This window comes from Clostridium chrysemydis (assembly GCF_015234215.1).
GTDB lineage: Bacteria > Bacillota > Clostridia > Clostridiales > Clostridiaceae > Clostridium > Clostridium chrysemydis.
This window is the reverse complement of sequence record NZ_JADEKP010000001.1, coordinates 807401-1268773: the sequence shown is the minus strand read 5'-3', so window position 1 is coordinate 1268773 and position 461373 is coordinate 807401. Positions and strand designations below refer to the sequence as shown.

The 461373-nt window shown below is 28.9% G+C and carries 473 protein-coding genes, 2 tRNA genes, 6 pseudogenes, 4 riboswitches and 4 other annotated features (2 of these 489 only partly in view); of the genes and pseudogenes, 199 read left to right on the top strand and 282 right to left on the bottom strand.

Annotated features, from left to right (window positions below; translation table 11 throughout):
- Both INR60_RS06370 and INR60_RS06365 read left to right on the top strand, forming a co-directional pair.
- Positions 1-914: the 3' portion of an ABC transporter substrate-binding protein gene (locus INR60_RS06370; RefSeq protein WP_194190640.1), read on the top strand. 388 nt of this gene lie to the left of the window's left edge; the window shows 914 of its 1302 coding nt (coding positions 389-1302); its start codon lies off the left edge, out of view; the stop codon is at positions 912-914.
- 84 nt (positions 915-998) lie between these two features.
- Complete coding sequence (locus INR60_RS06365; protein WP_194190639.1) at positions 999-1880, top strand: hypothetical protein; 882 nt, start codon at positions 999-1001, stop codon at positions 1878-1880.
- Positions 1881-2175: 295 nt separating this feature from the next.
- Here INR60_RS06365 and INR60_RS06360 read toward each other — a convergent pair whose 3' ends face one another.
- Positions 2176-2991, bottom strand: a complete 816-nt coding sequence (locus INR60_RS06360) for an IS1/IS1595 family N-terminal zinc-binding domain-containing protein (protein ID WP_194190638.1) — start codon at positions 2989-2991, stop codon at positions 2176-2178.
- A 254-nt stretch (positions 2992-3245) separates the two neighbouring features.
- On the opposite strand from INR60_RS06360, the gene INR60_RS06355 reads away from it, so the two are divergent.
- The 4 genes from INR60_RS06355 to INR60_RS06340 all read left to right on the top strand — a co-directional run bounded on the left by INR60_RS06355 (position 3246) and on the right by INR60_RS06340 (position 6886).
- Complete coding sequence (locus tag INR60_RS06355; protein WP_194190637.1) at positions 3246-3734, top strand: DUF4358 domain-containing protein; 489 nt, start codon at positions 3246-3248, stop codon at positions 3732-3734.
- A 39-nt stretch (positions 3735-3773) separates the two neighbouring features.
- On the top strand, positions 3774-5138 hold the full coding sequence (locus tag INR60_RS06350) for an MBOAT family O-acyltransferase (protein WP_194190636.1): 1365 nt from the start codon (positions 3774-3776) through the stop codon (positions 5136-5138).
- Between the two features lie 8 nt (positions 5139-5146).
- Positions 5147-6244, top strand: coding sequence for a DHHW family protein (locus INR60_RS06345; protein WP_194190635.1), 1098 nt, complete (start codon positions 5147-5149; stop codon positions 6242-6244).
- A 90-nt stretch (positions 6245-6334) separates the two neighbouring features.
- A complete protein-coding gene (locus INR60_RS06340; protein ID WP_194190634.1) occupies positions 6335-6886 on the top strand; it encodes an ECF transporter S component in 552 nt (183 codons plus the stop codon).
- Positions 6887-7014: 128 nt separating this feature from the next.
- Here the strand turns inward: INR60_RS06340 and INR60_RS06335 are convergent, their stop codons facing one another.
- Positions 7015-8130 carry a DEAD/DEAH box helicase gene (locus INR60_RS06335; protein WP_194190633.1) on the bottom strand — a complete coding sequence of 372 codons (1116 nt, stop codon included), beginning with the start codon at positions 8128-8130 and terminating at the stop codon, positions 7015-7017.
- A 146-nt stretch (positions 8131-8276) separates the two neighbouring features.
- Between INR60_RS06335 and INR60_RS06330 the strand changes: the two genes are divergently transcribed.
- From INR60_RS06330 to INR60_RS06305, 6 genes are all read left to right on the top strand, one after another.
- A complete protein-coding gene (locus INR60_RS06330; protein WP_194190632.1) occupies positions 8277-9272 on the top strand; it encodes a hypothetical protein in 996 nt (331 codons plus the stop codon).
- Positions 9273-9369: 97 nt separating this feature from the next.
- Positions 9370-9471, top strand: a riboswitch (purine riboswitch).
- Between the two features lie 115 nt (positions 9472-9586).
- Positions 9587-10993 carry a uracil-xanthine permease family protein gene (locus INR60_RS06325; RefSeq protein WP_194190631.1) on the top strand — a complete coding sequence of 469 codons (1407 nt, stop codon included), beginning with the start codon at positions 9587-9589 and terminating at the stop codon, positions 10991-10993.
- A gap of 166 nt (positions 10994-11159) precedes the next feature.
- Entirely contained in the window at positions 11160-11912 is a 753-nt protein-coding gene (locus INR60_RS06320) for a potassium channel family protein (RefSeq protein WP_194190630.1), read from the top strand.
- A gap of 92 nt (positions 11913-12004) precedes the next feature.
- Positions 12005-12571 carry a sigma-70 family RNA polymerase sigma factor gene (locus INR60_RS06315; protein ID WP_194190629.1) on the top strand — a complete coding sequence of 189 codons (567 nt, stop codon included), beginning with the start codon at positions 12005-12007 and terminating at the stop codon, positions 12569-12571.
- A gap of 185 nt (positions 12572-12756) precedes the next feature.
- Positions 12757-12932, top strand: a riboswitch (Lysine riboswitch).
- A 69-nt stretch (positions 12933-13001) separates the two neighbouring features.
- Positions 13002-14342 carry an APC family permease gene (locus INR60_RS06310; protein ID WP_194190628.1) on the top strand — a complete coding sequence of 447 codons (1341 nt, stop codon included), beginning with the start codon at positions 13002-13004 and terminating at the stop codon, positions 14340-14342.
- 232 nt (positions 14343-14574) lie between these two features.
- On the top strand, positions 14575-15573 hold the full coding sequence (locus INR60_RS06305; RefSeq protein WP_194190627.1) for a glycosyltransferase family 2 protein: 999 nt from the start codon (positions 14575-14577) through the stop codon (positions 15571-15573).
- Positions 15574-15619: 46 nt separating this feature from the next.
- On the opposite strand, the gene INR60_RS06300 is transcribed toward INR60_RS06305, so the two are convergent.
- Positions 15620-16084 carry a threonine/serine exporter family protein gene (locus tag INR60_RS06300; RefSeq protein ID WP_194190626.1) on the bottom strand — a complete coding sequence of 155 codons (465 nt, stop codon included), beginning with the start codon at positions 16082-16084 and terminating at the stop codon, positions 15620-15622.
- Positions 16084-16851 (bottom strand): threonine/serine exporter family protein, encoded by a 768-nt coding sequence (locus tag INR60_RS06295; RefSeq protein ID WP_194190625.1) that lies wholly within the window; start codon positions 16849-16851, stop codon positions 16084-16086. The genes INR60_RS06300 and INR60_RS06295 overlap by 1 nt, the downstream gene beginning before the upstream one ends.
- Positions 16852-17048: 197 nt before the next feature.
- On the opposite strand from INR60_RS06295, the gene glyA reads away from it, so the two are divergent.
- Entirely contained in the window at positions 17049-18284 is a 1236-nt protein-coding gene (gene glyA, locus INR60_RS06290) for a serine hydroxymethyltransferase (RefSeq protein WP_194190624.1), read from the top strand.
- 306 nt (positions 18285-18590) lie between these two features.
- Here the strand turns inward: glyA and INR60_RS06285 are convergent, their stop codons facing one another.
- Positions 18591-19406 carry an IS1/IS1595 family N-terminal zinc-binding domain-containing protein gene (locus tag INR60_RS06285; RefSeq protein ID WP_194190623.1) on the bottom strand — a complete coding sequence of 272 codons (816 nt, stop codon included), beginning with the start codon at positions 19404-19406 and terminating at the stop codon, positions 18591-18593.
- Between the two features lie 265 nt (positions 19407-19671).
- Here INR60_RS06285 and INR60_RS06280 point away from each other — a divergent pair, with 265 nt between their 5' ends.
- The 3 genes from INR60_RS06280 to ymfI are packed head-to-tail and all read left to right on the top strand — an operon-like array spanning position 19672 to position 22284.
- A complete protein-coding gene (locus tag INR60_RS06280; protein ID WP_194190622.1) occupies positions 19672-20580 on the top strand; it encodes a metallophosphoesterase in 909 nt (302 codons plus the stop codon).
- A gap of 12 nt (positions 20581-20592) precedes the next feature.
- Positions 20593-21543 carry a dipeptidase gene (locus tag INR60_RS06275; RefSeq protein ID WP_194190621.1) on the top strand — a complete coding sequence of 317 codons (951 nt, stop codon included), beginning with the start codon at positions 20593-20595 and terminating at the stop codon, positions 21541-21543.
- A 3-nt stretch (positions 21544-21546) separates the two neighbouring features.
- Positions 21547-22284, top strand: a complete 738-nt coding sequence (gene ymfI, locus INR60_RS06270) for an elongation factor P 5-aminopentanone reductase (protein ID WP_194190620.1) — start codon at positions 21547-21549, stop codon at positions 22282-22284.
- Positions 22285-22317: 33 nt separating this feature from the next.
- Here the strand turns inward: ymfI and INR60_RS06265 are convergent, their stop codons facing one another.
- Both INR60_RS06265 and INR60_RS06260 read right to left on the bottom strand, forming a co-directional pair.
- Positions 22318-23826 (bottom strand): HAMP domain-containing sensor histidine kinase, encoded by a 1509-nt coding sequence (locus INR60_RS06265; protein ID WP_194190619.1) that lies wholly within the window; start codon positions 23824-23826, stop codon positions 22318-22320.
- Entirely contained in the window at positions 23826-24497 is a 672-nt protein-coding gene (locus tag INR60_RS06260; protein ID WP_194190618.1) for a response regulator transcription factor, read from the bottom strand. Before INR60_RS06260 ends, INR60_RS06265 begins: the two co-directional genes overlap by 1 nt.
- Before the next feature lie 160 nt (positions 24498-24657).
- On the opposite strand from INR60_RS06260, the gene INR60_RS06255 reads away from it, so the two are divergent.
- Genes INR60_RS06255 through INR60_RS06245 form a run of 3 tightly spaced genes read left to right on the top strand, consistent with a single transcriptional unit; the run spans position 24658 to position 27626 of the window.
- Positions 24658-25917, top strand: coding sequence for a M16 family metallopeptidase (locus INR60_RS06255; protein ID WP_194190617.1), 1260 nt, complete (start codon positions 24658-24660; stop codon positions 25915-25917).
- Positions 25910-26548 (top strand): recombination regulator RecX, encoded by a 639-nt coding sequence (gene recX, locus INR60_RS06250; protein WP_194190616.1) that lies wholly within the window; start codon positions 25910-25912, stop codon positions 26546-26548. Before INR60_RS06255 ends, recX begins: the two co-directional genes overlap by 8 nt.
- Positions 26549-26573: 25 nt before the next feature.
- Entirely contained in the window at positions 26574-27626 is a 1053-nt protein-coding gene (locus INR60_RS06245; RefSeq protein WP_194190615.1) for a transglutaminase-like domain-containing protein, read from the top strand.
- Positions 27627-27697: 71 nt separating this feature from the next.
- On the opposite strand, the gene INR60_RS06240 is transcribed toward INR60_RS06245, so the two are convergent.
- Positions 27698-28048 carry a tetratricopeptide repeat protein gene (locus INR60_RS06240; RefSeq protein ID WP_194190614.1) on the bottom strand — a complete coding sequence of 117 codons (351 nt, stop codon included), beginning with the start codon at positions 28046-28048 and terminating at the stop codon, positions 27698-27700.
- Positions 28049-28266: 218 nt separating this feature from the next.
- On the opposite strand from INR60_RS06240, the gene INR60_RS06235 reads away from it, so the two are divergent.
- From INR60_RS06235 to INR60_RS06225, 3 genes are all read left to right on the top strand, one after another.
- Positions 28267-32568, top strand: coding sequence for a 2-hydroxyacyl-CoA dehydratase (locus INR60_RS06235; protein WP_194190613.1), 4302 nt, complete (start codon positions 28267-28269; stop codon positions 32566-32568).
- Positions 32569-32631: 63 nt separating this feature from the next.
- Positions 32632-32855: a binding site (T-box leader), on the top strand.
- A 56-nt stretch (positions 32856-32911) separates the two neighbouring features.
- Positions 32912-35557 carry a valine--tRNA ligase gene (locus INR60_RS06230; protein WP_194190612.1) on the top strand — a complete coding sequence of 882 codons (2646 nt, stop codon included), beginning with the start codon at positions 32912-32914 and terminating at the stop codon, positions 35555-35557.
- A gap of 139 nt (positions 35558-35696) precedes the next feature.
- Entirely contained in the window at positions 35697-36338 is a 642-nt protein-coding gene (locus INR60_RS06225) for a GTP pyrophosphokinase (protein WP_238480395.1), read from the top strand.
- Between the two features lie 23 nt (positions 36339-36361).
- Here the strand turns inward: INR60_RS06225 and INR60_RS06220 are convergent.
- A pseudogene (locus INR60_RS06220) lies at positions 36362-37612 on the bottom strand (FprA family A-type flavoprotein); the annotation flags it as partial.
- Between the two features lie 230 nt (positions 37613-37842).
- On the opposite strand from INR60_RS06220, the gene INR60_RS06215 reads away from it, so the two are divergent.
- Together INR60_RS06215 and INR60_RS06210 are read left to right on the top strand one after the other, a co-directional pair.
- Positions 37843-39141 (top strand): bifunctional folylpolyglutamate synthase/dihydrofolate synthase, encoded by a 1299-nt coding sequence (locus tag INR60_RS06215; RefSeq protein ID WP_194190610.1) that lies wholly within the window; start codon positions 37843-37845, stop codon positions 39139-39141.
- A 3-nt stretch (positions 39142-39144) separates the two neighbouring features.
- Positions 39145-40092 (top strand): ribonuclease Z, encoded by a 948-nt coding sequence (locus INR60_RS06210; protein WP_194190609.1) that lies wholly within the window; start codon positions 39145-39147, stop codon positions 40090-40092.
- Positions 40093-40117: 25 nt separating this feature from the next.
- Here INR60_RS06210 and INR60_RS06205 read toward each other — a convergent pair whose 3' ends face one another.
- Positions 40118-40372 (bottom strand): TIGR03905 family TSCPD domain-containing protein, encoded by a 255-nt coding sequence (locus INR60_RS06205; protein ID WP_194190975.1) that lies wholly within the window; start codon positions 40370-40372, stop codon positions 40118-40120.
- A 162-nt stretch (positions 40373-40534) separates the two neighbouring features.
- On the opposite strand from INR60_RS06205, the gene INR60_RS06200 reads away from it, so the two are divergent.
- Positions 40535-41413 (top strand): YncE family protein, encoded by an 879-nt coding sequence (locus tag INR60_RS06200; RefSeq protein WP_194190608.1) that lies wholly within the window; start codon positions 40535-40537, stop codon positions 41411-41413.
- On the opposite strand, the gene INR60_RS06195 is transcribed toward INR60_RS06200, so the two are convergent.
- Complete coding sequence (locus INR60_RS06195) at positions 41397-41933, bottom strand: DUF4364 family protein (RefSeq protein ID WP_194190607.1); 537 nt, start codon at positions 41931-41933, stop codon at positions 41397-41399. The genes INR60_RS06200 and INR60_RS06195 overlap by 17 nt on opposite strands.
- A gap of 131 nt (positions 41934-42064) precedes the next feature.
- Here INR60_RS06195 and INR60_RS06190 point away from each other — a divergent pair, with 131 nt between their 5' ends.
- Together INR60_RS06190 and INR60_RS06185 are read left to right on the top strand one after the other, a co-directional pair.
- Positions 42065-42826 (top strand): polysaccharide deacetylase family protein, encoded by a 762-nt coding sequence (locus tag INR60_RS06190; protein WP_194190606.1) that lies wholly within the window; start codon positions 42065-42067, stop codon positions 42824-42826.
- A 108-nt stretch (positions 42827-42934) separates the two neighbouring features.
- Positions 42935-43585 carry a single-stranded DNA-binding protein gene (locus INR60_RS06185; RefSeq protein ID WP_194190605.1) on the top strand — a complete coding sequence of 217 codons (651 nt, stop codon included), beginning with the start codon at positions 42935-42937 and terminating at the stop codon, positions 43583-43585.
- A gap of 70 nt (positions 43586-43655) precedes the next feature.
- On the opposite strand, the gene dapD is transcribed toward INR60_RS06185, so the two are convergent.
- The gene (dapD, locus tag INR60_RS06180) at positions 43656-44366 is read right to left on the bottom strand and encodes a 2,3,4,5-tetrahydropyridine-2,6-dicarboxylate N-acetyltransferase (protein WP_194190604.1); all 711 of its coding nucleotides are present in this window, start codon (positions 44364-44366) and stop codon (positions 43656-43658) included.
- A 189-nt stretch (positions 44367-44555) separates the two neighbouring features.
- Here dapD and INR60_RS06175 point away from each other — a divergent pair, with 189 nt between their 5' ends.
- The 6 genes from INR60_RS06175 (at position 44556) to INR60_RS06150 (ending at position 51841) form a co-directional block, all read left to right on the top strand.
- Positions 44556-45695 (top strand): pyridoxal phosphate-dependent aminotransferase, encoded by a 1140-nt coding sequence (locus INR60_RS06175; RefSeq protein ID WP_194190603.1) that lies wholly within the window; start codon positions 44556-44558, stop codon positions 45693-45695.
- 540 nt (positions 45696-46235) lie between these two features.
- Positions 46236-47162: an ABC transporter permease gene (locus tag INR60_RS06170; protein ID WP_194190602.1), complete on the top strand. Its 927-nt coding sequence runs from the start codon at positions 46236-46238 to the stop codon at positions 47160-47162.
- Between the two features lie 13 nt (positions 47163-47175).
- Positions 47176-48117, top strand: coding sequence for an ABC transporter permease (locus tag INR60_RS06165; RefSeq protein WP_194190601.1), 942 nt, complete (start codon positions 47176-47178; stop codon positions 48115-48117).
- Between the two features lie 12 nt (positions 48118-48129).
- The gene (locus tag INR60_RS06160) at positions 48130-49137 is read left to right on the top strand and encodes an ABC transporter ATP-binding protein (RefSeq protein WP_194190600.1); all 1008 of its coding nucleotides are present in this window, start codon (positions 48130-48132) and stop codon (positions 49135-49137) included.
- Positions 49137-50111 carry an ABC transporter ATP-binding protein gene (locus INR60_RS06155; protein ID WP_194190599.1) on the top strand — a complete coding sequence of 325 codons (975 nt, stop codon included), beginning with the start codon at positions 49137-49139 and terminating at the stop codon, positions 50109-50111. The genes INR60_RS06160 and INR60_RS06155 overlap by 1 nt, the downstream gene beginning before the upstream one ends.
- A gap of 59 nt (positions 50112-50170) precedes the next feature.
- Positions 50171-51841, top strand: coding sequence for a peptide ABC transporter substrate-binding protein (locus INR60_RS06150; protein ID WP_194190598.1), 1671 nt, complete (start codon positions 50171-50173; stop codon positions 51839-51841).
- Between the two features lie 95 nt (positions 51842-51936).
- On the opposite strand, the gene dapB is transcribed toward INR60_RS06150, so the two are convergent.
- From dapB to INR60_RS06135, 3 genes are read right to left on the bottom strand one after another with little or no spacing between them, the layout of a single operon-like run.
- On the bottom strand, positions 51937-52689 hold the full coding sequence (dapB, locus tag INR60_RS06145) for a 4-hydroxy-tetrahydrodipicolinate reductase (RefSeq protein ID WP_194190597.1): 753 nt from the start codon (positions 52687-52689) through the stop codon (positions 51937-51939).
- A 12-nt stretch (positions 52690-52701) separates the two neighbouring features.
- Positions 52702-53580 (bottom strand): 4-hydroxy-tetrahydrodipicolinate synthase, encoded by an 879-nt coding sequence (dapA, locus tag INR60_RS06140; protein WP_194190596.1) that lies wholly within the window; start codon positions 53578-53580, stop codon positions 52702-52704.
- 22 nt (positions 53581-53602) lie between these two features.
- Entirely contained in the window at positions 53603-54589 is a 987-nt protein-coding gene (locus tag INR60_RS06135) for an aspartate-semialdehyde dehydrogenase (protein WP_194190595.1), read from the bottom strand.
- A gap of 275 nt (positions 54590-54864) precedes the next feature.
- Here INR60_RS06135 and INR60_RS06130 point away from each other — a divergent pair, with 275 nt between their 5' ends.
- From INR60_RS06130 to hslO, 3 genes are read left to right on the top strand one after another with little or no spacing between them, the layout of a single operon-like run.
- The gene (locus INR60_RS06130) at positions 54865-55152 is read left to right on the top strand and encodes an alpha/beta-type small acid-soluble spore protein (protein WP_194190594.1); all 288 of its coding nucleotides are present in this window, start codon (positions 54865-54867) and stop codon (positions 55150-55152) included.
- A 43-nt stretch (positions 55153-55195) separates the two neighbouring features.
- Positions 55196-55945, top strand: a complete 750-nt coding sequence (locus INR60_RS06125; protein WP_194190593.1) for a class I SAM-dependent DNA methyltransferase — start codon at positions 55196-55198, stop codon at positions 55943-55945.
- 2 nt (positions 55946-55947) lie between these two features.
- Entirely contained in the window at positions 55948-56835 is an 888-nt protein-coding gene (gene hslO / locus INR60_RS06120; RefSeq protein WP_194190592.1) for an Hsp33 family molecular chaperone HslO, read from the top strand.
- 114 nt (positions 56836-56949) lie between these two features.
- Here hslO and INR60_RS06115 read toward each other — a convergent pair.
- A tRNA-Cys gene (locus INR60_RS06115) sits at positions 56950-57021 on the bottom strand.
- Positions 57022-57110: 89 nt separating this feature from the next.
- On the opposite strand from INR60_RS06115, the gene INR60_RS06110 reads away from it, so the two are divergent.
- A complete protein-coding gene (locus tag INR60_RS06110) occupies positions 57111-57758 on the top strand; it encodes an HDIG domain-containing metalloprotein (protein ID WP_194190591.1) in 648 nt (215 codons plus the stop codon).
- Positions 57759-57823: 65 nt separating this feature from the next.
- Here INR60_RS06110 and INR60_RS06105 read toward each other — a convergent pair whose 3' ends face one another.
- On the bottom strand, positions 57824-58516 hold the full coding sequence (locus tag INR60_RS06105) for a DUF6873 family GME fold protein (protein WP_194190590.1): 693 nt from the start codon (positions 58514-58516) through the stop codon (positions 57824-57826).
- Between the two features lie 145 nt (positions 58517-58661).
- On the opposite strand from INR60_RS06105, the gene ytxC reads away from it, so the two are divergent.
- From ytxC to licT, 17 genes are all read left to right on the top strand, one after another.
- Positions 58662-59534, top strand: coding sequence for a putative sporulation protein YtxC (gene ytxC, locus INR60_RS06100; protein ID WP_194190589.1), 873 nt, complete (start codon positions 58662-58664; stop codon positions 59532-59534).
- A gap of 39 nt (positions 59535-59573) precedes the next feature.
- Positions 59574-59702: a sequence feature (ribosomal protein L20 leader region), on the top strand.
- A 15-nt stretch (positions 59703-59717) separates the two neighbouring features.
- A complete protein-coding gene (infC, locus tag INR60_RS06095; RefSeq protein WP_238480394.1) occupies positions 59718-60257 on the top strand; it encodes a translation initiation factor IF-3 in 540 nt (179 codons plus the stop codon).
- 20 nt (positions 60258-60277) lie between these two features.
- Positions 60278-60475 (top strand): 50S ribosomal protein L35, encoded by a 198-nt coding sequence (rpmI, locus tag INR60_RS06090; protein ID WP_194190588.1) that lies wholly within the window; start codon positions 60278-60280, stop codon positions 60473-60475.
- Between the two features lie 26 nt (positions 60476-60501).
- Positions 60502-60858: a 50S ribosomal protein L20 gene (gene rplT / locus INR60_RS06085; RefSeq protein WP_194190587.1), complete on the top strand. Its 357-nt coding sequence runs from the start codon at positions 60502-60504 to the stop codon at positions 60856-60858.
- A 196-nt stretch (positions 60859-61054) separates the two neighbouring features.
- Positions 61055-62401, top strand: a complete 1347-nt coding sequence (locus INR60_RS06080) for a TrkH family potassium uptake protein (protein ID WP_194190586.1) — start codon at positions 61055-61057, stop codon at positions 62399-62401.
- Positions 62402-62412: 11 nt separating this feature from the next.
- Positions 62413-63081 carry a potassium channel family protein gene (locus INR60_RS06075; protein ID WP_194190585.1) on the top strand — a complete coding sequence of 223 codons (669 nt, stop codon included), beginning with the start codon at positions 62413-62415 and terminating at the stop codon, positions 63079-63081.
- A gap of 17 nt (positions 63082-63098) precedes the next feature.
- Positions 63099-63872 (top strand): TrmH family RNA methyltransferase, encoded by a 774-nt coding sequence (locus tag INR60_RS06070; RefSeq protein WP_194190584.1) that lies wholly within the window; start codon positions 63099-63101, stop codon positions 63870-63872.
- A gap of 59 nt (positions 63873-63931) precedes the next feature.
- Positions 63932-64158, top strand: a binding site (T-box leader).
- Between the two features lie 60 nt (positions 64159-64218).
- Positions 64219-65238, top strand: a complete 1020-nt coding sequence (gene pheS / locus INR60_RS06065; RefSeq protein WP_194190583.1) for a phenylalanine--tRNA ligase subunit alpha — start codon at positions 64219-64221, stop codon at positions 65236-65238.
- A gap of 31 nt (positions 65239-65269) precedes the next feature.
- Positions 65270-67654 (top strand): phenylalanine--tRNA ligase subunit beta, encoded by a 2385-nt coding sequence (gene pheT / locus INR60_RS06060; protein ID WP_194190582.1) that lies wholly within the window; start codon positions 65270-65272, stop codon positions 67652-67654.
- A gap of 175 nt (positions 67655-67829) precedes the next feature.
- Positions 67830-69758, top strand: coding sequence for a cell division protein ZapA (gene zapA / locus INR60_RS06055; protein ID WP_194190581.1), 1929 nt, complete (start codon positions 67830-67832; stop codon positions 69756-69758).
- A 113-nt stretch (positions 69759-69871) separates the two neighbouring features.
- On the top strand, positions 69872-72217 hold the full coding sequence (locus INR60_RS06050; protein WP_194190580.1) for a U32 family peptidase: 2346 nt from the start codon (positions 69872-69874) through the stop codon (positions 72215-72217).
- Between the two features lie 3 nt (positions 72218-72220).
- Positions 72221-74581 carry an endonuclease MutS2 gene (locus tag INR60_RS06045; RefSeq protein ID WP_194190579.1) on the top strand — a complete coding sequence of 787 codons (2361 nt, stop codon included), beginning with the start codon at positions 72221-72223 and terminating at the stop codon, positions 74579-74581.
- A 176-nt stretch (positions 74582-74757) separates the two neighbouring features.
- Positions 74758-75708: a carbohydrate kinase family protein gene (locus tag INR60_RS06040; protein WP_194190578.1), complete on the top strand. Its 951-nt coding sequence runs from the start codon at positions 74758-74760 to the stop codon at positions 75706-75708.
- A 174-nt stretch (positions 75709-75882) separates the two neighbouring features.
- Positions 75883-76545, top strand: a complete 663-nt coding sequence (locus tag INR60_RS06035; RefSeq protein WP_194190577.1) for a cytochrome c biogenesis CcdA family protein — start codon at positions 75883-75885, stop codon at positions 76543-76545.
- Between the two features lie 15 nt (positions 76546-76560).
- Positions 76561-77142 (top strand): TlpA disulfide reductase family protein, encoded by a 582-nt coding sequence (locus INR60_RS06030; RefSeq protein WP_194190576.1) that lies wholly within the window; start codon positions 76561-76563, stop codon positions 77140-77142.
- Between the two features lie 12 nt (positions 77143-77154).
- Positions 77155-77583: a 2-thiouracil desulfurase family protein gene (locus INR60_RS06025; RefSeq protein ID WP_194190575.1), complete on the top strand. Its 429-nt coding sequence runs from the start codon at positions 77155-77157 to the stop codon at positions 77581-77583.
- A 133-nt stretch (positions 77584-77716) separates the two neighbouring features.
- On the top strand, positions 77717-78568 hold the full coding sequence (gene licT / locus INR60_RS06020) for a BglG family transcription antiterminator LicT (protein ID WP_194190574.1): 852 nt from the start codon (positions 77717-77719) through the stop codon (positions 78566-78568).
- Between the two features lie 36 nt (positions 78569-78604).
- Here the strand turns inward: licT and INR60_RS06015 are convergent, their stop codons facing one another.
- A complete protein-coding gene (locus INR60_RS06015) occupies positions 78605-79609 on the bottom strand; it encodes a tyrosine-protein phosphatase (protein ID WP_194190573.1) in 1005 nt (334 codons plus the stop codon).
- Between the two features lie 144 nt (positions 79610-79753).
- Here INR60_RS06015 and INR60_RS06010 point away from each other — a divergent pair, with 144 nt between their 5' ends.
- The 5 genes from INR60_RS06010 to INR60_RS05990 all read left to right on the top strand — a co-directional run bounded on the left by INR60_RS06010 (position 79754) and on the right by INR60_RS05990 (position 84879).
- Positions 79754-80356, top strand: coding sequence for a 50S ribosomal protein L25 (locus INR60_RS06010; protein ID WP_194190572.1), 603 nt, complete (start codon positions 79754-79756; stop codon positions 80354-80356).
- A gap of 317 nt (positions 80357-80673) precedes the next feature.
- The gene (locus INR60_RS06005) at positions 80674-82401 is read left to right on the top strand and encodes a phospho-sugar mutase (RefSeq protein ID WP_194190571.1); all 1728 of its coding nucleotides are present in this window, start codon (positions 80674-80676) and stop codon (positions 82399-82401) included.
- Between the two features lie 69 nt (positions 82402-82470).
- On the top strand, positions 82471-83574 hold the full coding sequence (locus INR60_RS06000) for a tetratricopeptide repeat protein (protein WP_194190570.1): 1104 nt from the start codon (positions 82471-82473) through the stop codon (positions 83572-83574).
- Between the two features lie 54 nt (positions 83575-83628).
- Positions 83629-84171, top strand: coding sequence for a nitroreductase family protein (locus INR60_RS05995; RefSeq protein ID WP_194190569.1), 543 nt, complete (start codon positions 83629-83631; stop codon positions 84169-84171).
- A 69-nt stretch (positions 84172-84240) separates the two neighbouring features.
- Positions 84241-84879: a cyclodeaminase/cyclohydrolase family protein gene (locus tag INR60_RS05990; RefSeq protein WP_194190568.1), complete on the top strand. Its 639-nt coding sequence runs from the start codon at positions 84241-84243 to the stop codon at positions 84877-84879.
- A 24-nt stretch (positions 84880-84903) separates the two neighbouring features.
- Here INR60_RS05990 and pdaA read toward each other — a convergent pair whose 3' ends face one another.
- The gene (gene pdaA, locus INR60_RS05985) at positions 84904-85740 is read right to left on the bottom strand and encodes a delta-lactam-biosynthetic de-N-acetylase (RefSeq protein WP_194190567.1); all 837 of its coding nucleotides are present in this window, start codon (positions 85738-85740) and stop codon (positions 84904-84906) included.
- Positions 85741-85920: 180 nt separating this feature from the next.
- On the opposite strand from pdaA, the gene ychF reads away from it, so the two are divergent.
- Positions 85921-87018, top strand: a complete 1098-nt coding sequence (ychF, locus tag INR60_RS05980; RefSeq protein ID WP_194190566.1) for a redox-regulated ATPase YchF — start codon at positions 85921-85923, stop codon at positions 87016-87018.
- Between the two features lie 91 nt (positions 87019-87109).
- Here ychF and INR60_RS05975 read toward each other — a convergent pair.
- Positions 87110-87206, bottom strand: a tRNA-Sec gene (locus INR60_RS05975).
- A 181-nt stretch (positions 87207-87387) separates the two neighbouring features.
- Between INR60_RS05975 and mraZ the strand changes: the two genes are divergently transcribed.
- The 20 genes from mraZ (at position 87388) to INR60_RS05875 (ending at position 105199) form a co-directional block, all read left to right on the top strand.
- Positions 87388-87816 carry a division/cell wall cluster transcriptional repressor MraZ gene (gene mraZ, locus INR60_RS05970; protein WP_194190565.1) on the top strand — a complete coding sequence of 143 codons (429 nt, stop codon included), beginning with the start codon at positions 87388-87390 and terminating at the stop codon, positions 87814-87816.
- 12 nt (positions 87817-87828) lie between these two features.
- Positions 87829-88761 carry a 16S rRNA (cytosine(1402)-N(4))-methyltransferase RsmH gene (rsmH, locus tag INR60_RS05965; protein ID WP_194190564.1) on the top strand — a complete coding sequence of 311 codons (933 nt, stop codon included), beginning with the start codon at positions 87829-87831 and terminating at the stop codon, positions 88759-88761.
- Between the two features lie 31 nt (positions 88762-88792).
- Entirely contained in the window at positions 88793-89227 is a 435-nt protein-coding gene (locus tag INR60_RS05960) for an FtsB/FtsL family cell division protein (RefSeq protein ID WP_194190563.1), read from the top strand.
- Positions 89228-89300: 73 nt separating this feature from the next.
- Positions 89301-91487 (top strand): stage V sporulation protein D, encoded by a 2187-nt coding sequence (locus tag INR60_RS05955; protein WP_420797476.1) that lies wholly within the window; start codon positions 89301-89303, stop codon positions 91485-91487.
- Positions 91488-91586: 99 nt separating this feature from the next.
- Entirely contained in the window at positions 91587-93047 is a 1461-nt protein-coding gene (locus INR60_RS05950) for a UDP-N-acetylmuramoyl-L-alanyl-D-glutamate--2,6-diaminopimelate ligase (RefSeq protein WP_194190562.1), read from the top strand.
- Position 93048: 1 nt separating this feature from the next.
- Entirely contained in the window at positions 93049-94407 is a 1359-nt protein-coding gene (locus INR60_RS05945; protein ID WP_194190561.1) for a UDP-N-acetylmuramoyl-tripeptide--D-alanyl-D-alanine ligase, read from the top strand.
- Between the two features lie 45 nt (positions 94408-94452).
- Complete coding sequence (mraY, locus tag INR60_RS05940) at positions 94453-95427, top strand: phospho-N-acetylmuramoyl-pentapeptide-transferase (protein WP_194190560.1); 975 nt, start codon at positions 94453-94455, stop codon at positions 95425-95427.
- A 24-nt stretch (positions 95428-95451) separates the two neighbouring features.
- The gene (spoVE, locus tag INR60_RS05935; protein WP_194190559.1) at positions 95452-96588 is read left to right on the top strand and encodes a stage V sporulation protein E; all 1137 of its coding nucleotides are present in this window, start codon (positions 95452-95454) and stop codon (positions 96586-96588) included.
- 296 nt (positions 96589-96884) lie between these two features.
- Positions 96885-97661, top strand: coding sequence for a cell division protein FtsQ/DivIB (locus tag INR60_RS05930; RefSeq protein WP_194190558.1), 777 nt, complete (start codon positions 96885-96887; stop codon positions 97659-97661).
- Between the two features lie 31 nt (positions 97662-97692).
- Positions 97693-98421 carry a DUF881 domain-containing protein gene (locus INR60_RS05925; RefSeq protein ID WP_194190557.1) on the top strand — a complete coding sequence of 243 codons (729 nt, stop codon included), beginning with the start codon at positions 97693-97695 and terminating at the stop codon, positions 98419-98421.
- Positions 98422-98423: 2 nt separating this feature from the next.
- Positions 98424-98768, top strand: a complete 345-nt coding sequence (locus INR60_RS05920) for a DUF1290 domain-containing protein (protein ID WP_194190556.1) — start codon at positions 98424-98426, stop codon at positions 98766-98768.
- 8 nt (positions 98769-98776) lie between these two features.
- Positions 98777-99505, top strand: a complete 729-nt coding sequence (locus INR60_RS05915) for a DUF881 domain-containing protein (RefSeq protein WP_194190555.1) — start codon at positions 98777-98779, stop codon at positions 99503-99505.
- 97 nt (positions 99506-99602) lie between these two features.
- Positions 99603-100265, top strand: coding sequence for a YggS family pyridoxal phosphate-dependent enzyme (locus tag INR60_RS05910; RefSeq protein ID WP_194190554.1), 663 nt, complete (start codon positions 99603-99605; stop codon positions 100263-100265).
- A gap of 12 nt (positions 100266-100277) precedes the next feature.
- On the top strand, positions 100278-100751 hold the full coding sequence (locus INR60_RS05905) for a cell division protein SepF (protein ID WP_194190553.1): 474 nt from the start codon (positions 100278-100280) through the stop codon (positions 100749-100751).
- Between the two features lie 15 nt (positions 100752-100766).
- Positions 100767-101024, top strand: coding sequence for a YggT family protein (locus tag INR60_RS05900; RefSeq protein ID WP_194190552.1), 258 nt, complete (start codon positions 100767-100769; stop codon positions 101022-101024).
- Positions 101025-101789, top strand: coding sequence for a YlmH family RNA-binding protein (locus INR60_RS05895; RefSeq protein ID WP_194190551.1), 765 nt, complete (start codon positions 101025-101027; stop codon positions 101787-101789).
- Positions 101790-101805: 16 nt separating this feature from the next.
- Positions 101806-102411 carry a DivIVA domain-containing protein gene (locus INR60_RS05890; RefSeq protein WP_194190550.1) on the top strand — a complete coding sequence of 202 codons (606 nt, stop codon included), beginning with the start codon at positions 101806-101808 and terminating at the stop codon, positions 102409-102411.
- A gap of 130 nt (positions 102412-102541) precedes the next feature.
- Positions 102542-103459, top strand: coding sequence for an RluA family pseudouridine synthase (locus INR60_RS05885; RefSeq protein ID WP_194190549.1), 918 nt, complete (start codon positions 102542-102544; stop codon positions 103457-103459).
- Between the two features lie 12 nt (positions 103460-103471).
- Positions 103472-104014 (top strand): bifunctional pyr operon transcriptional regulator/uracil phosphoribosyltransferase PyrR, encoded by a 543-nt coding sequence (pyrR, locus tag INR60_RS05880; protein WP_194190548.1) that lies wholly within the window; start codon positions 103472-103474, stop codon positions 104012-104014.
- Positions 104015-104035: 21 nt separating this feature from the next.
- On the top strand, positions 104036-105199 hold the full coding sequence (locus INR60_RS05875) for a THUMP domain-containing class I SAM-dependent RNA methyltransferase (RefSeq protein ID WP_194190547.1): 1164 nt from the start codon (positions 104036-104038) through the stop codon (positions 105197-105199).
- Positions 105200-105237: 38 nt separating this feature from the next.
- Here INR60_RS05875 and INR60_RS05870 read toward each other — a convergent pair whose 3' ends face one another.
- A complete protein-coding gene (locus INR60_RS05870; protein ID WP_194190546.1) occupies positions 105238-106965 on the bottom strand; it encodes an Rqc2 family fibronectin-binding protein in 1728 nt (575 codons plus the stop codon).
- Positions 106966-107056: 91 nt separating this feature from the next.
- Here INR60_RS05870 and dapF point away from each other — a divergent pair, with 91 nt between their 5' ends.
- From dapF to INR60_RS05840, 6 genes are all read left to right on the top strand, one after another.
- Positions 107057-107872, top strand: a complete 816-nt coding sequence (gene dapF, locus INR60_RS05865; protein WP_194190545.1) for a diaminopimelate epimerase — start codon at positions 107057-107059, stop codon at positions 107870-107872.
- A 4-nt stretch (positions 107873-107876) separates the two neighbouring features.
- Positions 107877-108896: a hypothetical protein gene (locus INR60_RS05860; RefSeq protein ID WP_194190544.1), complete on the top strand. Its 1020-nt coding sequence runs from the start codon at positions 107877-107879 to the stop codon at positions 108894-108896.
- Positions 108897-109005: 109 nt separating this feature from the next.
- Entirely contained in the window at positions 109006-109413 is a 408-nt protein-coding gene (locus tag INR60_RS05855; RefSeq protein WP_194190543.1) for a PBECR3 domain-containing polyvalent protein, read from the top strand.
- Positions 109414-109607: 194 nt separating this feature from the next.
- Complete coding sequence (locus tag INR60_RS05850; protein WP_194190542.1) at positions 109608-110600, top strand: asparaginase; 993 nt, start codon at positions 109608-109610, stop codon at positions 110598-110600.
- Positions 110601-110706: 106 nt separating this feature from the next.
- Positions 110707-110806: riboswitch (purine riboswitch) on the top strand.
- Positions 110807-110879: 73 nt separating this feature from the next.
- Positions 110880-112244 carry an NCS2 family permease gene (locus tag INR60_RS05845; protein ID WP_194190541.1) on the top strand — a complete coding sequence of 455 codons (1365 nt, stop codon included), beginning with the start codon at positions 110880-110882 and terminating at the stop codon, positions 112242-112244.
- A gap of 105 nt (positions 112245-112349) precedes the next feature.
- The gene (locus INR60_RS05840) at positions 112350-112730 is read left to right on the top strand and encodes an SdpI family protein (protein WP_194190540.1); all 381 of its coding nucleotides are present in this window, start codon (positions 112350-112352) and stop codon (positions 112728-112730) included.
- A gap of 3 nt (positions 112731-112733) precedes the next feature.
- Here INR60_RS05840 and INR60_RS05835 read toward each other — a convergent pair whose 3' ends face one another.
- Complete coding sequence (locus INR60_RS05835; RefSeq protein WP_194190539.1) at positions 112734-113468, bottom strand: GNAT family N-acetyltransferase; 735 nt, start codon at positions 113466-113468, stop codon at positions 112734-112736.
- 163 nt (positions 113469-113631) lie between these two features.
- Between INR60_RS05835 and INR60_RS05830 the strand changes: the two genes are divergently transcribed.
- The 18 genes from INR60_RS05830 to INR60_RS05745 all read left to right on the top strand — a co-directional run bounded on the left by INR60_RS05830 (position 113632) and on the right by INR60_RS05745 (position 130895).
- Complete coding sequence (locus tag INR60_RS05830) at positions 113632-114057, top strand: hypothetical protein (RefSeq protein ID WP_194190538.1); 426 nt, start codon at positions 113632-113634, stop codon at positions 114055-114057.
- A gap of 111 nt (positions 114058-114168) precedes the next feature.
- Positions 114169-115557, top strand: a complete 1389-nt coding sequence (gene pepV / locus INR60_RS05825) for a dipeptidase PepV (protein WP_194190972.1) — start codon at positions 114169-114171, stop codon at positions 115555-115557.
- 182 nt (positions 115558-115739) lie between these two features.
- Positions 115740-116621, top strand: a complete 882-nt coding sequence (locus INR60_RS05820; RefSeq protein ID WP_194190537.1) for a YicC/YloC family endoribonuclease — start codon at positions 115740-115742, stop codon at positions 116619-116621.
- Between the two features lie 12 nt (positions 116622-116633).
- Positions 116634-116903, top strand: coding sequence for an extracellular matrix/biofilm regulator RemA (gene remA / locus INR60_RS05815; RefSeq protein ID WP_024614595.1), 270 nt, complete (start codon positions 116634-116636; stop codon positions 116901-116903).
- Positions 116903-117532: a guanylate kinase gene (gene gmk, locus INR60_RS05810; protein WP_194190536.1), complete on the top strand. Its 630-nt coding sequence runs from the start codon at positions 116903-116905 to the stop codon at positions 117530-117532. The genes remA and gmk overlap by 1 nt, the downstream gene beginning before the upstream one ends.
- On the top strand, positions 117513-117740 hold the full coding sequence (rpoZ, locus tag INR60_RS05805) for a DNA-directed RNA polymerase subunit omega (RefSeq protein ID WP_194190535.1): 228 nt from the start codon (positions 117513-117515) through the stop codon (positions 117738-117740). Before gmk ends, rpoZ begins: the two co-directional genes overlap by 20 nt.
- A 7-nt stretch (positions 117741-117747) precedes the next feature.
- On the top strand, positions 117748-118938 hold the full coding sequence (gene coaBC, locus INR60_RS05800) for a bifunctional phosphopantothenoylcysteine decarboxylase/phosphopantothenate--cysteine ligase CoaBC (RefSeq protein ID WP_194190534.1): 1191 nt from the start codon (positions 117748-117750) through the stop codon (positions 118936-118938).
- Between the two features lie 35 nt (positions 118939-118973).
- On the top strand, positions 118974-121169 hold the full coding sequence (gene priA, locus INR60_RS05795; RefSeq protein ID WP_194190533.1) for a primosomal protein N': 2196 nt from the start codon (positions 118974-118976) through the stop codon (positions 121167-121169).
- Between the two features lie 11 nt (positions 121170-121180).
- Positions 121181-121624, top strand: a complete 444-nt coding sequence (def, locus tag INR60_RS05790) for a peptide deformylase (RefSeq protein WP_194190532.1) — start codon at positions 121181-121183, stop codon at positions 121622-121624.
- 21 nt (positions 121625-121645) lie between these two features.
- The gene (gene fmt / locus INR60_RS05785; RefSeq protein WP_194190531.1) at positions 121646-122572 is read left to right on the top strand and encodes a methionyl-tRNA formyltransferase; all 927 of its coding nucleotides are present in this window, start codon (positions 121646-121648) and stop codon (positions 122570-122572) included.
- 42 nt (positions 122573-122614) lie between these two features.
- Positions 122615-123301 carry a zinc metallopeptidase gene (locus INR60_RS05780; RefSeq protein ID WP_194190530.1) on the top strand — a complete coding sequence of 229 codons (687 nt, stop codon included), beginning with the start codon at positions 122615-122617 and terminating at the stop codon, positions 123299-123301.
- A 35-nt stretch (positions 123302-123336) separates the two neighbouring features.
- Positions 123337-124659, top strand: coding sequence for a 16S rRNA (cytosine(967)-C(5))-methyltransferase RsmB (gene rsmB, locus INR60_RS05775; RefSeq protein WP_194190529.1), 1323 nt, complete (start codon positions 123337-123339; stop codon positions 124657-124659).
- Positions 124660-124667: 8 nt separating this feature from the next.
- The gene (rlmN, locus tag INR60_RS05770) at positions 124668-125699 is read left to right on the top strand and encodes a dual-specificity RNA methyltransferase RlmN (RefSeq protein WP_194190528.1); all 1032 of its coding nucleotides are present in this window, start codon (positions 124668-124670) and stop codon (positions 125697-125699) included.
- A 17-nt stretch (positions 125700-125716) separates the two neighbouring features.
- On the top strand, positions 125717-126436 hold the full coding sequence (locus INR60_RS05765; RefSeq protein ID WP_194190527.1) for a Stp1/IreP family PP2C-type Ser/Thr phosphatase: 720 nt from the start codon (positions 125717-125719) through the stop codon (positions 126434-126436).
- Positions 126433-128493 (top strand): Stk1 family PASTA domain-containing Ser/Thr kinase, encoded by a 2061-nt coding sequence (gene pknB, locus INR60_RS05760; protein WP_194190526.1) that lies wholly within the window; start codon positions 126433-126435, stop codon positions 128491-128493. The genes INR60_RS05765 and pknB overlap by 4 nt, the downstream gene beginning before the upstream one ends.
- A 251-nt stretch (positions 128494-128744) precedes the next feature.
- Positions 128745-129608, top strand: coding sequence for a ribosome small subunit-dependent GTPase A (gene rsgA / locus INR60_RS05755; protein WP_194190525.1), 864 nt, complete (start codon positions 128745-128747; stop codon positions 129606-129608).
- Positions 129608-130258 (top strand): ribulose-phosphate 3-epimerase, encoded by a 651-nt coding sequence (gene rpe / locus INR60_RS05750; RefSeq protein WP_194190524.1) that lies wholly within the window; start codon positions 129608-129610, stop codon positions 130256-130258. The genes rsgA and rpe overlap by 1 nt, the downstream gene beginning before the upstream one ends.
- 1 nt (position 130259) lies before the next feature.
- Entirely contained in the window at positions 130260-130895 is a 636-nt protein-coding gene (locus INR60_RS05745) for a thiamine diphosphokinase (protein ID WP_194190523.1), read from the top strand.
- A gap of 219 nt (positions 130896-131114) precedes the next feature.
- Here the strand turns inward: INR60_RS05745 and rpmB are convergent, their stop codons facing one another.
- On the bottom strand, positions 131115-131306 hold the full coding sequence (gene rpmB / locus INR60_RS05740; protein ID WP_002597481.1) for a 50S ribosomal protein L28: 192 nt from the start codon (positions 131304-131306) through the stop codon (positions 131115-131117).
- Between the two features lie 195 nt (positions 131307-131501).
- On the opposite strand from rpmB, the gene INR60_RS05735 reads away from it, so the two are divergent.
- The 6 genes from INR60_RS05735 to INR60_RS05710 all read left to right on the top strand — a co-directional run bounded on the left by INR60_RS05735 (position 131502) and on the right by INR60_RS05710 (position 137276).
- A complete protein-coding gene (locus INR60_RS05735) occupies positions 131502-131852 on the top strand; it encodes an Asp23/Gls24 family envelope stress response protein (protein ID WP_194190522.1) in 351 nt (116 codons plus the stop codon).
- Between the two features lie 10 nt (positions 131853-131862).
- On the top strand, positions 131863-133500 hold the full coding sequence (gene fakA / locus INR60_RS05730; RefSeq protein WP_194190521.1) for a fatty acid kinase ATP-binding subunit FakA: 1638 nt from the start codon (positions 131863-131865) through the stop codon (positions 133498-133500).
- A 70-nt stretch (positions 133501-133570) separates the two neighbouring features.
- Entirely contained in the window at positions 133571-135601 is a 2031-nt protein-coding gene (recG, locus tag INR60_RS05725) for an ATP-dependent DNA helicase RecG (protein WP_194190520.1), read from the top strand.
- An 81-nt stretch (positions 135602-135682) separates the two neighbouring features.
- The gene (rsmD, locus tag INR60_RS05720; protein WP_194190519.1) at positions 135683-136243 is read left to right on the top strand and encodes a 16S rRNA (guanine(966)-N(2))-methyltransferase RsmD; all 561 of its coding nucleotides are present in this window, start codon (positions 135683-135685) and stop codon (positions 136241-136243) included.
- A 1-nt stretch (position 136244) separates the two neighbouring features.
- Positions 136245-136724, top strand: coding sequence for a pantetheine-phosphate adenylyltransferase (coaD, locus tag INR60_RS05715; protein ID WP_194190518.1), 480 nt, complete (start codon positions 136245-136247; stop codon positions 136722-136724).
- 12 nt (positions 136725-136736) lie between these two features.
- Positions 136737-137276, top strand: coding sequence for an ATPase (locus INR60_RS05710; RefSeq protein ID WP_194190517.1), 540 nt, complete (start codon positions 136737-136739; stop codon positions 137274-137276).
- Here the strand turns inward: INR60_RS05710 and spoVV are convergent.
- Both spoVV and INR60_RS05700 read right to left on the bottom strand, forming a co-directional pair.
- Complete coding sequence (spoVV, locus tag INR60_RS05705; RefSeq protein ID WP_194190516.1) at positions 137259-138428, bottom strand: dipicolinic acid transporter SpoVV; 1170 nt, start codon at positions 138426-138428, stop codon at positions 137259-137261. The genes INR60_RS05710 and spoVV overlap by 18 nt on opposite strands.
- 44 nt (positions 138429-138472) lie before the next feature.
- Positions 138473-139678 carry a nucleotidyltransferase gene (locus tag INR60_RS05700; protein ID WP_194190515.1) on the bottom strand — a complete coding sequence of 402 codons (1206 nt, stop codon included), beginning with the start codon at positions 139676-139678 and terminating at the stop codon, positions 138473-138475.
- A gap of 213 nt (positions 139679-139891) precedes the next feature.
- On the opposite strand from INR60_RS05700, the gene pta reads away from it, so the two are divergent.
- The 19 genes from pta to rnhB all read left to right on the top strand — a co-directional run bounded on the left by pta (position 139892) and on the right by rnhB (position 156966).
- Entirely contained in the window at positions 139892-140893 is a 1002-nt protein-coding gene (gene pta / locus INR60_RS05695; protein WP_194190971.1) for a phosphate acetyltransferase, read from the top strand.
- Between the two features lie 38 nt (positions 140894-140931).
- Positions 140932-142125: an acetate/propionate family kinase gene (locus INR60_RS05690; protein WP_194190514.1), complete on the top strand. Its 1194-nt coding sequence runs from the start codon at positions 140932-140934 to the stop codon at positions 142123-142125.
- A gap of 178 nt (positions 142126-142303) precedes the next feature.
- Positions 142304-142813 carry a YceD family protein gene (locus INR60_RS05685; RefSeq protein ID WP_194190513.1) on the top strand — a complete coding sequence of 170 codons (510 nt, stop codon included), beginning with the start codon at positions 142304-142306 and terminating at the stop codon, positions 142811-142813.
- Positions 142814-142815: 2 nt separating this feature from the next.
- The gene (rpmF, locus tag INR60_RS05680) at positions 142816-142998 is read left to right on the top strand and encodes a 50S ribosomal protein L32 (protein WP_194190512.1); all 183 of its coding nucleotides are present in this window, start codon (positions 142816-142818) and stop codon (positions 142996-142998) included.
- 64 nt (positions 142999-143062) lie between these two features.
- Positions 143063-144073, top strand: a complete 1011-nt coding sequence (gene plsX, locus INR60_RS05675) for a phosphate acyltransferase PlsX (protein ID WP_194190511.1) — start codon at positions 143063-143065, stop codon at positions 144071-144073.
- A gap of 78 nt (positions 144074-144151) precedes the next feature.
- Positions 144152-144382, top strand: a complete 231-nt coding sequence (gene acpP, locus INR60_RS05670; RefSeq protein WP_194190510.1) for an acyl carrier protein — start codon at positions 144152-144154, stop codon at positions 144380-144382.
- Between the two features lie 108 nt (positions 144383-144490).
- Positions 144491-145189 carry a ribonuclease III gene (gene rnc, locus INR60_RS05665; protein WP_194190509.1) on the top strand — a complete coding sequence of 233 codons (699 nt, stop codon included), beginning with the start codon at positions 144491-144493 and terminating at the stop codon, positions 145187-145189.
- Positions 145182-146213 carry an elongator complex protein 3 gene (locus tag INR60_RS05660; RefSeq protein ID WP_194190508.1) on the top strand — a complete coding sequence of 344 codons (1032 nt, stop codon included), beginning with the start codon at positions 145182-145184 and terminating at the stop codon, positions 146211-146213. Before rnc ends, INR60_RS05660 begins: the two co-directional genes overlap by 8 nt.
- Before the next feature lie 187 nt (positions 146214-146400).
- Positions 146401-149955, top strand: coding sequence for a chromosome segregation protein SMC (gene smc, locus INR60_RS05655; RefSeq protein WP_194190507.1), 3555 nt, complete (start codon positions 146401-146403; stop codon positions 149953-149955).
- Between the two features lie 16 nt (positions 149956-149971).
- Complete coding sequence (ftsY, locus tag INR60_RS05650; RefSeq protein ID WP_194190506.1) at positions 149972-150886, top strand: signal recognition particle-docking protein FtsY; 915 nt, start codon at positions 149972-149974, stop codon at positions 150884-150886.
- A gap of 93 nt (positions 150887-150979) precedes the next feature.
- Positions 150980-151309 carry a putative DNA-binding protein gene (locus tag INR60_RS05645; RefSeq protein ID WP_194190505.1) on the top strand — a complete coding sequence of 110 codons (330 nt, stop codon included), beginning with the start codon at positions 150980-150982 and terminating at the stop codon, positions 151307-151309.
- Positions 151310-151326: 17 nt separating this feature from the next.
- Entirely contained in the window at positions 151327-152685 is a 1359-nt protein-coding gene (gene ffh / locus INR60_RS05640) for a signal recognition particle protein (protein ID WP_194190504.1), read from the top strand.
- 35 nt (positions 152686-152720) lie between these two features.
- Positions 152721-152966, top strand: coding sequence for a 30S ribosomal protein S16 (rpsP, locus tag INR60_RS05635; protein ID WP_194190503.1), 246 nt, complete (start codon positions 152721-152723; stop codon positions 152964-152966).
- Positions 152967-153015: 49 nt separating this feature from the next.
- Positions 153016-153243, top strand: coding sequence for a KH domain-containing protein (locus tag INR60_RS05630; RefSeq protein ID WP_194190502.1), 228 nt, complete (start codon positions 153016-153018; stop codon positions 153241-153243).
- Positions 153244-153416: 173 nt separating this feature from the next.
- Entirely contained in the window at positions 153417-153914 is a 498-nt protein-coding gene (rimM, locus tag INR60_RS05625) for a ribosome maturation factor RimM (RefSeq protein WP_194190501.1), read from the top strand.
- The gene (trmD, locus tag INR60_RS05620; RefSeq protein WP_194190500.1) at positions 153904-154620 is read left to right on the top strand and encodes a tRNA (guanosine(37)-N1)-methyltransferase TrmD; all 717 of its coding nucleotides are present in this window, start codon (positions 153904-153906) and stop codon (positions 154618-154620) included. The genes rimM and trmD overlap by 11 nt, the downstream gene beginning before the upstream one ends.
- Positions 154621-154735: 115 nt before the next feature.
- Positions 154736-155086, top strand: coding sequence for a 50S ribosomal protein L19 (gene rplS, locus INR60_RS05615; RefSeq protein ID WP_194190499.1), 351 nt, complete (start codon positions 154736-154738; stop codon positions 155084-155086).
- Positions 155087-155297: 211 nt separating this feature from the next.
- Positions 155298-156146, top strand: coding sequence for a ribosome biogenesis GTPase YlqF (gene ylqF / locus INR60_RS05610; RefSeq protein WP_194190498.1), 849 nt, complete (start codon positions 155298-155300; stop codon positions 156144-156146).
- 1 nt (position 156147) lies between these two features.
- The gene (gene rnhB / locus INR60_RS05605; protein ID WP_194190497.1) at positions 156148-156966 is read left to right on the top strand and encodes a ribonuclease HII; all 819 of its coding nucleotides are present in this window, start codon (positions 156148-156150) and stop codon (positions 156964-156966) included.
- 176 nt (positions 156967-157142) lie between these two features.
- On the opposite strand, the gene INR60_RS05600 is transcribed toward rnhB, so the two are convergent.
- Positions 157143-157508, bottom strand: coding sequence for a YraN family protein (locus tag INR60_RS05600; RefSeq protein ID WP_194190496.1), 366 nt, complete (start codon positions 157506-157508; stop codon positions 157143-157145).
- A gap of 104 nt (positions 157509-157612) precedes the next feature.
- Here INR60_RS05600 and INR60_RS05595 point away from each other — a divergent pair, with 104 nt between their 5' ends.
- From INR60_RS05595 to INR60_RS05395, 41 genes are all read left to right on the top strand, one after another.
- Positions 157613-159133 carry a YifB family Mg chelatase-like AAA ATPase gene (locus INR60_RS05595; RefSeq protein WP_194190495.1) on the top strand — a complete coding sequence of 507 codons (1521 nt, stop codon included), beginning with the start codon at positions 157613-157615 and terminating at the stop codon, positions 159131-159133.
- Positions 159134-159147: 14 nt separating this feature from the next.
- Positions 159148-160203, top strand: a complete 1056-nt coding sequence (gene dprA, locus INR60_RS05590) for a DNA-processing protein DprA (protein WP_194190494.1) — start codon at positions 159148-159150, stop codon at positions 160201-160203.
- A gap of 52 nt (positions 160204-160255) precedes the next feature.
- The gene (gene topA / locus INR60_RS05585) at positions 160256-162346 is read left to right on the top strand and encodes a type I DNA topoisomerase (protein ID WP_194190493.1); all 2091 of its coding nucleotides are present in this window, start codon (positions 160256-160258) and stop codon (positions 162344-162346) included.
- Positions 162347-162507: 161 nt separating this feature from the next.
- Positions 162508-163284, top strand: a complete 777-nt coding sequence (gene codY / locus INR60_RS05580; RefSeq protein WP_194190492.1) for a GTP-sensing pleiotropic transcriptional regulator CodY — start codon at positions 162508-162510, stop codon at positions 163282-163284.
- A gap of 429 nt (positions 163285-163713) precedes the next feature.
- Complete coding sequence (gene rpsB, locus INR60_RS05575; RefSeq protein ID WP_194190491.1) at positions 163714-164415, top strand: 30S ribosomal protein S2; 702 nt, start codon at positions 163714-163716, stop codon at positions 164413-164415.
- 94 nt (positions 164416-164509) lie between these two features.
- Complete coding sequence (gene tsf / locus INR60_RS05570) at positions 164510-165418, top strand: translation elongation factor Ts (RefSeq protein WP_194190490.1); 909 nt, start codon at positions 164510-164512, stop codon at positions 165416-165418.
- A gap of 74 nt (positions 165419-165492) precedes the next feature.
- The gene (gene pyrH / locus INR60_RS05565; RefSeq protein ID WP_194190489.1) at positions 165493-166203 is read left to right on the top strand and encodes a UMP kinase; all 711 of its coding nucleotides are present in this window, start codon (positions 165493-165495) and stop codon (positions 166201-166203) included.
- 15 nt (positions 166204-166218) lie between these two features.
- Positions 166219-166776, top strand: a complete 558-nt coding sequence (gene frr, locus INR60_RS05560; protein ID WP_194190488.1) for a ribosome recycling factor — start codon at positions 166219-166221, stop codon at positions 166774-166776.
- Positions 166777-166841: 65 nt separating this feature from the next.
- A complete protein-coding gene (gene uppS / locus INR60_RS05555; protein WP_194190487.1) occupies positions 166842-167603 on the top strand; it encodes an undecaprenyl pyrophosphate synthase in 762 nt (253 codons plus the stop codon).
- 15 nt (positions 167604-167618) lie between these two features.
- A complete protein-coding gene (locus INR60_RS05550; RefSeq protein ID WP_194190486.1) occupies positions 167619-168416 on the top strand; it encodes a phosphatidate cytidylyltransferase in 798 nt (265 codons plus the stop codon).
- Between the two features lie 92 nt (positions 168417-168508).
- Entirely contained in the window at positions 168509-169471 is a 963-nt protein-coding gene (locus INR60_RS05545) for an AI-2E family transporter (protein ID WP_194190485.1), read from the top strand.
- Between the two features lie 22 nt (positions 169472-169493).
- Positions 169494-170651 carry a 1-deoxy-D-xylulose-5-phosphate reductoisomerase gene (locus INR60_RS05540; RefSeq protein WP_194190484.1) on the top strand — a complete coding sequence of 386 codons (1158 nt, stop codon included), beginning with the start codon at positions 169494-169496 and terminating at the stop codon, positions 170649-170651.
- A 10-nt stretch (positions 170652-170661) separates the two neighbouring features.
- Positions 170662-171714: a M50 family metallopeptidase gene (locus INR60_RS05535; protein ID WP_194190483.1), complete on the top strand. Its 1053-nt coding sequence runs from the start codon at positions 170662-170664 to the stop codon at positions 171712-171714.
- A gap of 9 nt (positions 171715-171723) precedes the next feature.
- On the top strand, positions 171724-172773 hold the full coding sequence (gene ispG, locus INR60_RS05530; protein ID WP_194190482.1) for a flavodoxin-dependent (E)-4-hydroxy-3-methylbut-2-enyl-diphosphate synthase: 1050 nt from the start codon (positions 171724-171726) through the stop codon (positions 172771-172773).
- A 61-nt stretch (positions 172774-172834) separates the two neighbouring features.
- Positions 172835-177169 carry a PolC-type DNA polymerase III gene (locus tag INR60_RS05525; protein ID WP_194190481.1) on the top strand — a complete coding sequence of 1445 codons (4335 nt, stop codon included), beginning with the start codon at positions 172835-172837 and terminating at the stop codon, positions 177167-177169.
- A 233-nt stretch (positions 177170-177402) separates the two neighbouring features.
- Positions 177403-177861: a ribosome maturation factor RimP gene (gene rimP, locus INR60_RS05520; RefSeq protein WP_194190480.1), complete on the top strand. Its 459-nt coding sequence runs from the start codon at positions 177403-177405 to the stop codon at positions 177859-177861.
- Between the two features lie 15 nt (positions 177862-177876).
- On the top strand, positions 177877-179022 hold the full coding sequence (nusA, locus tag INR60_RS05515; protein ID WP_194190479.1) for a transcription termination factor NusA: 1146 nt from the start codon (positions 177877-177879) through the stop codon (positions 179020-179022).
- Between the two features lie 11 nt (positions 179023-179033).
- Entirely contained in the window at positions 179034-179300 is a 267-nt protein-coding gene (gene rnpM, locus INR60_RS05510) for an RNase P modulator RnpM (RefSeq protein ID WP_194190478.1), read from the top strand.
- Positions 179293-179610 carry a ribosomal L7Ae/L30e/S12e/Gadd45 family protein gene (locus tag INR60_RS05505; RefSeq protein WP_194190477.1) on the top strand — a complete coding sequence of 106 codons (318 nt, stop codon included), beginning with the start codon at positions 179293-179295 and terminating at the stop codon, positions 179608-179610. The genes rnpM and INR60_RS05505 overlap by 8 nt, the downstream gene beginning before the upstream one ends.
- Positions 179611-179624: 14 nt before the next feature.
- Entirely contained in the window at positions 179625-181679 is a 2055-nt protein-coding gene (infB, locus tag INR60_RS05500) for a translation initiation factor IF-2 (protein ID WP_194190476.1), read from the top strand.
- A gap of 15 nt (positions 181680-181694) precedes the next feature.
- Positions 181695-182042: a 30S ribosome-binding factor RbfA gene (gene rbfA, locus INR60_RS05495; protein ID WP_194190475.1), complete on the top strand. Its 348-nt coding sequence runs from the start codon at positions 181695-181697 to the stop codon at positions 182040-182042.
- A gap of 3 nt (positions 182043-182045) precedes the next feature.
- The gene (locus tag INR60_RS05490) at positions 182046-183011 is read left to right on the top strand and encodes a DHH family phosphoesterase (RefSeq protein ID WP_194190474.1); all 966 of its coding nucleotides are present in this window, start codon (positions 182046-182048) and stop codon (positions 183009-183011) included.
- Positions 183012-183013: 2 nt separating this feature from the next.
- The gene (gene truB, locus INR60_RS05485) at positions 183014-183889 is read left to right on the top strand and encodes a tRNA pseudouridine(55) synthase TruB (protein ID WP_194190473.1); all 876 of its coding nucleotides are present in this window, start codon (positions 183014-183016) and stop codon (positions 183887-183889) included.
- Between the two features lie 12 nt (positions 183890-183901).
- Complete coding sequence (locus tag INR60_RS05480; RefSeq protein WP_194190472.1) at positions 183902-184831, top strand: bifunctional riboflavin kinase/FAD synthetase; 930 nt, start codon at positions 183902-183904, stop codon at positions 184829-184831.
- Between the two features lie 118 nt (positions 184832-184949).
- Complete coding sequence (gene rpsO / locus INR60_RS05475; protein ID WP_194190471.1) at positions 184950-185213, top strand: 30S ribosomal protein S15; 264 nt, start codon at positions 184950-184952, stop codon at positions 185211-185213.
- Between the two features lie 81 nt (positions 185214-185294).
- The gene (locus INR60_RS05470) at positions 185295-187397 is read left to right on the top strand and encodes a polyribonucleotide nucleotidyltransferase (RefSeq protein WP_194190470.1); all 2103 of its coding nucleotides are present in this window, start codon (positions 185295-185297) and stop codon (positions 187395-187397) included.
- A 48-nt stretch (positions 187398-187445) separates the two neighbouring features.
- Positions 187446-188738 (top strand): M16 family metallopeptidase, encoded by a 1293-nt coding sequence (locus INR60_RS05465; protein ID WP_194190469.1) that lies wholly within the window; start codon positions 187446-187448, stop codon positions 188736-188738.
- Between the two features lie 81 nt (positions 188739-188819).
- Positions 188820-189110: a YlmC/YmxH family sporulation protein gene (locus INR60_RS05460; RefSeq protein WP_194190468.1), complete on the top strand. Its 291-nt coding sequence runs from the start codon at positions 188820-188822 to the stop codon at positions 189108-189110.
- A 16-nt stretch (positions 189111-189126) separates the two neighbouring features.
- The gene (gene dapG, locus INR60_RS05455) at positions 189127-190326 is read left to right on the top strand and encodes an aspartate kinase (protein ID WP_194190467.1); all 1200 of its coding nucleotides are present in this window, start codon (positions 189127-189129) and stop codon (positions 190324-190326) included.
- A gap of 66 nt (positions 190327-190392) precedes the next feature.
- Entirely contained in the window at positions 190393-191088 is a 696-nt protein-coding gene (locus tag INR60_RS05450; protein ID WP_194190466.1) for a ClpP family protease, read from the top strand.
- A 103-nt stretch (positions 191089-191191) separates the two neighbouring features.
- Complete coding sequence (locus INR60_RS05445; protein WP_194190465.1) at positions 191192-193561, top strand: FtsK/SpoIIIE family DNA translocase; 2370 nt, start codon at positions 191192-191194, stop codon at positions 193559-193561.
- Positions 193562-193646: 85 nt separating this feature from the next.
- Positions 193647-194984 carry a 30S ribosomal protein S12 methylthiotransferase RimO gene (gene rimO / locus INR60_RS05440; RefSeq protein WP_194190464.1) on the top strand — a complete coding sequence of 446 codons (1338 nt, stop codon included), beginning with the start codon at positions 193647-193649 and terminating at the stop codon, positions 194982-194984.
- Entirely contained in the window at positions 194968-195558 is a 591-nt protein-coding gene (gene pgsA / locus INR60_RS05435; RefSeq protein ID WP_194190463.1) for a CDP-diacylglycerol--glycerol-3-phosphate 3-phosphatidyltransferase, read from the top strand. The genes rimO and pgsA overlap by 17 nt, the downstream gene beginning before the upstream one ends.
- Before the next feature lie 147 nt (positions 195559-195705).
- Positions 195706-196746, top strand: coding sequence for a recombinase RecA (gene recA / locus INR60_RS05430; protein ID WP_194190462.1), 1041 nt, complete (start codon positions 195706-195708; stop codon positions 196744-196746).
- A 296-nt stretch (positions 196747-197042) separates the two neighbouring features.
- Positions 197043-198569, top strand: coding sequence for a ribonuclease Y (gene rny, locus INR60_RS05425; protein WP_207729541.1), 1527 nt, complete (start codon positions 197043-197045; stop codon positions 198567-198569).
- Between the two features lie 148 nt (positions 198570-198717).
- On the top strand, positions 198718-198978 hold the full coding sequence (locus INR60_RS05420) for a stage V sporulation protein S (RefSeq protein ID WP_194190460.1): 261 nt from the start codon (positions 198718-198720) through the stop codon (positions 198976-198978).
- A 153-nt stretch (positions 198979-199131) separates the two neighbouring features.
- Complete coding sequence (locus INR60_RS05415) at positions 199132-199392, top strand: HPr family phosphocarrier protein (RefSeq protein WP_194190459.1); 261 nt, start codon at positions 199132-199134, stop codon at positions 199390-199392.
- 201 nt (positions 199393-199593) lie between these two features.
- Positions 199594-201024, top strand: coding sequence for an adenylosuccinate lyase (gene purB / locus INR60_RS05410; RefSeq protein WP_194190458.1), 1431 nt, complete (start codon positions 199594-199596; stop codon positions 201022-201024).
- 105 nt (positions 201025-201129) lie between these two features.
- Positions 201130-202284 carry an MFS transporter gene (locus INR60_RS05405; protein WP_194190457.1) on the top strand — a complete coding sequence of 385 codons (1155 nt, stop codon included), beginning with the start codon at positions 201130-201132 and terminating at the stop codon, positions 202282-202284.
- A gap of 130 nt (positions 202285-202414) precedes the next feature.
- On the top strand, positions 202415-203920 hold the full coding sequence (locus INR60_RS05400; RefSeq protein WP_194190456.1) for a cobyric acid synthase: 1506 nt from the start codon (positions 202415-202417) through the stop codon (positions 203918-203920).
- A gap of 3 nt (positions 203921-203923) precedes the next feature.
- Positions 203924-204547 (top strand): M48 family metallopeptidase, encoded by a 624-nt coding sequence (locus INR60_RS05395; RefSeq protein ID WP_194190455.1) that lies wholly within the window; start codon positions 203924-203926, stop codon positions 204545-204547.
- 17 nt (positions 204548-204564) lie between these two features.
- Here the strand turns inward: INR60_RS05395 and INR60_RS05390 are convergent, their stop codons facing one another.
- Positions 204565-205584 (bottom strand): branched-chain amino acid aminotransferase, encoded by a 1020-nt coding sequence (locus tag INR60_RS05390; RefSeq protein ID WP_194190454.1) that lies wholly within the window; start codon positions 205582-205584, stop codon positions 204565-204567.
- A 105-nt stretch (positions 205585-205689) separates the two neighbouring features.
- The gene (locus INR60_RS05385) at positions 205690-206499 is read right to left on the bottom strand and encodes a mechanosensitive ion channel family protein (protein WP_194190453.1); all 810 of its coding nucleotides are present in this window, start codon (positions 206497-206499) and stop codon (positions 205690-205692) included.
- Between the two features lie 286 nt (positions 206500-206785).
- Here INR60_RS05385 and INR60_RS05380 point away from each other — a divergent pair, with 286 nt between their 5' ends.
- Genes INR60_RS05380 through INR60_RS05370 form a run of 3 tightly spaced genes read left to right on the top strand, consistent with a single transcriptional unit; the run spans position 206786 to position 209229 of the window.
- Positions 206786-207055: an ACT domain-containing protein gene (locus INR60_RS05380; RefSeq protein ID WP_194190452.1), complete on the top strand. Its 270-nt coding sequence runs from the start codon at positions 206786-206788 to the stop codon at positions 207053-207055.
- A gap of 9 nt (positions 207056-207064) precedes the next feature.
- The gene (locus tag INR60_RS05375; RefSeq protein ID WP_194190451.1) at positions 207065-208420 is read left to right on the top strand and encodes a PFL family protein; all 1356 of its coding nucleotides are present in this window, start codon (positions 207065-207067) and stop codon (positions 208418-208420) included.
- Between the two features lie 53 nt (positions 208421-208473).
- Positions 208474-209229, top strand: coding sequence for an exodeoxyribonuclease III (locus INR60_RS05370; RefSeq protein ID WP_194190450.1), 756 nt, complete (start codon positions 208474-208476; stop codon positions 209227-209229).
- Between the two features lie 14 nt (positions 209230-209243).
- On the opposite strand, the gene INR60_RS05365 is transcribed toward INR60_RS05370, so the two are convergent.
- Positions 209244-209525, bottom strand: a complete 282-nt coding sequence (locus INR60_RS05365) for a hypothetical protein (RefSeq protein ID WP_194190449.1) — start codon at positions 209523-209525, stop codon at positions 209244-209246.
- A gap of 187 nt (positions 209526-209712) precedes the next feature.
- Here INR60_RS05365 and INR60_RS05360 point away from each other — a divergent pair, with 187 nt between their 5' ends.
- Both INR60_RS05360 and INR60_RS05355 read left to right on the top strand, forming a co-directional pair.
- Positions 209713-210087 (top strand): hypothetical protein, encoded by a 375-nt coding sequence (locus tag INR60_RS05360; protein WP_194190448.1) that lies wholly within the window; start codon positions 209713-209715, stop codon positions 210085-210087.
- A gap of 66 nt (positions 210088-210153) precedes the next feature.
- Complete coding sequence (locus INR60_RS05355) at positions 210154-210558, top strand: hypothetical protein (RefSeq protein ID WP_194190447.1); 405 nt, start codon at positions 210154-210156, stop codon at positions 210556-210558.
- A 25-nt stretch (positions 210559-210583) separates the two neighbouring features.
- Here the strand turns inward: INR60_RS05355 and INR60_RS05350 are convergent, their stop codons facing one another.
- On the bottom strand, positions 210584-211417 hold the full coding sequence (locus tag INR60_RS05350) for an LD-carboxypeptidase (RefSeq protein ID WP_194190446.1): 834 nt from the start codon (positions 211415-211417) through the stop codon (positions 210584-210586).
- Between the two features lie 91 nt (positions 211418-211508).
- Here INR60_RS05350 and INR60_RS05345 point away from each other — a divergent pair, with 91 nt between their 5' ends.
- From INR60_RS05345 to INR60_RS05330, 4 genes are all read left to right on the top strand, one after another.
- Entirely contained in the window at positions 211509-213419 is a 1911-nt protein-coding gene (locus INR60_RS05345; RefSeq protein ID WP_194190445.1) for an ABC-F family ATP-binding cassette domain-containing protein, read from the top strand.
- 74 nt (positions 213420-213493) lie between these two features.
- A complete protein-coding gene (locus INR60_RS05340; RefSeq protein WP_194190444.1) occupies positions 213494-214825 on the top strand; it encodes a hypothetical protein in 1332 nt (443 codons plus the stop codon).
- A 17-nt stretch (positions 214826-214842) separates the two neighbouring features.
- Positions 214843-215028 carry a hypothetical protein gene (locus tag INR60_RS05335; RefSeq protein WP_194190443.1) on the top strand — a complete coding sequence of 62 codons (186 nt, stop codon included), beginning with the start codon at positions 214843-214845 and terminating at the stop codon, positions 215026-215028.
- Positions 215029-215457: 429 nt separating this feature from the next.
- The gene (locus tag INR60_RS05330) at positions 215458-216453 is read left to right on the top strand and encodes a tyrosine recombinase XerC (protein ID WP_194190442.1); all 996 of its coding nucleotides are present in this window, start codon (positions 215458-215460) and stop codon (positions 216451-216453) included.
- A 15-nt stretch (positions 216454-216468) separates the two neighbouring features.
- Here INR60_RS05330 and INR60_RS05325 read toward each other — a convergent pair whose 3' ends face one another.
- Together INR60_RS05325 and INR60_RS05320 are read right to left on the bottom strand one after the other, a co-directional pair.
- Complete coding sequence (locus INR60_RS05325; protein WP_194190441.1) at positions 216469-216993, bottom strand: hypothetical protein; 525 nt, start codon at positions 216991-216993, stop codon at positions 216469-216471.
- 75 nt (positions 216994-217068) lie between these two features.
- A complete protein-coding gene (locus tag INR60_RS05320; RefSeq protein WP_194190440.1) occupies positions 217069-217497 on the bottom strand; it encodes a hypothetical protein in 429 nt (142 codons plus the stop codon).
- A 145-nt stretch (positions 217498-217642) separates the two neighbouring features.
- Here INR60_RS05320 and lexA point away from each other — a divergent pair, with 145 nt between their 5' ends.
- Positions 217643-218248, top strand: a complete 606-nt coding sequence (lexA, locus tag INR60_RS05315) for a transcriptional repressor LexA (RefSeq protein WP_194190439.1) — start codon at positions 217643-217645, stop codon at positions 218246-218248.
- A gap of 19 nt (positions 218249-218267) precedes the next feature.
- On the opposite strand, the gene INR60_RS05310 is transcribed toward lexA, so the two are convergent.
- The 15 genes and pseudogenes from INR60_RS05310 to INR60_RS05240 all read right to left on the bottom strand — a co-directional run bounded on the left by INR60_RS05310 (position 218268) and on the right by INR60_RS05240 (position 237551).
- The gene (locus INR60_RS05310) at positions 218268-219560 is read right to left on the bottom strand and encodes a methionine gamma-lyase family protein (protein ID WP_194190438.1); all 1293 of its coding nucleotides are present in this window, start codon (positions 219558-219560) and stop codon (positions 218268-218270) included.
- 58 nt (positions 219561-219618) lie between these two features.
- Entirely contained in the window at positions 219619-219861 is a 243-nt protein-coding gene (hfq, locus tag INR60_RS05305; protein ID WP_194190437.1) for an RNA chaperone Hfq, read from the bottom strand.
- Between the two features lie 44 nt (positions 219862-219905).
- The gene (gene miaA, locus INR60_RS05300; protein ID WP_194190436.1) at positions 219906-220844 is read right to left on the bottom strand and encodes a tRNA (adenosine(37)-N6)-dimethylallyltransferase MiaA; all 939 of its coding nucleotides are present in this window, start codon (positions 220842-220844) and stop codon (positions 219906-219908) included.
- A gap of 1 nt (position 220845) precedes the next feature.
- Positions 220846-222747, bottom strand: a complete 1902-nt coding sequence (gene mutL / locus INR60_RS05295) for a DNA mismatch repair endonuclease MutL (protein ID WP_194190435.1) — start codon at positions 222745-222747, stop codon at positions 220846-220848.
- A 9-nt stretch (positions 222748-222756) separates the two neighbouring features.
- Positions 222757-225369, bottom strand: coding sequence for a DNA mismatch repair protein MutS (mutS, locus tag INR60_RS05290; RefSeq protein WP_194190434.1), 2613 nt, complete (start codon positions 225367-225369; stop codon positions 222757-222759).
- 96 nt (positions 225370-225465) lie between these two features.
- Positions 225466-228678 carry a DEAD/DEAH box helicase gene (locus INR60_RS05285; protein ID WP_194190433.1) on the bottom strand — a complete coding sequence of 1071 codons (3213 nt, stop codon included), beginning with the start codon at positions 228676-228678 and terminating at the stop codon, positions 225466-225468.
- 83 nt (positions 228679-228761) lie between these two features.
- Positions 228762-230099, bottom strand: a complete 1338-nt coding sequence (miaB, locus tag INR60_RS05280; RefSeq protein WP_194190432.1) for a tRNA (N6-isopentenyl adenosine(37)-C2)-methylthiotransferase MiaB — start codon at positions 230097-230099, stop codon at positions 228762-228764.
- 66 nt (positions 230100-230165) lie between these two features.
- Complete coding sequence (locus tag INR60_RS05275; RefSeq protein ID WP_194190431.1) at positions 230166-230873, bottom strand: GNAT family N-acetyltransferase; 708 nt, start codon at positions 230871-230873, stop codon at positions 230166-230168.
- A 194-nt stretch (positions 230874-231067) separates the two neighbouring features.
- Positions 231068-232962: pseudogene (locus INR60_RS05270) on the bottom strand (bifunctional 4-hydroxy-3-methylbut-2-enyl diphosphate reductase/30S ribosomal protein S1).
- A gap of 15 nt (positions 232963-232977) precedes the next feature.
- The gene (gene cmk / locus INR60_RS05265; protein ID WP_194190430.1) at positions 232978-233637 is read right to left on the bottom strand and encodes a (d)CMP kinase; all 660 of its coding nucleotides are present in this window, start codon (positions 233635-233637) and stop codon (positions 232978-232980) included.
- A gap of 75 nt (positions 233638-233712) precedes the next feature.
- Complete coding sequence (locus tag INR60_RS05260) at positions 233713-234924, bottom strand: BaiN/RdsA family NAD(P)/FAD-dependent oxidoreductase (RefSeq protein WP_194190429.1); 1212 nt, start codon at positions 234922-234924, stop codon at positions 233713-233715.
- Between the two features lie 52 nt (positions 234925-234976).
- Complete coding sequence (locus tag INR60_RS05255; protein ID WP_194190428.1) at positions 234977-235876, bottom strand: MurR/RpiR family transcriptional regulator; 900 nt, start codon at positions 235874-235876, stop codon at positions 234977-234979.
- A 100-nt stretch (positions 235877-235976) separates the two neighbouring features.
- Positions 235977-236537, bottom strand: a complete 561-nt coding sequence (mnmM, locus tag INR60_RS05250) for a tRNA 5-(aminomethyl)-2-thiouridylate-methyltransferase MnmM (protein WP_194190427.1) — start codon at positions 236535-236537, stop codon at positions 235977-235979.
- A gap of 14 nt (positions 236538-236551) precedes the next feature.
- On the bottom strand, positions 236552-237262 hold the full coding sequence (locus tag INR60_RS05245) for a pseudouridine synthase (RefSeq protein ID WP_194190426.1): 711 nt from the start codon (positions 237260-237262) through the stop codon (positions 236552-236554).
- Positions 237263-237359: 97 nt separating this feature from the next.
- Complete coding sequence (locus INR60_RS05240) at positions 237360-237551, bottom strand: hypothetical protein (protein ID WP_194190987.1); 192 nt, start codon at positions 237549-237551, stop codon at positions 237360-237362.
- Positions 237552-237637: 86 nt separating this feature from the next.
- Here INR60_RS05240 and INR60_RS05235 point away from each other — a divergent pair, with 86 nt between their 5' ends.
- Positions 237638-238027, top strand: coding sequence for a PadR family transcriptional regulator (locus INR60_RS05235; protein WP_194190425.1), 390 nt, complete (start codon positions 237638-237640; stop codon positions 238025-238027).
- A gap of 10 nt (positions 238028-238037) precedes the next feature.
- Here the strand turns inward: INR60_RS05235 and INR60_RS05230 are convergent, their stop codons facing one another.
- Complete coding sequence (locus tag INR60_RS05230; RefSeq protein WP_194190424.1) at positions 238038-238661, bottom strand: hypothetical protein; 624 nt, start codon at positions 238659-238661, stop codon at positions 238038-238040.
- A gap of 132 nt (positions 238662-238793) precedes the next feature.
- On the opposite strand from INR60_RS05230, the gene INR60_RS05225 reads away from it, so the two are divergent.
- Positions 238794-239219 carry a divergent PAP2 family protein gene (locus INR60_RS05225; RefSeq protein WP_194190423.1) on the top strand — a complete coding sequence of 142 codons (426 nt, stop codon included), beginning with the start codon at positions 238794-238796 and terminating at the stop codon, positions 239217-239219.
- A gap of 15 nt (positions 239220-239234) precedes the next feature.
- Here the strand turns inward: INR60_RS05225 and INR60_RS05220 are convergent, their stop codons facing one another.
- The 5 genes from INR60_RS05220 to INR60_RS05200 form a co-directional block, all read right to left on the bottom strand.
- Positions 239235-240269: a 3'-5' exonuclease gene (locus tag INR60_RS05220; RefSeq protein WP_194190422.1), complete on the bottom strand. Its 1035-nt coding sequence runs from the start codon at positions 240267-240269 to the stop codon at positions 239235-239237.
- Between the two features lie 70 nt (positions 240270-240339).
- Positions 240340-241269: a hypothetical protein gene (locus tag INR60_RS05215; RefSeq protein WP_194190421.1), complete on the bottom strand. Its 930-nt coding sequence runs from the start codon at positions 241267-241269 to the stop codon at positions 240340-240342.
- Between the two features lie 76 nt (positions 241270-241345).
- Positions 241346-242383 carry a DUF6398 domain-containing protein gene (locus INR60_RS05210; RefSeq protein WP_194190420.1) on the bottom strand — a complete coding sequence of 346 codons (1038 nt, stop codon included), beginning with the start codon at positions 242381-242383 and terminating at the stop codon, positions 241346-241348.
- A gap of 119 nt (positions 242384-242502) precedes the next feature.
- On the bottom strand, positions 242503-242640 hold the full coding sequence (locus INR60_RS05205; RefSeq protein ID WP_194190419.1) for a hypothetical protein: 138 nt from the start codon (positions 242638-242640) through the stop codon (positions 242503-242505).
- Positions 242641-242680: 40 nt separating this feature from the next.
- The gene (locus tag INR60_RS05200; protein WP_194190418.1) at positions 242681-243511 is read right to left on the bottom strand and encodes a pyridoxamine kinase; all 831 of its coding nucleotides are present in this window, start codon (positions 243509-243511) and stop codon (positions 242681-242683) included.
- A 128-nt stretch (positions 243512-243639) separates the two neighbouring features.
- Here INR60_RS05200 and INR60_RS05195 point away from each other — a divergent pair, with 128 nt between their 5' ends.
- On the top strand, positions 243640-243876 hold the full coding sequence (locus INR60_RS05195) for a hypothetical protein (RefSeq protein WP_194190417.1): 237 nt from the start codon (positions 243640-243642) through the stop codon (positions 243874-243876).
- Between the two features lie 29 nt (positions 243877-243905).
- On the opposite strand, the pseudogene INR60_RS05190 reads toward INR60_RS05195, so the two are convergent.
- From INR60_RS05190 to INR60_RS05180, 3 genes and pseudogenes are all read right to left on the bottom strand, one after another.
- Positions 243906-244409: pseudogene (locus INR60_RS05190) on the bottom strand (FAD-dependent oxidoreductase); the annotation flags it as partial.
- A 198-nt stretch (positions 244410-244607) separates the two neighbouring features.
- A complete protein-coding gene (locus INR60_RS05185) occupies positions 244608-245372 on the bottom strand; it encodes a hypothetical protein (RefSeq protein ID WP_194190415.1) in 765 nt (254 codons plus the stop codon).
- A gap of 236 nt (positions 245373-245608) precedes the next feature.
- On the bottom strand, positions 245609-245773 hold the full coding sequence (locus INR60_RS05180) for a hypothetical protein (RefSeq protein WP_194190414.1): 165 nt from the start codon (positions 245771-245773) through the stop codon (positions 245609-245611).
- A 235-nt stretch (positions 245774-246008) separates the two neighbouring features.
- Here INR60_RS05180 and INR60_RS05175 point away from each other — a divergent pair, with 235 nt between their 5' ends.
- Together INR60_RS05175 and INR60_RS05170 are read left to right on the top strand one after the other, a co-directional pair.
- Positions 246009-247646 (top strand): recombinase family protein, encoded by a 1638-nt coding sequence (locus INR60_RS05175; protein WP_194190413.1) that lies wholly within the window; start codon positions 246009-246011, stop codon positions 247644-247646.
- A gap of 154 nt (positions 247647-247800) precedes the next feature.
- Positions 247801-248112 (top strand): DUF5684 domain-containing protein, encoded by a 312-nt coding sequence (locus INR60_RS05170; protein ID WP_238480393.1) that lies wholly within the window; start codon positions 247801-247803, stop codon positions 248110-248112.
- Between the two features lie 50 nt (positions 248113-248162).
- On the opposite strand, the gene INR60_RS05165 is transcribed toward INR60_RS05170, so the two are convergent.
- From INR60_RS05165 to INR60_RS05145, 5 genes and pseudogenes are all read right to left on the bottom strand, one after another.
- Positions 248163-248948, bottom strand: a complete 786-nt coding sequence (locus INR60_RS05165; RefSeq protein WP_194190411.1) for a hypothetical protein — start codon at positions 248946-248948, stop codon at positions 248163-248165.
- Positions 248949-249068: 120 nt separating this feature from the next.
- Positions 249069-249854 (bottom strand): annotated as a pseudogene (locus INR60_RS05160) (FAD-dependent oxidoreductase); the annotation flags it as partial.
- Positions 249851-250834: a sulfide/dihydroorotate dehydrogenase-like FAD/NAD-binding protein gene (locus INR60_RS05155; RefSeq protein WP_194190409.1), complete on the bottom strand. Its 984-nt coding sequence runs from the start codon at positions 250832-250834 to the stop codon at positions 249851-249853. The pseudogene INR60_RS05160 and the gene INR60_RS05155, both read right to left, overlap by 4 nt.
- Positions 250835-250931: 97 nt before the next feature.
- Positions 250932-251750 carry an LssY C-terminal domain-containing protein gene (locus tag INR60_RS05150; RefSeq protein WP_194190408.1) on the bottom strand — a complete coding sequence of 273 codons (819 nt, stop codon included), beginning with the start codon at positions 251748-251750 and terminating at the stop codon, positions 250932-250934.
- A gap of 520 nt (positions 251751-252270) precedes the next feature.
- Positions 252271-253182 (bottom strand): D-alanyl-D-alanine carboxypeptidase family protein, encoded by a 912-nt coding sequence (locus INR60_RS05145; RefSeq protein ID WP_194190407.1) that lies wholly within the window; start codon positions 253180-253182, stop codon positions 252271-252273.
- Between the two features lie 121 nt (positions 253183-253303).
- Here INR60_RS05145 and INR60_RS17680 point away from each other — a divergent pair, with 121 nt between their 5' ends.
- Both INR60_RS17680 and ytfJ read left to right on the top strand, forming a co-directional pair.
- The gene (locus tag INR60_RS17680; RefSeq protein WP_194190406.1) at positions 253304-253840 is read left to right on the top strand and encodes a DUF2953 domain-containing protein; all 537 of its coding nucleotides are present in this window, start codon (positions 253304-253306) and stop codon (positions 253838-253840) included.
- Positions 253833-254273: a GerW family sporulation protein gene (ytfJ, locus tag INR60_RS05135; protein ID WP_194190405.1), complete on the top strand. Its 441-nt coding sequence runs from the start codon at positions 253833-253835 to the stop codon at positions 254271-254273. The genes INR60_RS17680 and ytfJ overlap by 8 nt, the downstream gene beginning before the upstream one ends.
- A 22-nt stretch (positions 254274-254295) precedes the next feature.
- Here ytfJ and scpB read toward each other — a convergent pair whose 3' ends face one another.
- The 48 genes and pseudogenes from scpB to INR60_RS04905 form a co-directional block, all read right to left on the bottom strand.
- Positions 254296-254886, bottom strand: coding sequence for an SMC-Scp complex subunit ScpB (gene scpB, locus INR60_RS05130; RefSeq protein ID WP_194190404.1), 591 nt, complete (start codon positions 254884-254886; stop codon positions 254296-254298).
- Positions 254879-255631 (bottom strand): segregation/condensation protein A, encoded by a 753-nt coding sequence (locus INR60_RS05125; protein ID WP_194190403.1) that lies wholly within the window; start codon positions 255629-255631, stop codon positions 254879-254881. Before INR60_RS05125 ends, scpB begins: the two co-directional genes overlap by 8 nt.
- Before the next feature lie 94 nt (positions 255632-255725).
- The gene (locus INR60_RS05120) at positions 255726-256892 is read right to left on the bottom strand and encodes a D-alanyl-D-alanine carboxypeptidase family protein (RefSeq protein ID WP_194190402.1); all 1167 of its coding nucleotides are present in this window, start codon (positions 256890-256892) and stop codon (positions 255726-255728) included.
- A 130-nt stretch (positions 256893-257022) separates the two neighbouring features.
- The gene (locus INR60_RS05115; protein ID WP_194190401.1) at positions 257023-257901 is read right to left on the bottom strand and encodes a tyrosine-type recombinase/integrase; all 879 of its coding nucleotides are present in this window, start codon (positions 257899-257901) and stop codon (positions 257023-257025) included.
- An 84-nt stretch (positions 257902-257985) separates the two neighbouring features.
- A complete protein-coding gene (gene spoIIM / locus INR60_RS05110) occupies positions 257986-258618 on the bottom strand; it encodes a stage II sporulation protein M (protein WP_194190400.1) in 633 nt (210 codons plus the stop codon).
- 122 nt (positions 258619-258740) lie between these two features.
- A complete protein-coding gene (locus INR60_RS05105; protein ID WP_194190399.1) occupies positions 258741-259826 on the bottom strand; it encodes a DUF1002 domain-containing protein in 1086 nt (361 codons plus the stop codon).
- An 89-nt stretch (positions 259827-259915) separates the two neighbouring features.
- Positions 259916-260434, bottom strand: a complete 519-nt coding sequence (locus INR60_RS05100; protein WP_194190398.1) for an NUDIX domain-containing protein — start codon at positions 260432-260434, stop codon at positions 259916-259918.
- A gap of 9 nt (positions 260435-260443) precedes the next feature.
- The gene (locus tag INR60_RS05095) at positions 260444-260815 is read right to left on the bottom strand and encodes a hypothetical protein (protein ID WP_194190397.1); all 372 of its coding nucleotides are present in this window, start codon (positions 260813-260815) and stop codon (positions 260444-260446) included.
- Positions 260816-261120: 305 nt separating this feature from the next.
- Positions 261121-261186: pseudogene (locus INR60_RS17300) on the bottom strand (sporulation initiation factor Spo0A C-terminal domain-containing protein); the annotation flags it as partial.
- Positions 261187-261325: 139 nt separating this feature from the next.
- The gene (locus INR60_RS05090; protein ID WP_194190396.1) at positions 261326-261754 is read right to left on the bottom strand and encodes a hypothetical protein; all 429 of its coding nucleotides are present in this window, start codon (positions 261752-261754) and stop codon (positions 261326-261328) included.
- A gap of 570 nt (positions 261755-262324) precedes the next feature.
- The gene (locus INR60_RS05085; protein ID WP_194190395.1) at positions 262325-262609 is read right to left on the bottom strand and encodes a hypothetical protein; all 285 of its coding nucleotides are present in this window, start codon (positions 262607-262609) and stop codon (positions 262325-262327) included.
- 21 nt (positions 262610-262630) lie between these two features.
- A complete protein-coding gene (locus INR60_RS05080; protein ID WP_194190394.1) occupies positions 262631-262789 on the bottom strand; it encodes a hypothetical protein in 159 nt (52 codons plus the stop codon).
- 121 nt (positions 262790-262910) lie between these two features.
- A complete protein-coding gene (locus tag INR60_RS05075) occupies positions 262911-263921 on the bottom strand; it encodes a tyrosine-type recombinase/integrase (RefSeq protein WP_194190393.1) in 1011 nt (336 codons plus the stop codon).
- Positions 263922-264007: 86 nt separating this feature from the next.
- A complete protein-coding gene (locus tag INR60_RS05070) occupies positions 264008-264196 on the bottom strand; it encodes a helix-turn-helix domain-containing protein (protein WP_194190392.1) in 189 nt (62 codons plus the stop codon).
- Positions 264197-264315: 119 nt separating this feature from the next.
- Positions 264316-265011 (bottom strand): N-acetylmuramoyl-L-alanine amidase family protein, encoded by a 696-nt coding sequence (locus INR60_RS05065; RefSeq protein ID WP_194190391.1) that lies wholly within the window; start codon positions 265009-265011, stop codon positions 264316-264318.
- Positions 265011-265196 carry a hypothetical protein gene (locus tag INR60_RS05060; protein WP_194190390.1) on the bottom strand — a complete coding sequence of 62 codons (186 nt, stop codon included), beginning with the start codon at positions 265194-265196 and terminating at the stop codon, positions 265011-265013. The genes INR60_RS05065 and INR60_RS05060 overlap by 1 nt, the downstream gene beginning before the upstream one ends.
- Positions 265197-265207: 11 nt before the next feature.
- Positions 265208-265456, bottom strand: coding sequence for a hypothetical protein (locus tag INR60_RS05055; protein ID WP_194190389.1), 249 nt, complete (start codon positions 265454-265456; stop codon positions 265208-265210).
- A gap of 623 nt (positions 265457-266079) precedes the next feature.
- Complete coding sequence (locus INR60_RS17505) at positions 266080-266211, bottom strand: hypothetical protein (RefSeq protein ID WP_274380429.1); 132 nt, start codon at positions 266209-266211, stop codon at positions 266080-266082.
- Between the two features lie 38 nt (positions 266212-266249).
- Positions 266250-266495, bottom strand: a complete 246-nt coding sequence (locus tag INR60_RS05050) for a hypothetical protein (protein WP_194190388.1) — start codon at positions 266493-266495, stop codon at positions 266250-266252.
- 125 nt (positions 266496-266620) lie between these two features.
- Entirely contained in the window at positions 266621-269101 is a 2481-nt protein-coding gene (locus tag INR60_RS05045; RefSeq protein ID WP_194190387.1) for a hypothetical protein, read from the bottom strand.
- Positions 269102-269146: 45 nt separating this feature from the next.
- Positions 269147-269362, bottom strand: coding sequence for a hypothetical protein (locus tag INR60_RS05040; RefSeq protein WP_194190386.1), 216 nt, complete (start codon positions 269360-269362; stop codon positions 269147-269149).
- 5 nt (positions 269363-269367) lie between these two features.
- A complete protein-coding gene (locus INR60_RS05035) occupies positions 269368-272166 on the bottom strand; it encodes a phage tail spike protein (protein ID WP_194190385.1) in 2799 nt (932 codons plus the stop codon).
- Positions 272163-272537 (bottom strand): hypothetical protein, encoded by a 375-nt coding sequence (locus INR60_RS05030; RefSeq protein ID WP_194190384.1) that lies wholly within the window; start codon positions 272535-272537, stop codon positions 272163-272165. The genes INR60_RS05035 and INR60_RS05030 overlap by 4 nt, the downstream gene beginning before the upstream one ends.
- Before the next feature lie 11 nt (positions 272538-272548).
- Positions 272549-274690: a phage tail protein gene (locus INR60_RS05025; RefSeq protein WP_194190383.1), complete on the bottom strand. Its 2142-nt coding sequence runs from the start codon at positions 274688-274690 to the stop codon at positions 272549-272551.
- Positions 274691-274963 carry a hypothetical protein gene (locus INR60_RS05020; RefSeq protein WP_194190382.1) on the bottom strand — a complete coding sequence of 91 codons (273 nt, stop codon included), beginning with the start codon at positions 274961-274963 and terminating at the stop codon, positions 274691-274693.
- 11 nt (positions 274964-274974) lie between these two features.
- Positions 274975-275298, bottom strand: a complete 324-nt coding sequence (locus tag INR60_RS05015) for a hypothetical protein (protein WP_194190381.1) — start codon at positions 275296-275298, stop codon at positions 274975-274977.
- 3 nt (positions 275299-275301) lie between these two features.
- On the bottom strand, positions 275302-275844 hold the full coding sequence (locus INR60_RS05010) for a hypothetical protein (RefSeq protein ID WP_194190380.1): 543 nt from the start codon (positions 275842-275844) through the stop codon (positions 275302-275304).
- A gap of 11 nt (positions 275845-275855) precedes the next feature.
- A complete protein-coding gene (locus INR60_RS05005; protein ID WP_194190379.1) occupies positions 275856-276281 on the bottom strand; it encodes an HK97-gp10 family putative phage morphogenesis protein in 426 nt (141 codons plus the stop codon).
- Positions 276281-276628, bottom strand: a complete 348-nt coding sequence (locus INR60_RS05000) for a hypothetical protein (protein WP_194190378.1) — start codon at positions 276626-276628, stop codon at positions 276281-276283. The genes INR60_RS05005 and INR60_RS05000 overlap by 1 nt, the downstream gene beginning before the upstream one ends.
- Before the next feature lie 80 nt (positions 276629-276708).
- The gene (locus INR60_RS04995; protein ID WP_194190377.1) at positions 276709-276999 is read right to left on the bottom strand and encodes a hypothetical protein; all 291 of its coding nucleotides are present in this window, start codon (positions 276997-276999) and stop codon (positions 276709-276711) included.
- On the bottom strand, positions 276999-277292 hold the full coding sequence (locus INR60_RS04990) for a phage head-tail connector protein (protein WP_194190376.1): 294 nt from the start codon (positions 277290-277292) through the stop codon (positions 276999-277001). Before INR60_RS04990 ends, INR60_RS04995 begins: the two co-directional genes overlap by 1 nt.
- Before the next feature lie 52 nt (positions 277293-277344).
- Positions 277345-278151, bottom strand: coding sequence for a N4-gp56 family major capsid protein (locus INR60_RS04985; protein WP_194190375.1), 807 nt, complete (start codon positions 278149-278151; stop codon positions 277345-277347).
- A 20-nt stretch (positions 278152-278171) separates the two neighbouring features.
- The gene (locus INR60_RS04980) at positions 278172-278753 is read right to left on the bottom strand and encodes a DUF4355 domain-containing protein (RefSeq protein ID WP_194190374.1); all 582 of its coding nucleotides are present in this window, start codon (positions 278751-278753) and stop codon (positions 278172-278174) included.
- A 113-nt stretch (positions 278754-278866) separates the two neighbouring features.
- Positions 278867-279628: a minor capsid protein gene (locus INR60_RS04975; RefSeq protein ID WP_194190373.1), complete on the bottom strand. Its 762-nt coding sequence runs from the start codon at positions 279626-279628 to the stop codon at positions 278867-278869.
- Positions 279618-280919 (bottom strand): phage portal protein, encoded by a 1302-nt coding sequence (locus tag INR60_RS04970; protein WP_338015006.1) that lies wholly within the window; start codon positions 280917-280919, stop codon positions 279618-279620. The genes INR60_RS04975 and INR60_RS04970 overlap by 11 nt, the downstream gene beginning before the upstream one ends.
- An 85-nt stretch (positions 280920-281004) precedes the next feature.
- Positions 281005-282453, bottom strand: a complete 1449-nt coding sequence (gene terL / locus INR60_RS04965) for a phage terminase large subunit (RefSeq protein WP_194190371.1) — start codon at positions 282451-282453, stop codon at positions 281005-281007.
- 50 nt (positions 282454-282503) lie between these two features.
- On the bottom strand, positions 282504-283115 hold the full coding sequence (locus INR60_RS04960; RefSeq protein ID WP_194190370.1) for a recombinase family protein: 612 nt from the start codon (positions 283113-283115) through the stop codon (positions 282504-282506).
- 298 nt (positions 283116-283413) lie between these two features.
- Entirely contained in the window at positions 283414-283884 is a 471-nt protein-coding gene (locus tag INR60_RS04955) for a terminase small subunit (protein WP_338015005.1), read from the bottom strand.
- 65 nt (positions 283885-283949) lie between these two features.
- A complete protein-coding gene (locus INR60_RS04950) occupies positions 283950-284267 on the bottom strand; it encodes a hypothetical protein (RefSeq protein WP_194190368.1) in 318 nt (105 codons plus the stop codon).
- Between the two features lie 76 nt (positions 284268-284343).
- The gene (locus INR60_RS04945; protein ID WP_194190367.1) at positions 284344-284823 is read right to left on the bottom strand and encodes a hypothetical protein; all 480 of its coding nucleotides are present in this window, start codon (positions 284821-284823) and stop codon (positions 284344-284346) included.
- 259 nt (positions 284824-285082) lie between these two features.
- A complete protein-coding gene (locus INR60_RS04940; protein ID WP_194190366.1) occupies positions 285083-285409 on the bottom strand; it encodes a hypothetical protein in 327 nt (108 codons plus the stop codon).
- Between the two features lie 3 nt (positions 285410-285412).
- Complete coding sequence (locus INR60_RS04935; RefSeq protein WP_194190365.1) at positions 285413-286060, bottom strand: GIY-YIG nuclease family protein; 648 nt, start codon at positions 286058-286060, stop codon at positions 285413-285415.
- A 560-nt stretch (positions 286061-286620) separates the two neighbouring features.
- Positions 286621-289284 carry a hypothetical protein gene (locus tag INR60_RS04930; protein ID WP_194190364.1) on the bottom strand — a complete coding sequence of 888 codons (2664 nt, stop codon included), beginning with the start codon at positions 289282-289284 and terminating at the stop codon, positions 286621-286623.
- 303 nt (positions 289285-289587) lie between these two features.
- Positions 289588-290691, bottom strand: coding sequence for a hypothetical protein (locus INR60_RS04925; protein WP_194190363.1), 1104 nt, complete (start codon positions 290689-290691; stop codon positions 289588-289590).
- A gap of 141 nt (positions 290692-290832) precedes the next feature.
- On the bottom strand, positions 290833-291357 hold the full coding sequence (locus INR60_RS04920; protein WP_194190362.1) for a hypothetical protein: 525 nt from the start codon (positions 291355-291357) through the stop codon (positions 290833-290835).
- Between the two features lie 400 nt (positions 291358-291757).
- A complete protein-coding gene (locus tag INR60_RS04915; protein ID WP_194190361.1) occupies positions 291758-292366 on the bottom strand; it encodes a hypothetical protein in 609 nt (202 codons plus the stop codon).
- A gap of 13 nt (positions 292367-292379) precedes the next feature.
- On the bottom strand, positions 292380-292670 hold the full coding sequence (locus tag INR60_RS04910; protein ID WP_194190360.1) for a hypothetical protein: 291 nt from the start codon (positions 292668-292670) through the stop codon (positions 292380-292382).
- Between the two features lie 24 nt (positions 292671-292694).
- Entirely contained in the window at positions 292695-292919 is a 225-nt protein-coding gene (locus tag INR60_RS04905; RefSeq protein ID WP_194190359.1) for a hypothetical protein, read from the bottom strand.
- 167 nt (positions 292920-293086) lie between these two features.
- Here INR60_RS04905 and INR60_RS04900 point away from each other — a divergent pair, with 167 nt between their 5' ends.
- Positions 293087-293236 (top strand): ribbon-helix-helix domain-containing protein, encoded by a 150-nt coding sequence (locus tag INR60_RS04900; protein WP_194190358.1) that lies wholly within the window; start codon positions 293087-293089, stop codon positions 293234-293236.
- A 203-nt stretch (positions 293237-293439) separates the two neighbouring features.
- Here the strand turns inward: INR60_RS04900 and INR60_RS04895 are convergent, their stop codons facing one another.
- From INR60_RS04895 to INR60_RS04855, 10 genes and pseudogenes are all read right to left on the bottom strand, one after another.
- Complete coding sequence (locus tag INR60_RS04895; RefSeq protein ID WP_194190357.1) at positions 293440-295767, bottom strand: type IV secretory system conjugative DNA transfer family protein; 2328 nt, start codon at positions 295765-295767, stop codon at positions 293440-293442.
- 10 nt (positions 295768-295777) lie between these two features.
- Positions 295778-295996 (bottom strand): hypothetical protein, encoded by a 219-nt coding sequence (locus tag INR60_RS04890; RefSeq protein WP_194190356.1) that lies wholly within the window; start codon positions 295994-295996, stop codon positions 295778-295780.
- 11 nt (positions 295997-296007) lie between these two features.
- The gene (locus INR60_RS04885) at positions 296008-296403 is read right to left on the bottom strand and encodes a hypothetical protein (RefSeq protein ID WP_194190355.1); all 396 of its coding nucleotides are present in this window, start codon (positions 296401-296403) and stop codon (positions 296008-296010) included.
- Positions 296404-296667: 264 nt separating this feature from the next.
- Positions 296668-296868 carry a hypothetical protein gene (locus INR60_RS04880; protein WP_194190354.1) on the bottom strand — a complete coding sequence of 67 codons (201 nt, stop codon included), beginning with the start codon at positions 296866-296868 and terminating at the stop codon, positions 296668-296670.
- Positions 296852-296989: a hypothetical protein gene (locus INR60_RS04875; RefSeq protein WP_194190353.1), complete on the bottom strand. Its 138-nt coding sequence runs from the start codon at positions 296987-296989 to the stop codon at positions 296852-296854. The genes INR60_RS04880 and INR60_RS04875 overlap by 17 nt, the downstream gene beginning before the upstream one ends.
- A 95-nt stretch (positions 296990-297084) precedes the next feature.
- On the bottom strand, positions 297085-297234 hold the full coding sequence (locus tag INR60_RS04870) for a hypothetical protein (protein WP_194190352.1): 150 nt from the start codon (positions 297232-297234) through the stop codon (positions 297085-297087).
- A 537-nt stretch (positions 297235-297771) separates the two neighbouring features.
- Entirely contained in the window at positions 297772-298200 is a 429-nt protein-coding gene (locus tag INR60_RS04865; protein WP_194190351.1) for a helix-turn-helix domain-containing protein, read from the bottom strand.
- Between the two features lie 3 nt (positions 298201-298203).
- Positions 298204-299214, bottom strand: coding sequence for a tyrosine-type recombinase/integrase (locus INR60_RS04860; RefSeq protein WP_194190350.1), 1011 nt, complete (start codon positions 299212-299214; stop codon positions 298204-298206).
- Positions 299215-299362: 148 nt separating this feature from the next.
- Positions 299363-299428 (bottom strand): annotated as a pseudogene (locus tag INR60_RS17295) (sporulation initiation factor Spo0A C-terminal domain-containing protein); the annotation flags it as partial.
- 211 nt (positions 299429-299639) lie between these two features.
- On the bottom strand, positions 299640-300068 hold the full coding sequence (locus INR60_RS04855) for a hypothetical protein (RefSeq protein ID WP_194190349.1): 429 nt from the start codon (positions 300066-300068) through the stop codon (positions 299640-299642).
- Positions 300069-300210: 142 nt separating this feature from the next.
- Between INR60_RS04855 and INR60_RS04850 the strand changes: the two genes are divergently transcribed.
- Positions 300211-300606: a hypothetical protein gene (locus INR60_RS04850; protein WP_194190348.1), complete on the top strand. Its 396-nt coding sequence runs from the start codon at positions 300211-300213 to the stop codon at positions 300604-300606.
- A 251-nt stretch (positions 300607-300857) separates the two neighbouring features.
- On the opposite strand, the gene INR60_RS04845 is transcribed toward INR60_RS04850, so the two are convergent.
- From INR60_RS04845 to INR60_RS04835, 3 genes are read right to left on the bottom strand one after another with little or no spacing between them, the layout of a single operon-like run.
- Positions 300858-301115 (bottom strand): hypothetical protein, encoded by a 258-nt coding sequence (locus INR60_RS04845; protein ID WP_194190347.1) that lies wholly within the window; start codon positions 301113-301115, stop codon positions 300858-300860.
- A 19-nt stretch (positions 301116-301134) separates the two neighbouring features.
- Positions 301135-301830, bottom strand: a complete 696-nt coding sequence (locus INR60_RS04840; protein WP_194190346.1) for an N-acetylmuramoyl-L-alanine amidase — start codon at positions 301828-301830, stop codon at positions 301135-301137.
- Entirely contained in the window at positions 301830-302120 is a 291-nt protein-coding gene (locus INR60_RS04835) for a hypothetical protein (RefSeq protein ID WP_194190345.1), read from the bottom strand. The genes INR60_RS04840 and INR60_RS04835 overlap by 1 nt, the downstream gene beginning before the upstream one ends.
- Positions 302121-302273: 153 nt before the next feature.
- Between INR60_RS04835 and INR60_RS04830 the strand changes: the two genes are divergently transcribed.
- The gene (locus INR60_RS04830) at positions 302274-302870 is read left to right on the top strand and encodes a hypothetical protein (RefSeq protein ID WP_194190344.1); all 597 of its coding nucleotides are present in this window, start codon (positions 302274-302276) and stop codon (positions 302868-302870) included.
- A gap of 57 nt (positions 302871-302927) precedes the next feature.
- Here the strand turns inward: INR60_RS04830 and INR60_RS04825 are convergent, their stop codons facing one another.
- From INR60_RS04825 to INR60_RS04785, 9 genes are all read right to left on the bottom strand, one after another.
- Positions 302928-303206 carry a hypothetical protein gene (locus INR60_RS04825; RefSeq protein ID WP_194190343.1) on the bottom strand — a complete coding sequence of 93 codons (279 nt, stop codon included), beginning with the start codon at positions 303204-303206 and terminating at the stop codon, positions 302928-302930.
- A 12-nt stretch (positions 303207-303218) separates the two neighbouring features.
- Positions 303219-305555: a putative phage tail protein gene (locus INR60_RS04820; protein ID WP_194190342.1), complete on the bottom strand. Its 2337-nt coding sequence runs from the start codon at positions 305553-305555 to the stop codon at positions 303219-303221.
- A 9-nt stretch (positions 305556-305564) separates the two neighbouring features.
- A complete protein-coding gene (locus tag INR60_RS04815; RefSeq protein ID WP_194190341.1) occupies positions 305565-306623 on the bottom strand; it encodes a baseplate J/gp47 family protein in 1059 nt (352 codons plus the stop codon).
- Between the two features lie 4 nt (positions 306624-306627).
- Complete coding sequence (locus INR60_RS04810) at positions 306628-307047, bottom strand: DUF2634 domain-containing protein (protein ID WP_194190340.1); 420 nt, start codon at positions 307045-307047, stop codon at positions 306628-306630.
- A gap of 12 nt (positions 307048-307059) precedes the next feature.
- Positions 307060-307578 carry a DUF2577 domain-containing protein gene (locus INR60_RS04805; protein WP_194190339.1) on the bottom strand — a complete coding sequence of 173 codons (519 nt, stop codon included), beginning with the start codon at positions 307576-307578 and terminating at the stop codon, positions 307060-307062.
- Positions 307535-308686 (bottom strand): XkdQ/YqbQ family protein, encoded by a 1152-nt coding sequence (locus INR60_RS04800; RefSeq protein WP_194190338.1) that lies wholly within the window; start codon positions 308684-308686, stop codon positions 307535-307537. The genes INR60_RS04805 and INR60_RS04800 overlap by 44 nt, the downstream gene beginning before the upstream one ends.
- A gap of 12 nt (positions 308687-308698) precedes the next feature.
- Entirely contained in the window at positions 308699-309352 is a 654-nt protein-coding gene (locus INR60_RS04795; RefSeq protein WP_194190337.1) for a LysM peptidoglycan-binding domain-containing protein, read from the bottom strand.
- 88 nt (positions 309353-309440) lie between these two features.
- Complete coding sequence (locus INR60_RS04790; protein ID WP_194190336.1) at positions 309441-311660, bottom strand: DEAD/DEAH box helicase family protein; 2220 nt, start codon at positions 311658-311660, stop codon at positions 309441-309443.
- Positions 311657-313492, bottom strand: coding sequence for a site-specific DNA-methyltransferase (locus INR60_RS04785; protein ID WP_194190335.1), 1836 nt, complete (start codon positions 313490-313492; stop codon positions 311657-311659). Before INR60_RS04785 ends, INR60_RS04790 begins: the two co-directional genes overlap by 4 nt.
- Before the next feature lie 116 nt (positions 313493-313608).
- On the opposite strand from INR60_RS04785, the gene INR60_RS04780 reads away from it, so the two are divergent.
- On the top strand, positions 313609-314397 hold the full coding sequence (locus tag INR60_RS04780; RefSeq protein ID WP_194190334.1) for an abortive infection family protein: 789 nt from the start codon (positions 313609-313611) through the stop codon (positions 314395-314397).
- Between the two features lie 50 nt (positions 314398-314447).
- Here the strand turns inward: INR60_RS04780 and INR60_RS04775 are convergent, their stop codons facing one another.
- The 28 genes from INR60_RS04775 to INR60_RS04640 form a co-directional block, all read right to left on the bottom strand.
- Positions 314448-317423, bottom strand: coding sequence for a phage tail protein (locus INR60_RS04775; protein ID WP_194190333.1), 2976 nt, complete (start codon positions 317421-317423; stop codon positions 314448-314450).
- Between the two features lie 193 nt (positions 317424-317616).
- Positions 317617-317787 (bottom strand): hypothetical protein, encoded by a 171-nt coding sequence (locus INR60_RS04770; RefSeq protein WP_194190332.1) that lies wholly within the window; start codon positions 317785-317787, stop codon positions 317617-317619.
- Between the two features lie 26 nt (positions 317788-317813).
- Positions 317814-318227, bottom strand: coding sequence for a phage tail assembly chaperone (locus INR60_RS04765; protein WP_194190331.1), 414 nt, complete (start codon positions 318225-318227; stop codon positions 317814-317816).
- A gap of 135 nt (positions 318228-318362) precedes the next feature.
- On the bottom strand, positions 318363-318797 hold the full coding sequence (locus tag INR60_RS04760; RefSeq protein WP_194190330.1) for a phage tail tube protein: 435 nt from the start codon (positions 318795-318797) through the stop codon (positions 318363-318365).
- Positions 318798-318886: 89 nt separating this feature from the next.
- Complete coding sequence (locus tag INR60_RS04755) at positions 318887-319930, bottom strand: phage tail sheath subtilisin-like domain-containing protein (protein WP_194190329.1); 1044 nt, start codon at positions 319928-319930, stop codon at positions 318887-318889.
- Positions 319931-319952: 22 nt separating this feature from the next.
- Entirely contained in the window at positions 319953-320408 is a 456-nt protein-coding gene (locus tag INR60_RS04750) for a phage tail terminator family protein (RefSeq protein ID WP_194190328.1), read from the bottom strand.
- A 15-nt stretch (positions 320409-320423) separates the two neighbouring features.
- Complete coding sequence (locus INR60_RS04745; RefSeq protein ID WP_238480392.1) at positions 320424-320756, bottom strand: HK97 gp10 family phage protein; 333 nt, start codon at positions 320754-320756, stop codon at positions 320424-320426.
- Positions 320757-320773: 17 nt separating this feature from the next.
- A complete protein-coding gene (locus tag INR60_RS04740) occupies positions 320774-321115 on the bottom strand; it encodes a hypothetical protein (RefSeq protein WP_194190326.1) in 342 nt (113 codons plus the stop codon).
- Positions 321115-321507 (bottom strand): phage head-tail connector protein, encoded by a 393-nt coding sequence (locus INR60_RS17735; protein WP_194190325.1) that lies wholly within the window; start codon positions 321505-321507, stop codon positions 321115-321117. The genes INR60_RS04740 and INR60_RS17735 overlap by 1 nt, the downstream gene beginning before the upstream one ends.
- Before the next feature lie 47 nt (positions 321508-321554).
- Positions 321555-322373, bottom strand: coding sequence for a N4-gp56 family major capsid protein (locus tag INR60_RS04730; RefSeq protein WP_194190324.1), 819 nt, complete (start codon positions 322371-322373; stop codon positions 321555-321557).
- Between the two features lie 27 nt (positions 322374-322400).
- Positions 322401-323024 (bottom strand): DUF4355 domain-containing protein, encoded by a 624-nt coding sequence (locus tag INR60_RS04725; protein ID WP_194190323.1) that lies wholly within the window; start codon positions 323022-323024, stop codon positions 322401-322403.
- Between the two features lie 178 nt (positions 323025-323202).
- Positions 323203-323346, bottom strand: a complete 144-nt coding sequence (locus INR60_RS17670) for a GIY-YIG nuclease family protein (protein WP_194190322.1) — start codon at positions 323344-323346, stop codon at positions 323203-323205.
- A gap of 210 nt (positions 323347-323556) precedes the next feature.
- Positions 323557-324861, bottom strand: a complete 1305-nt coding sequence (locus INR60_RS04715; RefSeq protein ID WP_194190321.1) for a phage portal protein — start codon at positions 324859-324861, stop codon at positions 323557-323559.
- 11 nt (positions 324862-324872) lie between these two features.
- Positions 324873-326090, bottom strand: coding sequence for a PBSX family phage terminase large subunit (locus INR60_RS04710; protein WP_194190320.1), 1218 nt, complete (start codon positions 326088-326090; stop codon positions 324873-324875).
- Entirely contained in the window at positions 326090-326674 is a 585-nt protein-coding gene (locus INR60_RS04705; protein WP_194190319.1) for a hypothetical protein, read from the bottom strand. The genes INR60_RS04710 and INR60_RS04705 overlap by 1 nt, the downstream gene beginning before the upstream one ends.
- 2 nt (positions 326675-326676) lie before the next feature.
- Positions 326677-326982 carry a hypothetical protein gene (locus INR60_RS04700; protein WP_194190318.1) on the bottom strand — a complete coding sequence of 102 codons (306 nt, stop codon included), beginning with the start codon at positions 326980-326982 and terminating at the stop codon, positions 326677-326679.
- A 70-nt stretch (positions 326983-327052) separates the two neighbouring features.
- On the bottom strand, positions 327053-330658 hold the full coding sequence (locus INR60_RS04695) for a hypothetical protein (protein ID WP_194190317.1): 3606 nt from the start codon (positions 330656-330658) through the stop codon (positions 327053-327055).
- 58 nt (positions 330659-330716) lie between these two features.
- Positions 330717-331076, bottom strand: a complete 360-nt coding sequence (locus INR60_RS04690) for a hypothetical protein (protein WP_194190316.1) — start codon at positions 331074-331076, stop codon at positions 330717-330719.
- A gap of 52 nt (positions 331077-331128) precedes the next feature.
- Positions 331129-331635, bottom strand: a complete 507-nt coding sequence (locus tag INR60_RS04685) for a sigma-70 family RNA polymerase sigma factor (protein WP_194190315.1) — start codon at positions 331633-331635, stop codon at positions 331129-331131.
- Between the two features lie 263 nt (positions 331636-331898).
- Complete coding sequence (locus tag INR60_RS04680; protein ID WP_194190314.1) at positions 331899-332042, bottom strand: hypothetical protein; 144 nt, start codon at positions 332040-332042, stop codon at positions 331899-331901.
- 1 nt (position 332043) lies between these two features.
- Positions 332044-332298 (bottom strand): hypothetical protein, encoded by a 255-nt coding sequence (locus tag INR60_RS04675; protein ID WP_194190313.1) that lies wholly within the window; start codon positions 332296-332298, stop codon positions 332044-332046.
- A 16-nt stretch (positions 332299-332314) separates the two neighbouring features.
- Positions 332315-332833, bottom strand: a complete 519-nt coding sequence (locus tag INR60_RS04670; RefSeq protein WP_194190312.1) for a hypothetical protein — start codon at positions 332831-332833, stop codon at positions 332315-332317.
- Between the two features lie 57 nt (positions 332834-332890).
- Complete coding sequence (locus INR60_RS04665; protein WP_194190311.1) at positions 332891-333310, bottom strand: hypothetical protein; 420 nt, start codon at positions 333308-333310, stop codon at positions 332891-332893.
- Between the two features lie 105 nt (positions 333311-333415).
- On the bottom strand, positions 333416-333598 hold the full coding sequence (locus INR60_RS04660; RefSeq protein WP_194190310.1) for a hypothetical protein: 183 nt from the start codon (positions 333596-333598) through the stop codon (positions 333416-333418).
- Positions 333599-333613: 15 nt separating this feature from the next.
- Positions 333614-334408: an NUMOD4 domain-containing protein gene (locus INR60_RS04655; RefSeq protein ID WP_194190309.1), complete on the bottom strand. Its 795-nt coding sequence runs from the start codon at positions 334406-334408 to the stop codon at positions 333614-333616.
- 103 nt (positions 334409-334511) lie between these two features.
- On the bottom strand, positions 334512-335396 hold the full coding sequence (locus INR60_RS04650) for a helix-turn-helix domain-containing protein (RefSeq protein WP_194190308.1): 885 nt from the start codon (positions 335394-335396) through the stop codon (positions 334512-334514).
- On the bottom strand, positions 335393-335770 hold the full coding sequence (locus tag INR60_RS04645) for a hypothetical protein (protein ID WP_194190307.1): 378 nt from the start codon (positions 335768-335770) through the stop codon (positions 335393-335395). The genes INR60_RS04650 and INR60_RS04645 overlap by 4 nt, the downstream gene beginning before the upstream one ends.
- Before the next feature lies 1 nt (position 335771).
- Positions 335772-335915, bottom strand: coding sequence for a plasmid mobilization protein (locus INR60_RS04640; protein ID WP_194190306.1), 144 nt, complete (start codon positions 335913-335915; stop codon positions 335772-335774).
- 528 nt (positions 335916-336443) lie between these two features.
- On the opposite strand from INR60_RS04640, the gene INR60_RS04635 reads away from it, so the two are divergent.
- The gene (locus INR60_RS04635) at positions 336444-336599 is read left to right on the top strand and encodes a DNA-binding protein (RefSeq protein ID WP_194190305.1); all 156 of its coding nucleotides are present in this window, start codon (positions 336444-336446) and stop codon (positions 336597-336599) included.
- A gap of 1025 nt (positions 336600-337624) precedes the next feature.
- On the opposite strand, the gene INR60_RS04630 is transcribed toward INR60_RS04635, so the two are convergent.
- The 34 genes from INR60_RS04630 to spoIVA form a co-directional block, all read right to left on the bottom strand.
- Positions 337625-338656 (bottom strand): tyrosine-type recombinase/integrase, encoded by a 1032-nt coding sequence (locus INR60_RS04630; protein ID WP_238480390.1) that lies wholly within the window; start codon positions 338654-338656, stop codon positions 337625-337627.
- 143 nt (positions 338657-338799) lie between these two features.
- Complete coding sequence (gene spo0A, locus INR60_RS04625; RefSeq protein ID WP_194190304.1) at positions 338800-339618, bottom strand: sporulation transcription factor Spo0A; 819 nt, start codon at positions 339616-339618, stop codon at positions 338800-338802.
- 318 nt (positions 339619-339936) lie between these two features.
- Positions 339937-341121 (bottom strand): SpoIVB peptidase, encoded by a 1185-nt coding sequence (spoIVB, locus tag INR60_RS04620; protein WP_194190303.1) that lies wholly within the window; start codon positions 341119-341121, stop codon positions 339937-339939.
- A gap of 147 nt (positions 341122-341268) precedes the next feature.
- A complete protein-coding gene (gene recN, locus INR60_RS04615) occupies positions 341269-342972 on the bottom strand; it encodes a DNA repair protein RecN (protein WP_194190302.1) in 1704 nt (567 codons plus the stop codon).
- Positions 342973-342984: 12 nt separating this feature from the next.
- A complete protein-coding gene (locus INR60_RS04610; RefSeq protein ID WP_194190301.1) occupies positions 342985-343437 on the bottom strand; it encodes an arginine repressor in 453 nt (150 codons plus the stop codon).
- Between the two features lie 13 nt (positions 343438-343450).
- Positions 343451-344275: an NAD(+)/NADH kinase gene (locus INR60_RS04605; protein WP_194190300.1), complete on the bottom strand. Its 825-nt coding sequence runs from the start codon at positions 344273-344275 to the stop codon at positions 343451-343453.
- Between the two features lie 11 nt (positions 344276-344286).
- Entirely contained in the window at positions 344287-345096 is an 810-nt protein-coding gene (locus INR60_RS04600) for a TlyA family RNA methyltransferase (protein ID WP_194190299.1), read from the bottom strand.
- An 11-nt stretch (positions 345097-345107) separates the two neighbouring features.
- On the bottom strand, positions 345108-346967 hold the full coding sequence (dxs, locus tag INR60_RS04595; protein WP_194190298.1) for a 1-deoxy-D-xylulose-5-phosphate synthase: 1860 nt from the start codon (positions 346965-346967) through the stop codon (positions 345108-345110).
- 15 nt (positions 346968-346982) lie between these two features.
- Positions 346983-347852, bottom strand: a complete 870-nt coding sequence (locus tag INR60_RS04590) for a farnesyl diphosphate synthase (RefSeq protein WP_194190969.1) — start codon at positions 347850-347852, stop codon at positions 346983-346985.
- Positions 347842-348063, bottom strand: coding sequence for an exodeoxyribonuclease VII small subunit (xseB, locus tag INR60_RS04585; protein ID WP_194190297.1), 222 nt, complete (start codon positions 348061-348063; stop codon positions 347842-347844). The genes INR60_RS04590 and xseB overlap by 11 nt, the downstream gene beginning before the upstream one ends.
- Before the next feature lie 7 nt (positions 348064-348070).
- Complete coding sequence (gene xseA, locus INR60_RS04580; RefSeq protein WP_194190296.1) at positions 348071-349267, bottom strand: exodeoxyribonuclease VII large subunit; 1197 nt, start codon at positions 349265-349267, stop codon at positions 348071-348073.
- Positions 349257-350105, bottom strand: coding sequence for a tetrahydrofolate dehydrogenase/cyclohydrolase catalytic domain-containing protein (locus INR60_RS04575; RefSeq protein ID WP_194190295.1), 849 nt, complete (start codon positions 350103-350105; stop codon positions 349257-349259). Before INR60_RS04575 ends, xseA begins: the two co-directional genes overlap by 11 nt.
- 14 nt (positions 350106-350119) lie before the next feature.
- Positions 350120-350521, bottom strand: coding sequence for a transcription antitermination factor NusB (gene nusB / locus INR60_RS04570; protein WP_194190294.1), 402 nt, complete (start codon positions 350519-350521; stop codon positions 350120-350122).
- Positions 350522-350601: 80 nt separating this feature from the next.
- Complete coding sequence (locus INR60_RS04565) at positions 350602-350985, bottom strand: Asp23/Gls24 family envelope stress response protein (protein ID WP_194190293.1); 384 nt, start codon at positions 350983-350985, stop codon at positions 350602-350604.
- Between the two features lie 83 nt (positions 350986-351068).
- Entirely contained in the window at positions 351069-351581 is a 513-nt protein-coding gene (locus tag INR60_RS04560) for a SpoIIIAH-like family protein (RefSeq protein ID WP_194190292.1), read from the bottom strand.
- 39 nt (positions 351582-351620) lie between these two features.
- A complete protein-coding gene (gene spoIIIAG / locus INR60_RS04555) occupies positions 351621-352211 on the bottom strand; it encodes a stage III sporulation protein AG (protein WP_338015002.1) in 591 nt (196 codons plus the stop codon).
- Positions 352211-352780, bottom strand: coding sequence for a stage III sporulation protein AF (spoIIIAF, locus tag INR60_RS04550; RefSeq protein WP_194190291.1), 570 nt, complete (start codon positions 352778-352780; stop codon positions 352211-352213). The genes spoIIIAG and spoIIIAF overlap by 1 nt, the downstream gene beginning before the upstream one ends.
- 1 nt (position 352781) lies before the next feature.
- A complete protein-coding gene (gene spoIIIAE / locus INR60_RS04545; protein ID WP_194190290.1) occupies positions 352782-353981 on the bottom strand; it encodes a stage III sporulation protein AE in 1200 nt (399 codons plus the stop codon).
- 8 nt (positions 353982-353989) lie between these two features.
- Positions 353990-354373, bottom strand: coding sequence for a stage III sporulation protein AD (spoIIIAD, locus tag INR60_RS04540; RefSeq protein ID WP_194190289.1), 384 nt, complete (start codon positions 354371-354373; stop codon positions 353990-353992).
- Between the two features lie 8 nt (positions 354374-354381).
- Positions 354382-354579, bottom strand: coding sequence for a stage III sporulation protein AC (gene spoIIIAC / locus INR60_RS04535; protein ID WP_194190288.1), 198 nt, complete (start codon positions 354577-354579; stop codon positions 354382-354384).
- An 8-nt stretch (positions 354580-354587) separates the two neighbouring features.
- Positions 354588-355106, bottom strand: a complete 519-nt coding sequence (spoIIIAB, locus tag INR60_RS04530) for a stage III sporulation protein SpoIIIAB (protein ID WP_194190287.1) — start codon at positions 355104-355106, stop codon at positions 354588-354590.
- A complete protein-coding gene (spoIIIAA, locus tag INR60_RS04525) occupies positions 355094-356011 on the bottom strand; it encodes a stage III sporulation protein AA (protein ID WP_194190286.1) in 918 nt (305 codons plus the stop codon). Before spoIIIAA ends, spoIIIAB begins: the two co-directional genes overlap by 13 nt.
- A gap of 121 nt (positions 356012-356132) precedes the next feature.
- Positions 356133-356495, bottom strand: coding sequence for a CD1247 N-terminal domain-containing protein (locus INR60_RS04520; protein WP_194190967.1), 363 nt, complete (start codon positions 356493-356495; stop codon positions 356133-356135).
- Positions 356496-356555: 60 nt separating this feature from the next.
- Positions 356556-357113: an elongation factor P gene (efp, locus tag INR60_RS04515; protein WP_194190285.1), complete on the bottom strand. Its 558-nt coding sequence runs from the start codon at positions 357111-357113 to the stop codon at positions 356556-356558.
- Positions 357114-357318: 205 nt separating this feature from the next.
- Positions 357319-357675 (bottom strand): hypothetical protein, encoded by a 357-nt coding sequence (locus tag INR60_RS04510; protein ID WP_194190284.1) that lies wholly within the window; start codon positions 357673-357675, stop codon positions 357319-357321.
- Entirely contained in the window at positions 357656-358036 is a 381-nt protein-coding gene (locus INR60_RS04505; RefSeq protein WP_194190283.1) for a hypothetical protein, read from the bottom strand. Before INR60_RS04505 ends, INR60_RS04510 begins: the two co-directional genes overlap by 20 nt.
- The gene (locus tag INR60_RS04500) at positions 358037-358522 is read right to left on the bottom strand and encodes a hypothetical protein (RefSeq protein ID WP_194190282.1); all 486 of its coding nucleotides are present in this window, start codon (positions 358520-358522) and stop codon (positions 358037-358039) included. It lies immediately after the preceding gene.
- Entirely contained in the window at positions 358503-358841 is a 339-nt protein-coding gene (locus INR60_RS04495) for a hypothetical protein (RefSeq protein WP_194190281.1), read from the bottom strand. The genes INR60_RS04500 and INR60_RS04495 overlap by 20 nt, the downstream gene beginning before the upstream one ends.
- 101 nt (positions 358842-358942) lie before the next feature.
- The gene (locus INR60_RS04490) at positions 358943-359419 is read right to left on the bottom strand and encodes a prepilin-type N-terminal cleavage/methylation domain-containing protein (protein ID WP_194190280.1); all 477 of its coding nucleotides are present in this window, start codon (positions 359417-359419) and stop codon (positions 358943-358945) included.
- The gene (locus tag INR60_RS04485) at positions 359382-359828 is read right to left on the bottom strand and encodes a type II secretion system protein (RefSeq protein ID WP_194190279.1); all 447 of its coding nucleotides are present in this window, start codon (positions 359826-359828) and stop codon (positions 359382-359384) included. Before INR60_RS04485 ends, INR60_RS04490 begins: the two co-directional genes overlap by 38 nt.
- Complete coding sequence (locus INR60_RS04480) at positions 359812-360240, bottom strand: type II secretion system protein (RefSeq protein ID WP_194190278.1); 429 nt, start codon at positions 360238-360240, stop codon at positions 359812-359814. Before INR60_RS04480 ends, INR60_RS04485 begins: the two co-directional genes overlap by 17 nt.
- A gap of 5 nt (positions 360241-360245) precedes the next feature.
- Positions 360246-361271 (bottom strand): type II secretion system F family protein, encoded by a 1026-nt coding sequence (locus tag INR60_RS04475; protein WP_194190277.1) that lies wholly within the window; start codon positions 361269-361271, stop codon positions 360246-360248.
- A complete protein-coding gene (locus tag INR60_RS04470) occupies positions 361268-362596 on the bottom strand; it encodes a GspE/PulE family protein (RefSeq protein ID WP_238480389.1) in 1329 nt (442 codons plus the stop codon). The genes INR60_RS04475 and INR60_RS04470 overlap by 4 nt, the downstream gene beginning before the upstream one ends.
- A gap of 90 nt (positions 362597-362686) precedes the next feature.
- Positions 362687-364165: a stage IV sporulation protein A gene (gene spoIVA / locus INR60_RS04465; protein WP_194190275.1), complete on the bottom strand. Its 1479-nt coding sequence runs from the start codon at positions 364163-364165 to the stop codon at positions 362687-362689.
- A gap of 150 nt (positions 364166-364315) precedes the next feature.
- Between spoIVA and INR60_RS04460 the strand changes: the two genes are divergently transcribed.
- The gene (locus tag INR60_RS04460) at positions 364316-364861 is read left to right on the top strand and encodes a hypothetical protein (protein ID WP_194190274.1); all 546 of its coding nucleotides are present in this window, start codon (positions 364316-364318) and stop codon (positions 364859-364861) included.
- Positions 364862-364893: 32 nt separating this feature from the next.
- On the opposite strand, the gene INR60_RS04455 is transcribed toward INR60_RS04460, so the two are convergent.
- The 24 genes from INR60_RS04455 to INR60_RS04340 form a co-directional block, all read right to left on the bottom strand.
- Entirely contained in the window at positions 364894-365886 is a 993-nt protein-coding gene (locus tag INR60_RS04455; protein ID WP_194190273.1) for an NAD(P)H-dependent glycerol-3-phosphate dehydrogenase, read from the bottom strand.
- Positions 365887-365888: 2 nt separating this feature from the next.
- Positions 365889-367205 (bottom strand): ribosome biogenesis GTPase Der, encoded by a 1317-nt coding sequence (gene der, locus INR60_RS04450; RefSeq protein ID WP_194190272.1) that lies wholly within the window; start codon positions 367203-367205, stop codon positions 365889-365891.
- A gap of 3 nt (positions 367206-367208) precedes the next feature.
- On the bottom strand, positions 367209-368540 hold the full coding sequence (locus INR60_RS04445) for a DUF512 domain-containing protein (protein WP_194190271.1): 1332 nt from the start codon (positions 368538-368540) through the stop codon (positions 367209-367211).
- Between the two features lie 155 nt (positions 368541-368695).
- A complete protein-coding gene (phoU, locus tag INR60_RS04440; RefSeq protein ID WP_194190270.1) occupies positions 368696-369349 on the bottom strand; it encodes a phosphate signaling complex protein PhoU in 654 nt (217 codons plus the stop codon).
- A gap of 13 nt (positions 369350-369362) precedes the next feature.
- Positions 369363-370112 (bottom strand): phosphate ABC transporter ATP-binding protein PstB, encoded by a 750-nt coding sequence (pstB, locus tag INR60_RS04435; RefSeq protein WP_194190269.1) that lies wholly within the window; start codon positions 370110-370112, stop codon positions 369363-369365.
- Between the two features lie 9 nt (positions 370113-370121).
- Positions 370122-371006, bottom strand: a complete 885-nt coding sequence (gene pstA, locus INR60_RS04430) for a phosphate ABC transporter permease PstA (protein ID WP_194190268.1) — start codon at positions 371004-371006, stop codon at positions 370122-370124.
- 1 nt (position 371007) lies between these two features.
- The gene (gene pstC / locus INR60_RS04425) at positions 371008-371895 is read right to left on the bottom strand and encodes a phosphate ABC transporter permease subunit PstC (RefSeq protein ID WP_194190267.1); all 888 of its coding nucleotides are present in this window, start codon (positions 371893-371895) and stop codon (positions 371008-371010) included.
- A gap of 14 nt (positions 371896-371909) precedes the next feature.
- Positions 371910-372794 carry a phosphate ABC transporter substrate-binding protein gene (locus tag INR60_RS04420; RefSeq protein WP_194190266.1) on the bottom strand — a complete coding sequence of 295 codons (885 nt, stop codon included), beginning with the start codon at positions 372792-372794 and terminating at the stop codon, positions 371910-371912.
- 173 nt (positions 372795-372967) lie between these two features.
- On the bottom strand, positions 372968-374629 hold the full coding sequence (locus INR60_RS04415; protein WP_194190265.1) for a HAMP domain-containing sensor histidine kinase: 1662 nt from the start codon (positions 374627-374629) through the stop codon (positions 372968-372970).
- 3 nt (positions 374630-374632) lie between these two features.
- Positions 374633-375328 (bottom strand): response regulator transcription factor, encoded by a 696-nt coding sequence (locus tag INR60_RS04410; protein ID WP_194190264.1) that lies wholly within the window; start codon positions 375326-375328, stop codon positions 374633-374635.
- 11 nt (positions 375329-375339) lie between these two features.
- On the bottom strand, positions 375340-376047 hold the full coding sequence (locus tag INR60_RS04405) for a purine nucleoside phosphorylase YfiH/LACC1 family protein (RefSeq protein ID WP_194190263.1): 708 nt from the start codon (positions 376045-376047) through the stop codon (positions 375340-375342).
- Between the two features lie 144 nt (positions 376048-376191).
- Complete coding sequence (gene nrdR / locus INR60_RS04400; protein WP_194190262.1) at positions 376192-376644, bottom strand: transcriptional regulator NrdR; 453 nt, start codon at positions 376642-376644, stop codon at positions 376192-376194.
- A gap of 80 nt (positions 376645-376724) precedes the next feature.
- Positions 376725-377000: a YlmC/YmxH family sporulation protein gene (locus tag INR60_RS04395; RefSeq protein WP_194190261.1), complete on the bottom strand. Its 276-nt coding sequence runs from the start codon at positions 376998-377000 to the stop codon at positions 376725-376727.
- Positions 377001-377073: 73 nt separating this feature from the next.
- The gene (sigG, locus tag INR60_RS04390; RefSeq protein ID WP_194190260.1) at positions 377074-377847 is read right to left on the bottom strand and encodes an RNA polymerase sporulation sigma factor SigG; all 774 of its coding nucleotides are present in this window, start codon (positions 377845-377847) and stop codon (positions 377074-377076) included.
- A 79-nt stretch (positions 377848-377926) separates the two neighbouring features.
- A complete protein-coding gene (gene sigE / locus INR60_RS04385) occupies positions 377927-378634 on the bottom strand; it encodes an RNA polymerase sporulation sigma factor SigE (RefSeq protein ID WP_194190259.1) in 708 nt (235 codons plus the stop codon).
- 8 nt (positions 378635-378642) lie between these two features.
- Entirely contained in the window at positions 378643-379443 is an 801-nt protein-coding gene (locus INR60_RS04380; RefSeq protein WP_194190258.1) for a sigma-E processing peptidase SpoIIGA, read from the bottom strand.
- A 219-nt stretch (positions 379444-379662) separates the two neighbouring features.
- Entirely contained in the window at positions 379663-382398 is a 2736-nt protein-coding gene (locus tag INR60_RS04375) for an SH3 domain-containing protein (protein ID WP_194190257.1), read from the bottom strand.
- 254 nt (positions 382399-382652) lie between these two features.
- Positions 382653-383792, bottom strand: a complete 1140-nt coding sequence (gene ftsZ / locus INR60_RS04370; protein ID WP_194190256.1) for a cell division protein FtsZ — start codon at positions 383790-383792, stop codon at positions 382653-382655.
- 13 nt (positions 383793-383805) lie between these two features.
- Positions 383806-385092: a cell division FtsA domain-containing protein gene (locus tag INR60_RS04365; RefSeq protein ID WP_194190255.1), complete on the bottom strand. Its 1287-nt coding sequence runs from the start codon at positions 385090-385092 to the stop codon at positions 383806-383808.
- 136 nt (positions 385093-385228) lie between these two features.
- A complete protein-coding gene (locus tag INR60_RS04360; RefSeq protein ID WP_194190254.1) occupies positions 385229-386284 on the bottom strand; it encodes a type IV pilus twitching motility protein PilT in 1056 nt (351 codons plus the stop codon).
- Positions 386285-386433: 149 nt separating this feature from the next.
- Entirely contained in the window at positions 386434-386850 is a 417-nt protein-coding gene (locus tag INR60_RS04355) for a universal stress protein (RefSeq protein ID WP_194190253.1), read from the bottom strand.
- Between the two features lie 219 nt (positions 386851-387069).
- Entirely contained in the window at positions 387070-387252 is a 183-nt protein-coding gene (locus tag INR60_RS04350) for a hypothetical protein (RefSeq protein ID WP_194190252.1), read from the bottom strand.
- A 53-nt stretch (positions 387253-387305) separates the two neighbouring features.
- Positions 387306-387479 carry a hypothetical protein gene (locus INR60_RS04345; protein WP_194190251.1) on the bottom strand — a complete coding sequence of 58 codons (174 nt, stop codon included), beginning with the start codon at positions 387477-387479 and terminating at the stop codon, positions 387306-387308.
- Positions 387480-387609: 130 nt separating this feature from the next.
- A complete protein-coding gene (locus INR60_RS04340) occupies positions 387610-388200 on the bottom strand; it encodes an HD domain-containing protein (RefSeq protein WP_194190250.1) in 591 nt (196 codons plus the stop codon).
- 224 nt (positions 388201-388424) lie between these two features.
- Here INR60_RS04340 and INR60_RS04335 point away from each other — a divergent pair, with 224 nt between their 5' ends.
- Positions 388425-388910 (top strand): hypothetical protein, encoded by a 486-nt coding sequence (locus tag INR60_RS04335; RefSeq protein WP_194190249.1) that lies wholly within the window; start codon positions 388425-388427, stop codon positions 388908-388910.
- A 55-nt stretch (positions 388911-388965) separates the two neighbouring features.
- On the opposite strand, the gene sigK is transcribed toward INR60_RS04335, so the two are convergent.
- From sigK to yaaA, 47 genes are all read right to left on the bottom strand, one after another.
- Entirely contained in the window at positions 388966-389667 is a 702-nt protein-coding gene (sigK, locus tag INR60_RS04330; protein ID WP_194190248.1) for an RNA polymerase sporulation sigma factor SigK, read from the bottom strand.
- Positions 389668-389751: 84 nt separating this feature from the next.
- On the bottom strand, positions 389752-390510 hold the full coding sequence (locus tag INR60_RS04325; RefSeq protein WP_194190247.1) for a hypothetical protein: 759 nt from the start codon (positions 390508-390510) through the stop codon (positions 389752-389754).
- A 108-nt stretch (positions 390511-390618) separates the two neighbouring features.
- Positions 390619-392043 (bottom strand): penicillin-binding transpeptidase domain-containing protein, encoded by a 1425-nt coding sequence (locus tag INR60_RS04320; RefSeq protein ID WP_238480412.1) that lies wholly within the window; start codon positions 392041-392043, stop codon positions 390619-390621.
- A gap of 212 nt (positions 392044-392255) precedes the next feature.
- A complete protein-coding gene (udk, locus tag INR60_RS04315) occupies positions 392256-392873 on the bottom strand; it encodes a uridine kinase (protein ID WP_194190245.1) in 618 nt (205 codons plus the stop codon).
- 12 nt (positions 392874-392885) lie between these two features.
- Positions 392886-394130, bottom strand: coding sequence for a peptidase U32 family protein (locus INR60_RS04310; RefSeq protein ID WP_194190244.1), 1245 nt, complete (start codon positions 394128-394130; stop codon positions 392886-392888).
- A gap of 3 nt (positions 394131-394133) precedes the next feature.
- Positions 394134-394778 carry an O-methyltransferase gene (locus INR60_RS04305; protein ID WP_194190243.1) on the bottom strand — a complete coding sequence of 215 codons (645 nt, stop codon included), beginning with the start codon at positions 394776-394778 and terminating at the stop codon, positions 394134-394136.
- A 15-nt stretch (positions 394779-394793) separates the two neighbouring features.
- Positions 394794-395810, bottom strand: a complete 1017-nt coding sequence (gene mltG / locus INR60_RS04300; RefSeq protein ID WP_194190242.1) for an endolytic transglycosylase MltG — start codon at positions 395808-395810, stop codon at positions 394794-394796.
- A 93-nt stretch (positions 395811-395903) separates the two neighbouring features.
- Positions 395904-397730, bottom strand: a complete 1827-nt coding sequence (gene typA, locus INR60_RS04295; RefSeq protein WP_194190241.1) for a translational GTPase TypA — start codon at positions 397728-397730, stop codon at positions 395904-395906.
- Between the two features lie 179 nt (positions 397731-397909).
- On the bottom strand, positions 397910-399577 hold the full coding sequence (locus tag INR60_RS04290; protein WP_194190240.1) for a ribonuclease J: 1668 nt from the start codon (positions 399575-399577) through the stop codon (positions 397910-397912).
- Between the two features lie 76 nt (positions 399578-399653).
- A complete protein-coding gene (locus INR60_RS04285) occupies positions 399654-400109 on the bottom strand; it encodes a Fur family transcriptional regulator (protein WP_194190239.1) in 456 nt (151 codons plus the stop codon).
- A gap of 40 nt (positions 400110-400149) precedes the next feature.
- Positions 400150-400413, bottom strand: coding sequence for a DUF1292 domain-containing protein (locus tag INR60_RS04280; RefSeq protein WP_194190238.1), 264 nt, complete (start codon positions 400411-400413; stop codon positions 400150-400152).
- Between the two features lie 84 nt (positions 400414-400497).
- Positions 400498-400914 carry a Holliday junction resolvase RuvX gene (gene ruvX / locus INR60_RS04275; protein WP_194190237.1) on the bottom strand — a complete coding sequence of 139 codons (417 nt, stop codon included), beginning with the start codon at positions 400912-400914 and terminating at the stop codon, positions 400498-400500.
- 43 nt (positions 400915-400957) lie between these two features.
- Positions 400958-401215, bottom strand: coding sequence for an IreB family regulatory phosphoprotein (locus INR60_RS04270; RefSeq protein ID WP_194190236.1), 258 nt, complete (start codon positions 401213-401215; stop codon positions 400958-400960).
- Between the two features lie 135 nt (positions 401216-401350).
- Positions 401351-403996, bottom strand: coding sequence for an alanine--tRNA ligase (gene alaS / locus INR60_RS04265; protein ID WP_194190235.1), 2646 nt, complete (start codon positions 403994-403996; stop codon positions 401351-401353).
- A 53-nt stretch (positions 403997-404049) separates the two neighbouring features.
- Positions 404050-404225 (bottom strand) — a binding site (T-box leader).
- A 64-nt stretch (positions 404226-404289) separates the two neighbouring features.
- Positions 404290-405330 carry an AI-2E family transporter gene (locus INR60_RS04260; protein WP_194190234.1) on the bottom strand — a complete coding sequence of 347 codons (1041 nt, stop codon included), beginning with the start codon at positions 405328-405330 and terminating at the stop codon, positions 404290-404292.
- Complete coding sequence (locus tag INR60_RS04255) at positions 405330-405806, bottom strand: PRC-barrel domain-containing protein (protein WP_274380439.1); 477 nt, start codon at positions 405804-405806, stop codon at positions 405330-405332. Before INR60_RS04255 ends, INR60_RS04260 begins: the two co-directional genes overlap by 1 nt.
- Before the next feature lie 96 nt (positions 405807-405902).
- Entirely contained in the window at positions 405903-406982 is a 1080-nt protein-coding gene (mnmA, locus tag INR60_RS04250) for a tRNA 2-thiouridine(34) synthase MnmA (protein WP_194190232.1), read from the bottom strand.
- Between the two features lie 9 nt (positions 406983-406991).
- Complete coding sequence (nifU, locus tag INR60_RS04245; protein WP_194190231.1) at positions 406992-407423, bottom strand: Fe-S cluster assembly scaffold protein NifU; 432 nt, start codon at positions 407421-407423, stop codon at positions 406992-406994.
- A gap of 2 nt (positions 407424-407425) precedes the next feature.
- Positions 407426-408607 carry a cysteine desulfurase NifS gene (gene nifS / locus INR60_RS04240; RefSeq protein ID WP_194190230.1) on the bottom strand — a complete coding sequence of 394 codons (1182 nt, stop codon included), beginning with the start codon at positions 408605-408607 and terminating at the stop codon, positions 407426-407428.
- Positions 408604-409062, bottom strand: a complete 459-nt coding sequence (locus INR60_RS04235; protein ID WP_194190229.1) for an RrF2 family transcriptional regulator — start codon at positions 409060-409062, stop codon at positions 408604-408606. Before INR60_RS04235 ends, nifS begins: the two co-directional genes overlap by 4 nt.
- An 83-nt stretch (positions 409063-409145) precedes the next feature.
- The gene (locus INR60_RS04230; protein ID WP_194190228.1) at positions 409146-410420 is read right to left on the bottom strand and encodes a replication-associated recombination protein A; all 1275 of its coding nucleotides are present in this window, start codon (positions 410418-410420) and stop codon (positions 409146-409148) included.
- Between the two features lie 193 nt (positions 410421-410613).
- On the bottom strand, positions 410614-410880 hold the full coding sequence (locus INR60_RS04225) for a hypothetical protein (protein ID WP_194190227.1): 267 nt from the start codon (positions 410878-410880) through the stop codon (positions 410614-410616).
- A gap of 81 nt (positions 410881-410961) precedes the next feature.
- Positions 410962-411372 (bottom strand): hypothetical protein, encoded by a 411-nt coding sequence (locus tag INR60_RS04220; protein ID WP_194190226.1) that lies wholly within the window; start codon positions 411370-411372, stop codon positions 410962-410964.
- A gap of 85 nt (positions 411373-411457) precedes the next feature.
- The gene (locus INR60_RS04215; RefSeq protein WP_194190225.1) at positions 411458-411904 is read right to left on the bottom strand and encodes a peroxiredoxin; all 447 of its coding nucleotides are present in this window, start codon (positions 411902-411904) and stop codon (positions 411458-411460) included.
- Between the two features lie 61 nt (positions 411905-411965).
- On the bottom strand, positions 411966-412760 hold the full coding sequence (locus INR60_RS04210; protein WP_194190224.1) for an ABC transporter ATP-binding protein: 795 nt from the start codon (positions 412758-412760) through the stop codon (positions 411966-411968).
- Entirely contained in the window at positions 412753-413610 is an 858-nt protein-coding gene (locus INR60_RS04205; RefSeq protein ID WP_194190223.1) for an ABC transporter permease subunit, read from the bottom strand. Before INR60_RS04205 ends, INR60_RS04210 begins: the two co-directional genes overlap by 8 nt.
- Entirely contained in the window at positions 413610-414596 is a 987-nt protein-coding gene (locus INR60_RS04200; RefSeq protein ID WP_194190222.1) for an ABC transporter substrate-binding protein, read from the bottom strand. Before INR60_RS04200 ends, INR60_RS04205 begins: the two co-directional genes overlap by 1 nt.
- A gap of 117 nt (positions 414597-414713) precedes the next feature.
- Entirely contained in the window at positions 414714-415127 is a 414-nt protein-coding gene (locus tag INR60_RS04195; RefSeq protein WP_194190221.1) for a HutP family protein, read from the bottom strand.
- Positions 415128-415139: 12 nt separating this feature from the next.
- Positions 415140-416123, bottom strand: coding sequence for a DUF4003 family protein (locus tag INR60_RS04190; RefSeq protein WP_194190220.1), 984 nt, complete (start codon positions 416121-416123; stop codon positions 415140-415142).
- A gap of 171 nt (positions 416124-416294) precedes the next feature.
- The gene (locus INR60_RS04185; protein ID WP_194190219.1) at positions 416295-417110 is read right to left on the bottom strand and encodes an acetyl-CoA carboxylase carboxyltransferase subunit alpha; all 816 of its coding nucleotides are present in this window, start codon (positions 417108-417110) and stop codon (positions 416295-416297) included.
- On the bottom strand, positions 417103-417972 hold the full coding sequence (gene accD, locus INR60_RS04180; protein WP_194190218.1) for an acetyl-CoA carboxylase, carboxyltransferase subunit beta: 870 nt from the start codon (positions 417970-417972) through the stop codon (positions 417103-417105). Before accD ends, INR60_RS04185 begins: the two co-directional genes overlap by 8 nt.
- Complete coding sequence (locus tag INR60_RS04175; protein ID WP_194190217.1) at positions 417965-419317, bottom strand: acetyl-CoA carboxylase biotin carboxylase subunit; 1353 nt, start codon at positions 419315-419317, stop codon at positions 417965-417967. The genes accD and INR60_RS04175 overlap by 8 nt, the downstream gene beginning before the upstream one ends.
- A 9-nt stretch (positions 419318-419326) precedes the next feature.
- On the bottom strand, positions 419327-419746 hold the full coding sequence (gene fabZ / locus INR60_RS04170; RefSeq protein WP_194190216.1) for a 3-hydroxyacyl-ACP dehydratase FabZ: 420 nt from the start codon (positions 419744-419746) through the stop codon (positions 419327-419329).
- 3 nt (positions 419747-419749) lie between these two features.
- A complete protein-coding gene (gene accB / locus INR60_RS04165; protein WP_194190215.1) occupies positions 419750-420223 on the bottom strand; it encodes an acetyl-CoA carboxylase biotin carboxyl carrier protein in 474 nt (157 codons plus the stop codon).
- 12 nt (positions 420224-420235) lie between these two features.
- Positions 420236-421477, bottom strand: a complete 1242-nt coding sequence (gene fabF, locus INR60_RS04160; protein ID WP_194190214.1) for a beta-ketoacyl-ACP synthase II — start codon at positions 421475-421477, stop codon at positions 420236-420238.
- 10 nt (positions 421478-421487) lie between these two features.
- A complete protein-coding gene (gene fabG, locus INR60_RS04155; RefSeq protein ID WP_194190213.1) occupies positions 421488-422228 on the bottom strand; it encodes a 3-oxoacyl-[acyl-carrier-protein] reductase in 741 nt (246 codons plus the stop codon).
- A gap of 16 nt (positions 422229-422244) precedes the next feature.
- Positions 422245-423183 carry an ACP S-malonyltransferase gene (fabD, locus tag INR60_RS04150; RefSeq protein WP_194190212.1) on the bottom strand — a complete coding sequence of 313 codons (939 nt, stop codon included), beginning with the start codon at positions 423181-423183 and terminating at the stop codon, positions 422245-422247.
- Complete coding sequence (fabK, locus tag INR60_RS04145; protein WP_194190211.1) at positions 423176-424114, bottom strand: enoyl-[acyl-carrier-protein] reductase FabK; 939 nt, start codon at positions 424112-424114, stop codon at positions 423176-423178. Before fabK ends, fabD begins: the two co-directional genes overlap by 8 nt.
- Positions 424115-424201: 87 nt before the next feature.
- On the bottom strand, positions 424202-424426 hold the full coding sequence (acpP, locus tag INR60_RS04140) for an acyl carrier protein (RefSeq protein WP_194190210.1): 225 nt from the start codon (positions 424424-424426) through the stop codon (positions 424202-424204).
- Positions 424427-424483: 57 nt separating this feature from the next.
- Positions 424484-425461, bottom strand: a complete 978-nt coding sequence (locus tag INR60_RS04135; RefSeq protein ID WP_194190209.1) for a beta-ketoacyl-ACP synthase III — start codon at positions 425459-425461, stop codon at positions 424484-424486.
- 11 nt (positions 425462-425472) lie between these two features.
- Positions 425473-425925, bottom strand: coding sequence for a MarR family winged helix-turn-helix transcriptional regulator (locus INR60_RS04130; RefSeq protein WP_194190208.1), 453 nt, complete (start codon positions 425923-425925; stop codon positions 425473-425475).
- A 373-nt stretch (positions 425926-426298) separates the two neighbouring features.
- Positions 426299-427693 carry an NCS2 family permease gene (locus INR60_RS04125; RefSeq protein ID WP_194190207.1) on the bottom strand — a complete coding sequence of 465 codons (1395 nt, stop codon included), beginning with the start codon at positions 427691-427693 and terminating at the stop codon, positions 426299-426301.
- Positions 427694-427766: 73 nt separating this feature from the next.
- Positions 427767-427868, bottom strand: a riboswitch (purine riboswitch).
- Positions 427869-427916: 48 nt separating this feature from the next.
- Positions 427917-428330, bottom strand: coding sequence for a DUF3592 domain-containing protein (locus tag INR60_RS04120; RefSeq protein ID WP_194190206.1), 414 nt, complete (start codon positions 428328-428330; stop codon positions 427917-427919).
- 95 nt (positions 428331-428425) lie between these two features.
- A complete protein-coding gene (locus INR60_RS04115; RefSeq protein WP_194190205.1) occupies positions 428426-428926 on the bottom strand; it encodes a flavin reductase family protein in 501 nt (166 codons plus the stop codon).
- Between the two features lies 1 nt (position 428927).
- Positions 428928-429806, bottom strand: a complete 879-nt coding sequence (locus INR60_RS04110; protein ID WP_194190204.1) for an NAD-dependent epimerase/dehydratase family protein — start codon at positions 429804-429806, stop codon at positions 428928-428930.
- A gap of 126 nt (positions 429807-429932) precedes the next feature.
- A complete protein-coding gene (locus INR60_RS04105; protein WP_194190203.1) occupies positions 429933-430145 on the bottom strand; it encodes a hypothetical protein in 213 nt (70 codons plus the stop codon).
- 211 nt (positions 430146-430356) lie between these two features.
- The gene (yaaA, locus tag INR60_RS04100; RefSeq protein WP_194190202.1) at positions 430357-431118 is read right to left on the bottom strand and encodes a peroxide stress protein YaaA; all 762 of its coding nucleotides are present in this window, start codon (positions 431116-431118) and stop codon (positions 430357-430359) included.
- A 133-nt stretch (positions 431119-431251) separates the two neighbouring features.
- Between yaaA and INR60_RS04095 the strand changes: the two genes are divergently transcribed.
- Positions 431252-432103: a patatin-like phospholipase family protein gene (locus INR60_RS04095; protein ID WP_194190201.1), complete on the top strand. Its 852-nt coding sequence runs from the start codon at positions 431252-431254 to the stop codon at positions 432101-432103.
- Between the two features lie 8 nt (positions 432104-432111).
- On the opposite strand, the gene INR60_RS04090 is transcribed toward INR60_RS04095, so the two are convergent.
- Together INR60_RS04090 and INR60_RS04085 are read right to left on the bottom strand one after the other, a co-directional pair.
- The gene (locus INR60_RS04090) at positions 432112-432870 is read right to left on the bottom strand and encodes an acyl-CoA dehydratase activase (RefSeq protein ID WP_194190200.1); all 759 of its coding nucleotides are present in this window, start codon (positions 432868-432870) and stop codon (positions 432112-432114) included.
- Positions 432871-432882: 12 nt separating this feature from the next.
- The gene (locus INR60_RS04085) at positions 432883-434031 is read right to left on the bottom strand and encodes a double-cubane-cluster-containing anaerobic reductase (RefSeq protein ID WP_194190199.1); all 1149 of its coding nucleotides are present in this window, start codon (positions 434029-434031) and stop codon (positions 432883-432885) included.
- A 214-nt stretch (positions 434032-434245) separates the two neighbouring features.
- On the opposite strand from INR60_RS04085, the gene INR60_RS04080 reads away from it, so the two are divergent.
- Positions 434246-436732, top strand: a complete 2487-nt coding sequence (locus tag INR60_RS04080; RefSeq protein ID WP_194190198.1) for a cation-translocating P-type ATPase — start codon at positions 434246-434248, stop codon at positions 436730-436732.
- 34 nt (positions 436733-436766) lie between these two features.
- Here the strand turns inward: INR60_RS04080 and INR60_RS04075 are convergent, their stop codons facing one another.
- From INR60_RS04075 to INR60_RS04010, 14 genes are all read right to left on the bottom strand, one after another.
- On the bottom strand, positions 436767-438944 hold the full coding sequence (locus INR60_RS04075) for a DNA topoisomerase III (protein WP_194190197.1): 2178 nt from the start codon (positions 438942-438944) through the stop codon (positions 436767-436769).
- A gap of 71 nt (positions 438945-439015) precedes the next feature.
- Positions 439016-439264: a DUF454 family protein gene (locus INR60_RS04070; protein WP_194190196.1), complete on the bottom strand. Its 249-nt coding sequence runs from the start codon at positions 439262-439264 to the stop codon at positions 439016-439018.
- 20 nt (positions 439265-439284) lie between these two features.
- On the bottom strand, positions 439285-440199 hold the full coding sequence (locus INR60_RS04065; RefSeq protein ID WP_194190195.1) for a tetratricopeptide repeat protein: 915 nt from the start codon (positions 440197-440199) through the stop codon (positions 439285-439287).
- Positions 440200-440212: 13 nt separating this feature from the next.
- Entirely contained in the window at positions 440213-441103 is an 891-nt protein-coding gene (locus INR60_RS04060; RefSeq protein ID WP_194190194.1) for a CehA/McbA family metallohydrolase domain-containing protein, read from the bottom strand.
- Positions 441104-441119: 16 nt separating this feature from the next.
- Positions 441120-441386 carry an ArsR/SmtB family transcription factor gene (locus tag INR60_RS04055; protein ID WP_194190193.1) on the bottom strand — a complete coding sequence of 89 codons (267 nt, stop codon included), beginning with the start codon at positions 441384-441386 and terminating at the stop codon, positions 441120-441122.
- Positions 441367-443706 (bottom strand): bifunctional glutamate--cysteine ligase GshA/glutathione synthetase GshB, encoded by a 2340-nt coding sequence (gene gshAB / locus INR60_RS04050; RefSeq protein ID WP_194190192.1) that lies wholly within the window; start codon positions 443704-443706, stop codon positions 441367-441369. Before gshAB ends, INR60_RS04055 begins: the two co-directional genes overlap by 20 nt.
- Position 443707: 1 nt before the next feature.
- Positions 443708-445051, bottom strand: coding sequence for an MATE family efflux transporter (locus INR60_RS04045; protein ID WP_194190191.1), 1344 nt, complete (start codon positions 445049-445051; stop codon positions 443708-443710).
- Between the two features lie 91 nt (positions 445052-445142).
- On the bottom strand, positions 445143-445682 hold the full coding sequence (rbr, locus tag INR60_RS04040; RefSeq protein WP_194190190.1) for a rubrerythrin: 540 nt from the start codon (positions 445680-445682) through the stop codon (positions 445143-445145).
- 99 nt (positions 445683-445781) lie between these two features.
- Entirely contained in the window at positions 445782-446438 is a 657-nt protein-coding gene (locus INR60_RS04035; protein ID WP_194190189.1) for a hypothetical protein, read from the bottom strand.
- A gap of 78 nt (positions 446439-446516) precedes the next feature.
- On the bottom strand, positions 446517-447008 hold the full coding sequence (gene tpx, locus INR60_RS04030) for a thiol peroxidase (protein WP_194190188.1): 492 nt from the start codon (positions 447006-447008) through the stop codon (positions 446517-446519).
- A 184-nt stretch (positions 447009-447192) separates the two neighbouring features.
- The gene (locus tag INR60_RS04025) at positions 447193-450408 is read right to left on the bottom strand and encodes a ligand-binding sensor domain-containing protein (RefSeq protein WP_194190187.1); all 3216 of its coding nucleotides are present in this window, start codon (positions 450406-450408) and stop codon (positions 447193-447195) included.
- Between the two features lie 150 nt (positions 450409-450558).
- Positions 450559-451608, bottom strand: a complete 1050-nt coding sequence (locus INR60_RS04020; protein WP_194190186.1) for a hypothetical protein — start codon at positions 451606-451608, stop codon at positions 450559-450561.
- A 187-nt stretch (positions 451609-451795) separates the two neighbouring features.
- Positions 451796-453403: a CTP synthase gene (gene pyrG / locus INR60_RS04015; RefSeq protein ID WP_194190185.1), complete on the bottom strand. Its 1608-nt coding sequence runs from the start codon at positions 453401-453403 to the stop codon at positions 451796-451798.
- A 197-nt stretch (positions 453404-453600) separates the two neighbouring features.
- Complete coding sequence (locus tag INR60_RS04010) at positions 453601-454425, bottom strand: MerR family transcriptional regulator (RefSeq protein ID WP_194190184.1); 825 nt, start codon at positions 454423-454425, stop codon at positions 453601-453603.
- 78 nt (positions 454426-454503) lie between these two features.
- Here INR60_RS04010 and INR60_RS04005 point away from each other — a divergent pair, with 78 nt between their 5' ends.
- Complete coding sequence (locus INR60_RS04005) at positions 454504-455835, top strand: MATE family efflux transporter (protein ID WP_194190183.1); 1332 nt, start codon at positions 454504-454506, stop codon at positions 455833-455835.
- A 41-nt stretch (positions 455836-455876) separates the two neighbouring features.
- On the opposite strand, the gene INR60_RS04000 is transcribed toward INR60_RS04005, so the two are convergent.
- Positions 455877-456917: an alpha-helical endospore appendage domain-containing protein gene (locus tag INR60_RS04000; RefSeq protein WP_194190182.1), complete on the bottom strand. Its 1041-nt coding sequence runs from the start codon at positions 456915-456917 to the stop codon at positions 455877-455879.
- Positions 456918-457020: 103 nt separating this feature from the next.
- Here INR60_RS04000 and INR60_RS03995 point away from each other — a divergent pair, with 103 nt between their 5' ends.
- Positions 457021-457632, top strand: coding sequence for a hypothetical protein (locus INR60_RS03995; protein ID WP_194190181.1), 612 nt, complete (start codon positions 457021-457023; stop codon positions 457630-457632).
- A 58-nt stretch (positions 457633-457690) separates the two neighbouring features.
- Here the strand turns inward: INR60_RS03995 and INR60_RS03990 are convergent, their stop codons facing one another.
- Entirely contained in the window at positions 457691-460615 is a 2925-nt protein-coding gene (locus INR60_RS03990; protein ID WP_194190180.1) for a hypothetical protein, read from the bottom strand.
- Between the two features lie 181 nt (positions 460616-460796).
- Between INR60_RS03990 and INR60_RS03985 the strand changes: the two genes are divergently transcribed.
- Positions 460797-461373: the 5' portion of a DNA-3-methyladenine glycosylase gene (locus tag INR60_RS03985; protein ID WP_194190179.1), read on the top strand. 47 nt of this gene lie beyond the right edge of the window; only the first 577 of its 624 coding nucleotides appear in the window; the start codon lies at positions 460797-460799; its stop codon lies beyond the right edge, outside the window.

The following is a 461373-nucleotide window of genomic DNA, read 5'->3' as shown; positions in this document are numbered from 1 at the left end:
GAGAGCTTTGGAATTTAGGTAAGTCCTTAGATAAAAAAGAACTTTTAGGAATTCCTTTTGCATCAGCCCCTATGGTTACTTACTATAGGGCAGATATTCTAGAAAAGTATGGGTTTCCGAGTGAACCAAAAGCGTTAAGTGAGTTTATGAAGAAACCTGATAATTGGCTTAAGATGGCTCGAAAGCTTAAAAAAGAAGGGATATATATTCTTCAGTGGATAGCAGAATCTACAAAACTTTATACAGCTAATATGCCGTATTATGATGAAAATTTAGTTTATCAAAGAAACACAAAACAATTTAAAGAAGGAATTGAAATAGCACAAGAGGTTCAAAAAGACAAGCTATTTGCATATACTGACATTTGGTCTGATTTAGGTAAGAAATATTTAAAAGAAGGAAAACTTGCAATGCTATATTTAGGTTCTTGGGGGGCAAATGAAATACAGGGGTTAGTTCCAGAACAAGAAGGCAAATGGAGAGCAACATCGCTTCCTTTTGGTAGATATGGGTGGAATAATTCAACTATTATTTCTATGAATAGTGCAAGTGAAAATAAAGATTTAGCAGCAAAATTTATAGAGTATTATGCTTTTGAGTATGTAGATACAAATGCGGTTTCCAGTGTTCCAGGGTATATGCCTTTAAGAGAGAAGAAGGAGTCTGTAAAAATAAATAATAAATTCCTTGGAAATCAAGACGAAAAGGGCCTTTACGAAAATCTTATGAATAATACAGAGGAATACCCAATTACTCCTTTTGATAGTAAAGCGTTCTTGCTTTGGGATACGGCTTTAAATAAAGGGCTTGAAGAAGGTTTAGATGCTGAGAAAATTATAGATAAAATTAAAAAAGAAGAAGAAGCAACTTTTAAAGAGGAAAAAGAAATAATTTTAGAATCTATGAAAGAGTAATGTAAAAGCTATACTAAAATTTTGTTTTGGTATAGCTTTATTTTTGTTATAATTAAGTAAAGTAATACAGGAGATAAGTGTTTTATGGGAAAATTAAGGGAAGATTATGATAATTATTTAGAAGGATTAGAAATTGAAAATCTTGTAGATGAAGCTATAGATTTTGAAGATTATAAGTATATGTATTCATTATATTTAAGGAAGTTAGGATTTTTTGAAGACTCTGAAGAGGGACTAGATTTAGCACTCTTAGAACTAGATAAATTAAGTAAGATTGATTTTATAGATGTTAGAGAACTTGGGATGGAAGTTTCTATAAGAGAAGGGTTCCACGGTAAATTAAAAGAGGAAATTTTAAATAGTACTGTGGAGTTTGAAAGATTTAATGCTATTTCAAGGGAAAATAGCAGAGAGTATATTGAAACTGATATTGGAATAGTAAATTTTGATTTACCTAAATTTTTAAGAGAAAATACATCCTTAAGAGTTAAAGACGGGTATAATATTGTAATTTATAGAATTAAAAATAATTTTGAAGATAAGTACAAGCTTATTGCTTTTAGGAATTTTGGGATGGATTACATTCTAAAAGATGACGTAGTTTTAGATACTTATTTTGAAGGTGTTGATTTATGTTTTCCTAAAGGATATGATAATTATTTAGAATTTTTAAAAGGTGATGGAAGTCTCTTTAGTTTTGTTGATGCTATAAGTTTGTTTAATGAAATTACTAATTTAAATGAAGAGGAAGAAGAAATTTTATATGGGGAAAATAGATATTTAAGTAATGCTTATATCCCAAATGAGCCGACTTTATATGAAGTAGGGGATAAGATTTATATTGATTACACTTCTATTCAAAAGGGCGATAGTGGAAACTATGATACGTTTATTAAAAATATAGTTTTATTTCAAAATAGGGAGTTTTCTTTAAAGAAATTTAGAAAAGAAATGGGTTCAATTTAAGGTAGCAAATGCTACCTTTTTTATTTTTAGAGGAAAAGTTATTTACAAAATAGTATTTGAAGACTAGTAATGAGTAGAGGTATATAATAAAAAATAAAAATGCAGATTTTCCTACAGAAATGTTACGAGATATTATTGGTACAAGGGATTTTCGCTATATCACTATAAATTTTTGATTTTTTGGACGAGTATAAATTCATAAGACAAGCTATTTAAAAAAGATAAAAGTAGACAAGTAAATTAACCAAGGACAAGCTATAAAAATATACCCATATTAAGACTGAAAATTATAAAATCAAATTACTTTTACACAAAAAATAGAGCTTATAAGATTAGATAAAATAATATGTTTTTCATAAGATCCCTCATAAATATAAACAAACCAATTTAAATAAACTTGAAGATACTTTGTTGCAACGCTTCTAAATTTTCTAAGCCATCTTCTTAAATTCAATATAAAATTAGAACAATTACTAAGTAAAATTTCACTTTCTTCTCTAGAGATTTCTAATTCTTTCTTTTTATGAAGGGTATAGTTTAACTTCTTTGATACAAGATAAGAAAATCTATCTTTTCCTGGTAAAAAGTAAGTGTTGAATACAGGATTAAACTCATTTAATAAATTCTCTATAGATTCTTTTGTAGGGCTCATAGAATCAAAGGATATCTTAGCTAACGAGTAATTATTTTTGTTAATAGTAGTAGCTACAAATATGTTTTTTCTTTTAGAAATAGTGCAAACCGGGGGAGTCTTTTGTCCTTTAAAGTTTTCTAAAAACTTAGTATGTCTCATAGCTGTAACAACATGTGCTCTTCTGGAATCTGTATAAGTTTCTATATGTTTTAGTATCTTGTGGCGCCACCTAAAAGATGTTTCTATGCAAATATTTAATCTATCTGCACAATCTCTTATAGTAGAGCCAGTTAGCATAAGACGAGTATATTTATCCCAAAGGTCAACGCCTTTTCTAGTGTTATGCCAGATGAGTCCAGTTCCTTCGTTAAAAGTTTTAAGACAATCCTTGCATTGAAACCTTTGGACATTCCTATATTTTCCGTATTTAATAAAGTGTTTTGAATCGCAATAGGGACAAGCTTGTGTATGTACCATAATCTCACCTCAAAAAAATTTGATTTTTTTAGTTATTTTGATTATGGACATAAAAAAGTGTCTTTATTCAGGTAAATAGATTAAAATACCAACAAAGAAGCAAAACAATGTTGTAGGGGAAATAAAAAATACTATAAAGGTAGAGATAAAAAGGTGCGTTTTAAAATATTTTACATAATGTTCAAAAATATATTGGAAGAAATAGGATGGTATTATATAATTAATTTATTAGAAGAAGGGGGAGTTATTATTATATGAAAAAAATTATATTATTTATTAGTTTGATATTTGTTTTTGGGTCTGTGCTTGTAGGGTGTAAAGAAGCTCAAAAGGACATAGATGTTGAAGCTACTGGAAATGAAATAGTTACAGCATTAGACGGTAAGACAAAAAAACTTCAAAAGTTTAATGAGGAAGAAGCAAAGGGAATACTTCCAGATTTAACTTTAGTTGAAGAATACAGCGTCTACGGATCTATGATGTCACCGCTTGAAACAGTTGGGATATTTAAAGTTAAAGATGGAAACTTAGACAAAGTTAAAGAAGAATTAGAAAAAACAAAAAAAGCTAAAAAGGAAGCAGCATTTTATCCAGCAGATAAGGATGCAGTTTCTAATGATGGTGCCTTAAAGGTTGTTTCAAATGGTAATTATGTTGGGATTTTTATCTTACCTGATTATGAAAATGCAACAGCTGATATTACAGATGAAGCTGTAACTATATTTAATAATAAATTTAAGTAATTTATGCGGGGTTAATCCCGCTTTTTTTAAGGGGTTAAAATGGTATTTAGTAGTTTAGTTTTTTTATTTAGATTCTTACCTTTGGCATTTATATTATATTTTATAACTCCAAGTAAGTATAAGAATTTCATATTGTTAATCCTTAGTTTGATTTTCTATTCTTTTGGCGAAGGTAGATATTTTTTTGTTATGCTATCATCAGTTTTTGTTGATTATTTTATGAGTCGACTTATAGATAAAAATAGGGATAATATAAAGAAAAAAAGACTTTTTTTAATAATATCTTTAGCATTTAATTTAGGATTACTATTTTATTTTAAATATTTTAATTTCTTCATTTCAAATATAAATAATGTATTTAATGTTAATATAACTGTACTAGAAAAGGTCTTACCTTTAGGGATAAGTTTTTATACGTTTCAGACTATGTCTTATACAATTGATGTATATAAGGGGAAGGTAAAAGTTCAAAAGAGTTTTATAGATTTTGCTACATTTGTTTGTATGTTTCCACAGCTTATAGCAGGACCTATAGTTAAATATAAAGATATATCTAAAGAATTAGGTGTAAGAAAGATATCTTTAAGTATGCTAAGCCTCGGGGTAGAATATTTTATATTAGGGCTTGCCTCTAAGGTTATTTTAGCAAACAATATTGGATTATTATTTAATGAAGTAAAAGAAATAGGGTTTGATAATGTCTCTACAATTTTAGCTTGGATTTCAATAATTAGCTTTGGTTTGCAGATATATTTTGATTTTCTAGGGTATTCCCTTATGGCTATAGGGCTTGGCAAAGCATTAGGATTTAATTTTCCAAAGAATTTTGATTATCCTTATATATCAAGAAGTATAAGTGAATTTTGGAGAAGGTGGCATATAACTCTTGGAAGTTGGTTTAGGGAGTATGTTTATATACCGCTTGGAGGAAATAGAACTAGGGTTTATTTGAATCTTTTTATAGTTTGGTTTTTAACAGGACTTTGGCATGGCGCAGAATATAACTTTATTTTGTGGGGGATATACTTTTTTGTATTTATATCTTTAGAGAAATTATTTCTTTTAAAGTTTTTAAATAAAAAGAAAGTATTTTCTCATATCTACACAATAATAATCCTTATAATAGGGTGGGCTATATTTTCTATGGATAATATAGAAGATTTAATATTATTATTTAAATCAATGTTTTCTTTAAGAATATCTTTTGATTTTTTATATTATTTATTAAATTATGGTGTAATACTTATTTTATGTCTTTTATTTTCTACAAAGGTTATAAGCAGAGTATATGAAAAGATAATTAGCAATACAATAAAGGAAATTCTTCTTTTAGTGCTTTTTATAATATCAGTAGCTTATATAGTAAGCAGCAGTTATAATCCATTTTTATATTTTAGATTTTAGGAGGAAAAATGAAGGGGAGATTATTTTACTTATTTAGTGGAACTATATTAGTAATAACATTGCTTGATATACTATCTAAAGATAAGGATATATCAGAAATAGAAAACAGAAAACTTCAAAATAAACCTAAATTTAAAACTGAGGATTATATAAATGGAAACTTTAAAGATAAATATAATAAATATTTAGACGATCAGTTTATTTTTAGAGATGAATTTATTACCTTAAAAGGAGTTAGTGAAAAACTTCTATTAAAAAAAGAAAATAACGGAGTTTACTTTGGAAAAGATGGGTATCTTTTAGAAAAAGTATTAGAAGTTTCCGATTTAAAGATAGAAAACAATATAAAATATATAAATAAATTTATAGAAAACAATAATTTAAAAACTTCAATTATGATAGTTCCAAACTCCTTTTATATTTTAAGAGATAAGCTTCCTATAAAAGCAAAGGAAATAGATAGTAAAGAAATAATAGAAAAAATCTATAAAGAGGTAGATAAGGCATCTTCTATAGATTTAATAAAACCTTTAGAAAATCAAAAGGATGATTATATTTTTTATAAAACTGACCACCACTGGACCACTTTAGGTGCTTTTATAGGATATAAAGAGTATTTAAACTCAATAGGAAAAGAAACTATAAATTTAGAAAACTTTAAAGAAGAGAAGGAATTTGATTTTTTAGGAAGTTACTTTTCTAAAAGTAAAAATATATTTATAGAGACTGATATAATTAGCTATTACGATTTTAATAACTTAGAAATTTTTATAGATGGAGTAAAAAAAGAATCATTAATAGATAAAGATTACTTTAAAGGAAGAGATAAATATTCTGCCTTTTTAAGTAGTAACAACAAATTAACTAAAATTATAAATAAAGATTTAAAAACAAATGAAAAGCTACTAGTAATAAAAGATTCTTACGGGAATTCTCTAGTTCCATTTTTAACTCAGAGTTTTAAAGAAGTCCATGTAGTTGATTTAAGATATTTTGATGAAAGTATAAAAACTTATATTAAAGAAAACAATATAAGTGAGTGTTTGATTGTTTATAATCTTGTTAATTTTACAAGAGATACAAGTGTTGTAAAATTAAGCTATTAAATGTACCGATACATTTTAAGTATCGGTATTTTTTTAGTATAATCACTTTAGAGAAAAAAGTTTCAGGACTTTAAGATAGAGGTGTAATTAATGGAAGTTACAAATAAACAAGATTTAAAAATCAGAAAATTAACTTTAACAGGACTTATGATAGCATTTACTTTTATAGCAGGAAGCATAATAAAGATACCAACACTAAACGGGATGATTCAACTTGGAGATTGTATGGTTCTCTTATCAGCAGTTTTACTTGGTAAAAAATATGGATTTTTTGCAGCTGCAACTGGAATGGCGTTAGTAGATATACTGGGAGGTTATGTGCTTTGGGCACCTTTTACTTTTATAATAAAAGGATTAGTTGCACTTACAGTTTCAATAATCATAAGTAAATCAAAAGAAAAAGGCTTTAAAACATTTTTATTTGCATTTATTTTAGGCGGAATAGTAAATGTAGTAGGGTATTTTATAGGAAACGCAATAATGGGCGGTATTATAGTTGGAGCTTCAAAGGGACTTTTAGGAAGTATGATTTACGCATTCTCACATCTTTTTGGAGATATAATTCAAACAGTTGCAGGAATTGTAATTGCTCTTCCTTTATCTAAGATGGTTTATAAATTTAAAACTAAAGTATTTAATTAGATACTAATTAAATAAAAAAAACTGCATCCTTTTTATAGGTGCAGTTTTTTCTGTTATAGATTTATTGATTAGTTACTTAAAAAACAAATGACTAATAAATTTTAAAAATAGTTTAAGAAATTAATCATTTACTTATCTATAGAAACAGTTCTAACTTTTATATCTTTATCTATAAACTCTTCTATGTCTTTTAACATTCTTTCGTTTTTAGGATCTATGAAAAGGCAAGTATAACCTTTTTCACCAGCTCTTCCTGTTCTACCTATTCTGTGAATATATCCTTCAACGCTTTCTGGTATATCGTAGTTGTAAATATTATCTACTCCAGAAATATCAAGGCCTCTTGAAGCTACGTCAGTTGCAATAAGGTATTGAACGTCTGCATCTCTAAAAGATTTAATAATTCTTTCACGTTTATTTTGAGGGATATCACTATGAAGCTTTTTACAGTTGAATTTTGCTTTTACCATAGCTTCTTCTAACATATCAACTCTTCTTTTAGTTCTACAGAAAATTATAGCCATAAAAGGATTATCTTCTTCTAATACTTTAAATAATGAAGCTTGCTTCCATCTATCAGTAGTTTTAACTACTTCTTGGTCTATATTAGTTAAAGTAACTTCTTCTTTTTTTATAGTTATAAGAGATGGGTTATTCATATATCTGTAAGCAAGTTTTTTTACTTTTGAATCCATAGTGGCTGAAAAACAAAGCATTTGATATTTTTTTGGCATCTCGCCCATTATGGAATCTACTTCATTTCTAAATCCCATAAATAAAAGTTGGTCAGCTTCGTCTAAAACAATAGTTTTGATTCCTTTTAAGCTTATAGATTCTCTCTTTAAGTGGTCTATAAGTCTTCCAGGGGTTGCTATAACTATGTGAATATTTTTCTTAAGTTTCTTTATTTGAGAACCTACATCTTTACCACCGTACATAGATAATACATTAGTGTTAAAAGCTTCTGAAAGTTTTTCAGCTTCTTCAGATATTTGAAGGGCTAATTCTCTAGTTGGAGAAATTATTAAAGCTTGAACAGAATTATTAGTAATATCTATATTTTGCATTATCGGAAGTAAAAAAGCTAAAGTTTTACCACTTCCAGTTTGAGATTCACAAATTGTATCTAGTCCATTAAGAATCTTTGGTATGCTTTCCTCTTGGATTGGAGTAGGCTTAGTAATACCATTTTGATTTAGTATTTTTATTAGTTTATCATTTATGTTTAAATCTTTAAAATTCATCTTAACTCCTTTTTCTAAACAAATTCATAAGATAAATTATACAATACTTACAAAGGGATAGAAACAAAAAAATTTACATAATTAAAAATAGGTACAGGTTTAAGTAGATTTTCATATAATATAGGAGGAAAAGTAGGTGAATATAGATGAAAAGAAAGGTTAGTATTATAGTAGCCTTAGGGGTAATCATGATGATCCTATTTAATTTTATTATATTCTTCTCTTTTAACTCCTTAGAAAATGAATTAAATAAAAATAAAAATACTAGATATGATATAGAAAATTTAGCTGAGTTTAGAAACGATGTTGTAGAGATGGCACAAATGCAAAAGCTTTGGGTTAGTACAAGTAACAACTATTATGAAGGAGAATTTCAAAAAAAAGTTCAAGAGGTAAATGAAGACCTAAAAACCCTTGAAAGGAGCAATCAAATACTAAAAGATGATAGCGAAACTCTTAGAGAGTATGTAGATGATTACGTGAAATTAGCTTATAAATTTAAACCAGTTAATAACGATAGTATAATTTCAAAGGAGATGGAGAGACAATTCTTAGAAGCAAATAAGATACAAATCGAAATTTTAAAGAAGTCTTCAAATTCAGTAGTTGATATAAATGATAATATAGAAGATACAAATAATAATATTTTAGATAAAAATAATATAGAAAAAAATATTCTTAGAGCTTTAGGAGCATTTGTCACATTTCTTTTTTCTTTGCCTATATATTTTCTAAAGAAATTAAATAAAGGGATTGAAAATTTATCATATAATGATAATATAGATCAAATAGTAAATATTTATGAGAAAAATCTAGAAGATATTAAAATAGATAAAGATGAAATAGATGATAGAAAGATTAAATGCAAAAAAATGCTGATATATTCAGAAGAGATATATGAAGAAGCAATAAGACAAGATGAAAGGTTAAATCAATGTTTTGAAACTTTATCTAAAATTGAAGTTATGATTCATTATCTAAAAGAAGAAATTAAAGTTATAGACGGTATAGAAGATGCAGATTCAAAAATAAGATATATTGAAGATATAGAAGAAGAGTTTGGAGAACTTAAGATATTATTTAAAACTCTTCCAAGTTACAATAGTATAATAATTAGTATGTCTAAAAAGAATAAAATTTAAAATGATTAAAATCCGAACAATAAAACAAAATAATGTAAAAAAATATGTGATATAACGAAAAAAATATCTTTAAATTTTTAAAAAGTGTGTTATAATTCATTTATATCATAAAACTGCTCGTATAAATTTAGGGATATGGCCTAAAAGTTTCTACCTACTGACCGTTAATCAGTGGACTACGAGGGACGTATTTAAAAGTCTTAGTATTTTTACTTTGAATTTAAGTATCCACCTCAAGAGAAAATCTTAAGGTGGATTTTTTTTTAACAAGCAGTTTATGAGAAAAACTTGTTAAAAGGATGTGTAATTAAAAAATGGACAACACGAATAATTCTAATGGAAGCTATAATTTAATGTATGGCATAAACGACAACCCTAAGTTAACTGAAAAAATAATCTTAGGATTTCAAAATATTTTTGCAGCTTTTGGGGGGATTATAGCAGTACCTTTAGTTGTATCTGGAGCCCTTGGGTTTGATGGTGCAACATCTACAGCGCTTTTAAGTGCTTCTATTTTAGCCTCAGGAATAGCTACAGTACTTCAAGCTAAGGGGGTAGGAAGAGTAGGTTCAAAACTTCCTTGCGTAATGGGGACAGACTTTACTTTTGTAGCACCTTCAATTGCAGTCGGTTCAGTTGCTGGTTTACCTGGAATAATAGGGGCGACTATATTAGGTTCTTTATTAGAATTTATTTTAAGTTTCTTTATAAGACCAATAATGAAGTTTTTTCCACCTTTAGTTATTGGAACTGTAGTCTGTTTAATCGGTCTTACTTTACTTCCTGTTTCTATGGACTGGGCAGCTGGAGGAGTTGGTTCTTCAGATTATGGAAGTTTAAGAAATGTTTCAATAGCTTTATTTGTAATGATTATAACTTTATTAATTAATAGATACGGAAAAGGTTTAGTTAGTAGCGCAGCTATTTTAATTGGAATGGGTATAGGGTATGTTTTATGTATAGGACTTGGAATGGTAGACTTTACTTTAGTTAAAGAATCAAGTTTCTTTGCTATTCCAAAGATCTTAGAATATGGAGTAAACTTTAACCCAGCATACGCTTTAGCATTTATCCCAGCGTATTTTGTAACTACAGTAGAAACAGTTGGATGTTTATCTACTATTTGTGAAGTATCAAAGGTTGATTCAAGCAAAGATAGATTATCAAGAGGAGTTTTAGCTGATGGTGTTGGAAGTATGGCAGCAGGTCTTGTTGGATCTTTCCCAAACACAACATTTAGCCAAAACGTAGGATTAATTCCTTTAACTAGAAATGCAAGTAGATCAGTAGCTACTATGGCAGGTATATTACTTATTCTTTTAGGATTTTCTCCTAAGTTTGCAGCATTTATAAACATAATGCCTCAGCCTGTATTAGGAGGAGTTGGAATAGTTATGTTTGGAACTATTGCGGCAGCTGGAATTAAAACTTTAAGTAAAGTAAATATAAATAATAGAAATTTATTAATTATTGCAACTTCTTTAGGGCTTGGTCTTGGAGTAACATTTAGACCAGAACTTATAAGTGGACTACCTGAAGGTTTAAAGATGGTATTTTCATCTGGAATAACAACAGGAACAATAACTGCACTTTTACTTAATATAATTTTAAAAGAAGAATCAGTAAAAGAAGAGGAATCAGAAATTGTAAAAGTAGAAGAAGAAGTTTTAAAGGAAAAGTCAAAGTCATTAGATATTAATGAAAGAGAAGTTACTGCATAAATTTTATAAAAACACCGTAAGCTAAAGTTAATAGCCTACGGTGTTTTTTATTTTAAGAGATATATTAATTTTAAGAGGTCTAATGGTTTAATCACTATATTATATGTATTAAATTATAAATGTGACTTACTAATAAATTAATTTAGGGTTAAAAATGGTGAATTAAATGCAAGGGTTTATAAAAAATAAGAATTTCGAAATAATCTACGATATATTCATAGGATTTTTATCCGTTATAGCAGTATTTGTTGTGTTTTTAAATTTTAATAAAAGTTTATCTGGCGCACAATCTATATTTTTAGAAAGGGCTGATAACATAATCTATATAATTTTTTTAATAGATGGTATTATTAAATGTTTTTTAGTTAAAGAGCCTTTAAAATTTATAAGAAAAAATAAAATAGATTATATAGCTTTAATTCCTTTTCAGTTTTTTATAAGTAGCAGTTTAGGAAGCATATTTAAACTTCTTAGAGTAGTAACCTATATACTTAGAATTTTAGATAATATGAAAGTATTTTTATTTTCTACAGGGTTTCTTCAATTAATAATTTTTACAGGGTTTATAACAGCTTTAGGTTCTTTTACTATATATTTCTTCGAAAAGGGTAAAGGAAATATAGAGTGCTATAGTGATGCTCTTTGGTTAAGTTTAGTTACCTTAACTACTGTAGGATATGGAGATGTAAGTCCAAGTACAGCAGAAGGAAAACTTATAGCTGTAATGTTAATGTTATCTGGAATTGGATTTTTGTCTATGTTAACTTCAACTATATCAACTTACATAATCGGTCTTAAGAAAAACCGATATAATTCTTTAAAAGAGGAAGATAAAAAAGTATATTTAGATATAACTGAATTAAGTGATGAAAAGCGAGAAACTTTAAAAAAGTTCTTTGAGTTTTTAAAAGAAGAATAAAAATACGAACATTTGTTCGTATTTTTTCTACTTTTAGCTAAGTTTTACATATATAATATATGTAGAGATTAGTTAAGGGGGGAATAAAAGATATGGAATTAATCTTAAAAGCAAAAAGAAACGATGAAATTTCAAAAAATATTATTATCGATAAATATAAACCACTTTTATATAAAAATTTAAATAAGTATAAGTATATAGTAGGGTATGATTTTGAAGATTTATATCAATATGGGGTATTAACTATTTTAAAAGCTATAAAAGAATTTGATGAAGAGAAAAGTAATTCTTTTGGGGCCTATTTAAAGTTTGCTTTAAATAATAACTTTGCCTACCTTTGTAGAAGGGAAAACGACGAAAATAAAAAAACAACTAGTTTAAATGTAACAAATGAAGAGGGGCTAGAGATAATAGATTTACTAGAAGATGATGAGACTATTGAAAAGATTTATATGGAAAATATGGAAGTTCAAAGAATACTAGACTCTATAGAGAAATTAGATCTAGAAGAAAAAGAACTTTGCAAGCATTTAATTAAAGATGAATCTAGAGGAAGTCTTAAGAATTTTTCTCATAATAAAAATATCCCGTATCATAAAATTTTATATAGAAAAAAGGTATTAAGTAATAAATTAAAAGCTATACTAAAAAATGTATAATATATAAAAGACTAGATTATTAAAAGTATATTATAAATAAACTGTAAACAGTTTCAATATATAAAATTATTATATGGATAATTGATAAATAGATAATTTATTAAAAAACAATTTTATAGACAAATAATAATACTATTTGACATTTTTCTGAGATTTGTTACAATTACGTAGTAGAATTAAATATTGGGTAAGATAGAGGTCGCAATAATGAAAAGTAGTATTAAGGAGTAAAGCAGCAGTGAATTAATATGAAAGGCATTGTTGCCGAAGTGTGTATATAAAGCTTTAAAAATATGCGCTGGTTTTGTATAAAATATATGCAAGACTGTCACAAAAAAATTTGTGGAGTGCTATCTTTGTTGTTTGTAATTCAAGCTCAAAGACTAGCCTTTGGGTTATTTTTTTACCCTAGACATCTTAGGAGGAAAAAATGGAAGAAAGAAATTTGAAAAAAGAAATTGGCCTGTTTATGGCTACCATGCTTGTTTGTGGTAACATGATAGGTTCTGGAGTATTTATGCTTCCAGCTACCTTAGCGCAATTATCAGGGCCAATGGCAACAATTATTGCTTGGGTTATAACATCATTAGGTTCAATCCTTATAGCGTTATCCTTTGCTAATTTAGGATCAAAGTTTACAGTTACTGGAGGTCCTTACCAATATACTAAACACGCTTTTGGAGAATTTGCAGGGTTTTTATGTGCATGGTTATACTGGAACGGTTCATGGATTGGAAATGCAGCTATTTTAGTAGCGCTTACAAGTTATAGTGCAGCTGTTATACCAGCTTTATCAAATCCACTATATTCAATTATCTTTTCAAGTGCAATGCTTTGGATTTTCACAATAATTAATATTGTTGGTGTTAAACAAGCAGGTAAACTTCAAACTATAGCAACTGTATTTAAAATTGCATTCTTTGCTATATTTGTAGTAGTAGCTTTATTACATTTTAATGTGGCTAACATAACACCTATGATACCGACTGGAAAAGGATTAAATACTATTCCTCTTGCAGCAACTTCAACTTTATGGGCTTTCGTAGGTCTAGAAAGTGCAAGTGTTACAGCAGGTGAAATTAAAAATCCAGAGAAAAACGTTAAAAAGAGTACTATTTACGGAATGATAATTGCAGCTTGTGTTTATATATTAATAAGTGTTGCAAGTATGGGCGCTATGCCAAATGCTGAACTTGCACAAAGTCAAGCACCGCTTACTGATATATTAACAAATATTTTAGGTTCATCAATCGGTAGACCAATAACAATTGCAGTTGTAATCTGTATTTTAGGTACAACTATAGGTTGGCTTTTATCAACTGCTCGTGTTGCTTTTGCAGCAGGAGAAGATGGAGTATTCCCAAAATTCTTTGGAAAACTTCACCCAGTTCATAAAACACCAGCTAACGCATTAATTGCAGGGTCAGTTTTAGTTAATATATTATTAGTTATGAATTTTCAAAAGAGTATGGTATCAGCATTTACATTTATAACATTACTTGCTACGTTATCATTCTTACCGATATATTTATTAACTTCTTGTGCTGAAATAATGCTAATGTTTAAAAAAGGTGAGAAGTTTAACTTTGGAATATTCGTAAAGAGAGCATTTATACCTTTATTAGCATTTATTTATTCTGTTTGGACTATTTATGGATCTGGTGCAGAAACAGTAATGTGGGGATTCATCCTTATGTTAATCGGCGTACCATTTTATATATTTAACTACCACAAGAATAAATTAGATACACAAAACACAGATATTATTTAAAAGATTAGCTACCTAATTTTGAATTAATCACTTAAGGGTTTTAAGGGAAATTCATTTAGGTAGCTTTTTTTGCGAACTAAACATATAAAAGATATATTTTAAACTCTATAAATTTTAGATAACATCTAAAATTTAACTTAAAGTTAGAAAATGTAATACTTTTATTTTAATTATTCTCTTTTAGCATAAATATATAATTACATCAATATACTTATGTTAAGGAGGGGAAGATATGGGTAAAATCAGTCTTTGTATAATAGCTAAGGATGAAGAAAAACTAATTTCTAATGCCATAAATAGTGCTAAAGATTATGTAGATGAAATTGTAGTTGTAGATACAGGTTCTAAAGATAGAACGATTGAAATAGCAAAAACATTTACAGATAATGTATTTAAAATGAATTTTGAAAATGACTTTTCAAAGATAAGAAACTTTGGAATATCAAAAGCAAACTCAGAGTGGGTGCTATTTTTAGATTGTGATGAGGAGTTAGATAAGTTTAGTTCGGAAAATTTAAAAAATGTAATAGAAGATGAATATGTAGCTGTAAGTTTTAGAGTAAGTGGGATTTTAGATAGAGTTAAGAGAAGCGCCGTTAATGATATTAGATTAATAAAAAAGGATAGAGGTATATTCTTTAGTGGGAAAATTGGGGAGAGTCCTTTAAAATCTATAATAAATACCTTTGGGCGAGAAAAAATAAATTATACAACATTAGAAATAAAGCATTTTGGTAATGATAAAAATATAGTTAATTTAGAAAGTAAAGTTTCTAGAAATTTAAAGATATTTAATTCAATTAATAATAAAGAAAGAGATGGAGAATACTATTTTAAGCTTGGAAACGAGTATGGAAGGCTTAATAACTTTAAAAAAGCCCTTGAGATGTATAACATATCTCTTTTAAAATGCGATTGTGGAGATTGGATTGAGGAACTACCAAGACTTATAATAAATAAAGTTAAAGCACTTCATATGCTTAAGTGTTTTGATGAAGAAGAAATGTTTATAAGTAAGTGGTTAAAGGTATATAAGGAATTTAAGGATTTATATTTTATGAAGACACTTCTTTATAGGGATAAGGGTGAGTTTAAAAAATCATATGATAGTCTCCTTTCTTATTTAGAAAAAAGAGAAAATATTATTTATCCATCAAGTGCATTTGATGAGTTTATAGATATAAAGAAATTTAAAGATGAATTATTTTATTTATCACAGATTATAAGTTAAATAAAGACACACATGTGAAAATAAATTATATTCACATGTGTGCTTTTTATTTTTTACCGTTTAATCTATCTTTTTTTAGAAGTCTCTTTGTTTTAGCTAAATAGTACTGCCTTGTTATTGTAGAAACGAACATAACACCAAGGGCTAAAGTACCAGCACTTGCTAGAGTGTTTAATCCAAGTTCAAGAGCTTTTGATACATCACCGCTTACAGCTGAATACATTGTGTAATACATCCCAGCACCTGGAACTAGTGGAAGTAGTGCACAAACAACCAAAGTTGTAACTGGTGTTTTAAGCTTTCTTGCAAGTACTTCTGAATAAATACTAAAGCATACAGAAGAAGCAAAAAGTGAAGCAACGTTTGAGAAGCCAAGTTTTAATCCAAGTGAATAGATAAACCAAGCTATTCCACCACCTATAGTTGTAAATATAAGGTTTCTACCTTGTATATTAAAAATAATTGCAAACCCGAAGGTTGCAACTAAAGAACATAAAGTTTCTGTAATCATTATAAGCTACCTCCAAAGTAATTTAACCATACACTAAGTACAGCACCAGTTCCACACGCTATAGAAACAGCAATTAAAAAAGCTTCAAAACCCTTAGTTATTCCAGATAAAAAGTCGCCTGCTATTGTGTCACGAATTGCATTTGTTATTGAAAGTCCAGGGACAAGAAGCATTATAGAACCTATTATAGTTTCGTCGACTCCTAGTATAACTCCAAATTTAAAGAATATTATAGCAAGTAATGATGCAATTGCAGCACAAATACTATTAATAAAAAATTCGTTTATTCCCATCTTGCTAAATGTGATTCCTAAATATTTTATAAGTCCTCCTATTAAAAAAGCTGAGATTATATCTCTAAAGTTTCCATTAAATAAAGTTGTAAATGCGCCTCCAGCTAAACCAGAGAAAAATATAGTAGTAGCCATAGAATATCTATTTGTACTTTCTATTTGTATTAACTCATCTTCAATTTCTTCAAAGGATAGTGGTTTAGTTGTGATTTTTCTTGAAAGGTTATTTATAAGTTCTATTTTATTTAAATTAGTTCCACGTACTTTAACTCTTTTAACTAGAGAATATGTTTTGTAATCTTTAGAAACAGACACTACAATACCAGTAGGTGTAACAAAGCTATCTGCATAATCAACTCCATAAGATAAGCAAATCCTATTTATAGTTTCTTCAACTCTATAAGTCTCTCCACCGCTACTTAACATTATGCTACCTGCTCTAGTTGCAAGATGAAGTAATCTATCTATATCCAAAGTAACCACCTCAATTCTAAAAAAATCTTATATAACATTATAACATATAGATTTGATACAAACATTAATTGAATGTGCGTGAGTGACGGAATTTATCTTTTTATAATAATTTATTTAATAATTTATAAAAAAATCATTGTAATTCTTAAGTGGGATAACTATAATTTGTTATAAATAATTAAAATAGGGGTGTTATTATGAATTTTGACAATTTAAAAAAGACAGACGTAAAAATATACGACCTTATTGAAGAGGAAGTAGAGAGACAAGAAGAGGGAATAGAACTTATAGCCTCAGAGAATTTTACAAGCGAAGCTGTAATGGAAGCTATGGGATCATACCTTACTAATAAGTATGCTGAAGGATATCCAGCTAAAAGATATTATGGTGGATGTTACGTAGTAGACAAAATAGAAGATATAGCAAGAGACAGAGCTTGTAAATTATTTAACGCAGAACATGCAAATGTACAACCTCACTCAGGTTCTCAAGCAAATATGGCAGTTTATTTCACGATTTTAGAGCCAGGTGATACTGTTTTAGGAATGGATTTAAGCCACGGAGGTCACTTAACTCACGGTTCAGGAGTTAATTTCTCAGGGAAATTATTTAACTTTGTTTCATATGGTGTAGATAAAGAAACAGAAGTAATTGATTATGAAAATGTAAGAAAAATCGCATTAGAATGCAAGCCTAAACTTATAGTTGCAGGTGCTAGTGCATATGCAAGAAAGTTAGATTTTAAAAGATTTAAAGAAATAGCAGATGAAGTAGGGGCATACCTTATGGTTGATATGGCACATATTGCAGGTCTTGTTGCAGCAGGAGTGCATGAATCACCAGTTCCTTATGCTGACTTTGTAACTTCAACTACTCATAAAACTTTAAGAGGCCCAAGAGGTGGATTAATTTTATGTAAAGAAAAATTTGCTAAAGATTTAGATAAAAATATTTTCCCAGGAATCCAAGGCGGACCTTTAATGCACGTTATTGCAGGGAAAGCAGTTTGTTTTAAAGAAGCTTTAGAGCCTGAATTTAAAACTTATATGGAAAACGTAATTTTAAACTGTAAGGTACTAGGAGAGGAATTAATAAAGCATGGATTTAAATTAGTTTCAAGCGGAACTGATAACCATTTAATATTAGTTGATTTAACTAACAAAGACATTACTGGTAAGGAAGCAGAACAACTTTTAGATAAAGTTGGTGTTACTTTAAATAAAAATAGTATTCCAGATGAGAAGAGGAGTCCATTTGTAACTTCAGGTGTTAGAATTGGGACAGCAGCTATAACAACTAAAGGGTACAATGCTGAAGATATGAAAGAAATCGCAAGCATTATAAATGATGTTATAGAAACTCGTGAAGAAAACTTAGACGCATTAAGAGAAAGAGTATTAAAACTAAGTTCAAAACATAGAATGTATAAGTAAGTTTTAGAGATTACCGTAAAAGGTAGTCTCTTTTTTATGTATAGCAAGAAATTTTAAATAATACAAAAGGAGAAATTAGTGAGTAGAGGTATATAATAAAAAATAAAAATGCAGATTTTCCTACAGAAATGTTACGAGATATTATTGGTACAAGGGATTTTCGCTATATTCTTATAAATTTATGAAATTTTGGACAAGTATAAATCAATAAGACAAGGTATCTAAAAAAGATAAAAGTAGACAAGTAAATTAACCAAGGACAAGCTATTAAAGTAGAGTTCTATTAGGACTAATTTATAATAAAAATTAAAGCACTTTCACACAAAAAATTGAGCTTATAAGATTAGATAAAATAGTATGTTTTTCATAGGATCCTTCGTAAATGTAAACAAACCAATTCAAATAAACTTGAAGATATTTTGTAGCGACGCTTCTAAATTTTCTAAGCCATCTTCTTAAATTCAATATAAAATTAGAACAATTACTAAGTAAAATTTCACTTTCTTCTCTAGAAATCTCTAATTCTTCCTTTTTATGAAGGGTATAGTTTAACTTCTTTGATACAAGGTAAGAAAACCTATCTTTTCCTGGTAAAAAATAAGTGTTGAATACAGGATTAAACTCATTTAATAAATTCTCTATAGATTCTTTTGTAGGGCTCATAGAATCAAAGGATATCTTAGCTAGAGAGTAATTATTTTTATTGATAGTAGTAGCTACAAAGATGTTTTTTCTTTTAGAAATAGTGCAAACCGGGGGAGTCTTTTGTCCTTTAAAGTTTTCTAAAAACTTAGTATGTCTCATAGCTGTAACTACATGAGTTCTTCTGGAATCTGTATAAGTTTCTATATGTTTTAGTATCTTGTGGCGCCATCTAAAAGATGTTTCTATACAAATATTTAGTCTATCTGCACAATCTCTAATAGTAGAACCAGATAGCATAAGACGAGTGTATTTATCCCAAAGTTCTACGCTCTTTCTAGTGTTATGCCAGATGAGTCCAGTTCCTTCGTTAAAAGTTTTAAGACAATCCTTACATTGATATCTTTGGACATTCCTATATTTCCCGTATTTAATAAAGTGTTTTGAATCGCAATAGGGACAAGCAGATGTATGTACCATAATCTCACCTCGAAAAATTTTGATTTTTTTAGTTATTTTGATTATGGACATAAAAAAGTGCCTTTATTCAGGTAAATAGATTAAAATACCAACAAAGAAGCAAAACAATGCTGTATGGGTGTTTAAGGTGTAGTATTGGAGGTAGTGATTTTAGGAATTTAAGGTTTATTAAATTCTTTTTAGTGTTTAGATTTTAAGAACGTATTAGCATTTTTATTATTTATTAATAAAATAATAAGGCGTAATAATTTAAAGGAATTATGATATGGGGAAAAGAAAACTAAAAAGATTATTTATTTTTTCAGATAGAATCAATATAAATTCAGAATCAAAAGTAGTTTTTATTAGTGATGTTCATAGGGGGAATGGAGGATACACAGACACACTTTTAAAAAATAAAAACATATACTTATCCGCACTTAGATATTACTTAAAAGAAGAATATACTTTAATTGAACTAGGAGATGGGGATGAACTTTGGAAAAATAAAGATGCAAGGCATATAGCATACGAATATAAGGATGTGTTTAGAATACTAAATAGGTTCAACACTAATAAAAGATTATTTATGATTTGGGGAAATCATGATAGTATAAAAGGAAAGAAAAGGTTTAAAGATATACAGAAAAAAAAGTTAAAACAATATGGTGAAAGCTATGGCATAGAATTTTTAGATTTAATTTCTAATATAGAATTTAAAGAGAGTTATGTTTTAAGTTATGAACCTCTAGAAAAAGAAATATTTGTGTTTCACGGTCATCAATTAGATTTCTTTAATTCAGAACTTTCTAGATTAAGCAAATTTTTAGTAAGATACTTTTGGAGATTTTTAGAGGGGATATTAGGTTTTAAAGAACCGACAAGCCCTGCTAACAATCATGTTAAATGCAATAATTTAGATAGGGAATACAAGAAATTTTCAAAAGAAAATAAAAAAATGATAATATGTGGACACACCCATGATGTAAGATTTCCATCTCCAGAAGAAGAACTTTATTTTAATGATGGTTCTTGCGTTAATAATTTTGGAATTACAACTATTGAAATTAATAGAGGAGTAATTGCATTAATTAAATGGAGTATAGAAATAGATGAAAACAATAGGCTTTATATAAAGAGAAGCGTTATAGAAGGGCCAGAGCCACTATCAAATTATTTTAAAGAATTAGAGTGAGGAAGAAGAAAAATGAAATTTATTGATATGCATTGCGATACAGGAAGTAGAATGCTTTATGAAAAGAAAGGACTTTTAAAAAGCGACTTAAAAGTTGATATAGAAAAACTTAAAAAGGGAGATTCATTAGCACAATATTTTGCTTTTTTTATAGATAAAAAAGAAGTTAAAAGCCCTTATGAAGAATTTATAAAGATGTATGATAATTTTATAAAGGAAATCTCTTTAAATAAAGAAAACATAAAATTAGTAAAGGATTATAAAGATATAAAGTCCTTAGATAAAACCATAGGCGCATTTTTAACAATTGAAGAAGGTGAAGTTTTAGAGGGGGATATTAAAAGGGTTAAAGAAATGAAAGAAAGAGGGATAGGTGCTATAACTCTTACTTGGAATTATGAAAATAGTATAGGTTATCCAAACTTTAAAGAGGAATTTATAAACAAAGGTTTAAAGGAAAGGGGAAAAGAAATAGTATTAGAGATGGAAAAACAAAATATAATTCCAGATGCATCTCACCTTTCAGATGGAGGTTTTTATGACCTTATAGATATATTAAAAAAACCTTTTATAGCAAGTCATTCAAATGCACGTTCTATTGTAAACCATAGAAGGAATATGACAGATGATATGATTAGAGCCTTAAGTAATAAAGGTGGGGTTATGGGTCTTAATTTTTGCAGTGCATTTTGTAAGCCAAATGGAGTAAACAGTATTAAGGAGATAACTACAATTGAAGAAATAATCAATCATGCAAAGTATATAAAGAATATTGGGGGAATTGAAGTTTTAGGTTTAGGTTCTGATTTTGATGGAATAGAAAACGAAGTTCAAATAAATGATATAAGCAAAATGGATAAATTATTTTATGAACTTAAAAAGGTTGGTTTTACAGAAAGTGAAATAGAGAAAGTATTTTATAAAAATATTTTAAGAGTAATGAAAGAGTACGGAGGAAGATAGGTTATGAGTTTAAGTGGAAAGGTTTGTATTGTAACTGGAGGCTCTAGAGGGATTGGAAGGGCTATCGCTTTGGAACTTGCAAAAGAAGGTGCTAGCGTTTTAATAAATTACTCAAAAGATGAAGAAGGAGCTATAAAAACTTTAGATTTAATTAAAGAATGCGGTGGAATTTCAAAGGCAATAAAAGAAGATATAGCATCTTTTGAAGGGTGTAAAAGGATAGTAGATTTTGCTATAGAGAATTTTGGAAGGCTTGATATACTTGTAAACAATGCAGGAAGAAGTTTTGTTGGATTATTTATGGATATGAATAAAGGAGATATAGATAACATTATAAATACAAACCTTTTAGGGGCTATGTATTTATCAAAGCATGCTATAGGACATATGTTAAATAACGGAGGAAGCATAATTAACATATCATCTATGTGGGGGGATGTTGGTGCTTCTTGCGAAACGGTATATTCATCATCTAAGGGCGGATTAAATTTATTTACTAAAGCTTTGGCAAAAGAGATGGCACCTTCAAAAATAAGGGTAAACGGGATATCTCCAGGTGTAATAGAAACAGATATGAATAGTTTTTTATCAAAAGAAGATAAAGAATCTTTAGAAGAAGAAATACCGATAGGAAGGTTTGGAATGCCAGAAGAGATTGCGAAAGCAGTAGTTTTTTTAGCTTCTAGCAAAGCATCTTATATTACAGGACAAATAATTAGAATAGATGGTGGAATGATTTAAAAAAGCTGCACAAGGATTTGTGCAGCTAATCTTTTATAAAATTACGTCTTCTTTTTTTAGAGTAAACGTAAATAAAACTCCATCTTCTGTGTTTTCGATAGAATAAGTAGAACCGTGTAAATCTAGTATAGTTTTAACTATAGCTAGGCCAAGTCCAATACTATTACTATTTCTAGAGTGAGAAGAATCAACTCGATAGAATTTTTGGAATAACTTTTGTATAGCGTCATCTGGAATAAAGCTTCCTGTATTTAAAACTTTAATTACATATAAGTCACTATCCTCTTCTATAGACACAAAAATTGAATTTTGAGAGGGCGTATATTTTATAGCATTTGTAATTATGTTAGTTAAAACTTGATCCATTTGAAATACATCAGCCAAAACATAAGAATATTCAGTTTTAGGGGTAAAAGAAATATTAAGTCCTTTTTCTTCGCATTCAATAGATAATGCATTTACAATCTTTTTAATAAGTCTATTAATATTAAAAACTTCAAAGTTTGGAGTAACTACGCCAGATTCAAGTTTTGATAATTCAAGCATACTAGATATAAGTTTACTCATTTTGTGAGATTCATCTATTATAATATCTAAATATCTTGAAGCTTCATCTCCTGTAACTATTCCGTCTTTTAAACCTTCTGCATATCCTTCAATAATTCCGACAGGAGTCTTAAGTTCGTGGCTAACACTTGCAATAAAGTCCTTCCTCATAGTTTCAAGATATCTTTCTCTTTCGATATCCTTTTCTAACTGGTGATTTTTATTTTTTAAATCTTCCATAGCATTACTTAAATTATGAGATAAGAAGTTTAAAGTTTTAGCAAGGTTACCTATTTCATCTTCTCTCTTAATTTCACATTCTTCAGAAAAATCAAGTTTTGATAATTTTAAAGCAACATTGTTTATTTTAACTAATGGTTTTGTTATAAGGTTTGTATATATTAAAGAAAGAAGTATTGCAATAAAGATAACTCCTATAAAAATATAAACATAAAATTCAGTAATAACACTGCTAGCTTCAACGATAGGCTGAAGAGGCGAGACTACAACAACTAAAGAGTCATTATCAGAATATAAAGATAAAGGAGAAACAATTCCTATATTTTTATTTTGATGGTGGTCTGTAAAAAATGTTGTAGATGCAGTTGTGTTATTTTGAAGAATTGAATTTAAGAAATTTTTATTAGAAATTATTTGTTTGCAAAAGTCTCTTAAAATTCTTTCATCATCAGATACAGTGTTTGCGTTGTCGGGAACGTATTTAAGTTCCCCGTTTAACGTAAAGATACCTATCTTTGCATTATTTTTAGTTTGAAAACTTTCAAGGTTGTCATAAATAGCATTTAAATCGTTTTTCGAATTCTTATATGAATTCATAAATCTAAATTTTTTAAGTTCTGTAACTAATAAATCAGTTTTCTTTTTTATATAAAAGTCTTCAAAAATAAATGTTTGAAATACAAGTGTTAATCCCATAAGCCCAAGTAGTAAGCATAATGTTATTATAAAGAGACGTTTTGATAAACTTTTTTTCATTATTTCACCTCGAATTTATATCCGCTTCCACGAACTGTAACTATATATGAGGCTTTATCTCCAAGTTTCTCTCTAAGCCTTTTTATATTTGTATCTACAGTTCTAATATCACCATAATAATCAATTCCCCAAACATTATCTAAAATAGTATCTCTTGAAAGTGCAATTCCTTCATTAGAAATAAGGTATTGCAAAAGATCGTATTCAGTAGGTGATAGGTTTAATACCTTTGAATCTACCTTAACTTCGTGTGATAAAGAATTTAAGACTAAACCATTAAAATCTTGAAGACTTGAGTCAAGTTCTGTTCTAGTACGCTTTAATAAAGCTTTGATTTTAGCAACTAGTATTTTAGGGCTAAAAGGTTTAGTCATATAGTCGTCTGCACCGAGTTCGTAGCCTTGAAGTTTATCATCTTCTTCGCTTTTTGCAGTTAATAAAATAACAGGAACAGTTGATACTTCACGTAATTTATCTAATACCTCAAATCCATTCATCTTAGGCATCATTATATCTAAGACTATAAGGTCAATTTTATACTTTGAAAATAATGCTAAAGCGTCCTCACCGTTTGTAGCTTCGTAAATATTAAATTCCTCTCTCGTTAGATAATCTCTAATTAGCATACGTATTCTAGTTTCATCTTCAACAATAAGAATAGATTTTTTCATAATTAAGAATCCTCCAAAAAATTTTGTCATATATAATAAGAATAACATAATCTATAGATATTTAAAATTAGTAATAAGAATCACCTAGTATTAAAATTTATTATGTATTATAATTTTAAAATAGGATAATTAGCGAATTAATTAATAATAGGAGATATGAATGATAAAATTAAATTTTGATATAAAAAAGCATAATTTAGAAAACGGTCTAAAAGTTTTAACTATAAAAAAAGACACACAAATAGCAGCCATAAACATCGGAGTAAATATTGGTGCGATGTATGAAGACATGGATGAAAAAGGGATAAGTCACTTTATAGAGCACATGCTTTTTAAAGGAACAGAAAAAAGAACTAACGAAGAATTAAATGATGAACTAGAAAGTTTAGGGGGAGAGTATAACGCGTATACTGACTACGATTCAACAGTATATACTATAAGCTGTCTTGAAGAAGAAATACAAAACGGTGTAAAGCTTCTTGGAGATATGATAGTTAATTCAAATTTCCCACAAGAAGAAATTGTAAAAGAAAGAAATGTAATTTTAGCTGAAATTAGGACTAGTAAAGATGATATAGAAGATTTAAGCTTTAAAAGAACGAATGAAGTTGCATTTAAGGAAAGTTATTTAAAATATGATGTTATAGGATTTGAAGAAAATGTCAATAATTTCACTAGAGATGATTTAGTAAAATTCTATAAAAAGTATTATGTACCAAACAACTCAGTTATAACTATAGTAACATCTTTAGAACACGAAGAAGCTTTAAAGCTTGTGGAAACTAGTTTTTGTAATTGGAATAAGGGTTCTATAGAGAAAAAAGATATTATAAAAGAAAAAAATATAAAAACGATAGAAACAACTTTTAAAAATGAAATAGAACAAAGCACTATAGTTTATCTTTATACTTTTAACGATTTAGATAAAGAAGATGAATTACCTTTAAGGATCTTAAATAATAGAATAGGTGAAAGTTCAAACTCATTACTTTTTAAAGAGATAAGAGAAAAGAGGGGGTTTGCATACGATATCTTCACTCATCTTGATATAACAAAGGACGCAAAGTCACTTTATATTTACACATCAGTTTCAGATGAAGATGTCTTAAACACTAAAAAAGCTATAGATAAAGTTTTAAAAGATGTTGTAAATAAAAAGGTTGTTTTTGGTGATAAGGATTTAAATATAATGAAAAAGGTTCATAAAACTGCAGTTATTGGAACTTTAGAAGATTCAGCGGACCTTTGTAACTACATCCTCCATCAAGAACTTGCAGGTGAAAATAATTTAGAGTTTGTCTCAGATATGAATAAGTTAAATACTATAAAACCAGAAAAACTTTATAGTGTAGCTAAAGAGGTATTAAAAGACCCAACTATTCATATTTTAAGAAGAACATCAGGTGAAGATGATGAATAAAATTACAAAGATAGAAGCTTGCAAGAGAAACAAAGAAAGGGTAAATATATATATAGATGAAGATTTTGCATTTGCAATGGAGGCAGAATTAGTTTATAAATATAACCTAAAGGTAGATAAAGAAATTGATGTAGCTAAATTATCAGTTATTGCAAAAGATGAGGAGTTTTCAAAGTGTAAAAATTCAGCACTTAAAACTATAGGAAGAAGCTATAAAACAGAAAGTGAAATTAAAAGGAAGCTTTTAGAAAAGGAATATAGTGAAGAGGTAGTTTTAAAAACTATTGATTTTTTAAAAGAGTATAACTTTATAGATGATTATACTTTTGTAAAAATGTATATAAAAGATAGAATAGTAAATCAAGGTAAAAATAAAATCAAATATTCTCTTGTAACAAAGGGAGTAGATAAAACTTTAATAGAAAACGCCTTTTTAGAATTAGACACTACAGAAGACGAAGAGGAAAAAGCTTTTATTTTAGGTAAGAAAAAGTATGATTCTTTATCTAAAAGAGAAAGTGATAAATTAAAATTAAAAAATAAAGTTATCAGATACCTTATAGGAAGAGGATATGATTATTCTATTTCAAAAGATGTATATAGCAGAATAACTTCTGATGACTTTTATTAAAAGGAAGTGAATTATTATTTCTAATATGTCGTATATTATATGCGGTGCTATTTTAATAATATCCGCATTAATAAGTATAAGAGAAGCTTTTAAAAGTTATGATTCAGACTATGTTATAAGTTCTTTATTAAAAAGTACGGCGTCACTTATTACTATTTTTATAGTATTTAATTTTTTTGATTACTTTAATAATGGATTTGAAGAAATTTTAGCAAACTTTAATATTTCATCAAGACTTATCTTAGCTTGTAAATTAATAATGTTTGTATTAGTTTATTCTTTAATACAACTTACAATTTATCTAGGATTAAAACTATTAAATAGTTTACTTGGAAACGACTGGAGAAGAATTTGCGAAAAAAACAAAGTTATTTTCACTCTTTCTTCAGGAATTATAGGACTTTTAAAAGGTACTATTACTCTTATAGTATTATTTTCTATTGTAGTATTTATAAATAAAAGCAACATCTTACCTAAAGAAGTAAATCTTTTTCAAGATGTGAAATTATATAGAACTATAGATAGAACTATCTCAAATGATAAAGTACACGGTATTAAGAAAAACTTAGTTAGAGAAATCTCTAAAGCTACAGTAACTTATTATAATGGTGTTACTTTAGAAGATGGAGTTAAAAGTAACAAAGAAATAAACGAAACTGCTAAAAATTTAGTGAGTGGGGCAAAAACAGATAGAGAAAAAGCAAAGATTTTATACGCTTTTGTAGGAAGTAACATAAAATATGATGATAGTAAAGCAGATACCCTTATGGGAAACTCATCTAGAGAAGTAAATAACAGTGGTGCAATAGAAGCTTTTAATACTAGAACTGGTGTATGTTTTGATTACGCTTGCCTTTATGTTGCTATGTGCAAAGCTGTTGGACTAAAGGTTGAACTTGTTATGGGGGATGCCTTTGATGGGAAAGAATACGTAAGTCACGCTTGGAATAGAGTTTACCTTAAAGATAAAGGCGTTTGGATAAATGTAGACCCTACATTCTATAATGCTGGAAATTATTTTGGAAATAAAGATTTTGATAAAGATCATATAAATTCTAAAATAGTTGGAGAATGGTAAAATTTAAATTAACTAGAGAGATTATTTTGTAGTTAGTCTTCATATTAAAAAAAGTTAGCAAATTAATTTTGCTAACTTTTTTTCTTTTCTAAGAGTATGTCTATAGCTTTTTTGCAATCAATATCAGAATTGTTTAAAGACCATGCTATATTAAAATAAACTAATGCTTTCTTTGAATCATTTTTCATAGCATAGCAATAACCCAAGTTAAAAAAGTATTTACTGTCAGATTGAATTTTTATAGCAAGTTTAAGCATAGAAATAGCTTTATCGTATTCTTTTAATTTAATAAAGCAGACTCCAGAGTTATAGTAAGAGCAAGCTTCGTTTTCCTTGTTTGAAATAGCTTTTTCGTAATAGTCTATAGCTTTTTCATACTCTTTAGAGTTATATAAATTATTAGCTTCATTAAAATAATTCACTTAAATTTAAACCTCCAAGATTTAATTAATAAATAACACTTAATATTTTAAGTATAAACAAATTTGTATATTATATACATAAATAGAATTAATTATGAAGAAATCTAAAATTAATTTTAAATCTACCTTAATTTTTTAAATAGATATTGAAGATTGAGTTAAGTGATATATAATATAGAATATATTAGTTTTAAATAATTTAAGTAGGTGTAATTAAAATGGAAAAATTTAAGATGGGGATTGATGTCGGGTCTACAACAGTTAAGATTGTAGTCTTAGATAGCAAAGATAAAGTATCTTTCAGTGACTACAGAAGGCACTATTCAGATATAAGAAATACGATTATCACCCTTATGAAAGAAGTATATGAAAAAATTGGTGATAAAGAAATTAGCGTCACTATAACAGGTTCAGGTGGGCTATCTATGTCTAGTTGGCTTGAAGTTAAATTTGTTCAAGAAGTTATAGCTTGTACAGAAACTATAGAAAAGTTAATACCAGAAACTGATGTAGCTATAGAACTTGGTGGAGAAGATGCTAAAATCACTTATCTAGATTCAGGTATAGAACAAAGAATGAATGGAACTTGTGCTGGTGGTACAGGAGCATTTATAGACCAAATGGCAGCATTACTTAATACTGATGCTAGTGGGCTTAATGATCTTGCAAAAAATCACACAATGATATATCCAATAGCATCAAGATGTGGAGTGTTTGCAAAAACTGACGTACAACCGCTTATTAACGAAGGTGCAAAAAAAGAGGATATAGCAGCTTCAGTACTTCAAGCAGTAGTTAACCAAACAATAGGTGGATTAGCCTGTGGTAAACCGATAAGAGGTAAAGTAGCTCTTTTAGGAGGTCCTTTATACTTCCTATCAGAACTTAGAGAAAGATTTATAGAAACTTTAAATTTAAAAGAAGAAGAAGTTATCTTCCCAGATAATTCACAGCTATTTGTAGCTATGGGGGCAGCTTATCTATCAAGTGAAGAAAAACCAATATTCTTTAGTTCACTTTTAGAAAAGGTTGATTCTATTAGCGATGCAAAAGATGATGATATAGGAAGATTAGAACCTTTATTTAAAGATTCAAAAGATTTTGATTCCTTTAAAGAAAGACACGATAAGGCAGCAGCTAAAAGAGCTGATGTTAAAAGTGAAACTGGGGCAGTTTTCCTTGGAATAGATGCAGGTTCTACTACAACTAAAGCTGTTCTTATAAACAAAGACTCAGAAATTATATATGATTTTTATGGAAGTAATGAAGGTAACCCTTTAAACAAAGTTGTAGATATTATGAAAGATATCTATAGTAATTTACCTAAAGACGCTTATATAGGAAAAGCTACAGTTACAGGCTATGGTGAATCTTTAATTAAAGCAGCCATTCACGTTGATTTAGGGGAAATTGAAACTATAGCACACTATAAAGCAGCAGAACATTTCTTGCCAGGGGTTGATTTTATATTGGATATCGGTGGACAAGATATGAAGTGCTTAAAAATAAAAAATGGAGTAATAGATAGTATATTACTTAATGAAGCATGTTCATCAGGTTGTGGTTCATTTATAGAGACCTTTGGTAATTCATTAGGAATGGAAGTTAAAGATTTTGCAAAAGCAGCATTAAAATCAAATGCACCAGTTGATTTAGGTTCAAGATGTACTGTATTTATGAACTCAAAAGTAAAGCAATCTCAAAAAGAAGGTGCAACAGTTGGAGATATTTCAGCTGGACTTTCATACTCAGTAATTAAAAATGCTTTATATAAAGTAATTAAACTTAGAGATGAAAAAGAGATTGGTGAAAAAGTAATAGTCCAAGGTGGAACTTTCTATAACGATGCAGTTTTAAGAAGTTTTGAAAAGGTTAGTGGAAGAGAAGCTATAAGACCAGATATAGCTGGACTTATGGGAGCTTTTGGAGCTGCGCTTATATCAAAAGAAAGATTTAAAGAGGGCGAAGAATCAAACACTCTTAAAAAAGATGAGATAGATAGCTTCAAAATGACATCAGAATTTAGAAGATGCGGACTTTGTGGAAACAACTGTCAGCTTACTATAAATAAATTCTCTACAGATGAAGAATATATCTCAGGAAATAGATGCGAAAGAGGACTTGGACTTTCAGTTAAGAAAAATGAAACTCCAAACCTTTATAAATATAAATTTAAAAGAACATTTGGTTATGTTCCACTAAAATTAGAAGAAGCTAAAAGAGGAAGAATCGGTATTCCTAGAGTATTAAATATGTATGAAAACTACCCATTCTGGTTTACTCTTTTAACTGACTTAGGATTTAGAGTAGAATTATCACCTGTTTCATCTAAAAAAATATATGAAAAAGGTATAGAAACTATTCCGTCAGAATCAGCTTGTTATCCAGCTAAATTAGTGCATGGACATATAACATCACTTATTGAAAAAGGAATAGATACAATTTTCTATCCTTGTATTCCATATGAGAAAAAAGAATTTGAAGATTCAAATAACCATTATAACTGTCCGATGGTAACATCATACCCAGAAGTTATAAAAAGAAATATGGATGAGATAGAAGAAAAGAATATAAAATATCTAGCACCATTTTTCTCTTTTGAAAATGATAGAGTTTTAATTAAGAGAATAGTTGAAGAATTTAAAGACTTTGGCGTTACTAAAAAAGAAGCGACTATTGCTGTAGAAAAAGCTTTCAAAGAAAGAGAAAAATATAAAGATGATTTAGAGAAAAAAGGTATGGAAGTTTTAAGATACCTTAAAGATACAGGTAAAAAAGGTGTAGTTTTAACAGGAAGACCATACCATATAGACCCAGAAATAAACCACGGCATTCCAGATGTTATAACATCATTTGGAATGGCAGTTCTTCCAGAAGATTGCGTAGCTAACCTTGGAAAACTTAACAACAAACTAAGAGTAGTTGACCAATGGACATATCACGCAAGGCTTTATAGAGCAGCTGCATTTGTTCGTGATTGTGATGAACTTGAAATGGTTCAGCTTAACTCATTTGGTTGTGGACTTGATGCTGTAACTACAGACCAAGTTAACGAGATTTTAAGTGAAAAAGGAAAAATATATACAGTTCTTAAAATAGATGAAGGTTCAAACCTTGGAGCTATTAAAATAAGAATAAGATCACTTAAAGCAGCTATAGAAGAAAGAGAAAGAAATGATTACAAGCCAGTATATGAAGATACTTCATATCACAACCCAACCTTTACAAAAGAGATGAGAAAAAATCATACTATTTTATCTCCTCAAATGTCACCTATACATTTTGATATAGTTGAAGATGCATTAAATGCTAGTGGATACAACGTAGTAGTTTTACCAGCTAGTGATAAAGATGCAGTTGAAGAGGGATTAAAATATGTTAATAATGATGCTTGTTATCCATCTATTATAGTTATAGGTCAAATAATTAGAGCATTAAAATCAGGAGAATATGATGTAAATAATACATCTGTTATAATATCTCAAACAGGTGGGGGATGTAGGGCTACAAACTATATAGGATTTTTAAAGCTTGCTCTTAAAAATGCCGGATTTAGTAATGTTCCTATAATTTCTTTAAATGCTGTAGGTCTTGAAAAGCAACCAGGATTTAAAATAACTCCAAAACTTATTAAAAGAGCTCTTATGGCTATGGTTTATGGAGATTTATTTATGAGGGTTTTATATAAAACTAGACCTTACGAAAAAGAAAAAGGTTCAGCTAATGCCCTTTATGAAAAATGGAGATTAAAAGCTAAAGAAAATGCTAAAAACGGAAGTAAGAGTGAGTTTAAAGCTAATGTCAGAGGAATTATAAAAGACTTTGATAACTTAGAAACTTTAGATATCAAAAAACCTATGATAGGTGTAGTTGGTGAAATATTAGTTAAATACCATCCTACTGCAAATAACGATATAGTTAATATAATCGAAAGTGAAGGAGCAGAAGCTGTAGTTCCAGATCTATTAGATTTCTTCTTCTATAGCGCATACGATAGCGAATTTAAATATAAAAAATTAGGTTTTAGTAGAGTTGAAAGAGATTTAAGTCTTCTTGCAATGAAATATATGGAAAGCTACAGAAAAACTATGAATGAAGAACTTGAAAATTCTAAGAGATTTGAAGCTCCTAAGAGGATTCAAGAACTTGGTCATTTAGCTAAGGATGTATTATCACTAGGTCACCAAACAGGTGAAGGATGGTTCTTAACAGGAGAAATGATAGAACTTATAAAAAGTGGTGCTGACAATATAGTTTGTATGCAACCTTTTGGATGTTTACCAAACCACGTAACAGGAAAAGGTATGATGAAGCCTCTTAAAAAGCTTTATCCAAAAGCAAATATAGTTGCAGTTGACTACGACCCAGGTGCATCAGAAGTTAACCAAATAAATAGAATTAAGCTTATGTTATCAGTAGCATTTAAAAAACTTAAAGAAGAAGAAAATAGTAATATAGAAGTTAAAGAAGCTGAGTTTGTAGATGAAGTTAATTTAAGAGAAGCTAGTATTACAAATTAATCTTCTTATATTGACAAAATAACCACTTTAATATAACATATATATACGTTAAATAATTTAATAACAAATGCTAAGAAAAAGAGGAGTAAATCTTTTATAATTTGTATTAAAAGAGAGAAGGGGATAGGTGAAAGCCCTTTATACAAGGAAGATTGAAGGTAGCTTTGGAGCAGCTTTAGTGAAATAGTAGTAGCTAAAGACGGTCTAAATTTTAGGTCGTTATATAATTTTGAGTGCTTATAGTTTATATAAGAATAAAGGTGGTACCACGAGCTTTCGTCCTTTTTAGGATGAAAGCTCTTTTTTTATATACAAAAATAGAAAAAATTTAGGAGGCGGTAAAATGTCAGATATTAAAAATATATCAACAACATACGACCCAAAAGAATTCGAAGATAGAATTTATAACAATTGGGAAGAAAAAAAATATTTCACACCAAAAGTAGATAAAACTAAAAAACCTTTTTCAATAGTTATGCCACCACCAAACATAACTGGAAAACTTCACTTAGGTCACGCACTTGATAATACACTTCAAGATATGCTTATAAGATTTAAGAGAATGCAAGGATTTGAAGCTCTTTGGGTTCCAGGTCAAGACCACGCATCTATTGCAACAGAAGTTAAAGTTGAAAACGAACTTCTAAAAGAAGGTCTTAAGAAAAAAGAAATGGGAAGAGAAGCCTTCTTAGGTAAAGTTTGGGAGTGGACTGACGAGTACAGAGAAAGAATAAGAACTCAACTTAAAAAAATGGGTTGCTCTGCTGACTTTACAAGAGAAGCATTCACTATGGATGAAAACTTAAATAAAGCGGTAAGACACGTATTCGTTAAGTTATATAACGAAGGATTAATCTATAAAGGTAACAGAATAACAAACTGGTGTCCAAAATGTCAAACAGCTCTTTCAGATGCTGAAATTGAATACGAAGAACAAGCAGGTCACTTCTGGCATATAAACTATCCTTTAAAAGATGGTTCAGGATTCTTAGAAATCGCAACTACAAGACCAGAAACATTACTTGGAGATACAGCAGTTGCAGTTAACCCAGAAGATCCAAGATTTAAAGATTTAATTGGGAAAACTTTAATTTTACCTTTAGTAAATAGAGAAATTCCAATAGTAGCTGACGATTATGTTTCAGTTGATTTTGGAACTGGTGCAGTTAAAATAACTCCAGCACATGACCCTAACGACTTTAAAGTAGGGGAAAGACATAACTTAGAGATAATAAGAGTTATGGATGATAAAGGTGTTATTAACGAAAAAGGTGGAAAATACCAAGGTTTAGATAGATATGAAGCTAGAAAAGCTATAGTTAAAGATTTAGAAGAGGCTGGACTTTTAGTTAAGATAAAAGACCATAGCCACAACGTAGGAACACACGACAGATGCGGAACTGTAGTAGAACCTATAGTTTCAACACAATGGTATGTAAAAATGGAAGGTTTAGCAAAACCTGCTATAGAAGTAGTTAAAAATAAAGAAACTAAATTCATACCAGAAAGATTTGATAAAACATACTTTAACTGGATGGAAAACATCCAAGACTGGTGTATTTCAAGACAATTATGGTGGGGACACAGAATACCTGTATGGTACTGCAAGGACTGTAACGAAGTAGTAGTTTCAGAAACTGATGTATGTGAATGTCCTAAGTGTAAGAGCACAAACTTAGATCAAGAAACTGACGTACTAGATACTTGGTTCTCATCAGCTCTTTGGCCTTTCTCAACACTAGGTTGGCCAAACAAAACAGAAGATTTAGAATACTTCTATCCAACTAACGTTTTAGTTACAGGATACGATATAATATTCTTCTGGGTTGCAAGAATGATATTTAGTGGAATTCATAACATGGGAGAAACTCCTTTTGAGAACGTACTTATCCACGGAATAATTAGAGATTCTGAAGGAAGAAAGATGAGTAAATCTTTAGGAAACGGTGTAGACCCACTTGAAGTTATAGACACTTATGGTGCTGACGCTTTAAGATTTATGTTAGTTACAGGAAACGCTCCTGGAAACGACATAAGATACTACCCAGAGAGAGTAGAATCAGCTAGAAACTTCGCAAACAAAATCTGGAACGCTTCAAGATTTGTTATGATGAATTTAGATAGAGACGTTATGGCTAAGTATAAAGAATGCAAAGAATATAGCTTAGCAGATAAATGGATATTATCTAAGATGAATACATTAGTAGAAGAAGTTACAGAAAATATGGATAAGTTTGAACTTGGAATAGCACTACAAAAAGTATATGACTTTATGTGGAACGAATTCTGTGACTGGTATATAGAATTAGTTAAACCAGTATTCTGGGGAGACGACGAAAAGGCTAAAGGAGTAGTATATAACGTACTATATACTGTACTTAATACAGGTCTTAAGCTTCTACACCCAGTAATGCCATTTATAACAGAAGAAATATTCACTCACTTAAACTTAGATGAAGAAACTATAACTTTATCAGCTTGGCCAGAAGCTAATTCAAATCTTCACGATGAAAAAGCTGAAGAAGATATGGAATACGTTATAGAAGCTATCAAAAACTTAAGAAACGTAAGAGCTGAGATGAATGTTGCACCATCTAGAAAAGCAAACATAATTTGCTACATTTCAGATGAAGCTAAAAATGCATTTAAAGAAGGTGCAGGTTATATGGAAAAATTAGCATCTGCACAAGAAGTAAGCTTTATAGAAGATAAAAAAGAAGTTCCAGAAAACGCTGTATCAGTAGTAGTTAAAGGTGGAGAATTATTTATGCCACTTTTAGACTTAGTTGATAAAGAAAAGGAACTTGATAGATTAGAAAAAGAACTTAAAAAATTAGAAGGCGAAATAGAAAGAATAGATAAAAAACTTAATAATGCTGGTTTCGTAGCTAAAGCACCAGAAGCTGTTGTTAATGGAGAAAAAGAAAAGCGTGCTAAATATTCTGAAATGCTTGAAGCAGTTAAAGTAAGAATTAACGCATTAGGTTAAAATATTATTACTATTTTAAATTTCTTATAATATAATTTTAAAAAGACATCCTATAAATTTTAGGGATGTCTTTTTATTGTCACAAAAAGAGTATATAGTAAAGGTATATAATTAACTTAGGGATAAGGGGAAAATAAAAATGGTAATGTTTGAAGAAATTTTAAAAAGTGAAGATGTTAAAGATTGGCAAAAAGAACTTATGAAATACGAATTTGCAGTCCAAGAAGTAAGCACTAAAATTAATATCTTAAATACAGAATTTAAAAACTTGCATGATTATAATCCAATAGAACACGTAAAAACTAGAATAAAAAAACCGAAAAGTATAATTCAAAAGCTAATAAATAAAGATATAGAACCTAATGCTAAAAATGCATCGATTTATTTAAAAGATATTGCAGGTATTAGAATTATCTGTTCTTTTGATAAGGATATTTATAGGGTATTTGAGCTTTTAACAGGTCAAAGCGATATAAAGGTACTAGAAGTTAAAGATTATATAAAGGCGCCTAAGGAAAACGGATATAGATCTCTTCATGCAATTATAAGTATACCTATATTTTTATCAACAGGAGTAGTAGAAGTTCCAGTTGAAATTCAAATAAGAACTATAGCTATGGATTTTTGGGCTAGTTTAGAACATAAAATATATTATAAATATAGAAATAAGACCTTCTTAAATATTTCAGATGAATTAAAAGAATGTGCTGAGATGATTGCACTTTTAGATAAAAAGATGTTTGATATAAAAGAAGAAATAGAAAAGATAGAAAAAAGTTGAGGAAAAATCCTCAACTTTTTTTATTTTACTTTGCAAGCACCGTGGTCTAAAGCTTTAATGTCCATTTCTCCAAACATAGCTTTAGCAAAATTATCTCCGTAGCATCTAGCTTCTTCTCTTTGCTCTTCTGATGCTCTGAATTTAACTTTTAAGCCAGGGGCTGCAAGTTTCATTTTTAATTCATCTAATCTATGTTCTATTCTAGGAACAGCTTCACCGCTCCAACCGTATGAACCAAAGGCTGCTGCGTATTTTCCACCGTGAATTATAGGGTTTAAGTTAGCTAATAAAATTCTAATTGGTGGAAGTAATTCATTAACTATAGTTGGTGAACCAAATAATATACCGTCTGATTCTTCTATATCTTTTAATACATCTGAAGTTTCAGCGTGAGTTAAATCATACATCTTAACTTCTACGCTATGACTTCTTTTGATTCCTTCAGCTATGCATTTAGCTAATTCTTCTGTGTATCCGTAAGCTGATACGTAAGAGATAGTAACTTTTTTATCTCCGTTTATAGAAGGTCTAGTAGGAGTTGACCACTCTCTATAAGTATTTACAACTTCCCAAGGGTTTTCACGAAGAACAGGTCCGTGGCCTGGGCAAATCATATCTATATCTAAATCTTTTATTTTTTCAATTCCTTTTAATACGAAGTTTTTATAAGGCCCAAAAATACAATCATAGTAGTATCTTAAAGCTTCTAAATAATGTTCTTTATTTGGAACTAAGTCATTAAAGACTTCTTCACAAGAGTAGTGACTTCCAAATGAATCGCAAGTGAATAAAACTTTTTCTTCAGGTACGTATGTGTACATTGAATCTGGCCAATGTAAAAATGGAGCTGAAATGAATTTTAAAGTTTTATTTCCAAGTGATAAAGTATCGCCATCTTTTGCAACGATGTGGTCAAAGTCTCTATTTAAGATTTCTTTTAAGAAATTAATAGCTTGCATTGAACCAACTACCTTAGCATTTGGAGCGATATCTAAGATTTTACCAACTGATCCTGCGTGGTCTGGTTCAGTATGGTCTACAACGATATAATCAATTTTAGAAATATCTATATCTAAAGTTTCTAAAGTTTTTAAATACTCATCAAAACATTTTTCTTTAACTGTTTCAAATAGAGCGATCTTTTCGCTTCCTTTAACAACATATGAATTGTAAGTAGTTCCGTATGGAGTATACATTATTATATCGAATACTCTAAGACCTGGATCTAAAGCACCTACCCAGTAGATGTCTTTTTTTATTTCTACGTTTCTCATAATTAAACACCTCTTATTATTAAATAATCAACTTCAATGGATATTTTCTATCCATTACTATAGTTATGATAACAAATTTCAACATCTAAGTAAATAATATTAATAAAAGTTTTCAATAAGTTATCATTGTAGTATAGTTTTATTATAAGCTTTTACAATAGAAATATTTATGATTATATTGTAAATAAATGCTAAAGAATAAATGAATATATAATATTGGGGGATTCAGAATGAATTATTTAGACGCGATGAATTACATAAAAAAGATTGGAAATTTTGGATCAAATTATGGACTTGAAAAAACGAAAAGATTATTAGAACATTTAGGTAGTCCTGAAAAAGATTTAAATATAGTACATATTGCAGGAACTAACGGAAAAGGTTCTACAACATCAATAACTACAAGCTTACTTATGGCAGAAGGTTTTAAAGTTGGGATGTACACATCTCCATTTTTAGAGGAATTTGAAGAAAGAATTCAGATAAACAAAAAAAACATTCCAAAAGAAGACTTAGCTAAGTATGTTTCTATAATAAAAGGGGCTGTAGAAAAGGTAATAGAAGAAGGGTATAATCACCCAACAGAATTTGAAATAATAACTTGCCTTATGTTTAAATATTTTAAAGATAATAATGTTGATTATGCAGTAGTTGAAGTTGGACTTGGTGGAAGATTAGATTCTACAAACGTTATAGTTCCAAAGGTCTCAGCATTAGCTTCAATTAGCTTAGATCACACAAACCTATTAGGGAATACTATTTCTGAAATAGCAAAGGAAAAGTGCGGGATTATAAAAGAAAATATTAGTGTGATTTCTTATCCTCAAAAGGAAGAAGCTAAAGAAGTTATAGAAAAGATAGCTAAAGAAAAGCATTCACCTTTAAAATTTATAGATAAAAATGATTCTGAATTTATAGAAGTTATAGATGAAGATAATATTTATCAAAAGGTTAAGTATAAAATAGATAAAAAAGAGTATATTGTAAATTTAAAATTACTTGGAGAACATCAAATAGTAAATGGATTATTAGCTTTAAATATAGTAAACGAATTAAGTAAACTAGATGGATTTAAATTAAATCATATTGAAGAAGGGTTTAAAAATGCAACTTGGAACGGAAGACTTGAAGTTTTAAGTAAGGAACCATTGATAATTATTGACGGTGCACACAACTTAGATGGTATAGAAGCACTTGTAAAAAATGTTAAGAAATACTTTAAATATGATAAACTATATTTATTATTAGGGATTTTAGCTGATAAAGATGTTAAACATATGCTAAAAAAAATAATACCTTTAAGTTATGAAGTAGTTTGTCTTACTCCTCATAGTGATAGAGCGAAACTTTCAGAAAAGTTAAAAGAAGAAGTGATGCCTTTAAATAACAGAACTGAAAGTTATGATAGTTATGAAGAAGGCTTTAAAGCTATAAAAGAAAAGGCTACTAAAAAAGATCTAATACTAGCAGCTGGGTCACTTTATATGATAGGAGAACTTAGAGGTATAATTAAAAAGGAGATGCAATAATTAATGCTTAATTTAACTTTTTTAGGTACAGGCGGGGGGATGCCTATGCCTTATAGACACCTTTCTTCATCTGTTATGAAATTTAGAGGAAGAAAAATTTTAGTAGACTGCGGAGAAGGCACTCAAATATGGTGTAGAGAGTATAACGTTGGCTTTAAGAGCTTTGATATTATACTTATAACTCACCTGCACGGAGACCATATAAATGGTTTAAATGGAATGCTATCTACTATAGGGAATTGTGGTAGAGAAGAAAAAATAATTATAATTGGACCATTTGGTTTAAAAAAAGCACTAGAGGGACTTTTAGTTACAGCAAGTCACCTTCCTTTTGAAATAGAAGTAATTGAAGTAAAGAAATCGAACTTACACTTTAAAATAAAAGATGACTCTTTAAAACCTTGTGATAAAAGACATAGTGAAATAGATATTAAAACTATTGAATTAGAACATTCAATCGAATGCATCGGTTATGACTTTGAATTTATTAGAAAAAGAAAATTTGATGTAGATAAGGCACTTAAAAACAAAGTTCCTAAAGCTTTATGGAGTAAACTTCAAAAAGAAGAGGACAATATTTCTTTTGATGGTGAAATTTTTACAAAAGAGATGGTACTAGGTGAAAAGAGAAAAGGTATTAAGGTTTCTTATATAACTGATACAAGGCCGATAGAGTCTATAAAAGACTTTATAGTAAATAGTGATCTATTTATCTGTGAAGGGACTTATGGAGACGATTTAGACATTAATAAAGCAATAATAAATAAACATATGACATTTAGAGAAGGAGCTGCTTTAGCAAGAGAGTCTAAAGTTAAAGAATTGATATTTACTCATTTTTCGCCAGCTTTATTGCACCCAGACCATTATTTAAAAAATGCAATAGAAGAGTTTAAGAATTCTAAGTTAGCTAAAGATGGTTTTGAAATTGAATTAAATTTTAATGATTAAAAAAGAAGGGTATGTCCCTTCTTTTTTAGCTTAAATGTTTTTCTTTAATTTCTTTTAAAGCTTTTGCAAGTTGGTCTGGGCATGAAGTTTCTTTAGTACCACATGTAATTCCGTCTAATCTTTTAATAGCTTCATCTATTTCCATACCTTTAACTAGTTCTGATATTCCATATAGATTTCCAGGACAACCTCTTACAAATTTAACTGATTTAATAACTTCACCTTCTACTTCAATTTGAATTTCAGTAGAACATACTCCTTTAGTTTTGTATGTAACGATAAAAATCACTCCTAACTTTTAAACATAGTTATTATTATACTTAGATTTTTACTTTTAGTGAAGAGGAAAATTTGATTTTAGAAAAATAGGTGTTCCAAGCTGTAGTTTTAAGTCATATTATATATAAATAATTCTTATTTCTATATTTTGGAGGTGCTTTTTTTGAGTTTTATTTATGTTTCTAACACTTTTGATAATAGTATAAGCAAAGTTAGATTAAAGGATTTTTATGTAGATGAGATTAAATTTAATGATGATTTAAAAGAAGGACCTTTTGAGATTGTTAGTTTTGATGAAAGAATAGTAATCACAAATACATATAGTGATTCTATTTCTATTTTAAATAAGGAATTAGAAGTTTTAAATAGGATTTATGTTGGAAAAGCACCAAAATCAATTTTAATAGATGATTACAATTCTTATATATCATGTTCAGAGAGTAATTCTTTAAGTAAGGTTAATTTAAAAAATGGAGAAATAGAATGTATTAGAGGAGGGTTTAATTATCCTTATAAATTAGAATTTTTAAAAGAAAGAGGCATTATTTTAGTTTGTAACCTTTTTAGCGAAAGAATAGATCTAATAGAAAAAGAAAGGTTAGAAAGAATAGGGAAGATAGAACTTTTAGGAAGTCCAACTTGCATAAAAATATCAAAAAGTAGAGATCATTTATTTGTAGCAGAAGAAAGTGTAGATTTATACGGTAAAAGCTATTTAAATATATACAACACAAAAAATTTTAATTTAGAAAAAAGTTATATTGTAGGAGCACTTCCGTCTGATATTTTTGAAACAGAGAATGAGATTTTAGTTAGTAATTTTGGGGATGGAACTATAAATATTATAAAAAAAGATAATTCAAATAAAAAAATAGAAGTTTCAGGTATGCCTATTTCAGTTATAAAATATTTAAATGATATTTTTATATTAGATTATGAGAGTGGGTTTATAAAAACTTTAGATGAGAATTACAAAAATAAAAAAAACATTGCAGTAGGAAAAGAGCCTAATGCAATGCTTTTAGTTAATTCATATCGTTAAATAAAAGATTCATTATTTCATTATAGATTTCAGAAGGATTTTCTTGCCACTTACTGCAAAGGTATGTGGCACCTTTTTTTGTTGGAACAGAAATTTTAAGATCCATTAAAGGCGTGTCGTCCTCTAAAGCTTTCAAACTAACTATGAAACTATCATTTTTACCTATCGTGTAATCACTATGTATTGTAAGTTCCTTTTTTATAAGATCTATGTGAGACTTAATATATTCTGATAACGTTGAAACTTTTGAAGGTGAAATTCTATCTTCGAAGAAAGATAGTACACTTTCGCCTTTAGGTGTAAGTTTAATAGCCTTTTTATTTGAAACTTCAGTATTTTCCACAAATTCTGATTCTAATAATTCATTAATATATTGTTGAAGCGTAAAGTAGTTTATGAAATTGTTTTCTAAAATTATTTCTGTTAGTTGAGTATTGGAAATAGGTTGTTTTAGTAGTTTTAAAATATATAAAACTATTAACTTATTTTCCGCAAGCTCCATTGAACTTTCTTCGTACATATAAAAAACCTCCATTTTATTTGAAAGTATACATTAATTATAACATAAAAATAAATATAGTGAAGATAATGTAATTAAATAAAATATTAACTAATATACTATAAAAGGTAAAAATAATGGAAAGGAGTCTTATGAAAAAAAAGAGAGACATAATTTTTGTTATAACGGCTTTAATTATTATTATATCTAGTGCCTTTTATTTAAACTATAATAGTGTAAAGCCTACATTTAAGGAAAGCCCTAAAAAAATGCCTATCCATAAGGTAGAAACAGAAAAAAAAGAGGTCTCTTTAACATTTGATATTAATTGGGCAGAAGAAGATTATATTTATGACATATTAAGTGTACTAGATAAATATAATGTAAAGGGAACATTTTTTATAATGGGCAAATGGGTAAATTATACTGAAGATAATTTTAAAAAGTTACAAGCTATAAAAGATAAAGATCATGAAATTGGAAATCACAGTTATGTACATCCAAACTTTACATCAATAAGTAAAGAGAGGATGATAAAAGAAGTTAAAGATACAGAAGATATACTAAAAAAGGCGATAGGAGTAAAAACTGAACTTTTTAGATTTCCAAGTGGTGCATTTAATGAGGAAAGTCTGAAGGTTTTAGAAGACCTAGGTTATAAAAATATACAATGGAATATCGACTCTGTAGATTGGAGAAACGATGGTGAAAGAGTAGAGTATGAAAGGGTTATGAATAAAATAGAAAATGGGTCTATTTTGCTTTTTCATAATAATGCAAAATATACTCCAAAAAACTTAGATAAAATTATTAATGAACTGTTAGAAAAAGGGTATGAATTTAAGAAAGTTTCAGAGATTTTAATAGACAAAAACTATAAAATTGATAACGTTGGCATACAACATAAAAATTAATAGGAAATCTATTGAAATTTGAGTAGTATATGTATTATAATGGAAATGGATATTTGTGGGGGAATTAAACACAAATTAGTTTATTACAAAGGGAGAGAGGGGTTACAAATGGAAAATTTAATGTTAAACAACAAAATATATCTTGAAGGAAAGGTCGTTTCAGGATTAGAATTCAGTCACGAAATGTATGGGGAGGGCTTCTACACTTTTAATTTAGAAGTTCAAAGATTAAGCGATTCAGTTGATATATTAAGTATCACTGTATCAGAGAGATTAATATCAAACAACGAGGTTGCAATTGGTAACGAAGTAATAATAGAAGGGCAACTAAGATCTTACAACAAATTTATAGATGGTTCAAACAAGTTAATCTTAACTGTTTTTGCAAGAAATATTGATCCATGTTTAGAAAGAAGTAAAAATCCTAATGAAATATTCTTAGATGGATATATCTGCAAGGAGCCAGTTTACAGAACTACACCTTTTGGAAGAGAAATTGCAGACGTTTTACTAGCTGTAAATAGAGCTTATAATAAGTCAGATTACATTCCAACTATAGCTTGGGGAAGAAACTCAAGATTCTGTCAAACTTTAGAAGTTGGAGATAATATAAGAGTATGGGGAAGACTTCAAAGTAGAGAATATCAAAAAAAGGTATCTGAAACAGAAGTAGTTAAAAAGATTGCTTACGAAGTTTCAATATCTAAAATGGAAAGAGTTAAAAAAGAAGACGAAATTGAAGAAGAAGGCGCTGTTTAAAAAGTCTTTATATAAAGTTTAAAAAAGGCCAAGCATTTTATTAAATGCTTGGCCTTTTTATATTTTGAAATTATTTTCTAAGATCATCCATTATTTGAGTTTTATCTTTTGTTTTATCATCAACTGACTTTATTATTTTGGCTGGTGAACCTGCAACAACAACTCCTGACGGAACATCTTCTGTTACTATTGAACCTGCGGCTACAACAGCTCCATCTCCAATTTTAACTCCTTCTAAGATAACAGCGTTTGCACCTATTAAAACATTATCTCCAATTTCACAAGGTGATTTTGAAGGTGGCTCTAAAACTCCAGCTACAACAGCTCCTGCTCCTAGGTGAACATTTTTACCAAGTTTTCCACGAGCACCTATAACAGCGTTCATATCTACCATAGTTCCTTCACCTATTTCAGCTCCTATGTTTATAACAGCTCCCATCATTATAACAGCATTTTTACCTATGCTAACTCTATCTCTAATGATAGCACCTGGCTCGATTCTAGCATCAACTTCTAAAATATCAAGCATTGGGATAGCTGAGTTTCTTCTATCATTTTCTAATCTGAAATGTTTGATTTTATCTTTATTATCTAAGATTACTTTAGATAAAGAATCTGACTCACCAAATAAAACGTAGAAGTTATTACCTCCAAACCATTCTATTCCATCTAAATTAACGTCTTCTAAATCTCCATTTATATAAACTTTAACTGGTGTTGACTTCTTAGATTCTTTAATAAATCTAGCGATTTCGTATGGATCTGTAAAATTGTATTCCATTTAATATCATCCTTTCTGTAAATAGTATATGTAAATTATAATAAAAAAAATGAAATTTTAAAAGGGGGACATAAAAATTTGCCGAAAGTAATCCTTTGCTGTAAAATTATTTTAATATAAAAAATAAGTGATGTTACTTTTTTTTAGTTAAAAAAATAAGTAAATACTTTAAATGTGGGAGGTTTTTTCTTGAATAATAATTTAAAAAATATAGAGGTTTCTGGTATAAGAAAGTTTTATAATAAGGTTTTAAAGATAGATGGTGCAATATCACTAACTTTAGGTCAGCCGGATTTTAAAACTCCAAAAGCTATAACAGATGGAATAAAAAAAGCTATAGATGATGGAAAAACAGTTTATACAGAAAATGCAGGGATAAAAGAATTAAGAGAAGAAATAAGCAATTATTTAAAATCATTAGATATTTCTTATAGTAAGGATGAGATTTGCATAACAGTTGGAGGAAGTGAAGGGATATATATAGTATTAAACACTTTATTAAACCCTAAAGATAAAATTTTAATTCCATCACCTGGATATCCAGCTTACGAAAGTATAGCAAAAATATTAGGAGCTGAAGTTCTAGAGTATGGATTTAAGTATGATTTTAGTTTAGACATAGAAGGTATTAGAAAATCTATTAAAGAAGAAGGGGTTAAAAATTTAATTTTATCCTTTCCGTCAAATCCTACAGGTGCAATTTTAAGCAAAGAAGATAGAGATAAGTTAATAGAACTTATAAAAGAAGAAGATTTAACTGTTGTAACTGATGAAATTTATGCATCTATAATATATGATGATTATTATTCAGTGGCCCAAGATGAGTCTTTAAAAAATAATATTATATATATTAGCGGGTTTTCAAAAATGTTTTCAGCTACAGGCCTTAGAATAGGATATGTTTGTGCAAGCGATGCTTTTATGAAAGAAATGATGAAAGTTCACCAATACTTCGTTTCTTGCGCACCATCTATAGTTCAATATGGAATGGTTGAAGGACTTAAAAAATCTAAAGAAGACTTAAATAATATGGTAACAGAATTTAAACGTAGACGTGATTATTCTTTTAAGAGGCTTAAAGATATGGGGCTTACTGTAGCAGAGCCAAAGGGAGCCTTTTATATTTTCCCATCTATAAAAAAATACAATCTATCATCAGAAGAGTTTTGTGAAAAACTGTTATTTGAAGAAAAGGTAGCATTAGTACCTGGAGATGCTTTTGGAAGTAAGGGAGAAGGGTATTTTAGAATTTCTTACTGTTATAGTGATGAGGAGTTAAAAAGTGCATTTGATATATTAGAAAAATTCATAGAAAAATTGAATAAATAATAGAAAAAGCCAATTTTTGATTTATCAAAAATTGGCTTTTTTTATTTGTATCAGAAGAAAGATGTGTTTTTTATGAACGAATAAAATGAATTTATTAAAAAATAAAATTTCATTTTTATATCTAAAAGTTTATATTAAAGCTATTTTAGACAAAAAAATTAACAGTAAAAGATTATAAAAATTCAAAATGTCTTTTTGGGGCAAACAAAAATGAATATTTGTATTAAAATATTACTAAAGTGTTAAGATGTTCATTTTTGATAAAAATATATTTTGAAGGTATAAAAATGCAATTAATTCAATTTACAAATACTTGAATATTTCAGTTAAAAGTAAGTGAAAATGCTATGTTAAACGATTACAAAGTAAAAAATATACAATTAGCAAATCGATAAAAATAAAATGATTTAATTGATAAAATATCAAAAATGACTCTTAGATTTTAACATATCAAATTGACAAAGGGTGTAGATATAATATAATTGTTAATAAATAAAGTTTGTGTATATATGAAGAGCAAAAAAGAATGGGGGTTTTAAAATGTTAAAATATATCTTTAAAAGAGTTTTAACAAGTATAGTTACAATTTTTGCAGTTGTATCTATTACATTCTTCTTAGTAAGACTTATGCCAGGTGGACCATTTGATGGTGAAAAGGTAACAGCTGAAATGAAGGCAGTATTAAATGAAAAATATGGACTGGACAAGCCAGTTGGAGAGCAATATAAAATTTATATGGGAAATCTTTTAAAAGGTGACCTTGGAGAATCAATGCAATTTAGAGGAAGAGAAGTTACTGATACTATAAAATACTCTTTCCCAAAATCTGCAAGACTTGGAATAGTAGCAATAGTATTTTCTTTAGTAACAGGAATCTTACTTGGAGTATTATCAGCACTTAAAGTTGATAAGTGGCCAGATAGGCTTTGTATGTTTATCTCAACACTTGGAATAACAGTTCCAAGCTTCGTAATAGCAGCGGTACTTATCTACTTCTTTACAGTTAAGTGGGGATTATTACCTGCAGTAGGACTTTCAAAACCTACAAGTTATATAATGCCTGTTTTAGCCTTAGCTGGAAGTTCGATGGCATTTATAACAAGACTTACAAGAAGTAAGCTTATAGATGTATTAAAACAAGATTATATAAGAACTGCAAAAGCAAAAGGATTAAGTTCAAAGGTAGTAGTGTTTAAACACGCTTTAAGAAACTCTCTTATACCAGTAGTTACTTACATGGGGCCGTTAGTAGCTGGTATATTAACAGGATCTTTCGTTGTTGAAAAAATATTCGTAATACCAGGTCTTGGTAATGAGTTCGTATCAACAATAACAAATAGAGACTATACAGCGCTACTTGGAGTAGTAGTATTCTTCTGTACACTTATAGTTGTTTGTAACTTAATAGTAGACATACTATACGTTGTAATAGATCCAAGAATTAAGCTAGAAGACGTAAAGGCATAAGGGGGTAAAGATTATGGAAAATATTAAATTCGATAAAAATATGTTTACTCCTGTATCTAAAGAAGAGAAGGCATTCGAGAATTTTGAAAGACCGAGTGTTGGATATTGGAAAGATGCCTGGAGAAGACTTAAATCAAATAAAGTAGCATTAATTTCTTTAATTATAATAATACTTCTTGTATTATCAGCAATAATAGTTCCTATGGTTTCAAAATATACATACGATGCTCAAAACTTAGCATTAAAAGATATGAAACCAAACGGACAGCATTTCTTTGGAACAGATAAACTTGGAAGAGATTTATTTGTAAGGGTAATGATGGGAGCTAGATATTCATTAATCATAGGTGCAGCAGCTGCAGTTATAAACCTTGTTATAGGAGTTTTATACGGTGGAGTGGCAGGGTTCTTTGGTGGAAGAGTAGATAACCTTATGATGAGAATAGTAGACTGCTTATACTCAATACCAACTACTATATATGTAGTAATCATAATGGCTGTATTTAAAGATTCAGCCTTTGATAAAACAGGAATACTTAGTATAATACTTGCACTTTCAATATCATACTGGGTTGGAATGGCAAGAATAGTTAGAGGAGATATCCTTCAATTAAAACAACAAGAGTTCGTTTTAGCTGCAAAAACTTTAGGGGCATCTAAAATGAGAATATTATTTAGACACTTAATTCCTAACTGTTTAGGATCAATTATAGTAACAATGACACTTTTAATACCACAAGCAATATTTACAGAGGCATTCTTAAGCTTTATAGGACTTGGATTAAATGCACCTCTTGCATCACTTGGAACATTATGTAACGATGCTATGGCTGCAATTTATACAAATCCATACCAATTATTTTTCCCAGCTGCAATGATTTGTTTAATAATATTATCATTTAACATGCTAGGTGATGGATTAACAGAAGCTTTAGACCCTAAGCACCAAAAGTAGGAGGAAGAATTTATGAGCAAATTATTAGAAGTAAAAAATTTAAGAACTTCCTTTAAGACGCATTTAGGAGAGGTACAAGCAGTAAGAGGTGTATCATTTCATGTTGATAAGGGAGAAGCTATAGGAGTAGTTGGAGAGTCAGGTTGCGGTAAATCTGTAACTATGATGTCTATTATGAGACTTTTAGCAGATAATAGTGTAATAGAAAGTGACGGAATCATCTTTGATGGAGAAGATATTAGTAACTATTCAGAAAAAGAAATGGAAAAAATAAGAGGAGATAAGATGGGGATGATTTTCCAAGATCCTATGACATCTTTAAATCCTTTATATAAAATAGGTGATCAATTAACAGAGCACTTAATAAAGCATAAAAAAATATCTAAAAAAGAAGCTTGGCAAAAAGGAATAGAAATGCTTGATTTAGTTGGAATTCCAAGCCCTGAAAAAAGAATGAAGCAATATCCTCATGAATTTTCAGGTGGTATGAGACAAAGGGCAATGATTGCAATAAGTCTTATATGTGAGCCAAACCTAATAATAGCAGATGAACCTACAACTGCTTTAGATGTTACAATTCAAGCTCAAATACTAGACCTTATGAAAGGTTTAAAAGAAAGGTTAAATACATCTATTATCCTTATAACTCACGATTTAGGAGTAGTTGCAGACCTTTGTTCTAGAATAAATGTAATGTATGGTGGGATAGTTGTTGAAACTGGTAGCGATGAAGATATCTTTTATAGAGGAAGACATCCTTATACTTGGGGACTTTTAAATAGTGTTCCAAACCCAATGAGCGAAATGAAAGAAAAGCTTGTTCCAATAGAAGGGCAGCCGCCAGATCTATTAAAACCACCAAATGGATGTCCATTTGCAGATAGATGCGAATATAATATGAAAGTTTGTTTAGAAAATCAACCTCCTTTATTTGAAGTAGGGGAGGGACATAAATGTGCATGTTGGTTATGCCACTCTGATGCACCAAAGGTTGAATCACCAATAGGGAGGGAAGAATAATGGAAAAAGAAATCATCTTAGAAATCAAAAATTTATGTAAATACTTCCCTGTAAACAAAGGTCTTTTTAAGAAGCCAAGTTTAGTTAAAGCGGTAGATAATGTTTCATTTAGTATAAAAAAAGGTGAAACTTTAGGATTAGTTGGGGAATCTGGTTGTGGTAAAACTACAACTGGAAGAACTATCCTTAAGTTATACGAACCTACATCAGGAAATATAATCTTTAAGGGAGAAGATATAACTAAAAAATCTGAAAAGGAAATGATTCCTTTAAGAAGAGAGATGCAAATGATCTTCCAAGATCCTTATGCATCATTAAATCCAAGAATGACAGTTGGCGATATAATTGGGGAAGCTATAGATATTCATGGATTATATAAAGGAAAAGAGAGAGAAGAAAGAATTAAATTTCTTTTAGATAAAGTTGGACTAAATGGAAGTCACATAAATAGATATGCTCACGAGTTCTCAGGAGGACAAAGACAAAGAATTGGAATAGCAAGAGCTTTAGCTGTTGAACCTGATTTTATAGTCTGCGATGAGCCAATTTCTGCACTTGATGTTTCAATCCAAGCACAAGTTATAAACATGCTTGAAGAACTTCAAGAAGAGTTTGGATTAACTTATCTATTTATAGCACATGACCTTTCAATGGTTAAACATATATCAACTCATATTGGAGTAATGTATCTAGGACAGTTAGTTGAAAAAGGATTAAGTGATGATGTTTATTTAAAACCTAAACATCCATACACACAGGCTCTTTTATCAGCAGTTCCTATACCAGATCCACAGATTGCAAAAAACAATAATAGAATTGTTTTAGAAGGTGATATACCATCACCTATAGATCCAGAACCTGGATGCAGATTTAAAGGTAGATGCCCAAAAGCTATGCCTATATGTCAAGAAAAGGATCCAGTATTAAAAGAAGTAGAAAATGGACACTTTGTATCATGTCATTTATTTGATTAAATTTTGGATAATAAGCTAAAAGTAAGCTATTATTATATAAATAAGAAGGGGGATAAAATATGAAAGTAAGTAAAATTAAAAAACTTTGTGCTGTAGCTTTAGCTGTAGCAATCTCAGCTTCTGTTTTCGTTGGATGTGGTTCTGATGATTCAGCAGGCGGGTCAAATCAAAAACTTCTATATAATGTTGGGGCAGTAGTAGAAACTATAGACCCTGCATTAAACACAGCTGTAGACGGGTCTACAATTATAGGGAATGCCTTTGAAGGGTTAGTTAGATTAGATGATAAAGACAAAGCTATCCCAGGAGTTGCAGAAAAATGGGAGATCTCAGAAGATGGAAAAACTTATACTTTCCACTTAAGAGAAAATGCTAAATGGTCTGATGGACAACCTGTAAAGGCTTCTGATTTCGAATATGCATGGAAGAGAGTATTAAATAAAGATACAGCTTCTGAATATGCTTATCAATTATTCTATTTAAAAAATGGGGAAGAATATTATAACGGAAAAGCTAAAGCTGATGACGTTGGAGTTAAAGCTAAAGATGATAAAACTTTAGTAGTTCAAATCAATACAAAAACTCCATACTTCTTAGAGCTTATGGCATTCCCAACTTACATGCCTGTAAGAAAGGATATAGTTGAAGCTAATGGAGACAAATGGACTCAAAAGCCAGAAACTTTTGTAACTAATGGACCATTCAAGTTAGAAGATTACCAAATGAAGGATTCATACAAATTCGTTAAAAATGATAACTATTGGAATAAAGATGCTATAAAACTTGAGGAGTTAACTTACAAAATGGCAACTGATTCAACTAGTTCATACGCTTCACTTGAGTCTGGAGACTTTGATATGGTTGGAGTAGTTCCATCTGAAAGAATGGAAGATGGAAAAGAAAAAGGATTAGTTCAAACTTTCCCAAATCTTGGAACATACTTCGTTTGCGTAAATGTTGGAAATAACACAGATAAATTACCAGCTGATGTTAAAAAGGCATTAAGCAATAAAGATGTAAGACATGCACTTGCTTTAGCTATCGATAGAGAAGCTATAGTTAAAGATGTAACTAAGGGTGGTCAAGTTCCTTCAGCAGATTTCGTACCTGCAGGAATCCAAGGACCAGATGGAAAAGATTTTAAAGAAAATAAATTCGATCCAACAAAATTTGAAGATAATGTAGCAGAAGCTAAGAAATTATTAGAAAAAGCTGGATATAAAGATGGTAAGGGATTACCTACATTTAAATTAATGTATAACTCAGAAGGTGATCACAAATCAGTTATGGAAGTTATTCAACAAAACTGGAAGAAAATCGGTGTAAATGTTGAATTAACTAACCAAGAGTGGGCAGTATTCTTAAATACTAGACAAAAAGGTGAATATGAAATCGCAAGACACGGTTGGTCAGCTGACTACGTAGACCCTATGACTTTCTTAGATATGTGGGTTAGCGGAGAAGATGGAAAACAAGCTACTTGGGGTAACAACGATGCTCACTTCTCAAACAAAAAATATGATGAATTAGTTAAAAAAGCTAAAACTGAATCAGATCCAGCTAAGAGATTTGAATATATGAGACAAGCTGATGATGTATTAATGGATGAAATGCCAATCATACCTTTATATGATTACACTAAAACTTATGGTATCCAACCATACGTTAAAGGCTTACACGTTTCACCACTTGGACAAATTTACTTTGATAAAGTAGAAATCCAAAAATAAGAAATTATTTATAAAAATTAGACTAAGTTCTTTTTAGAACTTAGTCTTTTATATTTAGAGCAAAAAAGAATGCTGAAAATTCAGCATTCTTTTTCTTATAAGCCTATAACATCATCCATATTATAAAGGCCAGGTTTATTAACTTTTGCCATAAACTCGCAAGCTTTTAAAGCGCCAGTTGCAAATACATCTCTTGAAATAGCTTTGTGTGAAAGTTCTATAACTTCACCTTTACCTGCAAATATAACGTCGTGGTCTCCAACGATTCCACCACCTCTAACTGCATGAATACCTATTTCAGATTTTTCACGTTTCTTTTGACCTTCTCTACCATATACATAGTGAGTTTCGTCTTTAAGTGAATCTTTTATAGTATCTGCTAAAAGGATAGCTGTACCACTTGGAGAATCTACTTTTTGGTTGTGGTGCTTTTCAATTATCTCTATATCATAATTTCCATAAAGAAGAGGAGACACCTTTTTAAGTAGTGAATTTATTAAGTTTATACCAAGTGACATATTAGCAGATTTAAATAAAGGAAGAGTTTTAGATTTTTCATCTATTAAATCTAAATCTTCTTTTGTAAAACCAGTTGAACAAATTACAAGTGGTTTATTTGTTTTTTCTGTTAAGTCTAATAATCCTTTTAATGCATCAGCTCTTGAAAAGTCTAATAATACATCGTATTCTATAGTAACTTCATTTGGAGATGCAAAAATCGGGTAATCAAAACTATTTTTTGATCTATCTATTCCACCTACTATTTCTAAATCGTCAAAATCATTAGATAGAGTAGATATCGCTGTTCCCATTTTTCCAGAACAACCGTTTAATAATACTTTAACCATTTTTTTATCTCCTTAAATTAAATTGTGATTTTTTAAATTTTTAATTAAAGTTTCTTTAAGAGTTTCATCCATCTCGTAAAGAGGCAATCTTAAAGGACCTACTTCTTTACCCATAAGGTTTAAAGCTGTTTTAACAGGGATTGGGTTTGTCTCTAAAAAAAGTGAGTTTGAAAGATTTAAAGTTTCTATTTGAATGTCTAATGCTTTTTTGCACTCGCCATTTAAATAAGCTTTTGTCATTTCATGAACTTCTTTTGGAACAACGTTTGCTAAAACAGATATTACACCTTTTCCACCTAAAGACATAACAGGAACTATCTGATCGTCATTTCCAGAATAGATATCTATTTTGTCTCCAAGTAATGCACGTATTTCTGCAATTTGGCTAAAGTTTCCGCTAGCTTCTTTTACTGCAACTATATTTTTAAGTTTTGATAATTCTAAAACCATGCTAGGCGAAATGTTCATATTAGTTCTACTTGGAACGTTATATAACATAATTGGAATATTAACAGCATCGTTTATAGCTTCAAAATGCTTAAATAAACCTTTAGTGTTTGTTTTATTGTAGTATGGTGTTATAACTAAAAGACAGTCTACTCCAACTGACTCTGCATACTTACTCATTTCAATTGAAGCGCTAGTGTTATTCGTACCAGTACCTGCAATAACTGGTATTCTTTTATTTATAACATCAACTGTAAATTTAATTACTTCTTTTTTTTCTTCTGTAGTCATTGTAGTAGCTTCACCTGTAGTACCGCATATAACTATAGCATCAGTTCCCATACTTACGTGCCACTCTAATAATTCTTTTAATTTTTCAAAGTTAACTCCGTTTTCGTTAAATGGAGTAACTAAAGCAACACCTGATCCTTCAAAAATAGCCATATAAAAATTCCTCCAAATTTAATTATTTTTTAATTAAGATTTCTGCTATTTGAACTGCGTTTAAAGCAGCACCTTTTCTTATGTTATCTGCACAGATCCAAAGATTTAAACCTTTATCTAAGCTAAAGTCTCTTCTTATTCTTCCAACAAAGATATTGTCTTCTCCAGAAGCTTTAAGAGGAGTTGGGTAGATTAGGTTATCTTTATCATCGTAAAGAGTAACACCTTCTGTGTTTTTTAATAACTCTAAAATATCATTTATTTCAAAATCATTTTTAAGTTCTAAGTTAACACTTTCACTGTGAGAGTTTAATACAGGAACTCTAGCTGTAGTTGCTGTAACTCTAAGGTCTTTTAAACCTAAGATTTTTCTAGTTTCTTCAATCATTTTCATTTCTTCTTTAGTGTATCCGTTATCTAAAAATACATCTATATGTGGTAATACATTACCTGCTATAGGGTATGGGAACTTTTTAGGTTCTTCTCCTTTAAGACCGTTTTCTAAATCAGAAATGGCAGCAGCGCCAGCACCAGATACTGCTTGATAAGTAGAGTATACAACTCTTTCTAAACCGTATTTATCTTCTATTGCTTTTAAAATTGGCATAGCTTGAATAGTAGAACAGTTTGGATTTGCAATAATTCCATTATGCCATTTTACGTCTTCTGGATTTACTTCTGGAACAACTAAAGGAACTTTAGGGTCCATTCTCCAAGCGCTACTATTATCTATAACAACAGCACCTATTTTAGAAAACTCTGGTGCAAATTTTAAACTAGTATCTCCACCTGCTGAAAATAAAGCGAAATCTAAATCCTTATTTTCTATATTTTCTACAGAAGTTTCTAAAATAGCGTACTTCTTACCTCTAAATTCTAATTCTTTACCTGCTGATTTTTTTGAAGCATAAAGGTAAAGGTTTTTAATAGGAAAATTTCTTTCATCTAAAATTTCTAAAATTTTTCTACCTACATTACCTGTCGCCCCAACTACTGCAACGTTATACAAAATAATCCCTCCTAATTTATGTAGATAAATTTTTTATCTACATTTATAAATATATATATTAACTATAAGATTTAACGGAGTAAATATCAATAGCTATGGTAAAAATAGTGAACTATTAAAAGAAAAAAATAAAATATTATAATTTATTATATAAAAAATACTTACTTTTTTTACAAAATGTTTTCTAAATTTAGATTTATATTTGTGAAAACTTTATTTTTTGAATAATAGGTGAATATATGGAAAAAATACATAAAGAAATGGAGTGATTATGTATGAGTAAAACACCTTTAAAAAAAATAATTAAATCAAAATTAAAATCCAATAAAGAATTAACAGAAGCAGAAAAGATGAGAGAAAAAATTAAATACGAAATTGCAGGAGAACTCGGTTTAAGTGATAAAGTAGACGAGGGAGGTTGGGGATCTTTAACGGCTGAAGAAACAGGAAGAATAGGTGGAATGATGACAAGTAGAAAGAAAAGATTAAATATTCCAACAAACGAGCAAATACTAGGTAGAGAACCCTTAAAAGAAGATAAGATTGACTTAAAAGAAAAATAATTATAATATAATAAATAGTATTTAAAGTGACTGGGGGAGTTTTATGGCTTACGGCGAATTTGCAAAGATTTATGATGAACTTATAAATGAAGATATAGATTACGATAAAATAGGTAATAGGATTTTAGATATCTCTAAAGATTTAAAAATTGATTTTGAGGATTATCTAGATTTAGCTTGTGGAACTGGAAATGTATCTTTAAGACTTTCTAAAGAGTTTAATAAATCATTTGCTGTAGACTTATCAGAAGATATGTTAAGAGAGGCTTTTGAAAAGTTTAAAGAAGCTAGAATTAGAAGTAGAATAGTTTGCCAAGATATGACTGAACTTTCTTTAAATCATAAATTTGATTTAATTACTTCAGTTTTAGATTCTACTAATTATATTTTAGAAGATGAAGATTTAGAGAATTATTTTAAAGGGGTATACAATCACCTTAAAAAAGATGGTATATTTATCTTTGATATAAATTCTTACTATAAATTATCTACTATTTTAGGTAATAATATTTATACATATAATTCAGAAGAAGTTTTTTATTCTTGGGAAAACTCCTTTGAAGATGAGATAGTCAATATGTTTTTAACTTTCTTTATTAAAGACGGTGAATTATATGAAAGATTTGAAGAAGAACATTTTGAAAGAGCATATAAAGAAGAATTTATAGAAAACTTAGTTGCCAGTTTAGGTTTTGAAATTTTAGGTAAATACGACGGGTATTCAAAAGAATCAGTAAAAGACCAGTCAGAAAGAATTTTATATGTCCTTAAAAAAGGAGATTTGGAGGGATAAAAATGAAAGATAAAATTATTAGAGGTACTGCAAAAGACGGAATGATAAGATTTATTGGAGGAATTACAACTAATCTTGTAAACGAAGGTGTAAAAATACACGAGTGTACTCCAACGTCAGCAGCTGCCCTTGGAAGAATGCTTACAGGTTGTGCTCTTATGGGAGTTCAATTAAAAGGAGAAAAAGAAGCTATAACTCTTAAAATAAATGGTGGAGGCCCTGCAGGAAGCGTTACTGTAACTGGACATGCTGACGGGTCAGTTAAAGGATTTATAGGAAATCCAAATGTAGATATTCCACTTAAGCCAAATGGTAAGTTAGATGTAAGTGGAGCCTTAGGTCTAAACGGGATGTTATATGTAATAAAAGATATGGGACTTAAAGATCCGTATGTTGGTCAAGTTCCTATATACACAGGAGAGATAGCAGAAGACTTAGCTTATTACTTTACAGTTTCAGAGCAAACTCCATCTGCTGTATCACTTGGAGTTTTAGTAGATACAGATTATTCAATAAAAGCTTCAGGTGGATTTATAATTCAAATGATGCCAGACTCAGATCCGCTTTTAGCAGATATAATAACTTATAGATTAGAAGAAATTCCACCTATAACTACATTAATAAGTGAAGGGAAAACAATCGAAGATATTATAGAATTAATATTTAGCGATATGGACCCTAAAATATCAAGTGAAATTGTAGAACCTATGTATAAATGTGATTGCTCTAGAGAAAGAGTTGAAAAGGCACTTTTAAGTATAGGGCAAAAGGATTTAAATGAAATCTATGATGAAAATAAAAGCGAAGAGATAGTTTGTCATTTCTGTGGAACTAAATACGAGTTTACACATGATGATATAGGTAAGCTTATAGAAGAATCTAACAAATAAAATATATAAAAGAAAAAAGTGAAGTGTAAAATTTTTACGCTTCACTTTTTTATGTTTAAGATAAGCAAAATTAATAAGGATAGGAAGGAGTTAGGCCTATCCTAATAAAAGAAGAGGCGCCACCCAGATTTGAACTGGGGAATAGAGGTTTTGCAGACCTTCGCCTTACCACTTGGCTATAGCGCCAAAATAAAAAATAATAAATTTCTTTATATAAGATTATACTAAAATATATGAGTTTATATTACTAATTGTTAATAAAAAAGGAGTTTTTTATGGAAAAGATTAAAAAAATTCAAAAGGCACTTTTAGAAAGTGAAAAACCTTCTCTTATTTTAAATAGAATGATAGAAAAAGAAGAACTTAAAGATTATCCTTTTAATATGTTAGACGACCTTAGATTTACTATGCAATCGCCAAAATACCATAGCGAAGGTGTAGTTTGGAATCATATGATGCTAGTTATAGATGAAGGGGCTAAACTTCGAGAGTTTGCTAACGATAAAAAAACATTTATGTTTGGTCTTCTACTTCACGATATAGGAAAATCAAAAACTACTAAGTTTTTTAAAGGTAGGTGGACATCATATGATCACGATAAAGTTGGTGCTATTATGGGAAAGGAATTTTTAGATAATTTTAGTACCTTTAATAAAGAAGAAAAAGAAAAGATAATTAAATCAATAAAGTTTCATATGCACCATATATACATAAAAAAGAATTTGCCTTTTGGTGATATTAAAGCCATGAAAAAAGAAAATGATTTAAATGATTTGCTTTTAACTTTTATTTCGGATAAGGCTGGAAGAGGGGGAATTACTAAAGAAGAGCGAAGAGAAATTTTAAATGAAGTAAATTCTCTATTTAATAAGTACAAAGAAGAAGGATTAGTTAGTGGAGAGTTATTTTCTAAAAAGCTATAAATTTTATAGCTTTTTAGATTTAATATTGAACAAAAAAATATATTTTTGCGTAAGATATATTGTGATTAGAGTATGAGTAAACTTCCTCTATCAGTAAGTTTTCCACCCTTTAATGACACTATCTTTATATTTAAAGGCTTTAAAAAATTTAATATCAAATCTTTATATTTATAAAAATTAATATCACCAAATAATAAAAGTGTATTTCTGTTTAACATCCCTCCGACTCCACCTATAAAACCGTACTCAAAGGGTTTAAGTTCTATATCTCCAGGTGGAAGAAGGAGAGAATTATAACCTTCCTTTAAAAGAGAATTATGAATTCCTTTATCAGTAGTTATAAAATTATTCTCATTAATAGGCAGACAAGAGCATCTTGTATAGCCTTGCTTTACATTAATAAGTTTTTTACCTTTAAAGTTTTTTAAGATGTTTTTATCAGTAAAATCTAAGTTATGCATAATAAAATCTTCAGTTATTAAGGCGTTTAAAGAAATATCATTAGGATAAGTTGATTCTAATGATGTATCTGATACTATATAATCTACACCGTTAAAATTCAATTCTTCTAAAAAGGATTTTGGTATATCTTTATGAAGAATTACTTTTTTATTTACTATAGATAATTGAATATCAGTGTGGCCGTCTATAGCCTCATATAATTTATCTGACTTTGGAATTTTAATTGGTTTAAGATTTAACTTTTTTAAATTTTCTATTTCTAAATCAGTTGTTCTATAATCAACAAAACATAGCATAAAGAAAAGCCCTCCTAAAATTTGCTTATATTTAATGTACTATTTTTATAAAATATATTCAATAATTTTGGGAGTAAAAGAAAACTATGGTTCGTATAGTACTAGTTATGTTAATACATACTATTACTAGAAGGGAGTGAAATCTATGCTTGTACTAGAACTTGCGTATATGGGAGAGTTAGACTTTATAAAAGAGTTACAAGATTTGAAAACCCTACTTAAAGAAAAAAATATAGTAATAGGATTAGTAGAAAGAATTGAGGGCGAATTTCATATTGTTAAAGTCATGACAGAAGAGGCAAGAGAAAAAGAGGAAGCTTTTGAAAAAATTAAATTATATGTAAGCCATATGTTATACAAATTTGTAATAAGAAACTACAAAGAAAAAGAATTATTTGAATTTTTGTGGGATACTTACTTTTTCCTAAAAGGAGAAGATGTTATTGAAGCGGAAAAAAGAATAATGGAAACTTTAAATAGCGAAAATAGTATAAAAGATGAAGAAGATATTTACTGCCAAAATAAAATAAATGGTATTGTAGAAAAGATAAAGAATTGTTTAGAAGAAGAAAATTATTTAAATATAAATGGTTTTATAACTTTTAGAATGAAAGCTTTAAGAGAAGATATAGAAAAAATTATAGATAAAACAGTTCAAAAATATATGGTAGAAAAAGAATATAATGAATTTATAAAGCTTTTAAAATATTTTGTAGACATACAAGAGAGCAAAATAGAAAAGATACACATCTATATTAATAACGATGGAAACTATATTTTAAGAGATAATGATGGGATAGACCTATTAAAAGAATTTTCAAAAGATCTAAATGGTTCTAAAATAGGGAACGATGTTAATGTAGAAGATGTGATTATAAGCGGTCTTATAACCAATGCACCAAAAGAAATTTTAATTTATCACAAAGAACTATGTACAAATAGAGAATTTCTTGATACAATAGAGAAGGTCTTTGTAGAGAGAGTCAAATTTTTAGAATTTTCTAGAGAAATTAACTAAAAAGTGTTGACAAGATAAAAAAGAATATGTATAATAAATTTTGTTAAGAAGAAACAGCCGTTTCTCACCAGCAACTCTAGTGTAAGATGTTCGCTTGGTTAATTATCGTAATTAATTATTTGTTTTCGATAAAATAAGGACGGCAATATGCCGTCCTTTTATTTATATATATATATTCTGTATATGGTTATAAAGACGGAGGTGGAAGCCATTAGTAAAAATTATATTGCTAACGAAGAAATTAGAGCAAAAGAATTAAGAGTAATAGCTGGAGACGGTGAGCAACTTGGAATTATTCCAACAAGAGAAGCTCTTGAAAAGGCTTATGAAGGGGATTTGGATTTAGTGTTAATATCACCAACTGCCAATCCACCAGTAGCTAAAATAATGGATTTAGGAAAGTTCATATACGAACAATCTAAAAAAGAAAAAGAAGCAAAGAAGAAGCAAAAAATCATTAGTATAAAAGAAGTAAGAGTTAGTCTTACAATAGAAGAAAATGATATTGCTATAAAAGCTAAAAAAGCAAGAAAGTTCCTATTAGATGGGGATAAAGTTAAAATCACAGTCAGATTCAGAGGAAGAGAAATGAGTTTAACTCATTTAGGTCAAAAAATCCTTGACAACTTTGTAGGAAAATTAGAAGACGTTTGTGTCATCGAAAAACCTGCTAAAAAAGAAGGAAGAAATATGACTATGGTTTTAGGCCCTAAAAAGGCATAAACTGAGAGGAGGATTTTATCATGCCAAAAATGAAAACACATAGAGGTGCAGCAAAAAGATTCAGAAAGACAGGTACAGGGAAACTTAAAAGAGCTAAAGCTTTCAGAAGCCACATCTTAACTAAGAAAAGCTCAAAAACTAAGAGAAAACTTAGAAAAGGTGGATACGTATCTACAACTCAAGAGAAAAACATGAAGAAATTATTACCATACCTATAATAGTAACGCAGGAGGTTTAGAAGAGAATGGCAAGAGTAAAGAGAGCAGTTAACGCTCGTAAGAATCATAGAAAAGTATTAAAACTTGCAAAAGGATACTACGGTGGAAAAAGCAAGTTATTCAAAACAGCTAACGAATCAGTAATCAGAGCATTAAGAAATGCTTACGTTGGAAGAAGATTAAAAAAGAGAGACTACAGAAGACTTTGGATAGCTAGAATAAACGCAGCTACAAGAATGAATGGTCTTTCATACTCAAGATTCATGAACGGAATCAAATTAGCTGGAATAGATATAAACAGAAAAATGTTATCAGAGATAGCTATCAACGATCCAAAAGCTTTCGCTGAATTAGTTGAAGTTGCTAAAAAGCACTTAGCTTAATATAGATTTGTAAAATGCGACGTTTAGTCGCATTTTCTTTATATATAGAAGTTTTTTATAATGATAAGTTTTATAAAACTTAACAAATATAAAACTTTAATTTAACAGAAGGAAAGTATAATGTATAAAGCTTATAATATGCATTAAAATAGTATATAATAAGATTAAATGTTTAGGAAACCTTTGAGGTGATTGAATGAAGACGAAAATTAATAAGAAGCTTGATTTAAACGCTGTTCAAGTTCTTGCACTTGGTTTCTTTATAGTTATTCTTATAGGTGGAATCCTTTTAAGTCTACCTATATCATCAAAAAGTGGTGAGTATACAAACTTTTTAGATGCTGTATTTACTTCAACATCAGCAGTTTGTGTTACTGGTCTAGTAACTTTAGATACAGGTACTTACTGGAATCAGTTTGGACAAATAGTTATAATGCTTTTAATTGAAATTGGGGGACTGGGTTTCATGTCTTTTGCTACTTTCATAGCATTATTACTAGGGAAAAAGATAACTTTAAAAGATAGATTAATTATGCAAGAAGCAATGAACACATTTAGTATTCAAGGACTTGTAAAGATGGTACGATACGTATTAGGATTTACATTTGCAGTTCAATTTTTTGGTGCATTACTTTTATCAACACAATTTATACCTGAATTTGGTCTATTAAAAGGGATTTATTATAGTATATTCCACTCTATTTCAGGTTTTTGTAATGCAGGTTTTGACCTTTTAGGAGGTTTTAGCAGTGTAACAGGGTATTATAATAATCCTGTAATTCTTATAACTTTAAGTTTACTTATAATAATCGGTGGATTAGGATTTACAGTTTGGCTTGAAGTTTATAATTACAGGGGACTTAAAAAATTATCAGTTCACTCAAAAATAGTACTGTTAATTTCAGCAGTTCTAATAGTTGGTGGTACAATTTTAATGTATTTATTTGAGATGAATAACGCTCAAACTATAGGTAATATGAACGTAGGAGATAAAGTGTTAAACTCTTATTTTGCAGCAGTGTCTCCAAGGACAGCTGGGTTTAACAGTGTATCTACAGATGGGATGACAACAGCAGGAAAGATGCTTACAGTATTACTTATGTTTATAGGTGGTTCACCAGGGTCAACTGCAGGAGGACTTAAAACTGCAACATTTGGTATAGTTATACTTACTGTTATTTCGGTAATAAGAGGAAGAGAAGATACAGAGGTTTTTGGTAGAAGATTTGCTAAAGACTTAGTCTACAAGGCATTTGCTGTATTTTTTATAGGGATGTCACTAGTTTTAATAGTAACGCTTATTTTATCAGTAACAGAACCAAATGAAAAATTTATAAACCTTTTATATGAGGCTACATCAGCCTTTGGTACGGTAGGATTAACAACTGGAGTAACTCAAAGATTAAGTAGTATAGGTAAAATAATCATAATGATTACTATGTACTTTGGTAGAGTCGGTCCTCTTACTGTAGCGCTAGCTTTCTTAAGAAAGAAAAAGAAAAGAACAATGAAATACCCAGAAGGTAAGATTTTAATTGGTTAGGGGATGATTTTATGGCAAAAAGACAATTTGTTGTAATAGGACTTGGAAGATTTGGTTCTTCAGTAGCAGAAACGCTATACGGTCTAGGAAATGATGTATTAGTAATTGATAAAGATGAAGATTTAATACAAGATATTTCAGATAAGGTAACTCATGCGGTGCAAATGGATGCAACTGATGAAAATGCTTTAAGATCTCTTGGTTTAAGAAACTTTGACGTAGCTGTTGTTACTATAGGTTCAAACATACAAGCAAGTGTTATGGTAACTTTACTTGTAAAAGAACTTGGAGTTAGATATATAATAGCTAAAGGTAATAGTGATTTACACGCGAAAGTATTATATAAAATAGGTGCAGATAGAGTAATCTTACCTGAAAAAGATATGGGGGTTAGAGTTGCCCATAACTTAGTTTCAGAAAGTATTTTAGACTTTATAGAGCTATCTCCTGACTATAGCATAATGGAAATTGAAAGTTTAGAAGAGTGGACTGGAAGTACTTTAGGTGAATTAAAACTTAGAAGTAAATACGGAATAAACGTTATGGCAATTAAAAGAGGGGATGAAATTAACCTTTCACCTTTAGCAGATGATGTAGTTGAAGCTAAAGATATCTTAATTGCAATAGGATCTGCTGAAGATTTAAGTAAGCTTGAAGGTATGATAGTTAAATTAAATTAGTTTTTGAGGTGCGAAATTTGATTTACATTGAAAGTAAAGATAACTCAATTTTTAAAGGAACTAGAAAATTAAAAGATAGAAAAAACAGAACTAAAGAACATAAATATATAATAGAAGGTTTTAGAATCGTAGAAGAAGCACTAAAAGCTGGTGCTTCTTTAGATTCAGTTTTTTTTAATAAACAAAGCGAAGAAAAAGCACTAAACCTTTTAGAAAATTATAATTTTTCAGGTAGAAGTTTTGGATTAACAGATGAATTGTTTAATGAAATTTCAGATACTACAAATAGTCAAGGGATTATAGCCGTAGTAAATATGGAAAAAGAAAAAACTAAAGACTTTAAAGAATTTTATATACTTTGTGATAAGGTTCAAGACCCAGGGAATTTAGGGACTATTATAAGAACAGCGCACGCAGCAGGTTGTGATGGGGTTATATTAACTAAAGGAACAGTGGATATATATAACGAGAAAGTTATAAGGTCAACTATGGGTTCAATTTTCTATCTTCCTATAATTTTTGATGATGATTTAAATATTTTAAAAGCTTTAAAAGAAGATGGATTTAAAATTCTAGCAACATCACTAGAAGGAAAATGTGATTTCTTTAAAGAAGATTTAAAAGGTAAGGTAGTTGTAACAGTTGGAAATGAAGGAAACGGAGTTTCAAAAGAAGTATACGACCTTTCAGATTCAAAAGTTAAAATACCGATGCCAGGAAATGCAGAATCATTAAATGTTGCAGTTGCAACTTCAATAGTTTTGTATGAAAGAGTAAGACAAAAGTCTTAATAGATTACCACTTGAAAAATAATATTTTAAAATGTATAATGAACATATAATTTTAAATAATAAATACTAAGATTGAGAAAAGTAGGTATTAGATACTTTAAAAGGGAATAGAAACCTTAGACTGAAAGTTTCTTAAAGATTTGAAAATGCTGAAGTTCACTCAGGAGTACTAAAGGTGAAATTAAAGTAGTCTTTAGCGGTTAAAGACCGTTATTCTTAATCGAGTTGGGTTGTAATTAATTTATAACCAATTAGGGTGGTAACGCGGATTATTTCCGTCCCTTTATTTTAAGGGACGGTTTTTTTATTGTTTAAAATACCGTATTTATCTGAAAGGAGAATAGATATGCAAGAAAAAATTGCAAAGCTTAGAGAAGAAGCGCTAAAAAAAATCGAAGAAGTTAAAACTTCAGGAAAACTAGAAGAAATAAGAGTAAACTACCTTGGTAAAAAAGGTGAACTTACTACTATATTAAGAGGTATGAAAGATTTATCAAACGAAGAAAGACCTCTAGTTGGTAAGTTAGTAAATGAAGTTAAAAGTGAAGTTGAATTAAGAATTGAGGAAATAAAATCTTCAATTAAAGAAAGAGAAAAATCAGAAAAACTTCAAAGTGAAGTTATTGATATAACTCTTCCTGGTAAGAAAAATAGAGTAGGTAAAAGACACCCTCTAGATTTAACTTTAGAAAGTATGAAAGATATCTTTGTTTCTATGGGATTCACAATTGAAGAAGGGCCAGAAATAGAATTAGATAGATATAACTTTGAAGCTTTAAATATACCAAAGGATCATCCAGCTAGAAGTGAGCAAGATACTTTTTATATAAACGATAATTTAGTTTTAAGAACTCAAACTTCACCAGTTCAAGTTAGGACTATGGAAAAACAAACTCCACCTATAAAAATGATCTCACCTGGTAAAGTTTATAGATCAGATGATGTTGATGCAACTCACTCTCCAATATTCTACCAAATGGAAGGGTTAGTTATAGATAAAGGAGTTACTTTTGCAGATTTAAAAGGAACTTTAGAATTATTTGCAAAGAAAATGTTTGGAGAAAAGGTTAAAACTAAATTTAGACCGCACCATTTCCCATTTACAGAACCTTCAGCAGAAATGGATGCAACTTGCTTTGTTTGTGGCGGAGAAGGTTGTAAAGTATGTAAAGGTAGCGGTTGGATAGAAATTTTAGGTTGCGGTATGGTTCATCCAGACGTTCTTAGAAACTGCAACATAGACCCAGAAGTCTACCAAGGATTCGCATTTGGATTTGGAGTAGATAGAATGGTTATGCTTAAATACGGTATAGATGATATAAGATTATTATACGAAAGTGATATGAGATTCTTAGATCAATTCTAATTAAAGCATTAAATATTTAGGAGGTATTAAGATGAAAGTCCCATTCAGTTGGTTAAAAGATTATGTTAAAATAGATGAAAAAATGACGGCTCAAGAAGTAGGAGACGCGCTAACTCTTTCAGGTTCAGCTTTAGAAGGAGTGTTAGTACAAGGAGACAATATAAGTAGAGTAGTTACTTGTTTAATTACTAAAATAGATAAACACCCAGATGCTGAAAAGTTAAGCATCTGTCAAGTTGATATCGGAAGCGAAGAAATTCAAATAGTTACAGCTGCAACTAATATGAAAGAAGGGGATAAAGTTCCTGTAGCCCTTCACAAATCAATTCTTGCAGACGGAACTGAAATTAAAAAAGGAAAGCTAAGAGGAGAAGTATCAAACGGTATGTTCTGTTCAGAAGCTGAACTTGGACTTAAAGGTGAAGACGAAGTAGATGGTCTAATGATATTAGATAGCGATGCACCTTTAGGAGTAGAAATGAAAGTTTATTTAGGTCTTAAAAAAGAAATTTTAGACTTTGATATAACTTCAAACAGACCAGACTGTTTAAGTATGGTTGGAATGGCAAGAGAAACTGCTGCAACTTTAAGAACAGAGTATAAAATGCCAAACATGAATTACGAAGTAAAATCATCAGAAAATATAGAAAACTCTTTAAAAGTAGAAGTTAAAGATTCTCTTTGCAGAAGATATATGGCAAGAGGAGTTAAAAACGTAAAAATAGCTCCATCACCAAAATGGATGCAAGAGAGACTTTTAGAAGCTGGAGTTAGACCTATAAACAATATAGTTGATATAACAAACTTTGTTATGCTTGAAATAGGAGAACCTATGCATGCATTTGATAAAAGAGAAATATCAACAAATACTATAGTTGTTGAAAGAGCTTTAGAAAAAGAAAAATTCACTACTTTAGATGAAGTAGAAAGAGAATTAGATTCATCTATTCTTTGCATAAAAGACGGAGATAAAACTGTAGCTTTAGCTGGAATTATGGGTGGATTAAACTCAGAAGTTAAAGATGATACTTCAGAAATTATATTTGAATGTGCAAACTTTGAAGGAACTAACATAAGAGTTAATTCTAAAAAATTAGGATTAAGAACAGAAAGTTCATCAAGATTTGAAAAAGATATAGATCCAAACCTTGCTAAGTTAGCTTTAGATAGAGCTTGTGCTTTAGTTTGTGAACTAAACGCAGGTGAAGTTATGGAAGGAACTATAGACGTTTATAATGAGGTTAAAGAAGAAGGAGCTATAACGGTTTCTAGCCTTTGGGTAAATAAATTCTTAGGAACTTCAATATCAATCGAAGAAATGAAAAGATGTTTAGATAGCGTAGACTTAAAAACAGAAATCAAAGGGGAAGACTTAGAAATAACGATCCCAACATTTAGAATTGATATAGCTATAAAAGAAGATATAGCAGAAGAAATCGCAAGAATTTATGGATACAACAACATAGAAGGAACTATTTTTAAAGTTCAAACTGAAAGAGAACCTAAATACAAAAATGAAGTGTTAGGGGAAGAAGTGATTAGATTAATGACATCTTCAGGATTAAACCAATCTATAAGTTACTCATTTATATCACCTAAAGCTTTCGATAAGATAAACCTTAAAGAAGATAGCACTTTAAGAAATGTAGTTAAAATCAAAAATCCATTAGGAGAAGATTATAGCGTAATGAGAACTACTACTATAGCTTCAATGATGGAATCATTAGATAGAAACTCTGCAAGAAGTAATAGTGAAGCTTTATTATTTGAAATAGGTAAAGTTTACACTCCTTCAGAAAATGAAGAAGATCTACCTGTAGAGAAAAACATTTTAACTATAGGAATGTATGGAGATGTTGATTTCTTAAACCTTAAAGGAATAGTTGAAAACTTAATTGAAGGTTTAGGAGTTAAGGGAGTTAAGTTCCAAAGAGAAAGCGAAAATCCTAGCTTCCACCCAGGAAAAACTGCAAAACTAATAGTTGGAAGAAAAACAGAAGCTGGAGTATTTGGGGAAGTTCATCCAAACCTTAACGAAAACTTTGGTATAGATAAACCTTGTTATATAGCAGAATTAGATTTAGACTCTATATATGATAACTCAGTTACTGAGAAAAAATATAAAGAACTTCCAAAGTTCCCAGCAGTAACTAGAGATATAGCACTTTTAGTAGAAGATTCAATTTTAGTTGGAGATATAGAAGATACTATAAGAAAAGCATCAGGAAACTTAGTTGAAAAAGTTGAACTTTTTGATATCTATAAGGGAGAACAAATCCCAGAAGGTAAAAAAAGTATAGCTTATGCAATAGCTTATAGAAATCCACAAAAAACTTTAACTGATAAAGAAGTAAATAAAGTTCACGATAAAATATTAAGAGCTTTAGAGCACAAATTAGGTGCAATTTTAAGATAAAAAAATAGAAATTTAAAAAGTCATGATGAAAATCATGGCTTTTTTTCTATTTTATTCAAAAATATGGTAAAATAGAAGGGGGAAATATTTAAATTTTACTTAACATAATTGTTAAATTGCAAAAATTTAAATATAATTAAAGTATAAGTATATAAAATTTTGAGGTGGCAAAAATATGAAGAAAATTACAGTTAATATAAATGGGGTAGATTATAACTTAAGAGGAGAGGGGAATGAAGATTATCTTCGTGAAATATCTTCTTATGTAGATGGGAAATTAAAAGAGATAGGTTCTAAAAACAATATGTTATCAGTTTCTCAAGCTGCAGTTTTAACAGCTGTAAATATTACAGATGAATTATATAAAACTGATGATGCGTTAAGGGAACTTGCAAAAAACAGAAATAATTTAGAAGAAGAGAAAAAAACTCTTTATAAAACTATAGATGGGTTAAAAGAAAATCTAGACGAAGTTAAAAAAGAAACTGAAAAAGAAAAGTTAGGATTTGAAAGTGTTATATCTGGACTTAAAAAAGATAGGGAGGAATTATTAAAAGAAAAAAATATTTTAATAAAAGATGCTGAAAATCTAAAGCTAAATTTATCTACTAAAAATAAAGAGGTAAACAACTTAAAAGACGAGATAAAAAAAGTTTTAAAAGATTTAAAAGATTTAAAAATAGAAAAAGATAATTTGCTTAAGGAAAATAATGAAAATAAGTTAGAAAAAAAATCTCTTAAAGATACTATTTTAAATTTAAATAAAGAAAATGAAAAGAAGGATAATATAATAAAGAGAATTTCAAAAGAAAAGGTAGATGAAGTAAATAAAATTACAAGAGAAAAAAATAATGAGATAACTTCATTAAAAAATGAAAAAAATAATTTAATAAATAAAATTAAAGAAGAAAATAAAATTACTATATCTAAATTGAAAGAAGAAAATGAAGATAAGATAAATAGCATTTTAGATATAAAAGAAAAAGAAATAAAAGATGTGAAAGAAGAAAGTGAAAAAAATATATTAAATATTAAAAAAGAAAAGATAGAAGAAGTTAAGTTATTAAAAGAAGAAAATGAAAATAAATTAAACCTTTTAAAATCTGAAAAAGACCATATTATTAAATCTCTAAATGAAAATATAAAAGATTTAGATACTAATTTAAATAAAGAACTAAGAAAAACAAAAGAAAAGTTTGAAAAGATAAATATAGAAAAAGAAAATATAGAAAAAGAAAATCTTACTATAAAAGAAGAATTAGAATTAAAAAAATTAAATCTTGATACTTTGAAATCAAAGTTCTTAAAAGAAGAGAAGGATAAAAACAATTTAAAATTAGAGAAGGATAAACTTTTAGAAAAGGTTAGAAAGTTAGAAAATGAAAAGAAATTCTTAGAAAATGAAGCGGTTACTCTAAGTGAAAAAGAGACAAGTCTTAGAGGCAAGGTAGAAGATTTAAATAAAATAATAGAAATAAAAGAAAAGGATTTAGAGGGAATTAAATTTAAAAATAATGTTTTAAACAAAGAGATTGAAGAAAATAAAAAAGAAAAGCAAGAACTTAAAGATAGTTTAGATAGGATTAAAAATAGCAAAGCTTCATTAGAGATGGAATTAGATATGCAAAGAAGCAAGAATCTAGAAATTAAAGAAGAGATAAATCATCTATCAGATCTTTTAGGTAAAAGTGAAGGTGAATTAGAAGAGGCTAGAAGTAGTCTTTCTAATAAAGAATTAATCATAGAAGAACTTGAAAAGAGATTTAATTCTTCAAGAGTTGAAATAGAAGAGTATAAGAAAAAGGAAAATGATTTATTAATAGAGATTAAAAATAAAGAAGAAAAAATAGAGAATTTAGACTTGGAGTTTAATTTAAAAGAAAAAGAGATTGAAACTTTAAATGATGAGATAAATAAAGCTAAGAATCAAAAAAGATTAATATTAGAGTCAGGAAAAGAAACTAGAGAAGAACTTATAAGTAAAAAATACAAATGTGCAGACCTTGAAAAAAAATTGCATGAAAAGACTTTAGAACTAGCAATAATAACTAAAAAATATGAAACGCTACGCATAAATTCAAAAGGAAATGTACTTTTAAAATAAGTAAATATTAAGCGCTTAGAGAAATTATTTAAGCGCTTTGTTTTTATGCCTTTAATATGCTAGAATAAACAGAAGATAAGTAAGTGTTTTTACATTTAGGAGAGATGATAATAATGAATAAAATAGAAGTATTAGCGCCAGCAGGTAGCTTAGAAAGTTTATATGCTGCTATAAATAACGGATGTGATGCAATATATTTAGGTGGAAATAAGTTTTCAGCTAGAGCATATGCATCAAACTTTGATAACGAACAAATGCAAAAGGCTGTAGATTATGCTCACAGCTATGGGGTAAGCGTATATGTTACCATGAATACCCTTTTAAAAGAGGATGAGTTAAAAAAAGCAATAAAATATGTAGGATATCTTTATGAGATAGGTGTAGATGCACTTATAATTCAAGATTTAGGTTTATATAGAGAAATAAGAGAAAATTATAAAGACTTTGAAATACATGCGTCAACTCAAATGACTATACATAACGGACTTGGAGCAATTTATTTTAAAGATAAAGGATTCCATAGAATAGTTTTATCAAGAGAACTTAGTTTTGATGAAATTAAATACATATCAGATGACTTAAAAATAGAGACAGAGATGTTTGTTCACGGAGCTCTTTGTATTTGTTATTCAGGGCAGTGTTTAATGAGTTCTATGATAGGTGGAAGAAGCGGAAATAGAGGAAGATGTGCTCAGCCTTGTAGAATGGAATATACTCTTAAAAACACAAAAGGCGATGAGAGACGAGGATATCTTTTATCACCTAAAGATATGTGCACTATAGAGGACGTTAAAGATATTATAGATACAGGCACATATAGTTTAAAGATTGAAGGAAGAATGAAAAGACCAGAGTACGTAGCTGGAGTAGTAAGAAATTATAGAAAAGCTGTAGATAAGGAATTAAATAAAGAACTATTTGACCTTAAAAAAGGAAAGGAAGAATTACTTCAATTATTTAATAGAGGAGGCTTTACTAAAGCTTTCCTAAAAAAAGATACTGGAAAAGATATGATGAGTTATAACTTCCCTAAAAATACTGGAATATATCTTGGAAAGGTGCTTCCTAGTTTAGAAGTTTTATTAGAAGGTGATATAAGCCTTGGAGACGGCGTAAGGCACGGAGACTCAGGCTTTGTGATAAATAAAATAATAAAAGGAAATGAGGAAGTTAAAAAGGCTTCTAAAGGTGATAAGGTTAAGCTATTCCCATTAGGCTATAAAAAGTCAGAAGATATTTATAAAATGGCTGATAAAGATTTAAATGAAGATTTAAAAAGCACGATTAAGCCTTATATAAAGAAAATTCCTTTAAACCTATTAGTTAAATTTAAACTAGGTGAAAGTGTAGAATTAACGACTAATTTTAAAGGCACAGAATATAAAGTTTCTGGAAGTGAAGTTTTAGAAGCTACAAATAAACCTTTAGATAAAGAAAGAATAATTAAAGCTTTAAGTAAATCAGGAGATTATCCTTATAAGTTTAATAATATAGAATTTAGCCATTTTACAGACGGATTTTTAAGAGTTGGTGAGTTTAACGAACTTAGAAGAGAGCTATTTGATAAAGTTATAAAAGAAACTCAAAAAAGCTACAGAAGAAGAAGACCAAATGAAGTAAATAAATTTGAATCTAAGATAAAAGAAACTAAACTTAAAGGGTTAGTTATACCTAAGGTAGTTTTAAAAGAGCAATATAACGAAATAAAAGATGAGTTTAAATATATCATAGTAGATGTATTTAGTAGAGATGAAGATGGAATTAAAATAAGAGACATAGAAGAAATGAAAAAGAATAACGAAATTATTTTAAAGATTCCAAACATCTTAAAAGGTGAAATAGATAAAGTTATAAAAGTTATAGATGATTTAAAAGAAGATATATTTGGAATTTTAACTTCAAATGTTGGAATAATAAATAAATATAAAAATGAATTAGAAATTATAGGTGATTACAAACTTAACATATTTAATAGTAAGGCCTTAGATTTTTATAGTGAAGATATTAACCTTTTAACTATAAGTCAAGAATTAAACAGAAAAGAAATGAAGTCAGTTTTAAAAGGATTTAAAGGAAATATATCAACGATACTTTACGGAAAAACTGAACTTATGATAAGTGAGTACTGCCCAATTGGAAGTACCTTTGGTGGGAAAACTACAAAAAAAGATTGCAGTAGACCTTGTGAAAAAGATAGGTTTAATCTTATAGATAGAGTAGGTGAAAGCTTACCTTTAATGACAGATATTTTTTGTAGAAGTTACATTTTAAATAGTCTAGGGACTAATTTAATTAATGATTTAGATGATTTAAAAGAGATAGGTATAGATACCTTTAGATTAGACTTTACAAATGAAACTAAAAAAGAAGTTAGAGAAATTATAGACGAGTTAAAAGGAAATAAAGAAGTAGATGATAAAAACTATACTAAAGGCCATTATAGAAGAGGTGTAGAATAGATAATGAATGAGAGAACATTTAGGGTTTTAGAATTCGAAAAAATTAAAGATAGTGTTAGGAATTACGCAAAAACATCAGGTGGTAAAAATCTTATAAACAAGATGAAGCCTAAAAAATCAAGATTTGAAGTTATTAACTCTTTAGAAGAAACTAAAGAAGCATTAGATATGATAAATATAAAAGGGGCCCCTCCTTTTAGAAATATGGAGGGCGTTAAAGAAGGACTTTTAAGAGCATCTAAAGGAGGGTCTTTAAATCCTTTAGAACTATTAAACATAGGAAATATGTTAAGATGTTCTAGGCTTTTTAAAGAATACACAAAAAGAGAAGAAGATGAAGTTGCATTTTTAAAAATTGAAGATTTAGTTTCTATATTAGGAGAAGTTAAATCTTTAGAAGATGATATTGAAAGGGCTATTATTTCAGAAGATGAAATATCAGATAGGGCTTCAAGTACTTTATATAATATTAGAAGAAACTTAAAAGAAAAAAATTCATCTGTAAGAGAAAAGATAAACTCGCTTGTAAAAAGTAATTCAAGTTATCTTCAAGATAACCTTTATACAATGAGAGGTGATAGATACGTACTTCCTGTAAGAATTGAATATAAATCACAAGTTCCAGGTATAGTTCACGATTCAAGTTCAACAGGCGCGACAGTTTATATAGAACCTACAAGCCTTGTTAATTTAAATAACGAAATAAAAGAACTTATGATTAAAGAAGCAAAAGAAATAGAAAGAATCTTAAGAGAACTTACAGATAAAGTACGTGATAATATAGACCTTTTAAAAAGCAATAACAAAATGCTTGGAGTTTTAGATTTTATTTTTGCAAAAGCTAATTACGCTTTAAAAATAGAAGGAACTATTCCTAAAGTATCAGAAGACGGAAGTTTTGATTTAATAAGTGCAAGACATCCTTTAATAGATATAGACAAAGTTATAGCATCTGATATTTATCTTGGAAAAGATTATAACGTTCTTATGATTACAGGACCTAATACTGGTGGTAAAACTGTTACTATAAAGACAGTTGGAAGTATTCATCTAATGGCTCTTAGCGGTCTTTTAATTCCAGCTATGGAAGGGTCTACTGTAGGGTTTTATTACGAAATCTTTGCAGATATAGGAGATGAACAAAGTATAGAGCAATCTCTATCAACTTTTTCAGGTCATATGACCAATATAGTAGATATTATGAAAGAGGCAACTAAGGAGTCTTTAGTAATTTTTGATGAATTAGGAGCAGGTACAGACCCTACGGAAGGGGCAGCACTTGCAGCTTCAATTATAGAAAATTTAAAAAGAAGAGGAACTAAAGTTATAGCAACTACTCACTATAGCGAACTTAAAAGCTATGCTTTAAGAACAGAAGATGTTGAAAATGCTTCAGTTGAGTTTGATATTAAAACTTTAAGACCAACATATAGACTTTTAATTGGAGTTCCAGGTAAATCTAATGCCTTTGAAATATCAAGAAGACTAGGTCTTTCAAATGATGTAATAAAAGAGGCAAAAGAATTTATAGATGAAGAAAATCTACAATTCGAAGATCTAATTAAAGACCTTCAAGAAAAGAGTATTATAGCTAAAAAAGAAGCAAGAGAAGCTCAAAATGAAAGAGCTACAGTATTAAAACTTAGAAGAGAATACGAAGAAAAACTAAAGAGATTAGATAATACTAAAGATAAAGCTTATATGGATGCTAGGCGTGAAGCTAAAGATATTATATCTAAAGCTAAAGAAGAGGCTGATGATATCTTAAAAGCAATGAGAGAACTTGAAAAGCTTGGAATTTCAGGTGGTGGAAGAAATAGACTTGAAGAAGAGAGAAAGAAGCTTAAAGATAGTTTAGAAGAAAAGGAAAGAGCTATTAATAAAAGCAAAGAAAATGACGGAGAAGCTATTAAAAATATTTCTCTTGGAATGGAAGCTTTCCTTCCTTCATTAAATCAAAATGTAATAGTTATATCACTTCCAGATAATAAGGGTGAAGTTCAAGTTGAAGCTGGTATTATGAAAATTAGTGTAAAAGCTAAAGATCTAAGAGTTTCAACAAACAACAAAAAAGCTAAAAAAGAAAAGAAAAAAAGAGAAGTTAAATTAAATTTAAGTTCTGTTGATTCTAGAGTAGATTTAAGAGGTATGGATGCATTAGACGCTTGTTATACTTGCGATAAGTATTTAGATGATGCTTATAGAGCTAATCTTTCAGAAGTTTCAATAGTACACGGTAAAGGTACTGGCGTTTTAAGAAAAGCTATAAACGATATGTTAAAAAGACACCCTCATGTAAAGAGTTATAGACTAGGTATTTACGGTGAAGGTGGAGACGGAGTAACTATAGTAACTTTAAAATAATGTTAAAATTGTAACTGGATTTTTAAATCCAGTTACACCAAAAAACTAAAAATGATTAACGATTACACTAGACTTTGCAAAAAAATATCGAAAAATGGGTTTATTTTTTTCCTTCATTAAATTATAATTATGTTATATTTTTTATCAATTTGGGAAATAGAAATAGGAGAGATAATATGACTAATAAAGATTCTTACGTACTATTAATGGGAGCATCAATAGTAGATATACTAGGATTTAGTAGAAGCACTTACAAAGGAAAAGACTCAAATCCTGGAAATATAAAAATATCATTAGGGGGCGTTTGTAGAAACATAGCGGAAAACCTTGCAAGGGTTGGTGTTAATACAAAATTCATCTCTATTATAGGAGATGACAAAAATGGAAGAAATATTCTTGAGCATTCAAAAATGATAGGGTATGATATGGAAGATTCTCTTATCCTAGAAGGTGGATGCACTCCAACTTATATGGCTATACTAGACCACACAGGTGAGATGGTTTCAGCAGTAGTAGATATGGAATGCTTAGACGAAATGGATAGAGATTTCGTAGATTCAAAAAAAGATGCTATAAAAAATGCAGAGTATACAATTTTAGATGCAGATGATGCAGAAATCCTAGAGTACATACTAAAAACTTATGAGGGACAGACTAAATTTATACTAGATCCTGTTTCAGCAGCTAAAGCTGAAAAGATAAAGCATTTAGCAAAATATTTCCACACAATTAAACCTAACAGAATAGAAGCAGAAATAATGTGTGGATTTAAAATAGAAACAGACGAAGATTTAAAGAAAGCTGGAGAATATTTCTTAAGCCTTGGAATTACTAATGTATTTATTAGTTTAGATGAAGAAGGCATATACTACACAAATGGAAAAGAATCAGGAAAGATAAAAGCAACAAACGCAGTAGTTAAAAATACTACAGGTGCTGGAGACTCTTTTGTAGCTGGAGTAGGATATGGATATATGTCAGGATTATCTATGGCAGATACAGTTAAATATGCTATAGCAATGTCAATTATAACTATTTCTCATGAAGATACAATAAATCCAAAGATGAGTGATGAATACGTAGAATTATATTTAGATAAAATAAACTGGGTTGAAAAAACTTATTAATTTATAAAAATAGATATCTTTAATGCTTTAAGCATTATTAGATATCTATTTTTTTTCTATATTTTAATAAAAGATTAATATCTTAATAAATACTTCATAAAGCTAATAGATAATAAAAAATAATTGTACTATAATCAAAATAAATTATTTTTTATAAAGGAGGTGTTTTAACTTTTGAATGAAATAAATATTTTTGTTGCATTTTTAGCAGGAATTGCTTCATTTATTTCACCTTGTGTATTACCTTTAATACCAGCTTACGTAAATATTCTATCAAATGGTGAAAAGGGCCGAGACGTTATATTAAAAAAATCATTAATATTTATTTTAGGGTTTACTTTAATATTTATAATTATGGGTGCATCTTTTAGTTTTTTAGGAAAGCTATTTAATGAAAACATAAGAATACTTAAAATAGTTTCGGGGGGGTTAATTATAATTTTTGGTTTACATACTTTAGATATAATTAAATTCAAAAGCTTCTATAAAGAGAAAAGGTTTATGCATAAAGTAAATGGTGCTAAGCCTTTTCTTATGGGGATGGCTTTTGCTACAGGGTGGACTCCTTGTATTGGTCCGATTCTTGGAAGTATTTTATTATATACATCAACTAGTGAAAGCGGTATAAATGGTATATTAATGCTTGCTTTTTACTCATTAGGTCTTGGAGTGCCATTTGTAATAACAGGAATGCTTATAGATAAGTTTAATTCATATAAAGGAAGATTATATTCTTTTATGAAATATATTAAAATTATATCTGGTGTTATAATGATTTTAGTTGGAGTGCTTATTATGACTAATAAATTAGTTATATTTATAGGCTTAATTTCTTAGGAGGACAGAAAAATTATGAAAAAGATAATAATTGCATTTATAATAATAGCTGTAGGTGCAGGAGCTTACGGAATGCTAAATAAGAGTAAAGAGGATAAAAATAAAGAAAAGACGCAAATTATAGATGAAAATAAGCCGCCTCTTGATATTCAAAGAAAACTTGAAGAAGAAAAAAACTATTTAGCTAAAGATTTTGAATTAAAAGATATTAATGGGAAAACAGTTTCATTAGAAAGTTTTAAGGGTAAAAATATTATGCTAAACTTTTGGGCATCTTGGTGTGTTCCTTGTAAATCTGAAATGCCAGATTTACAAAAGCTTCAAGACGAAAGTAAAAATGATAAAGATTTTGAAATAGTAACAATAAACGTTGGAGAAAGTAGTAAAAAGGCAAAGGAATTTTTAGAAAAAAATAATTTAAACCTTTATACACTACTTGATGATGAAGCTGAAGTTTCTATGAACTACGGTGCAAGTGTATTACCTACAACTTTCTTAATAGATGAAAAAGGGTATGTTAAGAAGATAGTTAAAGGTGCTATGAATTTTGAAACTATGAAAGACTATAAAGAAGGATTAATAAATGATATGTATTAGGGGAGTGATTTGATGATATTAATTAGTGCATGTCTTTGTGGGTGTAATTGTAAATACAATGGTAAAAACAATTTAAATGAAAAGTGTCTTAAGATATTAAAAGAAAAGAGAGGAATTCCAGTTTGCCCAGAGCAATTAGGGGGACTTAAGACTCCAAGAGTTCCATCTGAAATAAAAGAAGAAAAAGTTATAAATAAAGATTTAGAAGATGTTACAAAAAACTTTGTAAATGGGGCAAAAGAAGCCTTAAAACTTGCAAAACTAGTAGATTGCAAGATAGCTATTTTAAAAGATGGAAGTCCATCTTGTGGAAGTGATTACATATATGACGGTAGTTTTACAGGAAAAAAGATAAAAGGAAAGGGAATAACAGCTAATTTACTCGAAGAAAATGGAATAAAAGTAATATCAGAAAATGAACTAGATGTAAACTTTGTGTAAACTGCTTTATTGACAGATAATAAGTTGTATGGTAAATTTATTAACGAAATAACTAAAATATATTGTCTTAAATCTAAGTCATATTATTATAATTGATTTGGTTTTTATATTTTGTTTCGTGGAGTGGTAATAAGTGATTATTGAAAAGATATACAACAATAATGTAGTCTTAGCAATAGATGATAAGACTAGAAAAGAAGTGATTATAACAGGTTGTGGTATTGCTTTTAAAAAAAAGGTAGGTCAAGGAATTGATGAAGATAAAATAGAAAAAACTTACATCATTCAAAATCCTAATTTTCAAAATAAAGTGCAACAACTTGCAGCTGTTATAAAAGAAGAGGTATTTGAAGCTAGTTCTAAAATTATCGAATATACTGAAAAAGTTTTAGATTCAGAACTTGATGAACATATTTATATTGCATTAACGGACCATATATCTTTTGCTATTAAAAGATGCAGTGAAGGAATTACTATTAAAAACGAACTTCTTCACGAGATTAAAAGAGTTCATTTAAAAGAATATAAAATAGGTCTTTGGGCGCTTAAATATATCGAAAAAACTTTAGGTGTAAGATTAGAAGAAGACGAGGCTGGTTTTATTGCATTACATATAGTAAATGCAAACTTTAAAGAAGAAAGAAGAGAAACTATTTTAAGCACAAGAATTATAGATGGAATTCTTATGATAATTAAAGGCGAATTTAATATAGAGTTTAATAAAAACGATATGAATTACGATAGATTATTAACCCATCTAAGATATTTTTCGAAAAGAGTTATAGTAAATAAATATCTAAACAATGATTCTAAAGGGCTAATTGATATAATTATGATTAAATACCCTAAAGAATATGATTGTGCACTTAATATTAGAAAATATATAAAAGAAGAATTTAACTACGGAGTAAGTGATGATGAAATAATCTATTTAGTTCTTCATATTCATAGAGTAGTTACGGTTTCAGAATTACTTAAATTTTAAAAATAGCTTAAGGTTTTCCTTAAGCTATTTTTTATTTTATTCTAAATAAAGGTTTTTTATATTTTCTATATCTTCACTTGTTAGAGAAAACTCTTCTTTAAAGTAAGAGTCAAAAGAGCCATATTTTTTCATTATTATATCAAAGCTAGATTTAATAAATTCTTTCTTTACTCCGAGTAAGCCTTTTATTTCTTTCATTTGATCTTTAGTTAAATTTAAATTAAAACTTTTAGGGTCATACTTTTCTTCTAAAACTTTTAAGTGATTTTTAGTGCAATCATTAGTTAATAAGTAATCACTGATAACATCTTTCATATCTACCCCAAGTAAAAGAAGAATTAAAGCTGAACCAAAGCCTGTCCTATCTTTCCCAGCTGTGCAGTGTTGAAGAAGAGGAGTATTGTCTTTAAGTTTAATAGATTCTATAAGAGTTTTATAAGCCTTATTATTAAGGGGCATGCTTTTATAGCCATCTATCAAATAATCTACTACAGAATCTAATTTATTATTTTTAATGGCGTTTTTAATAGAAGTAAACATATCCAAATTATTATTTAAAGTTTGAATTCCAGATAGGTTATAATATTTAATTCCGCTAAGTAAAATATCTGGATTGGATTTAACTTCATCAGAAGATCTGTAATCAAATATAGTTTTAATATCTAAAGTTTTAAAATAATCTAAATCTTCTCCTTTTAAGTTATGTAAATCTTCTGATCTATAGAAAATACCATATTTTACTCTTCTACCGTCTTTTGTTTTATATCCGCCGATATCTCTAAAATTATAGAAATTTTTTAAAGGAAGAACCCTTTCTGCAATTTCAAATTGGGAAGAGGGGGTAGTTATTTTATAAAATGTTCTATTTTCAGGCTTAGGATCTTTAAACTCTACAAAATCCTTATTTACAAAATTAAAAAGCTTTTTATAAGTATCATCTTTAAAGTCTTTATAAAATATACTTCCTTTTGAGACTGTTTGGTTAAAATTAATCCTGACCATATTATTTTTTCTTGATAATTTACATTCAAAATTATTCAAATTTATCACCTCTTTAAATTTATTTTACAACTAAATTATTACAGATATGTGTAAAAAAAATAAAAATATGGGGTAATGTATAAAAAAGTTCAAAAGAGGAATAATTAAAAAAGAATTGTTTAAAGGATATAAGGAGGAATTGATTTGAGTAATTTAAAAGTTAAAGAAAGAGTACTAGGCAAAGGACACTCTGCAAGAAGACTAAGAAATAATGGGGTTGTGCCTGGCGTTATTTATGGAAAAGAGATAGGTAATATGCTTTTTGAAGTAGGAGAACTAGAAATTTCTAAAGAAATCTCAAACTGCGGGGAACATGGAGTTCTATCTTTAAATATAGATGGTAAAAACAAAAATGTTCATATTAAAGAGGTTCAAAGAGAACCTGTTAATCATAAAATAGTTCATATTGATTTAGAAGAAATAGAAAAAGGTGAGATGATAACAGCCGAAATTCCAATAAACTTTGAAGGTGAAGGATACCTTTCTAAAAATGGATCTGTACTTCAAAAAGAAAGGGCAGCTATTAAAATTGAGTGTGATCCTTTAAATATGCCAAAGTCAGTAACAGTTGATGTTTCTAAAGGGATTGGAGGTTCTGTATATAGAGCATACGATATAGAGTCTTCAAATGAACTTTCTATAGTTGATGACTTAGATTCTATAATAGCATCAGTTTCTTACGAACAAAAGTTAGATACTGAAGACTTTGAAGAAGCTAAAGAAGCTAAAAAAGAAGAAACAAATTAAAGCATTTAATAAAGAAATCTATAGATATAGGTTTCTTTTTTAACGTAGATTTAAGCCTGAAATTAAAACTAGAATAAGTTTTAAAAATGAATATTAAATTAAGGATATTTAACCCAAAAAGAAAATAATGTTTAACAGTAATTTTTTTATTTTACTTAAAGTACTAGGTTATGTTAATTAAGGTCTAAAAAAATAAAAGTTTAAGAATAAGTGACGAATGGCATTTTTTTATATAGAAATTTGAAAAGAGATAATGTTTGTAATTTCTGCCTTGTGATGTATAATATAACATGTACAGTATTAAAGGAGGTCAATTTATGAATTATAAGGATAAATATAATGAATGGCTAACATCAGAGATAATAAATGAGGAAACTAAAAACGAGTTAAGAGAAATTAAAGACGAAAAGGAAATTGAAGATAGATTCTACAAAGGCTTAGATTTCGGAACAGGTGGATTAAGAGGAATTATAGGTGCTGGAACTAATAGAATGAATATATATACAGTTTCAAAAGCAACTCAAGGTTTTGCAGATTACTTAAATCAAAACTTTGATAAACCATCTGTAGCAATCGGATATGATTCAAGAAATAAATCAGATGAGTTTGCATTAGCATCAGCATTGACGTTAGCAGCTAATGGAGTAAAGGTATACTTATTTGAAGGTTTAAGACCTACACCTATGGTATCTTTTGCAACAAGAGAACTTGATTGTAAAGGTGGAATAGTAATTACAGCTTCACATAATCCAAAGCAATATAACGGTTATAAAGTGTATGATGAGTTTGGTGGTCAAGTAACTGACGATAAAGCAGGAAAAGTTATTTCATGCGTAAACGATGTTACAGATTTTGGGGCTATAAAAACTATATCAGAAGAAGAAGCTAAAGAAAAAGGATTATTAGTTTATATTGGAGAAGATATAGACTTTAAATATATAGAAAAAGTTAAAGGTTTAACTATAAATGAATCTTTAGTAAAAGATAAAGCAAAAGACCTTAAAATAATATATACTCCAATTCATGGTTCTGGTAATATGCCAGTTAGAAGAGTATTAAAAGAATTAGGATATGAAAATGTTTCTGTAGTTAAAGAACAAGAAGCACCAAACGGGGAATTCCCAACGGCTCCATATCCAAACCCAGAAGACCCTAGAGTATTTAGCTTAGCTTTAGAAATGGCTAAAAAAGATGGTGCTGATGTAATATTTGGAACAGATCCAGATTGTGATAGAATCGGTGTTGTTGTTAAGGATTCTGATGGTGAATTTAAAGTATTAACAGGAAACCAAACAGGATTATTATTAACTGATTATATATTAAGTGCAGCTAAAGAAAATGGAAAGCTACCTAAAAATGGAGTAGTTATAAAAACTATAGTTACAACTGAAGGTGCAAGAGAGATAGCAAACCATTATGGAATAGAAATAATGGATGTATTAACTGGATTTAAATATATAGGTGAAAAGATTCATGAATTTAAAAATTCAGGAGATAAAACTTATCTATTCGGATTTGAAGAAAGTTATGGATATTTAGCTGGAGACTTTGTTCGTGATAAGGATGCTGTTATTGCAAGTATGTTAATTGCTGAAATGACACTTTATTATAAAAATAAAGGATTAAGCTTAGCAGAAGGCTTAAATGCTTTATATGAAAAGTTTGGATTCTATAAAGAAGATTTAGTTTCACTAGAATTAAAAGGTAAAGAAGGCCAAGAAAAAATAGCAAAATGCATAGATTCTTTAAGAAATGCAACTATTAAAGAAATTGATGGAATAAAAGTTAAAACTAAGCTTGATTACAAATTAAGCAAAGAAGAAAATATGTTAGATGAAACTGTTTCAGAAATAAAACTTCCAAAATCAAATGTATTAAAATTCATATTAGAAAATGGATCTTCATTTGTAGTAAGACCTTCAGGAACTGAGCCTAAAATGAAAGTATATCTTGCTATAAAAGGTGATAGCATAGAAGGTGCTAAAAAAGATTTAGCTAAATTTAAAGAAAATGTAATGAAATTAGTTGAAAGTATGTTAAACTAATATTATTCTTAATTATTGCTACCATAATTTATGGTAGCAATATTTTTATTTTAACAGGTGGTGAAATTTATGAATTACAAAACATTATTTAAAGAAAAACTTAGTAAGTTATTATTTTTAGAGGTTGATAAAGAAGGGTTTAAGAAAAATGTAGGAATCCCAGAATATATAACTTTTGAAAGCGAAACATTATACTTACCTATAAGTTCAGAATATATAACAAGTAATATAGGAGATCAGGTTAAAATTGATAACCTTCCTGTATATTATTTCATAGAAGGGATGTTAATCTCTTTAGGTGCTGACGAAAATATTAAGTTTAAAAATGACTACAAAAAGTTACTTATGCAGATTCCAGATGCTGAAGAATTAGCAAAATCTCTAGTTGCAACTAGAGTAAAAGAAGATAGATTAGAAGACGCATATCTTTTACTTAAAGGATTAGAAAGAGCTTTTGAAGATGATGAAGAATATATGAAAAAGCTTTTATTAATCGGAATATCATTAAGAGAAAAAGATAGTGGTTTTGAAGATCTTTTATTAGAAGATATAGATTTAGCTAAAAATTTATTTAACAAAATGAAAGAACCATACCTTTATAAAGGTGTGATTTTAAAAGATAAAGGTGACTTTGCAGCTTGCAAGGTTGAAATCGGAGAATATTTAAGAAGAGGAGGAGAGCAAACTCCTGAACTTGAACTTTTAATGAAAGATATAGAAAACGTAACAGCTTACGAAGAGGCAATAGAAGGTTTAGATAAAGATACTGAAAAATCTATAGGAACTTTACTTGGTCTTTTAGATAACTTTAAAGAAAACCCTTTAATTTATTATTATATAGCCATTGGTTATAGAAAGATTGGAAATAATGAAAAAGCAATAGAATATCTACTTGAAAGCTTAAATGTAGAAAGTGGAATATTAGAAGTAGTAAATGAAATAGGTATAAACTATGCATGTCTAGGTATGTATGAAGAGGCTATAAAATACTTTAAAAAAGCATTTGAAGCGTCTAAAGATGTTGAAATTTGCACAAATATCATAATGTGCTACTTAAATCTTGATGATTTAAATAATGCAAAGCTTCATTTAGAACTTGCTAAAAAATTAGATAAAGAAGATGAAATAGTTTTAAAGTTAGATAGAATTATAAAAAAAAGAGAAGATAAATAATTTCTTTTAAAAATACACATCCTAAATACTAGTAAAATAGTTAGGAGTGATATTATGGAATTTTTTGATGTAATCAAAAAAAGAAGAAGTATTTCAAAGTATAAAAGCGATGAAGTTTTAAAAGGCAGTATTGATAATATGATTCAAAGTGCAATGAGGGCTCCATCTTGGAAAAACAAAACTTCTTTTAAAATTATATTAGTAGATGATAAAAACACAAAAGAAAGCTTAGGAGATGCTATTATAAACAAAGACGGTAAGGCAAAAACTTCGGTTTTTGAAGCACCTTTAGTCGCTGTATTTATTGCAGAACCTAATCTTTCAGGTGAAGTTTTAGAAAAAGAATATTATTTAGTTGATTGCGGTATTGCTATGGAACATTTCGTATTAGCAGCTACAGCAGAAGGTTATGGCACTATGTGGATTGGGGCTTTAGATGAGGCTTTAGTTAAAAAGACTTTAGAAATTCCAGAAAAGTTTAAAGTAGTAGCTATGACACCAGTTGGTATTGCAGCAGAAGAAAAAGAACATAACAAAGAAAAAGACAAAAAAGACTATGTGTTTTTAAATAAGTTTAAAAATCCATATTTAAGCTAAAATTAAGGTACTACTTCTTGTAGTGCCTTAATTTTATGATATAATTAAAAAAAACTTCGGAGGTAAAATATGCTTTTTAAAGATTATAAGATACAAGAATTTATTGAGGACTTAAGCTCAGATTCACCATCACCAGGTGGGGGGAGTACAGCGGCTTTAGTTGCAGCACTTTCAGGTTGTTTAAATAGTATGGTATACTCACTAACAGTTGGAAAGAAAGCTTTCGATAATTTAGATTCTGATAAAAGAGAGTGCTTAATTAAATTTGCAGAAGAATGCAGTGAATTTACTAAATTAACTATAGTTATGATGGAAGAAGACAGAAAATGCTTTAATGAACTTATGGAGAGCTACAAGCTTCCTAAAGAAACAGAAGAAGAAAAAGATTACAGAAAAAAAGATATAAAAGAAAAGACAAATGGTGCTATGAAAGCTCCACTAAATCTTTTAAGAGCATGCATAAAATTTTATGATAATATACTTTTTGCAGCAAAGTATGGAAATAAGATGTTAGTGTCTGATGCTGGAGTAAGTGCAATTTTGTTACACGCAGCTATAGAAAGTGCAATAATTAATGTTAAAATTAATCTTAATTCACTAAAGGGTGAAGAATTTTATAAAGATATAGATGAAGAATTAGAAGATTCAAATATGAAGTCTTTAAGATTAAAAAGTGAAATATTAATGATAGTAGATGAAAATATGTAAAAAGACCAGTTTCCTGGTCTTTTTTTATTTGAATATTCTAAAAAAATCAAATGTGTTTTGAAGTTTATCATCGCCTGTAAGCACCATAGTTTGTGGCAATTCATCTAGTGATTTAAATGAATATCCATCATTTGTAAGGTCTTCTATTAAAGTGCTTAAAATCTCAGAGTTTGTTGTAGATACTGCATGTAAAAGCAGAATACAACCGTTATGCATAGAAGCCTTTATCTTTTTTAATGAAGCTTCTGGGTTTGGCTGAGCATCTACAAGCCAGTCTTTATAGGCAAAGCTCCAAAAGATTGTTTTATAACCTAGGTTTTTAGTTTTTATTAAAGAATTGAAAGAGTATTTTCCCATAGGAGGTCTAAAATATTTTGGCATCTCTTTTCCTGTTACTTCTTTAAATGCTATTTCGGTATCTAAAAACTCTTTATTAAAAGAAGCTTCATTTAAAATTCCAGCCATTGACTTGTGATTGACAGAATGATTGCAAACTAAATGTCCCTCATTTACCATTCTGTTTATTATGTCTTTATTTTGAAGGATATAACTTTTAACAACGAAAAAAGCAGCTTTTACTTTCTTTTCTTTTAAAGTATCTAATATCTTAACTGTATTTCCGTTTTCATACCCTAAGTCAAAAGTTAAAAATAAATCTTTTTTAAATGAATCTCCTATAAAGAAGCTTTTTGTATTTTTTAAGTTTTCTAAGACTCCTTTTTGTATTTCAGGAGTTTCTTTATTGCTTCTATTTACTATGTACCAGTTTAGTTCCTCATTTTCTGATATTGCATAAGAAATTGTTGAAACTATAAAAAAAGAAGCAATTAGACATAAGAGAAACTTTTTTATACTTTTCATTTTATTTCCTCCTTAAAATATGTATTTATTCATATATAAGTAGTATCAAACTAAAGAGAAATAATTAAACGTGGTAAATTTTTTATAAAGGAGAGAAAGATTACTTATATATTGTTGAAATAAAAAGGTGTCTAGAGTATAATTTATAGGTAGTTTAAGAAAAGAAAGGAATGTACATAGATGAAGTTAGGAATCGTTGGTTTACCTAATGTAGGTAAAAGTACTTTATTTAATGCAATAACTAAAGCTGGAGCAGAATCAGCTAACTATCCATTCTGTACTATAGAACCAAATGTTGGAGTTGTTAGTGTTCCAGATAAAAGACTAGATGTTTTAGAAAAAATGTACGGAACAAAGAAAAAAGTATATACTGCAATAGAGTTTTATGATATAGCTGGACTTGTAAAAGGAGCTTCAAAAGGAGAAGGTCTTGGAAATAAATTCTTATCACATATAAGAGAAGTTGAATCAATCGTTCACGTTGTTAGATGTTTCGATGATGGAAACGTAGTTCACGTTGAAGGTTCAGTAGATCCAATAAGAGATATTGAAACAATAAACTTAGAACTTATCTTTTCAGATTTAGACGTTTTAGAAAGAAGAATTGAAAAAAACGCAAAGCAAGCAAGATCAAACGATAAGAATGCTAAAGTTGAGCAAGAGATAATGTTAAAATTAAAAGCTCACTTAGAAGATAACAAACCTGCAAGAACTTTAGATTGCACAGAAGATGAAATGGAATTTGTTAAAAGCTTATTCTTAATCACTTCAAAGCCAGTTTTATATGCTTGTAATATATCAGAAGATGATATGATGAGTGGAAACCTTGAAAATGAATATGTTAAAAAAGTTCAAGAGTTTGCAAATTCTGAAAATTCAGGAACTGTAATAGTAAGTGCAAAACTTGAAGAAGAACTTTCAGGGCTTGAAGATGAAGAAAAAGAAGAAATGCTTAGCGAATACGGATTAACTGAATCAGGACTTGATCAATTAGTAAGAGCTAGTTATAAATTATTAGGACTTATTAGTTATTTAACAGCTGGTGTTCAAGAAGTAAGAGCTTGGACTATTAAAGAAGGAACTAAAGCACCTCAAGCTGCTGGGAAAATCCACTCAGATATAGAAAGAGGATTTATAAGAGCAGAAGTTGTAGGATACGATGATTTAATAGAAGCAGGTTCAGAAGCCTCTGCTAAAGAAAAAGGTGTATACAGACTTGAAGGTAAAGAATACGTAATGAAAGATGGAGACGTTGTTAACTTCAGATTTAACGTATAAAATAAAAAAGTGGGGAAAATCCCCACTTTTTATTTTTTTGTAATATTATAAGAAAAAAAGATGTGGAAGTTATGCCACATCTTTTTTAGTTTGGCGGGAATACGTAGGAATCGAACCTACCCGTGATGGTCTTAGCACCACAACACGGTTTTGAAGACCGGTAAGTCCACCAGAACTTATCTACTCCCATAACTTTATCTATTTTACAGAATGTTAATTTAAAAGTCAAATTAAATATTAAAAAATATAAAAAAAATAAAGGGAAATAAAAGTTTTTATAGAATATTAATAATTAGAAGTGGTTGAAAGTGGTTAGAAGTGGTTGAAAGTAGAGGGAAATACCTGTAAAGTATATAAAGGGGAAAAGTTATGTTCATAGGAGAATACAATCATGCGTTAGATAATAAAAACAGAATGATAGTACCTGCAAAGCTTCGAGATGGTTTAAATGGTAGATTTGTAATAACTAAAGGTCTCGATGGTTGTCTTTATGTATACCCTATGGAAGAGTGGCGAAAACTAGAAGAGAAGATGAAAACACTACCACTTACAAATAAAAACGCTAGAGCCTTTGTAAGATTCTTTTTTTCAGGAGCGGCTGAAATAGAATTAGATAAACAAGGAAGAGGTTTAATTCCACAAAATTTAAAGGAATATGCCGAAATCGGAAAAGAAATTGTAAGTATTGGAGTATTATCTAGGATAGAGATTTGGAGCAAACAAAAGTGGGATGATTACAATAACTCAGATGTTGATTTTGAATCTATAGCTGAGAATATGAGCGATTTAGGAATATAAAGGAGAAAAGATATGGAATTTAAACACGTGTCAGTACTTTTAAATGAATGTTTAGAAGGGCTAAATATAAAAGAAAATGGAATTTATGTAGATTGCACTTTAGGTGGTGCAGGACACTCATCTGAAATAATTAAAAGATTAGATAAATCAGGCCTTTTAATTGGAATAGACCAAGATACAGATGCATTAAATGCAGCAGGTCTTAGATTAAAAGATTATGATAATAAAAAGTTAGTTCATAGTAATTTTTATAATATAAAAAGTATATTAGATGAATTAGATATAGAAGGTGTAGACGGTATTTTAATGGACCTTGGAGTATCATCATATCAATTAGATAAAGGAGAGCGTGGATTTAGTTATATGCAAGATGCACCTTTAGATATGAGAATGAACAGGGAAAATGCACTGTCAGCTTATGATGTTGTAAATACATATTCAGAAGAAGAGATTTATAGAATAATAAGAGATTATGGGGAAGAAAAATTTGCAAAAAGAATAGCAAACTTCATAGTTACAAGAAGAGAAGAAAAACCTATAGAAACAACATTAGAATTAGTTGAAGTTATTAAAAATGCAATTCCAGCTAAAGCAAGACGTGAGGGTCCACACCCTGCAAAAAGAACTTTCCAAGCAATAAGAATAGAAGTTAATAGTGAATTAACTATTTTAAATAAGACTATTGAAGATGGTGTTAGCAAATTAAATAAAGGTGGTAGAATGGCTATAATTACATTCCACTCTTTAGAAGATAGGATTGTTAAATTAAAATTTAGAGAACTAGCTAATCCTTGTACTTGTCCTAAAGAGTTTCCTATTTGTAATTGTGGGAAAACACCAACAGTTAAGCTTTTAAAAAGAAAAGCTATAGAACCTTCAAAAGAAGAAGTAGAAGTAAACCCTAGAAGTAGAAGTGCAAAATTAAGGGTTATAGAAAAGATATAGATAGAAAAAAGTGTTATAAATTAAGAGGGATGTGAATAAAGTGATAGTAAAGGGTCAAGGTTATGTAAAAGGTAATACTGTCTTAAAGCCACAAAGACAAGTTAATGTTCCAAATGAGAGAAATAAAAGTAAAAATAATAAAAAGATAGTTAGAAAAGCTAATAAAAATAATAAAGATACTAGAAACGCTTTATTACAAATTGCACTAGTAGTTTTTGTTTTAGGAGTTATGACTATATGGAGAGATACAAAGGTTTATAAATTACAGTCAGAACTTGGTAAATTCAATACAGAGATAAGCCACGTTAAAGCTGAAAATGAAGCTTTAAAAGTTGACTTATTAAAAAATGCGTCACTTAAGAATATTGAAAAAAATGCAAAAGGTAAGCTTAATATGATAGAATCTCAAAAAGCTGATAAAGTTTCAGTTGATTTATCTAAGAATTATTTAGAAGGAATAAATTAAATAAAAGGTTTATAAATGGGTGCAATATTAATTGCATCCTAATGTTTTTAGCAATTAATATGGAGGAATTAAAGTGAAAAATAAAAAATATAGAGATAAAATGCTTACTAAAAACAGGCTTATTGCAGTCTTTTGTGTTTTACTCTTTGTTTTCTCGATTTTAGCAGTTAGGCTATCTTATATTATGATATTTAAAAAGCAAGCGTATGCAGCCGGTGCAGAAGAACAGTGGACAAGCGAAGTTAAAATTGATGCAAGAAGAGGTCGTATTTTAGATAGAAATGGAGTAGAACTTGCAGTTTCTGCAAATGTTTATAGAGTTGACTTTGATTTAAATTCAATAAGAAAACAACTTAAAGACGAAGGGAAAACTCCAGAGGATATATCACCTAAAATAGCAGAAGCTGTTTCTATGAAAAATGAAGATGTTTTAAAAAAGCTTAAAACAACTCTTCCAAGTGGGGCTCCAGCTGGGTCAGCTACATTAGTTAGAAGAATTGAAAAAGAGCAAGCAGATAAAGTTAAGGCTTTAGGAATAAGAGGTATAATAATATCTCCTGATACTAAAAGATATTATCCAAACAACAACTTTGCATCTCATTTAATAGGAACTACAAATATTGATGGAAAAGGGTTAACAGGGGTTGAACTTCAATATAACGATGAATTATCAGGGCTTCCAGGAATGAAGATTGCAGAACTTGATAACCATAACAACGACCTACCTTACACAATATCTAAATATACTCCACCAGTTAACGGAAAAGATGTTACATTAACTATAGATGAAAAGATGCAATTTTTTGCAGAAAAAGCAGCAGAAAAAGCTTTAAAAGATAATAAAGCAAAAGCTGCATCAGTACTAGTTATGGACCCTAAAACTGGAGAAGTTTTAGCTATGGCAAATAAACCTGACTTTGATCCAAATGATCCTTATAAAGGATCAGAGGCCTTTAGCGGGAAAACTGACTTTGATAAAGTTCAAGCTATGTGGAGAAATAGATTAGTAAATGATACTTTCGAGCCAGGTTCAATATTTAAAGTATTTACAGCTATTGCAGCTATGGAAGAGAAATTAGTTAAGCCAACAGATACCTTTACTTGTAATGGTTCATTAACTTTTGGTAATAGAAAAATAAAATGCTGGAAAACAGAAGGTCATGGAACTTTAACTTTCCCAGAAATTATTCAAAACTCATGTAACGTAGGTTTCATGGAACTTGGAGAAAAGATAGGTAAAGACAAGTTGTATGAATATATTAAAAAGTTTGGTTTTGGGGAATTAAGTGGAGTAGACTTACCAGGTGAAGCTAGAGGTATAGTAAAATCTCCTAAAAATATATCAATTACAGACCTTGCAACTATTTCGTTTGGACAAACAAACACTGTAAACTCAGTTCAATATATGGCAGCTTTTAATGCCATAGCAAACGGTGGAACTTGGATTCAGCCTCATGTTATGAAAGAAATTTCACATGAAGACGATACTGATGTAAGAGTTACAGATGAAAAGTTTAATCCTAAAACGAAGGAAGTTGCATCTAAAGAAAATACTAAGGAACTTAGACAAGATTTAGAAAGAGTTGTTACAGCAGGTTCAGCTAAGGGAACATTTATAGAAGGATATCATATAGGTGGTAAAACAGGTACAGCACAAAAAGTTATAAATGGTGTTTACCAACCTGGAAAATATATATCTTCATTTGTAGGTATGGCGCCAGTTGATGATCCTAAAGTTACAGTTATGATAACAATAGATGAACCAAGCAACAATGCATACTATGCAGGAGTTGTAACAAGTCCTATAGCTAAGGTATTATTTACTGATATTTTCAATTATATGGATACATTTAGTAGTGATAACAATAGTATGATTAAAAAGGATGTTATAATTCCAGAAATTCGTGATATGAAGCTAGAAGAAGCAAAAAAAGTTTTAAAAGATGAAAAAATCGATTATAATATAGAAGGTAACGGAAACACAGTTAAAAGTGTTAAGCCTTATCCAGGATATGCAGTAAAAGAAGGAACAAAAATTAATATATACACAGAAGGTTCAGATCCAAATAGTAAAGCTGTAATTATGCCAGACCTTAAAGGTTACTCTACAGAATCAGCGACTAAATTATTAAAAGACTTAGGTATAACTCCTGTATTCCAAGGTGTTGGAAATGTAAAGGAACAAAGTATACCAAGTGGAGAGCTTGTAAACAAAGGAACGAGCGTAAAGTTAACATTAAATTCTGATTATAAAGATTAGATTAAAAATATAGCATGTAGGGTTCTTCCTTACATGCTATTTTAAATATATGTAATCTAAATTAAATTAGTAGCATATTATTTTAAAGGAGAGGATTAGATGAAATTAAGAGAACTTTTAGAAGACTTAAATTATCAAATAATTAAAGGAAATATTGATTCAGATATAAATGAAATCAACTACGATAGTAGGAAAGTAAAGAATTCAGATGTTTTTGTATGCATAAAAGGATTTCAAGTAGATGGGCACAAATTTATAGATAAGGCTATAGAAAATGGTGCAAAAACAATAATAGTTCAAGATGATATTAATATTTCACAAGATGTAAATGTTATAAGACTTGAAGACACTAGAAAAGGCCTTGCGGTTTTAGGGTCAAAGTTTTATGGAAATCCAAAAGACAAATTAAAAATTATAGGTGTTACAGGTACAAATGGAAAAACAACTACTGCATTTATGATTAAAAAAATATTAGAAGAGAACGGTTCTAAGGTAGGTTTAATTGGAACGATTGCAAATTATATAGGAAACAGAGAAATTCAAACAGAAAGAACTACACCAGAATCACTTGAGTTACATGGATTATTTAAAGAAATGGTAGATTCAAAAGTAGAGTATTGTGTTATGGAGGTTTCATCTCACTCTTTAGAATTAGATAGAGTATATGGACTAGAATTTGAAGTTTCTATCTTTACAAATCTTACAAGAGATCATTTAGATTTTCATAAGACATTTGAAAATTATTATAAAGCTAAATTTAAATTATTTGAAAGATCTAAAGTTAGTATAGTAAATATTGATGACGAATATGGAGTTAGAGTTACTAAAGATTTAAAAAAATTAAATAAAGAGTACAAAACATATTCAATAAAAGGAAAAGCAGATATAGAAATTAAAGATAAATTAAGTGAAAAGATGGATACTATATTTAAAGTATCTATAGGTAATGAAGAAGAAAAGATGTGCCTTCCAATCCCAGGAGAGTATAATGTGGCAAATGCTTTAGGGGCTATAGGGGCTCTACATTCATTAAACTTTTCTTTAAAAGATATAAATAAAGGATTAAAAGATGTAAATGTTCCTGGAAGATGTGAAAGATGCGCAAGAGAATTTAATTTACCTTTTGAAATTCTAATAGACTATGCACACACTCCAGATGGACTTAGAAACATATTAGAAACCGCTAAAGAGTTTACAGAAGGAAAGCTTATAGCTTTATTTGGTTGTGGTGGTGATAGAGATAAAACAAAGAGACCACAAATGGGTGAAATCGGAACTAACCTTTCAGATTTTGCAATAATAACATCAGATAACCCTAGAACTGAAGACCCTGAAACTATTATAGAAGATGTTATAAAAGGAATAAAAAAAGATAACTATATAAAAATAACAGATAGAAAAGAAGCTATAAGAAAAGCTATAGATTTAGCTAAAGAAGATGATGTAATAGTAATAGCAGGTAAAGGACATGAGACATACCAAGTTTTAAAAACAGGCAAAATACATTTTGATGAAAGAGAAGTTATAGAAGAATACTTAAAACAAAAGAGGGGTGTTTAGTTTGGAATTAACATTAAATGAGTTAGTAAAGTTTTCTAAGGGTGAAATTATTTCAAAAACAAAGGAAGCTAATTTTAATATTTTATCAACAGATACAAGAAAAATCCAAAAAGATAATATTTTCTTAGGGTTAAAAGGAGAAAATTTTAATGGAAATAAATATGCTAAAGAAGCTTTAGATAAGGGAGCGAGTATTGCTATAGTTGATGAAATTTTGTTTGATATAGATGATACTTTAGATAAAGTTATAATAAAGGTTAAAGACACAAAAAAAGCTCTATTAGATATAGCACATGGATATAGAGAAAAGCTTAACATTAAAGTTATAGGAATCACAGGTTCAACAGGAAAAACTTCAACTAAAGACGTAACATCTGCCTTTTTAAGCGGAAAATACAAAGTTTACAAAACTAAAGGGAATTTTAATAATGAAATTGGATTACCTTTAACTATTTTAAGCTTAGATAGTTCTATAGACGTTGCAGTTTTAGAAATGGGTATGAGTGACTTTAATGAAATTCATAACTTAGCAAAATGTGCAAGACCTGATATAGCACTTATTACTAATATTGGAGTATCTCATATAGAAAATCTAAAAACTAGAGATAATATTTTAAAAGCCAAGATGGAAATAGTAGACTTCTTTAGTAAAGATAACACTTTAATATTAAATGCAGAAGATGATTTACTTAAAACTGTATCTTCTGATGAGTATAAAATAGTTAAAACTGGATATAATCAAAGCTATGAGTTTAGCGCAAAAGATATAGAAGTAACTTTAAACGAAACTTCATTTACCTTACTTTCTAAAGACGGAGAAAGAAGGATAACTTTACCTATGGTAGGTGAACATAACGTGTTAAATGCACTTTTAGGAATAGCTGCAGCTTCTAAACTTAACGTATCATTAGACGAAATGATAGAAGGACTTAAAGGTATTGAAGCTACTTCAATGAGACTTGAGTTTATAAATACAGGAGAAATTTCAATTATAAATGATTGCTATAACGCAAGCCCAGATTCAATGAAATCTTCTTTAAAGGTTTTAGAGACTAGACCAGGTAGAAAGGTTGCTATACTTGGAACTATGAGAGAACTTGGTTTAGAAAGCGAAAGATCTCATAGAGAAGTTGGAAAGTTTTCAAAAGATATAGTAGATTCTTTAATAGTATGTGGTGAATACAAAGATGCTTTTAAAGAAGGCTTTGAAAAAGAAGGTATAAAATTATATAATACTAAAGGTGAACTTTTAAAAGAATTAGATTCTCTAATAGAAAAAGGCGACGTTGTTTTAGTTAAAGCTTCTAGAGGAGAAAAATTTGAAGAAATAGTTGAAAAATTAAAAGAGATTAAATTATAACAAAGGAGGTGGGCTGCAAGAGAGTTTTACTTGCAGTGATTAATCATGGGGGATATAGCAAATTTATTAACTAACCCGAAAATTCTAACGGCATTATTTGTCGGTTTAATTGTATCATTAATTTTAGGACCAATTTTTATTCCAATACTTCATAAATTTAAATTTGGTCAAAATATCAGAAAAGAGGGACCGAAAAGTCACCTTAAAAAAGCAGGTACTCCTACTATGGGAGGTGTAATTTTTATTGTTTCTATAGCTGTAGTTATGTTTGTTTCAGGATATAGCTTATCTGGAAAAGGAATGGTAACTTTATACTCTATGATAGCATTTGCTTTTATAGGATTACTTGATGATATGCTAAAGATAATTCACAGAGATAACGAAGGATTAAAAGCTTATCAAAAAATGCTTTTACTAGTATTATTTGGTGTAGCTATAGCGTATTATGCACAAACTGCATTAGGAACTTCAATTTCATTCCCATTTTATAGTGGGGCACTAAACTTTGGAATATTCTACATTCCATTTGTAGTTTTCTATTATGCAGGTGTAACAAATGCAGTAAACTTAACTGATGGTTTAGATGGACTTGCAACAACTGTTACTATTATTGTTTTAGCATTCTTTGGAATTGTTGCATTTCAAAGAGGAGAAATGGAAATTGCCGTATTTTCTATAGGTCTTTTAGGAGCTTTGCTTGGATTTTTAAAATTCAACAAATATAAAGCGAGAATCTTTATGGGAGATACAGGTTCCCTTGCACTAGGTGGTGCTGTAGGAACTATAGCATTAATGCTTAAAATGCCTTTTGTACTAGTTATAGTTGGAGGGATTTATGTATTTGAAACATTATCAGTAATTATCCAAGTTGGTTCATTTAAATTAACAGGTAAGAGAGTATTTAAGATGGCTCCTGTTCACCATCATTTTGAACAGGTTGGATGGAGTGAAGTAAAAATAGTTAGAGTATTTTCTTTAATAACAGTCTTGCTTTGTATTATTGGTTACTTTTCACTTTAATAATTTTAGTGGAGGGAGTTTGGTATGAGAAAAAGGAAACAGGGGAGAAATAGTATGGGTGCTATAGATTATGGTATTTTTTGTACTATAATCTTGTTACTATCAATCGGGGTAGTAATGGTATACTCTGCAAGTTCCTACTATGCAATGTTTCACTTTAAAGATAGTACTTATTTTTTAAAGAGACAGCTAGCTTGGAGTGCAGTTGGTATAATTGTTATGATGTTTATGATGTCAATTGATTATCATAAGATTAAGAAATTTACACTTATTGCTATGATTTGTACAGTACCTTTACTTTTAGCTGTATTCTTATTTCCAGGAGTTAATGGTGCTCAAAGATGGATTCAACTAGGACCTGCATCTTTTCAGCCTTCAGAACTTGCAAAATATGTTGTAGTTTTGTATTTGGCTATGGCACTTTCTAGTATGGGAGATAGAGTTAAGGATTTTAAAAAAGGTATTATTCCATGTTTTGCAATAGGAGGATTTTATGCAGGGCTTGTACTTGCGCAAAAAAACTTAAGTATTGCTGCAGTTATAATGATAGTTACATTTATAGTTGTTTTTGCAGCAGGTGCTAGAAGGATTCATATGTTTGGAGTTGTAACTCCAGTCTTAACAGCAGCAGCTCTCTTTTTTGCATTATTTGAGCCTTATAGAAGAGCTAGGATGTTAAACTTTGTTAATCCTTGGAAAGATCCAGCTGGAAATGGTTATCAACTTATACAATCCTTTTATGCATTAGGTGCTGGTGGTGTTTTAGGACTTGGACTTGGACAGTCAAGACAAAAGACATTATACATGCCAGAGCCACATAATGACTTTATCTTCTCTATAATTGGGGAGGAGCTTGGTTTAGTTGGATGTATATTTATAATATTATTGTTTGTAATATTTGTTTGGAGAGGTGTAAAAATAGCATCAAGTTGTAAAGACTCTTATGGAACATACCTAGCTTTAGGTATTACATCAATAATAGCAGTTCAAGCTATTATAAACATAGCGGTAGTTACAGGTTCTATGCCGGTAACTGGGGTTCCATTACCGTTTATAAGTTATGGAGGATCCTCATTAGTAATAAATATGACAGCTATGGGTATACTTTTAAATATTTCAAGACAAAGAAAAAATGACAAGTTAAAAGAAAAAGAAAATTAATAAAGGTCTACACTAATTAAACTTTTTATAAACTTATAAAATACGTTTAAATTAGGGTAGACTTTTTTGCTTTTAGTAAATTTATAAATTATATTTTAAATGATTTTTTTGTAAATTTAAAAGAGGATTTAACGGGGTAAATAGGATATGAAAAAATTAAGGAATAATTGTAAAATTAATGCTTTATAAGGTTTCTTTTTAGATTTTATTAATAAAAAAATAATGAAAAGGTTGGATATAAATGTTATTATATAATGGAGTGTAAAATTTTAATATAGTGAGGAAAGAATAAAAAGATGGGGAAGACAAATAACGTATATATTCTTAAAGCTAGAAGAAAAAGACATATAAAAAGAGGAATAATTTTAACAGTTATAATTGCAGGGGTTTTAGCTCTTTTTGTAACAAAATCTGACTTTTTCTTAATTAAGAATGTAAATATAAAAGGCAATTCAATAATTAAAACTGAAGCTATTTTAAAAGATGCTGATTCTTTTAAGGGTGAAAATTTGCTTTTTATAAAAGAGAATAATGTTATTTCTAAGATTAAATCTAATCCATATATAGATAATGTAACTATAAAAAGATCTCTTCCAAAGACTCTAGAAATAGATGTCACAGAAAAGAATGTTGCTTATTATTTTAAAGGGAAAGAAAGCTTTGATATATTAAGTAGTGATTTGATATTACTTGAGAAGAGCAATAAAATAGATGATAAAAATCTAATAGAAATAACAGGACTTAAAAAAGATGATTTAAACATAGGAGAGTATATTGCAAGTGGTGATAGTTTTACTATATTAAAAACTACATTAGATGAGCTTTATAAAATTCAAAAATCTAATAAAAGCAAATTTAAAGTTACTAAAGTTGATGTTTCTAGTTTGACTAATATGAAAGTATACTTTGGTGATGTAATGGTTAAAATTGGAGATGGGGAAGATTTAGTTAAAAAAATAAATACGGCTATCTCAATTCTTGAAGATAAATCAATTAACTTAAAAAAAGGTTATATTGACGTAAGTTTTCACGGTTCGCCAGTTATAAAAAAGGAAAAAGATAAAGAAAAATAAGAAAACATTTATTTAAGGAGGATGGTATAGAGTGAAAGGTTCTAAGTCACAGATATCTATTGCCATAGTTTGTGGCCTTTTGGGATTTTTATTAACTTACCAATACAAGGCGCTAACAAATAACCAAAGTACTTTAGATTCATCAAATAAAAGTGATTTAATAGCTGAAATAGATACTTTAAAAAATCAAAAAGCAGAACTAGAAAAATCAAATAGTCATCTAAGTCAAGAAATGAAAGAACTAGAAGAAGCGGCAACAAAAGAAGGTAAAGTAGGAGTTGAAGTTAAAAAGGAACTAGATGCAGCTAGAATGTATCTTGGGTTGGTATCAGTTACAGGACCTGGGGTTCAAGTAACAATAACACCGAAAACTAGTCTTTTTGGATCAAGTGATGTAGGCATGATAGTAAGTGAAGAAGAGTTAGTTCACTTAATTAACATATTATGGTATGCAAAAGCTGAAGCGATTTCAATTAATGATTACAGAATAACTCCTCAAACAGGTATAAAAAATTCTAGTAATTATATTTGGATTGGGTCAGAGGGAAGAATAAATCCTAAAGAACCTATAGTAATTAAGGCTATAGGAAATAAAGCAAAACTTAATGCAGCCTTAAACTTTGCAGACTCATTAGACCATGGCGCACTTCAAAATTATGATTCAAAAGTTGAACAAATTGATAAATTAGATATTAATAAATCTACACAAACTTTAAAAAGTGAGTACTTACAAGATGTAGATAAGAAGGCAGGTGAATAAGGGTGATACCTTTTATTGGATTACTACTTGGTGTTTTATTTGGGTTTGTATTTGATGTAAATATACCAGATAAATTCTCACCTTATATGTCAGTTGCAATACTTGCATGTTTAGACTCAGTCTTTGGTGCAATACGTGCAAATCTTTCTAAAAATTTTAAAGCTGACATATTTATATCAGGTTTCTTTGGAAATGCAATACTTGCAGCAGGGCTTGCATACCTTGGAGACAAACTTGGGATTCCTATATATATAGCGGCAGTTATAGTATTTGGTGGTAGAATTTTTGATAACTTTGCAATTATAAGGCGTTTGCTTCTAGAAAAATTTAAAGCACGTAAGGGCTAGGTGATTGTATGAAGAAAGCTTCAGGTAAGTTTTTGGTTTTTATATCAGCTGTAATTTTAGGGTATTTAATAGTTTTAAATTCTAACTTAGGTGGAATGAAAGATTTATTTAATTTAAGCGCAAAAGAGTATGGAGATGCTATAGAAGAAAGGTCTGATCTTTACAAAAGTGTTTCTAGTTTAAAAGAAAATAATGAAAAGATGAAAGAAACTATAGAAAGTTATAAAAATAATGATAAAGACCAAGATAAAATAGTTGAAAAGATGGTTAGTCAGTTAAATGATTATGGCAAACTAGCTGGAACTACAGAGGTTTCAGGGCGCGGTGTTGTTATAACTATAAATGATGGGGATGTTGAAAACAAAAATAACACTGATTATGAAAAAATGAAAAAGATTTTTCACGATAACGATATGGCTTTAGTTATAAATGAACTTAGAAAATCAGGTGCAGAGGCTATCTCTATAAATAATAGAAGAGTTATACCAAGTACTGCTGTATTTTGTAATTGGGCTTTTTTGGGTTTTGAAGATGGTACGACAGAATATGCACCTTTTAAAGTTTATGCAATAGGAGACCCAGATACTTTAGAAGCATCTCTTTTAGGTGAAGGAAGTTATATTAAAGAGCTTATGTATAGAGAACTTCAAGTAAGTATTGAAAAGAAAGAAAAGATAGTTATGCCAGCTGCAAAAACTATAGGAACGACAGATTATATGAAAGAATCTACAAATTAGATAAAAACTAAATAAATCCTCTTAAAATAGAGGATTTTAAAGTTTTTTATAGAATATAAAATAAAGTGAAACTTAAAGTAAATATTAGGAGGCTGCTATGAGTATTAAAGAAAACATAGATGAAATCTTAAATGAAATACCAAAAGACGTAAAACTTTTAGCTGTTTCTAAAACTAGAACATTAGATGAAATGAAAGAAGCTTATGATGCAGGTATGAGAGAATTTGCAGAAAATAAGGTTCAAGAGTTACTTTGGAAAGAGGAAGAGTTTCAAAAGGATGTCAAGTGGCATCTTATTGGAAAACTTCAAAGAAACAAAGTTAAGTATATTGTTGGTAAAGTAGATTTAATACATTCTTTATCAAGTGAGAAACTATTAGATACAATAGAGACCAAATTTGGTGAAGCAAATGAAACTATAGACTGCTTAATCCAAATCAATATAGGAAGAGAAGATTCTAAAAGTGGTGTTTTAGTTGAAGAACTGGATAGCTTAATAGAAGCAGTAGAGAAGTGCAATTTTGTAAAGGTTAAAGGAATTATGGTTATAATTCCAAAAGGTTCAGAAAAAGAAAACAGAGAATATTTTAAAGAAACTAAAAAGATATTCGATAGTTTAAAAGAAAAAGAATTCAAAAACATAACTATGGAAATATTATCTATGGGTATGACAAATGATTATAAAATAGCAATTGAAGAAGGTTCTAATACTATAAGAGTTGGAACTGGAATTTTTGGAGAAAGAGATTATAGCGTATAGGAGGAAAATAGTATGTCTAACATGATGTCAAAAGTAAAAAATATCTTAGGATTTGGAGATTATGAAGAAGATTTCGAAGAAGAAGGATTAGAAGAAAGAATAGAAGATGAAGTAGTAAATGAAGATGACTATACAGAAGTTCAAGGACCAGATATTTTAGGACCTAAGGGTGGGAAAGTAGTTAATATTCATACTAATGCTTCTGCTAAAGTTTTAATTATAAAACCAACTTCATATGAAGAATCTATGGAGATTTGTGATGCCTTAAAAAATAGAAGAATAGTTGTTATTAATACTTCAAGTTTAGAAAATAGAACAGCAAGAAGATTACTAGACTTTTTAAGTGGAGCGTCTTATGCACTACAAGGAGATTTCCAAGAGGTTGAAAAGGGAGTTTATATTTTATCGCCTTCAAACGTTGAAGTTACTAATGAATTAAAAAGTGAGTTATCATCAAAAGCAGCTCTATTTAATTGGACAAAGTAATTAAAGGAGTAATATATGGTTAGTATAATAAACTTAATATTTAGAGCGTTAGAAGTTATCATTATTGTAGAGTGTTTACTATCTTGGGTACCGAGTTCTACAACTCAAAGCATAAGAGAGTCTTTAAATGTTATTACAGGACCTATTCTTGAACCGTTTAGACAGTTACAATATAAATTTTTAGGTGATTTACCTATAGATTTATCACCTATCTTTGCGATTGTAGTTTTAAATGTAGTTCAAAGTTTAATAATAAGATTAATACTTTTTTAGATGAGTAGAGATTATATATTAAAACAATTTAAAGATGAAGATAAAAATCTTATAATAAATCTTTATGAAAAGATGAAACTCTCCCAAGATAAAGATATACCTATGTTTGGAAGTAATTTTTATCCTCCAAACGTATGGAAAGTATTTGAAGGATTTAATAGTAGTTTACTTAAGGTAGAAAGTTTTGGTGGCTTTTTAGATTCTGAAAGAAGAATGATATCATTTAACAATTTATACGATATCCCGTATCCTATGAAAATCTTGAAAATAACAAACCCTTCAAAATTCAAGAACTTAACTCATAAGGACTATTTAGGTAGTATTATGAGCCTTGGAATACTTAGAGATAAAATTGGTGATTTGATTACTAAAGAAAATGTGTGTTACGTGTCTTTAAGTGAAGAAATTTCAGATTATATAATTATGAATCTTGAAAAAATTTCAAGTGTTCCATGTATTATAGAAGAGTTTTTAGGAGACACTTCTGATATTTCGATAGACTTTAAAGAAGAAGTTATATTAGTAAACTCATTAAGACTAGATTCGATAGTTTCAAAAATTACAAAAAAATCTAGAAGCTTTGCACAAGAACTAATAAGTGATGGGAAAGCATTAAAAAACTACAATATAATTAGAGATAAAAGCGATGAAATTGCTATATCAGATAGGATAACTATAAGAGGATATGGTAAATTTATAGTTCATTCTGTGCCTAGCACAAGTAAAAGCGGTAAATTAAAAGTAATTATAAAAAAATATACATAATAGAGGTGGAATTATAATGAAGTTAACTCCGATGGATATTAATAATAAAGAGTTTAAAAGAGGATTAAGAGGATATAATCCAGAAGAAGTAGACGAATTTTTAGATGAAATAGTTGATAATTATGAAGAATTATATAAAGAAAATGCAAAGCTTAAAGATAAGGTACAAATCTTAAATGAACAAGTTGAACATTATGCAAATATTGAATCAACTATTCAAAATACTTTAGTTTTAGCTCAAAATGCAGCAGATCAAGCTAAAAATACAGCTCAAAAAGAAGCTGAAATGCTTGTTAAAAATGCAAATGAAACAGCACAAAGAATAGTAGATAAAGCACATAATGATGTAATTCAAATTAATGACGAGTTTGATAGAATAAAGCAAGAGTTTATTAAATTTAGAGCTAAATTTAGAAACTTTATGAATACTCAATTAGAAACATTTGATGATTTAGAAAAAGATTTAAATAAAAATTATTCAATTTCAACTCCTGTAGAAGAAATGCCAAGGCTTCCAAAAGAACCAGTTTTTGAAGAAGTTGCAGTAACAGAAACAGAGGAAGAAGTTGCAATAGATGAATTAGATGAAATAAAAAGCTTCTTTGCAAATAAAGAAGATTAAAACCTTTAAAGAGCTATCTTATTTTAAGATGGCTCTTTTAATATTTTACGGCTAATAATTTATTATGTTGAGTATAAGGTATTAATATATTATAATTGATAAGTAATAATATCTTGAGGAGATAAAAATAATGGAAGAACGTATTTATAATATAGACGAAACCCTTAAAGGTAAAAGAATAGATAAATTTTTAAGTGAGGAATTTGAAGATAAATCTAGATCTTTTATACAAGGTATAATAGAAAAGGGAACTGTTTTAGTTAATGAAAAGGTAGTTAAAAGTAATTACAAATTAAAAACATTTGATATAGTAAAGGTATCTATGCCAGAGCCTGAGGAGTTAGATGTTCAGGCAGAAGATATTAAAATAAACATATTATACGAAGATAGTGATGTTATAGTCATTAATAAAGCTAAAGGGATGGTTGTTCACCCAGCACCTGGAAATTACAATGGGACTTTAGTAAATGCACTTTTATATCACTGCAAGGATTTGTCTAGCATAAACGGAGTTATAAGACCTGGAATAGTGCATAGAATTGATAAAGATACAACAGGAGTCTTGGTAATTGCAAAAAATGATGACGCTCACGTTAAGCTTTCATCACAATTAAAAGACCACTCAATGAAAAGAGAGTACTATGCACTTGTAGAAGGAAAAATATCAAAAGATTCTGGAACTATAGATAAACCTTTAAAAAGATCAAAAAGAGATAGACTTAAAATAGCTATTGATAGTGACGGTAGAAGAGCTGTAACTCATTTTGAAGTTATAGAAAGATTTAAAAACACTACATTAGTTAAATGTGTTTTAGAAACTGGAAGAACTCATCAAATAAGGGTTCATATGGCGTCGATTGGGCATCCTTTAGTTGGAGATCCTTTATATGGATTTAAAAAGACTAAATTTAAATCAGAAGGTCAAATGCTTCACGCAAAGGTTCTTGGATTTATTCATCCAAGGTCTAATGAGTATGTTGAATTTACAACAGAACTTCCAGATAATTATAGAAAGTTATTAGAAAACCTAAAAAAAGAAAACATATAGGAGGGATTACTCTTGAAATTAAAAGCAAATCTTTTAGATGAAAAAGCAATAAAAAGAAGTTTAGTTAGAATTTCTCATGAGATAATCGAAAGAAATAAAGGTGTAGAAGATATCGTTCTTATAGGAATAAAAAGAAGAGGATATCCAATTGCAAAAAGAATAGCAGAGCAAATATCTAAATTTGAGGATATTACTATGGATGTTGGGTATGTAGATATAACATTATATAGAGACGATTTATCTTATGAAAATGGAATTCCAAAAGTTAAAGAAACTGATTTAGGTGTTGATATAACAAATAAAAAAGTAATACTAGTAGATGATGTATTATTTACTTGTAGAACAGTTAGAGCAGCAATAGATGCAATAATAGATGTTAATAGACCTAAATGTATTCAACTTGCAGTACTTATAGATAGAGGTCACAAAGAACTACCGATTAGAGCAGATTACGTAGGGAAAAATATTCCAACATCAAAAGAAGAAGTTGTTGGAGTTAAAATTGTTGAAATTGACGGAGAAGATTCAGTTAAAATATATGAAAGAGAAGATTAATCTTTTAGAGGAGATGAAAAGATGGAGTACAACTTAATTGCAACTACTACTTTTGGATTAGAAGGAATAACTGCAAAAGAGCTTAAAGCTTTAGGGTATGAAGATTTAAAATTAGAAAACGGTAGAGTTGAATTTATAGGAGATGAAATGGATATAGCAATAGCTAATGTTCATTTAAGAACTGCAGATAGAGTTCTTATAAAGATGGCTGAATTTGAAGCTAGAAGCTTTGAAGAGTTATTTCAAGGAACTAAAAAAGTAAACTGGGCAGGGTTAATACCTAAAAATGGTATAATGCACGTTAACGGTAAGTCAGTAAAATCAACTCTTCATAGTGTACCAGATTGTCAATCTATAGTTAAAAAAGCTATAGTAACTAGTATGAGTGATAGCTATGGAATAGAAAAGTTTAGTGAAAACGGACCTTTATACAAAATAGAAGTGGGTATACTTAAAGACAAAGTAACTCTTACAGTAGATACATCAGGTGCAGGACTTCATAAAAGAGGATATAGAGAGCACGCTGGGGCAGCGCCTTTAAAAGAAACTCTAGCTGCAGCTATGGTTCTTTTATCAAGATGGAAAGATAGTTATGAACTTATAGACCCATTTTGCGGTTCGGGAACTATATTAATTGAAGCTGCTATGATTATGCAAAATATAGCACCAGGAGTTAATAGAGATTTCGTATCAGAAACTTGGCCAAACATGCCAGAAGAAATTTTTGATCAGGTTAAAGCAGGCGCAAGACGTTCTGAAAAGAAGAAAGATATAAAACTTATAGGATACGATATAGATTTTAGAGTTTTAAAGGTAGCAAAAGATAATGCTCTAAAAGCTGGAGTTTTAGATTATATAGAATTCCAAGAAAGAGATTTTAAGGATTTCTCAACTAGACATAAATATGGATTTATGATAACTAACCCTCCATACGGGGAAAGACTTAGTGATGAAAGAGAAGTAGCTAGACTTTATAGAATTTTTGGAAATTACAAAAAGCAATATAAAGATTGGGAATATAACATATTAACTTCTTTTGAAAACTTCGAGAAAAAGTTTGGAGAAAAGTCAACTAAAAATAGAAAACTTTATAACGGAAGATTATTATGTTACTACTATCAATTTATGGATAATAAACTTATAAAAAATCAAGGTGATACAGTAGCGCAGTGTTTAATAGATTAAAAAAATATCATTAGCTTTAAAAGCTAATGATATTTTTTTTACTTTTCTAAGTTTAAATTATTAAATTGAGAAGGGTCTGTAACTAAAGTCCAATTAGTATGGTATATAACCATACCAGGCTTTGCACCTACTGGCTTTTTAAGTTCTTTAACTTTAGTGTAATCAACCTCAACTTTACTTGAAGTTTTTGCCTTGCTATAAAATGCTGCAATAACTGATGCTTCTTCTATAGTTTTATCCAATAATTCGTCTGTGCAAACTATAACGTGAGAACCTGGGACATCTTTAGTATGCATCCAAAGCCAGTTTTTCTTCGCAAATTTTAAGCTTAAATAATCATTTTGGATGTTGTTTTTACCAACATAAATATCTATTCCTTCAGAAGATACAAAGTGAAGAGGCTTTGATTTACTTTCTTTTTTAGATTCTTTTTTAAACTTAATATACCCAGTTTCCATAAGTTCTCTTTTGATAGGGTCTATCTCGCTATAAGAGTCAATATTTAAAATATTAGTTAAAACTGAATTTAAGTAATTTAGTTCTTCTAAATTTTTATCTAATTGAATTTTTGCCTCTACTTCTGCTTTTTTTAGTTTATTATATCTTTTATAGTAATTTTGCACATTTTCAGAAGGAGTTTTATTAGGATTTAAAGCTATAGTTATATCTTCGTAATTTTCACTATAGTAGTTTTGAAGTGTGATTTCTTTTAATCCCTTTTTTAAGCTGTATATATAAGAAGTTAAAAGATCTCCAAATATTTTATATTTTTCTTTAGATTTGCAATCATCAATACTTTTATTTAAAATCTTTTCCTTTTTTAAACATCTATCAATATTTGTTGTAACTAATCTTTGAAGATTTGTTGTCCTACTATGAAGTCTTTCCTGTTTATCCTTAGTACTATAGAAATCTTCAAGCATCATTGAAGGATTTTCATATTTAACAGATTTAAGGTTTTTATCAATATTTTTGAAAATAAGTGAATGGAAATCCTTGTATAATCCGCAATTATCTAAAATTATATTAAATTCTGGACAATTTTTTAATAATTTAAAAACATCTGTAATAAATTTGTATAGAATATCTATCTCTGTTAATGTATAATTATTCTCAGATGATTCTAAAAATAATTCTTTAGATAAAGTTTTACTAACACCTGTAAAGGTCTTTAGGAAAAAATATTCATCAAGAGAAATATCGTTAGTTTCTACAAAGGTTATTAATTCTTCTTTTTTAAAATCAAAGGGGTTAAGTTTTGTAGAAGCTGGAGGATAAACATATTCTACTCCAGGATATAAAACCCTATAAGTATTTATATCAGGAGTGATATGTTTTATAGATTCCATTACTTTCATATCTCTTTCTCTAATTAAAGAGATATTTGAGTGACGACCCATTATTTCAACTATTAATAGATACTTGCTATCATATCCAAGTTCATCTCTTGAAGAGATAGTTAGAGTAACTACTCTATCTGTATCTTTTTGAGTTACATCTATTATAGTACCACCTACTAAGTACTTTCTAAGTACCATTAAGTAAAGTGGTGCTTTAAGTGGGTTTTCTTTTTGAATTTTAGTTATATGAATTCTTGCAAATTGAGAAGAAGAAGAAATTAATAATTTAAAATTCTTTCTATCTTTTCGAAGTGTAAGAATGACTTCATCCATTTCAGGTTGGTTTATTTTATCTATCTTTGAATTTATTAAAGTATCTTTTAAGTCAGTTAGTAAACTGCTTAAAAATACGCCATCTAATGCCATAATTTTTGCCATCCTCTCTAAATGTTATTTAAAGATAGTATAACATTTTTAGGATGCAAATATCAATTTATATAGACTAGGAGTGATAAGAATGAACTTTGTAAAAATGCATGGTATTGGAAATGATTTTATATTTGTTGAAGATTTAAAAAATGAAATTAAAAACGAAGGTGAACTTTCGAAAAAAGTATGTAATAGGCACTTTGGTATAGGTGCAGATGGGTTAGTTATAATTAAAAAAGATAATAATATTTTTGAAATGGTTATAATAAATAGTGACGGGTCTTATGCAAGTATGTGTGGAAATGCTATTAGATGTTTTGGAAAATACATTTATGATAAAGGATTTACAAAGGATAAAAAATTCAAAGTTAAAACAGGTGATGGAATAAAAGAAATAGAACTTTTATTTAAAGATGAAAAAGTAACAGGAGCTAAAGTATATATGGGAAAACCTTCATATAAAGGTGAAGATATAGGGCTTAAAGACGGGTTAGATGAAGTTATTAAAAAAACTGTTAAAATAAATGATAAAGAATATGAATTAACGTCTGTTTTAGTAGGTGTACCTCATACTATAATAATAGGAAAAGAAAATGAGTACAATGTTAATGAAGGTGCCTTAATTGAAAAATACGAATTTTTTAAATCTGGGACAAATGTAAATTTCGTAACTATAAAAGATAGAAAAAACATAATCGTAGAAACCTTTGAAAGAGGTGCGGGAGCTACTTTAGCTTGTGGCACTGGTGCATCAGCTTCTGTAGAAGTTTTAAGAAGATTCCATCTTGTAGATGATGTTGTAAAAACTAAGTTGCCTGGCGGTGATTTAACTATTGAAATAAAAAATGAAGGAATTTATATGAGCGGAAACGCAGAATATATTTGTGAAGGGAAGATTTTATAAGGAAATGAAATTTAGAATGAATGTTTTAAGAAGAAAGAATTTATTAGTCTTACTTCTTATAAGTTTTTCATTTATTCTATATGCTTGTGGTAACAAAGAAAATGAAGTTAAAGAAGATATGGACAAATCAAAAGTTACCTTAAATAGTGGCGCAATAGTAGTAGGAGAAAATGGGACATATAAGAATTATGATATTAAAGATGGAAAATATAGCGAATTAAATGGAGACCAAACTATTGTTGAGTACAATGAAAATGCTAATAATTATATTTTTATTAAAGACTCAAAGCACTTTGTAAAATTTAATGGAGAAGATGTAAAAATAGATGAAGTAAATTACGATTTTTTAAATTTATCAGAAAATGGTGAAGAAGTAGCTTATATGGTTAATGACAACGGATATAAATTAAAAATATTAGACTTAAAGAGTAAAGAAAGTAAATTTGTAAAAGAAGATACTCAAATATCTGGAAATTTATTTGATTTTACAGGAGACGATAAATTAGTTTATTACGGCATCGGAAAAGATAAAACTAATGGTATATTTACATATGATTTAAAAACAGGAGAAGAAAAACTTTTATATAAACTATCAGGCGGAGGATACGTTGAATTTTTAAAAGGATATAAAGATGGAGTGATAATTTTTCAGCAAACCTTAGATAACAACAAAGTTTTAAAAGAAATTACAAAAGACGGAGAAGTAAAAGTTCTTTCTGAAGACGTTGAAAAAGTAAAAGATGTAATAAAGAACAACGGAAAATATTATGTTCTTGGAAGCTTTTCAGGTGATTCAAATTCTTTATACGAATTAAATAGCGACAAAACTTATAATAGATTAGTATATGATTTTCCAAAAGGCGTTGACTTAAATAAAGGAATTTCAATTACAAAAGATGGACTATTATTATTTGTTGGAATTGATCAATATAATAAACCTTCTATTTATAGCTATGATAAAAATGGGAACGTGAATTTAGTTTTAGATGGAAAAGAAGATTATACTTTTGTTAAAATTAACTAAACAGATTGTTTAGTTAATTTTTTTTATACTTAAAAACAGGTAAATTACAAGCGAAGTGAATATAATAAAATAAAGCCCCTTAATAATATGAAAGTTTGGTGAGAATTTTATGACGGTTCAAAAGAAAGTATATAAAAAAGTTGGAAAGATAGATAAAGTACTCGCAGATGATATAGGTTTAGATTATTACGGAGATGTGTATATCTCAAGGGGAGCCTTTAATCATATTCTAAAAAAGCATGGAAAACAATTTACAAAAAATATAAAAGATAACTTATCGATTATAATCGAAAGAATTATTGGAAATCCAGATTTTATTGGAAAATCTAAAAGAAGAGGGGAAAGTGCTTTAAGAATAGTTAAAAAAGTTGACGCTTATATTATGTTAGTATTAGAAGTTGATAAAGAAGAAGGCTATATGTATGTTGCAACGATGTATCCATTAACTAAATCTAAGCTTAAAAATAGTATTTATAGCGGAAGCTTGTTGGAAACAAACAAAGGAGTTGGAATATAATAAAAAAGGATATATAATAAGTTATAGATATTTTTGAGGTGAGAAATGGCACCTCACGCGCTTAAAATTAAATTATAGTAAATAGAGATGTAGGATACGCCGACCTACCGAAAATATCTTAATAAAAGACTTTTGATTTTCAAAAGTTTTTTATTTTTAAAATATAACAAAAGAAGTAAGGAGAAAAGGGAGATATGAAAAAAGTAGCAGTAGTTTTTAATGGTGGAACTATTTCAATGAAAGTCGATGAAAGACTTCAAGCAGCAGTTCCAAGCTTAAGTGGGGAAGATATAATGTCTTTAGTTACAGGGGTAGAAGATTATGCAAAGGTTGAAAATCACACGTTTTCAAGTCTTCCATCACCACATGTAACACCAAAACTTATGTTAGAACTTTCAAAGTTTGTACAAGATTTAGCAAATAGAGAAGATATAGATGGTATTGTAGTTACTCACGGAACAGATACTCTAGAAGAAACAGCATATTTTTTAGATTTAACTACAAATACAAAAAAACCAATAGTAGTTACAGGGGCTATGAGAAGTAGTTCAGAACTTGGATATGACGGACCATTTAATTTAGCTACATCTATTTGTACGGCTATTTCAGATGAAGCATATGGACGTGGAGTTTTAGTTTGCTTTAATGGAGAACTAAATGATTCTATAGAAGTTACAAAAGCAAACTCTATGGCATTAAATGCATTTAGAACACCAAACTTTGGACCTGTTGGAGTAGTTGACAATAATAATGTTATATTCTATAGAAAAGGAAAAAAAGGTGTAAAACTAAGTCCTAAGAATATGGATAAGGATGTAGCTTTAATAAAATGCGTCTCAGGTATGGGAAGTGAATTTATAGATTTTTCTTTAGATAAAGGATATAAAGGGCTAGTCATAGAGGCTATGGGAAGAGGAAATGTACCTCCAACTATGGTTAAAGGAATAGAAAAAGCTATAAAAGAAGACATTCCTGTAATTATAGTATCAAGATGTTTTGAAGGAAGAGTTTTTGAAAGTTACGGATATGAAGGGGGCGGAAAGCATTTAAGAAATATGGGATGTATTTTTGGAGATACTATGCCGGGACAAAAAGCTAGAATTAAGCTTTTAGCTGCAATAAATAGTGGTAAAACTGTAAAAGAAATAAGAGAAATTTTTGAAGATGGACTATATACACATCACTAAACACGAACAATTATATTTAATTTTATTATAAATATACATAAAAATAATAAAAAAAGAGATATTTTTAAAAATATGTTGACAAACATTCGTGTTATGATATAGAATAATATTCGTAAAGTGTATGACTCATATAAGTGTGATGATATGGATCACAAGTTTCTACCAGATACCGTAAATATCTGACTATGAGAAGACGAATTAGAAATTCTAAAGGTCGTTATGGGTTATACTTAGTTTAAGTTAACCTATAACGACCTTTTATTATTGTGGGGGTTTAAGATGAAAAAACAAAAAAGAATCTTAGAAATTCTTGATAACAAGAATGTTGACTTCAAAAAGGAGATCATAGCCGGTGTTACTACATTTTTAACAATGGCATACATTATTGCCGTTAATCCTAATATTCTAAGTCAAACTGGAATGGATGCTGGAGCTCTAGTTACAGCAACTTGTCTTTCAGCAGCATTTGCAACTATACTTATGGGTGTATTTGCAAATTTACCATTTGCACTAGCTTCTGGTATGGGATTAAATGCATACTTTGCTTTTTCTGTAGTAATAGGAAAAGGAATATCTTGGGAAATAGCATTAACAGCTGTATTTGTAGAAGGTATTATTTTTATTTTAATGTCACTATGTAATATAAGACAAGCAGTGGTTAAGGCAATTCCCCTTAATATGAAATTTGCAGTAACTGCAGGAATTGGTTTATTTATTGCTTTTATCGGATTTACAGGAAGTAAAATAGTTGTTTCAAATCCAGATACATTTTTAGCAATAGGAGATTTTACAAAGCCTACAGCTGTAATTGCAGCAATAGGAGTATTAATTATAGCTGTACTAGATAAAAAAGGAGTTAGAGGATCTATTCTTTTTGGAATTCTAGTATCAACATTAATTGCATGGGGATATGCTATGTATGATCCAGAGTTTGCAGCTACACTTGGTATATACTTACCAAACGGTATAATTAAATTTGAAAGTATAGCGCCTATAGCTGGAAAAATTGATTTAGCATATGTATTCCATCCATCAAATATTTGGACATTTATAACTATAGTATTTACTTTCTTATTTGTTGATTTCTTTGATACTATAGGAACGTTAGTTGGAGTTTCATCAAAAGCTGGAATGCTTGATGAAGAAGGAAACATTCCAAACGTTGGTAAAGCCTTAATGTGTGATGCTGTAGGAACAACAGCAGGTGCAGTTATGGGAGTTTCAACAGTAACAACATTTGTTGAAAGTTCAACAGGAGTTGCAGCTGGAGGAAGAACAGGATGGACTTCTATAACAACAGGAATACTATTCTTAGTTGCAATGTTCTTTTCACCAATATTCGTTGCAATCCCAGCATGTGCTACAGCACCAGCTTTAATATATGTTGGATACTTAATGCTTGGGGCAGTTAAAAACATTAACTTTGATGAAATAACAGAAGGTTTCCCAGCATTTATAACAATTGCTGCTATGCCGCTTACTTATAGCATAGGTGATGGATTAACTTTAGGAGTTTTATCATATGTAATAATTAATGTTATTTATAACTTATTCTTTAGAAAAGCTAATGAAGAGAAAAAGCCTGTATCAATAGTTATGTTAGTACTTGCTGTAATCTTTATGTTTAAATTGTTAGTATTATAGTTTTTATAAAAGCCAAAATGGGACAATTCTCATTTTGGCTTTTTTATAGGTTGAAACTGTAAAAATATGTTATAATAATATAAAGAATTACGAGTAGGTGATTAGATGAATGTTTTTATTTTCATTAATTATTTATTGATACCTGGTGTTATGATACTCTTTGGGGGATTACTTTTAAAGAAACCTCCAAAAGAAATTAATGGACTCTATGGGTATAGAACAACTATGTCTATGAAAAATAAAGACACTTGGGATTTTGCAAATAAAGCTATTGGAAAGTTGTGGCTTACACTTGGAATAGCATTATTTATGATAACAGTTATATCTCTAACGGTTATACTAGGGGTTAATAAAGAACTTTTAGGCAAATATGGGTTAGTGCTCTTTTATCTTCAAATAGCAGCACTTATATTATCAATTTTTCCTGTAGAGATAAAATTAAAAAAGAAGTTTAATAGAAATGGTACTATAAAAAAAGCAGACTAAAATTTAGTCTGCTTTTTTTATTGAAGTTATTTCAATAAATTCAGGTAAAAACCCAGATTTTAAAGCTACCTTTTGTGACTCTAAGTGAGAAAGGCTTGTTCCGTAAAAAGGTACCTTATTTATTTTTAAAACTTCATTTTTAATATTAGATACTAGAATTGTCCCAATATTTTTAGATCTACTTTTACTTGAAACGTTTATACCTATCTGATATAGATATTTTGAGTCCAAACTAACGCCAGACATACCAAGTATTTCTTCGTTTTCTATATAAGATATTCCTAAAATATCAGGCGTATCTTTATTAAAAGCAAAAGCTTCATCGAATCTATCATCACCTTTAAAGTTTAAAATTTCTAAATTATTATACTGTTTTAAATTTGAAGATTTAATAAAGGAGTCATCCTTTGGAGTAAAATATTCTTTTATTTCAAAGATTTTAAAACCAAACCTTAAGAGCTTATTATCTATAGCTTTTAAATTTCTATAATTAAGAAACCAAGCAGAAGTAGAATCTTTAAAGAGATTTACAAAAGCATCTTTTAATTCTTTTGTAGTGGATATAATAATATGATTTTTATAAATTAATAGCCTAAAAATCATATCGTTATTAAAAAATCTTGAATCCTTAGAATTTTTAATTTCGGTTATTATTAAATTATCTTCAAAAGAGTTTAAAGTAAAATTATAATCAATCATAAGTTGTTTTAAAGTAGTCTTTGAAATATTATTAAGCATAAAATCACCTCTTAAACAAATATTACCATAATAAAAAAATAAAAAATATATCTTAAATAATATACTCGTATATGATGATAATAATTAACACAAAAAGTATAGATTGTATGAAAGTCCTAGATTTTATATAATATTAATAAAGGGATAATGTTTGGGGGGAAATATGAAAAATAAAAAAGTAATATTAAGTTTAATATTTATAATTTCTATAGTTTTTTACATAGGATATAGTAGAATTAAAATTAATAATTTAGAAAATGGACTTGAAAATAACATAAGAAATAATATTAGAAGTTTTGCATCTCTTGATAAAAAGGAAATAGATGAAAAATTATATGGTGAAATATATAATTTTATAGAATCTTCTAGAATGGACTATTGCATATTAGAAAAGGGGGCGATAGATAAAGATGACTTAGAATATAACGTAGCTATATTACTTTTAAAAATAAGGGATCTTTTAGTTAATGATAAAGAAAGATTTATAAGAGTGTTTTCTAAAGATTCTGTAAATCAAGACCTTTTTAAAATAGCAGATAACTTTAAAGATAGAGAATCTATTAATAAAGTATATAAACTTGTAAGCTAAAGGAGATTGTTTAAAGCAATCTCTTAAATTTTGCGTTAATTTAACTATTTGAAGAATGATATGGAAGATTAAAAGTGGTATAATTATGTAAAACAAAGGGTAAAGGAGAGGATAATTTTGATTAACAAAAAAATTGATGAATTAAAAAATGAAATTATTAAAACTACAATTGATCTAGTTAAAGTTAAAAGTGTTGCTAAAGAAACAGAAGGTGAATTCCCTTATGGAAAAGACGTGGCAGAACTTTTAAAATTAACTTTAGAGAAATGTGAAGAACTAGGTTTTAAAACTAAAAATTTAGATAACTATGTAGGTTATGCTGAAATAGGGGAAGGTGAAGATTACGTAGTTGCTTTAGGTCACTTAGATGTAGTTCCAGAAGGAGAAGGTTGGAAGTTTCCTCCATACTCTGGAGAAATTAGTGATGGATACATCTACGGTAGAGGTACAGCAGATGATAAAGGGCCAATAGTAGCTGCATTATATGGTGCTAAAGCTATAAAAGATTTAGGGTTAAAATTAAATAAAAGAATAAGAATAGTATTTGGTACTTCTGAAGAAATTGGAGGATCTGATATTCATCATTATTTAAAATATGAAAAAGCTCCTGTGTTTGGGTTTACTCCAGATGCTGAATTCCCAATAATAAATGGTGAAAAAGGTATTATTGACTTTGACTTAGTTAAAGATGTAGATACTTCAAAAGAAGAAAATGTTATTGAATACTTCAAAGGAGGTAGTGCAGTTAATGTAGTACCAAACTTTGCAGAATGTAAAATAATAACTAATAATTTAGATAATATAGAAAATATATTAAATAAATTCAATCAATCTAACGATAGAAAAGTTGAATTTACAAAATCAGAAAACACAATCGTTATAACTGCAAAAGGTAAAAATGCTCACGGTAGCACTCCAGAACTTGGAGAAAACGCTATAATGACTTTATTTAAATCATTAGAAAATATAAACTTTGGAAAAGAAACAAATGACTTTATAAAATTTGTTAATGAAAATATAGGTTATGAATTAAATGGAGAAAAATTTGGAGTAGGATTAAGTGATGAAGTTTCAGGAAAACTTACTTTAAATGTTGGTATAGTTGATTTTAATAAAGATAAATTAGAAATAAAAATTAACTTAAGATACCCTGTAACTAAAAAATATGATGATGTTATGGATGTAGTTATAGATAAAACTAAGGACGAAAATATTGGAGTATTTGGTATATCTCACGATGCACCACTTTACTTCTCAAAAGATAGTGAATTAATTAAAAAACTTCAAAAGGTTTATAGCGAGCAAACAGGAAAAGAAGCTAAGCTTATATCAATAGGTGGAGGAACTTATGCAAAAGAAATTCCAAACACAGTAGCATTTGGACCTTTATTCCCAGGAGAGCCAGAATGTATTCATATGCCAAATGAAAAAATAAGCATAGAAAACCTTATAGATTGCGCTAAAATCTATGGAAATGCTTTGTATGAATTAGCTAAATAATATTAATTATTAAAAGGCACCACTTTTGTGGTGCTTTTAATTTTTAAATAAAATAGTTAGATATTTATAAAATAACTTTCTTTTACAAATAAATGTTAAGAATTTGTTAACAAACTATTGACTTTATTTAGTTAGTCCAATAATATTGTTTATATAATTTGTTAAGTAAAGGAGGGATAAGGATGGCGAAAAGTATGACTAGCTTTGGTAGGGCTAGAAGTAGCGAGGAAAATGAAAGAATTTTTTCAGTTGAGATGAAAAGCGTAAATCATAGATACCTTGACATAAATATAAGAATGCCAAAGCAAATGATTGCACTTGAAGAACGTATTAGAAAAGTTATAAATTCGAGACTAAGTAGAGGTAAAGTTGATGTTTTTATTAACTTAAAGAGTTTTAAAAGTGACGACGTTGTTGCAGAACTTAACAAAGATTTAGCCAAAAGCTATTTCGACTGTTTAGAAGAAATAGCAAAATCTCTAAATATTCCAAACGATGCAACAGCAACTACAATATCAAGATTTCAAGATGTTATAACTATTTCACAAAAAGAAGAAGATTTAGAAGAGGTTTATATAGAAATCACTCCTCTTTTAAAAGAAGCTTTAGATAATATGATTGAAATGCGTATAGTAGAAGGCGAAAAACTTAAGGAAGATATCTTAGGTAAGCTTTTAGTTATAGATGAAACAGTAGACGAAGTTGAAAAGATAGCAGACTCAGTTCCAAGGGCTTACAAAGAAAAGCTTGAAGATAGAGTGAAAGAACTTACTAGTAATTTAAATATTGATGAACAAAGAATTGCTATGGAAGTTGCAATGTTTTCTGATAAAGCTACTGTGGATGAAGAAATTATAAGACTTAGAAGTCATATAATTCAAATGAGAAATACTTTAAAGCTTAAAGAGCCGATAGGAAGAAAGTTAGATTTTATAGTTCAAGAAATGAATAGAGAAACTAACACTATTGCTTCAAAATCTAGTCACATTGAAATGACAAACTTTGTTATTGAGATGAAAAATATCATCGAAAAAATAAGAGAACAAGTGCAAAATATTGAATAGAGGAGGCATATAATGGGTATCAAATTAATAAACATAGGTTTTGGAAACATAGTTTCAGCTAATAGATTAGTTGCTATAGTTAGTCCAGAATCTGCACCAATAAAGAGAATAATCCAAGAAGCTAGAGACAGAGGGATGCTTATAGACGCTACTTATGGTAGAAGAACTAGAGCGGTTATAATAACTGATAGTGATCACGTTATCCTTTCAGCAGTTCAACCAGAAACTGTTGCACATAGATTATCTAATAAGGATGACCATGATGACGAGGTAGACGAATAATGAAAAAAGGTGTTTTATTAGTAATTTCTGGTCCTTCGGGAGCTGGAAAAGGAACTATCTGTAAAGAACTTTTAAATAGAAACGATAATTTATATCTTTCAGTTTCAGCAACAACAAGATCGCCTAGAGCAGGAGAAGTTGAAGGTGTAAATTATTACTTCTTAAATAAAGATCAATTCAAAGAAAGAATCGAAGAAGGTGATTTCTTAGAACATGCAGAAGTTTATGGGAATTTCTATGGTACGCCAAAGTCTAATGTTCAAAAAATGTTAAACGAAGGAAAAGACGTAATTTTAGAAATTGATATTCAAGGTGCTTTAAAAGTTAAAGAAAATTGTGAAGAAGGTATCTTCATATTTATTCTTCCACCTTCTATGGAAGAACTAAAGAAAAGAATTATAGGTAGAGGTAGCGAAACTGAAGAATCATTAATGACTAGATTTAAATCAGCTTATAAAGAAATTAATTTTGTTTCAAAATATAATTATGCTGTAGTTAATGATGAAGTAGAGATAGCTACAAAAAAGTTAGAGGCTATTATAACAGCCGAAAAATGTAGAGTAGATAGAATAAAAGATAAAATTTTAGATTCTAAGGAGGGCATTATTCATGAACAACTCTATGATTAATCCATCAATAGTGGAATTATTAGAAAAGGTAGACGATAGATACTCATTAGTATTAATAACATCAAAAAGAGCAAGACAAATAATAGCAGGAAGTAAACCACTTATCGAGGAGAAATTCCAAAAGCCGCTTACAACAGCTATAAACGAGCTAAATGATGGAGTATTACACTTCCATAATGTAGAAGAACCTACTACGGAAGAAAACTAATAGTTAAATGTATAAAGGAAAATGCGTTGTTATTGGAGTAACAGGTGGAATTGCTGTATATAAATCACTTGATGTAATCAGTGCCTTAAGAAAAAAAGGTATAGATGTAAGAGTTATTATGACTAAATCAGCAACTGAATTCGTAACACCTCTTACTTTCCAATCAATGAGTCAAAATATGGTTATAACAGACATGTTTGCTGAGCCAAAAGCTTGGGAGATTCAACATATAAGTTTAGCTCAAAAAGCTGATGTTATGTTAGTTTGTCCAGCTACTGCGAACATTATAGGCAAAGTTTCTAATGGTATTGCAGATGATATGTTATCTACAACTATCATGGCAACTAAAGCAAAAGTGATTTTTGCACCTGCGATGAACACAAACATGTATGTTAACCCAATAGTTCAAAATAATATCAAAAAGCTTAAGGAATATGGATATGAATTCATAGACCCAGATAGCGGAAGACTTGCTTGTGGTGATGTTGGAAAAGGAAAACTTGAAAAACCTGAAGTTATAGTAGATAGAGTTTTAAAAGAACTATATCCAATTAAAGATTTAGTAGGGAAAAATGTGTTAGTAACAGCAGGACCTACTAAAGCACATATTGACCCAGTAAGATTTATAACAAATAGATCGACGGGAAAAATGGGTCATCAAATTGCTTTAGAGGCTAGAGATAGAGGTGCAAATGTAACTTTAATTACAGGTGCTAATGACGTATCAGATGTTAGAGGCGTTAAGATAATTAAAGTCGACACAAACAAAGATATGAAAGATGCTGTTTTAGAAAGATTTAATAATCAAGATATAGTTATTAAATCAGCAGCTGTATCTGATTATAAACCTTTAAATTATAGCGATAAAAAGATTAAAAAAAATGGTGATACATTAAACCTAGAACTTACAAAAGATTTTGATATCTTAAATGAACTAGGTAAAAGAAAAACTAATCAAGTATTAGTGGGATTTGCAGCAGAGTCAAACGACTTAAAAGAAAATGCAAAAAGTAAATTAGAAAGAAAGAATCTAGATTACATAGTAGGAAACAATATAGTATCTAGCGATTCAGGTTTTGGAAGTGATAATAACAGAGTTATTATTTTTTCAAAAGATGGAGAAGAGGTTTCTTTAGATATAATGAGCAAAAGAGACGTTGCAAAAAATCTATTTGATTTAATCGGAAGAAAGCGCTAAATGCGCTTTTTTCTTTTATGGAAGGTGTTTAAAAAATGAATTTATATGCTGAAGTAGTTATAAATAGTGATGCACAAGAAATAGATAGACCCTTTACTTATAAAGTTTCAAAAGAAGATGAACTTAAAATAAGTGTAGGAGATAGAGTAAGTGTTCACTTTGGAGCTGGAAATAGATTTACAGAAGGCTTTGTTGTAGCTTTAAAAACTGAATATGAAGGTAATTATAAGCTTAAGTATATAAAAAAAATTCTAGACACTAAGCCTATTTTAACTCGTGAAAATCTTTTAACTATAGAATTTTTAAGAAGAAAGACTTTATGTAAATATATTGATGCAATTAGGCTTATGATTCCAAAGGGAATAACTAAAGGTGCTACATTTAAAAAGAAAAATGTTATTAAATTTAAAGAGGAATTAAATGAAAAGTATAAAAATAATGAAAAATACTTATCTTTAATTAATTTTATAAAAGACAATGATGAATGTTTCTCTAAAGCTGAATTAACTAAAGAACATGGATTTTCAAGTTATATGATAAATAAATCTATAGAAGAAGGATTTTTAGAAGTAATTCAAACTATAGTAGATAGATATAATAAGAAAACTTATGAATTAGATAAAACAAAAATATTAAATGAAGAGCAACTAAAGGCTATTAAAGTAGTTTTAAATAGTGAAACTAAAGGAACCCTAATAAAAGGAGTCACAGGCTCTGGTAAAACAGAAGTTTACATGGAACTAGTTCGTGAAACTTTAAATAAAGGCAAGTCTTGCATAGTTTTAGTTCCTGAAATATCTTTAACTCCACAGATGATTCAAAGATTTAAAGGCAGGTTTGGAGAAGAAGTTGCACTTTTTCACAGTAAACTTTCAGAGGGAGAAAGATTTGATGAGTGGTATAGAGTAAAAAATGGTAAATGTAGATTAGTTATAGGAGCAAGAAGCGCTCTCTTTTTACCAGTTCAGGATTTAGGTTTAATTATAGTAGATGAAGAACACGAAAGCAGTTATAAATCAGAACATAATCCAAAGTATAGCACAAAAGAAGTTTGTGAATTTTATAGCGAAATTTACAACGCTAAATATGTATTAGGTTCTGCAACACCTTCTGTTGAAAGTTTTGCAGACGCTATAGTTCAAAAAATAAATTTAGTAGAACTCAAAGAAAGAATAGATAAAAAGCCACTTCCTACTATGGAAATTGTGGATATGAGAAAAGAACTTAAAGATAAAAATTTATCTATGTTTAGTAGAAAACTATATAAAAAGATGAAAGAAGCTTTAGAAAGAAAAGAACAAATAATTCTTTTCTTAAATAGAAGAGGATTTTCTACATTTATTTCTTGTAGAAGTTGCGGTTATGTTTTTAAATGTCACAAATGTGACATATCTTTGACGTATCATAATAGTGGATACTTATCTTGTCATTATTGCGGATATGTAGAAAAGGAAAAGAAAGTTTGCCCAAAGTGCGGTAGTAAATACGTAAAATTCTTTGGTGCAGGTACTGAAAAAGTTCAAAATGAAATCAAAAAGTATTTTAAAGATGCAAGAGTTTTAAGAATGGATTCAGATACTACTAAAGCTAAAGATGCCTACGAAAAAATATATAATTCATTTATAAATGGTGAAGCTGATATTTTAATAGGTACTCAAATGGTAGCTAAAGGATTTGATTTTAAAAATGTTAGCTTAGTTGGAATACTAGCAGCTGATATGTCATTAAACATGCCAGACTATAGAGCATCTGAAAGAACATATGATTTAGTTACTCAAGTTTCAGGAAGAGCTGGAAGAGGTGAAACTAAAGGAGAGGTTGTAATTCAAAGCTACACTCCAAATCATCCAAGTTTAAAATATGCTGTTGATAATAATTATACTGATATGTTTAAGGAAGAAATAAGAATTAGAAAATTGATGTGTTATCCGCCTTTTGGTAAAATAGTATTAATTAGAGGTTTATCTAAGAATGAAATAAAGCTTAAAGAGTTTATGGAAAACACAAAAGATAAGATAGAAGGATTAATAAGCGAAGGTTCTTACTTACTCGGCCCTACACCTTGTGTTGTCAAAAAGGTCAGAGATATGTTTAGATATCAGATTATGATTAAAGGTAACGTAAATGATAACGAACTTTTAAATATAAGAAATAGCCTTTATGATTTAAATAAGAGTGTATATAATGAAATAAGAATAAATATTGATATTAATCCAAATAATTTATTATAGGAGGCATAAAAATGGCAATTAGAAATATTAGAAAAAAAGGCGACGATGTTTTAAGAAAAAAAAGCAAAGTTGTCACAGAATTAGATAAAAGAACTTTAACTTTAATTAAAGATATGGTAGAAACTATGTATGAAGCTGATGGAGTTGGCCTTGCTGCACCTCAAGTTGGAATACTTAAAAGAGTATTTGTTATAGATGTATACGACGGAGAAGGTCCTAGAGTATTTATAAATCCAGAGATATTAGAGCTTAAAGGCTCTCAAGTTGGAGAAGAAGGATGCTTAAGCTGTCCTGGTGAGGCTGAAGATGTAGATAGAGCTATGTATGTTAAAGTTAAGGCTATAAACGAAAAGGGTGAAGAATTTATCCTTGAAGCTGAAGAACTTTTAGCTAGAGCAATTCAACACGAAAATGACCACTTAGATGGGATTTTATTTATAGATAAAGCAATTTAATAAAGAAAGGAGAAAAGTTAGATGAAGATAGTTTTTATGGGAACTCCAGATTTTGCAGTTCCATCACTAAAAGCACTAATTGAGAAGTATGGCGTAGAATGTGTATTTACTCAACCTGACAAGAGACAAGGTAGAGGTAAAAAAATAGCTTATTCTCCAGTTAAAGAAGAAGCATTAAAGCATGACATCGAAGTAATTCAACCTATTAAACTTAAAGATGAAAAAGAAATGATTAAAAATCTTAAAGATTTAGAACCTGACTTTATAATAGTAGTTGCATTTGGTCAAATCTTAACTAAAGAAGTTTTAGATATACCAAAATACGGATGTATTAATCTTCACGGTTCAATTTTACCAATGTATAGGGGAGCAGCTCCTATAAACTGGGCTATTATTAATGGTGAAAAGGTATCTGGTAATACAACTATGCTTATGGATGTAGGACTTGATACAGGGGATATGTTACTTAAAGATGAGGTAGAGATTACAGATGATATGACAGCTGGTGAACTTTACGAAATATTAAAAGATAGGGGAGCTGATCTTTTAATTCAAACTATTGAAGGATTAGTTAATGGAACTATAGAAAGAGAAAAACAAACAGATGAAACTTTCTACGCTAAAATGCTTAATAAAGATATGGCAAAGATAGATTGGTCTAAGAGTGCAAAGGATATAAAAAATCTTATAAGAGGTTTAAATCCTTGGCCGGTAGCCTTTACTAATTATGAAGATAAAGTTATGAAAATATATGAATCAGAAGTAAAAGAGACTAAAGGTAACGTAGAACCAGGTACTATTTTAAATGTATCAAAAGAAGGAATTTTAGTTTCTTGTGGAGCAGGAAGCCTTTTAGTTAAAAGAATTCAATTCCCAGGAAAGAAAGCACTTACTGTTAAAGAATACTTAAATGGTTATAAGATAGAAGAGGGAACTACTTTAAAATAATAATAGAATTTTAAATTCTAAATATGAAAAGAGGTAATTCGTATGTACTATCCATTTTATTTTGATAAGACTATTTTAATTTTAATTCCAGCTATTTTAGTTACTATCTATGCACAAGGGAAAATTAGTTCAACATATAACAAGTATAGAAGAATTGGAATTAGAAATGGCTACACTGGGGCTTTAGTTGCTAGAATGATTCTTGATAATTCAGGTTTATCATATGTTAAAATAGAAATGATAAATAGAGAACTAGGTGACCACTATGACCCAAGAGACAAAGTTTTAAGGTTGTCACCAGATGTTTATAATGGAAATACTATTGCAGCTGCAGGTATTGCGGCACATGAAGTAGGCCATGCGATACAAGATTCAAAAAGTTATGGACCATTAGTACTTAGAAATACAATAGTTCCAATAGTTAATTTAGGTTCAAACCTTTCTTGGATACTATTAATAATAGGTTTAGTACTTGGTAATAGTCTTTTTATTAATCTTGGTATAATATTTTTCTCAGGGGCAGTTATTTTTCAACTTGTAACATTACCAGTTGAATTTAATGCATCAAATAGAGCGTTAAAAATATTAAGTAGTATGAATATTTTATATAGCGATGAACTAGATGGTGCAAAAAAGGTATTAAAGTCAGCAGCACTAACTTATATTGCGGCAGCTTTAATGGCTATTTCTCAACTAATAAGACTTATTGCAATTAGTAAGAGAGAATAATATAATTAAATAAAAACTGAAAGAAGAGGTAATATATGAATAGTAGAAGCGTAGCTATAGAAATACTAAACAGAGTTTTAAACGAAGGAGCGTATTCAAACATAGCACTTTCAAATGAACTAAATAAATGCGAGCTAAATGATAAAGATAAAGCTCTAGTAACTGAGATAGTTTATGGAACATTAAGAAGAAAGAAGACTTTAGATACAATAATAGCTTCTTTTGTTAAAGATATAAAAATAATGGATAGAACTATTTTAAACATTTTAAGAGTAGCAATTTATCAAATGAGATTTTTAGATAAAGTTCCAAGTTATGCAGCGTGTAATGAAGCTGTTGAAGAAGCTAAAAAAGTTTCAGAAGAAGATAGCAAACTTGTAAATGGTATCTTAAGAAATTATGTTAAAAAAGAAGATAACTTAGGGATCAAATTTCAAAATAGAATTTACGAACTAGCTTACAATTATTCATTCCAACCTTGGATGATTAGAATGCTTATCAAACAATACGGAGAAGAAAAAACAATTCAAATAATGGATGGGTTAAACCAAACTCCTAGCGTAACAGTTAGAGTTAATAGCTTAAAAGCTGATTTTGATGAAGTATTTGATAAGTTAGAAGAACTAGGATATGAAGTTGAAGAAGGAGATATAGCACCAGAAGCTATAACTATAAGAGGAGGAAGCTCTCTTGATAAGAATATGCTTTTTGAAGAAGGAAAGATAACAGTTCAAGACGAGAGTGCAATGCTTGTAGCGCCACTTTTAGACCTGCAAGATGGAGAAATAGTATTAGACCTTTGTAGTGCACCTGGTGGAAAAACTACTCATATCTCAGAAATATTAAATAATACAGGGAAAGTTTATGCATTTGACTTACATGAAAGTAAATTAAACTTAGTTAAAGAAAATTGTGATAGACTTGGAATAACAAACGTAGAATTAAATCAAATGGATGCTACTAAATTAGATAGTAAATACGTAGCTATGGCAGATAAAGTTCTAATTGACGTTCCTTGTTCAGGACTTGGAATAGCAAGAAGAAAGCCAGAAATCAAATGGAATAAAACAAGAGAAGAGCTTAAAGAATTAGTTCAAGTTCAAAGAAGAATAATGGAAAATGCTTGGGAGTATTTAAGAAAAGGTGGTACAATGGTTTACTCAACTTGTACTTTAAACATAGAAGAGAACGAAGAAAATATAAGATGGTTCTTAGATAAACATAGAGACTGTGAAATAGAAAGAGTCTTCGTTGGAAGAGGAAACAACCTAAAATACTCATTAGAAGGTATGCTAACTATTATGCCAAACGAATATATGGATGGTTTCTTTATGGCTAAATTAACAAAAAGAAAATAGGTGCAAATATGAAAAATATATTAGATTTAACTTTAGAGGAATTTACAGAATGGTTAAAGGCTAATGGAGAAAGTGGATTTAGAGGGAAACAAGTTTTTTCTTGGATTTATAAAGAAGTTTGGGATTTTGATGAAATGAAAAATCTTCCTAAGACTTTAAAAGAAAAACTAAAAGAAAACTTTAAAATATCTATTCCTAAAGTTGTAGAAGCATACGAATCAAAATTAGATGGGACTATAAAATTACTTCTAGCATTAGAAGATGGTAACATAATAGAAACTGTTATTATGAAATATAAACATGGTAATAGTATCTGTGTTTCTACTCAAATAGGTTGTAGAATGGGTTGTAAATTCTGCGCTTCAACTATAGATGGAAGAGTTAGAAATATGAGTTCTGGAGAAATATTATCAGAAGTTATGGTTGCTCAAAAATATATAGGTGAAAGAATTTCAAATATTGTATTAATGGGTTCTGGTGAACCTTTAGATAACTATGACAACGTAATTAAGTTCTTAAGAGAAGTAAATGCTGAATATGGATTAAACATAGGGCAAAGACATATAACGCTATCAACTTGTGGTTTAGTTCCTGAGATTTACAAATTAGCTGATGAGGATATGCAAGTAACACTTGCAATCTCTCTTCATGCTTTTAGTGATGAAAAGAGAAAAGAAATAATGCCAATTGCAAATAAATACTCAATAAAAGAGATTTTAGACGCGTGTGATTATTTCATAAATAAAACCAAAAGAAGAATAACATTTGAATACTCTTTAGTAAAAGATGTGAATGATTCTAAAGAAGATAGTAAATCACTTGGAAAATTATTAAAGGGAATCTTATGCCACGTTAATTTAATTCCAGTAAATGAAGTTAAAGAGAATTCTTTTAAAAGGTCTTCTGCAAAGGCAATTGAAGTATTTGCGGAAACTTTAAAAGGATGTGGCGTTGAAACGACTGTAAGAAGAGAAATGGGAAGCGATATTGACTCAGCTTGTGGTCAGTTAAGGAGAAGTTATTTAAAATCCCAAGATTAAGGGGGAGAAGGTTTAGCATGTTAGGTTTAAGAAGTGACGTAGGATGTAAAAGAAAATTAAACGAAGATTTTTTAGGATATTCTTTAAATGATGAATACTCGTTATATATAGTATGTGACGGTATGGGAGGACATAACGCAGGTGAAGTTGCAAGTGAGCTTGCAGTTAGCGTTATAAAAGATTTTGTTAAAAACAATATCGAAAGTTTAAAGAAAGATGTCTTAAAAAAAGCTATAGAAGAAGCTAATAATAAAATTTGTGAATTCTCTAGCAATAGTGAAATTTTATCTGGTATGGGAACTACAGTAGTTGCAGCTTTAATTTATGAAGATAATATTTTAATTGCAAATGTAGGTGATAGTGTGTGCTTTGGAATAAATAATGAAAAAATTAATAAACTTACAAAGGACCACTCTTTAGTTCAACAGTTAGTAGATGCTGGAACTATTTCAGAAGTTCAAGCTAGAAATCACCCAAACAAAAATATTATAACTAGGGCACTTGGAACTAGCGATGAAGTTGTTGTAGATATTTTTGAATTTAATAAAGGCGAGTATGATAAATATTTATTATGCTCGGATGGATTAACAAATGAAATTTCAGAATATGAAATTTTTGATATACTAAAAGAAGAAAGTGATTATACTGCTTCTTGTGATAAACTTGTAAAACTTGCAAAAGATCACGGAGGCAGAGATAATATAACAGTTATATTGTTTGGAGGAGAGAAAGTATGAATGGGGAAATACTAGGAGGTAGATATGAACTGCTTGAAAAAGTAGGCGAAGGCGGAATGGCTGTTGTCTACAAGGCTAGATGTAATAAGCTTAATAGGTTTGTAGCAGTTAAAATTTTAAAAAGTGAATATAACGATAATGAAGATATAGTTGATAAATTCAAAAAAGAAGCAACAGCTATAGCAACACTTTCAGATAATAACATAGTTAACGTTTTAGATGTTGGTTGTCAAGATAATGTAAACTATATTGTTATGGAATTTGTTGATGGTAAAACATTAAAAGACGTTATAGACGACTTTGGAAAAATGAATTACGATACTGCAATTACTATAGCTGTTCAAGTAGCAAGAGCGTTAGACTGTGCACATAGAAATGGTATTGTTCATAGAGATATTAAACCTCAAAATATCCTTGTGACTGAAAGTGGATTAGTTAAGGTGACTGATTTTGGTATTGCGAAATCTTCAGGTTCTGCAACACTTACAAATACTAGTACAGTTTTAGGTTCAGCTCACTATTTTTCTCCAGAGCAAGCTAAAGGAACTTATATCGACAAGAGAACTGATATATATTCTTTAGGTGTTGTTATGTATGAAATGGTTACAGGGCAAATGCCTTTTAATGCAGATTCACCGGTAACTATAGCTTTAAAACATATTCAAGAACCACCTGTTCCACCTAAGGAATTAAATCCAAAGGTTCCAGAAAGTTTGAATAAGTTAATCTTAAAATGCATGGAGAAAGATCAAAACAAGAGATATCAAGATGCTAAAGATGTGATAGCAGATCTTCAAAAAATCAAAGAAAATCCAGATATTGTTTTAGGGGCAAAAGCTGTAAATGCAGCAACCACTCAACACACAATAGTTATGGATGCTGTAAATGAAGAGGATTATAAAAATAATAATCCTTTAGATGAAGATGATGACTTCTTCGACGATTATGATGAGTATGAAGATGAAGCCGAAGAAGAGGAAGATGTAAAAAAAGACGAGGATGATTACGAAAAAAGAGAAAAAAATAGCATTAAAAAAATTATCATAGGTATAGTTGTTGCTGTAGTTATCTTAGCTGTAGGAGCTGGAGGATTCTTTGCACTTAGCAAAATGAGCAAGCCAAAAGATGTAAAATTACCTAACTTTGTTGGTATGAAAATCGATGACGCTCAAGTAGAAGCTAAAAAATACGATTTAACTTTAGATATTAAAAAAGAAAACAGCGGTAAAGAAGAGGGAACAGTTTTAAATATGGACCCTAAAGCTGGAGATACTGTAAAAGAAGGTAGTACAGTTAAAGTTACTGTAAGTGCTGGTAAGAAAAAGGTTGAAGTTCCAAATGTAGTTGAAGAAAGTCTAGAGGACGCTAAAGCTATACTAAAGAGCAAAGGACTTACAAATATAAGCGTAAGCGAAGAATACAGCAGTTCTTATGGAGCAGGTACTGTTATGAGTCAAAACCCTTCAAAGGGTCAAGAAGTAACAGAAGATACAGATATAACACTAACAGTTAGTAAAGGACCAGAAATCAAAAAGGTTACTGTTCCAAATGTTGTTGGTTCTTCTAAAGATTCAGCTATAGAACAGTTAAATAGTGCTAACTTAAAGGTAAATATTGAAACAGTAGATGCTTCATCAGAAGATCAAGTTGGTAAAGTAACATCTATTAGCCCAGGTGCTGGTGCAACAGTTAATGAAGGAAGCACTGTAACTATAAGAGTTGCAGGAGGAGAATTTGTTTCTGTACCTAGCGTTTCAGGAGAAACTCAAGATGCTGCCACAACAGCTATAAGAAATGTTGGTTTAAATGTTTCAGTTCAAACAAAAGACGTAACAGATGAATCTCAAAATGGTAAAGTTCTAAGCTTTACACCAGGTGCTGGTAGTAAGGTTAAAAAAGGAACAACAGTTACTATTTATGTAGGTAAATATGTAGCACCAACACCACCACCAACACCAGAAGGTGGCGGTGATGGTCAAGGAGACAAAGATAAAGCTAAACCAGATGGCGCAGCAGCTGGTGGAACAAATAACGGTCAAACTCAACCTAAACAATAAACAAAAGGGTGTCTTTTTAGGCACTCTTTTTATTTTATAAAAATTATTTTTTGTATTTTTAGATAAATATAGGTTTTTAATATTAAGGCTTGTCAAATTTCTTTATATGGAGGATTTAAAAGCTATTTTAATTTGGATAAATAAATTAGGATTTAAATTACTTGCAAAAAATTATCAAAAGTGGTTATATTAAAAGAGATAAGAAAAGCTTAACATTAGATAAAAAATTATAATAAAAATTCGGAGGGATTATGAAGGGAAAAATTATTAAAGGAATAGGTGGATTTTATTACATCAAAACTGATGAGGGTGTAATAGAATGTAAAGCACGTGGAAAGTTTAGACACAAATCTTTAAAACCTATGGTTGGAGATAACGTAGAAATTAAAATAGAAAATGGAAAAGGTGTTATTGAAGATATAGAAGAAAGAAATTCTGAACTTTTTAGGCCTACTGTAGCAAACGTTACTCGAGCATTTGTCGTGTTTGCTATGAAAAATCCAGATATAAATTACGACCTTCTAAATAGATTTTTATTACTTTGCGAAAGTAATAATATTGAAGCGATTGTTTGCTTAAATAAAATGGATTTAGTATCAGAAGATGAAAGAAAAGAAATAAAAGAAAAGATAAATGAAATAGGATACGAAGTTTTATTTATAAATGCAAAAGAAGGAATTGGAGTAGAGAGCTTAAAAGAAAGATTAGAAGGAAATGTTACTGTTTTATGTGGACCTTCTGGTGCTGGTAAATCTACTCTTATAAACACTCTTACAAATAGAGAACATATGGAAACTGGTAATGTAAGTGAAAAGATAGGAAGAGGAAAACATACTACAAGGCATAGTGAACTTATAGAAGTAAATGATGGATATATTGTAGATACCCCTGGTTTTTCAACACTTGAAGTGAATTTTATAGAAAAAGAAAATTTAAAGTATTACTTCCCAGATTTCGAAAAATTTAATAATGAGTGTAAGTTTAGAGGATGTATGCATCATAAAGAACCTTCTTGTGCTGTAAAAGATGCAGTAGAAAAAGGGGAAATTAACAAATATAGATATGAGTTTTATTTAAGAACTTTAGAAGAGATAATGAATGGGAGGAAGTATTAATGATTAAGATTGCACCATCAATTTTATCAGCAGATTTTTCAAAACTTGGAGAGGAGATAGAATTACTTCATAAGAGTAATTGTGAATTTATCCATATAGATGTAATGGATGGGATGTTTGTTCCTAATATAACTTTAGGTGCACCTATAGTTAAAGCTTTAAGGAACAAAACTGACAAAGTCTTTGATGTACATCTTATGGTTGAAAATCCAAGTAGATTTATTGATGATTTTGTAGATGCTGGAGCTGATATAATTACAATTCACTACGAGGCTGAAAAGCATATAGATAGAGCTATTTCATACATAAAAAGTAAGGGAGTTAAAGCAGCTATTGCATTAAATCCTGGAACTCCAGTTTGTCTTATTAAAGATTTAATTAAAAAATTAGATATGGTTCTTATAATGAGCGTTAACCCAGGTTTTGGTGGACAAAGCTTTATAGATTATTCTTTAGATAAGGTTAAAGAGGTAGACGCTTTAAGAAAAGAATTTAATAAAGATCTAATTATACAAATAGACGGAGGAGTAGGTTTAGATAACATAAAAACAGTTAGAGAAGCTGGTGTAGATGTTGCTGTTGCAGGTTCAGCTGTTTATAAAGGTCTAAAGGTAATTGAAAACATAAAGGAGCTAAAGGAGAGAGCTTAAAATGAAAGCTATCATAGTTAGTGGGGGAACCCCTCCTAGTAAAGAATTATTAAAATCTTACTTAGAAGAAGGCGATTTTTTAATTGCAGCAGATAGTGGGATGAATTCTCTTTATGATTATAATATTACACCAAACCTTATACTTGGGGATTTCGACTCATCAAAAAAAGAAGCGTTAAACTTTTTTAAAGACAATGGAGTTGAAACTTTAAGTTTTAATAGTGATAAAGATTATACAGATACTCATTTAGCTTATATAAAAGCAAAGGAGAGAGGTATAAAGGATATAATTATGCTTGGTGTAACTGGCACTAGATTAGATCATTCTTTAGGTAATATTGGATTGTTTTTAAATTCTTTAGAAGATGGTATAAATCTAAAGATAATAGACGATAATAACATTATGTATGTAGTAGATAAGAAGTCTACTATAAAAAGGGTTAATGGTAGAGTCCTTTCTTTTCATGCTTTAAGTGACGAGGTAAAAGGTTTTACTATAACTAATGCTAAGTATAAATTAAATAATTACGATATGAAACTATTTGAACCTAGAGCTATTTGTAATGAATTTCTAGATGGAGATGTTACTATAGACTTTAAATCAGGTAAAGTTTTAATAATTTTATCAAAAGATTAGAAAAAGTAGTCACCAATTTCTATTTTGCTGCATATATATAGTAGTAATTAGAAATTGGTTTTTATTTTAGGAGGGAATATGAGAATAGTAGCAATCAAATTACCAAGATGCATTTCAAGAATTATTAGATTTTTTAGAAGAAGTAAGTAATATTATACATAAAGTTGTATAAAACAAAAAAAATGCATAAGCTGACGCTTTGCATTTTTTTTATTTGAACTATATTGCTCTTTCAACCTTACCAGATCTTAAACATCTAGTACAAACGTGAACTCTTTTTGGCGTTCCGTTAACTAAAGCCTTAACTTTTTTTATGTTAGGTGCCCAAGTTCTCTTTGATTGTCTGTGTGAGTGGCTGTACTGTACTCCAGATACTACACCTTTATTACAAATTTCGCATCTTCTTGCCATGTGAAAACACCTCCTTGTTAGTGAAGATAAATCTCTTCAATAGGACAGAATTCATTTTAACATAATAAGTAGCGTATTTGCAAGGGAAAATTTAAAAAATTTATATAAATATTATTATATATGTTAGATAAATCTTGAATTAAAGTCGTAACTAATATAAAATGTATTTATGAAATAAGTTGAGGAGGAATTTAAATGGTAGGATTTTCAAGAGAAAATGGAAAGATTCACTACTCAAATGAAGTTTTAGCTAAGATTGTTGGTTTATCAACAATGGAATGCTATGGGGTAGTAGGTATGGTTTCAAAAAACGCTGCCGAAGGACTTTGGGAATTAATTAGAGTAGAAAACCTTAGCAAAGGAGTAAAGATAGATCTAACTGAGGATGATAAATTAAATATAGAATTATTTGTTATGGTAGAATACGGAACAAAAATATCTGTAATTGCAAATAACATAATTCAAAAAGTAAGATATAATGTTGAAAACTATACTGGATTAAAGGTTGCATCAATTTCAGTAAATGTTCAAGCGGTTAGAGTCTAGGAGGTAAACAATGGAATATAGTATGATAAACGGGCAACATTTTTATAATATGGTAGTTAACGGAAGTAACAGACTTGCAGAGCAAAGCGATTTCGTTAATGCATTAAATGTTTTCCCAGTACCTGATGGAGATACAGGCACAAATATGTCAATGACATTTAAAGCTGCCGTTAAGGAAATCGAAGGAATAAATTCAAAATCAATTGGCGAAGTTTCTAAGAAATTAGCTAAAGGAGCTCTTATGGGAGCTAGAGGTAACTCAGGAGTTATCCTTTCACAAATCCTAAGAGGTATCTCAAAAGGATTACAAGGTAAAGATGAAGTTAATGCAAAGGATTTTACTATAGCTTTAAGAGAAGGTTCAGAGGCTGCATATAAAGCAGTTATGAGACCAACAGAAGGAACTATACTTTCTGTAATTAGAGCTACTGCAGAAGCGGCAGAAGCTTCAAACGCTGAAGATGTTTCAGTTTTGTTAAAAGAAGCAACTGAAGGCGCAAAAGTTATGCTAGATAAAACACCAGACCTTTTACCAGCTTTAAAGAAAGCTAAAGTAGTTGATTCAGGTGGAATGGGGCTTTATATTATCTTAAAAGGTATGCTTGAAGCTTTAGAAGAAGGAATAGTTGCAGAAGTTAAAGATATTGCAATAGGTCAAGGTGGCGGTGCTAACACAGGTGCTAAAGCTACAGCTGATGAAGATATTAAATTTGGTTACTGTACTGAATTTATTATATTAGGAGATGCAGCTAAAGCTAAAGAATTCCAAGGTAAGATTGAATCTTTAGGAGATTCTATGATAGTTGTAGGATACGAAGATGTTATAAAATGTCACATCCACACAAACGATCCTGGAAAAGTTTTATCAAATGCAGTTTTATTTGGAGAATTATCTAAAATTAAAATTGATAATATGAGAGAAGAACATAGAGAACTTCTAATGAACCAACAAGAAGAAGGTGCAGTTGAAGTAACAGAAGAAGCAGAAGCTAAAAAATACGGATTTGTAACAGTTGCTATGGGTAACGGAATTACAAACATATTTAAAGACCTTGGAGTGGACTATGTAATTGAAGGTGGTCAAACTATGAACCCTTCAACTCAAGATATATTAGATTGTATAGATAAAATAAATGCAGAAAATATATTTGTTTTACCTAACAATAAAAATATAATTATGGCTGCAACTCAAGCAAGAGAGATATCTGATAAAAATGTTATAGTTATAGAAACAAAAACTATACCTCAAGGTATAACTTGTTTATCAATGTTTAATAGAGACGCTGATGTAGAAACTAACGAACAAGAATTAAATGAATTAATTGAAATGGTAAAAACAGGTTCAGTAACTTACGCAGTAAGAGATACTGAAATGGATGGAATAGAAATACTTGAAGGTAACATGCTAGGGCTTGTTGAAGGAAAGATAAAAGAAGTTGGAGAAGACAAGTTTGAAGTTGCTAAAAAAGTATTAGATAATATGGTTTCTGATGATAGTGAACTTATTACAATATTCTATGGTGCTGATGTTTCAGAAGAAGAAGCGAACAAGTTTGTTGAAGAAGTTGAAGAAGAACATGAAGATTGTGATGTTCAACTATATAAAGGAGATCAACCTTTATATTACTTCTTAATGTCAGTGGAATAATATCGTTTTTAACATAATATTAAAAAGCACCTAAAGTTTAGGTGCTTTTTATTTTGAAAAGAGGTGAAGTATGAACATATATAGCAGTATAAATCAATTAAAGGGAGTAGGTCCTAAATCTATAGAAAAATTAAATAAAATCGGAATATTTAATATATTAGATCTTTTAGTTTATTTTCCAAGGGATTATGAATTTATAAATGGTAATATTCCTGTTAAAGATATAGAAAGTGAAGAAAAACAAATACTAAGATGTAAGGTAAAGAGAATTAAAGGTGATATGAGAACTAAAACTCGTAAAGTTATAACTACTATAGAGTTTGAGTATTTAGGTCATATTGTAAATGGAAAGTGGTTTAATCAATCTTATATCAAGACTAAGTTTAAAATAGGGGAGGAATATAACCTTTTAGGTAAATTTAAAAAGGTTTCTAATTCATTAGAAGTTACTAACCCTATAATAAGTTCTAATGCAGCTTTGAAAAGTGAAATCATACCTAAATATCCTTTAAAGGGAGATGTAACTAATAACTTTATAGTTAAGCTTGTAGGAGTGGTTTTAGATAATTTTAAAATAAATGAGATATTACCAAAAGACATCTTAGAAAAATTTAATTTAGTAGATTTTGATGAAGCTATTCGTGAAATACATTTTCCAAGTGATAGGCAAAGGTTAGAAAAATCTATCACAAGATTAAAGTTTCAAGAGCTATTTACATACTCAATGAAATTATTGCTTCTTAAAGAACAAAAGAGGCTTAAAAATGGTATAGGTTTTAATTGGACAGATGAACTAAATGATTTAAGAGAGTCTTTGCCATTTGCCCTTACTAATGCACAATCTAAAGTTGTTAGATCTATTTTAAAAGATCAAAAGTCTAGTTATCCTATGAATAGATTAGTACAAGGAGATGTAGGTAGTGGAAAAACAATAGTTGCCCTAATAGCTATCTTTAATGCATATAAAAATGGTTTTCAATCAGCTTTTATGGCACCTACAGAAATACTTGCAACTCAGCACTATTTAGAAGCTAAAAAGATTTTTGAAAACTTTAATATAGATTTAGAACTTTTAACAGGAAGCACTACTAAAAAAGAAAAAGTTAGAATTAAAGATAAGATAAGAGAAGGTAATCCTTTAGTAGTTATAGGAACTCACGCACTTATTCAAGATGATGTTGAATTTTCTAATTTAGGTTTAGTTATTACAGATGAGCAGCATAGATTTGGTGTAGAACAAAGAAGTAAACTTATAAACAAAGGAAAACAAGCTGATACTTTAGTTATGACAGCAACTCCAATTCCAAGAACATTAGCTTTATATGTATATTCTGATTTAGATATTTCAGCTATAGATGAACTTCCACCTGGAAGAAAGAAAATTGACACTAAGTTCTTTTTAGAAGATCAAAGAGATTTAGCTTATAGATTAGCACTAGATGAAATAAATAAGGGAAGGCAAGCTTATATTGTTTGTCCTTTAATTGAAGATAATGAAAAGATGGAACTTAATTCTGTAGAAAATGTTTATGATAATTTAAGTAATGGTATTTTTAAAGGTATCCAAATAGAATATCTTCATGGGAAAATGAAGGCGAAAGAAAAGGATGATATAATAAACAGATTTAAATCTGGAGAAACTAAAGTTGTGATTTCTACTACTGTAATAGAGGTTGGGGTAAACGTGCCTAACGCAACTCTTATGATAGTAGAAAATGCTGAAAGGTTTGGTTTAGCACAGCTTCATCAGCTAAGAGGAAGAGTTGGAAGAGGAGAGTTTGAATCTTATTGTATTTTAATTGCTAAAGCAAAGAGCAATACAACTAAAAAAAGAATGGAAATCCTTTGTGAATCTACAGATGGTTTTTATATATCAGAACAAGATTTAAAACTTAGAGGCTCTGGTGAACTTTTTGGAATAAGGCAAAGTGGTGATGCTGGATTTATATTAGCAGATCTTTATGATGATATGAAAATATTAATTAGTGCAAGAAGTGAAGCTGGTAGAGTATTATCTAGTGAAGACTTTAGAAATAAAAGGCTTGTAGAAGAAATAAAATCTAGCCTTTTAAAGAGTAGTAAATACATTTGCTTTAATTAGAATTAATATATAGTTAATTGTATAAAAACAAGGAATATGATAAAATATTCAATAATAATGTAAATATAGGAGGATGAACCTTTGAGAATTATAGCGGGAAAGGCAAGAGGACGTAAATTATTATCACCAGAAACTTATGAAACAAGACCGACTTTAGATAGAGTTAAAGAGTCTATGTTTAGTGTTATTCAAATGAATGTTCCTGATGCTACAGTAATAGATGTATTTGCAGGTACAGGCAGTTTAGGTTTAGAAGCTGCAAGTAGGGGTGCAAAAGAAGTTCATCTAGTAGATAAAAGTAAGGTTACGTATCCTCTACTAAAGAAGAATGTAGAAAACTTAAAATTCAATGACTTTTGTTATACATATAATAGCGATGCTTATGATGTTTTAAGACTTTTAAATAAAAAAGGTAAAAAGTTTGATTTAGTTTTTATAGATCCACCGTACTGCAGAGAAATGATTCCAGAAGCTTTAAAGATTATTGAAGAAAACAATATGCTTACAGAAGATGGACTTGTAGTAACTAAAATAGATAGTATAGAAGAAATTTACGAAGGATACAAAAGTATAGAGTGTGTTAGAAGTAAGAGATATGGAAACACTACTATCTGCTTGTATAAGATAAAAGGGGGAGAATAATATGAAAGTTGCTGTTTATCCAGGTAGCTTTGACCCCATAACAAATGGACATTTAGATATAATTAAAAGAGGAGCAAAGGTATTTGATAAGATAGTTGTTGCTGTTTTAATTAATATTGATAAAAAAGGTTTATTTACTCCAGATGAGCGAGTTAAACTTATAGAAAAAGCAGTTTGTGATATGGATAATGTTGAAGTTGTAAGTTTTAATGGTCTTTTAATTGATCTTTTAAAAGAGAGAAATTCAAGAGTTGTACTTAAAGGATTAAGAGCTGTTTCGGACTTTGAATATGAAATGCAAATGGCACTTATGAATAATAAATTAGACTCTGAAATAGAAACAGTGTTTATGATGACTGCGGCTGAAAATTCATTTTTAAGTTCATCATCAGTTAAGCAAGTTGCAAAATTTGGAGGAAGTATAGAAGGGTTAGTTCCTGATTGTATAATTGAAGATGTTATAAATCAGGTAAAAAGATAAGGGGGATTATTTATGGAGAAAACAAAAAGTGATACACTTGACTTATTAGAGTATTTACAAGATATAGTGGACAATGCACAAAAGGTTCCTATGACAGGAAAGTCTATGATTGATAAAAGAGAAGTTCTAGAAATTATAGACGACATAATAAATGGTTTACCTGATGAAATAAAAACGGCACAATGGGTTGTTTCAGAAAAAGATAGAATTTTAAGTGAAGCTAAAAAAGAATACGAAAATGTTAAGCTTGAAACAAAAGAACTTATGAGACAAAACGTTGAAAATCATGATTATGTTAGGGAAGCTAAAATACGTGCACAAGAAATAATAGCAGGAGCTAAAAGGGAAGCAAAAGCTATTAGAGTAGGTTCAAGAGACTATGCTGATGAAATTCTAAGCGACTTAGATAGAGAACTTGAAAAGAAAAAAATAGAGCTAATAGAAGCTCTACAAGAAAGTTTTACAAAGGTTGCTCAAGATATAGATGGTACTTTAGAAGGTGCTAGTGGTACTGTTCGTGAAAATATCAGAGAATTAAGAACTATGAAGTAAATTTCTTAATTTAACAATTAAAAATGGAATAATTAAAATAATTAAAGCTACAGGTATTAAATTATAAATACTTGTGGCTTTTTCTAAATTTCCGTTAAAAACTTCTTCTGATATAAAAATGAATTTTGAAAGTGAGTAACTTATAATAAAACTAATGATTCCTTGAATTAATTTACTAAATAAAAGATTTAACGTTTTTATATTATACTTACTTGTAAAAGAAGATGTTTGTGCAATTATTGAAAGTCCAGAAAAAGATAAAAAGAAACTTATAAGTCCAAGTTTTAAATTTATATCAAAATTACTATTAGAAACTATATTACACCCATTAGTCATTTCAATGCTACCTAGAAAAAAACTATAAAGTATATTAGTTTTTATGTTTAAAAAAGATTCTATTGAATTAAATATACTTATAATAAAATTAGAGTTTTTAAAAAAGGAAATGAAAACTGAAAAAGCAACAACGTAACCTGAAACTGTGACTGCGGTTTTAATACTATTATTTATAGATGTATCCATAGCTCGGCCAAAATTAACTTTTCTAAAAATAACTTTTTCTTGCTTTTTATCTTCAAAACTAAAATTTTTAGGTCTTGTAAAAATACCAATCAAAAATAATGATAAATAATTAGAAATCAAAAGAAAATAGCCATAGTTTATATTGTGTAATAAACTTGTACCAACTGCACCTATTATAAAAATAGGACCTGCATTTGAAGCTATTTTTAAAAGTCTATTATATTCTTTGAAAGTAATGTGACCTAAAGAATATAAATCACTTGAGTATTTTGCCCCTAAAGGATACCCGCAAAGCATACTAGCTGCAATTGGAAAAGCACATGCTCTACTTAAGCCTAAAGGCCTACATACCAAAGGACCAAGTATTCTTGAATATATCTCAATTCCATCATATAAAATTAATAAATTGCATATAACAGAAAAAGTGAAAATAGTAGGAATGATAGATTTAACGCACAGTTTTATTCCTTCAAGACAAGCTAGAAGGGAATTTTCAATATTTAAACTAAAAATTACTATAAGTATAGTTATAAAAATACAAAATATTATATTTTTGTTTATTTTAATATTTGTAAGTAAAATAAAGCCAATAAAAATTAAAATTAAAGATAAAATAAAAATACTATTCATGAAATATCCCTCCATCAATAGTATTTATATGTGCATACTCTATATTAAATTACAAAAGGGCTCTTTAAATAATCTTCATTAGGTGAAATTGATTTATTTAAAATTGAATAAGCTGAAGTACCTAAAAGGTCTAATTTTAATGATTCGTTTTGAATATGTTTAGGAACCTTTGTTATTATTTCTATATCGGAATTATTTTTAATTTCTTTTAGAATTTTTGCACCACATTTATTAAAAGCTAAAACCCTTACATAAGGTTTAAAATTATTTCTTATTTTTTCTATATCATATCTATTAAGTCCTATATAGATAGAAGTTAATATTCTGTTTATTCTTGTAAAAGTATATCTTTTGCTTTTTATATTCATAATAAAATCATAATAAGATTTTGAATTTTTTATTTCTTTTAATATTTTATTTTGAAGACCTTCTGAGAGGTCTGAAATAGTATCAAAAGACTCATTTGAAGTTAAAAGTTTATATTTTATATAATCAAACATCAAGTCATCAAAAGTAAAACTATAGTCTTCTGAAATTAAAGTATTAAAAAATTCAAAGCTTATATCAGTTAAACTGTTTTTTATTTCTTTTAAAGACCCTTTTTCTTTAAGAGAGTTTCTAATAGATGTAGCAGAAGATAATCCTTCGATAGAAAGGGAAGGGTCGTTGTAATTTGAACCTGTTCTCTTAAGGGTAACAGGCTTTATATTACTATTTAATTTATATAATGCTTTAATATATTCAATTCCTAAAATGTTATTAGAATTATTTAAAATATAAGTTAAGTTTTTTAAGTCATCAATGTTTTCTAAAGCATTTTCACGTGCTTTATGAAAAGGCAAACCTGATTTTAAATATTTTTTTAGATTTGCTTTATATAAATCACTTTCAAAAGCTAAATTAAAGGCAAGTTTTTTTAAAGAGGAAATATCGCCGCATTCGCTTCCAAAATAAATTGAATTTACTACGTTTATATCATTTAAGATTTTAACGGCTCCAAAAGCAAAAGTTTCTGCCGATGCTAAAGAATATATTAGGGGTAATTCAATTACAAGGTCAACACCGTTTAAAACTGCATTTTTAGCTCTGTTCCATTTATCAATAATTGCAGGACCGCCTCGTTGCATAAAGTTACCACTCATTATGCATATAACTCCATCAGAATTTGTATCTTTTATGCTATTTTCTAGGTGTAATTTATGACCTTTATGAAAAGGATTATATTCAGTTATTATACCGGTTATATTCAAGGTAAAAACCTCCTATTAATTATAATTTATAAGTATATCATATATAAAAAAACATGTATACAAATATAAATTATCAGAATATTTAAAGTATTTGGAATCTATCGAATTTAATAATATAGGTCATTTTTAAGGAATTAAGGTTGAAAAAAATCAGTGTTTAGAGGTATAGTATATATGGAGATACATTTGGTCTTTTTGAAAGGAGAAATGAACATGGAACTTATGAACAAAATATGGGAAGCTGCTAAAGCTGACAAAAGAAAAATCGTTTTACCAGAAGGTGACGAGGAGAGAACAGTAGTAGCTGCCAAAAAAATTGTAGATGAAGGTATAGCTCTACCTATATTAGTAGGGAATAGAGATAGTATATTAAGTCAAGCAAAAGCACAAGGTGTTGATTTAGAGGGAGTAGAGATAATAGATCCAGAAACTTCACCAAAACTTGATGAATACATAGAAGCTTTCTATGAGTTAAGAAAAAGCAAAGGGATGACAATAGAAAAAGCTGACAAAATCGTTAGAGACCCACTTTATTTTGGAACAATGATGGTTAAATTAGACCATGCTGATGGATTAGTATCAGGTGCAGTTCATACAACTGGAGATCTTTTAAGACCGGGATTACAAATAATAAAAACAGCACCAGGAGTTTCTGTAGTATCAAGCTTCTTTATAATGCTTGTACCAGGATCACAATACGGTGAAGATGGAATGTTATTATTCTCAGATTGCGCTGTAAATCCAAATCCAAACTCAGATCAATTAGCAGCTATAGCCATAGCTACAGCAGAAACAGCTAAAAATCTTTGTAAGATGGATCCAAAGGTTGCAATGCTTTCATTCTCAACTATGGGAAGTGCAGATCACGAATTAGTTGATAAAGTTAGAAAAGCAACTGAAAAAGCTAAGGAATTAAGACCAGATTTAGATATAGATGGAGAAATTCAATTAGACGCTGCTATAGTTTCTAAAGTAGCATCTCAAAAAGCTCCAAACAGTAAAGTTGCAGGTAGTGCAAACGTACTAGTATTCCCAGATTTACAAGCTGGAAATATAGGATATAAATTAGTTCAAAGATTTGCAAATGCAGAAGCTATAGGACCGGTATGTCAAGGATTTGCAAAACCAATTAATGACCTATCTAGAGGATGTAGTACAGACGATATAGTAAAAGTTGTAGCAATAACAGCAGTTCAAGCTCAAGCACAAAAATAGAATAAACTACGTAGCTTTATAGAAAGAAGGAAATAAACATGAAAATTTTAGTAATTAACTGTGGTAGTTCATCACTGAAATACCAACTTATCGATATGACTAACGAAGAGGCTATAGCCCAAGGTTTAGTTGAGAGAATAGGAATAGAAGGTTCAATCCTTACTCAAAAAGCAGAAGGTAAAGAAAAGTATGTAATTGAGACTCCTATGAAAGACCATCAAGATGCTATTAAACTAGTATTAGGTGCGTTAATTGATGAAACACATGGAGTTATTAAATCAATGGACGAAATATCAGCTGTAGGGCATAGAGTAGTTCACGGTGGAGAAAAATATTCAGAATCTGTTTTAGTTGATGAAGAAGTTATGAAATATTTAGAAGAGTGTGCTAAACTTGCACCACTTCATAACCCACCAAACATAATAGGAATAGAAGCTTGTAAAAAGCTTATGCCAAAGACACCTATGGCAGTAGTGTTTGATACAGCATTCCACGGAACAATGCCAGAGAAAGCTTATATGTATGCTCTTCCATACGAGTTATATGAGAACCATGCTATAAGAAGATATGGATTCCACGGAACGTCACATAAGTTTGTATCAAGAGAAGTCTCTAAAGCACTAGGTAAAAATGTTGAAGATTTAAAAATAATAACTTGTCATTTAGGAAATGGGTCATCATTAACTGCTGTTAAAGGTGGTAAATCTATAGATACATCAATGGGATTCACTCCACTTGAAGGAGTAGTTATGGGAACAAGATCTGGAAGTATAGACCCTGCTATAGCTACATATTTAACAACTGAATGTGGATATAGTGCTGAAGAAGTTAATACTATACTTAACAAAAAATCTGGTGTTCTTGGAGTATCTGAAATCAGTTCAGACTTTAGAGATCTTTTAGATGCTAGAGAAAAAGGTGATAAAAGAGCATCACTTGCGTTAGATGTTTTTGCATATAGCGTTAAAAAACAAATAGGTGCATATATAGCAGCGATGAATGGTGTAGATGTTATAGTATTTACAGCAGGAGTTGGGGAAAACTCTATTCCTATGAGAAAGTTAATCCTAAAAGATATGGATTACTTAGGAATAAAATTAGATGAAGAGAAAAATAACGTTAGAGCGATAGTTACTGAAATCTCAACAGATGACAGTAAAGTTAAAGTATATATTGTACCAACTAACGAAGAATTAATGATTGCTAAAGATACATTAGCATTAATAAAATAGTAAATCCCAATAATTTACTTGACTTTTATCCCTTAGCTTTATATAATAAGTTGTGTTTATTCAGTAAATATTTAAAGTTAAGGGGTGAAAAGAGTCGCTTTCACTCGTGTTTTTTTGTCTTTAAAAGAACTCAGAGTAGTTTTATAGACAATCTATAAAAGAAAGAGGCGTTATTATTATGAAATATAAATTTTCAGACCTTATTTCAAGAAGAGAAAGAACAAAAGAAGTTAACTTTGAATTTGATATGGCACCTTTTCATTTTGAGGGAGAAAAGATGGAGCCTTTATCAAAAGTCGTCGTAAATGGAAATATTGTTTCTAAAAATGATGAAGTTTTAGTTGACTTACATGTACAAACTAAGTTAAAATTAGTTTGTTCAAGATGTCTTGAAACCTTTATCTATCCAATAGATATTGATATAGAAGAAAGGTTTACAAATAGCGAAGAACGTCGAGAAGACGAAGAAGTGGTATTTGTAATTGGCGATGAATTAGATATCGCAGAAATAGTTGAAAGTGAAATAATTTCAACCTTACCGATTAAAAGGCTTTGTACTAACGATTGCAAAGGACTATGCCAAACTTGTGGTAAAAATCTTAACAAGGAATCTTGTACTTGTGACAATGATAACATTGATGTTAGATTAGCAGGACTTAAAGCGTTGTTAGAAAATAAGGAGGTGTAATAATGGGAAATCCAGCAAGAAAAACATATAGAGCAAAAAGAGATTCAAGAAGAGCTCAAACTTTCAAGGCGAGCATACCAGGAATAGTTGAATGTCCACAATGCCACGAAATGAAACTTGCACACAGAGTTTGCAAGAGCTGTGGATACTATAAAGGTAAAGAAGTAGTTGCTTCAGCAGAATAAAAGAAAGTCTTATGACTTTCTTTTCTTTATATCCGGATATATAAATAAGTTAGGGGTGTAGAAAGTGAAGATTGTAATAGATGGAATGGGTGGAGATAATGCACCTAAGGCTGCAATAGAAGGTGCTATTTTAGCTTTAAAGGAATTTAATGATGTACACATGTATATAACAGGTCCTAAGGCTGCAATAGAAGAAGAACTTTCAAAAGCTGAATATGATAAGGAAAGAATAACTGTTATAGATGCTACAGAAGTTATAACAACAAATGAGCATCCAGTTATGGCCCTTAGAAGAAAGAAAGACTCAAGTATTGTAAAAGCTCTAAACTTAGTAAAAAGTGGAGAATGTGATGCTGTTATATCAGGTGGAAGTACAGGAGCGTTTTTAGCTGGATGTACTCTTATAGTAGGTAGGATTAAAGGCATAGAAAGACCAGCCCTTGCGCCTATAATGCCTGGAAGAAGAGGCAATTTTATGGTTATAGATTCAGGTGCAAACGTCGATTGTAAACCAAACTATTTAGTACAATTTGCTAACATGGGAAGCATCTACTATGAAAGTGTATTTAAAAAAGATAAACCTTCTGTTGGACTAGTTAATATAGGTGAAGAAGCAGAAAAAGGTAATGAATTAACAAAAGAAACATACAAATTACTAAATGAAGAAACAAATATAAACTTTATTGGTAATATTGAACCTAGAGAAATTCCAACAGGTGAAACAGATGTTTTAGTATGTGATGGTTTTGTAGGAAATACTGTTTTAAAATTATATGAAGGCGCTGCTATGAATCTACTTGGAATTATAAAAGATCATATAATGGAAGCACCATTTATATCAAAAATAGGAGCAGGACTTTTAAAACCTGTATTTAAAACTTTAAAAGTTAAATTCGATTACAAAGAAGTTGGTGGAGCACCGTTTTTAGGGGTTGATGGTATCTGTATTAAAGCCCATGGAAGCTCAGATGGGAAAGCTTTTAAAAATGCTGTTAAACAAGCTAGAATCTTTAAAGAAGGTAAAGTTATAGACAAAATTAAAGAAAACGTAGAAAACCATAAAAAAAATAAATAATAAATTATTTATTTAGAATATTGACTACGTTTTTAATATATAATATTATCTAAGTGAAGGTATAGGAGGTGAATACAGATGTTTGAAAAAATTCAAGAAATAATTTCAGAAAAATTAAGCATAGATACTGATGAAATTACATTAGAATCTTCATTTATAGATGACCTTAATGCTGATTCATTAGATATAGTTGAACTTATAATGGCATTAGAAGATGAACTAGATATGGAAATTCCAGATGAAGACGTTGAGGGATTTAAGACAGTTGGCGATGTAGTTAGCTACGTAAAAAATCATGTTGAAGAATAGTAAAATCCCGCATATAAGTTGCGGGATTTTTACGTCTAATTTTAGATAGTTTATTCTTGAATTTGTTATTTTAGCAGATTGAAGAATAAACTTAGAGGAGTGTAAAAAATGTATAAACTTAAATTAAGAGAGATTGAGTCAAAGCTTGGCTTAAATTTTACCAATCTAAGTTATTTGAAAGTTGCTCTAACTCATAGTTCGTTTGCAAATCAGCATAAGGACTCAGAGTATAATGAAAGATTAGAATTTTTAGGAGACTCAGTGCTGCAACTTTGTGTAACTGAGTATTTATATAAAAATTATAAAGAGAAATCAGAAGGTGAACTTACAAAGATAAGAAGCCTTATTGTTTGCGAAAACTCATTATATGAAGTAGCGAAAGAAATGAACTTAGGCGAATATATTAGAATGAGTAGAGGTGAAGAACTTACAGGAGGTAGAAATAGAGTCTCAATTCAAGCAGATGCCGTAGAAGCAGTTATTGCAGCCATTTATTTAGATAAAGGCTTTGAATTTACTAGAGATTTTATTTTAAAACACTTCGCATCTATTATGAATAAAGCTATAGATAATAAGATTATCTTAGACTTTAAGACAAAGCTTCAAGAGTATTTACAACAAAACGGTGAGGTTAACATAAACTACGAATTAGTAAAGCATGAAGGTCCACCACATAGAAGAAAATTCTATACAGTTGTTTCAATTAACGATGAAATAATGGGCGAAGGTGAAGGTTACTCAAAGAAAGAAGCAGAGCAAAGAGCTGCTAAAAAAGCTCTCATTAAACTGGAGGTAGTAAATGAGTAAAAACCACTATATAATCCCTATCTTTGTACCTCATGAAGGTTGTCCTCATAATTGCGTTTTTTGCAATCAGGACAGGATAACAGGAGTTAAAGATAGAGTAGATGCTAATAAGGCTGAAGAGATAATTAAAGAGTATTATGAAACTATAGAAAATAAAGATGCTACGATAGAAGTTTCTTTTTTTGGAGGTACTTTTACAGCAATACCAGAAAAAAAGCAAAGAGAATTATTAGAAGTAGCAAAAAAGTATAAAGATAAAGGAATTATAAATAAAATCAGAATGTCTACAAGACCTGATTACATTGATGAATATATTTTATCTTACTTAAAAGAATATTCTGTAGATATAATAGAACTTGGTATTCAATCTCTAGACGATGAAGTTTTAGTAGCAGCAGGAAGAGGGCATTCTAAAGAAGATGCAATGAGAGCATCTAATCTTATAAAAGAATTTGGGATTACTTTAGGACATCAATTAATGCCAGGACTTCCAAAAAGCACAAGTGACAAAGATATTTTAAGTGCAAAAGAATCAATAAAAATGAATCCAGAAATAGTTAGAATATACCCATCTTTAGTAATTAAAGATACTCCTATGGAAATTATGTACAACAGGGGAGAGTATATTCCATATACTTTAGAAGAAGCTGTCTTAGTTAGCTCAGAAGTGTTTAAATTATACGATAAGGCAGGGATTAATGTAATAAGAGTTGGACTTCAGCCAACTGATGCAATTAATGAAGGGTGTGATATTATATCAGGCCCATTCCACCCAGCTTTTAGAGAACTAGTAAGTAGCAATATAACTATTCAAAATATAAAAGGTAGTATTGATAAAAATAGCTCTTATGAATTAATTATTAATGAAAAAGATATAAGTAAGCTTTATGCAAATAAAAAAATGTATTTTAATACTTTAAAAGAAGAAGGTTATAAAGTTAAAGTTATAGTTTCTCCTGAAATAAAGAGAGGTACATTTAAACTTAGTAATAACAAATTTGAAAAAATAATTAGAATATATTAAAGAAAGCGGGGGGAAACCCTCGTTTTCCTTTACCTTTTAGTAAAATTATAATAAACTTTTAATAGAGGTGATAATAGTGAAAAGGAAGACTAGAGAGAAATTACAAGTAGCGATTGCTGTATTTATGGTAATAGCATTTTTAATAACGTTAATACCAATATTTTTATAGTTGTAAGGAGTGGAACATTTGTTTTTAAAATCTTTAGAAGTTAGAGGGTTTAAGTCATTTGCTGATAAGACAGAATTAAGATTTAAACCTGGAGTCACAGCAGTAGTTGGACCAAATGGTAGTGGTAAAAGTAATATTTCAGATGCCGTAAGATGGGTGCTTGGTGAGCAAAGTATAAAGACTCTTAGAGGCGGTAAGATGGAGGATGTTATTTTTTCAGGAACTCAATATAGAAAACCACTAGGTCTAGCACAAGTGTCCCTTACTCTTGATAACTCAGATGGAGGGCTTCAAACTGAATATAATGAAGTTGTAGTATCAAGAAGAATATTTAGATCAGGGGAATCAGAATATTTAATTAACAATACTAAATGCAGATTAAAAGATATAACGAACCTATTTTTAGATACAGGGATAGGTAAAGAAGGTTATTCTCTTATAGGACAAGGTAAAATTGAAGCAATATTAAGTGGTAAAGCAGAGGATAGAAGAGGGCTTTTAGAAGAGGCTGCTGGTATCGTTAAATATAAAGTTCGAAAAAATGAATCGGAAAGAAAGCTTCAAAATACAGATGATAATCTTATTCGTATAAGAGATATTATATCTACATACGAAGAAAGATTAGAACCTTTAAGGGTTGAATGTGAAAAAGCTATTAAGTTTAACGAGTTATCAGGAAACTTAAAAGAAAAAGAAGTATCGTTAATTTTACATAATATTAAAATGTTAGAAGAAGAACTTAAAAAGTTTAATGAAGACATTAAAGATAGAGAGAATTCTTTAAATAAAAAAAGAGAAGATTTACAAAATGAAAGAGAAAAGTTAAAAACTATAGAAGAAAAACTTGAAGAACTTGAAAGTGATACTACAGAAAAAAAGTTAGAATATTACACTAAAAAAGAAGGAATAACTAAATCTAAAAGTGATATTCAGTTATTTAACGAGAGAATAAAGCACTTTAATGATGTTTTAGAGAAGAATAAATATGAACAATATAATATAAATTCTAAATTAGAAGAAATAGATAAAGAAAAATCATCTCTACTAAAAGAACTAGAAAACAAGAAGAAAGAAATAGCTGAAAAGAAAATTGAAATTTCAAAAGTTGAAGAGGCAAATAGAGTACTATTAAAAAAACTTAGCGAAATTCAAGATGAGATAACATCAATTCAAAAAAGTAGATTTGAAATACTAAAAGGGAATTCTGAAGTTAATAATAAAATAACTAAAATACGTGCAGAGTTAAAAGCTAGTTTTGAAGGAAAAGAAAGAATAGAAAAAAACATAGCAACTATCTTAAACAACATAGGGATAAACAAGTCTACGAGTAACAGTTTGAATTTAAGTATTAAATCTTCAGAGGAAAATTTAGAAAAGCTTAGAGAAGAAGCACTATCAAAGAAAAATAGCCTAAAAGATATAAATACAAAAATAACTAAAAAAGAGACTGAATTAAGAGGTCTTAGTATAAATATTAGTAAGTTAGAAGCTAATAAAACTATGTTAAAAGATTTAGAAAACCAATACGAAGGATATAATAGATCTTTAAAAAATCTTATGGATAGAGTTTATAAAGGTCTTATTAAAGGATGTAATGGTATAAAAGTTTTAGGAGAAGTATTTGAAGTTTCAAAAGAATATGAAATGGCAATTGAAACAACGCTAGGCGGTGCTATTTCAAATGTAATAACAGAAGATGATGTTTTAGCTAAAAGGTTAGTAAATTATCTTAAAAGTGAAAGGCTTGGGAGAATAACTTTCTTACCTTTAAATATTATAAATGGTAAAAAATTAGTGCTAGATAATAAAGTAACAAATATAGATGGATATATTGGAATTGGTTCAGAAATAGTTTCATTTGATGAAAAGTATAGGAAAGTTATAGATTATGCACTAGGAAGAACAATAATTGCAAAAGATATGGACTCAGCATTTAAAATAGCAAAGCTTACTTCTTATAGATTTAAAATTGTTACGCTTGAAGGTGAAGTATTAAACTCAGGTGGTGCATTAACTGGAGGAAGTATTAAAGGAAAAACTTCAAGCATACTTAGTAGAAAAAGAGAAATTGAAGAAATAAAAGAAAAACTTGAAGATTTAAAGAAGAATTTAATAGACGTAGAGGAAGAAGTTAAACTTTTAAAAGATGCAAGAAAAAATCTAGATGAAGATATTCTAAATTTAACAGATAGAGCTCATGGTCTAAAAATTGAACTTGCTACAAACAAAAATAAACTATTAAATGTAAAAAATGAACTAGACAATTTAAATAAAGGTTTAAATAAAGAAAATAATGAAAATAATAGTATTTTAGAAAAGATAAATATTTTAAATAAAGAACTTAAAAATACAGAAAATAGCTTGTTAGAATTTGATGAAATTAATACTTCTAATAAAGAAAGAGAAGTAGAATTACAAAAATTATTAGAAAAAGAAAAAGAAGCTAGTGAATTATTAAAGTCAAATTTAACAGAACTTAGAATTGAAAATGCATCTTTAGATGGTAATTTAAAGAGTATTAAAGAAGAGCTAAATAGAAGAGATAAAGAAAAAGAAGAATGCAATGAAAAAAGGATTAACTTAGACAAAGAAAATGATTTAAGTTTGAAAGGAATTGCAGAATCAGAAGCAAATGTTAAAATAAAAGAAGATGAAATAATATCTTTTACCAAAAGAATAGAAGAATTAGATATAATCTTTAAAGAAGATGAAGTTAAAAAAATATCATTAAAAGATGAATTTAAAAAAATAGATAGTATAATAAATGATGTTAGAGAAATCATTACAAAAGAAGAGTTTGAGCTTTCTAAAAGGGAAATTAATAAAGCAAAATGTGATGTGGAAAAAGATAATCATCTTAAAAAGCTTAATGAAGAACTAGAATTAACTATTGCAGAAGCTGAAGAATTAGCTATAGAAATTATTGATTTAACAAAATTCAAAGAAGAAATAACTTCTATAAAAAAGAGAATTTCAGCACTTGGAACTGTTAATTTAGCATCTATAGAAGAATATGATGAAGTTAAAGAAAAATATGAGTTCATGAGTTCAGAAGAAGAGGATTTAAATAAGGCAAAAGAGGACCTAGAAAAAGTTATTGAGGAAATGACTTCTACTATGAGAAAATTATTTAAAGAAAACTTTAAAATAATAAACGCTAATTTTAAAGAAACCTTTAAAGAGTTATTTAAAGGAGGAAATGCAGAACTTATATTAGGCGAAGGAGATGAACTTACGTCTGAAATTCATATTAATGTAGAGCCGCCAGGAAAGAAACTACAAAACATAAATTTAATGTCTGGTGGAGAAAAAGTATTATCAGCTATAGCATTATTATTTGCTATATTAAAAATGAAACCTACTCCGTTTTGTATACTAGATGAAATTGAAGCTGCCTTAGATGATGCAAATGTATTTAGATATGCAGAATTTTTAAAGAAATTCTCAGGTAACAGTCAATTTATAGTAATTACTCACAGAAAAGGAACTATGGAAGTAAGTGACGTTATGTATGGTGTTACTATGGAAGAAAAGGGAGTATCAAAAATAGTATCTGTAGATTTGAATAAATAGACTTGGAGGAATACTTATGTTTGGAAAATTATTTGATAAATTAAAAACAGGACTTACTAAAACGAGAGACAATTTGACAGATAAAATTAATGAAGCATTAAATTTAGCTGTTACGATAGATGATGATTTATATGAAGAACTTGAGGAAATTCTTATAACATCTGATATAGGGATGGATACAACTTTAGAAATTATAGATAGACTAAAAGTGAAGATAAGAAAAGAAAAGATAAATGATCCTCAAATGGTTAAACCTGCACTAAAAGAAGTTATAAGAGATATGCTTCTTGAAGGTGATTATGAAGAGGAAAAGATAGATGGCCAAAAAGAAGTTATGCTAGTTATTGGAGTAAATGGTGTAGGTAAAACAACATCAATAGGTAAACTTGCTGCTAAAAATAAAGCAGAAGGAAAAAAAGTTCTTCTAGCTGCAGCTGATACTTTTAGAGCAGCTGCTATAGATCAATTAGAAGTTTGGAGTGAAAGGGCTGGAGTTGATATAGTAAGGCAAAGCGAAGGTTCAGATCCAGCGGCTGTTGTATTTGATGCGGTTAAAGCTTCAAAGGCAAGAAATGTAGATTTACTAATATGTGATACTGCTGGAAGACTTCATAATAAAAAGAATTTAATGAATGAACTTGAAAAAATTAATAGAATAATAGATAGAGAGTATGAAGGTGCTAAAAAGCAAACTCTTTTAGTTTTAGATGGGACAACAGGACAAAATGCAGTTGTTCAAGCTAAGCAATTTATGGAAGCTTGTCCAATCGACGGAATCATTTTAACTAAATTAGATGGGACTGCAAAGGGGGGCGTTGTAATTTCAATTAAACAAAGTTTAAACATCCCTGTAAAGTATATAGGAGTTGGAGAAGGTATTGATGATTTACAAAAATTTGATGCAGAAAGCTTTGCTGAAGCGTTAATTTAACTTGTTAAAATAAAAATATAAGGTGTTAAGTAAAAATACTTGACACTAGTATTTTTATCTGTTAAAATCTCTTTTGTGGGTAAGGTGATTAATATGGACGATAGGGTTGAGTTTTCGTTATTAGCGGATTTATACAAGCCGTTACTTACCGAAAAGCAAATAAACGTTATGGAAATGTATTACGATGAAGATTTATCGCTAGCAGAGATTGCTGAGCTTAATAAAACTAGTCGTCAAGCAATTCATGACTTAATAAAAAGATGCGATAAACAGCTTTTATCCTATGAAAGCAAATTAAACTTACTTCAAAAGAGCTTAAATCGAGAAGAGAAAATTATAAATCTTGTAAAAAATTTAAAAGAAAAGTATTCTATAAGTGATGAAGATTGTGATATGCTTATAGAAAACTTAGAAGATTTATAAAATATAGGAGGTTTAAAATGGCTTTTGAAGGATTATCAGAAAAGCTTCAAAATACTTTTAAAAAATTAAAAGGTAAAGGGAAGCTTAATGAAAAAGATATAAAAGAGGCTATGAGGGAAGTGAAATTAGCTCTTTTAGAAGCTGATGTTAACTATAAAGTTGTAAAAACTTTTATTAAAAGTGTTAGTTCTAAGTGTGTAGGAAGCGATGTTTTAGATAGCTTGACACCAGGGCAACAAGTTATTAAAATAGTTAACGATGAACTTACTGAACTTATGGGTGGTACAGAAAGTAAAATCAATTATTCAAGTTCAGGTTTAACAGTTATTATGTTAGTTGGACTTCAAGGAGCAGGTAAAACAACAATGTGTGGTAAGCTTGCATCAAACCTTAGAAAGAATAATAAAAAACCACTTTTAGTAGCGTGTGATATTTACAGACCAGCAGCTATTAAGCAATTAGAAGTTGTAGGTAAACAGATAGATATTCCTGTTTTTCAAATGGGAGATAAAGTTAAAGCTGTAGATATAGCTAAAGCCGGGGTAAAACATGCAAAAGATAATGGAAATAACGTAGTTATTATAGATACAGCCGGAAGACTTCACATAGATGAAGGTCTTATGGGCGAGTTAAAAGATGTAAAAGAAGCAGTAAATCCATCAGAGATTTTACTTACAGTAGATTCAATGACTGGTCAAGATGCTGTTAACGTAGCTGAATCATTTAATAATGATTTAGATTTAACAGGAATCATCTTAACTAAGTTAGATGGTGACACTAGAGGTGGTGCTGCACTTTCAATAAGATCTATAACAGAAAAACCTATTAAATTTATTGGTGTTGGCGAAAAGATGAGTGACTTTGAAGTCTTCCATCCAGATAGAATGGCATCAAGAATATTAGGGATGGGTGATGTGTTATCACTTATTGAAAAGGCGCAATCAGCAATAGATGAAGATGAAGCAGCTGATTTTACTAAAAAGATGATGAATCAAGGTTTAAACTTTGAAGATTATCTAACAGCAATGGAACAAATGAAAAAGCTTGGACCTTTAAATAAATTATTAGAAATGGTACCTGGAGTTAATTCAAAAGAGCTTCAAGGAGTAGATTTAGATCAAGGTCAAAAGCAAATGGAAAAAATGCGTGCAATAATCCTTTCTATGACTTTAAAAGAAAGAAGAAATCCAAGTTTAGTTATTGGGTCATCTTCAAGAAAGAAAAGAATAGCAAAGGGGTCAGGTGCTACAATTCAAGAAGTTAATAAGCTTATTAAAGGTTATGAAATGATGAAGAAAAACATGAAACAAATGAAATCTTTAACTGGCGGAAAAGCTAAAAAAGGATTATTTGGTAAGTTACCTTTTATGAGTTAAGATAAACATTATCCTTTGAAGGAGGTGAAATAAACATGGCAGTAAAAATAAGATTAAGAAGAATGGGTGCTAAAAAAGCTCCTTTCTACAGAGTAGTTGTTGCTGATTCAAGAAGCCCAAGAGATGGTAGATTCATCGAAGAGGTTGGATACTACAATCCAGTTTCAGAACCAGTTCAAATCAAAATTGACGAAGAGAAAGTTAACAAATGGATGTCAAATGGTGCTCAACCAACTGATGTTGTTAAAAAACTTTTCGTAAGAGCAGGCCTAAACAAGTAATCTTTAGGAGGTGAATTCTGCAGTTAATTATTTAATTGCAGGCACTTATATGAGAGAATTAGTCCAAGTGATAGCTAAAGCTCTTGTTGATAAACCGGAGAGCGTTAGTGTTAATGAAATTCAAGGTGAAAATTCAATAATACTAGAACTTAAGGTTCATCCAGAAGACATGGGTAAAGTTATCGGTAAACAAGGTAAAATAGCGAAAGCTATAAGGACAGTAGTAAAGGCTGCAGCAATAAAAGAAGAAAAAAGAGTAGTAGTAGAAATTATTTAAGAGTTAGGCCTGTCCTAACTCTTTTTATTTTTAACATAAATATATTAATTATAAGTAAATGTAAGATTATTAATTATAGAATAAGTTTAAAATTAAGATAAGCTGATATAATTATATATAGATATATCTGTTATAATAAATTTATTAATAGCTAAATACATAGAGGTGATAAAATGGAAGAATTATTTAAAGTAGGTAAGGTTGGGAAGACGCATGGGCTTAAAGGTGAGTTTAAAGTAATACCTACGACTCAAGATGTTAACAACTACAAAAGATATGAAAGTGTAATCATAAAAGGTGAAGAAAGAAAAATTGAAAGTGTTAAATTTCAAAAAGATAGAGTAATCTTAAAGCTTGAAGGAATTAATTCAATTGAAGAAGCTGAAACTTTTAAAAATCAAATAATAGAAGTCCCAAGAGACAAAGAACCAAATTTAGAGGAAGATGAATTTTATGTTAGAGATTTAATAGGTATACACGTATTTGATACTTTAGGGAATGATTTAGGTGAAATATACGATATTATAGAAACTAAAAACAATGATGTTTATTGGATAAGAAAGCCAAAAGAACTTCTTATACCAGTATTAAAAGACATAGTTTTAGATATAGATTTAGATGAAGAAAAGATAACTATAAGACCTGTTGGAGAATGGCAAGATGAAGATTAGCATTTTAACTCTTTTTCCTGAGATGTTTGATGTTTTTAATCATAGTATAATAGGTAGAGCCAAAGATTCTAACTTAGTTCAAATTGAATGTTTAAATATTAGAGACTATACTCTAAGCAAGCATAAAAAGGTTGATGATTATCCTTATGGTGGAGGGGCTGGAATGGTAATGGCGCCACAACCTGTAATAGATTCAATTAAAGCTTGCAAAGAAAACAATAAAGGTAAAGTTATATTTTTAGGTCCTAGAGGAAAAACCTTTAATCACGAAATGGGATTAGAACTTGCAAAAGAGGAAGAACTTATCTTTTTATGCGGGCATTATGAAGGGCTAGATGAAAGGATATACGATCATATAGACATTGAGATATCTCTAGGAGATTTTATATTAACAGGTGGTGAAATGGCAGCTATTCCTGTTATTGATTCTATATTAAGGCTTAGAAAAGGTGTCTTAGGAAAAGAAGAAAGTTTTATGGATGAATCTTTTTCTAACGGACTTTTAGAATATCCTCAGTATACAAGACCTTTTGATTTTGAGGGGAAAAAGGTTCCAGATGTTTTAATTTCAGGACATCATGAAAACATAAGAAAGTGGAGAAGATACGAATCTTTAAAGCTTACAAAAAGTAGAAGACCAGATTTATATAAAAACATTGAATTATCAAAAGAAGATAAGAGAATACTTAAAAAATTTGGCGAATAAATCATTGCAAAACAAGTGTTATTATGTTAAAATAGCATTTGTGTTAGTACCGGCGTTCCTCTTCTGGATTTAAGCTTCGGAACGAGCGTCAATTTAATTTTAGGAGGAATACACGATGAACGAATTAATAAGAGCAATCGAGCAAGAGCAAATCAGAACTGATTTACCAAGCTTCAACGTTGGAGATACTATAAAAGTACACCAAAAAATCAAAGAAGGTAACAGAGAAAGAGTTCAAGTTTTTGAAGGAACTGTTATCAAAAAACAAAACGGTGGAATAAGAGAAACTTTCACTGTTAGAAGAGTAGCTTTCGGAAGCGGAGTTGAAAAAACATTCCCAATGAGTGCACCTATGATAGAGAAGATTGAAATCACTAGAAGAGGTAAAGTAAGAAGAGCTAAATTATTCTACTTAAGAGATAGAGTAGGTAAAGCTGCTAAGGTTAAAGAATTAATCACAAGATAATTAACCATAGAAAAAGGGACTTAATTATTTAAGTCCCTTTTTTAATATGTAGAGAAGTAAATAAAGTTATCATTAATTAAGTTGCTTAAATAAATCTTTTCAAGTTTAATTAAGTAAAGACTAGATAATAAGTTTACATGATTTGAAATTAAAAAAATACTTGTAGAGAAAGTCTACTATTATGATATAAAACGTTAGGAGGTAATGTATTATGGCAATTAACTGGTTTCCAGGTCATATGAAGAGAACTCAAAGACAAATTTCTGAAAACTTAAAACTTGTAGATGCAGTAATTGAAATTAGAGACTCAAGAATTCCTAAAAGTTCAGCAAACCCTGATATAGATAAATTAGTAGGTAGTAAGCCTAGAATAATCTTATTAAACAAAAGCGATTTATCAGAAAAGGCTGTTAATAATGCATGGATGAAATATTTAAGTAACGATCATACAATGGTTTTAGAGGTGAATTGTTTAAAAGGTTCGGGACTTCAAAAAATAAAACCTGCATTAAATGAATTATTAAAGGAAAAACACGATAGATTAAGAGCTAAAGGCTTAAAGAAAATAGTTTCAAGAATTATGGTAGTTGGTATACCAAATGTTGGTAAATCAACATTTATAAATAAAATGGCTAAAAATACAGTAGCTAAAACTGGAGATAGACCAGGTGTTACTAAAAACAAACAATGGATTAAAACAGCTATGGATGCTGAAATGTTAGATACACCAGGAGTTTTGTGGCCTAAATTCGAAGATGAAGAAACAGGATTAAACTTAGCATTTACTGGTGCAATAAGAGACGAAATAATGGATATAGAAGATTTAGCTTATAGATTAGTTGAAAGATTACAAACTTTCTATCCAGAAATGCTTAAAGAGAGATATAAAATAGAAGAAGTTTATGAAGATCCTCTTCAAACAATGGAAGCAATAGCTAGAAAAAGAGGTTGCTTAATGAAGGGTGGAGAAATAGACTATAACAGAATAGCAGTTATTTTATTAGATGAATTCAGAGCAGGTAAAATAGGGAATATTTCTCTAGAAAGACCTAAGAAATAATATGGAAGAAAAATTTTTGAATTTAGATTTAGAGAATTTAAGTTTCGCAAAAATAAAGGAGGAATTCTCTAATTTAAATATTAATTTAAAAAGTGAAAAGGCTATTCAAGTATCAAATAAGCTTCTAGATGATAAAAGAAAAAATGTTAAAAGTTTAGGTGAAAAAATCCTAAAAGAAAAAAAGAAGTTAGAAGATGAAATTATTAGAGTAAAATCTATGTATGATTTTGATAGAGAGCGCTCATACGGAAAAATACTAGCAGGTGTTGATGAAGTTGGTAGAGGTCCTTTAGCAGGACCTATAGTAGTTGCCTCGGTAGTTTTAGATTTAAATGTTTTAGATGATGATTTAATACTTTATTTAAATGATTCAAAAAAGCTATCTGAAAGCAAAAGGGAAGAACTATCAAAGATAATCAAAGAGAAAGCTATAGCATATAGCATTAAAGAAGCTACAAACGAAGAAATAGATAATAGAGGGATTGCGGTATGTAATAACGCTTTATTTATTGAAGCAACACATAGTCTTGGTGTTAAACCAGAAATAGTATTATCAGATGGGTATCCTATAAGAGGGATTGATATTAAAAATGAGTTTGTAATAAAAGGAGATGCAAAAAGTGCAACTATTGCAGCTGCATCTATAATTGCAAAAGTTTATAGAGATAATTTGATGAAAGAATATGATAAGGAATATCCAGAATACGGATTTTATAAAAATGTAGGATATGGTGCTAGTAAGCACATAGAAGCTATTAAAAAGTTTGGGCCTACAAAGATTCATAGAATGAGTTTTTTATCAAATATATTAAGAGAGTAACAGATTTAGTTACTCTCTTTTTTATGTATGGAGCAATTATACAAAAAGGTAGGAAGAATCCTTTATATAAAATTTAAAAAGAGCGGTTATTAGATAGCGTGGTTAAATCAAATTTTTAATGCATAATGAATTATAAATAAAAGTTAGATAACTATATCTTTAAAATAGATAAAAATTTAAGCGTAAAAAGCATTTTTTATATGATTAATTTTATAATCTTCATCGTTAGAGTTTAAAAGGATTTCTATAACATCATATCTTATATAAAAGTTTAAAGTTCTTTTACTTAGTAAAAAGTATTTAGAAAGTTTTATAATATTTTTTTGCTTTGACCGTGTAACAGATTCAGAGGGGGTTCCATAACTTTTAGTAAATCTAGTTTTAACTTCTACGAAAATTAATAGATTGTTCTTATTTGCTATAATATCGATTTCACCAAATCGATTTCTAAAATTTTCTTTAAGTATTGAAAAACCTAATGCTCTTAAATAAGAGTTTGCAAGGGTTTCTCCATATTTACCAATATCTTTATTTAAATTCATATTAATCACCATTTAAAGTATTAACTTAAAAATATTTTTTAAACATTGCGTAAATGTTTAAAATTTTTAAGGATGTTAATAATTAGAAAAAAGAGGTGAGAATAATGGCAATAAAATTAAAAAGTGCAACTAATATAGGAGTAGAGAGTGTAATTATAAATGTAGAAGTAGATATAAGTGTTGGTTTACCTTCATTTAATATAGTAGGTCTTGCTGATACCTCTGTTAAAGAATCAAGAGAGCGTGTTCGATCTGCTATATTGAATTCAGGATATGATTTTCCAATAGGTAGGATAACTATAAATTTATCACCTGCAGATATAAGAAAAATAGGGAGTCTCCTAGATTTACCTATTGCGCTTGGAATACTTATGGAATCAAATCAAATAAAAAATATAAATTTAGAAGACTTCATTATATTCGGTGAGTTATCTTTAGATGGTAATTTAAATAGAATAAATGGAACTATTCCAATTATGCTAGAAGGAATGTCTAAGGGGATAAATAACTATATCATTCCAAGAGAAAATATATATGAACTAAACTATATTAATGAAGGAACTAAATATAGCTTTTCGTCTTTAAAAGATACTATAAATTTTATTCAAAATGGAGAAGTTGAAAACTTAGAATTAGTTAAAAATGAAGTAGATATTATAAATGAATTAAGTATCGATGAAATAATAGGTCAAAACACATCAAAAAGAGCATTGCAAATTGCAGTAAGTGGAAGACACAACATACTATTATATGGAAATCCAGGTGCAGGAAAAAGTATGCTTGCAAGAGCTGTAAAAAGTATTATGCCAAAACTATCAGATGAAGAAAAATTAGAAGTTTTAAAGATTTATTCAGCAAGCGGGAATTTAAAGGATGATGAATTTTTTGATATACCATTTAGAGCTCCACATTATACAATTCCTAAAACTTCTCTTATAGGTGGAGGAAAAGATGTAAGGCCAGGAGAAATAACTTTAGCACACAACGGTATATTATTTTTAGATGAAATTCTAGAATTTAAAAGAGACACATTAGAAGTTTTAAGATCTCCTCTTGAAGACGGAAAAGTTAGAGTAGATAGATTAAATAGCAAAGTAGAATTTCCAAGTAAAGTAATGCTAATTGCCGCTTCAAATCCCTGTCCTTGTGGACTTTCTTCTTATGGTATAGAAGATGATAAATGTGTTTGTAGTAAAAATCAAATAAGAAATTACAGGAATAGATTGTCTAAAGCAATGAAAGATAGAATTGATATTTTTAACTTTGTTCCAAGATTAAGTTATACTGAAATTCATAGGGGTCTTAGTATGACAACTGAAAAATCTTTGATTAAAGGAATAACAAGAGGCAGAGCAATTAGTAGTAAAAGATATAAAAATACTTCTTATAATTATAATTCAGAATTAATAGGAAAAGATATATTCAAATATTGTATTTTAGACGATGAAAGTGAAAAAATTATAAAAAATATTGTGGAGAAAACTAATATATCAGTAAGAGGATATGGAAAAATTTTAAAAGTTGCAAGAACTATTGCAGATATTGATGGAAAAGAAAAAATTGAAGCACCACATATCATTGAAGCGGTGGGATTTAGAAGAGATTTTGATGGAGAGATTATTTAAAAAGGGGTAGACATATGGAAAAATTTATATTATGGTTAATATCAATGGATATAAGTAATAGAAGAAAGCTGTTTTTAATATCTAAATATGGTAAAGAAAAAGAGATTTTCGATAAATTCGAAATAATCAAATGCGAATATCCAAATATTTTTAAAAAGTTTAAAAATTATAATAAAGAAGAAGAACTTAAATCTTCTGAGGAGTTTTTATTAAAATTAGAAGCACTTAATATTTCTTTTATAACTATTACTATGGAAGAATATCCAGAAAAGTTAAAAAGATTAGATGAGCCACCTTATTTTATGTTTTATAAAGGAAACATAAAACTTTTAAATGAACCTACAGTTGGTGTAGTTGGATCTAGAAGGCATAGTACTTACGGAGAAAAAGCAACAAATGTCTTAGTTAAAGAAATGGCTAAAGTTGGATTTACTATAGTAAGTGGTGGTGCGTTAGGGATTGATGCAGTTGCACATAAAAGCGCTTTAAATAATAATGGAAATACAATTGCTGTTTTAGGGTCTGGAATTGATGTTTTATATCCGAATAGCAATAGATTCTTGTTAGAAGAAATAAGTAAATATGGACTTTTATTAAGTGAGTTTCCGCTTGGAACAAAACCTTTTGCGTTTAACTTTCCAAGAAGAAATAGAATAATTAGCGCATTATCATATAAATTACTAGTACCAGAAGCAAAAAAAGGAAGTGGCTCTATAATTACAGTAGACCTTTCAAATGAAATAGGTATAGAAGTTGGAGTTGTTCCGGGGTCTATCTTTTCAGAGTATAATGTAGGTACTAATATGCTTTTAAGTGAAGGAGCGACAATTGTATATGATAAGCAGTCTTTATACGACTTTTTAAATGTAGATTACGAAAAAGAAACAGAGATAGAAGATGATATTCAAAACAAAATACTTGAAATAATTAGTGACGAACCTGTACACGTTGATGATTTATTAAAAAAATCTAAGGTTGACAGAAACACTTTTTATAGGTTATTATTTGAAATGCAAATTAATAATAAGATAATGAATTTGCCTGGCGAATATTATGTCAGAGTATTATAAATAAACTTGAGGGGGTGAATAACTTCGTATACACAAGATATGAAGTTAATTTATGGGCCAAAAATTAGTTATAGTTGAGTCACCTGCTAAGGCGAAAACAATAGGAAAATATTTAGGAAAGAATTATATAGTCGAAGCTTCTATGGGGCATGTTAGAGATTTGCCAAAAAGTAAGCTTGGAGTTGATATAGAAAATAATTATGAACCTCAATACATTACTATAAGAGGTAAAGGGGATCTTTTAAAAACTCTTAGAAAAGCTGCAAAAAAAGCAGATAAAATCTATCTAGCAACCGACCCCGATCGTGAGGGAGAAGCTATTTCTTGGCATCTAGCAAATCTTTTAAAAATAGATGACACAGAAGATTGTAGAATTGTTTTTAATGAAATAACAAAAAATGCAGTTAAATCTTCTATAAAAGAAGCAAGGAAAATAGATAAAAGTTTAGTAGATGCACAGCAAGCTAGAAGAATATTAGATAGGCTTGTTGGGTATGAGATAAGTCCGATACTTTGGAAAAATGTAAAATGGGGGCTAAGTGCTGGAAGAGTACAATCGGCTGCACTAAAACTTATTTGTGATAGAGAAGAAGAAATAAAAAAATTTATACCAGAAGAATTTTGGACAGTAGACTGTGAACTTAAAAAAGGAAGAAAAAAATTCAAAATAAAACTTTCTAAATGCGATGGAAAGAAAATTGAACTTAAAAATGAAAAAGATGCAAATGAAGTAGTAAATGGAATTGATAAAGATAAATTTATTATTAAAGACATTAAAAAAGGGGTTAAGGTAAAAAATCCACTAGCACCTTTTACAACAAGTACACTTCAACAAGATGCAAATAAAAAGTTAAATTACAGAACTCAGAAAACGATGTCTGTAGCCCAAATGCTTTACGAAGGAGTAGAGGTTAAAGGTTTTGGAACAGTTGGTCTTATAACTTATATGAGAACAGACTCTGTTAGAATATCAAAAGAAGCTCAAGATTCTGCATTAGGCTTTATTAGTGAAAATTATGGTGAAGATTACATACCAGAATCACCAAGAGTTTATAAATCAAAGAAAAACATCCAAGATGCACACGAGGCTATAAGACCATCTAATGTTTTAATAACACCTGAAATTGCAAAGGCAAGTCTTTCACCAGAACAATTTAAGTTATATGATTTAATTTGGAAGAGGTTTATGGCATCTCAAATGGCTTCATGCAAACTAAATACTAACTCAATTAATATTGAAAATGGTAGATATCTATTTAAAGCAAGTGGCTCAACAGTAGAATTTGATGGATTTATGAAAATTTATGAGTATGGTTCAGACGATGAAAATGATTCAAAATTACCAGACCTTGAGATTTCAGAAACATTAAGTGCAAGTAGCATAGACGAAAAACAACACTTCACTCAACCACCAGCTAGATATACAGAAGCATCTTTTGTTAAACTTTTAGAAGAAAAAGGAATAGGAAGACCTAGTACATACGTACCTACTATTTCAACACTTCTTGGAAGAAACTATGTTGAAAGAGATAAGAAAAATCTTTTCCCAACAGAATTAGGTTTCATAGTTAACAATATTATTTGCGAATATTTTAATCAAATTGTAGATGTAGACTTTACAGCTGAGATGGAAAAGAGATTAGATAATATTGAAGAAGGTAGCATAGAGTGGGAAAAAGTTGTTAGTGACTTCTTTGAACCTTTAAAACATGCTATTGAAAAAGCAGAAAAGGAAATATCTAAAGTTGTTATTGAAGACGAAGTTAGTGATGTGCCTTGTGATAAATGTGGCAAAATGATGGTCATAAAAAGAGGAAGATTCGGTAAGTTCTTAGCATGTCCTGGATATCCTGAATGTAAAAATGCAAAACCTATAGTTGAAGAAATTCCAGCACCATGTCCTAAATGTGGAGGAAAGGTTTTAGCTAAGAGAAGTAAAAAGGGAAAAAGATTTTACGGGTGTGCAACTTATCCAGAATGCGATTTTGTAAGTTGGAACGAACCAATTGAAAAGAAATGCCCTGAATGTGGAAGTTACATGGTAAAAAAATATTCTAAAAAATCTGGAGATTTTATACAATGTGCTAACCCTGAATGTAAACATAAAGAAACTATAGAAAAAGATAATAGTGAAGATAAATAATTAATATATCCTCTTTGGTAAAATATATGTCGAGGAGCCATATAATCTTGTTGAAATAGGAAGTTTTCTATGATAAACTGTAATGAGTTAGAATTGTTAGAACTTTCTAACAATTTAAATTATATGTCTAAAGGCTTTTAGATTATCAAGGAGGATTTTTAATGTCATCATTGCTTAATAAAACGAGAAGATTAAATAAGATATTACAAAAGAGCGGAGCTGAAGCTGTTGCTTTTGAAGATATATGTGATTTACTAAGTGAAGTGCTAGAATGTAATGTGTATTTAGTAGATAAAACTGGTAAGGTAATTGGATATAGCTTTTCAGATAAATTTGAATGCGATATAATGAAAATGCGTGTAATGGAGGAAAAGAAATTTCCAAAGGATTACAACGATAAACTTTTAAGTGTTGGAGAGACATTATCAAATCTTAAAAATCAAGGACAATGTGTTTTTGAAGAAGTTGGTGAGTGTAAAGTATTAAACAAGCTTTCTACTATCGTTCCTGTTATAGGAAATAGGGAAAGAATTGGGACGCTTTTACTTGCAAGATTTGGAACTGTATTTACAGAGGATGATCTAGTGCTTTGCGAATATAGTGCAACTGTAGTTGGTATGGAAATGCTAAGAGCTAGGCAAGATGAATTAGCAGAAGATACTAGAAAGAAAGCTGTAGTACAGCTTGCAATCGGAACTCTTTCTTATTCAGAACTTGAAGCAGTTGAGCATATTTTTAATGAATTAGATGGTCAAGAAGGGCTTTTAGTTGCATCTAAAATAGCAGACAAAGTTGGTATTACAAGAAGCGTTATAGTAAATGCTTTAAGAAAATTTGAAAGTGCTGGAGTTATTGAATCTAGATCTCTTGGAATGAAGGGAACTCATATTAAGGTTTTAAATGATAAACTTCTAGAAGAGTTAAATAAAATAAGATAATTTTAAAAGGTATCTATATATAGTAGATATCTTTTTTTACGCATAGAAAAAGTTAAAATAAATTCAAAAGTCAACGTTGAAATAAGTTTATTAAAGTCAAAAAAGAGAATTTACAAGATGTAATGGTCTAGATATTTTAAAATATTAAAAGTGTTTAGATTATAAAATGTATTATTAAATTTAAATTAGTCGATATTATATATGTATAATTCAAGTAAATGGATAGATTATCACTATGAGTTTATTATTCTACAAAGCCAATTTAAAATTAAAAAGAAAAATGAAAATTTATGTTGATTGAATAGAGTCTCTATGATATACTAATCAAGGTAATAAAATACACACATTGCATTTAGAATTGTAAGGCGGTTCTTAAATGGTTAAGATCCTTACAAGAGTGTAGTGGAGGAAAAACCAGGAGGTAAGAAAATGTCAGTAATATCAATGAAACAATTATTAGAAGCTGGTGTACATTTCGGACACCAAACTAGAAGATGGAACCCTAAAATGGCTCCATATATATTCACAGAAAGAAATGGGATATATATAATAGATCTTCAAAAAACAGTTAAAAAAGCAGAGGAAGCTTATGACTTCTTAAGAGAAGTTTCAGAGTCAGGAAAAGATATACTTTTCGTTGGAACTAAGAAACAAGCTCAAGATGCTATAAAAGAAGAAGCAATCAGATCAAACATGCACTTCGTAAACAACAGATGGTTAGGTGGAATGTTAACAAACTTCAAAACTATCAGAACAAGAATCAGAAAAATGGAAGATATCGAAAAGATGGAAGAAGATGGAACATTCGATGTTTTACCTAAGAAAGAAGTTTTCAAATTAAAAGGTGAACTTGAAAAGTTAGAGAAAAACTTAGGTGGAATCAGAAACTTAGATGCTACAAATGTAGGAGCTATGTTCGTAGTTGATCCAAGAAAAGAAAAGAATGCTATCTCAGAAGCTAAGATATTAGGAATTCCAGTAGTAGCTATCGTTGATACTAACTGTGACCCAGAAGAAGTTGATTACGTAATTCCAGGAAATGACGATGCAATCAGAGCAGTTAAGCTTATTGCTTCAAAAATGGCTGATGCTGTCATCGAAGGAAGACAAGGGGAACAAATAGAAGAGTAATTTATTTTTTAAAGGTAGATGAGGTAGTTCTTCATTTACCTTTTGCCCTAATGAATGATAAGGGTTACTTTTTATAATATAGGAGGAATTGAATATGATAACAGCAAAAGCGGTTAAAGAATTAAGAGATAAAACTGGCGTAGGGATGATGGACTGTAAGAAAGCTCTTAAAGAAACTAATGGAGACATTGAAAAAGCAGTAGAATTCTTAAGAGAAAAAGGATTAGCAGCTGCAGCTAAAAAAGCTGATAGAATTGCAGCAGAAGGTATAGTTAAAACTTACGTTTCAGAAGATGGTAAAACTGCTTCAATCGTAGAAGTTAACTGTGAAACTGACTTCGTTGCTTTAAACGAAGAATTCGTAGGATTCGCTACAAAATTAGCTGAAATAGTTGCAACAACTAATGTTAACACTGTAGAAGAATTATTAAACGAAAAAATAGGAGATCAAACTGTAAGCGAAGCTTTAACTTCATTAGTAGCTAAATTAGGTGAAAACATGACAGTTAGAAGATTCGAAAGATTACACGTTGAAAGTGGAAACATAGCAAGCTATATCCACGGTGGCGGAAGAATTGGTGTTCTTGTGGAAGCTAGCTGTGAAGCTGACTCAGAAGTAGTAGGAGAAGTTGCTAAAGAACTTTGTATGCAAGTTGCAGCAGCTAACCCATTATTCTTAGATAGAACTTCAGTAGATACTGAATCTTTAGAAAAAGAAAAAGAAATCTACAGAGTTCAAGCTCTTAATGAAGGAAAACCTGAAAAAATCGTTGATAAAATGGTTGAAGGAAGAATTAAGAAATACTTCAAAGAAGTTTGCTTAGTTGACCAAGTTTGGGTTAAAGATGGCGATAAGACAATAGCAGGATTAGTAGAAGAAAAATCTAAAGAAGTTGGTTCTCCAATAACAATCACAAAGTTTGTTAGATTCGAAAGAGGAGAAGGAATCGAAAAGAAAGAAGAAAACTTTGCTGAAGAAGTTGCTAAACAAATGGGTAAATAATTAACTAATGAGAGAACACCTAGTGTTCTCTTTTTTTAAAAAATATAATAAAAACATATTTAGGAGGGATTTTAATGGCTAAAGGTAAATATAATAGAGTGATGTTAAAACTTTCAGGAGAAGCGTTAGCAGGAGAAAGTGGATTTGGGTTAGATTTTAATGTAGCTAAAAGAATAGCACTTGAAATAAAACAGTTAGTTGACCAAGGAATCGAAGTTGGAGCTGTTGTAGGTGGCGGAAACATATGGAGAGGCAGAAGTGGTGAAGGAATGGACAGAACTACTGCTGATTATATGGGGATGATGGCAACATGTATAAATGCTTTAGCCCTACAAGATTCATTAGAGCAAGTTGGAGTAGATACTAGAGTTCAAACTGCTATAGAAATGAAAGAAATTGCAGAGCCATTTATAAGAAGAAGAGCTATGAGACACCTAGAAAAAGGAAGAGTTGTTATTTTTGCAGCAGGAACAGGAAATCCATATTTCTCAACAGATACAACTGCAGCTTTAAGAGCAGCTGAAATTGAAGCTGATGTAATTCTTTTAGCTAAAAAAGTAGATGGTGTTTATGATAAAGACCCTCATAAGTATGAAGATGCAAAAAAATATGATAAACTATCATATATACAAGTTTTAGAACAAGGACTACAAGTAATGGATTCTACAGCGACTTCATTATGTATGGATAATAACATTCCAATATTAGTTTTTGGTTTAGATGATGGTGGAAATATTCAAAAAGCAATCTCAGGTGAAAAAATAGGAACTTTAGTTTCAAAATAATTAGGGAGGATATTTATGATAAAAGAAATCAAAAAGAATGCTGAAGATAAAATGAAAAAGACTATTGTATCGTTAGAACATGAGCTATCAACTATGAAAGCTGGTAGAGCTAACCCTACGATGCTTGATAGAATACAAGTTGAATATTATGGAAGTATGTGTCCATTAAATCAAGTTGCAAATATTTCAGCTCCAGAGCCAAGAGTATTACAAATAACTCCTTGGGAAGCACCTTTATTAAAAGATATTGAAAGAGCTATTTTAGCTTCAGACTTAGGATTAAATCCTTCAAATGATGGAGCAGTTATTAGATTAATAATTCCAGAATTAACAGAAGAGACTAGAAAAAATCTAGTTAAAAATGTTAAAAAGGCTGGAGAAAATTCTAAAGTAGCAATAAGAAATATCAGAAAAGATGCTAATGACAAAATCAAATCACTAAAAAAAGATGCTGATCTTTCAGAAGATCAAATCAAAAAAGGTGAAGATGAAATTCAAAAAGTCACTGATAAATATGTAAAAGATATTGATGCAGCTATAAACGCTAAAGAAAAAGAGATAATGTCAATATAGCAATTATTTAAAAACCTGCTCTTTTAGCAGGTTTTTTATATAATTTAGAAGGGGAGGATGGTTATATGCTTAAGTTTTTTAAAAGTCCAAAAGGAACTGAAGAAGAAATTGCATTAGATATGGAAAATATCCCAAAACATATTGCAATTATAATGGACGGAAATGGTAGATGGGCAAAGAAAAGAAAATTACCTAGAACGATGGGGCATAAAGCTGGAGTTGAAACTATACGTAGAATTCTTAAGGAAGCTTCTAATCTAGGTGTTAAATATATGACTTTATATGCATTCTCAACAGAAAATTGGAAGAGACCTAAAGATGAAGTTAACGCATTAATGAAACTTTTAGTTCAGTATTTGAGAAAAGAAATTAATGAATTACATAAAAATGGAGTGAAGATTAATGTATTAGGTGATATATCAATGCTTCCAAAAGAATGTGTAGATGAAATAGAAAAGTCTGTAGAAAAAACTAAAAATAATACAGGCATTACTATGAATATTGCATTGAACTATGGTGGTAGAGATGAGATAATTAGAAGTATAAAGTTAATAGCACAGGATGTTATAGATGGGAAAATAGAAATTAATGCTATTGAAGAAGATACTGTTAATAATTATCTTTATACAAAAGGTGTGCCTGACCCTGATATAATTATAAGACCATCTGGGGAACAAAGATTAAGTAATTTCCTTTTATGGCAATGTGCATACTCAGAGTTTTGGTATTCAGATATTTGTTGGCCAGATTTTACAGAAGATGATTTACATAAAGCAATTTATGATTTTCAACAAAGAGATAGAAGATTTGGTGGCATTAAAAAATAAAGAGGTGAATGCTAAGTGAACAAAAATAGTAGATATTTAGGTGCATTGATGATAGCTCCCTTTATCATATTTATCTTTTTAGGTGGAATATGGTTAGAAGGTTTTACGGTAGTACTATCATTTCTAGGACTATACGAGTTTTATAATGCATTAAGGCAAAAGGAATTTAAACCTATAAGCATTGCTGGATATATTTTAATTATTGCTTATTATTTATTAAATAATAATTTTGAAAATATGATGTATTTAATAGTTTTAGCAACATTTTTACTGCTTATTGTACCAGTAGTAAATTTAAAATATACATTTATAGATGTTGCAATTACTCTTTTAGGTTTCTTATATGTAGGAATTTTATTTAGTTTCATACATTTAGTAAATATAAAGGTTTCTGGAGCTTTTTTAGTTTGGTTAATCTTTATAGGGTCTTGGATTACAGATACGGCTGCATACTATTCAGGTAAATTTTTTGGAAAACATAAGCTTTGTCCAAAAGTTTCACCTAAGAAAACTATTGAAGGGTCAATAGGTGGTATTTTAGGTGCTACAATATTTTCAGGTTTATTTGGTATAGTAATTTCTAAGTATGGAGTAAATGTAATGGCAATTTACAACTATTTCATTATTGGTGCTTTGTGTGGTGTATTTAGTCAATTTGGAGATTTAGTTGCATCATCTATTAAAAGATATGTAGGATTAAAAGATTATAGCCATTTGATTCCAGGACATGGAGGAATACTTGATAGATTTGATAGTATTTTATTTTCAGGAGTTATAGTGTTTTATTATTTAACTTTTGTAGTTGGAATTTAATAAATAATATTTGTTGATGATTTCTTTTTAGGAGTCATCTTTTTTTATAATATACATAATACTTTTGCATATACATTACTAAGAGGTGGTATATGTTGATAAATAAGAAATATAAAAAGATTATTTTAGTAATTTCTCTATTTTTAATAATGGTAGTTAGTATATATTTAGTAGAAAAATATTTCGCACCTTTTATTATGATAATTATCCTACTAGTAATAACACAGCCTTTATATAATTTAATAAAGAGAAGTAATATTAATAATAGAATAGCATCTTTAATTACTATATCTGTATTTAATATTGTATTAGGGCTGTTTTTATATTATATAGGTGCAAGCATTTTTGAACTATTAGAAGGGTTATATAAGAGTAATATTATAGTGATTGATAAAGTAATAAATGAATTTACTTTGTTTTTGGAAAGTATTATTGGAGAAATTAATATAAGCCAAAAGGTTATGAATATTATAGACTTTAACATAGTAAAAGATAGTGTAATTCTAACTGGTGATGGATTATTAAGTTATGTAGTAGCCAATATAACTGTATTTTTTATATTAGCAGATAAAAACTATTTTGTTAATTTGTTTGAAAAGATTATTCCGCATAAAGTCATAAATAAAGCCATAAAAGAAAAAAACAATATTAAAAGTATTGTATATATACAAATTATAATTATTCTAATGTCAACTCTTATAACTTTAATAGGGTTTGTATTACTTAAAATACCAAATTCAATAATATTAAGTATTATTTGTGGCATACTTGATTTAATTCCATATATAGGAACTATAATTGTATTTATTCCAATAATAATATACAATATTATAGTAAAAGAATATGTAATTGTTGTTGGCCTAATATTTCTATATTGTTTAGTTCAAATAACTAGAGAAATATTAGAGGCTAAGTTACTTAGTAATAAATTTAACTTACATCCTTTAGTAGTTTTTATTTCTGTATATATAGGAATAAAAGTATTTGGTATTTTAGGAGCTTTTGTAGGTCCAATTTATTGTATGATTTCAAGAGACATATTGATTAATGAATAGACATAAAAATGGAGGAACTTATATGAAAAAAATATCTATATTAGGTGCAACGGGATCAATTGGTACTCAAACATTAGATGTTATAAGAAAATCTGATGACATTGAACTAGTTGGAATTACAGCTAATACGAGCATTCTAAAAGTAATAGAAATAATTGAGGAGTTTAACCCAAAATTCGTTGGAATGATGGAAAAAGAAGCTTATTATAAGATATTAGAATATGTAAATACAAATAAAAAAAACATTATTGTTTTAGAAGGAATAGATGGACTAAATAAAATAGCATCACTAGATGAGATTGATATAGTAGTTACGTCAGTTGTTGGAATGATAGGACTTGAGCCTACTTTAAAGGCTATAAGAGCAAAAAAAGATATTGCACTTGCAAACAAAGAAACATTAGTAGTTGCAGGTGAACTTGTAATGAAAGAAGCAAAGGAAAATAACGTTAAGATCCTTCCTGTAGATTCAGAACACAGTGCAATATTCCAGTCATTAAGAGGAAATACTTTAAGTGAATTAAAAAAAGTTATATTAACTGCATCAGGAGGTCCTTTTAGGGGGAAAAAGATAAATGATTTAAAAGATATAAAAGTTAAGGATGCTTTAAATCATCCAAATTGGAGTATGGGTAAAAAAATAACTATAGATTCATCAACTCTTATGAATAAGGGATTAGAAGTTATAGAAGCACATTTCTTATTCGATTGTCCATACGATAATATTCAAGTTGTAGTTCATCCGCAAAGTATAATTCACTCAATGGTTGAATATAAGGATAATAGTATAATAGCGCAGCTAGGTTCTCCGGATATGAGACTACCTATTCAATATGCTTTAAATTATCCAAAAAGAAAAAATGAGATTGCAAACAAAATAGATTTTTGGGAAATTTCTAAATTAACATTTGAAAAACCAGATTTAGATACATTTAAATGTTTAAAACTTGCATATAAAGTAGGAAAAGAAGGTAAGCTTATGCCAACTATTTTAAATGGTGCAAACGAAGCTTTAGTTGATATATTTTTACAAGAGAAAATTAATTACCTTCAAATAGGTGATATAATTGAAGAATGTTTAGAAGTATTTAAAAAAGAAGGGAATGAAGAAGTAACATTAGAAAATGTAATAGAACTTGATAAAAAAGTAAAAGAATACGTATATAATAAATACAATTAGGAGGAAGGCAATGTATATTATTTACGCAATATTAGCCTTTAGTTTACTTATTATAGTTCACGAACTTGGTCATTTTATAATGGCTAAAGTAAATGGGGTAAAGGTCGAAGAATTTTCAATAGGTATGGGACCTAAGATAATTTCTGTAACTAAAAATGAAACAAAATATTCAATAGGCATCTTACCTATTGGAGGGTATGTTAAAATGCTTGGGGAAGAGCGCTTTGAAGATGATGAGGAAAAAGAAGATTGTGAAAATCAAAATCTTGAGTATACAGAAGGAAGTCTACAATCTAAATCACCATTTAGAAGACTTACTATAATATTAGCTGGTGTAATAATGAATGTAATTCTAGCTATTATACTTTTTGCAGCAATTTCTAATCACTCAGGGTTTGCAGTACCAGTTATAGATGAGGTTTTAAAAGGAAGTGCTGTATCTGGAGTTTTAAAACCAGGTGATGAATTTGTAAGTGTTGATAATAGAAAAGTTATTACACCAAACGATGTAATATTTGGTCTTGCAACTGACAAAGATGAAACTATATCTTTAACTATAAAAAGAAATGGCGAAGAAAAAAATTTTGAAGTTAAACCAAACATAGATAAAGAAAGTGGACTTAAAAAAATAGGAGTTAGCTTTAAATATGTAAAAGAACCTAGTATAATGGAGAGTATAAAACAAGGGTGTGTAGAATCAATTTCAACTATAAAACAAACATATTCAAGCTTAAAGATGCTTGTAACTGGAAAAGCTAACTTTAAAACAGATGTCGGTGGACCGGTAAGTATAATTAAAATGACTGGATATGCTGCAAAAAATGGATTCTGGACACTTATGAATTTCACAGCATTTATTAGTATAAATTTAGCAGTGCTTAACCTGTTACCACTTCCTGCATTAGATGGTGGTTGGGCACTTATGATTTTATTTGAGTTAATTACAGGGAAAAAAGTACCTGAAAAAGTTACTAATGCTATAAATAATGTCGGATTCATAGTCCTTATGGCATTTATGCTCATAGTAACTATAAAAGATATTTTATTCCCAATAGCTTTATAGGAGAATAACATGGAAAGAAAAATTAAAAGAATGGTAAAGGTTAAAGATTTAATAATTGGAGGTACATCACCTGTAATAATTCAATCTATGACAAACACCGATACTAGAGATATTGAAAAAACATTAGAACAAATAAATAAATTAAAAGGTGAAGGCTGTCAATTAGTTAGATGTGCTGTCCCAGATATGGTAGCTTGCGATGCACTTAAAGAAATAACTAAAAGATCACCTCTTCCAATAGTAGCAGATATCCATTTTGATTATAGATTAGCTTTAAAAGCAATTGATAATGGTGTATCTAAATTAAGAATTAATCCAGGAAATATAGGAAGTATTGATAGAGTAGAAGCTGTAGTTAAAAAGGCAAAAGAAAATAATATTCCTATAAGAATTGGAGTTAATTCAGGTTCATTAGAAAAAGACATATTAGAAAGAGATGGAAAACCTACCGCAAAAGGACTAGTTGAAAGTGCTTTAAGACATGTTAAAATATTAGAAGAGTTAAACTTTTATGATATAGTAATATCAATAAAGTCATCTAATGTTCCAATGATGATAGAGGCCTATAGACTTATTAATGATAAAGTTAATTATCCTCTTCACCTAGGTGTAACAGAATCTGGAACTGTGTTTAAAGGTACTATAAAATCTTCTGTAGGTATAGGGACTTTACTTGCAGAAGGTATTGGAGATACGATTCGTGTATCACTTACATCAGATCCAGTAGAAGAAATAAAAGTAGCAAAAGAACTTTTAAAATCTTTAGGTCTTATTGATGAAGGGATAGAATTCATTTCTTGTCCTACATGTGGAAGAACAGAAATAAACCTAATTAAAATTGCTGAAGAAGTCGAAGAAAGGCTTCAAAAGTGCAATAAAAAAATAAAGGTTGCGGTTATGGGTTGTGTAGTAAATGGACCTGGCGAAGCAAGAGAAGCTGATATTGGTATAGCTGGAGGTAAAGGTGTTGGAATAATCTTTAAAAAAGGCGAAATCATAAAGAAAGTTAAAGAAGAAGAATTAGTCGAAGAACTAATTAAAGAAATAGAAGCTTTATAAAATTATTTGCCCTAAAACTCTAGAGAGTTTTGGGGCAATGTATTTTTAGGAGGTAGAAAATTTGAGTGAAGAGTTTATAAGTAAACTTAATACTGAAATATGTAAAAAAGAAAATATTTTAGATAAAGAAGTTAAACTTACAAGGTTTCAATTTTATAAAAAAAGCAATCTATTAAAGGTTATTTTGAAAACAAAAGTGGAAATAACAGAAGATGAAGAAAACTATATAGTTAATGTTATAAAAAGTAGATTAGGTATAAATATAAATGTAGAATTACTTATATATAAAGATGTAAAAGATGCAAATGTGTCCGACATAGCAAATAAATATTGGTCTGATATTGTAATGAGAATAGTAAGTCAAAACCCACTTGCTAAAAATCTTTTATATTCAAAACACAGAGAAATAAGTGAAGAGAAGATAAAAATAAATTATGGTAGTGAAGCGATAGTAACCCATATTAAGAAAAAGGGGATTGAAAAGAAAATATCAGATAATATAAAAGATATCTTCGGTAAAAAAATAAAAGTTGAACTTTGCTATGATAAATCTTTAGAAGAAGACAATTATGAAGAAAATAAAAGGCGTGAAAATCAAGAAATTGTAAGTGGTATTTTAAGTGGAGTTATAGTAAATAATAGTGACAATTCTGAAAAAACTAAGAAAGAAGAAAAGAAGGTTCAACCTAAACGTGAGAATAACGGCTTTAATAAATACAAAAAAGAACCTAAAGGTGAAAATACTATTTTAGGAAGAAATATAAGCCAAGAAGCAATTACGATTGATGAAATTGATGAAACTTCAGGTTATGTTGCAATAATTGGTGAAGTATTTAAAACAGAAACTATAGAAACTAGAACTGGAAAAACTATACTTACTTTCTATATAACAGATTATACAAGTTCAATTACGGTTAAGTGTTTCTTAAAGGAAAAAGATAAAGAAGAAGTATTAGAAAATGTTAAAAAAGGTTTATATTGCAAAGTACGTGGAGAGGCTATTTACGATACATATGCAAGAGAAGTTGTTCTTATGGGTCGTGATATAGTTAAAATGAAAAAGATAGAGAGGATGGATGGTTCGGAAGAAAAACGTGTAGAATTACACCTTCACACTAACATGAGTACTATGGATGGTATTGCATCTGCGAGTAAACTTGTAGAGCGTGCCTCTAAATGGGGACATAAAGCGATAGCAATTACTGACCATGGAGTTGTTCAGGCTTTCCCTGATGCTCAAAGTGCAGCGAAAAAGAGTGGAATAAAAGTTATTTATGGAGTAGAAGGATATTTAGTAGATGACGGGGTTCCTATAGCATTAAATGAAAAGGGACAAAACTTAGATAGCACTTATGTGGTTTTTGATATTGAAACTACGGGTTTTTCCCCTATAAATGACAAAATAATAGAAATTGGTGCTGTGAAAATAAAAAATGGTACTGTTATTGACAGGTTTAGCGAATTTGTTGACCCTGAAAGAAAATTACCATATAAAATAATCGAATTAACAAGTATTACAGATGATATGTTAGAAGGAAAAGAAAAAATAAATAGTGTATTACAAAAATTCTTAGATTTTTGTAGGGATTCTGTTTTAGTTGCTCATAATGCATCATTTGATACAGGGTTTATTAAATTTAATTGTCGTGAATTAGATTTGCCATTTGATTTTACAGTGCTAGATACAGTTCCACTTGCTAGATATCTTTATCCAGAACTTAAAAAAGTAAAACTAAATATCGTTGCAAAGCATCTTGGTATTTCACTTAAAAATCATCATAGAGCAGTTGATGATGCTGAAGCTACAGCGGAGATTTTATTAAAGTGTTTTGAAAAGTTAAAAGATGAAAAAGAAATCTATGATTTAAAAAGTCTTAATAAAGAATTCTTAGATAACATTGATATAAGAAGACAACCAACTTATCACATTATTATTTTAGCAAAAACTCAAGAAGGTCTTAAAAATCTATATAAACTTGTTTCAGAGGCTCATATAGATAATTTTTTTAAAAGACCTAGAACTAAAAGAAGTAGGCTATCTGAAATGAGAGATGGGCTAATTATAGGCTCAGCTTGCGAAGCTGGAGAAGTTTTTAAAGCTGCACTAGATGGGAAAAGTGACGATGAGATTGTAAAAATAGCAGAATTTTATGACTATTTAGAGATTCAACCTATTTTAAATAATGAGTTCTTACTAAAAAAAGGAATTGTAAACAGTGAATACGAATTGCAAGATCTAAATAAGAAAATTTATGATATAGGTAAAAAGATGAATAAGTTAGTTGTAGCTACTGGAGATGTTCATTTTTTAGAACCACACGATGAAGCGTTTAGAAGAATAATAATGGCGGGTAAAGGATTTAAAGATGCTGATAATCAACCACCACTATATTTAAAAACCACAGATGAGATGATTAAAGAATTTTCTTATCTTGGTGAGAGTGTAGCCAAGGAAGTTGTAGTAACAAATACTAATTTAATAGCAGATTCTATAGAGATGATAAAGCCAATTCCAGATGAAACTTTTCCTCCTAAAATTGAAGGAGCGGAAGAAGAAATAAGGGATATGGTTATGAATAAGGTTCACTCAATTTATGGGGATGTGCTTCCAGAAGTTATACAAAAAAGATTAGATAAAGAGCTTAATTCAATTATTAATAATGGGTATGCTGTTTTATATCTAATTGCACAAAAACTAGTTGCAAAATCATTGCAAGATGGATATCTTGTAGGTTCTAGAGGGTCTGTTGGTTCTTCTTTTGTTGCAACTATGTCAGATATAACAGAAGTTAACGGACTACCACCGCATTATGTTTGTCCTAAGTGCAAAAAATCTGAGTTTTTCTTAGATGGTTCTGTAAGTTCAGGTGCAGATTTGCCAGATAAGGTCTGTCCAGATTGTGGAACAACTTATATTCATGATGGTCATGATATTCCTTTTGAAACATTTTTAGGTTTTGAAGGCGATAAGGAGCCAGATATAGACCTTAACTTTTCTGGAGAGTATCAAGGGGTCGTTCATAAATATTGTGAAGTTCTCTTTGGTAAAGGATTCGTATTTAAAGCTGGAACGATTGGTACTGTAGCTGAAAAAACCGCATATGGATATGTTAGAAAGTATTTAGATGAAAGAGAAATCATTAAATCTAACGCTGAAATAGAAAGGTTAACTCTAGGCTGTACAGGAATTAAAAGAACATCAGGACAACATCCAGGTGGAATAATGGTTGTTCCATCAGATAATGAAATTTATAATTTTTGTCCAATTCAACATCCAGCTGATGATAATGATACTGATATAATAACTACACACTTTGATTATCATTCAATTAGTGGTAGACTTTTAAAATTAGATATTCTAGGGCATGATGATCCTACGGTTCTTAGAATGCTACAAGATATAACTGGACTTGATCCTAAAAAAATCCCTTTGAATGATGAGAAAGTATTAAGCTTATTTACTTCTCCAGATGCACTTGGAGTTACTAAAGAAGAACTAGAATGTGAGGTTGGTAGCTATGGGCTTCCTGAGTTTGGTACAAAGTTCGTAAGACAAATGCTTGTAGATACGCAACCTAAAACATTTGCTGATTTAGTAAGAATATCAGGTTTATCTCATGGAACTGATGTTTGGCTAAATAATGCTCAATATTTTATAAAAGAAGGATATACTACACTAAAAGATTGTATTTCAACAAGAGATGATATTATGGTATATCTTATGTATAACGGTGTTCCACCTAAAACTGCATTTACTATAATGGAAAAGGTTAGAAAAGGTAAAGGACTTAATGAAGAAGATGAAAAAGTAATGAAAGAAAATAACGTTCCAGAGTGGTATATGGAGTCTTGTAGAAGAATAAAATATATGTTCCCTAAAGGACACGCAGTTGCATATGTCATGATGGCAGTTAGAATAGCTTATTATAAAGTATATTATCCTTTAGCCTATTATTCTGTATTCTTTACAGTAAGAGCAGATGGGTTTGATGCGGATTTAATATCTAAAGGTGAGGCTGCTATATATCAAAAAATGAAGGAACTTGAAAGCTTAGGAAATTCAATTTCAGTTAAAGAAAAAGGGCTTCTTACTTCATTAGAACTTGCTTTTGAGATGTATAAAAGAGGATATAGCTTGTTAAAAGTAGATCTTTATAAATCAGATGCAATTAAATTTTTAATTGAAGGAAATTCTCTAAGACCACCTTTAAATTCTTTAGAGGGAGTTGGAGAAAATGCAGCTAAGGCTATAGCAGAGGTTAGGGTGAATGGTGAATTTATTTCTAAAGAAGATTTAAGGTTAAGATCTAAAGTTTCAAAGACTGTTATAGAGGCTTTAGATAATCATGGTTGTTTAGAAGGAATGTCAGAGACAAATCAACTTTCTCTTTTTTAAATGAAAGTTTTTCTTGACAAATACAATATTACTTGTAATTGTTTATTTAATATGTTAATATATTAAATAAGGATTATTACTAATAGCTAGATTATTGTAGAGTGGGGCGTATATCCCGCTCTTTCTGTTTGAAACGCAACTTTTTTATTAGTTGCGTTTTTACTTAAAAAATATAAAAACGTATTATTGGTAATAATAAAACTAAAATTGAATATTGAAAAGGAGGGTAACATATGAAAAAGGATGCCTTAATTTTAGAAATTGAAGAATTAGTTAAACCAATTACTGATGAGCTATCATACGAGCTTTATAATGTTGAGTTTGTTAAAGAAGATGGCGAAAATTATTTAAGAATTTATATAGATAATGAAAATGGTATAAAATTAACTGATTGCGAAGCTGTTTCTAGAAGAGTAAGTGAAATGCTAGATGAAGTAGATCCTATTTCAGTTGGCTATTTCTTAGAAGTTTCATCACCAGGTATTAACAGAGGTTTATATTGTGATGAACATTTTGAAAGATATGTAGGTAGCAAGGTTACATTAAAGCTAAAAAAAGCTTTAAATGGTACTAAGACAATTACAGGAATGCTTAAAGGAATAAATGATGATTATATTATAGTTCAAGCTGAAGAAGAGGTAAATATCCCAAAAGATATACTAAAATCAGCTAATATAGAAGGGGACTTTTAAAAGGAGGATATGAAGATGAACCAAGAGTTTATAGGAGCTCTTAAAGAGATCGTTAAAGAAAAAGGAATTAGTGAAGATTTAATTTTTACAACTATAGAAGATGCTATGGTTTCTGCATATAAGAAAAACTATGCAAACCAATACACAGCAGCTCAAAATGTTAAAGTAGTTATAGATAGAGAAAGTGGAGAAATTGGAGTTTATGCTCAAAAGGTTGTTGTTGATGATGTATATGATGACGTAACTGAAATTTCTTTAGAAGAAGCAAAAGAGATAAACCCAAAGTATGAAGTGGATGACATTGTAGATTTACAAGTTACACCTAAAAACTTTGGTAGAGTAGCTGCACAGTTAGCAAAACAAGTTGTAACTCAAAGAATTAAAGAAGCAGAAAGAAACATAATATATAGTGAATATAAAGAAAAAGAGTTTGATATAATTACGGGAACTGTTCTAAGAAAAGATAAAGGCTTAGTTTTTGTTAATTTAGGAAAACTTGAGGGTGTTATAGGACCTAATGAGCAAATGAAAGGTGAAGAGTATAAGTTTAATGAAAAATTAAAACTTTATATAGTTGAAGTTAAAGAAACTTCAAAAGGAGCTCAAATTCACGTTTCAAGAACGCATCCTGGTTTAGTAAAAAGATTATTTGAACTAGAAGTTCCAGAAATTTACGAAGGAATTGTTGAAATAAAGAGTATTTCAAGAGAAGCTGGTTCAAGAAGCAAAATAGCAGTTCATTCAAACGATGAAACTGTAGATCCAATGGGAGCTTGTGTTGGACAAAAGGGAATTAGAGTTCAAAACATAGTTAATGAATTAAAAAATGAAAAAATAGATATCATTAAATGGAGCAAGGACCCAGAAGAATTTATTGCAAATGCATTAAGCCCAGCGAAAGTTTTAAGCGTAGTAGTTGATGAAGAAAATAAATCTGCTAAAGTAGTAGTTGATGACAATCAACTTTCACTTGCAATAGGTAAAGAAGGTCAAAACGTAAGATTAGCAGCTAAGCTTACTAACTGGAAAATTGATATTAAGAGTAAGTCACAAGCTGAAAGCGAAATAGAATCTGCTGAAGAAACTGTAGAGGTAGATGCTATAATAGAACCTGTAGAAGTAGATACTATAATAGAAGTTTCAGAGGAAGTAACTGAATAGGTGGTGCTTTTATGAAAACTAAAAAAATACCTTTAAGAATGTGTACTGGTTGCTCAGAAATGAAGCCTAAAAAAGAGCTTATACGAGTTGTTAAATCAAAAGAAGGTGAAGTTTCTGTTGATTTAACTGGTAAAAAAGCAGGAAGAGGAGCTTATATTTGTAAATCTCAGTCATGCTTAGAAAATGCTGTCAAAACTAGAAGGTTAAGCAGAAATCTAGGTATAGCTATTGATGATGAAATATACAATAGATTGAAAGAAGAGATGTGTAATGAATAAGTTTTTTAATTTTCTTGGTTTAGCTAAAAGATCAGGTAATATATTAGAAGGATATAATAAATGTGATGAGGGAAGAAATAAAAAGAGAATTTTTTTATTTATTATCTCAAACGATGCTTCAGAATCTTCGAAAAAGAAGTTTATAAAGCATTGTGAATCGAAAAAAATACCTTATATTGTTGACTTTTCAAAAGAAGAGTTAGGAATGGGCCTTGGTAGAGAAGAAGTGAAAATAATTGCTGTACTAGATTTAAATATGGCAAATAAACTTAATTCTCTATACGAAGAGGTTACAGAATGTAAAATTTAACCGGGGGTGACTGTATGTCAAAAATTAGAGTTTATGAATTAGCGAAAGAGCTAAATATTAGTTCAAAGGATTTAATAGAACTATTAATGGACGAATTTAGTGTAGAAGTCAAGAATCACATGAGTGTAATAGAAGATGAGGACGCTGAATTAATAAAAGAATTATTAGGTGATTCTAATAAAACTGAAGACTCAGAGAAAACTATAGTTGATGAGTATGAAGAGATATTAGCAGAAGAAGTTAATAAAGGTAATAAAAAGAAAAAGAGATTTAAAAAGAATAGTAAAAATGAAGAAGAAGAAAATAATGCTGATTCAGGTGTAATCGAGATTGGTGAAACAATTATGGTTAAAGATTTAGCAGAAAAGTTGAAAAAACCTTCAGCTGAAGTTATAAAAACACTTATGTTTGCTGGTGTTATGGCTGGTATGAATCAAGAGATAGATTTCGAAACTGCTGAAAAAGTATGTGAAAAATTTGAAGTTATAGCTGAGAAAAAAGAAGAGTCTCAAGAATTAGATGAACTAGAAGTTGATAATGATTTAGAAGAGAATCTTGTTAAGAGACCACCTATAATAACTGTTATGGGACACGTTGACCACGGTAAGACTTCATTACTTGATGCTATTAGAAAAACAAAAGTAACATCAACAGAAGCAGGTGGAATAACTCAACATATTGGTGCTTATACTGTTAATGTTAATGGGGAAGATTTAACTTTCTTAGATACTCCAGGGCATGAAGCATTCACAGCTATGAGAGCTAGAGGAGCTCAAATAACTGACGTTGTTATACTTGTAGTTGCTGCAGATGATGGAATAATGCCACAAACTAAAGAGGCAATCAGTCACTGTAAAGCTGCTGATGTTCCAATGGTAGTTGCAATTAATAAAATTGATAGACCTGGTGCAAACATAGATAAAGTTAAACAAGAGTTAACTGAGTATGGTCTAGTTGCAGAAGACTGGGGTGGAGATACGATTTGTGTTCCAGTTTCAGCAAAACAAGGTGAAGGAATCGATACTTTACTTGAAATGGTACTTTTAACAGCTGAAATGTTAGAATTAAAAGCTAATCCAGATAGAAAAGCAAAAGGGACAGTTATAGAGGCACAACTTGATAAAGGTAGAGGTGCTGTTGCAAGTTTACTTGTTCAAAGTGGTACTTTACATGTTGGTGATTCAATACTAGTTGGTTCAACTTATGGTAGAATAAGAGCTATGTTTGATGATACTGGTAAGAAAATTAAATCAGCAGGTCCTTCAATTCCAGTTGAGGTATTAGGACTTTCAGAAGTTCCAGCTGCAGGAGATAGATTTAACCAAGTTAAAGATGAAAAAACTGCAAGAAATATGGCAGAACTTAGAAAACAAAAAGCTAAAGATGATAGTTTAAAAGCTGGAAGTAGAGTTTCATTAGAAGCACTTTACAATCAAATAAAAGAAGGTACTGTAAAGGAACTTGATATAATAGTTAAAGCAGATGTTCAAGGTTCAGTAGAAGCTATTAAACAATCTCTTGAAAAATTATCAACTGATGATGTTAAAGTAAGAGTTATACACGGTGGTGTTGGAGCTATTACTGAAACAGATATTACTTTTGCAAGTGCTTCAAATGCTATAGTTATAGGGTTTAACGTAAGACCAGATGGTAATGCTAGTGCAGCTGCTGAAAGAGACGGAGTGGAAGTTAAAACTTATAGAATAATATATGATGCAATAGAAGATGTTAAATCTGCCATGATAGGTATGCTTGAACCAGAATACAAAGAAGTAGTGTTAGGGCAAGCTGAAGTTAGAGAAACTTATAAAATTTCAAATGTTGGTACTATAGCAGGATGTTATGTACTTGATGGTAAGATTACTAGAAATGCAGATATAAGAGTACTAAGAGAAGGAATAGTTATATTCGAATCAAGTTTAGCATCACTAAAAAGATTTAAAGATGATGTTAAAGAAGTAAGAAGTGGTTACGAATGTGGACTTAATGTTGAAAAATTCAATGATATTAAAGAAGGCGACATTATAGAAGCATATACTATGGAAGCTATTGAAAGAAAAGAACTTTAATACGAGGTGATATAAATGGCTAACTACAGAGGTGGAAGAATAAACGAAGAAGTTAAAAAAGAAGTTAGCAATCTTATTCAAAATGAGATTAAGGACCCAAGACTAACAGCGATGATTTCAGTTACTGGAGTTGAAGTGACTAGAGATCTAGGTTATGCAAAGGTGTTCGTAAGCATTTTTGCAAATAGTGAAGAAGAAAAAGTAGAAAATTTCAAAGTTCTTAAAAGTTCAGCGAGCTTTGTAAGAAAAGAATTAGGTAAGAGAGTTAAATTAAGAGTTACACCACAAATAATATTTGAGTTAGATGAATCTATAAGTTATGGGATGAAAATAGATAAGTTAATAAAAGAGGCAAAAAAATAATTTATGCTTAAAGAAATAGCAAATTTTATTTTAAATTCAAATAAAATTGGATTAACATTTCATACATCACCAGATGGAGATGCGATAGGAAGTACACTTGGACTTTTAAATGCATTAAGAGAACTAGGAAAGGATGCTTATATTATCTCAAAGGATACTATTCCTGATAATATGGGCTTTCTTTCTCTAGCTTCTTCAATAACTGGTGAAGTTACAAAACCTACAGAAGATACTGATTTAGTAGTGGTATTAGACTGCGGTAACGTTGAAAGAATTTCAGCAGAACTTGCTAGTTACAAAGGAAAATTAATAAATGTAGATCACCATATATCTAATGAATATTATGGTGATTTAAACTATGTAGATATAAATGCAAGTGCCACTGCAGAAATCGTATATTTACTTTTAAAAGAACTAGGGTATGAAATGAAATCTAACACCAATTCAATTGAAATAGGTACTTGTTTATATACATCTTTAATAACAGATACAGGTTCGTTTAGACACTCAAATGTAACTCAAAGAACTTTACAAATTGCATCTGATTTAATAGGAATCGGAGTAAATAATACAAATATATATATTAGTCTATTTGATAATAGATCTTTAAAAAAATTGAAATTAATAGGTCACGCTTTTAGTGAAGCTGATTTAGTTTTCAATAATAAATTAGCCGTAGCAACATTATCATTAAAAACTTTAAAAGAATTAGATTGCGAAAAAGAAGATACATCTGATATTATTGGAAATCTTTTAAGTTTAAAAGGTGTAGAAATAGCAATTTTATTAAAGGAGAATGACGAAGGCGTAAAAGCTAGCTTAAGATCAAAGTATGACGTTGATGTAAGGATGATAGCTGAAAAATTTGGTGGCGGTGGTCACGTGAAAGCAGCTGGAGTTATGCAAAAAGGTGTTTCGATGGTCGATGCTAAAAATAATTTAATAAATGAAATAGGAAAAGAGATTTAATTATGCAAGGAATAATAAATATCTTTAAAAATAAAGGGATGACATCTTTTGATGTTGTTAGGATAGTTAAAAGACTTGCAAAAACTAAAAAAGTAGGTCACACAGGTACTTTAGATCCTGAAGCTTGTGGGGTTCTCCCGGTAGCAATAGGAAAGGCAACTAAAATTATTGATTATATTATGGACTCTGATAAGGTTTATGAAGTATCATTTATGCTTGGTGAAGTTAGAGATACATATGATTTAGAAGGTAAAATTATTAGTCAAAAGGATACTAGTCATCTAAAAAAACAAGATGTATTAGAAGGTATAAAAAAATTTACTGGAGAATATATGCAAGTTCCTCCTATGTATTCAGCTTTAAAACAAAATGGGGTTAGGTTATATGACCTAGCTAGACAAGGGATAGAAGTTGAAAGAAAAGGTAGAAAAGTAAATATAAAATGTATAGATAATATAGAAATAAAAATGCCGTATGTTAAAATGAGGGTGTGTTGCACTAAGGGCACATATATTAGAAGTTTATGTTTTGATATTGGGGAATACTTGAATGTTGGTGCAGTTATGACTGATTTAAAAAGAACTAAAACATCAGTGTTCGATGAAGAAAATAGTATAAATATTGCAGATCTAACGGAAGAAAATATATTTAATTATGTAATATCTATAGATGATGCATTAAGTAAGTACCCAAAGTTAACAGTTAAAAATAAGTATGCTAAGCTACTTCAAAATGGCGTAAATGTATTTGATACACGTCTTACTAGTGAAGAAGTACAAGAAAATCAATTGTATAGAGTCTATAATGAGGAAGACTTGTTTTTAGGGCTAGGTGAAAAAGGTAAAAAAGGTTTTAAACTACAAAAGTTACTTGTTTAATTGTAGGAGAAAATGATGGATAAAAAGGACAAATTTATTAGAAATGAGAAAAGTGGATATTATATTGCACTTGGAAGTTTTGATGGGTTACATAAAGGACATTTAGAGTTAGTAAAGAAAATAGTTTCATTAGCAAAAAATAATAATTCTTATAGCATGGTATATACTTTTAAAAATCATCCAAGAAAAATAATTTCTTCAAATTCAGATATAGAATTACTAATGAATAATAGTACAAAAGTTCGTCTGTTAGAAGAGTTTGGAGTAGATGAAATTGTATTAAAAGAATTTACTAAGGACCTTATGAAAGAGCCACCAGAAGATTTTATAAAAAAACTTTGTGCAAATTATAAAGTTAAGGGAATCGTAGTTGGTTTTAATTATAGATTTGGCTATAAAAATAAGGGCGATTTAGAACTTTTAAAATCTTTATCGAAAGTTTATGGATATAAATTATATGTAATAGATCCGTTAATGGTTGAAAATGATGTTGTAAGTAGTACAAGAATTCGAAATTATTTAAAAAATGGTCACGTTGAAAAAGCTATGAGATTATTACAAAGACCTTATAGTTTAGAAGGGGTAGTAGTAGGTGGAAAGAAATTAGGTAGAACAATCGGATTTCCAACTGCAAACTTAAAAGTATCAGAAGATATGCTTATCCCTAAAAAAGGGGTGTATTATACAAATGTAATATATAATAATGAAAAATTTAAGGGTATTACATCAGTTGGTACAAATCCCACTGTGAATGGAGAAAAAATAACTATTGAGACTTATATTTTAAATTTTGATAGAATTATTTATGACAAAGAATTAAAACTAATTTTCTTGGAGAGAATTAGGGATGAAAAGAAATTCAATTCAATAGAAGAATTAGTTGAAAGATTAAAAAAAGATAAAGATTTTGCAAAAAAAAGAGAGCTTTATAATAAAAAATAAAATTTATTTACAATGTTCGATTGTTTTGCTATAATAAGTATTGCGAACCTAGTCCTATGTTTTGAGGTGCCATCTCATTACATGGAGCTATGGGGATAATTTACGGAGGTGTTTTATTATGAACAAAGAAAGAAAATTAGAAATCATCACTGAGTTTGGTAAAAATGCTCAAGATACAGGATCAGCAGAAGTACAAGTTGCTTTATTAACAGAAAGAATCAACGAGTTAACTGATCACTTAAGAGTACACAAAAAAGACCACCACTCAAGAAGAGGTCTTTTAATGATGGTAGGTAAAAGAAGAGGTCTTTTAAACTATATAGCTAAGCAAGATATCGAAAGATACAGAGCTATAATCAAAAAATTAGGTTTAAGAAGATAATTGATTAGAGCGGTTAAAACCGCTCTATTATTTTAAAAAAATTAGAAAAAATTTGTAAGCAAGTGCGAAGGGAGGTCCTTTATGAGGAACACACTAAGTACAGTTATTGCTGGAAGAGAAATGAAAGTAGAATTTGGTGATTTAGGAATGCTATCAAATGCTGCAGCTTTCATTAGCTATGGTGATACTGTTTTATTAACAAATGTAAACTCATCAGAAGAGCCTAGAGAAGGAGTAGATTTTTTCCCGTTAAGTGTTGAATATGAGGAAAGACTTTATTCGGTAGGTAAAATTCCAGGAGGATTTATAAAAAGAGAAGGTAGACCATCAGAAAAAGCTATACTTCATGGTAGAGCTGTAGATAGAACAATCAGACCTTTATTCCCAAAAGGATATAGAAACGATGTTCAAGTTGTATGTACAGTAGTTTCAGTGGAAAAGGATAACTTACCTGAAATATTAGCAATTAATGCGGCTTCTACTGCATTAATGATTTCAAGTATACCATATACTATTCCGGTGGCAGGTGTTCAGGTTGGATTAATTAATGGTGAATTCATATTAAATCCTAATTCTGAACAAAGAAAGGAAAGCTTACTTGATTTAACAGTTTGCGCAACTAAAGAAAAAGTAATGATGATTGAAGCTGGCGGTAATGAAATCGATGAAGATACAATGATAAAAGCTATCAAGTTCGGATTTGATGGATGTCAAGATATTATTTCTTTCCAAGAAGAAGCAAGAGCAAAATTTGGAAAAGAGAAAGATATTCCAGTTTTATTTAAAGTTAATGAAGAATTAGAAAAAGATGTTATGGATTTTGCTAGCGATATGGTTAAAAAGGCAATGTATATAACAGATAAAGATCAAAGAAATGAAGCTATGGATGATGTAAATGAAAAAGTATTTGCAAACTTCCAAGAAAAGTATGAAGGTCAAGAAGGATCAATTAAAGAAGTATTATATAACATGCAAAAATCAGTTGTTAGAGAAATGCTTTTAAAAGATAAGAGAAGACCAGACGGCAGAGCTTTTGATCAAATTAGAAAAATTACATGTGAAGTTGATGTTTTACCAAGAACACATGGAACTGGATTATTTACAAGAGGGTTAACTCAAGTAATGACAGTAGCAACATTAGGTTCAGTAAGTGAAATACAAATACTAGATGGTGTTGGTGAAGAGGAATCAAAGAGATACATGCACCACTATAATTTCCCAGCTTATAGTGTAGGGGAAGTTAGACCATTAAGAGGTCCAGGAAGAAGAGAAATAGGGCATGGTGCTTTAGCTGAAAGAGCTTTAGAACCATTAATACCATCTGAAGAAGAATTTCCATATACTATAAGATTAGTATCTGAGGTATTAAGTTCTAATGGTTCAACATCACAAGCATCAGTTTGTGGGTCTACTTTAGCTTTATTAGATGCTGGGGTTCCTATAAAAAGACCAGCAGCTGGAATAGCTATGGGATTAATAACGTCAGAAGATTTAAAGGAAGAAGAAGTTTTAACAGATATCCAAGGAATAGAAGATTTCTTTGGGGATATGGACTTTAAAGTTGCTGGTACTGAGGTTGGTATAACTTCAATACAGGTAGATACAAAATTAAAAGGTTTAAGTTTTAATGTTGTTGAAACAGCAATAAAAAATGCTAGAGATGCTAGAGTATATATCATAGGAAAAATCAATGAATGTATTCCAGGGCCTAAAAAAGAAGTATCAGTATTTGCGCCTAAAACATCTATCATAAAAATAAATCCTGACAAAATAAGAGAAGTAATTGGCGCTGGTGGAAAAGTAATCAATAAAATTATTGAAGATACTGGAGTTAAAATAGATATTAAAGAAGATGGAACTGTATTTGTTTCATCAACAGATCATGATGGTGTAAACAAAGCAATTAGTATAATTGAAGGTTTAACTAAAGAGGTTCAAGTTGGTGAAGTTTATTTAGGTAAAGTCACTAAAATTACTACTTTTGGAGCGTTTGTTGAAGTACTACCTAACAAAGAAGGTTTAGTTCACATTTCAAAGCTTGCAAAAGAAAGAGTCAATAAGGTTGAAGATGTAGTTTCTGTTGGAGATGAAATATTAGTTAAAGTAACTGAAATAGATCAACAAGGAAGAGTAAATCTTTCAAGAAAAGATGCTTTACCTGAAAAAGAAGAAGAGAATAATTAATGTTAAAAGGGCAATTTATTGCCTTTTTTTTACTAAGTGGAGGTATACATGCAAAAGACTTTTGTGCTTAATAATGGTTTGAAAATCGTAAGCGAAAAGGTGGATGGGGTAAACTCTATATCAGTTGGAGTAATGATTAAAAATGGATCTAGAAATGAGACGGAAGATGTAAGTGGAATATCGCATTTTATCGAACATATGCTTTTTAAAGGCACCAAGAAAAGAAGTGCTAAGGATATTGTATCACAAATTGAAAATGTTGGTGGTCAATTAAATGCGTTTACCGGAAAAGAAATAACTTGCTATTATATTAAAAGTTTAAGTTCTCATTTAGAGTTAGATTTAGAAATATTATCAGATATGTTATTGAATTCAGAGTTTAATGATGAAGAAATAGAAAAAGAAAAAAATGTTGTAATTGAAGAAATAAATATGAACGAAGATATACCAGAGGATGTTTTAGAAAATATTCACGCTGAATCTTGCTTTGGAGAATCTTCTCTTTCTAGGCCAATACTTGGAAATATAAATAGCATAAAGAATTTAAATAGAGATAAAATTATTAATTTTATAAATGAAAAATATGATCCTAAGAATGCGGTAGTTTCAGTATGTGGTAATTTTGATGAAGAGAAATTGGTTAATTTAATAGAGAAATACTTTGAAAATTGGGAATCAAAAAAATTCAAAGAAGATGTTTTTCTAGATAATAAAATTAAACCAAATTCAATATATAAAAATAAAGAAATAGAACAATTACATATTAATTTGGGATTAAATGGTTTACCTTTTGGAGATGAGAGAGGGTATGCATTAATTCTACTAAACAATATTTTCGGTGGTGGAGCTTCATCTATATTATTTCAAAAGGTCAGAGAAGAATTAGGATTATGTTACACTATTTATTCTTATGCTCAGCCATATGTTAATATAGGATCTTTAAATATATATATAGGATTAAGCAAAGAACACGCAAGTAAAGCGCTTGAAGTTATAAAAAGAGAACTAGATACTTTTGTAAAGTGTGGAATAACCGATGAAGAATTTAAGATTAATAAAGAAAAAATTAAAGCGAACTATATTTTAGGTCTTGAAAGTACGAGTTCTAAAATGTTTGCTAATTGTAGATCTATGTTATTTAGAGGAAGAGTAAGAACTCAGGAAGAAGTTATTAAAAAAATAGATAATATAACTAAAAATGATATAGAATATGTTTTGAAAAATTGTTTTGGTAAGGGAATAATCAATACTGCTTATGTAGGGCCTAATGTTTTAGTAGACGAATTAGATAGTATTGTGTTTGATTCCGCAGACGGATTTTCTAAAAGTAGAAATATATAAAATTTTAATATATAATTAATTGTGCATATACCTATCTAATAGTTCATATAATTTATGTATGAATTATTAGGAGGTTAAGCTATGTATGTTCAAGGTGAAAAAAATATAAAATATTTAAGTGAGTTAGAAAGATATGAACTTATAAACATTAATGATGGGGAAAAATATGATTATCTTCAAAATAATGATTTGGTAATAGATGACAAAGGGAATATTAAGTACTTACTTATAGATGCATCTGCATCTAAAATGAGTTTTTTTGGAAACTCCCGTGAAATATTAGAAATAGATTGGGAGTGTGTTAAAAAGGTTGGGGCAAAAACTATTATTTTAGATGCAGATGAACGTAACATACGAAGAGCAAAAGTGTAAATAAGGGGGATTTCTTATGAAAATTGTCGTACAAAAATTTGGTGGAACGTCTGTTTCAACCAAAGAAAGAAGAGAAAGAGTTGTAAGTAAAGTAATTGGTGCTATAAAGGAAGGCTATTCTCCGATAGTTGTAGTATCTGCAATGGGCAGAAAAGGGGAACCGTATGCAACAGATACTTTATTATCACTAGTTGATTGCAACTTTAAAGATAGTAACAAACAAGCTCAAGATTTATTAATGTGCTGTGGAGAGTTTATAAGCTCTGTAGTTATGAGCAACGAATTATTTAATAATGGTGTAAATGCAGTTCCTTTAACTGGAGGGCAAGCTGGTATAATAACAGATGATGTTTTTTCTGATGCCAAACATAAAGAGGTTAATTCAAAAGAATTAATAAGATTAGTGGAAAATGGAAAGGTACCAGTAGTTACAGGATTTCAAGGAATAACAGAAAGTGGGTATTTTACTACACTAGGTAGAGGTGGTAGTGATACAAGTGCGGCAATCTTAGGTGCAGCAGTCAATGCTGAAAGAATTGAAATCTATACTGATGTAGACGGAATAATGACAGCTGATCCAAGGATAGTAAAAGAAGCTTCTTTAATTGATGTTATAAGCTATACAGAAGTTTTTCAATTAGCTGATCAAGGAGCTAAAGTTGTTCATCCAAGGGCTGTGGATATAGCAATGAAGCACAACATTCCACTATTAATTAAAAATACAATGAGTGAATGTAAAGGAACTTTAATTAATATAAATGGAGATATAAATCATCCAAAAATAATTACGGGTATAACATATCTGAATGATAGAATACAAGTTAAAATTAGTGCTAATTCAAATATTGGTAACCCTAAATATAAGGATATATTAGGCCTTTTAGCTACTAACAAAATCAGTTTGGATTTAATTAATATTTTTCCAGATCAACAAGTTTTTACAATTGGTGCTGATAAAAAGGAAGATCTTAAAAATATATTAGATGCTATTCAAATAAAATACACTTTAAAAGAAGAGTGTAGCCAAATTGCAGTTGTAGGAACGAGAATGACAGGAATACCTGGAGTTATAGCAAATATCATTCAAGCATTGAATGATAATAATATAGAGGTCTTACAAACAGCAGATTCTAATATGACTATTTGGTGCTTAGTTAACACAAAAGATGTACATGAAGCCTTAAATGCATTACACAAAGTTTTTGAATTAGCATAAAGTCATAATATTATTTGAATAAAAATTGGCTTAAGGTATAAAAATATATTCATAGGAGGAGTTTTTATGGATATATTAAACGTGTTAGATGAAAAAGATAGGAAAAAAGATATTGATAATGAAAAGGTAGAATCTATTAAAGAATTAGGAAATACAGGTGTTATAGAACCTAATGAGAGGATTAGAGTTTTACCTATTATAGGTCAGATAGAAGGTCATATGGTTGCGCCAGCACAAACAAAGGCAACAAAGTATGAACATATTATTCCACAACTAATAGAGATGGAACAAAACGAAAGTGTAAAAGGGATATTAATTGTATTGAATACTGTTGGAGGGGATGTTGAAGCTGGGCTTGCTATAGCTGAGATGATTAATTCAATATCAAAGCCTACTGTATCAATTGTAATTGGGGGAGGGCATTCTATAGGTGTGCCACTAGCGACTTCTTCAAATTACTCTTTTATAACTCCATCTGCAACAATGATAGTTCACCCTATAAGAATGAATGGATTTATAATAGGGGTAGCGCAAACATTTGAATACTTTAAAAAGATGCAAGAAAGAATAAATGAATTTATTTTAAGAACTTCAAATGTTGATAAAAATAACTTAAATAAGATGTTAACACAAACTGGAGAGTTATTAAATGATATGGGAACTATCTTAATTGGTGAGCAGGCCGTAGAATGTGGGCTGATTGATGGTGTCGGTGGGTTGAAAGATGCAATTGACAAATTAAATTCATTAATTGAAGATTAATTTATAAAAATCAGCTATAATATTATAGCTGATTTTTATTTCTTAATAATTTTAAAAAGGTTTTTTTTAGCTTTTGTAGAAAAACATAAGGTGGGGTGATTATATGAAGAGTAACGATAAAAAGAAAAATACAAAGAAAAAAACTAGTCGTACTAAAAAAAGTAAGCAAGGAGATATTAATGGAATAATTTTTATAGCCATAGGAATATTATTATCAGTTGCTATTTATACAGATTTTGCTGGAATGCTTTCAACAGGCTTTCAAAAATTTGCCCATATTTTATTTGGAATAGGTGCATATATACTACCAGTTTACATACTATTTCTTGGGTATCAATATATAAAAAATAAAGGTAATATAATTTTAGAGAAAAAATTCTTTGGGATAACAGTGTATGTCGTTGTACTTCTTCTATTTTGTAGTACAATCCATTTGCAAATGTGGTTCAAAGAAGTAGGTTCAAATGTAAATGTAACTTTTTTTACAAGTGTTAGTAATTTAGTAAAAGCAGAAGGAATATTTAATGGAGGTATAGTTGGGAATTTGGTAGCATATCCTATGTACAAGCTAATTGGAGCTTTAGGATCTTATATACTTTATATTGCATTTGGAATAATAGCGACGGTACTTACTTTTGATATAACTGTATATGATTTAGGTATAAATATAAAAAATAAAAGCAAAAAAATAAATAAGAATTTAAAACCTAGATTAAAAGAGGAACAGAATAAAGAGACTATAAGTATAAAAGAAACTGAAAAAAATAAAAAAGATAATGACGAAATGTTAGCAGGCGTCAATAATAAAATTAAAGTTTTAGATTTCATGAAAAATTCTAAGATTCATCAAGAGGAAGGTATCATTGATCCAGAAAAAGAAAAGCCTAAAATAAAAATAAATACACCTATGGTAACTAAAGAAAATATAAAAAAAGAAATTAAAAAAGAGGAATTAGATGAGTCAACTAAAGATGATGTAAGTTCAGAGATTCAAAACAGCTTGCAAAGTGATAGAGAGAAAATCAAGTATATTCATCCGTCAATTGATATTTTAAAGGTAAATAAAAGCACTCAATTAAATGATGATGATAAACAAGAATTAATTGAAAGCGCTGATAAACTAGGAGATACTCTATCAAGTTTTGGAGTTGAAGCTACAGTTACAGAAGTATCAAAAGGACCTTCTGTAACTAGATTTGAATTACAACCAAAACCTGGAGTTAAAGTTTCAAAAATAGTTAACTTAGCTGATGATATAGCATTAGGGCTTGCAGCATCAGGAGTTAGAATAGAGGCGCCGATACCAGGTAAGGCAGCTGTAGGTATAGAGGTTCCAAATAAAAATCAAACTCCTGTTTTTTTAAGAGAAGTTTTAGATAATAATGAGTTCAAAGAGAGTAACAATAAATTAGCATTTGCACTTGGAAAGGATATCGGTGGAAAATGTGTTATAGGTGATTTAAGTAAAATGCCACATACATTAATTGCAGGTGCAACAGGGTCTGGAAAAAGTGTATGCATAAATACATTGATAGTTAGTTTATTATATAAATACTCTCCCGAAGAAGTTAAATTACTTATGGTTGATCCGAAAGTAGTTGAATTAAGCGTATATAATGGAATACCACATCTGCTTATACCGGTAGTTACAGAGCCTAAAAAGGCAGCTGGTGCATTAAACTGGGCTGTAAATGAAATGACACGCCGTTACAAATTATTTGCCGATTCTGGAGCAAGGAATATAGATTCATACAATGCCTTATTAGATAAAGGTATTATAGAAGAAAAGTTACCTTATATAGTTATAATTGTTGATGAGTTAGCAGATTTAATGATGGTTTGTCCAGGAGATGTTGAAGATTATATAGGGAGACTTGCACAAATGGCAAGAGCTGCGGGGATGCATTTAGTTATAGCAACTCAAAGACCTTCCGTAGATGTAATTACTGGTGTGATTAAAGCTAATATTCCATCTAGAATTTCATTTGCAGTTTCATCGCAAATTGATTCAAGGACAATTTTAGATAGTGGTGGAGCAGAAAAGTTGCTTGGAAGAGGGGATATGCTTTATTACCCATCTGGATCTAGTAAGCCATTAAGAGTTCAAGGGTGTTTTATTTCTGAAGAAGAGGTTGAGGAAGTAGTAAATTTCGTAAAAGGAAATGGAAGTGAAAATGACTACGAGGAAGATATATTAGAACATATTGAAAATGAATCTAGCGGAAGCAAAGTAGAAAGTTCAGAGAATGTAGATGAACTTTTAGAAGAGGCTATAAGTATAGTGATTGATTATAAGCAAGCGTCTACGTCATTCTTGCAAAGAAGACTAAGGATAGGTTTTAATAGGGCTTCTAGAATAATGGATGAATTAGAGTTTAGAGGCATAATATCTCCAAAAGATGGAAGTAGGGCAAGAGAGGTTCTAGTAACTAAGGAAGAATTGATAGCTTTAGATAGTGAAATAAATGATTGATAATTAAATGGTTAAATTTATCTTGTAATAGATGTAAAAGAGATATAAAATAAAATATAGCATTAGAACATAGGAGGAAATTGTTTTGATAAAATATAAAGTAGGAATGGTTAGCCTTGGCTGCGACAAAAATAGAGTAGATTCAGAAATTATGCTAGGTGCAATGAATAGAAGCTATGAGATAACAAATAATCCTAAAGAAGCTGATATAATAATAGTTAATACATGTGGTTTTATAGAATCAGCTAAACAAGAATCTATAGATACTATTTTAGAAATGGCAGAATATAAAACAAAGTATAATTGTAAATTACTAATAGCAACAGGATGCTTAACTCAAAGATATGGGGATGAGCTTAAAAAATTAATGCCAGAAATTGATATAATGCTTGGGGTTAATGATTATACAAAAATAGATGAACTTATAAATAACTTTATAAGAAATAAAGATGGCAAAACAGAAATCAATTATTCAGATGAGAACATTAATGAGGGTGAAAGAATACTTACAACAGATAAGAGTACAGCTTATATAAGGATTGCAGAAGGTTGTAATAATTTTTGTACTTACTGCATTATCCCTAAAATTAGAGGTAAATTCAGAAGTAGAAAGATGGAAAATATAATTGAAGAAGCTAAAATTTTAGCATCTAGAGGTGTAAAAGAAGTAATACTTATCGCACAAGACACTACACTTTATGGAAGTGATATATATGGGGAAAAAAGATTACATGTATTACTTAAGGAGTTAAGTACGATTGAAGGCATAGAATGGATAAGAGTATTATATTGTTATCCTGAGGAAATATATGATGAACTTATTGAAGAAATTTCTAAAAATGATAAAGTAGTTAAGTATTTAGATTTACCTATTCAACACATAAGTAGTAAAATACTTAAACTAATGGGAAGAAAAACAAGTAAAGAGGATATAATTAAAAAAATTGATGATTTAAGAAACAATATTAAAAATGTTACGTTAAGAACATCTTTAATTGTTGGATTCCCTAATGAATCGGTAGATGATTTTAATGAATTAAAAGAATTTTTAATTGACTATAAGTTAGATAAAGTCGGAGTTTTTAAATATTCAAGAGAAGAAGGTACTCCAGCTGCTATTATGGATGGGCAAATAGATGAAGAGATTAAAGAATCAAGAGAGAAAGAGTTAATGCTTTTACAAAATTCTATATCTAAAGAAATTAATACTGAAAAACTTGGGAGAGTTTATAGTGTTTTAGTTGAAGGAAAAAATGATAATAAATTTTATGGTAGAAACTATGAAATGGCACCAGAAATAGATGGAAATGTTTTTTTCACAAAGAAATGCACTCCAAAAATTGGAGACTTTGTTAAAGTTAAGATAGAAGGTAATACAGATTATGATTTAGTAGGAGTTGGTATATGTGAATCTTGCAAATAAATTGACTTTAATTAGAATAGTGTTTGTACCACTATTCTTAATATTTATGATATTTAATGACATACCATATGGTACATTTATAGCAACGATTATATTTGTTTTAGCTTCAATAACAGATAAGCTAGATGGATATATTGCAAGAAGCAGAAATCAAATAACTGATTTTGGAAAGTTCATGGATCCATTAGCAGATAAATTGTTAGTTACGACTGCTTTAATAGCTTTAGTAGGTATAGGTGTTATTCCAAGTTGGACTGTTGTTATTATAATAGCTAGAGAGTTTGCGGTTTCAGGATTAAGAAGTATAGCTGCAGCTAGTGGAAAAGTAATAGCAGCTAGTTGGTGGGGGAAAATAAAGACTGTTATTCAAATGATAGCTATAATATTGCTATTGTTAAATGTTAGCATTGGTGAATCAATGTATTTTACAGATATGGTAAATTCTAATTCAAGTTTAAACTTTATATTTAATTCATTACCTATTTTAGTATTGTATTTAGCAGTAATAGTAACAGTTATTTCTGGAATAGATTATTTTATGAAAAATAGAAAAGTAATCTCAACAAATAAATAAATTGATTAAAAAATTGTTTATAAGTCAATAATAGTAAAAGTTCCTTCTAAATGTTGGAACTTTTATTTATAGAAAATGTTGACTTAAATAAACATATTATATATAATAGTTTTATAAGAACATAAGTTCGATGAAGGGAAGGTATGTATGAGTAATATTGATGTAAATAAATTAAAAGCTATAGAAGCAGCTATGGGACAAATAGAAAAACAATTTGGAAAAGGTTCTGTTATGAAGCTTGGAGAAAATGCAGCTCTTAACATAGATTCTATATCAACAGGTTGTTTAGATTTAGATATTGGACTTGGAATTGGCGGAGTGCCAAAGGGAAGAATAATTGAGATATATGGACCAGAAAGTTCAGGAAAAACGACTGTGGCACTTCATATAGTTGCAGAAGCACAAAAAAAAGGTGGAGCAGTTGGATTTATAGATGCAGAACATGCTTTAGATCCTAGTTATGCAAGAAAAATTGGGGTTGATACTGAAAATTTAATAGTATCACAACCAGATACTGGAGAGCAAGGACTTGAAATTGCTGAGGCATTAGTACGTTCTGGTGCTATTGATGTCTTAGTAGTTGACTCAGTTGCAGCACTAGTTCCAAGGGCCGAAATAGAAGGTGAGATGGGAGATGCCCACGTAGGTTTACAAGCGCGTCTTATGTCACAAGCATTAAGAAAATTAGCGGGAACAATAAGTAAAACTAATTGTGTTGCTATCTTTATAAACCAATTAAGAGAAAAGGTTGGAGTTATGTTTGGTAACCCAGAAACAACACCAGGAGGAAGAGCTTTAAAATTCTATGCATCAGTTAGAATGGATATTAGAAGAATTGATTCTATTAAACAAGGTGATGCAATTGTTGGTAATAGAACAAGAGTTAAAATAATAAAAAATAAAGTTGCTCCTCCATTTAGGCAAGCGGAATTTGATATTATGTATAATGAAGGAATATCAAGAGAAGGTAATATTGTAGATGTCGGTGTTAAAGAAGGTATGGTTCAAAAAAGTGGAGCATGGTTCTCTTATGATGATATAAGATTAGGTCAAGGAAGAGAAAATGCAAAAATATATCTTAAAGAAAATCCAGAAGTAGCGTTAGAAATAGAGAATAAAATCCGTGAAAAACATGGATTACCTTTAATGACTGAGGAAGTTATAGAAGTAGTAAAAGATGAACAATAAAAAACAGGGTGATTTATCACTCTGTTTTTTATTTTTTATATAAATTACAAAAATAATATAACCGTTTACTTAAATTGTAAAAACAAGAGAATTTTAAAGATATTAAAAGAAAAATAGCATAAATTTTATTATAATGAGTATATAGTACTTAACTTGACATAATTTTAATTTTACTATACAATAATAACAAATACTGGTTTATCATATTCCATCATTAACAGTGAAAGGAATATGACACCTACTACGCTTTCATATTTTAAATTAAGCTAGGAGGTGTTAGTGTGCAACTAATCATAATGATATTAATAGATATAGTTGTACTGTTTATATTAGGAATAGTACTTTATAAAACAATTCAAACAACGTCAAAGGAAAAGGTAGAATCTCTAGAAAAGGAAGCTGAAAACCTTGTAAACGAAGCTAAAAGAGAAGCTGATACCATTAAAAAGGAATCAATACTTGAAGCTAAGGAAGAGGTTCATAGATTAAGGAATGATTTAGAGAAAGATTCTCGTGAGAGAAGAAATGAAATCCAAAGACTTGAAAGAAGAGTGTTACAAAGAGAAGAAACTCTTGATAAAAAGAGTGATTTTTTAGAAAAGAAAGAAGAAACAATCAATGGAAGAATGCAAGAAATAGATCAGTTAGAGGTTGAAGCTAAAGAACTTCATAATAGAAGAAGGGAAGAGCTTGAGAGGGTAGCTAACCTATCTAGTGATGAAGCAAGAAAAATTCTTTTAGACGAAATCAAGAAAGAAATTTCTCATGACGCAGCTGTTATGATAAAGGATATTGAAAGTAGGGCTAAAGAGGAAGCTGATAAGAAAGCTAGAGAAATAGTTACAACTGCAATTCAACGTTGTGCAGCAGATCACGTTTCAGAGACAACAGTTCATGTTGTAGCATTACCAAACGATGAAATGAAGGGTAGAATAATAGGTAGAGAAGGTAGAAACATTAGAACATTAGAAACATTAACAGGTGTAGATTTAATAATTGATGATACACCAGAAGCAGTAATTTTATCTAGTTTTGATCCAATAAGAAGAGAAGTTGCTAGGTTAGCACTTGAAAAACTTATTGTGGATGGCAGAATTCATCCAGCTAGAATAGAGGAGATGGTTGATAAAGCTCGTATTGATGTCGAAAATGACATTAAGGAAGAAGGAGAGCAAGCAACTTTAGAAACTTCTGTTCATGGATTACATCCAGAATTAATTAGATTACTAGGTAGATTAAAGTATAGAACTAGCTATGGTCAAAATGTACTTAAGCATTCTGTAGAAGTTTCATACTTAGCTGGATTAATGGCTTCTGAGTTAGGTTTAGATGTAACTCTAGCTAGAAGAGCAGGTTTATTACATGATATAGGTAAAGCCGTAGATCAGGAGCAAGAAGGACCACATGCATTAATAGGTGGAGACTTAGCTAAGAAATATGGTGAATCACCTGCAGTAGTAAATGCTATCGCAGCCCATCATGGGGATGTTGAGATGCAATCTTTAGAAGCGATTTTAGTTCAAGCAGCTGATGCTATATCAGCGGCAAGACCTGGTGCGAGAAGAGAAACATTAGAGGCATATATAAAAAGATTAGAAAAGTTAGAAGAAATTGCTAACTCATACGAAGGTGTAGAAAAGTCATATGCCATTCAAGCTGGTAGAGAGATAAGAATTATGGTTAAACCAGATCAAATTGATGATACGAAGGCAGTTGAACTAGCACGTGATATTGTCAAAAGTGTCGAAGAACAATTAGAATATCCAGGACAAATAAAAATCAGTGTTATTAGAGAAACTAGAGCAGTTGATTTTGCTAAATAATTATAAAAATACATTTTGTTTTACAAAATGTATTTTTTTTTAGAATAAAAAAGGAATTAGTAATAATGTGTAGAATATTAATAAGTATACCAAACTATGGTATACAATATGTAAACGATTAGTGACTACTAGGAGGAAACGAAGAAAGATGGAAGTATTAAAGGTATCAACAAAATCAAACCCTAATTCAGTAGCTGGGGCAATAGCTGCTATAATAAAAGAAAAAAACGGAGTAGAAATTCAAGCTATAGGTGCTGGGGCTATAAATCAAGCAGTAAAGTCAATAGCTATAGCAAGAGGATTTGTAGCACCAAGTGGTAAAGATATAATTTGTATACCAGCTTTTACGGATATACAAATTGATGGAGAAGAAAGAACTGCAATTAAACTAATTGTTCAATCAAGATAATATATAAAATAAGGGGTATTCTTTTATTTTTTTATAATTTTTATAATTGGATAAATAATCATGAGAACGGTTGAAATTTATTATAAAAACGTTTATAATGTAATGGTTAATACAATTTGTTAACAACAAAATTGAGTAAAGAGGTGTTTATGCATGGTATCTAAAGAGGTTTTAGTTAAAAATGCAACTGGTTTACACGCTAGACCAGCTACTTTATTAGTTAAAAAGGCTTCATCATTCAAATCAGATGTAAGCTTAGAGTTCAACGGAAAAAAAGCTAACGTAAAGAGCTTAATAGGAGTTCTTTCATTAGCAGTAACAGCTAACTCAACAGTAACAGTTATAGCTTCAGGAGATGACGAAGCTTTAGCAGTAGAAGAGATAGCATCATTAATCGAAAATTTAGAAGATTAATAAAATTAAAGGTTCCTTCTGGAGCCTTTTTTTTATTTTAAACACTCCTTATTAAAAAGTTATCTTATCTTACAATTTGGGAAAAGTAAATATGATAAGTGTAATAAAATATTTTCTAATTATATGAAAAAAGTTTAAATTATGATATAATACGAACTATATTAATAAATAAAAAAAATACATTCGTATGTGGAGGGTAAAATGAAAAATTTATATAGTACACCTTTAAATTCAAGATATGCTTCAAAAGAAATGAGCTTTATTTTTTCTGATGATATGAAATTTACAACATGGAGAAAACTTTGGGTTGCATTAGCTGAGGGTGAAAAAGAATTAGGATTAAATATAACAGATGAACAAATTAATGAGTTAAAATCAAACATAAACAACATAAATTATGAAGATGCTATAAAAAGAGAAAAAGAAGTACGACATGATGTTATGAGTCATGTTTATGCTTATGGATTACAATGTCCAAATGCAAAAGGAATAATACATTTAGGAGCTACAAGTTGTTATGTTGGAGATAACACAGATGTAATAATAATGAAGGATGCACTTCAATTAGTTAGAAAAAAACTTGTAACAGTATTACATAGATTAAGTAAATTTGCAATCAAATATAAAGATATGCCAACGCTAGGATTTACACATTTTCAACCAGCTCAATTAACTACTGTAGGGAAAAGAGCTACTTTATGGATGCAAGATTTAGTTTTAGATATTGAGAACATAGATTTTGTAATAAGCACATTAAAACTTAGAGGGGTTAAGGGGACAACAGGAACTCAAGCTAGTTTTATGAATTTGTTTGAAGGAAATGAAGAAAAAGTAAAAGAATTAGATAATATAGTTGCAAAAAAGATGGGATTTTCTAAGAGCTATGGTGTAACTGGTCAAACATATCCAAGGAAATTGGATTCAATTATTTTAAATACATTATCAGAAATTGCACAAAGTTGCTATAAGTTTAGTAATGATTTAAGATTACTTCAAAGCATGAAAGAAATTGAAGAACCATTTGAAAAAAATCAGATAGGGTCATCAGCTATGGCTTATAAAAGAAATCCTATGAGAAGTGAGAGAATGGGTGCTTTAGCAAGATATGTTATAGTAGATGCCCTAAATCCTGCTATAACAGCCTCTACTCAATGGTTTGAGAGAACATTAGACGATTCTGCAAATAAGAGAATTTCGATTGCAGAAGGGTTTCTTGCTTTAGATGGAGTATTAAATTTATACATTAACATAGCAGAAAATATGGTAGTGTATGATAAAGTAATCAAGGCACATGTATTAAATGAGCTACCTTTTATGGCAACAGAAAATATAATGATGGAAGCTGTAAAAAGAGGTAAGGATAGACAGGAATTACATGAAAAGATAAGAATTCATTCAATGGCTGCAGCAAATAGGGTTAAGGGTGAAGGATTAGATAATGATCTTATAAAAAGAATAATCGAAGATCAATCTTTTGGATTAACAGAGGATGAAATATTAAATATTATTGATCCAAATAAATTTGTAGGAAGAGCACCGAGTCAAGTAACTGAGTTTATAAGTGAATATGTAGACCCAATAATTGATAGTGATAAAGGTGCAGTTGATGTTAAAACTGAAATAAACGTATAGAGATAGTAGAGGTACATAATTAATTGTTATGTATCTCTATTTTACTATAATGTTTTTTTATGATATAATAAATCGGTTTAAACAAAAGATTTAAAGGAGAAAAAAATGAATAAAAAAACAAAGATTATTTCTACTATCCTTATATATATTGTAATGATGATTGTTGCAACAACAGAAGGATTAATAAATATGTTTGGAGTAAGTATTAGGGAAAGTTTCAACATAAGTGATACCACATTTTCTCTTATGTTCACTTTTGGGTCTATTGGGTATTTACTATGTAATTATATAGGGGGATATTTAAGTGAAAAAATTGGTCAAAAGAAACTTGTTCTAATAGGTCTAATAGGTGTTATTCTTATGAATTTAGTTCAGTGGAAAGCATCAAGCTTTTTAGTTTTTGGTATAAGTTTTGCTTTTATACAGGGTTTTTTAGGGTTGATATCTATAGCTATTAATACTATAATACCAATTTTGTGGATTACTGGACAGGCTATAGCTATGAATTTAACTCATTTCTCATACGGGGTTGGACTATCTGCATCACAAAAAATATCAGGGATGCTTCTTAGTGAAAATGTAAGTTGGAGATATATATATCTAGGAGCTGCAATATTAACATTAATAATATTTGTAGTATTTTTCTTTGTTAAGTTACCGCACAATAAAGAAGTAAGTGAAATTGAAAAAGTATCATTAAGTGAGGTTTTAAAGGAAAAAACAACCTGGTTTTTAGTAATTGGATTAGGATTTTACATAATGGCAGAACAGGGTACTGGACGTTGGTTACCTACATATATTGAAACAAATTACGGACATTTAAATAAATCTCAAATTGCATCTTATGTTTCTATATTTTTCCTTTTGCTAACATTAGGTAGACTAATAGGAGGGTTTATAGTACAAAAATTTGGAGACTTAAAAAGTGTAAGATTATTTTCTTTTTTAGGTTCTATAATTTTTATAGCTGGTCTTTTATTTGGTGAAAAAGGATTATATGTAATATCAGTTTCAGGATTTTTCTTTTCAATAATATTTCCAACTAGTGTTGTAATTGCAAGCAATAGTTTTAAGAAATATAAGGCATATTCTACTGGAGTTGTAATAACATTTGCAAGTTTAGTAAATACATTTTTAAATTTGTTAGTAGGTATATTATCTGATAAGTTTGGAATATCTATTGCAATATTTGTAATGCCAATTTCAATATTTATAACATTTTGTTTTATTTCTATGATAAAACAAACAAAAAAAAGCTAGACAAATTTGTCTAGCTATATTTTATTATAAGAAACTAAGAAAATTATTATAATATTAATAAAATAGAGAGTATTATTTAAAAAATATCAATTACAATAAAAGATATGATATGAGAAAGGGAGATGTAAAGTTGAGTAAAAATATAATGATATTGAGTAATTCAGAGGGTGGAGGTAAATCATTCTTAGCAACTATAATTTGTAGATATTTAACTGTAAATAATAAGAAAGTATCACCATTTAAGCTCTTAAACATAACTAAAAAGATAGAGACTATAAACGGTATGGAGGTTATAAGTAAGGCACAGGCACTTCAAGCTGAGGCTTCTGACATTCAAGTAACAACAAAAGTAAATCCAGCTCTTGTTAAGTTGCTAGGGGACAATAAAAAACTATATATTGACGGTAAATTTTATAGGGATATAGAATATAGTCTATTAAAAGAATGTGGACAAGAATTTGAAGAATTATTCAATACTGTATTTGAGAATTTAGAATCAGAATATGATTATATAGTGTTAGAAGGTGAAGGTGCATGTAAATGTATGCAAAATAAGCCCTGGGATTTTTTAAACTTTGAGATGGCAAAGAGAACAAATTCAGATGTGATTTTAATAGTAGATTGTTCAAAAGAGGATGCATTTCCTTCACTATATGGAACATTAAAATTACTAGAAAAAGATGAATTAGAAATCATTAGAGGTATATTTTTAAATAAATATATTGAAAATGAAGGCGACCATAACATATTTTTGAATAGGATTAGTGATGAGTTTGGTTTAAATATAATAGGTAATATACCAGAAATGAATTATGATATTGAAAAGCAAAGGGTTGTTAATGAAAGATTTTATTTTGATAAGAAAACAATATTAGAAATTGGAATAATAAATTTTCCTGGAATAAGTAAAAAAACTGATTTTTACCCTTTAGAAAAAGAAGATAATGTAAAGATAACCTATATTAATGATAAAGATCAACTTTCGGATAAAGATATAATTATTATTCCGGGATCTAGAAACACTTTAAGTGATTTAGAATATATAAAAGATAAAGGAATTTTAGACGAGATAATAAGGCAAAAAAACAGAGGAAAATTTATATTGGGAGTTGGATCAGGATTTCAAATGCTTGGGAAAACAATAAATGATATATATGGCTTAGAGGGTGAAAAGGATGAAACCGTCGAAGGCATAAATTTGCTTCCAATTGATACAATATTTACTTTAAATAAAAAAACAGTTGTTACTAAAGGTCAAATTGTAAATTCTATAGATATATATAGTGATTTAATAGGTAAAAAAGTATACGGCTATGAATTGATTAACTGCGAATATAAAATAAATGAAGCGGCAATACCTTTTATAGTAGATGGTTATAATAATATAATTGGTATAATGGATGATAGTGGTTATGTAATTGGTACGTATCTTCATGGGTTGTTTGAAAGCGATGAATTTAGGAAGGCATTTTTAGAGATACTTAAAATTAAATTCAATGTAATATTAAAAAATCAAACAATTGAAAATAAATTTTACTCAAAATATAAAAAGAGTAAATTCGATTTATTGCTTAATGATTTTTTGATTAATGTAGACGTTGATAAATTGAATTCTATTTTAGGTTTAAAGTGTTAAGTTATGAATTATGAACTTATAAGAAAAAATACAAATTACATAAAATTCAAAGTTAGAAATAGAAAAATTATTGTAATAGCGCCTTTCGGAATGCCATATGAGTTAATAGAAAAATATATCCAAAAATTTAAAGAGAAATTTAAAAAAGAAATAAATGATTTTAAAATTGCGTATCTTTTAGATAAAGAACCTCTAAGTGAAATATTATACTTAGGTAAAAAATACACTTTGAAATTAGAAAAATCTATAACTGAAATATCAATTAAGGATAATTTAATTGTTATACCTATAGTGAAAGAGGACATAAATACATCTCTGTTAAATTGGTATAAAAAAAGAGCAGAAGATATACTATTAGGATTTTGTAAAAAATGGGAGAAGATTTTAAATATTAATTCTAAAAAAATCAGGTTGAAGTTAATGAAAACAAGATGGGGTAGTTGTAACTATAATAAAAGATATATAAACTTAAATATTGAATTACTAACAAAAACTATGGATTTTATTGATTATGTTGTTTTACACGAATATGCACATATTTTTCACCCAAATCATTCTAAAGAATTTTATGACTTCATAAGATTATATAAACCAAACTATGAGATAATAATAAAAACTCAGAGATAAATCTCTGAGTTTTTATTTTATACTGTATATATCCAACCATTAGGTGCAGATACATCACCAAATTGAATGCCTATTAATGTATCATATAATTTTTTTGTAACAGGACCTACATCTGTTGTGCTGTGAAAAACTTGTAAATTACCATTATATTCAATACCTCCAATTGGAGTAATAACAGCTGCTGTTCCACAAGCCCCAGCTTCAATGAACTTATCTAACTCTGAAACAAGAACATCTCCTTCTATAACTTCCATTCCAAAGTAATCTCTAGCTATCGCTAATAGAGAATATTTTGTTATACTAGGTAAAATGGAAGGTGAAAGTGGAGTAATGAATTCATTATTAGCAGTTATCCCAAAGAAGTTAGCAGAACCAACTTCTTCAATCTTCGTGTGAGTAGCAGGGTCTAAGAATATGGCATCTGCATATCCTTTTTCTTTAGCCTTTTTTTGAGCAATCAAACTACCTGCATAATTTCCACCAACTTTTGCAGCGCCAGTACCTTTAGGTGCAGCTCTATCATAGTCAGAAATCATAAAATTAAATGGTTTCATACCACCTTTAAAGTAAGGACCAACTGGTATGCAAAAGACAGAAAAAATAAATTTATTTGCAGGTTTTAATCCTATGTTATCCCCAACACCGATTAAAAAAGGTCTTAAATATAAAGTTGCTCCAGTACCATAAGGTGGAACAAATCTTTCATTTGCCTTAACGACTTGCTTGCACGCGTCTATAAATTTTTCTACCGGAACTTCTGGCATTAATAATCTATCAGCACTACTATTTAATCTTTTTGCATTTTCATCTGGTCTGAATAGTTGTATTTCACCAGATTTTGTTCTGTATGCTTTTAATCCTTCAAAACACTGTTGACCGTAATGTAATGCAGGAGAGCCCTCTTCGATGCACAATGTATTATCTTTAACAAGTACACCATTATCCCACTCTCCATTTTCCCAAACTGATATGTATCTTAAATCAGTTTTGATATAATCGAAACCCAAATTGTTCCAGTCTATTATTGTATTTTCCATAAGAATCACTCGAAAGTGATGCCCCCTCTCTATTGTTTAATTATTACATATATTATAATACATAGGATTTAAATAATAAAGAAAAAGATACCCGAATAGGTATCTTTATTTAATCATATGTATATCCATTTGCTGATATGGCATAGAAATATTATTTTCATCGAATTTAAGTTTAATTTCTTCTAATAAATAAAAATAAACGGTCCAGTAATCTTCTGTATTTGTCCATACTCTAAGAACAAAATCTAATGAGCTTGCAGCGTGTTTTGACAATGCGATAAATGGTTCTTGGTCTTTAATAATATGTTCACTTTTTAATGCTATTGATTGTAATAGTGATTTTACTAATAATATATCTTCATCATATCCTACGGAAACGGTTAAATCTACTCTTCGCGTAGGTTTTGACGAATAGTTAATAACGGTTCCATTTGATAACTTGCCATTTGGTATAGTAATTTCTTTGTTATCTACAGTTATAATATGTGTGTAAAATATTGTTATTTTCTCAACTACACCTTGGTATTTTTCACACTCAATATAATCAGCTACTTTAAAAGGTCTTAAAATTAATATTATTACACCACCTGCAAAATTACCTAAACTACCTTGTAATGCTAGTCCTACAGCAAGTCCAGCAGAAGCTAATAAAGCAGCAATACCACTAGTTGCTATTCCTACATAATCCATAACAACTACTATGAGTAAAAACTTAAGGCCTATATCTGCAAAAGCATGGCAAAATGAAATTAGAGTTTCATCAAAATTTTTACTTAAGAGAAACTTATTTAAAGATGATAAGGTTTTATTTATTAACTTCCAAAAAATAAAAACTGCAATAACACCAATTAAAAGTTTTATTCCACTAGTTTTAATCCAATGAAAACAAAAATCTATTATTTTACTAATATCCATAATTTCCTCCTTTGATTTAACAATAAATATTATCTTATAAACTGTATAAGCATGTCTATCTATTAAATATTAATAAAATATGAAAGTGTTTAAAAGCATAAATGTTTAGAAAAATTAAGATATAAATTTTACTTAATTAAATAAAAAACGAAAAATATATAAAAATATGTATGGATTAGTATATAAAGTATGGACTAATTTGAATAAATGTTTGTATCTAATTGACAAAAAAATAATAAATCGATAAAATAAAAAATAACTTTAATGGTATAATATGGAGGTAAAAATGAAAGGGATTTTAACAGTCGTAGGTAGGGATGAAATTGGAATAATCGCAGGTATAAGTAATGCGTTAAGTAAGTTAAATATTAATATTTTAGATGTAAATCAAACTATTATGAATAGTCATTTTACAATGTTTATGGTTGTAGATTTAGTAAGGTCGGATTTTTCTTTTGATGAAATTAAAAATGAATTAACTAATTTAGGTAAAAAGATGAATTTAGATATTAAAATACAGCGAGAAGAAATATTTGAATCAATGCACAATATATAGGGGGTATTTATGAATACAGGTAACATAATTGAAACACTTAAAATGATAGATGAAGAGAATCTTGATATAAGAACTATAACTATGGGAATATCATTACTAGATTGTATAGACTCTGATTCAGATAAAGCTTGTAAAAAAATATATAATAAGATTTTTCAAAAAGCGAAAGATTTAGTTAAGGTAGGGAATGATATAGAAAATGAGTTTGGGATACCAGTTATCAATAAAAGAATTTCAGTAACACCAATTTCTATAGTTGCAGCTGCATCAGAAGATGAAGATTATCTAAAATATGCTATTACTCTAGATAAAGTAGCTAATGAATTAGATATTGATTTTATAGGTGGATTTACAGCACAAGTTCAAAAAGGATACACAAAAGGTGATGTAAAATTGATCAAATCAATTCCTTTAGCATTAAGCAAAACAAAAAAAGTTTGTGCATCAATTAACGTAGCTTCGTCAAGGTCAGGGTTAAATATGGATGCTGTAAAAGAAATGGGGATTATTATAAAAGAAACTGCAAAACTAACTAAATCTCAAAATGGATTAGGATGCGCAAAACTTGTTGTATTCTCAAATGCTGTCGAAGATAATCCTTTTATGGCTGGGGCGTTTCATGGAGTTGGAGAAGAGGATGTTGTAATAAATATCGGGGTGTCTGGACCAGGAGTAGTTCAAAGGGCGCTTAAAAGTGTTAAAGGAGAAAGTTTTGATGTTTTATATGAAACAATAAAGAAAACTGCATTTAAAATTACAAGAATGGGTCAATTAGTGGGCAATGAGGCTTCGAAGAGGCTTGGAGTAAAATTTGGAATAGTAGATTTATCTTTAGCACCGACTCCAATAATAGGTGATTCTGTAGCGCATATACTTGAGGAAATGGGATTAGAGAGCGTTGGTACACATGGAACAACTGCAGCATTAGCCCTTCTTAATGATGCAGTTAAAAAAGGTGGTGTAATGGCATGTACACATGTAGGAGGATTAAGTGGAGCGTTTATACCAGTCTCAGAGGATTCTGGCATGATAGATGCAGTTATTAATGAAGCTATAAATATAGATAAACTTGAGGCTATGACTGCTGTATGTTCTGTAGGATTGGATATGATTGCTATACCTGGTGATACACCATCAGAAACTATCTCTGCAATGATAGCAGATGAAGCTGCTATTGGAATGATAAATAATAAAACAACTGCTGTAAGAATAATACCTGTACCTGGGGGAGAGGTAGGAGATATAGTTGAATTTGGCGGACTTTTAGGGAGGGCACCTATAATGAAGGTCAACAAATATTCTTCTAAAGAATTTATAGATAGAGGAGGAAGAATTCCCGCACCAATTCACTCATTTAAAAATTAAAATTATATGTGATATAATAGTACAAAAGATTACATATTAAGGAGTAGAAAAATATGAAAAAATTAATTTCATGGAATGTAAATGGATTACGAGCTTGTGTAAATAAAGGGTTTATGGAGCTTTTTAATGAAATAGACGCGGACTTTTTTTGTTTACAGGAAATAAAACTTCAAGACGGTCAAATAGATCTGGCATTAAAAGATTATTATTGCTACTGGAATTATGCTCAAAAAAAAGGTTATTCTGGTACAGCAATATTTTCTAAGATCAAACCTATATCTGTTAAACTAGGGCTAGGTATAGAAGAACATGATAATGAGGGTAGAGTAATTACATTAGAATTTGAAGATTTCTTCTTAGTTAACGTATATACACCAAACTCAAAAGATAAGCTTGCAAGGCTCGATTATAGAATGGTTTGGGAAGATATATTTAGAGAATATTTAGAGGGGCTTAAAGAAAAAAAATCAGTAATTTTATGTGGGGATTTAAATGTCGCACATGAAGAAATAGACTTAAAAAACCCAAAAACTAATAGAAAAAATGCTGGATTTAGCGATGAAGAGAGAGGTAAGATGACAGAACTTCTCAATAGCGGTTTTGTAGATAGTTTTAGATATTTATATCCTGATTTAGAAGGTGCCTATTCATGGTGGTCATATAGATTTAATGCTAGAAAAAATAATGCTGGATGGAGAATAGATTATTTTATAGTATCTAGTGATTTAAAAGAAAACATAGTAGATTCACTTATTTATAAGGATGTTATGGGATCTGACCATTGTCCGGTTGGATTAATAATAAAATAGAGGTCAAATGACCTCTATTTTATTATTAAATTAATTTTTTCGTTATTAGTGATGCAAAAAAATTCTATCTGATTGTAAAGGTCTAAGAAATCTTCATTGTTTTCTAAAAAGATAGTTGCTTCTTCTTCTAAAAATTCTAATAGAGAATTGAATTTTTCAGTTTCTATTAAGTTTATCTTATTTTCAACATCCGGTGAAAAGGTATATATATCTTCATGTATCCCGTATTTTATTTCGTTATTCTTATTTTCCACTATTGTTTTAAATATATTAAATATTTCTAATTGACTAAGCATAAGACCGTTCCTTCCATTTCTATGTGACTTAATAATATCAGATTTTTATTATAAAGTATAACTATATATGCAATAAATTAATTAAGTTTATAGTTAATTAAAAAAACATATAAAAATAAAGGAATTTAGCAATCTTTTATCGAATATTGTATAATTGAATAGTAGTTTAATTTATGGAGGGGAAATAATGGGTAAAAATCAAAAGTGTTCTGTAATAATAAAAGATGATTTTAATAATGTATTAATAATAGCAAAGGGAAAGAAAAATGATCCAATAAAGTGGCAACTTATAGGTAGAGAAAGCAAGGGTAAAGAAACGAAAGAGAAATGTATTAATAATTGTGTAAAAGAAGTATTAAATACGTTATTATTTGATTTAGAAGAGGTAGATGAATTTCTAATAGAGGATCAAAGCGTGTATTTATTTAAAGGAAAGTTAAAAGAATACATAAACTTGGGGAAAAATGTAAAGGAAATTGAATGGGTAAATGAAGAATCTATTGAAAATTACGATTTTTTAAATGGTGAGAAAGAATTATTAATTGAATATTTTAAATTATAAAAGCTAGAAATTTCTAGCTTTTTTTATGATAGAATTATAGTAGAAAAACTTAAAGATGGTGATGAAATGATAAAGATAAGATTGGATAAAAGTTATTCAGGGGAACCTATTTTTAGATTAGGACTAGATAAATGTGACGAAGATAACAAATTATTAAAAAGGGCGATTATTGAGTCTAAAAGGAATAAAGGAATATATAATTATATTATTCCTATGAAATACTTCTTACCTATATTCAGCAATTTAAAGAAAGAAAGAATTAAGTTAGATACAAGAAGTTATACAGAATTCTTTGAATTTTCAGATGAATTAGAAGAAAGGTTCTTTTACTGTACACAAATAAATCCTAAATACATGAGAATTTGGAGAAAAGAAAGTTGCCCTAATATATTTAAAATCAAAATAGATAAAGATAGTATGGAAATATCTAAAAGAATAGCTTTTAACAAAATAAATATAAATAAGCAATGATCACTTAATCATTGCTTATTTATATTTAGCTTTTATTTAAGAATAAGGCTTTACTATCTTCAGAATGTCCAACCTCATTTGTATAAGAAAGTGGGACATCATATTTAAGAGCTATTTCGTAGAAAACATCTAGTAAATCGTCGTATTCATTCTTCTGAGAAATCTCTGTAAATTGACCTAATAAAATTCCTTTACAAGACTTAAAAAAATCCAACTGCTCATACTGAGCTAAGTATGACCTTATCTTTTTTATGTCACCACTACAAGATTCAAAAAAAACAATAGACCCAGAAGGATCAAGAAATAAATTTGTACCTGCTAATTTTAAAATACAACGAATGTTTCCACCTATCAATTTATATTTTCCAAGGTTTTTATAATGATTTGTAAAACTCAGTAAATCCGAGTTTTTAGCATCACACATGAATGTTTTATAAAAGTTATCCTTAGAAATTTTCTTGTTACAGAGCAAAGTTTTTATATTATAATACACTGTCTTTTTGTTGAACTTTAAAAAAATAGATATAATTACAGAAAGATCGCTATAACCAGCATAAAATCCGGAATAATTTTTTAGTGAATCTATATTTATATATGGAATAATTTCATTTGCTAAATCTCCGCCTGAAATATCGAATATACCACAAATTTCGTTATTATCAAAAAAAGAATTAAGCTCAGCGGCTCTATCTTTAATGTCTTTAGACTCATTTTCACCATAAATGTACTTTGAAATAATAACATTTAATTCTAAACTTTCTAACTGATCCTTTATATAATCAACTTTACTTGAAAAGTTGATATTTAATTGGTTTGATAATGCGATTATTAAAATTGAATCTTTTTTATTCAATAACATTTTAGTCACCTCTAAAAAATTATATCATTCTTTTTTACTATAAGTTAAATTAATGATAAAATTATAATAATAAAATGATTAGGAGTAGGATATGAATTTATTAACATTAGAAAAAATAAATAAACAATATAGTGAAAAAATCTTATTAAAGGATATATCATTAGGAGTAGATAGTGCAGATAAAATTGGTTTGATAGGAATAAATGGAACGGGAAAGTCATCATTATTGAAAATTATTGCAGGTAGAGATGAATTTTTTGAAGGGAGTATAATCAAAGGAAAAAATATCAGAATTGAGTATTTAGAGCAAAATAGTACATACGAGGGCGATAAAACCGTAATAGAGCAAGTGTTTAGTGCAGAAATTAAAGAAATGAAATTACTTAAAGAATATGAAATTATGATAAACGCTAATTTAAAATCGGAGAGTAATCAATCAAAATTATTGACTCTTCAAAGTGAAATAGATAATTTAAGACTATGGGACCTTGAAAGTGAAGCGAAAATCATTTTAAATAAATTAGGAATCCATGAATATGATAAAAAAATGAATGAATTATCAGGCGGACAAGTTAAGAGAGTATTTTTGGCACAAACGCTTATTACACCTAGTGATATACTAATTTTAGATGAACCTACAAACCATCTAGATTCTGATACGATTAGTTGGCTTGAAGAATATTTAAGTAATTATAAGGGTGCCATCATAATGATAACTCACGATCGATATTTTTTAGATAGAGTTACTAATAGAATTTTAGAGTTAGATAGAGGGAATTTATATTCATACCAAGGTAATTACTCATATTTTCTTGAAAAAAAAGTGGAGCGAATAGAAAATGAAAAAAATCAAGAAATCAAAAGACAATCACTAATAAGAAATGAGTTGAAGTGGATAAGAAGAGGGGCCAAAGCTAGAACTACAAAGCAAAAGGCAAGAATACAAAGATTCGACGAATTAACAAATAAAGAATTTGTGGATGCTAATAATGATATAAAATTAGATGTTATTGATCCGAGACTTGGTAAGAAGATCATAGAACTAAGTGAAATAAGTAAGTCTTATAATGAAAAAAAATTATTTGAAAAATTTTCTTATATTTTTACAAGAGAAGATAGAATAGGCATTATAGGAAATAATGGATATGGAAAAACAACTTTGTTAAAAATAATAGAAGGTTCAGAGTCAACTGATTCAGGTGAAATTTCTATTGGGGATACTGTTAAAATAGGTTCATTTACGCAAAGTGGTGCTGAATTAAATGGTGAAATGAGAGTGATTGATTTTGTCAAAGAAGGCGGGGAATACATTCCATTATCTGACGGTAGTAAAATTAGTGCATCCACTTTATGTGAAAGGTTTTTATTTGATGGGCAATTGCAATATACTTATATAAATAATTTATCTGGTGGAGAGAAGAGGAGATTGCAACTTTTAAGGGTTTTAATGGGTAATCCTAATGTCCTTATTTTAGATGAACCTACTAATGATTTAGATATTGAAACTCTAAAAATATTGGAAGATTTTTTAGATTCATTTAGGGGTGTTCTATTAACAGTATCTCATGACAGGTATTTTTTAGATAGGGTATGTAATAAAATTTTTAGTTTTGAAGGCAATCAAAAAATAGAAATATACAATGGTAATTATAGTGCTATAAATGGTAAAATTATATTACAATCAAACGAGAACGTAAAATCTGAAAGTACTAGATTAGTAAAAGACATTAAAAATAGTACTAAATTAAAAGAGGAACCAAAATTTTCATATAATGAAAAAAGAGAATATGATAATATCGAAGATGAAATTATGAATCTAGAAAATATGTTGGAAGAAATAGATAAAGAGATAGAACAGCATTATTCAGATTATTCATTTTTACAAGAACTTACCGAAAAAAAGAACAATATTGAGGAAAAATTATTGGTTAAGTATGAACGATTTGAATATCTAACAAACAAATCAAAAGAAATTGAAGAATTTAAAAGAATTAAAAAATAAAATCTAATAAATTTGGAAAAATATGAAAAATACTTTATAATAATATTATAAAGTATTTTTTAAGGGGTAAATTTATGGGTAAAAATATGTTGGACGTTAAAAATTCTTCAAATACATTTGTTAAATGTGATCGTGAGTATATAAGTAATTATAAGAGTATACTTAGTTCGATAAAAAATTCTCAAAAGGTTATAATGGAAACAACTATAGACCAAATTCCTATTCTCATTAATTTAGCTAAAAGAAATTCAACTAAAGATTCAATTTTGAAGAGTAAAGAGATGCTATATGAATTACAAAGAAACTTTAATGAAGAGGGGATAGAGGATTTCATCCAAAAATCAATTTCACTAATTGCAATGCTTGAAACTTCAAATATTGTATATGGAGACCTTGTTAACATAACAGAGATAAGAAGATACTTATCGTTTAAAAGCAGTAGGTTAGTAGTAATTAGAATGAAGAAGTTATTCGATCAATTTAAAGCTACAAAATACGATTGTAAGAGCAAACTGAAATTTATAGTGTCTCAACTAGAACTATGCATAACTATTTTAGAATACTGCTTTGACATTTGTCACGATAATGTAGAAGCCTTAAATAATATAGTTGTTATTTTAGAGTTTGAATTAAAAAATAAGATAAAAATAGGATTAGACAAATTTAAAATAGAACTGCTTGATAATTTTATTGGTAATACTATAAAAAAAATAAATGATATCAAGAAAATAGATTTTAAGAACTCAAATGGCATTAATATCCCAAGTAATGAAACTCGAAAAAATAAGGAAATAGATTCGATAGAGGAAATAATAATAAAAGATATAGTAATTTCTAACACAAGCGATCAATCTGAAAGCATAACCAATAAATTTCTAGAACTTTCGAATGGTATACTAGAAAATACAGCTAATAATATAAATGGTGATTTTATAAAAATCTCATTTAGAAAATGCAATTCCTTTATTTCTACTATTGAGACTATGAATCAAATATATGGGATTATAATAGATAAAGACATAATAACTTATAATATTTCAACTAAACTTACTACTTTAATTGAATCTAATTACAAAACTATATTAAGCAGTTTAGAAAAAATAAAAGAAAAAGATGAAAATGATTATATTATTTTTTATTCGGAAATTGAAAAATATAGGAAAATGTTAAATGAAGCATTTAGTATGAATAATAAAAACATTTATGCGTTGAAATTATCACTAGAAATTGATATACTAATTTGTAATTCAGATAAAATAAAACTAGATGAATTTGAATTAGAAAGAAGAAAATCTAGATTAAAAGAGCAATCTAAAATAGTTCAAGAAAAATTCAGAGATTTTACATGGGAAAATAAAAAGAAAAAAAATAAAAAAAGAAGTTTTTGGGATAAAATTTTTAAATAGATAGGAAAGTGATTCTAATGAAAATAAGAGTTTCTTTAAAAGGAACTAGAGAAATTAAGGAGTATGATGGAGATAGAATAGATATTCTTGATTTTAATATGAATGGGGACTTGTATAAACAAATAAGGATATTTAAGAATGGATTTTCTAAATCTGAATATATAAAAAATGATATAATAAATTGGATTAAAGAAACACATTAGTGTTTCTTTTTTTATTAAGTGATATTTTTATCTATTCCGAACATATGTTCTTAGACTTTGGAAATAGCACTTAATAAACCAAATTATAAACAATCAAATCAGACAAACTTAGAATTTTGCAGAAAAATCACATTCAATCTTCAAATTATCTTAAATTACATCCTATTTTAAAGATAAGTTGCGAGAACTTACATTCTCGTGTTTGGATAAAATAAAAAATTTCAAAATTATTATTACATAGAAAAGTATAATTGAAAGTTATTATAAATTCTAAAGATTGATATAATTGAAATCCAAATAATGAAAAATAATACAAAAGATATATAACAATAGAAAGATGGTTAAATATATGATATAATTAAGTTATTATTATTTCGCTAAATAACCATTTAGCGAAATAAAAGGTATTGTGAAGGAGGTTTTTAGATTATGATTTATGATTTTTCGGAATTAAGGAAAAATGATGATTTACCTAAGCTAGTTATAGATTTTTTAAATTATCTTGAAACTATTAAAGGAAAATCCCCAAATACTATAGCAGCTTATAAAGTAGATCTGGTTATGTTTTTTAGGTTTTTAAAATTATATAGAAACTCTGTTAAAGATAACTCTATTGATTTTTCTCAAATTGAGATATCTGATATAAATGATGATTTTATAAAAGAGATTAAGTTATCTGAATTATACGCTTTTATGAGTTTTCTAGAAAAATTCAGGAAAAATAGTTCATATGCGAGAGCTAGAAAAGTCGCTACATTAAAATCTTTTTTTAAATTTCTTCAAAACAAAGCAAAAGTTATTGATGAGAATCCAACTTTAGAATTGGAATCACCTAAAATAAATAAGCGTCACCCTATTTACTTAGACTTGAATGAAAGTATTCAACTTTTGAATTCGTTAGATAAAAGCAATAAAAATTATAAGAGAGATTATTGTATTATTACTTTCTTTCTAAATTGTGGTATGAGATTATCTGAGCTTTGTGGAATTAGGTTAGATAAGATTTCGGGAGATATATTAACTATAATAGGAAAAGGTAATAAAGAAAGGACTGTTTATTTAAATGAGGCATGTTTAAAAGCTCTAGAAGAATATCTAAAGGTCAGAGACTCTTCTAAGTGTACTTTAGAAAATAAGAATTATTTATTTATTTCTAACAGGGGTACACCTATTAACAAAAGAACCGTAGAAATAATGGTAAAAAAAGCTACTAAAAATGCAGGGCTTAAAGATGAAAAATATACTCCTCATAAACTAAGACATACAGCTGCAACGTTAATGTATAAATATGGTGAAGTTGATATAAGATCATTACAAAGTATTTTAGGTCATGAAAATATATCAACAACACAAATTTATACTCATGTAGATGATGAAACTTTAAGAGCTGCAGTTAAATCGAATCCTTTAGCAAAAATAAAATAAAAGAAGTTAATTCTTTTATTTTATTTTTGTTCCAAGTATATCAGTTAAAAGATTAGTTGTATCTTGATTTTTTCCATTATATACAAATAATAACTTCCCACTTCTATAAATTTGAGGAGGATTATTTGTATCCATTTTTGCTCCGTCCGCTAAATAACTATTGTTTGATATTTTATCTACTTCTTTATCTAAAGATTCTTTATCAGGATATTCGAAAATTACTATTTCGTCATTGTTTATTTTAAGTTTATCTAATTTTCCATTGAAATTATAGTTTTTATCAGTAGATTCTTTTAAATTTTCTACATTATACCCCTTATCCTCTACTTTTTTTATGAAGTCATCTAGTTTTAAATTTAGCATTTCATCACTAAAATCATTTTTAATGTTTTCTGTTGTATTTTTTATATCATCTGTAGCTCTTTCGCTTGCATTCTCAACCTTGTTTTTTGTATCATCAACCACCTCTTTTGCTCCGCATCCTGCAAATCCAAGAATAGTTGCAGTAGCTATTAGAGTTATTATTAATTTGTTTTTCATACTATCACTCTCCTTTTTCATTCAATAATAGTATTACTTATTTACAGATTAATATTCAAAAAGAACAGAGAATAATTATTCTCTGTTCTTTTTAATGATGCGGCGTACTCCTGGAAAAATTTCTTCTGTTAATTCTTCTAAATCTCCATTTTCCTCATTTATATTGTAGTCATCTAAGTACTCTATTTTATCAAAAGCATCTACATATTTATCACTTTTATCGTCATTTAGAGCTTGATTTGAAACATTTAATGACGAATAAGCTTCTTTTAAAGCTTTTTTTATATCTTCCTCATCTAAAGATGGATCGATATTCTGAGCTTTGAAAATCATATCTTTCCACTCTTCTTCAAGAATTTTATTTTCCTCAATGTCTTTTGCAATATCTTCGATTTTTATAGCACGTACATCTATGCCTAAATCTTCTAAACATTTTCCGCAATTATCACAAATTTTATTTTCATAAATATCGCAATAATCATCTTCGTTAAATTTTCTATTCATTTTATCACCTCTTGAATAATAAAACTAATTATACCAAAAAAAAATACATATATCAAACTATAAGAACATATGTACTAAGAACATTAGTTTGATATATAAAAATACGTATGCTATAATACTATTATTAGAATGTGAGGTGCAATATATGCTAGATGGAAATGATAAGCAAAGCCAAATATACGAATTTCTTAAAGTTTATACTGAAAATAAGGGCTATCCACCATCAGTTAGAGAAATATGTGAAGCTGTATCTTTAAAGTCAACTTCTACGGTACACGGGCATTTAAAAAGACTAGAGAAAAAAGGATTGATTAAAAGAGATCCTACAAAGCCTAGAGCACTAGAAATAGTTGAATTATCGCAAGGAAAAAAAGAAATGATAAACATACCGATAATAGGTCGTATAACAGCGGGTATGCCTGTATTAGCAACTGAAAATATAGAAGATACATTTAGTATTCCTTTAGACTATATTAAACATGACAATGAGTTATTTATGCTTAAAGTTTGGGGCAATAGTATGATAAATGCTGGAGTTCATGACGGGGACTTAGCAATTATTGAAAGGGTTAATTCAGCCCAAAATGGAGATATAGTTGTTGCTTTAATTGATGAAGAAGCTACAATTAAAAGATTTTTTAAAGAAAAGGATCATATTAGATTACAGCCAGAAAATGATACAATGGAACCAATTATAATAACTGATTGTTCAGTTGTTGGTAAGTTAGTTGGAATTTATAGATCATATTAAAATAGAGTTCAAAAGAACTCTATTTTTTTGCATTAATGACTTTATTTAAAGCAATTAATGCCCCTATTTTTGCATGATCGAATGTTAATCCACCTTGAATATATGCAATATAAGGTTCTCTAATAGGCGCATCAGCAGACAATTCAATCGATGAACCTTGAATAAAAGCTCCAGCTGCCATAATTACTTCATCTTCATATCCTGGCATTGGAGTAGGTATACATGTTACATATGAATCAATTGGAGCGGCCTCTTGGATCCCTCTTATAAATTCGATAAGTATATCCTTATCACCAAAAGTGATTGTTTGAACTATATCACTTCTTTTTTCTCTTGAACTAGGTTTACAAGAAAAACCTGAAAGCTCCATTACCTTTGACAGTAAATGTGCTCCTTTTAAGGCTTCGATAGTAACATTAGGAGCTAAAAAGAATCCTTGAAATAAGGTACGCATAGTATCAAGCATTGCACCACATTCACCACCTATACCAGGAACAGTTAATCTGTATGCAGCGTTTTCTACATATTCTTTTTTACCTACTATATAACCACCAGTTGGCGAAATGCCACCGCCTATATTTTTTATTAAAGAACCAGCCATAAGATCTGCTCCGAAATCAGTGGGTTCATATATATCTACAAATTCACCATAGCAGTTATCAACAAACACTATAATTGAACTATTTAAAGATTTTACAAGGTCAATTGCTTTTTTTATTTCGGTTAATTGTAAGGCTTTTCTAGTACTATAACCTGTACTTCTTTGTATATGAACCATCTTGATTGAATCATTACTTTTAATTTTCTTTTCTATATTTTCAAAATCAAGGTGTTCATCATCAATTAAATCCACCTCATCATATTTAATACCATAATCTTTTAAAGAACCAGTCCCTTTTGATCCATTTAGTCCTATTACTCCATGTAAAGTATCATATGGTCTACCTGAAATAGCTAAAAGCGTATCTTCAGGCCTTAAATTACCAAACAGAGCCGTTCCTATAGCATGAGTTCCGTTAACAAAGTGAGGTCTAACAATTGCGGCTTCAGTATTGAATACACGAGCATAGACTCTATCTAATCCTTCTCTCCCCATATCATCGTATGCATATCCAGTTGAGTTAGTAAAGTGAGAATCACTTATCCTTTCTTCTTGAAATGCAGCTAGAACTTTAAGTTGATTATACTCTTTTATTTCATCATATCTACTTAAGTCATAACTAACCTCTTCTAAAGCTCTTCTAAACATATTAAATGCATCTTTAGTAATTCCATATTTAGATATTATTAATTCTTCTGTATTTTTTAGCATATATTCCTCCTAGATATTATTAAAAATAAATAGGCACCCATATAAGTGCCTACATAATTTATTCATTATTTAAATTATTATCAACGAATAAGATTGGTTTTGCAGGTGTTATTGTTGTTACCGCATGTTTATATACTAACATTTGATTGCCATCACAATCTAACACAACAGTAAAGTTATCAAATCCCTTTACAAACCCTTTTAATTTATAACCATTTGTTAAATACACTTCAACTGGTATTTTATTTTTTCTAGCCCCATTTAAGAATATGTCTTGTAAATTATTATGTTGATTGTTCATTTACTAGCACCTCCACAAATTCCTGTTTATTTATAATTATAACGCTAAATGCATTTAATGTCATTAATAATTTTATTTTCTATTTGATCTAAACTTAGCATATCTTTATTTAAAAATATTGCCCTTGGATCCCTTCTAAACCATGTTAGTTGTCTTTTAGCATAATTTCTACTTCCTTTTTTAATAAGTTCAACTGCATCATCTAGAGATATTTTTTTATCTAGGTAAGTAAATATTTCTTTATAACCTATTCCTTGAATAGATTGATTGTTTAAATTTAATCCATTTGACTTTAGTAGGATACACTCATCAAGTAATCCATTTGACATCATCGTATCTACACGATGATTTATTCTATTATATAATGCATCCCTATTCATATCTAAAACAAAGTAATGTACGTTATAGTCACTATTATAAATTTTTTCACCAGCGTTATATGAACTATATGGTTTACCAGTAAGTTTATATACTTCTAGAGCCCTTATAACCCTTTTCAAATTATTATAATGGATATTTTTATAACTAATAGGGTCTATTGTAGCTAAAAGTGAGTGCACATATTCATTTCCCTTTAAAGATGCTAAACTATTTAATTCATTTCTGTAGTTTATATCTGTTTTGGCCTCTGTAAAGTCCATGTTACATGTAAGAGAGTTTATATATAATCCAGTACCACCAGCTATTATAGGTAGCTTTCCTCTAGATATAATATCCTCTATTATTGGGGCTGCAATATTTTTATATTCAGCAACAGTAAAAGGTATATCTGGGTCAATGATATCAATCATATGGTGTGGGATATCTTGCATCTCTTCTCTAGTTACTTTTGCAGAGCCTATATCAAGACTTTTATAAATTTGCATAGAATCTGCAGATATTATTTCTCCATTTAATTTTTTTGCTAATCTAATTGAAAGTTCAGTCTTACCTATCGCTGTAGGGCCGGCTAAAACTAAGATGTCTTTATTTTTTTTAATCATTTTACACAATCCTTCTAAATTTTTTATCTAAATCAGTACTACTGAACTTAATAATAGTAGGGCGACCATGAGGACAATGGAATGGATCCTCTATAAATCTTAGTTTATCTACTAAATTAACCATTTCTCTATAATCTAAGTAATCATTTCCTTTTACTGCTGATTTACAAGCCATAGTAGCTATTTTATTATACTTAACTTCAATCTCTTTTCCAGTACCTAAGTTTTTAATATTGTCTAGTATATCTATAAATATTTTCTTTGCATCTAACTTTCCTAGAAAATATGGTACTTCTTTTATCGAAATAGTAAAATCACCAAAATTTTCAATTACAAAACCTGAATCCAGAAATACAGACTTATTCTCCTCAAAATAAGCAAAATCATCTTGCGACAAATCAATCAAAGTTGGAATTAACAAAGGCTGAACTACAATGTTTTTATTTTTAATACTTTGCATATAATTCTCAAATAGTATTTTTTCGTGTGCTGCATGTTGGTCAATAATATAAAGAATACTATCATTTTCACAAAGTATATATGTTTTGTTGAATTGACCAATAACATTAAGTGCAGGAAATTTAGGTACTAAGTCTTCTTTTGCAACACAATCTTTATCATTGTAAGTATTAGAATTATATTCTTTTACCAATGATTCAGAATAACTTTCTTCATTTTGATTTAAGTCTATTGTATTATTCATTACAGATTCATTTGAAAATGCATTTTTTAACTTAAGTAATTGTTCTCTTTCTTTATCGATTTTATCAAACATAAACTCATTACTACCTATATTTGAATTTTGTTTTATTTTTGACTCCTCTTCTAAAAAACTAAGTTCAAGTTCTATTGGCTTTTCACTAATAGTTTGAGTATTTTGTTTAATTTCTTCAGGTAAATTGAAATCGTTGAAAACATCATTTTTTAATGCGGTATGAATAGCATCAAACACAGTTTTAAAAAGAACCCTTTCATCTTTAAATTTAATCTCAGATTTAGTTGGATGAATATTCACATCAATAAATTCAGGATAAATATTTATATTTAAAACAAAGAAAGGAAATTTATTTACTGTGCTAAAAGATTTAAATGCATTTTCCACAGCTGCAACTATAGTTTTATTTTTAATGTATCTATTATTTACAAAAATACTTTGATTATTTCTAGATCCTCTTGCTATTAATTCTTTTCCAATAAAACCAGAAATAGATATAAAATCATTATCTGATTTAAATGGAATAGTTTCATCCGAGATTGTTTTTCCGTATATAGCTCTAATTACATCTTTTTGATTTCCATTTCCGTACGTTTGTAAGACTTTTTTATCATTATTAATTAATAAAAAGCTAATTTTAGGATTAGAAATGGCAATTCTATTTACAATGTCATTTATTATAGATCCCTCTCTTGTAAAGGATTTTAAGAATTTCTTTCTAGCTGGAACATTATAAAAAAGGTCTGTCACATCAATTTGTGTACCATCATTGCATCCACATTCCTCTTCAGAAAGTATCTTTCCACCTTCTACAACTATTCCTTTACCAAATTCACTATCAGCTGTTTTGGATTTTAAATTAACTTTTGCAACTGAAGCTATAGAGGCTAAAGCTTCTCCTCTAAAACCTAAGGATAAAATTGAAAAAATGTCTTCTACATTTTTTATTTTACTTGTTGCATGCGGTAAAAATGCTTTTTTTAAATCGTCTTTATGAATTCCATCCCCATCATCTATTATTCTTATTAATGTAGATCCGCCATCTTTAATTTCTATCTTTATGTTTTTAGCGTTTGCATCTATTGAATTTTCAATTAATTCTTTAACAACAGAGGAAGGTCTTTCGACTACTTCACCTGCTGCTATTTTGTTTGAAGTTACATCATCTAAAACATTTATTCTACTCATGTTATCACCTTATTTTAATGCTTTTACTTTATTTATTAAAGAATATAATTCATTCATTGCGGACATAGGAGTTAATTCTAAAATATTTATATTTAATATTTCATTTAATAAATTTTCTTTTTCTAAACTTTCAAAATCCATCTGTATATCAGGAGTTTGAGATTTAGGTGAATCTATTATTTCTTTTTCAAATAATTCTTTATTTTTATTTAAGTTATTTTGATCTACATTTTCTAAGTTATTTAAAATATCCTTTGCTCTATTAATAACACCTTCAGGTAATCCTGCTAATTTTGCAACTTCAATTCCATAAGATTGATCAGCACCACCTTCAATGATTTTTCTAAGGAATATTATGCTATCATTCATTTCTTTAACAGCAACTGAATAGTTTTTTACGCCTTCAATTTGCCCCTCTAACTTCGTAAGTTCATGATAGTGTGTTGCAAATAGGGTATTACATTGTAAATCCTTGTTTTTTGATATATACTCAATGACAGCCCATGCAATGCTAAGTCCATCATAAGTAGAAGTACCTCTTCCAACCTCATCTAATAATACTAAGCTCTTAGAAGTTGCGTTATTTAATATATTTGAAACTTCCCACATCTCTACCATAAAAGTAGATTTACCTCCTGCTAAATCATCAGAAGCTCCTATACGTGTAAAGATTTTATCACATATTGAAATATTAGCAGCTTTTGCGGGAACAAATGAACCTATTTGAGCCATTAGTGTTATCAAAGCAACTTGCCTCATATACGTAGATTTTCCTGCCATATTAGGCCCTGTAATTAAAAGCAACCTATCATTATTTCTGTTAAGTAATGAATCATTTGAAATAAATTCACCAAGACCAATTACCTTTTCTACTACTGGGTGTCTGCCATCTACAATATTTATAATGCCATCTGAATTAAGAGTTGGCTTTACGTAATTATTTTCTAATGCAACTTTAGCTAAAGTTGATAGTACATCAATGTTACTTAATGTTCTAGCTGTATTTTTTAATTTTGGTATATGCTTTTCTACAATACTTCTAATTTCTAAAAATAGTTTATATTCTAAATTTATTAGTTTTTCTTCAGCACCAAGAATTTTATCTTCCATTTCCTTTAACTCTTGAGTTATATATCTCTCAGAATTTGATAAAGTTTGTTTTCTAATATACCTTCCTTCAGGAATTGAATCATAATTAGCTTTTCTTATTTCTATATAATAACCAAAAACTTTATTATATCCAACTTTTAATGATTTAATTCCAGTAATCTCTCTTTCGCTATTCTCTAAAGAAGCAATCCATTCTTTCCCATTAGTTTTTGCTATTCTTAACTCATCTATATCTTTTGAATAGGTATCTTTTATAATATTACCCTCTTTTAAACTTATGCTTGGATCATCTTTAATAGATTTTTCTAATAAAGATGTTAATTCTAACAGCGGATCTAAGCTATCATAATACTTTTTTAAAATTGTTGAGTTTGTAGATGCAATCAAATTTTTAATAGCAGGAACCTTTGTTAGAGAGTTTTTTAAAGAAATTAAATCCTTTGCATTAACACTTCCATTTGCAATTTTACCTACAATTCTCTCTATATCGTATATGTCTTTTAATGACACTCTTATATCTTCGTTTAAAGATATATTTTTGTATAATTCATCTACTCCATTTAACCTATCATCTATTTCATCCTTACTAATTAAAGGTTCTTCTATCCACTTACGTAATGCTCTTCCACCCATTGTTGTAGATGTATTATCTAGAACCCATAATAAAGAACCTTTTTTAGTTTTTTCATGAATATTCTCAGTTAATTCTAAATTACGTCTAGATGAACTATCTATAGTCATAAAATTAATTATTTCATATACATCTAAAAAATTAATGTTACTAAGATTACATTTTTGTGTATCCTTGATATAAGATAATAGTAATTTAATTGCATCTATTTTAGAATTACTTAAAGAACTTATATCTGTTTCCTTATAATTCTCAAACATAGATTCAATTTTTATATCATTAGCTTCGTAATCTTTTTTACTTATTAGTATTCCGGATAAACTCTCAAGTGATTTATTTAAATAATCTGAAATTTCATTAAATACTATTATCTCTTTAGGAGATATCTTCGCTATTTCATCTTCCAAAGTATTAATTGATTCCTTAAATGAAGTTGTCTTAAATTCTCCAGTGCTTATATCACTTATTGCAAGACCAAACTCCCCATCTGATTCTGTTATAGACATTAAATATGTATTACTGCATTCATCATTAGATGGATCTATGTATGTTCCAGGAGTTATAACCTTTATAACATCTCTTTTAACAATACCTTTAGCTTCACTTGGATCTTGAACCTGTTCACAGATTGCAACTTTATACCCCTTTTGTACTAATCTAGATATATAGTTAGCAGAGGCATGAAAAGGAATACCACACATTGGTGCACGTTCTTCTAATCCACAATCTCTCCCTGTTAATACTAACTCTAATTCTTTTGAAGCAGTTTTTGCATCCTCAAAAAACATCTCATAAAAATCACCTAGTCTAAAAAATACTATACAATCTTTATATCTTTCTTTTATTTCAAAATATTGCAACATCATAGGTGTTAAACCCATACTGTATTACCTCCATTAATATATTATTATAGAATTATTTTAACATAACCAATCATATTATTAAACTTATATATAAAAGAAGGCTAAGTTGCATTCTTAGCCTTCAAACATTTTAAGAAAATCTTCATTAGATAAACTTGATAGATATTCATTTGATAAATTGCCATTTTCTAAAATACTTTTAATAAGCATATTTTTTTGATTCTGTAAATTAAGAACTTTTTCTTCTATAGTATCTTTAGAGACAATTTTTATTATTTCAACTGGTTCTTTTTGGCCAAACCTATGTGCTCTATCGTTCGCTTGATTCTCAACAGAAGGATTCCACCAAGGGTCTAAGTGAATAACAACATTCGCAGATGTTAAGTTTAGTCCAGTTCCGCCTGCCTTTAAAGATATTAGAAAAACGTTACATTTAGATTCTGAATTAAAAGAATTCACTAATTCAATTCTATCTGAAGCTTTAGTTTTACCATCTAAATAGAAGAAATTAATAGATTTCTTTTGAAGAAGGTTTGAAAATTCTTTTAATGCTGTTGTAAATTGAGAAAATACAAGTATCTTTTTATTATTTTCTATTGATTTAATTATTAAGTCATAAGCAGCTCTAAATTTTGCACTATCAGAAGTGTAACTATTTATTGTAAGCTTAGGACTAATTGATATCTGTCTTAATTTAGTTAAATAAGATAACATTTTTATCTTATTTTTACCAAATGTATCTTCTTTCATTTCTTTTTTAATTATACTTGTAACATACTTACTATAAGATAGATATATTTTTTCTTGTTCTTTAGTCATCTTAACTGTTAAGGTTTTTTCAATTTTAGGTGGAAGATCTTTTAATACTTCGTTTTTAGTTCGCCTTAGTATAAAAGGTGTAATTAAATTGTTTAATTCATCTTTTATACATTCATCCTCATTTAAGTTTCTGTTATATTTAACATTAAAATCTTCTTTACTGAAAAGGTAGCCTGGTAATATAAAATCAAATATTGACCACAAATCCAGTAAGTTATTTTCTATTGGTGTTCCAGTTAACGCAAACTTACAGTTAGCATTAAGTGATTTACATGTTCTTGCAGTTAATGATGATGGATTTTTAATATATTGAGCTTCATCAAGAACTAATAAATCAAATTCTAAATTTTCATAGAGATCTTTATCTAACCTTAGAGAGTTATATGAAGTTATTATAACCTCATTACTTTTGATATTTTTAATTAAATCACACCTTTCAGATTTAGAACCTGCTATGACTTTGTAATTTAAGTTTGGTGCAAATTTAATTATTTCATTTTGCCAATTATATATTAATGATGTAGGTGATACAATCAACGTTTTAATTGGCCTTTTTAGAATCAATAAAGCAATAATCTGTAATGTCTTTCCAAGCCCCATTTCATCTGCTAAGATTCCCCCAAGTTTTAAATTATATTTCTCTATTAACCATTTAACACCAAAAATCTGATATTCCCTTAAGGTAGCATTGATTGATTCAAAATTTAGTTCATTATCACAGTTCGGTTTGTTTTTATAAAATGAAAGAAACTCTTTTGAATTTGTATTTGTAAAAGTATTTAATTTATTTTTTATAAAGTAACCATAACTAGAAGGGACTTCTATCTTGTTTTTATTAATATCATCTTTAAATGGAGTTACTGCGTTTAAAAAGCATATTAATTCCTTTATCTCAATTTCTTCTAAATCTATGAACTCTCCTGAATTTAACTTATAGAATTTATTATGGTTTATAATAGATTCTATAATGCTTTTATACTCAACTTCGTCTATATCTTTAAATTCATATTTCATTTCTATATAATCTTGTCTTCCGTGCCCAACATTAATTTCAATTTTATCGTTTAAATTTAATAATGGCTTAAAATTATCAGTGTAGAATATTTCACCTAATCTTTGTAAATCGTTTATCTTATTTTTGAAAAAGTCATATTGCTCATATTCAGAATTAGTAAAAACAAAGTTATTATCTATTTTAGTAAAACCATAGCCTTCAATTTGGTCTACAATATGTCTAACACTATCAGGATGATTATAGATGTATTTACCTTTAATGTTTTCAAAAATATTAAATTCATAATTATCGTAACATACATTAATTTTTAAGACAGTGGTCGAACCGTCTCTATCAAAATAGAATTTATAAATTGGATTTCCAAATAAAATATTTTTTTTAACTGTATTATCTAAATGAAGGTATTTACTAAAACTCATAAGCTTTGGGATTAAATGCTTATATGCAGAATCTTTTTCACCTTTATTTATTATAATTTTTTTAGTTTCTGCTGCTAATTTAATAAATTTTTTAAGCATATTTATTTGATTTTGGCTAGGTAGATAAATATTGGATTTATATATAAAAACATTCGATCCTTCTAGAAGTTCTTCTGGTAATCCATCAATAAAGTCAATAGTTAATCCATTTTTATCTATAACATCTATAGGAAGAGGAATATCCCCTGAAATAACTTCGGAAATAATAACTCTTGAGTAAAACCCTTTGTTTAAATAAATATGTTCACCTACAAAAATCTTAAAAAATTGTTTTAATAGAAACTTTGGAATTCTTAGTTCTTTTCCGTTTACAAATTTTTCTTGGCTCTTTTTATAATTTCCAAGACTGTAATCATACTCTTGAAGCATTGAAATAAAATTTAAAATTTCTGTATCTTTATCATTGAAATAAAACAATTCATCTTGGAAAGTTAATCCTTTTCCAAATTTCATAGGAATGTTATTATATTTATTTAATAAAAATAAATTAATATCTCTCATAGAATACATTCCATTTACGTTATCTACTTCATTTCCAATTTTAAATTCAATTGAGATTTTATTTGACCATTCATCTTTATTTATGAAAGCTTCTAATTTTAATAGACTTTTAGAATCATCTATTAAAAAATCCATAATACAAGGTTTTCTTTTGTAGGAATTTTGATTATAAACTTCATCTTGTGTTGATATTGTATCTATGTTTTCTATAAATTTTAGCATCAAAGCATAAATATGTTTGCATACATAGTTATTTTTTTTTGATTTTTCAAAGTCTAAACAAGTGCACTTTGTACTTACGACCTTTAGAGCATTGTAGTCAATAACAAATTGTGCTTTATATGTATTAAATAGTTCTTCTGAGATAACGTTAGAATGTACTTCTACAGTAGTTTCTTCTTGATTTATATTAAGTTCTTCTACTAAATCATTTTTTAACACTCTTTTACCTGATACTTCACTTTTTATATAGCAACTATTGATAAATGCATTTATAATATTTTGTTTTAACATTTTATAAATCACTCTCCATTAATAAATAGAATAAATGATTTTGAAAAATCTTGCAAATAAAAAAAAAGATGCAAATGCATCTTTTATATTATTTCACCTATAAGTGAAAATGGTTGAGCCCTTAAAACTTTCACATTAACTAATTTTCCAACGAAAGATTCATCACCTATAAAATTAACTAGTTTACCAGTTCTTGTTCTGCCTGATAATTTAGTAGAATCATTTTTGCTAAATCCTTCAACTAATACTTCAACTACTTTATTTTCATATTTCTTATTTGCGTTTATTACACCTACATTTACAGCTTCAACTAATTTGTTAAACCTTTCGTGTTTAACGTCGTCTGGTATTTGATTTTCCATTTTATCAGCTGGAGTATGGTTTCTTCTTGAATAAATAAAAGTGAATGCAGAATCGTACCCAACCTCTTTAACTAAGCTTAATGTTTCGTTAAAGTCCTCATCAGTCTCGCCTGGGAATCCTACGATGATATCTGTTGATATAGCAACATCAGGAATTTCTGATTTTATCTTTTTAATTATATCTAAATATTGTTCTCTATCATAGTGCCTATTCATTTCTTTTAAAACTTTATTTGATCCACTTTGTACTGGTAAATGTATTTGTTCGCATAATTTGTCGCAATCTTTTATTGCTTCAACTACATCAAAATCTAAATCCTTTGGATGTGAAGTCATGAATCTAACTCTTTCTAATCCTTTAATTTCATTTATCATTCTTAATAAATCAGAGAATTTTATGTTTTCTTCAAGTCCCTTACCATACGAATTTACATTTTGACCTAAAAGTGTAATTTCTTTATATCCTTTTGATACTAACTCTTTTATTTCGTTAATTATATCTTCAGATTTCCTACTTCTTTCTCGGCCTCTTACATAAGGAACTACACAGTAAGTACAGAAATTATTACAACCATACATTATTGTAACAAAAGCTTTTAATGAGCTTTCTCTATCTACAGGAATACCTTCAATAATTTCAGTTTCTTTATCAAATATTTCTTTTATTTGAACGCCCTCAGATCTTACTCTATTTAAATATTCAGGGAATTTATATGAATTATGAGTTCCGAATATGATATTTACATAAGGGAATTTCTTAAGAATTTTATCAGCCATCCCTTTCTGTTGCATCATACATCCACAGATTCCTATTATAAGATTTTTATTTTTTTCTTTTAATTTCTTTAGTGCTCCTAAATTTCCAAAAACCTTATTTTCAGCATTTTCTCTAACGCAACAAGTATTGAATAGTATAATTGAAGCCTCTTCCTTTGATTCGGTTCTATAGTATCCTATTCTTTTAAGCATGCCAGATAATTTTTCTGAATCTTCTTCGTTCATTTGGCAGCCCCAAGTTTCTATATAATATTTTAAATCAGTATTTTGATTAGATTCCATTTGTTTTCCTCCATATATAAAATTACTTTTTGTATTATATCACAAATAATGTTAATAATAAAATAGTTAATCTATAATAAAGCAATTGACAAAGTCGCCAATATGCTTGAAATTTTTTTTATAATATAGATTTTGTGCAATTACATTTTCATAATCAACTTTTATATAAATTTCTGTTATTCCTTTTGATTTTGATATGTTTATGATATTATCAAGTAGAAATTCTCCATAACCTTTTTTTCTAAAATCTGATAAAACTCCTAAGTTTACTATCATATAATTTCCAAAAAAATTTATAACTTGTCCATACCCAATAGGATTATCATATAGATACAAGAAAAAATTAAGGTCATTTAAATAATATGATTCTTCATATTCAGATAGTATATCATTAACAGATAAAGGAATTCTACCTTCTTTTTTAAATACATCATTTTGTATAAAACATCTTAAAAATTCATCTTGTTTTTTATGATAGTCCCTAATTTTTAAAGCATGTTGTGTATCTATTCTCTCCAACTCATTCTTTAACAATAACTTTTTCATAAGCAAAGTTCTATTTGTGATAATAAAAGAATTATCATTTATAAATTCTTTATTATTATTATTTAAAAGACATGATAATTTGAAATTTTTAGATTTAAACATATTGAATTCTTTTAAAATAAACGACTCATCATATCTGCTAAAAAAAACATCAATAATTTCGATTAAATTGTCATCTTCTTTTTCAAAAACAATGTAACCTGAAATTGTTTGGTTTCTTTCTATCAAGAAAACATGTCTATGATTAATTATTTTGTTAAAAAAGTTATTTTCATTTTTGAAGTTAATAAATTTCGTAAAATTGTTTTTTTTACTATTAATTTTATATAAATTCAAAACCAAATTATAATTATCTTTATTTAATGAGACTAGCCTATACATAATTACCTCTTACTAAACAAATAACCCCTATAGGGGTTATTTTATACATCTTTAATACTTAAACTTATTCTTTTATTATTTTTATCAACTGTAAGAATTTTAGCTTTTATTTCCTGACCAACTGTTAATACATCAGACGGATGTTCTATTCTATTATGAGATATTTTCGAAATATGAACTAGCCCATCTACACCATCCTCTAATTCAATAAAAGCACCAAAATCGTTAATTCTAACAACCTTTCCAAGAACTATAGAATTTGTAGGATATTTAACTTCAATATTTTCCCAAGGTTTTGATGATAATTCCTTTAAAGATAAAGAAAGTTTTTTAGATGCTTTGTCAATATCAATGACTTTAACATTTATTATATCTCCAGATTTTAGGTAATCTTCTGCTTTTTTAACATGATTCCAAGAAATCTGTGATAAATGTATTAATCCGTCAATTCCATTTACATTTGCAAAAGCCCCGAATTTTGTGAACCTTTTAATTTCAGCAGGAACTATATCATTTACTTTAATACTATCCCAAGCCTTTTCTTGCTTTAATAAAAATTCTTGTTCTTTTAGTATACGACTAGAGGCAACCACTCTTGAAGGATTACTAATATCGAAGTCAATTATTTTAACTTCAATATGCTTATTTTTAAAGATAGTTGTATCATTTATAAATTTAGTATCAATTTGTGATAATGGAATAAAGATTCTAATACCTTTATAATAAGAAACCAAGCCGTTCTCTTTTGCCTCATCAACATTAAGTGTAATAGTTTCATTGCTTTTATAAATTTTATCTATTATTTTTAAAGCATTTTGTTTTTCATATTCTAAGATTGATAAAACAACATGATTATTTTGATCTTTTAATTTAATAACCTTTGCAGTTATTTTATCATTTAATTTATATTTATCTAAAAAACTAATATCATTTTTCTCAAATGTAATTTCATTAAAAGGTAAATATCCTTCATATTTATAATTAGGTATTGAAATAATAAGACTGTCTGGATTTTTTTTTACTATTTCACCTGTAATTTCTGTCCCAATTGATAAATCATTAAAACTATTATTAATAAATTCTAGTTGTTCATTTGACTCTCGCATATTTCTATAACCTCCCTAATTACCCAATCAGGAGTTGATGCTCCTGCGGTAATACCAACTTTTATATTATTGGCACTGTCTAAAAAGGATGTATTTAATTCTGAAGCATTTTCTATATGGATTGTTTTCGAACATAATTCATTAGCTATTTGAAATAATTTGGTCGTATTAGAACTGTTTTTTCCACCTATAACAATCATCAAATCAACATTTTTAGCTAATTCTTCAACGCTCTTTTGCCTTTCTTCAGTAGCAGAACATATAGTATTAAATGCTAGTAATTCCTTGGTTTTTACAGAAAGCTGTGATATCATTTTTTCCCAGTTTTTATTCTTTTCTGTAGTCTGAGATACAGCACAAACCTTTTTTGGAATATCAGAACCTAAATTTCCATCCTTATAGATAATAGCATTGTCATTGCACCAACCATTTATACCAACAACTTCTGGATGTTCCTTATCTCCAAGTATAATTATTTCATATCCTAAATTAGAATATTTCTGTACTTTTTTTTGTATATTTGTAACAAACGGGCAAGTTGCATCTACAATATTTAAATTTAAATCATTTAAATATTTAATTGTTTTTTCTGGAACACCATGTGATCTTATTATTATAGTATCTCCATTTTTTAATTTATTTACTTCAGTAATATCTATAGGATAGATTTTATTTTCTTTAAGAAATTCTACAACATCATTGTTATGTATAAGCGGTCCTAAAGTATAAATCTGTTTATTTTGCTTTAGTTGCTCTTCTATAGATGTATCTACTGCTCTTTTTACACCAAAACAAAAACCTGCATTGTCGGCTAAAATTATATTTTTCATAATATTCTCCTACACTTAATTGTTCTTCTTAGATTTAATAAAATCTATTATGTTTTGAGTAACTTCTTGAATGTTTAGTCCAGTTGTATCAATTTCTACTGCATCCGAAGCTTTTTTTAAAGGATCTACTGCTCTAGTGCTATCAATATGGTCTCTTCTTATTATGTCAGTTAATATTTCTTCATAAGAACAATCTATTCCTCTATCTGTTAATTCATCAAATCTTCTCTTGGCTCTTTCTTCAGGTGTAGCTGTTAAAAAGATTTTGTATGGAGAATCTTTTAATACAACAGTTCCAATATCTCGTCCATCCATTATTACATTGAATTTTTTTGACATTTCACTTTGCATTGTTACCAGTTTTTGTCTTACTTCCTGAATTGAGGCATAGGCTGAGACAGAAGCGCTTATTTCTGGCATTGTTAATTTATCTTGAATATTTACTCCATTTAAATATAAGTCATCATTTTCAAAATGCATCTCCATTGTATCAATAAGTTCACATAATGAACTAACATTTTCAGGAGATATTTTATTTTCTTTAGCTTTTAATGTTACTGCTCTATACATAGCTCCTGTATTTATGTACATTAAATCAAATTCCTTTGCTACTAATTGTGCTATTGTACTTTTACCGGCCCCTGCTGGACCATCTATTGCGACTGATAATTTCAAATCAATTCCACCTTCCTAAATTGTAAAACTTTATATAAATATTATATCTTCATATATTTATTCTAACAAGTATTATTATATATTGTTACCAGCAATATACCCTGTAGATAATGCTATTTGAACATTGTATCCTCCAGTAAAAGCATCTACATCAACTATTTCACCTGCGAATGATAAATTTTGTATTATCTTACTTTTCATTGTAGAAGGATCAATTTCTAATGTATCTACTCCACCTGAAGTTACAATTGCTTCAGCTAGAGGTCTCAAACCTTTAATACTAAATTCAAAATTTTTAATATTGTATAGTAGATTTTTTCTTTCAGATTTTGTTACCTCATTAACTAGCTTATTCTCATCTATACCACTTCTATTTATAATTAGTGGAATTAACTTCTTTGGAAGTAATTCATTTAATGAGTTTTTAAATTCCGAGTTTTTATATTTTAAGAAATCTTTTTGAATTCTTTTGTCTAGTTCAGATTGATCTAATGCAGGCTTCAAATCTATATTTAAATTTAGATTTTTATCATTAACATATCTGCTTCCGCTTAATATTAAAGGACCAGTTACACCAAAAGGAGTAAATTTAATTTCACCAAAACTTGAATATAAGATTTTATTTTTATTTTTAATCTCAATTTGTATATTTCTAAGAGAAAGACCTGCTAATTCAGAAAAATCACATCCATTTAATTCTAGCGGAACCAAAGATGGTGTTAGTGGGATTATGTTATGCCCTAACATTTTTGCGAATCGTTGGCCATCTCCCGTAGAACCGGTTAATGGATATGATGCTCCTCCAGTGCAAAATATAAAATGATCACCTTTTATAGAGGATGAATTATTTACAGAAACTGATTCTATTACATTTTTCGAAACATTAATACCTGTTACTTCTGAATTAAAGATAATTTTGATATTTTGTTCTTTTAATGCTTTTTCAAATCCTTTTATAATATCTGACGATTTATCAGAATTAGGGAAAATCCTCCCCCCCCTCTCAACTTTTAACTTAACTCCATTTTTTTCAAAGAACTCTATTGTCCTTTGGTTATCAAAAGTGTAAAGTGAACTATATAAAAAATGAGGATTACCAGGAATATAATCAAAAAACTCTGAAATATCTTTATTATTTGTAACATTACACCTACCTTTTCCTGTTATAAACAGTTTTTTACCAAGTTTATTATTTTTTTCTAGTAAAATAACTTTATTGCTTTTACTACTCTCTATTGCAGCCATCATACCAGCAGGTCCAGCGCCAATTACAACTACTGTTTTCAAAAAATCAACTCCTTAAAATTAAACATTAGAAAAAGCAATCATTTAAGATTGCTTAATCATTTAAATCACCTATTGTTTTATTATTTATCTGATAAACGTTATAGTCTTGCCAAATTTCTTCAAGGGAATCAAATGTTTTAGCTATGTTCTCCTTTTCTCTCATGCCAACAGAAATAATAAGTGCATTTACTAATGAAAGTGGAGCGACTAATGAATCAACAAAAGAAGCCATATTACTTTGTGCTATAAGTGCTAAATCTGCCTGTGCTGCAAGAGGAGAAATTAAAGAATCGGTTATAGCAATAACTTTAGCACCCCTAGTTTTACTAAAATCAAGTGCAGCAATTGTTTTAGATGCATATCTTGGAAAACCAATTCCTATTACTAAATCTCCTTCTTTAACGTTTATTAATTGTTCAAAAATATCTGAAATTCCATAACTTACAGTTCTAACATTCTTTAAAATTATATTTAAATAAAAACCTAAAAATTCTGCTACTGCAGTAGAGCTTCTTAAACCGAGAATATAAATATTATTTGCTTTGAAAATTTCATTTACTACTTGTTCAAAAATTTTAGGGTTTATTTTTTCAAGCGTAGATCTTATATTTTCCATATCAGATTTTAAAACGCCTTTTAACGCATCTGCATCAGATACATAATCATTTGATAATTCTAGTCTTTGAACAGTCGTAAGTTTATTTTTTATTAACTCTTGTAAAGCCTTTTGTAGTTTAGGGTATCCACTAAAACCAAGTTCATTAGCAAATCTTACTACCGTGGATTCTGAAACGCCTACGGCTACACCAAGTTTTGCGGCTGTCATAAATGCTGCTTTATCATAATCATTTAAAATATATTCAGCAATTAATTTTTGTCCTTTACTAAGCTTTTGAAATCTTGTTTGAATTAATCTCATTAAGTCTCTATTATCATTAAAATCATTATCCATATCATCCTACCCACTTTTCAATAATTATGTACTATAATTTTATCATCATATGAAATTTAATTCAACAATATAATTCATTATAGATTCTTTTATAATTTGTTTATTCTTTCATATTAGCGTGATTTTTTTCTATTATAACTAAGTATGGAGCTGAACTACTCCTGTTTGCAAATTTATGAACCATAACTCCAAATTCATTTTTGGGAAGTGTTTCAATTAAGTCTGAAATGCAAGATGATTCTATTTTACCTTCATTATGTCCAGGATAAACACATATAGCAATAAAACCACCGTTATTTAAAATTTCCAATCCTGATTTTATACTTTTTATAGTACTTAAATGATTAGTTGTAATATCCTTGTTTGCACCTGGTAAAAAACCTAAATTATACATTATTAAGTCTACAGGCTTATCAATATATAGTTTAAAATTTTCATGGCTATCGTTTATTACATTAACATTTGAAATATTTTTATTAGAATAGTTTTGACATGCAATTTTCTGTATATCAAAGCTATAAACTACACCAAAGTGATTTACTAAAAAATCAGTATCGTGACCATTTCCAAGTGTTGCATCAATGGCTACATCAAATGAATCAAGGTAATTTAATACTATATTATGTGCTATTTTACTTATATCTCCAACGTATCTATACATATATATTGCCCCTTTTAAAGTGTATTGATATAATCTATTTCACTTTTATTTAACTCTCTATATTCTGAAGGCTTTAAACTTCCTAGTTTAATATTCCCTATAGCTACTCTTTTTAAGCTTATAACATCATGATTTAAAGCAGAACACATTCTTCTTATCTGTCTATTTTTCCCTTCATGAATTATTATTTCTACGACAGACTCTTTGCTACTTTGTTTAATCACTTTTATTTTTGATTTTGCAGTTATATATCCACCTATGTCTACTCCATTTTCAAAATTTGAAATATCTTCCTTAGTGAAAGTTCCAGATACTTTTGCTATATATACCTTATTCACTTCAACTCTAGGATGAATGATTTTATTATAAAATTCGCCATCATTTGTTAATAATAACAAACCAGAACTGTCATAATCTAGACGACCTACAGGATAAACTCTCTCATTAACATCTACTATATCTAAAACTGTTTTTCTATTTTTTTCATCTTTTACCGATGTAATAATCCCAACTGGTTTGTTTAAAATTATATATCTTTTAAATTCCTCTTTATTTATTAATATTCCATCTAAAAAAACTTTATCAATATCAGTATCTATCTTAGAACCAAGTTCAGTTACTAATTTATCATTTACAGTAACTCTTCCGGATAAAATAATTTCTTCACATTTTCTTCTAGATGCAACTCCGCAACTAGCCATATATTTTTGTAATCTTTCTTTCATAATTTCCTCCAGTACAATATTCAATATGATTATATCTTTAGTTAAAAATTTTTACAAGTTAAATAAGGATGTGACAATTGTCACATCCTTATTTATACTAATACCTACAAAAACTATTTAATAAAAGCAACCATATTAAAGGATTATTACCAAATCCAAATCCACAACCGTATCCATTATTTCCAAAACCACAGCTATTAAAGCCACCGTTACAAAATGAACTATTTGAGTAAGGATTACAATTATTATTTGGATAGTTGTTACAACATCTCATACAAGATCTTGACACGTGAATCAACTCCTCTTCTTTAGATACTTCATAATATTCAGAAGATAGAGTATATGTGTTATAATTGTTATAAAAGGAGTGAAAACATGGAAAAAAGAAGTAGAATTGTTGCCCCTAGAAATGTTGTGAATGTAAAGATGATGTACAAACTTTACATATTAAAGGAACTAGCCAATAATAATATGGTTTTTGGAAATAAAATACTTATGGATTTCAAGGAAAATTTTAAAGATATAGAGGTGCCCTTTCCTATATCATCTAGTACTATATATGAAAGTTTATATGAACTTGAAAAAAATGGTTACGTATTTTCAAAATGGACTGGTGATGAATTTTTAAATAAACGTAGTAAAAAAATATATTCAATAACAGATTCAGGAATAAGTTATTTAAAAAATCATATTAGTGATTATGTTTATAATATAGAAAAAACTAAAATTTCTCTAGATAAAATTAAAATGATGCTATTAAAATAAAAGATAATAATTATTTATTATCTTTTATTTTAGATAATTTACATAAATTATCTAGTTTACTTAGTATTTCTTTATAACCTTGTTTTATGTATTCATTATTAATCAGTTCCTCGTAACTTATACTGTTTACATCAAGTTTTAATATTTCCTCATAATTTAATCCATATAATTTTTTAATAACGGCTTTATATTCACTTATAAAACTATCTTCATTTGTATAATAATTTTTCATTAATATTTTATTGTTTACAGTCTCTATTAATCCATAAAACTGATAAATATAGCTTAATTCTCTTATGTTAAAATAATCACAAAGTAAAGAGATTGAAAAACTATAGTTTTTATTTATTGGAAAAATAAAAATATTATCTTTTTTATTTTTACATTCTAGAAACCTTATGCTTTGAAATACAGCTGTACAAACGTCAAGTTTAATTGAATTTGCAGTTGAGCAAATCTCTTTGGTCTTATATAGAGTCTCAAATTCCTGTTTTTCTTTTAAAAGAACGTGCTCTTCCTCAATTTGTATTTTATGAATTTTATTATTTATTACCCAACTACACCATGCACCTAGTGCAGAACCAGAAATTATTGAGATTGCAGATATTATTGAAGTTATTACTGGAATCGGCAAGATCATCACTCCTAAAATAGTATTTTTATTTATTATTTCATCTCTTATAAATAAAAATTCATATTTATTAAATGAAAAATATATAATTATATGTTATCGTAATATTATAAAACTATAGTTGGAGGCATAAATATGAATTTTAACAAATTGATTGAGTTAAGTTTATTTGCATTAATTCTAGCTCAATTACTAAAAGTTCCATTTGGTTTCTTTATTAATAAAGAACTGAGGTTAAGCATAATTTTTGAAACTGGGGGAATGCCTAGTTCACATTCAGCATATATTACATCTTTAGCAATAGGAATTGGGAGAACGGAAGGTTTTAAATCACCTATCTTTGCACTTGCTTTTGTAATAGCATCAATAGTTATGTATGATGCTATGGGAGTTAGAAGAGCTGCTGGGCAGCATGCAAAATTTTTGAATATATTAATGTCTTCTCAAAATAAAATAGACCTATCAAACGTAAAGTTGAAAGAGATACTAGGACATACTCCTGTTGAAGTATTAGGGGGATTACTATTAGGTTTATTAATTGGATTTATATATCCACTATAAAAAATACATCGTAACCTAGAAGAGGCTACGATGTATTTTTTTATATATTATTGATAGATTAATTGCATCATTTAAAGCATTATGTTCATTTCCTATGAAATCCAGTTTAAAATATTTCAAAGCATTTTTTATTGACAGTAACTCCTCTTGCCTTAATATATCTTTACAAAATATTTCCTGAAAGTCGTAGTTGTTAGTCAAAATTTCCAAAACAATTTTGCTTTTAGATAAATTTCGTTTATAGTCGTTATTTAAGACTTTCAAATCATTACCTCCCCAAAAGCAAAAAACTTTGCTTGAGTTATTAGCCCATTTTAAAAATTCATTGAAAACGCAATTAAAATCATTTGACTTATCAATTTCCTTTTGTAATAAACCAGTTATTTCAATGCATTTTTCAGATAATTCAGAAACTCCATTTGGCTTTATTGTTCTATAGAACTCATCCTTGATTTCTCCTAAAATATTGGTTTTTACCGCTCCAATACTTATAATTTCAACACTACTAAAATCTGAAAGACAATTCATCTCGAAGTCAAAAAAAATTATATCTTGTTTATTTATTAAATCTTTTTTTAAATCTGTTAGTAAACTCTTTCTTCTAATAAACTTTGAATACTCTTTTGCTTTTTTTTCTGATTTAATGAATAAATTTAGGTTTGGCTTTTTAGTTCTATATATAAATTTTAATGTATTTATTGAGTATAAAAAGTATACCCTCTCCAACTTATTGATTAAGAAGTTTAATGAATCTTCACTGAATTTTTTATTTAATAAATCACTCTTGAGTTTATCTACAATTTGACTACAATCCACACCGATTTCTATACTTGTGTCTTTAGGCAAATAACCTAAATCTTTTAATGCTAATATATTCCTCAAAATATAATATACAGACTGCTTATGTGCAATATATAAATCAATATCTTTAATTCTTTTTTTTGCTTTAATCAAAACTTTTTTGCTGTTTTTTTCAATAATCAAATAATCTAATTTGTAAACGAGATTGAATTTTCTTAGTGAATAATAAGCTACTATATCTTTGTTCATAAAAAGCTTCCTTTTCTTTAATATAATTATACTGGTTAATTGTATCACTTATAGCATAATTTATCTATTTTTAAATATAAATACTTAAAGGTTTAACTTGAAGAGGATTATCTTCTATTTTAAACCTGGGTGGATTTGGGACTTTTATTCCTATCTTTTTTAGATTTTCTATCACGGGTAAACATATGTTTATCATATTTTCGTAAAAATCCTGATTTCCAGTTTTCCTAAGCATATGGATTGAATTATTATTGTTATTACAATTTTGAAGCACTTTCCCAACAAATGTACAATCACAATTTAGTGCATCATACTTATGTGATTGTTGGTTTAAAAAACAATTTTCAATCGATGTCATTACTAAATCATTATTTTTACATTTAGCCATTATATCAATAGTTCCTTGAGATGATAATTTATCGTAGATGTCTAAAAAAATATTTAAAACAGATTCAAAATTAATTAATGATTCCTTTTTTATGAGCGTATTTAACTTCTCAAAACCTATAGATTTAATTATAGAAATAATATTACTTAAATAATCTAAAATTGACTCAGGTAAAATGCACGCACTACATGTTACTATTTGCCCAGATGTAATAACATTAGTATTTGTATTTGAAAAGTTACTTAGCAAACTCTTCTTGTTTAATGCTGTAATTAGATGATTATGTAGCATAAAACTTGTATATATTCTTTTTGTTTCTTCTTCAATTCTTTGAGTTCCACGATTTTCTATACAACTTTCTCTTTCCTTACCAACTGTAAAATTATATACATCTGAATACATTTTATCTCTATATCCTTCTCTTTTGTTTTTAGTTACTCTATCTTCATAAAAGTTTAAATATCGCTCAGTGTATCTGTACCTTCCAGATAAAGAAATATCATAAATACGCTTAAAGGTTTGTATTTCGATGTATCCATCAAGATAAAGAGAAGCCATATTTTTAATAAGTGATTCATCTAAATAAAGAAGTATATTACTATCAGATAACATTTCTCCTCCTAAAAAATTATTCTTTTAAATATATGATTGTATATTTGAAAAAATTAAAAGGTAATAGGAAATCCTATTACCTTACTTTATTTATTGCTTTTACCAACCATGCTCCTATTTTTTCATTTGTCCATAGAGGTAAACTATACTCTAAACATAAGCTGGCCTCTTCTAAACTACCTTTTGTATATGAACTAATCTCACCATTATAAACCTTAGTGTTCCCTATTAAACATTCTATAAATTTAAAATTATGTTTTACACCTTTTTTAAGATATTTTCTAGCATTTTTTCTATCACCTTTATTAAAGTAATATAATACTTTACCAAATTTAAAAAATAGCGAATCATCATCTTTAAACTTATCAAATATTTCTTTAACATATTCATAATCTTGGACCATTAAAGCTCTAAATATTATAGAATGCTTAACATTTCTTAAATCCTCAGGATCTAACTCAATTAAAATTTTTTCTATTTGGAAACTTTTATTGTAATTTCCTAAAGCAAATTCATAGTTAGATAACGTTGCTAAAACTGTTAGATAAAAATCACCTTCAGCACAAGAAAAAACGCTATCTCTTAGTTCTTTTCCATTTTCTTTTAATTTTAATTCTAACTCTTCGCTACATTCTTGTATTAATTTTGCGCCTTCTTCAACATTATCAAGTCCTAAAGCTAAACTGAATTTTTCTATAACTTTAGATGAATCCTCAGTATTCGGAGAAGGTACAGTATCCTTACTAGTTTTTTCATCTATTTTCCACTCAGTAGAGCTTTTCTCAATTTTTAAAGCTTTTCTGATTTCTCTTGATTTTGTTCCAATAGTTCCTTCTGAAACATTAAAGAAATCTGCAAGTTCATCCATATGTATTCCTTTTTTATTAAGAGTATCATTTACAAAAAATATAGCATGAGTTACCCCAGCTGCCCAAGTATTTGTTTTACCTCTTGTTAAATTACAATTTTCACTCTGTGATAAAGAAGTTAATAATTCATCACATTTATCTGCGTACTCTTTATTTAAAACTTTCAAATTAAAGTCATTAATTTTTTCTGATATATCATTTACCCTACTTAACACTTCTGTAGGCATGTTATTCGCGTTTATCATTTATTCCTCCTAATAAAATTAAAAATTTCTGTTTTTAATCACATTTTACTATTATAACTTAAATCTAATAAATTTTCACTATTTTTATGCCAAAAATAAAGATTAGGAAAACCTAATCTTTATTTAAGTGAATTATTTGTGTTATCAATTATTTCTGTTGCTTTGTTTTTATTTTCATAATTTTTCTTATAATTTTTTGTTTTTTCTAAATTAATAAAATCTTGCATTGAATTTATTTTGTCCTGTTTCTTATTCATATTATCACCACCAATAATATGTTACTCAAATTAGAAATTATTATACATTTGATAAAAGTGAAGGTATTTGTTTTTCAAATGACACACCTTCTTTAGGATCTAAATCATACTTTAAAGAGTAACTTATTGAATCATAAATAAAGTTTGAGGCTATTTCTAAAGCTTCAGCATCAGTTTTACCAAGCTGTGTTAATCCAATATATGTAGAAATAAATAAATCTCCTGTACCACTAAAAGATCCACCTAATAGTTCATTGGTTATTATAAATGATTCTTTAGTTATACTATTAAAATATAAATTTGTGATTGATGATTCAGATTTTATACCAGTAATTATAACTTTAGATGGACCGAGCAAGCAAAGTTTTTCGGCTATTATCTTTATATCGTTTATATTATATTTATTTAGATTTAAGTCATAATCAAGCAAAATACAAGCTTCGGTTAAATTTGGAGTAATTAAATCACTATATGCAATTAATTCCTTTAGTTTCTTACATAATTCATTAGTAAAAAATTTATATTTTTCTCCATCATCACCGAGTATGGGGTCTGTTATTATAAGTGAATTCGTATTCTCTTTAACAAAATTGATTATTGGATTAATTTGCTCTATTGAACCTATAAATCCTGTATAGATAACATCAAACTTCCGTTTTTCATTAAGCCAAACATTTAAATATTCAGTTAGGCAACTACTTAAATCTTTAAAATAAAATTTATCAAAACCAGTTTGATTTGATAATATACAAGTAGGCACAGGTAAAACTTGGGACCCAAGTGCGCTGATTATTGGTATTGATGCAGTTAAAGAGCATCTTCCTACTCCTGATATATCATTAATGACAGCTATTTTTTTTGTATCTTTCATAGTATCACCTTCTTCTTTTTTACATTTATAATAGCATAGCTTATATATATTTAAAAGTTACTTCACGTATCCTATGTTACAAACTTTTCTTATGTTAAATTGTATAATAAGATGAAGGAGTGATTAAAATGGCATGTAATTGTAGTTCAATTTCTGATGGAAAGTCTATAGCAGATCTAGTAAGGGGAAAGGGGTTTGAAAATATGTCTCCTAAAACAAATCATAGTATAATATGTGACTGCGGAGAAGTTTTTGAGATGAAAACCCTAGTATTCAAGTGTCCCAATTGTAAAATGACATATGCTGTTACACCTTGTAGTTCAGATAAAGTTGAGTGTATTAATAAATGTGGTATTAATTATTAAAGAGCAGTTAAAACTGCTCTTTAATAATTTTAGATTAATTTTAGATTAAAGATATTTTCTAACCCAACTTTTTTAACTCTGTCTTCAATTTCTTCTATATTAATGGAATATAAATTATTGTTTTTCATTCTTTGAAAGTATAGTGAACCTGCAAAGGTGTATCTTTTCTGTTTGCCTTTATTTAAAATTAAACTTTCGTTTGCAAATGCTATTATATCTCCAACAGCTAGACTTCTAGGAAGCTGCAACAATGGCATTCCTAATACCCTTCGCACAGCATTATGCCCTGCTAGTGCTCCTGTAGTAATTGCTTCTGTATGACCAACAAACAATCCTGATTTTTCGCCACCACAAAAAAGATTATTTACACCTACAACTTTCATATCATTATTTCGCGGTGCTACTGATAAATATCTTATTGAGTTTCCTTTACTCCCTGCATATGGATCAACAAACTTAGCTTTTTCTAACCCATTTATCTTTCTCAACTTATCAAGTGGGTAGTAAGTAGTCATTAATTTTGCATGTGCTGTATGAACAAAAGAACAACTAAAGTAGTTGTTCTTATTATAATCTTTATTTTAATATTTTATTTTATCACCTGAGATAAAACCACTTTTACTCTTTTTAACTATAGATCCATCGTTATCTAATGTACCCTCATCGAAAGCAACAGTGCATCCTGGGAATATAATTCCATAATTAGGATTACTATCTTTTCTTAATACAATTTAATTAATAGAATATATCCGATTATTCTTTTTATAACCGATTGCTATATAGGGAGTAGAACCATCTTGTACTAATGTAATTCCTTCACTTTCTCCTTTTTCTTTAATATGAAACTTTCCAACTATACTATGAGTTTTTACATTAATACAAGTAATAGTATTGTTCGTGTAATAATATAACATTGATTTATAGTATTCTAACCCTTGTGGAATCCCTTGATTAGGTATATCAAATTGCTGTTCTAGTGATTTTCCATTAAAGTCAAGTATACTGAAGGTTATATTACCAGTATCTCCACCTTTTGAAGTATGTAATATAAGTCTGTCTTTTTCATTGTCAATTGCTAATAAAGCGGCAGTACCAAATTGTTCTAAATTTATATCTTTAGTAATGTTCTTATTATTGAAATCTACTTCATATACGTGAGTACGATTAGAACCTCCTCCATTTGCTACATAGATCATCCCATTCTTTTTTCTAAATCCAAGATCTGCGGTGTGACCAATTCCAATTTTACCAGTTGATGAACTTTTAATTCCTGTTTTACTATATTTGATAATTTCTCCTTTATTAGAACCTACATCAAAACCTATATAAAAATTATCATCCCAATATGTTAAGCCTTGTTGATTAAGTTTATCACCTACATTAAACAATAAATTTACGCATCCTCCATCGATTAAGTTAGGTACTATCTCATTAGTAGTTCCAACTAATGTTATAAGAACTAGTATAATAGATATCGAAATATTCAGTTTTTTCATTTTCAAATTTTATTTCCTTCCGAAATTTAGGTTATAAAGTTATTTTGTATGTATTTATATAATATATACAATAATGTTTATGTGAGCTTAGGATTTTTTTTGCATTTAATCATCATATACGAGGATATTATTTTAGACATATGTTGAAAATTTAAATTATTCGTATTCTTATTTATATTAATTTTATTAAGTTGACAGTTACATAAAAGGCTTTTTAGCCTTTTATCTTTAGAGCTTTAATTTATTTTATTTAGTTCTTTTTGCATTTCATCAACTATCATTATACATTTATCTGGTCCATACTTCTTACTAATTATTTGTGCTAAAATTTCCGCAATTTTACTTTCAATTATTGTCATGTCTTTTGGAAAATTCACTTCAACTAGTAGCTTTCCTGCCATTGGATCACCCCCCTTTTATAGATTATGAATTACTAAAAAAAATGTTACACCTTATATACTTTCTGCCAGATAAAATTTAATCACCAACAATTTTTGTCTCGTGTAAATATTCTTTTACTCTCACTACATTTTAATGTGACAGAAGAAATCATAAAATATAAGTTAATATCAATATATCTTAAAGAAGATAAATATAATAATAGTGTACTAGCTGTTATGAATAAGGAGTTAATTTATGATTGTTGCAATATATAGTAGGAAGTCTAAATTCACTGGTAAAGGTGACTCAATAGAAAACCAAATAGAAATGTGTAAAGCTCATGTACAAGCTCATATAAATAAAGATGCTGAGTTTCTTATATACGAAGATGAAGGCTTTAGTGGTGGAAATATAAACCGACCTGAGTTTAAAAAGCTTATGAACGATGCTAGGAATAAAAAAATAGATCTTCTTATCTGTTATAGACTAGATAGGATTAGTAGAAATGTTTCTGACTTCGCTTCTGTGCTTGAAACTCTTCAAGAAAATAAGGTGGATTTTGTATCTATAAAAGAACAGTTTGATACTTCTTCTCCTATGGGGAGAGCTATGATATATATTGCATCTGTTTTTGCACAGCTTGAAAGAGAAACTATAGCAGAACGTGTTAAAGATAATATGCTTGAAATGGCTAAGAATGGCAAATGGACAGGTGGAAAGATTCCTTTAGGGTTTAAATCTGAAAAGTTTTATTTTTATGATGATGAAGGTAAAAAAAGACAACAAACTTCCCTAGTCCATAACACTGAAGATCTAGAGTTTGTTAAGTTTTTATATGAAAAATATTTAGAACTTGGCAGCCTGCATAAATTAGAGGTTTATACACACCAAAATAATATCTGTTCTGCTTCTGGTAGATTATTTGAAAAGAGTACATTAAAATTAGTTCTTCAAAATACTATCTATGTTAAGGCTAATAGTAACGTAATTGATTATCTTCAAACTAAAGGCTGTAAAGTCTATGGTGAAATTGATAATGAACACTCCCTACTAACTTACAATAAAACAGAAGCAGTACATAAGAATGGTAAACAAACTAAGGCTAATAAAAGCCCTTCTGAGATGTTTGCAGCAGTTAGTAGTGTAATTGGTTATATAGAGCCTGAACTATGGCTTAGAGTTCAATATCAGTTCGATAAAAATAGAGATACTTTCCCACGCCTTGGCAAAACACATAATTCACTTTTAACTGGCAAAATCTTTTGTGGTAGTTGTAAATCAAGACTAATAGTTCAACATGGTAATGTTTCACCTAAAACAGGCAAAAGACACTTGTACTATAATTGTTATCTTAAAAAGGTTTCTAAAAGGCAGTTATGTGATGTGAAAAATGTTAAGCTTGAGAGAGTTGAGGAAGCTGTACTTCAAACGCTAAAAAACCTTAGTTATAATAAAAATTTATTTTTATCAAATTTAAAAAATATAAATTCTAAGGATAATAATAATGAATTATTATCTCTTAAGAAGCAATTAGAAGAACATAATTCTCAGATTAATGTATTAGTTAATAAACTATCTAAAGATCATGACGATTTAATTACTGATGTTTTATTTAAAAAAATTACAGAACTAAAAAAAGAATGCAATATAATAGAAAATAATATTAATGCATTAAAAAAAGAAAACTTAGAAAATGAAAATAATAAATTAGAATTTTCACTAGTTGAAACTTTAATTAGTAAATGCAGCTATATAGATAAGTTAGAACATTCAGAGCAAAAACAATTAATCAATACTCTTATAGATAAAGTTTATTACTTCCCTCCTGATGAGCTTGGAGATGATAAAATTAAAATTAATTTTGTTGGAGCTTTTGATTTATTAAATGCATAATAAATTTTTTAAAAGAGGATAAACTATATCTGAGGTGATATGTATGGATTTTTTTAATGGTCTTTATGCTGCCACAAGCGGTATCGCCTATGGCAGTTTAGGTTTTATCGTGGGACTAATTTATTACTTAGTTAGAGTTTATCCTAGTTATGTAATGGCTAAAAGAGCAAGATTAAAAAATCCTTGGCTGATGTGGATTCCTATCCTAGGTGAATTTAAAATCTTACATCTAGCAGGGTTTTCTTATTGGTATTTTATATTAATGCTAATACCATTCGTAAATATTATATTTATGATAATAGTATTTTATAGAATAATGAGAAACTTTGGATTTGGCATAGGTATGACAATCTTAGGTGTAATCTTTTCTTTCGTAGCCTTCATTACTTTTTGGTTTATTGTCCTTTCAGACCGCAGGTTTGTTGGAGATATTCCAAGAGAGTTTCAAGAGGAATATAATGATTGATCTAACTAAAAAAGGCAACCTGTAAAAAGGTTGTCTTTTTGTACATTATATTAAATTATTGCTTTTTCTATATCTTCTAATACTTCAATTATAATACTGTACAAGTACTCTTCCTCATTTGTTAATTTAAACTTCGTTTCTTTCCAAAATTCAAAACAAATAACAATGAAAGCACTAATACATAATGTTGTAAATATTATATTCTTACTACTTTCAATAAAGAAGCTTGAAAAAATCGCTACAATTACAGCTATCAAACATATCCATGCTGAGTAATTTGCAAGATTATAATTTTTATTTCTATGTTCTAATTTTACTTTAGCTTTATTCTTTGAAATCTTTATGTAATTAATTTTTCTTTCTTTGCCTTTTAATGTATTTAATTTTTTAGTTATTTCTTTTTTCAAATTAATATAGAGTTCAGGATCATCTTTTGTGTATTTGCTATATTCAATAACATTATCTAAAATATGTTGATCTTTATTATTTACTTCACTATTTACCGCTTGTACCTTTGTTTTTATAAAAAAGCCTACTTTCAATGTAATAAAGAAAACAAAAGCATTTATAAATATGATAGGTACTGATTCGTAAGCTATAATTTTCCACCTATTATCTTGACTCATATTTGCTAAAAAATCAATACTAACAACTATAATTGCTGAGAGCAAATAAAACTTTATATATCTATATGTTATTTTTGAAATTTTGAAATTAATTCTCTTTTTTATTAGCTGTTTGAAATATTTTAAAAATTCTTTATTTACAATTAATATTGCTATAATAAAATATAAAGTAAAAGACTGAATTAATATTTCTTTAAGAATACCACACATATTTACCTCCTATATTTAACATTCTTTAGTATTAATCTACAAATGTTATATTAACATTTTTTTCTTTTTATAACTAGTGAATATTAATTAGCTGTTTGATTGTTGTCTTTTTGTTCATACAGCATGTCCAGTATCCAAGAGAATTATATTCTCAGCAAATTCTTTTAACGCATACTGTTGACATACTTTGGTTTCAAGTTTTGAATAATTAATATCCTCTTCAGGTATTTTTAAAATAACTACTCCATCTTTATTTAATCTATATTGCATTTCCTTAGACAATGATTCTTTTGCTAATTTACAAGAACCTGAAAATGCTCCTAATTTATCCTCTTCCCTTTCTCCTTGAATATCTTCAATATTGCACCTTGCACTTATGCTTAACCTTGGTCCAAACGCAGGACAGCGAAGTATACACATGGAACATCCATTTCCGTATTTCAAACAATTACCCATAGGTCCAGTAGAGCCCGTAGTCTCAACAACAACATCACATTCTAAATACTCATTATCTCCATAGTAAATACCCTTAATATCTTTTCCATTAAAGTTTACATCTTTAACTCTAGTTTCTATTAATATATTTATTCCTAATGAGTCAATATATTCACGCACTACTCCTTCTATTAGATTTACATCATATAGCCAAGCGTGTTCATGTCCAGGAAAATTTATGTTTTTATGTCTTGAACACTTATCTGTAATGTTAAATAGATCGCCTGCTCCAAGTGCAATTAATTCCTCTGTAGCAGTATAGCGACCATTATTTCTCATTATCCCTCCAACATTGCCAAGCCCTAAAAGAAGGTCAGTTTTTTCAAATAAATAAACATCTGCTCCAGCCTTCTTAGCTGAAATAGCTGCAGCAACTCCTGACCATCCACCTCCAATAATTGCTACTTTCATATATATCTTCTCCCTTCAAAAAGTTCTCGTGGTTCTACTTGTTCTTTGCAATATCTCCGAACAACACCACCTTTATATCTTATAGTGCATGCACCACATATGCCTTCTCCACAACACATTTTAAAATTATTACAACATGCCAATTTAATTTTTCTACCTTCCTCTTTATCTATAAAATCAATAATCAATTTTGTTAATATATCTGCACCAGCCGTATAAATCAAGTCCATATTGTTATTTATTTTGTCTTGTAGAATATATCTCATTTCTTCAGTTAAACTTCCATTATTCATAATAGTAGTTTTATTTAAATTACAATCATATTTTTTTATAATTTCTTCCAAAAAATCATATTTTTCATTACTTATATCAACATAAACTGTTACATCATTATTATTTTGCTTAAGTTTTCTTATAACTGGAATGATAGGTGCTATTCCAATGCTCTTTGCAATAATAATAGCTTTAGAATCCTTCAAACTCATTATGTTATCAATACCAAATATCCCATTCCAGTAAGGGGCTTTTATCTTTATTTCTCCTTTATCTAAACAGTTTAAAATTCTTTTTGTTTTTATGCCCTTAATCTCTATTAATATTTTAATTGTATTTTTTTCTTTATCAGTCTCCATTACTGAAATTGGAATATTATAAAAATTTTTCTCTTCATCTATTATAAAGATAAAACTGCCAGGATTAATTAACGAGTTTGCAAGTCCGTGTGTTATTTCTAATTCAAGTTCTAATAAATTTTCTTCAATAAATAACTTATTTAGAATTTTAGATTTGAAAATTTTTCTTCCTTCTTTTGGCATAGAGTTATTAGAGATAAATTCCTGATATATGCATACCCCATTCCAATTACAACAATCACAAAATTTTTCTCCTTTTAACTGTGAGCATAATATACATTCTCCACAAACAGCTAAGTTACATGGACAATATTCACTACCAGAATCAATACACTTAGTAATCTTCATAAAATTACTCCCAAAATTATTTATACTAATAAATTATTAAAATTAATGCCATTTGTTACTTTAATTTCGTCATAAAAGATAAAAAGCATGAATTTAATTATTCATGCTTTCTATCTTTTATTGTTATGAAAGGTAACGATCCATCTGTATATATCCTATCTCCACCACCATTTCGTCCATGATAGCTACTTGTGAAGTGTGTTACCTCATCAACTTTATCAACTACTGAATTAGCATGAAGAGTTTTTATAACAAAATCTCTTTCTTCATCTACATTAGGATCTATTTTATGTGTGATTTGTCCTGTAAAAAGCGATAAACCTACATTTCTGTCGAAAGTAGCTGAAGCTAACCAATCAGCTTGCATTCCACCAGGCAAGTACCAATCTTTAGGTGTTTTCCATAACCTTATATGATGCCTTTTTCTTGGATTACCATGTATTTCTTTTTCAAATGCTAAATCTTGTTTCCTAGAAAAAAGAAAGAGTGAACTAACGGGAGCACATTTATATGACTTTGAGAATATACTTGCAAGCCCTATTTTTATAGATGATTTGAAATTCAAGTCATCTGCTTGATACCAACCACTTTCAATAAAAGCATTAATAATATCTTCTTCTTTTGCATAAAATGCCAAGTTTATTGGGTCCCCTAGCAACCCATCATTAGTTTTAGTTCTTCCTATAAAATAATCAGGCAAATAAAATTTTGTTATAAATCTAGTAATTATAGGTAATATAAAATAAGCTAGATATAGCCATAACATTATATATATTAAAAAATGAGTTTTTCTTGAAAGCCAATCTGAAAAAATCACTTGATATATAAAATATGCTAACAATATAGTAAAAATAAATTTTATTATTCTTATTACTAAATTTAGTTTGTTTTCATCTCTATTTTCGAAGTATTCCATATTCCCCCCCTAAATGAACTATATAATAAAAAAAGACAACAGATGTTGCCTTTCCTATTCTTTAAAATCTTTTGGTATATCCCTATCAAATTATTTATTGCTAAGCACAATATATTAAAATGCAATAAAATCAATATATGATAAATTATTCCTAAATTTATCATAATTAAACCCAATCTAAAGTTTTTCGTTATTTTATAAAAAACTAAAATCGAAAGAACCACATTTACAAATGGTATTAACATCAAAATAAAATACCAAAAGAAAAACCAGCTAAGTGAAGCATTTCAAGTTTACCTAGAAATGGAACACAGATACATAATCCATGAATTCTTTAACTCTGCTCTCTTAGCCATAATATAACTAGGATAGACTCTTATAATATAAAATACTATAGCAATTATTATCCAATGTGTAATAAAGTAAATTTCATAAAAATACATAAAATAACCTTATTAATTATAATAACAATAATAATTTAAAGTATTTAGAATAAACTGTTAATTTTTAAATAATTTTCTTATAATGATTCATTCAATACTTCTACATCCGACTCAATATTATTTTTATAAGCTTTTACAATATTGTTATCATTTATATATGTATTTATATCTTTAGTTTTAGTTCTATAATTCTCCTTAACAAAATTAAATATTTTTTCTGTTTGATTCCACCTATCTGGACAATCTAAAACTACTATTATAATATCATCCCCACTATGTTTAATTGAAGATACTAAGCATTTTCCAGCACCACCTGTATATCCAGTTTTCACACCATTAGCTTGAGGGATTTTCCATAGTATTTTATTTATATTATTATATGATCTACTAAAATCGCTTTTATTTATCTCCTTCTTTGATACTATGTTTCTAAAAATCTCGTTTTCCATAGCCTTAGACGTTATTAATGCCAAGTCATAAGCACTAGAGTAATGATCTATATCATCTAATCCATGTGGAGTTGTAAAATGTGAATCAATAGCTCCTATACTTATTGAATAATGGCTCATTAACTTACAGTATTCTTCTACACTCCCTGAAATACCTTCTGCTATAATAATTGCTGCATCATTTCCAGATTTAAAAAGTAACCCATGAAGTAATTCTTCAAGTTTAACCTTTTCATCAATTTTATAACCAACTTTAGACCCACGAACTGATACTGCATTTTTACTTACAGAAAATTCCTTATTAAGATTTTCGCTTTCAATAGCAACTAAAGCAGTAAGTATTTTTGTTGTGCTTGCAATTGGAACATTTTGATATGCATTCTGTTCAAAAATAATTTGTCCTGTTTTTCTACTATAAGCTATTGCATGCCTTGCTGATACTTTGAGTTTCTTATTTTCAGTAGCATAAACTGGAATTATACTGTTAAACAAAAGTAAAAAAGATAAAAGTGTTGAAATTAAGTAAACTTTCTTTTTCATAATAATTTCACCTCTCTTTATATAGTTTGTATCTATATGGATTTTATTATTCTTGGCAATATTATTGTAAATTTGGTATATTTTCTTAAAAAAAGTAAACAATTTAAATGGAGGAAGAAATATGACTTTATTTTTTATTTTATTAATTTTATTTATCCTTTTTCTAAAAATCCCAATAAAACTTAAGGTTTCAATAACTAAAAACGAAAAAAAAGTATTATTTTTTAATAGAAACTTATTGAAAAAAACTAGTAAAGATAGAAAAAAGAAATACCTTAGACAGAAATTTAATTTTTCTAGATCGAAAGTTTTTCTTAATGATTTTTTATCTTCAATAAATCAAATGAAAAGTAAGCCTCAGGTTAAGATAACAGGCTATATAAACTATTCTTTAGGTGATCCTTGGTATACTGCTATTTCTTATGGTTTATTTTCTACTTTTGCAGCTTTTTTATTCAAATTTTCAAAAATTTTTTTTAATTATAAAAAATCGAATTTAATAATTAATCCTCTTTTAGAAAAAAAGATGAATTATGCACTTAAATTTGAATGTATAATTTATATTTCTTTAGTGCAAATTATACACATAACTATTTTATTTGTTCTATCTTATTTTAAATCAAAGGAGGTGTCCCTTTTCGGGGAACTATATGAATAAAGAACATCCTATAGAAAACTTAATGAAATCGACTATGGAAAACATTAGAGATATGATTGACGTTAATACAATTATTGGTGAATCTGTTGAAACACGCGATGGAACTTATATAATTCCAATATCAAAGGTTTCATTTGGATTTGCATCAGGAGGTACAGAGTTTGATTCAAAAGCTGGCATTTCATCAGATTTTGAAATAAACTATCCTTTTGGTGGTGGTTCAGGTGCTGGAGTCAGCATAAAACCCGTAGCTTTTTTAGTAGTAAGGGAAAATTCAGTTAGACTCTTGCCTGTAGAACAGGATAATACTTACGACAGAATTGTTGATACTGTTCCTCAAATTATTGAGCTAATGAAAGATTTGTTTCCTAAAAAAGAAGTCGATATAGACATAACAGAAAATATTGAAGAAATAGAAATAGAAGAAGAATAAAGTGATCCGCTTGCGGAACTCTTTATTCTTCTTCTATATTTTCATCTAATTCAAATTCAGAATATAAATCTAAGCTAGGTAATTCTTCTAGGCAACTTACTCCAAACTGTCTCAGAAATTCATCAGTTGTACCATAGAGTATTGGTCTTCCTGGAACCTCTAGTCTACCAACTTCAGCTATTATTTCCCTCTCTAATAACTTTTGTATAGCGCTTTCAGATTTAACTCCTCTTATTTCGTCAATATCTACCCTTGTGATTGGTTGTTTATATGCTATAATTGCAAGGCTCTCTAGTGATGCTTGACTTAATGATTGTCTTTTATTTTTCTTTAATAACTTTTGTATTACATCACTATAATTAGATTTAGTAACTAATTGATAAGTATTATTAATACTTATCAATTTTATTCCTCTATTTTCAATTTCATAATCTAGCATTAATTCACCGATAACTTGTTCCAAGTATTTAGGTGTTGCATCTAGATTTATAGCTAAATCTCTTAATTTTACTGGTTCACCACTAACAAAAAGTACTGCCTCAATTGCCCCTTTAAGAAAATTTTTTTTAGACACTTCTTCAAATTCAAATTGATTTATATCAACTTTAGACATTTTCTATTTCACTTCCTTTCAAAATTATTTCACTGAAATTTTCTTTTTGATAGACAATAATCTTTCTTTGTTTCATTAATTCTAATAGAGCTAAAAAAGTCACTACACATTCTAACTTACAATCACATTCTTTCATAACATTAGTAAACTTAATTAGTTCCTGATTAGATATCAATTCCAATAAATAATCATATTTATCTTCTATTTTATATTTATCTACTGAAATTCTTTTTTGTAAAAAGTCTGATTTATTTTGCTTGCTCACATAATTTTCAATTAGTTTATTGTAAATATTGTATAGCTCAATCAAAGAAATATTTTCCAATAATTTGTTAGTAACTTTTGCGCTTTGTATTTCTTCTATTATTTCTGGTTTTTTCGAATAAGTAAACCCACTAACATTTGCTTTTTTCTTGAAATACTCAGTTGATAACTTAATTTTTTTGTATAGAAGTAATTTTTCTAATAATCTCTTTTCTATATCTTCATCATCTTCTATTATTTCATCTTTTATTTTAGGTAATAAACTTTTAGATTTTATTTCTATTAGAGTTGCAGCGATAACTATAAATTCTGACGTTACCTCTAAATCCATTTCTTTCATCTTATCTAAGTATTCCAAATACTGATTAGTCACTAAATTCAATTTCACATTGTTAATTCCCATCTTGTTCTTTCTAATAAGATGAAGTAGTAAATCAAAAGGTCCTTCGAAATCTGCAACCTTAACTTTAGGTAATTCCATACTATACCACCTTCTAATTATTTTCATTTAATTATACACTATTTTAGTACTATTTCAAATAATAAAGGAGTTACTCTCGTAACTCCTTTATTATTTAATCATTAAATGAATTTGTAATTTTGAATTTTAGTTTATCAATTATATTAGGCTTTTCGATATCACGATCTGTATAGATATCTACTTGACCAACTAAAGTTTCACCACAATAAACTTCACATTTACCAACTATTTCTCCTGCTAAAAATTCATTTTTACTTTCATCTAGTATTATTTTATTTGTTAACTCAGCATTCTGTCCTTTTTCCATAACAACATTTAAATCTTCCTTAACTTTAGCTATAAATGCTTTATTTTTCTTATTTATACTTTTTATCTCTCCAAGTTCTTGATCCTTTTTCAATAATTTTTTACCTTCATACATAGAGAAACCGTGATTTAGAAGTATACCTGCATCTCTATTTCTTATTTTAAATGTAGGTGCACCCATTATAACTGATAACATTCTAACACCGTCTCTAGTTGCAGTTGCTGATATACAATACTTAGCTTCTTGAGTATATCCCGTTTTAAGGCCATCACAACCTTTAAAGAACCTAACTAGCTTATTATGGTTTACAAGTTCTATAGGTGTTTTCCTACCTTCTGAAATTGTTTCCATATATGTACCTGTAAACTTTAATATGTCTTTATGTTTAAGAAGTTCCCTAGACATTAAAGCAATATCATACGCTGTAGATAAATGCCCTTCTGCTGGAAGACCAGTACAGTTTTTAAAAGTTGTATTTTTCATACCTAGTTCCTTAGCTCTTTGATTCATAGCTTTAACAAATGCCTCTTCAGATCCTGCTAAGTATTCACCCATAGCAATTGCAGCATCATTGCCTGATGCTATTGCTATCCCTTTTAAGATATCAGAAACACTTCTTACTTCACCTGTGTCAAGAAGCATAGTACTTCCACCCATTTTTTTAGCGTTTTCACTACAAGTTATTTTGTCTGATAAACTTATTTTTCCAGAATCTACAGCTTCCATTGCTAAAAGCATTGTCATAATTTTAGTAACTGATGCCGGTGCAAACTTCTCATTTGCATTTTTCTCATAAATTATTTTACCACTTATAGGTTCCATTAATAATGCAGATTTAGCTTCTACTTTCATACCCGAATCTTCTGAAATAGCAAATGTATTTTTAGCTATCAAAGGTGATATGATAGTTAAGATTAATAAAAAACTTGTTATTTTCTTTAATTTGTTAAACATATAAATTCCTCCTTTCTAAATTATTATTTCCATAAACAATAAAAATATTTGCTATTTTGAAACTTCAGAAAATAAAAAAAGAGCGATTTCTCGCTCTAAGTTAATATTATATCCCTCTTTATAATATTTTTTATGCTCTTGGGTGAGCATTTTTATATACTAAGTTTATTTTATCACTATTAATAATTTCATAATAAGTGTCCATATACGTCAAAACTTGATTTCCCAATAGTTTTTGCACGGCACGGACATTAGCACCATTTTGAAGCATATGAACCGCAAATGAATGTCTAAACGTATTTAAATTAACGTCTTTTTTTATTCCTGCCTTATGTGAATATTCTTTAACTATTCTCCATATCCCTTGTCTTGTTAATCCTTTACCATTTAGATTTACAAATAATTTATTTTCGCCAGTTTCAGCCACTTCGTCTCTAACTAAAACATATTCCTCTAAGGCTCTGTTTGCACTTCTTCCTATCGGAATAAGTCTCTCATAATGTTTGTTATCTGTGCATTTAACAAAAGATAAATCTAAATTAATATCTTCAACTTCTAATGAAATTAATTCTGAAACCTTCATTCCTGTTGCATACATAAGTTCAAGTAGCGCATTGTCCCTAACACCTTTTATACCATTTTTATCGACAGATTTTATAATCTTATCTACTTCCTCAATAGTAAGAATTTGTGGTAATTTTTTATTAGCTCTATTACTTTTATATGTTATTTTGGGAATCTCATTAATTAATGATTTACCTTTCAAAAAACCATAAAAACTTCTTAAACTTATAACAATCCTATTTATTGACCTTTCTGATTTACCGTTATCTAATAAATATTGAATATAAGCTATTATTGATACGTTGTCTGATGTATATAATTCCATACTGTTATTTTTAAGGAATTTTGAAAAAAGATTTACATCTGTCACATATGCATAAACGGTATTTTCACTTTTATCATTTCTAAGTAAATACTCCTTATAATTCTCAATAATTTCTAACATTACTCTCTCCTATACCATTACTATATTTATATATTCGACAATTTCACTTTATTCCCTTCATTTTTATCATTAGAAATCCACTTTTTATACATAAAATCTTGTTAATACAAACTTCATAAGATTTGGTGAAACATATGTTTCAATTACTATTCCTAATATAAATATGCATAATAGTATTATTAATATGTTTGCTAACCCGTTATTACTTGACTTTTTATAACTTTTCTTTTTAATAAACCTATCCCTGAATCTTTCAGTAGAAGAATTTAATGCTATAATGCTTATTGCAATTAAGCATGGAATATAAATTAAATTCTGAGGAATAATTGATGTCAATGCTAAATAGATACCTTTGCCACTAAATGTTGTTAACAAAAACGTAAAAGAATAACCAAGAGAAAAACCTTTTATTAAGTTAATTCCTAAAATAAATGGAGCTCCAAAAAAAGTAAAACTTAATATAATTATTGGAATAATTAATAGTGCATTTTTTTTGATAACTTCTATTAAAAGTACACCATAATTAATAGGCTTATTACTTAAACTATCAACAAAACTAGAGTAATAACTTGAAATATCTTGTCTATCCGGCACATTCATATATTTAACTGCATAAACACCAATTACTATTCCTACACAAAAAAATAATAATACCATTAAATAATATATTTTTTGATTTTCAAAAATGTCTCTCAATTTTTTAGCTATATCTTTCATTTCACTTTCTCCTCCTAACATAGTTCTATGTAATATTATGAAAGTAAAATTGAAAATATTCTTAATTGAAACATTTAAATCACATATTATTTTAATGGTATTATTTAATATTATTTGATTATTTAGTTAAATAATCCTTTGAACCAATTTGCGATTTTCTCAAAAAAACCTTCTTCATTTGATGATTGCGATTGGTTATTATTTTGATTATCTTGAGTGTTATTTGATGTATCTTTGATTTCTGTATTGTTTCCAGTAACAACAGCAGAATCTCCTAATGCTGAGTTATCTGTTTGATTTATTATACCTAAATCCTTATCATTTCCATTACTTGTATTCTCACTACTAAAGAAATCTTTTATATTCTGCCATAAATTTTGAAAGAATCCAGATTCTTTTATAGCTTGGCCAGATTGTTCTAAAACATTTTTAATGTTATTTCCAATATCATTTAAAGTACTTTTTAATTGGTCATAATTATAATCTTCTTTACCTATTTTCACCATAAGATCTTTTAATTCCTTTTGCTGTGCTTCTGGTAAAGATATATTATAATTATTTGTTACATTATTTATAATTTTTTCAACTTTATTTGGATCCTGAGCATTGTCTTTGATTACTTCTTTTTTAACATCATTTACTATTGCAGCTGCCTTTTCTTGTCCAACTTTTGAATCGTTTGCTATGTTACCTGTAGTAACAAGTTCTTGATTAGCAAGTTCTTTTTTATTTTTATCTAATTTTTCACCGGTAGAATCTTCAAACCCTTTTAAAATCCCTGTTAATGCACCTGTTCCTGAAACTTGAAAAGGTGCTGCTGCAATTACATTTGCATCATTAACTCCTGCTGTTACTAATGTGTTAGAAATCATTGATGCAGTTACCCAAGTTAGGTTAGCTGTCTTGACATTTATACCAGAACCTGAAGATGTCGGCTGCACATAAGAACATGATATTGTCTTGTTTCCTATTTCAGATAAAGGTGCTATCCCTTTTAATGCATCTCTTTCTTCTTTATTATTAACGGTTATTAGTTGATAACTACCATCTTTTGCATTAAAATACTTTAGCATACTATCCTTCTGTTGCTGATTTAAATTTGCACCTAAAGTCACAACATTAAATTGGTCTGCAAAAGAATTAACAAAACTACTAAAAAATATAGTAGTACTTATTCCTAAAATAATAATTAACTTTTTAATTTTCATATTTTTATCCTCACTAAATAATAACTTCACTTTAATTATATTTGTAAATTATTAAAATAACCTAAAATAAAACTTAAATTTTTCTTATACTATAAATACATAAATGCTGCTATAGTCTTTGAATCTATTATCTTTCCTTCTCTTATCATTTTTTTAACTTCTGTTAGTTTATATTTATATATATCTATAAATTCATCTTCATCGCAGGATTTAGTTCCTTCGAAAAGATTTGTAGCCTTATAGATATGAATTACTTCATCAGTAAAACCTGCACCAGTTGCAATTGTTCCTAAATAAGTAAAATCATTTGATTTCATCCCAGTCTCTTCTTCTAATTCTCTTTTTGCGCATTGTAAAGGGTCTTCATTTAAATCAAGTTTTCCAGCTGGTAATTCTAATAATACTTCCTTAATCGCTGCACGATATTGTTTAACCAATAGTATTGTATCATCATCAAAAAATGCTATTATAGCAGAAGCCCCTGGATGTCTAATTATATCTCTATTACTGACTTTTCCATCAGGTAATTCTACATCGACGCTTGCAAATTTTAAGAAATTACCTTCATACTTAATTGTTTCTTTTATAATTTTTTCTTCTAATTTCATTTCGCTCACCTATTTAAATAATTTTAATTCTTCTAATTCACTTTCTTTAGTCCTACATATTTTTATATCAGCTATTTCATTTAATAAATAATATTCATCATTAACCTTTGTTGAAAGTAATTTTATTTCTCTAGTTACGTTGAAATTTTTATCAAAATACATAACATTTTTATCAATAAATTCTATAGAAATTTTTTTAAATAACTCTATAAAAGATTCTACAACAAAATTTGGGATTCCCTCATCAAAAAACAATTCACAATTTAAATTCATATCAGTTGACATTTTAGAATAAATTTTGATAACTTTATCTCCAAATCTTTCTGCTTCAAATATATAATTACTATCAAAAGTTTCTTTTGAAATTATTTTGTATTTCATAAAACACCTCTTAATCTTCTATTTAGATTTAATTATTGAATTCATAAGCTTATCTTGATTTACTTTTTCTAAATCTTCTAATCCCTTAATTTGTTGATCAATAACAGAAATTTCATGTTCTAATTCTTGTTTTTTATATTTGTAAGTATTTTAGAAAACATATAATCGCTCCTATCTTTGTAAACAATTTAGTTATTATTTATATTGTATAGAATTTTTTAGATTACTACAATAGTTTACTAGTTTTTATAAAATCATATAAAAATAGACATTATCTATAAAATAGATAATGTCTAAAGAAATAACTATGATACCTTATTTTTTAATCTTAGCTTATCAGCTATGATTGCTATAAATTCTGAGTTAGTAGGGCAATCCAATACGGCTAAATAAGGTTAATTCTATATTTAAATCAACTTATTTTTACATAAATTTATATGTTAGTTGTCTCCAAATGCTTTTGTTTGTTAATATTATTATATAGGGTATAAATTTAAAATACAAGATAAATTAAGCACTTCTTTTTCTTACATTTCTAATCAATCTATCGCCTCTATCACCTCTTATATATCTCATTTCAATAATATCCCGTTTTATTCCTGTTAATTTAGATAGTTCTGATAAAGTTACTATTTTATCATTATATATTACATGAATAGTATTCCTTTTATTATTTTGTTGTTCTGTATTACTAATCCATCTACAATTGTTTGGCTCATAATTACCATTTGGATTAATTCTATCTAATGTAAGACCTTCTTTATAACCAAATTCTTTTGCCCATTCATAGAATTTGGAAATGTCTAACCATTCAGTACATATCGTAATACCTCTAGCACCATAGTTGTAAAAATCCTTATTTTTAGTATTAAAACATCTTTGTTTCATCATTATCCATACACTATAAATTTTTTTCTTTCTCAATCCATGTTTAACCATAATTACCTCCATTTTATGTAATAAAAAAAGACTAGAATTTCTTCTAATCTTTATCAATATTATTAAATTCCCAACGTTGGGAGTTCTCTTTACTCATTGTTTTATTTTCAGTCGCCATTAACTAACTATTCTATGATATATTCTAGGTACTATAATTGTTGGTCATTTGATGACCTACCATTTCCTGATAACCATCCCTTGAAGGTAGCTACATTTCAATGCTCCCTTTTAAATATATAAAACAAGTTATTTGGAAGAACCTGTTTTTAAGTTAAATTTGTAGTTCTTCAAAAGAACCACTTTTTAAAATTTGAAAGTCTTTTAAGAACCTACAATTGTTACTCTGTTAGTATTAAGGGTTCTTCCGAAGAACCCTTAATACAGAAAAAAAACTGAGTCTTTTAAAAACCTCATCTTTATTTCTATTACTACCAATTAGGTTATTTTCTTTTGCAAACTCTCTAAACGATTGTTGGTCGTTTAGAACTAAGTTCCTTCAAAGAACTCTGTCAAATTAAGTTTTAAACATATAAAAAAGAGTACCCTTTCGGATACCCTATAATTCTTATGTTATCTATTCTCTATATTTTTGTTAATTTCATCTAATTTTTGTCTTATCTTAAGAGTGGGATGATAATACTCTTCCGTTATATAAATACTTAAACTTTCTTCATTCTCTTCTTTGTTATAACCATACATTACCTCATTAACAAATCCATGAATAGAGTCGTCTTTGCCAAAGAATAATTTTATCGTTGTTCCTTCCCTTGTTATCGAACTTAAAATATCTTTTAATTCATTTGAGTCTTTTTCTAATAAGATTTCACCATCTGAATTCCTAAATTCTATTTTCATATGCTTCTCCCCCTAATAAATTTATTCTCCTGAGTTCTCTTTATTATTTAACTTCTCTTCTCTTTCAATTCGCTCTCTTTCTTCTCTTTGTTCTCTACGTAGCTGTTCTTCTCTTTCCTTGTGATCTATAATTGCATTTTGTTGTGCTGTTAAATGACCAGTGTTAAATCTATATCCCATTTTTACCCCTCCATTTTTTCTTTACAATTCCATTTTAGTAAAATAAAACAATAATTTCAATATAATTTCTAAAATTTTCCTAACTGCTTACAAAGAACTTAGAACATAACATAATTATGTTTTATCCAACTATTCTCTTGAATTCATGTTCAATCGTTGTCTGTTTCAATCTTGAGTATCTTTGAGTCGTTTCTGGACTTTCATGTCCTAGAATTCTTTGAACCCCTGTAATATCCATACCACTATTTAATAGTAATGTAGCCTGTGTTCTTCTGAATCTATGTGCATGAACTTTACCTGTAACACCACTTTTTATTTGCAGTTTTTTAATATCTACTTGTATACTTCTAGTAGTTAGTTTACTGTGTGGCAACCTTCTACCAACAAATAAATACTCTGAGTCTCCCTGTCTTTCATCTTCTATATATTTGTTAATATTCATAATAGCTCTAGTGCTAAGATATGTTATTCTTTCTTTATTGCCTTTTCCTACTAATATTTTTAAAACTCTATTAGCAAAATCTATGTCTTTAATCTTTATATTAACTAACTCATTTATCCTACAAGCACTTGATAACATAGTTTCAAATATTGCCTTCTCTCTATAACTCTCACAGCTATCTCTTAATCTTTCAATTTCTTCTGATGTGTAAGGCTCTTTAATTTGTTTTATCTTTTTAACTTGTCTAAGTTTTGAGCTTGGATTTCTAATAATATATTCTTCGTTTTGCAACCAAGTAAAAAAATTTTTAAGCATTGTAATATAATTTCCTTGTGTACTTTGTTCTTTTCCCTCTCCAATAACTGCTAAAAACATTCTTAGTTCCATTACATCAATACTTGAGACTGGCTTATTGAAAAATAAATTCATTTTTTTAAGAAATAAACTATAATTATACAAAGTATTATCTGAAAGGCCTTCAAGTTTTTTACATGCAAGAAATACCTTTCCCTTTTCTTCTATATCCCCAATACTTAGAGCTGTACATTTACTTGTAATATTGTATTCATACAATGCTTCATCAATCAGCGATTTTACATCTAACTGTTTATGCAAATCAAATCCTAAATCTAAAGTTAGCCTTCCTAATAATTTAATACTTAACTCTTCTGCTAAATTAATTGTATCCATAATATCCTCCCTTTACTTATGGCAGAAACTAGGTTACAATTAAAGTGCGAGTTTGGTGGTAACTTTTGTTACTGCCATTTTTTATTCTATTTTTTTATAGATCCATACACTTTTTCCATTGCTTCTTTAGTTATTAATGTTACTTTTCCAGATTTCCTATAGTCACTTCCCTCTTTAAATTTACCATTTTGAATTGCTTTTCTAACAGTACTTTCATTTAATCCCCATTCTCTACTAGCCTCAGTTGCAGTGTATATTTGATATAATATATTCATTTTTTTACCTCTGTATTGTTTTCTACATTATATCACGTTAACGTGATTTGAGTAAAGTGATTTTTAACATAATTTAGAAAAAAAGTAGAGATATATAAATATCCCTACTCAAAACTTAATTAACTATATGTAATTTCTATTTTACTTTTCTTAGCTTTAATCAACTTAGTAACCTCAGATATAACACTTTCCTCTCTACTATATGCACCTATTTGTTTTCCATTATCCTTTACTCTAAATATCTTACTATTAGCTGTTGGCTGTTCTACTGGTTTACTTTCAACTTTATACTTAATATTATAATACTCACATACTGCTTCTGTTAGTGCTTCTCCAAAAGCTTCTCTTTCTTTTAAAGTATCTATGGCCTTTCTATCTTCTACATTATCGCCAAAGCCTGTTTCAACTAAACAAGCTGGCATATTAGTATATTTTAACACGTAAAAAGCTGATTTTTTAACACCTCTACTGTTATTAAGTTTATCTTCTAATATGTTTTCTAAGCATAATTTAGCCAATTTCTCAGTGTTTTTGTTCGAGCCAGTCCAATACACTTCGCATCCATCTCCGCCACCTGCGTTTGTATGTATAGATATAAATAAATCTGCTTTAAAGTTATTGGCCATACTAACTCTATTAGCTAAAGATCCATATGTAACAAGTACTTCAAATCCATGTCTTTTTAGGCCTTCAACCATTGCATTACCCATATCAATAACCAAATCGACTTCTCTTATCTGTTTACCATTCCAATTATAAACCGCTCCAGAATCACATTTATAGTGTCCAAAGTCCACTACTACTTTCTTAGCCATTATTTAGCCCCCTTTATCGTAGATTGTCCAAAGTAATAACCAACTATCATTACAGCTATGTTTGTAAATGCGTTAGCATCTATAGTTCCATTAACCGCTAGTGAACAAAATACAATAACAACAACTAAAGCTATTATCTTTTTTACTTCTATTAAACTTGTAATCTTATTAAAAAACTTTTCCATATTATAGCCCCCTATTTTAATTTATATTTTATTTCCGTTATGTCTTGCTTGATGCCTGTTATATCTTTACCTACTAATTTAAATTCCTCTACTGTAACATTAAAACTATCTAAAGCTCTATTAAACATTTGCTTATCTTCTTTATTTTCCTGTTCTAGTTTTTGTATTCTACTGTTTAAGTTTTTATAAAGCAATCCACAGCCAATTACCGCTGTGGCAATAGGGAAACCTAAGTTTCCAACTAAAGTTGCATAGTCCATACTTGCCTCCTGTTATATTTTTATTTTAATAATTCTCACCTCAAATTTTCTTTTGTATTTTTTATCTTTTTTAACTTCCCTATGATAATACTAATTACAAATAAGTGTTTACATTTTCAATTAATTATGCTACTATGTATGTGGTAATTGTTTTCAATAACATTTACTAGAGTTGATACAACTCGGGAGGGAGGACATGCCTTATGAAGAAACTATTTAAGTTTCTTATGATGCAAAACCCATACCAGCAACAATTTCCTCATTTATATTTTTTATAACATGTGGCTCAGGTTGTCATAGGGGGATTAATACTTTGAATAAAAGAATTTCTTTTATCTGGTTACTTCTACTTCCCAAAATTATGTAGTATAATTAATTATTCAAATTCGATATATAATTTTCAAAACTAGATTGGTTTTTCAATCTAGTTTTTTTATAATCATTTGTAATTAAACTTTATACAGTTTTATTTATATATATTTCGCAATTTCTTTCGAATACTGAAAGTGTACACACGACCCTATTTTCAAGTATTTATATGTGTTGACACTTAATATTGCGTAATAAAAAAGATGCTATAAAGCACCTTTTCTCTTTAATTTTTTAAACTCTTCAAATTCCTTCTATTCTTCTATGAATTCTTTTATCTTAGCTTGTACAAAAGGTGATATTGTAATCCCTTTTTTATAAGCGTATTTCTTAAATTCTTCGAACAGTTCAGGCTCTAAAGTTATATTTACTCTTTGTACCGCCATATAATCCCTCCAAAATATAAAGGCTCTTGAAGTATTTATTAAAGCTTATTCTTTGTTTTTTTAATCAACATTTCAGTTTCTGTTAATCCTTTTATCAGACTTAAATCATTAACCGTTCCAAATCGACCAATTTTATTTAAAAGAGCGTCATAGGCAACTATATATTTCTTCATTTCATTAGCTATATTAATTAGTGAACTGTCATTTCCTTCATTAATTTTTTTTACAATATCCTCTAATTCTTTTTTTATTTGAAAAATCTCATTGTATCCGTATATTTTCATTATTTATCGTTCCTTTCTATAATTAATGTTTTAGTTTAATTATATACTTTTATGGAGAAAAATTCTATTTTACACATCTCAACACACACTGATGAGTTTTAATTCGTATTATCTTTCTATTGTGATTAATATAGCTTAACAAAATCTCTGCTTGTTGCAATTCCAATCTCAACACCTGCATTTTTAACAAGAATACCATTTTCAACTCCAACCGTATCTCCTGTTACAATGTTTAAATTTAAATCCTTACTTGCTATATATCCATTCAAAAGCTTAATTTTACCTATTGCACTGGGTTCTATATCTTCTAATGCAATTCCATATATCATTTTAGTATTTATATTTCCAGCCTTTAAAATAACACTTCCGTCATTGTTAAGCTTTACTAATTCACCTTTATATAGTTTGGTAGTTCCTCCATTCATTTTTTCTTGAACTCTATCTGTTATAAGACAAGGGAATTTAGTATCTTTATTGTTATCAATAAGTACTAAAATTTCACTATTTCCAGAACCATAAAAATCATATCTGCAACCATCACCACTTTGATATTCTTCAAATTTAATAATTCCGTCAATATAACAATTAATTATATCAACTTTTTCGATTTGACCACTATCCAAAGTTATGAAACGCATTCCAAAATATCCACCTGCATTTTTGAATTTACAATTATCAAAGCGGTGATATGTTGGAGCATTATGATTTAAATTATTATGTGTAGAGTAAGGTGCTTGATTATACTCTGTAATAAACTCACAATCTTTAAAATAAAATTGCATACCACTTCCTGTTCCTTCTCCCCACGCTTGGCTATTCCCTGTACCTTTTAGCTTTATAAATGTGCAGTTTTCAGTATGTTTTATAGCATTTTCATAAGCATAATCATCATGTATTGTATATCTACAGTTTTTACCTATTACAGTTAGATTTTTCAAATCTCCATTTCCCATATTAGCAATTGGTGCAACCCGCATTTGAGTTTCATTTGAATAATCTAAAGGTATTTCAAATTTTATTATTGTTTTTTCTTTTAAACCTACACCAACTAAAGATATATAATCTTGTATTGCTAATCCTTTGAAGTTTGTGTTTTCGACTTCTTCTTTTGTGTACATTAATCCAACATCATACACTCCTTCATCAAGCTGTATTTCATATTGATTTTTTCTTGAAGCATTAGAAATTGATTCAAGTGCATTTCTTAAATTATAAAAATGTCTAACACCATTCGATCCAACTGTTATAATCTTTTTTCTTGTGAATTGTTCTAACTCGCTTTTATCAACCTTATTAGCAACCTCTTTCACTAATTCATCTATACTCATAGGTGGTGCAACTTGTATTGTTTTATCAAACCATCCATTATATAATTCTAGTAACTTTTCAAATTCTTCTATTGTTGGTTCTTTACCGACACCATATGCACTTGTTAGATCTACTACGATAACATTTCTAAAACTAAAAGTATCTCCAATAACATAATGATTATTTGTTGGATGATAAAATTTAAAACCACCATTATTAATTGCTGTAACTACTGATTTAATGCTATTCCATTCGTTAATAATAGGTGTTATAGATGTGTTTACTCCGCCGAACGCAGTATATGTTGTATTAGCATATTTAGGCTTGATATCAGCTCTTATATAGTATTTATGACCTACTTTAGCAGAATAAATATTTTGTTGTATTCTTGACGACGAAACAAGTCCATTCACCGTATATATAAGTTCATTATTCAAGGCTGATAACGTACCATTTGCAGAAGATACACAATCCCAGCTTTCTGTATTAATAAAGTTACCATTTACTATGATATTAGTTAAATTCACGCCTTCCGAAACAAAAGAACTTTGATATATACCACCAGAAATCCACTCTGTATTCCAGTAATACCAGTTACCATTTTCTAATACAAGATAAATATTGGAATTACCAAGAGGAAAGGCATTTTTCAAATCTAGTAAAGTGTTAAAGATAGCTTTTGGTGAACCACTCGCAACAGCTTGTAATTCTTTTTTTGTCGCTTTTTCTGACAATTGCGAACTAACTGAATTAACTTGATTTTGTAAATCTACTGCATTATTTTCACTTATAGCAATCTTTTTTAGTCCATCCCATTCAGTTTTTCTATTATCTAATTCTGTTTTGCTTTCTGAATTAAATTTACCTATTGCACTATCTGCTTTGTTAGAAAATTCTTTAACTATGTACTCAATCGTATCTAATTTATCCTTTGCATTAATACTGTCTTCACTTAGTATTTTTCCTGTAACATTTAATAAAAACTTTGCAGTTGTTAGCTGTCCATCACTATCTTTTAAAGTTAGATCCATTTCAACCTTTCCAGATTCACTAACAAAGTCATTTTTTAAATCAATACTTATTATGTTATCTACAATGCTTATGCCTGTTGTCTGCTCTAAAACCCTAGTTTGAGTTTTACCTCCTAAAGTTATAGTTTGTCCATTAAGTATAATTTCTTTACCATTATTAAATAATTTAGCTTTAATTATTACATCAGACATTTGTGCAATATTAGCTAAAGCCATGTAACTATATTTATCTATATCAAGATTCATTACTTCTAATTCTCTTTTCATGTTACCCTCCTAACAAAATAAAAAGACTAAGAATTTATCTTAGCCTTATAGTTTCTCCATTTCTAATTTTACAAAGTTCTCCACAGCATCTAAGTGCGACCTTATTTCAGAAACTTCCTCTTGATCTATTATTACGTTTGATTGTTTGTTCATAGCAACTACTTGTCTTGTATTCATATCCATTTCATTATATGTAAAAGTAAGAACATCAAAACCATTCTCTTTTATTAGCATTACACCTGTTAACTTCTTTTTTAGCATTATATCTACTTCCCTTCTATATTTAAATTATTTTTTATTTCATTTGCATAAGACATGTTTTTTCTATACTTTGTATAACTATTCTTTTCAACCGTTTCTTTAAGAAGATTGTATAAACTATTTTCATTGCCTTCTTTTTCTTCTAGTTGGCCTCTGAGTACATTTTCCATGCCCCAGCTATTTAACTCTGTATCTTCGATTATATTTCTATACCTAATGTACTCTTGATTTCTAGTTCTAGCTTTTACAACTACACTAACCTCTTCATTAACAATTCCACCTGTTAGCAGTATGTGAGTATTAAAACGCTCTATTTTAAAGTTACTACCCTCATAACCTGAAACTTGAACATGATATTCCATTTCTGTATTAGCTTGAGCTATAAAGTTATGATCTAAAGCTATAATGCATGTTCTATCATCTTTTACCTTTGCAAAATACATATCTTCTATAAAATCATCGAGTGCAGTTACTCCATATGTTGCTTTAGTACCTATTCTAGTGTTTTGCTCCTGTATAGTAGCTTCTTTTGTATCTATACTTTTACAATATAATATCCCTCTACTACCATCGTTATTTCCTTGTCCTACATAAGTTCGGGCTGGAAAGCTAGTTGCGTTATATCCTCTCCAATAGTTCAAGTGTAAATTACTAGAACTATAATTAGTATTAACTTGATTGCTTCTAAGTGCTAAATTTCCAACGAAGCACGTATCAACTTTATCTTGATTTATATGCGTTCTAAGTAAACCAAACTCATGAAAATCTAAATTTTTATACAAATGTACATTTCCTGTTCTATTACATTTCAACCAAGTTGTCGATGAATCAGAAATACCACCATCACCTTGAGTTGTTGAAAAACACATATAGTCTTCACCATCATCCATAACGAGTTCAATTCCATGTGTATTTTCAGCCTTAATAATAGAAGTTCTTAATCCGCCGCAAAAGTCTGACGAATTGCCATCAGTTGAATTAAAAAGTTGTAAATTTCTGTTTACCTCTGCCACTTTGTATCCCTTGCTATCCCTTACAGTTACAACTCCATTACTAATAGAAGTTTTTATGCCACCAGAAATAGTATGAAAACCATCACTCTTTAATTCCATACTTGCATTTTTAATAGACTGTCCGTTAGATATATCATCGCTTACAGTTGCTAATAAAGATTTAGATTTAATCGTAAAAGAATATGCATCTATAGCTACTCTTCCAAAATCATCTACGCTAAATGTCCTTTTTCCATTACCATCAGTTACAGTTAATCTCCTAGCATCAATATAATTTCCTGTTAACTGTCCAAACCATCCTCTACCTAAATTTAGTTCGCCTATTAGAGCATCCCCTATAGCCATTTCACTTACATAGTTTGATAGATCTTCTATCTTTACAGTCTCAACTTCAATTTGATTACTAAAATCCGTGGCATTTCCATGAGAATTTACTGCTCTTACTTTGTAGTACCAAGTTTCGCAAGGTTTAGCTGAATGTAAGAATGTACTACCTTGTCCTTCAAATAGCAAATCGAATGTGCTAGGGGTAAAATCTTTAACTTTACTAGCATATAACTCATAAGAATAATATGCCTTTGCTTCAAATGTCCAACTCAACTCTATAGAATCAAATCCATAAAGCCTACTATTTAAAGTTGGAATTTTGGGCAATGTATCAGGAAAAGATCCATCGTTAATAGGTGGAACTTTAGATGTTTCATTTTCTATGCTATCACCAGCATTAGAACCACCGCCAACTAAATCACCTAAAGAAGTTTTAGCATCTCCTAATTCAATTTTTTCATATCTCCCAGACAAAAAGTTAAAATAAGTCTTTATTACCTTTGCCTTTGTATCTAAGTTATATCTGTAATCTTTAATAGTAACCGTATCGCACAAACTTATATTATCTTGTATATTTTCATATCCAACACATTTAGATAAAGGTATAAATTCAACTTTAATGTTTGTTTTAACCTGGTCGCATTTATTGTCTCTAAAATACTTTTCTGCTAACGCTTTAAGCTTGTCAGGAGTTGGAATAGAACCATTTTCAAAGCTACTAGAAAAATCAATTTCTTTTATGAAAGGTGTTTCATACTCATTAATTAAAGGCGAATCTACAAACTTAGGATTGCTAAAAACTATAACTTCATTGTTATTTTTATCAGTATACTTTGCTACAGCCTTAATCCTAGTAATTAAATCCGAATCATCAAAATCAATATTTAATCCTGTCATATTCTTTGCATACTCAATAGAAACTCCGTTATCATGCCCACGTTTATTTAATACTTTAACAACTCTATTGTCTCTTAGTATCTCTGCACCTGTTCCGAATGTATCTAAAATTGAACCTTGTACCCCACCAATACTTTTAACTAGATTTTCAGCTTTCATAGAAAAATTCTTAGAGTTAATAATATCAGACTCACCCTTAAACTTATTTGAAAATTGACTATTTCTAAATAATTCATTTAATGCATACTCACAGCTTGCGTTTGAAAGTTCTACTTTTTCAATTACATCTCTAGCTAAATCAAAAAATATATGTTTTGCATATACTTTCACTTTTCCGTTTAATGCTTTAGATAATTTGTAAATTCTAAATTTTTGATTTTTTAATGTATCATTAACGTCTGCGACTATAAAATTTCCACGTTTCAATTCTTTATAATTTTCAGAAAAAATAGGATATGTTGTTTCTATTTCACACATCCCATTTCTTTCTTCAATTGCTATTCCCTCAATGCAGTCTGTTAACAGACCTAATTCATTTTCAAATTTATCTAATATTTGTGGTATCAAGCCTGTTCCCTCCTACACGTAAAATTAATTTTAAATTCGACTACATTTTTAATTATCTCTTTTGTTTCTGTTATATTTAAGAAATAACAGCTTATTCTATTTCCATCGTCAAATTCTATATATTCATAACCATTCGACTGTAACCATTCTTCTATACAGTTAAGCTTTTCCTGTATATTAAATTTATCTTCTGTTACACATATAATTTCCAATGTTTTATTTTTATAAGATCCATCTTCAATTATTAAGTCTCCATTTCTACCAGAAACCTCAATAATTTCCCTTTTCTTCTCAAACATATAGAGATGATTAGACGATTTTACACAAATGTCTAGTTCATCACTATTATGTTTTTTAAATTGAAAACTCATCCAATCACCTCCTAAAATGCTACTTTTCTTTGCAAGTTAAATGCTATTTCTTCTGTTAGTTCCTCAATATCAATCTCTCTGTTATTAGTAAATTTATCTATGTTTAATGTTAAGTTTAATGTTTTGTTTTCTATTGCCTTATCAGTATCTTTTCTTTCCCTTGTCAGAATTTCATCTCTTGTTTTTATTACACCACCAAACGCACCACTTAATGATGCAAATGGATTTCTTGTATATGTACTCATAGCACTAATTCCATAACCTGCTGGTACAGCTTCAATTCCTTCGCTTCCTTCTTCTGGCGATACGCTCAAGAATGATCCGATAATAGGTATACTCTTAATCTTACTTCCAACCCAACTTGTAAAACTACCCCATGCGTTAGATATACCGTTCTTTATGCCCTCAACAATTTTTGTTCCTATGTTTAAAAAGCTTTTTACACCAGCAACCATGCTGTCCCATAACGCTTTTATTAAATCTTTACCTATGCTTAATAGCTTACCTTTGTTATTCCATAACCCTTTAATCATTTGTAGCACCATTTTTCCACCTTCTGATAAGAATCGTGGTAAGTTTTCAACTAATTTTCCGATTAACTTAGCTACTAATTCCCCCATTTTAGATATTATTGAAGGTAAATTCCTAGCTATACCAGATATCATTTTAGCAACAAATTCTAGTCCATTCTTCATAAACTCAGGCATCTTTTCTCTTATTTTAGCTAGAATTTTTAATACCCCATCAATCATATTTTGTAGCAAAGTAGGAAACTTTTGAATAAATCCATCAAGCATATTTTTAACAAAATCAAAACCTGTTTGAAGAAAAGTAGGCATCTTTTCCCAAAGTTTGAATAATAAATTAGTGATAGAGTCTATTACACCACTAACAAGCTCTGGAAACTTTAATACCGCACCATTTAATATATTTACTATAAAATCTATACCTGTTAATAGAAAATTAGGCATGTATGTAAAGAATGTATTTAATAATCCTACTATCATTTCACCAACGAAGTTTATTAAAATTGGGAAGCCTAATACTACACCATTCAGTAGATTATTTACTATTTCTAATCCTTTTGCAGTCATTTCTGGTAACTTAGCCGTAATGTTTTCTAACATTTTATTAAGACCGTCAAATATCTTAGAAGGCAATTCTGTTATAAATTTTTGTGCCTTTTCATTCGTTCCTAAGAAAGATAATCCTAACAGTCCGATTGCACCTGCCACAGCACCAAAAACTGGTATTAGAGCGGGGAAACTAGCACATAAAGTCATTACTTTACCAACTATAAGTAATGCGGGGCCGAGACCAGCCAAAGCACCTCCAATAGCAACTACAGCTTTAACTAATTCTGGATTTTCACTAACGACTTTCGCAAGATTAGAAGTCCAATCTGCTACTTTTTTAACTACTTTGTCCAAAACAGGCAAGAATACTTGTCCTAAAACTTCCATTACGTTGCCTATCTGTTCTTTAATTTCATTCATATAAAATGCAGTTGATCTATTACCTTTATTCCAGAAATCTATAGCGTTTCCACTAGCACCTATTATTGCGTTGTATCTTACCTGTGCTTTTTCAGATTCTTTCAGCTTATTAAATGTGTCACCTAATCCCATCTTTCTAGTTTGTTCATCTAGTACAGTTTGATTTAGCTTAACACCGTATTTTTCCATAGCCTTATGCGAACCAGCTATCGCACTTGTCAAATCACTCATAGCAACATCAGCACTTACACCATTCCAGTTGCCTAGTTGTACACCTAATTCCATAGCACCTTTTGCCATTTCAAAAGACTCTTTCTTTCCTAATCCCATACCTTGGGTTAAATCTGCAATCTTTCCTGTAAATCCCTCGATTGTACCTGCACCTAATCCGAAAGTTCTCTCATTTTCTAAAGCCCATTTTTGAACGTCTTTAGTCATTTCACCAAATATAACTTCACTTTTCCTTTGTGTTTGCCTTAATGCATCCGCTGCCTTGACACTTGCACCCGCAAAAGCAACAATCGGTACAGTAAGCCCCAACGTTAGACCAGTACCGATTTTAGATAAACTCTCACCATTCTTCTTTAATTTATCTAAATTACTACTTGCTTCTTTAGTATCCGCCTGTACATTAATCTTAATTGCACTTAAATCCAATTACTTACTCACCTCACTTTTTAATCTTCTAAAAGCATTAATATCAAGTTCAGTTGTGTTAAGTCTTTTGCAATCAGCTAGATATTTTCTACCTTCCTCAGACTCATTTAACTCTGAGATGTAATGATTTTTTACTGCAAGAAGAAAGACGTCAGAACTTAGATCTAACGCCTGAAAATAATTAATATTAAGATAATCTATAACTCTTTTTATCTTTGTCATTAATTCCCCCTCTTTGCCGTCACCGTCTTCATCTGTTCCAATTCTCGGCATCGAAGGGATATTTAGTTTGGGTTGTTGTTTATCTCTTGCATCCACTGTGAATACGCAATTATAAGTGCACTCATTTGATCTGTCGTAAGCTCATTTATTTCTTTTTTAGTAATAGTAATTCCCTCTTTGTTATGATTAAGTATTAACTCTAACCTATCATTGTTTAAGTTTAAAACAGCTTCATAATTCTTTTCCTTGTTTGCCTTTGCTATAGCTTTATCCATAGCTGTTGTTGTAATTATCATACCTTGTGTCATCTTTTTTAAATTTATAACTCTTCCGTCTAAAAGTTTTATACCAAAATATTGTTCGCTTAAAATTGTTAAATCTAACATTAATTATCTTCCCCCTACTTCTACTATATCTTCTTCTAAAATTAACTTAGTTCCGTTTTGATCCAGTGAACCTGCAACAAACTCTGCATCAATTACAGTTGCTTTTTCTGCATCAAACACTAATTCAAAACCATTCTGACATGTTCCAACTATTGTTACCCTAAATTTACTTCCGTCTCCCTTAGTATGTACGAATCTTATTAAATGTGAGTCAATAGCCCCTCTTTGTCCTAGCACTAATCTTCTTTTCTTATTTTCTATAGTTGTTATTTCTCCAGCTAATGCAAGTTTATTTAAAACATCTAAATTCCAAGATAAAACCCCAGACTTAAATATTACTTCTGTATCTTTAATAAATACTCTCCACACAAAACCTTTGTCATCTGCTACAGTTTCTAAAGTTGGCTTATAGCTTACACTTGCACCTCCAGAAATACCACCTATTTTATTTTCTTCAACTTCTATAACATCATCGGCTGGAATTTCACCAGTAAATTTTTTAATATATAAATCACCACTACCTAATGTAACGTCTTGTTTGCTCATTTAATCATCTCCTACTTTAAACTTTGTTCTATTATTTCATTTATTTTATCTTTATTTTTCTCTACAGCATTGCTCAAAAACGGTTTTGCTTCTTGCCCTACAGTTCTTACTAATTTACCGTCCCTGTCTTTGTACATCCAAGCTGTTTTTCTTCCATTTCCACCTTTTGCATAAATCCCAGTTCCTTCATGTACAAATAAAGCATATTCTGTATTGGCACTTACATAACCATTAATCTCAGAACCTTTTATTTCAGTATCACTTTTTATACTTCCCGCTAGTTGTCCTAAGTCTTTTCTAACCTCTGCTTTTGCATCTGCTTCTACTACTAAACATGCTTTCTTTACACCATCTTCTAAAGCTTTTGGTAATAACGAGTTAATATAATTATTTAAATCTTTTTCAAATTCAGAAGTGTCTACTATTACATCACTCATTATCTATGCCCCACAAAGCTTATTGTAAATAAAAGATGTACTGTTTCTGTTTCTTTTTCAGTTGCACTAGAACCACCCTCGAACGTAATTTTAGTACATTTTTTAACTTTTACTTCATCACCAATTCCAACCAGTAAATCTTCCATGTTTTCTTTAATTTCTAAACATCTATCAAGTGTTTTAGCAATTATTCTAATATCTAGCCTAAATCTATTACTTCTTTCTATCGATCCATATGTATACACAACGCACTCTTTATCATTTTCTAATAGTTCTTCTTCGTCTACCCCAAAGCTTCTAATTAGTATTCCTAACTCTTTTAATTTTGATAAAACCTCTTTCAGCATAAAATTCCTCCTCCAATTACATTTAAAAAGAATACCCAATATTTTAATAAGATTTCCATTTATTAATTTAATAAGTTTCATTATTCCTCCAACTTAAAAAAGACCTTGTGTCCAAAGTCCTCTAAATCCTTAATCTTATATTTAACTTTATCTATTTCTACAAACATTCCATCCTTTAATCCCTGTAATTCATATGCAAGTGCATTATAGATAATTGTTTCAGTATCTATACCTAGCTTTTCAGTATAAGATTTACCTTTTTTAAATATGAAAAGTTCCGCAGTTTGAATCTTTGTATAATTCTTTACTTTTTCACAAAGCGAATTTTCTTTCTCTTCAAATATATAGATATTATATTTTTTAGTTCTCATTATAAAACCCTCATTTTTTTTAATTTGAATTCATTTATTTCACTTAATAAAAAATCTGGAATATCTGTATTATAGCTAAAACTAGCACCATCGTAGTTTTCACTTTTTAAATGTGTAGAGTTTTGCATGTTGTATCTGTATATAGCTAAGTCAACTATTATATCTTCTAGTTCTTGTGTAACTTCTGTTCTTCTTGTAAGCTTTAATACAGCAGAACTAGCCCTATTTAAATAAACTGTTGCAATACCATTTTCTATTTCCTTACCCAGTAAAACCTTGAATTGTTCTAACATAATTACCTCCCTAAAAAAATAGGGGTAGGGAGAACCCCCTAACCCTTTATTATTATGCTTCTGTAGTTACTACCTCTACAGCACCATTGTCTTTTGCTAAGTAAACAACATATACTTCTGAACCGTAATAAGCAGTTTTCTGATGTTTTGCATCTCTCTCATCTTCTATACCTACAGATTTACCTAGTTTGATACCTAAAGCACGCTCTCTAGCAACAACATTGTGATATTTGTTAGCTACTTTCTTAACTTTCTTAGTTTTAACTACATCCGCACCACCTAGTCTTCCGATAGCACCATTTACCAAAATTTGATCTCCTAAGTTTGAAGCTGGTATAAAATCTTGTGTTAAGATAATGTCGGCCTCTTGGTTCGGATGTATGTATAATGCAAATTTTTCATTATCATCTTCACTCTCAAATAGTGCAATCGCTCTTACTATATCTTGAAAAGTTAATTTACCTGCACAAGTATGCTTTAATTTTGTAGATTTTAAAGAAGTATAAGAGTCTGTATCAATTTTATCTGAAATAGACATAGTTAATTGTCTTTTACCCTCATTTACTACTTCATTCCCTCTTCTTTGAACGTCTTCGTCTGTTAATTCAAAACCTTTACCAGCTTTAGATAAAGTAACTGATTGTGAAGTCATTACTAAATCAGCGGTTGGAATTGGTGAACCCTCTGAAACGTTCTCAGCTTCACCTATATAAGTATATTTTTCAACTTTTATTGTGTCTCCAGCTTGTCCAACTAAAGTGTTGTCTACTGTTGCCACCCCACCAAATTTTAATTTAGAAGGCAATTCTGCCCCTATAACCTCACCTAAAACTACGTTGTTAATTAATTGATTTGCCATAATATAAATCTCTCCTCTTTTTATAAATATTTTTTGTATAGATCTGGGTATTTAACAGCAAAGTCTTGTTGCTCTATAAATCCCATATTTTTAAATTGTTCTTTTGTTATAGTTGTTTCTACTTTTCCAGCAGAAGTTGGTGCTTTACCAGCCACTTTTTTAGTTAAAACTACCTCTAACCAACTATTAAGAATAGTGCTAACATTTTCTATGTTTGCTTTAGTTGTTTCTGCATCATCTGTCACTAAATATTCAGCTAAAGAAGAAGGTAATTCCTTTTCAGTCAACTGTTTAGTTACCTCTAATGTCATCTTTTGCCTAGCAAATTCTTTTCTGTCTGCTTCAAAATCTGCTTTCATTTTTTCAAACTCAAACTTTGCTTTTTCTTCCGCAGTCATTTTTGCAAGTTTCTCTGCCTCAGCTTTCTCCGCCTCCGCCTTTTGCTTTTCCTTAGCTAATCTTTTTGCAATAATTTTATCCATTTCCTCTTGTGTAAATACTTTTGTTTCAGCTTTTGTTTCAGTTGCAACCTCATTTTTTGTAGTTTCTGTATTAGTAGAATCTACAGCTTTAGATTCTGTATTGTTTATATTTTCTTCCATTTTAATCTCCTACAGTTTTGAGTCCTTCGACTATATTTTAAATCCGAATTTATTCTTTATCTGCACTGTAAACAAGTAAAAAAGTGCATAAAAAAAAGAACTAATTGTAGTTCCTATATCTTAATTTCTGGTGCATAACAACACCTACAATGTGCATGGAGGGGTAACGTAGGTTCTTCGCCTAGCCTATATACTGTGTTGTGCAATTCTCCACAAACATCACATTGTCTTTCATCTTCCGCAGAAATTATTCTAACCTCTTCTACCAATCCACTATCGCTATACCTATCCAATGTAGCTTGATTAACAATATGTGCTGTTTCTGTTCTAACCAAACGTAAAGAGTTATATGTACCTTGCCCCATAGTATCATTTAATTCTTTTGCCATGTTTATATAGCTTTTACCTTCAATCAGTCCTTTTGTTATTATTTCTTTAACATCAAACGAAAGTTTACTATTATTTTTCCATATTCTTTCACTAAACATAGCACCCGACCACGGATAATTAAGAGCTTTTTTAACTGATTCTGTATTTATTTTAGTAAAATCTATTTTTAGATCTTTGCCAACCTGTTTATATGCTTCTTTATAGCTATTTTCTAATAATCCTTTGTCAAATTCTATTTCTTTTTTAGTTAATTCTTTAATATTTTCTTCTAATTGTTGTTCAATATTTTTAAATCTATCGAACTTATAAGCATCAGATAAGCTGATATTATCCATATTGGAATATAGCTTTTCTAACTCACCTTTAGTAGTAGTTAATACTTTTCTATATAACTTAACTAAAGCTTTATTTTCTTTTTCTCTAGTATTATAGATTTTCTTCATCATTGCTAGAGATCGTTTTTCCCAATACTCACTATTCTTCATTTTCTTCGCCTACATTACCTATTATGGAATTATCAAATATATTGTTTCCCTGTTCCTCTTCTAGCAATTGTAAAGCTCTCTTAACATCAATATCCAAGCCATTTTTCTTTAATTCTTCAAGCACCATTGCTTTAGGTAACGTACCTTGTAATTTAATAACGCTATCACCAAACTCACTAAGGTTTACAGGAATGTTTCTATTAAATGTAATCTCTATATCTCTCCAACTAAAAACATCTTTTGTAGATTTATAATTTAAAATATTACAGAATAATCTAATCCTCTTCTCCAAAGCCACTTTAAAAAATCTTTCTTTCTCTGCTACAGTTTGTTCTGTTCCAAAAAATAAACTTTTTATTGCAGTTGCTTTCATGTCACCGCTTATATTTAGTTTTGTTAGATCTGGTACACTAGCTAATAAGTGGAAATCATCTTTTAAATCTTTTGCATAGTATTCTACTACATTATTATTAATATTTTTAGTAATGAAAGACGCCTTACCGTTTTCTGGTAAAAATAGCGTTCTACCTTTTCGCTGTTCTAATCTCTTTATTTCTTTATCATCTGTATCGTCAATCCCTTGCAGTGCTAATAAGCAATTAGAATAGTATTCTAAATCATTTGCTACATCATTTTTAACGTTATTTAGTGCATCTTGTATATCTATTACGTCCTCGAAATCCCCTCTATGCCAACGATTGTTAGCGATCTCGATAATCGGTACTTCTTTAAAGAAATGTTCTTTTTCCTCTGCTAAAGTTAATTTTCCACTATCTAATCTGTATGTGATTATATCTCTATCAGTATATACTTCGATAATTGTTCTTTCATCATCGTTTAAAAGTGAATTCTCTTTGTAGTATCTTATAGCCATAACACACTTTTCTTCCACGGTATTGTCTAATATGTATATAATAGAGTCTGTATCTACTGTTTTATATCTAAAGTTACCTTCTTCATCTGTGTAGCACAGCCAATACGAAACTCCTTTAACACTGGCTTTATGTCCTGCTTTATTATCTTCTAATTCAGCGTTATTTATCTTGTTATTTTCTTCTAACAAATCAAATAATGAAGTTTTTTCTGAACTATAGCTGACTGGCTTTCCTAAAAAATAAGCTGTTAGTTGGTCTGATGTGTACTTACAATAATTAAAAACATTTTTAGAATTCGGTTTATCATCTTCTATAACTCTATTTAAAATTTCATGCTTCCCTTCATAATAATTATCTAGCTGCTTAAATCTATTCTTTACAATATCACCATGCATTTCTATTAGTTTATTTACTATTTCATTACTTAAATCTTCTTTATGTATGTTGTAATTAAATTTTATATTTTTCTTTATGTTTGTCTTAATACTAATCGCCTCCTCTCTATATCCCTCTAATATTACCTACTCTCAATCGTTTTTCCTTCTTCACACCCTGTCCAAAGTTCTCACACAAAGCTGTTAAACAATCTTCTAAGTCGTCATGTTTATTTTTACCATTCTTGCTAAATGTAATTAAATGTTCCCAAGCTTCTCTCCATCTATGCTTGGCATTTGCAGGAAATAACACATGCTCCATTAGCCAAACCGATGTAGTCATTATTCTAGTCCACTTATTTTTAGTTTGAGTTTTATCTTTAATAACAACTTTATTCGTATCATACTCATTTAGAAGAATTTCATTTATTCTCCTGCTAAATAACCCACCGCCATTGTTTGCTTCAAATATTGCTACATTTACATCGTTCTCATAGAGCATTTTAGCAACTAACTTTTCTGTAATCTCCATGTGTTCTTGCGTATAGAGAATATCCAAAATATAAAGCTCTTTTTGATAACATCCAGCAACAACACAAGCTAAATAATCTTGTCCTTTGTCGGCGGTATCTATAAATGCTACTATCTGCTCAAAAACCATATCCCCATTATCATCCCTTGGAATTTCATCATATAATTTCAGATTAGTATAAAGTACACCTTTTGCATCTATACAAACTTGATTATAGTTAGCCATAAAAATTAAGTCAGACATAGATTTTTTTAGACTTTCATACTTTGCTTTACTTAATACATCTTCGCATAGCATATTTTTACCATCGAAAGCCTTCATATTTATCTCTTCAAAATCATCTGCTGTATCTTCTAGAACTCTACCTATTAAGTCTTTTTTAGCCCAACGAGTTTGAATAATTATTGTAATTCCATTGCCTTCTACCCTACTCATTAGAGTATCTGTATAAGTACTGTATATTTTATCTAAGTTACTTTCGGATAGTGCTTCATCAGCATTTTTGACTGGATCATCCACAATAAGAATATTACAACCTCTTCCAGTAAAAGAACTTCCAAATCCACCACCATAATAAGTGCTGTACCCACCCTTTATTGTCCAGTTGTTAACGGAACTATTACCCTTTTTAATCTCTACATCATCAAATATATCTGTATATACAATGCTAAAATCATCCGTTCTTTCTTCTTGTATAAGTTCCCTACAGTTTCTTGAGAACTCAGTACCTATTAATTCGTTATACGAGCAAGTCATTATTTGCGATGCCTTATTTTTTCCTATACACCACGCTGTAAAAAGCCCTACGGTTCTTGATTTACCGTGTCGCGGTGGCATTGATATAGTTAGTCCTTTTTTCTCTATCTTACCTTCATAGATGTCTTGTAGTGTGTTAGCTAATTCTTTTAAATATGTACGTTCTTCTCTGTAAAAGTCTGGTGCTAAGGCCTTGCAAAAGCACCAAAAACTTCTTCTTGCTTCTAATATCTTTTTCTGCCTTAAAAGCATTATTTTTTCTATTTGTTGTGCTTTGCTTAACTGCAATTTAACACCCCCCCTATTTAATTTTTTGCATAAAAAAAGAACTTAGTTAACTAAGTTCTATCTTGATATAATTTAATCCATCTATAAAGCGTTGCTCTACCACACCCCAATAACTTTGCCATTTCCACTTTAGAGATTTCTTTATTTATCATTTTGTTGTAATATTTTTCAAAGTCTTTCGGTAAATCGTTTTTAGTTTTTATTTCTCTACCAAACCATTTGCCACTTTTAGTTTTTATTTCTCCTGTTTCTTCTCTAGTTTCTTTAAGTGCATTTATGGATTGTTGAGTTCTCTCTTGTATAGTTTCTCTCTCCATTTCTGCTACTCCCCCGAATATCGCGAGAAGTAATTTATACGTTGATGAGTTTGTATCTATTCCTTCTTTAACTATAACAACCCTAACACCTTTTTTAACTAGAGTATCAATAATATCTATTAGATCTTTTAAATCTCTTCCAAGTCTACTTATACTTTCGCAATACACTGTATCACCTTCTGATAGTTCTAAAATCATTTGGGATAATGCTGGTCTATCTTTAGTGCTACCTGTTATTTTGTCTTCGTATATTTTATTAAATTTAATTCCTAATTTATCTAGCTGATATTGTTGTCTAGTCTGTTCCTGTTTAATTGTAGAAACCCTTAAATACTTAGCTATCATATGCAATCCTCCAATAATATTAATTCGACTTTTTGATTTTTTTGAAAATTTTTTTAATAGCTTTTTATAAAGTAATCCAGCTACTAATTACCCCTCCCCCCCATTTAGAGTAGGGGATACAATCAATTTGTCTTATCTTAATATTATTATATAATGTATCATTAAACTATGCTACTATAGTGATACACTTTTAAAGGCAATTAGATACAGTTAGACTGTGTTTATCTACTATTATCTTCCATCATCTAACTGTATCATTATACCTTGGTTTTTTGATACATAAAATAAAGATTTTATATTACCTAGATAGCTCCGATAGTTTCTTATTAAGTTCTTCTTCACTTATGTCGCTTAAAGAGTTCTTATCTTCTGTTACTATCTCTTGCTTGTCTACCCACTTATAGTTATTTTTAAGAGTAAAGATAGCTCCAGTATTGGATTGCTTATTATATAGAAGTTCTTCATATTCAGACTCTATAAATGCCTTCGCTTGTTTAATCGTGTTAACATACTTCCTTCTTGTTATATTGTCTAACCTATTCAACCATCCAAATTCATCAGCATTTTCATAATTAAGTAACGTTGTTCTATTCGTTCCTAAGAACCATGCTAACCTGCTAATAGTCTTATTCTTATCATTATCATCGCACCATTTGTAGAACTCAGCAATCTTATCTTCTAATTCCTCTGGACTTTTCCACTTTAAAGATTGTCCACCACCAATACCCTGTCCTATACCTTTATTTTTTGTTTTAGCCATTATTATCACCTCCAATAAAGCAATTTTTACATAAAAGAAGACTCTTATATTTTCATACAAGAGTCTCTTAGTCATTATTTATTTAAATCCCAAATTGCATCTTTATTTTTTTTGATTATATCTTCTTGTTCTTTTGCAGAATCTAAATACCCTGAAATTATATCAAAATCATTTCTCATGATACTTTGATTACTAATTTTAGATAAAATTAAACTTGTCATTTCTGGATATTTCTTTTTTAGATTTCTTTCTGCATATGTACCTAATCTTGCTAACCATTGCAAGTACTCAGATTTTGCTTCAATACAAATACCAAACTCACTTCCATAACCATATTCTTCTGTAAATTTGTCATTAAATTGATTTTTTTGTTTTATTAAATTTTCTAACATTTTATCACCTCTAGTTATAAACTTCTATAAAAGTGATTAAATTCCTTTTTTTAATTTACTGAGGATTATTTTGTGCTTAAGAATTACTTTTATTTATTTGCTTTAAACTTTCCAGAAATTCCTCTTTTTCCAATTCTTCTAAAACACAAACCTTTAATGCTGCTATATCTATTTCTTCATCTTTATCTTTAATTTTATTTCTATAGAAAAAATATAAAATTACAATAAGAACTACAATTACTACAGAAAATGCAATCAAAAATTCATTTCCTGTGTATTCTTTATTATCGAATATATTGCTAAATAAGGCAATCAAGCAAGATACCATAATTCCACCATAAAATATAAATACTGTTTCAAATATTTGTTTATAATCATTTTGATAGCAGTTACACTTTTTCATTTCACTGTGCTTTTCGAAAGTATAATTTTTACCTGACTTTTTATACGCATCTTTAAGCTGTGTATAAAAAATAATGTCGTCAAAACTTTGTTTTTTCATATTAAACCTCTTTCTTTCACTTCTCATATTTACTGTTTCTCTTCTTTCACTCATTATTACCTCCCATATAATGAATATAATAACATATTTTTCATTATGTCGAAATAACTTATGAATGTGTTTTAATTATATTTACAATTGTATTAAACTTCTAATTAACCAGCAAAAAGAACATTTACCCAAGGTTTGCATATTTTACACAACATCAATAAAAAGAGACAGCTTTTACACTATCTCTTATCTTCTTTTCTAAACAACTTAAACTTTAATTCGTCTGTATTTTTATCTTTACTTATCCTAACAAATATTTTACTTAAATCCACAGTTTAACACCTACCTTTGTTCCTTTTAATTCTATTAATTCTACATTTTTATATTCTTTAATCTTCTTTAAAGACCAACTTAATAATTCCTGCTTCATTTTATCGTTAAATTTTCTAAAAAGTATTACGTTATTAATAGCAAAATATCCTTCGTTTAAATCAAATTCTATTTTTAACTCTTCTAAATATGTATTATCGTATATTTCAAGTATATTTTTTATGTATTTTTCTTGTATTTTAATATTAATATCTACTAAATTACTATTAATATCTATTAACTTATTACTTAATTCCAGTAAACTATTACTTTCTAACATATATTAAGCCACCTCAACCTTTAAAATCCCATGATTTTTTGGACTTACTGTTATCCACTTTGTTAAACCTAAATTATAAACATAATTCTTATGCATATTATAGCCTAGTTGCTCATTTACTAGGCCAGCTATTTTATAGTTAGATAAAGAAGTATTTTCCTTGAACCATAAAATCTCTTCCACTAGATCTTGGCTATACTTAGAATTTGGATTTTTAGTACCTAAATTGACTTTTCTTCTCTTTAAAACAGTTGTAGAATTTCTATTACTACTTCTTTTAGTTACTTTCATGTGTTTGTTGCAAATTGTATCTTTAAATAGATCTATGTACATTTTTTCTAATATACTTAAACTTTTTTGCACCGTTTCTTTCTCTCTGCTAGACATTTCGCTTAATTTATAGTTCATCTCACTTTCTTTTATAATCTCAAATTCTAACATTTCTAAATCATAATATTTTTGTAAGATAGCTTTATTATTAAAAGCATATTTGCCTCTTTTTAAGTAATAGATATGTCTGCTTAAAGCATCATTAACTTCGATAGCACTTCCAACATATAAGTATTCTTTTTCTCCATTATCTTTTGTTATAAACATAGCATATACCCCAGCTTTGTTTACTGTTCCGTGTACTTTCATCTTATTTCGCATATAATTCTCCATTTTTCCAGACATTTTTTAAGATAAATGCCAAACTTATTTTTATAGATACAAAATATCTAAATTAAGCTAACTACAAAAAGCAAAAGTGAATGATAGAAAAAACTTTTGGCAATTAACTTAATTTAAATAGCTAGTGTATTGCTACTAGCAAAGCTTTAACAAACCAGTTTCTAACTGAGATAGATTTACTACCTTCATCTATAAGTGTTTGTCTTAGCTAGCTTTCAATTTAATTGGGAGGAACGGCAGATTTGAACTGCATCAACTAGCGAATTACCTAAAATGAAATTACTTTCGTAAATTTAACCTAAAAAAATATTTACTTTATTATTGTTATAAGTTATAATATAATTGAATTATTATAATCATTTTATTGAAAAAATAAAAAAGAGCAGAATCTAATCTGCTCTAGTTGCATTAATGCTGGCTACTAAACATATAGTCTTTCGCCATATACCTCTCCATATAGCAATTTCACTTATCTGCGATATATCGAATAATTAGTTATGTCACTGTTTCACTTTTGGCTTATTTTTACTCATTTTGTTCTATTTAAATAACCCCAAAAACTGTTCTCTATTATATTGATATAATATATTAAACAATCTTTTCTTACATTTTGTATAATTACTACTTTTCTTAGAATCTAATTCTAACAATATCGAATACATAGTATCTTTTGTAATATTAGCTCTTTTTAATTTAGATAGATTTTTATCTACTTTAACATTTAGCATATTTAACTTCTTTTCCTTCTCCGACTCCGTTGTATTATCTAGTGTGTGTTTTATCTCGTTATCCAACTCAACAATTTGCTCTAATATTTTAGACTTTCTCTTTCTATTAACATTATTTTTAGTAAACTCTTCAAGAAAAATTACATCTGTTATTTTTAAACACTCTTTATTATTTTCCTCTCTTTTAATAGATTGTGTAAGTATATTGTTAAGCATATCCATACTTGTTTTAAATTCTTTTAAATTATCCTTTCTGTATTCGCCACTTCTTAACTTTTTGTCTGAACTCACATATTTCCAAAACAACGGTTTTTTATCTATGTTTAACTCTTTTGTAATACAGTCTATTTCCCTTTTTATATCTATATCATATGTTTTTTTAGCATTATCTATAGCCATACCACTCAGAATTGTACATATATCTATTATCTCCTGTAATCTTGTTGTATCTTTATTATTTATCTTTTCATCCCAAAATTTAGACATCGCTAACTGTCCCAGATTAACTACTCTGCCTATTATTCTTTTAGATTCAGACAGTTTATTATCTACTTTCGCAAGATTGGTTAAGTTTAACTTATATTTGACTTTATCTTGTAGAACTTTGTTTTCGCAAACTAACGACTCACTATAACATCTTTTACCAACATCAACTAGCGTTTCATTTTCATAAATTAAGCAGTTGTCTGAATCGAAATCTGCTCCGCTTAATATTTGGCAAATAGCATTATTTATAGCATTTACAACAACAATATTTTTACCAAATCCAAAATACTTTTCTATATCTTCGTTATATTTATTTCTTGCTATATATACATTAGCTTGGCTTGTATGGGGATTTCTAAAACAAACTAATTCTTTATTAAACGCAAATAATTTTGTATATATCTCATTCCCCTCTAGTTCAGTACTGTTATGATCATATATCCCTAAGCTTTGTTTTAGATAAGAAATTGGATTTGCAATCATGGTGCAATAATCTCCTATATTCTTAATTTTCCCAGATTTCAGCTTCTCAACATATTTACCTATTGTTTGCGTTCTGAATTCCCTAAAAAAACTAGTCTGTTCAAAGTCTTTACTGGTATTTAGCACAGCAACTACAGCTTCATTGCAATTTAAATTATTAGCATTCCTAATTAAATACTCTTTAAATACATTAATATCTTTTTTTAAGCTACTTACATAATTAATCTCGAATTCACATACTTTTTTTAATTCATTTTCTGTAAATGGAAGCGAATTAATCATCTGGTATGACATTTGATTGTACTCAACATCGTTAAATTTATGCTTACTAGACTTATTATGCTTACACACACCAAACACATTTTTATCTTTCTTAACGATATCTTTCCAATATTCAAACATATCTTTTTCCGTCTCCCCATAAACAAAATTAGCAAATTTTAAAGCTTTTAGGGAACTAGGTGTGCATATCACTTTTACGTTTTTTGCTAACATTTTATTTCCAAACATATCTTTAACTTTAAAAGAATTGTAATCTATCCCTTCTTTTTTACAATAATCTTTATAAAATAACTGTACATCACACCTAAAAGCACACGACTTAAACATATGATTTCTTAATAATTTAAAGTCTATCCCTCGTTCAAAATAGCTCTTATCTAGCAAGCAAGATCCATCGGTTGGCGTTGATGCTAAAAGGCCATCCGCTTCTTCTCTAACACTTAATCTGTTAGTATTGCTATCCTTATAAATAAACTTACTTCGTTGTATCCAGCTAGATTCTATATCATCAACTATTAATATAGAATTTGGTTTAATTATAACTGTATCTTCTATAGAAGAACTAACTAAACTACTATATGCTCCTAATCCAACAATATCTATTTCTTCTTCTTGTTTAAAATCAATATACATCCTGCTCCATTCCAACATTTCACGTGCTAAATCTTCCCTTATAAAAATAACTTTACCTTGTCTACTTTTAGAGCCACTTCTTTTATACAAAACAAACTTAATGCCATTCTCATCACTAAAACCTTCTCTATATATTTTTTCTCTTAAAGCATCTACAGTTAATTTATAGCTTTCTTTTTCTTCAATATTTACATTCTCACTATTTAATTTTGTCGTTAGTTCATCTATTATATTTTTATATTTCTCCGCTGTCTTAATCTGTAATTTTTCATCTTTAATTTTCCCTTTATAATACTTAATTTTTTCTTCAATTTCTTTTTTGAACGTATATTTATAACCGCAATTAAAATTAACATTTATTAAATCTCTGCTTTTAAGTAACTCACCATCATTTGAATTTAGATGTTTATTATTTAATCTAACTAAGCTCTTGTTTATTAATACCTCTATTTTTTCTTGTTTTAACTTTAATAATTCTAAGCTATGCGGAATAAATCCAGTCCACTCTGCTTTTATGTACTCTCTTTCTCCTCTTTCGAATTTTAAAGCATCGACAGCTTCTATATTTCTTATATATAACCCTTTCACCATCTATCATTCCCTTTCTTAATAAAATTTTAATTTAAATTAGGCTTATACTGTAGCGATAGTGTAAGTATATGCATAATTTACGAGTAGCTTTAGCTACGACTTTACTCTTACTATGTTGCCGTCAGAAACTCTAACGAGATTTCTTCCGTGCATTGAGTTAAAAATAATTCCACTATCGCTACATTATTTATTAACTAAATGCCAATTATTTTTTTATTTAGTTTTACTATTTTAATAAACTTGTCACCATTGGATTTAAGGATATATTTATATCATTATAATGCGAAGGTGACAACTTTTAAGTTAAAACAATATATCAAATAATTCCTCTTTAATTCCCCACAAATCTAATATTTTGTTTTGATAAGTATAAGCCTCAGCTTTTACCTTACTTAATTCTTCTTGTAAGTTAACTATGTCTGTTATACTCGATAAATTTTGAATACATATATTTGTTAATTGTTCAATATCACTTACAAAACATTCCAATGCCCTTACTTCATCCTTAGCACTCAAAAATACCCCATTATCCTTTTTAGATTTAGCCGTTCTCTGCCTGTTCTCTGCATTATTTATAATGTTTTTTATAACATTATTGTTTAATCTGTTTTTACAATCTTCTAATCTCAATTCTAATAACTCGTTTTTATCATCCATCAAAAATTCTTGAAATTTGTAAGTTGTTATTATTTTAAAAGCACTATAATATTTCTTAATATTAGATTTTTCCAAGTAGTTTAGTACCATTTTATTAAAATTATTATATTTACCATCACTAATAACTTGACTTTTAGAGCTATAGTTCATCTCGTTCAAAACTTCTCTTTCAGATTCGGCAATATTAAATAAATCCCTATCGGTAGCTTCTTTATAGACACCACCACAAGTCTGTATTTTATAAATATAGCTCCATTTTATCAAGCATCTGTCCTGCAATTGTTTAAGTACCCTCTCGACAGCATAACGCAAATTGTTAGATGTATTATTATAAAAATCTCTTACAGTATCGATAGGTATTCGAGTGTAATTGCTAAGTTTACTCATATGATATCTTCCTATATTATAGTTAGCATTGATCATATTAAGTTGCATAAGCATACCAGATACAGACAATTCTATCTTGCTATAGTTTTCATTTTCATTCATCTTCTTACACATTCTTAATATAATTCTTTCCAAATCTTCTGTGTAAACACCAATTAACCTCTTATCAACCTTCTCTTTTGCAATTTGATATATTTCTTCTATAATAAATTTATTGCCTTCTTTTTTGTACTTAAAATATCTATCAAAATCCTTAATTTGTAGTTGCTTACTCTTACCAACCTTTGTTTCTTTCCCTAGTATATTACATAACTCTTTATAATTCTTTATAACTTGTCCCTCTTTTAAATTCTCAATTTGCACTGTTTATATCTCCCTCTTTATATCTTATTATTGTATGTACTTTGATTGTTTATTAAGTACCTACTCATATTATTTAAATATTATTGTAATTCTATGTTAAATATTTTTACTTTTTTACCTAACAACTCGTCGCAAACAAATCTATCTACATTCAAAATCATCACAATTATCTTCATCATTTCCATATTCACATTCGCATCTTTTCATATGAATACAATCACTGCAACCATAATTTAAAAACATTTCTCTTTCCCTTGCAATTCTTCTTTGTTCCAATCTATCTTGTTGTATTTTTTGTTTTTCAAAATAATTCTCATAATATTTCCTTACTCCATTTTCATTCCAGTCTTTAGGTAATGCTATTTCTTCATATAGATATTCTTCTAATTCAAATTTATCTATTACTTCATTCCATATATCGGAATAATATTTCATTTTCATACCACATTCAGCACATATATAAAATTCATTATTCACATTATAAAAACAACAATGGTTTTGCTTATCTTCAAAGCACTGACAAGCAAATTCCTCACATATGATCTTTGTACCATCCTTTGTTATAAACTCACAATACTCACTAAATATTTCATATAAAAACTCTTGTTTATCACCATCCCCATAGCAATCGATATATGGCAAATCATTAATTGATTCAGCGTTCAACAAGTCACCTATTGTTTCTTTACATACTCCTAAATACTCATCATCACATTTACATGATATTTCTAAATCTTTTAATTTTTCTTCTAATTTCATTTCAATTCCCCACTTTCATTCATTAATTTTTTATTTACCTCTAAATCGCTCTATTTTGTCTTTTGTATATCAATAGAGTAAATACCCTAATAGATATCTAAAACCGTTTTTAAGTACAAAAGTCATTGATTTTCTTCGAGAAAATAAGATAGCAAAAAAAATATCTATTATTTTCAATAAAAAGTTGACATTTTGCTCTCCACTACATATAATTATAGTATGGTGGTTATTTTATACCAAAAATTAGATGAGTAATTCTATTCTAGCATGTTTACATTTTTTTGTAAATATATTTTTGCTAGTTTTTTTATTTGTATATAAACATATTATTATCTATTAACACTAAATCAAAAAATTTCTCAAACTCATAATACGCATCATAGTCTATAGATAATAGTTTTTTATTTTTATATAACATATAAGTTTCTGCAAAAAATTCTATAGGATCCTCTTTAAAATAATTAGCATACCAACTATCTTTTTTATATCCATTCTCATCTCGAAATATTATATCTTTATAATTTTTAATATATTTTTCAAATTCATTATGACTTGAAAAGATATACTTATCTTCTTCAAAGCTGTAATCTAACCCGTGACCAAACTCATGTAACATAATATCGCTTGGTAGATCACTTTTGCAATTAGTATCAATATATATAACTTTTTCTTGATAACTACACAGACCAGCTACATCAAAACCCCATCTGCTTACGCCCCCGTTTTTTACATATGCTTCTACTACATCTTCTGTAAGCAAAATATCATACTCGCTCATTTTTTTATACTCGTAATTGTTAAAATCATCTACAATATTACTATAGTTTAAATTTATTAGCTTATCGATTTTTATTTCTTTTGTAGTCCAATTTGTAAGCGTTTGTATAAAAATTAAAACTATAATAATAATTTTCATATCTAACACCCCACTAATATAGAATTAAAGTTGTGTCTTCTTGTCTATCGTAAATACATATAGAATCTTCTACTTCAACTAAATCTCCGCCCCAAATTATGAATGTTTGTAAGCACTCTTTGGCATTCTCAACATTCAACTCAAAACATTCAGCAAAAAGATCTTCGAATTTTCCTACTGAAATTTCTCCAGTTTCTTCAATTAACCCCTTAAATTCTTGTCCTTTTACAGTTTCTAAGAACTCTAATGTAAGCCCCTCATTGTCCACTTTTATATTTCCTAATACCTCATTAATTTTTTTCATTTTGAAACCCTCCATCTTTCTTTTTTACTTTTTATTTGTTAACTCATTCCATTTTTTTAATAATAAATAATCTACTTGTCCAGTCTCCAAGAACAACTCAAAGTTCTTTTTGTTATTTTCTAGTTGGTTTCGTTCTAAAAAAATTCCAAACTCTATATATAGATCTGTATTTATTGTTTTGTCTATAGATTTTACATTTTCGTCTTTTTTAGTTTTAGATTTTCTTTCAAGCAAAATAACGTTTCCCATTTTCCCCTCCTCTAATCAATTAACTAAGTGCTATCACTTGGTATACTCTTATTATATGCTTGGTGCTATCACCTGTCAACACTTTTTTAAAACTTTTTTATAAATGATATCACTTTTTTAATCTATTATGATATAATGAAATTAGAGATAATTAGGAGGTCAAAACAATGGCGATAGGTGAAGACAAAACTAGGATTGTAATTACAGTTACAAAAGAATTAAAAGCCGAGTTAGATAAACAAGCGAAAAAAGAAAATAGAACCGTTGCTAACTTAATCAATACAATAGCAATAAGATACTTAGAAGATAATAAATAAAAAGAGAGTAAAATTAATTACTCTCTTTTTATTTAATTATTTTAGAATTCAAATACCATATAATTAGAATTGTATAAAAATGATTTATTATACGTAATAAACAACATAATTAATACCTTTCTTCTTTATATTCATCGTGTTTTTAGAATTTAGATACCATAGTTTAGAATTCAGATACCATATAATTAGAATTGTATAAATAATTATAAAGGTCTAGGTAGCTTTGTGATAAAACTAGAGTACCCTTTGCTATAGTAAATAAGGTTTAAGCTATGGTATTGTTCCATATCCCTAAGATCTTCGTATTCAAAGCCTTCTAGTTTAGATTTAAAATGGTTAAAATCATCTTCTAAAGCACCTTTTAACAACATATAGCTACTTCCACTTGCTTCAAGTGTATCGAATATCTTCTCGAGTTGTCTTATATATTGTGTGCTAAAAACAAATTTTAGACCGAATTTTCTGCATTGCGGAAGAATATACTCAAGCTTATTCATTGCTGTCGGTGCTTGGAAAACTTCATCTATAATAATATTACATCGACAAGGTTTGTCATTAACCATACCCCTCAACTGACTTGCTAACCAAACTTTACTTATAAGATAAGTAACTAATAGATTTTTAGACATTTTAGTTGGAAAATCAGACTCTTTCATTTTAAACAAAACAACTTTGCCTTCTTCCATGCATTTTACTAAGTTAATATTGTCTTTAAGTGGTTTATTATACATATACTTTAATTTAAAATCTTCTCTAAGAGAAGAAATTCTATCTATAATATGTTCTATTTTATTTTCTTTAGTTCCTATAACGAAGGGAATCTCCCCTTTGTCAATGTCTTTGACACTAACTTTAGACATTTCGTTTAATTCTAATAGAGTATTGATTTCATCACTTAGATTTTCTTTTAGTTCTTCGCATAAATTTAATTCTGCAAGATATTTCTCCCGTTTTATATGATTATCTAAACATTCAACTACATTTTTTACACTATTATAACCTAGCGCAAATACAATGTTTCCCGCTGAGTTTAAAAACCTTCTCATTCTACTAGAAAGAGGATCCCCAACACTTATACTATCTATAAGATCCATCAATTGTTGACTTTGTAAATTAGCATATTTTAATCTATCAAACGAACTCATATCTTTCGTTATTTCAACCTCATTAAAACCTAATCCTTGGATAGTCTCTTGACTTCCTAAATCAATTTCAATTAATTTGCTTTTATTGTCAATGCATGATTTTATATCATTTGATAACCCGCAGTTTTTAATAAAATCTATTATAACAAGTCCCTCACCTGCATTTATACAGTCGTTGGCATAATTGCACATGTAAGTAGTCTTCCCACCTCCCTGAGAACCTATTACTGCTAATGGTAAATTTCCTACATTATATTCCTCCTCCAAGTATGCTTTAGTTTCAACACCCCTAAATTTAGATGAACCTAATCTTTTCTTACCTTCTTGTAATTCTTTTGGTATTTTAGCTTCCTCTGTTTTAACATATTTAATACCTAATTGCATTAATGTAGTCCTTCCTGGTATTTGAATTAACTGTGAAACCTCATCACTACTCATGACACTTGTCTTGGTTTTGATACTATAATCTTCTAAATTAAATACCCCTTTGCTTTTATTTCTAATTAACTCATTATCTCCATCTACACTTCTAAATGCTTGACATACAGTATCTATATTATTGCTTCTTCTCACAGCGTTAACCGAACTTGACACCACAGCAACTTGAGTATCTATAATGCTAAGATCTTTTTTCTTTTTAGTTAATATACTTAATTCCTCATTTTTTCTTTCTAATAGTCCTTCTAAATAGAAATCTCTATTTATCTTTATTTCTTCTTTTCCTCCAACAAAATCATTTATTACTTCGCATGTGGTATTTAAAATACTACTTATAATTTCAAATGCTTTAAATACCATAAATTCAAAGTTCATTACAGGTTTTTGTATGTTCTTCTTCTCCTTGAACTTATTAATTGTTGTATTATATATATCTTTAAATCCCAAATCGCTTCTAGGCATAAAATTATATACTACAGTAACTCTATCATTGTCCTGCATTATTTCCATACATCTTAAAATCGAATTTAAAGGCTCATTTAATTTTCTATCAACATTAAGACTCATGCCATCTAGATATTTATAACTTAATCCAAATACTTCCGAATCCTTTGAGAAGGGCTTTATAGCCCCCTCTACTACTTCTACAGTTGCCTTATTCCATATCTCCATTATCTTTTCTAAGCAGACTTGTAAGAAAATGTTTGGTACTACAAAATAAAAATCAGTATTTTCTTTATCGATATCTATAACATACTTTATGCTAAAATCTTGTTCTATTATTAACTTCTTACGCTCCCTATATATTTTTTTATTCAAACTTCTGTATGTTGATGCTATACTTTTTGCTAAACTCTGTGTAGTATAATTTCTAATACTTTTGTGAGGTGTTATTTTAATGTATCTGTAATTAGGTTTCTTTATTTCAAAATAATCGCTCAATTTCATAGACTGTATTTTATTTTTTAACACTTGCTATTGCCATCCCAAGAATTTGCATTACTATATATATAACTATACTCCCTGAAACCCATTTCCCACTTTTCTTTATTCCTGCGACATATAACATTAATGCTATTATTGATACAATTAAACACATCCAATAACTACAATCTATCGCTCCTGTTACAATCCATTCCAATACTCCTATAAGTTGAGTTTTAATCCATTCCAACATAACTATCCCCCCTATCTTTTAAAACATTCTGATGCTAAGTCAAACAAGTAAGGTAACATATATAAACTTCCAAAAGCTAATACATATTTAACTATAACCTTTCCTACGTCATTTATATTATCTCCACCCTTCATTAATTGACTTATTATATCTTTAATTCCCATAACTAAACATATCCAGTACCCACCCTTCTGTAGTAAAACTAGAAAGGTATTACCTAATTTATCAATTCCGCTTGTATTTACGTCTAAGGCGTTAGCTTGTACACTTGTTAGCATTAGCGCTACTGCTAGTCCACTTACGATTAGATTTCTAGCACTTTTATTTACTAAAAATCTTTCTAATTTATTCTGATCTGTATAATTAATAAATTCAGAAATAGTCATAGTTATTTCTTTTCTTTTCATTTTTAAATACCTCCATGAATATAAATTTGTTTTTGCTAATACTATAAATAATTAAATTTATCGGAGGTGTTTTACTATGTTCCCATTCGTTGTTGGATATATAGCTTTTACATACGCAGTTGGAGTTGGAGTAAATTTCTTTTTATAATTATTTTCTAAAAATGGTATACTTTTATATAGCAGTCGCATAAGCTATAGCGTAAGCAAAGCTAAGCGATAGCAACTTAGAAATAGTCTACCCTAACCCGAGGATAGGCTATTTTTTTATAATTTTATCTTTATTGTTTTGTCATTGCATACACAATACGCAATCTGTTCGCTAGTATTTAAATATATCTCTACATCATCAGCATATTTAATTCCAACCCTTTTAAGCTCTACTTGTATTAATTTTTCAATTTCTTTTACATTTAATTTAAGATTCCCCATTTCAAGTATTAAATTTCTTTTACCTTTCTTTGCCATAATTCTTTCCCTCCATATCTTTCATAATCAGTTCTTTTATATAGATACTTGCGCTCAACTTTTTTTTACAGTGCAAGTATAAGTTTAATTCACTTTCTTTGAAGCTAAGATTTATCTTCATGCGTATCTTTCCTCCTGTTTGCTTATTTATAGTATATATATACTCATATTTGCTTAGATATGTGCAAATAAAATTAAAAAAAATAAGAGAAATCTTTATTCAGACTTCTCTTTAAGCATTTCTTGATATAAAACCTGTTTTATATAGTTGCTCTTTCCTATTATTTTTGATTTCGTCTCGATCCATTTTAATAGTTCTTTTTCTTCTTCTGTATCTTTAAAGCTTAAATTTATTTTAGCACTCATATCCAACACCTCGCTAATGAATATTTTAACATATTATGGTAATAATTTATATAGGAGGTGCATACAATGTTTGTTTTAGGTTTGCTCTCTGGATTAATTCTAGGACTAATTATAGCTCTTATTTTATATATAATTAGCCAATTAATAATTCATAAAATATATTAATTTAATTAATTCTTAAATTGTATTTATTAGCACTAATTTTTTGTCGCGTAAGATAAGATTTAACTGTCATCTCTGATATTACTTAGATGTCGCATTAAATAAAAAACGAAAAAAAAACAGGATAAGACTATTAAAAATCTTACCCTGTTTTTATTATTTTATCGTAAAATCTAATTTTAATAAATATTTATATTTAAAAATAAACACTTACTATAATTAATTGTACGACAAATAGACTTAAAAAATTTCGATTAAAAATTTAACAAGTCTTTCTTTACTATTTTTTAAAAATAGATTATAATTATATTAGTTTTTGTACATCGTTAATGATGTTTTGAAGTGTCAGTATTGCAGTTACTGGCACTTTTTCTTTTAAGTATATCCTAGAAGCTTATTTTCTAAGTCTAACCAATCTGCATCCGATCTTTCTCTTTGCTCAAAATTATTGAATTTAATTTGTTTGTTCTTTGTTCTATAATTACTATTTCCTTTAGCTTTTTTACTTCTAGCCTTAACTTTATTAGCTATATTTTCTAATTGCTTTAAAAGAATAGTATATAGATTACTTATACTACCCCTGCGTTGCTTTTTTATTAAGTTCCTATCCTCCAATTCTGTTAAGTATCTTTGTATTGTTCTCACGCTTTTATTTAACTTCTTAGCTAGATATTCCTGACTTGGATAACAATTATCCTTTTCTCCGTAACACATGCTTTTAAGCAGACTATAAAGCCTATATGCACCATCGCTAATAGCTGTTTCTGTAATTAATTTGTTACTAATGACTGTGTAATCCTTCATAATTTATCTCCTATAACTCAAATTTTCAATGGGACTAAATTTACTATATTGCTTTCTCAAATCTTCTTTCAAAAGATCTAGATACATCTTTTCTGTTACCGTAACAGAACTATGACCAAGCAACCTTGATAAGGTATAAATATCACCCTGCGCCAAAAGGAATCTTCTCGCAAAATTATTTCTTAAAACATGAGGTGTAATGTTTTTTTCGATTTTAGTTCTCTTCATTACACATCTAAAATTTCTCTCAAAGTTTGATGGCGATAGTACTGAATTAGTCCTCTGAGTCGGAAATAACAACTCACTCTCTTGAAATGTATCTTTAAATCTTAGCCAAGAATTTAAAATACGTCCAACTGTATGGCTATAAAAAACAACTCTTTCTTTTCTGCTTTTAGTAATCTCAGATGGAATTATTATCGTTCTTCTAACAAAATCAATGTCATTTACAGTTAAGTTTAGGGTTTCGCTTAATCGCATTCCAGAATCCAAGATAAGACTTACTATTGCATAGTCCCTATACTCATGGAATTTAGTTAGGTCGAACGCTTTAAGCATAACCTTAACCTCCATATCTGTTAATTGATCTTTAGCTTTTCTTGTCTCTTTTAAATATTTAACTTTACTTATAGTATTTTTTTTAATAATATTGTTTTCTTCCATCCAATTAAAAAAAACTTTAATATTTCTTAAATAATTATTAATAGTTCCAACAGAAATTGGATCTCCTATATCAAGGCGTTTATCCATCCTTGTTACTAATAAGCTTTTTTCATTTGCTACAAAACTATATTTTCCGCGTTCTTTAGTAAACATCAAATAATCTTCAACATCTTTTTTACTTACTTTTGAAGGCGAAATTATATATTTATCTTCCTCCAAATATTTTATAAACAAAAGAATACTCTGATAATAGCTTTGCATAGTCTTCTTCGATAAATCTTTTAAATTACAATATTCTATAAAATCCATCAAATAGTGTTCTAACGTTCTTTTAGTATTAATTTTTGGCATAAAAAATAAGACCTCCTGTTTTTTTACAAACAAAAGATCTTATCTAACTTTTAAATTTAATATAAGTAGTTATCACTTAACTATAAGTTGTTATTAAAATATAAACAATATCGCCATAAGATTTTTAAGAATGGCTTAACTAAGCCGTTTATGATACCTTATTTTTTAATCTTAGCTTATCAGCTATGATTGCTATAAATTCTGAGTTAGTAGGCAACTCTCTTACAACCAGCAACCTCTGAAAGCCTGTAAAGCTGCCATTTTATCGTACCATTTTTTGCTTTTTTCTTCAACTCGCTCCAACAGTTTGTTGGCTTACAACAAAAGTATTTGTTGGTATAATAATATAAGAGCCGATTAAAAAAGTCAATTGTTTGTTGGCTTGTTTTCGATTTATTCATTACATTATGATAAAATTTAATTTTTTAGGCTGATCTACTACGAACTGGCCTTATTAATCTTTCTCCTCTATCGCCTCTTATATATCTCATTTCAAGTGTTTCCCTACGTATTCCATATAACTTACTTAAATCAGTTAATGTATATAAAAGTCCATTAATTTCAACATATATTGTATTCTTCTTATTATTAGCCTGTTCATCTATAGTAGCCCACCTACAGTTACTAGGTTCATAATTGCCATACGGATTTATTCTATCTAAAGTTAATGTTTCATTATATCCATTTTCCATAGCCCAGTTTATAAAATCAGTACAACTTCTTAGCCATGCATCACACACTTTGATTCCAAGTGCTCCGTAATTGTAAAAATCCTTATTATTTGTATTATAGCATCGTTGCCTCATCATTACCCAAATAGAATAAATTCTTGTTTTTGCATATCCATGTTTCATAAAATATCCCTCTTTCATCATTTGTAATTAATCTATCTTGCGATATTTTATGTTTTTCATTTCTAAAAGAATACTTTAAATATCTACATATAGTAGCCAAATTGTTTTATAATTAAGATAAAATTTATAAGAGGTGATATTAATGAATTTTGATAAATATAAGGAAATGGGACCTATTGATTATTGGGAACAATACTATTCCGAACAAGTTGAACAGATAAAAAAACTTATATCCGAAGGTACTACCGATGAGGAATTGTTAAAAAATGACGATTTTTCTAGAACAAATCTACGAGACGCTGGAGTAAAACCTAGCTACTTAATTCCAAGGGCTGAATCACAAATACTAAATGATGACTGGGACTATCACATTCCCAATGATGGAAAGTGGGAGTTTCAAAACGGAATCCCATTTTTAGATGATGGATTTAGTAGAGATACATTAGCCATGGCTCTCATTACTAATATGGGCCTAAAAAGGTTAGTTGAAATATTACCTGAAGAAAGTAAGAATGAGCTAAAAAAACTACTGTTATGATTTATTTACAAAAACCATCTCGTTAATGTTTATAAGATTACTGACATTAAACCATGAGATGAACAGCATACATTGTATGTCCTTTTGGAGGTACAATGTATGTCCTAACTCTCATATTTTTTATTGAATTTTGCTATTTTAAAGTAATTCCTTCATTAATATGTATGTTTTGTATGCTCTTTTAGGGATACACTGTATGTCCTAAAAGGCAAATAGGCGCATAATTTACTCATGCGCCTATACCTTATCTACTAAGTTTCCTTTATATCCTTGTAACTTTGTAAAACTTCCTTAACTTCTGCTACTAAATCTTGCTTATAATAAACCAATCCAGCAATTAAAAATCCATAAATGCCATTGTCTATATATGAATGAGCAGAAATACTTCCAACTATTAATAAAATAGTTGCAATCCATTGTCTTTTTATTGGTGGTTCATATTTTTCTAACCATAACCCTGAAATAACTAGTGCTAATGTTAAAACTATATACTCAAATGTAATTTCCATATATTTAACCTCTCATTTTCTATAAGTCAACAGCTACTAAAAAACTATCAAATCCAGCTTCTTTTAATCTATTTTGTTGTGCCACAGCATTTTCTCTATTTGAATATGTGCCACAAACAACTCTGAATCCCTTATTTGATGGAGTATGTTGTGATGGAGTAGATGATGCATACGCTGTTCCTGTAATACCCTTGAACATTGCTGCAGCAATCTTCTCTGTATTCCATTTATCCATATCTACCTTACTATCACAAAAACCTATCTCAATTAATACTGCAGGTGCTACTGTCTCTCTTAATACATAGAAGTTATTTTCTTTAACTCCTCTATTTCTAAATCCTACACTTTGAGCGACTTCATCATTAATTCTCTTTGCCATACTTCTATTTGATTCCTTACCATTATAAGAACCACTATAAATGTATGTTTCCACCCCATCTGCTGAACCATTAAATGCATTTAAATGAATACTTATAAATAGATCTAGTTTTTGAGCATTAGCTAACTTAACTCTATCAGCTAAGTCATTGTTACTTTTATCTACAGTACAATTAACTACTGTATGCCCTTTTTCTTTAAGCATAGCTATTAGTCTTTTTCCTACTTCTCTATTCTTATCAGTTTCCTTAACTACTCCTACCGCTCCAGTGCCAGTTCCTGATAATGTGTGTCCCATATCAATTCCATATATACTCATAACTTCAAATCCTTTCACTAAATAAATGTAGGCTTATATCTCAGTTCTTCAATCCTAGCCTTTTCTCTTAATACAGATTGTTTGAACCCATATTTCTGACTTAAAATCATATATGAACCATTCCATTTACTTAATATTGCTTTAATACCATTTTTATTTAAATGATTAATACATATTCTTGCGCCAACCATATCTTTATATGAAGCAATCATAAGTTGATAAAATGACTCTACACTTATCTTAACCATTGTATTTATAGAAGTTGTTTTTGTCTTTGAAGTATCTTTTTCATTAGTAGACTTTGCCAATTTCCTCACCTCGTCTTAGATATACAAAAATAAATCGGTTTATTGGAATTGATACTTAAATATGTTAACCTTATAATTAGCGAGTTTATAAATAATTAATTACGGATTAGGAATATAATTTTATTGTAATATAGATATTGGGAGGGATGTTACATGACAAGCAATGTTGCTTTAAAAGATTTCATAGTTGCATTAATTAGCAGTAATGGCCATAAAACTATTGAAAGTATATGTACAGATATTTATTATCATAAAGATTACTTAACTAAATTATTTAAAAAATTCACTCACAGAAATGCTCAAAACTATATGAACTATTGTAGGGTAATTTGTGTACTTTATGACTTTATTAGCGGCATTAATATTTCTTTTGCTAGGAAAAAATATCATTATACAGAAAATAGTTTCAACAAGGCTCTGCATGTATATAACTTTCCTTCAATTCGCAAGGTAAAAGGAGATTCAAAAATGAAAGAACTTATAATAAAAGAGTATAAAAAAATTAAACTCATAAGCATTCTATCTAGCAATAAAAACCCTATTAAAGCAAAAGAATTAGGTGATTTATGTATATACATACGAGAATTTAGAAACTCTAAGGAATTTTGTATCTGTAGCAAGCCTGGTCCAAAAGGAGGTTATTATTTAAGTACGAATACTTTAGATATTGCTCTATGCGAAAATTGGATTAGAAATTGGCGTAAATCTATGAATATTGATGGTAATTTTTCAATAGCATACTATAGCTAACTTGTTAAGAGCATCTTAAATGATAGATGCTCTTCCATTTATAACTTAATTTTATTATTAACTACCTAGCCTCATAAGCTCTTGTCTTAGAGATTTTACTTCTTGTTCTAATTCTTCTTCTCTTGTTAATTGCCTTTCTATATATTCATAGTAAAGCTCTTTTGTTTCAAGATTAATTAATAATCTGGCCATCATCTTTGCTCTATATTCTGGATCTGGAATCTTTTCTACTATTGCATAATTAACTTCTGTGCCTAAATCAGCACTTTGTGTTTTATGATACATATAAACATTACCTATATTGGAATCCTCTAAATTATAATAAACTGCATACATAATTATTACCTCCTAGAATATTGTCAGCCTTTTCTTAAATCCTGCTGATTGCTTATTATCAAGTCTAACTAAACCATTACTATCAATAAATATACGATTAAAGAACTGATACTCTTCTTTAGCATTGAACCTTCTTGTAAATGTAGTAGTCCATTCTTCAACAAATGTATCTGATAAGCACACTACATCTACCTTTTCATTAAATGTTGTCTCTTTAAGTCCTACAACTTTATTATCTTCTGCTATAAAATTAATGCCTACTGGAGATACTTTATTCATATTAGCAACTAAATCATCTCTATAGCTAATTACTTTTGGATTCACTGTATCATAAAAACCTTCTCCCGCAGGAGTTGCTGTACCTGTAGTCATATATAGCCTTCCATTTCCTATTACAAAGTTCATCCTAGATTGCTCAACAAGTTTAACTCGTCTTATCTGTCCTAAATCTTCATTATATTTAACAAGGTAAATTTCTTTAATGCCACCACCAAATGGATTCTTTACATCAAGTGCATATATCTGATTATTTATTTCACCAAGCAAGAATATGTAAAACCCTTGGCTATTAAATGTTTCATTTTTAATTACTGTTGCTGTTGATCCATCAAAATCATGACAATCAAATGCATATACATTATTAATTGGCCCATCATGATACTCATCAGTAGATAGAAATACTTTATTTAGTCCCCTATGATAAATAAGCTTACCTAATATCTGATTACTAGCTGTATTTCTAATTGTTATCGCCTTATCATAACTACCATCTGCATTAATCTTAACTACAATAACTTCATCATTTTCAGTAGGAGCATTATTTAAAGAAACTCTTTTGAATATAGTAAAAATGTTATTTTCCTTATCTACAATCATTCCATGAGCATAGGCACTTCTATTTAATAAAAATTTATCAGCAGAAACACTCCATCTAACTAATCCTGTATCAAAATCATATGCAGTTATTGTGCCAATACTATCCCCATATCCATAAAGGTTATTATCACTTACCCTTACATAAGTCTTTTTATCATTAGTAAAAGTTCCTATATGTTCCTTGTTGAAAAGTAAATCATTCTTATAACCTATTTTATCCTTATAAGATGTATTGATAGCTAGTAGTCCACCTCTAGGACTTACCTTTCCAAATAACTTTGCTGAATTACACCCTTCAATTTTTATATTAAACTCTTCATTCCATAAATCCATAAGAACAGCTTTACCATTTAAATATTCATTGCCCTCTACTTCTTTATCATTATATAGATCCATTCTTTCTCTATAAGCATGATACTTAATTCCACCATTAACTATTTTAGTTCCCTTGCTACTTGGGTGCTTTGAGCCAACAGCTTCTATCTTGATTGTATGAACACTTCTAGATAATCCTTTCTTTTCAAATATAGCAATATCTTTAATTAATGAAGGATTATATAAATCAACAATAGCTTCCTCCTTGCCATCTAAAGAAACTCTTACCATTCCCAGGTCATTATTTCTCATGCCTAAAATAAGAACATGATTACCTTCAAAACTCCACTCCATTGAATCTCCTGCTATTTCTGAAGAATTACAATATCCATAATGAGATTGCATGGTAGCCCAAGAACCACTAACTTTCCTTGTATAGCCACCCCACTCAGTCGTTTGCCCTGATGGTGAATTACTTATACCTCCTATAACTGCTTTAAGCTTGCTTTCAGTAGGTTCTACAACCATATAATCAAGTATTATTTCTTTACCTGCATTATCTGATTCAACATTCATAAAGCTAATTAATGTTCCATTTCTATCTAATCTTATATCAGCAATCTGCTTATGCATTTCTTGAGGATTATTTAAATTAATATATGCTGTGTTGGGATTAATATATTCAACTATCGATGTATCTGATTTAAAGTTCAATACACCTTGTAAGTGTGCTGGAAATATATCTCTTAAAGTCTCCATCATCTCTTTTGATGTATTAGTATTCAGGTAATGGTTTATATCAAAAGTTTGCGTAAACTCTGGCATATTTTCAGTTAGAGCAACATCTGTATACCCAAAAGTACCAAGGAACTCAAGTAAAAGTTCCTTAGTTGTAGTTTTGCTACCTATTAACTTTGATTTAATAATAGCTCTTCTATCTTCATCAGTCTTGTTTAGATCCACGTTAATACCTAGCATCTCTTCCCAACGCCTTAGTCCCCAAGTAGCAGTATCTATGAATAATTGTTCAAAGGTATTTCTAGTCTTATCATCTAACTCATTAAAGGTTTCCCCTTGTATTGAATAAATTTCTTTCATCATTTCATCCTTCTTAATGAAAGATGGTATTTGCTTTAAAATTGCTTCTACTTTATCCATGAGTACCCCCTACACTTCATTTATAGTTAAAGTACCTAATATACCAACTTGATCCGATTCTAAAGATACATTATTAGCTAACTCTCCGTTGACTCTTAATTCAATAAAATCAAGTACACCTTTAGCTGTTAATATAGCACTTGTTAATCTTGCATAAGAGATGTAATCCTGTTTAAATACCATATCTCTCATTGCTTTAAGAAGATTAACACTAATACTGTCCTCAACCTCTTGAGGTGTATAAGTTAAATCTCTCTTAATAGTTACTTCTATATTAATATCAACCGCTCTAGCTGATTGTACTGTTACTACAGCACCTATTGGCCTATTCTTCTCTATATTGTCATATACATCTTTTATTATTTCTTCATTAGCAGGTTCTTTATTTGAATCTACTATAGCAACCATTACTGTTCCTGCTCCAAAATAATTAGGAAATACCTTTGCATCTCCTGTACCATCAATCTCAAGGCTCCATTCCTTGAAGTGATGAATGTTTCCACTTGTTGAAGGGGTTCTTGCCTTTAAAAGTAATCTTTCTCTTAATTCTTCATCAGTCTCAGTTATACTTCCTCCACTAACCTTATCTAGATTAGTAACACTTATAACTCCATTTACTACTGTTACAATTTCAGTAATTGTGTTAGCTTCAACATTATAATCAAGGCCTGCTTCATATGCTTCTATTTTAGAAATACCTTCACCTTGAGCATTTAATCTAATTGTTTCTGTTGTAATAAATTGTTTATTATCAACTGTACTTGCTATTAGCCCTTTACTTATAACTTTATTAGGAATACCAGTTATCTTTAACTTTCCTATAGCTTTTGTTGGCTGTTTTCTATATATTCCAAATTCAGAAGCTTTTTTATCAAGCCAATCTTCATAAGTACTTTGAATAAAGCTCTTTAAAAGCATAGAATCGAGTTCCATATATTGCTTTGCAAATTCATTAGCTACTGGACTAAGAGCATCATATATTAATGTACCCTCTGTTTTGCTTACAGGCGCTGTAACTTTATCAAGCATTTGTTTTCTAATATTGTAATCGGTCATGTTTTCGTACATTCAATTACCTCCTAATCTCTATCTCACCGTAAACTGTATTTGCAGTAAAATTAACTTTCATCCTATCATTTGTAAAATCAATCACAAAATCATAACAATCTATTATGTGTTTATTTATAAGTAAAGCATCTTTAATCATTCTCTTTGTTTCTGATTTAATTACTTCCCTTGGTAATCCAGCACTAATTAAACTTTCTAGATCCGTACCATAATCCCAGGTATAGGCATCATATCTGCCCCTTACTGTAGATATACATTTATAAATCCAAATTTTTAGTGCTTCTATACCTTCAAGAGTGTTAATTTGCCCGTTACGGATAACATACTTATTATTAGTATAATCCCACTCAAACTCTCTAAATGGCTCCCACACTTCACCCTGTTGCTCTGTAACAGGTTCTATATCTATAAACGGAAATGGCATACTCCATACCTCCTATACTACTTTGCAATATACAATAAACTTATTTGTACCTTGCAGTTGTTGAATTGCAACCATATCTCCTGCACCTAAGCCACTATCAGTAAAATAAGCTGCGTTATTAATCTCTATAGTCTTACTAATGCTCTTGCTAAACGAATGCTTATGGCTACCATGATTATGAGTACCAAATTGATGCTCCTGGTCCCCAATTGAAACACTCTGTAGAGTAACATCAGAAGTATCACCATCAATAACAAGATTAAAATTAAAACTGGTCTTCAAATTTCTCTTATAATTAGGCATAAGGTAATCTGCTACATAAAGATTATCCTTATCTAATTGAATATCTCCTACTTGGATCAGCAAAGGTGAAGTGCTAACTACTTTACCTAGCATAAGGTTAGGAGCATTATTCTTTGCACCTTGTTCTCTCATTATATTAATTATCCCACTATATGGATTATCTAAGTTATTCATCAGATACCTCCTACTTACTGCTTTGCCCTGCAAAACTATACTTATCTGAACCATGTGTATGTGACTCTTCCCAGTTCTGACTCCACCAATCAGGTGCTTTCGAGTCACTTCCACTAGAGCCACTTCCTGAGCTATTACCATCAGAACCACTATTACTTTCTTCATTAACCTCTTTTTCGTCCATTATATTTTGAAAATTCAAAGTCAATGTCATCTCATATGAACCATTCTTCCATGAGTGGGTGTCTGTATCTATATAGAATAGCCCTACAGCCTTAGTATGAGTAGATTTAAGCATAACTGCATGACCTGTAATAGCTTGAATTATACCTAGTGCTTGAACTTGAACTTTCCTCTCCATATCTTTAAGCTCTTTCTTAGCTAAAACCTTATTATCCTTTTCCTTATCAAACTGAATAGCTCCTTGTAATAAGCCATAAGCATTAATCCATCCTTGATTAGAAATAGAATCTACTATGTTACCTGCTTCATCATAAATAATTACTTTATTAATCATAGAATCTAAACTTTCACTATGTTGAGTATTCATTACATTAACATCACTACTTAATTCATAAGGAACTCTTACTATGCCTTTCTCTATTATATTAAGTCTCCCCTTAAGCATAATGGGCATATATTTCTTACCAGTCTTTTTGCTAGCCTCAGTATATCCAGTCATGATGATATCGTAACAACCTTTTCCCATTGCGGCATCTGAATATGTAGTTCCACCACTACTAGCTATATAATCATATGGAATACTAAAATCACTACAAACTCTCTTAACTGTGCTCTCAGGCGAAACATTCTTAAGATTATAACTTGTAGTAGACTTAGTAACATTAATTAAAGCATCGTAACAAGTAACCTTCATAAATTGGCCATTCTCCACCAAGTTCCTATTCCATACAACTCCCCTAAATAGCTCATGCTCTCCTACAAATAACGTCATCATATCTCCGATATCAGGTATAACTAAAGATTGATTCTTATCATTAACTGGATATAAAATATCTACTTCTAATTTCCTAGATACCTGCTGATAATCTCCACTCCATTGAATACCATCTACTAATTCAGTTATGTTATATTTAGAACCATTAGCTTTATATAGGTTAACTGTAGGCTTTTGACTTTGCGTATGCTGTATCATATCCATATAACTTACCTCCTATGGTATTACTAAAACCCAACCAGTACGTATTAGGTTCGGGTCCTTAATCTTATCCTTATTAGCATTGAATATAATAGGATATTTAGAACCATTCCCATAGTACTTCTTAGCTAGCCCCCATAGTGTATCTCCACTTACAACCTTATGCGTTCTTTGCCCTGAGCTTGGCTTAGATGGTGCTGTTGGAGGCGTAGGTCTAACTGGTTCAATATTTTGATTACCTTTTACTTGTTCTAGCTTAACTCTTCTATACTCTTTAAAGGCTAATGTAAAGTAAACATCTCCTGAAGCATCTCTCATAGAAGTATCTAAAGTCTCAATAAGCATTTCAATGTTTATATCAACTTCTCTGGATCTATCAATGATAAGTAATCTAATTGGCTTACCACTATTTCTCCATTTATTAATAATTTCTATACATTCCCATGGTTTAGGAAATCCTCTATATGAACAATAGCTAGAATGGTATTTGTAAGGAAAGAAACTTTGAATAGAAATTGAACGTAACTTCTCTGGGCCCCATAATGATAGTTCCCCTATATTAGTTACTGTAACGTTCTGAGTATTGTTTCCTGCTTGAATAGTAAAATCGCTAGGAGTTACTGGCAACCTTAACATTTCACTATCACTATACTTTATATAAAAATCCATTATTGTATCACCAACCTTCTTATATGTCATGTTAGTTATACAAATGAGCAAAAGAAAAAGGATACGTATTAACGTATCCTTCTCATATTTAGAAAGCTGTTGTTATTGGCTTCCAGTGTTCACTACTCATGCTTTCCGTATAAACAGTGTTATTTATCTTAAGTATGTCATTTTTATCACGAACGAATCCCCATTTTATATTCTTATCATTAGCATAAGTTTTAAATGCCTCAAACTTGTTAGCAACTTGCCTATCTAAGTTATTACTCTTTCCGTCTTTTCGCTCTCCACCCTTAGTCTCTATTATCCAAACATCACCATTCTTCAGTTTAACAATATAGTCAGGATAAAATAACCATTGTTTTCTTTCGAAAGAATCATAATATACTATAGAAAAATATTCCTGGCCTTTATCTCCATTATTATATACCCAGTCAATATTATCATTATCTTCACAGTATCTTTCAAATAATCTTTCTGGCCTTGAACGAATTCCGTCTACTAAAGTTGATGAAGGATACTCATGATATGCATTGCTTAACATTTCAATAACATCAGTTTCAGAAGCATCATATTTTACTAAATCTCTTTCTGGTATCTTAAACTCCCTAGTCTTAACTATTGATGGGAATGCTACCTGACTAGCTAATTGGCTAGTTGCTTCTCTAAAATCTTCTTTTAATTTATGTTCATTATTTATTACGAAAGCATAAAATTGTTTAGTATTTAAATTCAATAATTTATCCCTATTATATGAATTATCTCTAAATAATCTCTCTAGTATGGCTCTTAATTTGCCTTGCTTAATTCCTATAGCAGACTTTATTGTATCTATAGAATGAAGCAAATCAATACCATTTTTATGTGTATTAACTTCTCTCCTCGTTTGAATAAAAGAACCTACATGAGAATCTAAAATAGAGTCAGTTTTTATAAATTTACCCTGTCTAGCTGTCCTTACTAGTTCCTCAGTAAAACTGTATCCTTCTGCTTCTAGTATTAACTTATTGTTAGCTTTTGCTGTAGATAAATTATATTTATTATTGAAAAATTCAAATACTGATCTATAAGTTTCTCTTTCACCAATACCATCATAATCTAAATCTTTCATTTGTTTTTCTAGCGTGAATGTTTTACATTTTTCTTTTAGGAAAACCCTTTTAACATCAAACGCATTAGAAATCTCTTTTCTAATACTTTCTTTATATTTTTCATCAAACGTATATAAATAGCAGTTATCTAAAATTTCATTTTCATAATGTATAGCTTCTGGCATTCTTCTTAATCTACCTATTGTTTGAATAGTGAAGTCTTCACTCATATTCTCTCTAAGCTTTATAAGTATCTTAGCTCTTGGACAATCCCAACCTGTTGCAACCGCCTGTTTCATAAGTAAAAATACTGGTTGAGCATCTAATTTCTCAATTCCTTCTTTATTTATCTTATCACTATTATCGCTCATCCACTTAGCTACTAGTTTATTATCATAATTATAGCCCATAGAATCTAAAGTTTCCTCAATACTAGTTATAAGTTCATCTGACATATCTGGAAACTGTATTAATACTAATGGCCTTATCTCTACATCCAAATTTTCATACTCTTTTGCAATTTCTTTTCTTTTATTATTTGCAAGCTCTATTAAGTAACTATGCTCATTATCAATCTTAGCACTTCCTTCTACACCTTCATTTATATACAATGCTCTTGTTATCAAACCTGAGTTTATTACATCAACCTCAGGTATCTCATAAAAATTGTGTAGCTTATTCTCTCTTGCTGTAGCTGAAACTCTAACTTGATAAGATGCCGCAAATGAATTTATTATATCCTTAGCCTTTTGGGTATCATTAGAATGCTCTTCATCTATTATTAAAATAAACTCTACGCCCTTTCTATGAGCTTCTGCAATTCTACCAAAAAGGTTTTTCCATTCTGTTTCAGTTACTGCCTTGTTATTTTTATTTGTAACCAGCTCCCAGTTAATAAATGTAGTTTCTCTTGATTGAAACCCTACTGAAATAGCATCTTGTAGGTTCTTACTCTTTCTATTTGGAAGATGCTTTTTCATTTTCTTCTGACTTTGCTCTTCCAAATTCCCTTTACCAGGGCAGAACCAAACAAAAGATACATTACTGTTAACATTATTGATATATTTATCAATATAATCCAATAGTATAATAGTCTTTCCTGCACCTGTAGGAGCTTTTACTACTGTAGTCTTCTTACTGCTAATTGAAGTTGCCTCTAGCAGATAATTTACACATTCATCTTGAAATTCAAACAATCCTTTTGGTAACCCTATCATATTTCTCCTACCTCTCTCAATTCACCATCAAAATAATATTCAGGGATTGGTATTATATCTATTTTCAATTTATTGAATAATACTTCTTGCTGTTTGGTTAATAGTACTTGTGAAGAAATATAAATTACCCTACATCTATTTAAAACTTCCTCATTCCCCTCAAGTGAATCTGCATCCTCATCACTCAATAATATTACATACTTAGAGTTATCTATCTTTATGCCATGCTCTAACTGTACCATCTCAGCAATATGCTTCAACAGTTCCTCTCTAAAATTATGCTCTTCATCAGATGAATGCTTTAAAACATAGTCAGTTTTATAGTACATTAAATTAGCTGGAATACCTTTTACTTTATCCTTTATAGTATCTCTACCGATAACTTTTAACACTCCATTTTTAAATTCTTTTACTACTTTATCATAACTATCTTTAACCTGCTCTTCTAGTTCTGCAACATCACCTAATATTTTATCCATTTTACTTAAATCTTTTAAAGTAATTGCTTTTTCAAAAAGAATTATCTCCTTTTTGCCTTTAAATTCATATCCATCTATTACTTTTTTCATTCTTTCATAAGTAATTTTTTCACATATTTCATTTTGATTATTCGTACATAATATAAATGTTCTATTACCATTATCCTGCCTATTCATCTCTAATACGGCCTGACCTGTTGTTCCACTTCCTGCAAAGAAGTCTAATACAACTGCTGATTTATGTGATGAAATTTTCAAGCAATCAACTATTAATTGAACTGGTTTTGGATGACTAAATACATCTTTTCCAAAGAGTGATTTTATTTCACTTGTAGCCTTTTTATTTCCTACATTATCTAACCATAATGTTGTCGGTCTTTTCAATTTCCCATCTACATAAAATTTTAAATATACCTTCCACTCACCCTTATCTTGCTTCCATTCTATTCTATTTTCTTTTACAAATTCCTCATATGTATCTTTCCCACACCTCCATCTACTTTCATATCCAGTTGGCCCATAAGGGTAAACTAAAGTACCATCTGGTGCTTCTAATGGATACCACATTGTAGGTCTATCCTCACGTCTATCTTCCTTCCCTGTTTTTCTTAAGGTTCTAGTTAAGTACGTTCCACCTTCATCTTTTTTATCATATATTTTAGTATCCTTTTCATCATAACTAACGCCTAATATTTTAGATTCTTTACTTTTCCCATATACTAATACATAGTCGTACTCCGTAACTAATCCATTTGTACCCTGTCCTGTTGGTGTGCCAGTTCCTCTAATTATTTGTCCCATGCAATTATTATCAAATATTTCATCACATAATATTTTAAGTTGTGCCTGCTCGACATCATTGATACTAATAAAAATAATACCTGAATCTGATAATAATTCCCTTGCTATTCTTAATCTTTGCTCCATGAAAGATAACCATTTAGAGTGCTTATAACCGTCATCTGCATCAATAAATTTATCATCATAAATAAAATCGTTATTTCCTCTATTGTATGGTGGATCTATATATATAACATCTACGGTACCACTATGAGTTTTCTCTAATAACTTCAAGCTATGAAGATTATCTCCCTCTAATAAAAAGTTATAACGTTTATTACTATCTGATACAATTTCTTTATCAGTAACTTCTGAAAAAACTGGAACTTTTGTCTTCATTTCTACATCGACTCTCTCTTCATGCTCCTCCCAAACTAACCCATATTTTTTACTTGTTAGTTCATTTTCTATCTCATTTATTGCAATCATAACTTCTGTATCGTCATGTTCTTCTCTTATTTTATTTAAAAAATTAAGCATGCGCTCTCTTTTTACTTTTGATAAGTTACTCATTCAATTCCCTCCAATCTAAATATCTAAATAAAATTATACTATATTCTATCTGATTGTAGTATAAAACTTTTTGTGTGATATAATTTTATATATATTCTATATAGGAGGTAATACTTATGGAACTTTTTACTGAAATAGATACTTCACCACGACTAGATGATTTTGAAACTGATTATGACAAAGCATTTTATTTGCAAAATTTACTTATTGACCGAGCTACTGGCAATGGTGCTTCTAATGAGCACTATACAATTTTACGCTCATATTTTTTAAATAAACCTTTAACAAAACCATTAGTACCTAAATGGATACAACAATCTAGAGACTTAAATCAATTCTGGAGCTTTATAAAGAATACCGTTGATAGATATGAACCTAGAAGAATATTCATACGCGAACAATTTGCTGAGCTATTGGATTATTTAGAGAACAATCCTAGTGAATTACCTTATCATGAAATAATTAATGATAAAATTAATTACTTAGATTCACAGTATATAAATGATAGCTGGCAAAAAATAATGAATAGAAAGAATTCTGATTTTGAAGGAGCGATTACCTCTGCAAGAACCCTTCTTGAAAGCGTTCTAAAATCAATTCTTGATGATATGGGTGAAGAAACAGCTAGTGATGGTGACTTAAATAAACTATATAAGGAAGTTTCAACAAAATTGAATTTATCTCCTAACAATCATAATGAACAAGTATTTAAACAAATATTAGGTGGATGTGCTTCTGTAGTTAATGGATTAGCCAGTTTACGTAATGAATACGGTGATAGCCATGGCAAAGGACAAACTGTATACAAACCCGCCCAACGCCATACTGATTTAGCAGTAAATATGGCCTGCTCTCTCTCTCTATTTTTGATTCAAACATATGAACATAATAAAGAAAATAAATAATAAATATCCCTAAAAAACTAGTCTAACTAGTTAATTAGGGATTTATTATCTTATACCATATTATTAGCTGTTTCCATCAGCTTGTTGTAAACAACTTGAGCTACCTTTTCTGGATTATCACTTCCTGTTACATTTATAGTAACATTCATGCTTTTGTTATTTGTTTCCCCAGCTCTATATCTATCGGCTTCTTGTCTTGTAAGAACAGCTTCACCTCTATGAAGAATTGCCTTATAACCATTATCAGGTACGTATTGTAATCCTGTAGCATGACTACCATCAGCTTTTTTATCATTAGTATATCCATCTCCACCAAGCATCTTCCATTCAGAAGGTGAGAACATATGGCTAACCTTACCACCTATATCCCACTTGCCTACAGTGTCCATTACAGCAGTTATTTTTTCTGCTACCCAACCTAGTTTATCAATTAACCAGCCTAGTATAGGCTCAATAAACTTCCACGCAGCATCTACTGCTCCTGATATTAAATCCCACACAACTGTCCAAATTGCTCCTACAGCTTCAACTATCTTATTAATAGATTCTGAATGTTCACTAATAAAGCCAGCTACCCTACCAAATATATCAATAAAGAAATCTAATACTGGAGTAATCATATCTACTACTGTAGCAAATGCTGGAGATAGTCCTACAAATGCATCTAGTATTTTATCTATTACAGGCATTACCTTAGGAGCCAATTTCTCAAATAAGCCTGCAAAAGCTGCTATAATTGGTTGTGCAAAGGAAATTATTTTACCTAGTATTTCAATAATCTTTCCTACAACTTGATCCATGCTTATATTACCAAAAATATTTCCAAAGGCTTCTTTTATTGGCTCTATTGCTGTACTTATCTTAGGATAAAGTTCTTTGAACCCATTAACAAGTTTACCTACAAATTCAATAGCTGTGTTTATACCACCTATTACTCCATTGACAAATCCATTAGTGAAGTTACCACTAGAATCCTTTGCAAATAGTCCATCTATCTTACCAATAACTCCATCTAATGATTTTGACATTCTACTATTGAATACCATAGCTACATCAGTAAAACCTGACTTTAATTTACCTGTTACTGTAGAAAACTTACCTGCAACAGTTTGTGATAATTCTTCAGCTCCACCACTAAATGTTTTCTTTAATGGGCCATCTACAAGCTTTTGGAATGCTTGAGCCATTTCCTCTTCATTTAAGTCGTCAGTTTCACCTTTACCTACAAGTGCATTCATTTGAGCCTTATTAACTTTAAGTCCAAACTCTTGAAGTCTAGTTGCTTCACCAGTCATTCTTAAGTCATATAATGCTTCCATTGCATCTTGAGTAGTTTTACCTGGTGATAATGCAGCCATATCTGCAGCAAGTTTTGTAATATCCATTGCTTGATCCGTACTTCCATTAGTCATTTGAATTGCTCTAGTACCTGCTGCTGCAATGTCCTGAGTTTCAAATGGTGTAATGTTAGATAACTGAACTAAATCTTGCATGTACTTATTCGCATTACCGTTTAGCTGTTCTCTACTCATTGTATTAGATCCATTATTATTCTTTTTATCAGCTACATCCATGAAATGCTCTATAGATACAAGTTGTTTTTCCCTAGCAGCCATTCCACTAATACCTACAGTTGCTCCTGCAGTACCTGCTCCTAGTAAAGCTCCCATACCTAACTTAGCAATACCTGCGGCCTTACTTGCCACACCTTTCATTATAGAAGAGGCTTTATCTATTGCCTTAATAGTGAAGCTAAATGTTTTACCTGCTACTTTCTTAATTGAAGAGGTTATCTTGCTCATAGCCTTTATTACAGGCGCAGGTATCTTAGCTCCCATTCTACTGAAAATACTTGTTATCCTAGATGTTGCACTTGAAGCGCCCTTTATTATTCCCAGTATTGCCGATATAGCTTTATATGATGCCCTTTGAAAAGCAAATGATATCCTATTTCCTACTTTACTTGCACTTTTACTTATTCTATTAAAAGCACTAGATACTTTTGTTGCAAATCCACTAGTCTTTACTCTATTGAATCCGATGTTTAAAGCATTTGATATAACATTACCAGTTCTCTTAGCTTTAGCTGATAATGAATCAAATACATTCTCAACCTTGTTTTTAGTTCTAGTAATGTATCCATTATCTAAATCAACCTTTAACTTAGGTAGGTAATTATCTACACCATGTTTATTCTTCATGGCATTCCTTTGACCAGCAATCATTGCTCCATACCCAGTATCTAATCCAGTTACTTTTACTCCTGGTATATTTACCTTCTTTTTAAATGAGTACGCTTTAGATAAAACATCATGCACAGCGGCCCCTATTGCTCCACCAGTCACCTTATTTAACATTGAACCTAGTTTTGAAAACGGAAAGTTTCTAATCGGATCTACCAAGTCTCCAAAAGAAAATGCATTTCCTTTTCCTCTTATTATAGTCCTATTTCTTGATTCTGTTCTAGTATTCTTACCAGCAACCTTAGCAGCTAATCCTCCTGCTAATGCTGAACCAAATAATCCTGAGCCCGTAGCCTTGCTCATAGCACTAGCTACACTTCTTACTCTGCCTAATCCATTAATCAGTCTTCCTAATGGGCTTAGAGAAGCATTTATTGAAGAGGACATTCCTTTCATTGAGCCTTTTAATATGTTATTAACTTTATTAGTTTTAGTAAAAACTTCTCTTTCAACATTGTTAAGAGTTTTAGTTACATTTTCCTTAGCTTCAATAGAAACAACCTTTTTATTAGGCACAGCTCTTTGTATAGCATTAACTGTGGCCTTAAATGAAGCATCTAACTTTGTCTTTATGTTAATATTACTTTTTTCAAGTTTATTTAAATCATCTTGCACCTTTTTCATAAGGGCTTTATTAGTCTTTATGTTTACTTCAGGGTTAACTTTAATCTTATCAAGCTTCTGAGCTTCCTTTAGGAGCTTACTTGTTTTAGTGATGGCCTTATCTATTACCTGATTCCAGTTATCTTGAAGTGTAAGCTTTGCTGAATACTCTTTGGCCATAGCTATTCCTCCTCTGATTATATTTAAAAGGGACGGAGCTAAATCAGCCCCGCCCCTTAGTGTATTTTTTATAATGGACACTATATCCCTTATAAAATTTTTATTATTTTTTCAACCAAACTGACACAGCGTCCATACCTATTAAACCTTCTATTCATCTTACTTTCACGAAACTCCTAATATAAGAGTAACGTTATTTTAATGCCATAGCAGGACATATACCTGTACTTGCTACAGCCTCAGCTTTTTCTTTCATTTCTTCCATCTCTATAGTATAAAATGCAGTTAAAATAGTTTTTTCTCCTGCCGTCATATTATAGTAATCAGATGGTTTTATATTGTGGTACTTCCAACAATAATACATAAGGATAGTCTCAGTATCATTGTTGGCTAGAAGTTTTTTACCTCTTCAACCATATCTTCACCAAAACCGCTTAATTCAGTAATTTCAGATGCTATTATGCTAATCTCACCAGGTAGTAATACCTTTTGAATTAATCCTTCTGAATTAGCAACGCCTAACTTAGCAAATGTATCTTGTAACTTATCCTTATTTTCAGCTAGTTTATTGTTAAACTCTCTTACTCCATAAGTCAGTAACATTACTTGAACACCTATTGCATCTACAGCACCTCTTTTATCAGTACAAATTTGTTGAATATGCTTAAACTGATTCATAGTAACTGCTTCTAAAGTTAATTTAAATTCTACTTCTCCTCGAGACAATCTTCTTACGATAAACTCCTTAGATGGCTTTTGTAATAATTCTTCATTTCCTAATAATAAATCTAATGCATTTGTCATGTAATTTGCTCCTCCGTTAAATCAAAAATAATATCCAATATAAATGGGAGGAGCGTTTTTACACGCCCTCCGTATAAGTTAATTATTAGCTTCCCTAAAAAACTAGTCCCACTAGTTTTCTGTAGATATTATAAATTAAACTATCTTATCTAGATATTCTGCTCCACAGAATCTAAATGGTATTTCTACTGTACCTGCTGCTCCAGCCTCGAAATCTTGCATAGTAAGTTCATCGAATTGAACACCCTTTAATAATACAGTTTCTTTACCTTTGTTTAATGCGTCTGGATCAGCTAACATTGATTGAATTTCAAAGTCAGTATCTTCTCCTGAATTAATAGCATTGAATATCTTTTCTTCAAATCTAGTTGATACCTTGTGTAACTTTATTGAACCTTTACCAGTAGCTCCAAGCATTTTGCTAGCTACCCATAAGTTTCCACACATCTTAATATCTTCTCTTTGTATTTCAACAGTTGCTTTTAGGCCGAAACATTCATTAATTTTTTCACCATCAACCCATACGCTACCGTAAGTACCATTTATAACATTTTTACCTTTAAAACTCATTAGGTAGTACCTCCATATTATAGTTTTAAGATGAAGAGGGAACTTTTTCCCACCTCACCTTAGTTATACAAATAACTTTGACTTTTCTATTAGATTGCTATAACAAAATCAATTATTTCCATAGCGTCAATCATTGAAATCTTAGCTGATATAAATACCTTGTCACCAGTATTAGCTGATTTAATTTCAGCAGGCTTTAATAGACTTACATCTACACCAGTTTCCTTTAAGTATGCTCTTGTAGCAACTTCATCTATTTCACATTTGTTTTGATTAGCTTCTAGTACCTCTTCTGCTTCTAAAGCTTCGAAGTAAGCATTAATAGCATTACATAAAAGTAATTTATTAGGATAAGTATTTCTTATCTTACCGATGAAGTCATCTTCAGCAGTTCTCTTGATATCATCATGAATCATATCCATGATTTCAACTAACTTTATCTTTTTGAATGCTTCATTTTTATCACCAGTAACAGTTACTAATGAATTGACACCTCTAGCAACCTTAACTTTATCTCCATCATGGAATAAAACTAATTCACCAGCAGAAATCTTAGACGCTGCTTCCTCTTCTGTTAAGTGAGCTGCTATATCTTCAACCTCAGGTAATCTTGCAAATGTAACTGAATCCCTTGCACCAGTACCAGCTATTAACCCAGCTATTCTTGCAGTAAACATTTGAGCAGAATATGCTTCTTCTCTATCCTTCACTTTGATACCATTAGTAGTGAAGTTTATGATACCTTCATTATCAGCAGCAGTGTTAGCTAAAACGGCTTTTACTCTTTTAGATTTATTTTCTCTTTGTAACTTGATCCATGATGCAATAGCTGTATTATCATCTGTCTCACCTTCCGGAGCTGCTAAGTAGTTAAATCTAACTGTCTCTAATCTCTTTAATGATTTAGCTACTGCATCTTCTACAGAAACTATTACCTTACTAGCACCATTGAATGCCATTTCTACAGCTTCCTTTTGAACTGCTGTTAACTCTTCTGGCATATCAGCTAATGACTCTAACACGTGGAATCGTGATTCACCTTTTAATATTAAAGCTACTATTCCATTTGCTGATCTAGTAACTGCTGAACCTGCTAAACCTTTAAATGTAATATTAATTTTAGGAAAACTCATAGGTTTGTACCTCCATAATTCATTAGTTATTTAAATATTTTATCTGTAACTCTCTCATAAGCTCGCACAGGTCATCTATGTTTATCATTGAATCATTATCAACTGTATAATCAAAATTGACGCTTAAGTGAGCCTCTGTATCAGTTAAATTTCCATTTTTAGATGTTATTTTGATATATCTATTTTTAACAGCCAATGAATGCTCACTAAATATTGAAGCCATATTCATATAGACTGCATGTTGTTTAAATTTATCTGTTAATCCTCTACTATTTACAGGTGCAAAATACACTATTTCAAATGTAGCTCTCCTCCTCATAGTTCCAAGGCTTAAATCTTGATCCACAAAATCAACTAATCCTACATAAAAGCTAGGCCTAGTAAAACCCTGTGGTACATCATTTATATAGATGTTAGTATCATCAAATCTTTCACTTATGTGTTTGCATATTGATTCAACTATATAAAATAGATCCATGGTTACCTCCTGCTTTTACTTAAATGGATTTACTTGATCCAAGAAATCATTAATCAACTTATCTGATTTAACGTGAAAGTTATTAATAGCTTTATCATACATATGGGCTCCTTTTACAAAAGAACTTCCTGTTGAATGTCCATTATCTACATAAGGAGCATACTCAACATCTGTAATTACTTCTATATCATTACCAGTTACTTTTACATTGTAACTTTCAGCTAGCCTTCCTGAATCTCTTGGAGTATATCTTTTTATATCATCTTTTAATGTCTTACCCATGCTAGTTTTTAATTTAGGCAACTCTGCGTGAAATTTTGATTTCACGCAATGTAAATCCTTTAACATATCCTCAAGCATTGGTATTACACGCTTTTAGGTACTATTTCTAGGTCTACTTCTTTATGATGAAAGCCTGGATTGTATACGAATAATACATTGAATGTATACTGAGAATATTCGCTACATTCAATTATATCTCCCTCTTCTACATCAGCTTCATTGTTAAAGTAGGCTCTCATAGTGCCTTGAACCGTTGATTCTACTTGATTTGAAGATGTTTTAGCACTTTTTCTTACTATCCTGCATGGGTAAGTTCCTACTATTTCATCTTCATATAAATCAACGTAATATTTCTTAGAGTGATTTTTAGCTCCAAAAATGTTCGCCCTTTTTACTGTACATACTTGGTTAAGTAAACTATCCATTATAACCTTAATTTCCTTATCTGATTTAGCTCGCTTTTATAATCAATTAGAACTGATTCTAAATTAGATGTATCTGCTGAAGATGGCGTAGGCCTTTTAGAAGCTTCACCAGTATCATACTCTACAGAGTAATCACCAATGCTTTCCTTCTTGATTACCTTAGAACCTGCTCTAGTTTGAACTTGCTCCTCTTCATGTGGCTTATACATAAGGTTATAATATGAAGCTACCATTTCAGGGATCAAGTATTGATGGGATAACGGTATTTCTTGTATGTTACAGTAATTTAGTATTTTTATTTTGACCTGCCTTATCAAATATGATAGCAATTCGTCCTTTGAACAATCACTGGTCTTTATTTGAAGCAGTATCTTCACATCAGTTAAAAACATTGTCTTACCTCCCTTGGGAAGAGGCCCCATGAAGAGGCCAATTATGATTATTTATTGAAGTAAGCTTTAATTACCTTAGATTCATCGTATAAGTGAGCTGTGTAGTGTTCATCAACTACGATAGAATTAATCTTCTTCTTAATATCTCTACCAGTTTCAACTTGAACATCTCTCTTTAAGTAAACCTTAAGAGCCCCAGCCTTAACAATGTAGTTTTCATAAGCAGTACCCTCTGCATTTAACTTGATTCTCTTTGAAGGAACTACGTAACAGTTACAGATTTCTCCGATTTGCCCTTTCATTATCACTGGAAGAGGATACTTATTCATGTCTTGGAAGTTAGCATCTTTTCTTAATGCAGTAACTTGCTTTGGATTAACAAATAATACTTTTGGCTCATTTTCTTCTTCATCGAATAAATCAATAGCATCAACTATTCCGTTGTAAGAAATCTTAGCACCTGCATTATGTTCTAATGTTGCATCAGCTAATACTGTTAGACAGTCATAGTCAATCTTATCTCTAATGGCCATTTTTAATTGTCTTTCAGCTTCTGATACTGGATCTCCGTAACCACTTAAAACTGATTCATCAGTAATGTCTACTGCTTTACCTGCTTTTTTAACTGTAGCTTGAGTTGTAGAAGTTTGTAATTGTGCTGATCCAATTTCTTCACCTTCAGCAACATCTTCTGCCATTCCAATATATGCATACTTAGGAACAGTAATTGTATTTCCTGGTTGCCCTACTAAAGTTGTGTCTATATCTGCAATAGGAGCAAATCTTAATAATTGTGGAAGTTCTGCTGAAATCATGTCAGCTAATACTTCTGGATTAATTAGGTTTTCTAATTTAGTTAAACTCATCTTTTGTTTACCTCCATAGGATAGTTATTATTTATTTAAGGACTTATATAATTCTGGATTAGAATCATATAAAGACACTCTTTCTCTGTAAGTCATCTTCTTAAAATCTTCTTTTGTTATAGTAGTATTATTAGATGTTCCTGCCTTAGGAGTTTTAGACTTTATTCTTTCATCTACTGCTACTTGTAATGCTTCCTGCCATACTTTTTTAAAGCTATTTATCCTTTCAATAACCTCTTCTGCAGTATCAGCCATCATGTATTCAGCAAATGTTACTGGCAAGCTTTCCTTTTGAAGTTCAACCATTGTTTGATTCAATAATTGTGTTTTAGCAAAAGCTTTTCTTTCCGCTTCAAAGGATTTTCTTTCAGCCTCTAATACAGCTTTTTCTCTTTCAGCTTGAGTCATCTTTGCTAATCTAGCTGCCTCAGCTTTTTCTTTCTCAATCTTAGCTTCAAAATCAGCTTTTAGCTTTTCTTCACGCTTCTTAATTGCTGAAGCTACTCTTTTATCACCTTCTGATTGTAAAAGTGCCTGCAATTCTTCAATTGATTGAGGAAGTTTTATTTCTGGTGTTTTGTTCCCACCCTGCTGATCCACTTCGTTAGCATTCACTCCCGCTGGATCTATTACTGTGTTAACATCTGCCATAGTTATTACCTCCTGTGATTAGTTATTCATGGTAGATATACAATGAAGAGTATAAAAAAATTATTACAATAAAAAAATCTATCAAAATAGGGAGATGCTATTACACTTAAGCTGTCTTATTTAGCTTTAATAACTCAACTAAAACCTCAAACTCAAAGTGCTCTTCACCGTACTTGTTTCATGCTCTTTGTAATTTAGTATTTTCATGCCTATTGTATTTTAGCTGGTCTTTATGTGATGCTACCCTCTTCTTTATATTGGTTGATAGTCCTATATACCTCTTCCCATTAACTTTATTAGTAATACTATAAATGCCTTCCATCTTATCCCATCCTTCGTTTAATACTTCAAAGAAGTATTACTAGATGAATAAGTGCTTTTACACATTACTATTTCAATCAAATTTTAAGAATATATATATAATATTGTATATTGAGAATTTGTAAGACTAATCATTGAACTATAGTTGAGAATAATATTCTTGAAACCTAATACAATAGATAAAAGCCTGCAGATTGATGCAGGCTCTTTTTTAAGCAGTCTTAGCTAAACTTACTTCTCCCTCTTCTGAACTTGCCTGTGAAGAGGCTGTCAGTTGATTCTCAGCTATCTTATCTAATAACTCTTCTTTATTATCAATAAATGGTAGTAGGACTGCTAAATATTCCGTTGGTATTATTGTAGAAAGTTTATTTACTATTTCAGCATTCTCTAAAAGGTTCTCCGGAAGATTTCTAGTATATCTTAAAGTAATATCCTTAAAATCAAAAGAATGGCCTTTTACATTCATAGCTGATATTATAAGCTTCAACCTTCTAGTAATAGCTTGAGTAAACTTACGCTCCTTAGCAGCAATAAGGTTCTCAAATCCCCAAAGCTTATATTTAAGAGCAACTCCACTTATATTATTTGCAAAGCTTTCATCAGTCAGGCATGGTATAGAACATGAGAAATGAATATTATCATGTAATGTTTTTAAATGGTTCATCACAGCCGAATCATTAATATCTTTAGTAAGAAATGTTATATCTCCATCACTGTCTACCTTAAATGCTCTCTTCTCTACAGCCTCTGCTATTTCTTCATCAGTTGTTCCTGCATAGCCTTTTAATATAAGGTACGCATTTCTAAAATACTCGAATTCATTACTATTATTTGATAAGGCCCTGTCATATTCATCTATTAAGGATAATGCTGGCTCAAAATCACCTTTGGCGTTATTATTGTTAAGGTAGTGTACAATAGGCACTTCACCAAAAATATGCTCTTCTTCATCAACTAGCTCAAATGATTCATTCTTCTTCTCGTAATACTCTACACCAGCTTCAGTATAAAGCTCAGCATAAACTATATCATCTTCTTCATAGTATCTAAGTGCCAGGTCTATCTGTGGCTTAAGCTTGCTATTATAGTGAACTATGGTTTGAGCATTATCTAGTTGAGCAAATTGTATATTAGCCTCTTCATCTATATAAACTAATTCAAAAGCTTCACCTGTTATAGATAGCGTTCTTGATAGCTCCATATTTGCATCATCTTCACCATTCTCGTCTAGTACAGCATATAAAAGGGATTTTAGGATATCATCCTTTGAATCATACTGAAGAGGCTGTCCTAAGAAATATCCTATTGCAGTATCTACAATAAATTTTGGGTATGGTGTAGCTATTCTATTGTTAGGCGTATTGGCTGGAGCTTCCTTCTTGAATATATCATGGAAGCCTGCATAGTAATTATCTAGCTTCTTGTACTTCGGAAGTTTATATGTCTTGTGATAATCTATTAATTGCGTAATTGCTTTACTTCTATCATTATCTAATTTAAAGTTAATCTTCATTAGTTACCTCCTTAGAAGCCAAATATGGATCTATTAACAGCTTCTATTTTCTTTACATTATGGAATGTCATTATATTGTATCGTAGGCTATCCATTGCATCATCATTAATCTTTATAACAATATCCTTTCCCTGCGATTGGCTCTTCTTCTCATCCCAAGCATATACATGGAACTCTTTAATTGTATTCTTACAGCTCTTATGCACGTAAAGCTTATTATCTGCTATCAGAGATGATACCTTGCTTATACCATCAGTAACATCCTTAATACAGTCTGTTACTCTAATACCTCTTCCTCTTAGTTCCAGGATAAAAGAAGCGGCTGCACTATCAACTGTTATTCCATTAATCTTATATCCATCTATGAACTTTACCAGGTCATCAGCAAGTTGTGTATTAGTCTTTCCACTCTTGTAGTACTCTTTAATCATATAATACTTGCCTTGGTATTCTCCTAGCATGGTAAATGCAGTTGGGTGAGTTGTACCGTAATCTATTGCTACAGTTATCTTATTAAATCGTTCAGGCAACTTATCTACTACATGAACCTTTACATCGAAATGAGGATATACAAGGCCCTCAGCATTGCACCATTCTCCAAGCACATTCCTCTGATAGAAAACCCCTTTAAAAGCTTTTTCTGCCTGCTCTATATATTCTGGATTGTTCTTAGTCAGATAAGGATTATCATGCATAAGGAATCTCCAATGCTTAACTAGCCCCTTCATCTCAACGTTATCCAAATAATCAGTTTTTATATAATGAAATGGACTATCAGGATTGCAGTTCCAGAAGAGATGTCCTCCTTTAACAGAACAACGTCCTATTAACTGTTCTATGAAGCTCTTAGGGAAGAGCGTAACTTCATCACACAAGGCTGATACTAAAGTCATACCTCTTATCTTGTTCTCTGAACGCTCATCAGAAGCTCCTATGCAGATTATCTTCCTATCTCCTATAACTAATTCTCCTGTTGATCCGTTATATGAATAATTACCTTCCCCCAATAAATCAAATAAACCATTCTGAGACTTAAGTACGTTTCTTTCTAATGTACGAATAGTCTTACCTGCCATCAGCATAAGTCCAGGAGGCGCATTCATAATCTCATATAACCATCTAAGGTTAAATACGTGCGTCTTACCTGATCTGATTGCTCCATCAGCTATATTAATCCTAGCATTTGAGTTGAAGAGGAAATCTAACTGTTTCTTACTTAACTCCGCCATTAATCTTCCACCTCTTCCCCATGTGCTTGCTTCATCAATTCAAACATCTCAACGTACTCAGATAATTGACCAGTCTTTTTATTTGCCTTGCCCTCATTAGCTTTCTGTATCTTCTCTAGGATAAGTGCTATATCTGTAAGCTGCTTTGTCTTGACTCTGCCATCTAAAGTAAAGAAATTATGCTCCGGTTCGCTCAAGGCAGTCTCTACGATTAAGCCTAGTCTATCCCATAAGCTAGAGAGCCAAATGTTCCTATTTTTTGAAAGGGTTGTAGTAACTTTGGTAGGAACTATTACTTCTTGAGTAGGCACTTCAATGTCATTTATAAAAACTGCTTCTTTATTAGATGGAACTTTAATATCCCCGTCTTCTTTAGAGGTATGTCGGTCACAGCTACCCACCTCTTCTATCTGTGGATTAATAAGTTTCTCTGCTATTTTCTTTTCCTTGTTCCATTTAGCAACCTGTTTTTTGCAATAGCTATACGAGATATTGTTTTTATCAGCCAAATCTTTAATGTTCTTGTATTTACCTGCTAACCAATCCTTCTTAATCTTTGTCCAGTTATGCTTCTTTTCAGCCATTGTTAAATACCTTCACACACGAAGAATGAATCTAGATGAGAGCGGTAAGTTGAGCCCTTTTCTGTTACTATTTCTAGTTGAAATTGGTGAGTAGTATTTGCTGTAAAATACTCTTTTTCTATTAGCACATAAGCTACATTGTTAATCATATCTATAGAACATTCAAAATCGCTTGAGCTTATTTCATCATTATTTTCTCTTCTTTGTATCTTTAAAGTTATTTTCATATCTTCAGTTAAATTAACTCGATTATCAGTTATATCTGCTATATTAAACTTAAAAATTGCATCTGTGTTTTGTATAACCATCCCAGTTTCCTCCTAAGTTTTTTCTTCTGATTTAGATATACAAATAAATGAGCAAATAAAAAAGAATGAACTAATTAAAGTCCATTCCCATTGTTACCTTTGCTAAATATTCATTTATAAGGTTTATCTTCATATTAAAGTAGTGTATAGGGTATTCATCAATTCTAACTGGCACTATTGCATTAAAGTAATAAGTCTTAGCATCAGTTGCTCTTAAGGTTACTACTCTTAATGTTTTATAATCATTTATCATTAATGCTTTAACTTTTCTTTGTGTACTATAATTGCTAATATTCCCTATAATAGTAGTCCTAGATGTAGGAACTATTTTAGTATAATCATAATGTGATATAACAGTTCTTTCTGTAGATCCAGTTATATTATTTATAATTGCTAATCTTCTATTAGCATTAGCTACTCTATTATAGCTAGCTATATTTTTTCTTTCTGTATTAAATGATTTTTCTTCTACCTCAATAATATTTCTAGTAATATAACCATTAACAAAACTGCTACAACCAATAAAACGCTCCATATGCTCATTTAACCTTGATATATTAGAAATACTTCTCTTAGTATTTAACTGGTCCTCTACATTTAAATGAGAGCTTCTGGTTAATGGTTTTGCATTAATGTTATTAGCCATGATTTTTCTTAAAGTATCAACTTCATAGATAGTTACATTTATGTCTACAATAGCTCTACCTGTTGGCCCTACTATAACTTTATTAACTAAAGTACTTCTTATAGCCTTAGATAACATATCTGATTCAATGATAGCCATTCTTGATGTAGAATTATCATTGATAGCATCTATTAAAATCATTCTATTTGAGTTAAACTTTTTAACTATAACATTATCTTCTGTAGTCCTTCTTAGAGTTGCTCCTGCTACTGAGTTATCCTTCAATGTTAATCTATGGTTATTAAAGTAAGTTCCTAGATCCAGTCTGGTACTTCTCATATAAACTGCTCTAACAATATTATCATTAAGAGCTTTTCTAGCAGCCATGTTAACTAGCTCATCTGATACATTAATTTTTCTATTTAAATGCCCTGTAACAGAGTTTATGTTAGTAATATGTCTTTCTATATTTAACTTAGGTTTAAAATCTATATGAGAGGTTCTTTTTAACAGTGCTTTATATAATACATGTATTTTTCCATCAAACTCGCTATCAGTTAAATAAGGTATATAAAGATATCTGTTCCCTGGATATCCTAAACCTCCACCAAGTAAACCTGTTATTTGTGTTTGTGCACTATTACGTCCTCTTTCTTCAAGTATTTCTTCTGAAACTATCTCTTCTCCATTAATATCCATAATGTACTTTTTCAAGTAGTTTATATCATTTACTTTTACTGTTTGAGTGAAGTAGTATTTATCTATATAAGCATCATACATGACTCTACCTAACTTAATGTTAGTTGCTCCTGTATCAATAGCAATAACTTTACCTGATCCATCGAATCTAACTTCAATGTTTGTTGATGAAGTTGGTCTTACTATACTAACCTGTTTATATCCATTGCTAGCTTTACATAGTGTAGCGTCTAGCCTTATGTTAACTCTAGGTATTCTTCTAAATATATTAGCTTTAGTATTTATAACTATAAAGTCATTACACCCAGTAAAATCTAATATTATTTCATTTCTTTGATAACCTACTATTCTATAAGTAGGTGCTTTAGTTGTCGGAATAGCAAATTGCATTGAGCTATCTTCATTAATTATTTGATTATATTGTTTTATTGTTCCTTTGATTATATCTGCTTCAACATATCCATCACTTATAATCATTTTTTCCTTATCAGTATCAGATACAGCTTTTAATATATAAAACTTAGCCTTATCTTCTGAAGCTTCTAATGGTAATACGTATACTACATTTTTAAATGCTCCACCAATCGCATAAGTATTTTGATAGAAGTCTGATTCAAATGTTGAGGTTGATATACCATCTCTTTTGAGATTATATCTAATCGTACATATATTAGTAATAGTACTAAATGTTGAATCTAGATCTGCTGTTCCTCTAGCAACTAATGATGATTCATATATCTTATTTATTTCAGTTCCATCAACATTAAATAACTCGTATCTTGTAGTTAATGATGTTCCTGATATAAACCTAAAATATGTTCCCCCTGAATATCCATAAGTATCTCCAATGGTTCTAATTGATAGGTGTCCATCAAGAATCTCTCTTAATGTTTGGCATAATGCTAATTTATTTGCTAATGTTGCTCTAATAGTAATTGCTTTTAACGTTTCATCTGCAATTAATCTTCTACTTACTAATACTTTAGTTAGTGAATTAACTGATATGCATCTTATAGTTTTCTTGCTAATAGTTTTATCTATTGAAGTTGCTCTATTTGATTTATAGACATCTAAATATTCCTTTATAGATGTTCTTTTCACAACCGAATCTACATTAAAATTAACTATGTTTTTTTTGATTGTAACTTTAGTATTTTTGCTTAATACTATTGCAGGTCTTAATGTATAGTTGATAGCATTAACATCTTTAACAGCTATTCTATGAACTGCTCTACTTATTGAATTATCTGTAATAATAGGTCTCCTTAACTTAGTGCTTACTATATTATTTATACTAACATTTCTGTTAATCATAGCTTTTTTACTTTCAGCTTTAACATTAAATCTCATTGCATTAAAATCATAGTTTTTTAATGAAACTAACTTTCTATTTAAGCTATTTATACTAGCATTATCTGAAACAGTCTTTCTATAGAACCAGTTATTTTTATTAGCACAATTTATAACCTTTCTTTTAGATTGACTAGTAATTGTTTCTTGTAATTCAACTTTTCTCAATGCAGATTTCACTAATATATTATCTTTAAATACACCTCTAAGAGCCCTTGAATTATTATTAAATATGAGCATAACTTTACGCCCCAGTCTAGATATAATTTCTAAATCTATTACAGATTTTCTATTGATCAAGTACTTACTTCTATAATTGCTAATTACTTTTCTGGTTACACAAACATACTTGCATGAAAGTTTAGATATCTTTCTCTTAAGTCTAATTTCATTTTTAAAAGTAGTTATTGTAGTTCTAAATCCTTTATTTTTCTTCATTTCACTTATACTTGTTTTTCTATCAGTTTCATTTGTAATAAGTGAATTTACAACTGTCTTTCTAGTTGTCACTAATTCTAACGATGTTTGAATTATTGAACTTTCTTCTTCATACATCACACCTGTCAAAAATGCTTTTGTAGTAGTATCATACCAAACCCTATTTGAGATGTATCCCTGTGCTGAAATCTTCAAGTCTATATGAGTACCATCTAAGATATCAAAAAATTGATTATTTGGTAAACTAGTATTTATGTCTTCATATGCGTAAAGTTCTATCAACTTATTTACATCATCTAAACAAATTTCTAATTCTATAGAATCTCTAGTTTCTTTTTGAAGCTTAAAACTATCTATACGTCCACTAGTCATATTAGTATTTGTTGTACCAGTTCTTGTATTGACTATTTTAATTCTAATCTGAGTTAATTTCATGCCATCCGGTACTATATCTTTAACTAGGTCTTGTATATTGAATACTTTTGCAGTACTGTACCAGGTGGAATTTTTACTTGACTTAACACTTAAGATATTAGTATTTAAATTATCTATTGTAACTGCCATCTTATATCCTCCTAAAAAATAAGGAGAGCTAATTGCTCTCCCTACTGGCCTTTAGCCTTTACACTGCTTGAATTGTAGCTTCCACTTTTATTTTAACACTAACATCATTGCATGGTTGTTCATCATCAGTTGCTTTAGCTTTCACGTAGAAAGTTACACCCGTTGCATCAACTAAATCAGATATAGTTAATGTTTCTAAATAAGTACCATCTTCAGTATCACATATACTCCATTTTGCAGATGTAGCACCCTCAAATGAGATTGTTGTATCTCCGTAAGTTGAGAATCCTGATTCTACTGTAAGTTTAACTGCTAGAGGTTCTGATACTTCGTTTTTAGAAGCATTTAAAGGACCAACTGATAAAGGATTGCTTTCAGTTATTTCTGTATCATTATGAAAAAGTTTTAAATATTGCATTATTTAATTCCTCCTGAATTTCTTATTTTCTATCTTAGATATACAAAAAGCCCTATAAAAAAATAGGACTTACTTTATCTTTCATCAAATATTCAATTTTAGATTTAGCTTCTTTTATAGTTGTTACTACATTTGATATTGATATACCTTTATCAATAGCTACTTCTTTTCGCCTCATACCTTGATGATAAACTGCCATTATGATTTCTCTTTCTTCTTCTGTAAGATACTTATTAATGATTGTTTTTAAGTCTATTAAATCAGAAATATCAAAGTTAACTAAGTTCATTTCTTCAATATCTTCGCCAAATTTTATTGTATATTTCTTCTCTTTTTTAAAGGCATTTCTAAATTCATTTTCTATAATGAATCTCGCATAGGTATTAAATTGAGTTCCCTTCTCTGATTTATATGTTTTAGCGGCTTTAGTGAGCCCAAAGAATGCCATGGATTCAAGTTCATCATATGATAACAATTTTTGTGTTTTTCTCCATTTATGGGCCAGCCACCTTGCGAAGGCTATGTTATCTTCTATCAGTTTATTTTGTTCATTATTCAATAAGCAAGTCCTCCTTAAGTATGATTTCTGATTCAGTTAGAAATTCATCATCAACTCTCTTTCTAACCATGATAGTACATAAACAGAACAGTGCTAGAAATAACGCTAATGATGCTCTTATAAATATGCTATCAATAATTAAAGTTATAATTAAAATCATACTGGTAAGAATTACTTTTTTTAAGTTTTTCTCCATTTTTTTCTCTTGTTACTATTGCTTCTCTTTGCTTTTCATTTGTTATAATTATCATTATTTCTTCTCCTTAAAAAATAGCTAACGATAAAGTTAAAATTATTAAAAATACTGATAAAATGGTAAATCCTATTTTGCATTTAGAAGCAAATATTAGATTTTTCTCATTCATGATTCTTATTTCTTCTCTTATTTCAGTTATACTCTTATTCATATTAGTTAACTCCTTCAACATCATACATTTCTTTTAATATTACCTTAGTTAAAAATACATCAGCAGTTTGTGCTAAGCTCATTAAAAACATTGCTCCTGCCCTCTGCTCTATTGATATACTTACTTTAAGGAGCTCTTCAATTGTTTTAATTGCTCCTGTATAATTGTGACGCTCTAAATCAATTAGAGCCTTTGTAAATAATTCGTCTGCCTTTTCCATCCTTTTAAAATCATTCACTATTTTAGATATAATCATAGTCATTTCTCCTTTTTTAGCATGCTATATTAAAATATTGTTTAAAGTCTATTATTTGAACATCTACTGCACTTTGTAGATCTGATTGTTTAACTAACCTACCTTGATTTGAGTACCAAAACTCTCCTTTAGATCCAGTAGTTTTAACTGAAACCTCTTTGTAATTTGATTCATTTAATCTTAGCCATGTTTGAGCCTCTTGTGTTGGTATTACATGAAGTTCGTACTTTTCCATGAAATAATAAAAAATGTAATCTGACTTAGTAGCATAAAAGCACCCCTTTGTGCCTTTGCTTGTGTTAGATACTGTCTCACAAAAATAATTAGGCGTATTCTTATAGGTATCAGCCTTGATTTCAATAGTAACTGTTTCACCATCTTTTTCTGCTACTAGGTCTATATCAAGTATCTGATATGCTTTATCTCCTTCTACATTTGTTACATTCCACCCTGTTGATTCTAGGTATTTAGTTATTTCTGCTGCACCTATTTCTGCATAATTGTTACTGTTTTTAAAGTAATTCTTATTGTTCATGATAAATCTCTCCTTTGTAATTGGGTCTTCATACGAAGTATTACTGGAGAGTTTTATTTATTTACACACAGTACTATATTTTTTATTTAGAAAGTTTCTCTTGAACTCATAAAACTCTTCTTTAGTTGGTTGCATTCCATATTCTTTATGTAAAAGGCTATGAATACGCTTATGCATTACTACACCAGGTCCATATTTTTTATGTAGGTCTTTCACCTTTAATTGGATCAGCAAAAGTTCTTCTTGTGAGTATTCATGTACTTTCCACTTTTCTTCTAATCCCAGTTCCTCTAACGATTCCCTTACTATTGCTATAAATGGTTTATGAAGATGATGTATCTCTAGGTCATTAACCCTTCTTGTTACAGCACATTTCTTATTGCTTGCCCTAAATGAAGCTTTTTTCCACGCAGCAATGCATTTGGATTTTCTCAAGTATTCATATAGGCTATCTATCTTCTTGATGTTATAGGTCATTAGACTCTCCTCCTCCGTAATTGCTTTTTCATAAACTGTATTACTGTGAGAAAAGTCCTTTATAATATTTCAAAAGGAAAATTGTGCATAAAAAAGAAGTAGAAATTAATCTACTTCTCTCTGTGCCATTGCTATACATGTGTTTAATATCTGTAATTCACTTATGTTATCATAATTCCCATTTATCATGTAATATTCATTTAAAGCTTCCTCTGTATATCTTGCATAACCCTTTTTAAGCATTATTTCTCTAATTCTATTTATCTTTTTTAGTGTATGTTTTTTCATGTTATTCTCCTAAGCTTAAGCTACTAATGCTTCATGTTTTCTTAAGTTCAATATGTGATTATTAGTAATATCATTATCTATATGTTCTATATCTCTAGCTACTTCTTTATTGAATAGACTAAAGATTAAACCTGCAAGTGGTAAATATGAATTATCTAGCTTAACAATCATGATATTGTTAGATTTAAATGGTTTAACTATTTCAAAAGTTACAGAGTTTCTCACACGTCCCAATGTTGATACTTGATACTTTGTGCTTTTGATAGTCTTCCAGATTTCCTCATCTTCATAAGTTAATTTTTCTAAATCCACATATTCATCTTCTCCAATTTCCTTTGCTTTAGAATTAGGAATAGATGATATATCAAACCCGAATATCTCTTTTACTAGGGATATTCTTGATTTATCAGCCATCTTCTTTTCTTCTGCTTCAACTAGCTTCCAAAACTCTTTCTCATCTAAAGTTACTGTTTCTGCTATCTCAACTGTCTGTGCTATTATTTCATCTTTAACTATTTCAAGCAATCCTGCTTCATTTACTGTAATTTTACACTTATCGCTTCTATTGTATAAATCAGATACTTTTAATAATTTCACAGAGTTAACTGTTTTAACTTGCTCTTTTAAATTCTCTATAACTGTTCCTACTTCTTCCAGTTCCATTTTTCTACTCTCTATTTCTCTTAAAGCTCTTGCTTTAATTTCTGCATTTGGTGCTGTAGTATACATATCTATGAAGAACATAGCCTCCTTTTCAATTATGCTCATTTTAATTTCCATATTCTTTAATTCATTCTTGATTTTTACCATTGATATCTACTCCTTTTTTATGCTTTAGTCTTTATTTTTTCCCTTATCAATGGTATAATTAATTTGCTAGATTAATTTAATATCATTGATAAGGAAGTTGTTGCTATGCAATAGCTTTTTTTCTTATTTCTGTTTCTACTGTTATAATAGTGTTCTTATCTAAATCAATTTGAAATACTTTTTCACAGCCTTTTCTTATTTGCTTTACGTGCCTATCTTCTTCCCAATCATAATACGAAATTATAGCCAGTGATTGTATTTTATCATTAAGTTTCTTAGCTTCTGCTACATATCCATTCTCATTTTTAACATATGATTTTATTTGTTGTATTTTACTTTGGCTTATAGTATCTGGTTCTATATCGTTAATCTTTTTAATAAGTCTGCTAATTAGTTTAACTTCTTCTTCCTTAGTAATTGCTCTATTTTCATTAAGTTGCTCTACCTTTGGCTCTTCTTTTTTGCTAATCATTTCTTTTATTTTAGGTGTCATTGGTGGTGGCATTTTTCTTAATAATTCTGCATTAAGCTTAGCGCTCATAACTGGCCCAACCTTTTGCATATGCTGTTGCACAGTTTCTACTGGCTTTATTTCTTCTACAGTTTCATTTACTTCTTCTACCTCAACTTGTGAACTTGTAATCGATGGATACATAAAGAAGTATTCATTATTTTTAAATGCATTATTTTTAGATTTAACAGATACCCAGTCTAGGAACCTTGCTTCCTTTAATTGTTTTAATGCTCTCTTAACGGTTCTTTCTCCTAGGCCTGTTGAGTTTGATATTTCTAATATAGCCGGGCAACATAACCCTGTCTTTGTATTTAATCTACTTTCAAGTTCTAAATAAACTACTAGAGCAGATGCACCGCAACTCTTAACTATTTCTCTTCTAAAATCATTATCTATCATTATAAAGTTCTTTTTCTCTATCAATCTCTTTTTTATCTTTGCATTGTTCATGTTTATTACTCTTGCTTTACTCATCGTCTGTTACTCCTTTTTAGTGAAGCTATATCTATTATCTTAGCTCCTTTCCCTCTATTACTTGAACTAGTTTCTTCTATGATTTCTTGTTCTAATTGCCTTATCTCTTCTGTTGTTGGTTCTCTATAAACGAAGTAGTGATTTTCAAACCTCTCATCGGCAACTGGTTCTAATAATCCAAGTTCATTTAACGCCTTTAATGCTCTATTTTGTGTTGCTGCACTCAAGTACGTATTTCTTCTCATTTCAGATTTATTTAAAACAACTATGTCCACATCTTCAACTTTGCTTAATGCATACATATAAACTGCTAATGCATGAGGTGTTGCTTCAAATAGTATCTTGTTATAAGTTGCAAAATCTATTTCAATCATTCTATTTAGCCTCCACACTCAACTGGTCTTTCATTATTAAATGTCTTAAGTATTCACTTACTGTCATTCCCTTTTTATTAGCTAATTTTGATACTTGTTCTCTCTCATCCTTAGTTGCTCTCATTTTTACAAATACATCTTTCATTCTTAATTGCTCCTTTTCTTTTTTGTTGGCTCAGTGGCCACGTTGGTTATAAAAAAATTTACTTTAATTTGTTCTACACTCTATCATTACTGCTTTCTGTTGTATTCTTACACATTTCATATAAAAACTTTTTTCAAATTTCGTACTTAATAGTCATTATGTCTTCTTTTAATTCCTGTTCCACCTACTTATCCGTTTCCTGCTATTCAGCTTTCTCTGTGTTCCTTAAGTCAGTACTTATTCATTTACTTGTGCTGTAATAACTATCCTTTCAATCAGTCGGCGCACTCCTATACCCTCGGGCTCCTTCCATTTCCGACTTCTTTTTTGAAACCTTATATTATATAATACGTGGCCTATAAAAAATAGACTCCTAATTCTTGAAAATAATAAAACTTTTTTCAGGAATATGTTTCCTATAAATATATGATATCAAGTTGATATCAGCTTGTCAATGAAAAAGTGATATCTTTTTGATATCAGCTATGGTATATTATAAGTAGATAATCATTTAAGGAGCGAATACAAATGGGAGCAATTAAAGATAGTAAAACAAGATATCCGTTAACCCTAGAGAAGGAATTTAAAGCTGAGCTAGAACAGCTTGCTAAGAAAAAAGGACTTACATTAAACTCATTAATAACTTTGGTAATGAGAGAATATGCAGACAAGAAAAAAGACTGATCACTAGAGGATCAGTCTTTTTTATATCCATTTCTTATATCCATTTTTGGCCCATGGCTATAGCATTTGGCACATGGCTAAAAGCTAGTCTTTTCAATAGCTGTAGCGGCTTTGCTTATTACAATTAGCCATAGGTCAAAATGGCCTACTAACTATATGTATATATAGTATTAGCAAATATAAAATTTGCTAGATACTATATTAAAATGAATATAAGTTATTATTTAAAAGAAAGCTTTTGATTTTCATTCATGATTCCTTTGCTCTCTAGGAGCAGTCATACATGATGAAAATTTAGACTGTACTGGTTAGTTTCTGTATATGATAGTAACTGATATAAATACCAGTCTTATATGACTGCCTGGCGAATGGAGCCCACCTCCATTCTTTCTACTCAGGTATAGTTACTATGAATGTGTCGGAGCATACCCATGCTCCTCTAGCCCAGGGTGAAGTTATCTCTCTACAATAATATTCATAAATGGTTGCATTATACTATCTGTATACGAAAACCTGAATCCTACTTTCCCTTGTTGAAAGTTATTGCAGGTTTTTAATAGCTATTAATATCAAGTGTAAGTTATTATATGAATATTATCTATAACAGCCTCACACAAAGCTAGTTACTCTATTAAGACTGTAATAAAGAAAAGTTACTATAAATAATCTACCTCATGATACAGTGCATCTCAGAAGCTTATGTAATATATTCATGAATCTGTAAAAAAAGATATTATAACGCCGCCAGCCCAACTTATGCTACAAAAGTGCCCCCATTGTTATAACTATGTTCCTACGAGCTATCCTAAGGGTAAGCTTAAGTATAAGTAATGTCATTTTTCATTTACGTGAAGCTTTTTTGTTAGAAATCACTATTTTTTTACATAAAAAAAAGTAGCCCACACTCGCAAAGTTAAGCTACTTTAATCTTTATTAACAAACCATAAGCCACGTATCAATATAACACTTGACTTACTAATATGATAACATAACTTTAAATATATATACAATAATTTACATAGTTTTTATTTCATATTTTCTAAAGGTGAGTATCTTTGATATGATTTTCGTATATCCGTCATTGTAACATCTAAATATGCTTGTTCTGTAACAGTAACACTACTATGACCTAATATTTTAGAAAGCATAAATATATCTCCACCACTTAATAAAAATCTTTTAGCAAAATTATTGCGTAGGCCATGTGGTGTTATATTCTTAATTATGCCTGCTCTTTCTCTATATTGTCTAAAGTTTCTCTCAAAATTGCTTGCTGTTATGATAGTACCTTTTTTTGTTGGAAATAACCATTCACTTGTACAATATCTATCCTTATATTGTAACCATTTTTTAAGGATGGTTGACATTGTATTACTAAAGAATACATATCTATCTTTTTTACCTTTGTTTATTTCAGCAGGAATCAAAATAGTTCTTCTTTCAATATCAATGTCTTCTAACTTTAAATTTAATGTTTCTGATAACCTCATCCCAGTGTCAAAAATAAGTTGTATAATCGTATAATCTCTATATTCACTATATATGGTAACATTAATTGCTTTAATAAGAGCTTTAAATTCTAAATCCGAAATCTCCTCTTTCATTTTTCTTTTAGCTTTAACAAATTTAACTTTTTCCATTGGCGATTTCTTAATATATCTCTTGTCTAAACAATAATTGAAAAATACTTTCATATTTCTAATGTAGTTATTAATTGTAGCATCACTGATTGGTTTTCCAAAATCCTTTCTTGAATCTGGATGATTATAAGCTACAGTTTTATCATCTGATACATATGAATACTTACCTCTTTCTTTTGTAAACTTTAGATAATCACCAATATGCTCAAAAGTTACCTCAGTTACATTAGCCACCATATGTTCCTCTTTTAGATACTTAAAAAACAACATCAAAGTTGACTCATAACTATTGATAGTTTTCCTACTTAATTCTTTTAAAGAACAATACTCCATGAAATCTTCCAAGTAAAATTCTAAGTCTTTTTTACTTTTTAATAAATTTGCCATAACAAAAAACACTCCTTTCGTCAAATACATTTCTGTAATTGCGAATTGAAGTGTTTTCACATATGTCTAACAACTAGTTTGTAGGCATGAAAAATAGTTTGTAGGCTTTTTAATATAACTGGTAACTTTTTACCAATCGCTATAATCCTGTATTTTTCTAACTTTACAACCTATTAAGATACTTTATTCTTAAGTCTTAATTTATCAGCAATAATTGCTATAAATTCTGAATTAGTAGGCTTGCCTTTATCATTGTGAATAGTATATCCAAATAGCTTATTAATAGCATCTATTTGACCTCTTCCCCAAGCAACTTCTATTGCATGCCTAATTGCCCTTTCAACTCTTGAAGCTGTAGTATTGTATTTTTTAGCTATTGAAGGGTATAATTCCTTTGTAACGGCAGATAATAATTCCATATCATTAACAACCATTGTAATTGCTTCTCTTAAATACATATATCCTTTTATATGTGCTGGAACACCAATTTCGTGAATTATAGTTGTTATTTCAGTTTCTAAATCTACCGGTTCATTAACTGAACTAGTATTTGTCGATAAAAGTTCACTTACTTGAGAAGTTCTTTTTATTGACTGATTTAAATCAGTTGATGTTTGGAACATTTCTCTGATTCTTTTTGTAAATATATCCATATCAAAAGGTTTTACTACATAATAATCTGCACCTAATGTGATTGCTTTTTGAGTTATTTTATCTTGTCCAACTGCTGATAAAATTATTACTCTAGGCATTTTATCTATGTTTAGGCCATTTAATTTTTCTAAAACCCCTAATCCGTCTAAGTGAGGCATTATTATGTCTAATACCACTAAATCTGGTTTTTTGCTTTGAATTAATTCCAATGCCTCTCTTCCATCTTGTGCTATTCCTGTAACTACTATATCTTTTTGATTTAATAAGTAATCATTAAGAATACTACAAAATTCTTTATTATCATCTGCTATAAGTACTGATATTTTTGAATCTTCCATTTTGTTCTCCCCTTTATCCACTTAATTTATATAATCAATTCATTTATCCTTGAATATAGGTTAAAAATAGGTTTTAAAGTCTATTCTATTTATTCGACACTTAAACTTTAAATCCTTCTTTTAAATTTATTTATTTTGTTATTAAGGAATAAATAAATTAATATTTGCTAAATGCTGTACCAATAAATATTAAAACTTAATTATCTTCCACTATTTGTAAATTATACACCATAAATGTGATTTAGTCTATAGCTTTTGTGTGAATATTTTCCATTTTTATCTTTTAAATGATAAAAAAATTAATTAGGGATAAAATCCCTAATTAATAACACCTGCATCCTGAAGCATCCATTCTATGTATATTCCATAACCTACGTCGGGTTTATTTATAAGTACGTGAGTCACTGCTCCAATAATTTTATTATCTTGTATTATTGGACTTCCGCTCATCCCTTGGATAATACCTCCTGTTTCTTTTAATAGTTTTTCATCTGTAATCTTTATTATCATACTTTTTGGTCCAGCTTCCTGTTGTTCTAACTTTTTTATTATTTCTATTTCGTATTCTTTTGGGCCTTTTTCGTCTATTGTTGTTATGATTTTTGCTTTACCCTCTTTTACTTCATCTCTGAAACCAACTTGAAGTTCTTTGTTTTTGTTAAATTTATGTCCGTTCTCCAGATTGCCAAAAATTCCACTTGTAGTATTTTTTTTGATTTCTCCTAGAGGTGTATCTTCATTTGTAAATATACCCTTCAATTCGCCGGGATTACCTTTTTCACCTTTTCTTAAACTTATTATTGCTGAATCATATAAATCTCCATCTTTAATATTAAAAAGTTTATTTGTATCAGAATCTGTGATTGGATGACCTAATGCTCCAAAGTTTTTACTATTTTTATCTATGAATGTCATTGTTCCAACACCTGCTGTTGAATCTCTTACCCAAAGTCCAATTTTATTTTCAGATTTTTCTTTAATCACTTCTATTTTTTTTGTTAATAAATCACCATCTCTAATGATTTTTACATTTAAAACTTTATTTTTAGATTCTAATATTTTTTGAGACAATTGATTACAATTAACTACACTTTTATTATCCACTTCTATGATTCTATCACCAACTTCAATACCGGATTTTTTCGCTGTACTGTCTAATTCATTACCATTGCAAGTTAATTTTGAAAAGCCAACTACTAGTACTCCATCCGATGCTATTTTAACTCCTACACTATCTCCACCAGGTATTATTTTTAAATTTTCATACTTTTTTAATTGTACTGATTTTAAATTTATTAGTCCCATAAACTTGATATCTAAAGAATCTTTTGTATAAGTTATTTTGTTTAATGGACTCAAGTCTTTGAAAACACTTTTAGCACAAATTGAATCAGAAATATATATCTTGTCTGGTAGGTCTTTTACTGTAAAGATTGATGGCAATAATACTACTAAAATTAAAGTTACAACTAAACTAATCCTTTTAACATATCTCTTGATCATATTGTCTCCTCCTTTGCCTCTATCTTTACTTTTCCCTCAACTAGAATTTCATATCCTCTTAAACCTTTTCTATAAAAGACAATTTTTTATAATAAAAAAAAATAAAACCACTTTAAGATAGTTTTATTTTTTCCTTATTTTGATACTTTATGTACCTATATTTGATTTTATTTGATTTTTTTTAGATTTAGCTTTTAAAAGCATCTCTTCTACATTGTTAATTGTTGTTTCGGTTGGATTGTCTCCACCTAACATAGAAGCAACTTGAAGTATTTTTTCTTTTTCATTTAAAAGCCTAATATTAGTAAATGTCTTACCATTTTTCACGTTCTTTGAGACAAAATAATGATTATCAGAAAGGATTGCTATCTGAGGTAAATGTGTGATACACAGAACTTGGTGATTAATTGAAACTTGATACATCTTCTCACCTACACTTTGCCCAACCTGACCACTTATACCAGTATCAATTTCATCAAAAATTAGAGTTGGTATTCTATCTTTATCAGCGAATACGCACTTAAAAGCAAGCATTATTCTCGAAAGTTCACCACCTGATAAAACTTTTTCTAATGATTTTACTGGCTCACCTTGGTTTGTTGAAATCATAAATGTTACATTGTCAAATCCATTCTCATTAAAAGAATTTGTCTTTTCAACTTTAATTATCATTTGTGATTTATCTAATCCAACGTATGCTAACTCACTTAATATTCTCTTTTCTAGTTCACCTTTATTTTTCAGTCTGATTTTTGTTAATTTATCACCAATGGTTTTCATCTTACCAAGAGTATTTTCAAGTTTTTCATTTAAACTATTCAATATTTCTTCAGAGTTAGTCACATCATCATATTGTTTTTTTAAATTTTTATAAGTTTCTAAAACAGCCTCAACTGAACCACCATACTTCTTCTTATAAGAATTTATAGCAAATAGACGTTCATTAATATCAGCTAATAACCCTTCATCGTATTGAATACTGTCAGCTATGCTTCTAATGTCCCTAGTTGCCTCTTCTATATTGTAAAAAGCTTCTTCAATTATGTTTCGCTTGTCTTTTATATCTGAATGATGTATATCTATTGTATTTAATTCACTTATAATTTTTGATAGAGCTGATAAAACATTCTCTGAACTACTAGTTCCATTTAGTAAATCATAACTCATATTAAGTGATTTATTTATTTTTTCAGAATTACTCAATAATTCATATTGCAATTTCAAATCTTCTTCTTCACCTAATTTAAGATTTGCTTTATCTATATCTTCAAGTTGAAACTTTATGTAGTCAATCATTTTTTCACTATCTACAGATTTCTTTAGCTTATCTATTTCTGTTTTAATTGAAGAGTATTTATCCATTTCAAATTTAAATTTTTTTAAAATTACTTTAATATCTTCCCCGATATAATCATCTAAGTAATTTATATGAGTTGCCCTATCTAATAGTGCTCCATTTTGATGTTGACCATGTATATCTAATAACTTTTCCCCAATTTTTTTTAATTGAGACACTATCAAAGCTTTTCCATTTACTTTAACGATACTTTTACCACTTAAAAGAGTCTCTCTTCTAATAATAAGTGTATCCTCATATTCTATTCCATAAACATCGAGTACATCCTTTAGGTTAATACTATCTATTTGAAATATAGCTTCTACTGCTGTTCTTTCTTCTCCTGTACGAATTAGATCTTTGGAAAATTTTCCTCCAAGGACATAGTCAATGGCATCTATTAATATTGATTTTCCCGCTCCAGTCTCACCTGATAAAATATTAAATCCTTTATCTAAATCAAATGAAACTTCTTCAATTAATGCAAAATTCTTAATTGATAACTGTAATAACATTTTTTTCACCTATTAACCGTTTATTCTACTTTTAATTCTCTGTACAATTATTTCTACGCTCTCTGTAGTTCTTACAAGTATAAAAATGGTATTATCTCCTGCAACCGTTCCCGCAATATCTTCAAATCCTAAACTGTCTATTGCTTCTGCTGCAGCTGATGCACCACCTGTAAAAGTTTTAACAACAACCATTTTGTCTATATTTTCTACATGTGTAACTGCATTAGCTAGGATATTTTCCAATTTATCTGTAAGTTTACTAGACTCATTAGTTGGTACTGCATATTTATATTTACCATTTGCCGCTTGCATTTTTATTAACCTTAAATTTTTTATATCTCTAGAAACAGTAGCTTGCGTTACATCAAACCCTTCATTTCTTAACGCATCTGCTAAATCCTCTTGAGTTTCTATATCTTTTAATTTTATTATTTCTAGTATTTTATCATGTCTTTTTGATTTCAAATGTACCACCCTCTTAATTATTTAGTATTTTCTTTCTCAACACTTGAAAATAATCGTAATTATTAAATTGAATAATTTTAAATTCTTCTTTAGCTCTTTCTACCTTAATTATATCCATTTTTTCAACGTTGTAAACTTCTTGACCATCTACTGATAAATATACACCTTCTCCAGACTCATCATAATCTGAAATGACTTCAACTTCACTGTACCCATTTAGTACAATTGTCTGCATACTCCTTTGATGAGGACATATAGGCGTTAACAATATTACATCTAAATTAGGATAAATAAAAGGCCCTCCAGCTGAAAAAGAATAGGCTGTTGACCCTGTTGGAGTTGCAACTATAAGTCCATCGCCTTTAAATTCTGTGTAATATTTACCATCGATATTAATTTTAAATTTAGCCATTCTTGATAAAGTTCCTTTTGTAATAACAACATCATTTAACGCTGTTAATTTATAATCCAAACTACCTATTTTTGATTGAAGCATCATTCTACTTTCTACTTTATAATCTTTATTTTTTAGATTTTCTAATGCATAATCTATATCATCAATATCTACACTACTTAAAAATCCTAAATTTCCAATATTTATCCCAAGTATTGGTGCATTAGTAATTTTAGAAATATTTCTAGCGACACCTAAAAGAGTTCCATCTCCACCTAAAGTAACAACTAAATCTAAACATAAATTCTCAATATTCAAATTTAAAGCATCTAAAACCACTACATCAGAATCAACAAAATAGTATTTTATCTTAGCTACAACCATATTCGTTATATTACCATCTTTATCTTTGTACGGATTAACCGCAACCCCTATTTTTCTCATATCTTCCTCTCTTAGATATCATTATGCGATGCATTTACTATTTCTTCTACATCTTCTCTTTTGAAATTAGTTTCTTTGTTTAAATCTTTAGTAAAGTAAACTAAGTACTCAATATTCCCTTCTGGACCTTTAATTGGTGAAAAACTAAGATTTATAATATTCAAATTATTTTCTAATAAAAAATCAACAATGCCATATACTACTTCCTTATGAATGCTTAGTTCTCTAACTACACCTTTTTTACCAACTTTTCCTTTTCCCGCTTCAAACTGTGGTTTAATTAACGCTACTACTTCACCTTCATTACCTAGTAGATTAATTGTAGCTGGCATAATAGTTTTTAATGAAATAAATGAAACATCTATTGACGCAAAATCAATTTTCTCACCTATATCTTCTGGAGTAACATACCTTATATTAGTTCTTTCCATGCATACGACACGTTCATCAGTTCTTAATTTCCAAGCAAATTGTCCATAACCAACATCTACTGAAAATACTTTTTTTGCTCCGTTTTGAAGCATACAATCAGTGAAACCACCTGTTGAAGCACCGATATCCATACATACTTTTCCTTCTAATGTTAAAGGAAACTCTTTAAGCGCTTTTTCAAGCTTTAGCCCACCTCTACTTACATATTTTAACTTTTTTCCTTTAAACTCAATTTCAGAATCAATATTTACCTTAGCACCTGGTTTATCTACTCTTTGTCCATCAATAAAAACAAGTCCTGCCATTATACTTGTTTTAGCCTTTTCTCTCGACTCTATAATTCCTTTATCTACCAATAGTATATCAAGTCTTTCCTTTTTTTCAGCCATTTCAAACTCCTTTAAATCATCTTTAATACTTCGTTTTTGATACCTTCTGCATCAAGGCATTCTTCTTTATATAAAATATTAACATTTCCTTGTTCAATAAATTTTTCATACCCTAACGCCTTAAACTTTCCTTTAAAATCGTACTCGTTTAATTTTTCCAAAACGCTAGATCCAAATCCACCTCGTAAAATATTATCTTCAATAGTTATAATTTTATATCTTTCATCACTTAATTTTTTAAGTAAAGTATCATCAAGTGGTTTTACAAATGTTGCATTTACAACCATAACATCAACGCCTAATTCTTTTAAGATGTCTACCGCTAATAGTGAATGTTGTGTCATCTTTCCTACAGAAATAATTGCAACTTTGCTATCCCCACCCGATTCTACAACTTCCCATTTCCCGTCTTTTATTTTTGTTAAAGGTCTTAACCCTTTAATTACATCTCCACCTCTTGGATATCTAATAGCAACTGGTGAGTTCTTTTGAAGTGCGTACTCTAAAAGTATTTTAACTTCATCTAAACATTTCGGCGCTATTATAGTCATATTAGGTATTATAGATAGGTATGATAAATCAAATATTCCTTGATGTGTTTCCCCATCTTCACCAACTAAACCTGCTCTATCAATTGCAAATACAACTGGTAAGTTTTGGATGCATACATCATGTAAGATTTGATCAAACCCCCTTTGTAAAAAGGTTGAATAAACAGCAAATACCGGTTTTAACCCTCCACAGGCCATCCCTGCTGCAAGTGTTACTGCATGTTCTTCCGCAATTCCTACATCAAAAAAATTATTAGGGAAAAGCCTTGAATACTCGTTCAACCCTGTACCATCAGGCATAGCTGCTGTTATTGCAACTATATCTTTATCCTTCTTAGAAAGTTCTACCATTGCATCTCCAAATGCCTTAGAATAACTTTTAGAAGATTTCCCTATTATTTTACCGCTTTCTGCATCAAAAGGTGAAATTCCATGATACTTACAAGGGCTAGCCTCAGCCAAATCATATCCTTTTCCTTTTTTAGTTATTGTATGTATAATAACAGGGCCATTAATCATTTTAGCTTTCCTAAAAACCTCATTCATAGCAGCAATATTATGCCCATCAATTGGGCCTAAGTATTTGAGTCCCATATCCTCAAAAAGCATAGATGGAACAACTAATTGCTTAATACTATCCTTAACTCTAGATAGTTTTCCAGCAATATTTTTACCAACTTTAGATTCATTTAATTTATGATTTACGTCTTCTTTTAATTTATTGTACTTAGGTTCCATCCTTAAATTATTTAAATATGACGATAACCCTCCTACATTGTCTGAAATAGACATTTGATTATCATTTATAACAATAATCATTTTGGTCTTGTTATAACCAACATCATTTAAAGCCTCTAATGCCATTCCACCTGTTAAAGCTCCATCACCAATAATAGCTACTATTTCATTATCTTCTCCTTTTATATCTCTTGCCCTTGCCATTCCGAGCGCTGCAGATATACTTGTGCTACTATGTCCAGTATCAAAAGAATCATACTTACTCTTTTGCCTTTTTGGGAATCCACTCATTCCATTATGCATTCTTAAATTATCAAACTGATTTAATCTACCTGTTAATATTTTATGGACATATGTTTGATGTCCTACATCCCAAACTATTTTATCTTTTTCTAAATCAAATTGATTGAATATACTTAATGTAAGTTCAACAACTCCAAGATTAGATGCTAAATGCCCACCTGTTTTAGAAATTGACTCTATTAAAAAATTCCTTATTTGACAAGATAAATTTTCCAATTCATTTAGATTAAGATTCTTAACATCATTGGGAGTTTTAATCTCTTCTATTAACTTTTTCATATATCCCAACCCTCTTTAATATTCTCTATTTAATAATAACTTTGTTAACTCTTTTAACTCATCGCAGTTTACCGATAAAGAATTGATTAATTCTAAACATTCTAAAGTTAAATTATTACAAAGAGTTTTACATTTATCTAATCCATAAAAGGTAATAAAATTACTCTTATCTTTCTCAGAATCCGCACCAGTTTTTTTTCCTAATTTCTTTTCATTACCAATTACGTCTAATATATCATCTTTAATTTGAAATGCCAAACCAAGATTATATCCGAAATCACTTAGTTTTTTCAAATCTTTTTCAGGAGCCTTCCCCATAACTGCACCAGCTAATATTGATGCTCTAATAAGTTCAGCTGTCTTTTTCAAATGCATATAATTAAGTTCTTCTATAGGAATAGCTTTACCTTCACTTATTATATCTACAATTTGACCACCAATCATCCCATCTGCACCTGCTGCTTTAGATATAATACTTCCAGCCACTAAATGCTCTTTACCATGCTCAATTGCTGATTCAAACATATTAACCATAGCTTCATTTAAAAGTGCATCACCTGCTAAAACGGCTATGTTTTCACCATAAACTTTATGGTTTGTAGGTTTCCCTCTTCTTAAATCATCATCATCCATACAAGGTAAATCATCATGAATTAATGAGTAAGTATGAATCATTTCTACAGCTGATGCCATTTTCATTGCATTTTTATATTCGTTCATATAAGAGTTATAAACAAGAAGTAATAATATTGGTCTAACACGTTTACCACCAATATTTAAGCTATAATCTTGTGCCTTATATATAATATCATTAAAGCCTTCTTTGTCTGTAAAGTAATTTTTTAAATATTTATCTATTTCTAGCTTTAAATAATTAATTTTCACCATTTTCACCTAACTCCACTTCTTCATTATCTCTTACTATAGATAACTTTCCTTCATATACGCTTAATGTTTTATTTAATTTATTTATAAGTTTAATTCCCTTTTCATATTCTTTCATAGAATTTTCTAGAGATAATTTATTGTTATCTAAATTATCAATTATTTCATTTAATTCTTTATACATGTCCTCATAACTAACTTTTTTAGCCATTATAATCCTACTCCTTTGATTTAAACTCCCCAATGATAGAACCATCTTTTAAAATTATCTCAATTTCACCTGCTTTTAATAGTTCTTTTTTAGAACTTACAATTTTATTTTCTTTTTTTATAACTGAGTAACCTCTATCTAATATTTTTAAAGGACTTAACCCATCTAATTTACCAATCATAATTTTAAGATCTGATCTAAATTCAAATAATTTACTTTCTATATTTGAATTTAATTTTTCTTTTAATCTATCGATTTCTATCATTTCATTAGATATCTTATATTCTGGTGAGTTTATATTTAACCTATGAGTTGCAATTTCTAACAAACTCTTCTTACTAGTTATTATACTATCCATACTTTTTATTAGCAAAGTTTTTAAATTTTCAGCTTTATCTTTTAAATCTTTACTATCTTTAACTGCTATTTCAGCAGCTTGTGATGGCGTCGCTGCTCTTACATCAGAAACAAAGTCAGCTATAGTAATATCTGTTTCATGGCCAACTGCAGAAATTACAGGAATTTTAGAATCAAATATAGCCCTAGCAAGATCTTCTTCATTAAAATTCCAAAGTTCCTCCATAGAGCCTCCACCTCTGCCTATTATAATTAAATCCACTGATTTGTTTTTATTAAAATAATTTAATCCATCTATTAAGCTTAAGTACGCTCCATCTCCTTGAACTTTAGCTGGAAAAAGTACAATATCAATAGTTTTATTTCTGCTCTTAGTTACATTAATAATATCATGTATAACAGCCCCAGTTTCTGAAGTAATTACTCCGATTCTCTTTACATCGTCTGGTATAGGCTTTTTCTCCATGATATTGAATAAGCCTTCTTTTTCTAACTTTTCTTTTAGAATTTGATATTTTATATATAAATCTCCAAGACCGCTATTTTGTATTTCTGAACAATAAAGTTGCATACTTCCATTAGCGCTATATACAGAAGCTCTAGCCTTTACTATTACACTCATACCATCTTCCATTACAAAATCTAAATTATATGCATCATTTTTGAACATAACACAATTTATTTTACTATGATCATCTTTTAAAGAAAAATATATATGCCCGCTTGAATGATATTTTAGATTAGAAATCTCTCCTTTTACAGAGAGATTATTTAAAATAAAATCATTATCTAAAATTTTTTTTATGTAATTATTAACTTCAAAAACACTTAAAACCTTAATCTTCATAATTCATCAAAGCCTCACATGAATTTTTAATCAGTAAAGTTGTTGTTAATGCGCCTACACCACCTGGAACTGGTGTAATAAAAGATGTTTTTTCTTTAACATTTTCAAAATCAACATCTCCAGTTATCTTACCTTCAAACTCTGATGTTCCAACATCAATTACAATAGCTCCTGTTTTTACAAAATTAGAATTTATAAATTTAGGTCTACCTATCGCAACTACTAAAATATCTGCTCTTTTGCAGACCTCTTCTAAATTCTTAGTTTTAGAATGACAAACTGTAACAGTAGCATTTTTTTCTAAAAACATTTCTATTGCTGGTTTTCCAACGATATTACTTCTACCTAGAATAACAACTTCTAGTCCCTGTAAATTCACATCTAAACTTTCAATAAGTGTAATAACAGATCTTGGTGTACATGGAAGAAATGATGCTTCACCTGAAAAAAGTTTACCTATCGATTCATAAGTTAAACAATCTATATCTTTTAATGGAGATATTGTATTTACAACTTTTTTTTCATCAATCCCTTTTGGCAATGGTAATTGAAGCATTATTCCACTAATAGTTTTGTCATTATTTAGTTCTTCTATTCTATCTATTATATCAATTTCTGATATATTATTATCTAATATAACTTTTTCAAATAATACCCCAACAGAATTTGAAATCTTCTCTTGACTATTGATATAATAAATAGACCCTGGGTCATTACCAACTAAAACCGAAGCAATTTTAGGAAGTTTTTTTCCTTCCTCTTTTCTTTTTTCAACAATAGCGTTAATATCTGTTTTAATCTTTTTTGCAACTTCTCTTCCATCTATAATTTTATACACCTAAATCCCTCACTTTACATTTTTAATATCTTATCTAAAACACCATTTATAAATGATACTGATTTTTCATCTGAATATTTTCTAGCAAGTTCTAAAGCTTCATTTATAGCTACTTTATCTGGAACATCCTCAACAAATTTCATTTCATAAACACCTAATCTTAAAATTGCAAGATTTATCTTAGAAATTCTATCTAAAGTCCATTTTTGTAAATTTTGCTTTATTAAGTCATCTAATATTTCTTTTTTCTCTTCAATTCCCTTTAAAGTATTATTAATATAATCTAAATCTAAACTTTTTATATTGCCTTCATAATTATCAACAAAAGTTTCTATTGCTTCCTCTGGCGACTCCTTTGATAACATCACACTAAATGCTAATTCCATTGCTTTTTCTCTTGATAATTTTCTACTCACTTTTTTTCCTCCTATAAGTTACGCACTTACTAAATTAATTTTTTAACAAGGAAACACCCTCTGAAATTCAGAGGGCGAAATTACTTTTCCTTAAATTCTTTTTCGTGGTCTTTTGGCAAATAGATGTTTTGTACAAAAACGTCAACACCATCTACAACTAACCCCGTCATAGCTTCAACTGTTCTTTTAACATTTTCTTGAACTTGAGCTACAACTTCCAAAATCTTTACACCATACTCAACAGATACTTCCATTTCTATAGTTGCTCTATCTTCTTCTAAAGTAACTCTAACTGACTTACCTGATGATTTCTTTCCTTTAAGTAATTGTGAAATGTTATTTGTAACCCCATGTTGGAATTCTATAACTCCCTCAATTTCTTCAGCTGCAATACCAGCTATAACACTTACGACTTCATCAGAAATTTTTACAACACCGATGTTTTCGTTATTGAAATTATCCATTACGTCTAACCTCCTAGGTTTTGAAATTCAAAACTCTTTATCTTATGAATATTATAACAAATAAATTTTTACTTTACAATGAATTATTTTTTCACTTCAATATACACATCACTTATATTTGCAACATCCTCAACAATTTCTTGAATTTGTACTGATGTTTTTGTATCAAGTTCCTTATTAGATTTTACAAATACCTTTGCTCTATCACCTTCTATATAGCATATAGCATCTTCAAACCCTTGGTTTTTCACATTTATCTCAATTCTATTTTCACTATTAGTTTGAGTACTCTTTTTAACTAATTCATCTTGCGCTTTTTTCTTTTGATCCTTTGAAGTGTTCTTATCTGCAACTACAGCTTTTAAACTATCTACAACTTCAGCATCACCTTGTTCTTTTTCACTTCTTGAGTCATAAAAAAAGTCTTTTTCTTCTTGTACTTTCTCTTTAGAAGAGACTTCTTTAGTTTGTGGTGCTATAGAAGCTAAATCACCTGGGTTATTTATACCACCTTTGTTTAATTTAATTGCTAAAATACTCACACATACTATTAACCCCAATAGTGTAAATATTATTCCAAATTGTTTACTGTTCATTTATTAAACCCTCCAATCATTTACTTATTAATTTATATGCTAATTAGATTTTGGATATACATTAACTTTATTAAGTGGAATATTATATAGGTCAGAAACTGCTTTTTCAATATTATACTTAATTTTACTTATTGAAGCGCCCTCTGCTATAACTATTACACTTATAACCTTTGGTTTAATAGTTTGAGTTACAAATGGTTTATTTTCACCATTTTCAGTACTCATAACTATATTTTCTCCTCCATTTTCTTGATTTGTTTTTCTTTTACCTCCCTCCTTATCAGTTTCTTCTGTAGTAGACTTTTGCACATCACTATTGTAAGCTGGAATTTTTTCTTCTCCACCTTCAAATGTCATCATTACAGATACCTCTCCTACACCTTTCATTTCTTTTAATATACTTGTTAATTTTTCATTTTGTTCTTTTTCATATTGATCTTTAATGTTCACTTCATTAATTAAATTATCTGAAGAATTATCTTTTTTTGATGTTAACTCTTCTTTTTTAGGACTAAAAAAACTTATTGATATTAGTATAAAAATCAATATTAATGATATAACTAAAATCATAGTAAAATTTTTTTGCTTAAATACACTTTTTAATTCACCTTTTAATTTCGAAAAATCCACTATTTTCCCTCACTTTCCCCTTCATAAATATTCACTTCCTCATTTTTTAAGTCAAGTTCTTTTTCTACAAATTTTTTTATTGACTTATATTCGTCATTTCGTAAATTCCCATCTTCTTTTGTTAAATCAACTTTCTTTATTTTCTTTATGCCCTTGTTAACTACAAAAATATCAATTTTTTCTATTGTGTAATCAAACGTTTCATAATCTACATTGCATTTAGATTCACATTTAAAATTGTAATTTTCGAATTCTTTTTTTAATAAATTCTCAATGTTTCTGTTTAAATTAACATTAAAGCTTTTTTCATTAATTTTAGAGTTATCGCTTGCTCTTGCATTTGATTCTATCTCACTTTTATTTATATATTTTGAAATTGAATTTGTAATTTCACTACTTCCACCCTCTACAAATGAAAGAATAGGATTTAGTATTACCGCCGTTAAAATTAAACCCATAACAAATTTTACGTATTTTTTAAAACTATTATCTGGCAAAACAAGTTCCACTGCGGAAATAAATATTATTATTGTAATTAAAGTTATAATAAAACTTTTAAGTAAATCCATCTTATCCTCCAACCACAAATTTGCTTGCTTGTGCTATTATTCCGAGTAATATAAAAAACATAAAACTTACTGAAATTACACAAGAAAGTAATAGTGTCATAGAATCGCCAACTACAGAAATAGATGAAGTTATTCGTTTATCACTTATAGGCTCTATTAAAGCAGCTGATATTTTGTATATATAAGTCATAGCTATCAATTTTATTATTGGATACAAGATAATTAATAATATTACTGTTAACCCAAGCCCTGATATTGCATTTTTTATTATTAAAGAATATCCTGCAACTGATGTTATAGCATCTGAAAATGTTTTACCAACTATAGGAATAAAATTGTCTACAGCAAATTTTGTTGTTTTTAATGCAACTGCGTCCATAGTATCTGCTGTAATTCCCCTTATAGTTAATAATCCTATAAAAAATGTTATAATTAGTCCTTGTAGTAACAACACAGTTTGTTTTGTAAGCTTACATAAATTATCTATTTTATGCTCTTCTGAAATATTATTTGCAAACTGAAGTGCGCAATGAATTAAAATCAAAGGTATTATCACAGCTTTATATATTTTAGGTATTAAAGTCACTGCCCCAAGTACTAAAGGATCCATTGTAGCAGCCTGAACAAGTCCACCAGATATGGCTATCATAGAAACGAGTACTGGAAGTAAAATAGCCATAAAATCACAAATATTTTTGATTACTTCTGTTGCCACTCCTATAGAAATCAAAAGGCTTCTTGATAAGATAACTATTAAAATTGAATAGCATGCAAAAAAAGCTATATTAGATATACTCTCATTTTTAAATGCATCTTGTAAATTTTTTAGAAATGAACATAGTATTGCTACTGTTAAAACTGACAACATTAACTTCAATACAACCTTGATTTCCTTGAATAATATATTTAAAATTAGTGTTATTATTTCATTTAACCCTATTCCACTTTCGCCTCTTTCAATATAATTATTTATTAACTCCTCCGGATTGATGTTTCCTAGAGTCTTATTCTCCACTTTTATTTTGTTTATATAATCATAAAGAGACTTAAGTTTTTCTGAATTTTCTTCTATAATATATTTTTCTGTGTTATCACTATTATTATTTTCGGTGGCAAATGCTTGTTCTGGTTTTAATAAGAAGCCTACTTGAAATAATAAGATGCATAACACAATGAAAATACTTAATCTTTTATTTTTCATAAAATCACCTATATTATTTTAATAATGGAATCTAAAACAGCCATTAATATTGGGATCGCTAAGCCTAGTATCATTATTTTCCCTGCAAATTCCACTTTAGATCCAATTGAACTTACTCCTGCATCCTTGCATATTTCACTTGCAAAAGATGCTAGATATGCTATAGCTATTATTTTTAAAACAATTCCTATATAAACTGTATCAATTCCTGCCTTGTTTGAAATTTCTTTTAAAAAATTTATTATTCCTCCTATTTCTCCAAGCATTAGTGTAAAAATTAATACCCCAGCTGATAATGCTACTAATATTGCCACATCACTTTTTCTATCCTTCAATATAAGAAAAATAAACAGAGCTATAAAGGCTATAGAAATCACTCTTAAAATCAACATAAAATCACCTACAAAATAAACATTGTTTTAATTGAATTAAATAAATCTCCAATTAATGAAATTACCATTATTAGTATAACTATTATCCCAACTAAATTTGTTATAGTTGCTATTTCTTTTTTTCCTCCAGCTTCGAGAACTTTATCAAGTACCATCATTATTATTCCAGCACCTGCTATTTTAAATATTATTCCTATATCAATCATAATGCCTCCTAAATTAAAAATATCGATATCATACTACCTATGCAAAAGCCTAAACTTTTATATACTTTACTATTTTTCTTTGATTCATCTTCTGCTTCTACAAGATTTAAAGCAATTCTTTTATTTATAAGTCTAAAAACCTTATCTTGATTTTCTAAATTTGTATCCCCTAAACTTTGTAAAAAGTCATCTATGATACTATAGTCATCTTTTAATAAAAACAATTTTTCTCGTTCCTTTAAATATTCCTCTTCAAATGCATCCTTTATATTATTACTAACGCCCCTTAAAAGCTTGTCAGCTACTTTAATGAGAATTTCACTTATTGGTGAATTCACTTTGCTTCCTATCATAAAGAGTGCCTCAGGTAAATTCGTATTGTTAAATAAAACTTCATTTTCTAAATGCATAATGCTTTTTTGTATCTCTTTTAACTGTGTAACTCTCTTTTTAAACCTATCTGAAATCATTATTCCTAAATATGTCGAAAGACAAGTTATGATACATAAAATAACTATCTTAAACATTTATACACTCCTTCACTTTTATCTAATGAATATATGTTCATCACATTTCCAACTTTACCTAAATTACCTAAAACAACTATTATTTCAATTATTTTTTCTTCTATCAAATTTCTCATATTGCTCCTTTTTGATATATCATCAAAACTTTCACCATGTATTGAAACAATTACATTAACTCCAGAATTAAATGCTACCTTCAGAGCTTCAACATCATCAAAACTTCCAATTTCATCACAAATCAAGACTTCTGGAGATAATGATCTAATTGCCATAATCATACCATCTGTTTTTTGGCAGTTATCTAATACATCCGTCCTTATACCTACATCCATTTGCGGTACTCCAAGATACGATCCACAAATTTCACTTCTTTCGTCGACTACAACTACCTTTTTGCCATTTAATTTAAACTTACTATTACCATTAGAAATTAATCTAGATAAATCTCTAAGAATAGTCGTTTTACCACACTTAGGTGGCGATATTATTAAAGTGTTTTTAACCTTATCATTATCTACAATATAATTAAGTAATGGAATTGAAGATCCTATAAATTCTCTTGTTACTCTTATATTGAGGGAGGATATGTTCTTTATTGTTTTTACTCCATCTTTATCCATTACACATTCCCCTGCAATTCCAATTCTATGTCCACCTTTAATTGTTATGAATCCTTTTTTTATATCTTCTTCATAGGCATACAATGAATAATTTGATATTCTTTGTACAATAAATTTAATATCATCTGTACTTATGACTTTATCTAATATATGTTCTGCGCCTTCTTTAATAATTATCACAGGTTTGTTTATCCTAACTCTTATTTCTTGAATGTGTTCTTTTTTAAAGCTTAAAATCTTTCTCTTTAAATCGTTTGGTAATATTTCTAAAAAAAACTCATCCATCTACTCACTTCCTCCTCTAAAGATTATTCTTTATAATTAATATTTAATAAACCGTAGAATTATTACTATAAATAATAAAAATATGTAAAATAAAAAAAAGCACAGATTATTCTGCGCTTTTTTACTTAATATTTTTCCCACAATAAGGACAAGGAATATTTTCATTTTCATTCATAGCGGATTTCTCAATAAATATTGGTTTACTGCACGAATTACATGTAATTTCAACATATTCATCTTCAATATCATCTAAATCTTCAAAGGACAACTCTTCGAATAATTCTTCTTGTATTCCTGAAAGGTCATCATCCATATATTGAATATTCTCTTGTATTGCTTCCTGATTAACAGTTAACTCTTCAACCTTTAGTGATAATCCATCTATTACTTCTAAAAGTGAATTTAAAATCATCTTCTCATTAGACTCTTCTAATTTTTTTACTGAGCTTCTTAATGATGAAATTTTATTTTTAAAATCTTCCATTTTAACACTTCCTTTAATATTAAAATTGCTAAGTTCAACAGAACTTAGCAATTTACGTTATTAAACTCTTTCCATGTACTCGCCACTTCTAGTATCTACTCTTATAGTGTCACCTTCGTTTATGAACATAGGTACGTTAATAACAGCACCAGTTTCAACTGTAGCTGGCTTTAAAGAATTTGTTGCAGTATTCCCTTTAACTCCTGGTTCAGTATGAGTTATAGTTAACTCAACAAAGTTTGGAGCCTCAACTGAGAATGCATCACCTTTGTAGAATTTAATAATTGCAAACATATTTTCTTTTAAATATTTGATAGCTTCTTCTACTTTTTCAAAGTTTAATGGAATTTGCTCGTATGTTTCTTGATCCATGAAATAGTATAATTCTCCATCATTATAAAGATATTGCATTTCTTTTCTTTCTATAACTGCTTCTTGGAACTTAGCAGTTGGGTTAAAAGTCGTTTCAGTAACTCCTCCTGAAATAACGTTTCTTAATTTTGTTCTTACGAATGCTGCACCTTTTCCTGGTTTAACGTGTAAGAAATCGATTACTGTGTACACTTGTCCTTCGTGTTCGAAAGTTGTACCTTTTCTTAAATCTCCTGCTGATATCATAAAATATCCCTCCAAAAGTATAAATTCATTCCAACTATATATGTTTATAACAATTATAATCATATTTTGGTTTCTTCTGACATAACAATGATATTTTATCAAAACTAAAGTACAAATGCAATTACTTAATAATTTTATTTAATACTTATTTAAAATTTGAAACATTTATATTCATTATTATTTCTATTTATTTTAAATATTATTCTTAAGATATTTCTGCAAAAACATCATAAGTCTTCCCATCAAAATCAACTTTATAATTAGTTATTTTATATTTTTTTAAAATATTTAGACTTTGTATTGATTCATCATAATTTCCTGAAATATTAACTCCTATTTTTTTACTTTCTTTATTTGTAATTTCAATTATATCTAAATTCCTAATTTTTTTTAACTCTTTTATGGTATGATTAAAATCTAATTCCGGTTGTTTTTCTATAATTTTTATGCTTTCAACAGTTTTAACCTTTGAATTTTCATTTACATATACAAACACTTGAAATATTGATAGTCCCATTAAGAGACATAATATAATTTTCCTTTTATTCAAATGTAACTTCATATTCTTCTCCTTCCACTTTAATTATATTAAAACTTTTAACCGTAGATAATTCCTTTAATGAATCCAAAGTCTTTAATTTCATTTTCCCAATACCATCTTTTATCTCTGATTTACTTCCATGACTATTTATAAACATTAAAATTTCAGATATTTCATCATTTTTAGAAGTTACCTCTTTTTCAACGCTTTCTTTATTTATTGATTCTTCTGTAACATTTTGATCCTTGTTTGATATGTTAAAAGACAAAAGTATTATATTCAATAAAATAAAAATTTTGACATATGTTGATAAAGACTTTTCAGATTCTTTTATTGAATTTGCACTACTTCTATTTGAAGTAAAATTTTTATATTTCTTCATTTAACTCTCCTTAAATTTTAATGTCTCTGTATCAAATATATATTCTTCTTTAATTTCTTCATTATAACTTTCATAGCTAACGCCACTTAAATAGTTATTGTTAAATTCAAGTATCAATGTTCTATTTGTAATTTTAACTTTAGTATTAACTTTATTCTTTATACATTTTGAAATATATAGCTCTATGGGAATTACCTTTATATTTTTTCTACCTACTATATCATTTAAAAGCTCACATTCTTTATATATGTATATATAAGTTTCTTTACTTCTTTTATCAATTTCATAATGCAAAAGTACATTTTCATATTTAGTTATTATTTCTTTTTCTATATATTTTTCAATTTCATCTCGCTTAATTTTGCTAATTTTAAAAATAATTAGTTCTGAATAATTTAAAATGATAGTTTTTATTTCTTTTATCTTTAAGTCTAAATTGTCTATATTTTTATATAAATTTTTTTCATCAATTATTAATTTTTTCATATTTAACCTCCACAGACGGTAAAAGCACTATACTATCACCCTTTTTGAATTCACAATTTTCTATATTACAAGAACAAGCTTCCCCATTTATATATCTCAAGTTTCTTGTAGTATAGTAATATTTATCTTTATAATCTAGCCTAAAATTATTATCCTTTTTAACATAAACAAGCTTAGAATCTGAAACTTTTAATTCAAATCCATCTTTTAGTACGTTCTTTACATCTAAATCTATAAGTTCCCTATTCACAACTGTTATTACATCTTGTAGTTCTTTATTTTCATAATATAATATCCCTTGACTTATATTTTCACCCATAATCTTCCCTCTACGAATTAATAATGCACTAGTTGAAAATGCAATGGCTATTATAATAAATAAAATCAATATTGAATTTATTAATACTATACCTTTTCTTTTTATAACCATATAATTTCTTCAACTCCTTTTATATCAGCCTTTGCATATATAAGTTTTCCTTTATTATAGAAAGTTATATCGTTAATACCTTTTGCAATAACAATTTCCCCAATTAGGTATTGATAACCATTTTTATAGGTATATTTTTCCTGTACCAAATTATTGTTTTTAATACTTAGAACAAAAAAATCATCATATGAAGTTGTTTTTTTTATTTTACTTATTATTTGTTTTCTAGAAACCTCATGAGATTCAATCATTTCACTATTTAATCTGTTTTTAATATCTATACCTATATCATTTATTTTGCATTCATTCAAATTTAAATCTTCAATATATTTCTTATGTTTAATTGAATCTAAGTACAATGTCGTAGAAATAACTAATACAATGGATATCATTGAAATTGAAATTATTAATTCTATTAACGTAAATCCTTTAGATTTTTTCCATCCAAAATTCTTTTTTAAAATCATCTTTATAAATAATATCTCCTTTTTCTATTATCTCAAGTGAAATATTCATACTAGTGTCGTCTTTTTCATTTAACTTTATTTTAAACTGCCTTTTTTGTTTATCTTGATTGGTAATTAAATCTTCTAATTTGTTTATTAAGATGTTTTCACTAAAATCATTTAAATCTATGAATAATTCACCTTTTTTATTTGTTATATTAGATAGATCACACAAACTAATATTATATTTAATTTCATTTTTTATTATTTCAATATTTTTCTTTTCCTCTTCTAAAGCATTTTGAAACTTTATATGTTTATAATCTGTTGAAACCACTTTAACTAAAAATGAAGAGGTTAATACCAAAATAAAACATGCTGCAATTACTTCAATTAACGTAAATCCTTTATCTTTATGGTTTTTTAACATTGATATAATCTCCTTCCACAGGCCTTGATATAGAGTATTCTTTATCCCCATCTTTAAACATCCAAGTAAACGGCTCAATCCTTCCATCACTTTTAATTAAAATATCTCTCTTTATACTATTAAACCTCAAATTACTTGGTATTTTTATACTATCTTTTACTTTGCTACTTATAGATAACTTTATTTTTTTTGTATTTTCGTCAATTATTATATTGGTATTTATACTATCTGATACTGAAATCTTTTTACCGGTTGATATAAGTATTCTTAGTTCTGATATAAATTGTTCGTTAGCATTATCATTTTTTATGTTATACAGCCCTTTAAATGTCACTGATCCAATAGATGATAAGATTAACATTATAGATAAAACTGCTATAAGTTCTATTAAAGTGAACCCTTTATTTTTCATTTTGATCACCCCACGTTATACATGCTATCAAATAACGGTAAAATAAATGATACTAAAAATAATAAAACGAGTATTGCCATTATAATTATTGCTAAGGGTTGTATTAACTTTCCAAGCTTATCTATAAAAACAGCATTCCTATCTTTTAGTATTTTAGTCGTCTTTTTTAAGCTTTCTTCTAAAGTTCCGCTACTTTCTCCTATTTTTATCATAGCTAAAGAATATTCACTTAATTCTTTGCAATGAATTGCAGCATCACTAAGGCTTATACCTTTAGTAATATAGTCATTAATAACATTAAGATTTTTATCATTGTTACTATTTGTGCAAATCATTAATCCCTTAGATAAATTTATTCCGCTTGATAGTATCATATTTAATGTAATAATTAATTTATACTCTATTATTGATTTTACAAAATTATTTTTACTTATAGCTATTTTAAAGTATTTCCTTATATATTCTTTTAAAAATATTACTGGTATAGCAACTCCCCATAGAACAATTAAAAGGCTTACTTTTATAAAATTTTCCTTTAAATATAACGATGCTTCTAAAATTAGCTTCGTATGTGCTGGTAAACCTTGGTTGTTAGTTAGCATATCTGAAAAGTTAGGTATTACAACGAACACAAACACATTTATGATAATAAACATTGTAATCATTAAAAATGTGGGGTAGATACAAGCTCCTATTATATCTTTTTTTAACCTATCCATCTCCCAATAATAATCACCAACTTCTAATAGTATCTTAGATAAATTGCCCGTTTCTTCACCGGACCTAACCATCTCAATAAAAAAATCAGGATATAATTCACTGAATTTAGAAAATGCATCACACAAACTACTTCCCTCTAAAATATCTTCATATATAAAATTCAAACTTTTCTTATAACGTTTAGATAATGGAAAATCCTTCAAAATATATATTGATGATGTTATGCTCATTCCTTCTCCATAAAGCATTGCAAGATTAGAAGCTATAATATTAATTTCCTTTGAAGAATCCTTTTTAGATAAAAACTTCATATGATGTATTCTCCTTTTATAAAATCTTCATAAATTTCTATAGATATTTCTCCTTTTTTAAGTAGTGTTAAAACCATATCTACCATTTGTTTATTACTAAGTTCATTCAATTTTTCCTCTGTCATAAAATAATCTATATAATGAACAGCAGATATTAATTTTCTACCCGAGTTCCCTGTAAAATTACAACTTTCACAGCCTTTTGAAGCGTAAACTTCCATATCTCTATTTTGAAACGCTATTCTTTGCTTAACTTTACAATTATTACACAATACTTTTATTAATCTTTGTGAAATTAACCCAATAATTGCATCCTTTATTAAATATTTTTCTACTCCCATTTCTTCAAGCCTATAATACACTTCTTTTGATGATTTTGTATGAATTGTAGTATATACTTTATGTCCTGTAATTGCCGCTCTAACAGCTATTTTCGCCGTTTCTTCATCCCTTATCTCACCAACCATAAGAATGTCTGGATCTTGCCTTAATATGCTCCTTAACCCATTTGAAAAATTGAGTCCTGCTTTTCTATCTAAAGAAATCTGGTTTATATTTTCTATTAGCACTTCAACTGGATCTTCAATAGTTGTTATATTTGTATTTGTGTCTTTAATAGACTCTAAAATTGTATATAAAGTAGATGATTTCCCACTCCCTGTAGGACCATTAACCAATACAATTCCTCTTTTAGAATTTATTATTTTATATAAATTCTCATTTTGTTTTTCTTCGAGATTTAATCCCTCAATTGTATAGTTATAGTTTTTATATAATATTCTTAATACTATTTTCTCACCATAAACTAAAGGCAATGTCGAAACCCTTATACTATATGTTATATCAGTAAAATCATATTTAAATTTACCATCTTGGGGTAGTCTTTTTTCTGTCATGTCCATATTACCCTTTATCTTTATCCTAGATAACATTTCTTTATACTTATCATTTCTTATCTTAAAGAAAGTGATTAAATCACCATTAATTCTAAATCTAACTTTTATACTATCTTGAAAAGGTTCAAAATGTATATCACTTGATTTAAGGCTTATTGCTTTTTCAATTATCTGTTCCTCGATTTTATATACAGTTTCATTTAATAGAATACTATCCTTAATTTTTTCAAGTTCATTGCTTCCACATTTTTTTAAAATTATTTCTTTATTATAGAGAAACTTCAAGTAATTTGTATCATCTGTATTTAAATTACCAACACAAAATATACTATTACTTTCAGCGTATACCGGATATAATTTTAAATCTTTTATTTTGTTTTTTGGCAATTTATTTATTATATCTAAATCTAATAGATTAATTTGATTCAAATTATCACCTCCTATTACAATACTTACCATATTTTTACTTTTTAAACGCAAATAAAAAAAGTTACAGCAAAAACTGTAACTTTTTTATATCTATAAGATTATGCAAATTAATCCGCCACTACCTTCGTTAATGATTTTTTGTAACGTTTTTTGTATTTTAACTTGAACATCTTCTGGCATTTTATATAATTTATTTTGTAGCCCCTCTTTAACTAATACTTCTAAAGATTTACCAAACATATTACTTTGCCAAAGCATAGCTGGATCATTTTCAAACTGCTCTAAAAGTGATTTGACTAAATCTTCTGATTCTTTTTCAGAACCCATTATAGGACTTATCTCTGTTTGGATATTAGCTTTTATAAAGTGTAGTGATGGTGCACTAGCCTTTAATTTAACACCATATTGACTGCCATGTTTTACAATTTCAGGTTCTTCAAATTTCATTTCTTGAATCTGCGGTGCAACTAAGCCATATCCTGTTTCATTAACATCTTTTAATGCATCTTTTACTTTGTCATATTCTTTTTTGTCGTGATTCAATTCTTTTATTATTGATAATAAATCATTTTCAGATGATACATCCAATTCACATATTTCACTTAAAATTTTATAAAAAATATCTTCTTTTGGTTTCATAAGAATATCTGCTGTACCTATACCTAAGTCTATATCCTTTATAGAAATATCCCCCAAATTTTCTTCGTCAAACAAACCATCAATTACGTTTTTGACATCTCTAATTTTTGATATGTTTTTGCTCATTCCTTTAATTATGTTGAAGAAATCTTTTTTTAACCAATGATCTGCCTCTAATTTTTCTAACCACTCTGGCATATTAATATTTACTTCTTTAATTGGAAACTCTTTAAGTACTTGTTTAAATAAAGATTCAATGTCATCTTCATTCATATTTGAAATATCCATAGGTTTAACAGATACATTATATTTCTTTTCCATTTCATCTTTTATATTTTTAGTATCCGCAGATTTTGGATTAGCACTATTTAAAACAACTACGAAAGGTTTATCTATAGATTGAAGTTCATTTATAACTCTTTCTTCTGCTTCTAAATAATCTTCTCTATTTAAACCTGTAATACTTCCATCAGTTGTTATTACAAGACCAATAGTAGAGTGGTCAGTAATTACTTTTCTAGTTCCGATTTCTGCTGCATCTTCAAAAGGTATCTCATAGTCATACCATGGAGTATTAACCATTTTTGCAGTTTCTCCATCTAAGTATCCAAGTGCCTCCTTAACAATGTATCCAACACAGTCAACCATTCTCACCTTAAATCTTAATTCATCATCCAGATTTATTTCAACGGCTTCATTTGGTACAAATTTTGGCTCTGTAGTATGAATCATTTTCCCAGAACCACTCTGTGGCAATTCATCTTTAGCCCTTTCCTTTTTGAAGGAATTATCAATTTTAGGTATTACCATTATGTCCATGAATTTTTTTATAAAAGTTGACTTTCCAGTTCTAACTGGTCCTACAACCCCAACATAAATATCTCCTTGTGTCCTCTCAGATATGTCTTTATAAATTTTAAAGTTATCCACCTTGTTTCCTCCTAACTATTTTATAACAATATATATATATTCAATATTTATAAAATAATTACAATTTAAACTTTAAATATTTTTCTAAAAATAGCATATTTTATTAATATATGGTAAAATTTATTTAACAACATTTAGGAGGTTCATGATATGGAGTCAAAAGTTGAATTTATAAAAGAAACTACTAATTTTTTAACTACTTCCTCAACATTATATTTAATTAACATTTCAAGCTGTAAAGAAACAGAACATATTTTAAAAATCATTTTTAAGTTATTGTCAAAAGAATATGTAAATAAAAATATTAATATAACCATCCTTTCAGATGATATTACTAATTTCAACATTGCTTTTCCAAACATTAAAAACAATATAAAAGAAAACACTAAATACTCTGTACTTAACAATTCATTATCATTTAACATACTAAAAAAAGATTTATTTAAAAATAAACCCGCATTTGAAAACGATATTTTGATTGTTTTCCCATATGATTCTATTAAACCAAAACTCATAGGAAAGTATATTAAAAATTCATCACATTTAAACAAAATAATAATCATCGGAACAAATCTTACTGAAAACTCACTTCCTAATTTTTTACGCATTGGAAGTTCTATGTACTTTTCTTTTGTTAAATCTCATATATCATCATATTATAAATATTACAATTCAAGGCTTTCAGATATGAAATAAGCGCATCAGATTTTCTCTGATACGCTTTTATTTTAATGAATTTCATTTTTCTTTTCTCTAAGCATAAGTTCAGTAACAACTTCATCAGGTTTCTTATTATCAAAAAGAACTTCGTATAGCCCTTCTGTAATCGGCATGCTTACATTAATTTTTTTATTTAGCTCATTAAATGCTTTGCAGGCTTTTACTCCTTCAACAATCATTCCTACTTCATCAAGCGCTTCATCAAGTTTTTTACCTTTTCCAACTAAAATTCCCGCTCTTCTGTTTCTTGAATGCATCGATGTACATGTAACTATTAAATCCCCCATTCCTGTAAGACCATAGAATGTCTCGGCCTTACCTCCTAAGGCAACTCCTACTCTTGAGATTTCTTTCATCCCTCTAGTCATAAGCGCTGCTTTAGAGTTATCTCCATAACCAACACCATCTGCAACACCTGCAGCTAGTGCAATTATATTTTTAACGGCTCCACCTATTTCTACACCAATAATATCATCATTTGTGTATATTCTAAGGCTTGGGGTCATAAATAGCTCTTGAACTGTCTCTGCGTGTTTCATTTCTGTTGATGTAGATACTAATGTAGTTGGAATCTCAATTGCAACCTCTTCAGCGTGGCTTGGTCCTGACAGTATTACTACGGGATTTTCCACCTCTTCTGATATTACCTCTGATAATCTTTTGTTAGATCCAGCTTCAATTCCTTTAGCTATTGATATTACTATTGCTTTTTCATCAATTAAGTCTTTTATATTTTTCAAGACATCTCTAATTACATGAGATGGTATTGCTAAAACGACATATTGTGCATCTTTTAGTGCTTCTTTAGCGCTATTAAATGCCACCACATTTTTAGGAATTTCTATATCTTTCAAATATTTATCATTTTTATGATTGTTGTTTATATCATAACAAACTGACTTATCCCTATCAAATATCCTTACATCGTTATTTTTTTTACCTAATTGAATTGCAAGTGCTGTACCAAAACTACCTCCACCGATAAACGCTACTTTACTCATTTTTACATTTTCCTTTCTCTATACTCGATTTGTAACCCAGTACCTTCGAAATCAAAACTTTCTCTTATTTGGTTTTCTAAATATCTCTCATATGAGAAATGTCTAGCGTTAGAATCATTTACAAAGAAAATGAATTTTGGTGGTTTTGTAGCAACTTGTGACGCATAGTAAATTTTTAATCTCTTTAAACTTACAACAGGTGGCTCTTTCATTAAAACAGCTTTACTGATTACATCATTAAGTATACCTGTCGATATTCTCTTTGAATAGTTATCATAGCACATTCTAGCCATTTGTAATACTTTATGTACTCTTTGGCCACTTAACGCTGAAATAAATAAGTATGGTGCATATTTTAAGAATTTAAGTTTACTTTGCATGTCTTTTTTATAATTATCAAGAGTTTTATCGTCTTTTTCTATAAGATCCCATTTATTAACTACTACCATAATTGCTTTGTTTAATTCATGAGCGTATCCTATTATTTTTTCATCTTGTTCTGTTATTCCCTCTTGTGCATCAACCATTAATATACAAACATCAGCTCTTTCTACTGCTGTATAAGTTCTTATAACACTATATCTTTCAATTTCTTCTTTAACTTTACTTTTTCTTCTTATACCAGCAGTATCTACTAGTATAAATTTCCCTTCATCAGTTTCAAGATATGAGTCAATTGCATCTCTTGTTGTTCCTGGAACGTTAGAAACTATTACTCTATCTTCTCCTAATAATTTATTTATTAGTGATGATTTTCCTACGTTTGGTTTACCAATCATAGCTATTCTTATATATTCGTCTTCTTCCTCTTCACTTGCATGAGGATCAAAGTTTTCAACTATTCTATCTAGCATATCACCAAGACCTAATCCCTGTGAAGCTGATATTGTTACAGGTTCACCCATTCCTAGGTTATAAAATTCCCAAGCATAGTCTTCCTCTTTTAATGAATCAACTTTATTAACAACAAGAACAACAGGTTTTTTACTTTTTCTAAGCATTGTAGCAACTTCATTATCTGCTGCTGTTAAGCCTTCCTTACCATCAACAATAAAAACAATAACATCTGCAGTTTCTATTGCTATGTTTGCTTGTCTTCTCATTTGTTTAAGGATTATATCTCCTCTTTCAGGTTCAATCCCACCTGTGTCTATCATTGTAAAATTATGATTTAACCACTCAGCCTCAGCGTATACTCTATCTCTAGTTACTCCTGGAGTATCTTCAACAATAGATATTCTTTTTCCAGCTAATCTATTAAACAAAGTTGATTTACCAACATTTGGTCTACCAACCATTGCAACTATCGGTTTTGCCATTTTTTATTCCTCCTCGTTATATGAATTTAATAATTCTATAAAACCATCCCCACTATAATCACAAGGTATTACTTTAACACCTAACGCCTCTTCTATCATTGGAATTGTAACATCATCAAGCATTATATACTCTTCAGGTGCTAATTCATATCCTCTTCTAAACATGTTATCTGGCATAATTAAATATGGAGTTTTTATATTATTTTTTAAATGGTTTATAATATCAGTTCCAGTTAGAAGTCCCGAAACTGTTATAGTCTCACCAAAGTATTTATTAAGTACTTTTTCTACAGTGATTTTTATTTTTTTGTTTTTTGAAGTTATTGATGCCATTGCACTTTTAACTTCATTATAAGCTAAGTCTCCTGTAACTACAGTATACTCTCCTTTTTTACTTAAGTCTAACTCATCTAGTTGTGAACTTATACTTTCTCTAAAGTATCTAGTCACACCAACGCCATCTTCAATTTGAGAGTAGCCATTATAAAAATCTGCATCTGGGATTTCTTCATTTGCTACTAAATAAAATTCATCAGATAATCTTACAAATGGTTCTGATATTTCTTTGTAGAATTTATCTTGAAGTCTTTTTACTAAATCAATAGTTTCTTTTGATGTTTCTTTTGTGAAAGTTTTTACTTTATGTAAATTTTCTCTATATTTTGTAATTCCAATAGGAACTATAGCTACATTATTAACCTGTGGATATAATTTATACAAGTCATTTATAGTTTTTTCAAGTTCTTCTCCGTCATTCATTTCTGGTATACACACGATTTGGGCATGCATCATTATACCATTTTCTGCAAGTCTCTCCATTCTCTCATAAATTTGACCTGCAAACCTATTAGTTAACATCTTAACTCTTAAATCTGGATTTGTAGTATGAACTGAAATATTAATTGGACTTATATGATATTTTATTATTCTATCAATATCCTCTTCTTTCATATTTGTTAGTGTTACAAAATTACCTTGTAAAAATGAAAGTCTTGAATCATCATCTTTGAAATATAAAGTTTCTCTCATTCCTTTTGGCAACTGATCTATAAAACAAAAAACACATTTATTACTGCAACTTTTTGCTTTATCCATAATACCGCCGCCAAATTCTAAACCTAACTCTTCTCCGTAATCTTTCTCAATCTCAATATCCCATACTTCACCACTAGCCTTTTGAACTTGAAGAGTTATTTCTTCATCAGCTGCTAAAAATCTATAATCTATTATATCATCTATTATAGTATCATTTATTGAAAGTAAAATATCTCCAACTTCGATTCCAACTTCTTCTGCAATACTTTCAGGAAGTACTTCTTTTATTATATTTTTCATGTCTCTCACTCCCTTTACAAAACTAGTGTTTCTTTGTTATATTACATTAATATACCTTGTTAGTCAAATATTTTAGACTGTTTTATATAAGCATTGAACTTATTTTTTAAATCATACTTTATCTAAGAAGAAAAAAAGATAGGCTACCCTATCTTTTAATCATTTAAATCTACATATTTCCCTTTTTTAGAAAATATTATCCATTCACAAATGTTTGTTACATAATCCCCAATTCGCTCTAGATGTTTACTTACAAATAGAAGTCTTGTTGCAGATTCAACTTCGTCTTCTTCTTTGATTTCAATAAGAAGTTTCTTAAATAGTCTTTTATGGATTTCATCTATTTCATCATCTAGATTACATATTTCATAGGCTTTATCTGCATCTCTATTTAAATAAGCTTCCATAGCTACATCAATCATATGGATGATTTTATCTTTCATATCCCATAACTCTTTGAAATCATTTGTACCTTTATAATTCTCTAAGAATCTAACTATTTTACAGATATCAACTGTGTGGTCTGCCATTCTTTCTAAGTCAGTAACTATTTTACTTGCTGTAAATACTCTCCTTAAATCTTTTGCTAACGGTTGTTCAGTTGCTATAAACTTTATACACTCTTCTTCAATTTCCTTTTGAAGTGAGTCTATTTCATCATCTTTTTTTATAGCAATCTTTGCTAAAGCTATATCCTTCTTCTCTAAAGAATCCATACTCATCTCTAATTGCTCTTTTAAAAGAGTAGACATATTAGATAATTTTTCATTTATAAGATTAATTTTTTGTTTTTGAGTTATCCTTGTCATAACTTCACCTCGATTATCCAAATCTTCCTGTTATATAATCTTCTGTTCTCTTATCCTTAGGTTTATAAAAAATATCTTCTGTTTTACCATATTCTATAACTTCACCATTTAAGAAAAATGCTGTTTTATCTGCAATACGCCCTGCTTGTTGCATATTATGAGTTACAATAATTACTGTGTATTGTTTTTTTAGTTCTCCTATAAGTTCTTCTACTTTCATTGTAGAGATAGGATCAAGCGCTGATGTAGGTTCATCCATAAGTATTATTTCTGGAGAAACAGCCAAAGTTCTCGCTATACATAACCTTTGTTGTTGACCTCCTGATAATCCAAGTGCTGATTTTTTAAGCCTATCTTTACACTCTTCCCAAAGAGCTGCTCCTTTTAAGCTTTTTTCTACAATTTGATCTAGTGTTTTTTTATCCTTAATCCCATGAATCCTAGGTCCATAAGCTACATTATCGTATATAGACATTGGAAATGGGTTTGGCTTTTGAAACACCATTCCAATTCTTTTCCTTAAAGCTATTTCATCATAATCTGCAAATATATTATGCCCCTCAAAACATACTTCTCCATCAATCTTAACTATAGGAATAAGATCATTCATCCTATTTATAGTTCTTAAAAAAGTTGACTTACCACAACCAGATGGACCTATTAAAGCCGTAACTTCATTTTTATCAAATTTTAAATTAATATCTTTTAACGCTCTATTTGTACCGTAGTATAAGTTTAAATTTTTAGTTTCAATAATACTCATAAGTTCCTCCTAATGTCCACCATATGACTTTAACATTCTATTTCCTATATATTTTGCTATTATATTAAATAATAAAACCATTATAACAAGCACCGCTGCTGTCCCATTTGCAATTGCTGCTGCATCTGGTACCACGCCTTCTGAATTTAACTTCCAGATATGAACTGCTAATGTTTCAGCAGGCCTAAATAATGAAAATGCTGATGTTTCACCTGTTAAACTTAAATTACCAAAGTTTAAATTGCCTGAACTTAATCCTGCTGTATATAATAAAGCTGCGGCTTCTCCAAAAATTCTACCAGCTGATAATATAACACCAGTTAAAATTTCATTCATAGCTGTTGGAAGTGTAACTTTAACAATCGTCTGCCATTTACTAGCACCTAGTCCTAAAGACGCTTCCTTTACTTTTACACTTGCAGACCTAATAGCATTTTCAGCTATTCTTGTCATTGCAGGAATATTTAATATGCTGACAGATAATGCTCCAGCTAAAATAGAATAACCAAATCCAGCCATATTTACAAATACTAATAGTCCAAACATCCCAATAACAATTGAAGGAAGTGAAGACATAGTTTCTAAAGATAATCTAATAATTCTTAAAAGTACACCTTCTTTAGCATATTCTGCAAGGTATATACCTGCACCAATCCCTATAGGTACTGTAATTAATAGAGAAATAACTAATAAATATAGTGAATTGAAAATTTGTGGCCCTATTCCTCCACCTGCACTTATCATTTTAGGATTACTAAAAATAAATTTAGGTGATATCATTCCTATTCCTTTATAGAATATAAATCCTAAAAAAAGTGCTAGTAGAAGAACAACAAATCCACTTATTATATAAAATATAGCTGTTGCTATTTTATCAATTTTCTTAGCGTTCACTTTAGTTACCTCCTTTATCAATTCTTCTTATTATCAGTATAAATACAAATGACATAAGAAGTAGTATTAGTGCCATAGTCCATAAAGCATCATTCCAAGCAGTTCCTGTAACAGTGTTTGCCATATCCATAGTCAGGATACTTGTTAATGTTGCTGCTGATGAAGTTAAGCTATCTGGTATTTTAATTGCATTTCCTATAACCATTTGTACTGCTAATGCTTCTCCAAAAGCACGTGCAAGACCTAAAACGACTCCTGTTAGTATCCCACTTTTAGCACCTGGTGTTACTACATTTTTAATTGTTTGCCACCTTGTTGCCCCTAATCCATATGACGCTTCAATATGTTCATTTGGTATTCCTTTTATAGCATCTATAGAAAGTGTTGCTATTGTAGGTAATATCATAATTGATAAAACTAATATACCAGCAAGTAGTGAAAATCCTATACCACCGAAACTATCTTTAATAAGAGGAACTAGAACTGAAACCCCAACCCAACCATAAACTACAGATGGAATTCCAACTAGTACTTCAAGCGTTGGTTTAATAAATCTTTCCCCTAATTTCTTTGAAATTAAATTTACAAAGATACCAAGAGCTATTGCTATAGGTGCTGCAATTAAAACTGCACCTAATGATACAAATATGGAACCTAATATGAAAGAAAGAGCTCCAAATGATTGTGGCGATCCTGACGGATTCCAGTTATTTGTAAATAAAAACTCTGCTATCCCGTAATTCCCTTTTGTAAATGTCTGAATTCCCTTAGATCCTATAAAGAATATTATTGCTAGCGTTATTACGATTATAAAGATTCCACATGCACTGCTTAATCCTTTTCCTATATAATCATTAATTAACCTTTCTTTGAAACTTCTTTTTTTCATATTACTCATTCCTTCTACTTATCTTCTTTTATTAAACTACCTTGTATCATTCCTAGACTTTCAATAGACTCTTTATTTTTATCGCTTCCTACAAAATCTATAAATTCTTTTGTTAAACCTTCTGCTTCACCTTTTGTATACATATGACCCCATGACCAAAAGTCGTACTTTCCATCTATTATATTTTGTGCTGTAGCTTCTATTTTGTCTATTGAAACTAAATCTAAGCTATTTTTAGCTTCTTCTGTATTCATATATGATAAAGCCACATAACTTACGGCTCCTTCATTTTGTTTCATAGCATTTAATACCGCTCCGTTACTATCTTGAGTTGCCCCTATAGAATCATTTTCTAATTCTTTTTTACCATCTAATACTTTTTCTGTGAAAGTAGCTCTTGTACCTGAAGATGCTGGTCTATGAATAACTAAAATTTCTTTATCTTTACCACCAACTTCTTTCCAGTTTTTTATTTCACCACTAAATATTTTTTGTATTTGTTCTTTAGTTAATGATGTAACTCCCGCTGCCTTATTAGCTACAACACCAAACCCTTGTGCGACTACCTTATGATCAACTAATTGACTTGCCTGCTCTTTTGATAATTTTTGATCTGCAAAAATATCTGAATTTCCTATATTAACAGTTCCTTCTAAGACTTGTGTTAACCCTGTCCCAGAACCTCCAGCTTGAGCGCTAACAATTGCATTAGAGTTTTCTTCTTTATATTTTTCAACTGACTGTTCCATTAATGGCAATAAAGCTGATGAACCACTTACTGTAATTGTTTCAGAACTTCCTTCACCTTTAGCTCCATCATTTCCACAGCCTACAAATATTCCTCCAATCATTGCTACTGATATTACCCCAACTATAAGTTTCAAACTTCTTTTTTTCATTAATTTCCCTCCAATTAATTTTTATTTATCTTACACTTATATAATATCTCCATAAAGTTAAGCAATTATTATGCGAATGTTAATTCCAAAATATTGTATGTTAAATAAAATTAACTTTGTTAAATTTATTTAACAAAAAAAACTCTAGAGTATAAACTCCAGAGTTTAATATTCTATATATATTTGATTTTAAAGGTAAAAGTTGAGCCTATACCATAATCTGAATCAACTTCTATTGTGCCGCCAAAAGATTTTATTATATGTTTAGTAATAGCAAGTCCAAGTCCTGTTCCGCCTCTTTTTCTAGCTTTGTCAACTCTATAAAATCTTTCAAAAATCCTAGGTAAATCTTCCTTAGGAATACCCATACCTTCATCTTTTACTTTTAAGATGTAATCTTTAGAATCTGTGTAACTTTTTATAAAGATATTAGTATCTTCTTCAGAGTACTTAATAGCATTCTCTATAAGATTAATTGCAACTTGTAAGAACTTATCTTCTCTGCCTAAAATACTATGTCTATTCCTGCTTTCAAAATGAATTTTTATATTTTTCTTATCACTTTGATCTTTTAAAATATTTATAGCATCTTCTATAATTTTATCTGGTAAGAATTCTTCTAGCTCTTCTATTTCACAATTTTCAAGATTTGAAAGAGTTAATATATCATCTATTAATCTTGTTAATCTTGTTGACTCTTTATCTATTATATCTAAAAATTTCTCTCTCGTTTCTTTATCTTCAACAAAACGTAGTGTTTCAGAAAAACCTTTAATTGATGTTAATGGTGTTTTTAATTCATGGGAAACATTCGCAACAAACTGCGTCCTCATATTTTCAAGTCTTTTCATTTCAGTTATATCTTGGATAGCTATAACATCACCAATTCTCTCATAGCCGTTTATCATAGCATCTTTTTTAATTTTTAATACTTTTTTATATGGTTTTTTTATTTTTATTTCTTTTTCTTCGTTATTGTCACTTAACATTATTTTATTTAAATTTTTATCATCTATATAATTTGAAATATTTTCACCAACAATATTCTTTTTTATGCCAAATATATCTTTAGCATAAGGATTCATAGTTATTATATTATTTTTTCTATCTAAAGCAATTACACCACTTTGCATACTTCTTAATATTGATTCTAACCTATTTTGCTTATCTAAAACTTCACGTATCTTACTTTGAAGCTGATCGGCCATATTATTAAATGTCTTCCCAAGAGACCCTAATTCATCATTTGAATTAATATGAACTCTTGTATTTAGATCTCCATTAGCTATTTTGAAAGTGACATTTTCTAAATTTTTTACAGGTTCAACTATTAGCCTAACTAATTTAAGGGCCAAAGCAATAGAAAGTAAAAATACTATTCCTAAAACAATCAAGTAATATTTCATATCTTCGTGAACTAAAAATTCCATTGTTTTAATTGGAACCCCACTTCTTAAAACCATGCCATTATCAAAAGATGTTGCACAGTATATCATATCTTGCTTTATTTCCGGATTATGTCTTTCTGAGTATCCTACGCCTTTAATCTTAGCATCATTTATTTCATTATCAGAAAAATCCCCTTTATCACCATATATAACTTTCCCACTTTTATCAATAAGAGTAAAAGAAATCTCAACATTATTTATCTTAAATGTTTTTAAATAGTCTTTTGTTAAGTTATTTGAATGAATAACAATATCATTATAATTTTTCAGTATACTTTTTGTATTTTTAATTTCTTGGATACTTACAAGGGCCATGAATGAAGAAGTAATTATAAGAAGTGCAAATAAAACTGTTATAACTACAGATGTTACAATCTTTTTTTTCATAACCTACCCGTTAAATCTATAGCCGACACCTCTAATTGTCTCTATAAATTTAGGCGCCTTATCATCCTCTTCAATTTTTTTTCTTAGATATCTTATATGGACATCTACAGTCCTTGTTTCTCCTATATACTCGTATCCCCATATTTTCTCAAGAAGTATCTCTCTATTTAAAATTTTACCTCTATTTTTAATAAGCATTTCAAGAAGTTCAAATTCCTTTAAAGTAGTATCTATTTTTTCTCCATTTATTAATACTTCGTATCTCTCAAAATCTATCTTTATTCTTCCTTTTTCATAAAAGTTTTCTTCTTTTACATCTACTACATTTGTTCTTCTAAGAACTGCCTTAACTCTTGCTAATAATTCTCTAATTGAAAAAGGTTTAGTCATATAATCATCCGCACCTAATTCTAGCCCTAAAATCTTATCCAGTTCTTCACCTTTTGCAGTTAACATTATAATTGAAGTATTTTTAAGATCCTTATCTTTTTTTATTTCCTTACATACATCAAGACCATCCATTCCAGGTAACATTATATCTAATAAAACCAGCTTAGGCCTTTTCTCTTTAACTAATTTTAGTGCATCAATACCATTTGAAGCACCAATAACATCGTAACCTGAATTTTCCAAATTAAATCTTAAAAGTTCTAAAATATTTTCTTCGTCATCTACTATTAAAATTCTATCTTTTGACATAACCATCCCCCTTATTTTAAAAATGCAAATGTAAATAATCTTCCATAAGATCCATTTGATTTTCTATAAGAATGCAATTTTACATCCTTACTACAATATGTACATTTGTTTATAGTTATAATATTTTCACTTAAAACACCTTTGCACTTTAAATCTGATAAAATACAATTTTGCATATTTAAATTTCTACCTTTAAATAATTTTAAAACATCTTCTTTTTTATTTATAAATTTTTCCTTTAATTCTTCTGAAATTTCATAACAGCAGTCCATTATATGTGGCCCAATATATGCCTTTGTTCTACTATGATTACATAAAAAATCCTCTTCCATAACTTCTAATACTTTTTTAGTAATAGAATTAAACGTTCCTTTCCAACCACTATGAATAGCTGCTATTGTAGACTTTTCTTCATTTATAAGTATTACTGGTACACAATCGGCTGTAAATGCTCCAACTACAACATTTCTTTTATTTGTAACTATAGCATCCCCCTCATTATCATTAAAATCTGCTTGCCCCTTATAAACTTTAACTATATCAGAATGAATCTGTTTTAAAAATAACACTTCACTTACATTAAATGTTTCTTTAATACTTTCAAGTTCCTTTAAGCCTTCTTCAGTATTTCTATTAAAACTTCTATTTTTCTCAGCTGTTGAAAAAACAACTTTACTTTCTAAATTATCAATCACTAAAAAATCTTCTATTTTTTCCATTATATCCTCCCATACCTATATAAATAATTTTAACATTTATAATTTATTCATGCTATTTTTAAATAAAGTTTTTACCTAAGTTTAACTTAATATACTTATCTACAACATAAAAGACATTTCACTATATGAAATGTCTTTTATGTACTATTCCTTCATTAATCTATTAATTTCTTCCATGAAAGTATTAATATCTTTAAATTGCCTATAAACTGAAGCAAATCTAACATAAGAAACTTCATCTATTTCCTTTAGTCTATCCATAATCATCTCACCAATAGTTTGAGATGGCACCTCTGCAATCATTTGATTAGAAATAGCTTTTTCAATATCGTTTGCGATATTTTCAATTTGACCTCTAGACACTGGTCTTTTTTGACATGCAATAATTAATCCATTAATAATTTTCTCTTTATTAAAATTTTCTCTAGTCATATCTTTTTTTATCACTAATATTGGTATATCTTCAATTTTTTCATATGTAGTATACCTCTTAGAACATTTTAGACATTCTCTTCTTCTTCTGATTGTTGTGTTATCATCTGTTGATCTTGAATCTACAACTTTACTTTCATTAAAAGAACAAAAAGGGCACTTCATAATTTCCCATCCTTTCTGCATATAAATTCCTAATCTATACAGTTATTATACATATTTTTCTTACTCTTGACTAGATGTTATCAGTATATATTCCTATCTGTTTCATTAAAATTATATTCATCTAAAGAAACTAAGATAACATCATCTCCTATTTTCTTAACTTTTTCCCATGGAATTTCTATTTCCTCTGATTTATTAAACCATCCCTTGCTCTCTCCAGGTAATACAAGAGATAAAACTTTGTCATTCTCACAATCGATTTTTATATCGATAATAAACCCAATTTTCCTTCCATTATTAATATCTATTATCTCCATATTTTTCATTGAGTTAATTGAATGTAAATTTTCTTCCATACTAATCCTCCTTTAAATTTTGTCCTTATATTATATTAATTAGCATAAAAAAAAAGAACTCAAATGAGTTCTTTTAAACATGCTTTTTCATATGCTTTAAAGCAGTTTTTTCTAATCTTGATACCTGTGCTTGCGAAATTCCAATTTCATCAGCAACTTCCATTTGGGTTCTACCCCTAAAAAATCTTAAGTTTAAAATAAGCTTTTCTCTATCACTTAATTTTTTCATAGCTTCTTTTATAGATATATTTTCAAGCCACGATTCATCAGTGTTTTTTGAATCACTTATTTGATCCATTACATAAATAGCATCCCCACCGTCGTGGTATATGGGTTCAAATAGAGAAACCGGATCTTGAATTGCATCTAATGCAAAAACAACCTCTTCTCTAGGTATCTCTAATTCTTTTGCTATTTGTGAAATATTTGGTTCTTTGTTATTATCTTTTATTAATTTATCTCTAACTAATAATGCCTTATATGCTATATCTCTTAATGATCTACTTACTCTTATAGAATTATTATCTCTTAAATATCTTCTTATTTCACCAATTATCATAGGAACTGCATATGTTGAAAATTTAACATTTTGAGATAAATCAAAATTATCAATAGATTTCATAAGTCCTATGCACCCAACTTGAAATAAATCATCAACATTTTCTCCTCTATTATTGAATCTTTGTATAACACTTAAAACCAATCTTAAGTTACCGTTTATAAAGGTTTCTCTAGCGCCTGTATCACCATCTTTAATACGTTTTAATAACTCTCGCTTTTCCTTTTCCTTTAATATTGGAAGTTTCGCTGTATTTACTCCGCAAATTTCTACTTTATTAATAATCACATTAGTTCACTCCTTCGGAAGTACTTTCACCATACTAAGAAGTATTTCCGTTAGATTAAACTTTTATACTTAAGACAATCTATACCATTTTACTAATTTCTTTTTTTAATCTATTTATAATCTTTTTTTCTAATCTTGAAATATATGATTGAGAAATTCCAAGCATATCTGCTACTTCTTTTTGTGTTTTTTCGTTAGTACCATTTAATCCAAATCTAAGTTTAACTATTTCTTTTTCTCTCTCATTTAAGTTTTTAAGTGCAATAAAGAGAAGTTGTTTGTCTACTTCATCTTCAATCATATTATATACAGTATCGTTTTCCGTACCTAAGATATCTGACAGCAACAACTCATTCCCATCCCAGTCTATATTTAAAGGTTCATAAAAAGATATTTCCGCTTTAATTTTACTATTTTTTCTAAGATACATTAGTATTTCATTTTCAATACACCTTGATGCATATGTTGCTAATTTAATCTTTTTTTCCGGATTAAATGTATTAACTGATTTTATTAATCCTATAGTACCAACTGAAATTAAATCTTCAACATAAACTCCTGTATTTTCAAATTTCCTTGCAATATATACTACTAACCTTAAATTTCTTTCAATTAAAGTTGCTCTAACTTCTTCATCTCCCTTTCTAAGTTTTTCCATCAATTCTTCTTCTTCATCTTTTGTTAAAGGTGGTGGAAGTGCGTCACTGCCACCAACATAGTGCAAATTCTTTTTAAATAATCCTAACTTTACTAATAATTTATTTAATAAAACGTCTAATCTAATCATAAATCCTCCTATAGAACTCCTCTTGATAAGAGTGCATTAAATTCATTTTCTTTACTTAACTTTTCATCACACAAACAAACTATTCCTTCGAATTCCTTAAGCATGTCCCCTTTCTTAATTTGCATTGATTTGACTTTTATTCCTTTAAGATAACCTTCACATCCGATTGCCTTGTAAGGTATTTTATAAAATACCTCGTTTCCTGATTCATTGTATTTAAAACTATTTTTTTCAATTATAACGCAAGGTAAATTTGTTATAGGCTCTCTCAGTTCATTTCCAGTGTCTAGAAAACTTTTTATTTTAATTTCCGACTCTCCAATGTTAATCTTTAAATCGAAAATAAAACTATCCATAATATTTTTTTCTTTTATGAGAGTTATAATTCTATCTAAAGTTAAATAAATTATTATTATTGATAAAATTAGATATTTAACTTTAAAATCACTTAAATATATCCCATCTAAAGTAGTGTACTTCCCAGATTCCATCATAAATTTAAAACATATACCACTTAATATAAAAGATACTCCTAAAAAAGTTATTACAGATTTTATTATTTTGGTAAATACTTTATTTTTAATTGGAATATAACACATAATAATTGCAACACATAATTGAATCAGAAAGATACTAAATATTTTCAAACTATCAAAAATCATTGTTAAACTATAAAGTGCTCCTAAAAAAGAGATTACAACTGAATTTCTAAAGCTATATTCTATCCTTAATATCTTATAAGTTATTGTTAAAAGGAAAAGATTAACTATAGAATTTTCCAATATTAATACATCAATATAAATATCCATATTACCTCCTTTCACGATAAATTATATATCTTAAGGTTTCAAAAGTTTGTCACAAAATAAATCAAATGATTAATTTTTTTCACTAATGTTTTTACATAAAAATTTACTTTAGTTCAAACATATATATTTTTTTACAAATTGAATTATCTATTTTTGAGTAACGGTGATAAATAATATATTTTTATGAAATAAAAAAAAGACCTGAAACAGGTCTTTTTTTTAATGTTTTTCTAAAGGAACATGAGTCTGGTTTTGAGGCAGATTTTCCTTTTTACTTATTGTATTGTTTGGAATTGATTTAAATGAAATAGCTCTACTTGAACTAAATTTAGGAACATCATATAAAAACTCATTCCCTGATTTGTATAAGTTAGATAACTCAGACATTTGACTTCCTATACTTTGCGCATACCAAGGTGATGTAGCATATTGATGCCAAACATTTGCAGTATCTTGCATATATCTCATTTTATATAATGTATTTTGTTCATACTTAGAACTATTTACATAATTTAAAGAAACAAATTCTGCAGCTCCGTCTATAGCTTTTTCTATACTAGTCCATCCCTTATTATATGCATAAGTAGTTCCCATAATCAAAGCTCTGTTTGGGAAAACATCACTATTATCATATGCTCCTATACCAAACAAATTATATACTGTTGTAGGTTTGCTTAATTTAATCATTTCATAACCTATAAGTTGTCCTTTCGAATTATATATAGGCTTGTCTGGGTTTGCAATTTCGCTTATTTGAACTCCTTTTGCAAGCTTACTCTTACCATATCCTGTTTCGTGTATTGATTGAGCCACGAAATAAATGGGATCAATATTATGATTTTTAGCTGCACTTCTAAATGCTGATGCAGTTCCTTTTAAAACTCCAGCATCTTTTGAAGAAAGATATGAATTTAATCCAGTAACATTTATATCTCTAAATCTATCAATTCTTAAGAATTGATATCTATTAGTGGCTCTTTCCGGATTTATATATTGTTCAAAATAACTATAACTATAACTTGGAACTCTACTTTGTTGAAGTTTAATATAGTCATCTAGACTCATACTGTAGTTTGTATGCACAACAGGACCATTGAAATCTACATTTACATTACCATTACCATCTGATGAAGTTCCACCATCAGTTCCATCTGATAATTTAATATATTCCTTTGATGCATAACCATCTTTTATGCTATTAGTCTGAATTCTATAAAATCCATTCTTTTCGCCTTTAATTGTAACTTTATCACCATTTCTTAATTGACCAACTACATCAGATGTAGTACTAGCATCTTTTCTTACATTTAAAGAACTGCTTACATTTACTATTCCTGTTTTATCCTCATTTCCTGGTTTTTCATCAGGTTTACTTGTGTTGCCATCGTCACTATCTATAATTTTTACATATTCTTGATTAACGTAACCTGTAACACTTCCTTTTTTAATTTTATACCAATCTCCTGATTTACCAGTAATATCAAATGTATCACCTGCATGTAAAACGCCAACAACACTATGATTTGTAGAAGCTCCACTTCTTATATTTAATGAAGAAGTAACATTAACAACTTTTCCTTTTTTTGCTGTTACCTCAGGTTTATCATCAGGTTTTTCGCTTGGTTTATCAGCTTCAGGGGTATATTTAACAAAATCTTGAGAAACATATCCTGTCATATTTCCTTTTTTTATTTTATACCAACTTCCTGATTTACCTAAAACGTCAAAGCTATCACCATTATGTAGCGTTCCTACTACGCTATGGCTCGTAGAAGCTCCACTTCTTACATTTAATGAAGAAGTAATATTTATTACTTTTCCCGTTCCTTTTATTTCTGTCGGTTTTTCATCTGGCTTTTCATTTGGTTTCTCAGTTTCAGGTGTAAACTTAACATAATCTTGTGAAATATAACCTGTTAAACTTCCTTTTTTTATCTTATACCAACTTCCAGTTTTACCTATAACATCAAAGCTATCACCATTATGTAGTGTCCCTACTACACCATGATTAGTTCCAGCACCGCTTCTTACATTTAATGAAGAAGTAATATTTATTACTTTTCCTGTGCCTTTTATTTCTGTTGGCTTTTCATCAGGTTTTTGTTCAGGCTTATTGTTTGAATTATCATTATTTAATATTTTAATGTAATCTGATGATGTGAAACCTTCAAGATTACCTTTTTTTATTTTATACCAATTGCCTGTTTTTTCTAGCACTTCAACCTTATCTCCATTATAAATGTATCCTTTAATTGAAGATGAAGTATTAGCTTTACTTCTAACTCTTAATGCTGTTTCAACGTTAACTACCTGACCTTGTCCTTTTACAGTTGCTGGCTTGTTCTCATTACTTGTATTATTATTATTATTATTATTATTATTATTATTATTATTTCCATTACCAGAAATAACCTTTACATAATCTTTATGAACAAACCCTTCTTTACCTTCTGCTTTAATTTTATACCAATCCCCTGATTTACCTAAAATATCAAACTCTTGGCCATTTTTCAAGTATGCAACTGTGCTATGACTAGTGCCAGCACCACTTCTCATTCTAAGTGAAGAAGTTATATTAATAACTTTACCTTTTGATTTACTCTGTGAATCATTTTGATTTGCATTTCCATTTGTTAGCTTTACAAAATCTTCACTTATATACCCAGTTTTATTCTCAAAATCGATTTTATACCATGAGCCTGACTTTCCTTTTATAGAGATAGTTTGCCCGTTTTTCAAGTAACCAATAGTGCTATGATTAGTTCCAGCACCACTTCTAACTCTTAAATAAGTAGTTACATTGACAACTTGTCCTTTATTAGAACTTCTAGAATTATCATCCATAGAGCTACTATCAGGCTTTGCATTTGCTGCATATGCGTTTTCTTTTGCTAAAAGAGGACTTGCACTTGCAGACGCGATTAAAATAAGTGCCATTAACTTCTTTTTATTCATACCCATTCTCCTATTTCTAAATAATAATACAATATAATTTTAACATAATAATTAATCTAATAAAATATTTATCTAATAATTGAAGTTTATTTTAGAGTAAAGAGCTATATTTCCCAATATTTTTTACAATAAATAAATTTATATTCAAATATATAAACATGAAATAATTATATATTAATATAATTTGGAGAAAATTATCAAAATAAAAATAAAAAAAAGTGGTAAAAACCACTTTTTTTTACTTTTATCTCAATTTAATTTTTTCTTCTTCTTAAGAATGTTGGAATTGATAAATCCTCATCATTATATGAAGATTTTTCTTCATTTTCAGTTGTAGTTGTTGCTACTTCTTCAACTACTTCCTCTACAACATTTTCAACTACTTTTTTAGTTTCAACAGGCTTTTTAATAACCACCTGAGGTTTGTCTTGTAAAATCATATCTTCTTCAAACCCTGTTGCAATTACAGTGATTCTTATTTCATCATTTAAGTTCTCATCAATTACAGCACCAAAAATTATATTTGCATCTGCATCTACTGATTCTCTTACTACATCAGCTGCTTCATAAACTTCTAATGCTCCAAGGTCTGCACCACCGGTAAAGTTTAATATAACTCCTGTAGCTCCTTCAATAGATGTTTCTAATAATGGTGAAGAAATAGCTTCTCTTACAGCATCAGCCGCTCTATTATCTCCTGTACCGTGACCAACACCCATATGTGCTAATCCTTTATCTAACATAACAGCTTTTATGTCAGCAAAGTCTGCATTAACAACACCTGGTATAGTAATAAGGTCTGATATAGCTTGTACACCTTGTCTTAATACATCATCTGCTAATTTAAATGAATCTAAAAGTGTTGTCTTTTTATCTGCCATTAATAATAATCTTTCGTTTGGTATTATTACTAATGTGTCAACAGCTGCTTTAAGATTTGCTATACCCATTTCGGCATGTCTCATTCTTCTTTTTCCTTCAAATGGGAAAGGTTTTGTAACTACTCCGACAGTAAGAATATCTAATGATTTTGCAATTTCTGCAACTACTGGTGCAGAACCTGTTCCTGTTCCTCCACCCATTCCAGCTGTTATAAAGACCATATTTGCGCCTTTAATAGCCGCTGTAATCTCTTCTCTACTCTCTTCTGCAGCCTTTTGACCTATTTCAGGATTTGCTCCAGCGCCAAGTCCTTTAGTAAGCTTTTCTCCAATTTGAATTTTTTGATTGGCATGTGAAAGCATTAAAGCTTGCTTATCAGTATTTATAGCAATAAACTCAACGTTTTTTAATCCTTCTACTATCATTCGGTTTACTGCATTGCTTCCTGCTCCTCCACAACCGATTACTTTTATATTAGTTAATTCTTGCATATCAACTTCAAAATCTAACAAAATTACTCCTCCTTTAGAAAATATCCCCTAGAAAACTTCTTAATTTCCCAACAATACTCTTTTTACTTTCTTTCTCTTCTACTTCAATTACTACTTCTTTATTATCAATTACTTCTTCATTAGATTGATAATTTGATTCTATTTTTTTAAATTCCTCAATAACCTCTGAAGAATTTTTATATAATAATTCGACTTTATCGTGAATTTCTTTAACAATTGCTAAAGATGTTAAGTCGTTGAAATTATCCATACCAAAATCATCTTTTGTTATGATTTGAGCATTTGTTCCAATAATTTCTCTAACTAACACTTGGGCTTTATCAAAATTAGTTAAAGATTCTCCATATAAAATTATACTACAACTTTCCGTAAAATGACTAGCCTTTTTTAACTCATTTTTAACATATTTAAGAATTTCTTCAATTCTTGCGTTACAAACTTTGTAAAATAATTCCTTATGTATTGATCCACTATTAACCTTTAATTCTTTTTCTTCATTTTTGCAAACTTCAAACTGAGAAAGATTTTTGCTATTTTGGCATTTTAATTCTTCTGCATCTTCTTTTTTTAGGTTTGCACAAATAGAAATATCACTAGTGATATCATCTCCACCTAGAGGAATATCTATAACGCTTGTAACTTTACCATTTTGGAATTTTACTACTTCAGTAAGAGCTGCACCCATTCCAATTATGAATTTTGTGCCTCTTCTGTTCCCATTTAAAAATATGTTTTTTAATGAAGGTCCATTAACTATAAAGTCTTCTATATAATACTTTGTATCTTCACAAAGATATTTGTAATTCTCTATAACTTTTCTATCCATAATAGAAATAGTTATGTTAACTTCAAGTTTATAGCACTGTAATCCTTCTGGAATATTATAAGTTATTTTATCATCTACTTTGTAATAATTTATAATTATATCACAAATACGTTCATGTTTTTCAATGTTAATATTCCTTTTACATTTTTTTATTACATCTATTATGTTATCTTTTGATATAATTCCTTCAACATTGATATTGTTACTTACTTCTTCAAATCTATAATTATTTGCAGAAATACCAACATAAACACTACTTATATCAACATGATTTTCTTCCTCTAGTTTTTTTAGTGCATTTAAAAACTGTACTTTACACTTTTCTTTATCGATTAATTTGCCTCTTTCGATTCCAGCAGATTCAACACAAGAACTTCCTATTATCTCAACTTCTTCTCCATTTTTGTATTCTCCACAAGATGCTGAAATATTTTTTGTTCCTATATCAACTGCTGTAATTAAGAATTCTTGCATTTAAAGTCTTCCCTCCTCTGTCAGTGTAGTCTCTATTTTATGTATTCAACATATTTCTTCAAAATCCTTTTATTTTTCTTATGATAATAAAAAAAACACACAAATAATATTATATCACTTGTGTGCTTTAAGTAAACTACATCATCATAAGTCTTTTTAGAATTTCTTTATCTACTGCATAGCTAGCAGCTATATCAGATGTAATAACACCATTTCTATAAAGTTCAGCTAAAGACATATCCATAGTTTTCATTCCATATTTACTACCTGTTTGTATAGCAGATTCTATCTGATGAGTCTTTCCCTCTCTTATTTGGTTTTGAATTCCAGGCGTAATTACCATAGTTTCAAGTGCAGCAGCTCTTCCTTTTCCATCAGCCGTAGGTACTAGTTGTTGAGATATTATCCCTTGAAGTACAGATGCTAATTGAACTTTTATTTGTTGCTGTTGGTGAGGTGGAAATACGTCTATTATTCTATCTATTGTTTTTGCAGCTCCAATTGTATGAAGTGTTGAAAATACAAGATGCCCCGTTTCAGCAGCAGTTATAGCTATAGAAATAGTTTCTAAGTCTCTCATCTCTCCAACAAGTATTACATCTGGATCTTCTCTTAAGATTGCTCTTAATGCATTTGCATAACTTTTACTATCTTTACCAATCTCTCTTTGATTAATAATACAATTTTTATGCTTATGTAAATATTCAATAGGATCTTCTAAAGTAATTATATGAGCATTTCTTGTTGTATTAATTTCATTTATCATAGCCGCTAAAGTTGTACTTTTACCACTCCCTGTAGGTCCCGTAACTAGAACTAAACCTCTTTGTTTAGTAACTAATTCCTTTACTATATTTGGGTGTTTTAGCTGATCTAAAGTTGGAACTTTTAATGATATAACTCTAAGTGCTATAGCATCACTATTTCTTTGTTTAAAAACATTTACCCTAAATCTTCCTACACCTTTTTTTGAGTATGATGTATCTGCTTCTCCAATTTGATTGTATTCTTCAAATTTTTTCCCAAGTATATCTTCAGCAAATCCTTCTATAATAGGTTGAGTTAATTTCTCATCACCTAAAGGCATCAATTTACCGTTTAGTCTTACTGTAGGCGGAATTCCAACTGTTAAATGCAAATCCGAAGCCCCTAATTCAACAGTTTTAGCTAATAATTCGTCTAAAATATACATTTTCTAACCTCCATCAATCTTTCGTCCATTTTTAATAACCTACATACAAAATATTCTAGTTTTTTTACTAAATTCCTCTTTTTAAGTTATTATATTTTTATCTTATGTATAAAATAAAGACTGAGCTAAATTACTCAGTCCCATTATATCTATCTTTGTTCAGGAACAATTGTAAGAACACAATTTGTTTTTCTAGCAACATGAGCTGTTACTGATCCTACAATTAGAGTAAACTTCTTTTTAGTATTTTTAGCCATAATAATCTCATCAACTTCATATTTATCTGCACATACTAAAATTTCGTCTCCTGCTTTACCAAATAATAATTCTTCTTTTACATCATAACCTTCTAAAAGATCAGATGCTCTTTTTAGAATATTTTTACCCATTTTTTTATTGTCTGTAACTTTTAAAGGAACATACATCCCATTAACAAATGCTGCCTCTCCTACGTAAAGTAGTATAACTTCAACTTCATCAGACTTATAATTTTTCTTTAAGTGATTAATTGATATTAAACTTTCTTGCGTTGCATCAACAGGCACTAAGATTTTTTTGTTACTCATATAAATCCGCCTCCCTTTATAACTCTCAAATAATAATATGTAAAGTTTGACTTTATTTTACCACACTATATCTCATTTTTACAATATAGTTTTGAATTATTAATCTTTTATATATAATTTTTTCTATTTTGTAATTGTTAATAGAATAAACTATAAATACAAATTTAAATTAATCTCCTCATATACGATATTCAAATAAATATATCTTAGTTTTTCTAATTATATAATTTTGCAAACAAAACTTTTTAGCATAGATGAATAAGTTTCTTTGAATTCTTCATAATCCTCTAAAGGCACAAATTGAAAAACTCTATCTCCTATGGTAAAATTTAGTCTTCTAAAATAAAATCTATCTTTTCTATAATTAACATTAGTTATTTTTTTTAAGTCGTAGAAATTCACTTCAATCTCTTCTACATTATCACTTTGTATATTTTTTATTTCTATTAATTTTTTTAAGAAAACACATAAAGTCTAATGTTATTTTTAAAAGATTTAAAATAATAAATGCTATTTTCTACAGTAAACCCTAAACTAACAGCTTCTTTAACAAGTAAATGTTCCTTTTTTGTAGTATCATTTTCTAATGAGTTAATCATACTTTTATAATAAATTATACTATCATTCATTATAATTCACTCCTTTAACTTCTTAAATAAATTATATTACATCATAGAACTAAAAACTCGTTTTAAACTAATAGTTAATTATTAATTTATAAGTATAATCTCTATTATATATTGTTTACTAATTCTTAATTTAGTAAACAATTTCTTCTTTAAATGAATTTATAAATTCATTTAAGACACCACTCCTTTTATCTGCAATATTTTTTGCAGTTTGAGTGTTCATTTTATCCTTTACTATTAATAATCTATTAAAAAATAAATCTAATGCATAATTCAAACTATCTGGCTCCCTATTCTCACAAAAAGGATCTTCAAAATTATAAAGGTAACTATCCATACTTCCAGCTGAAGCAAATGTTCTCATAATTGCTATTGTTCCTGTTGCCTCTAGTCTATCTGAATCTTGTAAAATTTTAGACTCTATTGATTTTCCTTTTATTTTACCTCTAAAAGAACACTCCTTGATTGCATCATATACAAACACTAATTTTTCTTTAGGATAACTATCTATGCTTTTAAGAATTTCTACAGCTCTATTTGCACTTTCGATTGAAGATAATTTAGATTTTTTAGAATTTTTAGGATAACAAATCACATCGTGAAATATAGCCGCAGGTATTAATATATCTAAATCACAATTTTCCGTTTTTGCAATTAATTCAGCATTCTTTAAAACTCTTAAAGCGTGATATATATCATGTGATTTATCATTATCCTTCAATTCCCTTTTAGCAATCTATATAATTTCTATTTTTAAACTTTTATCCATAATTCCTCCAAAAAATAAGTATAAGTTAATTATACTATTTAATGCAGAATATAAATACTATATTTTTTAACTAGCTAATTTACAATTTTAAAACCATACTGAAATCCGCCTTTATATCTCCATATTATTATATAATTTTAATAATATGCTATAATATGTAATATTAGGAGGTGCTTATGAAAAAATATTCTGTTCTAATTATTGTCTTTATCTCAGTAATATCTATTTTCTTAATATTTTTATCTTTTAGGTCTAATTTTCCACATACTCCCCCCACTCTCGAAGTTAGTGCGCAAAATGATAATATCAAATTTAGTGCAGATACAAATGGTGGTAATTGGTTTGATTCATCTAACGGAAAAGGTGGAAATAGCTTTGATTTAGGAACTTATGATTCAGAGAAATTAGCTGGAATTAATGAACATAACATTTCTGTTAATACCAAAATTAAGCTAAATTTATCTTATGATAAAGATATTAAGCTATTTAAAGTTTATTTAATCAATCAAAAGTCCCTTTCAAACGAAAATAATCAAGAAGTCAAACTTTCAAACAATACATTTACAACACCTAAAGAGCCCGGAATATATGGATATATAGTAGACTCCTTTTGGGATGAAAGCCATAACATTCGATTTATTTTAAAACTTAACTGTAAATAATTTATAAATAGTATACAAAAAAAGGATTCTAAATTTAGAATCCTTTATATGTTTATTATATTTTTTTACTATATAGTACTTTCTGTAACTTTTTTAAGGCTTTCTTTTCTATGCGAGAAACATAGGATCTAGATATATCTAATTGAGTTGCAATTTCTCTTTGAGTTTTGCACTTTCCGTCTCTTAAACCATACCTCATTATTAAAATATCGTGTTCTCTTTTTGTAAGTATCTCCCCCATTTTTTCGTATAGTGCTTTTATTTCGAGATTACTCTCAACCTTTTCTAATACAGAATCTTTATCACTACTTAATACATCTATTAAACATATTTCATTACCTTCTTTATCAACTCCAATTGGGTCTTGTAGATATACTTCACCTTTTTGTTTTTTATTGTTTCTAAATAGCATCAGAATTTCATTTTCTATGCATCTAGATGCATACGTTGCTAGTCTTGTACCTTTATCAACATTAAAGGAATCTATAGCTTTTATTAAACCCACTGTGCCTATAGATATTAATTCATCTACATCTTTGTTAGGAAACGAGTACTTTTTAACTATATGTGCAACTAGTCTTAAATTTCTTTCAATCAAAATGCTTTTTGCTTTTTTATCCCCCTCTTTTAACTTTCTTAAATACATTTCTTCTTCTTTTTCATCTAGAGGGGTTGGGAATGTATTGTTACTTGATATATATCCTGTCAAAAATACAGTATTACACAATAATTCTATAAAGTTTGATAAAACTATCACTTTACTCCTCCTATAATTGCTAATATTATTTTATGATAGTAATGTTTAAAACTTTCTTAAAAGAGTAAAATTGATTTAAAAGATTTATTTCTTGCTTAATATTATCTCAGTAACTTCACTTTGCTTTACATATCTAACCCTTCCATTTTCGTTAAATACATAATAATCATCTATATCTAAAAATAAAGGACATATAATATTATAATTACCTTGTCTTAAAATTATTGTGTACATTCCTTCTTTATATAAGTCTTTTAATATTGTATATGTACTTATAAAAATTATAAATAAGAGCATATTAAAAACTGCTAATATAGAAGATATTCCAAGCGAAATAAAAACATTCTCCGTAATTTTAAAATCACTTATATAATAAGCAATTCCAATTATTGTATATATAGTTGATATACTTCCTGAAAGTGCTGAAAAAACTATACCAGTTTTTATTATTTTTTTATCACTATTACTTAAATCATCGAATTTATTATATAGAAGTTTGTCTATATATATCTTTTTAATCTTAAATATTTTATCTTGTGCTATTGCTATCTCTACAATTGTTGCAAATACAATAATAGATAAGAAAACTAATTGTAAGAAACTATAGTTTTTAAAATTGTATTTTTCCCTAAAAACACTATTGATAATTACAAAAAACATTGTAATTGGCAATATACATATCATTACTTTTAAGATCGTATCAAAAGTACTTTGTCTACAAGGTACAACTCTTAATTTTGACCTTACAGACTCTAATATTAAATTATTTGCCCACTTTATACTCAAACTTAAAATTGTTCCGAAACCAGTTAAAATCAAAACCCCATTCCTTATATTATCCATAAAATCTCCCCCATCATTTCCGTAATAATTTTATATTATCACTTTAAAATAAACCTAAAATGTCTTAATAATAAAATAAACGTAAAAAATGATGCTAAAATTTTAGCATCATTTTTTATTTATTTCTTTTACTATCTCTCTAAATATTGGCGCTGCTGTATTTCCTCCTCCTACTTCCTCACCTTTTTCACTTTTTAAATTTGGAATAAATACTAACATAGTATGAGTACTTCCATTAATATTAAATGTCCCTAAAAACCAAGAATGGGTTGTATAATCACTACTTGTACTTGAACCTGTTTTTCCACCTATCTCGATTCCTTCTATTTTAGCTTGAACACCAGTACCTTTTTTTACTACATCTTTCATACCATCTCTAACTATTTCACTAGTAGTTTTACTAAAAATTTTCTCTGATGTTGTTTTAAATTCTTTAAGAGTTTTTTCATTAGAATCAATTATTTCAGATACTAAGTATGGTTTAACATATATTCCATTATTAATTACGGCATTAACTGCACCTATTATCTGTAGTGGAGATACCGTCATACACTGCCCGATTGCAAAATTATTCATACCATCATCTTCTTTTGGCATAACACCTAAAGTTTCATTTTTATTTTCAGTTTGTAAATTTAATACTCTATCATACAAACCAAGTCTTTTGCAATAATCTACCATACTTTGATAACCTATCTCGTTACCTATTATCCCAAAAATATCATTACATGATATTGTAAGTGCATCATTTACTGTAAGTCTGCCGTGAGCGCTCTTACAAACTGCACCCGTACAAACATATGTGTTTTGCGGGCTTAATATAGCTTTTTCCAAAGCAGTTGCATAAGTTACTAACTTAAATATTGAACCTGGTTCAAAGCCTTGACCTTCGATTCCTAAGTTGATATTTGCATAACTCTCATCCTTTTGAACCATAGACCTAATTTTTCCTGTATTTGATTCTAATAATATAACCCCTACATTTTTATATTTTGAAAATTCTTCTTTTGATAAAACATTTCTAACTTTATCATCTAGTTCCTTATCTATTGTTAGTTTTAAATTTTTATTTTCTTTTTTTATATCTACCTCTTCATGATTATATACTGCTGAATCATCTAAATAGAAATTTTTCTTAGGTGATTCGTTATTTTTAAGCTCATTATATAATTTATCTTCAAAAGAGTCTTTCACTGATTTATTCTGTCCTATATTTGATAACATTCCGCTTGTAGACCAAGCCTCTTTTTTATCAACCTTATCATAAACATAAGTATATATACCTTTTATATTATTTAGCCTTTTTATTTTATTGAAAGTGCTTTCTGATATTTTGTAATACAATTTACCTTTGTTTTTCATAACATCTGTGTAGTTAAAATCTATATTTTCACCTTTCATTATGAAATTTAAAGCCATGAGATCTTCTAAGGTTTCTTCGTAATTATTAAGACTAAAAGGTTTTGCATCTATAACTAGTACATATTCTTTATTATATTTAAATAAATCTTTCCCTTTAGAGTCTAATACCATATAATTTATATCACTAATATTTTCTGTTTGATGATTTTTATATTGCGCCGTTACCTTCTCGACAGGTTTAACTTGCAGAAAATATAGCCTAACAGACAGCAAACTAAATATCAATATAAATACACTAAAAATTTGTTTTTCTCTACTTAATTTTATCTTCAAAAAAACACCTCCTATAGGCAATTATTGCCTATAAAGAGGTGCTTTATTCACTACTTTAATATATCTTTTATTTTAGAAACCATTATATCGATAGCAACTTTGTTTTGTCCGCCTTCTGGTACAATAATATCTGCATATCTTTTAGTTGGTTCTATAAATTGCATATGCATTGGTCTTACGACTGAAAGATATTGATCTATTACTGATTCAACCGTTCTTCCTCTTTCATTTATATCTCTAACCATTCTTCTTATAATTCTTACATCTGCATCTGTATCAACGTAAACTTTTATATCAAGAAGATCTCTTAAACTTTGATCTTCTAAAACCATAATACCTTCGACAATTATAATTTCTTTAGGTTCAACAGTAACTGTTTCTTTTGCTCTGTTGTGACTTGCAAAATCATAAATTGGTTTTTCAATAGCTTCTCCCTTTGCAAGAGTATTTAAGTGCTGAACTAATAGTTCAGTATCAAAAGCTTTAGGATGATCATAGTTAGTTTTAACCCTATCTTCCATTGTTAAATGACTTTGATCTTTATAATAAGCATCTTGCTCAACCATTGCTATGCAATCTTCGTTGAAGCTATTAAATATTTCGTGAGCAATTGTACTTTTCCCTGATCCTGTTCCCCCAGTAATTCCAATAAGTATAGGTTTTTTCATAAAAGTTCCTCCTTAATTATCTTCTAATGATAATGTTTCTTTTGCTTTTACTAGCATATCATTTTCTTTTAATTCTATATCACTTTTAACTGTGAAAATCATATGTGCTCTATTTGCTACATCTGTTTCTTTATTTTTATCAACATCATACATATTTTCTAAAGTTATTGAAAAATTAGGAGTTTTAGCTCTTAAAACATCAACCTTATCCCCTTCAAACACTCTATTTTTCTGTACGATAGTAGCAATTTTACTGTCTTTATCATAAGACTTAACAATCCCTACAATATCATAATCTCTTACATATGATGAATGTTCATATGTTTGTTCTCCAGATTTTCCAAAATAGAAACCTGTGTGGAAAGGTCTATGACTAGTTTTTAATACTGTAGTCATCCACTCTTCTTTAAATTCATAGTTTTCTGGATCTTCAAAATAGCTATCTAAAGCTTCTCTATAAGCTTTAACAACTGAAGCTACATAGAATTCACTTTTCATTCTTCCTTCTATTTTGAATGAGTGTATACCAGCTTTAACAAGTTCTGGAATGTGCTTTATCATACATAAGTCCTTAGAATTCATTATGTAAGTTCCTTTTTCATCCTCAAATACAGGGAAGAATTCATTAGGTCTAGTTTCTTCAACTAAATAATATTTATATCTACATACATTAGCGCATATTCCTTTATTTGAATCTCTTCCTAATATGTAATTTGAAATTAAACATCTTCCTGAATAAGCCATACACATAGAACCATGTACAAATGCTTCTATTTCACATTCTTTAGGCAAGTTATCTCTAAAGCCATGAATTTCATTAAAGCTCATCTCTCTAGCTAAAACTATTCTTTTTACACCTAAGTCATACCAAAATTTGGCTGTTTTCCAGTTAACTGTGTTAGCTTGAGTACTTAAATGAATTTCTAAATTTGGAGAAACCTCTTTAATTACTGCAATAAGACCTGGATCTCCAACAATTAATGCATCGACTCCTAAGTCTTCTAATCCCTTAACGTATTCTCCTGCTCCATCTAAATCATAATTTCTAGGAAAAACATTCATAGTTACATATAGTTTTTTTCCTCTATCGTGACAGTACTTTACTCCTTCTATGATTTCTTCATTAGTAAAGTTACCTGCAAATGCTCTTAGATTTAATCTATTTCCACCTATATAAACAGCGTCTGCTCCAAAATCTATTGCTATTTTTAATTTTTCTAAATTCCCAGCTGGTGCTAGAATTTCTGGTTTAAACATAAATTACCTCCTCTTAGTTATAGCTATACCATCACCCATAGGTATGACTGAGGTTATTAATCTTTCATCATTTGATACCATCTCAAGATATGTTCTCATCCTTTTTACAATAGTAATTTTTCTTCTTTTTACTAACTCTTGTGATGCAACCATTCCTCTAAATAATACATTATCAGCAATTATAATTCCATCATTTTTTAGTAATCTTAAACAATGTGGAAGAAAATGATTGTAATGACCTTTTCCAGCATCCATAAATATTAAATCATAAGGTTCATCTAAACTTTCTAATATCTCTAGACAGTCTCCTTCTTTTATGATAATATTATCATTCAATCCAAATTTTTCGATATTTACCTTTGCTAGGTCTATCATTTCTTTGCTTCTCTCTATTGTAGTAATGTGAGGATTAGTTCCTGCTGCATCATACATTAGTATAGCAGAATACCCTATTGCCGTACCTAATTCTAGAATTCTTAATGGTTTTTTCATACTAACCATAAACTCTAGGAATTTTGCACCTTCTTTTTGGATTATTGGAACTTTGTTCTCTATAGCAAAGTCTTCAACTGCTTTAAGTTTTCCAGTTGTTTCTCCAATTAACCCTCTAAGATATTCTTCCATGTAATCATAAGTTATACCACTCATTTTTACCTCCAATTATTAATCATCGTATCCATATTTCTTTCTAAACTCATTAAATTCATTACCGCTTTTTGTAAATTTATGCTCGTTAGTACCTGGTACTAATATATAATATAGATAATCTGTACTTGCAGGCTTTAAAGCAGCTTCTAAAGATTTATTCCCAGGGTTTGAAATAGGCCCTATCGGTAGTCCTTTGTTTTTATAAGTATTATACTTTGAATCTACTTTTAAATCTTTGTATGTTACTACATCTACATGCTTTCCTAATGCATAAATTACAGTTGCATCAATTTGAAGCGGCATATTTGTTTTTAATCTATTATTAATTACTGATGCTATGATAGGACGTTCTTTATCAACCCTTGCTTCATTCTCAATTATTGAAGCTTTTGTTACTAATTCATCTATCTCTTCAGCATTTAATTTAACACTGTATTGCTTTTCTAAAGATTCTATTTCTTTTTCAAATCTTTTTAACATAGTTTGAATTACGTAATCTGGACTTGATCCTTTAGGGATTGCATAGGTATCTGGGAAAAGATACCCTTCTAATTGGTAACGTCTACCTGGCACTTCTTTAATAAATGAAGGTAATTTATAATTTTCAACAGCTTTTATAAAGTCATCCTTAGTGAATAAACCAGCCTCTTGAAGCTTATTTCCAATTTCAGAAATATCATATCCTTCTGGAATTGTTACCTTCAAATTATCCTCTGTTTGAAGTCTTGTAAGAAGTTCTTTTAAAGATGTATCACTATCTATTGTATATGTACCTGGTATAACTTTTGGTGAAATACCATTTATTTTTAAGTATAGTTTTGTCATAAATTCACTTCTTAAAATTCCTTCATTCTTGAGCCTATCTAATAGTGTATAAAAAGCCTCTCCTTTATTTACATCTATAGTGACTGAAGTCTCTGAAGATTTTATTGGGTTATTAGTATTTTTACTATAAGTATATACTACTCCACCTATCACAACTATTGCTGCAATACATAAAGCGCCAATAATTTTTTTCTTGGTTCTCTTCATAAAATACCCCCTATATACAAAAGTAAATAGCCTATAGCAGGCTATTTACTTAATTATAATACTTTTCTATTAGTTTATAAAGAAATTTTTATCTTATTTCTTGCTTCTGCTAATTGCTCTTTTTCTTTCAGTACTATCTAAAATTGTTTTTCTCATTCTTATATTGTTTGGAGTAACCTCTACTAATTCATCATTATTTATGAATTCTAACGCTTGCTCTAATGACATTTTTATAGGTGGAACTAATTTTAAAGCTTCATCAGCACCTGATGATCTTGTATTAGTAAGTTTTTTACCTTTACATACGTTTATGTCTAAATCATCAGCTCTTCCACAAACTCCAACGATCATACCTTGGTATACAGGTGTCCCTGCATCTATAAATAATGATCCTCTTTCTTGTGCATTGAATAATCCGTAAGCTATAGCATCACCTTGTTCGAATGAGACTATTGATCCTCTACTTCTTCCAGGGATTTCACCTTTGTGTGGAGCATATCCGTGGAATACGTGGTTCATTATTCCATTACCTTTTGTATCTGTCATAAATTCATTTCTGAATCCTATAAGTCCTCTAGCTGGGATAACAAATTCTAATCTTGTATATCCGTTAACAGCTGAAGTCATATTAACCATTTCACCTTTTCTTGGCCCTAATTTTTCCATTACAGGTCCCATGAACTCTTCTGGAACATCGATTGTTAAATATTCCATAGGCTCCATAGTTTTTCCATTTTCTTCTTTGAAGATTACGTTAGCTTTTGAAACTTGTAATTCATATCCTTCTCTTCTCATTGTTTCTATAAGAACTGATAAGTGAAGTTCTCCTCTACCTGATACTTCGTAGCAGTCTGGAGTTATTTCTCTAACCCTTAAACTTACGTTCGTTTCTAGTTCTTTCATTAATCTATCTCTTAAGTGTCTTGATGTTATAAAATCACCATCTTGACCAACATATGGAGAATCATTAACCATAAAGTTCATGCTTAATGTTGGCTCATCGATATCAACAAATGGTAAAGCTTCTGGATTTTGTGAATCTGCTATAGTTTCTCCAATGTTAGCATCTCCTACACCAGCTAAAGCAACTATATCACCTAAAGCAGCTTCTTCTATATCTTCTCTTTTTAAGCCGTTATATCCGAATAATGCACTTACTTTGTAATTTTTAGTACTTCCATCTTTAGCTACTAATGCAACTTGTTGGTTCTTCTTAACTCTTCCTCTGTGGATTTTACCGATTGCTATTCTTCCAACATACTCATTTGAATCAAGAGTTGTAACTAGCATTTGTAATGGTCCATCTATATCCCCTGTTGGACATTCTACTTTTTCTACAATTGTATCAAATAGTGGAGTCATATTTGTGTTTGTATCTTCTACTTCATATCTAGCAAATCCATCTCTAGCTGAAGCGTAGATGATTGGGAAATCTAATTGATCGTCATCTGCACCAAGTTCTAAGAATAGATCAAATACTTCATCTATAACTTGTTCTGGTCTAGCATCTGGTTTATCAATCTTGTTTATTACAACGATTGGTTTTAACTTAAGTTCTAAAGCTTTTTTAAGAACGAACTTAGTTTGTGGCATTGGTCCCTCATAAGAATCAACTACTAATAAAACTGAATCAACCATTTTAAGTACACGTTCAACTTCTCCACCGAAGTCAGCATGTCCTGGTGTATCAACGATATTTATTTTTACATCGTTGTAGTGGATTGCAGTATTTTTAGAAAGAATTGTAATTCCTCTTTCTTTTTCTAAATCGTTTGAGTCCATTACTCTTTCTTGAACTTTTTCATTTGCTCTAAATGTTTGGCTATCTTTTAATAAAGCATCAACTAATGTTGTTTTACCGTGGTCAACGTGAGCTATGATGGCTATATTTCTAATATCTTCTCTTTTAATTAAATCCATTGTTATTCCTCCAAATTTTTGGCTTTATTCATTTACAAAGTTTATGTAAACCTATAAAACGTTCTTACATAAAGAAAATTGGATACAAAACGTACCCAATTTTCTCACACTATTTTATATTTTAATATTCTATTTTATAAAAGTCAACAAAATCATTTTGAAATTAGACAAAATTCTACTTAAATTTCCATTATAATAGGTAAAATCATTGGCTTTCTCTTAGTTTTTTCATATAGATAATTTCTAAGTTCATCCCTTATTTTACTTTTAATTGTTGCCCAATCTGTAACTTTATTTTCCTCGCAATAGTTTAAAACACCTTTTACAATTTCACGTGCTTCATCCATTAAGCCTTCTGACTCTCTTACATAAACGAAACCTCTTGAAATTATATCTGGTCCTGCAATAACTGATGCGCTTTCTCTATCTAAAGTAACTACAACAGTTAATATACCATCTTGAGAAAGATGTTTTCTATCTCTTAATACGATATGTCCAACATCCCCTACACCTAAACCATCAACAAGTACTTGACCTGAATTTACAGAACCATTCTTTTTAATAGAATTTCTTGTAATTTCGATTACATCTCCTGTTTCAGGTAATAGATAATTTCTTTTGCTTAAACCAGTTTTAAGTGCTAATTCTGCATGTAATTTTAAGTGTCTATACTCACCGTGAACTGGGATAAAGAATCTAGGCTTAACAATTGTTTGCATAAGTTTTAATTCTTCTTGACAAGCATGCCCTGATACGTGGACGTTTTGTCCTGATCCGTATATAACTTCAGCACCTTTTTTAAATAATTTGTTTACAACTGTTGAGACAAGTTTTTCGTTACCTGGAATTGGCGTAGCAGAAATAATTACAGTATCTCCTTCTACTATTTGTATCTTCTTGTGTTCAGAAGCTGCCATTCTAGATAGTGCAGACATCGGTTCCCCTTGGCTTCCTGTTGTAACAATAACTACTTGGTCGTTTTTTAACTTTAAAGCTTGGTCTAAAGTCACCATAGTTCCTTCTTGTGATTTTAAGTATCCAAGTTCGATAGCAACTTGAACTATGTTTTCCATACTTCTTCCTGAAACTGCTACCTTCTTTTTATACATTTCAGCTGATTTTACAATCTGCTGAATTCTATGAATATTAGATGCAAAAGTAGCTACTAATATTCTACCCTTAGCTTTCCCAAATAGTCTATTTAAACTATCTCCAACTATACTCTCTGACATTGTATAGCCTGGCTTTTCAACGTTAGTTGAATCAGCCATCATAACTAAAACACCTTTCTTCCCAAGTTCAGCAAGTCTTGCAAAATCTGTTCTTCCTCCATCTATAGGTGTATGATCAATTTTAAAATCTCCTGTATGAAGTACTACACCTAATGGTGTGTGAATTGCAATAGCAACTGAATCAGCTATTGAGTGATTAGTTTTAATAAATTCAACAGTTACACTGTTTAATTTTACTTTATCTCTAGGTTTTACAACATTAAGAGTTGTATCAGCTAATAATCCGTGCTCTCTTAATTTTGTTTCTACAATACCTAAAGTTAATTTTGTTCCATATATAGGTATGTTTAATTGCTTTAATACATAAGGCAATGCACCTATATGATCTTCGTGTCCGTGAGTTAAGAAAATTCCTCTAATTCTTTCTTTATTCTTTAGAAGATACGTTATATCTGGGATTACTATATCAATTCCATACATATCCGCATCTGGGAATTTAAGACCACAATCGATAATAACTATGTCATCTTTATATTCGATAACTGTCATATTTTTACCGATCTCATCTATTCCACCTAAAGGAATAACTTTAACCTTTGGTTTCTCATTTTTCATATTTCCCCTCCTTATTTGTTTTATGTATAAACAAAGGATGTCATCTCGTCACTGCACTTTTAGAGAGGATTCTCCTTTAATTTTTATTTTTGCATTCGTTACAAATACCGTAGAATTTTACACTGTGGTCTTGAACTTCGAATAAATACTTAGTTTTAATTCTCTCTTCAAGTTCATCTAGTAAATCTTCCTCAACTTCTATAACCTTTTTGCAATTATTACAAATTAAATGATGGTGTCTATGTTCTTCATCATCATGTATGATTTCATATCTACTACAACCATCACTTAAATCTAATCTTGATAATAATTTTATTTCTTCAAGAAGTAAAACAGTTCTATAAACTGTTGCTAAACCTATTTCAGGACAGTCTCTTTTTACTTCATCGTAAATTTCTTCTGCCGTCATATGTTTCCCTTCATTTTTAATTATAGTATCAACTATAGCTCTTCTTTGAGGAGTAAGTTTATATCCCTTCTTTTTAAGGTTTTCTTTTAATTCCTCCATATTTATTGAAACAATATTACTCATACGTATAACACCTCTTTTCAATAAAAATGATATTTAATTTTTACTCTTCGCCTTGCATAAGTAGACTGTAAGCTTCTTCTACCATAGCGAATTCGCCTTCGTCTTCTATATTTATTAAATTATCATTTCCATCTTCGTCTTTTACAATTTTTAATACTATAGCTTCATCAGCTTCATCTTCAGCTGGAACTAAAACTACATATTCTGAATTTAAGTCATCTATTTTAAAGAAACTAACAACTTTGAAAGTCTCCTCATTACCTTGTTCATCCATTAAATCTATAAATTCTATATCTTTTTCCATTTTAAATATCTCCTTTTTTCTATCTTAATTTTTTTAATTATACTTGTCAATAATTATTTTCATTTGATATTCATTTGATGATTGTTATTTTCTTGATATTCTATCTAAATAACCTTGTAAAATATATGTTGCAGCAACTTTATCTACTATCTTTTTTCTCTTTCCTCTTGAAAGGTCCGCTTCAAGCATAGCTTTGTGTGCAGCAACCGTAGTTAATCTCTCATCCCAAAAAACTATTTCTAAATCTATTTTTTCTCTAAGTAATTTAGAAAATTCCTGGATTTTTTCACCAGCAAACCCGATTGATCCATCCATATTTTTAGGTAATCCAACTACTATTGTTTCTACAGAATATTCATCGCAAATCTTTTTAACTTCAAGTATATCATTTTCTTTTTTGTTTCTTCTAATTGTTGTAATCCCTTGTGCTGTAAATCCTAATGGATCTGAAATTGCAACTCCGATAGTCTTTTGACCTACATCTAATCCGAGTATTCTCATTAATTGCTCCTTTAAAGTAAAAGTGCCCTCAATAGGGCACTTTTTATTTTATCTCTAAATAAGATTTTAAAACTTCTTCAAGAATTTCGTCTCTTTCAAGTTTTCTTACTAAAGCTCTTGCTCCATTGTAATTTGTAATGTAAGTAGGGTCTCCAGATATAATATAACCAACTAATTGGTTTATCGGATTATAACCCTTCTCTTGTAATGAATTATAAACCTCTGACAAAATAGCTTTTGTTAATGCTTCCTTATTTTTTGATAAATCAAATTGCATTGTATTTTCTACTTTATTACTCATTCTACTAGCCGCCGAGGCAGCGCACCCCCTTACTAATTTAAGTTATAAATTCAACTATTATTTAGTATAAACATTTTTTCTAAATTTATACTTTACTATATTTATAATTATACATCAGTTTAATCTAAAAGTACACTATTTAGCTAAACTTTGAACTATTTCATAAACTTTTTCTATAGCTTTTGAAATTTTTTCTGGGTTTTTTCCTCCAGCTTGGGCCATGTCAGGTCTTCCACCTCCACCGCCACCAACTACTGTTGCAACTTCTTTAATTATTTTTCCACAATGGATTCCATTACCTAAAACATCTTTTGTTGCCATAGAAACAAGGTTGACTTTTCCACCTACGTTACTTAATAAAACAACTACTCCACTGCCTATTTTGTTTCTTATTTTATCACATAGATCTCTAAGTGCATTTCCATCCACGTCTTCAAGTGCATAGCTTATAACTTTTATTCCTGAAACTTCTTTAGCTGATGCTAAAATATCATCTTCAGCTCCACTTGTAAGTTTTGCTTTTAATTCACTTATTTCTTTTTCTTTTTCTTTTAATTCTTGAGTTTGAGCAGAAATTCTATTTAAGATATCTTTTTCTGAACACTTAAAGCTTCCACAAGCTTTTTTAAGTATTTCATTTTTTGATTCCATAAATTTAATAGCTTCAAAACCAGTAACAGCTTCGATTCTTCTAATTCCTGCCGCAACTCCAGCTTCACTAACTATTTTAAATAGTCCAATTTGCCCTGAATTTTTAACGTGTGTACCACCACAAAGTTCTTTTGAGTATTCCCCAACTTCAACTACTCTTACTTTATCACCATATTTATCATCAAATAAAGCCATAGCACCTTTTTCTTTAGCTTCTTCTAAAGTCATTAAGTTAGTAGAAACTGAATTTACTTCCATGATTTTTTCATTAACTAAGCTTTCAGTATCTTTTAATTCTTTTTCAGTCATTCCTTGGAAATGAGTAAAATCGAATCTTAATCTTTCATCATCAACATAAGAACCTGCTTGGTTTACATGTTCACCAACCACTTCTTTCAAAGCTTCATGAAGCATATGAGTAGCAGTGTGGTTTTTTTCTATATTTTCTCTTCTAACTATGTCTACTTTTAAATTAGCCTCTGCATTTAATTTAACTATTCCATTTGTTACTTTTACGTAGTGTATAGTTTTTCCACCAACATTTTTCTTAGTATCATAAACAAAGGCTTCAAAATCTTTTCCTTTTATTATACCTTTATCACCAACTTGGCCTCCCATTTCAGCGTAGAAAGGAGTTTTTTCTGTTAATATATATCCTTTTTTTCCTTCTTCTAAAGTATCTAATACTTCATTTTCATCTGCTAAGAATAGTATTTTTGATACAAATTCAGTATTATCATATCCAACAAACTCAGAGTTTATTTCTCCTGAAACAGCATTTATAGGTGATTCTTCACTTCCCATGTAAGAAAACTCTCCTCTAGCGTTTCTAGCTCTTTCTCTTTGTTCTTTCATTTCCTTATCAAATGACTCTCTATCTATAGTCATATTTTTCTCTTCTAGAATCTCCTCTGTTAATTCATAAGGGAATCCATAAGTGTCATATAACTTAAATGCTTTTTCTCCACTTAAAACAGTTTCTTTATTTTTATCAAGTTCTTCAATATATCCTAATAATATACCCATACCTGAATCTATAGTTTCATTAAATCTTTCTTCTTCTAACGTTACTATTTTTTCTATATAATCTTTTTTAGATATTAATTCTTCATATTCACTTCCGTAATTTGAAACTACTGAATCTACTATATCTTTTAAGAATAACCCTTTAATACCTAAAACTCTTCCGTGTCTTGCAGCTCTTCTAAGTAATCTTCTTAAAACATAACCTCTACCTTCATTACTAGGTTGGACTCCATCTGAAATCATCATAGTAACTGATTTAACGTGGTCAGTTATTATTCTAAGTGAAACATCTTTTACTTTATCATCACCATATTTAACTCCTGATAAATCTGAAACTTTGTTTAATATGTTTTTAACTGTATCAATTTCAAATATATTTTCAACTCCTTGCATTAATGTTGCAAGTCTTTCAAGTCCCATTCCAGTATCTATATTTGGATTTTCAAGTCTTTCATAATTACCTTTTCCGTCTCCATCGAATTGAGTAAATACTAGATTCCAGAATTCTATAATTCTATCTGCATCACTTTCTTTTACAAACTCCTCTGAAGTTTTTACAGGTTCTACATTTACACCTCTATCAAAGTGAATTTCAGTACAAGGACCACAAGGACCTGAACCATGTTCCCAGAAGTTATCTTCTTTACCTAATCTAAATATTCTACTTGGGTCTATATCAGTTTTACTAGTCCAAATATCATACGCTTCATCATCATCTAAATAAATAGTTACATATAACTTATTCTTTGGCATTTCTAAAACTTCTGTTATAAACTCCCAAGCCCAAGGAATTACTTCTTCTTTAAAGTAATCTCCAAAAGAAAAGTTCCCTAGCATTTCAAAAAATGTACCGTGTCTTGAAGTTTTACCTACGTTTTCAATATCTCCAGTTCTAATACACTTTTGACAAGTTGTGATTCTTTTTTTAGGTGGTTCTTGCACTCCTGTAAAATAAGGCTTTAAAGGTGCCATTCCTGCATTAATTAATAATAAACTTTTATCATTCTTTGGTACTAAAGGAAAGCTTTTTAGTCTTAAGTGATCTTTTCCTTCAAAGAATTTTAAGTATAATTCTCTTAAATCATTAGTTTTTGTATATTTCATTTTGTAGTCCTCCATATATTTTTGTATAAAAAAAGCCTTCATCCCTTTAAAAATGAAGGGACGAAAGCTAAACTTCCGCGTTACCACCCTAATTATGCAAAATTATTGCATCGCTCTAAATGGTTATAGCTCCTAGGTAGCTTCAAATTATTTTAAATAAAAGTTCACACCAACCACTTTTTCTCTGAAAAATAAATATAATTTTACTCATCCTAATCAACACTTAATATTTAATTACAACAAAATTATATTTTATAAAAATAGATATGTCAATAAGTTATTTATTTAATGCATTAGAACAAGTAATAATTTAAATCATCATATAAAACTTTTATTATTACTCCTACAGGTACAACTAATATCATCCCCGATATTCCTGATATTTTTTCTCCAATTAAAAGTAGAATTATAATTATTAAAGGATGAATATTTGTACTTTCTGCCGTAATTTTCGGCGCAAGTAAATTTCCTTCTATTTGCTGAATTATAACTATCCCAATTAGGCACCACAGTCCTTTAACTGGTGATATTAGCATTGATATAATAACAGCTGGCACTCCCCCAAAAAACGCTCCAAAATACGGAACTATGTTAAATAAACCATTAATTATAGCAAGCCAAATTGAAAACTTTATATCAAGTATTTCAAAAAGAATAAGACACATAATACCCGTTGCTAAAGATAAAACTATTTGACTTACTATATACCTCTCAAGTAGCAGATTAACATCTTTAAAAATCACTCTTGTTATCTTTCTTTTTTCCATAGGGATTATAAGTGATAATTTGTTTGATATATTATCGCCATCTGAGAGCACATAGTAAGAGACTACAGGTATTATCGCAAATGATAGAATGTTTTCTAGCATACTAATTAAACTTTGAATTGTATTATTTGAAAAGTTCATTAAAAAGTTCCAAACCTTTTCTTCTATTTGAATGTAAATAGTTCGAAGGACAGGAGATGATTGAACTTTCATTTTATCTCCAAGCTTGTTAAAATCACTAATCAAGTCGTTAATTAGAGGTGATGCATTTCCTAGTTCTTTTATTAAACTTGGAACAGCTACAAAAATTATAAGTAGAAACAAAGATGTTATACCTATAATTACAATCAAAGTTGCAGCTCTTTTACTTATATTACGTTTCCCTATAATTAAATCCCTTAAAGGCCTTAAAATATAAGCTAAAATAAAAGAACAAATAAGTAAGTTTACTACTTCTTTGAAAAATTCTATTTTTAAATAAAGCATTATAAAAGAAATTACTATTAAAATAATCACTATTTTTAAAATATTTTTTTTATTTTTAAAAAACTCTTTAACTTTATTCATTATTCTAACCTCTTTGGCAAAGCTCTAAGTGATATATTTGAATCATTTTTATGAATTAAACAGTTTTCTCCAAGCACACATTCTTTCGGAACTAGGATATCTTTCCCATGAATTAATCTATCTAAAACACCAGTACTAACTACTATCCCTTTTAGTTCAAAATTTTCTTTAGAAATTATTATATCTTCAATTACACCTATAATATTTCCGTGAAGATTTATAATATCGAGCCCTAAAATATCACTTAATAGTAAACCATTATATGTATCTTTTTCTTTAACTAAAATATCATCTTCGATAGATATTATATTTTGAACCTTTATAGAATTTTTTTTGTTAAAAAAATTTTTTTTTGATAATTTCAACGCTAAAACTGAGCTATTATAAAAATCTATATATAAATCTTCTACTATTCCAAGCTTCTTACCTTTATAATCAAAAACTTTTTTCATATAAAAATTTTTAACTCTAAACATCACTTCACCATCTTTCAGAATTATTTTTTCCAATAATTTCTGAAATATTCAAAAAAATAAAGGTATCTTAATTATATAAGATACCTTTAATAAAAATTAGGCTAAGCTTTCAATAACGCCTCCACCTACTACTACATTTCCATCATAAAAAACTACTGATTGACCTTTTGTTATTGCTCTTTGTTTATCCTCAAAAGAAACCTTAACTTTACCATCTTTTAAAGGATAAATTTTAGCTTTAGCAGGTTTAGCTGCATATCTAACTTTAGCTTGAACTTCCATTTCACCCTCTAATTTTTCAAAAGGAATAAAATTAATATCTTTAGCTATTAGGTCAGTTTTAAATATTTTATCTTCTGATCCTATAACAACTTCATTAGTTCTAGGATTAATATCAATTACAAATACAGGTTTACCTAGTGCTAATCCTAATCCTTTTCTTTGACCTATAGTATAGTAAACAATCCCTTTATGTTTACCTACTATATTTCCTTTTTCATCAACGAAGTTACCAGGTTTTACTTCTGTTGGTCTAGCTTCTTTTATATATCTCCCATGGTCGTTATCATGTATAAAACATATTTCTTCACTATCTTTTTTGTTGTGAACTGCTAAACCTATTTCTTTTGCAATTTCTCTAATTTTATCTTTAGTGTAATCTCCACAAGGCATTAAAGTATGCGCTAATTGATCTTGAGTGAAATTGTATAAAGCATAAGTTTGGTCTTTTTTATCATCATCTGCTCTAATTAAAAGATGTCTTCCATCTCTTTCTTCTATCTTAGCATAATGACCTGTTGCTACGTATTCTGCCCCTATTCCCCTAGCTTTCATAAGTAACTCATCAAATTTCAAATACTTATTACAAGCTATACAAGGATTTGGAGTTTTTCCATCTATATACTCTTGAACAAAGTAATCTATTACTTTCTCTTTAAATGATTTTCTAAAGTTAAATACATAAAAAGGAATATCTAGCTTTTGTGCAACTCTTCTTGCGTCTTCTACAGCAGAAAGTGAGCAACATCCACCTTCTCTTTCTGAGAAATCATTATCTTCTTGCCAAACTTGCATTGTAATACCAATTACGTCGTATCCCTGTTCTTTTAAAAGGTAAGCAGCGACGGAACTATCCACTCCGCCGCTCATACCTACAACTACTTTTTTCTTTTCCATAGTTCTCTCCTATTCACCATGTACTTTGTCGTGTAAGTCTTCTCCGCTTTCATCCATATCCCAAGGCTCTAATCCTTGTTTTGATCTAAAGTCGTTTATAGCTTTATGTATAGCTTCTTCTGCTAATACTGAACAGTGCATTTTAACTGGTGGTAATCCATTTAAAGCTTCTGCAACGGCTTGATTTGATAATTTCCAAGCTTCTTCTATAGTAGCACCTTTGATTAACTCAGTTGCCATAGATGATGATGCTATTGCTGATCCACAACCAAATGTTTCAAATTTAACATCAGCTATTTTGTTATCTTCTATTTTTAAGTAAACTCTCATTATATCTCCGCATTTTGCGTTTCCAACTTCGCCTACTCCATCTGCATTTTCAATAACTCCTACGTTTCTAGGATTTCTAAAGTGATCCATTACTTTTTCTGTATATATCATAATTATTTATCTCCTTTTCTTTTAAAATCTGTCCAAAGTGGTGACATATTTCTAAGTCTTTCTATTATTGGTGGTACTGTTTCTAAAACGTAATCCACCTCTTCTTCTGTATTTTCATCACCTAGTGATAATCTTAAAGATCCATGTGCTTTTTCGTGTGGTAATCCTATTGCAAGTAGAACATGTGATGGATCCAGTGATCCTGAAGTACAAGCACTACCACTTGATGCACAAATTCCTTCAAAATCTAATGATAAAAGAATTGATTCTCCTTCAATAAACTCAAAACTTACGTTTACGTTACCTGGTAATCTTTTTTCTCCTCTAGGTCCATTTAATCTAGTATAAGGAATCTTTAATAGTCCATCTATTAATTTATCTCTTAATGATCTTAATTTAACATTATGCTCTTCTAAATTTTCTGTTGCAAGTTCTAAGGCTTTTGCCATTCCAACTATACTTGCTGTATTTTCAGTACCAGCTCTTCTATTTCTTTCTTGAGCTCCACCGTGAATAAGGTTATGAATTCTTATACCTTTTCTTACGTATAAAGCTCCAACACCTTTAGGTCCATAGAACTTATGTCCTGCCATTGATAATAAATCAATATTCATTTCTTCAACATCAACTGGAATATGTCCTACTGCTTGAACTGCATCTGTGTGGAATAAAATTTTCTTTTCTCTACAGATAGCACCTATTTCTTTTACAGGTTGAATAGTACCTATTTCGTTGTTTGCAAACATAATTGATACTAATATTGTTTTATCTGTTATTGCATTTTTTAAATCTTCTAATTTAACAAAACCTTCACTATCAACATCAAGATAAGTAACCTCAAAGCCATTTTTCTCTAAGTATGCACAAGTATGTAAAACTGCGTGATGCTCTACTTTTGTAGTAATTATATGATTTCCTTTGTTTTTGTAAGCTGATGCTATCCCTTTGATTGCCCAGTTATCTGCCTCTGAACCGCCACCTGTAAAGTAAATTTCATTTTCCTTACAGTTAATTGCTTTAGAGACTCTAGACCTAGCTTTCATCACTCCTTCTTGTACTTCTCTTGAAATACTATAAAATGATGATGGATTTCCAAATTTGCCTGTAAAATAAGGCATCATTTCTTCTAAAACTTCTGGCTTCACGTAAGTTGTTGCTGCGTGATCCATGTATACGTGCTTCATATATATTCACCTCTGTTAATTAAATTAATTCCTTCATTTTTTTCTTTCATTTCTTTATAATCATCAACTATATCTTGTAGTGTAATTGAATCCATTACGCTATCTATACTTGCTTTTATTTTTTTCCATAAGATTCTTGTAGCACAACAATCAACGTTTGTGCATTCTGCACCTTCGATGCAATCTGCAATTTCTATAGGTCCTTCTAAAACATACATAATATCAGACACCCTTATATCTTTTGGTTCTTTATTTAAAACATAACCACCTTGAGCGCCTCTAATGCTTCTTATTAATTTGGCTTTTCTTAAAGGACTAAATAGTTGTTCTAAATAGTACTCTGAAATGTTTTGTCTTTTCGAGATAGTTTTAATAGATACTGGCGACTCTCCATAGTTAATTGCTAAATCAACCATAGCCTTTACTCCATATCTACCTTTTGTTGATAATTTCATTTTCTCACCCCTAAAGTAGAGTAACTTACTACGATTTATGATTATATCTTAGCAAATCACTCGGTTATTGTCAATATTCATTATTATTTTTTAATTTTTATTTCTCTCCAGTACTCTGAAATAGCTCTTTCAAACTTGTTATTTCCAGGGTTGTAGTACTTTTCATCCTTAATTGATTCTGGCATATAATCTTGTTTTACATAAGAATTTTTAAAGTTATGAGGATATTTATATTCTACTCCTCTACCCAAATTCTTGGCTCCACTATAGTGAGCATCTTTTAAAAGCTTAGGTACTTCTGATATTTTTTTTGTTTCTAAATCTTTTAAAGCACTATCTATTGCAACAATTGCACTATTTGATTTAGGACTTGTAGAAAGTAAGATAGTTGCCTCAGCTAATGGGATTCTAGCTTCTGGAAAGCCAAGTTCTCTAGCTGAATCTACAAGAGACTTAACTATAGATGCACCTTGCGGGTAAGCAAGACCTATATCCTCTGACGCTATAACTTGAAGTCTTCTACAAATAGAAATTAAATCACCGGCTTTTACAAGTCTTGCTAAGTAGTGAATTGCAGCATCTGGGTCACTTCCCCTTATAGATTTTTGAAAAGCACTTAAAATATCATAATGATCATCACCATTTTTATCGTAACCAAAAACTTTAAGCTGAGAACTATCTTTAGCAACTTCAGTTGTTATATTTATGATTCCTTCTTTATTCGGGTTTGTAGAATTCATAGCTATTTCAATAGCGTTTAAACTTTTTCTTACATCGCCATTAGACATGTTAGAAAAATATTCATAAGCCTCATCTTCAACAACTACATTAAATGTTTCTAGTTCTTCATTTTGAATATCAACTGCTCTTTTCAATGCTTTTTTTATATCTATATTATCAAGTTCTTTAAATTCAAAAATAGTAGACCTTGAAAGTAAGGCTTTAAAGATATAATGATATGGATTTTCTGTAGTAGATGCTATTAATGTTATTCTTCCATCTTCAATATACTCTAGTAAGGATTGTTGCTGTTTTTTATTAAAATTTTGTATCTCATCTAAATATAATAGCACTCCATCTCTACCGATAAATGTATCTAACTCTTCTGTTATTTTTTGAATATCTTTTAAAGAAGCATTTGTTGCATTTAACTTATAAAACTTTTTATTCGCTTTGTTTGCAATAATATTTGCTACAGTAGTTTTACCAACTCCAGGTGGTCCATAAAAAATCATATTATTTATTATTCCACTTTTTACAATTCTATTTAAAATTTTATTTTCACCTAATATATGTTTTTGACCATATACTTCATACAGTTCTTTCGGTCTAATTTTTTCAGCTAATGGCTTTCTCATGATAACCTCCTAACATTTATTAAATTTATTATATCACAATTTTTTCACCATTAGCTTTACATAACTTTTCTTATTTAAAGTATGTTATATTAGCTTATTTAGATGAATTATTTTATAGTCCCCCTTTAATAAACACCATATAATTCTTATTTCTTTTATTTCAAAAAAAAAAATCCAAAGTAAACTTTGAATCTTAAAAATATCTATAATAGTTTTCATTCATATTTTTAGCCATAATTTCTAGAACTTCTGGGTCTGCCCTTTCTATAACTTCAAAGGTAAAACCGCAATATAAAAGTCCTAAAATAGGTAATGCTTTTATTTCTGCATCTGATAAACTGATTATACCAATACCTGTTAAGATACAAGAATAAATCCCGATTCGTTCTTTTGTGCAAAGTTTTAAAACTTTCTTTTTAATCCTTTTAGGAGTAGGGATAGTTATCGCTGTAATAATCATATAAACACTTAAAAAATTGCTTTCTTTAGTATTATATTAAATATTTGCAAGATTATTCTTCCAATATTTCCCAGTAAATAATTACTCTGCTTGAGTAAGTAATCTCTTTAAAATATCCATCATTTTAACGTCTTTAATTTCTAAAGAACCTATTAAAATTATACCTCTTACTTCTTCAAATGACCTATCCCAACTGTATGGAAGAAATCTCATTTTACTATCTTCTGGTAAAAACTCTTCTATTTCCATAGACGCCTCTTCAGCTGTTGCTAGGTATTCTTCAAATAATTCATCTTCTGTAAGAGAATCTATTTCAATCCCTTCTAATTCTTCGTTTAAAGCATCTATAGAAATTGAAAGATTATAAGCTGCTAAATCTTCTCTTTTAGTCCCCTTGCTCATATCTTTTAATACCTTAAACTCCGTATTATCTTCTATTGTTTTTTTTATATCTTTAGTATCCATTATTTCATTTCCAAAAACTATGTACATAAACATTCTCCTTTTTATTTGCATTATAGGCTAAGTATACAAAAATAAAAAGCTAAAGGCAAATAACCTTTAGCTAATATTTAAATTAAAGTAAACTTTCAACATGTCCTTTAACTTTTACTTTTCTGTATATATCTATTATTTTACCTTCTTCATCAATTACAAAAGTACTTCTTTCAATTCCAAAGACCTTTTTACCAAACATATTTTTCTCTTTAAGTACATCATATAATTTGCAAACTATCTCATCTTCATCAGATAGAAGAACAAATGGTAACTCATATTTATTTATAAATTTTTCATGTGATTTTAAATTATCACGGCTTACTCCTAAAATAACTGTGTTACTATCTATAAAGCTTTCATAGTGACTTTTAAAATCTTGTGCTTCTAAAGAGCATCCAGGTGTATTATCTTTTGGGTAAAAGTATAATATTACTCTCTTTCCTTTATAATCCTTTAAGCTATGCTCTTTGTTATCTGACCCCATAAGTTTAAATTCTGGCGCACTCATACCAACTTCTAATTCCATATTATCACCTCATATATTATTTAATAATTATTATTATATAATATATTATAAATAATATCAACTAGACAAATAAACTTCTATCACTAAGTTCATCTGTAAGCTTTACTTTATCAAATAATTTTAATAATTCATCTTTAGTTAGATTCTCCTTTTCTTCTTTAGATACATCTAAGACTATTTCCCCTTGGTGCATCATTATTAATCTATCTCCATAATTTAAAGCATATTTCAAATTATGAGTCACCATAATAGTTGTTATATTTTTTTCTTTTACAATCAAATCTGTTATTTCCATTATCTTTTTCGAAGTTTTAGGGTCTAGTGCTGCTGTATGCTCGTCTAATAAAAGTATTTTAGGATTTGACATAACTGATAATAAAAGTGTTAAAGCTTGCCTTTGCCCTCCAGATAGCGCACTTACCTTTTTATGAATTTTGTCTTCCATCCCTAAATCTAAATGATTTAATAATTCTTTATAATAATTTATTCTGCTTTTTTTGATTCCTAAACTTAATCCATACCTCTTTCCTTTATTATCTCCAAGTGCTAAATTTTGAAGTATAGTCATATTCGATGCAACCCCAAAGGATGGATTTTGATAAACTCTTCCTATATCTTTTGCTATTTTATATTCTTTTAATTTTGATACTTCTTTATCTTCTATATATATTTCTCCATAATCCGACCTTATAGTTCCTGAAATCAAATTTAACAAACTTGATTTCCCTGCTCCATTTGAACCTATAATCGATATAAATTCACCACTTTTTACATCTAAAGAAAAGTCTTTAAATAAATTATTTTCATTTATTGTATCTTTATTAAATATTTTATTTACTTTATTTATTCTAAGCATTACTTTTACCTCCAAAAAGAGATTTTACTTTAAAATTATTTAAACTAAGTGCAAAAATTATAAGTAACGCTGTTAATAATTTTAAATAATTCGGATTTAATCCAAGTTCTAAAGATAATTGTATAGCGCCATAATATAAAACAGTACCAAGTATCGCAAGAGTACTTAAATTAATAAAAGACAGCTTTTTAAATAAAGATACACCAATAATTACGCATGCAAGTCCTTTAACAACAATCCCACTTCCCATATTAACATCTGAAAAACCATTATATTGAGCAGTTAACGCACCAGATAATGCAACTAATGCATTGCTTATAACTAATCCTAAAAACTTTATTTTATTTTTACTTACCCCTAAAGCTGTGACAACTTGTTCGTTATCGCCTACTCCTATTAATAAAAAACCAATCTGAGTTTTCATAAAATAATCGAATATTAGTTTTACTATTATTAAAATTATTGAAATTATAAAGATACTCTTTAAATTGTTATTAAATATATTATTATCGCTAAATAAAGGTAAGTTAGATTTACCCATAATAAATAAATTTACAGAATATAATCCTATCATAACTAATATTCCAGACATTAAATTAGTTATTTTTAATTTAACATGTAAAATAGCTGTTATGCCACCTGCCATTCCACCTACGGCCATAGCTATAAACGTACTAACTAAATGATTAACCCCACTTACTATTAATGCACTTGCAACTGCTGCACCTAAAGGAAAGGTTCCATCAACTGAAAGGTCTGGAAAATCTAATATCTTATATGTTATATATACACCTATAGAAACTAGAGAAAATAAAAATGCTTGCTCTAATATATTTATAATAAGTCCCACTATTTTTCTCCTCCGTTTATAAATTCAGCCTTTTCTCTTATTTCTTTTGGAACTTCTATATTAAGTTCTTTAGCGACCTTTTCATTTATCTTTATTTTTAAATTATCTAAAGTTGTTATTTCTATTTCACTAGGTTTTTTCCCTTCAATTATTTCAATAGCTTTATTTCCAGCTTCCTTTCCAAGTTCATAATAATCAATACCAAGTGTAACTAATCCTCCAGCATTTATCATAGCTTCTTCAGCACCTAAAACTGGAATCTTTTTATCATTGCATATTTTGCCAACCAAAGAGTAAGATGAAGCAACTGTATTATCTGTTGGTGTATATAGCGCATCTATTTTATTTATTGCACTTTTTAAATTCTGATCTATTTCATTTACGTTAGTTATCCCAATTTCAACTACATCAATATTATTTTTACTTGCAGCATCTTTAAAATTATTTAATTGCACTACACTATTTGCTTCAGATGTGTTATATATAAAACCTATACTTTTAACATTCTTTACTAAAGATTTTAATAAATCTAACTGTTTGTCTATAGGTACCATATCAGATACTCCAGTTACATTATTTCCTGATGATTTAAAGCTTTTTGCAATTTTTGCACTTACAGGATCTGTAACTGCAGTAAATACTATTGGAATATCCTTTGTGCAATTGTATGCAGCCTGTGCAGCTGGCGTTGCTACTGCAAATATTAAATCCTTTTTACTATCTGTAAATTGTTTATTTATAGTTTGCGCCGTTTGAAAATCTCCTTGGGCATTTTTGTAGTCAATATCAATATTCTTTGAATTTTCATATCCTTTTTCTAAAAGTTTATCTTTAAACCCTTCATAAGCTTTATCTAAGGCATCGTGTTGTATAAGCTGACATACCCCTATATTTATTTTTTCCTTTTTCCCTTCTTTACTACTACAACCTACTAAACTAATTAAAATTGCTATACTTATAACCCCTATGACCTTTTTTCCTACCATAATACTTAACCTCCAAATTATTTTTTATTATATATATTTATAAAACAAAAATTTATATATTCTTTTTAGTTAAATATTTTATGTGAAAATAAAAAAAAAGGAGATAAAAATCTCCTTTTATAGCGGTATCGCTCTGTGTCCTATTCCAATTACAACTTCATCTAAGTGTAAAAGCCCTATACTTAAAAAGATACAAACAGAAATATGTTCGCCTTCTCTTGCTATTCCTATTTTTCCACCAACATTTTGTCCACTTGCCCTTTTTTGAACATCCATAAGAGCATCTCTTGTCGCTCCAATTATCGCTCCCTCGTGCAAATGTTCTTCTCTTATAAGTCCATTTCTTTTAGATGCTACTAAAGCTCTTTCTAGTATTTTACTTATAGAATCATTTATGTTGCCGCCAATATTTACAGCTGTAACTAAAACATCTGTTTCTTTGTACTTCTTTTTTAAATACTCTTCTTCTTCCCTTGATGAAATTGCCATTCTTGTTGCAATCTTTGCAACCTCTGCACTGGTATTTTTCATATTACACTCCAATTACTTAATGCCAATAGATAGCATTACATATTCTTCAATTATCCTAATATAACTTTCACTATTAAATTCTATATCTATTATGTCACCTTTAATATATTCAACATATCTTTCTAAAACTATATTTAAAGCAGTTTTGAAAGTCTGTGTTTTATTAACTTTAAATTTTTTATATCTTTTACTTTCCGAGAGCGTATTATATATACTATTTACTCCTTTTACGAAAACATCTTCATCTTTTATAAAGTTAGATGCAAGACCTATTAAAGCGTATATATAATTATCAAAGGAAACATCATCTCTCATAAGTAAACATTTAATTCTTAGTGCTTTTTCTATTTTACTTTCTAATAATTCACCTTCTAACTTTGAAGGGTCCTCTTCTGAGATAAGTAACGTATAGTAAAATAATTCCGAATCACTAACATCTTTGATGTTTGCTAAATCGAAACATTTATCTATTAATTTCACGTTTTCATAAATGTCTATAAAAGAATCTTGCATTAAAGATAAATATGATATTAAAAGATAATCTTTTTTAAATTCTTTTAAATTATCTATTTCTGATACTTTAGAAAATATCTTTTTAAACCTTTCTAAAGAGTCTTTTAGTTCATCTTCTTTAACACGCTTTGATAATAAAAATGAAGCATAAATTAGTTTTTGACAAGGGGTTATTCCTTCAAGAAGTAACATATCATAAATATATCTAGTATTATTAAAAACCTCTTTATAATCTTCTCTATCATTCATAATAGTAGAAAACACTTTAGAGAATTTACCTCTAAAGGGAGAATTAAATTTAGTTTTTCCTTTGATATATCTTCTAATCTCCTTAACTTTAACAAAATCTAAAGATTCATTAGTTTCTGATGAAATCAATGCACCAAGGGATGCTATTTCTTTTTTATCACATCTCATGTTCTTTTTAAATTCATATAAAAACTCAATATATACTTTTACTTTCTCTTTCAGCTCAATATCCATTTAATTAATCATCCTCAATAATAAATAGTTTCTTTTTATTATATAATATTTCTAAAATTTATTCTATGTTAAACATAAACATATTTACACTTTATTAATTTATATAAAACTTAGCACAGCCCCCATATGTTATTTACTTTACACAAAAAGAGTGAGGGAATACCTCACTCTTTAAAAATCACTTCCATAACTTCTATACTTTTTATATCTTTCTTCTAATAAATCATCAATTGATTTATCTTTTAACTTTTCTAATTCTAATGTTATTGACTTTTTTAAAGATGTTGCCATTTTAGTAGGATTTTTATGTGCTCCTCCATTTGGTTCCTTTACTATAAAATCTATAACTTTAAAATTTATTAAATCTTGCGCTGTTATTTTCATAACTTCACTAGCTTCTTTTACTCTCGTTCCATCTTTCCATAAGATAGATGCAAATCCTTCAGGCGATAAAATAGAGTATACTGAGTGTTCAAGCATTCCAATAGAATCACCTACTGCTAAAGCTAAAGCCCCTCCACTTCCGCCTTCTCCTGTTATAACTGATATAATTTGAGTTCTTAACTTACTCATTTCAAAAAGGTTAGTTGCAATTGCGGCACCTTGACCCCTCTCTTCAGCATCAACTCCGCAAAAAGCACCAGGAGTATCAATAAAACATATAACAGGCCTTTTGAATTTTTCTGCTTGCTTCATAAGTCTTAAAGCTTTCCTATAACCTTCTGGTCTTGGCATACCAAAGTTACACTCTATATTTTCTTTAGTATTTGATCCTTTAGTTATTGCAATAACAGTAACTGGAGTTTTATTAAGCATTCCAATTCCACCTACAATAGCCTTATCATCACCAAAGTTTCTATCTCCGTGAAATTCTATAAACTCTTCTATTATATTATCTATATAATATTTTCCAGTCGGTCTATCTTTATGTCTTGCAACATTAACTTTTTCAAATGAAGAAATTGTTTTAATTCTTGCTCTATTCATATCCACATCCCCCATGTATTTTAAGTATTTTATATACATAAGTTCTTAAATTATTTCTGTCTACTATTTTATCTACAAATCCTTTTTGAAGTAAGAACTCAGCAGTTTGAAAATCATCTGGAAGAGTCTCTTTTATTGTATTTTCTATAACTCTTCTTCCTGCAAATCCAACTAAAGCTCTAGGCTCACTTAAAATAATATCGCCTTCCATAGCAAAAGATGCCGTAACCCCACCAGTTGTAGGGTGTGTTAGGATCGTTATATTTAATAAACCTTTTTCACTATGCCTTGCTAGTGCAGCACTAACTTTTGCCATTTGCATAAGAGATAGTATTCCCTCTTGCATTCTTGCACCACCTGATGTTGTAAATATGATTAAAGGAAGTTCTTCTTTAGTTGCAAGTTCTACTATCCTAGTTATCTTTTCTCCTACAACAGTTCCCATACTTCCCATCATAAAATAACTATCCATAACGGCAGTACAAACCTTTATTCCATTTATATAAGAAACTCCAGTTACCACACCTTCTAGACTATCTGTGCTTTTTAAAGCTTTAGTTATTTTTTCTTCGTATCCTTCAAAATCTAATGGATTTTTAGTTCTTAAATATCTATCATATTCAGTAAATTTATCCTTATCAAAAAACAGATTAATTCTTTCTTTTGCCCTAAGTTTAAAGTGATAATTACATTTTTTGCAAACATAATTATTACTTACTAAATCTTCATGATAAATAATAGAGTGGCAATCTTCACATTTAGTCCACATACCAGACGGAATATTTGGTTTGTTTTCTAAAGATTCTGTATTACCTTTTATAGTTGCATATTTTTTCTTTTTTGAAAACAAATCTTTAAGCATTTCTAGTCACCAACTTCTTTCCTAAAAAAGAGGTATCATAATCTCCTCTTAAGAATTCTTCTAGTTCTAAAATCCAATATTGAAATTCTATATTAGTTTTAACGCCACCTACACCAAATTCACTAAGGGCTCTCTTCATTTTTATTATAGCTTCTTCTCTATTTTCTCCGTAGGCTATAAGTTTTGCTATCATAGAATCATAGCAATGAGGTATTTTATATCCACAATAAACAGCTGAATCTAGTCTAATTCCAAGTCCTCCTGGTAAATAAAGCTCATCTATCACCCCAGGACAAGGTCTAAAATCATTAAATGGATCTTCTGCATTAATTCTACACTCAATCGCATGACCTGTTATTTTAATATCATCTTGAGTTAGATTTAGCCTTTCTCCACTTGCAATTTTTATCTGCTCCTTAACAATATCTACACCTGTAATCATCTCCGTTATAGGGTGTTCAACTTGAATTCTAGTATTCATTTCCATAAAGTAGTAGTTATTATCTTTATCAAATAAAAACTCTATTGTTCCTGCATTTTTATAATTAACTGCTTTAGCCGCTCTTTTTGCAATCTCGCCCATCTCTTCTCTAGTTTTTTCGTTTAAAACTGAAGATGGTGCTTCTTCTAAAACCTTTTGATTTTTTCTTTGAAGAGAACATTCTCTCTCTCCTAAATGTATTACATTCCCATATTCATCTGCTAATATTTGAAATTCTATATGTCTTGGTTCTTCTACGAACTTCTCAATATATAAAGTGTCATCCCCAAAACATGCACTTGATTCTGCTTTTGCAGTTTTATATCCCTTTAAAAATTCTGCATCATCTTTAGCGATTCTAATACCTTTACCGCCTCCACCTGCTGCAGCCTTTATCATAACTGGATACCCTATTTCCTTTGCTATATCTAGAGCATGATCTTCACTTTCAATAGTCCCTTCAAACCCTGGTACTACTGGTACATCTGCTTTCTTCATTACTTCTCTAGCACGCGCTTTATTACCCATAAGTTCAATTGACTCATAGTCTGGACCTATAAATTTTATATTACATTCCTTGCACATCTTAGAAAATTTAGCATTTTCAGAAAGAAAGCCAAATCCAGGATGAATTGCATCGGCACCTGTAAGAACACATGCACTAAGTATATTAGTTATATTTAAATAACTATCTTTTGCAAGAGCTCCTCCTATACATACAGCCTCATCAGCTATTTGTGTATGAAGTGCTTCTTTGTCTATATCAGAATAAACAGCTACAGTTTGAATTCCAAGTTCTCTACACGCTCTTATTATTCTAACTGCTATTTCACCTCTATTTGCTATTAGTACCTTTTTAAACATAATTTTCACCTATCCTATTGCAAACATAATTTGAGCTTCGCAAACTTTCTTTCCATCTACAGTTGCTACACCATTTCCTATGCCTATTTTTCCTCTTAGTTTAACTATTTCACAGCTAAGTTCTAATTTATCTCCTGGAACTACAGGTTTTCTAAATTTTACTTTATCAGCCCCAGCAAAGAAAGGAATTTTTCCTTTAAATTCTTCTCTGCTAAGAATTGCAACTGCACCTACTTGTGCTATAGCTTCAAGAATTAAAACTCCTGGCATTACAGGTTCTTCTGGAAAATGCCCTTGAAAAAAATTATCATTTATTGTTACATTCTTATAACCTACAACTTTTTCTTCATTAAGTTCAGTTATTCTATCTACTAAAAGAAATGGATATCTATGTGGTAGTATTTCTTTAATCTCTTTAATATTTAACATTTATTAAGCCTCCTCAATTCTAAAAAGTGGAGTTCCAAACTCAACCATATCGCCATCTTCAACTAAAACTTCAGTGATTTTTCCATTACTTTCACTTTCTATTTCATTCATAAGTTTCATAGCTTCAATAATGCAGATAACATCACCTTTATTTACGTTAGCCCCTAAAGTTACAAATGGATCAGAATCCGGAGAAGCTTTTGCATAAAAAGTTCCAACCATAGGTGAAGTTATTATTTTCCCGCCTTTTTCTTCTTTAGGAGTAATATCATTTGCTTTAACTTCCTTTACTTCATTTAAAACTTTGTCATTCGTCTTAACTAAAGGAAGCTCTAAACTTTTAACTTCTTTAAAACTTTCACTTCTATTCATTGATTTATCCATTTTTAATGATATCTCTGAATTATTTAATTCAAAATATGCTAAATCTGAATCATTTATAAGATTAATTAATTCTTTTACTTCATTTATATTCATTTTTAAATCCTCCTAGTTTTCGCTCCACTTTTTAAATAGTAAAGTAGCATTGTGTCCACCAAAACCTAATGAGTTTGTTAAAGCATAATTAACTTCTTCATCTCTTCCACCTGTGCTTACATAATCTAAATCGCAATCTTCATCTTTTTCTTCTAAACCGATAGTAGGTGGAACAAAGTTTTCTAAAAGTGATTCTACGCAAATTATCGCTTCAATAGCACCTGCTGCCCCAAGTAAATGCCCTGTCATCGATTTTGTTGATGAAACTGGGATTTTATAAGCATATTCACCGAATGCTTTTTTAATTGCAGCCGTTTCGAATCTATCGTTTAATGGAGTTGATGTTCCGTGTGCATTAATATAAGAAACTTCCTCTTTTTCTATATTTGCTTCATTAATAGCTTCTAGCATAGCTCTTGCAGCACCCTCTCCATCTGGGTCTGGTGAAGTTATATGGTATGCATCACAAGTGCTTCCATATCCAACAACCTCAGCTAAAATTTTAGCACCTCTTTTTTTAGCAGATTCTAAAGATTCTAAAACAAGAATTCCAGCACCTTCTCCCATAACAAATCCACTTCTTTCTTTATCAAAAGGAATAGATGCTCTCTTAGGATCATTAGAAGAATTTAGTGCTTTTAAACTTGCAAAACCTTCTATACCTATTTTAGTTATTGGAGCCTCAACTCCACCAGCTAACATTACATCTGCATAACCATGCTTAATTTGTCTAAAAGCTTCACCTATTGAATTTGTACCTGTAGCACAAGCTGTAACTACTGATGTTGAAGGTCCTTTTAAACCATATTTAATAGAGATATTTCCAGCTGCCATATTAATTATTGCCATAGGAATAAAAAATGGTGAAACCCTTCTTGAGCTTCCTCCTGCCATTTTAGAGATTTCTGTTTCTATAGTTTGAAACCCTCCAATACCAGATCCTACAATAACTCCTATTCTTTCTTTATCCATATTATCTAAGTCTAAATTAGCTGATTCTATAGCTTCTTTAGCTGAAACTAAAGCAAATTGACAAAATCTATCTAATCTTTTACTTTCTTTTCTATCTAAATACTCTGTTGGATCAAAGTCTTTAACTTCACCTGCTATTTTAACAGAAACTTCATCCTTATTTACCAAAGTAACGTAATCTATTCCTAATTTACCAGCTTTTGCGTTATTCCAAAAATCACTTACATTATTTCCTATAGGAGTTAATGCTCCCATTCCTGTAACTACAACTCTTCTATCCATAATTTCACCTCTACATTACCATTCCGCCATCTACATTTATAACCTGACCTGTTATATATGATGACTCTTCTGAAGCTAAAAATGCTACTAAGTTTGCAACATCTTCCGCTTCTCCTAATCTTCTAAGTGGTATGTTTTTCTTTATTTCGTCTTTATACTTATCATTTAAATCATTAGTCATGTCTGTTTGAATAAATCCTGGTGCTACCGCATTTACAGTAATACCTCTACTACCAACTTCTTTTGCTAATGACTTTGTCATTCCAATTACTCCAGCTTTTGATGCAGCATAATTTACTTGACCTGCATTTCCAATTAGTCCAATTACAGATGAAAGATTTATAATCTTTCCACTCTTTTGTCTAACCATAATTGGAGTAATTTCTTTTAAACAATTAAATACCCCTTTTAAATTTACATCAATAACACTATCAAAATCTTCTTCTTTCATTCTTAAAAGTAAGGTATCTTTCGTTATTCCAGCATTATTTACCATAATATCAATTTTTCCAAACTTTTCTTTTGCAGCTTTAAGCATATCTGATACTTCATTTATATTTTGAATGTCACATTTATATACAAGAACTTCTACGTTCATATCTTCTAATTCATTTTTTAATTCTGAAGCTTCTTTTTCACTACTTCTATAATTTATAACAATATTTGAACCTGCCTTTGCTAATCTTTTAGCTATAGCCCTTCCAATTCCTCTTGAAGCTCCTGTAACTACAGAACATTTACCTTTTAACATATAAACCTCCTATTATTTATTCTTTAAATGCATCTATACATTCATTTAAAGAATTAACATCATAAACATTAAATACTTTTGCTTTTCTATCTATTTTTTTTACAAACCCTTTTAGAGTTTTTCCAGGGCCGATTTCTATAAATGTATCGACACCTTTATCTAACATATCTCTAATAGTTTTTTCAAATAAGACTGGGCTTTTTATGTGATTTTTTAATAACTCTCTTTTATTGTCACCTTTTTCATAAGGTAAACCTTTAACGTTTGAATAGATGACTTTATCTTCATCTACAAAATCTACATTTTGTAATTCTTTCATAAAATCACAACTAGCCTCTTCTAAAAGTGAGCTATGAAAAGGTCCACTTACATTAAGTAATATTCCCATACCACCAAGTTCTTTAGCTATATTAACACTTTCTTCTACAGGTTTATTTTCACCTGATACTACAATTTGACCTGGGCAATTATAATTTGCACCTTCGATAATTCCAAATTCACTACATCTATTTAATAATTCCTTTGTTTTCTCTTCATTTAATTTAAGGATAGCTGCCATTTTCCCAAGTCCTTTAGGAAGGGAGCTTCCCATTATTTTTCCTCTTTCTTTTACAAGCTTTAAACCATCTTCAAAAGATATTGCACCACCGTAAATTAAAGAACCATATTCACCAAGGCTTAGTCCGGCTGTGTACTTTCCATAAATCCCAGCTTCTTTTAATCCTTCTAAAGCAAGGATTGATGCTAAAAGAATTGCCGGCTGTGCATTTTCAGTTTTTTTAAGTTCTTCATCTGTCCCGTTAAACATTAAGTTTTCCATATCCATATCTAATATTTCACTAGATTTTAAGAATATTTCTTTGCATCTTGGAATGCTTTCATAAAAATCTTTTCCCATTCCTACTTCTTGACTACCTTGACCTACAAATAAAAATGCTACGTTATCTTTAATCATTTAATCCTCCAAAATTATCTATAACCTTTTTAGCTCCATTTATTAAATCTTCTATTATTTCTTTGCAAGATTCTTCTTTAGTTACAAGTCCTGCTATTTGACCTGCCATAACTGATCCATTTATAATATCTCCAGTTACTGCAGCAAGGGGTAAAGTACCTTTCCCAAGTTCTTCAAGTTCGTCAACTGAAGCACCACTTTTTTCAAGCTTTTGGAATTCTCTTGATAATTTATTTTTTAATACTCTTACAGGATGACCAGTTGCTCTACCAGTAACATCAGTATCTATATCTTTCGCTTTTAAAACTTTGTCCTTGTAGTTTTGATGAACAGTACATTCCTTTGCAACTAAAAATCTAGTTCCAAGCTGAACGCCCTCTGCTCCAAGCATTAAAGATGCAGCAACTCCTCTTCCATCTGCTATTCCACCAGCTGCTATTACTGGAATTTTTACAGAGTCTACAACTTGAGGAATTAGTGACATAGTTGTTAACTGTCCAACGTGCCCTCCTGATTCAGTTCCTTCTGCTATTATCGCATCTGCACCTGACTTTTCCATTCTTTTAGCTAGTGCTACTGATGCAACAACCGGTATTACTTTTATTCCGTGTGATTTCCACATATCCATATACTTTCCTGGGCTTCCAGCTCCAGTTGTTACTACAGGAACTTTTTCATCACAAACTAATTTTGCTACTTCGTCAACATGAGGCGACATAAGCATTATGTTCACTCCAAACGGTTTATTAGTTAACTTTTTTGCTTTTCTTATCTCATCTCTTATCCATTCAATTGGAGCTGTACCTGTTATTAGTCCTAGCCCTCCAGCTTCGCTTACTCCTGCAGCAAGTGATGCATCAGCAATCCATGCCATCCCCCCTTGCAGCACTGGATATTCTATATTTAACATTTCACAAACTCTATTTTTCATAAAAGTTCCTCCTAAAATTACTTAAAAATATAATTAAAATCGGGTTCTTTAAGAGCCCGATTTTTAAATATTTTAAAAGATCTATAATTACTCGCCTTTTTGTGCTTTAACGTAATCTACAGCATCTTTTACACTCTTAATATTTTCAGCATTTTCTAATTGTATTCCGTATTTTTCTTCTATTTCTATAACAACTTGGAATAAGTCTAATGAATCTGCTCCTAAATCTTCAAATGTTGTTTCAAGAGTTACTTCACTTTCCTCTACTCCTAATTGATCACATACTACTTCTCTTATTTCTTCAAATATCATTTTTGTTACCTCCAAAAAATTTAAATTTATTTTTTTATTTAAAGCTTTCTTAGCTTTTTACCATTCTACTAGGATTGAACCACAAGTCAATCCTCCACCAAAACCAACTAATATGATTTTGTCTCCTTTTTTAAGTAATCCTTTTTCAAAACATTCATTTAGTGCTATTGGCACTGATGCTGATGATGTATTACCTACTTTTTCTAAATTTATATAAAACTTTTCTTTATCTAAATTAAGTTTTTTAGCTGCATATTCAATAATTCTAACGTTTGCTTGATGTGGAATAATATATTTTATATCTGATATATCTACTCCCGTATCTTTAACTACATTAATTATAGAGTCTACCATAGCGCGAGTTGCAAACTTAAATACCTCTTGCCCATTCATTTGTATATACTTATTTTTTATTTCTTTATCCTTAACAAATGGGTTTATTACATCAATGGCGTTTGATACTAAAGCATCTCCTTTTTCACCATCTGATATAGTAAATGTATTTATTATACCTTTTTCATCACTAGCTACTGCTTCTACTATGCAAGCTCCTCCACCGTCTCCAAATAAAACACAAGTTCTTCTATCAGTCCAGTCTACTATTTTTGAAAGAGTTTCTGCACCAACTACTAATGCCTTATTATACTTTCCACACTTTAGTAAACCCATACATACTTCTAATGCATAAATAAATCCAGTACAGGCAGCATTTATATCAAAAGCTGTTGCTTTTTTTGCACCTATTTCTTTTTGGACCATACACGCAACAGAAGGTGTAAATGAATCAGGAGTTATTGTAGCTACTATAATTAAATCAATGTCTTCTCCTTTTAAATTTGCTCTTTCTAAGGCTATCTTAGAAGCCTCAAGAGCAATGTTTGAAGTATTTTCACCAGTTGAAACTCTTCTTTCACTTATTCCAGTTCTTTCAACTATCCATTGATCGTTAGTTTCTACAAGTTCACTCAAATCGTTATTTGTTACGATTTTGGGAGGTAAATATGCGCCTATGCTACTTATCTTTACTTCTTTCATATTTTTTCTCCTTAATCTTTTAAATTATACTCGACTTTAAAGAATTCATTTAATCTTTCAAGTGATGATATTAGGACTTTTTCTTCCTCAGGTGATAATCCTTCTATAGTTGCATTAATCATATCGTTATGAAACTTTTCATGCAATCTATATGCAAGCTTTCCTCTTTTAGTAAGTTTTATTAAAACGACTCTTCTATCTTCTTCAATTCTCTTTCTTTCAACATAACCTTTTTTGATAAGTTTGTTTATTGCAGTTGTAAGTGTTCCTACTGTTATTTTTAAAGTTTGAGCAACTTCTGACATAGTTTTTTCAGAATACATACCTATTGCATCTAAAGTGTGAATCTCAGTAACTGACAAATCGTTTAAAACCCCTTGCTTTAATGCTTGCTCTTCGATTTGAAGTATATCGTTAAATATTTGCACTAATAATTCATTTAATATCTGTTTTTTCTTTTCCATTTTAAATAAGTCCTCCATTTTGTTCATTTAATAAGCTAATTATAATAATAATTCCTTTCACCTGATAATTCAATCCATGTCAAATATTTTATAAATCAAATCCTTTGATAATCAAACTATAATATATTCAAAGTGTTTTGTCAATTAAATATTTTGATATTCAAACTTATTTATTTTTTCTTAATAATTTACATTATCACTAAAGCCTAGTGTTTACAGACTTCCATGCTAAATAACTTTTAAACTAACTAATTTTCTTCTGCGTAACTATTTGCTTATTTAAAGGATTTTATTTTAAAGTTACATAATAATTTTATAAATTACTACAAAATAAAAAAAGAGAAGGTTTCCCTTCTCTTTTTTAAATTTAAAATTAATCTGGCATTAAAATAAATCTTAAAATAAATAATATTGCAAATACATAAAGTATTTTATGTACCTCTTTACCTTTACCAGTTGCTATTTTTACTATTGGATAAAATATCATACCAACAGCAATACCATTTGCAATTGAATAAGTAAATGGCATCATAGCTATTGTGAAAAATGCAGGTACAGCTTCTGTAAAATCACTAAAATCTATTTCTGAAACAGCTCCCATCATTAATATCCCAACAATAACTAATGCTGGTGCAGTTGCACTTTGTGGAACTATTCCAACAAGGCCACTAAAGAATAATGATAATACAAGCATTATAGAAACAACTACGTTTGATAAGCCAGTTCTTGCACCTGCTGATATACCCGCTGCTGATTCAACTACAGTTGCTAAAGTAGTAGTTCCAAGAACTGCACCGCAAGTTGTACCAACCGCATCAGATTCAAGTGCCTTTCTTAAATTCTTTACATCACCATCTTCTGTAACCATTCCAGAACTTTGCGCTGTTCCAAGTAAAGTTCCTATAGTATCAAATAAATCTACTAAACTTAATGTAATTACAACCATAAATACTGTTAATAATGCACCTAAAACTCCATCACCATTACTTGTTAATAGACCTTTTATATCCATTGCAAAAAAAGTATCTCCTATAGTTGGCATTGAAAATATATGCATACCTTGAAGATTAGTAACACCCATAGGTATTCCTATTAAGGTAGTTATTATTATACTAATTAGCATAGCACCAGTTACTTTTCTTGCCATTAAAACAATACCTATAATTAGCCCTATTATTGTTAAAATTACAGCCTTATCTTTAAAATCCCCAAAAGCTACAAGAGTTCCTGGACTTGCAACTACTAAGCCACCACTCTTAAGACCAATTAATGATATAAAAAGTCCTATTCCAGCTGTAATTGCATATTTTAAATTTTGAGGTATGGCTGAAACTATCTTTTCCCTAATAGATGTTAAAGTTATTATTATAAATAAAATTCCTGAAATAAATACAGCAGCAAGACCTTCTTGCCATGTAAAATTAAGCTTTAAACAAATATTATAAGAGAAAAAGGAAACAAGTCCAAGTCCTGGAGCTAATACAAATGGTAAATTAGCTCTTAAAGCCATAATAAGAGTTCCAACAGCAGCTGCTATGCAAACTGATGCAAATGCAGAAGCTATTATAGGATCAGTTGACATAGATAAATTTAAAGCTGCATCACCTTTTAAGCCTTGTGCATTCATACCACCCATCTTTAATATGTTTGGAATAACAAGAAGTGCATAAGCAAAAGTTACAAATGTTGTTAACCCACCTATAATCTCTGTCTTCACATCAGTTTTATTTTCTTTTAATTTGAAAAATTTCTCTAGTTTGTTTTTCATCAAAGTCCTCCTAAAAAATTATATAAAAAACTAGCCGATTTACAGGTAAATCAACTCTAGCTTTAATAATTAAATAAGACTTTGATTTACCCATAGTTAAAAAATTTGAGGTTTTTTCGTAGAAACATCTGAACCATATTATCAGATATATATGGGCTTGTTCTTTTTTAAATTATTATACTATATTGTTTTTAAATTGTGTATGGTATTAAGTGGTATTTACCTATAAAAGATATAATGTTAAAGAAAAACTTAGAAAAAGTATAGCTATTAAAAAAATATATAGCGGTAATTTTAAAAAATCACTCTTCCTATCTAAAAATAAACCATTTCTTTTCCCTTTATCATATACAACTGTTATATTATCACCTAATTTTATTTCATCATTTGCAAATTCATTATCTGCCATAAAAGTGATTTCTTCTCCATCTGATACGAATTTAATTACAGGCTTATATATTTTAACAAAAGTTACATCATGATATTTATCTACAATAGGTTCATCATATTCTTTTATATCTATTATTTCTCCAACTATTCTTTTCCCATTTTTATAAAACTTTAATCTACTAAAAAATACAAATAGTGATACTAAAATTAAAACCAAACCAACTACAAATAATCCTATAAATCCCATAGTAATCTCCTCTTTGATTTTTTAGTTTATTATATGATAACATTTACATATAGGTTACTACTGCCTTAACTAAAAAAACGTGCAAAATGCACGTTTTAATAAGTTTCTATTATTTCACCAAAGTATAGGTTATGACCTTTAGTCTCCCCTTTATATATAGCTTCTTTTATTTCCTTGTCTAAATTTTCTAAATCTACAACTGATTTAAATATTATCTTGCATTCATAATATTTAGAACATCCTTCTACTACTGGGGTATCTGTTTTTTTTGATTTTCTAAACTTAATATTTGCTTTTGACTCTTTATCGTTATCTCTTCCTGAAATAGTTCCACAGATACTAAGTGCTTTTTTTAAGTTGTCTTCTTCTTTTGGAATACTTATTGTAAATTCTTCCCCATCTTTTAAAAACTCATTAGTATATCTAGAATCTCTAACTAAAGCCATAAAGACAGGCTTTCTAAACATATATCCAACGCTTCCCCAAGATATCGTCATAGTATTAACTTTTCCATCTTTTGAAGCCGTTAGAAATGCTCCCCCTTTATAAAGGTTATCCATACTCTCTTCTAGGTTAAATGTAAATGTATCTTTCATTTTATTTTATCTCCTTTGCATATCTTCTAATATTTTCTATTAATTCGTCTTTTGTATTTTTAAAGAAATATCCACCTAGTTCTTTAATATTTAAATTACTAATAGTTAAACCTAAATAATCGTTATAAGGTGAAGTTTCATTATTCTCTTTTTTACCTAACTTGTAGTCTTTTGATGTCTCATCATAAATAATATCTAATATTTCTTCAAGGGAAACATCTCCAGTACAAGTTGCATTTATAGGTCCTGTAATATCTAAATCCCTAAGCCAAGTTAAAAATACACCAGCTTCTCCTTGACTTATTATATTCATCTTTTGTTTTATATTTGTAGTTCCAATTTTCACTCCATCATAAACATTTTTCACATATGTTTTAAGCCTATTTGTGTAATCATCTTTTCCTATTACAACAGGAAATCTAACAGCCATTACTTTAAAAGGTGCATTTTTAAAAAGATAAGATTCCATTAACCTTTTACCTTCTTTATATGAAAACTCTTCTCTTTCTCCTAATTTTACATTGTACTTAAGAGGATTAAAGTCTCTTTCATTTAGATTTTCACCTTTATCATAAACGGCAGCAGAAGATATTACTATATACTTTTTTGTTTTTCCTTTTAAGACTTCACAAATTCTTTTAGCATCACTTGGACTATAGGAAATAGTGTCATAGACAACATCATACTCTTTTCCTTCTAAGGCATTTTTCAAATCTTCAATAGAGTTTTTATCACCCTTTAGCCTTTTTACACTTTCATTAAACTCATCATACACATTACCTCTTGTAAATATTGTAACGTCGTCACCTATAAGTAATAAGTCTTTAACTAATTCCTTACCAAAGAATCTTGTCCCACCAAACACCAATACTTTTTTCATATCCTCACCCCTTATTTATACCTTTAATAATATTTATTCTATTAATATTATTTTAACACCATTTTGCTTCATTTATAATAAAAAAAATTACTTTATTAGCTTTATGTAGCTAATAAAGTAATTTTTCTATCTACCAAATAGTAAAAATGAAGTTATTATAAAACTTAAAGGTGCAAGGCAAATTGATATTTTCATATATTTTTTTGCACTATTATGTAAAACTTCTACCTTTTCTTCATCTGTTTCTTCTACAGCTTTTTTAAATATATTCATAGCTTTAAAAAATAATATTAGCATAGCTATAATTATAATTATATTTAATATAATTATTATCTCCATAAGTATCTCCTTTTAAAATCCTTTATTATAGTATACTCTATATATTATAATATTAATGTACAATTTAGTATATAAACTTTATTAGAAAAGAGTGAGAATTAATGAAATTTTTATTATATTTAGTTATCGCAATCCCTTTATTAATTGTAGTTCTTATGATGTTTAATAATTATAAGAAATTAAAAAAAGGTAGAGATAAAAGCATAAAAAACTAATTTAAAGTAAAGACTAGTTCTTTAGTAGAACTCAAATCTTCCCTGTATACATAACCTTCTAAATCAAACTTTTTTAAAGATTCAATATCTTCTATTCTATTTCTAATAATATAAGTAGTCATAAGACCTCTTGCTCTTTTTGCATGAACTGTGACTACTTTATATTTTCCATTTTTAAATTCTTTAAATACAGGTTCTATAACAGTTATATTTTTAAAATTACCTAATTTAGCACTTTTTGAATATTCTTTAGAAGCTAAATTAACTAAAATATCACTTTCAGTATTTTTAATATCACAAAGTAAACTTTTATTTATTTTATCTCCCCAAAATTTATATAAACTTTCATCTTCTAAAAAACTATACTTAAGTCCCATTTCTAATCTATATTCTTTAATTTTATCTAATGGTCTTAAAACTCCATAAAGACCTGATAATATCCTTAAATGACTATTTGCATACTCTAAATCTTCTTTATTATAAGATTCTATATTAAGACCTCTAAAAGCCTCCCCGTTATAACCAAATGCTGCGTTAAAAGTATTTTCATTTTCATCAAAATTATGAATATATTTAAACACTTCATTTACTATATTATCAGAAATTTTCATACACTTAGCTAATTCATCTGGATTTAGCTTTTTAAGTTCATTATTTAACTTCTTTGCTTCTTCTAAGAACAAAGGAAAAGTTTCTCCTATATTTTTATCTATACTTTTTGCTTCCATCTTCTTTGCAGGTGATAATATTACTAACATGATTCCTCCAATATCCTCTATTAATTAATATATTTTATTATAGCATCATTTTTAGATAGTTAATAATAAATTAATTGTATTTTTAAATAAATATGTCTATACTTTATTTTATAATAATTTTTTTGGAGGTAGTATGGTTAGCTTAGTTTTAGAAGGCGGAACTCTTAGACCTATATTTAGCGCTGGAGTTATGGACGCCTTAATTGATAATAATATAACTTTTCCTTATTGCATTGGAGTTTCTGCCGGTATCACAAATGGTTTTTCTTATTTTTCTAACCAAAAAGGAAGAAATTTAGAAATACTAAAAAAATATAGGAACGACAAAAGATATTTAGGATTTAGAAATTTTTTAAAATGCAAAAGCATATTTGGTTTAGATTTTGTATTTGATGAATTACCAAACAAACTTTCCCCTTATGATTTTGACGCTCTAGAAAATTATAAGGGAAGAGTTTTAGTTGGAGTTACAAATGCAAAAACTGGGAAAACCGAATATTTAGATGGTAAAATAAGAGATGATAAAAACATGGCTTTAAGAGCTACTTGCGCAATCCCTTTATTTTTCCCAGCAATTAAAATAAATGGTAATGACTATTATGACGGTGGGCTTTTAGACCCAATCCCTATAAAAAAAGCTATAGAAGATGGAAATGACAAACACCTAATTATTTTAACAAGACCTAAAAGTTATAGAAAAACTTTAGGCAAAAGTAATGTTTTAGCTTCTAAGATAGTTGGAAGAAAATATCCAAAGCTTAAAGCTTCATTTTTAAATAGACATAAAATGTATAACGATACCGTTAAATTCTGTGAAGAACTTGAAAGTTTGGGGAAGGCTATTATAATAAGGCCTAAAGAAGACGAGGCTATTGAAAGTTTTGAAAAAGATATAACTAAATTAGAAAAAGCTTATAAAGATGGATATAATGCATGTGTAAATAATTTAGAAAAAATAAATAATTTATTTTTAAAAAATGCTTAGGAAAATTCCTAAGCATTTTTTATCTTTCTAAATCCTATTACGGCTGCGCCGATAGCACCAGCAAATTGAGCCGCATCATCTGTTACAACTTTTATATTTAAGTACTCTTCTAATGTTTTTCTAAATATATCATATTTTGAAAGACCACCACTAAAAAATATATCACCTTCTATATTTAATCTACTTACAAAATTAGCAGTTCTCTTAGAGATAGAATTAATAACTCCAAGGGCTATATCCCCTCTTTCTTTATCTTCTGCAAGTAAACTTATTATTTCACTTTCTGCAAAAACAGTACACATACTTGTTATATTTACAGGTTTTTTATTTAAAGTAAAAATATCTAGATTCTCAATATCTTCTTCTAAAATCCTCATCATAACTTCTATGAACCTTCCAGTTCCAGCTGCACATTTGTCATTCATAAGAAAATCTACAACATTTTTATCTCTATCAAGAAGTATTGCTTTTGAGTCTTGTCCACCTATATCAATCACTGTTCTTACATTTGAATTTAAAAAGGTTGCACCTCTTGCATGACAAGTTATTTCTGTAACTGACTTATCAGATCTTCCAAGAAGATTTCTTCCATAACCAGTTGTTACAGTATATTTTACACCTTCTCTATAGAGCATATCGTAAACTTTATTTAAGCTTTCCTTTGGTTTTGCGTTAGTTTTTATGATTACTTTTTTTATGATCTTTTCTCCATCAAAAAGTACTCCCTTTGTTGTTGTTGACCCTGAATCAATCCCTATAGTATACATTAAATTTTTCTCCTAAAGCATTTCAATAAAAGCTGCCATCCTTGTATTAAGTTGACCTATATCTGATGTAGAAAAATCAGTTTCAATACTCATATATGGCTTTTCCTTTTTATCATTTACAAACCTCTTAATAGAAAGTGTTTCAACGTTATAAGTATGGCATGCTGTTAATATAACATCTATAACTGCATCTACTTTATATTCATCTATCATTTTATCTAATAATTTTATTCTGTTTGGGTTTGGTGTCATACAAGAACATCCGATTTTTAGATATTTTTCAGCTAAAGCTTCAAAAACATCTGGGTTTTCTTCTGAGACTAAATCTTCTACAGCTTTTGCACCGCTACAATTTTCAAAAGCAACTACATAAGCACCATTATCTTCAATCGCTTTAATAACTTTTTCTGTAGCAGTTCCTAAAGGACACCCTGTAATTAGTATTCTTGGCTTTTTAGGATATTTATTTTCATAACTTTCTTTTTCTATCTTCTCAATTAATTCTTCCATTTGGTTTGGAATGCTTTCTCTATCAAAGCTAAATGTAGTTCCATTTAAAACTTTAAAAATATCTTCCCCCTTTAAAACTACAGGGTCTTTTTTTCCAAGTTCGTAAAATTTCTTTACTGCTTTTCTCTCATTATTTTTAATTTTTATTGCTCTTTTAATATCATCTTCTGATATTCTAACATTAAACATTTTTTCTAAAGTTTCTTTCATCTTAACGATTTCATTTTTCCAAAGCTTTAATCCATCCTCACTTTGGCTGTTTGGAAGTTCCATAATAGAAACAGGTTTAAACTCTTTCATATATTCATACATTTTTTTCTTGCCATCACAAGTTGTCTCTCCTACAACTAAATCTGAAAAATAAAAGTATGGACATTTATCAGTTTTCCCAAATCCATAACTTGACTTAATTAATGGACATAAATTTCTTGGTAAATCTTTTTCTGCATCACTTATAGTTTCATCTGAACTTGCACAAAGTGATACAGTTTGTGCGCCAAAAGCTAACGCTAATTCTTGTGGAAAATAAGTACAAAAAACTCCAATAAGCGGAACTCCTTGATCTTTAAGTTCTTTAGCTTTTATAAATCCATTTCGCCTTACCTCTCCAAATTCATTAAAAATAGTTGGTAAATCTTTTTGTAATTTCATCATTAACTCCCCTTTTTCTTTTATACATACAAATTATACCTTTCTGTTAACATATTTACAATTAACCTATTTAAACAAATTGTAAAGTTTTAACTTTAACTAAATTATATTATCAATTGATAATACATACTAATGATATTTTGTTGACATTATTGGCTTTTAAGCATATTATAATTATTATAAAATTATTAATTGAGAATAGGAGGAACTTTTTATGATTAACTATACCGGATTAAACGACCAGGAAATATCTAAATTAAGAACAGAGTATGGATATAATGAACTAATTAAAACTACTAAAATAAATCCTTTTAAAAAATTTTTAAGCGTTTTTAAAGAACCTATGTTTTTACTTTTAGTTTTTACTTCCCTAATTTATCTTTTTTTAGGGGAGCCTAGAGAAGCTTTAATCATGTTTATATTTATTTCTTTTATAGCTACTATAACATTTGTCCAAGAATGGAAGACTGAAAAAACTATGGAGGCTTTAAAAGATTTAACTTCACCTAAAGTAACAGTAATTAGAAATAGTAAAAATTTAAAAATAAATAGTACTGAATTATTGCCAGGTGATGTTATATATTTAACTGAAGGTGATAGAATCCCTGCAGACTGTCTAGTTTTAGAAGCTTCAAATTTTTCTGTAGATGAATCATCATTAACTGGAGAAAGCCTTCGAGTATTTAAAACTCCAAAATCAAAAGATACAAAAGATAATAATCACTTTAAAAAATACTATCTTTATGCAGGTACCTTAGCTATCTTTGGAACTTCTATAGCTAAGGTAGAAAAAATTGGACAAGATACAGAGTATGGAAAAATAGGACTTGCTATAAGTAATACTAAAGAATCAAAAACTCCCCTTCAAAACAAAGTATCAAAGCTTGTTAAAACTCTTGCAATATTAGGTCTTATTTTATGTGTTTCTGTTATTATATTTTCATTTATTTACACAAATAACATTATAGAAAGTATATTATCTGGAATTACCCTTGCAATGGCAATAATACCTGAAGAATTCCCTGTGGTTTTAACTGTATTTCTATCACTTGGTGCTTTTAGGCTAGCTAAAAAAAATACTTTAATTAGAAAAATACCAGCAGTTGAAACTTTAGGATCTACAACAGTTCTTTGCGTTGATAAGACTGGAACTATAACTCAAAACAAAATGAAGGTATCATCAATTTATCAAAATTTTAATAATATCCCCCTAAAAAATGTTGATGATTTAGATTTTATAAAATTATTAGTTTTATCTTCTGAAATAAATCCATATGATCCAATGGAAAAAGCAATACTCGATTTTTCAAAAGAAATCACTAAATTAGATAATTTTTACTCTTTAAAATTAGTTAAAAATTATCCTTTTGATTCAAAAACTAAAAAAATGGCGAAAGCGTATAAAATACAAAATGGATATTATATAGCATCTAAAGGCTCTCCTGAAAAAATCTTAGATATTTGTAACTTAGATGAAATGAATAAGGCTAAAATTTTAGAAGAAGTAGATTCTATGGCAAATAAAGGATTCAGAGTTTTAGCTTTTTGCGATGGGTATTCTAAGGAAATAGCTAACGATATAATAGAATATAATTTAGAATTCAAGGGACTAATAGGACTTCAAGACCCTCCAAAACCTTTTGTAAATGAAGCTATAAACATCTGTAAGAAAGCCTCTGTTAGAGTTATAATGATAACTGGAGATTACTCAAAAACAGCACTTTCTATAGGAACACAAATAGGTCTTTCTTCAAATTCTAAAACTTTAGATGGTGATATTATAGATAAGATGAGTGACTCCCAGCTTGAAGAAGCTGTGAAAAGTTATGATATATTTTCAAGAGTAATTCCAAGTCACAAAATGAGAATTGTAAATGCTCTTAAGAAAAATGGTGAAGTTGTCGCTATGACAGGTGATGGAATTAATGATGCACCTGCTCTTAAAAATGCTGATATTGGTATATCTATGGGAAAAAGAGGAACCGAGGCTGCAAAAGAAGCTTCTCATATGATTTTAATGGATGATAATTTTACTACAATAGTAAATTCTATAGAAGATGGAAGACGTGTTTATGACAATATACGAAAAGCCATGGTCTATATTATGGTAATTCATATACCTATAATGGCGCTAGCTTTGTTTGCACCAATTTTTAATATTCCACAAATACTTCTTCCAGTTCATATAGTTATTTTAGAATTAATACTAGACCCTACTTGTTCTATCGTTTTTGAAGGCGAACCAAAAGAAGAATATATTATGGAAAAACCTCCTCGCCCTAAAGATGAGCCACTATTAACTAAATCCTTAGCGATAAAAGTTATAATTCAAGGAACTGTAATGTTTCTAGCATCATTTTTACCTTTTTATTATCTGATAAATTCTGGTGCTAGTGAAGACTTTTCTAGAACATTTTCATTAGTTGTTTTAATAATTGCTAATATATTTTTAGTTTTAGTTAATAGGTCAAACACTAAATACATTTTTAGTATTTTTAAAGAAAAACAAAATAAAGCAAGATTTTATATAAACATCATCTCTATATTAATTTTACTATCAATTATATATGTGCCTTACTTCCATTCAATATTTAAAACTACCTATTTAAGTTTAAATGAATTTTTATTAGCAGCGTTTATTGGATTTATTTCAACAGCTTGGTTTGAAATAGTAAAATTATATAATAATAAAAGAAAATAAAAATAGACACCAATATATATTGGTGTCTATTTTTTTATTTAAAATCTTTTAAAAGCGCTGCAAATGGATTATTAATATCAGCTTCTGCTTCTTTTTTCATTTTTTGCATTATTTTATTTGTTTCTCTTTTATCTACTTTTCCTTTTTTATCGAATCTCTTTTTAAATACAGATTCTTTTTCTCTAAAGTTACAATTAGCTCCAGGACAAACGTATATTTTACCTTCCCCAAAGCCCCTAAGTTCTAATTTTTTCTTACATTCTGGGCATCTTGCATTTGTAATTCTTGAAATATTTTCTCTATGTCCACACTCTCTGTCTTGGCAAACATACATTTTTCCTTGCTTTCCTTTAACTTCAAGCATATATTTACCACACTCTGGACATTTTTTACCTGTTAGATTATCATGCTTAAACTTATTTTCATCAAGTTTTATGTTTTGAACTAAAGCAACTGTATAGTTTCTTATTTCTTTTAAAAACATATTTGAATCTTCTTTTCCCTTGCTTATAGATTCAAGTCTTCTTTCCCATTCTGCTGTAAGAAGTGGTGACTTTAAATCTTCTGGTACTAGATCTATAAGTTGCCTTCCTTTAGATGTTGGATAGATATCTTTACCCTTTTTCTCAATTACAAAAGAATTAAATAATTTTTCTATAATATCAGCTCTTGTAGCAACAGTTCCAAGACCTCCAGTTTGATTTAGAGTTTTTGCTGATTCTTTATCTACACTTATATACTTTTGTGGATTTTCCATAGCTGATAAAAGCGTAGCTTCGTTAAATCTTGAAGGTGGATTTGTATGATTCTTTTTAACTTCTATTTCTTTAACGTTTATTTCATCACCTTTGTTTATAATTGGTAGAGTTTGATTTTTTATATCTTCTAAAGAATCCTCTTCATCTACTCTATCATAAAGTCTTTTCCAACCTTTTTCTTTTTCAACTCTTCCTTTAGCGATTACTCTTTCTCCATTAATTTCACCTTCTAAAGTAGTTTCAACATAAGTGTATGCACTCATAAGGTGACTTAAAAATCTTTTAACTATTAAATCATACACTCTTCTTTCATCTAAGCTTAAAAGAGCTAAATTCCCTCTTTCTTCAGTTGGAATAATAGCGTGGTGGTCAGAAACCTTTGAGTTATCTACAAAGCTTTTGTTTCCTTTGATATCACTTCTTAATATATTTTCACAAACCCCTCTATATTCACCTATTGCCACAGCTTTAACTCTATCTTTTAAAGTTCCTACTACATCTGTAGTTACAAATCTAGAATCCGTTCTAGGATAAGTTAAAACTTTATAATTTTCATATAGCCTTTGCATAACATTAAGTGTTTGCTTTGCTGAAAATCCATAAAGTCTATTACAATCTCTTTGGAGTTCAGTTAAATCATATAACGCTTTAGGATAAGCCTTTTTATCCTTACTATTTACGTTAACTATTTGAATGTTTGACCCTTTTAATTTATTTTCCAATCTTTTACTAAAATCCAAATCAAATATTCTTCCATTATTATCTTTATTTACCCATGTAAAATTACATTTATCTGATTTTATATTTATAGTATGGTACTCTTTTGGTTTAAAGTTTTTAATTTCTTCTTCTCTATTTACTATAAGGCTTAGAGTCGGAGATTGAACTCTACCCGCTGAAAGCTGAGCGTTGTATTTACAAGTTAATCCTCTAGTTACGTTTAATCCAACTAACCAATCAGCCTCAGCTCTACATACTGCAGCTTTAAATAAATTATCATAAAGTCTTCCATCTTTTAAGTTGTTAAATCCATCTAATATTGCTTTATTAGTTTGAGATGAAATCCAAAGTCTTTTAATAGGCTTATTAGAATGTGCTTTTTCTAAAATCCACCTTGCAACTAATTCTCCTTCACGACCAGCATCAGTTGCTATTATAATGTCTTTTACATCTTCTCTAAATAAAAGCTTTTTAACTTCGTTATATTGTTTTGATGTTTTTCTTAAAACTTCAATTTTCATATGCTTTGGAAGCATAGGTAGCGTTTCCATACTCCACTTTTTATATTTATCTGAATATCTTTCTGGGTCTTGAAGTCCTACTAAATGTCCAAGTGCCCAAGTAACTATATATTTATCACCTTCTATAAAACTTCCTTTATTTTTATTACATTTTAAAACCTTTGCTATATCTCTTCCTACAGAAGGTTTTTCTGCTAAAACTAATGATTTCATATTCTTCCTCTTTCTTTAAGTAACTTTAATTAGTATTATAACATAATATTAAAACAAAAAAATGAGACACCCTATTTTAGAGTGTCTTTTTTCTTATCTTTCCAATTAATAAATTTATCTACATACTTTTTAATATGTTCATTATAAATTTTAGTACTCTTTATCCAAGCTGAAAATTTCTTTGATACTCTCATCAAAGAAAATACTGTTATTCCAAAAAATATATAAGCTGGGATAATTGGTAGAACAACACCTATAACTCCAATTACAAAAGATAAAATAGCTATTATTATATAAAATATTCTTTTTATATTTGACAAGAGATCACCTACTTTTAAATTTAATCAAATAGAAGTTTATATTTTTCTAAATCTCTTATAGAATCAAGTTCTTCATCTTTTTTCATATATTCTATAAAGAAGTCATCTAACTCTATGCTCTTTAAAACATCTTTTAATGCATATTCTTTTTCTTTTATAAGAGAATATAAACATCCTCTATTATAGTAAAGAAAAGCTGTATCTAAATTATTTTGAATTCCTTCTGTTATTATTTCTATAGCAGTTAAATATTCTTCTCTTTCCCTGTAAATAACTCCTAAATTTAAATAGCTATAAGGAAACTCCTGATTTTTTAAAATTGATTTTCTATAAAAATCAATAGCCTTTTCATCATAACCTAAATTTTTATAGACTACACCTGCATTAAATAAAATCCTAAAATTATTTTTATCTATTTTAAGTGCATTGTCTATATAAATTTTTGCATTTTTATAATCCTCTTTTTCTTCATAAATACAAGAAAGGTTTGCATTTGCCCAAAGATCATTTTTATTTATCTCTAAAGTCTTTTTATAAAGTTTTATTGCCGTATCTTTATCGCCTTCTCCATCGTAGATGTTAGCTAAAAAGAAATATGCTTTATCATAATTTTCATTTAACTCTATAGCTTTCTTATAATAAACTTTTGCAACATTATACTTTTTATTATCATCATATAAAGTTCCAAGACCATAAAAAGCTCTCTCTTCTAAAGGGTCTAATTTTAAAACTTCTTCATACTTTTCTTTTGCAAAGTTATATTGTTTAAATTCATGATAGATAAGTGCCATATCTAAAAGGAGTTCTATATCATTTTTACCAAAATCAAAACTATATGCTTTTTTATAAAATTTAAGCCCCTTTAGCTTATTTCCCTCTTCAATAAAGTTTCTAGCAACATTTAAATGATTTAAGTATACATATTTATTATCCAAAACAATTCTCCTTTTAGTTTTCAATGAAGAAAGGTTGTAGCCAAGCGCGCGCTCCATCTTCCCTATAAACTTCTACTCTTACATAACCTTCACTCCCTTTAACTTTGTAAGAAGCCTTTACTCCCTTTTCCTCTTTTAAAACCTCACCATTTTTCGAAATAAATTTAAAAAATACATAAGGAACTCTCTCATCGCCTTTTTCTAAAGATATTATATTATCTTCTACTTTAATATTTTTAACCTTAACTCCAAAAGATGCGTAAAAACTTCCTCTTTTAATTGCATTTAAAATAGAATTTATGCTTTTTTCTTCTGCTAAAACATAATTATAAGCACCACCTGCTCTTGAAAAAATATGCATATCATCATTTGCAAAACCAAATACTTTTTTACCACTTGATAATAGTTCATCCCATAAATCAGTAGCAGTAGCTCTTCCCTTACAATCCATTCTAACGTTATTATTAAATACTTCTATACCAACATATCCAGAAAGTTCACTTAGTCTTTCAAATGTCCAATAATCTTCTTTTCCCATGTGAGGGTGACAAATTATATTTATCCCTCCAAAATCATTTACTTTTTTAAATAGATCATTATGATTTGAATCATTTAATTCATCATCAAAATATTCTTTAACGTTTATACCCAAAGTTTGATGATTAGATTTTTTAAATTCTACTCCATTTATTAAAAGAATATCTTCTCTATTTTTATATTTACTTAAATCAGTAATTCTATAGTGGTCAGTTATAGCTAAAAAATCATATTCCATTTTGTAGCTAGTATACATATTTATTATTGTTTCTAAATCATAATGTCCACACGGACTTTCTTTTGTATGTGTGTGAAGATTTCCCTTAAAGAAATCCCCACTATATCTGTAGTTATTTATTATTTTCATTAAAGCACCTCACATTTTATTTCATCATTTCTTCAACAATCTTTACAACATCTTTAATTTTTTCATCAGTCAGACTATAGTAAGTATACATTCCAACCTTTTTGCAAGATAAAACATTTCCGTTTTTTAAAATCCTAAGATGTTTTGAAATGTTTGCTTGAGAAGATTCTATATTATCGTTTATATGACATACACAAGTAGGTCCATCATATAATTCCTTTACTATCTTAATTCTAAGTGGATGACCTAATGCTTTAAAAAATTCACATGCCGTATCTTTCATTAAAATCAATCTCCTTAAATAATAACTTTAATACCTTTTCAGAAACCTTTCTATTTATTCCTTTATAAGGGAAACAATGAATATGGATAGCTGGATTAAAGTTAATTTCTATTATTCCGTAATTATCTATATTTGCTTTTTCTTTAATGTTTTGAATCATTACATCTACACCAGTAATTTTAGCATCTACAGTTTTAGCACACTCTATTGCAATCTTTTTATAACTTTCATCTATATCATCAGTAAAATCAATACTATCCCCACCAGTACTAATATTTGAGTTTTCTCTTAAATAAACTACTTCTCCACTTTTAGGAATATAATTAAAATTTTTATTAGATTCTTTTAAAAATGTTTCTTCTATCTCTGTAAGACTTATTTTTTCTAAAGGAGTTTTATAACCCTTTCCTCTTAATGGGTCCATGTTTTTAATTTCTACAAGTTCTTTTATAGTCTTCTCACCATCACCTGTTACGTTTGCAGGAACTCTATGAAGTATTCCTACAACTTCATCTTCTATAACTAAAAATCTATATTCTTTACCTTCTATAAATTCTTCAATTAAAATAGATCTATCTTCTGAAAATGCAATTTCAACTGCTCTTTTATAATCTTTAAAAGAAGGTGAAGCTTTAAATATACTAATTCCTATTCCAAAATTAGTTGTTTTAGGTTTTACAACTAAAGCCTTATTTTCATATTTATAAAAATCCTCTAAAGCATCATCTATTTTTTCATAATATCCACCCTTAGGAACTCTTATATTATTCTTTTCTAAAACTTTTTTAGTTACAAGTTTATTTTCCATAATTAATGCCGTAATATAACTATCTTTAGAAGTTTTAGTTGCTTGCTTTACATACTCAGTATGTCCTTTATAGTTTAGAGATATAAAATTTTCATCTCTATCTAAAATATCAAATTTGATTCCATTTTTTAAAGCATCAATAATTAAAATTTGAGTTGATAGTTCAAAATCTTCATAACCGATTAATTTAAATGCTTCTTTTTTGCTTTCTTCTAAATATTCTTTAGAAAGGTCTATAAAGTAATCTGAGTATTTACTTTCTCTTATATCTTTTATAATTCTACTTGAAATTGTAGTCTCTGGTTTTAAAAATCTTATCTTTGCTATCTCTAAAACCTTTTTGTATTCCTCATCACCATCAAATAAAGTATCTACTATTTTTTGGAGTTCCTTTATTATTTTAAACCCTGCTTCTTCAATTAAGACATCTTTCCCATCAATTTTTACAAATTTTTCATCTTTATTATCTAAAGTTTTATTATCATTTTCTACTATTTCATTATGTACTTCTATAGTATATTTTTCATCATCTTCAAAAGCAGTATATAAAAGAAATAAATGCATTAGATATAAAGTATCAAGTGAAACACCACATTGCTCCGTAGGGTCTAAATCTAACATCCTTATTTCTATATACTCTACTCCATCCTTTTTTAAATTCTCTAAAACATTTTTAGGATTTTTTGTTTTAAATCTTATAGGACTATAGTATTCTTTTGCACTTTGAATGCATTTATCTTGGATTAATCTATAAACATCTTCTACATAACTATTTAAATCATTATATGATACATAATAATCTTCATTATTTTTATATCCGCATTTACTATTTCTTAAAGAATAGATTCCCTTTAAGTAATAATCTTCTCTTCCTATTCTCTCACTTGACTTAGTACATTTATTACAGTAGCTTTTATGAAAAACTGGGCTTGCACCAGTTAAATAAACTAAAAACCATTTATACTTTAAAAAGTTTCTTCCTATTTTAAAATATAAATCATCCTTAAATTCTCTAAATGTTTTATTGCAGTTTAGAGTATTATATATATCTTTTAAAAGATCTTCTTTAAAGGAGAAATTAAAATGAACTCCACTTATTAATTGTTTCTTTGCACCGTATTTTTGCATTAAGTTTTCTCTATATTTAACTTCATCTAAATTATTAAGTTTAGCAACCTTTATTTTATTAACATCTGTAATTACAGGTGGATTACTTTGAGGCCAAAGATACTCACCACTTTTAAGTTGTAAAGAAGCTATATTATGAAGATTTCTAATATAATTATATGCTTCTAAAACAGTAGATACAGCTGGCGTTACAAGCTCTATTTGACTTTCTGAAAAGTCTCTTTTTATAAATTCATTATCTTCTAAAAATATCTTTGGATGATCTGTAGATGCAATTTCTCCATTTTTATCTACCCGTATATTTTCTTTCTCTAGTCCAAAATTACCTTTTTTAAATTTACTCTTAAAATTATTTTCGTTTATTATTTTTAAAAATTTATCCATATCATTGCACCTCTTTTTTTAACTTTTTAAAATTAAACATAAACCATATAACAAGTATTACACCTTTAAATATACTACTTATACTAATACTTAACCATATACCATCTATTCCAAATAGATAGCTCTTTGATAAAATTATAGCAAAAGGTATCCTAAGTGCACTAAAAATCACACTTATTATAGGCGGTATAAATGTTTTCCCTATCCCATTGAAAGCCCCTACAGTAAAGAGTTCCATACACATAAACACTTGTGATATACCAAGTATTTTCATGTAACTTGCACCCATAGTTAGAGCTTCATTAGAATTTAAAAATATTTTAAATATCGGTTCTGGAAATAAAATAAATATAAAGGAAACTATACTTCCAAAAGCAATTGTCATAATAAGTCCCTTAAAGTAGCCTTCTTTAATTCTATCGAATTTTTTAGCACCATAATTTTGCCCTACATAAGCTGCTATTGCACCTTGAAGCCCTCCAATTGTTATATAAGAAATTGATTCAATTTGAACTCCAACCTTTTGAACCGCAATAGCTGTCGCTCCAAAATTAGCTACTATTTTTGCAATTACCATAGAAATTAAAATAAAAGTTACTCTTTGAAGAGTTATAGGTATTCCCATCTTTATTACTTCAAATGCTCTTCTTATATCTAATTTAAAGTCTTTAAATATAGTTTTTATATTTTTATATGATATAAAAATAAAAACTAATAAAACTACAACCCTTGCTATAAGGGTAGCTATAGCAGCTCCACTTACTCCAAGTCCTTTAAAATTTCCAATACCAAATATTAAAATCGGATCTAATACCATATTAAAAATAAAACCTATAGTATTTGCCCTAAATGGTATTTTGCTATTTCCATAGCTATTTAAAATAGTAGTAAATAATGAGTTAAAAAACATAAATATTATTCCAAGAGAGGATAACACTAAATAATTTTCCGCCATGTTTACTACGTATTGATTATTCAAATCATAAAATCCTATTAAACTCTTTTTAAATATACATAAAAATATAGTATAAACTATTCCTATTATTAGAGTTAATACTATACTATTATTTATATAAAAACTTTTAGATTCACTATCATCTTTTCCGATAGCATGAGATAACTTTACTCCCGTACCAATTAGAACTAGTGTGAAAATTGCAAGCGCAAGATTTATAAAAAAGCTTGCAGTTCCAATAGCTGCTACTGAATCACTACCGAGTCTTCCAATCCAAATCATATCAATCATACCATAGGCAGTTTGAATAAAATTTGTAATTATTATAGGAAGAGATAATTTTACTAAAGAATTTATAATTTTTCCATTTGTTAAATCTATTGTTTTCATATTCCACCTCCACTTTATAACTATATAGCTATATGGTTATAAAGTAAAGAAAAAATTTAGCATGCTTAGTTTATTTAAGCATGCTAAGGTTTTAAAAATCTTCTAAAACTATTTCAAAGAATGCTCTAGGATGATCACAAACTGGACAATTAACAGGGGCTATTTCCCCTTCAAATATGTAACCACAGTTTTGACATCTCCACTCTACCTTTTTATCTTTTTTAAAAATTTTTCCTGAATTTAATAACTCATATAATAATTTATATCTTTCATCATGCTTTTTTTCGATTTTTCCAACTTCATTTAGCAAAAACGCTATTTTTTCAAACCCTTCTTCTTTTGCTGTTTCTGAAAACTCTTTATACATATCTGTCCATTCGTAGTTTTCTCCGCTATATGCATCTTTTAAATTGTCTAAAGTATTTGGCATTTCACCACCATTTAATAGCTTTAGCCATATTTTAGCGTGTGCCATTTCGTTATGGGCAGTTTCTTCAAAAACATCTGCTATAATATTACACCCTTCGTTTCTAGCTTCTTTTGCATAAAAAGTATACTTATTTCTAGCTGCAGACTCACCTTTAAAAGCCTCCATAAGGTTTTTTTCTGTTTTACTTCCTTTTAAATCCATTGATAAACACCTCTTTAATATTATTACTTTAATATTTTTAGCATTTATCAATACTTTATTCATCAAAAAGGAAACTGACTTAATCAGTTTCCTTTTAATCTACCTTCTATGCCTTCTTCTACCGTTTCCATTATTTCCATTCATATTACCGTTCATGTTATTATTCATGTTACCGCCCATATTTTGGTTGTAATTTCCACCGTTATTCATTAGCATATTAAGTAGCTCGTTAACATCTACGTTGTTCCCATTCATGCTTCTGTTTTGATTATTCATCCCATTTTGCATGTTTTGAGGTTGCATGTTTCCATTTTGCATCGCGTTTAATAACATATCCATCATGTTGTTATTTCCCATGTTACCATTCATGTTATTTCCCATATTGGAGTTCATATTATTATTTCTCATATTCTGGTTCATGTTATTGTTATTGTTTCTCATATTCTGGTTCATGTTATTATTCATTCCGTTTTGCATAGGGTTCATCCTATTTCCACCGTTTTGATTCATTCTATTTCCTTGCATCATAGGATTCATCCTATTTCCTTGCATTCCAGAAAATCCGTTCATAAGCATATTTAATAGTGGGTTTCCACCCATACCTTGCATGCCTCCCATCATATTCTGCATACCGCCCATCATGTTTTGCATTCCTCCCATATTAGGATTCATACCACCCATTAGGCCTGCAAGAGGATTCATACCACCCATCATAGGACCCATTCCGTTCATAAGCATATTTATTAGTGGGTTCATATAATACTTCCTTTATATTAATCTCTCACTATATTATAGAAATTTGTATCTCTTTTGATACTAAGTACACTTAAATAATTAAAGTTCTTTTAATGCTTTTAAAATTTCATCGTAAGATGGATGATCGCTTATATCTTTGCAATATTCAACAAACTTAACATTGTTGTTTTCATCTAATATGAATGTTGCTCTAGCTAAAAGTCCCATTTCTTCTATATAAACTCCATAGTTTTCACCAAAGCTTCTATCTTTATAATCAGAAAGAGTTTTAACATTTTCTACATCTTCAAGTCCACACCATCTTTTTTGTGCAAAAGGTAAATCCATTGAAACTACATAAATAGTAACATCATCAAGCTTTGCAGCTTCTTTATTAAATCTTTTTACTTCTAAATCACAAACCGGTGTATCTAATGAAGGTACAGTTAAAAAAACTCTTTTACCTTCTGTATCTTTTAATTTTACAGGTTTTAAATCATTATCATATACTACAAAGTCAGGTGCTTGTTCTCCTACCCTAACTTCTGCCCCTCTTATAGTAATTTTTTGTCCTTGTGCTGTTATTTCCATTTTTATCACTCCTTAAGTTTTTTCTTTATAACTATAATACTACATTTAACCGTATTAATTGTTAAGAAATAATTAATATTATTTATAGTTTTCTTTAACCTTTCACTTTTTTATTATTTACTTAATGATTATTTTTATATACACAAAAAAGAAGAAGCTAGATTAATTCTAACTTCTTTTTAACTTATTCTTTATTTTCGTAATTTATAGGCAGAGTAATTATAAATTCAGATCCTTTTCCTTCTTCACTCTCTACTGATATTTTACCGTTATGCAGTTCAACTAAATTTTTAACTAAAGTAAGTCCAATACCGCTACTACAATGCTTACTAGAAACAATAGCTTCAACTTGTGCAAATCTATCAAAAATTACGTTTTGATTTTCTTTTGATATACCTATTCCCGTATCCCTTACTATTAAATCAACAGTATCACCGTTGTCCTTAAATCCTATATAAATACTTCCACCCTCTGGTGTAAATTTCACAGCATTTGAGATTAGATTTATAATGCATCTTTCTATTTCAGTAGGATCACAAATTATAGTTTTTTCCTCTACATCTGGATCTATTATAAGATCTAATCCATTTTCTTCAATATATACCTTCATAGAAAGTGCAACTTCCTCTAAAAGATAAACTATATCTACTTTTTCACACTTTAATCTATATTGTCCTGCTTTTATTTTAGAACTATCTATTAAATCATTAATAACCTTTAATAAGGTATTAGAATTCATCTTAATAATTCCCATATATCTATTTATATCATCTTTTTTAATACCCTTTTCAGAATTATTTAAAGTTGTTATTAATTGCTCTGAAGATAAAATTACATTAAGTGGTGTTCTTAATTCGTGAGATAAGTTAACTATATACGTATTTCTAAATTCTTCTGCTTTTATAAGTTCTTTATTTAGAGTATCTTTTTCAACTAACTCTTTATTTAATTGGATTGTTCTAACTCTTACTAATCCGCCTAGTATCTTAACATAATTTACAGTAAAAAATACAATAGCACAAATTATTGCCAAATAAATGACATAAGCTATTTTACTTTTATACCAAGCTTCTTTTATGTTAATCTTAAATTCACGAACATCACTAACTTCACCCATCCCATTACTAGTTCTTACTTTAAACTTATAATGCCCAGATGGTAAGTTTGTATAACTTACATAATTTCTTTGTCCTGAATATATCCAATCTTTATCAAATCCTTCAAGCATATACTCATAATTACTTTTTCCTAAATTACTATAGTACGGCTTAAAAAATTCAATTGAAAATGTATTTTCGTTATTTTTTAGGTTTATATCATCACTAAATTTAATGTCATTATTATTATAAACTTTAAAACTTGATATCGTTACCTTTACATCATCTTTTGCATCTCTTCTAACATCATCAGGGAAAAAGGCCGTAACTCCATTTATTCCCCCAAAATACATTTCACCATCTTTATTTTTAAATTCTGCTGTACCATTAAACTCATTACTTTGAAGTCCATCTACAACCGTGTAATTGTCAAAAGTTTCAGTTTTTTGATTAAACTTAGATAAACCTCCATTTGTACTTACCCATAAATTATTATAATTATCAATTAAAATACCATACGTATAATCATTTGCTAAACCATTTTTTTCAGTATAGGTCGTAAATTTATCAGTCTTTGGGTCTAACTTACATATACCATAAGAAGTTGTCGCCCATATAAAACCATTCTTATCTTCGTTTATACCTTTAACTGCATTATTACTTAAAGACTCTAGATTTCCAGACTGATTTTTATAAACTTTCACCTTTTTAGAATCAGGATTATATTTTATTAATCCTCCATTCCACCCCATCCCAAACCAAAAGTTCCCTTTAGAGTCCTCAAATATTCTTCTAACGTAAGTTTCTCCTACATTATTATCTATAAAAATATTATTTAAATTAGTAAATTTCCCTGACTTTGGATCCAAAATATCTAATCCATCACGAGTTCCTATCCAAAGCTGCCCTTTTTTATCAAAGTAAAGATCCCTAACATCATTATGAATTAATGAATTTTTATGATCATCATGATAATATCTCTTAATTTCATCTGTCTTTGGATCTAACCTTGCCATTCCATCCTTCGTCGCAACCCAAATATTTCCGTAATCATCTCCTGTAACTTGAAACAATGTATTACTTGGAATAGAATTTTTGTTTTTAGGATCAAAGGTATATTGTTTAACTTTTCCAGTCTTTTTATTATAAGCATTTAATCCATTGTTATTTGTCCCTATCCAAAGTATTCCATCCTTATCCTCATAAATTCCTCCTATAGAATTACCACTTAAGGAATTATCTTCAAAAGGCCTCTTTTTATAATTTATAAAATACTGATTAGGGTTTAAAATACTTATACCACTATAAGTACCTATCCACATAAGCCCTTCTCTATCTCTGTATATGCTTTGAACACTAGTATTTACTAAAGAGTCAGAATCGTATTGATTATTAGTATAAACATTTGTACTTCCATCCGAATGAGAATATTTAATAAGTCCACCCTTACTTCCAATCCAAATATCTCCGTTTAAATCTTCATATATACTATTAATAGCATATTTTTCAGAGCCATATAAATTATTTATAGTTTTCAAATCATCAAATTTCTTATTGTCTAAGTTATACTTGAAAATACCTCTAGATTGAGTACCTATCCAAAGATTATTAAAAGTATCTCTATATAATTTTGTAATAGTAGCTTCTTCTAGTTCACTAAACTTCTTACTTTCTACTCGAGTCACCTTATCTGTATTTATATCAACCTTATTAAGCCCTTCCTTTGTACCAACCCAAATAGTCCCGTCTATCCCTTCACAAATCCCAGTTATAAAGTTCCTGCTTAAAGTTTTGCTATTAACATCTCCAAAGAAATATTTTTTAAATTCACCAGTAGAACTATCATATTTATTTAATCCATTTTCAGTTCCTATCCAAAGATTCCCTTTACTATCTATAAACAAATCCCAAATATGCTTATTAGAAATTTTTTTAGGATCGTTTATATCACTATAGATTCTTTGTACTGTGGATGTTTTTCTATCTAATTTACTAAGTCCAGAACTAGATCCTATCCAAAGATAACCATCTCTGTCTTCAACAATAGAACCAATTATACCTGGCCATAATGTATTTTCTTCATTTTCTGTACCCTTAATAACTGTAAAGTTGTATCCATCATATCTATTAAGTCCATCATTTGTTCCAAACCACATATATCCTTCTTCATCTTGATATATAGAATAGACTGACCCCTGTGATAATCCATTATTAATCGTTAAGTTTTTAAATTTAAGATACTTGTCCTTTTCCTTTGCAAAAGCCACTTCGCTTATAACTATAGAAAAAGTGATAAATGTCATAAAAAAAATACAAAACTTCAAAAATCTCCTTTTATTCAATTTGTCCCCCTCACCTTTCGACATTTTCCAATTTTATTATATTTTCACATAATTATTTTTCATTGTCAACGAAAGGGATAATTTAACACATTCTAAAAAAGAGTAGAAAATCTACTCTTTTTTTAAAATTTCTTTAATTTTATACGCTCTAATACTATTTTTTATAGACATCTTATACTTTAGCCCTTCAATAATTAAATATTTTTCAATCTCCTCGGTATTAGTTTGGATAACTTCCTTATCTTTCTTAAACTTTTTAAAAATCTTTACTTCTTTTTCGTTATCTTTTTTTAGAAGTTCTTCATAAAGTTTTGATATTTTGCTTTCATCTGTTTCAATCTCTTCTTTAAAGTTATATTTTAAAATTTCGAACTTTTCTAAATTTAAATCAAATTTAGAATTTATTTTTGCAATTTCTTTATCAAATGCCTTTTCTATTATTTCTAATTCATAATCTATTTCTTTAAGGTAATCTTTTTTTATATTTAACATTTCAAAATCACTTATATCATCCTCTTTTTTATCAAATATTTTATTTCTATTTTGTAGCTTTATTTTATTAATTATCATATATATCGTCTTAACTATATACTCATCAAATATTATATCTAATTCATTTTTATACTCTTCGAATTTATAATTTAAATAACTTATTCCAGCTATATTTTCTGCAATTTTAACTATGTTTTTTTCATAGGAATTTACTAAAAAAACTCTTTCTTTTTTAAGATACGTACTAGCTCTTAAATATAAAGAATCTATTTTATTTTTACTAACCTCATCTTTATCTTTTATAAATAAAAAATAATCATCTTTTACTTCATTTTTTATAGTATCAATAAAAGATGATAGCTTTTTACTATCTTCTTTTGCACTACACTCATAGAAGTATATATTTTTAACTTCATCTATATCAGAGTTTTTAGATATTTTTTCTAATATCTTTTCTAGCTTAAAAAAATCTATTTTTAAATTAGTTGCATCTACCACCCTTAATATTAAATCATCTTTTATTTTTTTACCTTTAAATGAAATGAAATCTTCTAAACCTTTTAGTTTTTCTCTAATTGCATTGTCAAATTTTTTCCCTTCTAAATATCTAATAATTATATTTTCATCTACTGTATTTCCGCATCTAAAAACCATATTGACACATAACATCTTCTTCCCCCACTTTCATTACCTTATAATATATTGTATATAAAAACCACTTCTTTTTCTACTACATATTTCCAACATATTATTTAAATTTCTTTTTTTGTTTATAAATTATATATTGCATTATTATAATAATTTTTGTAATGAATGCAAAAAAGCAATTAACAAAAGTTAATTGCTTTGAATATTCTTATTTATTTTCTATTGCTGCTTTTACAAATTCTTTAAATAGTGGGTGAGGTCTGTTTGGTCTTGATTTTAATTCTGGGTGGAATTGAGCAGCTACAAACCAAGGGTGATCTTTAATTTCAACTATTTCAACAAGTCTACCATCTGGACTAGTTCCTGAAATAGTCATACCAGCTTCTTCAATCTCTGTTCTATACTCGTTATTAAACTCATATCTATGTCTATGTCTTTCATATATAACTTCGTCTTTATATGAATCCATAGCTTTTGTATCTTTTGATAATTTACAAGGATATAACCCAAGTCTCATAGTACCACCAAGGTCTTCTATGTCTTTTTGCTCTGGCATTATATCAATAACTGGATGAGTAGTTTCTTCGTTTAATTCTGAACTATGTGCATCTTTGTATCCAACTACATTTCTTGCAAATTCAATAACTGCACATTGCATACCAAGACAAATCCCTAAAAAAGGTACTTTATTTTCTCTAGCCCATCTTATAGCTTCAATTTTCCCTTCTACTCCTCTATCTCCAAAACCTCCAGGAACTAATACTCCATCTACTCCTTCAAGGTATTTATTGATGTCTTTTCCTTCGATTTCTTCTGCATTAATCCATTCTATTTCTACATTTGCGTCGTTATCAAGTCCACCATGGCTTAAAGATTCAACTACTGAAATATATGCATCATGTAATTCTACATATTTTCCAACTAGAGCTATTTTAACATTTTTCTTTAAAGATACTAGTCTGCTTACCATATCTTCCCAAGCACTATTATCTATTTCTCTAGTTTTTATATGTAGTTTCTCACAAACCAAATCATCTAATCCTTCGTTATGAAGCATTAAAGGAACTGCATAAAGATGTTCTGCATCTAAGTTTTGAATAACTGCTCTTCCTTCAATATTACAGAATAAACCGATTTTGTTTTTAATATCTTCTGATAATTCTTTCTCTGATCTACATACTATTATATCAGGTTGAATTCCAATACTTCTTAATTCTTTAACTGAATGCTGAGTAGGTTTAGTTTTTAATTCACCAGCTTTACCAAGGTATGGAACTAAAGTTACGTGTATAAAGCATACATTTTCAGGTCCAACCTCACTTCTTACTTGTCTTATAGCTTCTAGGAATGGTTGTGATTCTATATCTCCAACTGTTCCCCCGATTTCTGTAATAACAACATCTACATCTCTCTCTTTTGAAACTCTATATACTCTCTCTTTAATTGCATTTGTTATATGAGGTATAACTTGAACTGTTCCTCCAAGATATTCTCCTCTTCTTTCTTTAGATATTACTGACCAGTATATTCTTCCTGTAGTAACATTACTATTTTGTGTTAGATTTTCATCAATAAATCTTTCATAGTGACCTAAGTCTAAGTCTGTTTCAGCCCCATCATCAGTTACGAAAACTTCACCATGTTGGTAAGGACTCATTGTTCCTGGGTCAACATTTAGGTATGGATCAAATTTTTGAATTGAAACATTTAATCCTCTATTTTTTAATAGTCTTCCAAGTGATGCTGCTGTTATTCCTTTTCCTAATGCAGAAACAACTCCACCTGTTACAAATATATATTTAGTATTTTTACTCATAGAATTTCCTCCTTAGATAGTAGATTAGAAAATTTATTTAAATTTCTATTGACTCTTATCTTTAATAATAATATAATAGATATTACCCCGTAAATTTACGTTATTTATGGGGCATCTGTGGTTACTTTTTTAATAACATAGATATGATAATAACATATCTATTTGTAAATTGGTAGTCTTTTTTTATTCATATTTTATTAACACTCTTTTATTCTAACTGAGATCTTAGTTAAGAATTCCTTTTCATTTCTCGTAGATAAATAATCTAAAAGTCCTTCTTCATAAGAATCACTACATATCTCATAACCATTTTCTAAAATAAATCTTAATAATTTCTCATAGCTTTTCTTAGTTTCTTCATAAGGGCCGCTATGATTAATTACTGCATACAATCCCTTCTCTTTCTTCAAAAAGTTAGATTTATCGTTTTTAGATACCTTCATGATTAACTTACTTATATTAAAATAGTTGCCACTTAATATATCTTCTTTCCATACAATTGCACCAATTGGAAATCCAGAAATTATATTTTCTCTTTCATTTTCATTTACTAGTTCTGTCACACCTTTAATTATTCCATCAAAATAATAATTTCCTATATCTACTGTATTAAAATGCTCTTCTTTGCAAAATTCAATATACGGATCTTTTTTAGTTAATGAATTTATTCCTTCTTCTGTAGTACTTATTTTATTTTCTACATTTTTAATAATATTATTTAAGTTTTTTATTTTTAGTTTAGTTTTTTCTCTTTCTTTATTTAAAAGATTTAAGAATTCTTCTGGGCTTCTATTATCTAAGTATTCTTTTATCTCACCTAAAGATACACCTATTTCTCTTAATTGCATAAGGACACTAAAACTATCGTACTGTGAAATATGGTAGTATCTATATCCTTTAGAATCTTTATATTTAGGCTTAAAAACATTTTCTTTATCATAATAGATAAGGGTTTTTCTATTTGTCTTGCATAAATCTGCAAAGTCACTTATCTTAATATATTTACTTATATCCTTTTCCATAATAAAATCTCCTTGACTGTATAGTTACTATACATTATATACTTTTATTATAATTTAAAGAAGGGACATAAATGTAATATGGAAAATATTTTTAGCAAAAAACTAACCTTTTCACAATTTTTAAAATTCGTAATGCCAGCAATAATTTCTATGGTATTTATATCATTTTATACTATAGTTGATGGAATATTTGTTTCAAACTTCGTTGGCTCTGACGCTTTAGCAAGTATAAACATTGTACTTCCACTTATTAATTTAGTATTTGGTTTTGCAGTTATGATTGGAACTGGAGGAAGTGCTGTAATAGCTATAAAACTTGGAGAAAAAAAGATTGAAGAATCAAAAAACACTTTTTCAGCCTTAATGATTTTTTCATTTGTATTTAGTTTAATTTTGGGTATTATTTTATGCTTTTTTATGAAAGATATATCTTATCTTTTAGGTGCTACAGATAGACTTATCGATTATTCAATAACTTATGGGATCATAATAGCTTTTTTCACTCCTGTATTTGTAATAAAGTCATTAGTTGAATTCTTTATAAGAACGGATGGAGATTTCAAGTTTAGTCTTTTTATATCAATTATAGGTGGTGTAATTAATATTGTACTTGATTATGTTTTCATCGTAATTTTTGGATATGGAATAGGTGGAGCTGCTTTAGCTACAGGCCTTGGAGCTTTAATATCTCTTTTAATTGGTTTATTATATTTTAGACGTGAAAAATCAACTTTAAAATTTATTAAACCTAAATTCGATTTTAAAATTATTAAAGATGTCTGTATAAATGGATCTTCTGAAATGGTAACCGAACTATCAACAGGTATAACAACACTACTTTTTAATTATTTAGCCTTAAAATATGCAGGAGAAGATGGTGTAGCTGCTCTTACTATAATTTTATATGCTCACTTTTTATTAATTTCAACATACCTTGGTTTTTCAGCCGGTGTATCTCCTATAATAAGTTATAACTATGGAGCTAGAAATTATAAAAAATTAAAAGAAGTTCTTAAGTATTCAAAATACTTCTTAGCTTTTTCTTCTATTTTTATCTTTATATTTTCAATAACATTTGCAAAAGGAATAGTTCAAGTATTTGTAGATCCTTCAAATAATACTTACTTCTTAGCTTTAAAGGGACTTTATATATTTTCATTTGCATTTTTAGCTGTTGGATTTAACGTTTTTGCATCTGGATTATTCACATCCTTATCAAACGGAAAAATTTCAGCAATAATATCTTTTGCACGTGCCTTCTTATTTGTAATAATAGGTGCATTAATATTCCCTACACTATTTGAAATTGATGGACTTTGGCTAATCGTACCATTTGCAGAATTATTAACCTTACTTATTGATATATTCTTCATAAAAGAATATAAAGATTTTTATCATTTAGAATTTTAAAAAGCTATGCACTAGAAAAAGTCTAGTGCATAGCTTTTATTTTATAAATCAAAATAGTCATCACATCTATTCACTTTTAATTTTTTAACTAATACTTCTTCTAATTCTTTAATTGCTTTAATAGTTCTTAAAACAGATTCATTGACCATTAATATATCATCTACACTACAAACTTCATCTAAAACCTTTTGAATTTTCAAACTTTCTGAATTTAATATTTTAGATATAGAGTTTTCTATATTAGCTATAGACTTTTCTATATCATCATTTTTTAAATTACAACTATTACAAGGTGTATTATCATTTTTACAAACAACACAAGTACATGCAGGGTACCTGTCTTTACATACGCTATTGTCTCCTAAATTACACATATACGGGCAAAGAGGAAGATCACTTAAACAAATAGCAAACCTTCTTACATAGGATTTATTTCCATCATTAAATAAAGTGAAAAATTTAATTTTCTTATTTTTAAAAGAAAGACTATATGTTTGAGATCTTGGATTTTCTCTTCCATTCATATTTATATTAATGCAACCACAATCAGATGAAATGATAAATATTTGATCACTTATCCTTTTTTCTATAATACATCTTAAAGGTGCAATTTCTAAACAATATATAAATGCATAAGTTTTTGTGCTTATTATATTAACAACTTCCCCTGATTTATTAAAATCTAATACAAAATTTTTATAAGTTACTATTATAGTATCATAACAACAATTAAATGAGATTCCTAAAATTTCTCCAAAATACTTTGTATTTGGATTTAATTTAATAGTTCCGATTTCCTTATAGTAAATATCTAGCTTATAAATATTTAAATTATCTCCTTTAATAGTTCCATAAAATATACACTCACCATTATTAAAATATAAATTATTATATCTAGAACAAAGAAGTGTTTCACTTATATAATTAAAGTTATCATCATATTTATACACCCTAGAGCAATTTTCTATTTTTAGTTCTTCTAATAAATAAAAAATATTGCTATCGTTTGTTATTGATGAAAAAACTGCATTTCCAGTTGGTGTAACTAGTGGTATTTTATCTAAATTAACATCAGTATACATAAAAACCTCCTTATTTATTATATGAAAGTCTAAATATTTTGTTTTAGTTACTATGCAAATAGTTTAACTTTCTGATATAATTGTAAATATATGGAATGAGGTGTTGAAAATAACTATAAATTATTTTGATATAAAAATAGGAGAATCCTATATAAATGTTTCTAATAAGAAAGGACGTTTATATAAATCAAAAATTGATTTAAAAAATGTAGGTCCTATAAAAAGGGATGGGTTTTGGCACCTTACTTGGAGCAAAGAGCACAATTCATACTTAGTTACAAATAAGAAATCAAAGCTTAAATTACAAAATTTTTTGTTAGGAGTAAATAACAACGTCCCTGTTTTCCATAAAAATAAAGATACTTTAGATAATAGACTTTCAAATCTTTATATTTATGAAGAATCTAATATGAAAAACCATTATGAAATTTTAGATAATGACTCTGTAAAGATTTATATTTCAAATAGATATAAAGAACAGTCATTATATTTTTTGATTTCTAGATGTGATTTTGATAAATTTTTAAACGATTTTGGATACTGGACCTATGAAAAAAATAGAAATAGATATTCTATATTTAAAAATACTAAAAATGGAAAGAAAACACCTTTAGATATTTTATTTCCTAAAAATAACCCAGACCAAATCACAAAATTAAATAAAAATTTCTTTGATTTTAGAAGAGAAAATATAAAAATAAACTTAAATCTCTAAAATAAAAAGGATGGAGCTCACAATTATCTTTTAGCTCCATCCTTTTTAATAGTAAAATCTACTTTTCTAAAATATATTTATAAAATATATAATCATATAATTCTTCATCAAGTTCTTTTAATTCTTTTAAATCCTTATTATCTATAGTCAGTACTTCTTTTTCTTTTAAAATATTTAAAAGAAGTAATTCTAACTTTAAATTATTATCATAATAATATTTAAAAATCTTATCTTTATATTCTTTTAAGTTTTCGCTCCAAACTATTCTTTTTATAGCTTTTACAGTTGAGATTTTAGAATACTCATCTCTTTTAACCTTATTAAATGTAATTAATTCAGAGATGTATTTGTTAGAAAGCCTAGATATATTCTTTTCTCCACTTAAATCTGAATTTTCATAATAATTAAAAGCCTCATCAAAAAGTTTTATATTGTAGCACCAATCACCTAATACTTTAAAAAATCTTTTATCTTCATATATAGTATCAAGCCATTTAAATATTTCTATTCGCAAATATAGATCCATTTCTAACTCTTTTAATACTTTTCTAGTTATATCAGTTACATTTTTTTCATTTCTTATAGAAGAATAAAATCTTATTAAAAATTTAGAATAATCATCAAATCCTTTTTTTAATATATTTTTTATATCTTCAAAAATTCCCGCATCACTAGTTACTATATATAATTTATTTTCGATTAAAGATGGCTTGATTAAATTAAATTTAAAATTATCATAAAGCTCATTTAATATTTTATATAAGCTTATGTTTCCTTCTTTTAAACTTAAATTTAAAGGGCTGCTTACGTAATTTGAATCTCTATAAAGATTTAAAAACCTTTTTACTATTGCTACTTTGAAATCTGTATAAAATTCTAAGTAAAAAACATTAAAAATTAAATCCTTACTGGAGTTACAATTCTCTAAAACATTTATAGCTAAATTTATATTTTTATACCTTAAAGCTTCTATAAATTTAGATGATAAGTCACTATCTAGCGTTTTTAAAATACTTTTTAATTTATCACAAAGGTTTAATAAGTTGTTTAATTTAATTTGCTTTTTTCTACTTATTTTAGATAAATCATTTATTTTAATAAATATTCCTATTTTTTCTTTTATACTTTTTATTTCATCTTCGTATCCATAATAAAATGAAAATAATAATAGTTCTTTATTTCTATATATAAATTCATCTATATTTTTATAGTTATTTGCTACTTCTTTTTTTATTTTATAACTTTCTAAAATATTATTATTTTTTTCAAGAAGCCTGCTATATTCTATCTTTAAAGGGATATCCTCTTTATAAATAGTAACTAACTCCTTATAACATTCTATGCCCTCATCTATATTTTTTTCTATGTTGTAACCTTTTGTTACTTCTTTTACATATTTAATACTTGGTGCAAGCGGATAATTAGAAAGTAACGTAAGGGCACCTTTAATTAAGATTTTCTCTTTATTTACTATAGAATTATAATAATTTATTATATCTTTATTTTCTTTTATAAATTTATCATTAAATTCTTGAAGAATCGCTTTTGCTAGGTCAATATCTTCGTTATAAAGTGCAAAGTTTATACAATTGATTTTTTCTATATCCTTTAAATAAGGACTAATTATTTTATAGGCTTCCTTTGAATTTCCTGTAAGCCTTTTAATAAAACTACTTATTAGGTCAAAAATCTCATTCTCTTCTAAAATATTTTCTATGTTTTCTTTATATAATTTGTATCTATATATTATCTTTGCAATTATCTCCTCTGCATCTTCTTCTCTGCAAACTTTAAATATATTCTTTCTTATTAAAAATTCTACTTGTTTGTTAAACTCATTATTAAATTCACCAAACTTCAATAATGCCATATATCCATATATTCTGTTTATATATAAGTTATTTCTATCAGAAAATATAATATACTTTTCCCATCTATCTTTTTTATCTTCTTTTTCACAAATGTATCTATATATATTTTCTGCCTCTTTTATTTTCTTTGTTTTTTCAAATATTTTAGCAATTTGCTGAATAATTATTTTATTATCCGGACTATAGATAAAATATAAAACAAGCTCACCTAATATTTTTTTTGCAGTAGATTTTGAATTTATTTCTTCAATAACCTTATAGATATAGTCATTGTTTCTAGATTTAGTTTTAATATCTTTATCAGTGCAATAATCCTTTAAAGATTTTGCAGTTTTTACAGCTTCGTCTATATTTCCTTCTAATATTAAACCTAATATACTTCCCCGTATCTCTTTAACACTTAAGATATATTCTTTCTCTTTTTCTCTTATTCTATCATTTAGATACTCACACTCATTTTTATTTGAAACTATATCTTTTGCCTTTTTAAAATCTTTATCTTTAATAAGCCTATAAATTTCAATTCTGTCTTTATAATGGTTCTTTTCTTCTATAAGTTTATCTGAAAAGAACTCTGCTCTTTTGTAGTCTCTTAGATTTATATACATCTTAGAAATTAAAAAACAAAGTTCTAAATTCATTTTATTTTTTGTTATGTAATCTTTAAGTATATTAAAAAGTTCTTCTTCTTTTTCAAGTTCTGAGTAAAATTTGATTAAATTAGCTACAGTCCACTTTATATCTATATTTTCTTTTAAATTTTCTCTTAAAAGAAGAATACCATAGTCTAAATTACCAACTTTGTATAGGCAAGGAATTAATCTTCTTATAATTTTAGTTCTATCTTCTCCATCTTCTAATGCCATTATATAATATTCAGTCGCTGCATCTAAATGATTCATAATATACTCTAATCTAAAAGCAATATCGTAAATAGTATTATTATTTTCCCAAAGTTCTAAGTATTTTGAAAATCTATATATATAATCATTTAGTACTAAATCGTCTGAATAATTCTCTTTAGCTTCTATTAGAAGATCTCTTAAATTACTTTCTTCAAAGGTTATTAATCCGTCCTTTAACCTATCTTCAAATTCAAAAAAATCCCCCATTTTTTACTCCTTTACATTTATTTCTTTTAAATTATACCCCTTAAACATTTCATAAGCAATGGATTGGAATACCACTTAAATTTATATTTAAGTAAACTTTTAGTTTTTTTGTTAATATATTATTTAAATTAATTCTTAAAACAATTTTTTATATGATAAAATGTTTATTGAGGTGATAACTATGACTTATAAAAAAATTAAAGATGACTCTTTTTTTAATATAGATGCAAGAGATTTAGCAAAAAAGCTTTTAGGAATGATTTTAGTTAGAAATATAGATAATAGAACCTTACACCTAAAAATTGTTGAAACGGAAGCTTATATAGGCAAAATTGATAAAGCCTGTCACGCTTACGATAATAAGAAAACTGAAAGAACAAAAACTTTATATGAAAGTGCTGGATTTTCCTATATTTATTTTATATATGGAAAATATCATTGCTTTAATATTATTTCAGGTGAAAAAGATGACCCTCAAGGAGTTCTTATAAGAGCCTTAGAACCTCTTAATGATTTTGACTACTTAAGCTTTAAAAGATTTAATAAACCTTTTAAGGATTTAAAAGAAAAGGAAAAATATAACCTAACTAACGGCCCTTCAAAACTTTGCCTTGCGTTATCTTTAGATAAATCATTAAATAACATAAAGCTCTATAAAAATGATGAGTTTTACCTTTTAGACGGAAATACTTCTAATTTCGAAATAGTCGAAACTAAAAGAATCGGAATAGATTACGCAGAAGAAGCAAAAGATTTTT

Coding starts and splice junctions, on each gene's coding strand:
- INR60_RS06365 (WP_194190639.1), top strand. CDS start 999: ATGGGAAAATTAAGGGAAGATTATGATAATTATTTAGAAGGATTAGAA.
- INR60_RS06360 (WP_194190638.1), bottom strand. CDS start 2,991: ATGGTACATACACAAGCTTGTCCCTATTGCGATTCAAAACACTTTATT.
- INR60_RS06355 (WP_194190637.1), top strand. CDS start 3,246: ATGAAAAAAATTATATTATTTATTAGTTTGATATTTGTTTTTGGGTCT.
- INR60_RS06350 (WP_194190636.1), top strand. CDS start 3,774: ATGGTATTTAGTAGTTTAGTTTTTTTATTTAGATTCTTACCTTTGGCA.
- INR60_RS06345 (WP_194190635.1), top strand. CDS start 5,147: ATGAAGGGGAGATTATTTTACTTATTTAGTGGAACTATATTAGTAATA.
- INR60_RS06340 (WP_194190634.1), top strand. CDS start 6,335: ATGGAAGTTACAAATAAACAAGATTTAAAAATCAGAAAATTAACTTTA.
- INR60_RS06335 (WP_194190633.1), bottom strand. CDS start 8,130: ATGAATTTTAAAGATTTAAACATAAATGATAAACTAATAAAAATACTA.
- INR60_RS06330 (WP_194190632.1), top strand. CDS start 8,277: ATGAAAAGAAAGGTTAGTATTATAGTAGCCTTAGGGGTAATCATGATG.
- INR60_RS06325 (WP_194190631.1), top strand. CDS start 9,587: ATGGACAACACGAATAATTCTAATGGAAGCTATAATTTAATGTATGGC.
- INR60_RS06320 (WP_194190630.1), top strand. CDS start 11,160: ATGCAAGGGTTTATAAAAAATAAGAATTTCGAAATAATCTACGATATA.
- INR60_RS06315 (WP_194190629.1), top strand. CDS start 12,005: ATGGAATTAATCTTAAAAGCAAAAAGAAACGATGAAATTTCAAAAAAT.
- INR60_RS06310 (WP_194190628.1), top strand. CDS start 13,002: ATGGAAGAAAGAAATTTGAAAAAAGAAATTGGCCTGTTTATGGCTACC.
- INR60_RS06305 (WP_194190627.1), top strand. CDS start 14,575: ATGGGTAAAATCAGTCTTTGTATAATAGCTAAGGATGAAGAAAAACTA.
- INR60_RS06300 (WP_194190626.1), bottom strand. CDS start 16,084: ATGATTACAGAAACTTTATGTTCTTTAGTTGCAACCTTCGGGTTTGCA.
- glyA (WP_194190624.1), top strand. CDS start 17,049: ATGAATTTTGACAATTTAAAAAAGACAGACGTAAAAATATACGACCTT.
- INR60_RS06285 (WP_194190623.1), bottom strand. CDS start 19,406: ATGGTACATACATCTGCTTGTCCCTATTGCGATTCAAAACACTTTATT.
- INR60_RS06280 (WP_194190622.1), top strand. CDS start 19,672: ATGGGGAAAAGAAAACTAAAAAGATTATTTATTTTTTCAGATAGAATC.
- INR60_RS06275 (WP_194190621.1), top strand. CDS start 20,593: ATGAAATTTATTGATATGCATTGCGATACAGGAAGTAGAATGCTTTAT.
- ymfI (WP_194190620.1), top strand. CDS start 21,547: ATGAGTTTAAGTGGAAAGGTTTGTATTGTAACTGGAGGCTCTAGAGGG.
- INR60_RS06265 (WP_194190619.1), bottom strand. CDS start 23,826: ATGAAAAAAAGTTTATCAAAACGTCTCTTTATAATAACATTATGCTTA.
- INR60_RS06260 (WP_194190618.1), bottom strand. CDS start 24,497: ATGAAAAAATCTATTCTTATTGTTGAAGATGAAACTAGAATACGTATG.
- INR60_RS06255 (WP_194190617.1), top strand. CDS start 24,658: ATGATAAAATTAAATTTTGATATAAAAAAGCATAATTTAGAAAACGGT.
- recX (WP_194190616.1), top strand. CDS start 25,910: ATGAATAAAATTACAAAGATAGAAGCTTGCAAGAGAAACAAAGAAAGG.
- INR60_RS06245 (WP_194190615.1), top strand. CDS start 26,574: ATGTCGTATATTATATGCGGTGCTATTTTAATAATATCCGCATTAATA.
- INR60_RS06235 (WP_194190613.1), top strand. CDS start 28,267: ATGGAAAAATTTAAGATGGGGATTGATGTCGGGTCTACAACAGTTAAG.
- INR60_RS06230 (WP_194190612.1), top strand. CDS start 32,912: ATGTCAGATATTAAAAATATATCAACAACATACGACCCAAAAGAATTC.
- INR60_RS06225 (WP_238480395.1), top strand. CDS start 35,697: ATGGTAATGTTTGAAGAAATTTTAAAAAGTGAAGATGTTAAAGATTGG.
- INR60_RS06215 (WP_194190610.1), top strand. CDS start 37,843: ATGAATTATTTAGACGCGATGAATTACATAAAAAAGATTGGAAATTTT.
- INR60_RS06210 (WP_194190609.1), top strand. CDS start 39,145: ATGCTTAATTTAACTTTTTTAGGTACAGGCGGGGGGATGCCTATGCCT.
- INR60_RS06195 (WP_194190607.1), bottom strand. CDS start 41,933: ATGTACGAAGAAAGTTCAATGGAGCTTGCGGAAAATAAGTTAATAGTT.
- INR60_RS06190 (WP_194190606.1), top strand. CDS start 42,065: ATGAAAAAAAAGAGAGACATAATTTTTGTTATAACGGCTTTAATTATT.
- INR60_RS06185 (WP_194190605.1), top strand. CDS start 42,935: ATGGAAAATTTAATGTTAAACAACAAAATATATCTTGAAGGAAAGGTC.
- dapD (WP_194190604.1), bottom strand. CDS start 44,366: ATGGAATACAATTTTACAGATCCATACGAAATCGCTAGATTTATTAAA.
- INR60_RS06170 (WP_194190602.1), top strand. CDS start 46,236: ATGTTAAAATATATCTTTAAAAGAGTTTTAACAAGTATAGTTACAATT.
- INR60_RS06165 (WP_194190601.1), top strand. CDS start 47,176: ATGGAAAATATTAAATTCGATAAAAATATGTTTACTCCTGTATCTAAA.
- INR60_RS06160 (WP_194190600.1), top strand. CDS start 48,130: ATGAGCAAATTATTAGAAGTAAAAAATTTAAGAACTTCCTTTAAGACG.
- INR60_RS06155 (WP_194190599.1), top strand. CDS start 49,137: ATGGAAAAAGAAATCATCTTAGAAATCAAAAATTTATGTAAATACTTC.
- INR60_RS06150 (WP_194190598.1), top strand. CDS start 50,171: ATGAAAGTAAGTAAAATTAAAAAACTTTGTGCTGTAGCTTTAGCTGTA.
- dapB (WP_194190597.1), bottom strand. CDS start 52,689: ATGGTTAAAGTATTATTAAACGGTTGTTCTGGAAAAATGGGAACAGCG.
- dapA (WP_194190596.1), bottom strand. CDS start 53,580: ATGGCTATTTTTGAAGGATCAGGTGTTGCTTTAGTTACTCCATTTAAC.
- INR60_RS06130 (WP_194190594.1), top strand. CDS start 54,865: ATGAGTAAAACACCTTTAAAAAAAATAATTAAATCAAAATTAAAATCC.
- INR60_RS06125 (WP_194190593.1), top strand. CDS start 55,196: ATGGCTTACGGCGAATTTGCAAAGATTTATGATGAACTTATAAATGAA.
- hslO (WP_194190592.1), top strand. CDS start 55,948: ATGAAAGATAAAATTATTAGAGGTACTGCAAAAGACGGAATGATAAGA.
- INR60_RS06110 (WP_194190591.1), top strand. CDS start 57,111: ATGGAAAAGATTAAAAAAATTCAAAAGGCACTTTTAGAAAGTGAAAAA.
- INR60_RS06105 (WP_194190590.1), bottom strand. CDS start 58,516: ATGCTATGTTTTGTTGATTATAGAACAACTGATTTAGAAATAGAAAAT.
- ytxC (WP_194190589.1), top strand. CDS start 58,662: ATGCTTGTACTAGAACTTGCGTATATGGGAGAGTTAGACTTTATAAAA.
- infC (WP_238480394.1), top strand. CDS start 59,718: ATGGTTATAAAGACGGAGGTGGAAGCCATTAGTAAAAATTATATTGCT.
- rpmI (WP_194190588.1), top strand. CDS start 60,278: ATGCCAAAAATGAAAACACATAGAGGTGCAGCAAAAAGATTCAGAAAG.
- rplT (WP_194190587.1), top strand. CDS start 60,502: ATGGCAAGAGTAAAGAGAGCAGTTAACGCTCGTAAGAATCATAGAAAA.
- INR60_RS06080 (WP_194190586.1), top strand. CDS start 61,055: ATGAAGACGAAAATTAATAAGAAGCTTGATTTAAACGCTGTTCAAGTT.
- INR60_RS06075 (WP_194190585.1), top strand. CDS start 62,413: ATGGCAAAAAGACAATTTGTTGTAATAGGACTTGGAAGATTTGGTTCT.
- pheS (WP_194190583.1), top strand. CDS start 64,219: ATGCAAGAAAAAATTGCAAAGCTTAGAGAAGAAGCGCTAAAAAAAATC.
- pheT (WP_194190582.1), top strand. CDS start 65,270: ATGAAAGTCCCATTCAGTTGGTTAAAAGATTATGTTAAAATAGATGAA.
- zapA (WP_194190581.1), top strand. CDS start 67,830: ATGAAGAAAATTACAGTTAATATAAATGGGGTAGATTATAACTTAAGA.
- INR60_RS06050 (WP_194190580.1), top strand. CDS start 69,872: ATGAATAAAATAGAAGTATTAGCGCCAGCAGGTAGCTTAGAAAGTTTA.
- INR60_RS06045 (WP_194190579.1), top strand. CDS start 72,221: ATGAATGAGAGAACATTTAGGGTTTTAGAATTCGAAAAAATTAAAGAT.
- INR60_RS06040 (WP_194190578.1), top strand. CDS start 74,758: ATGACTAATAAAGATTCTTACGTACTATTAATGGGAGCATCAATAGTA.
- INR60_RS06030 (WP_194190576.1), top strand. CDS start 76,561: ATGAAAAAGATAATAATTGCATTTATAATAATAGCTGTAGGTGCAGGA.
- INR60_RS06025 (WP_194190575.1), top strand. CDS start 77,155: ATGATATTAATTAGTGCATGTCTTTGTGGGTGTAATTGTAAATACAAT.
- INR60_RS06005 (WP_194190571.1), top strand. CDS start 80,674: ATGAATTATAAGGATAAATATAATGAATGGCTAACATCAGAGATAATA.
- INR60_RS06000 (WP_194190570.1), top strand. CDS start 82,471: ATGAATTACAAAACATTATTTAAAGAAAAACTTAGTAAGTTATTATTT.
- INR60_RS05995 (WP_194190569.1), top strand. CDS start 83,629: ATGGAATTTTTTGATGTAATCAAAAAAAGAAGAAGTATTTCAAAGTAT.
- INR60_RS05990 (WP_194190568.1), top strand. CDS start 84,241: ATGCTTTTTAAAGATTATAAGATACAAGAATTTATTGAGGACTTAAGC.
- pdaA (WP_194190567.1), bottom strand. CDS start 85,740: ATGAAAAGTATAAAAAAGTTTCTCTTATGTCTAATTGCTTCTTTTTTT.
- ychF (WP_194190566.1), top strand. CDS start 85,921: ATGAAGTTAGGAATCGTTGGTTTACCTAATGTAGGTAAAAGTACTTTA.
- mraZ (WP_194190565.1), top strand. CDS start 87,388: ATGTTCATAGGAGAATACAATCATGCGTTAGATAATAAAAACAGAATG.
- rsmH (WP_194190564.1), top strand. CDS start 87,829: ATGGAATTTAAACACGTGTCAGTACTTTTAAATGAATGTTTAGAAGGG.
- INR60_RS05950 (WP_194190562.1), top strand. CDS start 91,587: ATGAAATTAAGAGAACTTTTAGAAGACTTAAATTATCAAATAATTAAA.
- mraY (WP_194190560.1), top strand. CDS start 94,453: ATGGGGGATATAGCAAATTTATTAACTAACCCGAAAATTCTAACGGCA.
- spoVE (WP_194190559.1), top strand. CDS start 95,452: ATGAGAAAAAGGAAACAGGGGAGAAATAGTATGGGTGCTATAGATTAT.
- INR60_RS05930 (WP_194190558.1), top strand. CDS start 96,885: ATGGGGAAGACAAATAACGTATATATTCTTAAAGCTAGAAGAAAAAGA.
- INR60_RS05915 (WP_194190555.1), top strand. CDS start 98,777: ATGAAGAAAGCTTCAGGTAAGTTTTTGGTTTTTATATCAGCTGTAATT.
- INR60_RS05910 (WP_194190554.1), top strand. CDS start 99,603: ATGAGTATTAAAGAAAACATAGATGAAATCTTAAATGAAATACCAAAA.
- INR60_RS05905 (WP_194190553.1), top strand. CDS start 100,278: ATGTCTAACATGATGTCAAAAGTAAAAAATATCTTAGGATTTGGAGAT.
- INR60_RS05900 (WP_194190552.1), top strand. CDS start 100,767: ATGGTTAGTATAATAAACTTAATATTTAGAGCGTTAGAAGTTATCATT.
- INR60_RS05895 (WP_194190551.1), top strand. CDS start 101,025: ATGAGTAGAGATTATATATTAAAACAATTTAAAGATGAAGATAAAAAT.
- INR60_RS05890 (WP_194190550.1), top strand. CDS start 101,806: ATGAAGTTAACTCCGATGGATATTAATAATAAAGAGTTTAAAAGAGGA.
- INR60_RS05885 (WP_194190549.1), top strand. CDS start 102,542: ATGGAAGAACGTATTTATAATATAGACGAAACCCTTAAAGGTAAAAGA.
- INR60_RS05875 (WP_194190547.1), top strand. CDS start 104,036: ATGGAGTACAACTTAATTGCAACTACTACTTTTGGATTAGAAGGAATA.
- INR60_RS05870 (WP_194190546.1), bottom strand. CDS start 106,965: ATGGCATTAGATGGCGTATTTTTAAGCAGTTTACTAACTGACTTAAAA.
- dapF (WP_194190545.1), top strand. CDS start 107,057: ATGAACTTTGTAAAAATGCATGGTATTGGAAATGATTTTATATTTGTT.
- INR60_RS05860 (WP_194190544.1), top strand. CDS start 107,877: ATGAAATTTAGAATGAATGTTTTAAGAAGAAAGAATTTATTAGTCTTA.
- INR60_RS05855 (WP_194190543.1), top strand. CDS start 109,006: ATGACGGTTCAAAAGAAAGTATATAAAAAAGTTGGAAAGATAGATAAA.
- INR60_RS05850 (WP_194190542.1), top strand. CDS start 109,608: ATGAAAAAAGTAGCAGTAGTTTTTAATGGTGGAACTATTTCAATGAAA.
- INR60_RS05845 (WP_194190541.1), top strand. CDS start 110,880: ATGAAAAAACAAAAAAGAATCTTAGAAATTCTTGATAACAAGAATGTT.
- INR60_RS05840 (WP_194190540.1), top strand. CDS start 112,350: ATGAATGTTTTTATTTTCATTAATTATTTATTGATACCTGGTGTTATG.
- INR60_RS05835 (WP_194190539.1), bottom strand. CDS start 113,468: ATGCTTAATAATATTTCAAAGACTACTTTAAAACAACTTATGATTGAT.
- INR60_RS05830 (WP_194190538.1), top strand. CDS start 113,632: ATGAAAAATAAAAAAGTAATATTAAGTTTAATATTTATAATTTCTATA.
- INR60_RS05820 (WP_194190537.1), top strand. CDS start 115,740: ATGGCGAAAAGTATGACTAGCTTTGGTAGGGCTAGAAGTAGCGAGGAA.
- remA (WP_024614595.1), top strand. CDS start 116,634: ATGGGTATCAAATTAATAAACATAGGTTTTGGAAACATAGTTTCAGCT.
- gmk (WP_194190536.1), top strand. CDS start 116,903: ATGAAAAAAGGTGTTTTATTAGTAATTTCTGGTCCTTCGGGAGCTGGA.
- rpoZ (WP_194190535.1), top strand. CDS start 117,513: ATGAACAACTCTATGATTAATCCATCAATAGTGGAATTATTAGAAAAG.
- coaBC (WP_194190534.1), top strand. CDS start 117,748: ATGTATAAAGGAAAATGCGTTGTTATTGGAGTAACAGGTGGAATTGCT.
- priA (WP_194190533.1), top strand. CDS start 118,974: ATGAATTTATATGCTGAAGTAGTTATAAATAGTGATGCACAAGAAATA.
- def (WP_194190532.1), top strand. CDS start 121,181: ATGGCAATTAGAAATATTAGAAAAAAAGGCGACGATGTTTTAAGAAAA.
- fmt (WP_194190531.1), top strand. CDS start 121,646: ATGAAGATAGTTTTTATGGGAACTCCAGATTTTGCAGTTCCATCACTA.
- INR60_RS05780 (WP_194190530.1), top strand. CDS start 122,615: ATGTACTATCCATTTTATTTTGATAAGACTATTTTAATTTTAATTCCA.
- rsmB (WP_194190529.1), top strand. CDS start 123,337: ATGAATAGTAGAAGCGTAGCTATAGAAATACTAAACAGAGTTTTAAAC.
- rlmN (WP_194190528.1), top strand. CDS start 124,668: ATGAAAAATATATTAGATTTAACTTTAGAGGAATTTACAGAATGGTTA.
- INR60_RS05765 (WP_194190527.1), top strand. CDS start 125,717: ATGTTAGGTTTAAGAAGTGACGTAGGATGTAAAAGAAAATTAAACGAA.
- pknB (WP_194190526.1), top strand. CDS start 126,433: ATGAATGGGGAAATACTAGGAGGTAGATATGAACTGCTTGAAAAAGTA.
- rsgA (WP_194190525.1), top strand. CDS start 128,745: ATGAAGGGAAAAATTATTAAAGGAATAGGTGGATTTTATTACATCAAA.
- rpe (WP_194190524.1), top strand. CDS start 129,608: ATGATTAAGATTGCACCATCAATTTTATCAGCAGATTTTTCAAAACTT.
- INR60_RS05745 (WP_194190523.1), top strand. CDS start 130,260: ATGAAAGCTATCATAGTTAGTGGGGGAACCCCTCCTAGTAAAGAATTA.
- rpmB (WP_002597481.1), bottom strand. CDS start 131,306: ATGGCAAGAAGATGCGAAATTTGTAATAAAGGTGTAGTATCTGGAGTA.
- INR60_RS05735 (WP_194190522.1), top strand. CDS start 131,502: ATGGTAGGATTTTCAAGAGAAAATGGAAAGATTCACTACTCAAATGAA.
- fakA (WP_194190521.1), top strand. CDS start 131,863: ATGGAATATAGTATGATAAACGGGCAACATTTTTATAATATGGTAGTT.
- recG (WP_194190520.1), top strand. CDS start 133,571: ATGAACATATATAGCAGTATAAATCAATTAAAGGGAGTAGGTCCTAAA.
- coaD (WP_194190518.1), top strand. CDS start 136,245: ATGAAAGTTGCTGTTTATCCAGGTAGCTTTGACCCCATAACAAATGGA.
- INR60_RS05710 (WP_194190517.1), top strand. CDS start 136,737: ATGGAGAAAACAAAAAGTGATACACTTGACTTATTAGAGTATTTACAA.
- spoVV (WP_194190516.1), bottom strand. CDS start 138,428: ATGAATAGTATTTTTATTTTATCTTTAATTTTAATTTTTATTGGCTTT.
- pta (WP_194190971.1), top strand. CDS start 139,892: ATGGAACTTATGAACAAAATATGGGAAGCTGCTAAAGCTGACAAAAGA.
- INR60_RS05690 (WP_194190514.1), top strand. CDS start 140,932: ATGAAAATTTTAGTAATTAACTGTGGTAGTTCATCACTGAAATACCAA.
- INR60_RS05685 (WP_194190513.1), top strand. CDS start 142,304: ATGAAATATAAATTTTCAGACCTTATTTCAAGAAGAGAAAGAACAAAA.
- rpmF (WP_194190512.1), top strand. CDS start 142,816: ATGGGAAATCCAGCAAGAAAAACATATAGAGCAAAAAGAGATTCAAGA.
- acpP (WP_194190510.1), top strand. CDS start 144,152: ATGTTTGAAAAAATTCAAGAAATAATTTCAGAAAAATTAAGCATAGAT.
- rnc (WP_194190509.1), top strand. CDS start 144,491: ATGTATAAACTTAAATTAAGAGAGATTGAGTCAAAGCTTGGCTTAAAT.
- INR60_RS05660 (WP_194190508.1), top strand. CDS start 145,182: ATGAGTAAAAACCACTATATAATCCCTATCTTTGTACCTCATGAAGGT.
- ftsY (WP_194190506.1), top strand. CDS start 149,972: ATGTTTGGAAAATTATTTGATAAATTAAAAACAGGACTTACTAAAACG.
- INR60_RS05645 (WP_194190505.1), top strand. CDS start 150,980: ATGGACGATAGGGTTGAGTTTTCGTTATTAGCGGATTTATACAAGCCG.
- ffh (WP_194190504.1), top strand. CDS start 151,327: ATGGCTTTTGAAGGATTATCAGAAAAGCTTCAAAATACTTTTAAAAAA.
- rpsP (WP_194190503.1), top strand. CDS start 152,721: ATGGCAGTAAAAATAAGATTAAGAAGAATGGGTGCTAAAAAAGCTCCT.
- INR60_RS05630 (WP_194190502.1), top strand. CDS start 153,016: ATGAGAGAATTAGTCCAAGTGATAGCTAAAGCTCTTGTTGATAAACCG.
- rimM (WP_194190501.1), top strand. CDS start 153,417: ATGGAAGAATTATTTAAAGTAGGTAAGGTTGGGAAGACGCATGGGCTT.
- trmD (WP_194190500.1), top strand. CDS start 153,904: ATGAAGATTAGCATTTTAACTCTTTTTCCTGAGATGTTTGATGTTTTT.
- rplS (WP_194190499.1), top strand. CDS start 154,736: ATGAACGAATTAATAAGAGCAATCGAGCAAGAGCAAATCAGAACTGAT.
- ylqF (WP_194190498.1), top strand. CDS start 155,298: ATGGCAATTAACTGGTTTCCAGGTCATATGAAGAGAACTCAAAGACAA.
- rnhB (WP_194190497.1), top strand. CDS start 156,148: ATGGAAGAAAAATTTTTGAATTTAGATTTAGAGAATTTAAGTTTCGCA.
- INR60_RS05600 (WP_194190496.1), bottom strand. CDS start 157,508: ATGAATTTAAATAAAGATATTGGTAAATATGGAGAAACCCTTGCAAAC.
- INR60_RS05595 (WP_194190495.1), top strand. CDS start 157,613: ATGGCAATAAAATTAAAAAGTGCAACTAATATAGGAGTAGAGAGTGTA.
- dprA (WP_194190494.1), top strand. CDS start 159,148: ATGGAAAAATTTATATTATGGTTAATATCAATGGATATAAGTAATAGA.
- topA (WP_194190493.1), top strand. CDS start 160,256: ATGGGCCAAAAATTAGTTATAGTTGAGTCACCTGCTAAGGCGAAAACA.
- codY (WP_194190492.1), top strand. CDS start 162,508: ATGTCATCATTGCTTAATAAAACGAGAAGATTAAATAAGATATTACAA.
- rpsB (WP_194190491.1), top strand. CDS start 163,714: ATGTCAGTAATATCAATGAAACAATTATTAGAAGCTGGTGTACATTTC.
- tsf (WP_194190490.1), top strand. CDS start 164,510: ATGATAACAGCAAAAGCGGTTAAAGAATTAAGAGATAAAACTGGCGTA.
- pyrH (WP_194190489.1), top strand. CDS start 165,493: ATGGCTAAAGGTAAATATAATAGAGTGATGTTAAAACTTTCAGGAGAA.
- frr (WP_194190488.1), top strand. CDS start 166,219: ATGATAAAAGAAATCAAAAAGAATGCTGAAGATAAAATGAAAAAGACT.
- uppS (WP_194190487.1), top strand. CDS start 166,842: ATGCTTAAGTTTTTTAAAAGTCCAAAAGGAACTGAAGAAGAAATTGCA.
- INR60_RS05545 (WP_194190485.1), top strand. CDS start 168,509: ATGTTGATAAATAAGAAATATAAAAAGATTATTTTAGTAATTTCTCTA.
- INR60_RS05540 (WP_194190484.1), top strand. CDS start 169,494: ATGAAAAAAATATCTATATTAGGTGCAACGGGATCAATTGGTACTCAA.
- INR60_RS05535 (WP_194190483.1), top strand. CDS start 170,662: ATGTATATTATTTACGCAATATTAGCCTTTAGTTTACTTATTATAGTT.
- ispG (WP_194190482.1), top strand. CDS start 171,724: ATGGAAAGAAAAATTAAAAGAATGGTAAAGGTTAAAGATTTAATAATT.
- rimP (WP_194190480.1), top strand. CDS start 177,403: ATGAAAAAGGATGCCTTAATTTTAGAAATTGAAGAATTAGTTAAACCA.
- nusA (WP_194190479.1), top strand. CDS start 177,877: ATGAACCAAGAGTTTATAGGAGCTCTTAAAGAGATCGTTAAAGAAAAA.
- rnpM (WP_194190478.1), top strand. CDS start 179,034: ATGAAAACTAAAAAAATACCTTTAAGAATGTGTACTGGTTGCTCAGAA.
- INR60_RS05505 (WP_194190477.1), top strand. CDS start 179,293: ATGAATAAGTTTTTTAATTTTCTTGGTTTAGCTAAAAGATCAGGTAAT.
- infB (WP_194190476.1), top strand. CDS start 179,625: ATGTCAAAAATTAGAGTTTATGAATTAGCGAAAGAGCTAAATATTAGT.
- rbfA (WP_194190475.1), top strand. CDS start 181,695: ATGGCTAACTACAGAGGTGGAAGAATAAACGAAGAAGTTAAAAAAGAA.
- INR60_RS05490 (WP_194190474.1), top strand. CDS start 182,046: ATGCTTAAAGAAATAGCAAATTTTATTTTAAATTCAAATAAAATTGGA.
- truB (WP_194190473.1), top strand. CDS start 183,014: ATGCAAGGAATAATAAATATCTTTAAAAATAAAGGGATGACATCTTTT.
- INR60_RS05480 (WP_194190472.1), top strand. CDS start 183,902: ATGATGGATAAAAAGGACAAATTTATTAGAAATGAGAAAAGTGGATAT.
- rpsO (WP_194190471.1), top strand. CDS start 184,950: ATGAACAAAGAAAGAAAATTAGAAATCATCACTGAGTTTGGTAAAAAT.
- INR60_RS05470 (WP_194190470.1), top strand. CDS start 185,295: ATGAGGAACACACTAAGTACAGTTATTGCTGGAAGAGAAATGAAAGTA.
- INR60_RS05465 (WP_194190469.1), top strand. CDS start 187,446: ATGCAAAAGACTTTTGTGCTTAATAATGGTTTGAAAATCGTAAGCGAA.
- INR60_RS05460 (WP_194190468.1), top strand. CDS start 188,820: ATGTATGTTCAAGGTGAAAAAAATATAAAATATTTAAGTGAGTTAGAA.
- dapG (WP_194190467.1), top strand. CDS start 189,127: ATGAAAATTGTCGTACAAAAATTTGGTGGAACGTCTGTTTCAACCAAA.
- INR60_RS05450 (WP_194190466.1), top strand. CDS start 190,393: ATGGATATATTAAACGTGTTAGATGAAAAAGATAGGAAAAAAGATATT.
- INR60_RS05445 (WP_194190465.1), top strand. CDS start 191,192: ATGAAGAGTAACGATAAAAAGAAAAATACAAAGAAAAAAACTAGTCGT.
- recA (WP_194190462.1), top strand. CDS start 195,706: ATGAGTAATATTGATGTAAATAAATTAAAAGCTATAGAAGCAGCTATG.
- rny (WP_207729541.1), top strand. CDS start 197,043: ATGATATTAATAGATATAGTTGTACTGTTTATATTAGGAATAGTACTT.
- INR60_RS05420 (WP_194190460.1), top strand. CDS start 198,718: ATGGAAGTATTAAAGGTATCAACAAAATCAAACCCTAATTCAGTAGCT.
- INR60_RS05415 (WP_194190459.1), top strand. CDS start 199,132: ATGGTATCTAAAGAGGTTTTAGTTAAAAATGCAACTGGTTTACACGCT.
- purB (WP_194190458.1), top strand. CDS start 199,594: ATGAAAAATTTATATAGTACACCTTTAAATTCAAGATATGCTTCAAAA.
- INR60_RS05405 (WP_194190457.1), top strand. CDS start 201,130: ATGAATAAAAAAACAAAGATTATTTCTACTATCCTTATATATATTGTA.
- INR60_RS05395 (WP_194190455.1), top strand. CDS start 203,924: ATGAATTATGAACTTATAAGAAAAAATACAAATTACATAAAATTCAAA.
- INR60_RS05390 (WP_194190454.1), bottom strand. CDS start 205,584: ATGGAAAATACAATAATAGACTGGAACAATTTGGGTTTCGATTATATC.
- INR60_RS05385 (WP_194190453.1), bottom strand. CDS start 206,499: ATGGATATTAGTAAAATAATAGATTTTTGTTTTCATTGGATTAAAACT.
- INR60_RS05380 (WP_194190452.1), top strand. CDS start 206,786: ATGAAAGGGATTTTAACAGTCGTAGGTAGGGATGAAATTGGAATAATC.
- INR60_RS05375 (WP_194190451.1), top strand. CDS start 207,065: ATGAATACAGGTAACATAATTGAAACACTTAAAATGATAGATGAAGAG.
- INR60_RS05370 (WP_194190450.1), top strand. CDS start 208,474: ATGAAAAAATTAATTTCATGGAATGTAAATGGATTACGAGCTTGTGTA.
- INR60_RS05365 (WP_194190449.1), bottom strand. CDS start 209,525: ATGCTTAGTCAATTAGAAATATTTAATATATTTAAAACAATAGTGGAA.
- INR60_RS05360 (WP_194190448.1), top strand. CDS start 209,713: ATGGGTAAAAATCAAAAGTGTTCTGTAATAATAAAAGATGATTTTAAT.
- INR60_RS05355 (WP_194190447.1), top strand. CDS start 210,154: ATGATAAAGATAAGATTGGATAAAAGTTATTCAGGGGAACCTATTTTT.
- INR60_RS05350 (WP_194190446.1), bottom strand. CDS start 211,417: ATGTTATTGAATAAAAAAGATTCAATTTTAATAATCGCATTATCAAAC.
- INR60_RS05345 (WP_194190445.1), top strand. CDS start 211,509: ATGAATTTATTAACATTAGAAAAAATAAATAAACAATATAGTGAAAAA.
- INR60_RS05340 (WP_194190444.1), top strand. CDS start 213,494: ATGGGTAAAAATATGTTGGACGTTAAAAATTCTTCAAATACATTTGTT.
- INR60_RS05335 (WP_194190443.1), top strand. CDS start 214,843: ATGAAAATAAGAGTTTCTTTAAAAGGAACTAGAGAAATTAAGGAGTAT.
- INR60_RS05330 (WP_194190442.1), top strand. CDS start 215,458: ATGATTTATGATTTTTCGGAATTAAGGAAAAATGATGATTTACCTAAG.
- INR60_RS05325 (WP_194190441.1), bottom strand. CDS start 216,993: ATGAAAAACAAATTAATAATAACTCTAATAGCTACTGCAACTATTCTT.
- INR60_RS05320 (WP_194190440.1), bottom strand. CDS start 217,497: ATGAATAGAAAATTTAACGAAGATGATTATTGCGATATTTATGAAAAT.
- lexA (WP_194190439.1), top strand. CDS start 217,643: ATGCTAGATGGAAATGATAAGCAAAGCCAAATATACGAATTTCTTAAA.
- INR60_RS05310 (WP_194190438.1), bottom strand. CDS start 219,560: ATGCTAAAAAATACAGAAGAATTAATAATATCTAAATATGGAATTACT.
- hfq (WP_194190437.1), bottom strand. CDS start 219,861: ATGAACAATCAACATAATAATTTACAAGACATATTCTTAAATGGGGCT.
- miaA (WP_194190436.1), bottom strand. CDS start 220,844: ATGATTAAAAAAAATAAAGACATCTTAGTTTTAGCCGGCCCTACAGCG.
- mutL (WP_194190435.1), bottom strand. CDS start 222,747: ATGAGTAGAATAAATGTTTTAGATGATGTAACTTCAAACAAAATAGCA.
- mutS (WP_194190434.1), bottom strand. CDS start 225,369: ATGGGTTTAACACCTATGATGTTGCAATATTTTGAAATAAAAGAAAGA.
- INR60_RS05285 (WP_194190433.1), bottom strand. CDS start 228,678: ATGTTAAAACAAAATATTATAAATGCATTTATCAATAGTTGCTATATA.
- miaB (WP_194190432.1), bottom strand. CDS start 230,099: ATGGAATCTAATCAAAATACTGATTTAAAATATTATATAGAAACTTGG.
- INR60_RS05255 (WP_194190428.1), bottom strand. CDS start 235,876: ATGGATAATGATTTTAATGATAATAGAGACTTAATGAGATTAATTCAA.
- mnmM (WP_194190427.1), bottom strand. CDS start 236,537: ATGTATAGATACGTTGGAGATATAAGTAAAATAGCACATAATATAGTA.
- INR60_RS05245 (WP_194190426.1), bottom strand. CDS start 237,262: ATGAAAGAAAGATTACAAAAATATATGGCTAGTTGCGGAGTTGCATCT.
- INR60_RS05235 (WP_194190425.1), top strand. CDS start 237,638: ATGGAAAAAAGAAGTAGAATTGTTGCCCCTAGAAATGTTGTGAATGTA.
- INR60_RS05225 (WP_194190423.1), top strand. CDS start 238,794: ATGAATTTTAACAAATTGATTGAGTTAAGTTTATTTGCATTAATTCTA.
- INR60_RS05220 (WP_194190422.1), bottom strand. CDS start 240,269: ATGAACAAAGATATAGTAGCTTATTATTCACTAAGAAAATTCAATCTC.
- INR60_RS05215 (WP_194190421.1), bottom strand. CDS start 241,269: ATGTTATCTGATAGTAATATACTTCTTTATTTAGATGAATCACTTATT.
- INR60_RS05210 (WP_194190420.1), bottom strand. CDS start 242,383: ATGATAAACGCGAATAACATGCCTACAGAAGTGTTAAGTAGGGTAAAT.
- INR60_RS05205 (WP_194190419.1), bottom strand. CDS start 242,640: ATGAATAAGAAACAGGACAAAATAAATTCAATGCAAGATTTTATTAAT.
- INR60_RS05200 (WP_194190418.1), bottom strand. CDS start 243,511: ATGAAAGATACAAAAAAAATAGCTGTCATTAATGATATATCAGGAGTA.
- INR60_RS05195 (WP_194190417.1), top strand. CDS start 243,640: ATGGCATGTAATTGTAGTTCAATTTCTGATGGAAAGTCTATAGCAGAT.
- INR60_RS05185 (WP_194190415.1), bottom strand. CDS start 245,372: ATGAAAAAACTGAATATTTCGATATCTATTATACTAGTTCTTATAACA.
- INR60_RS05180 (WP_194190414.1), bottom strand. CDS start 245,773: ATGGCAGGAAAGCTACTAGTTGAAGTGAATTTTCCAAAAGACATGACA.
- INR60_RS05175 (WP_194190413.1), top strand. CDS start 246,009: ATGATTGTTGCAATATATAGTAGGAAGTCTAAATTCACTGGTAAAGGT.
- INR60_RS05170 (WP_238480393.1), top strand. CDS start 247,801: ATGGCTAAAAGAGCAAGATTAAAAAATCCTTGGCTGATGTGGATTCCT.
- INR60_RS05165 (WP_194190411.1), bottom strand. CDS start 248,948: ATGTGTGGTATTCTTAAAGAAATATTAATTCAGTCTTTTACTTTATAT.
- INR60_RS05155 (WP_194190409.1), bottom strand. CDS start 250,834: ATGAAGATTACTAAGTGTATTGATTCTGGTAGTGAATATTGTCCATGT.
- INR60_RS05150 (WP_194190408.1), bottom strand. CDS start 251,750: ATGGAATACTTCGAAAATAGAGATGAAAACAAACTAAATTTAGTAATA.
- INR60_RS05145 (WP_194190407.1), bottom strand. CDS start 253,182: ATGAAAAAGAAAGTTTACTTAATTTCAACACTTTTATCTTTTTTACTT.
- INR60_RS17680 (WP_194190406.1), top strand. CDS start 253,304: ATGACTTTATTTTTTATTTTATTAATTTTATTTATCCTTTTTCTAAAA.
- ytfJ (WP_194190405.1), top strand. CDS start 253,833: ATGAATAAAGAACATCCTATAGAAAACTTAATGAAATCGACTATGGAA.
- scpB (WP_194190404.1), bottom strand. CDS start 254,886: ATGTCTAAAGTTGATATAAATCAATTTGAATTTGAAGAAGTGTCTAAA.
- INR60_RS05125 (WP_194190403.1), bottom strand. CDS start 255,631: ATGGAATTACCTAAAGTTAAGGTTGCAGATTTCGAAGGACCTTTTGAT.
- INR60_RS05120 (WP_194190402.1), bottom strand. CDS start 256,892: ATGTTTAACAAATTAAAGAAAATAACAAGTTTTTTATTAATCTTAACT.
- INR60_RS05115 (WP_194190401.1), bottom strand. CDS start 257,901: ATGTTAGAAATTATTGAGAATTATAAGGAGTATTTACTTAGAAATGAT.
- spoIIM (WP_194190400.1), bottom strand. CDS start 258,618: ATGAAAGATATAGCTAAAAAATTGAGAGACATTTTTGAAAATCAAAAA.
- INR60_RS05105 (WP_194190399.1), bottom strand. CDS start 259,826: ATGAAAATTAAAAAGTTAATTATTATTTTAGGAATAAGTACTACTATA.
- INR60_RS05100 (WP_194190398.1), bottom strand. CDS start 260,434: ATGAAATTAGAAGAAAAAATTATAAAAGAAACAATTAAGTATGAAGGT.
- INR60_RS05095 (WP_194190397.1), bottom strand. CDS start 260,815: ATGAAATACAAAATAATTTCAAAAGAAACTTTTGATAGTAATTATATA.
- INR60_RS05090 (WP_194190396.1), bottom strand. CDS start 261,754: ATGGTTAAACATGGATTGAGAAAGAAAAAAATTTATAGTGTATGGATA.
- INR60_RS05085 (WP_194190395.1), bottom strand. CDS start 262,609: ATGAAAATAGAATTTAGGAATTCAGATGGTGAAATCTTATTAGAAAAA.
- INR60_RS05080 (WP_194190394.1), bottom strand. CDS start 262,789: ATGGGATATAGATTTAACACTGGTCATTTAACAGCACAACAAAATGCA.
- INR60_RS05075 (WP_194190393.1), bottom strand. CDS start 263,921: ATGGATACAATTAATTTAGCAGAAGAGTTAAGTATTAAATTATTAGGA.
- INR60_RS05070 (WP_194190392.1), bottom strand. CDS start 264,196: ATGAATATATTATATCAAATATACACTGCAACTGAGGCTAGTAGAGAA.
- INR60_RS05065 (WP_194190391.1), bottom strand. CDS start 265,011: ATGGCTAAGAAAGTAGTAGTGGACTTTGGACACTATAAATGTGATTCT.
- INR60_RS05060 (WP_194190390.1), bottom strand. CDS start 265,196: ATGGAAAAGTTTTTTAATAAGATTACAAGTTTAATAGAAGTAAAAAAG.
- INR60_RS05055 (WP_194190389.1), bottom strand. CDS start 265,456: ATGGACTATGCAACTTTAGTTGGAAACTTAGGTTTCCCTATTGCCACA.
- INR60_RS17505 (WP_274380429.1), bottom strand. CDS start 266,211: ATGGCGGTACAAAGAGTAAATATAACTTTAGAGCCTGAACTGTTCGAA.
- INR60_RS05050 (WP_194190388.1), bottom strand. CDS start 266,495: ATGAAAATATACGGATACAATGAGATTTTTCAAATAAAAAAAGAATTA.
- INR60_RS05045 (WP_194190387.1), bottom strand. CDS start 269,101: ATGAAAAGAGAATTAGAAGTAATGAATCTTGATATAGATAAATATAGT.
- INR60_RS05040 (WP_194190386.1), bottom strand. CDS start 269,362: ATGCTAAAAAAGAAGTTAACAGGTGTAATGCTAATAAAAGAGAATGGT.
- INR60_RS05030 (WP_194190384.1), bottom strand. CDS start 272,537: ATGAGTTTTCAATTTAAAAAACATAATAGTGATGAACTAGACATTTGT.
- INR60_RS05020 (WP_194190382.1), bottom strand. CDS start 274,963: ATGCCGAGAATTGGAACAGATGAAGACGGTGACGGCAAAGAGGGGGAA.
- INR60_RS05015 (WP_194190381.1), bottom strand. CDS start 275,298: ATGTTAGATTTAACAATTTTAAGCGAACAATATTTTGGTATAAAACTT.
- INR60_RS05010 (WP_194190380.1), bottom strand. CDS start 275,844: ATGAGCAAACAAGACGTTACATTAGGTAGTGGTGATTTATATATTAAA.
- INR60_RS05005 (WP_194190379.1), bottom strand. CDS start 276,281: ATGAGTGATGTAATAGTAGACACTTCTGAATTTGAAAAAGATTTAAAT.
- INR60_RS05000 (WP_194190378.1), bottom strand. CDS start 276,628: ATGCTGAAAGAGGTTTTATCAAAATTAAAAGAGTTAGGAATACTAATT.
- INR60_RS04995 (WP_194190377.1), bottom strand. CDS start 276,999: ATGAGAACTAAAAAATATAATATCTATATATTTGAAGAGAAAGAAAAT.
- INR60_RS04990 (WP_194190376.1), bottom strand. CDS start 277,292: ATGTTAGAACAATTCAAGGTTTTACTGGGTAAGGAAATAGAAAATGGT.
- INR60_RS04985 (WP_194190375.1), bottom strand. CDS start 278,151: ATGGCAAATCAATTAATTAACAACGTAGTTTTAGGTGAGGTTATAGGG.
- INR60_RS04980 (WP_194190374.1), bottom strand. CDS start 278,753: ATGGAAGAAAATATAAACAATACAGAATCTAAAGCTGTAGATTCTACT.
- INR60_RS04975 (WP_194190373.1), bottom strand. CDS start 279,628: ATGAAGAATAGTGAGTATTGGGAAAAACGATCTCTAGCAATGATGAAG.
- INR60_RS04960 (WP_194190370.1), bottom strand. CDS start 283,115: ATGATAGCTAAGTATTTAAGGGTTTCTACAATTAAACAGGAACAGACT.
- INR60_RS04950 (WP_194190368.1), bottom strand. CDS start 284,267: ATGTTAGAAAATTTAATAAAACAAAAAAATCAATTTAATGACAAATTT.
- INR60_RS04945 (WP_194190367.1), bottom strand. CDS start 284,823: ATGAGTGAAAGAAGAGAAACAGTAAATATGAGAAGTGAAAGAAAGAGG.
- INR60_RS04940 (WP_194190366.1), bottom strand. CDS start 285,409: ATGTTAGAAAGTAATAGTTTACTGGAATTAAGTAATAAGTTAATAGAT.
- INR60_RS04935 (WP_194190365.1), bottom strand. CDS start 286,060: ATGCGAAATAAGATGAAAGTACACGGAACAGTAAACAAAGCTGGGGTA.
- INR60_RS04930 (WP_194190364.1), bottom strand. CDS start 289,284: ATGGTGAAAGGGTTATATATAAGAAATATAGAAGCTGTCGATGCTTTA.
- INR60_RS04915 (WP_194190361.1), bottom strand. CDS start 292,366: ATGAAAATTATTATTATAGTTTTAATTTTTATACAAACGCTTACAAAT.
- INR60_RS04910 (WP_194190360.1), bottom strand. CDS start 292,670: ATGAAAAAAATTAATGAGGTATTAGGAAATATAAAAGTGGACAATGAG.
- INR60_RS04905 (WP_194190359.1), bottom strand. CDS start 292,919: ATGGGAAACGTTATTTTGCTTGAAAGAAAATCTAAAACTAAAAAAGAC.
- INR60_RS04900 (WP_194190358.1), top strand. CDS start 293,087: ATGGCGATAGGTGAAGACAAAACTAGGATTGTAATTACAGTTACAAAA.
- INR60_RS04895 (WP_194190357.1), bottom strand. CDS start 295,767: ATGAAATTGAGCGATTATTTTGAAATAAAGAAACCTAATTACAGATAC.
- INR60_RS04890 (WP_194190356.1), bottom strand. CDS start 295,996: ATGTTGGAATGGATTAAAACTCAACTTATAGGAGTATTGGAATGGATT.
- INR60_RS04885 (WP_194190355.1), bottom strand. CDS start 296,403: ATGAAAAGAAAAGAAATAACTATGACTATTTCTGAATTTATTAATTAT.
- INR60_RS04880 (WP_194190354.1), bottom strand. CDS start 296,868: ATGGCAAAGAAAGGTAAAAGAAATTTAATACTTGAAATGGGGAATCTT.
- INR60_RS04875 (WP_194190353.1), bottom strand. CDS start 296,989: ATGAAGATAAATCTTAGCTTCAAAGAAAGTGAATTAAACTTATACTTG.
- INR60_RS04870 (WP_194190352.1), bottom strand. CDS start 297,234: ATGAGTGCTAAAATAAATTTAAGCTTTAAAGATACAGAAGAAGAAAAA.
- INR60_RS04865 (WP_194190351.1), bottom strand. CDS start 298,200: ATGAAGGATTACACAGTCATTAGTAACAAATTAATTACAGAAACAGCT.
- INR60_RS04860 (WP_194190350.1), bottom strand. CDS start 299,214: ATGCCAAAAATTAATACTAAAAGAACGTTAGAACACTATTTGATGGAT.
- INR60_RS04855 (WP_194190349.1), bottom strand. CDS start 300,068: ATGAAACATGGATATGCAAAAACAAGAATTTATTCTATTTGGGTAATG.
- INR60_RS04850 (WP_194190348.1), top strand. CDS start 300,211: ATGAATTTTGATAAATATAAGGAAATGGGACCTATTGATTATTGGGAA.
- INR60_RS04845 (WP_194190347.1), bottom strand. CDS start 301,115: ATGGAAATTACATTTGAGTATATAGTTTTAACATTAGCACTAGTTATT.
- INR60_RS04830 (WP_194190344.1), top strand. CDS start 302,274: ATGACAAGCAATGTTGCTTTAAAAGATTTCATAGTTGCATTAATTAGC.
- INR60_RS04825 (WP_194190343.1), bottom strand. CDS start 303,206: ATGTATGCAGTTTATTATAATTTAGAGGATTCCAATATAGGTAATGTT.
- INR60_RS04820 (WP_194190342.1), bottom strand. CDS start 305,555: ATGGATAAAGTAGAAGCAATTTTAAAGCAAATACCATCTTTCATTAAG.
- INR60_RS04815 (WP_194190341.1), bottom strand. CDS start 306,623: ATGTACGAAAACATGACCGATTACAATATTAGAAAACAAATGCTTGAT.
- INR60_RS04810 (WP_194190340.1), bottom strand. CDS start 307,047: ATGCCATTTCCGTTTATAGATATAGAACCTGTTACAGAGCAACAGGGT.
- INR60_RS04805 (WP_194190339.1), bottom strand. CDS start 307,578: ATGGTTCAGATAAGTATAGTTTTGCAGGGCAAAGCAGTAAGTAGGAGG.
- INR60_RS04800 (WP_194190338.1), bottom strand. CDS start 308,686: ATGGATATGATACAGCATACGCAAAGTCAAAAGCCTACAGTTAACCTA.
- INR60_RS04795 (WP_194190337.1), bottom strand. CDS start 309,352: ATGGATTTTTATATAAAGTATAGTGATAGTGAAATGTTAAGGTTGCCA.
- INR60_RS04790 (WP_194190336.1), bottom strand. CDS start 311,660: ATGATAGGGTTACCAAAAGGATTGTTTGAATTTCAAGATGAATGTGTA.
- INR60_RS04785 (WP_194190335.1), bottom strand. CDS start 313,492: ATGAGTAACTTATCAAAAGTAAAAAGAGAGCGCATGCTTAATTTTTTA.
- INR60_RS04780 (WP_194190334.1), top strand. CDS start 313,609: ATGGAACTTTTTACTGAAATAGATACTTCACCACGACTAGATGATTTT.
- INR60_RS04775 (WP_194190333.1), bottom strand. CDS start 317,423: ATGGCCAAAGAGTATTCAGCAAAGCTTACACTTCAAGATAACTGGAAT.
- INR60_RS04770 (WP_194190332.1), bottom strand. CDS start 317,787: ATGTATTATTGTTGGAAGTACCACAATATAAAACCATCTGATTACTAT.
- INR60_RS04765 (WP_194190331.1), bottom strand. CDS start 318,227: ATGACAAATGCATTAGATTTATTATTAGGAAATGAAGAATTATTACAA.
- INR60_RS04760 (WP_194190330.1), bottom strand. CDS start 318,797: ATGAGTTTTAAAGGTAAAAATGTTATAAATGGTACTTACGGTAGCGTA.
- INR60_RS04755 (WP_194190329.1), bottom strand. CDS start 319,930: ATGAGTTTTCCTAAAATTAATATTACATTTAAAGGTTTAGCAGGTTCA.
- INR60_RS04750 (WP_194190328.1), bottom strand. CDS start 320,408: ATGGATCTATTTTATATAGTTGAATCAATATGCAAACACATAAGTGAA.
- INR60_RS04745 (WP_238480392.1), bottom strand. CDS start 320,756: ATGTTAAAGGATTTACATTGCGTGAAATCAAAATTTCACGCAGAGTTG.
- INR60_RS04740 (WP_194190326.1), bottom strand. CDS start 321,115: ATGGATAGTTTACTTAACCAAGTATGTACAGTAAAAAGGGCGAACATT.
- INR60_RS17735 (WP_194190325.1), bottom strand. CDS start 321,507: ATGTTTTTAACTGATGTGAAGATACTGCTTCAAATAAAGACCAGTGAT.
- INR60_RS04730 (WP_194190324.1), bottom strand. CDS start 322,373: ATGAGTTTAACTAAATTAGAAAACCTAATTAATCCAGAAGTATTAGCT.
- INR60_RS04725 (WP_194190323.1), bottom strand. CDS start 323,024: ATGGCAGATGTTAACACAGTAATAGATCCAGCGGGAGTGAATGCTAAC.
- INR60_RS17670 (WP_194190322.1), bottom strand. CDS start 323,346: ATGGAAGGCATTTATAGTATTACTAATAAAGTTAATGGGAAGAGGTAT.
- INR60_RS04715 (WP_194190321.1), bottom strand. CDS start 324,861: ATGAAGATTAACTTTAAATTAGATAATGATAGAAGTAAAGCAATTACG.
- INR60_RS04710 (WP_194190320.1), bottom strand. CDS start 326,090: ATGGCGGAGTTAAGTAAGAAACAGTTAGATTTCCTCTTCAACTCAAAT.
- INR60_RS04705 (WP_194190319.1), bottom strand. CDS start 326,674: ATGGCTGAAAAGAAGCATAACTGGACAAAGATTAAGAAGGATTGGTTA.
- INR60_RS04700 (WP_194190318.1), bottom strand. CDS start 326,982: ATGGTTATACAAAACACAGATGCAATTTTTAAGTTTAATATAGCAGAT.
- INR60_RS04695 (WP_194190317.1), bottom strand. CDS start 330,658: ATGGCAGTTACAATAGATAATTTAAATACTAATATCTTAAGTGTTAAG.
- INR60_RS04690 (WP_194190316.1), bottom strand. CDS start 331,076: ATGCAATATTTAAAACTTTTTCATAATGATACAGAAATAACTGAAAGC.
- INR60_RS04680 (WP_194190314.1), bottom strand. CDS start 332,042: ATGAATAAGAGTATAACTGAAATAAGAGAAGAAATAAGAATCATGAAT.
- INR60_RS04675 (WP_194190313.1), bottom strand. CDS start 332,298: ATGATTATATCTAAAATAGTGAATGATTTTAAAAGGATGGAAAAGGCA.
- INR60_RS04670 (WP_194190312.1), bottom strand. CDS start 332,833: ATGAACAATAAGAATTACTTTAAAAACAGTAACAATTATGCAGAAATA.
- INR60_RS04665 (WP_194190311.1), bottom strand. CDS start 333,310: ATGACCTATAACATCAAGAAGATAGATAGCCTATATGAATACTTGAGA.
- INR60_RS04660 (WP_194190310.1), bottom strand. CDS start 333,598: ATGAAAAAACATACACTAAAAAAGATAAATAGAATTAGAGAAATAATG.
- INR60_RS04655 (WP_194190309.1), bottom strand. CDS start 334,408: ATGGTAAAAATCAAGAATGAATTAAAGAATATGGAAATTAAAATGAGC.
- INR60_RS04650 (WP_194190308.1), bottom strand. CDS start 335,396: ATGAGTAAAGCAAGAGTAATAAACATGAACAATGCAAAGATAAAAAAG.
- INR60_RS04645 (WP_194190307.1), bottom strand. CDS start 335,770: ATGATTGAAATAGATTTTGCAACTTATAACAAGATACTATTTGAAGCA.
- INR60_RS04640 (WP_194190306.1), bottom strand. CDS start 335,915: ATGAAAGATGTATTTGTAAAAATGAGAGCAACTAAGGATGAGAGAGAA.
- INR60_RS04635 (WP_194190305.1), top strand. CDS start 336,444: ATGGGAGCAATTAAAGATAGTAAAACAAGATATCCGTTAACCCTAGAG.
- INR60_RS04630 (WP_238480390.1), bottom strand. CDS start 338,656: ATGTATTTGACGAAAGGAGTGTTTTTTGTTATGGCAAATTTATTAAAA.
- spo0A (WP_194190304.1), bottom strand. CDS start 339,618: ATGGAAGATTCAAAAATATCAGTACTTATAGCAGATGATAATAAAGAA.
- spoIVB (WP_194190303.1), bottom strand. CDS start 341,121: ATGATCAAGAGATATGTTAAAAGGATTAGTTTAGTTGTAACTTTAATT.
- recN (WP_194190302.1), bottom strand. CDS start 342,972: ATGTTATTACAGTTATCAATTAAGAATTTTGCATTAATTGAAGAAGTT.
- INR60_RS04605 (WP_194190300.1), bottom strand. CDS start 344,275: ATGAGAAAAATAGGGGTTGCGGTTAATCCGTACAAAGATAAAGATGGT.
- INR60_RS04600 (WP_194190299.1), bottom strand. CDS start 345,096: ATGGCTGAAAAAAAGGAAAGACTTGATATACTATTGGTAGATAAAGGA.
- dxs (WP_194190298.1), bottom strand. CDS start 346,967: ATGAAAAAGTTAATAGAAGAGATTAAAACTCCCAATGATGTTAAGAAT.
- xseB (WP_194190297.1), bottom strand. CDS start 348,063: ATGGCTAAAAAAGTTAGTTATGAGGACATGTATAAAGAATTAAATGAA.
- xseA (WP_194190296.1), bottom strand. CDS start 349,267: ATGAAGATTAAGGTTTTAAGTGTTTTTGAAGTTAATAATTACATAAAA.
- INR60_RS04565 (WP_194190293.1), bottom strand. CDS start 350,985: ATGGATAATTTCAATAACGAAAACATCGGTGTTGTAAAAATTTCTGAT.
- INR60_RS04560 (WP_194190292.1), bottom strand. CDS start 351,581: ATGAACAGTAAACAATTTGGAATAATATTTACACTATTGGGGTTAATA.
- spoIIIAF (WP_194190291.1), bottom strand. CDS start 352,780: ATGGATTTACTTAAAAGTTTTATTATAACTTTAATTACAATAATAATA.
- spoIIIAE (WP_194190290.1), bottom strand. CDS start 353,981: ATGAAAAATAAAAGATTAAGTATTTTCATTGTGTTATGCATCTTATTA.
- spoIIIAD (WP_194190289.1), bottom strand. CDS start 354,373: ATGTTGATTTTAAGAGTGATTTCTATAGCCTTTATAGCTCTGTTTATT.
- spoIIIAC (WP_194190288.1), bottom strand. CDS start 354,579: ATGATTGATATAGGAATAATATTTAAAATAGCAGGTGCTGGAATAATA.
- spoIIIAB (WP_194190287.1), bottom strand. CDS start 355,106: ATGTTTAAGATAGTTATTTTATGTATCATAACTTGTCTTTCGACATAT.
- spoIIIAA (WP_194190286.1), bottom strand. CDS start 356,011: ATGGATGAGTTTTTTTTAGAAATATTACCAAACGATTTAAAGAGAAAG.
- INR60_RS04520 (WP_194190967.1), bottom strand. CDS start 356,495: ATGGAAGATTTTAAAAATAAAATTTCATCATTAAGAAGCTCAGTAAAA.
- efp (WP_194190285.1), bottom strand. CDS start 357,113: ATGATATCAGCAGGAGATTTAAGAAAAGGTACAACTTTCGAACACGAA.
- INR60_RS04510 (WP_194190284.1), bottom strand. CDS start 357,675: ATGAAGTTACATTTGAATAAAAGGAAAATTATATTATGTCTCTTAATG.
- INR60_RS04505 (WP_194190283.1), bottom strand. CDS start 358,036: ATGAAGAAATATAAAAATTTTACTTCAAATAGAAGTAGTGCAAATTCA.
- INR60_RS04500 (WP_194190282.1), bottom strand. CDS start 358,522: ATGAAAAAATTAATAATTGATGAAAAAAATTTATATAAAAATATAGAC.
- INR60_RS04495 (WP_194190281.1), bottom strand. CDS start 358,841: ATGGGTGAAAATATAAGTCAAGGGATATTATATTATGAAAATAAAGAA.
- INR60_RS04490 (WP_194190280.1), bottom strand. CDS start 359,419: ATGATTTTAAAAAAGAATTTTGGATGGAAAAAATCTAAAGGATTTACG.
- INR60_RS04485 (WP_194190279.1), bottom strand. CDS start 359,828: ATGTTAAAAAACCATAAAGATAAAGGATTTACGTTAATTGAAGTAATT.
- INR60_RS04480 (WP_194190278.1), bottom strand. CDS start 360,240: ATGAAAAATAAAGGGTTCACTTTAATAGAACTTATAGCAGTTTTATCT.
- INR60_RS04475 (WP_194190277.1), bottom strand. CDS start 361,271: ATGAAGTTTTTATCTAAAAAGGATTCTTCAAAGGAAATTAATATTATA.
- INR60_RS04460 (WP_194190274.1), top strand. CDS start 364,316: ATGGAGTCAAAAGTTGAATTTATAAAAGAAACTACTAATTTTTTAACT.
- INR60_RS04455 (WP_194190273.1), bottom strand. CDS start 365,886: ATGAGTAAAGTAGCGTTTATCGGTGGAGGTAGTTTTGGTACAGCACTT.
- der (WP_194190272.1), bottom strand. CDS start 367,205: ATGGCAAAACCGATAGTTGCAATGGTTGGTAGACCAAATGTTGGTAAA.
- INR60_RS04445 (WP_194190271.1), bottom strand. CDS start 368,540: ATGAAAAATATAATAAAAGAAGTACTTCCTGAAAGTATTGCAGAAGAA.
- phoU (WP_194190270.1), bottom strand. CDS start 369,349: ATGACAAGGATAACTCAAAAACAAAAAATTAATCTTATAAATGAAAAA.
- pstB (WP_194190269.1), bottom strand. CDS start 370,112: ATGAGTATTATTGAAACTAAAAATTTAAACTTATACTACGGTACAAAT.
- pstC (WP_194190267.1), bottom strand. CDS start 371,895: ATGAAAAAAAGAAGTTTCAAAGAAAGGTTAATTAATGATTATATAGGA.
- INR60_RS04420 (WP_194190266.1), bottom strand. CDS start 372,794: ATGAAAAAAAGAAGTTTGAAACTTATAGTTGGGGTAATATCAGTAGCA.
- INR60_RS04415 (WP_194190265.1), bottom strand. CDS start 374,629: ATGAAAAAAAAGATTGTAACATCTGTAGTTATAACAGTTTTATTTGCA.
- INR60_RS04410 (WP_194190264.1), bottom strand. CDS start 375,328: ATGTCAAAAGATAGAATTTTAATAGTAGATGACGAAGAAAATATTTTA.
- INR60_RS04405 (WP_194190263.1), bottom strand. CDS start 376,047: ATGGAAAAAATAGAAGATTTTTTAGTGATTGATAATTTAGAAAGTAAA.
- nrdR (WP_194190262.1), bottom strand. CDS start 376,644: ATGAAGTGCCCTTTTTGTTCTTTTAATGAAAGTAAAGTTGTAGATTCA.
- INR60_RS04395 (WP_194190261.1), bottom strand. CDS start 377,000: ATGGAAGAAAATTTACATTCAATTAACTCAATGAAAAATATGGAGATA.
- sigE (WP_194190259.1), bottom strand. CDS start 378,634: ATGATTAGATTAGACGTTTTATTAAATAAATTATTAGTAAAGTTAGGA.
- INR60_RS04380 (WP_194190258.1), bottom strand. CDS start 379,443: ATGGATATTTATATTGATGTATTAATATTGGAAAATTCTATAGTTAAT.
- INR60_RS04375 (WP_194190257.1), bottom strand. CDS start 382,398: ATGAATAAAAAGAAGTTAATGGCACTTATTTTAATCGCGTCTGCAAGT.
- INR60_RS04365 (WP_194190255.1), bottom strand. CDS start 385,092: ATGCAAGAATTCTTAATTACAGCAGTTGATATAGGAACAAAAAATATT.
- INR60_RS04360 (WP_194190254.1), bottom strand. CDS start 386,284: ATGTATATTTTAGACGAATTATTAGCTAAAACTGTTGAATTAGGGGCT.
- INR60_RS04355 (WP_194190253.1), bottom strand. CDS start 386,850: ATGAGTAACAAAAAAATCTTAGTGCCTGTTGATGCAACGCAAGAAAGT.
- INR60_RS04345 (WP_194190251.1), bottom strand. CDS start 387,479: ATGAATGATAGTATAATTTATTATAAAAGTATGATTAACTCATTAGAA.
- INR60_RS04335 (WP_194190249.1), top strand. CDS start 388,425: ATGAAAAAATATTCTGTTCTAATTATTGTCTTTATCTCAGTAATATCT.
- INR60_RS04325 (WP_194190247.1), bottom strand. CDS start 390,510: ATGGATAATATAAGGAATGGGGTTTTGATTTTAACTGGTTTCGGAACA.
- INR60_RS04320 (WP_238480412.1), bottom strand. CDS start 392,043: ATGGTATTAGACTCTAAAGGGAAAGATTTATTTAAATATAATAAAGAA.
- udk (WP_194190245.1), bottom strand. CDS start 392,873: ATGAAAAAACCTATACTTATTGGAATTACTGGGGGAACAGGATCAGGG.
- INR60_RS04310 (WP_194190244.1), bottom strand. CDS start 394,130: ATGTTTAAACCAGAAATTCTAGCACCAGCTGGGAATTTAGAAAAATTA.
- INR60_RS04305 (WP_194190243.1), bottom strand. CDS start 394,778: ATGAGTGGTATAACTTATGATTACATGGAAGAATATCTTAGAGGGTTA.
- mltG (WP_194190242.1), bottom strand. CDS start 395,810: ATGAAGAGAACCAAGAAAAAAATTATTGGCGCTTTATGTATTGCAGCA.
- typA (WP_194190241.1), bottom strand. CDS start 397,730: ATGGATTTAATTAAAAGAGAAGATATTAGAAATATAGCCATCATAGCT.
- INR60_RS04290 (WP_194190240.1), bottom strand. CDS start 399,577: ATGAAAAATGAGAAACCAAAGGTTAAAGTTATTCCTTTAGGTGGAATA.
- INR60_RS04285 (WP_194190239.1), bottom strand. CDS start 400,109: ATGAGTAATATTGTTTCAATAAATATGGAGGAATTAAAAGAAAACCTT.
- INR60_RS04280 (WP_194190238.1), bottom strand. CDS start 400,413: ATGGAAAAAGATATAGAATTTATAGATTTAATGGATGAACAAGGTAAT.
- ruvX (WP_194190237.1), bottom strand. CDS start 400,914: ATGAGAATACTCGGATTAGATGTAGGTCAAAAGACTATCGGAGTTGCA.
- INR60_RS04270 (WP_194190236.1), bottom strand. CDS start 401,215: ATGAGTAATAAAGTAGAAAATACAATGCAATTTGATTTATCAAAAAAT.
- alaS (WP_194190235.1), bottom strand. CDS start 403,996: ATGAAATATACAAAAACTAATGATTTAAGAGAATTATACTTAAAATTC.
- INR60_RS04260 (WP_194190234.1), bottom strand. CDS start 405,330: ATGAATAAAGTTAAAGAGTTTTTTAAAAATAAAAAAAATATTTTAAAA.
- INR60_RS04255 (WP_274380439.1), bottom strand. CDS start 405,806: ATGTTTAGAGTTAAAAATTTTTATATGAAAAAAGTTTTTGATTATAAA.
- mnmA (WP_194190232.1), bottom strand. CDS start 406,982: ATGGAAAAGAAAAAAGTAGTTGTAGGTATGAGCGGCGGAGTGGATAGT.
- nifU (WP_194190231.1), bottom strand. CDS start 407,423: ATGATATATACAGAAAAAGTAATGGATCACTTTAGAAATCCTAGAAAC.
- nifS (WP_194190230.1), bottom strand. CDS start 408,607: ATGAAGCACGTATACATGGATCACGCAGCAACAACTTACGTGAAGCCA.
- INR60_RS04235 (WP_194190229.1), bottom strand. CDS start 409,062: ATGAAATTATCAACAAAAGGTAGATATGGAGTAAAGGCTATGGTTGAT.
- INR60_RS04230 (WP_194190228.1), bottom strand. CDS start 410,420: ATGAGAAAGCCATTAGCTGAAAAAATTAGACCGAAAGAACTGTATGAA.
- INR60_RS04225 (WP_194190227.1), bottom strand. CDS start 410,880: ATGATTATTACAGCGATAACTATCCCTACTCCTAAAAGGATTAAAAAG.
- INR60_RS04220 (WP_194190226.1), bottom strand. CDS start 411,372: ATGTACATAGTTTTTGGAAATGAAATAATGGATACTAAAGATATAAAA.
- INR60_RS04215 (WP_194190225.1), bottom strand. CDS start 411,904: ATGGAATTAGAAGTTGGTATGAGTGCGCCAGAATTTAAACTTATGGGG.
- INR60_RS04210 (WP_194190224.1), bottom strand. CDS start 412,760: ATGCTTAGAATAAATAAAGTAAATAAAATATTTAATAAAGATACAATA.
- INR60_RS04200 (WP_194190222.1), bottom strand. CDS start 414,596: ATGGTAGGAAAAAAGGTCATAGGGGTTATAAGTATAGCAATTTTAATT.
- INR60_RS04195 (WP_194190221.1), bottom strand. CDS start 415,127: ATGAAAAATACCAGTGCAGAGGTTGCAAAGATTGCAACAAGAATGGCA.
- INR60_RS04190 (WP_194190220.1), bottom strand. CDS start 416,123: ATGGATATTGAGCTGAAAGAGAAAGTAAAAGTATATATTGAGTTTTTA.
- INR60_RS04185 (WP_194190219.1), bottom strand. CDS start 417,110: ATGAATAGAGCAAGAATTAAAACAATTTCTTCATTTGAAAAAGTTAAT.
- accD (WP_194190218.1), bottom strand. CDS start 417,972: ATGCTTAAAGATTTGTTTTCAAAAAAGAAAAAATATGCAACTATAAAA.
- INR60_RS04175 (WP_194190217.1), bottom strand. CDS start 419,317: ATGTTTAAAAAGGTACTAATAGCAAATAGAGGTGAAATAGCAGTTAGA.
- fabZ (WP_194190216.1), bottom strand. CDS start 419,746: ATGTTAAATATTAAAGAGATTAAAGAAATACTACCACATAGATATCCA.
- accB (WP_194190215.1), bottom strand. CDS start 420,223: ATGAATATAAATGAAGTAAAAGAATTAATTAATCTTATAAATGATTCA.
- fabF (WP_194190214.1), bottom strand. CDS start 421,477: ATGGATAGAAGAGTTGTAGTTACAGGAATGGGAGCATTAACTCCTATA.
- fabG (WP_194190213.1), bottom strand. CDS start 422,228: ATGTTAAAAGGTAAATGTTCTGTAGTTACAGGAGCTTCAAGAGGAATT.
- fabD (WP_194190212.1), bottom strand. CDS start 423,183: ATGATTAAAGATAACGTAGCATTTTTATTTGTAGGTCAAGGTAGTCAA.
- fabK (WP_194190211.1), bottom strand. CDS start 424,114: ATGAAAAATAGAGTTTGTGAAATGTTAAATATAGAATATCCAGTGCTG.
- acpP (WP_194190210.1), bottom strand. CDS start 424,426: ATGATATTTGAAGAAATAAGAGAAGTAGTATGTGATCAATTAGGAGTA.
- INR60_RS04135 (WP_194190209.1), bottom strand. CDS start 425,461: ATGAAAGAAGTAAAGATAAGTAGCATAGGCGCATATTTACCTCCCAAA.
- INR60_RS04130 (WP_194190208.1), bottom strand. CDS start 425,925: ATGGAAAAGAAAAAACAGATATTAAATGAATTATTAGTGCAAATATTT.
- INR60_RS04125 (WP_194190207.1), bottom strand. CDS start 427,693: ATGAAAAACAAACTAGAGAAATTTTTCAAATTAAAAGAAAATAAAACT.
- INR60_RS04120 (WP_194190206.1), bottom strand. CDS start 428,330: ATGGGATTTATAGGATTATTTGTAGTTGGTTTGGTTTTAATTTTAGTA.
- INR60_RS04115 (WP_194190205.1), bottom strand. CDS start 428,926: ATGAAAGATACATTTACATTTAACCTAGAAGAGAGTATGGATAACCTT.
- INR60_RS04110 (WP_194190204.1), bottom strand. CDS start 429,806: ATGAAAAAAGTATTGGTGTTTGGTGGGACAAGATTCTTTGGTAAGGAA.
- INR60_RS04105 (WP_194190203.1), bottom strand. CDS start 430,145: ATGGAGATAATAATTATATTAAATATAATTATAATTATAGCTATGCTA.
- yaaA (WP_194190202.1), bottom strand. CDS start 431,118: ATGTTAGTAATATTATCACCTGCAAAGAAGATGGAAGCAAAAAGTATA.
- INR60_RS04095 (WP_194190201.1), top strand. CDS start 431,252: ATGGTTAGCTTAGTTTTAGAAGGCGGAACTCTTAGACCTATATTTAGC.
- INR60_RS04090 (WP_194190200.1), bottom strand. CDS start 432,870: ATGTATACTATAGGGATTGATTCAGGGTCAACAACAACAAAGGGAGTA.
- INR60_RS04085 (WP_194190199.1), bottom strand. CDS start 434,031: ATGAAATTACAAAAAGATTTACCAACTATTTTTAATGAATTTGGAGAG.
- INR60_RS04080 (WP_194190198.1), top strand. CDS start 434,246: ATGATTAACTATACCGGATTAAACGACCAGGAAATATCTAAATTAAGA.
- INR60_RS04075 (WP_194190197.1), bottom strand. CDS start 438,944: ATGAAATCATTAGTTTTAGCAGAAAAACCTTCTGTAGGAAGAGATATA.
- INR60_RS04060 (WP_194190194.1), bottom strand. CDS start 441,103: ATGAAAATAATAAATAACTACAGATATAGTGGGGATTTCTTTAAGGGA.
- INR60_RS04055 (WP_194190193.1), bottom strand. CDS start 441,386: ATGAAAGATACGGCATGTGAATTTTTTAAAGCATTAGGTCATCCACTT.
- gshAB (WP_194190192.1), bottom strand. CDS start 443,706: ATGGATAAATTTTTAAAAATAATAAACGAAAATAATTTTAAGAGTAAA.
- INR60_RS04045 (WP_194190191.1), bottom strand. CDS start 445,051: ATGAAAACAATAGATTTAACAAATGGAAAAATTATAAATTCTTTAGTA.
- rbr (WP_194190190.1), bottom strand. CDS start 445,682: ATGGATTTAAAAGGAAGTAAAACAGAAAAAAACCTTATGGAGGCTTTT.
- INR60_RS04035 (WP_194190189.1), bottom strand. CDS start 446,438: ATGAACCCACTAATAAATATGCTTATGAACGGAATGGGTCCTATGATG.
- tpx (WP_194190188.1), bottom strand. CDS start 447,008: ATGGAAATAACAGCACAAGGACAAAAAATTACTATAAGAGGGGCAGAA.
- INR60_RS04025 (WP_194190187.1), bottom strand. CDS start 450,408: ATGACATTTATCACTTTTTCTATAGTTATAAGCGAAGTGGCTTTTGCA.
- INR60_RS04020 (WP_194190186.1), bottom strand. CDS start 451,608: ATGTTATGTGTCAATATGGTTTTTAGATGCGGAAATACAGTAGATGAA.
- pyrG (WP_194190185.1), bottom strand. CDS start 453,403: ATGAGTAAAAATACTAAATATATATTTGTAACAGGTGGAGTTGTTTCT.
- INR60_RS04010 (WP_194190184.1), bottom strand. CDS start 454,425: ATGGAAAAGGATATAAGTAAATATATTAAGATAAGTGACTTTGCAGAT.
- INR60_RS04005 (WP_194190183.1), top strand. CDS start 454,504: ATGGAAAATATTTTTAGCAAAAAACTAACCTTTTCACAATTTTTAAAA.
- INR60_RS04000 (WP_194190182.1), bottom strand. CDS start 456,917: ATGTATACTGATGTTAATTTAGATAAAATACCACTAGTTACACCAACT.
- INR60_RS03990 (WP_194190180.1), bottom strand. CDS start 460,615: ATGGGGGATTTTTTTGAATTTGAAGATAGGTTAAAGGACGGATTAATA.